This is a genomic window from Brevibacillus panacihumi W25 (genome assembly GCF_000503775.1).
Lineage (GTDB): Bacteria > Bacillota > Bacilli > Brevibacillales > Brevibacillaceae > Brevibacillus > Brevibacillus panacihumi_A.
On sequence record NZ_KI629785.1, the window covers coordinates 1,328,872 to 1,760,181 of the forward strand.

419 protein-coding genes, 10 pseudogenes and 3 riboswitches are annotated in these 431,310 nt (G+C 51.8%); of the genes and pseudogenes, 106 read left to right on the top strand and 323 right to left on the bottom strand.

Annotated elements, in window-relative coordinates; all coding sequences use genetic code 11:
- Positions 1-26 precede the first annotated feature (26 nt).
- The 5 genes from T458_RS47390 to T458_RS47410 form a co-directional block, all read right to left on the bottom strand.
- Entirely contained in the window at positions 27-1,139 is a 1,113-nt protein-coding gene (locus T458_RS47390) for a mandelate racemase/muconate lactonizing enzyme family protein (protein ID WP_023558128.1), read from the bottom strand.
- Positions 1,140-1,176: 37 nt separating this feature from the next.
- Complete coding sequence (locus tag T458_RS47395; RefSeq protein WP_023558129.1) at positions 1,177-2,556, bottom strand: YfcC family protein; 1,380 nt, start codon at positions 2,554-2,556, stop codon at positions 1,177-1,179.
- 102 nt (positions 2,557-2,658) lie between these two features.
- A complete protein-coding gene (locus T458_RS47400) occupies positions 2,659-3,969 on the bottom strand; it encodes a helix-turn-helix domain-containing protein (protein ID WP_031306063.1) in 1,311 nt (436 codons plus the stop codon).
- 91 nt (positions 3,970-4,060) lie between these two features.
- Entirely contained in the window at positions 4,061-5,242 is a 1,182-nt protein-coding gene (locus T458_RS47405) for an MFS transporter (RefSeq protein ID WP_023558131.1), read from the bottom strand.
- A gap of 27 nt (positions 5,243-5,269) precedes the next feature.
- Positions 5,270-6,256: a lipoate--protein ligase gene (locus T458_RS47410; protein ID WP_023558132.1), complete on the bottom strand. Its 987-nt coding sequence runs from the start codon at positions 6,254-6,256 to the stop codon at positions 5,270-5,272.
- Positions 6,257-6,490: 234 nt separating this feature from the next.
- Here T458_RS47410 and T458_RS0129145 point away from each other — a divergent pair, with 234 nt between their 5' ends.
- Positions 6,491-8,089, top strand: a complete 1,599-nt coding sequence (locus T458_RS0129145) for a methyl-accepting chemotaxis protein (RefSeq protein WP_051410096.1) — start codon at positions 6,491-6,493, stop codon at positions 8,087-8,089.
- A 93-nt stretch (positions 8,090-8,182) separates the two neighbouring features.
- On the opposite strand, the gene T458_RS47415 is transcribed toward T458_RS0129145, so the two are convergent.
- The 5 genes from T458_RS47415 to T458_RS47435 form a co-directional block, all read right to left on the bottom strand.
- The gene (locus T458_RS47415) at positions 8,183-9,766 is read right to left on the bottom strand and encodes an alpha/beta hydrolase (RefSeq protein ID WP_023558133.1); all 1,584 of its coding nucleotides are present in this window, start codon (positions 9,764-9,766) and stop codon (positions 8,183-8,185) included.
- A 33-nt stretch (positions 9,767-9,799) separates the two neighbouring features.
- Entirely contained in the window at positions 9,800-10,822 is a 1,023-nt protein-coding gene (locus T458_RS47420; protein WP_023558134.1) for a FecCD family ABC transporter permease, read from the bottom strand.
- Complete coding sequence (locus T458_RS47425; RefSeq protein WP_023558135.1) at positions 10,815-11,822, bottom strand: FecCD family ABC transporter permease; 1,008 nt, start codon at positions 11,820-11,822, stop codon at positions 10,815-10,817. Before T458_RS47425 ends, T458_RS47420 begins: the two co-directional genes overlap by 8 nt.
- Positions 11,823-11,871: 49 nt before the next feature.
- Positions 11,872-12,885 carry an ABC transporter substrate-binding protein gene (locus T458_RS47430; RefSeq protein ID WP_023558136.1) on the bottom strand — a complete coding sequence of 338 codons (1,014 nt, stop codon included), beginning with the start codon at positions 12,883-12,885 and terminating at the stop codon, positions 11,872-11,874.
- Between the two features lie 103 nt (positions 12,886-12,988).
- A complete protein-coding gene (locus T458_RS47435; RefSeq protein WP_023558137.1) occupies positions 12,989-14,668 on the bottom strand; it encodes an AraC family transcriptional regulator in 1,680 nt (559 codons plus the stop codon).
- A gap of 172 nt (positions 14,669-14,840) precedes the next feature.
- On the opposite strand from T458_RS47435, the gene T458_RS47440 reads away from it, so the two are divergent.
- Positions 14,841-15,527, top strand: coding sequence for an ArsR/SmtB family transcription factor (locus tag T458_RS47440; RefSeq protein WP_023558138.1), 687 nt, complete (start codon positions 14,841-14,843; stop codon positions 15,525-15,527).
- Here T458_RS47440 and T458_RS47445 read toward each other — a convergent pair.
- The 5 genes from T458_RS47445 to T458_RS47465 all read right to left on the bottom strand — a co-directional run bounded on the left by T458_RS47445 (position 15,490) and on the right by T458_RS47465 (position 21,226).
- The gene (locus T458_RS47445) at positions 15,490-16,422 is read right to left on the bottom strand and encodes a DMT family transporter (protein ID WP_023558139.1); all 933 of its coding nucleotides are present in this window, start codon (positions 16,420-16,422) and stop codon (positions 15,490-15,492) included. The two genes, T458_RS47440 and T458_RS47445, sit on opposite strands and share 38 nt — an antisense overlap.
- Positions 16,423-16,799: 377 nt before the next feature.
- Entirely contained in the window at positions 16,800-18,197 is a 1,398-nt protein-coding gene (locus tag T458_RS47450; RefSeq protein ID WP_023558140.1) for an MFS transporter, read from the bottom strand.
- A 156-nt stretch (positions 18,198-18,353) separates the two neighbouring features.
- Positions 18,354-19,247, bottom strand: a complete 894-nt coding sequence (locus T458_RS47455; RefSeq protein WP_023558141.1) for an alpha/beta fold hydrolase — start codon at positions 19,245-19,247, stop codon at positions 18,354-18,356.
- 3 nt (positions 19,248-19,250) lie between these two features.
- Entirely contained in the window at positions 19,251-20,225 is a 975-nt protein-coding gene (locus tag T458_RS47460) for an ABC transporter ATP-binding protein (protein ID WP_023558142.1), read from the bottom strand.
- Complete coding sequence (locus tag T458_RS47465; protein ID WP_023558143.1) at positions 20,222-21,226, bottom strand: ABC transporter ATP-binding protein; 1,005 nt, start codon at positions 21,224-21,226, stop codon at positions 20,222-20,224. Before T458_RS47465 ends, T458_RS47460 begins: the two co-directional genes overlap by 4 nt.
- A gap of 88 nt (positions 21,227-21,314) precedes the next feature.
- Between T458_RS47465 and T458_RS47470 the strand changes: the two genes are divergently transcribed.
- Positions 21,315-22,223 carry a LysR family transcriptional regulator gene (locus tag T458_RS47470; RefSeq protein ID WP_023558144.1) on the top strand — a complete coding sequence of 303 codons (909 nt, stop codon included), beginning with the start codon at positions 21,315-21,317 and terminating at the stop codon, positions 22,221-22,223.
- Here the strand turns inward: T458_RS47470 and T458_RS47475 are convergent.
- The 23 genes and pseudogenes from T458_RS47475 to T458_RS57310 all read right to left on the bottom strand — a co-directional run bounded on the left by T458_RS47475 (position 22,220) and on the right by T458_RS57310 (position 43,343).
- A complete protein-coding gene (locus tag T458_RS47475) occupies positions 22,220-23,035 on the bottom strand; it encodes an ABC transporter permease (RefSeq protein WP_252989861.1) in 816 nt (271 codons plus the stop codon). The two genes, T458_RS47470 and T458_RS47475, sit on opposite strands and share 4 nt — an antisense overlap.
- A 65-nt stretch (positions 23,036-23,100) precedes the next feature.
- Positions 23,101-24,042, bottom strand: a complete 942-nt coding sequence (nikB, locus tag T458_RS47480; RefSeq protein WP_023558146.1) for a nickel ABC transporter permease — start codon at positions 24,040-24,042, stop codon at positions 23,101-23,103.
- Positions 24,039-25,727, bottom strand: a complete 1,689-nt coding sequence (locus T458_RS47485) for an ABC transporter substrate-binding protein (protein ID WP_023558147.1) — start codon at positions 25,725-25,727, stop codon at positions 24,039-24,041. The genes nikB and T458_RS47485 overlap by 4 nt, the downstream gene beginning before the upstream one ends.
- Before the next feature lie 447 nt (positions 25,728-26,174).
- A complete protein-coding gene (locus tag T458_RS47495) occupies positions 26,175-26,834 on the bottom strand; it encodes an ABC transporter permease (RefSeq protein WP_023558149.1) in 660 nt (219 codons plus the stop codon).
- 31 nt (positions 26,835-26,865) lie between these two features.
- Complete coding sequence (locus tag T458_RS47500) at positions 26,866-27,768, bottom strand: osmoprotectant ABC transporter substrate-binding protein (protein WP_023558150.1); 903 nt, start codon at positions 27,766-27,768, stop codon at positions 26,866-26,868.
- A gap of 16 nt (positions 27,769-27,784) precedes the next feature.
- Entirely contained in the window at positions 27,785-28,435 is a 651-nt protein-coding gene (locus T458_RS47505; RefSeq protein ID WP_023558151.1) for an ABC transporter permease, read from the bottom strand.
- A gap of 63 nt (positions 28,436-28,498) precedes the next feature.
- Positions 28,499-29,245 (bottom strand): annotated as a pseudogene (locus T458_RS47510) (ABC transporter ATP-binding protein); the annotation flags it as partial.
- A 209-nt stretch (positions 29,246-29,454) separates the two neighbouring features.
- Positions 29,455-29,588, bottom strand: a riboswitch (cyclic di-AMP (ydaO/yuaA leader).
- 201 nt (positions 29,589-29,789) lie between these two features.
- Positions 29,790-30,683 (bottom strand): AEC family transporter, encoded by an 894-nt coding sequence (locus T458_RS47515; RefSeq protein WP_023558153.1) that lies wholly within the window; start codon positions 30,681-30,683, stop codon positions 29,790-29,792.
- A gap of 116 nt (positions 30,684-30,799) precedes the next feature.
- Positions 30,800-32,458 carry an ABC transporter substrate-binding protein gene (locus T458_RS47520; RefSeq protein ID WP_023558154.1) on the bottom strand — a complete coding sequence of 553 codons (1,659 nt, stop codon included), beginning with the start codon at positions 32,456-32,458 and terminating at the stop codon, positions 30,800-30,802.
- 118 nt (positions 32,459-32,576) lie between these two features.
- Entirely contained in the window at positions 32,577-32,912 is a 336-nt protein-coding gene (locus T458_RS47525) for a hypothetical protein (RefSeq protein WP_023558155.1), read from the bottom strand.
- A 373-nt stretch (positions 32,913-33,285) separates the two neighbouring features.
- A complete protein-coding gene (locus T458_RS47530; protein ID WP_023558156.1) occupies positions 33,286-34,290 on the bottom strand; it encodes a D-cysteate sulfo-lyase in 1,005 nt (334 codons plus the stop codon).
- Positions 34,291-34,415: 125 nt separating this feature from the next.
- A complete protein-coding gene (locus tag T458_RS47535) occupies positions 34,416-35,984 on the bottom strand; it encodes an alkaline phosphatase family protein (RefSeq protein ID WP_031306067.1) in 1,569 nt (522 codons plus the stop codon).
- Positions 35,985-36,001: 17 nt separating this feature from the next.
- The gene (gene spoVAE / locus T458_RS47540) at positions 36,002-36,352 is read right to left on the bottom strand and encodes a stage V sporulation protein AE (RefSeq protein ID WP_023558159.1); all 351 of its coding nucleotides are present in this window, start codon (positions 36,350-36,352) and stop codon (positions 36,002-36,004) included.
- 11 nt (positions 36,353-36,363) lie between these two features.
- A complete protein-coding gene (spoVAD, locus tag T458_RS47545; protein ID WP_023558160.1) occupies positions 36,364-37,374 on the bottom strand; it encodes a stage V sporulation protein AD in 1,011 nt (336 codons plus the stop codon).
- A gap of 3 nt (positions 37,375-37,377) precedes the next feature.
- Positions 37,378-37,851: a stage V sporulation protein AC gene (gene spoVAC / locus T458_RS47550; RefSeq protein ID WP_023558161.1), complete on the bottom strand. Its 474-nt coding sequence runs from the start codon at positions 37,849-37,851 to the stop codon at positions 37,378-37,380.
- A 15-nt stretch (positions 37,852-37,866) separates the two neighbouring features.
- A complete protein-coding gene (locus tag T458_RS47555; RefSeq protein ID WP_023558162.1) occupies positions 37,867-38,727 on the bottom strand; it encodes a DUF421 domain-containing protein in 861 nt (286 codons plus the stop codon).
- Between the two features lie 71 nt (positions 38,728-38,798).
- Positions 38,799-39,005 (bottom strand): DUF1657 domain-containing protein, encoded by a 207-nt coding sequence (locus T458_RS47560; protein WP_023558163.1) that lies wholly within the window; start codon positions 39,003-39,005, stop codon positions 38,799-38,801.
- Between the two features lie 169 nt (positions 39,006-39,174).
- Complete coding sequence (locus tag T458_RS47565; protein WP_023558164.1) at positions 39,175-39,846, bottom strand: VirK/YbjX family protein; 672 nt, start codon at positions 39,844-39,846, stop codon at positions 39,175-39,177.
- Complete coding sequence (locus T458_RS47570) at positions 39,846-40,769, bottom strand: hypothetical protein (protein WP_023558165.1); 924 nt, start codon at positions 40,767-40,769, stop codon at positions 39,846-39,848. Before T458_RS47570 ends, T458_RS47565 begins: the two co-directional genes overlap by 1 nt.
- Positions 40,770-40,771: 2 nt before the next feature.
- Positions 40,772-41,350: a sigma-70 family RNA polymerase sigma factor gene (locus T458_RS47575; RefSeq protein ID WP_023558166.1), complete on the bottom strand. Its 579-nt coding sequence runs from the start codon at positions 41,348-41,350 to the stop codon at positions 40,772-40,774.
- Positions 41,351-41,544: 194 nt separating this feature from the next.
- Positions 41,545-42,645: an NAD(P)-dependent alcohol dehydrogenase gene (locus T458_RS47580; RefSeq protein WP_023558167.1), complete on the bottom strand. Its 1,101-nt coding sequence runs from the start codon at positions 42,643-42,645 to the stop codon at positions 41,545-41,547.
- 71 nt (positions 42,646-42,716) lie between these two features.
- Positions 42,717-43,136: a TetR-like C-terminal domain-containing protein gene (locus T458_RS47585; protein WP_144083877.1), complete on the bottom strand. Its 420-nt coding sequence runs from the start codon at positions 43,134-43,136 to the stop codon at positions 42,717-42,719.
- A gap of 48 nt (positions 43,137-43,184) precedes the next feature.
- Complete coding sequence (locus T458_RS57310) at positions 43,185-43,343, bottom strand: hypothetical protein (RefSeq protein WP_171819397.1); 159 nt, start codon at positions 43,341-43,343, stop codon at positions 43,185-43,187.
- Positions 43,344-43,537: 194 nt separating this feature from the next.
- Between T458_RS57310 and T458_RS47590 the strand changes: the two genes are divergently transcribed.
- The 5 genes from T458_RS47590 to T458_RS47610 all read left to right on the top strand — a co-directional run bounded on the left by T458_RS47590 (position 43,538) and on the right by T458_RS47610 (position 48,586).
- Positions 43,538-45,184 (top strand): FAD-binding protein, encoded by a 1,647-nt coding sequence (locus T458_RS47590; RefSeq protein WP_023558168.1) that lies wholly within the window; start codon positions 43,538-43,540, stop codon positions 45,182-45,184.
- Positions 45,185-45,244: 60 nt separating this feature from the next.
- A complete protein-coding gene (locus T458_RS47595) occupies positions 45,245-45,700 on the top strand; it encodes an SRPBCC family protein (RefSeq protein ID WP_023558169.1) in 456 nt (151 codons plus the stop codon).
- Positions 45,701-45,826: 126 nt separating this feature from the next.
- Positions 45,827-46,291 carry an SRPBCC family protein gene (locus T458_RS47600; RefSeq protein ID WP_023558170.1) on the top strand — a complete coding sequence of 155 codons (465 nt, stop codon included), beginning with the start codon at positions 45,827-45,829 and terminating at the stop codon, positions 46,289-46,291.
- A 129-nt stretch (positions 46,292-46,420) separates the two neighbouring features.
- Positions 46,421-47,662 carry a stalk domain-containing protein gene (locus tag T458_RS47605; RefSeq protein WP_023558171.1) on the top strand — a complete coding sequence of 414 codons (1,242 nt, stop codon included), beginning with the start codon at positions 46,421-46,423 and terminating at the stop codon, positions 47,660-47,662.
- A 141-nt stretch (positions 47,663-47,803) separates the two neighbouring features.
- Entirely contained in the window at positions 47,804-48,586 is a 783-nt protein-coding gene (locus T458_RS47610) for an exodeoxyribonuclease III (RefSeq protein WP_023558172.1), read from the top strand.
- A 9-nt stretch (positions 48,587-48,595) separates the two neighbouring features.
- On the opposite strand, the gene T458_RS47615 is transcribed toward T458_RS47610, so the two are convergent.
- Both T458_RS47615 and T458_RS47620 read right to left on the bottom strand, forming a co-directional pair.
- Positions 48,596-49,315 (bottom strand): anti-sigma factor, encoded by a 720-nt coding sequence (locus T458_RS47615; protein WP_023558173.1) that lies wholly within the window; start codon positions 49,313-49,315, stop codon positions 48,596-48,598.
- Complete coding sequence (locus tag T458_RS47620; protein ID WP_023558174.1) at positions 49,308-49,901, bottom strand: RNA polymerase sigma factor; 594 nt, start codon at positions 49,899-49,901, stop codon at positions 49,308-49,310. The genes T458_RS47615 and T458_RS47620 overlap by 8 nt, the downstream gene beginning before the upstream one ends.
- 167 nt (positions 49,902-50,068) lie before the next feature.
- On the opposite strand from T458_RS47620, the gene T458_RS47625 reads away from it, so the two are divergent.
- The 7 genes and pseudogenes from T458_RS47625 to T458_RS47655 form a co-directional block, all read left to right on the top strand.
- Positions 50,069-51,223, top strand: a complete 1,155-nt coding sequence (locus T458_RS47625) for a COG1470 family protein (RefSeq protein ID WP_023558175.1) — start codon at positions 50,069-50,071, stop codon at positions 51,221-51,223.
- Between the two features lie 6 nt (positions 51,224-51,229).
- Complete coding sequence (locus tag T458_RS47630; RefSeq protein ID WP_023558176.1) at positions 51,230-52,183, top strand: ABC transporter ATP-binding protein; 954 nt, start codon at positions 51,230-51,232, stop codon at positions 52,181-52,183.
- Entirely contained in the window at positions 52,170-53,135 is a 966-nt protein-coding gene (locus tag T458_RS47635) for an ABC transporter permease (RefSeq protein WP_023558177.1), read from the top strand. The genes T458_RS47630 and T458_RS47635 overlap by 14 nt, the downstream gene beginning before the upstream one ends.
- A gap of 159 nt (positions 53,136-53,294) precedes the next feature.
- Positions 53,295-54,816 (top strand): annotated as a pseudogene (locus T458_RS47640) (glycine betaine uptake BCCT transporter).
- A 176-nt stretch (positions 54,817-54,992) separates the two neighbouring features.
- Positions 54,993-55,364 (top strand): annotated as a pseudogene (locus tag T458_RS47645) (helix-turn-helix transcriptional regulator); the annotation flags it as partial.
- Between the two features lie 108 nt (positions 55,365-55,472).
- Entirely contained in the window at positions 55,473-56,768 is a 1,296-nt protein-coding gene (locus T458_RS47650; RefSeq protein ID WP_023555147.1) for an IS110 family RNA-guided transposase, read from the top strand.
- Positions 56,769-57,157: 389 nt separating this feature from the next.
- Positions 57,158-57,388 (top strand): annotated as a pseudogene (locus T458_RS47655) (GyrI-like domain-containing protein); the annotation flags it as partial.
- Between the two features lie 115 nt (positions 57,389-57,503).
- Here the strand turns inward: T458_RS47655 and T458_RS47660 are convergent.
- Positions 57,504-58,742, bottom strand: coding sequence for an IS110 family RNA-guided transposase (locus T458_RS47660; RefSeq protein WP_031305278.1), 1,239 nt, complete (start codon positions 58,740-58,742; stop codon positions 57,504-57,506).
- Positions 58,743-58,981: 239 nt separating this feature from the next.
- On the opposite strand from T458_RS47660, the pseudogene T458_RS47665 reads away from it, so the two are divergent.
- Positions 58,982-59,269: pseudogene (locus T458_RS47665) on the top strand (GyrI-like domain-containing protein); the annotation flags it as partial.
- 59 nt (positions 59,270-59,328) lie between these two features.
- Here T458_RS47665 and T458_RS47670 read toward each other — a convergent pair.
- From T458_RS47670 to T458_RS47735, 14 genes are all read right to left on the bottom strand, one after another.
- A complete protein-coding gene (locus tag T458_RS47670) occupies positions 59,329-60,525 on the bottom strand; it encodes a M20 family metallopeptidase (protein ID WP_023558181.1) in 1,197 nt (398 codons plus the stop codon).
- Positions 60,522-61,442: a carbohydrate kinase family protein gene (locus T458_RS47675; protein ID WP_023558182.1), complete on the bottom strand. Its 921-nt coding sequence runs from the start codon at positions 61,440-61,442 to the stop codon at positions 60,522-60,524. The genes T458_RS47670 and T458_RS47675 overlap by 4 nt, the downstream gene beginning before the upstream one ends.
- A gap of 14 nt (positions 61,443-61,456) precedes the next feature.
- On the bottom strand, positions 61,457-62,296 hold the full coding sequence (locus T458_RS47680) for a BtpA family protein (RefSeq protein WP_023558183.1): 840 nt from the start codon (positions 62,294-62,296) through the stop codon (positions 61,457-61,459).
- A 9-nt stretch (positions 62,297-62,305) separates the two neighbouring features.
- Positions 62,306-63,307 (bottom strand): ABC transporter permease, encoded by a 1,002-nt coding sequence (locus tag T458_RS47685; protein WP_023558184.1) that lies wholly within the window; start codon positions 63,305-63,307, stop codon positions 62,306-62,308.
- The gene (locus T458_RS47690) at positions 63,300-64,802 is read right to left on the bottom strand and encodes a sugar ABC transporter ATP-binding protein (RefSeq protein ID WP_023558185.1); all 1,503 of its coding nucleotides are present in this window, start codon (positions 64,800-64,802) and stop codon (positions 63,300-63,302) included. The genes T458_RS47685 and T458_RS47690 overlap by 8 nt, the downstream gene beginning before the upstream one ends.
- An 87-nt stretch (positions 64,803-64,889) precedes the next feature.
- On the bottom strand, positions 64,890-65,861 hold the full coding sequence (locus T458_RS47695) for a substrate-binding domain-containing protein (RefSeq protein ID WP_023558186.1): 972 nt from the start codon (positions 65,859-65,861) through the stop codon (positions 64,890-64,892).
- A gap of 21 nt (positions 65,862-65,882) precedes the next feature.
- Positions 65,883-67,169: a M20 family metallopeptidase gene (locus T458_RS47700; RefSeq protein WP_023558187.1), complete on the bottom strand. Its 1,287-nt coding sequence runs from the start codon at positions 67,167-67,169 to the stop codon at positions 65,883-65,885.
- Positions 67,170-67,205: 36 nt separating this feature from the next.
- Positions 67,206-67,940 carry a glutamine amidotransferase gene (locus T458_RS47705; protein ID WP_023558188.1) on the bottom strand — a complete coding sequence of 245 codons (735 nt, stop codon included), beginning with the start codon at positions 67,938-67,940 and terminating at the stop codon, positions 67,206-67,208.
- A gap of 37 nt (positions 67,941-67,977) precedes the next feature.
- Positions 67,978-68,889: a ribokinase gene (rbsK, locus tag T458_RS47710; RefSeq protein ID WP_023558189.1), complete on the bottom strand. Its 912-nt coding sequence runs from the start codon at positions 68,887-68,889 to the stop codon at positions 67,978-67,980.
- Positions 68,890-69,003: 114 nt separating this feature from the next.
- Complete coding sequence (locus T458_RS47715) at positions 69,004-70,002, bottom strand: LacI family DNA-binding transcriptional regulator (RefSeq protein WP_023558190.1); 999 nt, start codon at positions 70,000-70,002, stop codon at positions 69,004-69,006.
- 157 nt (positions 70,003-70,159) lie between these two features.
- Positions 70,160-70,399, bottom strand: coding sequence for a hypothetical protein (locus tag T458_RS47720; protein ID WP_023558191.1), 240 nt, complete (start codon positions 70,397-70,399; stop codon positions 70,160-70,162).
- Positions 70,400-70,418: 19 nt separating this feature from the next.
- Positions 70,419-71,771, bottom strand: coding sequence for a TRAP transporter large permease subunit (locus T458_RS47725; RefSeq protein WP_023558192.1), 1,353 nt, complete (start codon positions 71,769-71,771; stop codon positions 70,419-70,421).
- 133 nt (positions 71,772-71,904) lie between these two features.
- A complete protein-coding gene (locus tag T458_RS47730; protein WP_023558193.1) occupies positions 71,905-73,116 on the bottom strand; it encodes a CaiB/BaiF CoA transferase family protein in 1,212 nt (403 codons plus the stop codon).
- A gap of 2 nt (positions 73,117-73,118) precedes the next feature.
- Positions 73,119-74,063 carry an HpcH/HpaI aldolase/citrate lyase family protein gene (locus T458_RS47735; RefSeq protein WP_023558194.1) on the bottom strand — a complete coding sequence of 315 codons (945 nt, stop codon included), beginning with the start codon at positions 74,061-74,063 and terminating at the stop codon, positions 73,119-73,121.
- A 135-nt stretch (positions 74,064-74,198) separates the two neighbouring features.
- On the opposite strand from T458_RS47735, the gene T458_RS47740 reads away from it, so the two are divergent.
- Positions 74,199-75,074, top strand: a complete 876-nt coding sequence (locus T458_RS47740) for a LysR family transcriptional regulator (RefSeq protein ID WP_023558195.1) — start codon at positions 74,199-74,201, stop codon at positions 75,072-75,074.
- Between the two features lie 58 nt (positions 75,075-75,132).
- Positions 75,133-76,089: a copper amine oxidase N-terminal domain-containing protein gene (locus T458_RS47745; RefSeq protein ID WP_023558196.1), complete on the top strand. Its 957-nt coding sequence runs from the start codon at positions 75,133-75,135 to the stop codon at positions 76,087-76,089.
- A gap of 57 nt (positions 76,090-76,146) precedes the next feature.
- Here the strand turns inward: T458_RS47745 and T458_RS57815 are convergent, their stop codons facing one another.
- Together T458_RS57815 and T458_RS47755 are read right to left on the bottom strand one after the other, a co-directional pair.
- Positions 76,147-76,536: a DUF4183 domain-containing protein gene (locus T458_RS57815; RefSeq protein WP_023558197.1), complete on the bottom strand. Its 390-nt coding sequence runs from the start codon at positions 76,534-76,536 to the stop codon at positions 76,147-76,149.
- Between the two features lie 76 nt (positions 76,537-76,612).
- Positions 76,613-76,897, bottom strand: coding sequence for a DUF4183 domain-containing protein (locus tag T458_RS47755; RefSeq protein ID WP_023558198.1), 285 nt, complete (start codon positions 76,895-76,897; stop codon positions 76,613-76,615).
- 276 nt (positions 76,898-77,173) lie between these two features.
- On the opposite strand from T458_RS47755, the gene T458_RS47760 reads away from it, so the two are divergent.
- Positions 77,174-78,628: a S8 family peptidase gene (locus tag T458_RS47760; RefSeq protein ID WP_023558199.1), complete on the top strand. Its 1,455-nt coding sequence runs from the start codon at positions 77,174-77,176 to the stop codon at positions 78,626-78,628.
- A 246-nt stretch (positions 78,629-78,874) separates the two neighbouring features.
- Positions 78,875-79,003 (top strand): hypothetical protein, encoded by a 129-nt coding sequence (locus T458_RS57820; RefSeq protein WP_023558200.1) that lies wholly within the window; start codon positions 78,875-78,877, stop codon positions 79,001-79,003.
- A gap of 357 nt (positions 79,004-79,360) precedes the next feature.
- Here T458_RS57820 and T458_RS47765 read toward each other — a convergent pair.
- Together T458_RS47765 and T458_RS47775 are read right to left on the bottom strand one after the other, a co-directional pair.
- Positions 79,361-80,504, bottom strand: a protein-coding gene (locus T458_RS47765; protein ID WP_423236789.1) for an IS3 family transposase whose coding sequence is annotated in 2 segments (ribosomal slippage) — positions 79,361-80,234 and positions 80,233-80,504 — 1,146 coding nt in all. Because the reading frame shifts where the segments join, the coding sequence is not laid out codon by codon here.
- Positions 80,505-80,930: 426 nt separating this feature from the next.
- The gene (locus T458_RS47775; RefSeq protein WP_023558201.1) at positions 80,931-81,338 is read right to left on the bottom strand and encodes a DUF6223 family protein; all 408 of its coding nucleotides are present in this window, start codon (positions 81,336-81,338) and stop codon (positions 80,931-80,933) included.
- Positions 81,339-81,593: 255 nt separating this feature from the next.
- On the opposite strand from T458_RS47775, the gene T458_RS47780 reads away from it, so the two are divergent.
- Both T458_RS47780 and T458_RS47785 read left to right on the top strand, forming a co-directional pair.
- Positions 81,594-82,286 (top strand): response regulator transcription factor, encoded by a 693-nt coding sequence (locus T458_RS47780; RefSeq protein WP_023558203.1) that lies wholly within the window; start codon positions 81,594-81,596, stop codon positions 82,284-82,286.
- Positions 82,283-83,215: a sensor histidine kinase gene (locus tag T458_RS47785; RefSeq protein ID WP_023558204.1), complete on the top strand. Its 933-nt coding sequence runs from the start codon at positions 82,283-82,285 to the stop codon at positions 83,213-83,215. Before T458_RS47780 ends, T458_RS47785 begins: the two co-directional genes overlap by 4 nt.
- 57 nt (positions 83,216-83,272) lie before the next feature.
- On the opposite strand, the gene T458_RS47790 is transcribed toward T458_RS47785, so the two are convergent.
- Complete coding sequence (locus T458_RS47790; protein WP_023558205.1) at positions 83,273-83,758, bottom strand: hypothetical protein; 486 nt, start codon at positions 83,756-83,758, stop codon at positions 83,273-83,275.
- Positions 83,759-84,508: 750 nt separating this feature from the next.
- Between T458_RS47790 and T458_RS47795 the strand changes: the two genes are divergently transcribed.
- Both T458_RS47795 and T458_RS47800 read left to right on the top strand, forming a co-directional pair.
- Positions 84,509-85,726: a hypothetical protein gene (locus T458_RS47795; protein WP_023558206.1), complete on the top strand. Its 1,218-nt coding sequence runs from the start codon at positions 84,509-84,511 to the stop codon at positions 85,724-85,726.
- A gap of 42 nt (positions 85,727-85,768) precedes the next feature.
- Positions 85,769-85,990: a hypothetical protein gene (locus T458_RS47800; protein WP_023558207.1), complete on the top strand. Its 222-nt coding sequence runs from the start codon at positions 85,769-85,771 to the stop codon at positions 85,988-85,990.
- A gap of 67 nt (positions 85,991-86,057) precedes the next feature.
- Here T458_RS47800 and T458_RS0129160 read toward each other — a convergent pair whose 3' ends face one another.
- The 10 genes from T458_RS0129160 to T458_RS47840 all read right to left on the bottom strand — a co-directional run bounded on the left by T458_RS0129160 (position 86,058) and on the right by T458_RS47840 (position 95,362).
- The gene (locus T458_RS0129160) at positions 86,058-86,939 is read right to left on the bottom strand and encodes an IS3 family transposase (protein WP_084567900.1); all 882 of its coding nucleotides are present in this window, start codon (positions 86,937-86,939) and stop codon (positions 86,058-86,060) included.
- Positions 86,936-87,616, bottom strand: a complete 681-nt coding sequence (locus T458_RS0129165) for a helix-turn-helix domain-containing protein (protein WP_031305320.1) — start codon at positions 87,614-87,616, stop codon at positions 86,936-86,938. The genes T458_RS0129160 and T458_RS0129165 overlap by 4 nt, the downstream gene beginning before the upstream one ends.
- 293 nt (positions 87,617-87,909) lie before the next feature.
- Entirely contained in the window at positions 87,910-88,395 is a 486-nt protein-coding gene (locus T458_RS47805; protein ID WP_023558208.1) for a hypothetical protein, read from the bottom strand.
- Between the two features lie 404 nt (positions 88,396-88,799).
- On the bottom strand, positions 88,800-89,498 hold the full coding sequence (locus T458_RS47810; RefSeq protein WP_023558209.1) for an aspartate/glutamate racemase family protein: 699 nt from the start codon (positions 89,496-89,498) through the stop codon (positions 88,800-88,802).
- A gap of 528 nt (positions 89,499-90,026) precedes the next feature.
- Positions 90,027-90,305, bottom strand: a complete 279-nt coding sequence (locus T458_RS47815) for a hypothetical protein (protein WP_023558210.1) — start codon at positions 90,303-90,305, stop codon at positions 90,027-90,029.
- A gap of 76 nt (positions 90,306-90,381) precedes the next feature.
- The gene (locus tag T458_RS47820) at positions 90,382-91,839 is read right to left on the bottom strand and encodes a hypothetical protein (protein ID WP_144083879.1); all 1,458 of its coding nucleotides are present in this window, start codon (positions 91,837-91,839) and stop codon (positions 90,382-90,384) included.
- A 509-nt stretch (positions 91,840-92,348) separates the two neighbouring features.
- Entirely contained in the window at positions 92,349-92,942 is a 594-nt protein-coding gene (locus T458_RS47825) for a sulfite oxidase-like oxidoreductase (protein ID WP_023558212.1), read from the bottom strand.
- A gap of 12 nt (positions 92,943-92,954) precedes the next feature.
- A complete protein-coding gene (locus tag T458_RS47830; protein WP_023558213.1) occupies positions 92,955-93,386 on the bottom strand; it encodes a CoA-binding protein in 432 nt (143 codons plus the stop codon).
- A 46-nt stretch (positions 93,387-93,432) separates the two neighbouring features.
- Positions 93,433-94,932: a leucyl aminopeptidase gene (locus tag T458_RS47835; RefSeq protein WP_023558214.1), complete on the bottom strand. Its 1,500-nt coding sequence runs from the start codon at positions 94,930-94,932 to the stop codon at positions 93,433-93,435.
- A gap of 58 nt (positions 94,933-94,990) precedes the next feature.
- Positions 94,991-95,362: a DUF309 domain-containing protein gene (locus T458_RS47840; protein ID WP_031306076.1), complete on the bottom strand. Its 372-nt coding sequence runs from the start codon at positions 95,360-95,362 to the stop codon at positions 94,991-94,993.
- A 221-nt stretch (positions 95,363-95,583) separates the two neighbouring features.
- Between T458_RS47840 and T458_RS47845 the strand changes: the two genes are divergently transcribed.
- On the top strand, positions 95,584-96,063 hold the full coding sequence (locus tag T458_RS47845) for a divergent PAP2 family protein (protein WP_023558216.1): 480 nt from the start codon (positions 95,584-95,586) through the stop codon (positions 96,061-96,063).
- A gap of 24 nt (positions 96,064-96,087) precedes the next feature.
- Positions 96,088-96,867, top strand: a complete 780-nt coding sequence (locus tag T458_RS47850; RefSeq protein WP_023558217.1) for a cobalamin-binding protein — start codon at positions 96,088-96,090, stop codon at positions 96,865-96,867.
- A gap of 56 nt (positions 96,868-96,923) precedes the next feature.
- Here T458_RS47850 and T458_RS47855 read toward each other — a convergent pair whose 3' ends face one another.
- The gene (locus T458_RS47855) at positions 96,924-97,544 is read right to left on the bottom strand and encodes a 3D domain-containing protein (protein ID WP_023558218.1); all 621 of its coding nucleotides are present in this window, start codon (positions 97,542-97,544) and stop codon (positions 96,924-96,926) included.
- Between the two features lie 63 nt (positions 97,545-97,607).
- Between T458_RS47855 and T458_RS57315 the strand changes: the two genes are divergently transcribed.
- Positions 97,608-97,979, top strand: coding sequence for a hypothetical protein (locus T458_RS57315; RefSeq protein ID WP_023558219.1), 372 nt, complete (start codon positions 97,608-97,610; stop codon positions 97,977-97,979).
- 430 nt (positions 97,980-98,409) lie between these two features.
- Positions 98,410-98,874: a hypothetical protein gene (locus T458_RS47870; protein ID WP_023558221.1), complete on the top strand. Its 465-nt coding sequence runs from the start codon at positions 98,410-98,412 to the stop codon at positions 98,872-98,874.
- Between the two features lie 58 nt (positions 98,875-98,932).
- On the opposite strand, the gene T458_RS47875 is transcribed toward T458_RS47870, so the two are convergent.
- Entirely contained in the window at positions 98,933-99,193 is a 261-nt protein-coding gene (locus tag T458_RS47875; RefSeq protein ID WP_023558222.1) for a YuiB family protein, read from the bottom strand.
- A 626-nt stretch (positions 99,194-99,819) separates the two neighbouring features.
- Here T458_RS47875 and T458_RS57825 point away from each other — a divergent pair.
- On the top strand, positions 99,820-99,945 hold the full coding sequence (locus T458_RS57825) for a hypothetical protein (RefSeq protein WP_023558224.1): 126 nt from the start codon (positions 99,820-99,822) through the stop codon (positions 99,943-99,945).
- 60 nt (positions 99,946-100,005) lie between these two features.
- Here the strand turns inward: T458_RS57825 and T458_RS57320 are convergent, their stop codons facing one another.
- The 3 genes from T458_RS57320 to T458_RS47890 all read right to left on the bottom strand — a co-directional run bounded on the left by T458_RS57320 (position 100,006) and on the right by T458_RS47890 (position 102,074).
- On the bottom strand, positions 100,006-100,146 hold the full coding sequence (locus T458_RS57320; protein ID WP_023558225.1) for a YuiA family protein: 141 nt from the start codon (positions 100,144-100,146) through the stop codon (positions 100,006-100,008).
- Positions 100,147-100,326: 180 nt separating this feature from the next.
- Positions 100,327-100,803 (bottom strand): NUDIX domain-containing protein, encoded by a 477-nt coding sequence (locus T458_RS47885; RefSeq protein ID WP_023558226.1) that lies wholly within the window; start codon positions 100,801-100,803, stop codon positions 100,327-100,329.
- A gap of 80 nt (positions 100,804-100,883) precedes the next feature.
- A complete protein-coding gene (locus T458_RS47890; RefSeq protein ID WP_023558227.1) occupies positions 100,884-102,074 on the bottom strand; it encodes an NAD(P)/FAD-dependent oxidoreductase in 1,191 nt (396 codons plus the stop codon).
- Between the two features lie 337 nt (positions 102,075-102,411).
- On the opposite strand from T458_RS47890, the gene T458_RS47895 reads away from it, so the two are divergent.
- Positions 102,412-103,422, top strand: a complete 1,011-nt coding sequence (locus T458_RS47895) for an NAD(P)/FAD-dependent oxidoreductase (RefSeq protein ID WP_031306077.1) — start codon at positions 102,412-102,414, stop codon at positions 103,420-103,422.
- A 121-nt stretch (positions 103,423-103,543) separates the two neighbouring features.
- Entirely contained in the window at positions 103,544-103,825 is a 282-nt protein-coding gene (locus T458_RS56635) for a hypothetical protein (protein ID WP_084568018.1), read from the top strand.
- 6 nt (positions 103,826-103,831) lie between these two features.
- Here the strand turns inward: T458_RS56635 and T458_RS47905 are convergent, their stop codons facing one another.
- The 5 genes from T458_RS47905 to T458_RS47925 form a co-directional block, all read right to left on the bottom strand.
- Complete coding sequence (locus tag T458_RS47905) at positions 103,832-104,362, bottom strand: hypothetical protein (protein ID WP_023558230.1); 531 nt, start codon at positions 104,360-104,362, stop codon at positions 103,832-103,834.
- 58 nt (positions 104,363-104,420) lie between these two features.
- Positions 104,421-104,780, bottom strand: coding sequence for a hypothetical protein (locus T458_RS47910; RefSeq protein ID WP_023558231.1), 360 nt, complete (start codon positions 104,778-104,780; stop codon positions 104,421-104,423).
- 152 nt (positions 104,781-104,932) lie between these two features.
- Positions 104,933-105,322, bottom strand: a complete 390-nt coding sequence (locus T458_RS47915) for a cupredoxin domain-containing protein (protein WP_023558232.1) — start codon at positions 105,320-105,322, stop codon at positions 104,933-104,935.
- 122 nt (positions 105,323-105,444) lie between these two features.
- Positions 105,445-106,260, bottom strand: a complete 816-nt coding sequence (locus T458_RS47920; RefSeq protein WP_031306078.1) for a metallophosphoesterase — start codon at positions 106,258-106,260, stop codon at positions 105,445-105,447.
- Positions 106,261-106,443: 183 nt separating this feature from the next.
- Complete coding sequence (locus T458_RS47925) at positions 106,444-107,946, bottom strand: DUF4153 domain-containing protein (RefSeq protein WP_023558235.1); 1,503 nt, start codon at positions 107,944-107,946, stop codon at positions 106,444-106,446.
- 141 nt (positions 107,947-108,087) lie between these two features.
- Between T458_RS47925 and T458_RS47930 the strand changes: the two genes are divergently transcribed.
- A complete protein-coding gene (locus T458_RS47930; protein WP_023558236.1) occupies positions 108,088-108,546 on the top strand; it encodes a DinB family protein in 459 nt (152 codons plus the stop codon).
- 74 nt (positions 108,547-108,620) lie between these two features.
- On the opposite strand, the gene T458_RS47935 is transcribed toward T458_RS47930, so the two are convergent.
- A complete protein-coding gene (locus T458_RS47935; RefSeq protein ID WP_023558237.1) occupies positions 108,621-108,962 on the bottom strand; it encodes a YolD-like family protein in 342 nt (113 codons plus the stop codon).
- A gap of 238 nt (positions 108,963-109,200) precedes the next feature.
- On the opposite strand from T458_RS47935, the gene T458_RS47940 reads away from it, so the two are divergent.
- On the top strand, positions 109,201-110,391 hold the full coding sequence (locus tag T458_RS47940) for an oxalate decarboxylase family bicupin (RefSeq protein ID WP_023558238.1): 1,191 nt from the start codon (positions 109,201-109,203) through the stop codon (positions 110,389-110,391).
- A 195-nt stretch (positions 110,392-110,586) separates the two neighbouring features.
- On the opposite strand, the gene erpA is transcribed toward T458_RS47940, so the two are convergent.
- Positions 110,587-110,946 carry an iron-sulfur cluster insertion protein ErpA gene (gene erpA, locus T458_RS47945; protein ID WP_023558239.1) on the bottom strand — a complete coding sequence of 120 codons (360 nt, stop codon included), beginning with the start codon at positions 110,944-110,946 and terminating at the stop codon, positions 110,587-110,589.
- 138 nt (positions 110,947-111,084) lie between these two features.
- A complete protein-coding gene (locus T458_RS47950) occupies positions 111,085-111,312 on the bottom strand; it encodes an aspartyl-phosphate phosphatase Spo0E family protein (protein ID WP_023558240.1) in 228 nt (75 codons plus the stop codon).
- 252 nt (positions 111,313-111,564) lie between these two features.
- Here T458_RS47950 and mqnE point away from each other — a divergent pair, with 252 nt between their 5' ends.
- Entirely contained in the window at positions 111,565-112,668 is a 1,104-nt protein-coding gene (gene mqnE / locus T458_RS47955) for an aminofutalosine synthase MqnE (RefSeq protein WP_023558241.1), read from the top strand.
- A 95-nt stretch (positions 112,669-112,763) separates the two neighbouring features.
- Here mqnE and T458_RS47960 read toward each other — a convergent pair whose 3' ends face one another.
- The gene (locus T458_RS47960; protein WP_023558242.1) at positions 112,764-113,024 is read right to left on the bottom strand and encodes a YuzB family protein; all 261 of its coding nucleotides are present in this window, start codon (positions 113,022-113,024) and stop codon (positions 112,764-112,766) included.
- A 173-nt stretch (positions 113,025-113,197) separates the two neighbouring features.
- On the opposite strand from T458_RS47960, the gene T458_RS47965 reads away from it, so the two are divergent.
- A complete protein-coding gene (locus T458_RS47965) occupies positions 113,198-114,265 on the top strand; it encodes an NAD(P)/FAD-dependent oxidoreductase (RefSeq protein ID WP_023558243.1) in 1,068 nt (355 codons plus the stop codon).
- 83 nt (positions 114,266-114,348) lie between these two features.
- Positions 114,349-114,483, top strand: a complete 135-nt coding sequence (locus T458_RS57645; RefSeq protein WP_023558244.1) for an NUDIX hydrolase — start codon at positions 114,349-114,351, stop codon at positions 114,481-114,483.
- A 30-nt stretch (positions 114,484-114,513) separates the two neighbouring features.
- Here T458_RS57645 and T458_RS47970 read toward each other — a convergent pair whose 3' ends face one another.
- Complete coding sequence (locus T458_RS47970) at positions 114,514-115,602, bottom strand: threonine aldolase family protein (protein ID WP_023558245.1); 1,089 nt, start codon at positions 115,600-115,602, stop codon at positions 114,514-114,516.
- A gap of 114 nt (positions 115,603-115,716) precedes the next feature.
- Between T458_RS47970 and T458_RS47975 the strand changes: the two genes are divergently transcribed.
- Together T458_RS47975 and T458_RS47980 are read left to right on the top strand one after the other, a co-directional pair.
- Positions 115,717-115,974, top strand: a complete 258-nt coding sequence (locus T458_RS47975) for a hypothetical protein (protein WP_023558246.1) — start codon at positions 115,717-115,719, stop codon at positions 115,972-115,974.
- Positions 115,975-116,048: 74 nt separating this feature from the next.
- Complete coding sequence (locus T458_RS47980) at positions 116,049-116,909, top strand: AraC family transcriptional regulator (RefSeq protein WP_023558247.1); 861 nt, start codon at positions 116,049-116,051, stop codon at positions 116,907-116,909.
- 15 nt (positions 116,910-116,924) lie between these two features.
- On the opposite strand, the gene T458_RS47985 is transcribed toward T458_RS47980, so the two are convergent.
- On the bottom strand, positions 116,925-117,266 hold the full coding sequence (locus tag T458_RS47985; protein WP_023558248.1) for a hypothetical protein: 342 nt from the start codon (positions 117,264-117,266) through the stop codon (positions 116,925-116,927).
- 81 nt (positions 117,267-117,347) lie between these two features.
- On the opposite strand from T458_RS47985, the gene T458_RS57325 reads away from it, so the two are divergent.
- Positions 117,348-117,485: a hypothetical protein gene (locus T458_RS57325; RefSeq protein WP_023558249.1), complete on the top strand. Its 138-nt coding sequence runs from the start codon at positions 117,348-117,350 to the stop codon at positions 117,483-117,485.
- Between the two features lie 72 nt (positions 117,486-117,557).
- Here the strand turns inward: T458_RS57325 and T458_RS47990 are convergent, their stop codons facing one another.
- The 6 genes from T458_RS47990 to cysK all read right to left on the bottom strand — a co-directional run bounded on the left by T458_RS47990 (position 117,558) and on the right by cysK (position 122,966).
- Positions 117,558-118,451 (bottom strand): hypothetical protein, encoded by an 894-nt coding sequence (locus T458_RS47990; RefSeq protein ID WP_023558250.1) that lies wholly within the window; start codon positions 118,449-118,451, stop codon positions 117,558-117,560.
- 107 nt (positions 118,452-118,558) lie between these two features.
- Complete coding sequence (locus T458_RS47995) at positions 118,559-119,764, bottom strand: hypothetical protein (protein ID WP_023558251.1); 1,206 nt, start codon at positions 119,762-119,764, stop codon at positions 118,559-118,561.
- 105 nt (positions 119,765-119,869) lie between these two features.
- Positions 119,870-120,304, bottom strand: coding sequence for a helix-turn-helix domain-containing protein (locus tag T458_RS48000; RefSeq protein ID WP_023558252.1), 435 nt, complete (start codon positions 120,302-120,304; stop codon positions 119,870-119,872).
- Between the two features lie 230 nt (positions 120,305-120,534).
- Complete coding sequence (locus tag T458_RS48005) at positions 120,535-120,870, bottom strand: YuzD family protein (protein WP_023558253.1); 336 nt, start codon at positions 120,868-120,870, stop codon at positions 120,535-120,537.
- A gap of 37 nt (positions 120,871-120,907) precedes the next feature.
- Positions 120,908-122,041, bottom strand: a complete 1,134-nt coding sequence (locus T458_RS48010; protein ID WP_023558254.1) for a bifunctional cystathionine gamma-lyase/homocysteine desulfhydrase — start codon at positions 122,039-122,041, stop codon at positions 120,908-120,910.
- A 1-nt stretch (position 122,042) separates the two neighbouring features.
- Positions 122,043-122,966 carry a cysteine synthase A gene (cysK, locus tag T458_RS48015; RefSeq protein WP_023558255.1) on the bottom strand — a complete coding sequence of 308 codons (924 nt, stop codon included), beginning with the start codon at positions 122,964-122,966 and terminating at the stop codon, positions 122,043-122,045.
- 187 nt (positions 122,967-123,153) lie between these two features.
- Between cysK and T458_RS48020 the strand changes: the two genes are divergently transcribed.
- Positions 123,154-123,381 (top strand): NifU family protein, encoded by a 228-nt coding sequence (locus tag T458_RS48020; protein WP_023558256.1) that lies wholly within the window; start codon positions 123,154-123,156, stop codon positions 123,379-123,381.
- A 22-nt stretch (positions 123,382-123,403) separates the two neighbouring features.
- Here T458_RS48020 and T458_RS48025 read toward each other — a convergent pair whose 3' ends face one another.
- The 3 genes from T458_RS48025 to T458_RS48035 are packed head-to-tail and all read right to left on the bottom strand — an operon-like array spanning position 123,404 to position 126,337.
- A complete protein-coding gene (locus T458_RS48025) occupies positions 123,404-124,339 on the bottom strand; it encodes an alpha/beta hydrolase (RefSeq protein ID WP_023558257.1) in 936 nt (311 codons plus the stop codon).
- Positions 124,333-125,295, bottom strand: coding sequence for a 2-hydroxyacid dehydrogenase (locus tag T458_RS48030; RefSeq protein WP_023558258.1), 963 nt, complete (start codon positions 125,293-125,295; stop codon positions 124,333-124,335). Before T458_RS48030 ends, T458_RS48025 begins: the two co-directional genes overlap by 7 nt.
- Positions 125,252-126,337: a hypothetical protein gene (locus T458_RS48035; protein ID WP_023558259.1), complete on the bottom strand. Its 1,086-nt coding sequence runs from the start codon at positions 126,335-126,337 to the stop codon at positions 125,252-125,254. The genes T458_RS48030 and T458_RS48035 overlap by 44 nt, the downstream gene beginning before the upstream one ends.
- A 179-nt stretch (positions 126,338-126,516) precedes the next feature.
- On the opposite strand from T458_RS48035, the gene T458_RS48040 reads away from it, so the two are divergent.
- Positions 126,517-127,053 (top strand): phosphatidylglycerophosphatase A family protein, encoded by a 537-nt coding sequence (locus tag T458_RS48040; protein ID WP_023558260.1) that lies wholly within the window; start codon positions 126,517-126,519, stop codon positions 127,051-127,053.
- Here the strand turns inward: T458_RS48040 and T458_RS48045 are convergent.
- The 4 genes from T458_RS48045 to hepT all read right to left on the bottom strand — a co-directional run bounded on the left by T458_RS48045 (position 127,021) and on the right by hepT (position 130,407).
- Positions 127,021-127,803, bottom strand: coding sequence for a TIGR01457 family HAD-type hydrolase (locus T458_RS48045; protein ID WP_023558261.1), 783 nt, complete (start codon positions 127,801-127,803; stop codon positions 127,021-127,023). The two genes, T458_RS48040 and T458_RS48045, sit on opposite strands and share 33 nt — an antisense overlap.
- 49 nt (positions 127,804-127,852) lie before the next feature.
- The gene (locus tag T458_RS48050; protein ID WP_023558262.1) at positions 127,853-129,130 is read right to left on the bottom strand and encodes an Nramp family divalent metal transporter; all 1,278 of its coding nucleotides are present in this window, start codon (positions 129,128-129,130) and stop codon (positions 127,853-127,855) included.
- A 121-nt stretch (positions 129,131-129,251) separates the two neighbouring features.
- Positions 129,252-129,881, bottom strand: coding sequence for a helix-turn-helix transcriptional regulator (locus T458_RS48055; RefSeq protein ID WP_023558263.1), 630 nt, complete (start codon positions 129,879-129,881; stop codon positions 129,252-129,254).
- A 91-nt stretch (positions 129,882-129,972) separates the two neighbouring features.
- The gene (gene hepT / locus T458_RS48060) at positions 129,973-130,407 is read right to left on the bottom strand and encodes a type VII toxin-antitoxin system HepT family RNase toxin (protein WP_023558264.1); all 435 of its coding nucleotides are present in this window, start codon (positions 130,405-130,407) and stop codon (positions 129,973-129,975) included.
- A gap of 236 nt (positions 130,408-130,643) precedes the next feature.
- Here hepT and glpX point away from each other — a divergent pair, with 236 nt between their 5' ends.
- Entirely contained in the window at positions 130,644-131,618 is a 975-nt protein-coding gene (gene glpX / locus T458_RS48070; RefSeq protein WP_023558266.1) for a class II fructose-bisphosphatase, read from the top strand.
- 10 nt (positions 131,619-131,628) lie between these two features.
- A complete protein-coding gene (locus T458_RS48075) occupies positions 131,629-131,898 on the top strand; it encodes a DUF3055 domain-containing protein (RefSeq protein WP_023558267.1) in 270 nt (89 codons plus the stop codon).
- 470 nt (positions 131,899-132,368) lie between these two features.
- Here T458_RS48075 and T458_RS48085 read toward each other — a convergent pair whose 3' ends face one another.
- The 7 genes from T458_RS48085 to T458_RS48115 all read right to left on the bottom strand — a co-directional run bounded on the left by T458_RS48085 (position 132,369) and on the right by T458_RS48115 (position 140,931).
- Complete coding sequence (locus T458_RS48085) at positions 132,369-133,835, bottom strand: MDR family MFS transporter (RefSeq protein ID WP_023558269.1); 1,467 nt, start codon at positions 133,833-133,835, stop codon at positions 132,369-132,371.
- 70 nt (positions 133,836-133,905) lie between these two features.
- Positions 133,906-135,552, bottom strand: coding sequence for an ABC transporter substrate-binding protein (locus T458_RS48090; RefSeq protein WP_023558270.1), 1,647 nt, complete (start codon positions 135,550-135,552; stop codon positions 133,906-133,908).
- Positions 135,553-135,577: 25 nt separating this feature from the next.
- Positions 135,578-136,507 (bottom strand): oligopeptide ABC transporter permease, encoded by a 930-nt coding sequence (gene opp4C / locus T458_RS48095; protein ID WP_023558271.1) that lies wholly within the window; start codon positions 136,505-136,507, stop codon positions 135,578-135,580.
- A 14-nt stretch (positions 136,508-136,521) separates the two neighbouring features.
- Complete coding sequence (locus T458_RS48100; RefSeq protein WP_023558272.1) at positions 136,522-137,472, bottom strand: ABC transporter permease; 951 nt, start codon at positions 137,470-137,472, stop codon at positions 136,522-136,524.
- A 24-nt stretch (positions 137,473-137,496) separates the two neighbouring features.
- Complete coding sequence (locus T458_RS48105; RefSeq protein ID WP_051410100.1) at positions 137,497-138,510, bottom strand: ABC transporter ATP-binding protein; 1,014 nt, start codon at positions 138,508-138,510, stop codon at positions 137,497-137,499.
- Between the two features lie 12 nt (positions 138,511-138,522).
- Positions 138,523-139,488: an ABC transporter ATP-binding protein gene (locus T458_RS48110; protein WP_144083880.1), complete on the bottom strand. Its 966-nt coding sequence runs from the start codon at positions 139,486-139,488 to the stop codon at positions 138,523-138,525.
- A gap of 24 nt (positions 139,489-139,512) precedes the next feature.
- A complete protein-coding gene (locus T458_RS48115) occupies positions 139,513-140,931 on the bottom strand; it encodes a M20 family metallopeptidase (RefSeq protein ID WP_023558275.1) in 1,419 nt (472 codons plus the stop codon).
- 222 nt (positions 140,932-141,153) lie between these two features.
- On the opposite strand from T458_RS48115, the gene T458_RS48120 reads away from it, so the two are divergent.
- Positions 141,154-142,500 carry a hypothetical protein gene (locus T458_RS48120; protein ID WP_023558276.1) on the top strand — a complete coding sequence of 449 codons (1,347 nt, stop codon included), beginning with the start codon at positions 141,154-141,156 and terminating at the stop codon, positions 142,498-142,500.
- A gap of 79 nt (positions 142,501-142,579) precedes the next feature.
- Here the strand turns inward: T458_RS48120 and T458_RS0129175 are convergent, their stop codons facing one another.
- The gene (locus tag T458_RS0129175) at positions 142,580-143,242 is read right to left on the bottom strand and encodes a YutD family protein (RefSeq protein ID WP_031306084.1); all 663 of its coding nucleotides are present in this window, start codon (positions 143,240-143,242) and stop codon (positions 142,580-142,582) included.
- 87 nt (positions 143,243-143,329) lie between these two features.
- Here T458_RS0129175 and T458_RS48125 point away from each other — a divergent pair, with 87 nt between their 5' ends.
- Positions 143,330-144,415, top strand: coding sequence for a Sporulation lipoprotein YhcN/YlaJ (Spore-YhcN-YlaJ) (locus T458_RS48125; protein ID WP_023558277.1), 1,086 nt, complete (start codon positions 143,330-143,332; stop codon positions 144,413-144,415).
- Positions 144,416-144,474: 59 nt separating this feature from the next.
- Here the strand turns inward: T458_RS48125 and lipA are convergent, their stop codons facing one another.
- The 3 genes from lipA to T458_RS48140 all read right to left on the bottom strand — a co-directional run bounded on the left by lipA (position 144,475) and on the right by T458_RS48140 (position 148,757).
- Positions 144,475-145,362 (bottom strand): lipoyl synthase, encoded by an 888-nt coding sequence (gene lipA / locus T458_RS48130; RefSeq protein ID WP_023558278.1) that lies wholly within the window; start codon positions 145,360-145,362, stop codon positions 144,475-144,477.
- A gap of 90 nt (positions 145,363-145,452) precedes the next feature.
- Entirely contained in the window at positions 145,453-147,636 is a 2,184-nt protein-coding gene (locus T458_RS48135; protein WP_023558279.1) for an ATP-binding protein, read from the bottom strand.
- Positions 147,633-148,757, bottom strand: a complete 1,125-nt coding sequence (locus T458_RS48140) for a metallophosphoesterase family protein (RefSeq protein WP_031306086.1) — start codon at positions 148,755-148,757, stop codon at positions 147,633-147,635. Before T458_RS48140 ends, T458_RS48135 begins: the two co-directional genes overlap by 4 nt.
- A 159-nt stretch (positions 148,758-148,916) precedes the next feature.
- Here T458_RS48140 and T458_RS48145 point away from each other — a divergent pair, with 159 nt between their 5' ends.
- Both T458_RS48145 and T458_RS48150 read left to right on the top strand, forming a co-directional pair.
- On the top strand, positions 148,917-149,933 hold the full coding sequence (locus T458_RS48145; protein ID WP_023558281.1) for a M23 family metallopeptidase: 1,017 nt from the start codon (positions 148,917-148,919) through the stop codon (positions 149,931-149,933).
- 111 nt (positions 149,934-150,044) lie between these two features.
- Entirely contained in the window at positions 150,045-151,577 is a 1,533-nt protein-coding gene (locus tag T458_RS48150; protein WP_023558282.1) for an aldehyde dehydrogenase family protein, read from the top strand.
- Positions 151,578-151,584: 7 nt separating this feature from the next.
- Here T458_RS48150 and kynA read toward each other — a convergent pair whose 3' ends face one another.
- Positions 151,585-152,433, bottom strand: a complete 849-nt coding sequence (gene kynA, locus T458_RS48155) for a tryptophan 2,3-dioxygenase (protein WP_023558283.1) — start codon at positions 152,431-152,433, stop codon at positions 151,585-151,587.
- 131 nt (positions 152,434-152,564) lie between these two features.
- Between kynA and T458_RS48160 the strand changes: the two genes are divergently transcribed.
- A complete protein-coding gene (locus tag T458_RS48160; protein WP_023558285.1) occupies positions 152,565-153,248 on the top strand; it encodes a hypothetical protein in 684 nt (227 codons plus the stop codon).
- Between the two features lie 63 nt (positions 153,249-153,311).
- On the opposite strand, the gene yunB is transcribed toward T458_RS48160, so the two are convergent.
- From yunB to T458_RS48190, 6 genes are all read right to left on the bottom strand, one after another.
- Positions 153,312-154,037, bottom strand: coding sequence for a sporulation protein YunB (yunB, locus tag T458_RS48165; RefSeq protein ID WP_035316219.1), 726 nt, complete (start codon positions 154,035-154,037; stop codon positions 153,312-153,314).
- A 117-nt stretch (positions 154,038-154,154) separates the two neighbouring features.
- On the bottom strand, positions 154,155-155,339 hold the full coding sequence (locus tag T458_RS48170; RefSeq protein WP_023558288.1) for an MFS transporter: 1,185 nt from the start codon (positions 155,337-155,339) through the stop codon (positions 154,155-154,157).
- A gap of 228 nt (positions 155,340-155,567) precedes the next feature.
- Positions 155,568-156,251 (bottom strand): polymer-forming cytoskeletal protein, encoded by a 684-nt coding sequence (locus T458_RS56130; RefSeq protein WP_023558290.1) that lies wholly within the window; start codon positions 156,249-156,251, stop codon positions 155,568-155,570.
- On the bottom strand, positions 156,244-156,939 hold the full coding sequence (locus T458_RS48180) for a hypothetical protein (protein ID WP_023558292.1): 696 nt from the start codon (positions 156,937-156,939) through the stop codon (positions 156,244-156,246). Before T458_RS48180 ends, T458_RS56130 begins: the two co-directional genes overlap by 8 nt.
- 12 nt (positions 156,940-156,951) lie before the next feature.
- Entirely contained in the window at positions 156,952-157,587 is a 636-nt protein-coding gene (locus T458_RS48185; RefSeq protein WP_023558293.1) for a YhbD family protein, read from the bottom strand.
- Positions 157,588-157,986: 399 nt separating this feature from the next.
- Positions 157,987-159,303, bottom strand: a complete 1,317-nt coding sequence (locus tag T458_RS48190) for a globin-coupled sensor protein (RefSeq protein ID WP_023558295.1) — start codon at positions 159,301-159,303, stop codon at positions 157,987-157,989.
- Positions 159,304-159,517: 214 nt separating this feature from the next.
- Here T458_RS48190 and corA point away from each other — a divergent pair, with 214 nt between their 5' ends.
- On the top strand, positions 159,518-160,453 hold the full coding sequence (corA, locus tag T458_RS48195) for a magnesium/cobalt transporter CorA (RefSeq protein WP_023558296.1): 936 nt from the start codon (positions 159,518-159,520) through the stop codon (positions 160,451-160,453).
- A 5-nt stretch (positions 160,454-160,458) separates the two neighbouring features.
- On the opposite strand, the gene T458_RS48200 is transcribed toward corA, so the two are convergent.
- The 5 genes from T458_RS48200 to T458_RS48220 all read right to left on the bottom strand — a co-directional run bounded on the left by T458_RS48200 (position 160,459) and on the right by T458_RS48220 (position 165,231).
- Positions 160,459-161,553 carry an HD-GYP domain-containing protein gene (locus tag T458_RS48200; protein ID WP_031306088.1) on the bottom strand — a complete coding sequence of 365 codons (1,095 nt, stop codon included), beginning with the start codon at positions 161,551-161,553 and terminating at the stop codon, positions 160,459-160,461.
- 143 nt (positions 161,554-161,696) lie between these two features.
- Complete coding sequence (locus T458_RS48205) at positions 161,697-161,999, bottom strand: YunC family protein (RefSeq protein WP_023558300.1); 303 nt, start codon at positions 161,997-161,999, stop codon at positions 161,697-161,699.
- Positions 162,000-162,070: 71 nt separating this feature from the next.
- Entirely contained in the window at positions 162,071-163,510 is a 1,440-nt protein-coding gene (locus T458_RS48210; RefSeq protein ID WP_023558302.1) for a bifunctional metallophosphatase/5'-nucleotidase, read from the bottom strand.
- Between the two features lie 24 nt (positions 163,511-163,534).
- Positions 163,535-164,359 carry a sulfite exporter TauE/SafE family protein gene (locus T458_RS48215; protein ID WP_023558303.1) on the bottom strand — a complete coding sequence of 275 codons (825 nt, stop codon included), beginning with the start codon at positions 164,357-164,359 and terminating at the stop codon, positions 163,535-163,537.
- 2 nt (positions 164,360-164,361) lie between these two features.
- On the bottom strand, positions 164,362-165,231 hold the full coding sequence (locus T458_RS48220; protein ID WP_023558304.1) for a DUF72 domain-containing protein: 870 nt from the start codon (positions 165,229-165,231) through the stop codon (positions 164,362-164,364).
- 26 nt (positions 165,232-165,257) lie between these two features.
- Between T458_RS48220 and T458_RS48225 the strand changes: the two genes are divergently transcribed.
- On the top strand, positions 165,258-165,713 hold the full coding sequence (locus T458_RS48225; RefSeq protein ID WP_023558306.1) for a M67 family metallopeptidase: 456 nt from the start codon (positions 165,258-165,260) through the stop codon (positions 165,711-165,713).
- On the opposite strand, the gene T458_RS48230 is transcribed toward T458_RS48225, so the two are convergent.
- Positions 165,686-167,086: an aspartate kinase gene (locus T458_RS48230; RefSeq protein ID WP_023558308.1), complete on the bottom strand. Its 1,401-nt coding sequence runs from the start codon at positions 167,084-167,086 to the stop codon at positions 165,686-165,688. The two genes, T458_RS48225 and T458_RS48230, sit on opposite strands and share 28 nt — an antisense overlap.
- A 191-nt stretch (positions 167,087-167,277) precedes the next feature.
- Here T458_RS48230 and T458_RS48235 point away from each other — a divergent pair, with 191 nt between their 5' ends.
- Positions 167,278-168,030, top strand: a complete 753-nt coding sequence (locus tag T458_RS48235) for a polysaccharide deacetylase family protein (RefSeq protein ID WP_023558309.1) — start codon at positions 167,278-167,280, stop codon at positions 168,028-168,030.
- A 54-nt stretch (positions 168,031-168,084) separates the two neighbouring features.
- On the opposite strand, the gene T458_RS48240 is transcribed toward T458_RS48235, so the two are convergent.
- Both T458_RS48240 and T458_RS48245 read right to left on the bottom strand, forming a co-directional pair.
- On the bottom strand, positions 168,085-169,605 hold the full coding sequence (locus tag T458_RS48240; protein ID WP_051410120.1) for a flotillin family protein: 1,521 nt from the start codon (positions 169,603-169,605) through the stop codon (positions 168,085-168,087).
- A gap of 11 nt (positions 169,606-169,616) precedes the next feature.
- The gene (locus T458_RS48245; RefSeq protein WP_023558312.1) at positions 169,617-170,153 is read right to left on the bottom strand and encodes an NfeD family membrane protein; all 537 of its coding nucleotides are present in this window, start codon (positions 170,151-170,153) and stop codon (positions 169,617-169,619) included.
- 182 nt (positions 170,154-170,335) lie between these two features.
- Here T458_RS48245 and T458_RS48250 point away from each other — a divergent pair, with 182 nt between their 5' ends.
- From T458_RS48250 to T458_RS48260, 3 genes are read left to right on the top strand one after another with little or no spacing between them, the layout of a single operon-like run.
- Positions 170,336-171,739 carry a spore germination protein gene (locus T458_RS48250; protein ID WP_023558314.1) on the top strand — a complete coding sequence of 468 codons (1,404 nt, stop codon included), beginning with the start codon at positions 170,336-170,338 and terminating at the stop codon, positions 171,737-171,739.
- A 2-nt stretch (positions 171,740-171,741) separates the two neighbouring features.
- Positions 171,742-172,833 (top strand): GerAB/ArcD/ProY family transporter, encoded by a 1,092-nt coding sequence (locus T458_RS48255; RefSeq protein WP_023558316.1) that lies wholly within the window; start codon positions 171,742-171,744, stop codon positions 172,831-172,833.
- Positions 172,830-173,969 carry a Ger(x)C family spore germination protein gene (locus T458_RS48260; RefSeq protein ID WP_023558317.1) on the top strand — a complete coding sequence of 380 codons (1,140 nt, stop codon included), beginning with the start codon at positions 172,830-172,832 and terminating at the stop codon, positions 173,967-173,969. The genes T458_RS48255 and T458_RS48260 overlap by 4 nt, the downstream gene beginning before the upstream one ends.
- Here the strand turns inward: T458_RS48260 and T458_RS48265 are convergent.
- Complete coding sequence (locus T458_RS48265; protein ID WP_023558319.1) at positions 173,962-174,177, bottom strand: CLC_0170 family protein; 216 nt, start codon at positions 174,175-174,177, stop codon at positions 173,962-173,964. The two genes, T458_RS48260 and T458_RS48265, sit on opposite strands and share 8 nt — an antisense overlap.
- Before the next feature lie 67 nt (positions 174,178-174,244).
- Positions 174,245-175,684 (bottom strand): aminotransferase-like domain-containing protein, encoded by a 1,440-nt coding sequence (locus T458_RS48270; RefSeq protein ID WP_023558321.1) that lies wholly within the window; start codon positions 175,682-175,684, stop codon positions 174,245-174,247.
- Between the two features lie 155 nt (positions 175,685-175,839).
- Between T458_RS48270 and T458_RS48275 the strand changes: the two genes are divergently transcribed.
- Complete coding sequence (locus T458_RS48275) at positions 175,840-176,754, top strand: DMT family transporter (protein ID WP_023558322.1); 915 nt, start codon at positions 175,840-175,842, stop codon at positions 176,752-176,754.
- A 29-nt stretch (positions 176,755-176,783) separates the two neighbouring features.
- Here the strand turns inward: T458_RS48275 and T458_RS48280 are convergent, their stop codons facing one another.
- The 4 genes and pseudogenes from T458_RS48280 to T458_RS48295 form a co-directional block, all read right to left on the bottom strand.
- Positions 176,784-177,251 (bottom strand): NUDIX domain-containing protein, encoded by a 468-nt coding sequence (locus T458_RS48280; protein ID WP_023558324.1) that lies wholly within the window; start codon positions 177,249-177,251, stop codon positions 176,784-176,786.
- Positions 177,214-177,804 carry a suppressor of fused domain protein gene (locus T458_RS48285; RefSeq protein WP_023558326.1) on the bottom strand — a complete coding sequence of 197 codons (591 nt, stop codon included), beginning with the start codon at positions 177,802-177,804 and terminating at the stop codon, positions 177,214-177,216. Before T458_RS48285 ends, T458_RS48280 begins: the two co-directional genes overlap by 38 nt.
- A 142-nt stretch (positions 177,805-177,946) precedes the next feature.
- Positions 177,947-178,810, bottom strand: coding sequence for a hypothetical protein (locus T458_RS48290; protein ID WP_023558328.1), 864 nt, complete (start codon positions 178,808-178,810; stop codon positions 177,947-177,949).
- Positions 178,803-179,310, bottom strand: a pseudogene (locus T458_RS48295) (sigma-70 family RNA polymerase sigma factor). Before T458_RS48295 ends, T458_RS48290 begins: the two are co-directional and overlap by 8 nt.
- Before the next feature lie 201 nt (positions 179,311-179,511).
- On the opposite strand from T458_RS48295, the gene T458_RS48300 reads away from it, so the two are divergent.
- From T458_RS48300 to T458_RS48310, 3 genes are all read left to right on the top strand, one after another.
- Entirely contained in the window at positions 179,512-179,838 is a 327-nt protein-coding gene (locus T458_RS48300; RefSeq protein WP_023558329.1) for a MazG nucleotide pyrophosphohydrolase domain-containing protein, read from the top strand.
- 144 nt (positions 179,839-179,982) lie between these two features.
- Positions 179,983-180,486, top strand: coding sequence for a hypothetical protein (locus T458_RS48305; protein ID WP_023558331.1), 504 nt, complete (start codon positions 179,983-179,985; stop codon positions 180,484-180,486).
- 66 nt (positions 180,487-180,552) lie between these two features.
- Complete coding sequence (locus T458_RS48310; protein WP_023558333.1) at positions 180,553-181,614, top strand: DUF3231 family protein; 1,062 nt, start codon at positions 180,553-180,555, stop codon at positions 181,612-181,614.
- A 197-nt stretch (positions 181,615-181,811) separates the two neighbouring features.
- Here the strand turns inward: T458_RS48310 and sufB are convergent, their stop codons facing one another.
- The 17 genes from sufB to T458_RS48395 form a co-directional block, all read right to left on the bottom strand.
- Positions 181,812-183,209, bottom strand: coding sequence for a Fe-S cluster assembly protein SufB (sufB, locus tag T458_RS48315; RefSeq protein WP_023558335.1), 1,398 nt, complete (start codon positions 183,207-183,209; stop codon positions 181,812-181,814).
- Positions 183,210-183,250: 41 nt separating this feature from the next.
- Complete coding sequence (gene sufU, locus T458_RS48320) at positions 183,251-183,688, bottom strand: Fe-S cluster assembly sulfur transfer protein SufU (protein WP_023558337.1); 438 nt, start codon at positions 183,686-183,688, stop codon at positions 183,251-183,253.
- A complete protein-coding gene (locus tag T458_RS48325) occupies positions 183,675-184,901 on the bottom strand; it encodes a cysteine desulfurase (RefSeq protein WP_023558338.1) in 1,227 nt (408 codons plus the stop codon). Before T458_RS48325 ends, sufU begins: the two co-directional genes overlap by 14 nt.
- Positions 184,901-186,199 carry a Fe-S cluster assembly protein SufD gene (gene sufD / locus T458_RS48330; protein WP_023558340.1) on the bottom strand — a complete coding sequence of 433 codons (1,299 nt, stop codon included), beginning with the start codon at positions 186,197-186,199 and terminating at the stop codon, positions 184,901-184,903. Before sufD ends, T458_RS48325 begins: the two co-directional genes overlap by 1 nt.
- A gap of 21 nt (positions 186,200-186,220) precedes the next feature.
- The gene (gene sufC / locus T458_RS48335; RefSeq protein ID WP_023558341.1) at positions 186,221-187,009 is read right to left on the bottom strand and encodes a Fe-S cluster assembly ATPase SufC; all 789 of its coding nucleotides are present in this window, start codon (positions 187,007-187,009) and stop codon (positions 186,221-186,223) included.
- 233 nt (positions 187,010-187,242) lie between these two features.
- Entirely contained in the window at positions 187,243-188,718 is a 1,476-nt protein-coding gene (locus tag T458_RS48340; protein WP_023558342.1) for an alanine/glycine:cation symporter family protein, read from the bottom strand.
- 188 nt (positions 188,719-188,906) lie between these two features.
- Positions 188,907-190,484, bottom strand: a complete 1,578-nt coding sequence (pckA, locus tag T458_RS48345; RefSeq protein WP_023558343.1) for a phosphoenolpyruvate carboxykinase (ATP) — start codon at positions 190,482-190,484, stop codon at positions 188,907-188,909.
- A 494-nt stretch (positions 190,485-190,978) separates the two neighbouring features.
- Positions 190,979-192,136: a M20 peptidase aminoacylase family protein gene (locus T458_RS48350; RefSeq protein WP_023558344.1), complete on the bottom strand. Its 1,158-nt coding sequence runs from the start codon at positions 192,134-192,136 to the stop codon at positions 190,979-190,981.
- Positions 192,137-192,210: 74 nt separating this feature from the next.
- Positions 192,211-192,555, bottom strand: coding sequence for a hypothetical protein (locus tag T458_RS48355; RefSeq protein ID WP_023558345.1), 345 nt, complete (start codon positions 192,553-192,555; stop codon positions 192,211-192,213).
- Between the two features lie 175 nt (positions 192,556-192,730).
- The gene (locus tag T458_RS48360) at positions 192,731-193,132 is read right to left on the bottom strand and encodes a VOC family protein (RefSeq protein WP_023558346.1); all 402 of its coding nucleotides are present in this window, start codon (positions 193,130-193,132) and stop codon (positions 192,731-192,733) included.
- A gap of 25 nt (positions 193,133-193,157) precedes the next feature.
- Complete coding sequence (locus tag T458_RS48365; RefSeq protein ID WP_023558347.1) at positions 193,158-193,592, bottom strand: hypothetical protein; 435 nt, start codon at positions 193,590-193,592, stop codon at positions 193,158-193,160.
- Positions 193,593-193,844: 252 nt separating this feature from the next.
- The gene (gcvH, locus tag T458_RS48370) at positions 193,845-194,225 is read right to left on the bottom strand and encodes a glycine cleavage system protein GcvH (RefSeq protein WP_023558348.1); all 381 of its coding nucleotides are present in this window, start codon (positions 194,223-194,225) and stop codon (positions 193,845-193,847) included.
- Positions 194,226-194,287: 62 nt separating this feature from the next.
- Positions 194,288-194,740, bottom strand: a complete 453-nt coding sequence (locus T458_RS48375) for a redoxin domain-containing protein (protein ID WP_023558349.1) — start codon at positions 194,738-194,740, stop codon at positions 194,288-194,290.
- 485 nt (positions 194,741-195,225) lie between these two features.
- Positions 195,226-195,774 carry a peroxiredoxin gene (locus tag T458_RS48380; RefSeq protein WP_023558350.1) on the bottom strand — a complete coding sequence of 183 codons (549 nt, stop codon included), beginning with the start codon at positions 195,772-195,774 and terminating at the stop codon, positions 195,226-195,228.
- A gap of 163 nt (positions 195,775-195,937) precedes the next feature.
- Positions 195,938-197,125, bottom strand: coding sequence for an aminotransferase class I/II-fold pyridoxal phosphate-dependent enzyme (locus T458_RS48385; protein WP_023558351.1), 1,188 nt, complete (start codon positions 197,123-197,125; stop codon positions 195,938-195,940).
- A gap of 4 nt (positions 197,126-197,129) precedes the next feature.
- On the bottom strand, positions 197,130-197,492 hold the full coding sequence (locus tag T458_RS48390; RefSeq protein WP_023558352.1) for an arsenate reductase family protein: 363 nt from the start codon (positions 197,490-197,492) through the stop codon (positions 197,130-197,132).
- 91 nt (positions 197,493-197,583) lie between these two features.
- A complete protein-coding gene (locus T458_RS48395; RefSeq protein WP_023558353.1) occupies positions 197,584-198,396 on the bottom strand; it encodes a DUF2797 domain-containing protein in 813 nt (270 codons plus the stop codon).
- 191 nt (positions 198,397-198,587) lie between these two features.
- Between T458_RS48395 and T458_RS48400 the strand changes: the two genes are divergently transcribed.
- Complete coding sequence (locus tag T458_RS48400; RefSeq protein WP_252989863.1) at positions 198,588-199,247, top strand: polysaccharide deacetylase family protein; 660 nt, start codon at positions 198,588-198,590, stop codon at positions 199,245-199,247.
- A 60-nt stretch (positions 199,248-199,307) separates the two neighbouring features.
- Here the strand turns inward: T458_RS48400 and T458_RS48405 are convergent, their stop codons facing one another.
- Positions 199,308-200,039 (bottom strand): amino acid ABC transporter ATP-binding protein, encoded by a 732-nt coding sequence (locus T458_RS48405; protein ID WP_023558355.1) that lies wholly within the window; start codon positions 200,037-200,039, stop codon positions 199,308-199,310.
- An 85-nt stretch (positions 200,040-200,124) separates the two neighbouring features.
- Complete coding sequence (locus tag T458_RS48410) at positions 200,125-202,035, bottom strand: heavy metal translocating P-type ATPase (RefSeq protein WP_023558356.1); 1,911 nt, start codon at positions 202,033-202,035, stop codon at positions 200,125-200,127.
- A 268-nt stretch (positions 202,036-202,303) separates the two neighbouring features.
- On the opposite strand from T458_RS48410, the gene sppA reads away from it, so the two are divergent.
- Together sppA and T458_RS48420 are read left to right on the top strand one after the other, a co-directional pair.
- On the top strand, positions 202,304-203,278 hold the full coding sequence (gene sppA / locus T458_RS48415; protein WP_023558357.1) for a signal peptide peptidase SppA: 975 nt from the start codon (positions 202,304-202,306) through the stop codon (positions 203,276-203,278).
- A 12-nt stretch (positions 203,279-203,290) separates the two neighbouring features.
- Positions 203,291-203,758 carry an RDD family protein gene (locus T458_RS48420; protein ID WP_023558358.1) on the top strand — a complete coding sequence of 156 codons (468 nt, stop codon included), beginning with the start codon at positions 203,291-203,293 and terminating at the stop codon, positions 203,756-203,758.
- Between the two features lie 272 nt (positions 203,759-204,030).
- On the opposite strand, the gene T458_RS48425 is transcribed toward T458_RS48420, so the two are convergent.
- The 10 genes from T458_RS48425 to T458_RS48475 all read right to left on the bottom strand — a co-directional run bounded on the left by T458_RS48425 (position 204,031) and on the right by T458_RS48475 (position 214,802).
- Positions 204,031-205,221 carry an MFS transporter gene (locus T458_RS48425; protein WP_023558360.1) on the bottom strand — a complete coding sequence of 397 codons (1,191 nt, stop codon included), beginning with the start codon at positions 205,219-205,221 and terminating at the stop codon, positions 204,031-204,033.
- A gap of 18 nt (positions 205,222-205,239) precedes the next feature.
- Positions 205,240-207,318 carry an ABC transporter ATP-binding protein gene (locus T458_RS48430; protein WP_023558361.1) on the bottom strand — a complete coding sequence of 693 codons (2,079 nt, stop codon included), beginning with the start codon at positions 207,316-207,318 and terminating at the stop codon, positions 205,240-205,242.
- A 15-nt stretch (positions 207,319-207,333) separates the two neighbouring features.
- On the bottom strand, positions 207,334-209,085 hold the full coding sequence (locus tag T458_RS48435) for an ABC transporter ATP-binding protein (protein WP_023558362.1): 1,752 nt from the start codon (positions 209,083-209,085) through the stop codon (positions 207,334-207,336).
- A gap of 39 nt (positions 209,086-209,124) precedes the next feature.
- Positions 209,125-209,322, bottom strand: a complete 198-nt coding sequence (locus tag T458_RS48440) for a hypothetical protein (RefSeq protein WP_023558363.1) — start codon at positions 209,320-209,322, stop codon at positions 209,125-209,127.
- Between the two features lie 44 nt (positions 209,323-209,366).
- Complete coding sequence (locus tag T458_RS48445) at positions 209,367-209,933, bottom strand: GNAT family N-acetyltransferase (protein ID WP_023558364.1); 567 nt, start codon at positions 209,931-209,933, stop codon at positions 209,367-209,369.
- Positions 209,930-210,400, bottom strand: a complete 471-nt coding sequence (locus T458_RS48450) for an OsmC family protein (protein ID WP_023558365.1) — start codon at positions 210,398-210,400, stop codon at positions 209,930-209,932. Before T458_RS48450 ends, T458_RS48445 begins: the two co-directional genes overlap by 4 nt.
- Before the next feature lie 94 nt (positions 210,401-210,494).
- Positions 210,495-211,535, bottom strand: coding sequence for an S-methyl-5-thioribose-1-phosphate isomerase (gene mtnA / locus T458_RS48455; protein WP_023558366.1), 1,041 nt, complete (start codon positions 211,533-211,535; stop codon positions 210,495-210,497).
- On the bottom strand, positions 211,532-212,761 hold the full coding sequence (mtnK, locus tag T458_RS48460; RefSeq protein ID WP_023558367.1) for an S-methyl-5-thioribose kinase: 1,230 nt from the start codon (positions 212,759-212,761) through the stop codon (positions 211,532-211,534). Before mtnK ends, mtnA begins: the two co-directional genes overlap by 4 nt.
- A 119-nt stretch (positions 212,762-212,880) precedes the next feature.
- Positions 212,881-213,023, bottom strand: a riboswitch (SAM riboswitch).
- 80 nt (positions 213,024-213,103) lie between these two features.
- Positions 213,104-214,288: an anti-sigma factor gene (locus T458_RS48470; RefSeq protein ID WP_023558369.1), complete on the bottom strand. Its 1,185-nt coding sequence runs from the start codon at positions 214,286-214,288 to the stop codon at positions 213,104-213,106.
- Positions 214,269-214,802, bottom strand: a complete 534-nt coding sequence (locus tag T458_RS48475) for a sigma-70 family RNA polymerase sigma factor (RefSeq protein ID WP_023558370.1) — start codon at positions 214,800-214,802, stop codon at positions 214,269-214,271. Before T458_RS48475 ends, T458_RS48470 begins: the two co-directional genes overlap by 20 nt.
- 132 nt (positions 214,803-214,934) lie before the next feature.
- Positions 214,935-215,079, top strand: a riboswitch (SAM riboswitch).
- Between the two features lie 118 nt (positions 215,080-215,197).
- Here T458_RS48475 and T458_RS48480 point away from each other — a divergent pair.
- Genes T458_RS48480 through T458_RS48495 form a run of 4 tightly spaced genes read left to right on the top strand, consistent with a single transcriptional unit; the run spans position 215,198 to position 218,272 of the window.
- Positions 215,198-216,412 carry a 2,3-diketo-5-methylthiopentyl-1-phosphate enolase gene (locus tag T458_RS48480; protein WP_031306103.1) on the top strand — a complete coding sequence of 405 codons (1,215 nt, stop codon included), beginning with the start codon at positions 215,198-215,200 and terminating at the stop codon, positions 216,410-216,412.
- Positions 216,409-217,083, top strand: coding sequence for a 2-hydroxy-3-keto-5-methylthiopentenyl-1-phosphate phosphatase (locus tag T458_RS48485; RefSeq protein ID WP_023558372.1), 675 nt, complete (start codon positions 216,409-216,411; stop codon positions 217,081-217,083). The genes T458_RS48480 and T458_RS48485 overlap by 4 nt, the downstream gene beginning before the upstream one ends.
- Positions 217,084-217,085: 2 nt before the next feature.
- Positions 217,086-217,745, top strand: coding sequence for a methylthioribulose 1-phosphate dehydratase (locus tag T458_RS48490; RefSeq protein WP_023558373.1), 660 nt, complete (start codon positions 217,086-217,088; stop codon positions 217,743-217,745).
- Between the two features lie 14 nt (positions 217,746-217,759).
- Entirely contained in the window at positions 217,760-218,272 is a 513-nt protein-coding gene (locus T458_RS48495) for a 1,2-dihydroxy-3-keto-5-methylthiopentene dioxygenase (protein ID WP_023558374.1), read from the top strand.
- A 47-nt stretch (positions 218,273-218,319) separates the two neighbouring features.
- On the opposite strand, the gene T458_RS48500 is transcribed toward T458_RS48495, so the two are convergent.
- From T458_RS48500 to T458_RS48525, 6 genes are all read right to left on the bottom strand, one after another.
- Entirely contained in the window at positions 218,320-219,438 is a 1,119-nt protein-coding gene (locus T458_RS48500; RefSeq protein ID WP_023558375.1) for a Ger(x)C family spore germination protein, read from the bottom strand.
- Entirely contained in the window at positions 219,435-220,535 is a 1,101-nt protein-coding gene (locus T458_RS48505; RefSeq protein WP_023558376.1) for a GerAB/ArcD/ProY family transporter, read from the bottom strand. Before T458_RS48505 ends, T458_RS48500 begins: the two co-directional genes overlap by 4 nt.
- Positions 220,532-222,079, bottom strand: coding sequence for a spore germination protein (locus T458_RS48510; RefSeq protein ID WP_023558377.1), 1,548 nt, complete (start codon positions 222,077-222,079; stop codon positions 220,532-220,534). Before T458_RS48510 ends, T458_RS48505 begins: the two co-directional genes overlap by 4 nt.
- Before the next feature lie 163 nt (positions 222,080-222,242).
- Complete coding sequence (locus T458_RS48515) at positions 222,243-224,021, bottom strand: acyl-CoA dehydrogenase family protein (RefSeq protein WP_023558378.1); 1,779 nt, start codon at positions 224,019-224,021, stop codon at positions 222,243-222,245.
- Positions 224,022-224,059: 38 nt separating this feature from the next.
- Positions 224,060-225,238: an acetyl-CoA C-acetyltransferase gene (locus T458_RS48520; RefSeq protein ID WP_023558379.1), complete on the bottom strand. Its 1,179-nt coding sequence runs from the start codon at positions 225,236-225,238 to the stop codon at positions 224,060-224,062.
- Between the two features lie 13 nt (positions 225,239-225,251).
- On the bottom strand, positions 225,252-227,660 hold the full coding sequence (locus tag T458_RS48525) for a 3-hydroxyacyl-CoA dehydrogenase/enoyl-CoA hydratase family protein (protein ID WP_023558380.1): 2,409 nt from the start codon (positions 227,658-227,660) through the stop codon (positions 225,252-225,254).
- Between the two features lie 392 nt (positions 227,661-228,052).
- Here T458_RS48525 and T458_RS48530 point away from each other — a divergent pair, with 392 nt between their 5' ends.
- On the top strand, positions 228,053-228,913 hold the full coding sequence (locus T458_RS48530; RefSeq protein WP_023558382.1) for a hypothetical protein: 861 nt from the start codon (positions 228,053-228,055) through the stop codon (positions 228,911-228,913).
- Positions 228,914-228,987: 74 nt separating this feature from the next.
- Here the strand turns inward: T458_RS48530 and T458_RS48535 are convergent, their stop codons facing one another.
- The 4 genes from T458_RS48535 to T458_RS48550 all read right to left on the bottom strand — a co-directional run bounded on the left by T458_RS48535 (position 228,988) and on the right by T458_RS48550 (position 233,203).
- Positions 228,988-230,106 (bottom strand): S-layer homology domain-containing protein, encoded by a 1,119-nt coding sequence (locus T458_RS48535; RefSeq protein WP_023558383.1) that lies wholly within the window; start codon positions 230,104-230,106, stop codon positions 228,988-228,990.
- A gap of 170 nt (positions 230,107-230,276) precedes the next feature.
- A complete protein-coding gene (locus T458_RS48540; RefSeq protein WP_023558384.1) occupies positions 230,277-231,935 on the bottom strand; it encodes a putative ABC transporter permease subunit in 1,659 nt (552 codons plus the stop codon).
- Positions 231,928-232,653 carry an ABC transporter ATP-binding protein gene (locus T458_RS48545; protein WP_023558385.1) on the bottom strand — a complete coding sequence of 242 codons (726 nt, stop codon included), beginning with the start codon at positions 232,651-232,653 and terminating at the stop codon, positions 231,928-231,930. The genes T458_RS48540 and T458_RS48545 overlap by 8 nt, the downstream gene beginning before the upstream one ends.
- A gap of 136 nt (positions 232,654-232,789) precedes the next feature.
- A complete protein-coding gene (locus T458_RS48550; RefSeq protein ID WP_023558386.1) occupies positions 232,790-233,203 on the bottom strand; it encodes a hypothetical protein in 414 nt (137 codons plus the stop codon).
- Between the two features lie 181 nt (positions 233,204-233,384).
- On the opposite strand from T458_RS48550, the gene T458_RS48555 reads away from it, so the two are divergent.
- The 5 genes from T458_RS48555 (at position 233,385) to T458_RS48575 (ending at position 238,643) form a co-directional block, all read left to right on the top strand.
- Positions 233,385-234,101 (top strand): DL-endopeptidase inhibitor IseA family protein, encoded by a 717-nt coding sequence (locus tag T458_RS48555; protein WP_023558387.1) that lies wholly within the window; start codon positions 233,385-233,387, stop codon positions 234,099-234,101.
- Between the two features lie 354 nt (positions 234,102-234,455).
- Positions 234,456-235,556: a glutamate 5-kinase gene (proB, locus tag T458_RS48560; protein WP_023558388.1), complete on the top strand. Its 1,101-nt coding sequence runs from the start codon at positions 234,456-234,458 to the stop codon at positions 235,554-235,556.
- 70 nt (positions 235,557-235,626) lie between these two features.
- On the top strand, positions 235,627-236,895 hold the full coding sequence (locus tag T458_RS48565; RefSeq protein ID WP_023558389.1) for a glutamate-5-semialdehyde dehydrogenase: 1,269 nt from the start codon (positions 235,627-235,629) through the stop codon (positions 236,893-236,895).
- 21 nt (positions 236,896-236,916) lie between these two features.
- The gene (gene proC, locus T458_RS48570; protein ID WP_023558390.1) at positions 236,917-237,759 is read left to right on the top strand and encodes a pyrroline-5-carboxylate reductase; all 843 of its coding nucleotides are present in this window, start codon (positions 236,917-236,919) and stop codon (positions 237,757-237,759) included.
- Positions 237,760-237,821: 62 nt separating this feature from the next.
- Complete coding sequence (locus tag T458_RS48575; RefSeq protein ID WP_023558391.1) at positions 237,822-238,643, top strand: hypothetical protein; 822 nt, start codon at positions 237,822-237,824, stop codon at positions 238,641-238,643.
- Between the two features lie 42 nt (positions 238,644-238,685).
- On the opposite strand, the gene T458_RS48580 is transcribed toward T458_RS48575, so the two are convergent.
- From T458_RS48580 to T458_RS48600, 5 genes are all read right to left on the bottom strand, one after another.
- Positions 238,686-240,014 (bottom strand): LLM class flavin-dependent oxidoreductase, encoded by a 1,329-nt coding sequence (locus tag T458_RS48580; protein WP_023558392.1) that lies wholly within the window; start codon positions 240,012-240,014, stop codon positions 238,686-238,688.
- A gap of 96 nt (positions 240,015-240,110) precedes the next feature.
- Positions 240,111-240,830, bottom strand: coding sequence for an ABC transporter permease subunit (locus tag T458_RS48585; protein WP_051410123.1), 720 nt, complete (start codon positions 240,828-240,830; stop codon positions 240,111-240,113).
- Positions 240,831-240,889: 59 nt separating this feature from the next.
- Complete coding sequence (locus tag T458_RS48590) at positions 240,890-241,918, bottom strand: aliphatic sulfonate ABC transporter substrate-binding protein (protein ID WP_023558394.1); 1,029 nt, start codon at positions 241,916-241,918, stop codon at positions 240,890-240,892.
- Between the two features lie 11 nt (positions 241,919-241,929).
- On the bottom strand, positions 241,930-243,144 hold the full coding sequence (locus T458_RS48595) for a M24 family metallopeptidase (protein WP_023558395.1): 1,215 nt from the start codon (positions 243,142-243,144) through the stop codon (positions 241,930-241,932).
- 17 nt (positions 243,145-243,161) lie between these two features.
- Complete coding sequence (locus T458_RS48600) at positions 243,162-243,920, bottom strand: ATP-binding cassette domain-containing protein (RefSeq protein ID WP_023558396.1); 759 nt, start codon at positions 243,918-243,920, stop codon at positions 243,162-243,164.
- 199 nt (positions 243,921-244,119) lie between these two features.
- Here T458_RS48600 and T458_RS48605 point away from each other — a divergent pair, with 199 nt between their 5' ends.
- On the top strand, positions 244,120-244,425 hold the full coding sequence (locus T458_RS48605; RefSeq protein ID WP_023558397.1) for a ferritin-like domain-containing protein: 306 nt from the start codon (positions 244,120-244,122) through the stop codon (positions 244,423-244,425).
- A gap of 12 nt (positions 244,426-244,437) precedes the next feature.
- On the top strand, positions 244,438-244,770 hold the full coding sequence (locus T458_RS48610) for a spore coat protein (protein ID WP_023558398.1): 333 nt from the start codon (positions 244,438-244,440) through the stop codon (positions 244,768-244,770).
- Between the two features lie 57 nt (positions 244,771-244,827).
- On the opposite strand, the gene T458_RS48615 is transcribed toward T458_RS48610, so the two are convergent.
- A complete protein-coding gene (locus T458_RS48615; RefSeq protein WP_023558399.1) occupies positions 244,828-246,276 on the bottom strand; it encodes a MocR-like pyridoxine biosynthesis transcription factor PdxR in 1,449 nt (482 codons plus the stop codon).
- Positions 246,277-246,410: 134 nt separating this feature from the next.
- Here T458_RS48615 and T458_RS48620 point away from each other — a divergent pair, with 134 nt between their 5' ends.
- From T458_RS48620 to T458_RS48630, 3 genes are all read left to right on the top strand, one after another.
- Complete coding sequence (locus T458_RS48620; protein ID WP_023558400.1) at positions 246,411-247,028, top strand: LysE/ArgO family amino acid transporter; 618 nt, start codon at positions 246,411-246,413, stop codon at positions 247,026-247,028.
- An 81-nt stretch (positions 247,029-247,109) separates the two neighbouring features.
- The gene (locus T458_RS48625; protein WP_023558401.1) at positions 247,110-247,727 is read left to right on the top strand and encodes a DUF47 domain-containing protein; all 618 of its coding nucleotides are present in this window, start codon (positions 247,110-247,112) and stop codon (positions 247,725-247,727) included.
- 20 nt (positions 247,728-247,747) lie between these two features.
- Complete coding sequence (locus tag T458_RS48630) at positions 247,748-248,755, top strand: inorganic phosphate transporter (protein ID WP_023558402.1); 1,008 nt, start codon at positions 247,748-247,750, stop codon at positions 248,753-248,755.
- A gap of 40 nt (positions 248,756-248,795) precedes the next feature.
- Here the strand turns inward: T458_RS48630 and T458_RS48635 are convergent, their stop codons facing one another.
- From T458_RS48635 to T458_RS48645, 3 genes are read right to left on the bottom strand one after another with little or no spacing between them, the layout of a single operon-like run.
- Positions 248,796-249,353, bottom strand: a complete 558-nt coding sequence (locus T458_RS48635; RefSeq protein WP_023558403.1) for a DUF4825 domain-containing protein — start codon at positions 249,351-249,353, stop codon at positions 248,796-248,798.
- Complete coding sequence (locus T458_RS48640) at positions 249,340-250,032, bottom strand: permease prefix domain 1-containing protein (protein ID WP_023558404.1); 693 nt, start codon at positions 250,030-250,032, stop codon at positions 249,340-249,342. Before T458_RS48640 ends, T458_RS48635 begins: the two co-directional genes overlap by 14 nt.
- A gap of 5 nt (positions 250,033-250,037) precedes the next feature.
- The gene (locus tag T458_RS48645) at positions 250,038-250,379 is read right to left on the bottom strand and encodes a PadR family transcriptional regulator (RefSeq protein WP_023558405.1); all 342 of its coding nucleotides are present in this window, start codon (positions 250,377-250,379) and stop codon (positions 250,038-250,040) included.
- Between the two features lie 129 nt (positions 250,380-250,508).
- Here T458_RS48645 and T458_RS48650 point away from each other — a divergent pair, with 129 nt between their 5' ends.
- Entirely contained in the window at positions 250,509-250,898 is a 390-nt protein-coding gene (locus T458_RS48650; RefSeq protein ID WP_023558406.1) for a cupredoxin domain-containing protein, read from the top strand.
- On the opposite strand, the gene T458_RS48655 is transcribed toward T458_RS48650, so the two are convergent.
- The 3 genes from T458_RS48655 to T458_RS48665 are packed head-to-tail and all read right to left on the bottom strand — an operon-like array spanning position 250,888 to position 254,030.
- Positions 250,888-252,105 (bottom strand): MFS transporter, encoded by a 1,218-nt coding sequence (locus tag T458_RS48655; protein WP_023558407.1) that lies wholly within the window; start codon positions 252,103-252,105, stop codon positions 250,888-250,890. The two genes, T458_RS48650 and T458_RS48655, sit on opposite strands and share 11 nt — an antisense overlap.
- Positions 252,106-252,113: 8 nt before the next feature.
- Positions 252,114-253,052 (bottom strand): 4-hydroxy-3-methylbut-2-enyl diphosphate reductase, encoded by a 939-nt coding sequence (locus T458_RS48660; RefSeq protein WP_023558408.1) that lies wholly within the window; start codon positions 253,050-253,052, stop codon positions 252,114-252,116.
- Between the two features lie 48 nt (positions 253,053-253,100).
- Positions 253,101-254,030: a ketopantoate reductase family protein gene (locus T458_RS48665; protein ID WP_023558409.1), complete on the bottom strand. Its 930-nt coding sequence runs from the start codon at positions 254,028-254,030 to the stop codon at positions 253,101-253,103.
- Positions 254,031-254,257: 227 nt separating this feature from the next.
- On the opposite strand from T458_RS48665, the gene glnA reads away from it, so the two are divergent.
- Entirely contained in the window at positions 254,258-255,676 is a 1,419-nt protein-coding gene (gene glnA / locus T458_RS48670) for a type I glutamate--ammonia ligase (protein ID WP_023558410.1), read from the top strand.
- Positions 255,677-255,730: 54 nt separating this feature from the next.
- Here glnA and map read toward each other — a convergent pair whose 3' ends face one another.
- From map to T458_RS48685, 3 genes are all read right to left on the bottom strand, one after another.
- A complete protein-coding gene (gene map / locus T458_RS48675) occupies positions 255,731-256,480 on the bottom strand; it encodes a type I methionyl aminopeptidase (protein WP_023558411.1) in 750 nt (249 codons plus the stop codon).
- A gap of 107 nt (positions 256,481-256,587) precedes the next feature.
- The gene (locus T458_RS48680) at positions 256,588-256,824 is read right to left on the bottom strand and encodes a LexA family transcriptional regulator (protein ID WP_023558412.1); all 237 of its coding nucleotides are present in this window, start codon (positions 256,822-256,824) and stop codon (positions 256,588-256,590) included.
- Positions 256,814-257,029: a WYL domain-containing protein gene (locus T458_RS48685; RefSeq protein WP_023558413.1), complete on the bottom strand. Its 216-nt coding sequence runs from the start codon at positions 257,027-257,029 to the stop codon at positions 256,814-256,816. The genes T458_RS48680 and T458_RS48685 overlap by 11 nt, the downstream gene beginning before the upstream one ends.
- A gap of 193 nt (positions 257,030-257,222) precedes the next feature.
- Between T458_RS48685 and T458_RS48690 the strand changes: the two genes are divergently transcribed.
- Positions 257,223-257,708, top strand: a complete 486-nt coding sequence (locus tag T458_RS48690) for an immunoglobulin-like domain-containing protein (RefSeq protein ID WP_023558414.1) — start codon at positions 257,223-257,225, stop codon at positions 257,706-257,708.
- Positions 257,709-257,763: 55 nt separating this feature from the next.
- Here the strand turns inward: T458_RS48690 and T458_RS0129195 are convergent, their stop codons facing one another.
- On the bottom strand, positions 257,764-258,402 hold the full coding sequence (locus T458_RS0129195; RefSeq protein ID WP_023558415.1) for a hypothetical protein: 639 nt from the start codon (positions 258,400-258,402) through the stop codon (positions 257,764-257,766).
- A gap of 137 nt (positions 258,403-258,539) precedes the next feature.
- Here T458_RS0129195 and T458_RS57330 point away from each other — a divergent pair, with 137 nt between their 5' ends.
- The gene (locus T458_RS57330; protein ID WP_023558416.1) at positions 258,540-258,689 is read left to right on the top strand and encodes a hypothetical protein; all 150 of its coding nucleotides are present in this window, start codon (positions 258,540-258,542) and stop codon (positions 258,687-258,689) included.
- 69 nt (positions 258,690-258,758) lie between these two features.
- Here T458_RS57330 and T458_RS48695 read toward each other — a convergent pair whose 3' ends face one another.
- Positions 258,759-259,850: a quinone-dependent dihydroorotate dehydrogenase gene (locus T458_RS48695; RefSeq protein ID WP_023558417.1), complete on the bottom strand. Its 1,092-nt coding sequence runs from the start codon at positions 259,848-259,850 to the stop codon at positions 258,759-258,761.
- A gap of 143 nt (positions 259,851-259,993) precedes the next feature.
- On the opposite strand from T458_RS48695, the gene T458_RS48700 reads away from it, so the two are divergent.
- From T458_RS48700 to T458_RS48710, 3 genes are read left to right on the top strand one after another with little or no spacing between them, the layout of a single operon-like run.
- Positions 259,994-261,094 (top strand): GerAB/ArcD/ProY family transporter, encoded by a 1,101-nt coding sequence (locus T458_RS48700; RefSeq protein WP_023558418.1) that lies wholly within the window; start codon positions 259,994-259,996, stop codon positions 261,092-261,094.
- Positions 261,084-262,463: a spore germination protein gene (locus T458_RS48705; RefSeq protein WP_023558419.1), complete on the top strand. Its 1,380-nt coding sequence runs from the start codon at positions 261,084-261,086 to the stop codon at positions 262,461-262,463. Before T458_RS48700 ends, T458_RS48705 begins: the two co-directional genes overlap by 11 nt.
- The gene (locus T458_RS48710; RefSeq protein WP_023558420.1) at positions 262,460-263,635 is read left to right on the top strand and encodes a Ger(x)C family spore germination protein; all 1,176 of its coding nucleotides are present in this window, start codon (positions 262,460-262,462) and stop codon (positions 263,633-263,635) included. The genes T458_RS48705 and T458_RS48710 overlap by 4 nt, the downstream gene beginning before the upstream one ends.
- Before the next feature lie 56 nt (positions 263,636-263,691).
- Here the strand turns inward: T458_RS48710 and ald are convergent, their stop codons facing one another.
- From ald to T458_RS57335, 4 genes are all read right to left on the bottom strand, one after another.
- On the bottom strand, positions 263,692-264,816 hold the full coding sequence (ald, locus tag T458_RS48715) for an alanine dehydrogenase (protein ID WP_023558421.1): 1,125 nt from the start codon (positions 264,814-264,816) through the stop codon (positions 263,692-263,694).
- Between the two features lie 128 nt (positions 264,817-264,944).
- Positions 264,945-266,183, bottom strand: coding sequence for a PucR family transcriptional regulator (locus tag T458_RS48720; RefSeq protein ID WP_023558422.1), 1,239 nt, complete (start codon positions 266,181-266,183; stop codon positions 264,945-264,947).
- A 90-nt stretch (positions 266,184-266,273) separates the two neighbouring features.
- Positions 266,274-266,627 carry a response regulator gene (locus T458_RS48725; protein ID WP_023558423.1) on the bottom strand — a complete coding sequence of 118 codons (354 nt, stop codon included), beginning with the start codon at positions 266,625-266,627 and terminating at the stop codon, positions 266,274-266,276.
- A gap of 96 nt (positions 266,628-266,723) precedes the next feature.
- Positions 266,724-266,891 carry a hypothetical protein gene (locus tag T458_RS57335; protein ID WP_023558424.1) on the bottom strand — a complete coding sequence of 56 codons (168 nt, stop codon included), beginning with the start codon at positions 266,889-266,891 and terminating at the stop codon, positions 266,724-266,726.
- Positions 266,892-267,079: 188 nt separating this feature from the next.
- Here T458_RS57335 and T458_RS48730 point away from each other — a divergent pair, with 188 nt between their 5' ends.
- Both T458_RS48730 and T458_RS48735 read left to right on the top strand, forming a co-directional pair.
- Positions 267,080-268,087 carry a BMP family ABC transporter substrate-binding protein gene (locus tag T458_RS48730; protein ID WP_023558425.1) on the top strand — a complete coding sequence of 336 codons (1,008 nt, stop codon included), beginning with the start codon at positions 267,080-267,082 and terminating at the stop codon, positions 268,085-268,087.
- Positions 268,088-268,093: 6 nt separating this feature from the next.
- Positions 268,094-269,920, top strand: a complete 1,827-nt coding sequence (locus tag T458_RS48735; protein WP_023558426.1) for a sensor histidine kinase — start codon at positions 268,094-268,096, stop codon at positions 269,918-269,920.
- Here the strand turns inward: T458_RS48735 and T458_RS48740 are convergent.
- The 5 genes from T458_RS48740 to T458_RS48760 all read right to left on the bottom strand — a co-directional run bounded on the left by T458_RS48740 (position 269,917) and on the right by T458_RS48760 (position 276,489).
- On the bottom strand, positions 269,917-270,735 hold the full coding sequence (locus T458_RS48740; RefSeq protein WP_031306110.1) for an alpha/beta hydrolase family protein: 819 nt from the start codon (positions 270,733-270,735) through the stop codon (positions 269,917-269,919). The two genes, T458_RS48735 and T458_RS48740, sit on opposite strands and share 4 nt — an antisense overlap.
- Positions 270,736-270,879: 144 nt before the next feature.
- The gene (locus T458_RS48745) at positions 270,880-271,293 is read right to left on the bottom strand and encodes a S1 RNA-binding domain-containing protein (protein WP_023558428.1); all 414 of its coding nucleotides are present in this window, start codon (positions 271,291-271,293) and stop codon (positions 270,880-270,882) included.
- A 146-nt stretch (positions 271,294-271,439) separates the two neighbouring features.
- Entirely contained in the window at positions 271,440-271,937 is a 498-nt protein-coding gene (locus tag T458_RS48750; RefSeq protein WP_023558429.1) for a VanZ family protein, read from the bottom strand.
- Positions 271,938-271,985: 48 nt separating this feature from the next.
- Positions 271,986-275,258: an efflux RND transporter permease subunit gene (locus T458_RS48755; RefSeq protein ID WP_023558430.1), complete on the bottom strand. Its 3,273-nt coding sequence runs from the start codon at positions 275,256-275,258 to the stop codon at positions 271,986-271,988.
- Positions 275,251-276,489, bottom strand: coding sequence for an efflux RND transporter periplasmic adaptor subunit (locus T458_RS48760; protein WP_023558431.1), 1,239 nt, complete (start codon positions 276,487-276,489; stop codon positions 275,251-275,253). Before T458_RS48760 ends, T458_RS48755 begins: the two co-directional genes overlap by 8 nt.
- Before the next feature lie 288 nt (positions 276,490-276,777).
- On the opposite strand from T458_RS48760, the gene T458_RS48765 reads away from it, so the two are divergent.
- The 3 genes from T458_RS48765 to T458_RS48775 all read left to right on the top strand — a co-directional run bounded on the left by T458_RS48765 (position 276,778) and on the right by T458_RS48775 (position 278,993).
- Positions 276,778-277,470: a CoA transferase subunit A gene (locus T458_RS48765; RefSeq protein WP_023558432.1), complete on the top strand. Its 693-nt coding sequence runs from the start codon at positions 276,778-276,780 to the stop codon at positions 277,468-277,470.
- Positions 277,471-277,509: 39 nt separating this feature from the next.
- Positions 277,510-278,166, top strand: coding sequence for a CoA transferase subunit B (locus T458_RS48770; RefSeq protein ID WP_023558433.1), 657 nt, complete (start codon positions 277,510-277,512; stop codon positions 278,164-278,166).
- A gap of 149 nt (positions 278,167-278,315) precedes the next feature.
- On the top strand, positions 278,316-278,993 hold the full coding sequence (locus tag T458_RS48775) for an alpha/beta hydrolase (RefSeq protein WP_023558434.1): 678 nt from the start codon (positions 278,316-278,318) through the stop codon (positions 278,991-278,993).
- On the opposite strand, the gene T458_RS48780 is transcribed toward T458_RS48775, so the two are convergent.
- Entirely contained in the window at positions 278,971-280,197 is a 1,227-nt protein-coding gene (locus T458_RS48780; RefSeq protein WP_023558435.1) for an MFS transporter, read from the bottom strand. The genes T458_RS48775 and T458_RS48780 overlap by 23 nt on opposite strands.
- A gap of 121 nt (positions 280,198-280,318) precedes the next feature.
- On the opposite strand from T458_RS48780, the gene T458_RS48785 reads away from it, so the two are divergent.
- Entirely contained in the window at positions 280,319-281,209 is an 891-nt protein-coding gene (locus tag T458_RS48785) for a LysR family transcriptional regulator (RefSeq protein WP_023558436.1), read from the top strand.
- A gap of 70 nt (positions 281,210-281,279) precedes the next feature.
- Here T458_RS48785 and purU read toward each other — a convergent pair whose 3' ends face one another.
- The 9 genes from purU to T458_RS48825 all read right to left on the bottom strand — a co-directional run bounded on the left by purU (position 281,280) and on the right by T458_RS48825 (position 298,562).
- Positions 281,280-282,176: a formyltetrahydrofolate deformylase gene (gene purU, locus T458_RS0129200; protein ID WP_031306111.1), complete on the bottom strand. Its 897-nt coding sequence runs from the start codon at positions 282,174-282,176 to the stop codon at positions 281,280-281,282.
- A gap of 119 nt (positions 282,177-282,295) precedes the next feature.
- Positions 282,296-282,970: a TetR/AcrR family transcriptional regulator gene (locus tag T458_RS48790; RefSeq protein WP_023558437.1), complete on the bottom strand. Its 675-nt coding sequence runs from the start codon at positions 282,968-282,970 to the stop codon at positions 282,296-282,298.
- 15 nt (positions 282,971-282,985) lie between these two features.
- Positions 282,986-284,125, bottom strand: a complete 1,140-nt coding sequence (locus T458_RS48795) for an ABC transporter permease (protein ID WP_023558438.1) — start codon at positions 284,123-284,125, stop codon at positions 282,986-282,988.
- On the bottom strand, positions 284,122-284,892 hold the full coding sequence (locus tag T458_RS48800; protein ID WP_023558439.1) for an ABC transporter ATP-binding protein: 771 nt from the start codon (positions 284,890-284,892) through the stop codon (positions 284,122-284,124). The genes T458_RS48795 and T458_RS48800 overlap by 4 nt, the downstream gene beginning before the upstream one ends.
- On the bottom strand, positions 284,889-286,079 hold the full coding sequence (locus T458_RS48805; protein ID WP_023558440.1) for an HlyD family secretion protein: 1,191 nt from the start codon (positions 286,077-286,079) through the stop codon (positions 284,889-284,891). The genes T458_RS48800 and T458_RS48805 overlap by 4 nt, the downstream gene beginning before the upstream one ends.
- Positions 286,080-286,326: 247 nt before the next feature.
- Positions 286,327-290,166, bottom strand: coding sequence for a helicase-exonuclease AddAB subunit AddA (addA, locus tag T458_RS48810; protein ID WP_023558441.1), 3,840 nt, complete (start codon positions 290,164-290,166; stop codon positions 286,327-286,329).
- Entirely contained in the window at positions 290,135-293,638 is a 3,504-nt protein-coding gene (gene addB / locus T458_RS48815) for a helicase-exonuclease AddAB subunit AddB (RefSeq protein ID WP_023558442.1), read from the bottom strand. Before addB ends, addA begins: the two co-directional genes overlap by 32 nt.
- 16 nt (positions 293,639-293,654) lie before the next feature.
- Positions 293,655-297,305, bottom strand: coding sequence for an AAA family ATPase (locus T458_RS48820; RefSeq protein ID WP_023558443.1), 3,651 nt, complete (start codon positions 297,303-297,305; stop codon positions 293,655-293,657).
- On the bottom strand, positions 297,306-298,562 hold the full coding sequence (locus T458_RS48825; protein WP_023558444.1) for an exonuclease SbcCD subunit D: 1,257 nt from the start codon (positions 298,560-298,562) through the stop codon (positions 297,306-297,308). It abuts the gene before it with no gap.
- A 151-nt stretch (positions 298,563-298,713) separates the two neighbouring features.
- On the opposite strand from T458_RS48825, the gene T458_RS48830 reads away from it, so the two are divergent.
- Entirely contained in the window at positions 298,714-299,484 is a 771-nt protein-coding gene (locus T458_RS48830) for a hypothetical protein (RefSeq protein ID WP_023558445.1), read from the top strand.
- 46 nt (positions 299,485-299,530) lie between these two features.
- On the opposite strand, the gene T458_RS48835 is transcribed toward T458_RS48830, so the two are convergent.
- The 31 genes from T458_RS48835 to coxB all read right to left on the bottom strand — a co-directional run bounded on the left by T458_RS48835 (position 299,531) and on the right by coxB (position 327,218).
- Positions 299,531-300,445 carry a COX15/CtaA family protein gene (locus tag T458_RS48835; protein ID WP_023558446.1) on the bottom strand — a complete coding sequence of 305 codons (915 nt, stop codon included), beginning with the start codon at positions 300,443-300,445 and terminating at the stop codon, positions 299,531-299,533.
- A gap of 135 nt (positions 300,446-300,580) precedes the next feature.
- Positions 300,581-301,516, bottom strand: a complete 936-nt coding sequence (gene cyoE, locus T458_RS48840) for a heme o synthase (protein ID WP_023558447.1) — start codon at positions 301,514-301,516, stop codon at positions 300,581-300,583.
- Positions 301,517-301,634: 118 nt separating this feature from the next.
- Positions 301,635-302,093, bottom strand: coding sequence for a DUF420 domain-containing protein (locus T458_RS48845; RefSeq protein WP_023558448.1), 459 nt, complete (start codon positions 302,091-302,093; stop codon positions 301,635-301,637).
- A 228-nt stretch (positions 302,094-302,321) separates the two neighbouring features.
- Positions 302,322-303,764: an NAD-dependent succinate-semialdehyde dehydrogenase gene (locus T458_RS48850; RefSeq protein ID WP_023558449.1), complete on the bottom strand. Its 1,443-nt coding sequence runs from the start codon at positions 303,762-303,764 to the stop codon at positions 302,322-302,324.
- 23 nt (positions 303,765-303,787) lie between these two features.
- The gene (gene paaD / locus T458_RS48855; protein WP_023558450.1) at positions 303,788-304,291 is read right to left on the bottom strand and encodes a 1,2-phenylacetyl-CoA epoxidase subunit PaaD; all 504 of its coding nucleotides are present in this window, start codon (positions 304,289-304,291) and stop codon (positions 303,788-303,790) included.
- A 14-nt stretch (positions 304,292-304,305) separates the two neighbouring features.
- Entirely contained in the window at positions 304,306-305,139 is an 834-nt protein-coding gene (gene paaC / locus T458_RS48860; RefSeq protein WP_023558451.1) for a 1,2-phenylacetyl-CoA epoxidase subunit PaaC, read from the bottom strand.
- A gap of 17 nt (positions 305,140-305,156) precedes the next feature.
- On the bottom strand, positions 305,157-305,498 hold the full coding sequence (gene paaB, locus T458_RS48865; protein ID WP_023558452.1) for a 1,2-phenylacetyl-CoA epoxidase subunit PaaB: 342 nt from the start codon (positions 305,496-305,498) through the stop codon (positions 305,157-305,159).
- A gap of 9 nt (positions 305,499-305,507) precedes the next feature.
- Positions 305,508-306,476, bottom strand: a complete 969-nt coding sequence (gene paaA, locus T458_RS48870; protein WP_023558453.1) for a 1,2-phenylacetyl-CoA epoxidase subunit PaaA — start codon at positions 306,474-306,476, stop codon at positions 305,508-305,510.
- Between the two features lie 109 nt (positions 306,477-306,585).
- Positions 306,586-307,416, bottom strand: a complete 831-nt coding sequence (locus T458_RS48875) for a methyl-accepting chemotaxis protein (protein ID WP_023558454.1) — start codon at positions 307,414-307,416, stop codon at positions 306,586-306,588.
- Positions 307,417-307,516: 100 nt separating this feature from the next.
- A complete protein-coding gene (locus T458_RS48880; RefSeq protein ID WP_023558455.1) occupies positions 307,517-308,749 on the bottom strand; it encodes an ABC transporter substrate-binding protein in 1,233 nt (410 codons plus the stop codon).
- A 35-nt stretch (positions 308,750-308,784) separates the two neighbouring features.
- Positions 308,785-309,528, bottom strand: coding sequence for an ABC transporter ATP-binding protein (locus T458_RS48885; protein WP_023558456.1), 744 nt, complete (start codon positions 309,526-309,528; stop codon positions 308,785-308,787).
- Positions 309,529-309,532: 4 nt separating this feature from the next.
- The gene (locus T458_RS48890) at positions 309,533-310,312 is read right to left on the bottom strand and encodes an ABC transporter ATP-binding protein (RefSeq protein WP_023558457.1); all 780 of its coding nucleotides are present in this window, start codon (positions 310,310-310,312) and stop codon (positions 309,533-309,535) included.
- On the bottom strand, positions 310,309-311,325 hold the full coding sequence (locus T458_RS48895) for a branched-chain amino acid ABC transporter permease (RefSeq protein ID WP_023558458.1): 1,017 nt from the start codon (positions 311,323-311,325) through the stop codon (positions 310,309-310,311). The genes T458_RS48890 and T458_RS48895 overlap by 4 nt, the downstream gene beginning before the upstream one ends.
- On the bottom strand, positions 311,325-312,203 hold the full coding sequence (locus T458_RS48900; RefSeq protein WP_023558459.1) for a branched-chain amino acid ABC transporter permease: 879 nt from the start codon (positions 312,201-312,203) through the stop codon (positions 311,325-311,327). The genes T458_RS48895 and T458_RS48900 overlap by 1 nt, the downstream gene beginning before the upstream one ends.
- Positions 312,204-312,335: 132 nt before the next feature.
- Positions 312,336-313,163, bottom strand: a complete 828-nt coding sequence (gene paaX / locus T458_RS48905; protein ID WP_031306115.1) for a phenylacetic acid degradation operon negative regulatory protein PaaX — start codon at positions 313,161-313,163, stop codon at positions 312,336-312,338.
- A gap of 167 nt (positions 313,164-313,330) precedes the next feature.
- Positions 313,331-313,741 carry a thioesterase family protein gene (locus T458_RS48910; protein WP_023558461.1) on the bottom strand — a complete coding sequence of 137 codons (411 nt, stop codon included), beginning with the start codon at positions 313,739-313,741 and terminating at the stop codon, positions 313,331-313,333.
- A gap of 22 nt (positions 313,742-313,763) precedes the next feature.
- Positions 313,764-314,963 carry a thiolase family protein gene (locus T458_RS48915; protein WP_023558462.1) on the bottom strand — a complete coding sequence of 400 codons (1,200 nt, stop codon included), beginning with the start codon at positions 314,961-314,963 and terminating at the stop codon, positions 313,764-313,766.
- 49 nt (positions 314,964-315,012) lie between these two features.
- Positions 315,013-316,215, bottom strand: coding sequence for a thiolase family protein (locus T458_RS48920; protein WP_023558463.1), 1,203 nt, complete (start codon positions 316,213-316,215; stop codon positions 315,013-315,015).
- Between the two features lie 6 nt (positions 316,216-316,221).
- The gene (locus T458_RS0129205; protein WP_031306116.1) at positions 316,222-316,971 is read right to left on the bottom strand and encodes a 3-hydroxyacyl-CoA dehydrogenase family protein; all 750 of its coding nucleotides are present in this window, start codon (positions 316,969-316,971) and stop codon (positions 316,222-316,224) included.
- Positions 316,955-317,812 carry a 3-hydroxyacyl-CoA dehydrogenase NAD-binding domain-containing protein gene (locus T458_RS0129210; RefSeq protein WP_031306117.1) on the bottom strand — a complete coding sequence of 286 codons (858 nt, stop codon included), beginning with the start codon at positions 317,810-317,812 and terminating at the stop codon, positions 316,955-316,957. Before T458_RS0129210 ends, T458_RS0129205 begins: the two co-directional genes overlap by 17 nt.
- Before the next feature lie 23 nt (positions 317,813-317,835).
- A complete protein-coding gene (locus T458_RS48925; protein WP_023558464.1) occupies positions 317,836-318,612 on the bottom strand; it encodes an enoyl-CoA hydratase-related protein in 777 nt (258 codons plus the stop codon).
- Between the two features lie 9 nt (positions 318,613-318,621).
- Positions 318,622-319,395 carry an enoyl-CoA hydratase-related protein gene (locus tag T458_RS48930; protein WP_023558465.1) on the bottom strand — a complete coding sequence of 258 codons (774 nt, stop codon included), beginning with the start codon at positions 319,393-319,395 and terminating at the stop codon, positions 318,622-318,624.
- A 30-nt stretch (positions 319,396-319,425) separates the two neighbouring features.
- Entirely contained in the window at positions 319,426-320,754 is a 1,329-nt protein-coding gene (paaK, locus tag T458_RS48935) for a phenylacetate--CoA ligase PaaK (protein ID WP_023558466.1), read from the bottom strand.
- A 45-nt stretch (positions 320,755-320,799) separates the two neighbouring features.
- Positions 320,800-321,585, bottom strand: coding sequence for an enoyl-CoA hydratase-related protein (locus T458_RS48940; RefSeq protein WP_023558467.1), 786 nt, complete (start codon positions 321,583-321,585; stop codon positions 320,800-320,802).
- 13 nt (positions 321,586-321,598) lie between these two features.
- The gene (locus tag T458_RS48945; protein ID WP_031306118.1) at positions 321,599-321,991 is read right to left on the bottom strand and encodes a PaaI family thioesterase; all 393 of its coding nucleotides are present in this window, start codon (positions 321,989-321,991) and stop codon (positions 321,599-321,601) included.
- Between the two features lie 108 nt (positions 321,992-322,099).
- Positions 322,100-322,561: a PaaI family thioesterase gene (locus T458_RS48950; RefSeq protein WP_023558469.1), complete on the bottom strand. Its 462-nt coding sequence runs from the start codon at positions 322,559-322,561 to the stop codon at positions 322,100-322,102.
- A 3-nt stretch (positions 322,562-322,564) separates the two neighbouring features.
- Positions 322,565-322,864, bottom strand: a complete 300-nt coding sequence (locus T458_RS48955; RefSeq protein ID WP_031306119.1) for an EthD family reductase — start codon at positions 322,862-322,864, stop codon at positions 322,565-322,567.
- Between the two features lie 489 nt (positions 322,865-323,353).
- Entirely contained in the window at positions 323,354-323,677 is a 324-nt protein-coding gene (locus tag T458_RS48960; RefSeq protein ID WP_023558471.1) for a cytochrome C oxidase subunit IV family protein, read from the bottom strand.
- Positions 323,678-323,681: 4 nt separating this feature from the next.
- The gene (locus T458_RS48965) at positions 323,682-324,308 is read right to left on the bottom strand and encodes a cytochrome (ubi)quinol oxidase subunit III (RefSeq protein ID WP_023558472.1); all 627 of its coding nucleotides are present in this window, start codon (positions 324,306-324,308) and stop codon (positions 323,682-323,684) included.
- Positions 324,309-326,150: a cytochrome c oxidase subunit I gene (gene ctaD / locus T458_RS48970; protein ID WP_023558473.1), complete on the bottom strand. Its 1,842-nt coding sequence runs from the start codon at positions 326,148-326,150 to the stop codon at positions 324,309-324,311.
- Between the two features lie 39 nt (positions 326,151-326,189).
- Positions 326,190-327,218 (bottom strand): cytochrome c oxidase subunit II, encoded by a 1,029-nt coding sequence (coxB, locus tag T458_RS48975; protein WP_023558474.1) that lies wholly within the window; start codon positions 327,216-327,218, stop codon positions 326,190-326,192.
- A 358-nt stretch (positions 327,219-327,576) separates the two neighbouring features.
- Here coxB and T458_RS48980 point away from each other — a divergent pair, with 358 nt between their 5' ends.
- Complete coding sequence (locus tag T458_RS48980; protein WP_023558475.1) at positions 327,577-328,416, top strand: oxidoreductase; 840 nt, start codon at positions 327,577-327,579, stop codon at positions 328,414-328,416.
- A gap of 206 nt (positions 328,417-328,622) precedes the next feature.
- On the opposite strand, the gene T458_RS48985 is transcribed toward T458_RS48980, so the two are convergent.
- From T458_RS48985 to T458_RS49030, 10 genes are all read right to left on the bottom strand, one after another.
- On the bottom strand, positions 328,623-329,252 hold the full coding sequence (locus T458_RS48985; protein WP_023558476.1) for a SurA N-terminal domain-containing protein: 630 nt from the start codon (positions 329,250-329,252) through the stop codon (positions 328,623-328,625).
- Positions 329,253-329,408: 156 nt separating this feature from the next.
- Entirely contained in the window at positions 329,409-332,264 is a 2,856-nt protein-coding gene (locus tag T458_RS48990; protein ID WP_023558477.1) for a VWA domain-containing protein, read from the bottom strand.
- Positions 332,254-334,113, bottom strand: a complete 1,860-nt coding sequence (locus T458_RS48995) for a vWA domain-containing protein (protein WP_023558478.1) — start codon at positions 334,111-334,113, stop codon at positions 332,254-332,256. Before T458_RS48995 ends, T458_RS48990 begins: the two co-directional genes overlap by 11 nt.
- 15 nt (positions 334,114-334,128) lie before the next feature.
- Positions 334,129-335,010: a DUF58 domain-containing protein gene (locus tag T458_RS49000; RefSeq protein WP_023558479.1), complete on the bottom strand. Its 882-nt coding sequence runs from the start codon at positions 335,008-335,010 to the stop codon at positions 334,129-334,131.
- Positions 335,007-335,990 (bottom strand): AAA family ATPase, encoded by a 984-nt coding sequence (locus tag T458_RS49005; protein WP_023558480.1) that lies wholly within the window; start codon positions 335,988-335,990, stop codon positions 335,007-335,009. Before T458_RS49005 ends, T458_RS49000 begins: the two co-directional genes overlap by 4 nt.
- 18 nt (positions 335,991-336,008) lie before the next feature.
- On the bottom strand, positions 336,009-337,772 hold the full coding sequence (locus tag T458_RS49010) for a coiled-coil domain-containing protein (RefSeq protein WP_023558481.1): 1,764 nt from the start codon (positions 337,770-337,772) through the stop codon (positions 336,009-336,011).
- 3 nt (positions 337,773-337,775) lie between these two features.
- On the bottom strand, positions 337,776-338,663 hold the full coding sequence (locus tag T458_RS49015) for an ABC transporter permease (protein WP_023558482.1): 888 nt from the start codon (positions 338,661-338,663) through the stop codon (positions 337,776-337,778).
- Positions 338,660-339,586: an ABC transporter ATP-binding protein gene (locus T458_RS49020; RefSeq protein WP_023558483.1), complete on the bottom strand. Its 927-nt coding sequence runs from the start codon at positions 339,584-339,586 to the stop codon at positions 338,660-338,662. The genes T458_RS49015 and T458_RS49020 overlap by 4 nt, the downstream gene beginning before the upstream one ends.
- A complete protein-coding gene (locus T458_RS49025) occupies positions 339,583-341,973 on the bottom strand; it encodes a DUF7408 domain-containing protein (RefSeq protein ID WP_023558484.1) in 2,391 nt (796 codons plus the stop codon). Before T458_RS49025 ends, T458_RS49020 begins: the two co-directional genes overlap by 4 nt.
- A 146-nt stretch (positions 341,974-342,119) precedes the next feature.
- Positions 342,120-343,076: a proline dehydrogenase family protein gene (locus T458_RS49030; RefSeq protein WP_023558485.1), complete on the bottom strand. Its 957-nt coding sequence runs from the start codon at positions 343,074-343,076 to the stop codon at positions 342,120-342,122.
- A 119-nt stretch (positions 343,077-343,195) separates the two neighbouring features.
- Here T458_RS49030 and T458_RS49035 point away from each other — a divergent pair, with 119 nt between their 5' ends.
- Positions 343,196-344,605 carry a MocR-like pyridoxine biosynthesis transcription factor PdxR gene (locus tag T458_RS49035; protein WP_023558486.1) on the top strand — a complete coding sequence of 470 codons (1,410 nt, stop codon included), beginning with the start codon at positions 343,196-343,198 and terminating at the stop codon, positions 344,603-344,605.
- Here the strand turns inward: T458_RS49035 and T458_RS49040 are convergent.
- On the bottom strand, positions 344,602-346,023 hold the full coding sequence (locus T458_RS49040) for a MocR-like pyridoxine biosynthesis transcription factor PdxR (protein ID WP_031306120.1): 1,422 nt from the start codon (positions 346,021-346,023) through the stop codon (positions 344,602-344,604). The two genes, T458_RS49035 and T458_RS49040, sit on opposite strands and share 4 nt — an antisense overlap.
- A gap of 110 nt (positions 346,024-346,133) precedes the next feature.
- Here T458_RS49040 and T458_RS49045 point away from each other — a divergent pair, with 110 nt between their 5' ends.
- Entirely contained in the window at positions 346,134-346,706 is a 573-nt protein-coding gene (locus T458_RS49045) for a GNAT family N-acetyltransferase (protein ID WP_023558488.1), read from the top strand.
- Between the two features lie 63 nt (positions 346,707-346,769).
- Here the strand turns inward: T458_RS49045 and T458_RS49050 are convergent, their stop codons facing one another.
- The 5 genes from T458_RS49050 to T458_RS49070 form a co-directional block, all read right to left on the bottom strand.
- Positions 346,770-347,249 carry a hypothetical protein gene (locus tag T458_RS49050; protein WP_023558489.1) on the bottom strand — a complete coding sequence of 160 codons (480 nt, stop codon included), beginning with the start codon at positions 347,247-347,249 and terminating at the stop codon, positions 346,770-346,772.
- A gap of 50 nt (positions 347,250-347,299) precedes the next feature.
- The gene (locus T458_RS49055) at positions 347,300-348,613 is read right to left on the bottom strand and encodes a ribonuclease H-like domain-containing protein (protein WP_023558490.1); all 1,314 of its coding nucleotides are present in this window, start codon (positions 348,611-348,613) and stop codon (positions 347,300-347,302) included.
- Complete coding sequence (locus tag T458_RS49060) at positions 348,603-350,885, bottom strand: DEAD/DEAH box helicase (protein ID WP_031306121.1); 2,283 nt, start codon at positions 350,883-350,885, stop codon at positions 348,603-348,605. Before T458_RS49060 ends, T458_RS49055 begins: the two co-directional genes overlap by 11 nt.
- Positions 350,886-351,032: 147 nt before the next feature.
- Complete coding sequence (locus T458_RS49065; RefSeq protein ID WP_144083881.1) at positions 351,033-352,325, bottom strand: hypothetical protein; 1,293 nt, start codon at positions 352,323-352,325, stop codon at positions 351,033-351,035.
- 15 nt (positions 352,326-352,340) lie between these two features.
- Positions 352,341-353,330 (bottom strand): zinc-dependent alcohol dehydrogenase family protein, encoded by a 990-nt coding sequence (locus T458_RS49070; protein WP_144083901.1) that lies wholly within the window; start codon positions 353,328-353,330, stop codon positions 352,341-352,343.
- A gap of 154 nt (positions 353,331-353,484) precedes the next feature.
- On the opposite strand from T458_RS49070, the gene T458_RS49075 reads away from it, so the two are divergent.
- The gene (locus tag T458_RS49075) at positions 353,485-354,939 is read left to right on the top strand and encodes a SulP family inorganic anion transporter (RefSeq protein ID WP_023558494.1); all 1,455 of its coding nucleotides are present in this window, start codon (positions 353,485-353,487) and stop codon (positions 354,937-354,939) included.
- A 57-nt stretch (positions 354,940-354,996) separates the two neighbouring features.
- Here the strand turns inward: T458_RS49075 and T458_RS49080 are convergent, their stop codons facing one another.
- The 6 genes from T458_RS49080 to T458_RS49105 form a co-directional block, all read right to left on the bottom strand.
- Positions 354,997-355,596 carry a TetR/AcrR family transcriptional regulator gene (locus T458_RS49080; protein ID WP_023558495.1) on the bottom strand — a complete coding sequence of 200 codons (600 nt, stop codon included), beginning with the start codon at positions 355,594-355,596 and terminating at the stop codon, positions 354,997-354,999.
- 18 nt (positions 355,597-355,614) lie between these two features.
- A complete protein-coding gene (locus T458_RS49085) occupies positions 355,615-356,391 on the bottom strand; it encodes a DNA alkylation repair protein (protein WP_023558496.1) in 777 nt (258 codons plus the stop codon).
- 12 nt (positions 356,392-356,403) lie between these two features.
- Positions 356,404-356,841 (bottom strand): VOC family protein, encoded by a 438-nt coding sequence (locus T458_RS49090; protein WP_023558497.1) that lies wholly within the window; start codon positions 356,839-356,841, stop codon positions 356,404-356,406.
- A 120-nt stretch (positions 356,842-356,961) separates the two neighbouring features.
- Positions 356,962-358,122 carry an iron-containing alcohol dehydrogenase gene (locus tag T458_RS49095; protein WP_023558498.1) on the bottom strand — a complete coding sequence of 387 codons (1,161 nt, stop codon included), beginning with the start codon at positions 358,120-358,122 and terminating at the stop codon, positions 356,962-356,964.
- Positions 358,123-358,178: 56 nt separating this feature from the next.
- Positions 358,179-358,817: a phosphatase PAP2 family protein gene (locus T458_RS49100; protein ID WP_171819399.1), complete on the bottom strand. Its 639-nt coding sequence runs from the start codon at positions 358,815-358,817 to the stop codon at positions 358,179-358,181.
- Between the two features lie 112 nt (positions 358,818-358,929).
- Positions 358,930-359,826, bottom strand: a complete 897-nt coding sequence (locus tag T458_RS49105) for a LysR family transcriptional regulator (protein WP_023558500.1) — start codon at positions 359,824-359,826, stop codon at positions 358,930-358,932.
- 133 nt (positions 359,827-359,959) lie between these two features.
- Here T458_RS49105 and T458_RS49110 point away from each other — a divergent pair, with 133 nt between their 5' ends.
- From T458_RS49110 to T458_RS49120, 3 genes are read left to right on the top strand one after another with little or no spacing between them, the layout of a single operon-like run.
- On the top strand, positions 359,960-360,211 hold the full coding sequence (locus tag T458_RS49110; RefSeq protein ID WP_023558501.1) for a hypothetical protein: 252 nt from the start codon (positions 359,960-359,962) through the stop codon (positions 360,209-360,211).
- A complete protein-coding gene (locus T458_RS49115; protein ID WP_023558502.1) occupies positions 360,208-361,716 on the top strand; it encodes a sodium:solute symporter family protein in 1,509 nt (502 codons plus the stop codon). The genes T458_RS49110 and T458_RS49115 overlap by 4 nt, the downstream gene beginning before the upstream one ends.
- Positions 361,713-362,660 (top strand): carbon-nitrogen hydrolase family protein, encoded by a 948-nt coding sequence (locus T458_RS49120; protein WP_023558503.1) that lies wholly within the window; start codon positions 361,713-361,715, stop codon positions 362,658-362,660. The genes T458_RS49115 and T458_RS49120 overlap by 4 nt, the downstream gene beginning before the upstream one ends.
- 32 nt (positions 362,661-362,692) lie before the next feature.
- Here the strand turns inward: T458_RS49120 and T458_RS49125 are convergent, their stop codons facing one another.
- The 5 genes from T458_RS49125 to T458_RS49145 form a co-directional block, all read right to left on the bottom strand.
- On the bottom strand, positions 362,693-363,289 hold the full coding sequence (locus tag T458_RS49125) for a DedA family protein (protein ID WP_023558504.1): 597 nt from the start codon (positions 363,287-363,289) through the stop codon (positions 362,693-362,695).
- A 148-nt stretch (positions 363,290-363,437) separates the two neighbouring features.
- Complete coding sequence (locus T458_RS49130) at positions 363,438-364,361, bottom strand: DUF2167 domain-containing protein (RefSeq protein ID WP_023558505.1); 924 nt, start codon at positions 364,359-364,361, stop codon at positions 363,438-363,440.
- 282 nt (positions 364,362-364,643) lie between these two features.
- Positions 364,644-365,573 (bottom strand): glycine betaine ABC transporter substrate-binding protein, encoded by a 930-nt coding sequence (locus T458_RS49135; protein WP_023558506.1) that lies wholly within the window; start codon positions 365,571-365,573, stop codon positions 364,644-364,646.
- Positions 365,574-365,584: 11 nt separating this feature from the next.
- On the bottom strand, positions 365,585-366,424 hold the full coding sequence (locus T458_RS49140; protein WP_023558507.1) for an ABC transporter permease: 840 nt from the start codon (positions 366,422-366,424) through the stop codon (positions 365,585-365,587).
- Positions 366,421-367,647, bottom strand: a complete 1,227-nt coding sequence (locus T458_RS49145) for a quaternary amine ABC transporter ATP-binding protein (protein ID WP_023558508.1) — start codon at positions 367,645-367,647, stop codon at positions 366,421-366,423. The genes T458_RS49140 and T458_RS49145 overlap by 4 nt, the downstream gene beginning before the upstream one ends.
- A 255-nt stretch (positions 367,648-367,902) precedes the next feature.
- Between T458_RS49145 and T458_RS49150 the strand changes: the two genes are divergently transcribed.
- Both T458_RS49150 and T458_RS49155 read left to right on the top strand, forming a co-directional pair.
- Positions 367,903-368,448 (top strand): GbsR/MarR family transcriptional regulator, encoded by a 546-nt coding sequence (locus T458_RS49150; RefSeq protein WP_023558509.1) that lies wholly within the window; start codon positions 367,903-367,905, stop codon positions 368,446-368,448.
- Between the two features lie 105 nt (positions 368,449-368,553).
- The gene (locus T458_RS49155; RefSeq protein WP_023558510.1) at positions 368,554-369,114 is read left to right on the top strand and encodes a cysteine hydrolase family protein; all 561 of its coding nucleotides are present in this window, start codon (positions 368,554-368,556) and stop codon (positions 369,112-369,114) included.
- Between the two features lie 235 nt (positions 369,115-369,349).
- Here T458_RS49155 and T458_RS49165 read toward each other — a convergent pair whose 3' ends face one another.
- The gene (locus T458_RS49165) at positions 369,350-369,550 is read right to left on the bottom strand and encodes a YwbE family protein (RefSeq protein WP_023558512.1); all 201 of its coding nucleotides are present in this window, start codon (positions 369,548-369,550) and stop codon (positions 369,350-369,352) included.
- Between the two features lie 80 nt (positions 369,551-369,630).
- Here T458_RS49165 and T458_RS49170 point away from each other — a divergent pair, with 80 nt between their 5' ends.
- From T458_RS49170 to T458_RS49195, 6 genes are all read left to right on the top strand, one after another.
- Positions 369,631-370,110: a hypothetical protein gene (locus T458_RS49170; protein ID WP_023558513.1), complete on the top strand. Its 480-nt coding sequence runs from the start codon at positions 369,631-369,633 to the stop codon at positions 370,108-370,110.
- A 138-nt stretch (positions 370,111-370,248) separates the two neighbouring features.
- The gene (locus T458_RS49175) at positions 370,249-371,871 is read left to right on the top strand and encodes a GGDEF domain-containing response regulator (RefSeq protein WP_023558514.1); all 1,623 of its coding nucleotides are present in this window, start codon (positions 370,249-370,251) and stop codon (positions 371,869-371,871) included.
- Between the two features lie 32 nt (positions 371,872-371,903).
- Positions 371,904-372,266 carry a response regulator transcription factor gene (locus tag T458_RS49180; protein ID WP_031306125.1) on the top strand — a complete coding sequence of 121 codons (363 nt, stop codon included), beginning with the start codon at positions 371,904-371,906 and terminating at the stop codon, positions 372,264-372,266.
- Positions 372,263-375,163, top strand: a complete 2,901-nt coding sequence (locus tag T458_RS49185) for an ATP-binding protein (protein WP_023558516.1) — start codon at positions 372,263-372,265, stop codon at positions 375,161-375,163. The genes T458_RS49180 and T458_RS49185 overlap by 4 nt, the downstream gene beginning before the upstream one ends.
- 132 nt (positions 375,164-375,295) lie before the next feature.
- Positions 375,296-375,499 carry a cold-shock protein gene (locus T458_RS49190; protein ID WP_023558517.1) on the top strand — a complete coding sequence of 68 codons (204 nt, stop codon included), beginning with the start codon at positions 375,296-375,298 and terminating at the stop codon, positions 375,497-375,499.
- 74 nt (positions 375,500-375,573) lie between these two features.
- On the top strand, positions 375,574-375,882 hold the full coding sequence (locus T458_RS49195) for a hypothetical protein (protein ID WP_023558518.1): 309 nt from the start codon (positions 375,574-375,576) through the stop codon (positions 375,880-375,882).
- Between the two features lie 72 nt (positions 375,883-375,954).
- Here the strand turns inward: T458_RS49195 and T458_RS49200 are convergent, their stop codons facing one another.
- The 50 genes and pseudogenes from T458_RS49200 to T458_RS49435 all read right to left on the bottom strand — a co-directional run bounded on the left by T458_RS49200 (position 375,955) and on the right by T458_RS49435 (position 421,514).
- The gene (locus T458_RS49200) at positions 375,955-377,055 is read right to left on the bottom strand and encodes a histidine kinase N-terminal domain-containing protein (protein ID WP_031306126.1); all 1,101 of its coding nucleotides are present in this window, start codon (positions 377,053-377,055) and stop codon (positions 375,955-375,957) included.
- 125 nt (positions 377,056-377,180) lie between these two features.
- The gene (locus tag T458_RS56135) at positions 377,181-378,008 is read right to left on the bottom strand and encodes a BclA C-terminal domain-containing protein (RefSeq protein WP_023558520.1); all 828 of its coding nucleotides are present in this window, start codon (positions 378,006-378,008) and stop codon (positions 377,181-377,183) included.
- A 42-nt stretch (positions 378,009-378,050) separates the two neighbouring features.
- Complete coding sequence (locus tag T458_RS49205; protein WP_023558521.1) at positions 378,051-378,902, bottom strand: hypothetical protein; 852 nt, start codon at positions 378,900-378,902, stop codon at positions 378,051-378,053.
- Positions 378,883-379,197 carry an alpha-helical endospore appendage domain-containing protein gene (locus tag T458_RS49210; RefSeq protein WP_023558522.1) on the bottom strand — a complete coding sequence of 105 codons (315 nt, stop codon included), beginning with the start codon at positions 379,195-379,197 and terminating at the stop codon, positions 378,883-378,885. Before T458_RS49210 ends, T458_RS49205 begins: the two co-directional genes overlap by 20 nt.
- Positions 379,198-379,337: 140 nt before the next feature.
- The gene (locus T458_RS49215; RefSeq protein WP_023558523.1) at positions 379,338-379,742 is read right to left on the bottom strand and encodes a hypothetical protein; all 405 of its coding nucleotides are present in this window, start codon (positions 379,740-379,742) and stop codon (positions 379,338-379,340) included.
- A 42-nt stretch (positions 379,743-379,784) separates the two neighbouring features.
- Positions 379,785-380,639 (bottom strand): N-acetylmuramoyl-L-alanine amidase, encoded by an 855-nt coding sequence (locus T458_RS49220; RefSeq protein WP_252989849.1) that lies wholly within the window; start codon positions 380,637-380,639, stop codon positions 379,785-379,787.
- On the bottom strand, positions 380,636-381,094 hold the full coding sequence (locus T458_RS49225) for a phage holin family protein (protein ID WP_023558525.1): 459 nt from the start codon (positions 381,092-381,094) through the stop codon (positions 380,636-380,638). The genes T458_RS49220 and T458_RS49225 overlap by 4 nt, the downstream gene beginning before the upstream one ends.
- Positions 381,095-381,469: 375 nt before the next feature.
- The gene (locus T458_RS49230; protein WP_023558527.1) at positions 381,470-381,670 is read right to left on the bottom strand and encodes a cold-shock protein; all 201 of its coding nucleotides are present in this window, start codon (positions 381,668-381,670) and stop codon (positions 381,470-381,472) included.
- A gap of 78 nt (positions 381,671-381,748) precedes the next feature.
- Positions 381,749-381,898, bottom strand: a complete 150-nt coding sequence (locus T458_RS49235; RefSeq protein WP_023558528.1) for an XkdX family protein — start codon at positions 381,896-381,898, stop codon at positions 381,749-381,751.
- The gene (locus tag T458_RS57650; protein WP_252989850.1) at positions 381,895-383,784 is read right to left on the bottom strand and encodes a fibronectin type III domain-containing protein; all 1,890 of its coding nucleotides are present in this window, start codon (positions 383,782-383,784) and stop codon (positions 381,895-381,897) included. The genes T458_RS49235 and T458_RS57650 overlap by 4 nt, the downstream gene beginning before the upstream one ends.
- A gap of 474 nt (positions 383,785-384,258) precedes the next feature.
- A pseudogene (locus T458_RS57945) lies at positions 384,259-385,359 on the bottom strand (S8 family peptidase); the annotation flags it as partial.
- Positions 385,360-386,198: 839 nt separating this feature from the next.
- Entirely contained in the window at positions 386,199-386,828 is a 630-nt protein-coding gene (locus T458_RS49245; protein ID WP_023558531.1) for a C39 family peptidase, read from the bottom strand.
- 62 nt (positions 386,829-386,890) lie between these two features.
- A complete protein-coding gene (locus tag T458_RS49250) occupies positions 386,891-387,790 on the bottom strand; it encodes an SDR family oxidoreductase (protein ID WP_023558532.1) in 900 nt (299 codons plus the stop codon).
- A gap of 69 nt (positions 387,791-387,859) precedes the next feature.
- Entirely contained in the window at positions 387,860-388,453 is a 594-nt protein-coding gene (locus T458_RS49255; RefSeq protein WP_051410127.1) for a flavin reductase family protein, read from the bottom strand.
- A gap of 160 nt (positions 388,454-388,613) precedes the next feature.
- Positions 388,614-389,114, bottom strand: a complete 501-nt coding sequence (locus T458_RS49260) for a GNAT family N-acetyltransferase (RefSeq protein ID WP_023558534.1) — start codon at positions 389,112-389,114, stop codon at positions 388,614-388,616.
- 24 nt (positions 389,115-389,138) lie between these two features.
- Positions 389,139-389,792: a hypothetical protein gene (locus tag T458_RS49265; protein WP_023558535.1), complete on the bottom strand. Its 654-nt coding sequence runs from the start codon at positions 389,790-389,792 to the stop codon at positions 389,139-389,141.
- Between the two features lie 226 nt (positions 389,793-390,018).
- Positions 390,019-391,281, bottom strand: a complete 1,263-nt coding sequence (gene rhaA / locus T458_RS49270; RefSeq protein ID WP_023558536.1) for an L-rhamnose isomerase — start codon at positions 391,279-391,281, stop codon at positions 390,019-390,021.
- Complete coding sequence (gene rhaB / locus T458_RS49275; RefSeq protein WP_084568054.1) at positions 391,217-392,755, bottom strand: rhamnulokinase; 1,539 nt, start codon at positions 392,753-392,755, stop codon at positions 391,217-391,219. The genes rhaA and rhaB overlap by 65 nt, the downstream gene beginning before the upstream one ends.
- 10 nt (positions 392,756-392,765) lie before the next feature.
- Positions 392,766-393,086 (bottom strand): L-rhamnose mutarotase, encoded by a 321-nt coding sequence (rhaM, locus tag T458_RS49280; RefSeq protein ID WP_023558538.1) that lies wholly within the window; start codon positions 393,084-393,086, stop codon positions 392,766-392,768.
- Positions 393,087-393,121: 35 nt separating this feature from the next.
- Positions 393,122-393,814, bottom strand: a complete 693-nt coding sequence (locus T458_RS49285) for a LutC/YkgG family protein (RefSeq protein WP_023558539.1) — start codon at positions 393,812-393,814, stop codon at positions 393,122-393,124.
- Positions 393,807-395,315, bottom strand: a complete 1,509-nt coding sequence (locus T458_RS49290; RefSeq protein WP_023558540.1) for a LutB/LldF family L-lactate oxidation iron-sulfur protein — start codon at positions 395,313-395,315, stop codon at positions 393,807-393,809. The genes T458_RS49285 and T458_RS49290 overlap by 8 nt, the downstream gene beginning before the upstream one ends.
- Complete coding sequence (locus T458_RS49295) at positions 395,296-396,042, bottom strand: (Fe-S)-binding protein (RefSeq protein ID WP_031306132.1); 747 nt, start codon at positions 396,040-396,042, stop codon at positions 395,296-395,298. Before T458_RS49295 ends, T458_RS49290 begins: the two co-directional genes overlap by 20 nt.
- A 64-nt stretch (positions 396,043-396,106) precedes the next feature.
- Positions 396,107-398,176, bottom strand: coding sequence for a bifunctional rhamnulose-1-phosphate aldolase/short-chain dehydrogenase (locus tag T458_RS49300; RefSeq protein WP_023558542.1), 2,070 nt, complete (start codon positions 398,174-398,176; stop codon positions 396,107-396,109).
- 72 nt (positions 398,177-398,248) lie between these two features.
- Positions 398,249-399,286 (bottom strand): rhamnose ABC transporter substrate-binding protein, encoded by a 1,038-nt coding sequence (rhaS, locus tag T458_RS49305; RefSeq protein WP_023558543.1) that lies wholly within the window; start codon positions 399,284-399,286, stop codon positions 398,249-398,251.
- Positions 399,287-399,348: 62 nt separating this feature from the next.
- On the bottom strand, positions 399,349-400,341 hold the full coding sequence (locus T458_RS49310; protein WP_023558544.1) for an ABC transporter permease: 993 nt from the start codon (positions 400,339-400,341) through the stop codon (positions 399,349-399,351).
- A gap of 2 nt (positions 400,342-400,343) precedes the next feature.
- Entirely contained in the window at positions 400,344-401,372 is a 1,029-nt protein-coding gene (locus tag T458_RS49315) for an ABC transporter permease (RefSeq protein WP_023558545.1), read from the bottom strand.
- Positions 401,373-401,398: 26 nt separating this feature from the next.
- Positions 401,399-402,901, bottom strand: a complete 1,503-nt coding sequence (locus T458_RS49320) for a sugar ABC transporter ATP-binding protein (protein WP_023558546.1) — start codon at positions 402,899-402,901, stop codon at positions 401,399-401,401.
- A 529-nt stretch (positions 402,902-403,430) separates the two neighbouring features.
- A complete protein-coding gene (locus T458_RS49330; RefSeq protein ID WP_023558548.1) occupies positions 403,431-403,985 on the bottom strand; it encodes a DNA-3-methyladenine glycosylase I in 555 nt (184 codons plus the stop codon).
- Positions 403,986-404,059: 74 nt separating this feature from the next.
- Positions 404,060-404,727: pseudogene (locus T458_RS49335) on the bottom strand (potassium channel family protein).
- 34 nt (positions 404,728-404,761) lie between these two features.
- Positions 404,762-406,111, bottom strand: coding sequence for a TrkH family potassium uptake protein (locus T458_RS49340; protein WP_023558549.1), 1,350 nt, complete (start codon positions 406,109-406,111; stop codon positions 404,762-404,764).
- A gap of 156 nt (positions 406,112-406,267) precedes the next feature.
- Positions 406,268-407,542 carry a TRAP transporter large permease gene (locus T458_RS49345; RefSeq protein WP_023558550.1) on the bottom strand — a complete coding sequence of 425 codons (1,275 nt, stop codon included), beginning with the start codon at positions 407,540-407,542 and terminating at the stop codon, positions 406,268-406,270.
- Entirely contained in the window at positions 407,539-408,063 is a 525-nt protein-coding gene (locus T458_RS49350; RefSeq protein WP_023558551.1) for a TRAP transporter small permease, read from the bottom strand. The genes T458_RS49345 and T458_RS49350 overlap by 4 nt, the downstream gene beginning before the upstream one ends.
- Before the next feature lie 13 nt (positions 408,064-408,076).
- Positions 408,077-409,129 (bottom strand): TRAP transporter substrate-binding protein, encoded by a 1,053-nt coding sequence (locus T458_RS49355; protein ID WP_023558552.1) that lies wholly within the window; start codon positions 409,127-409,129, stop codon positions 408,077-408,079.
- A gap of 30 nt (positions 409,130-409,159) precedes the next feature.
- On the bottom strand, positions 409,160-409,504 hold the full coding sequence (locus T458_RS49360) for a cupin domain-containing protein (protein WP_023558553.1): 345 nt from the start codon (positions 409,502-409,504) through the stop codon (positions 409,160-409,162).
- A gap of 3 nt (positions 409,505-409,507) precedes the next feature.
- Positions 409,508-410,182, bottom strand: coding sequence for a DUF2848 family protein (locus T458_RS49365; protein ID WP_023558554.1), 675 nt, complete (start codon positions 410,180-410,182; stop codon positions 409,508-409,510).
- A gap of 26 nt (positions 410,183-410,208) precedes the next feature.
- Positions 410,209-410,985: a carbon-nitrogen family hydrolase gene (locus tag T458_RS49370; RefSeq protein ID WP_023558555.1), complete on the bottom strand. Its 777-nt coding sequence runs from the start codon at positions 410,983-410,985 to the stop codon at positions 410,209-410,211.
- A 19-nt stretch (positions 410,986-411,004) separates the two neighbouring features.
- Positions 411,005-412,054 (bottom strand): 4-hydroxyphenylacetate 3-hydroxylase family protein, encoded by a 1,050-nt coding sequence (locus tag T458_RS49375; RefSeq protein WP_023558556.1) that lies wholly within the window; start codon positions 412,052-412,054, stop codon positions 411,005-411,007.
- An 85-nt stretch (positions 412,055-412,139) separates the two neighbouring features.
- Positions 412,140-413,498 (bottom strand): transposase, encoded by a 1,359-nt coding sequence (locus T458_RS49380; RefSeq protein ID WP_023558557.1) that lies wholly within the window; start codon positions 413,496-413,498, stop codon positions 412,140-412,142.
- A gap of 124 nt (positions 413,499-413,622) precedes the next feature.
- Entirely contained in the window at positions 413,623-414,015 is a 393-nt protein-coding gene (locus T458_RS49385; RefSeq protein ID WP_023558558.1) for a 4-hydroxyphenylacetate 3-hydroxylase N-terminal domain-containing protein, read from the bottom strand.
- A 93-nt stretch (positions 414,016-414,108) separates the two neighbouring features.
- Positions 414,109-414,555, bottom strand: a complete 447-nt coding sequence (locus T458_RS49390) for a pyridoxamine 5'-phosphate oxidase family protein (RefSeq protein WP_023558559.1) — start codon at positions 414,553-414,555, stop codon at positions 414,109-414,111.
- 16 nt (positions 414,556-414,571) lie between these two features.
- Positions 414,572-415,237 carry a GntR family transcriptional regulator gene (locus tag T458_RS49395; protein ID WP_023558560.1) on the bottom strand — a complete coding sequence of 222 codons (666 nt, stop codon included), beginning with the start codon at positions 415,235-415,237 and terminating at the stop codon, positions 414,572-414,574.
- 125 nt (positions 415,238-415,362) lie between these two features.
- Positions 415,363-415,812 (bottom strand): hypothetical protein, encoded by a 450-nt coding sequence (locus tag T458_RS49400; protein WP_023558561.1) that lies wholly within the window; start codon positions 415,810-415,812, stop codon positions 415,363-415,365.
- Positions 415,813-415,814: 2 nt separating this feature from the next.
- Entirely contained in the window at positions 415,815-415,994 is a 180-nt protein-coding gene (locus T458_RS49405) for a hypothetical protein (protein ID WP_023558562.1), read from the bottom strand.
- Positions 415,995-416,018: 24 nt separating this feature from the next.
- The gene (locus T458_RS56140) at positions 416,019-416,780 is read right to left on the bottom strand and encodes a S16 family serine protease (protein WP_023558563.1); all 762 of its coding nucleotides are present in this window, start codon (positions 416,778-416,780) and stop codon (positions 416,019-416,021) included.
- A 211-nt stretch (positions 416,781-416,991) separates the two neighbouring features.
- Entirely contained in the window at positions 416,992-418,122 is a 1,131-nt protein-coding gene (gene solA / locus T458_RS49415) for an N-methyl-L-tryptophan oxidase (RefSeq protein WP_023558564.1), read from the bottom strand.
- 111 nt (positions 418,123-418,233) lie between these two features.
- Positions 418,234-419,091 carry a MetQ/NlpA family ABC transporter substrate-binding protein gene (locus T458_RS49420; RefSeq protein WP_023558565.1) on the bottom strand — a complete coding sequence of 286 codons (858 nt, stop codon included), beginning with the start codon at positions 419,089-419,091 and terminating at the stop codon, positions 418,234-418,236.
- Positions 419,092-419,179: 88 nt separating this feature from the next.
- Positions 419,180-419,224, bottom strand: a pseudogene (locus T458_RS57950) (hypothetical protein); the annotation flags it as partial.
- Positions 419,225-419,274: 50 nt separating this feature from the next.
- Positions 419,275-419,619 (bottom strand): annotated as a pseudogene (locus T458_RS49425) (Rieske (2Fe-2S) protein); the annotation flags it as partial.
- A 15-nt stretch (positions 419,620-419,634) separates the two neighbouring features.
- Entirely contained in the window at positions 419,635-420,744 is a 1,110-nt protein-coding gene (locus tag T458_RS49430; RefSeq protein WP_023558567.1) for an amidohydrolase family protein, read from the bottom strand.
- A gap of 122 nt (positions 420,745-420,866) precedes the next feature.
- Entirely contained in the window at positions 420,867-421,514 is a 648-nt protein-coding gene (locus T458_RS49435; RefSeq protein ID WP_023558568.1) for a TetR family transcriptional regulator, read from the bottom strand.
- A gap of 127 nt (positions 421,515-421,641) precedes the next feature.
- On the opposite strand from T458_RS49435, the gene T458_RS49440 reads away from it, so the two are divergent.
- Entirely contained in the window at positions 421,642-422,391 is a 750-nt protein-coding gene (locus tag T458_RS49440; RefSeq protein ID WP_023558569.1) for a hypothetical protein, read from the top strand.
- 106 nt (positions 422,392-422,497) lie between these two features.
- Here T458_RS49440 and T458_RS49445 read toward each other — a convergent pair whose 3' ends face one another.
- From T458_RS49445 to T458_RS49475, 8 genes are all read right to left on the bottom strand, one after another.
- A complete protein-coding gene (locus T458_RS49445) occupies positions 422,498-423,220 on the bottom strand; it encodes an amino acid ABC transporter ATP-binding protein (RefSeq protein WP_031306137.1) in 723 nt (240 codons plus the stop codon).
- 8 nt (positions 423,221-423,228) lie between these two features.
- A complete protein-coding gene (locus T458_RS49450) occupies positions 423,229-423,897 on the bottom strand; it encodes an amino acid ABC transporter permease (protein WP_023558571.1) in 669 nt (222 codons plus the stop codon).
- Positions 423,898-423,955: 58 nt separating this feature from the next.
- A complete protein-coding gene (locus tag T458_RS49455) occupies positions 423,956-424,798 on the bottom strand; it encodes a transporter substrate-binding domain-containing protein (RefSeq protein ID WP_023558572.1) in 843 nt (280 codons plus the stop codon).
- A gap of 12 nt (positions 424,799-424,810) precedes the next feature.
- Positions 424,811-426,397, bottom strand: coding sequence for an N-acyl-D-amino-acid deacylase family protein (locus T458_RS49460; protein ID WP_031306139.1), 1,587 nt, complete (start codon positions 426,395-426,397; stop codon positions 424,811-424,813).
- A gap of 25 nt (positions 426,398-426,422) precedes the next feature.
- Entirely contained in the window at positions 426,423-427,766 is a 1,344-nt protein-coding gene (locus tag T458_RS49465) for a helix-turn-helix domain-containing protein (protein ID WP_023558574.1), read from the bottom strand.
- Positions 427,767-428,023: 257 nt separating this feature from the next.
- Positions 428,024-429,469: a hypothetical protein gene (locus tag T458_RS49470; protein ID WP_023558575.1), complete on the bottom strand. Its 1,446-nt coding sequence runs from the start codon at positions 429,467-429,469 to the stop codon at positions 428,024-428,026.
- A gap of 12 nt (positions 429,470-429,481) precedes the next feature.
- Positions 429,482-430,588, bottom strand: a complete 1,107-nt coding sequence (locus T458_RS0129225; protein ID WP_023558576.1) for a hypothetical protein — start codon at positions 430,586-430,588, stop codon at positions 429,482-429,484.
- A gap of 2 nt (positions 430,589-430,590) precedes the next feature.
- The gene (locus tag T458_RS49475; RefSeq protein ID WP_023558577.1) at positions 430,591-430,881 is read right to left on the bottom strand and encodes a YkgJ family cysteine cluster protein; all 291 of its coding nucleotides are present in this window, start codon (positions 430,879-430,881) and stop codon (positions 430,591-430,593) included.
- Between the last annotated feature and the right edge of the window lie 429 nt (positions 430,882-431,310).

Below are 431,310 nucleotides of genomic sequence, written 5' to 3' on the forward strand. Positions count from 1 at the left end.
TCACCCTGCTCATTGAGAAAATGCTCTTATTTGCCGATCACCGCAGTCATCTGCGCCAACTCCGCGATCGTCTCCTCGTCCACCGACAGCCCCAGGCCCGGGAGAGTCGGCAGGACAATCCGCTTTCCTTCATACGGAAAGGCGGCGACGTCTCGTGAAAACATCAGCGGACCTACCAGCTCGTTGGAGATAATGGTTTTTTTGGCTGCGCTCAGATGCGCGCCTGCTGCCGATGCGACGGCGGACTCGACCATCGAGCCCACCTGGCACTCCATCCCTGCCATCTCGGCTTGCGCCACCAGCTTCAGGGCCGGATAGATGCCGCCGCATTTCATCAGCTTGATATTGAGCTTGTCGGCTGCCTGCTTGATGATCGTCTCGCGCATCTCCCGGTCGCCGTGCACACCTTCGTCGATCATCACCGACAGATAGGTTTGTCGGCGAATTTCCGCCAATGCCGAGATGTCGTCAGCGATGACGGGCTGCTCGATCCAATCGATATTGCACGTTTTTACCTGCTCCAGGGCCCACATGGTCGTGGCTTTGTTTCTCCAGCCCTGGTTGGCGTCGACACGCAATTGCACGTGGTCGCCGATCGCCCGACGGACCGCCTGAATTCGTTTGACATCGACGACTGGGTTGGTGCCCACTTTGATCTTGATCGATTCGTACCCTTGTCGGATGGCTTCCTTCGCTTCCTCTGCCATGACGTCAGGGTCGAGAATGCTGACTACGTAGGGAACGGGCAATTGATCGTGAAAGCGGCCCCCGAGCAGATTGTAGACAGGCTGATTGGTCGCCTTGCCCATGATATCGTAGCAGGCAATATCAATCGCTGCCTTCGCTGACGGGCAGCCGTACACGGCACCCGCCATTTTTTCATGAATCCGCTCGATCTGGAAAGGATCTTCTCCGATGACGAGCGGGCCAAGCTGGTGAACCAGCAAGCTGTAGGTACTCTCCCAGGTCTCCCCCGTCACGTGCTGGTCTGGTGTCGCCTCGCCGTATCCGGTAATCCCGGTGTCGGTCTCCACCTTTACCAGCAGCGTCGGCATATCGGCGTAAGTCTCATATGCCACGATAAACGGGCGAATCAGCGGAAGCCTGATCCCCGTGACTGTGATCGAAGTAATCTGCATGCTGCTCCTCCTCGGGGGCTTCTACACACGTCCCCTATTATTGATAGCCGATCAGATGGGCAATCGTGACGAAGACTGCTCCCAGCACATAGTGAATGAGAATCAGCGGCCAGATCCATTTGACCCACTTGATCCAGGAGATTCCCGCCAGAGCGAGACCTGCCATGAAATAACCGGATGTAGGCGTAAAGATGTTGGAGATTCCGTCGCCGAGTTGGAATGCGAGAACGGCTGTCTGACGAGTCACGCCGACCAGGTCGCCAAGCGGAGCCATAATCGGCATCGTCACAGCCGCTTGCCCGCTGCCTGACGGGATGATGTAGTTGACCATACATTGGACGACGTACATCCCGATGGCTGTCAAAGCCGCCGGCAAGGAACCTACCGCATTGGCCAAGCCGTAGAGGATGGTGTCGAGAATCTTGCCGTCCTGCAAAATGACCAGAATCCCGCGGGCAACCCCGACCACCAGTGCACCCATGACCAGTGTGCGACAGCCCTCGATAAACGCTTCGGCGATCTGATTGAACGAAAGGCGGGACACGATCCCGGTCAGAATACCCATCAACAGGAACAATCCCGCGATTTCCTTCAAATACCAGCCCAGCTGCGTAACGCCGATCGCCAGCATGACAATGGCTGCTGCCAGGATGAGCAGCACCAGCTTTTGTTTTCCAGTCAAGCCCGCCACTTGTTCGACGGGATCTTGTTTTTCGCGGAGAACCGCATCTGTGTCATACGTAGCACTCTGTTTGGGGTCCTTTTTGATCTTGCCCGCATACCTCATCACGTACCAGATACTGATGATGAGAAAGATCACCCACATGACAATCCGGAAGGTCATCCCGGAAAACAGCGGGATCTGGGCAATTCCCTGCGCCACCCCGACAGTAAACGGGTTCATGAACGCAGTGGTAAATCCCACAGAGGTACCGACCAGCACCACTGCTGCGCCTGTCATCGAGTCAAAGCCCAGGCGGAGCATCAAGGGAATCAGGATGGTGATATAGGCGATCGTCTCTTCCGCCAGCCCCAGCATCGCCCCTGCCAAAGCAAAGAAGATCATCAGCACGGGAATAATCAGTTTTTCTCGACCTTCCATCTGCCTGGAAATACTGCCTACAGCACCTTGAACGACATTGGTCGACAAGAGAATACCGAACGAACCACCTACGATAAAAATGTAAAAAATAATGTCCGCTGCTGCATTCATCCCTGTGTACAGCGATTCAAATACAGCCATGAAACCGATGCTGTCAGCTTCCACCGTATGATAGGTGCCATCTACCGCAATCATGCGTCCGGTGGCATCCTCGGCACGGTCGTACTCACCGGGTGTTACAACATAAGTGGCGATCGCTGCAAGCAAAATGACGGAAAACAAGATCACAAACACGTGAGGCACTCTCGAAGCCATCTTCCAACCCCCTTATCCAGTTTTTGGCGACAATTGTCGTTATATCGTCGCTAATTTACGGATTAATATACGGAAAATTGCATCAATCGTCAAGGCAATTTTCTAAAAATTGATACGATATAGCGCACGCGGCCGCCCTTGCTGATACGGCTGCTCCTCTCCTACTGCCCGAACAAATTCCTTGTCTGCCAATTTTTTCAGGATTCGCTCCGCACTTCGTCTGCTGACTTGCAAATAAGCGGCCAGATCTGTTGCGGTAAAACGATTGTCCCGGCGCAGACGGATAAACGCGACCAGCTTGTTGAGCGTCGCGACACTGATCCCGGTCTCTTCTGCCACATGCAGGACGGTGCGATCCTCGCTTTTCAGATGAAACGCTTTCAAATCTTCATTCAGCGGACCAATTACTTCCTTGTCCTTCGTAACCAAAAATGCGCTGCTCACTCCCACCTGCTTGCGGGCATGGAACAAGCCGATCCTGGCATTCGATTCCGCCTCTTTTGCCGTCATGCCAAAACCAAATCCCATACTGATCGTGACGCCAAACAGCTTTTCCAGATTCCCGAAGACAGGCATATGCAAAAAATTGCCGGTCATCTTCTCGACACTGCCTCGCGTCCCGTACAGGATAAACTGATCCAGTCCAAGCTGTTGGATCGAAGCATCCGTCTCCTTGCCCAGCTCCAGCAGCATCTGCTGCAGCATGATTCCCGCATCGGTCCCGTTCTCCTGGAACGTCCCCTCTCTGGGATCGATCGCCGCTAAGCCGACAGCGATCTGCGCGTTCTCGCTGATCATCATCTGACCGATGGAAGTCGCCCGTGCCACCGTCTCCCGAATGCTTTTTTCGGGCACGAGCATGCTGATGCAGGGTATGCCTGCACGGGTCAACTGGTCGTAGACGTAATCCACGCTGGTCAGGGCGAGTTTGCTCTTCCCGCTCTCCACATTTTCCCGATGAAAGCGAATCAAGGCCTCAGGGTCGAAAGGTGTCCCCTCCTCATCGATAATCTGGCTAAAGTCTTGTACCCGCCAGCGGGAGGCATCAAGGGAGAGTTCGTCTACAGCCTGTTCGATGTATTCTTTTTTGGGAATATCGATGGACAATTCGCGCAGCCCTTCCTTGCGATTCAGCAAAATATGAGCCAAGGTAAGCGTCAGCGTATACTCATCGGATGGGATGTAGACGGACGGTATTCTTTTGCTGCGCGCCTGCTTGCGGGCAAAATACGAAGGCAATGGTCCTGCAAACAGCCACACGTCGCATTCGTCCAGTTCAGCAGGGAGCGAATCGCATTCCATCGGGTTTTGGTAAGGAAAAACGCTGAATTGAATGCCGGGATACGTATCAGCATATGCCGTAATCCGGAGAGAAAACGGTTCAGGAGTGATAACGGCTATTCGGATGAACACCTTGCTTACCTCCATTCTTCTTTCCTGCATCTCTAGTTTGGTTATCCCCACCCAGCCTCTGCAAACAGGCGGGCGGGGATGGCTTCGTCACTTACGCGAGTGCTGTTCGCTTCGGTTCCCTGGTCTCTTTTCCCAGGAAAAGCAGGGTACCTGTGCCCAGCAGCAGAACGACGGTAAACATCCCGAAGATAAAGGGATAACCGTAGTGCAAGCCAGAGAAGTAACCAACGAGATACGGCGCGATAATGCTTCCGACACGGCCAACACCAGCAGCAAAGCCTGACCCGGTCCCGCGCAAGGGAGTCGGATAGTTTTCCGGCGTGTAGGCATAGAGCGCACCCCAGGCTCCCAGGTTGAAGAAGGAGAGCAACGCGCCTGTGATGAGCAGACTGGCCGTTCCGCTGCTTTCCCCAAACGCGTAAGCCAGGACCGCTGTCATGAACAAAAATGTGGCGAGCGTCTGCTTGCGTCCCCAGTTCTCTACCAGATAGGCCGCTGCAAAATAGCCCGGCAATTGCGCCAAGGTCATGATCAGGACGTACTGGAAGCTTTGAATCATCGTGAAGCCTTTGTCTACCAGCACAGACGGCATCCAAAGGAACATCCCGTAGTAGGAAAAGGCGATGGCAAACCAGACGACCCAAAGCGTGATGGTCTCGCGCTTATGCTCCGTCAGCAGTTTTTGCACCGGTATGCGCTCGGTTTGCGGCTTGAATTGCGGCGATTCCGGGATGTTTTTGCGGACAAAAAAGGCGTAAAGAATCGGAAGCGCTCCGAGAATGACCGCCATCCGCCATCCGTAATCCGGGATGATAAAATACGCGATGACGGCTGCAAGCAGCCAGCCGACTGCCCAAAAGCTCTCCAGCAGCACAACCGTTCTTCCCCGTTTTTCCGGAGGTGCGAATTCATTCACCAGCGTAGACGCGACCGGCAGTTCGGCTCCCAGCCCGAGTCCCATGCAGAAACGCAGCAGCAGCATGGCGAGGAAGCCCGTAGCGAACGCACTGGCCAGACTGGCAGCCCCGAACAAAATGAGCGTATACAAAAAGACAGGCTTGCGGCCGATCCGGTCCGCCAGATAGCCGCCCAGCATAGCCCCGATTGCCATTCCGACGAGGTTGCCGGTCCCGAGCAAACCCGCCTCCTCTCCGGTCAGTCCCCATTCCTGCCGAAGGGCTACCATGATAAAGGAGAGGAGAGCCACGTCCATGGCATCAAACATCCAGCCAAATCCCGCTGCCCAAAACACTTTTTTATACGTCGTCGTCATGATGTGTCCCTTCCTTCTTTTCAGTTCTTAAAACAGCAATGAGAGGAAGGATTCCTGGTCCAGATCGCCAAAAAACGGCTTTAGGTCCACCTCAACGAGCAATTCCGCCAACGCAGCGCGGTCATAAGGCTGGTCGCGCAGCAGCGCTTCCAGCTCCGCCACATCCCGGACGCCAAAAAAGTCGCCGTATATATGTACTTCCTTCATTCTGCCCTTTTCAATCTCGAGCCGCACCTCAATCGTTCCGACGGGAAAACGCTTGGATTGGCGAAAATTGCTCTTGGGCGACTTCCCGTAATTCCACTCCCAGGTCTGGTAACGCTCCCGGGACAATTCGTGGATGTTCTTCCAGTCCTCTTCGGTCAGCTTGTATTCCTCTACTTCTTTCCCGCCAAAAATGGACCGCAGGATCGCCTGGCGGAACTCTTCGATGGTCATTTTCTGCTCCAAAAACTCGGAGATATTGGCTACCCGGCTGCGAATCGATTTGATCCCTTTCGACTGGATCTTCTCCGCATTCACCTTCAAGGCAGACACGATGTGCTCCATCTCGGAATCAAACAACAGCGTGCCGTGGCTGTACATGCGCCCTTTGGTCGAATACTGGGCATTGCCGGAGATTTTGCGCTCGCCTACCTGAATGTCGTTGCGGCCTGTCAGCTCTGCTTCTACTCCCAACTGTTTCAGGGCCTGCACGACCGGCTTGGTAAACTTGCTGAAATTATGAAAGGATTGCCCGTCGTCATTGGTAATAAAGCTGAAATTCAGGTTGCCCAAATCGTGGTACACCGCACCGCCGCCCGACAGTCGGCGCACGACGTGAATGCCCTTTTCCTGCACGTACTCTGCATTGATCTCCTCGATCGTGTTCTGATTCTTGCCGATGATGATGGACGGCTCATTGATGTAGAACAATAAATAGTCATCTGTAGCCGGCAGATGCTTGAGCGCGTACTCCTCAATCGCCAAATTGATCCTTGGGTCTGTGATGCCTTGATTGTCTATAAACAGCATAGGAGTTCCTCCAATTGTTTACATATTCTCTCCTATCATACCATGTTCAACCAACGAGGAAAGAAGGAGTTGCTCGCCATGTAGTGAACACCCGAAATTCGGTAAAGAGGAATTTTTTTCAAATTGTTTTTTACTCATTATTCCTAATTGTTTTGTCGATATAACCGTTAGGTATCAGAAGTTAAAGGGATTTTCGGCATTTTGGCTGATACACTACTTACCTGACATCGAGGTGTGTTCAAGAGTGAAAGCGACAACCATTTTTTCCCGGTTCCAATCCTTGCGACCAAAGCTCATGACGATCATCCTCTTGCTGTTGATCGTGCCCAGTACCTTGATTGGAAATCACAGGCAGACGGCACTCGCCCTATCAACAAAAACATCGATGTCGGCGAAGCCGGTTATATATTTGTACTCGATCAAAAAGGGGTCATGCTCGCTTCTCCCAAGATCGAAGGGCAAAATACATGGGATACAGCCGGACCGGATGGCAGTCTGTTCACGCAGGAAATGATAGCCAAGGCAGGGAATGGCGGAGGCTTTACCTATTATCTCTGGCCGATTGAGCCGGGATCCGACATCCTGGCGCCTAAAGTTACCTACACCGAACAAGACCCTCATTGGGGCTGGGTCATCTGTGCGGGGACTTATACATCCGACTTTAACAAACCGGCCCAGGCCTTGCTGACCGAGGCTATCATCTGGACAACCATTCTTCTCGTATTCGGTGCGGCCTTCTCCTGGTATATGACCGGCCGGATCACCAAACCGGTAACAGCCATTGCCGCACGCGTCAGACTGGTGGCAGATGGAGATTTGTCAGGCGAGCCGATCAAGGTGGCAAGCAAGGATGAGATCGGACAGCTCACCGATGACTTCAACACGATGACCCGCAATCTGCGCGAGTTGATTCAGCAGGTAGGCGCCAGCTCTGACCATGTCGCGGCTACTGCCGAGCAATTGACAGCAAGCGCCCAGCAGACCAGCCAAGCAACGGAACAAATCGCTGTCACCATGCAAGAGGTCGCGGTGGGCACGGAAGGCCAGGTGCGTGCCATCGACGAAGCCTCCCGCACGATCACAAGCATGTCCGCAAGCCTGCAAGAAATCGCAGCCAACACAGAACATGTGACAGTTACCGTGAATCAGGCTTCCAACGTCGTCCAATCCGGCAACGAGTCGGTCCATAAAGCCATCTCACAGATGGAGTCGATCAGCCGTACTGTAAATGGATTGGCTGATTCCATCAAATCGTTGGGCCATCGCTCGCAGGAGATTGGAAAAATCGTAGAGGTCATTACGGCCATCGCCGAACAAACCAACCTATTGTCTTTAAACGCAGCGATCGAGGCTGCACGCGCCGGGGAGCATGGCAGAGGTTTTGCGGTGGTTGCAGATGAAGTGAGAAAGCTTGCCGAGCAGTCCTCGCAATCGACGAAGCAAATCATCAGCCTGATCGCTGCCATCCAAGAAGAGACGAATTCCGCTATCGACTCGATGGAAACAACCACGGCTGAAGTAGCTGCCGGGATTGAAGTCGTGCATCAGGCAGGACAATCCTTCCGCGAGATTCACGAGGGAATCGAACAAGTCGCCGTTCAGACCAGGGAAGTCTCGCACAATACCTCCCAGCTGAGCGCGGGTACCCAGCAAATCGTCCAATCGATCGATGTCATCGGCGAAAAAGCCGACACGACAGCTTCGGGCACCCAAAACATCTCAGCGGCCGCCGAAGAGCAATTGGCTTCGATGGAAGAGATCTCCTCCTCCGCTGAATCGCTCTCCCATATGGCGGAAGAGCTGCAAGCCCTGATCCAGAGATTTAAAGTGTAGACCGAGCTGTCCAACCTTTGTCCAACGCAGCAAGGCTGTCACGCTGATCGATACAGATCGGGCGTTGGCAGCCTTTTTTGAGCAGCTTGCATGTTATCCTCTGAGAAAACGCATGGCTTCGCTGATCAGCGGATGAAGCACCGAGACATGTCCTTCCCGTTCAAATTTGCGGAAAGAAGCCTGGAAATCCGCTGTTTGGCAGGGAACCATCCAGCGATAAAGCTCTTCGGCATCTGCAACCATGTTGGGCTTTTCCTCCGCTCCGATCGCGATCAATAGTTTGGCGTCGATTTCGCCCTTTTGCAAGCGCTGCTCGAAGGCCGCCCATCTCTTGTGAAGGCTGTGTTCTTTCCACCAGATAGAAGGGCTTGCGGCAATATAGCTATGGAAGGCTTCGGGTCGGGTAAACAGCATATACAGCGCAAAGTATCCTCCTAACGAGTGTCCGAACAGACCTTGACGTCTCCGATCGATCGGGCACACCGCTTCCACAGCGGGCTTCAAATCCTCCTCGATGAAGGCGATAAAATCCTCTATGCCTCCCGTCTTCGGCCATGCGGAACCATCTGGCCGTTCCGGCAGCTCGGAAGTCTTCGCAGCCTCTGTATAATCATAGAAACGCTCGTCAGTTACGATCGGCACCTCGGCGTCATAGCCAATGCCGACGATCACCTGCGGCTCGATCCCATGCGGCTTCCTTCCTTGCAAGCACATGGCCTCAGCCATGGATCCAAACACGGCATTGCCATCCAGCACGTACAACACAGGGTACCCGTTCTTGGGAGACGGCTCTTGCGGAATCGATAAAAAGATGCGGTATTCCCGACCGGAGCGTTTGGCACGCAAGCTGAAGTGATGGGTATTGGGGATCTCGAAGCCGCTCGTCATGCGCCTGAACGGCACCAGCTCGTCTGCTTGATTCCGCGAATAGTCCGACTCCTTCTTTTCTTCGAACAGCCATCGGAGAGCGCACGGGAATTGCTGCGCCATAAAAAGCAAATCATGCGTACCGCCTGCGATTTTCTCAAACTGCAGCTGCTGCACAGGAAAGCCTTTTTCCAGCCAAATCGCATGGGCTTCCAGCGTATTTTCCACCATGTGTCTCTGGCGATTGGATTTATAGATTCCTTCGCAGTCCCCGACAGACATGTAAATCCGTTGATTCGGTGAAAGGACTGGCTGATCGCGAAGGAATTCCAGCACTCCCTCGTACCAGAACGATGTCGACAAGAGCCCCAGCCTGCCAAAAGTCTCGGGACGCCAATAGCCGGCGAACATGGCGATGAGCGCGCCAAGAGAGCCTCCGATGATTCCCGTATGCGCAGGTTCGGGCATCGTCCGGTACTTCCTGTCTATCGCTGGCTTGATCACGTCTGCCAGCTCATCGATGTACTGCCGTCCTCTCCCTTCAAACGGCGGCTTGCCTGCAGCCAATGACGCTGCTGGCCAGGGCGTGTACTCGCTATTGCGCTCATGGGAAGGGATCCCGACCAGAATCACCTCGGTCAATTGGCCCGTCGTGCACAGATGATCGAGGTAATTGATGCAGCTCGTAAATGCTTCCCCCTCATCCTGGACATAGGCGACTGGATACCGCCTGTCAGAGGTTGGATAGGATGGAGGAAGATAGATTTGAAGCGCGCGATCAGATATGTTCAGGCTGTGATATCGATTCATGTTTCTCCCTTTCTGCATCCCGGACCGGAGTGGCTACCGTTTCATTTTCATCAGCAAATAGATAAAGTAGGGGACCCCGATGATCGAGATGACGATCCCTGCTGCAAGCTCGGCAGGAGCAAAAATCGTCTTGCCGATAAAATCCGCCCATACGACCAAGGCAGCCCCGATCAGCCCGCTAACCGGCAGGATGGCGCCGTGGTTCACTCCAGTCAGCCTTCTTGCTATTTGCGGAGCGATCAGGCCTACGAAGCTGACACTTCCCGATACCGCGACACTGGCGGCTACCAGGCCGATGCTGCAGCCGAGCAAAACCTTCTTTTCCCTCTCGACATGCACCCCCAGGCTGAGGGCGCTGTCTTCCCCCAACTGAAAGAGATCCAGGACTCGTCCCTTCCACCAGAGAATCGGGGGCATCAGGATCAGCCAAGGCAGCAGGGTCACCACGAATTTCCAGTTGGCGTTGTATATGCTCCCTGCCAGCCACACCACAGCCATTTCAAAATCATTCGGATTCATTTTCAAGGAGACATACAGCGTCACCGCCCCAAAACCGGAAGCAGCAGCGATCCCCACCAGGATCATTCTCTGCGGATCCAGCCTGCCGTGCTGCTGGGAAAACAAATAAATCAAGACGACCGCCAGAAAGCCGCCAACCAGCCCAAACATCGGCATCATCATGACAGCGAGCCAGCCTTGGATCTGCACACTTCCTTGAAAAAAGAACATGAACAAAACGACTGCCATGCCAGCCCCCGCATTGATGCCCAGGATGCCGGGATCTGCCAGGCCGTTGCGCGTCACTCCCTGAAAGACCGTCCCCGCCATCCCAAGCGCCGCTCCCACCAGGACACTCAACACGATTCGCGGCAACCGAAAATCAAAGATGACCAGATCATGCTCCCGGACAGGATCGATCCGCAGCAAGGTCTGCACAATCTCTCGAAGGGACAAATCGAACATTCCGCTCGTCAGGCTCAGATAGGCTCCTCCCGCAATCACCACAATCAGAACCGCGCAGATCGACCAGACTCTGGGTGGAGAAACATCAGGCATGCTTGCCCCCTCCTCTCGTCTTGATGAGATAGAGGAAAAACGGGACGCCAAACAAAGCTGTGATCACACCGATCGGGGTCTCGAAGGGGTAATTGACAAATCGAGCCAGAATATCGCAAAACGCCAGAAACAAGCCCCCGAGAACCCCCGAAACGGGGATGAGGCGCTGATAATCCTCTCCGCAGAGGAATCGGGCGATATGGGGGATGATCAGACCGATAAAGGCGATCTTCCCTGCCAACGCGACCGACACACCAGTCAGGATCACGACGACCAGAAGGATCAACACTTTGATCAGATCTGTCCGCTGTCCAAGGCCCGCCGCTACATCATCGCCCAGCGACATCACCGTGACGGATTTCGCAAGCAATAGAGCAAGCGTCAAGCCCACGATGGCAAAAGGCAGCGCCAGCTTGAGCATCGCCGGGTCCATGGCATGCAGCTTGGCGTTGTACCAGAAGCTGACGCCCTGCGAGATTTGAAAATAGCTAGCTGCCGCCGCAGAGATACCGCTCAAGAACGTGCCGACAATCGTTCCGAGAATCGCCAATCGCACTGGCGTCAAACCGCCGGGGATCAACCTGCCAAGACCAAAGACAAGCGCTGCCCCCAAGGCAGATCCGAGCATCGATAGGGCGATCAAGCTTGCCGAATTCGTGCCGGGCAAAAGGATCATCGCAAACGTGACGAGAAACGCCGAGCCGTCTACGACGCCCATAATGGACGGTGAAGCCAGGTAATTGCGCGTCATCCCCTGCATCAAAGCTCCGGAAATCGCCAGAAATGCCCCGATGAGCAAAGCGCCGATCGCTCGGGGAAGCCGGGATGCCATGACAATCTGATGGTCCACATTTTCCGCGTCAAAATGGAAGAGCGCATTCCAGATCTCTTCCGTCGGGATGCTTTTGGAACCGTACAGGACAGACAAATACAGGAGAAAAAGTGCGGCTACCGGCGCCATCAGCAGGATAGCAGCCGGTACAATACGTTGGGATCGCATACTAGCAACACGCCTTATCGAAATTGATTCATTCGCAGAAAGGATTCAACTACTTGGACAATTGCTCCACGGCTGCCTTCAAGAAGGCAATCTTACTGTACGCCGTTCCGCCTTGTGCCAGCGGATCTACGATATTGATGTAGACATTGCCGTTTTTCACCGCATTGCTGCTCTTGATAATGGGATTGTTCTTCCATTCTTCCAAAGCATTGGGTGCGTCATGGTTTTCTTCCGCCGCAAATTGGAGAAACACATAATCCGGGTTCATTTCAGCGAATTTCTCGATCGGGAGTGCTTCCTGGGCCTTGGCTGCCTGGATCTCGGCCGGGGTGTGCAAGCCAAGCTCGTGATACAAGATCGGGTTGAAATAGACGCCCGCGGGATACACATACATCAGCCCCTCGCGAACGCGGATCACGACTACTTTTTTATCCTTCAGCTTGTCGGCCAGCTTGACCTTTGCATCTTCCAAATCCGCTTTGTACTGTCCGATTACTTCTTCTGCCTGCTTTTCCTTGCCGGCGAGCTCCCCTAGCAGCAAGAGATTGGATTCCCAATTGGTCGATACATGAGAGTACAGAATCGTCGGAGCGATCGATTCCAGCTTTTCGGAGACTTCAGGCTTGAACTTCGTGCTTCCCAAAATCACATCCGGCTTCAGCCCCAGGATCGCTTCGAAGTTCGGCTCTGTCTTTTCGCCAATCGAGACGGCATTTTTCGTGATCGACTCGAACATTGGCGGGAAAACGCCCGCGAACGAGATCGCTCCGACCGGATTCACGCCGAGCACGATGGCATCCTCCATCGCCTCTACGGCACCTGCCATGACGATGCGTTCTGTCGTGGCAGGCAATGTATACTCTTTGTCCAGATAGGTGATGGTCTTCGTCGCTGCAGCCTCCCCTGACTTTTGCCCGTCGGTACTCGCCTGTACCGGCTGTCCGGCGACACCGTTGCCATTGGCTGTCTGGTTGCTTGCCTGTTCGTTGCTTCCGTTCCCGCAAGCTGTCACTAATAGAGAAATTGCGAGAATTACGCTGACACCCGCTCTGGTCCTCTTCATCCTTCTTCCGTGCCCCTTTCATAATCGCTGTAAATGATAATGAGTCTCATTAGCAATTATAGTAGTGGGACCCGCTTTCCTCCATGTACAATATCCAGAATAATCATGGACATTTTCCGGTAAAAATCCGCATCGCTTCATCGACGATCCGATCCAGCGCGATAGGCGAATACTCCCTCCAAGGCTCGGAAGCGATCTGACACACCTTATTTTCGCGAACCATGCGAAGCGACATCCAGGACGGTGATTGCTGCAGTTTTTTCCACTCTGCCAGCGTCTCCGAATCCCGGCAAATCAACAGCAGGACGACATCCGCTTCGATACCGTCGAGCTCCTCCAGACTGATCGGGATATTGCGATCCACTCCCATGTCTTCGCAGGCAGACCTGACTCCCAATCCGTCATAGAGTACATCCTGCATACCTTGGTTGCGGTATAGATAAAAATGATGACGTACTCGTTTCAGCGTCAACACACGTGGACGAACTCCGCTTTCCAAGAGCCTTTTCTTTTCCCTCTCTATTTTCGATTCAAAGGAGGCTATCCAGCTTCGGGCTTCAGATGGTTCACCCAGAGCTTCCCCCAAAGCTAGCAATCCTTGCTTCCAGCCTGCCTTCTCATCAGGAAGCTCCACGATTGGGGCGATCCCCGCCAATCTCTCCCTCTCCCACGGCTCCAAATCCCGGTGAGTGATAATCAGCTCAGGCTTTGACTGTGCGACGAGGTCCAAGTTGTGGCTATTCTGGTATTTCTGCCTGGCAATGTGGAGGTGGTAGGGGATATCGCTGCCGTATTTTGTGAAGTACAGGTTGGACCACATCGGATGCAGAGGGGCTGCATGAGGAATGACCTTCAGCGTCAGCAGATAACCGAGTATTGATGTTCGTCCGTATACAGCCACCCTTCGGCTTCGTTGCTTCATGTACTGGGATGGGGACAAGCCATAGGTTTGCTTGAATTTGCGGCTGAAGTAAAAAGGGTCCGTGTAGCCTACCTCGTGGGCAATGTCTTTTAGCAGCCTCTCCGATTGGTTCATGAGATGCTTGGCTTTTTCCATTCTCACCTTTGTCAGATGATCAAGGGCGCTGACACCATAGGTTTTTTTGAATAGATCCACATAGTATTTGGGACTCAGCTCCGCAATGGCCGCCAGCTGAGTGATCGTAATTTCCTCGACATATCGCTCCTCCATGTACGCCTTGGAACGTTCAAGCGCTTGTCGCGTATCGACTGCCCGCTCGGAGTGTACCGCTGCCGCCGCATAGAGCAATTCGGCGCAATCGATTTGAGCCCGCCAAACCTTCATTCTGTCCTTGCTGTTGAAATGGGCGTGGATGGCGCGACACAGCTTTTCCAAGCGTCCCGCTGGCGTGACCGGGATTCCCTTGCGCAGGGCGATTGCTGAATCCAGTCGTTCTGCACTTGCGGCTGCAAAGAGGCCAGCTCTTTCCTCTAAAATATCCAACCGCAGCACCATTGCAGACAGCTCTCCGCTTCCGTCGCCGCTCCAACCGAATGTGCTCTCAGGAGGAATCAGATAGACATGATCCTTTTTCATTGCCACCTGCCTATCTCCCAACTCCAGCACCCCGCTGCCTCCGAGATGAACAATGAGCGCGTACGTTTCGGTGAGCTGTTGCTCCAGCTTCAATTTGCTTGCTCCCTCCGCAATGAATACGTCCCGCAGCCGTATGTAGCAGCGTCCAGGATCAAATGAATCCTCTTGCTCTTGCCCTGGCGCAGGGCTTTCGCTCCAATCTTGTTCGAGTCGATCTATTTTCATTCTCCACCCTCATCTGATAACGATTATCATTCTCCTTTGAGTATAGCAGGGAAAGCAAGCGGAATACATTGTTTTTCCCTAAAGGATAAAAAAAGCATGCAGGAATGTTCCTGCATGCTTCGTTTTTCATCGAAATATGGATGTGAGATAATGAAGATGGAGGTGCATGCATATGAACAACAGTCCGGATATGATCGAAGTCGCCAGCTTGATCGGCGAACCGTCCCGCATTGCCATTCTGCTCAGTCTGCTGGGAGGAAAATCCCTGCCGGCAAGCGAGCTTGCCAGAGCCGCACGAATCACTCCGCAGACCGCCAGCGCCCATCTGTCCAAGCTGGTAGAAGGCGGTTTGCTCGTCCATGAATCCTATGGCCGCCATCGGTACTATCGCTTGGCGCGTGCGGAAGTGGCCCAGGCGCTGGAAGCCCTGAGCGTCATCGCCAGGCCCAAGCCCATTCGCTCCCTGCGCGAATCAGATCAAGTAAAAGCGATGCGCTATGCCCGTACCTGCTACGATCATCTGGCAGGAGAGATCGGCGTCGCGTTGACAGACCGCATGCTCGAACTGAGGATGCTCGAGGAAAAAGGAAAGGACTTTTTGCTAACAGATGTAGGGAAAAACAAGCTTCTGGAGCTTGGCGTCGACATCGAGCCCGTGGCCAAAAGCCGCCGCAGCTTTGCCCGCCAATGCCTGGATTGGAGCGAGCGTCGGCATCATCTGGCAGGCAGTCTGGGAGCGGCCGTGACCAAGCGGCTTTTTGAACTGGGCTGGATCGAACGATTTCAGGACAATCGCGCGGTACGCGTCACCAAAACCGGGATCAAAGGCTTCGCTGACGAATTCGGCCTTCAGCTCTAACCTCTTCTTGCTCCATCGAAATGGGCAGCTTTTCGTCGTCGCGCCTTTTGGAAAATGTCCAATTCACCAGGAAAATGCCTGCAAAGATGAATACACCACCCAGGTACACATGCCATTGAATCTCTTCCCCCAGCAGGAGCCACCCGGAGAGGACGCCAAAAAACGGCGCGAGAAAAAGAAAGGCGCTGGTTCTGCCGGGGTCTCCTTTTTGCAAAAGGGTAAACCAAGTGGCGAATTGCACGATGGAGGCCATCACGGCAAGCCATAGCACGATCAGGATAGACGCCGGGGTAATGGTCATCTGCGGTGTCTCCAGGGTTACCCCCATGAGCAGGAGCAGCAATCCCCCAAACAGCATTTGATACGCCGTCATCACCCATAGATGGAAGGCGGCACCCCATTTTTTCACCAATATCGTGGCTGCTGACCAGGCGACAGCCGAACCGATGCCAAACCATGTTCCCGCTTCTACCTGCACCTGCGAGCCGAGTGTAATGACAACTCCGATGATTCCGATCAAGACGCCCAGCCACTGTGCAAAGCGATATTTCATGCCGAGAAACACGGTCCCCCAGATCACGACCAGGAGCGGATTCATAAAGGTCAGGATGGAGGATTCGCCCGCTGTAATGGTCCGCAAGCTGAGAAAAATGCAGCCCATCACGCTGGCGGTCTGAAGAAAACCGATCAACAGCAGCTTGCCCCAATCCCGGACGGAGGACGGAAGCGGCTTTCTCCATACCCACAGCGCCATGAGAATGCCTGCGAGCGTAAAGCGAAATCCGACTAAAAGCAGCGGAGAAAAATACGTTAAACCCATTTTTCCCACAGCAAATGACGAGCCCATCAAGGACGTGGTGATGACGACAAGACTAGCGAACATGAGAGGATGCATGATTCCACTCCCCGTTTCCTGGTTTTTCCACCATTACTCATGAGGTAAGTGTAATCGATGATGGTTACGATGGAGAACGAATCGTCGTTGTTCGAGCTGTAGAGGAGGAGAGGAAAAAGGGGAGAACGCTCAGGCGGGTTGGGATCTTCGCTGGGGGTCATCCCTGTACGCCTCCATTCCAAAGGCGGAACCGCGGCCAAAAGCAGCCCCTTCGAAGAAGTGATTCAGGGTTGGCCGCTGAGTGCGTGTTCCGCCTTTTCCATTGCGTCTTGGTCAAGATCCCAAATGCCTTCGCTTTTCTCCCCTTTTTCCTCGACCAGCTTTTCAGGTTACCCTGCTTATTTATGTAGGCTTCTCAAGGTGTCTTCACAGTTCTCTTACGCCGACCCTCTCTCGACCAAGAGTTGCTTCTCCTTCCTTGCGAGACGCCCACCGTATAGAAAGATCCATACGCTGATCAGGCATACGACAGCACTCAAAGCAAAGCCACCGCTGTAATCGGTAAATTGTCCGCCATCATCCGCTCCACCTAGCATACCGAGCCCCATCGCCGCACCGAATACCATGCCGACATTGCGGATCATCCCGACCATCCCGCTGATGCTGGCTGATTCATGGGCTGGCACATGCTTCATGATCAGGCTCAGGTTCGGTGAAGCCGTAAGTCCCATGCCTGCCCCAACCATTCCGATCATGATGGCAATCAGCACGAGGGAGCTTTGCTCATAGAACAGCGCGAACAGCAGCGTGCCCAATCCCATCAATCCCAAGCCGGCCAAGGTCAAACGTTTCGGACCATAGCGATCTGACAATCTTCCTGCCATCGGTCCGGACAAGGCCAGCACGAGCGGATAGGCAATCATGATATAGCCTGCCAGTGCAGTCGGCATTTTTTGAAAACCAGTCAAGTAAAAGGGCGTTACTGCCAATGTCGTATTAGCTGCTGCATAGGAGGCAAAGGTGACGGCCATCCCGCTCGCCACCATCGGACTTTTACAGGTTTGCAACGGGAGAAACGGCTTTTGCTGCCGTCTCTCCCACAAGGTCAGCACCAGCAGACTGGCGACGCTTCCCGCCAGAACCAACGTGGTCGGTGCGGACAGCCAGCCGTATTTGTTGCCGTTGGACATGCCGTAAATCAGGGAACCGATCAAAAGCATGAACAGCATAATGCTGACAAGCGGAAACGGTTCTTTTGTTTTTACCCCAGCATCTTTTGGGATATACCGAAATGCCAGAACCGTACCCGCAATGGAGACGGGCACATGAATCAAAAACAGCCAGCGCCATCCCAGCCACTCCGCCACCATCCCCCCAATGACCGGTCCCGACATGGCACCCAATGCCACTGCCGTACTGACCAGCCCCAGCGCTCTTCCCATTTTGTTTTTGGGAAAATGGACGGCGATCAACGCGACATTGGTGGCTTGATACATCGCTGCACCGATGGCCTGTACCACGCGCAGCACGAGCAAAACAGCAAAGCTTGGGGATAGAGCCAAAAGGATCGAGCTGATCAAAAAGAGCAGATACCCCAGGTTATGGATCAGGCGAAGTCCGACCCGATCCCCCAGCTTGCCCATCAGCGGCAGGAATGAAGCAATCACCAGGAGATACCCCACCGTAATCCATTGAATGCTTCCCAGACTTACATGAAAAACGTTCATCAGCTCGGGCAAGGCTACATTCATGACCCCTGCCGTAAAATGAGAGACGAAGATTCCCAGCAGCACCGCGATCAGCACCATGCGCTGTTGGCGCAAGTCGATCGACATGTTCCCACCTCCTCTGCTTGACCGAACACGAGATTATGCGTTTAGTTTGCTAGACTTTGACAGGGGTGTCAAGAAAAGTAGGGGCAGGATGCGGACATACAGAAGAGGGTATCTGACGACGCGGATACCCTCCTTGATTCGCGATTATCGAGATGATCAGAATGCAGGCAAAACTCTTCGCTTCAGAAAACTGACGACAGCGGCCAGATATTTTTCATACTCGTCCTTGATCACACTGTGGCTGCTGTTCTCAAAGATTACCAACTCACTGTTGGGAATGCGCTGTGCGATTTCTACCGACTCCTCCACGGGTGTGATCCAATCGTGGCGCGCCCCCATAATGAGAGTAGGGGCGGTGATGTTCGGCAGTTCATCCCGCAGGTCGAAGGTTTTCAAAAAGCCGCCGAAGCCTTGGTTTAAAGCATGGTACGAACGATTGGAGCGCGCCCTGGCATCGAGCGTTCGCTGCTTTTCTTCTTCGCTCGGCTGTGCGTTATGCGTGACCGAGTACATCGGCGCCATGATTTCATAGAAGCGATTCAACTGCTCCTGGGACTCGAATTGACCCTCCCATAGTACGGCCGTGATTTCTTTCATCTCCGGTGTTCCCTTTTCCTCGACGATCTTTTTGGCCTTGTGGAGAAACTCGTAACTCGGCGAAGTCGTCAACAACAGCAGCCCTGCTACGTGATCGGGATAGCGCAAGGCGTACTCCTGCGCCACCATACCGCCGTAGGAATGCCCGTGCAGCACGACCTTTTCCAGCCCCAAATGCCTGCGCAGCGCATCAATGTCCGCTACATTGTTTTCCAGGGTATAGCTCTCCTGCGGTCCATGGTCCGAATGTCCGCTGCCGCGATTGTCGATGTAGACGAGCTGCATGTGCTCGGATAGCGGTGTCAGGCCCGGCTTGTAACCCGTGTGATCGCCGCCCGGACCTCCGTGCAGGATAAAGCAGACCGGCTTTTCCCGCAGGATCGGCCCGTCCGGCACCCACCCCATCCCCTCTACATCGAAAAAAATGCGTGTTCCATTAATGTGTGCGTACATATTCTATCTCTCCTTTTTCTCGTCGTAGAGATGGCAGCGAACCATCTGTCCTGCGATGAACGTCTCCTTGGGCACCTCTGTCTTGCAGATGTCCATGCAAGCGTGACAGCGCGGATGAAAGCGGCAGCCCGACGGCGGATTGGCCGGCGACGGCAAATCTCCCTGCAAGATGATCCGCTCCTTTTTCTCATCCGGGTCCGTTACGGGGATCGCGGAGATCAAGGCTCGGGTATACGGATGAAGCGGCGATTGAAACAGCTCTTCCTTGCGCCCCAGCTCGACGATCTCGCCCAGATACATGACCGCCACCCGGTCTGAGATGTGCTCCACGACACCCAAATCGTGGGAAATGAAGATATAGGTCATGCCGAACTGCTCTTGCAGATCCTGCAGCAGATTCAGGATTTGCGACTGAATCGACACGTCCAGTGCGGACACAGGCTCGTCAGCCACAATGAGCTGTGGCCGAAGCATGATGGCCCGGGCAATGCCGATGCGCTGGCGCTGCCCGCCGGAGAACTGATGCGGATACCGATCCAGATGAGCCAAAGTCAGTCCGACAATCTGGATGGTCTCCTCGATAATCTGCGTGCGCTTCTCCTTCGGGACCTTTTGGGCGATCAACGGCTCCTCCAGGATGCGGCGGATCGTCAGCTTGGGATTGAGCGTGGCAAAAGGGTCCTGAAAGACGATTTGCAGCTCACTGCGCATCGCCCGCATTTCCTTGCCCGACAATTTGGTCAGATCCTGACCGCGATACCGCACCTCTCCTGCCGTCGGTTCCAGCAGGCGCAACAGGCAGCGCCCGGTCGTAGATTTGCCGCAGCCGGACTCTCCGACAATGCTGAGCGTCTCTCCCTCATAGACGGTCAGATCAATTCCATTTACCGCCTGAACGTAAGAAGGCGGCTGAAACCAGCCTTTTTTGCTGGCAAAATGCTTCTTCAGCCCTTTGACCTCCAGAATGGGTTGGCTCATGTCCGCTCACTTCCTTCCGTACCGGCATCCGGAGCATGCAGCCAGCATCTGCACTCCGATCCGTCAGCCATCTTCAACAGGCTCGGGCTTTGCTGCTGACAGATCGGCATGGCCTCGCTGCATCGGGGAGCAAATCGGCAGCCCTGTGGCCATTCACCAGGGGACGGGACATTGCCCGGAATGGCGTACAGCCTCTTCACGCCTGTTGCCCGATGCGGGACCGAGCGTATCAGTCCCATCGTGTAGGGATGCTTGGGTGCTCGCAACAAGGTGCGCACATCGGCGGATTCAATGACTTGACCGGCATACATCACAAGCACCCGGTCGCACATCTCGGCGACGACCCCCAGATCGTGGGTGATGAGCATGACGGACATCCCGGTGTTGTCACGCATCTCGCGGATCAGTCCCAGCATCTGCGCCTGGATCGTCACATCCAAGGCCGTCGTCGGCTCATCCGCGATCAGAAGCTGGGGCTGGCAGGCCATCGCCATCGCGATCATGACGCGCTGTCTCATTCCTCCTGACAGGCGGTGCGGATACTCCGCATAGATGTCTTTTGCCCGAGGGATTCCGACAAGGGTCAAAAGCTCTATCACCCGCTGCTTTCGCGCTTCCGGTCCGAGCGAGGTGTGCAGATGCAGGACCTCTCCGATCTGCCTGCCGATTGTGAGCACCGGATTGAGCGAGGTCATCGGCTCCTGAAAAATCATCGCCATCCGGTTTCCCCGCAGCTTGCGCATATCGGCTTCAGACAAATGCAACGTCTCCTGTCCTTCAAAGCGAACGCTTCCGCTGACTTTGCCGTTCTTGCCGAGCAGCCGCATAATCGACAGCGAGGTCACGCTTTTTCCACAGCCCGACTCTCCGACGATCCCCAAGGTCTCCCCCTTTTTCACTGTAAAATCGACGCCATCCACGACGGTTACCGCCCTGTTTTGACGATTGGAAAATTGTGTGGTCAGTCCATTTACTTCCAGAACAGACGGTCGGCCATTCATAGGGCACCTCCTAGACAAGCTAGCCTGCATGTTGTGATATACTGCTCATAATCCAAACATTCAAAACCTTCAGAAGGGGGCTTGCGACATGAATATGGATCATATTGAGGCGTTTCTGTACGCGTTTCAACTCGGGAGTTTCAACAAGGCGGCTGAGGCGCTGTATCTTACCCAACCTTCCGTGACTGCCAGAATCCAATCCTTGGAACGGGAACTGGGAGGCCCCCTTTTTCATCGCGACAACAAACACATCTCTTTGACGGAGCGCGGCAAACAATTCCTGCCGTACGCCCAGAAGATTCTCCATGCGTACCAGGAGATTTCCACTACATTGCGGGAACAGCCCCAATCCAGCAATAATTTGACGATCGGCTGCACCCTCTTGATGTCCACCCATATACTTCCGGAAATCCTGCCGCTCTATCGCGAAAAATACCCCGGTGTCAACATTCGCATCCTCGTGGGCTCCTCGGCTTTCGTGCTGGAAAAGGTGTTGAACAAAGATGTCGATTTCGGACTGGCCAGGACGGTTTCCCACCCCTTGATCGACTCCTATCATCTGCACACCGACACCATGCGCCTCGTGGTGCCTGCCTCGCACCCGTTCTGTTCCATGCCGCCGCACAAGCTCACATGGGATCTGGTCGGACGTGAACCGCATATCGTGCTTGCACACGGGACACTGGAATGGCTCATGATCCAGCGCCACTATCATCGCAACGAAATCCTCCCGAACATCATCATGGAGGTCCCGAACTTCGAAGCTGCCAAAAAGATGGTGATGCGCGGTGTCGGAATCAGCTTTTTGCCGGAGCTTTGCGTTCTGGAGGAGCTTGCCAGCGGGCAGCTTGTTGAAATCTCCCCCAAGCCTATGGCGCAGCTTGCCCGCAAGAGCGATATTATCTGCTTGCGCGAGTCCAAGCGGGATCTCGTCGAGTTTTTCATCCATGCGGTCAAAGGAATCGAACGGAAATGGGCAGCCGTCAAATCTCATTAATTGGATTTTGGATCCAGAATGTCACGCAGGGCATCCCCGAGAATATTGACTGAAAAGACGACGATGCTGATCGACAGCCCCGGAAACGTAGCAAGCCACCAGGCATCCGTAATATACTCCTTGCCCTCGCTGAGCATCGTTCCCCATTCGGGTGTCGGTGGCTGCGCTCCAAGTCCGATGAAGCTGAGCGCTGCCGTATCCAGAATGGCGATGCCAATCTGCAAGGTGGTGTAGACCAGCAAGGTGCTCATGATGTTTGGCATGATCTGAAACAGCAGGATACGCGCTTGAGAGGTTCCCATCGCACGGCTCGCCTCTACATATCCGGATGACTTGACGCCAAGCGTCGAGCCTCGCGTCAGCCGGGCGTACTTGGGAATCCCGGCGATCCCGACCGCAATCATGGCATTGGTCAGGCTGGGGCCAAGGATCGCCACGATCGCCATCGCCATGATGATATTGGGAATCGCCAGCAAAATATCCATGATCCGCATCAGGACCGAATCGACGACACCGCCGACGAAGGCGCTTGTCACACCGATAAAGGTCCCCGTAATAAAGGTGATCGAGACGGCCATCACCGCTACCATCAACGTGACGCGCGTGCCGTGCAGCAGCCTGGAAAATACGTCGCGGCCAATCGAATCTGTCCCCAGCAGATGCTCTGCCGACGGTTCAGCCAGCAATGCCTCGTAGTACGGCTTGGTCGGATCATGCGGCGCAAACCAGGGGCCCGCGATCCCGACTGCGATCACCAGCAGGAGGATCAACATGCTGTATCTCGATTTTGGATTGTTCCACAGCTTGCGCAAGAGTCCGTCTTCTCGGGCGTGGGGCTTTTGCTGCGGCGCAGAAAGTACTGCTGGATTCACTTGGCTCACGATGTCCCCTCCTTCGTCTGCCCGACTTCAATGCGCGGATCAATGAGGCTGTAGACGATATCGACCAGCATGTTGACCAAGACAAAGATGACGCCAATGAACAGGATGATCCCTTGTACGAGTGGAAAGTCGCGGGATGCAATCGAGCTGATCGCCAAGGACCCCAGCCCCGGCCAGTCGAAAACCCGCTCGATGATCACGGTGCCTCCCAATAGCGAGGCAATCTGCAATCCGATGATCGTGACGACCGGAATCATCGCATTGCGGAAAGCATGGACGAACAGCACGGCGCGCTCTCCCAAGCCTTTGGCCCGCGCAGTCCGGATATAGTCAAAGGACAGGACCTCTACCATTCCCGCTCTGGTCAATCGGCTGATTACCGTCGAGGCCAGAACACCGAGTGTGACAGCAGGCAGGATCAGGTCGCGAAAGCCGGTCCCGCCTGCGATCGGAAGCCAGCCCAGCTTCACGGTAAACAGCATGATCAGCAGAATGCCCAGCCAAAAGCTCGGGACGGAAACACCCAAGGTCGCAATGCTCATGGCGGAGAAATCAATAAACGTATCCTTGAAGCGTGCGGCGAGCACCCCCATCGTTATCCCGATGCAGATCGCCAGAAACATGCCGCTCGCCGCCAGCTTTACGGTAGCGGGAAAACGCTCCAGGATCTCGGAGAGGACAGGACGTCCCGTCTTGAAGGACGTCCCCAAATCTCCTTGCAGCACACCAGCTATATACTGAAAATATTGCGTGACCAAGGGCTGGTTCAGCCCAAGCTGCTCTCGCAATGCATGGACCTGCTCGGCTGTTGCATTTTCGCCCAGCATGATCCGGATGGGATCGCCGGGAATCAGATGGATCAGCGCAAAGGAAAAGATCGAGATCCCGAGCAGGACGATCAGTCCAGACGCAAGTCGTTGGAGAATGTACTGTTTCATTGGTTTACCCAGCTATCGTGGTACATCAAGCCGCGCAGCGGATGGATGCCGACGCCTTCAACGGGCTTGCGGACCACGTTGAATTGTTTCTCGGTGTAGATCGGCACCCACCAGGCCTGGTCTACCACGTATTTTTGGATCTCTTTATACACGTCCTTGCGTGCTGCGCTGTCCACCGTCGTTCTGCCTTTCACCAGCAGTTCGTCCATTTTTGCGTCTTTGACATAGCTGAAGTTCAAGCCGTTGTCCGCTTGGCTGGAGTGCAGGAAGAGATAGAGCACATCCGGATCATTCAGCGTGTAGCCCATCAGCGTCATATCGAAACTTCCCTTGGTGGCGGTATCCACCAGCGCGCCCCATTCCAGCGTCACGATATTCACCTCGACGCCGATGTCCTTGAGCATGGCCTGAATCAACTGGGAAGCCTGCGCCCATGTTCCCGTCTGCGTCAGAAGATCCAGCTTGAGCGGCTTGCCTCCTTTTTCATACAGTCCTTGCGCGTTTTTCGTATAGCCCGCTTTTTCCAACAACGCCTTGGCTTCTTCGACCTGGTATTTCAGACCGTAATCCATGACCCCTTCATCATAGCCGAACAAGGATGGCGGCAATGGCCCATAGGACACGACGCCCTCGCCCTGGATGACCGCCTTCATAATCGCTTCCTTGTTGATTGCTTTGTTCAAGGCCTGTCTCACTTCGATTTCCTGGAACGCCGGCCTGCGCGTGTTCAGCATGACGAACAGCCCCAAGCCGTTGCGCAGCATTTCTTTGACTTCGAACTGCGGATTGTCCCGGTACTTGGCGACATCCTTGGCTACGACGCCTCGGGCGATGTCGATCGAACCGCTGTCCAGAGCCGCGAGCAAGGTTTGGTTCTCGCTGATAAAGCGATAGACGAGCCTGTCCGCGTATGGCGCCCCCTGATTTTGGAAAATCGGATCTGCCCAGGCGAACTCTTCGTTGCGCGTAAAGGAGATGGACTGTCCGTTCTCCCACTTTTCAAATTTCCACGGTCCCACTCCGACTGGCTGGCGTCCGTATTTGTCGCCCGCCTGTGCAATGGCCTGCAACGACAATGGCTGAAGCCATCCCGGATCGCTGAGGAATTGCAGCAGCGGCGCAAACGGCTGCTTCAGATGCAGGACGAGGGTCGTATCATCCGGCGCTTCTACGGACTCTACCTCGGACAGATTGCTGCCTGCCACTTTTGCTGCTGTCGCCGGATCGAGCGCGCGCTGGTACGTCTCTGCGATCGACTTGGCGGTCATGTCTGTCCCATCGTGAAACTTCACGCCTGTGCGAATCTTGAACGTCCAGGTTTTGCCGTCCTCCGAAACTTCCCAGCTTTCCGCCAGATAGGGCTTGAATTCCAAGGTATCCGGGTCCTGCGTGACAAGACTCGCGCCCAGATTTCCAGCGATCTGGTTCGCCACGGCCATCCCTGTCTTGTGGATGTCCAGCTGGTCAGGTTCATTGGCGATGCCGATCGTGATCGTTCCGCCTTTTTTCGGTTGGAGGTTGGCTGTCGCTGCCGGCGCTTCCGTGGACGTAGATGTGGTCGGCGTTCCCGATTCTGATGCTGGCGTACTTGCTGGCGGTGTACTGCACCCGGCGATCAGCGAGAGCGACAGGGACACCATCGTTGCCGTGGAGAAAAGCTTTTTCAGGTGAGCTTTGGGTACCATGTGTCATCCTCCTACTAAAGAAAGTATCGTTATCATTTACAGTACCACTTTTCTAAAAATTTAGATTATTGAACATTTCTATAGGGTATAGACATCGGCTTAGTTCCAGCTGTAGTGGTGAGGAGGAAAAAGGGGAGAACGCTCCAGCGGGTTGGGATCTTTGCTGGGGGTCATTCCTGGCCGGCTCCATTCCAAAGGCGGAACCGCGGCCAAAAGCAGCCGCTTCGAAGAAGTGATTCAGGGTTGGCCGCTGAATGCGTGTTCCGCCTTTTCCATTGCGCCTGGGTGAAGATCCCAAATGCCTCCGCTTTTCTCCCCTTTTTCCTCGACCAGCTTTGCTGCGTCATTCCGACATTCTTTGCAAGACTCTCCAGATGTGTTGTAAAAAAGATTTGCCACATAAACATTAAAAAGCTGCCCCATTTGGGACAGCACTTTGTAATTCCCCTATTTCTGCGCCTTCGCCGTCTGCAAGCGGAAGTTGGCGCGCTTTTCGATTTTGCCGAGGATCAGATCGACCAGAATCACGAGCAGCGCGGCTGGGATCGCCCCGGCCAGCACCTTCTGATCGTCTGTCGTGACGATTCCGCGCATGATCATTTCTCCGAGTCCGCCGGCGCCGACGAAGGTAGCCATTGTCGCAGCCCCGATGGAGACCACCGTAGCGACACGAATTCCCGTCAGAATGATCGGCATAGCCAACGGTATTTTCACCTTGGTCAAAAGCTGCAGCTTGGTCATGCCCATCCCGGTGCCTGCTTCTATCAAATTCTTGTTGACGTTTTCCAGCCCGGCGTACGTGTTCTGGACGATAGGCAAAAGCGAATAGAGAGCCAATGCCGTGATCGCTGTCCCGTAGCCGAGACCTAAAAAAATCATGACGATCAGCAAAAGTGAGATCGTAGGGATGGTTTGGATTGCGTTAATCGTAGTCTGGATCATGAATGCGACACGCTGATTGCGGGTCATCCAGATGGCCAGCGGGACACCCACTGCGATCGCAATCAAGATCGCGCTTGCGCTCATAAAGAGATGTTCTCCCGTAAAAGCCAGCAGCTGTTTCCAGGAGCTCGCAAATACTCCCAAGGTCCCGATCAAGAGATCCATCGCATCTGCCTCCTTTCCATCAAGCCTTCTCTTACTTCTGGATCAATCCGTGTTCAAGCAAAAATTCGCGGGCGATTGCCGCCGGGTCTTTCTTTTCGATATCCGCCTGATAGTTCAAGGCAGTCATGGTCTGGGTATCAATCTTGCCTGCCAGCTTGTTGATGACCTCTTCCAACTGCGGATACTTCTTCAACGTGTCATTGCGGACGACAGGAGAAGCGCCGTATGGCGGGGAGAAAAGCTTGTCATCCTCCAGGGTAACGAGATTGTACTCCTTCAGCCGCGAATCAGTCGAATACGCAAGAACAATATCTACTTCTTTCGTGTCTACTGCCTTGTATACCAATCCGATATCCATCGGCGTTGTTTTGCCAAACTGGAAGCCGTATTCCTGGATAAACGCCTGGTAACCGTCATTGGGCCGCTCGAGCCAGCTTGAATCCGTACCCAGGCTCAGCTCCTTGGCATGCGCTGCCAGATCCGAGATTTTTTGCAGATTGTACTTGTCAGCCAATTCCTTGCGCACCGTGAAGACGTAGGTGTTTTCAAAGCCATACGAAGGGAACCACAGCTGGTCGAATTTCTCGGCCACGCCGTTCTTCACCAGATCAAATGCCTCCTGCGGGTCCTTGCTGAACTCCTCCAACCCGAGACTGCTCGTGATGTCCGTCCCGACATAGCGGACTGCGGAGATCTGGATGTCGTTATTTTGCATGGCCTTCAACACAACCGGTGTAGCGCCCAGGCCGCCTACCAGCTCTGTTTTCAGGTCGGAATTGCCCTCGATCACCTGCTGCAGCATATGCGCCAGAATCGTTTGCTCCGAGGTGGGCTGATGCCCGATTTTGACGACGTCGCCGGAGCTGCATCCCGTCGCCAGCAGTAGAGATAATCCTGTTATGATCAGTGCTTTTATCCAATTGCTATTCTTCATCTTGAACGTTTCCCCCTCAATTGGCACGCTTTATCTTTAATCCTTTCGGCGTGCACATCTTCTGAATATTTCGTGTAAGCAAGTCAGCAATCGTCGCCAGCATTGCGGTTGCAAGCGCACCTGTAATCATCATATTGTCGTTTGCAAGCCCAAGTCCGGTAAATACCAGGTAGCCGAGTCCGCCGCCGCCGATGACAGCCGCCAGCGTGGCCCAACTGATGGTATAGATCGTTGCTGTTCGAAACCCTCCCATAATAATCGAGATCGCCATCGGCAACTCGATCTTCCACAAAATTTGAAAACTGGTCATGCCCATGCCGCGTGCCGCTTCGATCAAGGCCGGGTCCACTTCGCGAATCCCCGTATACGTGTTGCGCAGCATCGGCAAAAGCGAATAGAGAAACAATGCGACAATCGCCGGTACTGCCCCGATTCCGAGCAACGGAATCATCAGCCCCAGCAGGGCAAGGCTCGGAATGGTCTGTAAAATATTCACAAACCCGATGACATAGGTATTGATCTTTTCCGTTCGTGTCAGCAGAATGCCGAGCGGTACAGCGATCAAAAAGCCTCCAGCTACCGCGATCAAGGAGATGTAGCTGTGTTCCCAAAGCAGTTTGAGCACCAGATCATATCTATCTGTAAAAAATTGGATAAGTCCACTCATCCCCTCACCCCATTTCTATGAAATACTCCATTTGGGGAGCGTCGCCGCTTTTTTGGACACGTTTGGATGAAGCTCCTTCACCTTGCGCAGGCGCTTGGCCCCGATAAAGTTCACCACGAACTCGTTGGCTGGATGCTGCAGCAATTGTTCGGGAGTATCCAGCTGGACGACCTCCCCGTCGTTCATCAGGCAGATGCGATCCGCAATTTTGATCGCCTCGTCCATATCATGGGTGACGAACACAATGGTTTTGTTGATCGTCTTTTGCAAACGCACGAACTCGTCCTGCAATTGTTCTCTGCTGATCGGGTCCAACGCGCTGAATGGCTCATCCATCAGGATAATCGGAGGATCGGCTGCCATCGCGCGTATTACCCCTACACGCTGCTGCTGGCCGCCGCTCAGCTCAGCCGGATAGCGGTTTTTGAACACCTTGGGATCGAGCCCCACCATGTCCAGCAGCTCATCTACCTTTTGCTCGATTTTGGCTCGATCCTGCTTTTTCAGCTTGGGGACCAGGGCCACATTTTCTCCGATGGTCATATGCGGGAATAGCGCGATCTGCTGGATCACATACCCGATGCTGCGGCGCAGCTCCACGGGATCAGCCAAAGAGATGTCCTCTCCGTTGATCTCGATTTTGCCTGCTGTCGGCTCGATCAGGCGATTGATCATTTTCATGGTCGTCGTCTTCCCGCAGCCGCTGGGGCCGATCAGGACAAACAGCTCGCCTGCTTTGATCTGAAGATCCAGACTTTTGATAATGGAGGTATTGCCAATGCTTTTTTCCACTTGGTGAAAGGAAATCATAAGCACCACTCCTTCGATAAAATTTATGGAAAGAAAAAGAGTCGAACCACTGCGCGCGCCAGGAAAGGCCATCCCGGCGAAAGCAGTATTTCGACTCTTTTCTCACATACAAATATGAGGAAATAAGCTTGCATATTCACTGAATGAAAGCCCAAATAGAGCTGCCAATCATGCGATGAAAAAGCAAGCAAACAAACGTAGATTGTATGCAAATTTCTGCTTTAGCCGACGAGGTTAGCTGACGGGTAGGATGGCAGTTAGCATCCCTTCTGCTTGCACAGAATTAACCCCAAAGATGGTTCCCCCGTTTTCGTCTGGAGACGAAACTAGGCCCGATATGAAATTAGTGAAGGTTTTCGTATTGCTAATGTCTTTCAGTTTACCATAATGCGATCGTCGCCTCAATTTTCAAAAAACGCCGTATAACTCCCTCTGACTCTCTCAAAGGGAGTTAACCGTAATCAGTTGACTCTTTCTTCCGAATACTCGGGAATCCTTCCAAATCCTTCCCGGACTCGTCGAACTTTTGCCGACATGTTAAGCCTCATTGTAAAAGATGCAGCAAAAATGTCAGGGTCCCGACGCTCATCACTGTCGTGATCAGCACGCTGCTGGAGACAAACTGCGGTCTGGCGTTGAACTGGATGGCGTACATCGCCGTGGTGGCCGCTGACGGCATGGCTGCCAGAATGACCAGAACCTTCTGCAAAAGAGGATCAATCGGAAACAGCAGACAGATCAAATAAGCGAGCACAGGCGAGGCGATCAAGCGAATGACGCTGGCGATACTCAGGCCCTTCCACTCCAGCCCCTTCGCTGATACATTGGCAAGCTGCATGCCAAGGATGAGCATGACGACGGGGATGGCTGCCTGTGCGACCAGGTCTATCGCCTGATAATAGCTCTCCGGGATCACGATTTGGAATTGTTGAAACAAAATCGCGACGATGACAGCGTGGTTGGAGGGCTGCTTGAGGACCATCTTGATCGCGTCCTTGGCGCCGCCCTTGCCGCGAGAGGCGAAATAGACGCCAAACACGCCCATGATAATCGCGTGAAAGACCATGATCTGCACCGCGTAGTTGAATCCTGCCTCGCCATAGGCGAACAGGATGATCGGCGTACCGTAGTTTCCGCTGTTCATGAATGCGGTGGACAGCATCATCGCGCTCTCCTGCTGCTTGTCGTACTTGAAGCATTTTGCCGTGATTTGCGTGATCACGATCAGCCCGATGGTCAACAGCATGGAGATGATCACGATGTAGAACAACTGCAGGTCAAGCGGTGTTTTGTAAAAGGTGCGAAATACAAGAGCCGTAGACAGCACGTATATGGCAAGTGTCGAGATGGGCTTGAGATCCAGCTTGTAGACCCGCTGTAGGATGTAGCCACTGAGGAAAATCAGCAATACCGGTAAAATGACTTGAAAAAAAATCATATGAGTTCCCTACTTCCGCTTCGATTCACATCCATGCTTTAGTATACCAGAGCGAAAGCAAAAAAGGCCGATCACGCCCCATTTTTTGTGGAGCGAAATCAGCCTGAACAGGTCTTTTATTCCTTCCATTCCACCGCTGCAATGCTTTCCGAACCCGTCGGATGCAACACGTACCCAGACAGTCCTGCCCTTGCCGCCATCATCGGCTTGGCATGGGCGAGCGGAATCATCGGCGCGTCTTCAAACAGCAATTCCTGTGCTTTTTTGTACATGTCGATCCGTTTTTGATGATCGACCGTCGACGCCGCCTCTACCAGAATGTCTTGAACCTCCTTGTTTTTGTAGCGCATCCGATTCTCATTGGGATTGAACAAGACGTTCAGGAAGTTGTCCGGATCGCCATTGTCCCCTGTCCAGCCCAAGAGGTACATATCCTGCTCCCCTTGCCTGATCTTCGCCAGATAGGTCGCCCACTCCATCGTGACAATCTGGGCGTCGATGCCGATCTTGGCGAAATCCTGCTGCAGCGCCTCAGCGATCTTCTGCCCTTCCGTCATGTATTGACGCGGAACAGGCATCGCCCACAAGGTTGTTTTAAATCCATTGGGGTAGCCTGCCTCTGCAAGGAGCTGCTTCGCTTTTTCCAAATCATAAGGGCGATCCTGAATAGCATCATTATAGCCCCATACAGATGGCGGCGTCGCGTTGACGGCTGGCTCTGCGCTGCCGCCGTAAAAAGCATCCACTATCCCCTGCTTGTCGACGGCATAGGCAACGGCCTGACGCACCTTTTGGTTGTCAAACGGCTTTTTCTCCACGTTAAACGCGAGATACGCCACGTTCATAGGCGGACGATCCAGAAGTTGCAGCTCGGCGTTTCCTTTTACAGACTCGGCGTCATCAGGGTTTAGTCCGTCCATCAGGTCGATCTCGCCGGAGACGAGCGCAGTCAGACGGGCTGTATTGTCGGGAATCACCTTGAATACCGCTTCTTCCAGCTTCGGCACTCCCGGCTGCCAGTACTGCTCATTCTTTTTCAATGTAATGGTCTCATTGCGCTTCCACTCTACAAAGACAAACGGTCCGGTCCCGACCGGATTTTCCTTGAAGCCCAAGCCGTGCTTTTGCAGGGCGGCAGGAGAAGCGATGGCGAACGCAGGCATGGCCAGGTTGTTGAGGAACGGAGAGAGCGGTTTTTTCAGTTTGAACTCGACGGTGTGCGGGTCGATAGCTTTGACGCTTTCAATGATGTGTCCTTCCTCTCCCTTAAACCCGCCAAACATGTCGTTGTAATAGGAAAAGCTGACTTCGCCGTGCAACGGATGATTTTTGTCCATCCAGCGCTCGAAGTTGAATACGACAGCGTCGGCGTTGAAATCCGTACCGTCGTGGAATTTGATTCCCTGGCGAAGCTGGAAGGTATACGTAAGCCCGTCCGGAGCGATCTCCCACTTCTCTGCCAGTCCCGGACGGATATTGGTATTGTCCGGTTCAAAATTGAGCAGCGTCTCCAGCACATTGACAGTCACCTTGAACGATTCGCTGTCCGTGGCAGCGATCGCATCCAGCGTCACGGAATCCCCGCCCCGTCCGATAATCAGTTTTTGCTCTTTGACAGGCTGGTTCGCAGCAGGCTGTGCCTGTTCAGACGTCTGTGCTGCCTCTCCTGTTGGAGGGCTGGCGCTGTTTGGCGGTGCCGAAGGAGAACATCCCGCAGCAAACAGTCCAACTGCCAGCGTTAGCGAGTACCAAACATTTCGATTCCATTCCATCATGGGCCGTTGTCTCCTTTCCTGGTTCATGAAGTAAATGGTAGCCGAAGTATTTGTAAAATACAATATATTCAGTAAATTTTACCCAAATTCCTGAAGCATGTCTTCAGGAATAATCGCGTTACTCAGGGAAGTAGCCTTTTGAGGCATCAAGCAGCCCTTCCAGTTGCGTGACGGCGGAAAAAAACTCAGGATGTGCATCCTGGTTCTGCTCTGCCAGATCCTTCAGGTCGCTATATGCTTCCGACAGACGGAAAAAAGGGGCGTCTAGGTTGGGCTTTCTCTCGTGGGGAAGCTCCGTCATCACCATATTGGTTTCCAGGTAAAAGGTATCCGCCGAAACATGCTCAATGTCGTTTTTGACTTCCTGCAGTACATTTTGAAGTTCGCTGGGGAGGATCTCCTGATGCTTCAGCAAATTGTCAACAACAGTGAGGACGTACTCTTTTTTGGTCAAGGCAGCTCGTCATCCTTTCGTCTTTCCTGTCTCCTTACTTTGCCCAGAGCTGCTTCCATTTACTCCTAGTGAGACTTGAGTACCGTTGGTCAGACTGTAGTGGAGGCGAGGAAAAAGGGGAGAACGCTCTGGCGGGTTGGGATCTTTGCTGGGGGGCATCCCTGGCCGCCTTATTGCAAAGGCGGAACCGCGGCCAAAAGCAGCCCACTTCGAAGTAGTGATTCAGGGTTGGCCGCTGAATGCATGTTCCGCCTTTTCCATTACGGCTTGGTCAAGATCCCAAATGCCTTCGCTTTTCTCCCCTTTTTCCTCAACCAGCTTTCATTGATCCCCCGTAAACCCTTTGGGGGCTACTCAGGATGTTTTTGATGTACTACTGATGTGAAAGAAACAGTTGTGGAGCCGTGTACAACGCTGGCGTCCCGCCCGTATGCAAAAACAACACGCGGTCCTCGCGGGTCAACTCCCCTTTGCGAATCTTTCCGATGAGTCCTGCCATCGCTTTGCCCGTGTACACAGGGTCCAGCAAAATTCCCTCGGTGCGAGCGACGAGCTTCACTGCCTCGACCATCTCCTCTGTGGGAATGGCATAACCCGCCCCGACATATTGGTCGTCGCAGCGTACGGCATCGTCCGGGATTTTTCCTTGCAGTCCTGTGAGTGCAGCTGTCCGATACAGCAAATCCCGCACCTGTGTCTCTTTGCCTTCCCGCGTACCGCTGACATTGATGCCGATGACCTTGGTGTTCGACTGCCGCGCAAGAAAACCTGCGACCAATCCTGCTTGTGTGCCTCCGCTCCCCGTACCTGTCACGACAAAGTCAAACGGTGTCCCGTCTGCCATCGCCTGCTGCTCGATTTCATCCGCGCAGGCCATATAACCGAGCGAGCCAATCTGATTGGAGCCGCCAAGCGGGATGATATACGGCTTTCGCCCTTCCTTTTCAGCGGCTTGAGACAGATTTTCCATGGCTACTTGCAGATCGGCGTCTGCCGGAACCAGCTCGATTTTTTCTACGCCCATGAGATGGAACAAAAGATGATTGCCGCTCGCCAGCGGATCGTGTTCCCCGAGCTCAGGTTTGGAGAGCACCAATTGGCAGCGCAAGCCTTCCCGAACTGCCGCCGCCAGGGTGAGGCGGCAGTGATTGGACTGCACTGCTCCGCAGGTGATCAGCGTATCTGCTCCCTGCCGAATGGCATCGGATACGAGATATTCCAATTTGCGCGTCTTGTTTCCCCCTGCCGTCAAACCCAACAAATCGTCGCGTTTGATCCAGATGGACGGTCCCCCCAAGGCTTCTGAAAGCCGTTCCAGCTTTTGAATCGGCGTCGGTCCCATCGTGTAGGTCCTGCGATGATAGCGAATCTCGTTCATGTGCGGCTCGCCTCTTTTCTTGGTATGGTCTTTACTCCATACCACAAATCCGCAGCAAAATCCTTTTCCATGATGCGGAAAAAAGCGAAACGAGGCTGCACAGTCGCAACCTCGTTGTTTCGTTTTCACCTCGTCAATTGCAGAAGCCAGTCCCTTAGATCTACAATACGCAGCGTTTTCGGACGCGTATCCGTCCCTGAAACAAGCAGTGGAACCAGCGAATCTTTTTCATGCAACGAGCCATGAGCAGCTCCGCCGATGTGGGTAGGCGAACTTTCCCCGACAAGCTCATAGCCGGGCTTTACGGTGATAACCACGTATCTTCCTTCGTGAGAATGCATGGCACCGTACAATCTCGCCAATACATCCGGATACTTTCCGTATTGGATCCGCTTGCTCTTAAGATCAAGGTCTAGTAGTTCGGGATTGCCTGTGAGGTGCCACGTCTGCCCATATTCATCTATGTATTTGCCTCCGGGACGATAGGAGAAGGTTTGCGTGGTATTCCCCGCCGTAACCAGAATATCTTGACCGGCTTTTCTTGCGATGATATCGAGCTTGTCTTCTTGTTGCAATTGCTTGACAAGCGCAGGCAACGCAACGTTCGAATCGATGGCGTAGATGTATGCCATGCGCTCATTCGGCATAATCACTACCTGATCTTCCTTGGAAACAGGCTCGCTCAATTTCGCAATTCGGTAAGGCTGCAAAAGAGGCCGAAGATCAATCTTGGCTTCTTGGCGGTCATCCAGAACGGTGGTTTGCCCACTGTCCCCCATGACGATCCATACAGCCTGCTTGACAGCCTGATCCCACGATCCATAGGTATTCAGCACCTCTTGCAGCGCTTGATCCGCTTTGATAATTCCAGCTTCCTCAGCAGGTCCCTTTTTATGCACAGTCATATCGTTCTCCGGAAAATAGGCGATGGTGAGCGCAGGAAGCTTTTTATCGCGAATCAGAAAAGCCAGGTCTTGAGCAGTAAATGTATTGTTCAATCCATATTTTTTCCACACTTGGGCGTTGCGGTTATTCTTCGGGTCCAATTGGGCAAACGCCGCGTAGGAAAGCAGGGATGGCCCGGTCACTTTGATATGTTCCGGCAGGCTCGTCCCTTTTGCGACAGGTGGTACTCGCAGGATGTGATTTGTTTTGCCGCGAAATACAATCGCATTGATCGAAGCCGATTGTTTGCCTTGCTCCGCCAGCTCTTCATGAATGGTTTTCGTGCGCTTGTTCAGTTGAACCTGATTCAAATGATATACGGCATCCATCACAACTTGCGGTTGATTGATTTTCAAAGCTTCCTTGGGACCGTTCCCGTAGAAAATCATACGTTTTTCCTTGTCGCTGTACCAGACTAAACCAGGTACATGGTGCTGGTCCGTATAGGTGCCTGTCAAAAACGTACTATCAATGGTTACGGACATCGTAGGAAAAGAACTCACCATTTGCGGGAAGTAGCGCCCGTTGTCGTACAGATGCTTCAAGGCAGGCGCACGCCCTTGCTGCATGGCTTTACGCAAAGGCTCATCCATTAAGGAGTCAATGAGGATGACGATAACAGGTTTGGCAGGTCGGGGGGTGACGGATTGGATGCTTTGCTGGTTTGCCTGATCACGTGGAGGGGTGCTGCAACTCAAAACGATAGCCGCGAGCAGCACGATCCAAAGCAAGGGGGTTCCCTTTCTCATCAGCGTTCTCACTTCTATCACCCCTTCGGCCGAAATACAACTGCTACGAGAAAGCCAAAGACAATCGCCGCTGAGATCCCGGCACTCGTCACCTCAAAAATGCCGGTGATAACGCCGACCAGACCACTCTTCTCCGCTTCAGCCATCGCCCCATGCACCAGCGCGTTGCCAAAACTGGTGATCGGCACGGTCGCGCCCGCTCCCGCAAATTTGATCAATGGATCGTACAAGCCGACACCATCGAGGACAGCACCTGCTACGACCAGGGAGGACATGGTGTGCGCCGGCGTCAATTTCACTACATCCAGGAGAAACTGCCCGATCAGGCAAATCACTCCGCCAACCAGAAATGCCCACAAAAACGTCATGATCCCCCTCCTTACAGCGTATCCGCTTCAATAGCTACAGCATGAGCGATACAAGGGATGCTCTCCCCTTGCTGATATGAAATCGGCGACAACAGCGCCCCAGTGGCGACGACCAAGATCCGCTTCCACTCTCCCTCCTGCATGCGGCGCAGCAAATGTCCATAGGTGACGGTGGCGCAACAGCCGCAGCCACTGCCTCCTGACCAAACCGTCGGATTGTCTCCGTAGATCAGCATGCCGCAATCCACGTAGCGCTCCAAAGGAACGTTGACATTGTGCTTGGGCAAAAGCTCGGAGAGAATGGAATGCCCCACCTTGCCCAGATCCCCGGTCACGATTAAGTCGTAGTGGTCATGCGGAAGCTTCAGATCGCGAAAATGGGTTTCGATGGTCGCCAGCGCAGCAGGTGCCATCGCTCCCCCCATATTGAACGGGTCAGACATGCCCATATCGACGATTTTGCCGATTGTGGCGGCTGCCACGCGCAATCCATTCCCTTGATTCGCCACGACGGCTGCCCCTGCTCCGGTCACGGTCCACTGTGCAGTCGGAGGCTTTTGCGAGCCGTATTCCGTGGGATAGCGATACTGCTTTTCTGCAGCTGCATTGTGACTGCTTGTGGCGGCCAATACGTAGTCTGCGGCTTGGCTGTCTACCATCAGGGCCGCCAGCGCCAACCCTTCCATGGATGTGGAACACGCGCCGAAAATCCCCAGAAAAGGGATGGAGAGCGTACGAGCCGAAAAATTGGCAGAGATGCACTGATTCATCAAATCGCCCGCCAGCATGAATTGCACCTGCTCTTTTCTCAGTCCCGCCTTTTCAATCGCCTTGTCGCATGCTTCCTCGAGCAAGACCTTTTCCGCCTTCTCCCAGCTGTCCTGACCGATCATCAGATGACCGTGCAGGATATCAAAATCATTCGCCAACGGTCCCTGTGCCTCAAAGGGTCCGCCAATCGCAGCCCTTCCGGCAATCACCGGCCTCGATGGAAACACCCATGACTGGTAGCCTTGGCGCATCTTTCATCCCCCCATTTTGATCAGTGTTTTGATGAGTCCGATGACAAACGCCGAAGCTACCCCGAAGACGATGACCGAGCCCGCCAGCTTGAACATGTTTCCACCTACTCCCAGCACAAAGCCTTCGCTTCGGTGTTCGAGGGCAGCAGACGTAATCGAATTGGCAAAGCCAGTGACAGGCACGCTGGTTCCCGCTCCCGCCCACTGCGCGATGCGATCGTACCACCCCAATCCGGTCAACAAAGCAGAGCAGAAGATCAGAACCGCTACCGTCGGGTTGCCAGCCGTTTTTTCGGTGAAATCAAAAAAGTGGATAAACATCTCTTGAATCCCCTGCCCGATCAGACAGATCACTCCCCCTACCAGAAAAGCGCGAAGGAAATTGCGGGCAAGCGGACGGGCAGGCTCGTGGCGCTTCGCAAGCTCCTGGTATTCCTGCTGAGTCAAGGTCAACTTTTTCTTTTTCTGATCAGCCATCGATTTCGCTCCCTTTTAACGCATTAACAGCGGTTTGACTGTATCAATCACCTTTTGCAGTTCCTGCGAGTCGCCTTGGTAGGTCCGCTTCACTCGCTGATCCTGCGTTCCCAAAGCATAGAGCTCAAGATCTGCCTGGCATTTTTTCAAGGTGGCGAACGTCAGCTTCATCTCGATCGGCTGGGCAACCTTCAGCTTGTCATCATACAAGTCGAGATAGAGCTGCCCGCCTTTGTCCACTTGTCCCAGGAACACATTTTCCAGAGCGACGCCTGCCTTTTCCAACTCAGCCCGGACCCAATTGCGGTTCAATCCGTTGTTCGCCAGGGGCTCATCCAAAATCACACCATCCATAATGACGGTCTGCGGTTCTTCGGCAGGAGAGACTTTCAGCCCGAGATGCTGCGGTGTCACCGGCTGATGCTGCGACTTGAGCAGCACACTCAAGTCTCCGCTCGCTTCCATCAGGGCAAATTCAACGTCAGCCACGCGAAAAACATCTTTCATGCGCAGATGCTCCAACAAGTCTTCGGTTGTCATCCGCTCACTTTTGAGATTGTCCTCCAGAATTTTTCCATCCTTGATCAGGATCGTGGCATTTCCTTGCACGATGTTGCGAACTTTTTTGCTTTTCAGCGACAGCCATTCCAGCAAGACGGGGAACAACGCGAAAATGGTGAGTGCAATCAAGCTATGATAGATAGGTCCATCTATTTCTGTTGCCATAAATGCTGCGATAGAACCGATGGATATTCCGACGATGTATTCAATATAAGAAATTTGCCGAATCTGCCTCTTTCCAATGATTTTGGTGAGTATAAACAGATAGGCAAAAGCAACGAACGACCGTATGACGATATCTAGCCAATCCGGCATATCCTACCTCCACTTTCCTCCAGGAAAGGAAGAGAGGCTCGAATCCCCTCCCCGTCTCCTGTTTGGAAGCCTTAGAATCCTTTGTATTGCGGTTCTTCGTTTTCCAGCTCAGTCACACGCTGTTCCAGGTTCGTAATGATGGACTGTGTTTGTTCAGCAGCCTGGGTGTACAATTGCTTGGCTTGTTGGTTCTGTGTGCCCAGTGCGAATGTTTCCAGATTCGCCTGTGCACCTTTCAAGCTGGCCAGCGTTTGTTTTACTTGCGCTCCAACTGTCATTTCCTCTCACCTCCTGCAACTATAGAATCAACCAAAAGGAAAGAAATTATCCCCAGTCGATCATCGAGCTTCACCCTCACCTTTCTGGAATTAAAAACAATTAATGAAAAACAAAAAAAGTACCATCTACATGTAGACGGTACGATTCGAAACATTATTTTTTTCTTCGTTACGAAGACAGCGGCTTATATGCGGCTGCTAGTCTGATCAGGTCTTGATCTGAAAGATTTCCGATGATTTGTAGCCGGATGACCTTCCCCTGCGGATCGAGAATGTGAACGGTAAGACGCTGTATTTCGCTGTTTTGAAAAGGGGTAAGGGTAGCTACATTGTCGCTGCCGGGAATCTGCATCACTTTCATATAGCCGGGATATTCGTCGCGGACTCGTGTTTTGTTGTCCAGGATGGCCTGTGTGTACGTATCCCGATCCTGAATGACGACTGCCCACTCCCCCTCCTTCTGGTAGATGTCCCAATGATTCAATTTCAGGACTGGGGCTCCCATCTTCCCATCCTTGAGGGTGAAATACTGCGTGTACAGACCATTTGACGAGAGGAGCGGCAGCCTGAATGGTGCCGGGCGATAAAGAGGCGCTTCAAACACTTTTTGCGTCTCCTCGGTCGTGATGACCTTTCCCCCTTTGCTCATCCGCTGGTAGTCCTCCAACGTAGACGTAAGCGCATCCGGCTTCTCCGTCTCCGATGGTTTTTTGATCGTGATCTCTAGGTTGTGCCAAATCACATTTTGAGAGGCTTCCTCCGCATATATGGTTACGGGACCGCTTAGGGCCGCAGTTAGAAAAAAAGTGGCATAGACAGATCGAAGGTTCATTCCCATCATCAGGATCTCCTCTCCAGAATGTCATTGGCAATTTCCAGTAATTTTTCTTTGGTCATGCTGCTGTCCGTCGAATTGATGGATAGCGACCAGTCCTGATCCATCCATCTTACTTCCCTGCGCATTTTTCCATACGGATCTTCTCTTTCGATATACAGGCCTTCCGAGCCGCCAATCGATACTTCCTCTACAATCTGATTGGCGCCTGGGACCGTCATCATGCTATTTCCTACCCAAAATTGCTTCAGCATATTGACCCGAAGCTGGTTCCCGGCAGCATCCTCATAAGCGGCAGAAGCATGATAGACCGTCGGCAATACTGTGACGGGTTCGACCATCAGCGCCTGATTGGTTTCGTCAGCCTTGCGTTTCAGATTCTCTTCCAAAGCCTCGTCTTTTTGGTAATCATAGCTGACCATTCCTTCTTTAAACTTGTATGCTGTAGCGATTTCCGCAGGATAGTCGAGGATATTCTTGAGATGAGTGTTCAGCTCCACCAGTTCGTTCAACATATACGGCTTGGCGATATAGCTGACCTCGCCCTGGCCCGCTTCGTTCTTCTGATAGACGGCAGCAGCCGTGCCGGGAGCAAGCTTGCTTCTTACTTCATCCAGTTTGGCCTGCGCCGCCTGCAATTCGGCCAGCCTTTCCTTGGACAGAGGAGGAGCCGCCTGATATTCCATGACCGTTTCCCCCTGCTGATTCTGGATCTTGTACCAGGTAATCGAGGCAAAACCTGACGCAAAGATAAAAACAAGCGTAGCCACTAATAGCCATTTTGTCCTGCCTGCCTGCCGCATGGGCGATCTGCTTTGGCTCTCTTGTTTGACAGAAAGAAGAATTCTTTCCCGCAAGTCTGGCGACAGTTGAACTGTCTCCTCGACTGCACGCAATGCTTCCATGGCATATCTCATTTTGTGATCCATGCTTACTGCTCCCTCCCCAAGGTTAAAGACTGCTGGCTGACAATCTCCCGTGCTTTCATCAATGCGTGGTGCAAGCGCGACTTTACTGTCCCTATAGGCAATTGCAGGATTTCGGCGATCTCTTCCTGGGTGCAACCATGCCAGTATTTCAATACCAGGACACTGCGAAATTTGAACGGAAGCTGCTGAATTTGCTCCATCAGTTGCTGTTGTTCCAACTGTTCAACAACTTCTTTGGAGATGTCCGGTACAGTCTGTACAGGCGAAAGCAGTTGTACCTTGTTGAAAAGCCGGACGATTTTCCAACCGCGCCGACGGTAATTCTGGATTTGTCGTACGGCTACGCCTGTCAACCAGGAGGAAAAGGTTCGAGCATGATCATAATTGTGCAACGACCTGTATACCTCCAGATAAATGTCGTGAATCACATCCTCTGCATCCTGCTTGTTGTCCAGTAGAAACAGCACGGTCTTCTTGACCTCATGAATGGTCAAATCATACAGTTCACCGAAAGCGTCCCGATTTCCGGCAAGCGTCTGCCTGATGGATGCATGAAGTCTTTCCTCGGCTGACCGATCCACATTCCCACCCTCTTTCCGTTGATTTACACCTCATATTGGTCACTCGCGATTATTTCGTTCAAAAAAACAAGCTCTCCCCTGATCCTACCAAATTTTGTGTTCAACGGGCTTTACTCGGCTACGCAAAAAAGCCAGTGAGCCTCGCCTTTTCCGTCGAGTGCCACTGGCTTTCACCATGCTGTGGACAAATTGGTTTACGTTGCTGTCTCGCTGATCTTGAGCACCGGTTTTATCGTGATCCCAGTTTTGGAATCTTCGAAAGCCTGATTGATCTCCTGGAATTGATAGAACTTCACGAGCCTGTCGAAGGGGAACAGCCCTTTCTTGTAATACTCCACGAGCTGCGGAATGAACAACTGTGGAACGGCGTCTCCTTCGATGACCCCGACCATGGTTTTTCCTTCTGCCATGATGTCATTGTGAACATCAAAGTTCATTTCCGGCGTAACCCCGACGATCGCGGAAATGCCGAGCGGGCGCAGCGCATGCAGTGATTGGCGAACGACTGGCGGAACTCCTGTCGTTTCTACCGCATAATGCGTACCGCCACCCGTAGCTTCTTTAATCTCTTGCACGACATCGACCTTCTTCCCGTTCAGCGCCAATGTCGCCCCAAGCTCCTTCGCCAGCTCCAACCGATTGTCATGCACGTCGATCGCAATAATCTCTTTGCAGCCGGCAATTTTGGCAGCCATGATGGCACTTAATCCTACAGCCCCGCAGCCATAGACGGCGATGGAGGTGCCAAAAGCAGGACGCAATTTATTCAGGACAGTACCGCTGCCTGTTTGAATACCGCAGCCCAATGGCCCAAGAAGAGCCAGATCCACGTCCTTGTCTACTTTTACGACGTTGCGCTCATGGGCAATCGCATAGGTCGCAAAGGAAGATTGGCCGAAGAACGTGGACAGCTCTTTATCATGCTGATGCAGGCGATGAGACCCGTCTTCCATTTCTCCGCCAAAATTCAACAGATTGAAATCCACACATGCTGACGGATGGCCGGTAAGACAATTTTCGCAGTGGCCGCACGAAGCATAGGAGATGACCACATGATCGCCTGGTTCCACATGCTTCACCCCAGCTCCTACCTTCTCTACAATTCCGGCTCCTTCATGCCCCAGCACCACTGGATACGGCGTTAGCCCCGTGTCTCTGGCTACCGCATCGGTATGGCACACGCCTATCGCGACGATTCGAATCAGGACTTCGTTTGCTTGAGGCTCGGCCAGCTCTACCTGCTCGATCTGGAAGTCTTCTCCTTGCTGATGAGTGACAGCTGCAGAAATTTTCAAAGGGGTGCCTCCTTGGTTCCTTTTTCCAAGCTTATATTTCCCGCTAGGTAAGGGTTTATTCCAGAGGATCGTCATGGACGAGGGGACGATTGCTTCTCCAGATACGGGTCCCGATCCAGCGGTCCTCTGCTCGACATGCGGGTCAATTGCATGGCCATGTGTCTGGGCGTATACGGCATATGATTTTCCAGCCACCAGCCGATGACCCCCATATACGCCATGGTAAAATAGCGGATGGCTATGTCCGTGGAGACGACGAAGCCAATCCCGTCTGCCTGGATTTGAGAGACGCCGGACGTAATGAATTGCTCCATGATCTTCGTCATTCTTCTCGTCAGATGCTGCAGCTTGTCCTCCATCATGATCGTCCGGTAAAAGGATGCATGTATCGCGATCTGTTCGAAGAGGCGAACCAAAATGGGATGAGGTTCGTCAATCTCGTAATTAAACTCCTCAGGCGTCATCGCAATGGAATGGATCAGCTCACTCATAATCTCCTCGAAGCATTGATTCAATAGATCCTCTTTGCTGTTGAAATGCTAATAAAAGGTCGTGCGGTTCAACGTTGCCCGCTCGGCGATTTCATTAACCCGGATCTTGTTGTAGTCCTTTTCATACAGCAAAGCGATCAGGGCGTTCCACAGCATCTCCCGTGTGCGCCGAACCCGGGGGTCCATCCTTGCCTTTTCCCTCGACATTTCCTTTCCTCCTGTCTATCTTTTTCTCAAAAATCTACACCCAAAGAAAAAGTGTCGAGTAGTCGACATCCTCAAAAACACTGTTCATTGCCTATTTTCCGATCTCCGATAAGATTATCTTACATCAACATGTCGATTAAGCAATGATTCCAAAAATATCGCTTTCTTATCATGCATGGCAAGGAGGAAAAAGCATGACAACAAAACGACCACAAAAATGGGATCGCGAAGTAGATGTTCTCGTTCTCGGTACGGGAGGAGCGGCACTGACAGCGGCCATCCTCGCTCATGACCAGGGCGCACAGGTCCTCGTATTGGAAAAGGCCTCACAGATTGGTGGAACCACTGCCTTCTCTGGAGGAATACCGTGGATTCCCCTCAACCGCTACATGAAAGAGCTGGGAATCGAAGACACTCGCGAAGAGGCTCTCCAGTACATAAAGCGTCTCACAGGCGGCAAAGAACCGGATGCCGAGCTGCTCGAGGTCTACGTCGACAACGGCTGGAAAATGATTGACTATTTGCACGAGAATACGCCGCTTCGCTTCAAAGTCCCACGCGGATACGGCGATTATTATGGAGATTTGCCGGGCGGAAAAAGAGAAGGACGTTCGATTGACCCGAAACCGTTTGAATTGAATCAACTGGGCGAATGGGCAGCGTACGTTCGGGCCAACCCCATTTTTCCGCCGCTTACGCTTGAAGAAGGCGGAGCCACGGATCCGACGCAGATCGACTTCAACATCGTTGCTGAGCGCATGGAGAACAATATCGTGACCATGGGCCGCTCCCTGATCGGGTCTTTGTTCAAAGGTCTCCTGGACCGCGGAATTGAGGTACTGCGGGAAACGCCAGGCAAGGAGCTCGTCATGAACGACGAGGGCGAAGTGATCGGCGTTCGCGCAGAACAAGAAGGAAAAGACCTGTTTGTCGGGGCACGCAAGGGTGTCATCCTCGCTTCCGGCGGTTTCGAATGGAATCAGGAGCTGGTCCGTGCCTTCCTGAAAGGACATGTGACTCACCCGCTCTCTCCTCCTTCCAACGAGGGCGATGCGCTCATCATGTCGATGGAAGCAGGTGCAGCGCTCGGGAACATGAGCGAAGCCTGGTGGTACCCAGCGATGCAGGACCCGACGATCGAGTATGAAGGCCATGTCCTTAATCAGATCGGCAGCGGCCGCAATCTGGCGCACAGCATCATCGTGAACCGTTCCGGCAAGCGTTTTGTCAATGAGGGAACGACCTACATGGATATGCCGAAAGCCTTTTATACCTATGACCAGGTGACCCAGACCTGGCCGAATGAACCGCCTGTCTGGATGGTTTTTGACAGCAATCTGAAGGATTCTGCCCTCATTCTCACCATGATGCCTGGAGAGCCTGCCCCTGATTGGATCGCGCAAGCCGATACGATCCGAGAGCTGGCGGAGAAGATTGAAGTCGATGCAGACGGTCTGGAAGAAACCGTCAAGCGCTTTAACGGCTACGCGGAATCAGGCGAAGATCCCGACTTCCACCGCGGTACGGTCTATTTTGAAAACTTCGCGGCTGGCGGCGGTTCGCCGGAATTCAACCTGGGTCCCATCGAGAAAGCTCCCTTCTATGCCCTGCCGATCTATTACGGAACACTCGGGACCAACGGCGGGCCGCGCATCAACGCAGACGGTCAGGTGATCAGCCTGCGCGGCAAACCAATCAGCGGTCTGTATGCGGCGGGCAACGCAGCAATGGGTATTCTCGGTCAAACCTATCCGGGCGCTGGCGGAACCATCGGTCCTGCCATGACATTCGGCTATCTCGCCGGCCAAGCAGCAGGAAAAGCGGCTTCCCGGAACATCTAACGACTCCGCCATATCCATCAATAAATACAAGAAGGACGAGAGGGAAAGGAATGAGCGACTATGCCTCATGGAATACACGAGATTGAACTGGATCTTCCCATTTCGACGATCTGGGAATTTGTCAGCGACATGGATAAATGGGCCCCACTGGTCCCAGGCTACATCAGCCACGAGATTATCAATGAACGCCAGTCCACCTGGACCTTCCTGGGCGATATCGGCATCATGAAGAAAAAAGTCAGCCTGAAAATTGACATAACCGAGTGGACCGAACCAAGCACCGTGAAGTTCAATCTGACCGGCATCAATGAAAACTTTGCGGGCGAAGGCTACTTCATTGCTGAAACGCTCGGCGAGCAGCGCACCAAAATGACGGGCTGCCTCGACATCACGGCAAAAGGCGTCATGGGTCCGATGATCAATACCATCCTCAAGACTTTCGTTCCGCAGACGACGACCGATTTGGCGGAAGCCATCGCCAATCGAATCAAGGAAACAGCAGCCATCAAGTCCTGACGAAAAAAGGCCCCGAGTATGGGGCCTTTTTTTCGTGCAACAAAAAATAAATTCCGAAATATCCTGCTGCCCGATGCCATACACATATCAAGATAACGAAACGCATCTGGGAAAGGAATGAAGACCATGCCTCAAGGAATACACGATGTTGATCTGGACCTCCCCGTCCAAGCGATCTGGGAGTTTGTCAGTGTCATGGATTTCTGGATTCCGCTGGTACCGGGCTACATCAGCCACGAAATTATCCATGATCGCCAATCTACGTGGAATTTTAACGGAGATATCGGGATCATGAAGAAAAAGATCAATCTTCAGGTAGACATCACAGAGTGGACACCGCCGACCGAGGTGAGGTTTACCTTGACGGGGATCAACGAAAATTTCACAGGGGAAGGGTACTTCCGGGCCCAGGCACTGGGAGAGCATCGCACGAAAATGACAGGGTCTCTCGATATCACAGCAAAAGGCGTCAAGGCCCCCATGATCAATTCGGTATTGAAAACCTTGATCCCCAAGACAACCGCTGAAATGGTAGAAGCCATCGCCAATCGAATGATTGAAACTGCCCCCGTACCGCGAATGCGAGAGTGAACATGCCCCGCAGCAGGTCCCATAGGATCTGGCTGCGGGTTTTTATTTGAAATATTCATTGCTTTTCCAACCTCAAAACTGGTATACCTATTCTTGAAATCGAATCAACAACGAGGAAAGGAATTGTCTATGAAAATGCGATTTAGGAAGCTGCTGCTCTCTCTTGCTATCGGATGCGTTTCCCTGATCGGCATCCAACAACCCGCTGTCGCCGCAACACCTGGTACAACCATTCTGCTCGACGGCTATCCACTCCCCTTTCCGACTCCGCCAACGATCATGAACGGTACGACGATGGTTCCCTTCCGAGCTATTTCGGAGGCAATGGGAATTCAAGTGAATTGGGATGCGCAAACCCAATCCATTACCGCTGTTCAGTCGACGGCCCAAGGTGACAAAACCGTCCAGATGCAGGTAAACAACCCGCTCGTCACCGTAAATGGACAAACGATCCCCCTACCGATCGCACCTTATGTAAACAACGGAAGCACCCTGATCCCGCTCCGGTTTTTCAGTGAGCAATTTGGTGCGCAAGTAGGCTGGGACCCTGACACCAGAACGGTTTCGATCGTCTCACCGCTGCGCGACATGTACGGGCTGGCCTTCTATGCGATCTCTTCCTTTTCGCAGCGGGATCTGATGCCCTTCTTTGACTCCGTAGCCTTTGGCTGGAGCAGAATTGACAATGACGGCAATCTGACTCTGACTGGCAATGATTTTTACTGGCCAAAGCCTGCTGGCGAGACCACTCCGGAATCAATCATTGCGGATGTCAAGGCGGCTGGCTCCTCTCCCTATTTGATGGTATTTGCCGGGGACGGGAATGGAGAGCTGACCAAGCTGCTCGAAGACGCAAGCTTGCGAGAAAAGGCAATCGAGCAAATGCTCACGCTTGCTCAAGAAAAAGGGATGTCAGGAATCGCGCTGGATTTTGAAGGGTTGGGCATGAACGGTGATGTCACAGGGGTCAAAGAAAAATACAATGAGTTCGTTCGCCTGCTCTCCACTGAGACCAGACAGCGGGGAATCCAGCTGACCTTGATCCTACATCCCCTGAACGGCGCTTACAAAGGATACGACTATGCCGCGTTAGGTCAACTGGCGGACGATCTTGTCATCATGGCCTACGCATACGAAGGGGAAAAAGGTCCGGAGCCGATGAACCGAGTGGACGAAGCCATTCGCATGGCCTTGGTCCACGTGCCCAAGGAAAAATTGATTCTGGGCATATCGATGGGAAGCGAAAATGAATCGTCTGTGAATCAAAAAATCGGGCTTGCAAAGCGATATAATCTCAAAGGCTACGCCCTCTGGCGGCTGGGACTGATCAATCAAGCGTCGTTGGAGCAGATCAAACAAAGCGTTCACTAACTATCAAAAATAGAGGCAGGATTCCCCTGCCTCTTTTTTCTTCGATCAACCTGCAGAATTACTAGGTACACAGCGATCATGTGTTAAGATTGACTGAAAAAGGATGAAGTCAAATCGCAAACAAGGGGACGAGCCTGTCAAATGAAGCTGATATCTTGGAATGTAAATGGACTGCGCGCATGCGTTAACAAAGGCTTTAGCGACTATTTTACGAGAATGAATGCCGATATTTTTTGCATCCAGGAAACGAAATTGCAGGAAGGGCAAATTACGGCTGATTTCGCTGAGAATTACCTGCAATATTGGAATTATGCCGAGAAAAAAGGCTATTCCGGCACCGCTGTCTTTACCAAGCGGGAGCCATTGTCTGTGCGCTACGGCCTGGAAGAGAACCAGGAGCCGGAGGGACGCACGCTCACACTGGAATTCGATTCATTCTACCTCGTCAATGTCTACACGCCAAATGCCAAACGTGATTTGTCCCGTCTGGATTACAGACTGGAATGGGAAGATCGGTTCCGCCGTTATCTTCTGGAGCTGGATGCCCAAAAGCCGGTTATCATCTGTGGCGACCTCAATGTGGCGCATCAGGAAATTGACATCCGCAACGCCAAATCCAACCGCGGAAACTCCGGTTTTACCGATGAGGAGCGGGAAAAAATGACCCGGTTGCTCCAATCAGGGTTTCTGGACACATTTCGGCATTTTTATCCTGACCGCACCGATGCCTATACCTGGTGGTCCTATATGCCCAAGGTAAGGGAGCGAAACATCGGATGGAGAATCGACTACTTCCTCGCTTCCGCCAGACTGGCTCCATCCCTGATCGACGCTCGGATTGACGCCGATGTGATGGGCAGCGATCATTGTCCCATCATCCTGGAGGTGGCCGATCAGCTTCTTGGCAATGAGGACATCAGCTGATCTCACATTTCACCGCGTTCTCAGATTGACAAAAATGGCATCCGGGCTGGTCGGCGTGAAGCTGCCTCCTTTTGGCTCGACGCTTACGGCAATATTCTCTACCAGACCCAGCTCGCCTCCCTGAAAGTACAGCTGGGCGATTCCGTTTTCCCAGCGCAGCAGGCCGACTCGTGAGCGTCTGTCCTGGGTGATAAACCATACCTGATAGTCCGTTTCTGGTAGAGGAGCCAAACCTTTTGTGAGGATCAGCATTTCATTGGACGTGTTGTTCACCCAAACGTAGCTTTTGGCATGACTCGGTACGACAGATGCGACATGCAAGACCGTGTGCGGGTCCATCACGATATCCATGTTGGGCAAGTGGGCGGCCAGCGCTCCTTCATCAGAGAGTCCGCTGTCCCTTTGGAAGAAAAACAAGCTCATCAAGCCTAGGAAAAGAACCGCTGCTCTTCTCACAGGAATGGCAGCTTTGACTTCCTTTTTCCTCCGCGAGAACCAGCGCTCATAGACAATGCGGCGCATGAGGCGGCGTTTGAGCGTTGGTGATGGGGTCGGCATAGGATTAGCTTCTGACGGTTCGAGAATATCCGACCACTCACGGTGCAACTCCGCGCATCGCGTACAGGATAGGAGGTGAAGCTGCAAATCTCTGCGCTTCTCTTCCGCCATCCTGCCCAAGAGATAATCAGCGATCTCCTCCTCCCGCCATATGCAGCTTGCATTACTCATGCTTCCTCTCACCTCCCAGCGATTCCAGCCACCCCGATTGACTCAACTGCTTGCGAATATTGTCCAGCCCATAACGAATCAGGGACTTGACGGTCCCAAGCGGCCGATTCATGTTTGCGGCCAGCTCGCGTTGTGTCTTGGCCTCATAGTACATCCCCTGCAAAGCACGCGCCTGAGCTGGCGGGATCTTGCCTAATGCCTGCCTCAGCACTTCCCGGTCGAGCCTCGACAGGACATTCTCTTCCGCCGCCGCAGCAGTGGACGCCTGCTCCAGAGTGGCGTTCTCCTCTGAAGCGATTGACAGCCGCTGCTTTTTCCGCATCCGATCCAGCGAGCGGCTGCGCGCCTTTACGGCCAGCCAAGCCTCTATACTTCCGCGCTTTGGATCGTATTGACCCGCTTTTTTCCATACTTCTAAAAAAAGATCGTGACAGATATCCTCTGCTTCCATGCGGTCTTTTACAATGCGCAAAGCAATATGCAAGACCAGCGAAGCGTATTTCTCGTAAAACTGTTCAAAGGCTGTAATCGATCCATTTGCCATGTCACGAAGCAGCCGCTCTTCGTCAACATCTGGATGGGCCAACGTCTTCCACCTCCGCTGAAATATCCCCTTTTCCATACTACTAACAAAATTTCTGGCAATTTTAAAGTCTTTCAAAAAATTTTTATTGACTTCTGTAAATCCAAATTTCCCACTTGTTCGTACCCTTGGTGAGTGACCAAAAATGAGAAACAGGGGGAAAGAAAAAGATGATCAGAAGTTGGGGAAAATCATTGTCACTCTTCGTTGCATTCATCGTCGGAGTGATGACACTGGGGCTTGTCCCCTCTTTGGCTGCAGGGGAAGTTACCCTATACACGCCCTACACCAGTATTTCGGTGACACCGGGCGAATCGATCCATTACAACGTTGAGATCATCAACAACAGTAGTCAGGTTCAAGACGCGGAGCTCACGGTGCAAGGGCTGCCGGAGAACTGGGAGTATCAGCTCACCTCTGGAGGCTGGAGTTTGCAGCAGATCTCCGTTCGTCCCGATCAATCGCAACAAGTGTCGCTGCAAGTAGATGTGCCACTGGAAATTGACAAAGGAAGCTACCGTTTTCAGCTCGTGGCTGCAGGAAAAGCAACCCTGCCGTTGCTGGTAACTGTAACAGAGCAAGGAACCTTTAAAACGGAACTGACGTCAGAGCAGCCAAACATGGAGGGGCATGCCAGTTCTTCCTTCCACTATAAAATGACCTTGCGCAACCGTACTGCGGAGAAGCAGCTTTATTCCTTGACCGCGGATGTACCGTCCGGATGGGATGTTCAGTTCAAGGTGGACGGCAAATCGGTTACCTCCGTCAACGTCGATGCCAATACAACAAAGGACATCGACGTGGAAGCAGATCCTCCGGAGGGCATCAAGCAAGGAGCTTACAAGATCCCGGTAAAAGCAGCCACCAGCGCTACTGCTGCAAGCACCGAGCTGGAGGCTGTGATCACAGGTTCCTATGCCGTCAAACTGAGCACGCCGACAGGATTGTTAAGTACCGATGTGACAGCAGGCGGCCAGCGCAATTTGACACTGACCGTAGCCAACACGGGTTCGGCAGATTTGCGAGACATCGAGCTTCGGGCAGATACCCCGCTGAATTGGGAAGTAACCTTTGAACCAAAGCAAATCGCAAAGCTGGAAGCAGGAAAGACGACAGAAGTGACGGCAACCATCAAAGCGGATGAGAAGGCGATCGCCGGGGATTACGTGGTGAGCATGACGTCCAGAGCAGCCGAAGCTTCCTCGGAAGCCCAGTTTCGCGTGGCAGTGAAAACCTCGATGCTGTGGGGATGGCTCGGTGTTCTGATCATTCTCGGCGTCATGGGAGGCGTGTACTACCTCTTCCGTACCTACGGAAGGAGGTAAGTCAAGTTGGAGCCCATTATCGAACTGAATGAACTGACCAAGCAATACGGGGAACAGACTGCCGTCGACCGTTTGACGCTGAACGTCAACCGCGGTGAAATATTCGGGCTGCTCGGCCCTAATGGCGCCGGCAAGTCGACGACGATTTTGATGATGCTGGGTCTGGCCGAACCGACATCCGGCACCGTTACCGTTTGCGGAATTGATTCGACACGACAGCCAATCCTCGTTAAGCGCAAAGTGGGCTATTTGCCAGACGATGTAGGGTTTTACGAGGATTTGACGGGAACAGAGAATCTGCTCTATACCGCACGGCTAAACGGCTTTTCCCGTCAAGAAGCCATCTCGAGAGTCGAGTACCTGCTGGATCGGGTCGGGCTTGGCGAAGCCGCTCATAAAAAGGCTGGCGCCTACTCCCGCGGCATGCGCCAACGTCTGGGACTTGCAGAAGTATTGATCAAGCAGCCGGAAGTGGTCATTCTGGACGAACCGACCTTGGGGCTTGATCCCGAGGGCGTGCGCGAGCTCCTCCAATTGATCCGGCAACTCAGCCGCGACGAAGGAATGACGGTGCTGCTCTCCTCCCACCACCTGCATCAGGTGCAGCAGATCTGTGACAGGGTTGGACTGTTTGTCGCCGGTCGCCTGCTGGCACAAGGAGACGTCCACAGCTTGTCGCAGCAGCTGTTTCAGGAGGAAGCGATTGCGATAGAAGTACAGGTGAACCACTTCCCTGATGGTCTGCTGGATGACCTGCAGCAGGTGGACGGAGTAAGCCGGATTGAAACCCATGACGATGGCAAGCTGGTCATTCACTGCAGCCAGCATGTCACGCCTGAAATCTCCCGCATGATCGTGGAAAGCGGTACTTCGCTCCTCCATCTAACCCAGCGTCAATACGGTCTGGATGAAATCTACCACCGTTATTTTGAAGGGAGGGAAGCAGATGAGAAGCGATGACAGACGACTCCATCCGTTCTGGGTGATCGTCCAAAAGGAAGTGGCAGATCATCTGAATAGCTGGCGTTTTTATATTCTGCTGCTCTTGCTCGTGCTGACTTGCTTCGGCTCCCTGTATACGGCGATGATGTCGATCCGGGATGCAGCTCCTTCCGAGGATGCGCTTGCTTCACATCTCTTTCTGAAGCTGTTTACCGTCTCTGACGGAACATTGCCCGCGTTTATGACCTTCATCGCCTTTCTGGGACCGCTCCTTGGCATCGGGATGGGGTTTGACGCGATCAATTCGGAGCGAACCAAGGGGACGCTAAACCGTTTGCTTGCCCAACCCATTCATCGCGATTACGTCCTGCATGCCAAATTCGTCGCAGCGCTGCTTGTCATCAGCGTCATGTTTTTTGCGCTTGGCTTCCTGGTGATGGGCCTTGGCCTGGTGATGCTCGGCATTCCTCCTGCCGCGGAAGAATTTTGGCGAATGGTCATCTTTTTGCTGCTCAGCATCTGCTATGTCGCCTTCTGGCTGAACCTGGCCATTCTTTTCTCGGTCCGCTTCAGGCAGGCGGCCACCTCAGCCCTTGCAAGCATCGCAGTCTGGATTTTTTTCAGCGTCTTTTTTACGATGATTGTCAGGCTGATCACCACGGCGACCTTGCCGTCTCAAGCAGCTGACATGAACGGGTGGCTCAGTCACCAGCAATTCGTCCAGGTTCTGATGAGATTCTCACCGAGCCAGCTGTTCAGTGAAGCGACGACGATTATGCTGACACCTTCGATCCGAAGTCTAGGGCCCCTGACGATGGAGCAAATCTACGGTGCCATCCCCAGTCCGTTGCCATTGGGACAAAGCGTGCTGCTGATCTGGCCGCATATCATCGGGTTGCTCGCGGCCACGACCGTCTGCTTCGGATTATCCTATCTGTTGTTTATGCGTCAGGAAATACGCTCTCGTTAATCTTTTTTCGCCTGTGAACGGCTTGTTGAAGAAATTCGAGCCATTCACGGGCATTTTTCATGCTTTGTCGGTCTGATCCATTCCTTTTTCAGGAATATTTTCAGATGACCCGTGAAATTCTAAACTATTATGTCGGACCATTCGCTTTGGAGGAATCCCATGACCTTCCTGATCTCGCTCGTCATTGTCATTGGCTTTGTGTTATTCGGTGCTATTTCTCCGGAACTATTCGCCAAATCGGCTTCAAAGGTGCTCGGGTTGACCACCACCAATTTTGGTTGGTTCTATCTGATCGTCGCCTTCGCTTTTTTGATTTTTTGCATCTATCTCGCTTTCAGCAAATACGGTCAGATCACTTTGGGGCAGGATGATGACGAACCCGAGTATTCTCTCCCGACCTGGTTCAGCATGCTTTTCAGCGCAGGAATGGGAATTGGACTAGTATTTTGGGGCGTTGCCGAGCCGGTATCCCTACTTTGCCCCACCTGCGGGAGTGACCGGACAAACGACAGAAGCAGCCTCGGCTGCGATGCGGTACGTCTTTTTTCACTGGGGTCTGCATCCCTGGGGGATTTATGCGATCATTGCCCTTTCACTTGCGTATTTTCAATTTCGGAAGGGGGCAAAGGGATTGATCTCCTCCACATTCGCCCCTTTGCTTGGCGAAAAAGTAAACGGCCCCATCGGACGGACGATTGACGTACTCTCTATCATCGCCACCGCTTTTGGCGTCGCTACCTCGCTTGGTTTGGGGACATTGCAGATCAATGGCGGTTTGTCCCACCTGTTCGGTCTGGCATCCAGCACCACTGTCCAGATCGGGATTATCGCGGTCATCACTGTCATCTTTCTGCTCTCCGCCACCACGGGGCTGGATAAAGGAATCAAGTTCCTCAGCAATACCAATCTCGTAGTAGCGCTGCTCCTGCTGCTGCTGACCCTGATTCTCGGGCCGACTGCGTTTTTGTTCGATACCTTTACCAGCACGCTCGGCAGCTATCTGAACAACCTCGTCTCCATGAGCTTGCGGCTTACTCCCTTTACCCAAGGGAACTGGGTTGCCAATTGGACGCTGTTTTATTGGGCCTGGTGGATTGCCTGGGCTCCTTTTGTCGGCACCTTTATCGCCCGTGTATCCAAGGGGCGGACGATTAAAGAGTTCGTGATCTGTGTGATCCTCATCCCGAGCATACTTAGCTTCATCTGGTTCTCTGTCTTTGGCGGGACCGCCTTGCATCTGGAGATTTTTGACCAAGCCCCGATTGGCGAAGCCGTGCAAAAGGACATTTCCACCGCCTTGTTTCTCGCGCTGGAACAGCTCCCCTGGGGAACGATACTCGCTGTCGTGGCTCTGGTTCTGATCATCACCTTTTTCATCACATCGGCTGATTCCGCTACGTTTGTCCTCGGGATGCTGAGCTCCGACGGTTCCCTCGATCCGTCCAATCGCGTCAAAATCATCTGGGGCATCCTCCAGTCTACTATCGCTGTCGTTCTCCTTCTCAGCGGCGGGCTGGAGGGATTGCAGACGGCTTCGATTGTGGCTGCCCTCCCGTTTGCAATTATCATGGTATTCATGTGCTTCTCCTTGTTGCGCGCCTTGCGTGAAGAGGAGCGCTTGGCGAAAAAGCGGCGGAGGGAACAAGCCAAAAAGCTCGAACGGCTATTAAAAGATGTATGATTAGGAAGGAAAGAAACCCTTAGTCCGATTTCGTTTTGGACTAAGGGTTTCTTATGGTTGAAAATATGCCTGCCTCATGGAACTCCCTCCTTTCGAATCGGCAATACGGTGCACAAAAAGTCGGATGGTTCGTCTGCTTTCCTGCTATTCTGTTGGTAACAAAGGAGGTGGTGGAAATGAATTTCCTCGCAAATATGAATGCAGCCTTGCAGTATATCGAAACAAACCTCACAGACGAGGTCGACTTTCACGAAGTGGCAAGACTGGCCTGTTCATCCGAGTATCACTTCACCAGGATGTTTTCGTTTCTTGCTGGGATTACGCTGTCCGAGTACATCCGCCGCAGACGCCTTACGCTGGCGGCCTTTGAACTTCAACATTCTCAAGCGAAGGTCATCGATGTGGCAGTCAAATACGGCTACAGCTCTGCAGATGCTTTCTCTCGCGCTTTTCAGGAGCTGCACGGGGTCACGCCGTCAAAAGCGAGAAACCGGGAGCAGGCACTCAAAGCATTTCCACGCATGACCTTTCAATTAACCATCCAAGGAGCCATTCCTGTAATGAATGAATTTGGGGTTTGAATAAAAAAAGCACCTTCTGTAAACTGGGAAACGTTCCGTCCAAAGAACAATTACCCGTACAGGAGGTACTCCACAATGAAGTATAAGCAATCGAAAAAGCAGAATCAACGTATTCAACAAATTACCGAATTAACCCTTGTTGTCGGTGCAGATATTGCCAAGAAAACGCATGTTGCCAGAGCTGTCGATTTCCGCGGAATCGAGATTGGTAAGGACTGTGTGTTCGGCAATGACCATTCTGGCCTGACGAAACTCGTTTCGTGGATGAAGGAGCTTCAGCGGCAATACGCCAAGACGGATATCATCTTGGGCATTGAGCCAACCGGACACTACTGGTTTCCACTGGCCGAATTTCTGCATCGAGAAAACATCAAAGTCGTTATCGTGAATCCTCATCACGTCAATAAAAGCAAAGAACTTGAAGACAATTCACCGACGAAGAATGATTACAAGGATGCTAGGTTAATCGCTGATTTAGTTCGCAATGGCAAGTACAGCGAGCCCAAATTGCCTACGAGCGTTTATGCCGATCTTCGTATTCTCATGAACCTTCGAGAGAAGGTGATGGTGAACTTCGGTCAAGTCCAACGGCGTATCCAGAACTGGCTTGATCGCTTCTTTCCGGAGTACAGCCTTGTGTTTAAAGATTGGGAAGGAAAGGCCTCGCTCATCACGCTTCGTGAATTTCCGACGCCACAGGAGATTGTATCGCTTGGCGCGAGTACAATCGTGAACCGATGGAAGGAAGACGTGAAGCGAGCGGTTGGCTCCAAACGTGCAGCGCAACTCCTACAAGCTGCCACAAACTCAATTGGACTTACCGAAGGGCTGACGGCGGCGAAAATCGAGCTCAAGGCCTTACTGGAACAATATGAACTATTCTCAAGGCAACTTGAAGAAATCATGGCGCAAGTGGAAGCATTGCTTGCACAAATTCCAGGTACAAATGAAATGCTGACAGTACCAGGAATCGGCGTTGTTACGCTGGCGGGCTTCTTGGCTGAAGTTGGTGATCTTAGCGGTTATGACCATGGGCAGCAGATCATCCGTCTTGCTGGATTTAACCTCAAAGAGAACAGTTCCGGCAAGAAGAAGGGCAAGTCCACGATTACCAAGCGTGGACGATCCCGACTAAGAGCCTTGCTATTTCGGGCGATGATGCCGATGGTCGCCAAAAACGCCGAATTCAAGGCGTTGCACCATTACTTTACGAAGCGAAGTCATAATCCGCTCAAGAAGAAGCAGTCTATAGTGGCACTCTGCGGGAAGCTCATTCGCGTACTGTACACACTAGGCACGAAGTGCATTCCGTACAATGCGTCCGACGTATTAGGACCTGTACGCCAGTCCCAAATACAGATGGTAGCTTAAATTCAAACGATATTCTCGTTTCTCACAAGAGCTTGGAAGTAAACCAATGACAACAGAAGCACGGAGCAGCCGCAGGATCTATTCCGTAAGGGCAACGACCCAGTAAAGGAGCAAGAAGCGGCGTCCACACCTTGAGAGGCAGAACGAAGGAATGTAAGGGCGAAGACCCAGCGTGACATGGGAGGGTAAGCCGTCAGGGGAATGGAGTGGATATCCAAATGTGCGGTCATACGATTTACCAATAGATTGGAAAAAAGATTCGAATCTTTATTCCCGCCACCGGCTCATCCAGAAAAATATTCCATAATTACATGCTTCGCCCACTTCTCTGGAATGTTGATGGTTGAAAATCTAAGAATGAGTGAGCAAACGCGAGAAAACATTAATTTATAGTGGGAGGAGAAGAAATGAACTATCGTATCGAAGAAAAAGAAGCTTTTCGCATCATCGGAATTACGAAAAGAGTCCCCATTGTTTTCAACGGCGTGAATCCGGAGATTGCCGCTATGTGGGGACAGCTTAACGCGGAGACCCTCCAGATGCTCAAGCAGCAATCCAATGTCGAGCCAAAAGGAATCATCAGTGCATCGACGAATTTTTCCGAAGGCCGAATGGAGGAAACCAGCTAATATTTTGTCAAGAGTATCCTTATTATTTTCTTTGAAGTTGTGCTATATTGTTGAAAAGCATGCAAAATAACCTCTCTAAAGGGAGAGGTTATGGAAATTCATTCCATTACGCTGACTGAAAGTCAGCCTTATAAGGTTCGCTTCTCGTTAAAATGCAGTATATCCAGCGGATTAGCTTATTCACACAAGCAATCACAACCTGTTTGTGGGGCTTTCCTTCCCCCTTTTTCACGTCATAATACTCACGTAATCGCTGATTTACTGAGCTTTGTAAGAGACACCCCTTTCGTCTTCTTACTCCGCATTGTACAGCTTGGTACAGCGCTCTTCGCAAGCGTTTGGAACCCCGTTTGGTAATTCGGTTTGTGCTTGCTGTGAACTTTCCGGAGGATGTGACACTTGGGTCAACCCCAGCGAATGCGACCAATTTCTTTGCGTGGTCAAACCGTTCGATTTCCCCAATTTCGGCCAGGATTGTGGCAGCAATCTTGTTTCCCACGCCGGGAATCGAACGGAGTAGATCATATTCTTTTTTTTCTTCAGCCAGGGCATCTATTTGTTTTTCAAGCTTGGATAGATGCTCCTGGTATTGAAGTAGCAACGTGATGAACATACGTAAACTAAGCACATAACTCTCATGGACCCCTTCTTGAAAGGGGCTTTTTTCTGCCGCTGCCATCATATCTATTGCCTTTTCCTTTGCCCACTTCGGTGACCGTCCACGAACAAGCTTTGTGTTCATACACTCCGCTAGCTTGTCCACTCCTGCCGTTTTTACCGCCCCTGGTGTTGAATACATTTCCAACACTCCCAATGATACCGTTGAATACAAATCCCCAAACACACCTTCATACGTGGGAAAGACCTGGTCTAGGACAGCCCGAAATTGCAATTTTGTCTGAACATACATATCCGTCATTGCCTCATGTTGTCTCGTGAGATGACGTAAATGAAGCCAGTGCGTTTCCTGCTTTTGGTACGGTTCAAACTCCTCTTTGTAATAAAGTTCTCCTAAATGAACCGCGTCCAATTTATCGGTCTTCACTTTTCTTAGGTGCGTTTTCTTAGCCCGCTGGGCTAATAAGGGATTAAGGATATACAGGTCATAATTTTTCTCCTCTGCCCACTCTACAATGGGAAGGTGGTAGTGACCTGTAGCCTCAAGAATAATTGCTGGACGACAACCGCTGTCCTTTTCTACTTCCTTTAGCCTTCCATGAAGCCATTCCAAATCTGTTATGGTATGCGAAAAACGAAATCCTTTTCCGTATAATTTGTTCCGATCCAGAAAGATCTGTGCTTGGCTTTCTCCTTTTGCCACATCGATTCCTACAACTGGATTCACGTTCTTCCTTCCCCTCACTTCTTTTACCGGCAGCCCCTTTAGCACTTGTATGCCATAGCTTCGCATGTGATACGGGATCTTGTCCCAACCAGCCCAAACATAGTTGTACAAGTAGGGGGTGAACAGTTTCCTCCACGGGTTTTTCCCAAAAAGGGGATCGTTCTACCCGGCTACCAATAGAGTAAAGCCATTTCCATGAAAAATGGCCAGCCAGTTTTTTCTGGCTGACCTCATAATACGAAAAAGGGGAATTGGACTATTACATCGGCGTAGCGACGACAAACGAATGCCCGCCTGGTCTCGCTGCGCTTGAAGTAGCAGCGTCCACCTGGGCAGTATTTGAGGCAATCGGACCTTTCCCCCAGACGCTCCAAAATACCTGGGGACGCATCTATTCCGAGTGGTTTCCTACTTCCAGCTACGAGCTGGCGAAAGGGCCGGAAATGTTATGGAATGCGCATAAAGATACAACTTCCCCTACTTTTAAAAGCGAGATCTGGATTCCGGTCGTCAAACGCATGTCCTAATCAACGGGAATCAACAATGAACCCCCTGCTTTTCTAAAAAGCAGGGGGTTCGGTTATGACTAGGACGACTTTTCTTCACTCAAATAAGCCAACGCCAAGGCGATATAGTAGCGAATGGAATCCAGGTACTTCTCAACCTCTACCCATTCATCCGGCTGATGCGCCATGCTGGGCTCCCCCGGGCCGTAGATCAGAACGGGAATGCCGTTCAGATTCGGCTGATAGATAGAAGCATCTGTGTAGTAATTGACCCCGCGAGGCGCAGCATCCTCTGCCATTCCCGCTACCTTCATGGCAGTGCGAATAAAAGGATCGTCAGACGGCGTATCAACATAAGACATGTCATTCAAGATTTTTAGCTGATAAGACGCCGCTAGGGACGCTTTTTGGGCGAGCCGCCCGATATCTTCGAGAATCCGCTCATGGCTTTGCCCCGGAACGGTCCGAATATCGAGGGTCACGCTGCACTGATCGGGCACGACGTTGGGGCTGACGCCGCCGCGAATCATTCCGATGTTCAGTGTAGAGCCGCCGAGGATGGCATGAGGCTCATGCTCCAGCCGATAAGCATTCAGCTCCGCTATGAAACGATGGATCGCCTGGATCGCGTTGATGCCGTGATCGGGCATGGAGCCGTGCGCCGTCTTGCCGTACATGGTCACCTCAAGCCAGAGCGCGCCTTTATGGGCGACGATGACCTGATTGGCGGTAGGTTCGCTGACCACGATCGCAGAAGCATGATCGATCTGGCCTTTCTTCACCACTTCCTTGGCTCCCAGACAGTCTACTTCTTCTCCTACTGTCCCTGCAAAAAGCAGATTTCCAGGCAGCGAGATCCCCGACTTGGCGAGGCATTCCATGGCGATGATCATCGCTGCGACACCGCTTTTCATGTCCGTCGTGCCGCGGCCGTAGATGCGGTCGCCTACTCGTTGACCCGCAAACGGGGGATACGTCCATTCCACCCCTCCGACTGGAACGGTATCAAAATGCCCGCTGAACACCAGGGTTTTCCCCTGATCCCTGACTGCTTTCTCTGAAGGCTTGCCATACAGGGAAATGAGCAGATTGGCCCGATCCTCTGTCACCAAGTCCATCTCCATGTGCAGCCCGCTGTCCTGCAGCCGCTTCTGAATCGCTTCTGCTACGGCCCGCTCCGCTCCAGGCGGATTCACACTGTTGATCTGGACGAGCGACTGCAAAAAAGCGACCGCATCTGCTTGATCCACTTGTGCAAACAGATCATTGGCATTCATTTTTCCAAGTCCTCCCCTTCCCAGGCATGCGGCAATCCCGTCCTCGCTCCGACCTGCTGTACCACGCGCGCGCCCAGGGTAATGCCTGCCCGCAAGATTTTTTCCTTCTCCCAACCTCGTAGAAAACCATACAGCACGCCGACGGCAAAAGCATCTCCCGAACCGGTAGAATCTACTGCTTTGACAGGCAGAGAGGGAAGGAAGATGCTTGTCCTTGCTGAGTCCGCACCGGATACAGCCGAGCTGTACAGCGCTCCCTCTCCGCCCATTTTCACAAAGATCTCCTTCGCGCCACGTTGATGCAAATCCTGCAAAGCATCCTCCAACTCCTGATCGCCGACCAAATCCTGCAGCTCCGAACGGTTTACAAACAGGATGTCTGTCCGGGAAAGCAATGGTTCGAGCGGCTTCAGCCCTTTTTTGGTCAACAGGGAGCTGGGGTCAAAGGATATGCGCAAACGCGGATTTTGTTCTTTCCAGGCGAAAAGCTGATTCGCGATGGACAAATGCGGGCTGCTCAGATGCAGGAAGTCAAGCTCTTGGCAAAAGTCCTCGGGGATCCGGTTCACCTCGTACTGCACATTGGCTCCCGGATACGTATACATCGTGCGCAGCCCCTCTTGGTCCACCAGCACCATCACCATTCCGGAAGAAACGTCGTCGACGATCTGGATGTGGTCCAGGCGCACCTTTTCCATGCTGTCCAACAAAAAGGAGGTGTAGGCATGCTGACCGACCGCTCCGAGAAAATAGACTTCTTCTCCCAAACGCGAAAGACCAACAGCGACATTCGCTGCTGATCCTCCAGGCAAAAATTGCAGGTTGCTCACTTCAGTCTCCTGATCAACTTCTGCGAAGGCGTCAACCTGACAGATGATATCTGTATTGACGAAACCATGTACGGCGATTTTACCCATGATCGGCCCCCACCCTAGCGCAAGGATTGAACCTGATCCATGAAGCGTTTCACCTTTTCGGTGTCCACGCGCTCCCACCAGTTGCCGTTCTCTTTCAAATAGCTGCCGACAATCGCGCCATCTGCTACAGACAGGATCTTCTTCGCGTTCTCTGCTGTCATTCCGCTGCCGATGATCACTGGCAGCGAAGCGTTTTCCTTGATGCCCAAAATCTCATCCAGCGAAGTTTCATCCCCTGTGCGATTTCCGGTCGCGATCAAAATATCTGCATCGAAGAATTCATTGTCCCGCGTCTGCTCCGACAAGCTGCGATCCGCTACAATCGCGTGACTGCCATGCTTTACGTGGACGTCCGCGAGAATTTTGATGTCGTCTCCGAAAAGGCGCGCCTTGTAGCGCATCGCTTTTGCTGAAGCGCCTTCGACAAAGCCCTCATTGGCGATATAGGCGTTCACCCATTGGTTGGAGCGAACCCATTTGGCCTGGATCGCCTTTGCGATCGCGATGGCAGGCACGACAGCATTCGCCAGACAGTTTACGCCGATCGGCACTGTGGACATCTTTCTCAGCTCGACGCCGACTGCCGTCATCGCAGCGACGGTCTCGTGACCGAAGTCTTCCGGCTTGGGAAAAGGAAGATCCCAGGCGTTCTCGATTTGCAGGCCGTCAATCCCTCCTTCAATCAATCGGCGGGCGTCCTCAAGCGCAAAGTCGATCATTTCCTGAACCGACTCCCCTTTGTAGTGGGGAGAGCCCGGCAATGGCTTGAGATGGATCATTCCGATAATCGGTTTTTTCACAGGCAAGATTTCAAGTAATGCATTCTTTTTTGGGGGGAATATTCCTCCGCTCATTCCAATCACCTACACGCTCATTTTTTTTCTTGCTTTGATCGAATTCAGCCATACAGCCAGCAGGATCACGACACCCTTGATCATGAGCTGATTGTAGGAAGATACGTCCAACAGGTTTAAACCGTTGTTGAGAATCGAGATGATGGCGACACCCATCAAGGTGCCGACGATCTTTCCTTCGCCGCCGAACAGGTTGGCGCCGCCCAGTACAACGGCCGCGATAGCATCCAGCTCAGATCCGGTACCGGAGTTGGGCGAGCCTGTAGACAGACGGGAAGCGAGGATAATCCCGGCAATTGCCATGATCGCTCCACCGAGAACGTACACACCCGTTTTGACCAGATTGACATTGATCCCACACAGTCTCGCTGCCTCTTCGTTGTCCCCGATCATGTAGACATAGCGCCCAAATCGGGTGTGCGACAAGAGGATATGGCCGATGACGACGACGATTACCATGATGATGACCGGAATCGGAATCGGTCCGATGTAGCCGCGTCCCAGCGCGCGGAAAGTAGCGTCGCTTACCGCAATCGGATTCCCTTGCGTATACACGAAGGCTAGACCGGAGAGAATGGTCGTCATCCCCAAGGTCACGATGAACGGCGGGATTTTTTGCGTCGAGACAACTCCCCCGATGAACAATCCGATAAGTCCGCCGATCATGATCGCGAAAAGCACCGCGAGCGGAATCGGCACTCCCGCCACAATCAGTCCGCTGACAGCCACGCCGCTCACGGCGATTTGCGAGCCGGCACTCAGGTCGATCCCCCCGGTAATGATGATGAACGTCATCGCTACCGCCATGATGCACAGCACAGTAGCCTGACGGGTCACATTGATCAGGTTGTCAACCGTTAAAAAATCAGTCGTCACAATGGACAGGATGACGAAAAGCAACACAAGGCCAATCATGGTGCTGCCTTTGTCGAAGATGAGGTACAGCGTTTGCTTCCAGTTGTTTGGCTTACTTTGGGTGATTTCCAGCTCAGTTGACGTTCCTTTAGGCACTTACTCCACCCCCAAATGCGAGTTTCAGTATGTTGTCTGGTGTAATGGATGACTTCTCCAAAAATCCGGCGATGGAGCCTTCGCGCATGACCAGAACCCGATCGCTCATCCCGACGATTTCCGGAATTTCCGATGAGATCATGATAATGGCGACGCCCTGCTGGGCAAGCTGGCTGATCTGGGCGAAAATCTCTGCCTTCGCCCCGACGTCCACCCCGCGGCACGGCTCGTCCAGGATGAGAATGCGCGGCTCCTGGATAATCCAGCGGGAGAGAATGGCTTTTTGCTGATTGCCTCCGCTCAGGCTGGAGATCGGCTGCTCCAGCGTAGCCGTCTTGATGTTCAGCTTCTGCCGGTATTCCTCCGCGATTTTTTTCTCAGCAGTCTTTTGGACCAGCAGGTATTTCACATATTTTTTCAGGTTGGACATCGTGATGTTGGCACGGACACTCTGCTTCAGCGCCAAACCTGTTTCCTTGCGATTTTCTGTTACAAAACCAAGTCCCAGCCTGATTGCGTCGGATGGGTTGCGAATCTCTACCTTCTGATCCTCGATGAATACGTCTCCGGTATCCTTCGCCAGCATGCCAAACAAGGCTTTGGCGATCTCGGAGCGGCCTGCACCGACCAGTCCGGCGATTCCCAGAATTTCCCCTTTGCGCACTTCAAAGCTGATGTCCTTCAATACACCTTGTTTGGAAAGGTTCTCGACACGAAGGATGGGCTTGCCCAATTCTACTTCCACTTTGTTGAAGTAGTCCGTCACTTTGCGATTGACCATCAACTCTACCAAGGAGTCGACATTTTTTACCTCGCTCAATGGAATCGTTTTGATATGAGTCCCATCGCGCAGGACTGTTACCGTATCACAGATTCGGAATATTTCGTCCATGCGGTGCGAAATGTACAGAATGCTGACGCCCTTTTTCTTCAATTCCTCAACCAGGGATAGCAGCACTTCTGTCTCCCTCTCGGAGAGTGAAGACGTCGGTTCGTCCATAATCAAGATTTTGGCTTGCTGAGAAATCGCGCGTGCGATCTCCACCATTTGTTTTTGTGCAATGCTCAGTTCTTTGACAAGCTGTTTCGGATTGATCTCAAGCTGCAAGGAAGCAAAAATTTCCGCGGCTGCTTTATTCATCTGTTTCCAATCGATCAATCCGAGCTTGGTGACTGGCTGAGCTCCGATAAACACATTTTCCGCTACTGTCATGTTCTTCATGACATTCAGCTCTTGATAGATACAGTGGATTCCCAGTTTTTTGGAGAGCTTCGGGTCCATCTGATCGATTTCCTGTCCCTCGAAGAAAATGCGGCCGCTGGTTTTGCTGTAAGCCCCGGTCAAGATTTTCATCAAGGTGGATTTCCCGGCTCCGTTTTCGCCGACGAGGGCATGCACGCTTCCGGGATAGACGGTTAAGGAAACATCGGAAAGCGCTTTAACCCCGGAAAATTCCTTGCTGATGTTTTGCAGCTCCAGTATGGGTGATTGCAAACAGATCCCTCCCTCCGCATGATGTGGAGTATTTCGTATGGAGTGGGGGCTCGCCTTGCCTCACGCCGGTCGAGCCCCGATTCTTGCTTACTTTTTGAAGTATTCGTCTACGTTGGACTTGTCCATCAGAATAACTGGGATGCTGATGTTTTTCTCAAGCTGTTTGCCGTTGATCGCTTCGATCGCAGCTTTGACTGCTTCTTCCCCGATTTTTTCCGGCTGTTGCTGAATCATCGCCAGGATCTTGTCGTTGCGGATGCCTTCTGCCGCTTCCGGAGTCACGTCGAAGCCGACGATTTTGGTTTTGGTGTTGTTCGCGGATTCGAGAGCTGCCAATGCACCGAGGACGCTGTTTTCAGCAGTTGCATAGATATAGTCGACATCAGGGTTCGCTTGCAAGATATTCTCTACGGTAGCCATGGATTTTTCACGGTCGTAGCCAGGCTGGTCGTTCAGGATTTCCACGCCTTTGGCATCAGCGAGAACTTCCTTGAAGCCGTTCAGACGCTCTTTTTGCACGAAGGATTGCACGTGCGTCACAACTGCGATTTTTACATCTTTTCCGTTTGCTTCAATCTGTTTTTTCAGATGCTCGCCGAGTTGCTTGCCCGCTTCGTAGTTTTCTGTCCCGATGAAGGTATCTACCTTGTCGCTTGGCACCACAGAGTCAGCCGTGATGACAGGAATTCCTTTGTCCTTGGCTTCTTCCACGACCGGAACCACACCTGCGTTGTCTACCGCAAGCAGAATCAGACCATCGACGCCTTTTTGCATGTAATCCTCGACGGCGGATACTTGTTTGGCGAGATCCAGGTTCGGATCGTTGACCAGAAGCTTCACGCCTGCTTCTTCTGCTGCTTTTTTCATGCCGTTGTCGATGTCGATGAAGAACTGGTGACGCAGAGTTGCCGTCGATACGCCAATCGTGATCTCTTTTTTGTCAGCAGGTGCCCCAGCGGAAGGAGTTTGCGCAGCAGGCTGTTCTCCTCCTGTGCTTCCACATCCAGCCATGATGGAGACCAATGCAGCCATTGCCAAAAGCGATACTTTTTTTACCATTTCTTTTTACCCCCTATTTTTCTATGTTTTTTGGATTGAATCTACTCCACACCAGGAAACGATGAAACGGGCGTATACCTCAATCAGCTTCAAGAATTGGTCGACTGGCACCGATTCGTCGATGCAGTGGCATTGACGCGGATCGCCGCAGCCCAGAATGATGGTCGGGATATTGGCAAATCCGGCCAACAGGCGGGCATCACAGCCAGCAGGCATGCCTTCGATGATCACCTCATCCTCCAGCACCTCACCGAGCACCTGCTTCGCTTCCTGGATCAACGGATGCGTCACAGGGGTTTCAAAAGGAAAGCCCTCCTGGTACACGGTCACCTGCGGCGGATGCTCCCGAAGCCATTCGTCTCCGCGAACGACCCGATCGATGGCATCCAGCACCTGCTGGTGTACGCGGTCGCGTGTCACCTGATACGGCTCTCCCTGCCGCGGCTGGTAATGAAGGCAGGTCTTCAACGTGCAGGAACCCGGAACCACAGAGCCCGCGATGCCGCCATTGATCTCCCCCAGGTTGATCGTAGGTCCCGGCAGCAGCGGATGTCTTTGCGTCATCAGCCAGTGATGCTCAAGCTCCTTGATTGACTGATAGATTTTGATCGCCTTGTCGATGGCATTGACGCCTTCCCATAGCTGGCTGGAGTGCAGGCTTTTCCCATCCACCTTGATCTCGTGGAACAAAAAGCCCATATGCGCCGGCTGGATGTGCAATTGCGTTGGCTCTCCGACAATCGCCGCATCGGCTGTGTAGCCGCGCTCGACGCAAGCCAAGGTCCCGTTGCCGCCGCCCTCCTCGTCCACCACCGACTGGATGATCAGATCTCCCTTGAGCTTTACGCCCATGGTGTGGAGCACTTCTGCCGCCATGATCATCGCGGCCAGAGAAGCTTTCATGTCCGTCGATCCCAGACCGTACAAGACATCACCCTTTACCTCACCGGAGAAAGGATCGTCCTGCCACTTGTCCCGGTCGCCATACGGCATCGTATCAATGTGGCCGTTCAGAATCAGCGATCTCCCATTTCCTGTGCCTTTCAGCGTGCCGACGATGTTGGGGCGGCCTTCGTTGTTGTGTCCCAGATTGGCCCCAGGGTACTTCTTGATCTTTTCATCCTCTACGCAAAACTCGTCAATCGCAAAGCCTAGCTGCTCCAACCGTTTCTTGATGATGGCTTGTCCGGCCTGCTCGTTTCCACCTAGAACTCCGTGGCCGATCACCTGCGTATCTGTCTGGACCAGCTCGGAGAGGAAACGAATGTAGGCATCCTTGTTTTGCCGCACGATCTCGTTCACTTGCACGTGAACACCTTCTCCCTCTTGTGTACTTGCCTTCTCTTAGCGTTTGATTTGCTCCAGAATCCGTGCCCAGAGCTTTTGGTAATGCTCCCATTCCATGAATTCTTTCGGGCCCCAGTGCGGAGCGCAGTCGCTGGCGAAGCAAGCTGTCTTGCCTTTGCCGTAGCTGCCCAGCACGACGAATGGATCTTCACCGATTTTGACCAGTACGTCCGCATCCGACTTGGCTGCGAAGCGGTTGTAGCCGAGGAAGCGCGGCCATTCGCCCAAGCCAGCTGTGATGGCATGCTCTTTTACCGTTTGCGGCTGCACGCCCTGCGGCGCTTCCACGCGGTCATCTCCATCCATCATGACGATTGGCATGACGTCAGCGAGAACCGTGTTTTTAAAGTTGGCTTTCCCTTCGATTCCCATAAAGGACAGGTAGCCGCCAATCATCATGAAGCCGCCGCCGTCCGCGACATAATCACGGATGAGCTCCAGGCTGTTGGGGATGATCTCCATGTTGTAAAAGGTTGCGTTTTGCAGCAGGAAGGTGTTGGCCCCTACGTCGCTTAGCACGATGGCATCGTACTTATCCAGCTCTTCCCGCTTTTTCGGGAAACGCACCTGAACCTCGTGGGCAGGCATGTAGTCGATTTCGATGCCGGCATCCCGCAGGCATTGCAGCAGGTAGGTCGCCCCTTCCTCGTACTTGGTGGAAGTGAAGCTGTCATACCCTTTTGTATGGATCATATGAACGACCCAGGACTCTCCAATAAACAATACTTTCATTTCTAAGCACCTCTTTATATTGTAAATAGTATCAACATTAGTATGATGATTCTGAAAACTGAGTAACTTCGTCTAGCGACGGCATCCCTTCCTGGGCACCGAAGCGTCCCACCGATATGGCGGCCACCTTGTTGGCAAAAGCAATCGCTTCTCCAAGGGATTGACCGCAGCCCAGCGCGTAGGCAAACCCGGCGTTGAAAGCATCACCCGCACCTGTGGTGTCGACCACCGGGACGCGATAGCCCGCGATGCGCTGCAACGGTTTGCCCTCCTCTTTGTACGCCACTCCTTGGGAGCCGAGCGTCGCGATGACCTTGCGAACCCCTTGGGCCAGCAAAGCGTCCATCTGTTCCTCCAGACTGCCTTGTCCCTCTGCCAGCAGGGAAAGCTCCGTCTCGTTCGGGGTAATCGCGTCCACGCAGGCGAGCAGTTCAGGAGGCAGCTTTTGAGCGGGAGCCGGATTGAGGATGACCGTCTTCTGCAGCTGCTTGGCGACTTTTGCAGCATAGGTCACCGTCTCCAATGGAGTCTCCATTTGCATCAGAACGATGTCCGCTTTCTCGATCAACGCCATCTGCGCATCGATGTCAGCCGGGGTGCAGTGCGCATTCGCCCCAGGCACGACGATAATGCTGTTGTCTCCCTGCGCCAAAACGATGAAAGCAGCTCCCGTATCGCTGGACGCTGTTTTTTTCACGCCTGTGCTGTCTACTCCCCCTGCCTGCAGAGAGCTGAGCAATTCCCCTCCGAAAAGGTCTTCTCCTACGCGTCCGATCATGGCTACCTGCGCTCCGAGACGAGCCAGACCGATCGCCTGGTTCGCTCCCTTCCCTCCCGGAACGAATTGTACGCTTTGTCCCAGAATCGTCTCTCCCTTGGCGGGCAGACGCGGTGCCTGGACAACCATGTCCATGTTCAAACTTCCTATCACGACGATGTTTGGTTTCACTCTTCCATTACTCCTTACTATACGAACGTTCCGACTCGTTCTTCTCTACGATCATTGAAGTTTCTCTCATCCCCGTCTTTATCTTGCCGGTCGGAATGTTGTCTGAAACGGCGCTCAGGATTTCTGCGTCGAATCCCTGACAATCAGGGAAACCCCCAACTCCACCGTTTCATAATGGCTGCTGGACTGATCGATCCTTTCAATCAGCTTTTTCGCTGCAAGCTCGCCGATCTGGTAAATCGGCTGCGCGATCGTGGTCAGCTCCGGCTGCGTGATTTCCGTCAGATTGACGCCGTCAAACCCGCATACCGCCACTTCTCCCGGCACCGAAATACCTCTGCGATTCAATGCTTTCAGCGCGCCAACCGCCATCAAGTCGTTACCCGCAAAAATCCCGTCTACATCTGGATGATTGCGGAGCAAAGCTTCCACTGCCTTTACTCCTCCGTCGATGGTGAAATCACCCGGGACCAGCAAGGTTGGCGTGTACCACGGTTGTTTTCTCGCGACTTCTTCATAGCCTTCCAGACGTTCTCTCGCTGTGACCAGCTCCTTGGGGCCGTAGATATGAGCGATCTTTTTGCAGCCCGCATCCAGCAAATGCTCTACAGCGGCCTTCGCGCCCCCGAAGTTATTTACCGTGATGACGCATCCAGATTTCATATCCGGGGCACGGTCCAGCATCACAAAGGGAATTTGCGCTTCCTCCAGCCGCTCCAGATCTTCTTGCACCAGATTGTTGGTCGCAAAAATGATCCCGTCGACGTACTTCTTTTTCAGTACCTCGATATAGGATCTCTCTTTCACTCCAAGGTCATCGGAATTGCATAAAATGACTGTATATCCGTTGTTTTGCGCAATATCCTCCACTCCCCTCGCCAAACCGGGGAAGAACGGATTGGAAATATCAGGCAAAATCAACGCGATCGTCTTCGTGCGTTTTCCTGCCAATCCCCTTGCCATCTGGTTGGGTACATATTGCAACTGCTTCATGGCTCTATTTACCTTTTGTTCGGTCTCGCTGTTGACATAACCATTTTGATTCATCACCCGGGATACCGTAGCCACGGAAACACCTGCCAACTTGGCGACGTCTCTGATTGTTGCTTTCATCTTTACCTTCACCACCGACTATGTGTAACCGGTTTACACAACCCTTTTCCTGTTACATGATGTATTTTCCAATCGACATGTAACCGGTTACTATAAAAATAATCTGAATTTGCCCGCTAGTCAATACGAAAAAAAGAGGCTTCTTCAGCCTCTTCCTCTACGCCTCGCTCGATTCCGCACTTATTTTCTGTTTTTTTGTTTGCTTCAACAAATAGGAAATGACACCGGCGACTGCACTCAACAGAAATGCTGGCTTGGAGAAAATCTCATGACTCTTTGTGATCAATTCGCCATTTTGCATCAGGATTCCCGCGATTTGACCGATGACCAGCAAAGATCCTGCCAGCAAAAATAGAACCAAACTGATGATGAAGGATGTCTCTAGCCACTTTTTCATCTTCTCACTCCTCTTCCTTTTATACCGGGATGGGCAATACGCCAAGGGCGATAAAATATCCGATCAGGAAAATGGGGACGACATAATACACAATCAACGGTACAAACGTCTTCTCCGGATTGGCTCCGGCAATTCCAGAGGCGATGAAGATCGGCGCGGAGGACGGCGGAGAAGCTCCTTCCGTGGATGCAAACACCAAGATTGCGACAACCGCGACCACCGGGTCCACACCCGCTGAGACCAAAGCGCTAAAGGCAACCATCCCGACCGCCGTCAAGGTTGCGGTACCGGAGAGCGGACCTGCGACCAGCACCAGCAGAACGCCGACGATCAAGATCATCAGCCAGGGCGCGAATTGAAGTCCTTCCATCAGGCTGCTCAAATCCTTTGCCAACCCCAGCCCTCCAAGCACTTTGCTGGCAGCAAATGCGAATAGCAGCAACACCCCGACGACAGAAAAACCGGATATCGACTCTCGCAGAAACTGTGTCCAAGCCGCTGTCGTTTTCGGCAGATTGGCCCGGCCGATTATCAAACTGATGAAAATGATGATGACAGGAATCCAGATGATCAACGAAATCTCACCCATTGCCGCTTTTCCGATGCCGGGGTTTGCCTCCAGCATTTCTGCCAATGGACCGATCGTAACGAGAACAGGGATCAGAATACCGAGAAAGATAAACGTGGACTTCCAGCCCTCCCGAAGAGACTTTCCAATCGGCTGGACAAACTCGGCTGATAGCCGTTGGATTTTATATTTGCGCACAAACCACATCGTCAAAATGATCCGGTAGAGAACTTGATAGGCACCTCCGATCAGCAGCGCCACGTACAGATCTCCTTCTGACACCACGGCTGCAATAGGAGCAAAACCCAGCAAGATAAACATGGAACTGCTCGGGGGAAACGCAATACCCAGACCTGCGTTGCCAGCCGCCACGGTTGCCGCCATTTCCTTGCTCCAATTCGAGCGGATCATCCAGGGGATGGTGACAGCTCCTGTCGTGGCCGTATTCCCAGATCCCGAGCCTGATATCATTCCCATCAAGGCAGAGCCGAAGGTAGCCACATGAGATGCCCCTCCCGGCAGACGGCCCAGCAGCGAGTTCAGAATCTCGATCAGGCGCAAGATGATGCCCGTTTTATCAATAATGTAGGACATGAACACGAATGCCATCGCTGCAAACAATACCTCATTGGTCGCTCCAAAAACGAAGCCATCCCAGAGTAAGGCGGGCGCTTCTGCTCCACCGAACAAGGCGGTGACGAGAAAGCCTACAATCATCGCCTCTCCGATCCCCCGCTTGAGGAAGGTAGACCAAAAAATAATCAGTGCAATAAATACGATCAATGCCAGTAGTCCAATCCCCATCGTCAACACTCCTTCATGAAAAAGTAAACATCAGCATGAGAAACCTTCTGTGAGCGCTTTCAATTGTCACTGGCATGGCACCCCCACAAGCGGTTTGGCCATGCCTTCTATATCGAACGGCTGGTGAGGATGGTCAAATGATCCTGTCCTTTTTCAACGCTTCCAATTCCTGGTCCGACAAAGACAGCCAGTCACGATAGACCTCCAGATTATGTTCGCCGTGCTTCGGTCCCCTGCTGATGACTCTTCCAGGTGTTCGTGAAAATTTGGCTACCACATTGGGCACCCGCATCTCTCCCAGTTCTTCATCCTGCAAGGTTACAAAGGACTCGCGGTAGTGAAAATGCGGATCCTGATCCAATTGACTGACATCGTACATGGGTCCGACGACAGCACCGCTGCCATGAAGAATCTCCAGCACCTCGTCCAACTCTCGCTCCCGAATCCAGCCGCCGATAATAGCATCCAGCTCCTCCACGTGCTTCAGTCTCAATTCGTTCGTTGCAAAACGCGGATCTGTCAGGAGATCTTCTCTGCCAATCGCCTTGAACAGGTTCTCCGTTATCGATTGTGCCGCACCAGACAAGGCTACCCATCTGCCCTCCTTCGTCTGGTACGCATTCCTGGGAGCGACAGAGAGACTCCCGTTGCCCACGCGGCTGGCGATGATCCCCAGCTGGTCGTAGGCCACGATATGAGGCTCCAGGAACCGCATCAGAGGCTCGTAGAGGGAGATATCGATGCACTGTCCCTTTTTTTCCGGATTGTTTGCCCGCTCATGAAGGGCGATCATCAGTGACAAGGCACCAAATGCACCGCTGACACCGTCTGCCAGAGCCATTCCCGGCAAAGTAGGCGGTCCATCCGCAGAACCATTAACAGAAGTGAAGCCGCTCATTCCCTCTGCGACGGTGCCAAATCCAGCCCTGGACGCGTACGGTCCGGATTGGCCAAAGCCTGTGGTTCGCAGCATAATCAGGGAAGGATTGATTGCGGATAAGACATCCCAGCCCAGATTCCATTTTTCAAATGTCCCCGGTCTGTAATTTTCCACGACCACATCCACTTGGGCGACCAGTTTCTTGAAAAGCTCCTGTCCCTGCGGCTTGCTGAGATTCAAGGTGATTCCCTTTTTGTTGCGATTCAGCGTCTTCCACAGGAGCGGAATTCCCTCTTTTTGCTTCCCGTATCTTCTCGCGTGATCCCCGAACTCAGGATGCTCGATCTTGATTACCTGCGCTCCGTAGTCTGCTAGAAACGTGCTGGCCCAGGGAGCTGCGAGCATGGTCGAGGCATCCAGAATCCTGATGTCCTGCAAAGGTAGTCTGCCTGAATTTTCGTTCATTTTTACAGCCCTCCGATCGCCGCTTCCCGCGATCTTTTCTTTTTCTCTTCCAGTTGTGCTATTTTGTTGGCCCGATCCAAAATGAGCTTGGCTTTTTCATAATGCGGAATGTCGATCATCTTGCCTTCCAGCTTGGTGGAAGCTCTCCCCCTGGCGATGCTTTCCTCAAACACCTCGATTACTTGATGGGCGTAGGCCAAGTCCTCTTCTGTAGGCGAGAAAGCCTGATTCAGCATTTCCACATTGTCCGGATGAATGCAACTAGCTCCGAGGAATCCATGTCGATAGGCAAGGGCCGCATTTTTCACCAATTGATCCGCATCGGAATACGTTGCAATGCTCCCCATCAGCCCCATCGGTATCTTTCCGCATGCTCTGGCCGCGATCAACACATTCATTCTGGGAATGAGCATTCCTTGGTACGTCTCTGGCCCAAGCTCGATTCCGCAATCGGCCGAAAAATCCTCGGCTCCCAGTGTAAGCGAATCCACGCGTGCGCTCGCACAGGCAATCTCCTCCAAGCGCAGCATGCCCTTCGCCGTTTCGATAATGATGCCGATCTTGACGTGACCGCTGCGGATTCCCCTCTTTTGCTCGAGTGTCGAGATATGCTCCTCGACACGCAAAACCTCCCCTGCCGACTCCACCTTGGGCAGCATCACCCCGTCGATGCCCGGCCAGATCGCTGCCTCCAGATCACCCAAGAGCAAATCAGCCGTATGATTGACCCGTACCAGGACATCGCTCCCTCCTTTGCCGGCGACCGGAAGCAGCTCTCGAATTCGCTCGCGAGTCGCTATTTTTTCGGAATCCGGCACACTATCCTCCAGATCGAGGACGATGGCATCCGCATTTCGCAAAAACGCTTTCTCCACAAAACGCGGCACGTTTGCTGGCATGATTAATCGGGATCTGCGGATTACATTCCTTGCGTAATCGATCGTCATTGTGCCCCTCCTCCATTGGTTTACGGATACTTTACCACCATTCAGAAAGCAAGAAAAATAATGAATTTTGCTTAAATTCAAGCAAGATTTTTGATATCTTGAAGGGAGTAAGAGTTTTGGGGGAGGCATGTGCGCATGGAAGAGAAGGACTGGGTCATTTTACAGACCGTATTCGAGGAAAAAAACATCACAAAGGCGGCGCATCGTCTCTTCATGGCACAGACTACGCTGACCTATCGGCTTCAACAAATCGAAAAAGAGTTTGACACCCTTTTGTTTTATCGCGGCAGAAGAGGAGTGGAATTCACCGCACAAGGGGAGCTGTTGGCCAAATACGCGCAGGAGATGCTGGTGAAGCTGCGCGAGACCAAGGATACCTTGCTCAACTTGGAGGGCAAAGTATCCGGCACGTTAAAGCTGGCGGTGACCAAATCCTTCGCCTTTTACAGATTGCCGGCTTTGCTGCGGGCATTCCGGAATCAGTATCCGAATGTGGATTTTACCGTAACGACAGGCTCCAACCTGGATCTCACCCACTCCCTGCATCGGAATGAAGCACATGTGGCTATCGTTCGGGGCATCCAGCACTGGCCGGATGAAAAGGAAGTCATTGCTGAAGAAACCATCTGTGTGATCGCCAAAGAAAAAATGAATCTGCAGGATCTACCATCCCTCCCCCGCATCGACTATGAACCGAAACCCTCGCTCAACATCGTGATCGATAATTGGTGGAGAGAGAATTTTTCTGAGCCTCCATTCATCTCGATGACGGTGGACAACGTGGAGGTTGCCAAGCGGATGGTCATGAACGATTTGGGCTATACCATTGCCCCGAGCAGTGTGTTTGATGAGAACGACGGCTTGTACAAATGGAATATAACGACTCCCGACATGGAGCCGATCTTGTGGAAAACCTGGATTCTGTACCGGAGGGAGCTGATGAAGCTGCCCGCTGTGCGGGGATTTGTCACCTTTATGCAGGAAAATCCTTGTCGAATTTCTCTTGAGTAAGTAGTTCGAAAGTTGTGTTATTCTGAAGCATATCTGGTTATAGGAGGAGAATAGATCCATGAAAAGGAAATGGGCTTCATTCTGTGTCATTTTCTTTCTTCTCATCGGGTTTGTGCCACAAGTTTACGCGGCCGATGTTTGGTCCGACGGGGATTTCGAATTAGGGCCGCCCAGCACGCAGCAGCAGCCCCTGCCGACGAACAACAATGGATTATGGTCCGAAAATCTCTGGCAGGAGACGCCCCCGTCCACCGTTCCCCCACCCGCTCCCAGTCCCGGAAACACAACCACTCCACCGCCTACAGCACCGCCGCCGAAAACGCCCACCATGCTCACTCTCCCGGCATCTCCTGTTACGGAAAACGGAAAAACGCTGATTCCCGCTCGTGAAGTGTTAGAGGCCTTGGGAGCAGAACTGCAATGGGACTCCGTCAAACAAGTCATCACAGTCCGCAAAGGAACCGCCACAGTCCATCTCATCCTCAACAACAACATGGCCATGACCAACGGCAGCATGGTGAAATTGGAAGCGCCCGCGAGAATGATCCAGGACCGCCTCTACATCCCCATCGATTTTATCTCGCAAGCCTTGGGCTCCAAGGTACAGGTCGAAGCTGCGACCACTAAGGTAACCGTCGATGATTGGTTGATTTTCTATCTCGACCCGACCAAAGCCTCTGCTGCAGCAAACTCGTTTATCGGAAGCTGGTCGATCTGGATTCCTGGCGGTTATGCAACCACGGGCACTACCACGAACGGAGACGGCTCCAAAACAATTACCCGGCAGTATATCCCGGGTGCAGAGGGATACACGCTGAGTATTCAGGCAAACGGCACCTACTCCTGGCAAACGACGGAAGGCACCATCACCGGAGCCTGGCAAGCGCTACCAGACGGACGGATCGTTCTGTTAAAAGGAAAATATGAGTTTGATTGGTATGTGTCGAAGATCAATGAAAACGAGATCAAGTTCTACTCCTATGGCATGGAAGAGTATGGCAAGCGGGTGAAATAACAGGCTGCAACACGAAAACACCGCCTGAAACGGGCGGCGGATCGGCGCAGCTCACTGTCATGACATGATCTTGATGAACTGCAGAATCAGAGGAACACCCTTTGCAGGTACGTCACTGAGCAACAGAACGCCAGTTTGAACGACGTAGAGATTGGGAGATTGCAATATCCCGTTGATAAAAAGATTTGTGACAGATACATCATTTGGACCAAGAATGCCGGAAGTACTGAACGCTCCTGCAGCATCACTGTCGGTATACACGTTTTTTATTCCATCTGAAAAGGCTGTAAACTGATAAGTCTCTGCTTTTAAGAGACCGGGAGTGCATGGACAAGGAGGACAGGGAGGACAGGGCTGTACAGGAAAGATTGTAGGGCATCCGTACGGGGGCATCAGTTGGTACCTTACCACGCTACTTATGCTAACACGCTCTGCTTTTGGCTTCATTCCATCCCCTCTTCTTTTTTTACAGGTATACCCCAGGGCCCTTATTGCTCCTGGGGTATACCTTTTCTCTTTTTCCTCAGTTCACCACGAATTCAACACAGATTGGTGTTAAACCATTTTCAGCATCGCCATCGGGAATCGTAATAGTTGTGGTTGTAATCGTCGAGGTATTCCCTGGCTGAATGACTCCGTTCACATACAGATTGTAGTAAGCAAATGTGCTGGGAAATGCGGTAGCAGCAGCACCCGCGTCATCATTAAAGGCTGTAGCTGCAATAGCAAAGGTAGCGCCTGTTCCAGTCCCAGCTCCCATTGTTGAGTTATATCTCACTGAGGTTACAAATGGTTTAATAATCGCCATTTTCACACCTCCCCACACAGTAATATAAGGGGAGTTCCCCCTTATTCTGTATTAATAAATGACGGAAGGAGTTCCCTTGAAACGGACAAACATCATCGACACTTCGCATATTTTCCAAAACTATCCAGGCGTCTTTCGCCAGAGTTGGACAATATCAAGGGTAGACAGGCGAAGCTTGTCTATAATTGCGAAAAATATTATTGATGTATACAAAGGATTTGATCGAAGAAAAAGTGAATTCATTTGTTTATCAAATAGTAGAAAGGGGTCTTCGATTTGAAACGCAAACTTGCCTTTGCTGTTTTGAGTGGGTTGCTCACAGCCAGCCTTTTTGTCGCTCCAGGAAGCTTCGTTTCTGCCAAGAGTTCCTCGAATCCGTATCTGGTCGTATTCAAAAATGATCTGCCATCGGATTATGAGGACCTGATCGAGGAGGCTGGCGGAGAAGTAGTACGAGCTTTGCCAGAGATTGGCGCCGTTGAAATCAAATCGAACGAACGCGGTTTTCTGAAAAATCTGAAAGGGGTTCGTGGGATACAGGCAGCCAATATCGCATTCACCCATAAGTTAGATTACAAAAAAATCGACCGTTCCGCAGCGGATGGCCAGCCTGTCACAGACATCCCCCAGCCAGAGGATATTGACAGCTACTGGGAATATCAGTGGGATATGCAGCGTATCACAAACGATGGTAAATCCTATGACCTCGAAACAGGCGGCACCAGTCGAAAACATAAAGCCGTCGTAGGCGTCATAGATTCTGGAATCGATCCGGACCATCCGGATTTAAGAGACAATCTGCTCGGCGGCATGAATTTCGTGCCGGCTGGCATCGACTCGAGCGAAACGGGAGATCCGGACGATATCCGAGACCGTGACGGACATGGCACCCACGTCGCCGGTTCCATCGCAGGTAACGGCAAGATCAAAGGAGTCGGGCCGAATCTGGGACTGAGGGTGTATCGCGTGTTCCCGGAAAATGAAGGCGCTTCTACCTCCTGGATCGCCGCCGCCATCATACAAGCCACAGACGATGAGGTGGATGTCATCAATATGTCGATTGGCGGCTTCGATGCCATCTCCCGGTACACGTTCCAAGGAGAGGGCTCCTACAGTGATGTAGCCGACATCCTGATCTGGAAACGGGCGATTGATTATGCTGTGAAAAAAGGAGTAACGGTCGTAGTAGCAGCCGGCAATGAATCGCTGAACTTGAACAATCCAACCGAGATCACCCGCTATATGAACGAGACATACGGCGATCTCGGCTTCGAATTCAAAGGCGCTTCCAAGGAGGTCCCCGGGCAAGTTCCGGGAGTCATCACCGTCTCCTCGTCGATCGAATGGTCAGAAGATGAGATTGCGTTCTACTCCAATTACGGAACCCGCTCCATCGATGTGGCTGCCCCCGGAGGGGACAACGGTCCCATCTATGCGGAGACAGGCGATCTGGACCAGAGAGATTTCCACTACCGAGCACTGAGCACGTGGCCGACCTATCTGGACCCGTATTTTACTTCCAATCTGCATGACTACGCTCTGCTTCATGGAACCTCGATGGCGGCTCCCAAAGTGGCGGGAATTGCAGGGGTAATCAAGGCAGCCAATCCAGATATGAAACCATCTCAGGTGGCCAATCTGATTAAGAAAACAGCAATTGATATGGGCAAAAGAGGGACAGACCAATACTTCGGAGCTGGCGAGGCCAATGCTTACAAGGCTCTGAAATAATACGGAAAAACGGACACCTCCTTACACGAAGGTGTCCGTTTTTATGATTCTGCGTGGGGCTATTTCATGTTGTAAATGTAAATTCTCTCTATACTCTTTCATCAAATATAGAACCTTGTAACCCAAACTTGTCTCTCTTATCGCACGGGCGGACAACTTTTTACATAGCAATGTTTTAGCGATAGAACAAGTTCTGGTTTGTACACACTTGTGAATCGCTAGTCATTTGCAAAGGAGGGAGAGCGTATGGGACGACATGAGAATAATGAAGCTAGACAAATTCAACAAGTGGAACGAATTATCGAAGAAGCAATTCGAGAGCTGCGTGAAGCACTGCGCAGACTCAGAGAAATTCGGGAAGATATGGAAGACTAAGACAAAGTAGGAAGATATAGCGGGTCCATCTGAGCAAGTTGAGATGGACCCCTACATAACAATGGTTGATACATGCAACATTTATTTCTCTTTTACGTTTTATTTGTATAAAATATCAAATTAATTGTCAATGGCCAGGAGATTCAAACCAAGGCAGTGTAATGCCCCCCTTTGTCAAGACACTTTGAGAACGAAAATAAGTTATGTCCTCCCATCTTTTTGAATGGTGGTACAGTTCCGAAGGCCGCTTGACATGGAGCCTCTGCGGGCATGACTGCTCGCGATCGGGCGATGGCTAGTAAGCTAGCATCGCGAGGCTAACTAGCCTATCATGCCCGCCCCTCCATGTAAAGCTGCCTATGCTACCGATGTTACATGCTCGTAGTAAATCCTGTCTGGTGTTGCATAGTCCAAAGATTGATGAGGACGGTCCGTATTGTAGAACGTGACGTACCGTTTGATGCCTTTCCGTAATTCTCGTGGATTTTCAAATTCATTCAGATAGATACATTCATACTTTAAAGCTCGAAAGAATCGTTCTGTACGACTATTGTCCGTCGCACGTCCCTTGCCATCCATCGATACCTGGATTTCATGTTCTGCCAACAGATTGAGATAATCTGCATTCGTAAAATGGCTGCCTTGATCACTGTTGATGATTTCTGGCTTACAGCGACGAAATGCTCGTTTCAGACAGGTCATGACAAACCCTTTCTCTAGCGTGCTCGACAACTCGTAATCAACCACCTTGCGACTGAACCAGTCTATGATGGTGAACAGGTACATAAATCCTTTCCCCATGCGAAGGTATGTGATATCTACTCCCCAAACGTGATTGGGGCGATGGATGTCCAGTCCCCGTAACAAGTAAGGGCGAACGTACTTTGCATGCAGTCGCTTGCTCAAATTGGGCTGTGGATGGATTCCGTGAATCCCCATGAGTCTCATCAGACGCCGTACACGTTTGCGATTGACGTTGAAACCCATTTCCCGCAGTTTGACGGTGATCCGCCTGTACCCGAAGAAGGGCTTGTCGGTGTAGATGGCATCAATCACGTGCATGATTTGAATGTTTTCAGCGCTCTCCTCCGTTCCTGCGGGCTTGCGGTACACACTTGTACGATTAACACCTAACAAAGAAGCTTGGCGCTTAATGTTAATTGTGGGATGATCGCGCTCAATCATGGCTTGGCGCTCTTTGACGGATTTATTTAAGGCCAGATTTTTTTTTGAGCCAGTCGATCTCCACGGTTAGTTGACCGACCAGCTTTTCCAGATGTTCTTGTTTGCTCTCGTACTCCTTTCTCAGTTTGTCCGCTTCACTGGTTCCCTTCTCGAACACCATCGAGGCTCGCTCAAGAAACTCGGCTTTCCACCGGCTGATCATCACCGGATTCAGCTCATATTTGGCGGCAATTTGATTCACGGTCTGCTCTTCCTGAAGAACCTCAAGCACGACCTTCGTTTTAAATTCTGGGGTATATCGGTTCCGTTTTTCCATGGCTTCATTATAACTTATTTATCACGCTCCCGTGTCTCAGCCTATGGGAGCATTGTACAGAGCCATTTAGCTACAATGTAGCTACAATGGCAATGTGTATGTTCCTGCCGCTACCATTGCCAATATGTTTAGCATCGGTCAAACATGGGATAACAGTTCACCGAGAAGATTTACACGCAAGCTGGCGACAAATATAAACTAGCAGCGGTAAAAGTGTATGTGATTGATTGGGAACATGTGATCACCAAGAGAGAGGAATTACTAGATACTTGGAGACAACACACGCGGCATACTGGAGATGCTTATCCTTCCAGCATGCCGCGTTTTTTAAGTCCTATAGCCCAGGAACGCTGGAGGTTATTTGACATTACCCATGAACAGACCCCCGAAGCCTTCATATTCCTCTCGGGCCCAATGATGTTCAGGTCAGCCTATGCGGCGGGAGCGAACCAGAGTTAGCCCAGCGAGGACCATGCTGGTCAGCCCCATCACGATGGCAATGATGGCCCCTGCACGCCCGTCGCCTGTGCCGAAATCACCAGTGTATATGGTCAGATGCAGCATAGCATAGGCTATGACGATAATCCCCACTACCACGGCCACAATGGCCCCACGTCGCCCGCTGCCAGTGCCGAAACGACCGGCGGAGCGAGCCAGAGACAGCCCAGCGAGGCACGCGCTGATCAGCCCCACAAACGCGTCTACCGTAGCCCAGATTCGCCCGGAGGTTGTTAGTCCATATCCGACATTAGAGGTGGTCGCTTCAGCAAAGGCAATCGTTGGTACCAGCAGAAGTGTACAAAGAATTACGAATGAAATGAGCTTGATCTTCATTTGTTCATTTCCCCTTTTTTTTAAAACGTTCCCCTGACCCGGCAGTGTTGAGTTGCCGATGCTGGATTTCCCCTCCCCCTTCAGCTATTTGCTCAACCTTCACAGCCACTTTACACAATAAATGTCGAGAACTTATGCAGATCCTCCTCTCATTGCGTGGATTTCTTCAAGTACCGGAGAAATCACGGTATAATCTCGGTAAGCGGTATCATTTCGTCAAAGAAGCACACTACCTATAGAAACGATGTGATTGAAATGGATGCAAAACTGTTGGTTGTGGAGGACGAACCGGGCATGCTTGATGAGATGCAGACCTATCTGCAACGCGAAGGGTTCCGCGTATTGACCGCTCGTACCGGCAAGGAAGCGCTCACGATAGCCCGGTCTGAACGTCCAGATCTTGTCGTGCTTGATTGGATGCTCCCTGAGAAAAGCGGCATCGACGTATGCCGTGAAATCAGGCACACGTCACAATGCGGCATTATTATGGTCACTGCACGATCGGATGAATCGGATAAAATCGTCGGACTGGAAATCGGCGCGGACGATTATTTGACGAAGCCGTTCAGCTTGCGCGAACTGGCTTCACGTATCCGTGCGTTGCTTCGCCGCTTGCGTGGATCTGAGGACAAGTCCATGTTCTTGGAAATGGAAAGGGATAATTTGAGCATTTCCGAGGCCAAATGCCAGGTTTTAAAGGACGGCCAAGAGATCCAACTCACACCGACCGAATTCAAAATTTTGTACACGCTGGCCGCTCGTCCCGGCATTGTCTTCAGCCGGTTGCAATTGTTAAAAGTGGCTTTGCAGGATGAATACATGGGATACGAAAGAACGATGGATTCCCATATCCGGAATCTTCGCCGCAAGCTGGAAGACGATCCAGCCAATCCTCGCTATATTCAAACGGTATACGGTTTCGGCTACCGATTCGGTGAACCATCATGACGTTGACCGTACGCCAAAAAATATTTATCTGCATGGGACTGCTCGTTCTTATCCTTGGGGGCTCTCATGCCGTAACCAATCTGGTTTACATGGAGTCCTTGTTCGATCAATTTCGAAATGAAGAAATCGGCGCAGCTTTTTTGAATGCTCCGCCCGAGGAACAAATCGAAATCTTGAAAACTTATGTTGTTGGAAAGATGGAGCTTTTTTGGCTTGGAAAATGGGGATTTTTCATAGCGACAGGCCTATTCTTCAGTTTATGGATTTCAGGGGTGCTGACGCTCCCGCTTCGCAAGCTCGTTGCCGCTATCGAACGCGTGGCAAAGGGGGATCTGGAGGTAAGTGTTCCTGTACAATCAAAAGACGAGTATGGGAAAGTAATCCAGACATTCAACGATATGACGCTTCGCCTGCGTGAAGCTGAGGATGCCCGCAGGAGATTGGTGGCTGATGTCACTCACGAGCTTCGTACTCCGCTGTCCATTATGCAGTTGAAGCTGGAAAATTATCAGCAGGCCGGTCATCCTGTTCCGCCGGAAATGCTTCGGATCCATGATGAAGTGATCCGATTGAGTCTGCTTGTAGAAGATCTTCATGTTTTGTCGTTGGCAGAGGCAGGCCGTTTGACGCTCGATTGCAAACCGCTCGATCTGACGGCACACCTGGAACGGATCGTGGAACAGAATGCGTTATTTGCACGCGTCTCGGTGATTGACACCGGCATCGGTATACCGGAAGAAGACCTGCTTCACCTATTCGATCGATTTTACCGCGTAGAAGAAGCGCGCTCGCGTCATTCAGGCGGTACAGGCCTTGGATTATCCATCGCCCACCATTTTGTAAGAGCCCACGGCGGTTTCATCCACGTTTCAAGTCAGCCTGATGAAGGGACTATTTTTACTGTTTATCTGCCTCTAAGCAATCCCTGAACAAATCAAAAACCTCATCAACAAAGGATGAGGTTTCAGCATGTTTTACAGACGACGCTATTCTTTATAAATCAAGGATTTCAACGATTCTGCCTGATCTTTGTCCTGTTGGCTGATAATTCCCTCAAATTGATACACGTACGTGCCATTGTTCGTTATCTTGAGGTAGGCTACGTTCTGCTTCGTAAAACTCTCCAACACTTCATTCGCCTGCGTAATCGACAGCTTGGAATTCATCGCAAGCTCGGTAGCGGTTAATTTTCCGCCGTAACGTGCAGCAATCTGAAGCACCAAATTTTCCATTGCGTCTAGCCTTCGAAGCCTGGTATTTTTTCTTGCCGCGAACAATAGCCAGCCACCGAACAAAGCTGGAAGAACCCCGAGCAGAAGAAAGAGTACCAAATCGCTCGTTTCGGTCAACTTGGTCTTCTCGGAAGCCATTGCCCCAGCGATCATAATCACTCCAAACACCAAAATAATGACTCCCGCGACGTACTGAATTACTTCCGCAACAAGTCCCCTGCTTGTCGTTTTTGGGTTCATGCACAATCAGCCTTTCGTCTATCGTTAGTTTCCAGTTTATCATATCCTTTCCATTGACTCATTTTTTGTGGAATTGCGAAGCTCAACATGTGAAAAAAGCCGAGATCTCTGGGAAGAATTCATTGGAACTGGGAGGTGGATAAATTTCAGGGCGGGGTAGCCAGTGTCCAGGACGTCGAGTATCAGGTGAAATCATTTCTTTTTAAAACCAAGCGAAAAAGTTGCTCTTTCTGGGGATCACTGTACACTATCCTAGTATTTTTTCCTCTGCACTACATCGACCAGAAGTAATCATGTTTAGCGTCTGGAACGATTTCTATTTACTTAGAATTTTCTTCATTGATCCTTACCTAGGAAGTATTTTCATCTGAACTAACTCTCGTCACTGTGTCCTCATTTAGGCCTCTACAGCCAAACATCTCTGTGATTTTCTCCAAGAATCCAACCGCTCCCCTAATTTTGTACGCGGTCTCCCCAAGCAAACATGTCAATCTCTCCATCTACTAATAACACGACACCAAAGAGTACTTTAATACAAGTCGATAGAGACCAGCTTACCCTTTGAAATTTTTGGCTTTGAAACTGTGGCATCGAACTGTACATAGCACCTCTCAGTTCACAAAGTTGTGACATTCGTCATATTAAAATAAATTTCTCCACATGTAATATATTGATATTTATTTAATTAAATGGTATTTATTACAATTAAATGGTAATAACATTTCAAAAAAATTTGAAAGGAATGACATTATGAACTTTAAATTTGATTTACTAGGAAAAATACTACTAACTTTCTGCCTCCTGTTCACTTTCACTTTTACAAATCCTGTTATTGCCTCACCACAAAATAACAAGTCCAAAGTGAGCATCGAAGTCACTCAGAATAATGATGTTTTTTTTGAACTTGTTGCCGAAAATAGAAAAGAAGATTCAATATACTCTGTTCGCATTACCGAGAGCGAAGATAATCAGTATCTATGGAGATCTGAGATTTTAATAGAAGAAGAGATTGTATCCGAAACTGAGTTTATTATTACTGAAATTAAGGATAATTTTGACGATAGTGAACTTGAAAAGGTTTTATCTAAAGTTTTAACAGGAGAAGCCGAAAGCTCAGACCTTGAGGAATACTTAAACAAAGTATTTAAGATCTCATCCGAAGAAACAACTATTGGAACTAGATCAAATCAAGGGGACGAAATAAGCACTTTTGCTGCTCCCTTACTTATTCCACTTGCGGCGGGCGCAATTAGTAGTTCAACATTAGCTGCACTTGAAGCTGCTTTGTTTGCAACACTAGCTACTGCTACTGCTACCGTTGCGACCGCTATTTTAGAGGAAAGACATCGCTCATCTAAAGATACCGCTGAAGTAAAGACTAGGAACACTTACCCGGAAAATTGGAGTAGTTTCACCGGTTACCCTAGTATTACATCTACAGCCGCTACTCGACATATTGAATTGGACGGTGTTAACGAAATTGCAAATAGGATTAAAGGTGATCGGAATAATGATGGGGATTTAGAAATTTTCATTAGTACTACCGATCCCAGGGATTCTGTCCTTGTTGTTTTTGATATTAACTCAAGATTAACAACTAAAGTTAGCAGACACCTCGGAAATTATCTAACTGGTGAACAAACCATGGATCCATCTTTTGGTCCAGAAAGACTGAATTTAAACGGTTATACTGTTTTTCTTATTTTCAACCACAGAGGTGGTAACGTTTTCCATGCGCATTTTGTACCACAAACGGACAGAAGTAAAGAACTACGGTATATGCGATATCGCGGTAATTTTGACCTTAAGATTTTTGATAGAGTCTCCCACAACCCGTCCTATAATAAGAAACTACAAAAAACTGATTCTGACCTTCAAAGATGGCATCAGAATTTTGATAGAGCTATAAATAATAGAAATTTATCAAGGGATAGCAATGGTAAACGATCTATAGTACCTTATAAATAAGGTAAACCTTGAGGTACAATACATTAAGTCGAGGAAAACGCCATGAATGAAGATCAATACATTAAATGTGAACATTGTTTAAACCCAAATGATTCCTGGCAACTGGAAATACTCCCTAAAACTAGGTGTTCAATTTTAAATGAGAACGAGATATATCTTATTTGCGATTACTGTATCGAAGTTATTGAAGGGGAGGGTGAAGGCCAAGAGGAAGTACAGTACTGGAATGAATGGGTTATGAATAAGAGATTATTAAAAGAGTAAAACCTGAAGCCCTCTTAGTATTATGAACTGCACCCCGTCAAGTAGACAGTACAAATAAGTAAAAGTTTTAAGCGGCCTTAGTTCTGAATTCCGTGGGACTGAGGCCGTTTAACTTTGCCTGTAATCGCTCGTTATTGTAAAAGTGGATATAGGTATCGATGTCCTTCTTCAACTCTTCAAACGAGTTGTATGTAGTCAGGTAATACATCTCGCATTTCAAGGTTCCCCAGAAAGATTCCATTGGTCCGTTGTCAATGCAACGGCCAACACGTGACATGCTTTGGGTAATGTTTGCTTTGTCCAGTTTCCTCTTAAAAGCCGTCGAGGTGTATTGAAACCCCCGGTCACTGTGAAGCATAGGAGTAGCGCCCGGCGTAGCCTCAAGCGCCTGGTCCAGCGTTTTAAATACGAGTTTGTTGTTGTTCGAATGCCCGAGCACATAGGAAATAATGTTGTTGCTATGGAGGTCCAGGATGGCGCTGAGGTAAGCTTTCTGACTATGTCCATATTTGAACTCCGTTACATCGGTCAGCCACTTCTCATTGGGCGCTTCAGCATGGAACTTGCGGCCTAGCAAGTTCTCGGCAATATGCTGTGGAGCGGAACGCGGGTATTGCTTTTTCTTCCTACGGATTACCGACTGGATCCCTGCGAGGGTCATGAGCCGCCGAATTCGTTTGTGATTAATGGGTTTGCCTGTTTGACGACGGAGCTGGACAGTGTGCCGCCGGTAGCCGTAGATGCCGCGCACCTGCTCATGAAGGGTCAGCATGTCCTTCGTCAGTTGCTCGTTTTCTTGTTCCTGCGGGCTGGGTTTGTGGTTTACCCACTTGTAATAACTGGAGCGCTGAATCTGTGCAACCTCACACAACAACTGCACGCTAAACCCTTGTTCTTCATGTACCGCTTGTATGGCCACATACACATGCCTCCGTCGATGTCTGCTCAAACTCGCCTCCTTTGAATTTCCTTCAACTTTTTTAGAAACGCATTCTCCGCTCTAAGCCGTTCATTTTCATATTCGAGCTTCTTCATCTCCAGCTTGTGACGCTCGGCCTCGGTTAACTCCTCAGACGCTTTCTTCCGTCCTCGCCCGTCCTGAAGCGCATCTTGTCCGCCGTTCTCGTACTTCTTGACCCACTGGTACACTTGGTTGTAGGAAACATTAAACTGCGCTGCTGTTTTCCCATAGTTGCGCTTATGTGCCATACAGTAAAGCACGATATCAATTCGTTCCTGCCACGTAGTAGAACGTCCTTTGGTCATAGCCGATGCTCCCTCGTTAACCGATTTAAAGCTGCTATGACTATTATACTTGGCAATCCAGCTTCTGAGCTGAGTTCGGCTTGCAATTTTGTATGTATCGATGAGTTCATATTGTGAATACTTCCCCGACAAATAATCTTGAACCGCTTGAAGCTTTAATTCAGGGGAATACCGGTTATTCTTGATTCGGATTTCTAACCCTTCCATTCCGTACAATTCATACTGATGCCGCCAAGCTCGCAAGGTCTTCTTATGGAGATTGTACTTGTGGGCGACTTCCACCAGAGTGCCCCCACCTGTTTTCAACTCCTCCAAAATCGCCAATTTCTCCGCGCCACTATACTCATTCTTCTTAGCCAAAAGAAATACTCCCCTCCAAGTAGTAGGTTTGTTTTTTAAACCTGTCTACTTAAAGGGGAGCATATCATTATCCAAGGAGGGCTACCATTTATTCTGAAACTCCTTTTGCCGTTCATGGTATACCGTAGCCTACTCATCAGCTTCTGCATCTTTTAGCATATAATAGGTGCCGCTGTCTTGGCACTGTAAATTTTGTTTGTAAGAGCGAGAATCGGTGTTGGGGTATTACGGCAATACAATATCCACCGATTTAAGCTTCTAAGATGAGGTTTAAGCGAGTTTTACAGACGAAGCTATTCTTTATAAATCAAGGATTTCAACGATTCTGCCTGATCTTTGTCCTGCTGGCTGATCATTCCCTCAAATTGATACACGTACGTGCCATTGTTCGTAATCGAGAGGTAGGCTGCGTTCTGCTTCGTAAAACCCTCCAACACTTCATTCGCCTGCGTGATCGACAGCTTGGAATTCATCGCAAGCTCGGTAGCGGTTAATTTGCCGCCATAACGTGCAGCAATCTGAAGCACCAAATTTTCCATTGCGTCTAGCCTTCGAAGCCTGGTATTTTTTCTTGCCGCGAACAATAGCCAGCCACCGAACAAAGCTGGAAGAACCCCGAGCAGAAGAAAGAGTACCAAATCGCTCGTTTCGGTCAACTTGGTCTTCTCGGAAGCCATTGCCCCAGCGATCATAATCACTCCAAACACCAAAATAATGACTCCCGCGACGTACTGAATTACTTCCGCAACAAGTCCCCTGCTTGTCGTTTTTGGGTTCATGCACAATCAGCCTTTCGTCTATCGTTAGTTTCTAGTTTATCATATCCTTTCCATTGACTCATCTGTGGAATTGCGAAGTTCAACGTAAAACGGATCGCGCATTGTCGAAACTGTGTGGTACGAAAAGTAATAGCTTGTGGTTATACCCAACCGTTGCATTTCCGCCCCCTTAAACTACCAACTGCAATATAGTTTCCGTCAGAGGTTGGAGAAATATTTTTGAATACTTGTGGGTTATTGAAGTCCGGGTATGATTTATTCTAAAAAAGTTACTCCTCCTTTCTCCAATGACCGTTATCTAAAATTTATTAAAGACCATTTAGTTGCCCTCCTTGACCAAAACAAAAACCTCACCAATTAACGATGAGGTAACTATTGGTCGAATGAGATGTAAAAATCGTCAACTACTTGACTTTTTTATCATTTGAAAACAATAAATACTTATTTACCACAGAACGTGCAAGGCTAGTAGATGAATCAACAAAGAATATATCTTTCTCCATACTGTTATCTGAAACGACATTCAAATCTGTACAAGCTATGATAACCGCATCTACGTTCTCAGCAACCTCAGAACAGAGCCGATTCCATTGTTCAGCTCCTTTATTTATTTCTCCTTTCTTTATTTTTGAAATGATCTGATTTACTTCAGTTTGCCAACTTTCTTTCTGGACGAACTCTTTATTATTTTTTAAAAGAGATTCTTGATACATGCCCGATTGTGCAGTTGCGTCAGTAGCAAAAATAGCTACCCTCTTTGAGGATACAGGTATTTCTTTAATAGTTTCATCAACCATATTTATTATGGGTACTGAAATTGCGTTCTGTATATTTTGAAAGTAGAGGTGTGCTGTATTACATGGCATTGCAATAAACTGAACTCCAGTACTTAACAGCTGTTGTGCTCCAGTGATAATTGACCGTTCCATGTCCGCATGATCAATCGGCCTATCAATGTAAAAAGGTGTTGGGCAAGAGTATATCATCATATGAGGAAAATCGATGTCATATTTGGCACCATAAATCTTTTGACATTGTTCAACTACTTTATCGATAAATGGCCCAGTAGACTTCGGCCCCATTCCCGCCAATATTCCAATCATAATTACCCCTCCTTGGATCCTTGATATAATTCATTTTTTTAGCACAGGAAATTTCCCTCCTCCATTGTAACGAATTGAGAATAAATTTGTTACAGTTCCTCCCGTTTTCCAAGGTACCAATGGCCGTTATGCCCATTGGCGCAACGTAGCATGGCTACTTTTCTGCCAACATCCTCGTTTCGCAGGCTGGCAGATCGCAATATAGCCAATTCGTTGGTTTCCAAAGGAGCCGGGTCTCCATCTAGCTTTACCGAAGACGGTGCAACTGAGAGAAGGACCCCGAACTCTGCTTGGGTATCAAGGTTAACATTTAAAATAAATTAAGAGGCGGTTGCCCGCCTCCTTTGTTTTCCTATTTAATCCCAAGCAAAACGTTGCTCTTTCCAAGGATCACCGTACATTACATTGTGTAACTATTAAGCGAAATTCATGAAGCCCCCCCTAATCGAGGATTACATTGGAGGAAGTAATTTTTCGTATGTTCTTTAGGTTCGATTTCTTGCGCTGCCCTCATTACTATATTCAATCCTATTTTTTTCCCTTTGCTGAGCTGAACAAATAGATTAACAAACCAACAATTACCCCATGTATGCTTATAAGAAAATATAGCGTTAAATCTTGTACATCGATCCATCCTACATGTGTAGCTCCACCCTTATTGACATCAATTTGTACGATGCTAATGGCTGCAATATTGGATAGAACCATAAGCGTTAAGGCACCCTTCTTTAAGAGTTCCTCCCTCTTATTTTTAAATACTCCTATTACAAAGAATATAAGTAGAATAACTATCCATATCAATGTCAATACTTCTCCCCCCAAAAAATTTAATTAGAGGAAAAACACAAGCACATTCGCTCGTGTTTCTCCTCTTCATTATGATCTATCTAACCCTATATGTTAAAGAGATTTCGCGATCATATTCTTTAACTGTATCTCTTTCATCCATAGGATTATCGATTGTGTAACTGAATTGAACATTGAAGTCTTTATACCCTGATGTGTCATAAGTGCCCACCCTAAAAACATGATCAAAAGTGTGGCCCGGTTCGTTTAAAACTTGAGAATCTTCCTTCCAGACTACAGCAGCATTTTTGGTATATTTTCCACTTGTGTTATCGAATGCTTTCATGGTCATGGCTTCATAAAATTCAGATTTATTCCACGAAGTCGACGGACCAATGGATACACCAAGTAAGCCTACAGACCAACCAATCGAAATTTCTGGATCAGAGAAAAAACCCGGTTTCTTGTAACTGCCATCCCATTCTACCGTCTGTATTACCTCATCGGATTCTACCCATCCTTGAACAATTGTGTCCCCAAATCTTCCAATTGCAGTACTCGTTTCGTCATCCACAATATAAACGTCACCGTACCTATCCTCATAAGACGTTTCTTCTTCGGTGACGTAGAACTTAACAACAAATTCTCCACTACTGCTAATTCTGTCCGGGCCTTCAATTGTGCGTCTTGTATTAAATTTCTCAGTCCATGTATCACCAGCTACTTCGTATCTAAACTTATGTACAGTCGTAATTCCATGACTTTGAAGTGCCATTGTCGAAAATTCACCATCGGCAGAAATATTTTTAGGAGTATCTTCTTCCTCAATTATTTCAATCTCTGGTTCTAATATTTTGGAATACCAATATTGATCGCGATGCTCAGCGCTCTCTAATTTATCCGTAACTTTAAATAATTTACTATCGATAAATTTTGGATTCTCTACCTCAATAACTGTAAAGTCTCTAGTTCCTTTTTTCATTAGATATAGTTTTAATAAGACTTCATTATTTTTTTTGACCTTTTCTCCTTTCTTCTTGTCTAAAGTAATTGTACGGTCGTTCTCACTATCAATAGAGAAGTGAATAACGTCAAAGTTATCATTTTTATCTTCTAAGTTACCAACCAATATTCCGTTAGATTTGTTACCACTCTTTAATTCTCCAGACAGAGAAAAGGTACTTTCTTCATCATCATAAGAGAGTGCACCCTCAATGGTAATCTTTGAACGTTTCACTTCCATTTTTTCGATGCTAACAGTTGTTTCTTCGTAGTTGTCTTCATTTAAATCCTTTCCCTTAGGGTCGAGATCAAGATATGTTTTACCTTCCACCTCGGTCGAACTTGATATCAATACTTGATTAGAAGCAGAAGCTTGTACATTTGGCATTATTGCGCCAATTGTAACCAATAAGGCAAAACTACATGTAAGAATCTTCTTCTTAACCACTTTGTAACCATTCCTTCCTTTTTTTATGATATAATCCATAATTTCATACTTTTGGAAATTTGTAAACATTTTTGTATAATACAAAATATTTTGTTTAATGTTCATCCTAAGTTAGTCGCTAAAAGATATTAAAGTACAAACCCGCCTCTGCTTAACCTAGAGGCGGGTCGGTTATTTCCTGTATGCATTCTGATGAATCATTCCGTGGACTGCCCACAATCACGGGAACAGGGTATGTTTTCTTTGGGCAGGATTGTAGGGAGCTAGGAGATATCGCAGTAGAGTTTCATCATAATGTTCACTCTTACACCGGTGAGGGAATCCATTTCGATCCATTGGAATTTCTCGTCATTTACCAACTTAATCCGACGCTAAAAAAGGCAAACCCTCCTGCGGAGAAGTCCGAGGAGGGTTTGCTTACTTTATATGCTACTTTCTTCCCAAGTACGAATACCCTGCCTTTACCAGCCAAGCTCACGCCTGCTTGCCCAATCACCGCAAAGCCCACTCTGATTAGTACGGGTAGTCTGGTCGATTACATTCTGGAATATGTTGTAAAATTAAATTCAATTAGGCAAAATAAGAGGCGGTTGCCCGCCTCTTTTTCATTCTATTTAATCCCAAGCAAAACGTTGCTCTTTCCAAGGATCACCATACATATTATACCCATTCTTCTCCCAGAACCCTTGCCGATCCTTCTCCATAAACTCGATGCCGCGCACCCACTTGGCGCTTTTCCAGAAATACAGATGCGGCACCACGAAGCGAAGCGGCCAGCCGTGTTCAGGAGTTAGTTCCTCCCCGTTGTGCTTGTAGGCAAAGAGATTGCCTGGGGCAAGGAAGTCTGCAAGCGGCAGGTTGGCTGTCCAGCCCTGCTCTGCGTGCAGCATGACGTATTTGGCTTCCGGCTTGATGCGGACGAGCTTGGTGATTTCCTCGACCGGAATCCCTTCCCATACGTTGTCCAGCTTGCTCCATCCTGTCACACAGTGAATGTCGTTGGTGGAGTTCCCTTTGGGCAGCGCCATTAGCTGTTCATAGGATAATGTGGCTTCTTCCTCGACCAGACCGAAAATGCGCAGATCCCACTGCGTTGCCAGATCGGTATATTCTGGCACATCTCCATAGTGCAGGACAGGAAAGCCGGTGGTTTGCCTTTGGTTAGGAGGAATTCGGTCCCGCTTTGTTTCTTCAGTGTTGATTGGCATGTTAACCAACTCCTATTTCCCGATGCGCAGCAGCGCGTGATCTACTTTGATGCAAAGGTCGCTGACGACCTCGATCCCGGCTTCGCTGACCTTCTTCGCCGCTTCATCGTTGGAAATCCCCTGCTGCATCCAGAACACTTTCGGCTTCTGCTTCATAGCTAGCGTGTCCTCGGCTACTGGCGGAATGTCTTCGCTCCTGCGAAATACGTTGACGATATCGACTGGCGTATCGATCTCGGCAAGCGTTGCCAACACCTTTTCACCCAGGACTGTTTCACCTGCGATGATTGGATTGACAGGAATAATCGTATAGCCGGCGTTTTGCATGGCTGCCGCAACCATGTAGCTCGTGCGGTCAGGCTTGTTGGACAAGCCGACGACGGCAATCGTTTTGGCATCTTCCAGCAGTTGGCGACGGGTTTCATTGCTTGGATTTTGTACCATGAACTCCACTCTCCTATTGATCATGTCTGAAATGATGATGGTTGATTTATGCTTGTGCGCGCCCCATCACAAACTGCGTGATCGTGCGCGTCATAACACCTGTAGCGCCTGCGGGCTGCATGTCGCCCTGGTTGACATTGTACGCGGTACCCGCAATGTCCAGATGCACCCATGGCGTATCTTCCGCAAACTCCTGCAAAAAGACGCCGCCGATGATCGCATGACCGTTGCGGCCACCTGAATTTTTCAAGTCGGCAAAATGGCTTTTGTTCAGTTCCCGATATTCGTCAAAGGTAGGCAGCTGCCACAGGCGCTCGCCTGCCGCTGCTGCTGCTGCCAGCACTTCTTCCACCATCTCCTGGTTGTTCGTCATTGCACCGGAGCAAACATTCCCCAATGCCACGACAATTCCGCCAGTCAAGGTAGCCGCGTCCACCAGGCAGGAGACTCCCTGCTGCTTCGCGTAGGTGATGCAATCTGCCAGCACCAGGCGTCCCTCCGCGTCCGTAGTAATGATCTCTACGGTTTTGCCGCTCATCGTGGTGATGACATCGCCAGGACGAAACGCGCTGCCAGAAGGCATGTTTTCCACGGTGCCGATGACAGCCAGCACATTTACTTTCGGCTTGAGCTGGCCCAGCGCCTCCAGTGCGCCGATCATAGCTCCCGCGCCGCCCATGTCCGACTTCATGTTTTCCATCCCCGCCACCGGTTTGATGGAGATGCCTCCCGTGTCAAACGTTACGCCTTTTCCGATCAGTCCAATCACATCGTCCCAGGTCTCGCGCCCCTGATAGCGAACGACGATTACGTATGGCTCCTCTACGCTTCCCTGCGCGACGCTGAGGACCCCGCCCATGCCGAGTTCTTCCAGCTTGGCCTTCTCTAGCACCTCGACCTGCATCCCATGACGGCGCGCTACATCCACTGCGGCGTCCTTGAGAGCGCGGGGCGGCAGGTAGTTGCCAGGCTCATTCACCAGTGTTCGCGCCAGATTGGTTCCTTTCGCCAGAGCCATTCCTCGCTTTACTCCTTCACGGACTGCATCCTGTGCATCCTCCGCTGCCAATATCCGCACTGTCGCTACCGGATCGGCTTCCCGCTTCGGCTTGAGCCGATAGCCTTCGTAATGATAGTCAGCCAGACCAAAGGCTTCGGTCACAGCTTGTGCCAATCGATCCGTTTCCAGCCTGTCTGTCGTCGGCAGGTCGATGGCTACGTTTTTTTGGCTTCCCTTTCCAAGCACCGTTTTCGCTGCTCGGCCCCATGCATTGCGAGCGGAGACGAAATCGAACTTATCCGGGTCGCCCATCCCGATGACAATCAGCTTTTTGGCTGCGATTTTGCCCATACTGTGAACGACGCCTGTCGCTTTGGCCTCTCCGCTTATTTCCTTATTTGCCTGAAGCACATCCAGACCGCCATCAAAAGCCTGGTCCAGCTCCGGATAGATCTGGGCAAGAGCCTCTCCCTTCCAGAGGGGGACGATCAGTTCATCACAATCAACCTCAGGAAGCTGCGGACGTTTTTCTACGTTAACTTGCATTTACTCTTCCCTCTTTTCGTGACTTAGGATACAATTATGAACACATTTGTGTTTGGTTTTATCTGTGGATGATTTGCAAACGATAAAGAGGAAACGCTTCGTTTTTTGCCTCTGCATACGAGATGGTATCTGACTCGGGCAGGGCAGCCTCGCATGTTGCTATGTAAGCGATCACTTCCGAAACGTCGATGCCCCAATGTACGGGCTGGTAGCGGCTCAAGTACTTGCGCGCATTTCCGAACATCCAGCGGGCCCCTTTGATGTTGCCGTATTCCCGATGATACAGACCGACGGAAAGCTGCAGAAGCCCCTGGAGAAATTTGTCGCTTTTGTCTTCCATCCAGATTTCCTCCAGCAAATCGTGGCACTCGTAGTATTCTCCGGCATTGAATTTTTCGATGAACTGAAGATATTGATCGGGCAAAGGCACCGAATGCACCCCTTCCTTTTCTCCCGTCCACTTTCATCGTATCACAGTTTGCCATTCACTGACATCCAACAATCTGGTCTGCAAACACTTTTGGTCTTTTCCTGGATTTGCCCAGGTCTGTCGGGAAAATGGAGCGACATTTTTCGCAATCTTAACGGATGAGCCCTCTCTCCATCTGTTACAATAAACTCAGATGTGTACATAGAAAGGAATGGATTTCTGTGGCAAATGACATTTTCGATAACTTTCCCTTGTGGGCTGCGCTTCTTGCCATAGGAATTGCGCAATTCATTAAAATTCCTCTGCATTTTTTCACGACAAAGACGTGGATGTGGTCTCTGATGTTCAGCACAGGCGGCATGCCCAGTTCCCACTCCTCCGCCGTCACTGCGCTCTCTACCGCTGTAGGCTTGCGGGAGGGCTTCGGCAGCAATATGTTTGCGATCTCCGCGATTCTAGGCGTGATCGTCATGTTCGATGCCGCTGGCGTACGACGTCACGCAGGGATGCAGGCCGTCGTGCTCAACAAGCTCGTGGATGAATTCAATCATCTTTTGGCGAGTATGAAAACCTTCAAAACCCGCCCAACTCAGGAAAAGGCGAAAAAGCTGAAGGAGCTTCTCGGCCATCAACCCATTGAAGTATTGATCGGCGGTACACTGGGAGTTGCCATCGCTTTGCTGGTTCATCCGTTTTTCTAGGTTATGCCTACGGGAGGGAGTCTCATGCGCATCGTATCGATCTGTCCCAGCAATACCGAGATCCTGTACTATCTGGGTCTGGGCGAGCAGGTAGTCGGACTGGACGACCATTCCGATTGGCCTGAAGCGTGGCAGCATTTGCCCCGGGTCGGTCCCGATCTGACGATTGATATGGACCGTGTCGAAGCTTTGCGGCCCGATCTCGTCGTGGCTTCGCTCAGCGTCCCCGGCATGGAGGCCAATATTGCTGCTCTTCGTGAGCGAAACCTCCCTCATATCGTCCTGAATCCTTCGCGCATCGCCGAAATTCCAGCCGACATTCGGCTCGTAGGAGAAGCGACCGGGACTGTTCAGCGCGCGGAGCTGTTGGCGCGTGAATTTGACGAAAAAGTGGCAAGCATTCGGCAACGCTGTGCCGCTTATGAAGAAAAGCCCAAGCTGTACTGGGAATGGTGGCCCAACCCGATCTACACGCCCGGCAGCGAGAACTGGCTGACGGATGTTAGTGAAATCGTCGGTGCGACCAACATCTTCGCCGATTATCCCGTTGCCAATGTCAAGGCGACACGTGAGATGGTAAGGGATCGCGATCCGGATCACATCTGTATCGTTTGGTGCGGCATTGAGCTTCATCGCATCAAGCCAAGTCTGATTACCGACCGGCCCGAATGGCAGGAGATGACTGCGATCCGCAATAGCCGGGTCCATATTTTGGAGGAAGGTCTCTACTGCCGTCCCTCTCCCCGGATTCTGGATGGACTGGAGAAGCTGGAAGCCCTGATCCGCCAGCCAGATGACCAATGAAAAAACGTTCAAGGACCGCTTACCGGGTTCCTGAACGTATTTTTGTTGGGCCTTCCTTATTCGACTGGCTCTGCCATGGCGGCCACGCCCTTTTCATTGAGGGAGTTGAGGAAGGCTTCCGTTACCTTGCCTTCCCCTCGTTTTACGACATAGACGTCCACCGACTTCTTGCCCCACTGCTTGAAGACATCCTGCTTGGTCTCAAAATAGAGGTCAATCTTGTTGCCGCGAATGGCTCCTCCTTTGTCCGCAACTACGCCGTAACCGTAGCCCGGGATGTACAGGATCGTCCCCAGCGGGAAGACTCGCAGGTCCGCCGCGATGGTGGAATAATCATCCCTTCTGACTTTGACACCTGAATAGGTAATCCCGTAGGACGGGTGCGACGGGGTTTTGCCTGTAGATTCAAAACCGGCGTAATACCCTGTCGCCACTACGCGCACTTTCGGATACTGTTCAAGCATCGTTTCTGTTTTATCTATCACCTGTGTAAGTGAAATGGCGGATACTGTGCGCTTCTTGACGACCCGCTGACCTTCCTTGATTTCCTTGATTCCAAATGCAGAGTTGGCCCTCAATCCATCTCCGACTGCGTTATAGCCGTATCCGTCGCTGGCAAATCCGGTCAAAACCATGATTACGAGCATCAGGATACTGCTTATTCGCTTTCCATTCATTTTTTGATAAACCTCCTCTCGGTTCTAGTCATGTCCCGAGGAAGAGGAAAATATACACAAATTTTGATCCGTTATAGAAATATTCCGTTTTTTGTGGTCGATTGTGGGCTTCGTATAGGCTTTGGTGGTGGGGAGGAAAAAGGAGAAAACGCTCCGGGCGGGGTGGGATCTTTGCTGGGGGCGTCACTGGCCGCCTCCCACTCCAAAGGCGGAACCGCGGACAAAAGCAGCCGTCTCGAAGAAGTCATTCAAGGTTGTCCGCTAAATACGTGTTCCGCCTTTTCCGTTCCCGGCTTGGTCAAGATCCCAAATGCCTTCGCTTATCTCTCCTTTTTCCTCGACCAGCTCAGTTCTTCTACACGTTCCAAGGTGAATCTTGTGATGACTTACACTTCAGAATTGCAGAAATCAGGAAAAAAAGAGAGGGAATCATAAACAATTTGTACATGTTTCCGTTTAAAAATAAGTAGACGCTAAACGGAAATGAAATGACAAACGAGATGATGATAAGCGGTGGTCGAACAAATGAAGCAATGAGTCCAATTAAAGCGGGAAGTAACAAAAGGATCGAGGTTAAAACGGAGATCGAAGAGTCAAGGAATAAAAGAACCCAGAGGTACATTGTCGCTACAGAGGCAACCAAACCAAATAACAGCGAGATCGGATGATGGTACGATTTAATCAAATTTTTCATTGAAGTCCCCCACTTAGTGCGATATGTAACACAAACATGGTATATTTACATAATATTACCAAAATATTCGATCGAATCGTTACATCTATTTGTTGTCAAGAAGATGGAAAAACCAACCACTAAAAGAGCCCCCAGTCGCTGTCCGAAAAAAATTAACTAAGGGGTGTAGGGATGAAAGTCAAAAGAATTTTGTCATTCGGTGCATTGCTCATTATTTTCATCGGTATTTTTCTTCTATTCAATCATTCCCAAACATGGTCCTATCACTTTCAAGGAGCCAGCGAACATTGGGAAGGGGAGTGTATTTTGACACCTAACAGAGATAAGAGTATGGTGCTCTTCGTGGGTAAGCTGATGCCAAAAACTTCTGCGAATATCACCCAATTTACAGTTCAGACAGACTTGGTTATAGGCCGACCTAAGGTCACATGGGAATCACCAGATTTCGAGGAAGGGAAACCACTTCAAATATTTGGAGCAAGTGCGGGGAATGGCTCCATTCCATTTCGTGCAGGAATGAGTACCGAAGAGATAAACAGTATTTTTTATCGGGACCTTGTTTTTGAAATCACCTGGAATGACGATTCGGGGATGCATGCCGAAACAATTTTCTTGAAGTTTGTACCGCGTTCGTGAACCACTCGATGGATTACCCTGCACAAAAAAACAGGCCTGTCCTTGGCCTGCCATCTTGTTAAAACATCCGATATCCTTTTTTACGCAAAGTTTGAATCGTCCAACCGCTTGCGACGGTGCCGACCATTCCGCAGCCGAGAATAACCGCATCCCAAATCCCTGGGACGATCTGTTGGTAGATGAGTGTTCCGATTACCACGCCGATCGCGATGATGATCGGGAGCCAGGTCGTACGCAAGATCATGTTAAAAATAAATCCGATCCCAAAGCCAAGAACGGAGAATAGGACGATGGATACGACAAATTGCAGTATACTCATGGATCGTTAGCCCTCCTGCCTATCTTTTCCGAAAACGATATCCTGACGGAAAAAGATGGCTTGTTTTCGTATCCAAGTGTATCGAAATCAGCAAAACAGGTCAATACAAGAAGCCGATCCAATTGAATCACGCTCTAGTTGCTGCGCCCATCTGATGACAATCTGGCACAGTTGGGGTAGGATTAGAGCAGAGAAATTTTTTAAGGATGCTCGGAAAGGAAATCAAATGGCGCTGCTCAATTTTCGTTCCGCTCAAAAATATATCATAACCGTTTTGGTGGCTTGCCTTTGTCTATTTGCGGTTGCACCTGTCTCGGAAAACGAGCCGATTGCACAGCAGCAGGAGATGGCCTATTGGTCGAGCTTTACCGGTGTTTACCACTTTGTCAGCGTTCGCTCTCATGTCCTGATCAAATTTTTGGACCACAAGCTGCAAGTCACCAGCCTGCCGGACATCTACCGGGATATTCCCGCTGCCTCTACCCCCCTGCCCGTTATGTTTCTGTGCATCATCCAGGTTCTGTTGATCCTTCTTTTGCTCGTGCCATTGAAGTATGGGTCCACCAGATTCGTGGCTGATGCCCTCGACGGAATCAGAAACATTCCAGAGAGGGGCAATAGACGAGATGAAAAACAACGAACCCGTGAGCAAACTGATCGAGCGAACGGTAAAAGATTTGAAGAGTTTCCTCGTGTTTTTCGGGCTGGCAATCGTCGGACTGCTGGCAGCCAAATTTTACCTCGGATTTTAACAGCAAATCCTCCCCCAATTTTTGCGGGGAGGATTTTTAGATTGATTTTGTCATGGTTCTCTATTTTCTGCTTGCGAGGACGGCCTCTTGCGCATGTGCTCCTGTCCCCTCACAGCCGGGGCAACTCTCCGTCCCTCCCAGCAAGAGATGGAAATAACCTTCTCCTTTGCAGTATGGGCATTTTTCTTGTGCTTCTCTCATGATGCTCTCCCCTTTCCCTTGCCATGCACTGGAAACAATTGCATGTATTTTCAGATAATTTAGATGAGTTTTATAATATCATGTTTTTGCTGCGCAACACAATCCAATGATCTCGGAAAAATGGCAAAAAATCGGCGGTGTAAGCGATAACATTGCCGATTTTTTGCTTCATGCTTTGAATTACTTAAAAATCTTATAGGACGTGTACGAAAAGACCGGATCGATGGGATAGTTCCTGCCGCTCATTCCCTGCTCTCGCCTTCGGTATTCAGGAAGAATGATCTTCAGGTATGTCGAGGACAAAGGGTCCGTGATCAGCTGCTCAATCGGAATAAACCGCGTCTCCTCAATCTCGCCTTCCTGCGGGCGCGGCTCTCCCTCGATGTAATCCATCCAGAAAACCACCATGTTGTCGCTGATCGTTCCACGGATCACCCCGGAGCGGATCGCTGCCACCTGACGAATCACGGCTGTCACCCCTGTCTCCTCCATCACTTCCCGTATGGCAGCCTCATCGACTGTCTCACCCTCCTGCACAAACCCGGCAGGAAACGACCACTGTCCCTTCAAGCCGCTATACGCCTTTTTCACGACCAATGCCTCGTCACCGCGAATTACGATGCCGCATGCGCCCAACCACACCTTGCCATCCCGCATCCACCAGCACTCCTTCTGACTGCAAAACCCCCGGCGCTTGAGTAGCCGGGGGCATTCGATGTCCTTTTTCGTGGTCTAGCTTACAGCTTTACTTTTTTCAATGCAAGCCCGGCTCCGCCGATCTTCCACAGATAGCGCAGGTCGCTTGCCTTTTTCATCATGGCTGCAGTGCTGCCGAACAGCTTTTTCGAGCCTACTTGACCGATGCCTTCCCCTTTGCCCAAGGAAGCCAGCGTGCCTTGCAGATGAGGAACGAACTTTTGCGGAAGCTCCCCGCGCAGCATGGCCACCAGGTTGTCGCCGAGCGTTTCGCCTTCTTGTACCGCGATTTGTGCCGTTGGCGGATACGGACGCCCTTCTTCATTGAAGATCAGGGCGCAATCGCCGACGACGAAGACATTCTCATGACCCGGAGCACGCAGGAACTCGTCTACCTTGACCCGTCCGCGCATGACCTCGAAGCCTGCTTTTTCCACGATGCTGTTGCCGCGAACCCCCGCAGCCCAGATCACGGTCTTGGATTTGATTTCTTCACCCGTCGCGAGCAGTACGCCGTCCGGAGTGCATTTTTGGATCGGAGTGCCGATCTTGAACTCGATTCCTTTGCGCTCCAGTACTTCCATCGCATACTTGATCAGCTCGGGATCGAAGCCAGGCAATGCGGTCGGAGCAGCCTCGATGCAATACACTTTCACCAGCGATGGATCTACGTCGAACTCCTCGCACAACTCTGGAATCCTGTCTCCCAGCTCGCCGCAGAATTCGATCCCGGTAAATCCGGCTCCTCCAACGACAAAGGTGAGGTAATCCGTACGATCCGGCTCGCCTTTATACTTCGCGAACATGTACTCGATATGCTCGCGAATGTGGCGCACGGCATTGATGCTGCGAATACTGAAGGCATGCTCTTTCAAGCCCTCGATGCCGAATGTTTCCGGCTCGCTGCCAAGTCCGATGACCAGGTAATCATAGGAGAGAACGGTTCCATCCTCGAGTGTGACGGTTTGTTCCTCGGACTGGATGGATTGGACTGTCCCTTTGACGAAATTGACCTTGTCATGATTAAGGATGCCGTCTAGATTGACGCGGGCGTGGTCTGCCGTAGAAGTCCCGGCAGCCGGTTCGTGCAGCCAAGTCGTGATGTAATGGTAATTGTGCTTGTTGACCAACGTGATTTCCGCTTCATTGTAATTCAGTTTTTTTTGCAGCTGCAGAGTCGTCAGCAATCCTCCGTACCCTGCACCAAGGATGAGGATTTTGGGTGTGCTCATGGTATCCCTTCCATTCATCAACAGTGATATTTGGGCGAAGTTTGTGCGAATTTTCACGTAGAATGTTAGAAAAAAATCAGTGCGAAGTCATTGTGAAGAATTTATCTGTGAAAAAATGCACAAACTCACGTAATACAAAATGTGACAATTTTTTAACAGTCACCCTCATCATATCCACAGTGCATTCTTTTTGCAAGCCTTTTTTCTATATTCGCAATATTGTTGTCTGCTAAACGAAAAAAGGTTAAAAAAGCTGTTTTTTCCCTGCTTTTTTTAAATTGGAAGTATAGGTATAATGAGGAAGGAGTTTGTTCAGAATATTTCGGAGGTGCTGAGATTGAATTTTCTGCAAAAGGACGAGCAAGTATATGACATCACGATTATTGGCGGCGGACCTGCCGGCTTGTTTACAGCATTTTACGGCGGAATGCGACAAGCAAGTGTAAAAATAATCGAAAGCATGCCGCAGCTTGGCGGACAGCTTTCTGCTCTTTATCCGGAGAAGTACATATACGATGTTGCCGGATTCCCCAAGGTTTTGGCTCAGGATCTGATCAATAATCTGAAAGAACAGATTTCCCAATTCCAGCAAAGCGTCTGCCTGGAAGAAAAAGTGGAAAATGTCGTGAAGAATGATCAGGATGTGTTTGAGATCACGACTGATAAGGGCATCCACTACTCCAAAGCAGTGATTATTACCGCGGGAGTAGGCGCATTTGAACCGCGCAGACTGGAACATCCCGATGCCGTCAACTACGAGAAATCCAATCTGCACTACTTCGTCACCGATCTGAACTCCTTCAAAGGGCAACGTGTAGCCGTCATCGGCGGCGGCGATTCTGCTCTGGACTGGTCTTTGATGCTTGAGCCGATCGCCAAGGAGGTCACGCTCATTCACCGCCGCGACAAGTTCCGTGCCCACGAACACAGTGTAGAGATGCTGATGGCCTCCAAAGTTAAGGTAACGACTCCATACGAAGTAGCAGCCCTGCATGGCGACGGCAAAATTGAGCGCATCACGCTTGCTAACTGCAACACAAAAGAGGAAATCGCGCTGGACGTCGATGCGGTAATCGTCAACTTCGGCTTCATCTCTTCCCTGGGCCCGATCAAAAATTGGGGCCTGGAGCTGGAAAAAGGCTCAATCGTCGTCAATTCCCGCATGGAGACAAATATCCCCGGCATCTATGCAGCTGGAGATATTGCCACCTATCCAGGAAAAGTAAAGCTGATCGCCGTCGGTTTTGGCGAGGCCCCTACAGCCGTAAACAACGCCATCGCCTACATCAATCCCAACGCAAAATTGCAGCCAGGCCACTCCTCCAGCATGGACAATTTCAAATCGTAATGACTGCCAAAAGTCCTGCCGCTCCTCACTGAGCTGTGCAGGACTTTTTTGCCTTCTGCATACCTTCCTCCCTGTTCGCACACAGTAAAAAGGAAAATCATGCTCGGGAGGCGTCATCGCGATGAGTTATCTATGTCCAGTCTGCAACGGATTCGACACGCTTCAGGAGGACTGCCCTCGCTGTCAAACCACAATGATAGACGGCGGGCGTCTTTACGATTATTACGGCGACTACAGCCCTTACCGGGAGATCGATGACGCAAAGCTCGACAACGGTTTTTCGGATCTGCTTCACCATCATTGCCTGCATCAATGCTTTTGCCCTACCTGTGCGGCAGAGCGCACTGTCATCATCGAAGAATGGAATACCAAAAAGGGCGCATTTCCCATACGCCCCTCCTAGGTCTTCTTATTTCTTCGCCTCTGCTACTTTTTTCGCCAAGCGTTCGTTCTTCGCTTTCATCTGCTCCAGCAGCTTCGGCAGCACTTCCTTGATTTTCGCTTCTTCTCCCGATTCGATCGCCGCATGGAATTCTTGGTACACATGTCTGGCCTTCTCCATGTGGGCGCGACGCTCGGCATCCTCGCTCTCGCTTTTCGCCTGCTTGTCCATTTTCCCCTCTGGGCTGGAGGTTTTGCGAGCTGCCTTCAGCTCCCCGATCAGTCGTTCCCTTTCCTTAAACACCGATTGCCACTCAGCCGCTTGCTTGGGCGTGTATTTTTCGGCCAGCAGCGTCATGTACATTTTTTGATGTACACTCATGCGCATCTTGAACTTGTGGTGTCCGTGATGATCCTGGCTTTCCTGTTCAGGTATGCTAGTGACAGCTTCTGGCTTGGATAGAGGCTGCGCCTGTACGTTTTGTGCCTGTGCCCCTATCGGCATGACCAATCCCATGACAAGTGCTGTCGTGACGATTCCTTTTTTCCATTGCTTCATCCCGCTCACTCCTTCTTGAATCCAATTGGTTGAATAGGCTCACAGCAAACAACACTACCTAGAACGGGCGCAAATCCTCCTGATCCAGCCGCAAAGCCTCTACAAGTCCCATCTGCTCCAGATCGCTTCTGGTTTTGGGGGTGCCAAGACGGTAGATGATTTGGTAAATGGACCGCAGATTGTCATCGTACTCATCATTATCCCGATCAGGCATATCGGACCAAAGCGTGTGACTGTGCATCCACATCATGAAGTCGCCATGGACGCAGTTGTTCAACAAATCCCGCATCATCCCTACCTCTACTTCTGTCGCCTCGATTTCGTAATCATAAGCAGAGGTTCCTTTTACGTCGCGGATCTCAGCAACTGTCGTGCCCGCTTGCAGCGTGACGTAATACTTCTTCTTCTCCAGAACCATCCATCTCCTTTTCCTGCCACATGCGTCCTGTTCGTTGCCTGTAAACCTTCCTTCTATACCATGCACCAACTCAAGGTAAAATATGTATGAAAAAAGCACCCTGCCCGCTAATCGGACAAAGTGCTTGGTTTGATGTCGTTTGGTTATGCCACTTATTTTACAACCAGTGTAGCGACCATTTTTCCATGGTCTGGTCCGCAAATAATGTTGCAGAAGATTTTATACTCGCCTGGTTCGTCGACTTTCAATGTTTTGCTGCCGTCTTTTTGCAGGTCTACATCGAGACCTTCAATTCCGATTCCGTGGAAGCCCTCGGTGGATTTGAAGTTGATCGTGAATTCCTCGCCTGCTTTTACCTCGAATGTATCCTGGTTAAATTTCCAGTTGCTAGCTTCGATATTTACCTGTGTTCCAGAAGAAGCCGCAGCGGGAGCAGCCTCGTTGCCACTGGCAGCCTGGTTATTTGTTTCCCCACCACATGCTGTCATTAACATCGCGGATACGGCAACTGCCGACACCAGCAAACCCCACTTCTTTTTCATAGGAGACCCTTCTTTCTCAAAATCTTATAATGATCTTTACATCTTCATTGTACTGAATTCATGTCGTCCAATATATGGCAATCTGTGAACGAACCATGACAAACTAGCAAAGGATTGGTGAACTAAGGGGAAATCCGATCGGAATTGAAGCGATAGACTGTGATTTCTGGAAAGCAACCGAGTCGCACAGGCAATTTGGTTGTTCCGAGCCCGCGACTGATCGCAAAAAGACCGACGCTTTTGTCTGGCTTGGCTCCTACGTGAAAATGCTTGTACGCCCCCCATGCTTTGCCGAACAATCTGACCTGCCCGCCGTGGGTATGACCAGTCAGCAGCAAATCTGCCCGCAATCCCCTTTCTTCTATATAAGAAATGATCTTCGGCGAATGGGCTAGGAAAACCGTGTAGGCCGGTCCTGCTTCCCGATCCTGCGGGACGTAAGCTTCATTTCCATACACGGAATTGTCGAAGCCGTATAGATAGAGCATCTTATTTTCAAAAGGAAGCGCGATGCCCTGGTTTTCCAAGACTCGGATGGCCCCTTCCCACACCTGCTTCATTTCTTCGTACTCCTGATCGGTATATCGCTTTTTGCCGATGACGCGTTTCTCTTCCCGCTCGTAATTGCCAGGAACAAAAAAGATGCCCTCTCTAGCCTCGATTCTGCCGATCTCCCCCATCACCCGGTCCAATTGTCCACGATGCTGGGCCAGATCCCCGGTCACACAGACGAGATCCGGCTGCCACTTGTTGATGAGACGATGCAGCGGGCCGTTCAGAAAACGTGTACGTCCGTGAAGATCCGTGATGTGAATCAGCGTGAGCTTTGGCAAAAGGGGCGTGCGGCATTCTGCAATGGTTGTGCGTACCCAAAAGGTGTGAAACAGCAGCAGCAATGCCATACCTATTAAGATGATTAGGAAAAGGAGGTAGCTCACGGTTTCACACCCACTAACGATCTCTTCGGTTTTTCAAGCTGACATAGAGCGCTGCCAGGGCCGTAAGCAGCCCGGCAACCGCAATGATGGCAATAAGAATTTTCATGTCTATGACCTCCCTTTACAACAAGATATGGGGATCATACCCTCTAAATCTATCACACTCGATCTATCCGTTGTCTATCAATTCCCTATCGCTTCCTCCACCTTTTTCATTGCCAGATACGTAGACAGATTGAACGATTGCCAGTTCCACTCCGCCTCCCGCTCCTCTTCCAAGCGGTTCTGAAGCTTTTCCTTGACCCGCTCACCCATCTGCGGATCATTCGTCAAAGCCAATAAATAAGGATACGCGTCATCTGAGAGCCTCATATGATAATCGAGGTCGATGTTCCCGGTCTCGGCATAGCGTGCCAGGTTGTTTTTCACGATGATCGCATCGATGTTGATATAATTGATCACGACGTAAGCGACCAGGCCGACAATCGCATAGTATTTGATCAGGGAAAAGCCGTTTCTCCAGATTTTGAGCAGCCCGATCAGAAACACCACCAACAGATAAAGCATGAAGGCGTGGCCCAACAGCCGTGAATAGGTATAGCCGTATGCCGCTTCGTACAACGAAAGCCGAAAGTACGCGGAAAAGAGCATAAAGCCTGTACATACAGTCAGTAAGCTAAGCAAGACCTGAATAACCCGATAGACCCCGTGCTTTGCGCGCGAAGCAAAATGCATCGTGGTAATCAGGATAAAGAAATTGATCAGCGTGACCATAACCAATTCGTTGAATCCGTTCTTGGCGTACTCCGCATAGGTCATGCCCTCGGGCAAAAGCATCTTCTCCCCCGTAAACAAGTACGAGATCTGAACCGCCGTAAACGCGATGTACACCACATTCATGATCGTCAACATCGTTACTAGGACAACCCCGTCCCAGACAATCGGCTTCTCCTCCTGTTGCGGTACAGGAACTTCCGCAAAAGGCTCCCACTTGCCCACAAGCGTGAAAAAATAAGCAAACATGCCGAGCGCCAACGCCCCGATCAAGAAGAGGCGAAACACCGTCTCCACCGATACCGTTTCCCAAAACAGACGGGGAATCTCACCCAGGAAAAACCCGAACACGCCATCTGCCTGTGACAAGAGAGACAATACAACAAACAAGATAGGGAGCGAGACCCCGATTCCCGTTGCGATTTTTTTGACGACGCCATACTTTTTCTGGTCGACCCTGCTTTTGATCCATTCTTTGATACCGCCAAAAGGCACGCGGATATGGCGCAGCGTGTAGAGCAAAGCGATTTCAATCAAATCCCCGAGAAAGCCTAATGTATACCACTTTTTGCGGTTCCGCTCGGTCAACAGGATCGTTTGTACGATGAACAAAAAGGGAACCAGCAAGAAATTCACGATGTGAAACAAAGAGTTGGAGAAAAAGAGAAATGTAAAAGCAAGCAGCAGGATCGGCACCGTCATTCCCAAGGAAAAAGCGTGGCGTCGATGAAAGCTCATTCTCCCGTTCTCTCTCGCTTGCCACCAGAACAACCCGTAAAGACTGAGTAAAAATAAAGGATACGAGATTCCCGGCGCTTTGCCGTAGAACAGAAGATCCGCCCAGATGGCGAGAACCAGCGAGCCTGCGCCTAACCCCAAAATCCTTGTATGTCCCGTACCTTCTTCCGTCATCGTACGTCGCTCCTCTTTGCATATTCAATTGTAGTTACGTGGAGGAAGCGAAGACCGATACAGACGCGTGTAAAAAAACACCAGACAAGCAGGAAAGAATCGGATACACTGGGTGGAAAAGGAGGTTGGGAGGACTCGAACATGAAAAAGCTGTTTTTATATAACTGGCAAATACGCACGGAGTGGTTCGAACGCTGTCAGCTCGTCCCCCATGAAGAACTGCTGGTCAACCGTGTCGGGGGTGCGGGCAGCATTCTCTACACGCTGTATCACATCGTGGACGTGGAATACAGCTGGATTCGCGGGATTGCTGGAAAACCAGACGTACAGGTTCCTTATGAACAGGTCCAGACGCTTCCACTCGTCAGGGAGCTTTCTGATTCCTGGCATCACGAAGTCCGCTCCTTCATCGACAACTGGTCCAGCGAACTCGAGCATGAGTTAGTCGACATTTCCTGGAATGACCGTCCATACTCACAAGGGGACATTCTTCGCCACCTCATCGCGCATGAAATCCACCACGTCGGACAGCTTTCCATCTGGATGCGCGAGCTGGGGATCGAGCCGGTATCCGCCAGTCTGGTGGACAGGAACCTATAGATAGGACTTGCGAGGCGATGCCTCAATAATAAAAACGGCCCATTCGCGATTTCTCGCCGGTGGGCCTTCGCCGATCACTTCTTTACGCTCACGAGATCCCGCACGTTTATCCAATGAGACTCCCAATCGCTGACGAGTTTGAACTGTTCGTACTTCTTATCTATCTCGCGCACGACGCCCCATGCGGACTCGAACGTGCCGAGGTCGCCTTTTTGTGGAATGAACCACTTCACATTGATCGGGTAGTTATACTGGGTTGAATCATAGATCCGGAAGCACATTTCGCCGAAATCCTCTTCGTCAATTTTCGGACGCGGCTCAACCCCAAGCATTTCAATGTTCTCAAGATTAGCTGCTCGCTGTTCCGGCAATACCACCCTCATGCTATCGAATAGATCATCCATTTTCTTCGCCATACATATCACCTCATATATCGAACGCATGTTCCTATTATGAGCTCTCATTCAAAATTTATCAAGACTCAATCCATCGATAGGAAAGGTACTTTTGCCCATTTTCAAAATACCTTAGTAACAGTAATTGCTCCGTTTCTTGCAGAGGACATATTTCCCAATTCCAATTTTATTCATAACTTAATTTAGGCATTTGCACCAATGTCGAATACAAGTTGTTTAGAACGAGGAGTAGATAATTTTGCAGGAGCAAACAAGGAACGGATATATACCACAACCGATAAGGGATGGTGCCGGATGGTGGGATTTAGGTCCAAGGGACGTTATGCGAGACCTTGAGAACCCCGACATGTTGGTTCCTCCTACCACCGACGCAGGAACGCTTCCCAACTTGAAGTTCTCTTTCTCCGACACATACATGCAGTTAAATTACGGTGGCTGGTCACGGGAAGTGACCGTTAGACAACTTCCGATTGCGACCACAATTGCTGGGGTGAATATGGCTCTGACTCCGGGTGGTGTACGTGAGTTGCACTGGCATCAGCAAGCGGAATGGGCCATCATGCTTGTGGGGCGAGCGCGAATTACATCCGTTGACCAGAACGGAAGGAACTTCATTGCTGACGTAGGCGTGGGAGACCTATGGTACTTCCCGCCCGGAATTCCTCACTCAATTCAAGGGTTGGAAGAAGGTTGCGAGTTTTTACTCGTTTTCCCTGACGGTAACTTCTCTGACCTTAATACTTTATCTATCTCTGATTGGTTCGCACATACACCAAAGGACGTACTATCAGCGAATTTTGGTGTTCCAACAAGCACTTTTGCCAATATCCCGAATCATCAGCTATACATTTTTCAAGCAAATGTTCCCGGTCCAATTGAAAGTGAGCAGGTGACTGACCCATACGGTTTCGTACCGAAAACCTTTACACACCGACTACTTTCACAAGAGCCGATTGTAACTCCGGGCGGAAGTACCGTGCGGATTGTGGATTCTACCAACTTTCCTATTTCTACTCAAATCGCAGCATCGCTGTTGGAAATCAAACCGGGTTCAATGAGAGAAATGCATTGGCATCCAAACCAAGATGAATGGCAATATTATATCTCAGGCACGGCTCGCATGACGGTTATGGCCCCCAATGGTACGGCTCGCACCTTCGATTTTCGTTCTGGAGATGTAGGTTATGTACCTCGCGCCTTCGGACACTACATCCAAAACACCGGTGACCAAAGCGTGTGGGCTTTGGAGTTGTTTGCGAGTGATCGTTTTGAAGATATATCACTTAATCAGTGGATGGCGCTCACACCTCATCAATTAGTACAACAAAACCTACATGTAGGCCCAGAATTCATGAACGTATTGCGTAAGGAAAAACAATTTATAGTAAAACATCCCGGATATTCTTATTATCCAAGGCAGCATAAGTAAGAAAATCAGCCTTCTGTGGCTTTCCATATTTTATTCCAAGGTACGTCCCCTTTCCGCTTCTGGCACTACTTTAACGCCATGAAAAAGACCTCCTTAACGAGGTGTCGCACTTCACCGTTAAGAAGGTCGTTATCCGCAACCCTACAGCATACATGTGGGGTTGATCTTGTTCAGTTTCGGGATTGCTGACGCCAATTAATCGTCACACTTCTCTTCCTTGCCCTTCGCCAAGGCCGTCTTGAACGACGAACCGCAGCCGCAGGAAGCGATCGCATTCGGGTTATGAATGGAGAAGCCTCCGCCCATCATGGAATCCTTGTAGTCGATTTCGGTGCCTTTAATGTATAGATAGCTGTCCTGGTCGACAACAATTTTGATTCCATCCTGTGTGAAGGTCTCGTCGCCTTCCTTCATTTCCTTGTCCCAGCCGATTCCGTAGGTGAAGCCGCTGCAACCGCCTGGGCGAACGCCGACACGCAAAAACACGTTGGGATCATTTTCTGCGGCCAACATTTCCTTTACCTTCAAGCTGGCTTGCTCGGTCAATGTAATCATTTTGTTCCCTCCTTTGCCAGGCCCGTGAAGCACCTGCTTCCTCTATATAGTATACAAAAGAAGCGTCCTCTCCCACAAGGTTCCCCTACACTTGCGCAGCCCATTCTATAGCCAAATAAAAAAGAGAGGTGCCCCTCTCTATGCAAAGTGCGCTTTATTTTCCAGCAAATAAAAGCGATACGATTTTTTACTGCTAGTATCTACTACCTTAGACAGACTATGATCGATCTGGTTCAGTTCGTTATGCAGTTGATCAATTTGGATACTGTATTCCAGGACTTTTGGATGATCCAACCCAAACTCTAACCCCATGTTAACCATTCGCTGTCGAAGGAGTTCGATTTTTTCGAGTAAAATGTCCCGCATTTTGAAGCTCCTCCTATACATAGATCAGGCTTTCATACCTACATTTTACAAGAATTGCCTTGGTTTAGCAAACAAAATTTACCACCATTCTTGTTACTTCGGACATAAAATGCCGATATTTGTTAGTTTTTTACAGTCGACACTTGCAAGACATCTGATATTGTTCGGTCATGACAAGAAGTTTATAATATAGATGCCCTTGTGTCCGATAAACCGTATGATTTTTACGACTTTAGAAAGGAAGTGATTGGAATGGCACTAGAGACTATTGCCATCCAAGACAAATCGCTCGCTGGTATTGCTGAAAAAGTACTGCACGGCGAACGTCTGACACTGGAGGATGGCGTAACGCTATTCAACTCCAACGACCTGCTCACCATTGGCCAGCTCGCCAATTTCGTCAACCAGCAAAAAAATGGTGACAATGTTTATTTTTTGCAAAATCTTTACATCAATCCGACCAATGTTTGTGAAGCGCATTGCAAATTTTGCGGATTCCGTCGAGATCAAGGTGAGGATGGCGCCTACACGATGAGCATGGAAGAGTTGCTCCATTATGTAGAGACGCGTTATCATCCAGGCATCCGCGAATTCCACATCGTCGGCGGTCACAACCAGCACATGCCGTTCGACTACTATCTGGATACCCTGCGTACGCTGCGAAAAGCGTATCCCGATGTAACGCTCAAATCGTATACTGGCGCGGAGATCGAATTCTTCTCCCGCATCTCTGGCCTCTCCATCCGCGAGGTGCTGCAGGAATTGATGAAGGCCGGTCTGCAAAGCCTGACAGGCGGCGGTGCCGAAATCCTGACCGAACGCTACCGGATGAAGATGAGCCCGGAAAAAGCGAGCACCGATATGTACCTGCAAGTACACCGGACTGCTCACGAGTTGGGACTGAAGACACATACGACCATGCTTTACGGCTCGATTGAGACCTTGGAAGAGCGTGTGATTCACATGCTTCGCCTGCGTGAGCTGCAAGACGACACCAATGGCTTCATGGTCTTTATTCCGCTTGCCGTACAGCCAATCAAGGCGACTGCAGGCATCAAGCGCCGCAATTCCGCGATTGACGACCTGAAAACCATGGCGATCAGCCGTCTGATGCTGGACAACTTCCAACATATCAAAGCCTACTTCATTAATATTGGTACCCAACTGACGCAAATCTCCCTGACCATGGGGATCTCTGATGCACACGGCACCTTGATCGAGGAACGCATCAGCCACTCGGCAGGAGCCTTGACGCAGCAAGCCCTTACAGTAGATGAGCTGGTCTGGCTGATCAAAGGCGCAGGCAAACGCGCCCTCGAACGCGACACCTTCTACAACGTAATCAAAGAACACTAGCAAGCAAAAAAGCTGATCCATGTCTTGGAAGAGATACATGGAATCAGCTTTTTCTTTTTCTGCCATAGTAAGAGGAAATACGGCGAGCCCTCATGCTACAACGGGAGATCCTTGAAGGGGTCGTCCTCTTCCTTCAATACCTGCTTGATCTTATCCAGCAGCGCCTCTGCCGTTGGCGCTTGAACCAATTTTCCATTGACGAGTGCGAACGGCTCCAGATAACATTCGCCGCAATACCCCAAACACCCGTATTCGAGCACGTCCACATCCAATTCCGGATCTTGCTCCAATGCATCCATGACGGCCTGGGTGTAGGACGCGACGTTGCTCGCGCAAAATTCTACCAATGCTTTCATACCTTGTCACCTGCCAATTGCCTTGACTTCATATGCCCTTTATTGTACCGCGTCTTTTGCAAAAATACAGTGGGGATTGCGGGAAAAAGATTCTGCTTGCAATTTTGGCGAAAGAGAACTAAAAATAGAATGGGTGCTGTAAAAAACGGACATAAGAAAGGAATAGACCTTCTATGAAACGACTTGTAATCCTTGGCGGAGGATACGGGGGTCTTCGTATTATCGAGCGTGTCCTGTCTTCGGACTTACCGGACGATGTGATGATCACTCTGGTAGACCGGATGCCGTTTCACGGTTTGAAGACAGAGTACTATGCTCTGGCTGCTGGGACACAGCCAGAATCCCATCTGCGTGTCGCCTTTCCCAACGATCCACGCCTGTCAGTAAAATACGGCGAGGTATCGGCAGTTCATCTGGATGAGCAATCAGTCAGTTTTGCCAATGGAGACAGTCTTGCGTACGATTGGCTGGTCATCGGTCTGGGCTGTGAGGATCGCTACCACGATATTCCTGGCGCTGATCAATACACTTGCTCGATCCAATCCATGCGTTCCACTCGCAACACATACACAGCCATCAACGATCTGAACCCCTATGCTACGGTCAGCGTCGTTGGAGGCGGACTGAGCGGCGTAGAGCTTGCCGCCGAGCTGCGCGAGAGCCGTCCTGACCTGAACATACGGATCATAGACCGCGGACAAAGCATATTGAGCCCGTTCCCGAAAAAATTGCAGGAGTATGCGTCTCAATGGTTCATTGAGCATGAGGTGCAGCTTGTCTCGATGGCGAGCGTAACAAAAGTCGAGCCAGGAGTTGTGTACAATCACAACGAACCAGTCGAAAGCGACGTCATCGTCTGGACGGCAGGCATCCAGGCCAGCTCCATTGTTCGCAATCTGCCGATCGAAACCGACAACATCGGCCGCGCCAAATTGAACCAATACCATCAGATTCCATCCCATCCCAACGTCTACGTCGTCGGAGATTGCGCCAGCACGGCGATTGCTCCGAGCGCGCAAACAGCCGAGTTGATGGGAGATCAGATCGCTATGATCCTGAAGCTCGATATCAAGGGCGAAGCGTTCCCATCTTCCCTTCCCCCTCTCAAGCACAAGGGCTTTCTGGGGTCGCTTGGCAAAAAAGAAGGCTTTGCCAGCATGGGCAAAGTCTCGTTGGTCGGTCAAATGGCACGCGTCATCAAGAGCGGACAGTTGTGGATGTACAAAAAACATATGGGCTAACCCGATAACCCTATCTGGCACTCTAGTCAGATAGGGTTTCTTTTTTGTATGATGAGGAATGAAGAAATTGGGGGGAAATGGTAATGAACGACTACATACAAAGCATGCGCCGCCTCATCGGACAAGAAACCTTGATTACCGTGGGCTGTGGAGCGATTATCGAAGATGAGCATGGCCGTATCCTGCTTCAGCGTCGGAAGGATCAGAATTTATCCTAGACTGGGCGCAAGGAAAAGAGACCCCCATCGTCAGATAAGCTCATTCATCAATATGTGAAAGGCTTGCTTCAACGATTCCTTGGGTACCTGCGCATATCGATCGCCGATGCTGACCTCAAAATAACAGCCTGCCCCGTTGTGATCATCCCGGAGATAATGGGTCAGGGCAACACCTGTCGCTTCATAGACGGAAAGCAAAAGCGGCTCCAGCTTCTCTTTTGGCATCTGCACATGGACGTGGAACATATTGGAGACGGGCTCCACCGGTCTGGTCGCAAAGAAACGGCATTCATTATAATAACGCGCAAGTTCTTTGGCGTCTTCACAGTACTTTGGAAACTGGTCTTTTCTCTGTTCAAAATAGTAATCTGCGCTTACGATATATGGATACAAACTGATCAAATCGCCTCCATGGCGTCTTTTCCATACCTTCGATTCCTTGGTAAAAGCTTCGTCGCCGGCGAGAATAGCTCCGGCGATCCCTCCGATCCCTTTGTAAAAGGACAGGTAGACACTATCAAACAAGGCGCAAACCTCGGCTGCTGTTTTTTGATAATACGGGAGAACCTCCAAGAGACGGGCTCCATCCAGATGGATCTTGATTCCCTTGTCGCGACAGTACCGGGAGATCGCTACCAGCTCCTCATAATCAGGCAACTGCCCGCCAATCTCGCGCTGGGGGAGTTCAATCAACAGGCAGGCAATCTCTTCCTTCATGCTCCTTACATCTTCTAGAGTAATCACTCTCTCTTTATCTGCCAAAAGAACGGCTTCGATCCCGTGCAGCTTTTTCAAGCCATCTTCCTCATGAATCTCCAGATGGCACAAGGGATGGTAGGCGACCCTCTTCACTCCGAGCTGGTCAGACCAAATTCTCATGGCAATTTGCTGGGCCATCGTGCCGCTCGGAAAAAACACCGCCGTTTCTTTTCCGAGAAACGTTGCCATTTTCGCTTGAAAATCTTCAATCAGTGGACCAGAACCGTAGATGTCGCTGTCTTGATGGTCCTCCCACTCGCTCAAGGCATCTTTCAAGACTTGCAGATTTCTCGCCCGGTGTCCGGTTAAAGGGTATGCAGCGCGATCATAGGCTTGTTGCAGACTTGTAGCTGGACTCATAGGGTACATCTCCTTTTCCGATTCAAAGGATGGGGTTATTCTCTCTCCTGAATATACACCCTCTTTCCTTTTGTAACAGCAATATTTCAAAATATAAGAAAAGAGTGAGGAAGCATGGGTCCGATTGACAAGCGAAATCGTCTTGATGAAGAGCCTTTTGGCTCCCGCATCGCCAAAAACAATTCGGTTTTTATCGACTATCAAGGCAAGCCGATAAAATCGCTGAAAGGTACCGAAGCCGAAAAATTTCTCCAAAAAATCAACGCCGCGCAGGATAGCAAGGAGGTACAGCTCCTCCTGGCAAAGATTACAGGAAACTTCAAAAGAGGCAATGAGCGCTTGGCTTCCACTAAGAATAAAAGATTTCCCTAGCATAATCCGGCAAAAAATGCACGGCTACACGCAGAGCTAACCGTTATTGTTAATGAGAAAGGAAGACAGGGACAATGAATTGGGGCACGAGAATGAACCAAGTGATCGATTATATCGAGGAAAATCTTGCAGAGGAGATCGTCTATTCGCAAATAGCTAAAATTGCCTGTTGCTCGATTTACCACTTCCAGCGCATGTTCTCTTCGATTACGGAGATTTCGCTGGCGGAGTACATCAGACGACGACGCCTCACTCTCGCCGCCTACGAGCTTCAGAGCAGCCCGATCAAAGTGGTAGATCTCGCGCTCAAGTACGGTTATGAGTCCCCCGAAGCATTCACCCGCGCCTTCCACAGCTTGCATGGCGTCACGCCGTCAGCCGCGAGACAGGCCGGAGTGAATCTCAAAGACTATCCTCGCCTGACCTTTCAATTCAGTATCAAAGGAGCTGTCGAAATGAATTACCGATTGGAAAAATTGGATGCCTTCCAGGTCGTCGGGGTCAAAGAAAGGGTCAACATGAAAGAAGCTTTTCACATCGTGCCGCAGCTTTGGGGACGCGCTCGGGAGCAGGGAACCTTTGAAACGCTGTGGAACGTTCGCCGTGAGGGACATCCCGTCCGCGGGATTCTGGGCGTATGCGCAGACGGTGACTTCGGCAAGAATGAAGCGTTTGACTACGTGCTATCAATCGTGTCCGATCAGAATCCGCCTGAAGGCATGACGAAGCTTGCCTTTCCCGAATCGACCTGGGTAGTCTTTGACGTGGGTGGGAACCCGATGGAAATGCAAAAGGCCTGGCAGCAATTCTACGCGGATTGGCTGCCAGCCTCTGCCTATGATCCAGCTTATTTGCCTGCGATCGAATGCTATTTGCCGCCCGAAGAAAATAAAAACGAGCTGTGGGTGCCTGTCGTCAGCAAGAGCGCTGAATAAGGAAGGAATCTGCCATCACCGCTTTTGCACCCTCACGACCGGAACCTTTCGCACTTCGTAGGTCCCCGTCAGCCATTGTTCCTGCAAGACATTCAGCTTCAGCAAACTGGCGATTTTCCCTGTGTCCGCCCTGGACATGAGACGCCAGAGCGAGGCGTCGGGCAAGGCGTTGTATACCTTGTCATCGTTGTACTCCCGCCGTTCCTGGTAGCTGATCGTCAAGGCGTACTCCTCTGTCTCGGCTTTGCCAGCCTCGGCGTATTGTTCCAACAGCTCGCTGCGCAGCAGATTTAACTCTTCCTCGACCTGCTTTTGTGTCTCTTTTAATTGATAGTATCGGGCCAAATGATTGTCCATTCGCTCGTCCCTCCATTTGGTTGCGTCTTCCTCATGGATGATATGACCAGCGGCAGGAGCGTAGAACAAAGGAGGAGTCAGATGTTTGTAAAAGTGTACAGGTATCGGATCAAACCTGAAGAAATACAGCAGCCATATCAGAGATTCCTGGACGTACCGGATTCAGAAGAAGACATACTAGAGGAAGATTACCTGCAAATGATGGATATACAATCTTGATATGAACAAAAAGACAGCCTCCCTTCCATGTTCATGTAGGAAAAGAGGCTGTCTTATGTTATGCCATCAGGCTTACTTTTGGATCATCGTGTTGATCGCTTCACCTGGATGCTTCACCAGGAAGGTGGAATACTCGACTTCCCAAGGATTCCATTTCCCTTCGCCTTGGTAGCCCCAGACACTGTTGATGTGTGAAACCGTATCGGTGTTGTTGATTCCGACGATTCGTTGTTCCCCTACCAATTCAAAGGTTCCGTTGCCGTCCATGTCGATGGGGGCCAAGGCACCGAAAGGATACGAGTAGACGGTTGTCTCTTCGTTGCCTTTCTGGATTTTGCCGGCTTGATCGTACAGCTTGGCCGCGACGTAGACATCCTTGTTGGCGCTCACATCAATCGTCAGCGGCTTTTCCAGCTTGGAGCCTTTGCCCTCTACCTTGAAGCCGTCCACGAACTTGCCCTCATAACGAATTCCTTCGTTCTCCTCTTCACCGAAGATGACTGCCGGCTTGTTGTTCTCGAAAGTGGCAATGACGTGGTTGTAAATGCCGCCGCTTCCGCCTGTCGCAGTTTTCACGAACGCATCGGCGACTTTATCGCCGGTAAAGTCTACAAGTGTAAGCTCACCTTCATAACCGCCCAGATCCTTGATGTTCGTTTTGACGTAGGCTTTGGATTTGCCATCCTGTACAACGAGATTCATATGGGAGGCGTAAATGTCTTCTGCCTTTTCCTTTTCTCCGACCAGATATACGATGTCCTCTACTTGATCACCGTTTACATCCGCAGATTTTTTGTCGATGACGTACGTGTTTTTCTCCAATCCGACTTGAGCTGCAGCCGCGAACAGCTTCCCTTTCTCCGAGTCGGCGTGCGCCACTTTTGTATTCCCTACAGTCAATCCCGCCGCTCCTACAACACCTGCCAGCAGCAAGAATGTAACAGGCTTCATCCATTTGTTCTTCATCGTTATTTCCTCCCAGTTGTCTTCGTTACATAGACAACTATAAGACGAAACCCCTTTGCTTTCGTTACAAACGGTTTACGAACTGAAAACAAAATGGTAACAAACGTCTATTTCACGTTATCCAGCACGCTTTTGATATTCGCCGCCGAGTCTTGTCGCAGACTCAGATTATAATGCGCTCTGACCGCCTGGTAAACAGCATTCAGGTTCTTGCTGCTTTTGTTTTTGCGATAGGCAGCTACTTCCTTCGCAAACTTGGGATGATGAATCAGATCGCGGCTCCAGTCCCATGCACGAGGTTTTTTCGCATCCTTTCGTGCTTGATCCAGCATTTGAGCAAACCGGGAAATGAAATACGCATCTACCTTTTTCCGTGCTTGTTGATAGGCGGGCGTATAGCGCACAGCATTGGAATAGGGATCGACAGGCTCGCCATTCGCCTGGATCACGTCCGGGATGCGCACCGGAACCATGCCTGGCTTCAGCTTGATCTGATAATATTCCCATCCGGTCGAGGTCTTTTTCCCGGGCATAATCAGCATGAGAAAGGGTAATAGGCGATCGTACGCATACTCTTCCACGTACTCTGTCGGTCCAGGGTCTTTTCTCAGTGGAGACTGCGGATACAGATACCCCTCTCTGTCTACCACAAATCCCGGCAGCCCTACCTCCACGGCCCAGCGTACAGCCGTATCCTCCGAGTCTTTCAAGTCGATTCCTCCATGATAAGGACGAACCTGATTGAACATCCGGTAAAGGACTGTCGCCACAAATTCCTTCGTCGCGATTCCGTCATCGATTTCCTCCCACTTGACGTATCCCGCATCGACGAGTGGCTGCAGACGCGCATTCATCTGGATCTCTGCTCTTTTTTGCTCCAGCTCGCGTCTTTCCTCCCAAGAGATGTTCGGATCGGCTATGCGCTTGTTGAGTTCGTCCAAATCGGAATTCGCCGGGAAATGCGGTGGAAGAACAGCGATGAAATGATACATGTTCCAGAGGAATCCTTTTTTGTAGGATTGGAATTTAAGATTGAGGTCATACGACAGTTTGTGATACGTGTCGCCCTCGCGATCCATCAGATAATCTTTCTGAGCGTAATCCAGTTTTTGCGCAGGCGTTTGCGGATTGAGGATGTCGACCATTTCCACATTCAAAAACAGGTATTTTTCCGGATTTGGCGGAAGCTGGTACGTGATCCGATAACTCGAAGCTTCCGCTTTGGCAATGTCCGTAACGGGAACCATGCTGATAAAGGTCGACATGCAAATGGTACTTGCAAGCGCTGCCTTGAGTAACTTTTTCCCAAGCATAATAAAACCTTCCTTTTTTTCGCATTTAATCGATTAGACGAAAAAAGTTCAGTGAAGTTTCGCTGTGGAATGCCATACTTTCCGGATAACCAAGCACCAGATCAATTAACGACTTTCTTCTATCGCCTTTTTACTTTGTATAAAAGGAGATAGCAGAATGGAAAAGAAAAAAAGGAAGAAAACCCCAGGTGCAGCCCAGTAATGAATAAAAAACTCTATGCCTGTTACCATTGAAATAATCCCCATCACAAAGAACAACAATATTGTTGCGGTACCTCCAATCCCAAAGCTTATAAAGAAATGCTTTACTTTTAAACCAGCGCTTAATTTTTCCTGCAATTTTTGATCCCCCTTGATTAAATAGTCTAAACTGACACCATACAAATCACTGATTGCCACCAAGGTCATCAGATCAGGGACGCTTTTATTGTTTTCCCATTTGGAGACTGCTTGCGGAGTTACATGTAGCAATTCTGCCAATTCACTTTGTGATTGCTTTTCTTTTGCTCTCAAGCTTTTTATTTTCTCATGAAAGTTCATATTGTTCTCCTTTCCTTTTACCCACAACTTTATCTGATTCTGAGCAAAATGATCAATCAACCATTGGTTGTAGGCCGCATAAACGCTTCGTTTATATAACCGTCACCCCTAGAATTGCTTGGTTTATCGCATGAACTTCCGGAATTTATTGCGTTACTGTAGTTAAGTAATCGGAAAGTAAAAAAACGACCAGACGGCTTGCATCTGGTCGCTTTTTGCATGCTCTATACTTATTCACTTTCCGCAGTTGCAGCAACTGGGTCCAGACCCATATCCTCCAGCTTCGCGTAAATATCCTTCAGCTTGGGATTGCCCTCGCCGACAATTTCCCCGGAAATTACGACAAGCGGATACCATAAATCTTCCTCTATGATGCGCTTGGCCCAGTTTTTGTCTTCCTCTGTCTGCGGTTGTTGAAAATCACTGTAGGCGATCGTAATGCTGTCTGCTCCGTACTTGCGGGAAAGCGCCGCCTCAAGCCACTCCGCCGTCTCCTTGGCGGAAGGGAGATTGACGCAGCTCGCGCATAACTGCTCCGTCCCGTATACTTTGACTTCGACACTCATCGCTTTTGCCACCTGCCTATTCGTGCGCTGCCTTTTCTTAGGAGAGCGCTTGTTCCAGGTCCTCGATTAGATCCTGTACGTCCTCGATTCCGACAGAGATGCGAATCAAGCCGTCGGTAATTCCCAGCTCAGCGCGACGTTCTGCCGGAATAGAAGCGTGAGTCATCCGGGCAGGCACGCTGATCAAACTTTCGACTGCCCCGAGTGATTCAGCCAGTGTAAAGTACTTCACTTTTGCCAATACCTCGTCAGCGCGTTGCGCACTTCCTACGTCGAAGGAGATCATGCCGCCAAAGCCGCGTGCTTGTTTTTGAATCAGCTCATGACCGGAATGACCAGCCAGACCCGGATAAATCACACGCTTGATGTCGCTGCGCTCCGACAGCCATTTTGCCAGGGTGCGAGCATTTTGTTCATGCTCTTCCATGCGAATTCCCAGTGTTTTCATCCCGCGCAGCAAAATCCAGGAGTCCTGAGGACCGAGGATGCCGCCGATTGCGTTTTGCACGTAGTGAAGCTCTTCACCCAGTTGTGCGTCTTTTACCACGACCAGACCTGCTACGACGTCGCTGTGTCCTCCCAGGTATTTGGTCGCGCTATGGAATACGATATCGGCTCCCAGATCCAGCGGGTTTTGCCAATACGGAGTCATAAAGGTATTGTCGACAACCAGCAGCACGCCTTTTGCCTTGGCGATCTCAGCCAGTGCGCCAATATCGCTTACTTTCAGCAATGGGTTGGTCGGCGTTTCCATGACGATCGCTTTCGTTTCCGGGCGAATCGCAGCCTCGACCGCCTTCAAATCGCTTGTATCGACATAGGTCGCATCCAGGCCCAGTCTGGAGAAAACGCGTGTCACGACCCGGTAGGTACCGCCGTATACGTCATCGCCGACTACCAGATGATCGCCTTTATTGAACAGCGAAAGAATTGTCGAGAGGGCAGCCATGCCGGAGCCAAAGGCAAAACCGCGTGCGCCGCCTTCCAGTTCCGCAATATAGGTTTCCAGAGCATGGCGCGTCGGGTTCCCCGTGCGGGAGTATTCAAAGCCTTTGTGTACACCAATCGCCTCTTGCTTGTAAGTACTTACTTGATAGATCGGAACGGATACGGCTCCTGTATGTGGATCTCCCTCGATACCGCCGTGAATAAGACGCGTCTTGATTCTCATTTTATATGCCCCCTTGGTAGATTTTTTTGCTGAGATAGCGCTCGCTGCTGTCGGCGAACAAGACGACAATGTTGGTTCCCGGTGCTGCTTCCTTGGCTTCTCGCAAAGCAGCTGCCATTGCGGCACCTGCAGAGCTGCCCACCAGCATGCCTTCTTTGGCAGCCAGCTGTTTCACCCAATCAAACGCCTCGACATCCAGGATCGTGTGAATCGCGTCGAAATAGCTCGTGTCCATGAATGGCGGCAAAAACTCCATCCCGATCCCCTCTGTCTTGTGCGGCCCGGATTCGCCGCCGTTCAGAATGGAACCCTCTGGCTCGACAATCACCGTTTTGACGTTCGGGTTCTGCTCCTTGAGATAGCGAGCCGCCCCCATGAAGGTTCCGCCTGATCCTGCTCCGGCTACAAAGACTTGCACATCACCTTCCATTTGTTTCCAAATTTCAGGTCCTGTTGTTTTGTAATGCGCATCCGGGTTGGCAGGATTTGCGAATTGCTGGGGAACAAACGAGCCCGGAATCGATTCCGCCAGCTCTTTCGCCTTTGCAATGGCCCCTTTGATACCCAGCTCAGTCGGCGTATTGACGACTTCTGCCCCGAGCGCGCGCATCAACTCCTGCTTTTCCTCGGAAAACTTTTCAGGAACGCAGAAAATCACCTTGTAGCCCGTGCCAACAGCTGCAAGCGCCACCCCGATCCCAGTATTTCCTGCTGTCGGCTCGATAATGGTTCCGCCCGGCTTGAGCTCGCCGCTCTCCTCAGCCGCTCGGATCAGCTCCATCCCGAGTCTGTCCTTGACACTTCCCCCTGGATTGAAATACTCCAGTTTGGCAAACAACCGGACGCCCTGCGGCAGTTCAAACTGCGTGATTTCCACGATCGGCGTATTTCCGATCAGCTCTTTTACGTTGCGATATACATTCACGTCAATCTGACTCCTTATCACGTAGTAATTTCACGTCTATTATAACATGTCATTTCTAGAAAAAGGGGATACACTGCACATGCGAAGCCCATCCTTGTGCAAAGTGCAGACCAGGCACGGAAGCCATGGATTTCTGCTCGCGTAATGATTATAATAAAGGAGAAGCTGGGAAAGGAGTGAATGAAGCATGGAAGTTATGGATCAAGTACAAGAAGTTCTCGATAAACTGCGTCCGTACCTGCAACGCGACGGCGGCGACGTGCAACTCGTCGATGTCGAGGAAGGCGTCGTGAAACTGCGCCTGATGGGTGCATGCGGAAGCTGCCCTTCGTCCACCATCACCCTGAAAGCCGGGATTGAACGCGCACTGATCGAAGAAATTCCTGGCATCAAGGAAGTACAACAAGTATTCTAAGCCGATACAGGCGTAGAAGCAGCTACGAATCCGTAGCTGCTTTTTTCATATCCAAAACCTCATTCAAAAACTCTATCACCTTAAGCCCGTATTCTTCAGGGTGCATCGCATAGCTGCGCACATGTCCTGCGCCCGGCACCAGCCACAGCCGCGAGCCCGGATCGCCCGCCAGAGCGTACAGGCGCTCACTGTTCACTGCTGGTACTGTAGCATCTGCTGTCCCGTGGATGAAAAATATCGGTTTGCCGGCCTGCCTCACCGCGTCATACGGCTTCACATCACCCGGATTGGCCCGCATCAGCACAGGTGTCAACGTGAGGATAAACCAATTGAAGGGAAAACGCGGCAGGCCCGTCCATTGCGGCAAATTCTCTTGCAAATACTCTTGCAGGGAGTAAAAAGGCGAATCGGCTACAATCGCCACAATGCGCGGATCGACTCCCCCCACGAGCAAAGAAGTGGCCGACCCCATCGAAAAACCGATCAGCCCCAAAGCATGTCCCGGTCTGGTAGACGCAACAAAGTCAATCGCCCCTAGCAAATCCTGCTGTTCGCGAAGCCCGATCGTCGTCAAGGCATCACTGGATTCACCCGCGTTGCGAAAATCGAACATCAGGACATCATAACCGTCACGCACCAGCCTGGCTGCCAGCGACAAGGCGGGCAAGTGCGGCTCCTGCCTGTTTTGACTGTAGCCATGGGAAAAAATAATGGTTTTCCCGCGAGAACGGCCCGTCTCCTTTTCCGCTGAAAAATACCAGCCCGCCAGCGAAATGCCCGCTTCCCGACTGGGAAAGCGCACATCCTCCACCTGATCCAAGCCGAAGTCCTTCGGCTCCATATCGATGGGCTTTCTTCGGGGATGTGTCAGCTTCCACGTCACCTGAAACGAAATCAGGCCGATCACAACGGCAACCACCAGCAATCCCGCTGCAATGCTGCAAAGAACCGTTACCATAGAGGTGTCAACGGCTCCCTTCCGCCTAGCACCTCGACGATATTGGCTGCTGCCAATCGTGCCATCTCTGCACGGGCTTGCAGGGTCGCACTGCCGATATGCGGAAGTGCTGTGAGATTGGGCAAACGAAGCAGCGGATGGTCCGGGCTGACAGGCTCCTGTGAAAAGACATCCAGTCCGGCAGCCCAGATCTGCTTGGTCACCAAAGCTTGATACAGCGCATTTTCATCCACCGTGCCTCCCCTGGACGCATTGACAAACACGGCTGTCGGCTTCATCAAAGAAAACTCTCGCTCGCCGATGAGCATCCGCGTTTCATCCGTCAAAGGGGTCAGCACTACGACATGGTCCGACTCCCGCAACAATGTATCCAGATCGACATGTACCGCCCCTGTTTTCGCTTCCGCCTCTGGTCTCGGACGGCGGTTATGGTACAGAATCTTCATTCCGAAGCCATTCGCCCTGCGCGCAACCGCCTCGCCGATCCTGCCCATTCCAATGATGCCCAAAGTCGTTCCGTATACGCTTTGCCCTGCCAGCAAGGACGGACTCCAGGAGGTCCACTCCCCGGCCAGTATAAAGCGGTTCGCTTCCGTCAAGCGGCGAGCCGTCGCCATCAACAGGGCAAAAGTCAGATCCGCCGTTGCTTCCGTCAACACGTCAGGCGTATTCGTGGCGATTACTCCGTGCTTTTTGCAGGCTTCCACGTCCAGATTGTCGTACCCGACTGCCATATTGGCGACGATCCGCAGATGGGAGGCATGCGCCAACAGCTCTTCATCCACCTTCTCCGTCAGCATGGTCAGAATCGCATCTGCACGCTGCGCTTTTTCCAGAAAAACCGCGCGCGGCATCGGAGCATCCTCCTGCCAGACATCTACCTCCCCCGCCGATTCCAGCAATTCGATGGCTTCATTCGCTACTTTTCTCGTCACGACGATCCAAGGCTTTTTCATTTTCCCGCCTCCACAACCAGTCAATTTGTGGAATGGACGTCCCGTACTGTTGTTCAATCACCTGCGGATACCGACGGAGTGCCTCTTCCATATGAACAAGCTCGTCTTCCAAGTGTGTATGCCAGATCTTCGCATCTACAGCCTCTCGCTCCTCATCCGGCAGCTCCTGGTACGTCTCCACCAGCTTGAGAAATCTTCCCGGATACAGCATCAGGCCATAAATGATCGGATACTCGCTCTCCAGCAGGGGTGAGACGCTGTTGTATCCCTCTATAAAACGGATGGCCGACTCATCCTTCCATCCATTGCGTCTGCTCTCTGCCTTGAGCCACTGGCCAATGTCGCGAGCGCGCATATCCAACACCCAGTTCCACTCGCCGCCCATCAGCCTGACTTCCTGTTCATTCCATAGCATATACCCTTGCTCAAAGTTTTGGTAGGCTACTTTTCCAAAAGATGCAGTCTCCTTGACCACCCGATCATAGCCTGCCGCGCTCAAATATTGGACGGCAGTCTCGCCTAATTGATGGACGTACGTATAGCTGGTAAGCAAAAATTCGTCCATCGGGGTCAGCTCTCCGCTCACTTCGTCCAGTTCATCGCGGTATTCGTTGTAGCTGCGAAGCTTGCGGCGCCACATGCTCGGCCAGCTTCCCAACGAGCTGTACGGAAGAAATAGTTTGTCCCCGGTAAAAGATGCTGTGGCCTTGTGAAAGCGAGCCAGCGACTGACCGCAGGCGTACACCGGGTCATCCAGCTGTCCTTCTCTCACTCCGCGATAGAGATAGCACATCGCATCTTCATAAAATGTATGGGGATGCCCTTCTTTTGTCTTGACCAGCTTCAGCATCCCGATCTCCTGCTGCTGGGTCAGATGCTTGCGAACCCGCTCGACAAGCTTGCTTTTATATTTGTAACCTGCCGGTGCTGTATACAGATAGAACAGTCCCTGGTCCGTCTCCAGTACCTTCTGGGCTCCGGATTCCCGCCATCCATTGATGGTGAATCCGTACTCCTCTTGCAAGAACTCCTTCTCGTCCATGAAATGTCGACCTCCTCACACACCATCTCACCGCGCTCAGCGAAGCTTTGTTTCGCATCGCGCATTCTTTCCCTGTGAAAGTGTATGTGCAGGCGACCGGATAGGTGCCTATCTCGATGCAGATACTATCCGCATGTGAAAAGAATTGGCTTTTTTTTGAGAGGAGGAAAATCTCATCTATGGGAGACCACGCCTTAAACAGCTCATCCTGCCTGCAGATTGTCATCGACCTCATGCAGCAGCGCGGCGTAACGCTGGATGATATTGCCGACATCGTGATGTTTCTGCAAAAAGACTACATTCCGGACCTCTCTCTGGACTATTGCAAGGAGAGCGTCTATTCCGTCCTGAATAAACGGGAAGTGCAGAACGCGCTGCTCACCGGCATCCAACTGGATATACTGGGAGAAGAAAAAAAGCTGCTTCCACCGTTGCAGGCCATCATCGAGACGGATGAGCCTCTGTATGGCGTAGACGAGGTACTGGCACTCGCGATCGTCAACCTGTACGGAAGCATCGGCTTCACAAATTTTGGCTATGTAGACAAGCTGAAGTACGGAAAGCTGGCGCAGCTCAATGACAAGCGAGCAGGAGTCCATACCTTCCTTGACGATCTGGTCGGCGCAGTCGCCGCAGCCGCATCGAGCCGTATCGCTCATCGTCAAAAGCAGGAAGAAGAATGCTTAAGCCTTGATTCGCAGCAGCCACTCGGCTAAATCCTCTGCCACATGCGTAGGCCGGACAGCATGGCGCTGGGCATCCTCTCGCGTGGAATAACCGGTCAAGACGAGCAGGCTGTCCAGCCCGCTGTTGGCGCCTGCTTCGATATCCGTATGCAGATTATCCCCGACGATCAGCGTGTCTCCTGTATGAGTGCCCAGCTTGCCCAAGGCGTAGCGGACGATGATCGGCTCCGGCTTGCCGATGAATGTCGCTTTGGCACCGGAGGCTACCTCTACCGCCGCTACCAATGATCCGTTGCCTGGGATCAGCCCATGATTCGACGGCAAGGCGGCATCTCCATTCGTGGCGATCAGGGCGGCACCGTTTCGCACCGCGCGTGCCGCAATCGCCAGCTTCTCATAGGAAAATTCCTTGTCGATCCCGACCACCACGAATTTCGGCTCCTCTTCAGTCAGGATAAATCCGCGACTGAGCAGCTCCGTACGCAGCCCCTCTTCCCCGATGACGTACACTTCGGCTTGATCTGCTTGCTCGGACAAATACTGGGCAGTCGCCATGCTGGACGTGTATACCTCATCCGCTGTCGCCTCAATGCCCATTTGCTGAAGACGCTTCGCCACTTGCTGCGGTGTCGCCGACGAATTATTGGTCAAAAACAAATACGGGATCTGCTCTTCTCGCAAATGTGCAAGAAAGGCTTCTGCCCCTGGCACCGCTTCCGTACCGCGGTAGATGGTGCCATCCAGATCGAGCAAATAGCCCTTGTAGTTTTTACTATTCATTTGGGTACTCCTTTTTAAGTGGGAATCTGTAATACCGATAGGCTTGTCCTCACACGTCGGGAAACAAGGTCTCCCACAGCAAAAAAACGTTCAAGAAGACCACCAGAGAGGCAACAATCCAAGCAAAGAACGTCGTTACACGGTGGTTCACCAAGGCGCCCATAATCTTTTGACTGCTGGTGAAAAGGATCAACGGCACCAGTGCAAACGCAATGCCGAAGGACAGAATCACCTGACTCATTACGAGGGCATTCGTCGGATTGACGCCCCAAATCATGATGAGCAATGGCGGGATCATGGTAATGGCCCGGCGAATGTACAAATTGATCTTTTTCTTGATAAACCCTTGCATGACAATGTCGCCGGACAATGTACCGACTGCAGAGCTTGACAATCCGGCTATCAGCAGTCCCAGCCCGAATGAGATGGAAGCGACCGGACCGACATAATGTTGCAGTTCGTAAAAGGCTTGCTGCAAATCCTCAACGAACAAGCCATGCTTGTAAAACAATGCTGCTGATACGACCAGCATGCTCATGTTGATAGCTCCAGCGATAATCATTGCTATTATAATATCGATAAATTCGAATTTGAATATTTGTTTGCTTTCTTCATCATTCTTTCCCACCACGCGATTTTGCGTCAAGGAAGAGTGCAGATAAATGGCGTGCGGCATAACAGTAGCACCCAGGATCCCGGCAGCCAAGAGGATGCTGTCCGTACCCTGAAAGCGCGGAACGAAGATGCTTTTCGCCATGGCTGCCAGATCAGGCTTTACCAGAAAGGTTTGGACTGCAAACGCCAGCACGACGGCAAAGACCATGACCACAATCACTGCCTCGAAGGAGCGGAATCCTCGTCGTTGAACCTCCAGAATGGCAAAAGAAGCAATCGCAGTAACGATGGCAGCCAGCACGAGGTCAAGGTGAAACAATAGGTGCAATCCGAGTGCTGCTCCGATGAACTCTGCCAAATCCGTCGCAATGATGACCAGTTCGGCCTGAGCCCACAAGAAGATGGCTACGGATCTAGGCAGCCTTTCCCTTGCCACCTCAGGCAAGTTTTTTCTCGTGGCGATGCCCAGCTTTGCGGACAAGCTTTGAATCAGAACGGCCATGACATTGGAGACGACGATCACCCATAGCAAGAGATATCCGTACTTGGACCCCGCCGTAATGTTTGTTGCGAAATTGCCGGGATCGATATAGGCTACCGCTGCTATAAATGCGGGACCCAAAAAAGGAAGGAGCCTTCTGATGCCCCAACTCTCCCCTCGCAGCGTCGCCTGAGCGTTGCGGGCCGTCTTGTTCCCATTTTTGTCCGTCACTTTTATCCATCCTTATACTTTGCATTTTCCCTGCACGTATTGTGTAGAATTCCCCAAAAGGACAAAAAAAGCCAAAATCCACTCAACCATCAAGTGGATTTTGGCTTTCCCGGTTCCAGCTTTACTTTGCTTCTTTGATCTCGAACACGCATTTTTCGCCGCCTTTGGCCATGCACGAGGTCTGCTCGACATTGGCTTTGAGCACGCGGCGGAACAGCGAAAGCTCGCAGCTGCATGCCTGATTGTACTCACGGGCAACTTGCGAAATGGGACAGTTAAATTCCTGGATGCGGTAGCCGTCTCCGGATTCGACCTTTTCCCATTCCACCATATAGCCTTTGTCATTTTGCAGCTCGGCCAACTTGGCTACACGTTCTTCCAAATCTCCCTGAATCTGCGGCCGGTAGGTTTCCTCCAGACGATTCTCACGGCGGCGAAAAAGCATTTCCACTTTTCCCATGCCGTCCATGTCTTGCAAATCCCGAAGAAAATCTAGCGTCAAATGAGAATAATTGCGCGGAAACAATTCATCTGCTTCCTGCGACAAGGAATAAACGTTTGTTGGGCGTCCCATCGCTTGCCGAACCAAGGTAGACTTGATCAAGCTATCCCGTTCCAATGTATTTAGATGACGTCTCACCGCCATCTCCGTGATGCCAAGATCGACGGCCATGTCGCTGACTGAGAGCGACCCTCTGACCTTTAGCATGTGCAAGATCTGATCGCGGGTGGACGTTCCTTCATTTGTCATACGTATCACCGCCCTTTCTGTTTATTGTAGCGGATTTCGACACGTTAGTAAACTAATGAAAGGGTTTTGTATAAAAAATCCGCTTACCTGCTTAGAATAGCTCTTTTTCAAGATAAGTACGGACTGCTGGTTCGAATTCACGCAGAGTGGAAAGCGAATCCTGTACAACCTCATACATCTCGCCGGCAGGCACAGTCGTGTAATCGTTGACCAGATGCTTGCGGAAGTCAGTGACACGGGTTAGAATTCGGGCTTGCTGCTCGGTAATGACCTGCTCATCGCGCAGAATTTCGACAATATCGCTGTAGCTTCCAGGGTCGCGCATGATAAATCCGTCGATCAACGCATTGCCGACATCGATGACCGCTTCAATTGACAGATGCAGACCGCGCTCCATCGCAGCCGTCGCCACCTCGTCTGCCAGTACCGCATCCTTGCCGCGGCCACTCAGCTTTTCCAACAAATTTATCATCTTATTCATATGGGTAAAAACTTGATCGATACGTTTTGTATTTACATCATACATGTGATTTCACCTATTTCCGCTTTTTTGCTTTTCGCTTTGCGTAAAAAATGGTAATTGCGAATGTGAGAACAAGGACGAGAAGAACCAATTCCCCTTCCTGCAGGTAGGAATTGCTCACCGGCTGTCACCTCTTTTCAACCATCAGTATACCAAATTTGTACACGCTGTCACGATTCCCCTTGTACTTTATGTTACAATGATGGAGGTATTTTGCTGGGATCAAGGGAGGAAGACTTTTGGAACGCGAACTGGCACTGGAAATCGTGCGTGTAACAGAAATGGCAGCACTCGCCTCGTCCCACTGGTTGGGACGGGGGAATAAAAACGAGGCAGATGGAGCGGCGACCGAGGCCATGCGGGCCATGTTTGATACCATCAACATGCGGGGAACGGTTGTCATTGGTGAAGGAGAACTGGATGAAGCCCCCATGCTCTATATTGGAGAAAAACTGGGACATGCGGATGCAACAGGTCCAGAAGTGGACGTGGCGGTAGATCCGCTCGAAGGCACGACCATCGTAGCCAAGGGGCATAACAATGCCATGTCTGTCATCGCCATCGGGGACCGCGGCACGTTGCTCCACGCACCCGACATGTATATGATGAAAATGGCAGTCGGAAAACGCGCAGCGGGAAAAATCAAGCTCCACGATCCTGTCGACCAAATGATCGAAATCGTCGCGGAAGCCAACAACAAACGGATTCAGGATGTAACCGTCATTATCCAGGAGCGGGAACGCCACCAGGCCATCATCGATGCAATCCGGGAAAAAGGAGCCCGCGTCAAACTGTTCGGAGACGGAGATGTAGGGGCTGCAATCGCTGCCTGCCTCCCTCATACCGGAATCGATCTCTTCTTAGGGATTGGCGGCGCTCCAGAAGGTGTCATCAGCGCAGCTGCGATTAAATGTCTTGGAGGAGACATGCAAGCCCAGCTCAAGCCGCAAAACGACAGCGAGCGTGAACGCTGCATTCGGATGGGACTTGCCAACCCCGAGCAGCTTCTCCAATTAGAAGATCTTGTCCGAGGCGATGACGCTATATTTGCGGCGACTGGCGTGTCTGACGGCGAATTGCTGCAAGGTGTCCGCTTCCTGGGCGACGACATGGTGGAGACCCACTCCATCGTCATGCGGGCCAAGACCAAGACGATCCGCTTTGTGCGTGCCCTGCACAACACAGAGCATAAACCACATTTACCATTGAGATAGGGGGATACACATGGCCCACGATTTGTTTTACCTGTACGACGACACAGAGGAAACCAAAACCCGCTTCGTCAGTTTCATGGCTGAGTCGACGCGCTTCGACCTGGCGATCACGACGACAAATCGCTTTTACGGAAAAAAACTGGTGATCAATATTCAAAATGGCCGTTCTGCCATCATCGGACATGATGACTTGAAGGAGGAAGGCTATCTCGAGTACGCCTTCAACATCAGCGAAGCAGAAGCGCAGGAACTGCACTCCTTTTTGGAAACCGTTATTTAATATTCCAGCCGACTCCGTTTGAGGGAAGAGCCCATGATGCTCTTCCCTCTTTGCTTTTGCCCAAGAGCCCAATTCTGTCCGGACAACGCTCAAGCAGGGCATCTATCCCGTATACTGCTACTGCACATACAGACATGGAGAGGAGTGCAGATCGCACTATGCAGCCTTATCAATATGGGCAGGCGCCATATGGCAATGAGCAGGGATACCAAGCGATTCCAGAAGACCAAGCATATCCTGTATTTTGGCGCCGTCGCAGAAGAGACATTGATTGTAACTTTCCGATCGTAATTCCCTTTGGTCAAAATTTTTATCCGTACCCATATCCCTTACCGTATCCTTATCCCTATCCTTATCCACTTCCTACACCTTTCCCCTATGGTGGCTACGGCGGATTTTAATTCGAAAGAAAGATGACTTCTGTTCGGCAACAGATGGTATGATCCCCTCTTGGAGACAGTAAAAAGAGTTCATGCTTTCATGGATTCTATTCTGTTGAACGGAGGGGTTTTTCCTTTCTTCACTGATGCCTTTTTTCGCAATACCAGCGTCAACGGCAAACTGACTACAATCAACATTCCCGACAACAGAAAAACATCATTCACTCCAGCTGTCATAGCATTTTTGACCAAATTCTCACTCGCCCCGACCCCATGCTCCGGCAAAGCGTCCACATGAATAGCTTGACGCCATGCTAAAAGTGTCGTAAACAATCCAATCGCAAGCGCACTTACGCCCGATCGAGTCCAATTGCTGACAGCTGAAGCATGTCCGTACAATTTCTCTGGTATCTCTTCCATACCCGCATTGGTCAAAGGTGCAGAAGTAAAGGCAATCCCAATGTTTCGCACCATCATCCACAGCATGATATATCCTGATGAAACCTCTACGGACAACAAATTCATTTGCCATTGACTATAAGCCATGATCAGCATTCCGATAACCGTAAGCCAAAATGCACCTACTCGATTATACATTTTCCCGATAATCGGCATGACAACGGCCATGACAGCTGAAGCAGGCAATAACGTAAGGCCGGTTTGAAGCGGAGAAACCTGCTGGATTGTCTGCATAAATAACGGAACAAGATAGACTCCGGCATACAAACTGGCATTAATGATACAACTGAGTACAACGCTGATCATAAAGCGATTGTTATGAAAAACTGATAGATGTAAAAGTGGTTCCGGAGTACGCGATTCTCTCCGAACAAAAAGGTAGAGTATCATAAATCCACTACCCATAAATACTAGCGTCTGCCAGGCTCCCCATCCCCAGTTGCCCCCCTCGCTAAATGCAATCAACAAGGCAAAGCTGCAATACAGGACCATGATCAAACCAGAGATATCCAGAGACGCCTGTGATGAAGGTTGCTGGTGCGGAATGAGACGCACTGCCAGTATAATAGAAAGAATCGCAAGCGGAACATTGATCAGAAAGAGCCACTGCCAGCTTAAGTATTGAAGAATTAATCCTGCTATCGTCGGTCCAAATGCAGGCCCCATCCATGCTGCAATCGACCAGAGACTGACAGCAAACGCCTGTTTTTCCCGATGAACAGTCTGATAGATAATCGTCATGGTCGTGGGCATGATGATACCACAAAAAAATCCTTGCATCATTCGAAAGAAAATAAGCGCTATTGGACTCCATGCTACCGCACACAAAAGAGAGGTAAGAGCAAGACCGATCAAAACATACAGATATAGTCGCTTGTTGCTAAATCGATCTCCCAAAAAGCCGGAAAGTGGAGCGCTTAATCCGGTAGCAAGCATAAAGCCAGTCAACGTCCATTGCATGGTACTTAAATCAGAGTCAAAGCTATTCATCAAAGACGGTATTGCAACGTTGATTGTACTGGTGTTCAAAACTGATAAAAACGCACCGAAGAATACCGCTATCATAATCGGCCAAAATGAGGTACGGCTTGTATCCATGATTTTCTCCTAACCAACAGAACAGGAGAGGACACCCGCTTCAGGGTGTCCCTTCTTGTCAGTTGTCCCTTTATTCTGTTTCCCACTCGTTCATGTTGATGAACATGCCCACTTCTCTTGGTTCACCCACTAAGATACGCTTATTGACAGCAAGCAGGCGGTAGTCCGCATACAAGGATATTTGAGGGAGATCGCGCAAGATCAGTTCCTGAATCTTGTTATACGTTTCCTTACGCTTTTGTGCATCGGTTTCCTCGCGTCCTTGTTGGAGTAACGCATCCATTTCAGGATTTGTATAACCGGACAGATTCCAAGTCGATTGAGAGTTAAAGTAAGAATTGATACTGTTCGGATCAAGCTCAAAGGTCAGCCCAAGGAAGAATAGATCGAACTCTCCTTTTTTCCCTCTTTGGATATGTGTAGGCATATCGTACTTCTGAACTTGAGCGTTTAATCCAACCGCTTTGAAATTTTCTGCCATGATGTCTGCTGTCTGTTCCCGTGTTTTGTTTCCGGAGGGCACTTGTATATTGATTTGTTTACTAAAATCCCAATTGGCTTCTTGCAAAAGTTGTTTGGCTTTCTCAGGATCGTAGCCATAGCCTTTCAAATCCTTGTTGTAGTATGGGTGCATAGACGTAAACGGCAAATCCGTAACCTGGCCCTGACCTCTAAGCAGGCTTTTGACCATCATTTCTCTGTTCATTGCATAAGCTAATGCTTGACGAACTCTCACATCAGGGAATGTATTTGTGTTAAAAAATACCATTTGGTAGTTGGTCGGTTGGCCCGCTTTCGAGATAATATGTTTCATTTCCTGAACCTTTTGAAAATCCTGTACGGCAATGTTCCCGATTCCCGGTACATTCATGTCGATCTCGCCGGATTGGAGCTGTGCCACAATGTTTGCGGAAGGCATGATTTTAAAGAAAATCCGCTCTAATTTCGGTGCACCACGGTAGTAATCTTTGTTCGCTTCAAGTTCCACAAATTGGTCTTTTTGATAGCTGACGAATTTAAATGCTCCCGTGGAAACGTTCAGTTTTTGCATGAACTCGTTTTGATGCAAGGTAGACATGTCCACATCTTTGAGGATGTGTTTCGGCAAATAGCGAATGTTTCGGCCGATTTGCTCCAGGAACAGATTCGGATCGACCGGAGTCTTGGTGCGGAATTCTACCGTATTTGGGTCAATGATCTTTACCCCTTCTATATCGGTTTGTCCTTGTGCAAGCTGCCCTTTTTCATCAAAGCCCGCAAGTAAAGGTGTCCAAGAAGTAAGCGAGGTCATCACATTAGGATTGCCGATCGTTTGAAACGTGAAGAGCACATCTTCTGCCGTAAAAGCTTGTCCATCAGTCCACTTTGCTTGCTGGTTCAGCTTGGCAATATAGGTCTGATTGTCATTCGTTTCGATACTGTCAGCCAAACGCGGCACAAACTTCAAGGTTGGATCAAGCTCCATCAGCGGCTCAAACATGATCCACGTCAAATAGTTGGATGTGACATCTGTCGCATTGATTGGATTCAGTGATCCAGGCGCATTGGTAATCCCAATGAAGACCTGGTTTGCTTTTCCAGGGTCAGCTTTAGGCTGGCTGGTATTGGTTGCATCGCTATTCGCTGATGGTGTTTGTCCCCCACCACCCGAGCAAGCTGATAAAACGATCAGAGCAGTGATACAAAGCATGTTTGCAATTCTTTTTCCTATCCTCATCAGAATGTCCCCCATTTATTAAGCATTATTTTAAAGCTTTCGGGTCCAATGCATCCCGCAAGCCGTCCCCAATAAAATTAATGGCCAATACCGAAACAAGGATCATTACTCCGGGAGGTACCCAGAGCCATGGTTGGTCTGTCAAAACAGACAAGGACTGCGCATCTGTCAGCATATTTCCCCAGCTTGCCATCGGAGCTTTTACTCCCATTCCAAGAAAGCTTAGTGCTGCTTCTGTCATGACTGCTCCAGCCATCCCAAACGTTGCATTTACAAGAATCGGGGCAATTGCATTCGGCAGAATGTGCCCGAACAAGATCCGTGGCGTACTGATTCCAAGCGCAATGCCTGCCTTCACGAAATCAAGCTGCTTCAGTGATAATACGCTCCCTCGCACCAGACGAGCCACGGAAGGCCAGCCCAGCAACCCCAGCACAAGTATCACATTCGTTAAACTCGACCCCACGACACTCACGATGACCAAGATGATCATGAAAAACGGAAACGACATGAAAATATCTGTAATGCGCATGATCACCATGTCGATCCAACCCCCAAAGTATCCGGCAACCGCACCGACGATCGTGCCAATAGCGATATAAATAGCAACGGCTACCACACCTACCACCAGGGAGACTCGGGAAGCATAGATTAAACGACTCAGTACATCGCGTCCAATCTGGTCGGTTCCCAGCCAATGCTCGGCCGATGGCTCTCCCTCGAATACTTCTGTCACCTCATATGGATCATGAGGCGCCAAAAAGGGAGCGAAGATCGCCATCAAGGTAATGATTGCAAGAATCCCCAGGCCGACTACTGCGAGACGGTGTTTCAAGAATCTTCTGGCAATCATTCTACTGTATGTTTCCTTTCGTTGCCCCTCCATCTCAACCTCAGTGATCGGGGTATTTCCCTGAACGGAAGGCGGCTGTGTTTCAGTTCGTATACCAGTCATGGAAGTCCCCTCCTTTAGTTGTATTTAATTCGTGGATCGGCAACAGAATACAAGATGTCCATTACGAGATTGGAAAACAAAACCATAACCGCAGCCAATAAATTCAAGGCCATCATGGTTGGGTAATCCCTTGACATGATGGATTGCATGGTTAGTTGTCCGATTCCTGGCCATTGAAAAATCTGCTCCGTAATGACTGCTCCTCCCAAAAGAAGCGGAATTTCCATCCCAACTACCGTAATAATCGGGATTAAGGCATTTCGCAAAGCGTGCCTGTTGGTCACCACGAATTCTCGCAATCCTTTGGCACGTGCAGTCCGTAAATAATCCTGGCCCAAAATCTCCAGCATGCTCGCACGAACATAACGTATCTTTTTCCCTGCTATCCCGATCGCGAGGACAAACACCGGAAGAACCATATGGTAGAGCGTATCTACGATACCTCCTTCTGTTCCCAATGTTGTCATGCCACCGCTCGGCAACCACGGATTTTTCAGAGCAAAAATGTAGATGAGTCCTAAACCAAGAAAAAAGTTGGGAATCGAAATGCCGAGAAACGAGCCCGTTGTCATCAGGTAATCCCACTTGCTGTATTGACGGGTGGCACTAATGATCCCAAATGGAACAGCAATCAGCACGCCGACGACAATACTTGCTCCCATCAGCGCAACGGTCGGTCCGATTCGTTCACCAATCAACGTTGAGACCGGTTCAAAGCTGCTCAACGAATATCCCAAATTGCCTTGCAGCAGGTTGCCCATCCAGGTCAAATACTGCATCCAAAGCGGATCGTTCAATCCCAGTTGTTCTTTCCGGAGCTCCAGTTGTTCGGCAGAAATATTGGGATCGACCATCATATCGACTGGACTTCCCGGAGCCATATTGATGATCAAAAAATTCACAATCGTGATCCCGAGGAGAACAGGGATCGAGATGAGGATCCTTCTGACGATATAAACAAACATAGTGAACACCTTCTTTCAGGTAGATTACGCGAGTGGGAAATGGCATGCGACCGCATGCTCGTCCGAGCTTAATACGGGTTCCTTTTCACGGCATACCGCCTGTACATATGGGCAGCGAGTGTGAAAGCGACATCCATTTGGCGGATTGACCGGACTCGGTAGATCTCCCTGAACAATTATTCGTTCCTTGGAACGCAATCTGGGATTGGGCACTGGATAGGCATTTAATAAAACTTGGGTATAGGGATGCTTTGGATGCTCAAAAATTTCTTTCGTCTTTGCAATTTCAACGATTTTGCCCAAGTACATGACTGCGATCCGATCGCTGATATACTTTACTGCACCCAATCCATGCGCAATAAACAAATAGGTAAGCCCCATCTCATGCTGCAGGTCTTTCAGCAAGTTCAAAATTTGCGCCTGGATCGAAACATCCAGAGCGGATACGGGCTCATCACAGATGATCAGCTTTGGATTTAGTGAAAGTGCCCTTGCGATTCCGATACGCTGGCGTTGTCCCCCTGAAAACTCATGCGGATAGCGATCTTTATACGACTTGGGCAGCCCAACCTTTTCCAACAATTTTTCCACTTGGCGTGGAATCTCATGTTTGGGAAGAAGCTGATGCACCTGAAGCGGCTCAGCCAATATGTCTTCTACTCGTTTTCGAGGATTGAGAGACGAATATGGATCCTGAAAAATAATCTGCAGATCTGTACGAATGCCTTGCATTTCTTTCAATGAAAAGGCTGAAATGCTCTGTCCGTCAAACAGGATTTCCCCCTCTGTTGGCTGTTCCAATCGAATGATCGTCTTCCCGATTGTTGATTTGCCACATCCTGATTCCCCTACAAGTCCAAGTGTTTCTCCCGGATAGATCGAAAAGGTAACATCATCGACTGCCTTGACGTGCCCGACAGTTCGCGAGAAAATTCCTTTTCGAATTGGATAATAGGTCTTGAGCTGTTCTACCTGCAAAATAGGAACTTGCTCGGATATGCTGTTCTTTTTCACCGTTCTCCCCCTTAACCCGTCCATCTTGGTGTAAATCTACTCCGCGAGCCAACAGCGGACGGAATGTCCTTCTCCTACCGTGACCAGCAATGGCTGCTCCTGCCGACAACGTTCCTCCGCATACTGACAGCGATTGTTGAAACGACATCCTTTTGGCATGGCAAGCAGAGACGGCACCGTCCCCTGAATCGACGTCAGACGTTCATCAGGATCTGAATCTACATGAGGAATCGATTTCATCAATCCCTGTGTATACGGATGTCTCGGATTGTCGAATAAGGTAAACACATCTGCTTCTTCCACAACCTGTCCGGCATACATGACAATGACCTTGTCAGCCATTTCCGCGATAACACCCAGGTCGTGCGTAATGAGCATAATTGCCGTACCAGACTCATCGCGTAATGATTTCATTAACTCCAGTATCTGTGCTTGAATGGTTACATCCAACGCCGTCGTAGGTTCATCGGCAATCAGCAATTTGGGCTTGCAGGATAACGCCATGGCAATCATGACGCGTTGACGCATCCCTCCTGATAAGGCATGTGGATACTCATTCATAATGGATTCGGCTCGCGGGATTCCAACCTTTTTCAGCATTTCCACGGCATAATCTCGCGCTTTTTTCCCTTTTAATCCGAGATGAAGCGTAATGCCCTCCTGCATTTGATAGCCGATCGTAAAGACCGGATTCAGGGAAGTCATCGGCTCTTGGAAAATCATGGAGATTTCATTGCCGCGAATTCTCCGGTATTCGTCCTCGGTGAACTTGGTTAAATCTTGTCCATTAAACCAGATCTCGCCTTCCTTTACATATCCGCTCTTTCCCAACAGCCGCATTACGGATAGAGAAGTAACGCTTTTGCCGCACCCGGATTCACCAACGATTCCGATCGTTTCTCCAGTCTTTAACCGAAATCCGACATCGTCCACCGATACGACTTCTCCTCCGTCCGTTTTAAATGCTGTTTTCAAATGTTCGATATGTAATAAATCAGTCAACATTTCCACTCCTTTCCTCAGGGGTTACTTACTTTTTTTACTCAGTGGAGACGGCAGTACGTCTGGTGGAATGGGACAAACATATGCAACACCCTCATGCCGTTCTTTCCATTCCAGCTTCGCTTCTTCAATCAACTCAGGTTTTGTCAGCAGTTCCAGTGTTGTCAATGCAATGACCTTTCCGGCATGGAGCATTCCTTTATGGCTGAATGAAGTTCTGCCCTGCGCAACCATTTGCCAGGAGTGATAAGGAGTGCCTAATGCATAACAAACCACTTCGCACTGTGCGGTTGGCACAACCCAGCTCACATCGCCAACATCTGTTGAGCCAGACATGGATATCTCATTTTCCTGAAAAGGCTCCAAATGAGAAGCCAGGTCTTTACCGATCAACGAGACATCCGCACGGGTATCATTTTGCTTATCCGCTTCTGATAATGTCCTTCTGATCTCCTTGGCCAACTCTTGTTCCTCCTTGGAATGCTGTGGAACTCCCAGCTGTTCGAACTTGCCATGCATCACTCGATTCAATGTCACATTAGGGAGAAGATTCGAACAAGCCTTGTCAAAAATGATTGCTACTTCTGTCCCTGTCATCATAGCCGCGCCCTTTGCAATGTCGTTAATGCGATGATAAATCTCTTCCACTTGTTGCACTTTCGGCGCTCGTATCAGATACAGGACCTCTGCTTCGGACTGAACGACATTCGGTGAATTTCCCCCCGTATTTGTCACCGCGTAATGGACTCTTGCCTGGGTCGTAATGTGCTCCCGCAAGTAGTTAACCCCAACGTTCATCAGTTCTACCGCATCCAATGCGCTTCTGCCCAGGTGAGGACTAATCGCAGCATGGGCGCTTTTTCCAGTAAAGCGATAGTGTACTTGATAATTGGCAAGTGAACTGCCGGTTGAGACCGAATTATGCGATCCGGGATGCCAAGTAAGGGCAACGTCCACATTTTCAAATAGTCCTTCTCGAACCATGAACGTCTTGCCTGAGCCACCCTCTTCACCTGGGCATCCGTAGTAACGAACGGTACCCGCGAGTTTGGATTCTTTTAAAATCTCCTTGACCGCAACTGCTGCTGCCAACGCTCCCACTCCGAGCAAGTTATGTCCGCAACCATGCCCATTTCCGCCATGCTCTAATGCCTCCGGGTGGCACACACCGGCCCTTTGACTCATTCCTGAGAGCGCATCAAATTCTCCCAGGATCGCAATGACCGGTGCCCCTGAACCGAAAGACGCAAGAAATGCTGTTTCAATTCCGCCCACGCCTCGTTCGACCTGGAAGCCTTCCTGTTGCAATACCTCACACAAAACCTCAGCGGACTGATACTCCTCAAACCTGGTTTCTGCCAACTCCCAAATTCGGTCGCTTACCTGAATGAACACTTCCTCTTTTTCCTTGATGATGCTCGATACTTGCTCGATGATGTTCATGATTCACCTCTGGAAATCTATTTCGGTCATGTTTTGGACCTTTCTTAAATGATTATATTCTTCGACAAATAGTTCGTCAATTCAAATTTCTGTGATTTTTTTATTTTCTGTCTTATTAAAATTTAAAACTTGCTTTCCTTGATCAATGTTTGGTACTTTGTGTAAGAATATATATAGAATTAGGTTGTAAAGTCATTTCATTGCATAGGAGAAGACATTGGTATGGTAAACATCGGTTTTATCTCTGCTGAACAATCGGTGTTCAGGATAAAAGAAATTGAATCCCTTCTCCATAAGCTGTGTAACTTGCAAATTTTTACTTATAAGCATTTGGAGGAAGTTAAGGACATTTATTTATCTCAAAGCCTATTTTTAGATGGAATGATTTGTGGGGGGGAGCTTGCTTATCTTGTTTTGAAGAAGGATATACCTGAACTGATGATTCCAACTGATTACGTGGATATTACAGAGAGGGATTTTTACAAACTGATGTATTCGATTCAAGCCAAAAACAGAGATCTATGCCCTTCGCGCCTCGCCATAGATTGTTTGGGGAAGTACAATCACTATCTCGGGCTAAAAGAGGTGTTGCCTCCGGAGTTATTTCCCTATACACCCCAAAAAGCAGATGAGCGCCTGCTTCTCACGTACGACGAGATCCTGGATTTCCATCTGTCCCTTTGGCTTCAAGGAAAAGTAGACCTGTCGATTACTCGTTACAGTAATGTTGTCAATAAACTGAAGGAGAATGATATTCAGTTCATTCATCTATATCCTTCCCATGAATCCATTATCGATAAGTTCAACAAAATGATTAGTGATATTCAGATCAGTCAGCTGGTAGATAAACAGGTAGCCATCGGAAACATCTCGATCCGTAATGTTAACCTGCAAGATGCAAATACAGGACAATTAGATCTGCAATTGATGCTCTTGCACAAATCCCTGTTGGAGTACGCTTCCTTGCATCATCTGCCATTCATGATTCAAAAGCGCCAACTCCATTTTGAGATCATTACCTCTTTACGCGATCTGAAAGAAACGCTTACCCATCACTACACGAGTTGTTCACTTTTTGAGTACTTAAGTGAACAGTTGCCCTTTAAAGTGAATATTGGCTGGGGAAGCGGTGACTCTCTGCACAAAGCGCGAACAAATGCCCAGAGTGCAAATAAAGCCGCCGAAGCCCACCCGAATAACTGCTCATTTGTCATTACAGAGGATGATCAGGTGATTGGCCCGCTCGGTGATAAAGCTTGTATCCAGTTCTCTAACTCGATGAATGAACAGATCGAAAAATGGAGCGTACAGCTTGGAATCTCACCTTTGCAAATTCAAAAAATCGTCGCCGTGATTGATAAAACAAATAGTAATGAATTATCGTCCGAGGACGTCTCGTTTTACCTTGGGATCACGATTCGAAGCGCCAATCGATTTTTGAACATCCTTCAAGATCGCGGTGTTGCTTCCGTCTCTTATAAAAAACAGGAAAAACTTAGAGGACGTCCCAAAAAAATGTACCGCATTGATTTTTCAAACATCCAGTCCCAAAACCAAGGAAATTATTGACTCAATAGCATTCCTCCACGTTGAAAAACCGCCTGGAAATATCCTGGCGGTTTCGTCTTTCTACATTCATCATTACCGATCAACGTTTTGGCTGATTGGGAACCGGCGCGCTCGAGACCCTGTCGTGCTCACGATTAGCGCGAGCTTGATTCGGACGGCGTTCCTTTCCGTTATTGTCTCGGCCTTTTTCGTTTTTTTCCTTGTTCAATTTGGGCTTGTCTGATCTCTCGCTGCGACCAGCTCCGGAACGCTGCACTTGCGCCCCCGAGTTGCCGCGCTCCGATCTTTCCTGCTTGTTCTGGCGCGGATGGAACCGACGACGTTCTTTGCGTTCTGTATAAATCATTTCATCACGAACGAAATCTTGCCGATCTTCCCCGTCCGCATCGTATGCAGCTTGTTCCAGATTCAGGTGTTCATCTGAACCAATTGCCCCTTTTACCTTTTGTAAAACAAAATACGGGCATCCAAAGTTGCAGAACTCCTGCAGGTATTCATCCAGGGCGGAAATTCGCTGCTCGAACGGCACTTTGCGATTCGCATCGGAATAAAATCCCCGCAGACGGAGTTGACCATAGCCCCAATCGCCTACGATGTAGTCGTATTTGTCGAGAATGTCGCTATAGCGCTCTTTGAATGCTTCTGGATTCCAGCCATCGCGATTTTCTTCCATTACTTCATAAGTACCGGCTTGCGTGCGAATCAAGTCCGCTCCCTCCTCACTCGTGCATACTACGACCATCTTATCATATTTCAAGCAGTATGAGCTAAAATTCCCACGAAAACGGCGGTCGCAGTGTGGACATTCTATCGTGTAGGAGGTGTTCCAATGAATAAGAAATGGCTCATTCCAGCAATCGCAGGTATCGCTTTGATGGCTTCCGCATGTGGTAACAACGCTGCACCGAACTACACGACGCCGAACAAAACCACTACCCAGTCCACCCGACACTACACCGGGACGGATGGTCTCCACGTCCGCAACTACGATGGAGTAGGCCGAGGCACCACGTTTGGCACAGGTGCCGGCACCATGAATGGTACGAATTACGGGACCAATGCTACAGGGTATGGCACAAGGGCTACTGGGTTCGGAAATTACACTGGCACAGGAACCAGCAACTATGGGACCAATGGGTATACTGGCACCGGCACCTATGGCACGAACGGGTATACGGGCACTGGCACTGGTACCTATACCGGATTGGGAGATGGCTTCCGCGGCTTCGGGATGGATGGGCGTAACGATGGCTTCCGTAGCTTCGGAACAGATGGACGTTTCGATGGCTTCCGCAACAATAACTACAACGCCTACACTAATGGAACCCGTCCTTACACCGCCTTCCCCGATGGTACGAGAAACCAATCCATTTACCAAAACGCGGGAACCCGGACAGGCATGGGAACAATGGGAGCGACGGGGAATGGAATGCCGCATATGGGCTATGCCACGACCGATCGCAACGTACTCCGCGCTACAAACAATGCGAATCAGGTTTATGTAGACCGTGATGCATTGGCTCGTGCGGTCGGCAATGTAACTGCGAGCTGCCCAGGGGTCCAACGCTCTACTGTCTTGGTGACCGATGAAGAGATCTTTGTCGGGCTGAACACAAATGGCCAAAACGCAAAGGAAGCGAAAAAACAGGCGAGAATGAATGCCATGTCTGTCTCTCCTCGCTACTACAAGGTATATGTAACCGACAACGCTCGTGACATTCAGGAAATCACTCGTGTTGCCAGCCGCACCAACAATACCATGGGCGTACGTTCAGTCGATGGGAATCAATTGAATTCATTGATCAAGCGCATGGGCGGCAAAACGGATGCAGAGACCACAAGAGGCGGCAAGGCTGGGACAACCAGCAAAATGAACAAAGGCAAAAATTCACCTGTAGGCATCTCCAACCGTTAACCGATCAATAACAAAACAAACCACCTGTTCTTGGGACAGGTGGTTTGTGCATGTGCAAATTATTGTGCTTGTGCGATGCCTTCCTTGGCTGCATCCGCTTGTTCGTGCGCGTGGTAGGAGCTGCGTACCAATGGTCCTGCTTCTACGTGGCTAAACCCTCGTTTCATTCCTTCTTCTTTCAGCCTGGAAAATTCATCGGGATGGTAATAATGCTCCACCTTCAGATGTTTTTTCGTCGGTTGCAGATACTGGCCGATCGTCATGATGTTGACGTCGACAGAACGCAAGTCATCCATCGTTTCGATGATTTCCTCCACCGTCTCCCCTACGCCGATCATCAGACTGGATTTGGTTGGGATGTCTGGCTGAAGCTCCTTGGCCTTTTTCAGCAGGGCAAGCGTACGATCGTACTTGGCCCTAGCCCGGACGCGGTCAGACATGCGGCGCACCGTCTCGATATTATGGTTCAGCACATCAGGACGTGCATCCATAACCGTTTTGAGCGAATCCCAATTCCCCAAAAAGTCAGGAATCAACACTTCTACGGAAGCAAGCGGCAATCTGCGCCGAATCGCCTTGATGGTTTCGGCAAAAATCTGGGCTCCCCCGTCTGCCAGATCATCACGGGCTACAGAGGTTACCACGACATACTTCAGGCCCATCTGTTCGGCAGCCTCCGCTACGCGCTCCGGCTCTGCCAAATCAAGCTCGGTTGGCAAGCCTGTCTTGACAGCGCAAAACCGGCAGGCACGAGTGCAGATATCTCCCAGGATCATGAAGGTGGCCGTACGATTTGCCCAGCATTCATGAATGTTGGGGCATTTTGCTTCTTCGCATACCGTATGCAGCGTCTGGCTGCGCATGGTTTGTTTCAATTCCTTAAATGTGGCAAGCTCCGGGCCGGATACCAGGTTAATTTTGAGCCACTCGGGTTTACGTTGCGTCATGGGGCCCACTCCTCACGTGACTTGGTCAATACGTCCATTATAGAGCTTGACCCAAGGCGGGGCAACCTCTTTGGCACTTATGCCAATATGCTATGCCAGTATTTCGGCAAGTGGATGTGCCTGATGCCTTTGGGATGCCGACAGCATTCGCTCCCATACGAGCAGCTCCCGATCCGTACAGCTAAACAAGAAGATCTGATGCTCCTCGCTTACTTCCTCCAGATAAGCCAATGCCCGCTCCAGACGCCGCTGATCGTAGTGAACGAAATGATCGTCCAGAAAGAGCGGCAATGGTTCCGTCTGTTGGCTGACATGATGAAACAAAGCCATTCTCTGGGCAAAATACAGTTGATCCTGTGTTCCTGTCGAGCAATGCTCCTGTTCGAGTACGCGCTGGTTCCACGGTTCCAGTACTTTTACCGAAAAGCTGTCTCGCGGATCGAGCCGGACCTCCCGATAACGCCCTTCCGAGATCTTCTCCATCACGAGGGAAGCCTGTCGGTTGACGCCGGGAGATACATCCCGGTTCCACTCCGCCATTGCCTCCACCAGGGCATCACGAGCGAGCTGGAGTGCCTCCCGCTTTTCCAGCAGCCGCGCGAGTCCCGCCTGAGCTTCCTCGTACTCTGCTCGCGACTGTGCGACAGATATTCCCTCATGCGCCTCCATCTGACCGGTCGCCTTGGCAATCCGCTCTCTTACCTCCTGCAACTGTTCTTCTGCCCTTGCGCATTCCCTTTGCCAATCCTGTAAGCCCCATGCCTGCTTTTCGCGTGTCAAGCACTCCCGGACAGCTGTTCCCCACTCACGAATCAGTTTGTTTGCCTCTTCCTGTCTGGAGATCCGCTCAGCGGTGTGTCGGCCTTCACGCTCCTGAAACTGCTTCTGCCGCTGTTCCCGATACTCGACAAAAGCTTCCCAATCCGGCATCTGCCATTGGCTCAACAAGGCTCCCAGTCTATCATCCAGAAAAGCCAGCTCCTCTTGAATACGCATCATTTCAGCTGACGGAAGGCTGTCCACAAGGTTTCTTCCTTTCCGCTTCCTGCCAAAAAACCAAGCAACTGCTGCGAGAACAGCAGTCAAAGCAAACGCTGCGGCACTGCTGCTGCTCTGCTCAAACAACCAAGAAATTACCCCGATTCCCGCAGACGCAACGGCACCCGTCCACAACCAGGCCACCCATCCAAGACCCTGATGAGGCTCCCTGCTTTCTGACCGTCGTGTGGTGGCAGCGAGCTGCGCCAGTCTGACGTGCGCGTCTTCCCATTGCCTCCTCAACGCTACCCCTTGCTCATAATCGGTTTGGAGGCGGCGGAGCATCTCCTGATCTTGGCTCGGGGCCATTGGCTCATGTTCGCTTTCTTCCGCAATCTGTAGACGATGCAGCGCAGCGTGTGTCTGCTGATGAAGCACCCGTTCCTCTTGGGAAAAACTGGTTTCCTCCCACCAGCGCCACTGCTCTTCATCCGGAACGCTGTGGCTTAGCTGCCAACGCTTCTGCCACTCCTCTTCACGCTTCGCCCAATAGGCTTTCTTTTGCAGCAATCGATGGCGCAGCTGCTCCAGAGAGACTCGCTCACTCTCCCAATCGGCAAGCTGGCGGCTCAATTGACTCATTTCTTGGCTGACCACTTCGGCTTGCCGCAGCTCCGCTTCTTTTTGCGACAAAAGAGCTGTCGCTTTGCCAAGCAGCGTATTTTCCGCCTTCTCCTTTTTCCCGATCGCACTCAAATCCCGCTCCAGATCCGCGAGAATTTTGTTTGCGATGGGGCTCGTTTCCTGCGTATCCGTCATCAAAGCTGGCATCAAATGCTCCCCGGCGGCAAGCGGCTCACGGCGAATCCAGGTCACATCCGTAAACAAACTGCGGCTAAGTCCCAGATGCTTTTCGATAAAATTGCGCTCCTTGCGCCTGTCCTCCTGGTAAACATCCGTCAGCTCTGTCCATTCCGGGTCCAAAAACAGGCGAGCCTCTTCCCGTTCTTTCAGCAAACTCCGGTGGAGCCGATACGTCCTCCCTGCCAGTTGATAGGTAATGATCGTTTCATACGGTCCCGGCTGCCACGGACGATACTTTTCGTACTCTGGCAGGTAACGGGTCGTTTTTACGTAATCTCGCTTCATGCCGTACAGTGCGGCGATCATGCCATGCAGCAATGTCGACTTGCCAGCTTCATTGGGGGCAAAGAAGAGATTGATACCCGGTGCGAAGCGGAACACAGCGTCCTGGTACTTCCCAAAACCCTTTAGCTGCACCTCTTCGATTCTCATACTGAACTCCCCCCAATCCGCTCCACTGCTTCCCGACGCGCCAACCGGATCATCTGGCGCTGTGCCTCATCGGTGGCTATCGCTTCCGCATCGGCCAGCTTGGCGAGCCATCTGCCCAATACGCCGCCTTCCGCGATCAGCTTCTCCTCGTCCACGTCAGGCCAAGTCTGGTCGGTAAAACGAATCAGAAAAAAGTGACGAAAACGCTGCTGCAACACGGGAAGCGATGGGGTGAAATGCGCGGCTCGCTCCCCGCTGAAGGTGACGTAGACCATATTTTCGGCAGACTCGCCTGCCAATTCCTGTTCCACCAACTCCACCAGAGCCTCCGTCGTCTCTACTCCGCCAAGCTTGATCTCAATCTTGCTGACGCGCCTTTGTTCGACGGAGACGGGCGTAAGCGTCAGTCTGCCGGCATGATCCAATTCACCATACAAGACGCAGCGCTCTCCCTCCTCCTTGACAGTCAAGGCTTCTGGAGTCCCCGGGTAGGCGGCAATCGGCTGTTTTTTCAGCGGATGGACGAATTGCATCGGCTTGTGAATATGCCCCAGTGCCACATAATCCATCCCGGTATCCACCAATTCCTTTACCGTCACAGGGGCGTAAGGATGATGGTCGTCTCCCCCGCTGCTCCGCACATGTGCGTGGAGAACCATCACGTGATGCTTGTATCCCGACAGCTTGCCTGGAAAATGGCGCAAAGGCGATTCGTAAACATGCGGCTCAGGAAATCCCCAGCCATAGACCACGCAGGATTTCTCCGGAAATTCAAAGGCCCCCCACTCCGGCGTAAACCAGAATACGTTGCCGGACCAGCCCAGGCTCTGATAATAGGAATCCTCTCTCCACGGATCATGATTGCCGGGTGCAATGCAGACGGGTACAGGCGCGACACTGGCAAACAAATCACGCAAAAATAAAGCCGTAGCACGGCTGCCGCCGCGATATTCGAGCAGGTCTCCCGCGATCAGCCAGAAGTCTGCCTGCTTGTCCACGACCAGATCGCGGATCCGGCGCATCGTCCGGCGAAAATCATCCTGCCGGAGCGCATACTGCTCCGACAAAGCTTGCATCGGCGCATCCAAATGGACATCCGCCGTATGAATAAAGGTCAACAATGCTTTCAACTCCCTGCCTGCCCAAAACTACGAACATATTTTCTCCTTATGATACAGGAAATATGGAAGCATTGAAAAGCCCTTCCAAAAAGTATCTGGATAATTCATTGCACCTGTCAGAAACTACATAAAGAAAATACTCGGGTGGAGGGAGACAGCATGAAGGTTTTCCGGCTCATCATTCAAATCGGCTTGTGCATCTGCATCGTATCTGCTGTCCTGCCGCTGGTACCGGCGAGCGCTGCCCCATCCGCCCCATCTGTCGATCCTGTTTTAGAGGAGCGTCTCCAGCTTTTTCAACAGATGGAGGCAATGTACGGGGTCCCCTGGACGTATCTGGCTGCCATTGATCAATATGAGCGGTCAATGAAGATACGCAAAAAGAAAAAGGGTGAACCCGAATCTGCAGCGAATCGATTGACGGCCATAGACATTCCCGTCGAGCGATGGTGCGGGGAGTTAAATCCAGATGAGAAGGATTCAAACCCCGCTTCCATATCCTTTTTTGGCGGGATCGGGATAGATGGAGATGGCGATGGAATGGCGGATCGCCACAATGACCGTGATGTGCTGGCGACTTTCATCCATTTTCTGTCCGACTACGGATTTGAGCGCGACGATTGGCGCATCGGACTTTGGGAGTACTACAAGCGCAGCCGCTCCGTCAGAACGATTCACCAGTTTGCCATCATCTACGACAAGTATCAGCATCTCGATCTGGGCGGCCGTCATTTCCCCATCCCTTCCCGCTACAGCTACAGCTACCGCAGCACCTGGGGGGATGCCCGAGGCTGGGGAGGACGGCGCATTCACGAGGGAACAGACATCTTCGCTGGCTACGGGACTCCTGTACTCAGCACAGGATACGGCATGATCGAGGTAGTCGGCTGGAACCGCTACGGCGGCTGGAGGATCGGCATGCGTGACATGGCGAATGTTTACCATTACTTTGCACATTTGTCTTCTTTTAAAAAGGGCTTGAAGCCCGGAGACATCGTAGAACCAGGAGAAGTGATCGGCTATGTAGGCAGCTCCGGATACGGAAAGCCCGGCACCTCCGGGAAATTCCCCCCCCATTTGCACTATGGCATGTATCGGGAAACGGGCGGCGATGAATGGGCTTTTGACCCATACCCCTATCTGTGGCGCTGGGAACGCTTGAAAAAGAAAAGATGATCGGGAAGCGGCACGTCATGGGGGAAAGGAAAATTGCCTCACTCCCGCGAACCAATATGGAGCCAGCCTTTTCCTGTACTGGCCCATTTTACGAAAAAGAGGTGTTCGTCCATGACTGTCCTCTCCCTGCACAATCCCGCTACGGGCGAACAGATCGGCACGCTCAAGGAAGCGGCCCCTGATGAAGTCCAACAGGCTGTCGAGCATGCTCGCCGTGCATTTGCCGGGTGGTCGAAAACATCACTTGCGGACAGGCTGGACTTGTTGGCTCAGCTTCGTCTGTACCTCGTCCGGCATGGCGAGGAACTGGCGCAGCACATTAGTCAAGCCACCGGAAAAGTTCCATTCGAAGCATACATGACCGAGATCTTCGTTACGATCGATACCATACGCTTCTATGAAAAGCACGCCAGACGGATGCTGGCACCGCAAAAAGCAGCGACACCCTTGCTGCTTCAGCCCAAAAAGTCCTACATCCATTACAGGCCGATGGGGGTCGTAGCAGTGATCGCGCCGTGGAACTACCCCTTCCAGCTCGCTGTCATTCCCGTCCTCTCTGCCTTGGTCGCCGGAAATACAGTGGTCCTGAAGCCATCAGAGGTTACTGCTTCCGTGGGGCTTTTGATCGAGGAGTTATTCCGGGCTGTTCCTTTCCCAGAGGGAGTCATTCATGTGGTGCACGGAGGCAAAGAAGCCGGGCAAGCGCTCGTCGCGTCACGGCCTGATAAAATATTTTTTACAGGATCGGTTCGCACAGGCAAATCGATTATGCGTGCTGCGTCAGAGCATCTGATCCCCGTTGAGCTGGAGCTTGGCGGCAAGGACCCGATGATCGTCTGCGCCGATGCGCATGTAGAACGGGCGGCCAACGCCGCTGTATGGGGGGCTTTCACCAATTCGGGACAAGTCTGCATGTCGGTGGAGCGTGTGTTTGTCCACGAATCCGTCCACGACCATTTTGTCGCCCTGGTGACGGAGAAGACAAGAGCCTTGCGCCAGGGCTTCCCCCAATCAGCCGAGGTTGGCTCGATGACATTTCCCGACCAGATTCCCATCGTACGTGAACACATTGAAGAGGCTGTCGCCATGGGAGCGACAGCCGTCCTGGGCGGGGATATTCCGGTAGACGGTTCGATGTTTCTTCCGCCGACCGTACTGACCAATGTCACCCCGAATATGAAAATCATGCAAGAAGAAACGTTTGGTCCTGTGCTGCCGATCATGCGATTCTCTTCGGAGGAAGAGGCTGTCGAGCTTGCCAACAGCTCACCGTATGGACTGAACGCTTCGGTCTGGTCGCAGGACAGCAAGCGAGCCCGCCGCATCGCCGAACAATTGGAGAGCGGCAATGTCTGTATCAATGACGTCATCATCAGCTTTGCCAATCCGCATCTTCCTTTTGGCGGAGTGAAGGAAAGCGGCATCGGGCGGTATCGCGGTCCTCTCGGGCTGCAAGCCTTCACTCACAGCACTTCTGTCATTCATGACCCGGGCAAGCGCAGACGCGAGCTGAACTGGTATCCCTACACGGAGGACCAGCAAACCATGATGAGCAGCGTGACAAAATGGCTGTACGGGGAAAAACGGACCCTATCCGTAGACGCCCTGCGTGCCATCTGGCGGGAATTTCGCAGACTGCGCTGACGCATGATTACAGCTTGGTGCGCAAACTCCACAACTCGGGGAAGAAACGGTGATCGAGCACCCGCTTCAAATACTGGACACCTGATGATCCACCCGTCCCCATCTTGTTGCCGATGATGCGTTCGACTGTAAACATGTGATTGAGCCGCCACTGTTGTTGGCGGTTTTCGATGTCCACCAGCTTTTCTGCCAGTTCGTACAAATCCCAATACTTGTTGACATCCCGGTATACCGCGAGCCAGGCATCCTCTACACTCTGGTTTGGCTGATAATCCTGTGTCCAGTCGCGTTGTAACGCGCCTGGATCGATCGGCAACCCGCGTTCTGCCAGCATGAAGATCGAAGCGTCATACAACCCCGGCGTCTCCAGCGCTTTTTTTAATTGCGCATAGATCTTTGGCTCATGCTCAAATACCTTGAGAGCATGGGGACTCTTGTAACCCATGGCAAATTCGATCAGGCGATTTTGATACGACTGAAAACCGGACGACTTGCCCAGTGTATCCCGAAACTCCAGATATTCAGATGGTGTGAGCGTGGACAAGACATCCCAGGATTGGATCAACTGCTGCTGAATGCGCGATACCCGGGACAGCATCTTGAAGACCGGATCCAGATTTTTTTCCCAGATACACGAGATGGCTGCTTGCAATTCATGCAGAATCAATTTCATCCATAACTCGCTCGTCTGATGGATAATGATGAACAGCATCTCATCGTGATGATCGGACAGCCGTCGTTGCGCAGAGAGAATGGACTCCAACTGCAGATAGTCGCCATAGGACATCTCCTTGGAAAAATCCATATGAATACTCGCTTCGTTGCCCGCCTGTACGTTCCGCTCGTGGTTTGACATGGCGTTCTCCTTTAATCTTTGTTAGAATGTTGTGAATTTAGTTTATGATAGTTATTGACATGATGTCAATATCTTTGGACGACTTGCCGCGATTAGGCAGGCGCCACTTTAACCCGGAAAGGAAAATCGGCATGAAGCCCTCACCATTTCTTGTTCTATTGCTGCTGATGACAACTGGCATCGTATACGGCTGCCAATCCTCCGGCTTCGGCCACGCTGGGAGCAGTGTCGAGCTGTCCCTCGAATCTGGGACAATTTCTGTTCCCACAAAAGAATTGCCAGAGCTGGAAGACTACATGGCATCCTTCGATTCTTCCGAGCGCCAAATCGAATGGGAACGCGTGAACACTTCCGCATTCTCCTCCCCGACAGGCGTAGTTTACGGGGACATCCGCTTCAGCTGCGGCGCCAAGCTGTGCGACCATCTCTGGCTGCAGATCAAAGAAGAACAGCACCGCACCTTGTCCCTGCCTGCCTACGATGGGAGCATCTTCGTCAGCCATGCTTTTTCCCCGAACGAAAGCTATCTCGCCCTCCTGCTTGGAAGAAATGAGGGAACAGAGCTGGTGCGCCATCAGGTCCTTGTTTTGCGTACCGATGAATTCAGTGTTGCAGCTGTACAAGGAGAACCTGCCACGTTAGCCGAACAAGCTGTTACCGGCGATTTTGCCTTCCCGATCCTGGATCTGCAGTGGAAGGATGATCAGACTCTTGAGGCCACGGTTCCCGATACAGCAGATCTGTCCTATGAAGGATTGCAGCAATGGCGGGAGCAAGGAAGCAAAACCAGGACACTCCTGCTGCAAGTGTCCTGAGAGCTTTCCCTTCTTTACACGCGGACGCAACAAAACCCCTGGCGATAGCTGCCAGAGGCCTTGTCAATCCGCAGGCATTTCAAATTCTGATTTGGCCCGCGGCACATCCGGCTTGCCGTCGGGGTTGTTGTACAGGTACTGCGGCACATCCCCGATGATCAGCGAATGCGTAATGGGAATTCTCGTAGTCACGGTCTTCTCTTCTGTGGCGAAGGGGATGACGATCCTCAGATCCACCTCCACAAAAATGTAGACGGTCACTAGCACCATATTGATGCCTGCCTCTTTGAGACTTGTCTCCAGCTTGGTTTTGACGGAGCCAATAGGGACGAAGGTGATCGGGAGCTCGGGTCCCATGTTGGCAAGGAAGCTGTTGCCCGTAGCCAGCCCAAGCGGTATTGAGTGGTCTACTTTATTTTGCTCGAATTCCTGCAGCTTGTTCTGGACTCGAAAGGTCGTCTCCCCCACGATCCGGGAATACTCGCGAAAATTGAACTGATAGGACTGAATGCGCCCTTCATTGTCTTTTTCAATCATGACGATTTCATTGAAGTCGACACCTTGCTGGGAAATCCGCTTGGTAACGGCATCTGTTATCGCGTCTTTAGCAAGCTGTTCAGCCTTTTGGGAAGCGAGAATCAAAAGTGTGGGTTCCAGCCGCTTTTCGAGCATGACCAGCATCTGGATGGTCAGAATGAGAAAGATGATTAGCGCAATCAAGAAGGCTTTTGTGCGGGAAAGCGGGTTTCTCCAACGCCGACGGGGTCGAAACATCGCCAATCCCGTCACCTCCCAGTTGGTACATCCTATGGCAAAAGCATCGAAAAAAGACTAAGCCCTGTGTAAAAACGCGAAAGCCGCAGGCTATATAGCATGCGGCTTGGTGGACTCTTTGGTGGACTCCATTCAGACGTTCTTTCGGTTCATGTACAAGTACGAGAGCAAAAGCAACATGCCCCCTGCGAAAATCGCTTGCGACAGAATGACCATTCCCGACAAATCCAAGAAGCCGACGGCCGATGGGCCAGCCAGAAATCCGACAAAAAAGCCGCCTCGGCTCAACGTGTTCTGGACTCCCATCACCCTGCCGCGAATTCGGCTCTCCGCCCCCTGGAGAATCGTATTTCTGCATACCTGGGCAATTCCCGTAAACATTCCCGCCAGGCCCAAGAACAGCAACACAATCCATAGCTGGCTACCTGCAAAGGACAGCGAAATCGCAATCGCCAGCAAAAATGAGGCCGCAAAAAGGCTCGCTACCTGATGGGACCGCAGGTGGGAGGCCAAATACGTCCCCGCCCATGCGCCCGCGCTCATCAACGACCACATGCCTCCGTGGAGAACAGCATCCTTTGGGACGAACAGCTCCGCCAAGAACGGCAATCCGTAGTTATGCGAGGCCGTGCTCAAGGCTTCGAAAAATGCAAGCAGACTGACCGCGAGAAGAAGCGGGTGTTTTGCCAGATAGGCGTATGTGGCGCCAAACCAGAACCGACTCGCTGTCCCCCGCTCCTGCCGTACATCCCCATGGTCCGTTCCCTGCTGTTCGTCATTCTCCCATCTCAGCCGCATCAGGACGATCGCCGATACAAAGAAGGTAGCAGCATCAAAGGCGATGACTACGCCGTACCCGAAGGATTCTGTCAAAACTCCCCCGAATGCGAAGCCAGCGATCCCCACGATAGACTCCAGCCGCACAGTCAGCCCATTTATATTCACCAATGCGTCTTTGCCGAACATCTGCGGCAAGGAAGCCTGAAAGCTGATGTGAAACAAGCTGTACAGCATCCCTTTTACAAACGCCGCCCCGACGATGACGTACGGATGCGGGTACAGCAGCACCAGCAAGATCGCCAAGCCTGCCCCGATGTCACTGATCAGCATGGCACGTCTGCGATCCATGCGATCCGCGAGAATGCCCGCAGCCATGCTGAACATCATCCCGCCGATTTGGCGAGCCACAAAAAAGGCGCTCAACCAATAAACGCTATCTGCAAATGTAAAGATCAACGCACTCGATGCGATCAAATCCATCCTCGATCCCAGCGAAGACAGTGCATTGACATACAAGTATCCTTTATATCCCTTCATGTTCCAAACCCCCTGGCGAATGCAGGCGGTTCAGTTCGCACGCCCCTGATTACAGGGTGCGTACACTGATTGTGGCCGTTGACATGCGCAAGCCTCCTTTTAGCATACAAAATAGCAAAAATGAGTGTTTGATTTCAGGGGCGTATTCCCTGAAAGCTCCTGCTTGGCACATCACTGCGCCTTACCTTTATGGTAGCGCAAAAAAAGGGTATCGTCATGCCTGAAAATTCATGCTCGTTCCTTCAGGTATATCTGTTCTTTGACGGACGCTTCCGGATGAACCTCCACTTTCCCCCAGTATTCCAACCGCTCAATCTCGCATCCCGGTCCGATCACAACGTCTTTGCCCCGAACAACGCCAGCTTTTGTGTAATCAAGACTGACAACATCGCCTTCGATCAGCTCTGCATGAAGAACGACAGACGAATCCTGCCCGAATAATTGCTTCCAGATGGTGCCTTTGCTTCGTTTCACATCCAGATCCCCCCCGCCGATCTCCCTCGCCTGGCAGGGGCCGAGCATTCTCAGCTGCAATCGCTCCGCACTCAACAACCCTTGGATTTGGATGCCACCATAGACCTCCAGGAAGCCAGACTCGCAGTCGCCCTGAACCTCGAGATTGCCTGAAAAGGAGACGTCCTCTCCGCAAATCCGGCTATCAATTGCCAAATCGCCTTTGCCGCGGATTTTCTTCGCTTCTACATCACCTGTAATCTGCATATCTCCGGTCATCGACAGCTCCTCTGTCTGCAAGTTGCCGTGAACGGTCGCATCTCCTGTGCATGAGAATTTCTCGCATTCCACATTCCCTGCTATGGTGCACTCCCCGGTAATCTTCACCCGTCGATACTGTCCGCCAGCACAAGAGGAGTTCCCTACTACCTTTAAATCCTGCTTTGTTCCTTCAGCCACCAAGCTTCATCTCCTCCCCCACTTTTGCCTTTGGATGCTTGATCAATTCAGCCCGATACTCGACTCTGCCGATGTTGCATCCTGGCCCGATCGTGACCCGATTGCCCCGAACGACCTCTGCTGTCGTATATTCCAGATCAAGCTCATCCCCCTCAATTACCTTCGCCTGCAGCTCCGGATTGAACTTCGGGATCAACCGCAGCAGATTCCACTTGCTTTTCGAGAGCCTGCGAACGCGGAGAGCCTCCACGCCGATTTCGCCAGCCTTGCTCAATCCATGCAGATGTATCTGGACTTGACCTGCGTTTAAAAGACCATCGATGAAGAATGCTCCCTCTGTCTTTATGCTTTCGATTTCACAATCTTTTTTCACCTTCCATACGCCGTATACCTCCAGATGCTCTCCGCCGAGCTTCCCTTCAATGGTCAGCATCCCGTCGATTTTTCCCTCTGCAACGTGAGCGTCGCCGCGCACAGTAAGAATTCCTTCGCAAATCATTTCCGTGGTATCCAGATTACCCAGCACTTTGAACTGGCCGTTTGCCCGGAACGTTCGGGACTTGACCGCCCCAGTGACTTTCCCGACACCGTCGAGATTGACGCTGTCATAGACGCCGCCGCCAGCATTGCATACTCCGTCGACTGTCAGATTCGGCAGCACCTCGGTTTTATTCTCCGATCCAGTCATCTGATTCCCTCCTCATATCAGCTTCCCCTTTACTTGTTCCGTTAGATCCAAAAGTGATAGCCTCGCAACCACTTTTACCCCTTTATCAAAATGCAGCTCTGCCGGAACAGACACGATCACACACGTAGAAAGCCCCATTTTCCTGAAAAAAAGCAGATCGCACGGCTTGCCCTCCAGCTTCTGCCACTGTTCGTTCAGCGTCTCCACCAGCAGTCCGCCCTCTTCCAGGCTGATTTCCCCGGCAGCAAGCAACTGATCGATCACAAACAGCGGGAAAAACTCTGGAAAGGAATACACCGCTCCTCGCTCGCTTCCATGGGTGATCCCGTAACGATCCAACACAACCTTGGAAACAATGTTACGCTCTAACAATTCACCTGCTGTTGCATGCATGTCAGGGACCAACGGGGATTGAGACAGCTTCTCCGCCAGCTCATCCAATGACAAATCATCTTTCTTGTTGATGATTTGATCGATGCGCCCGAGGATCAGCTCCTTGGGAAAAAACGTTTCCTGCCCCGTAAAGGTGGACTTGCGAATAAACCACTCCTCTGGAATCAGCCGCTTTCGCTTCCATCTATACAGTTGGCCGTAGGAAATACCCGTTAACTCCAGCAGCTCTTTTTTGGAAATCAGTTCACGTTCCACTCTTCATCTCCTCCGATTATGAATGTAACATAACACTGTTACGTTGTAAAGCTATGTTTCGTGGTCCTCCATCTATAGTGGAGCGGAGGAAAAAGGGAAAAACGCTTCAGGCGGGTTGGGATCTTCACTGGGGGTAGGCCACGGCCGGCTTCACTCCAAAGGCGGAACCGCGGCCAAAAGCAGCCATTTCGAAGGAGTGGTTCAGAGTTGGCCGCTAAAATCGTGTTCCGCCTTTTCCGCTGCGCCTGGGTTAAGATCCCAAATGCCTTTTGCTTTTTTTCCCTTTTTCCTCGACCAGCTTTTCCTGGTCCTCCTCCAATTCTTTGTGGGTATCTCATGAGGACTTTCAAAGATATAAAAAACAGATAAACTCTCGTTTCTCTGTTCGATCCATCCAATCTATAGGTTTTCCGTAATATCAGAAAGCTCATCGGCGGAGTATGCTACCTGCGCCACCGCTTCATTCATGTCCTCCATCACGCGGAAGAAGCTCTCCAGTTCGCGTTGAATGCGGGTACTCTGTTCCTTGCTGTCCGATACAGCGCTGATAATCCCTTCAAAGAAAGCATTGGTCTCTTTTGTCATCGCTGTGCTGGAGTGGACAAGATTCCGGATCTCTCCGACGACTTTGGACAGTACAATGGTCTGTTGATTGGTTTTTTCGATCAGTTCTCGGACGCCGGACACGGATTGTTTGGTCTGCTCCGCCAGCTTGCGCACTTCATCGGCGACGACAGCAAAGCCACGCCCCTGCTCTCCCGCCCGTGCTGCTTCGATTGCAGCGTTCAAGGCAAGAAGATTGGTCTGCTCAGCAATTGCCGTCACTACGTCGACAATGCCGCGGATCTTCTCCGCGGTGTCTTCGAGCATGTTCATTTCCTCCGCGATTTGATGCACGCTGCCCTGGATCAGATTCATCTGCTCCTGTTGATTCTCCAGCTTCTCCTTCCCTTCCTGGGAAAGCTGCTGAGCTTTGGCAGAGAAGCCTGTCCCATTTTCGGCAAAGCGCATCACCTCGCGTGACTGTTCCGTCAACTGCTGCACAGACGCGCTGTTCTCCTCCGCCACCGCCGCGAGCTCATGGGCGGAGTTGGCGAGGGAGACACGCAGTTCATCTTTTTTCTTCTGTTCCATTTGGCGGGCACGTTCATGTTCGTTCTCGTACTCTTCCAGAACGATCTGCTGTTCGATGTTGAGCAGTTTCGTCACCACTTCCAGTGCCATGACGAATTCACGCTTGTCCGGAATGGCTTCGTCCAAAAGCCCGATGATCGATACCAGCAAATTCTGGAAGGCACACATATACCACTTCGGCTCCAGGCCGATCCGCATGTGAATGACGGCGATGCGGCTTCGTTGGGCAATATATTCACTGTCGATCTTGCCGCTGAACATTTCGGTGATGTGCCGATTCAGTGTTTGCTTCAACCGATCAATGGTGCTGTTATTGTCAATAATCGCCATAAGCAGCTCTTCACGTGCAATATTCTCGTAAAAACAGTCTACAATTCTGTCAATATGTTGAATGACAATAGGTTGAATCGCTTTTGCAATCGTCAGATCTTCTTCCGTCAAATGGATTTGGGCCAATTGTCTGGATAAAAGCGAACCAGGAGCGATGTTCACTTCCCCCCGTTCCCTCATTTCTCCAAAAAAGGACTCATTCTTCGATTTTCCTTTTAATCTGAACATGCTGGAAAACGGACTTGTGCTCATGGGTTGTACTCCTTTTATTGCAAGAATGTAAAGATAATTACCAATCCTATGAATTATATACTGGATCAAAGGACCTGTAAACATATTGGGAAACAGTTATGTGAAGAACTTATGATCAAGTCTGACCGAGCAGAAGAGACGTATGATATGGTAAAATGCGGAGAAAGTATGACTGATTTGGGATACCCAACCACTACTAGCAGGAGAATGACTCATGAAGATACTGTTGATTCAAAACGGACTTATCACACCGCTCGATGATCTCGAACAAACAATTGCCCCTCCAGATAACGGGTTCTACTGGATTGACGCTACCCCCTTCGATCTATCCGTTCTGCAACCTTTGTTCGGATTGCACCATCTGGCCGTCGAGGATTGCATCGACGAGGAGGAACAGCGTCCCAAGCTGCAAATCTATGATGATCATTACTTTTTGGTCGTAAACGGAATTACGTTCCATAATCATGATATTTTCTTACGTGAAATCAATCTGTTTTTGGGCAGCCACACGATTATAACCGTGACCAAGCAGGAAGCGCCGGAGTTCGCTCAGCTCCTTGCCTTGATTCGGGAAAAGGAATTGAATCGCCCCGCAGAATTGCTCTACCAGCTGATTGATCAGGTCGTGGATCGCTATTTTGATGTGATTGAAGATATTGAAGATATGATTGAAAAATTGGAAGAAGAAATATTGGTGAATACGCGCAAATCCCATCTCGAGCAAATCATCGGTTTGCGCAGTGAAATTTTATATGCACGGAAAATGCTGCTGCCGCAGCGAGATTTGATTGACGCATTGCATAAAAAAGAACTTCCGCTCATCGAGCCTTACCTACGGAAGTACTTCGGCGACATTGTGGAGGATGCTGTAAAGGTCGCGGAGAGCTTCGATACATTTCGCGACCTGATCGGCAACTTGCGTGAAGCCTACCAAGCATCTCTGGCTGGACGCGCCAATGACATCATGCGCGTATTTACTGCCTTGACCACGATCTTCATGCCCTTGACGATCGTGACCGGCATCTACGGCATGAATTTTCATAACATGCCTGAACTGAATAACCCTTACGGCTACTACATCGTTCTCGGCTCTATGTTGGCGATCGGCGTCACGATGTACCTCATTTTCAAGAAAAAGGAGTGGCTGTAATCCGTTTAAACCAGCTCATCACAAGCAGTAATCATCAGATGAAGCTTCTTGGACAGATCAATTTCGTAAGGTACATCTACCCGCTCTCCAGCTTCATTCATCAGGATGCGAATGATTGGGCGACTCGGCAACCCGATGTTGGCATCGACTACCACGCCGGACTCCCCTGTGTTCAATGTCACGCTCAACCCCAGCGGATAGAGGGCGATCGTATCCCGCAATGCCACTACATAGTGATGATCAAACAAGCGGTCGGCTCCAGAGTACAAGACCTCCATCGCTGCGTGAGGCAGCATCGGCTCGCGATAGATGCGATGGGGCGTGAGTGCGTCAAAAACATCTGCCACTGCCATCAATCTTCCGTAGGGGTGAATCTCCTCTCCCTTTAATCGGCGAGGGTAGCCTGATCCATCCCAGCGTTCGTGATGCTGGAACGCACAATGCGCTGCCAGCAAGGGTATATCCTCTTGCTTGCGGAGCAATTCAAACCCGATTTCGGTATGCTTTTTCATCATAGCAAATTCTTCTGTCGTCAATCGCCCAGGCTTTTTCAAAATCGCATCGGGGATATGCATTTTTCCAATATCGTGGAGTAGTCCGCCGATTCCAATCTCCAGCACTTCTTTTTCCGTGAAGTCTGTTTTCATCGCCAGTGCTGTGCTGTACAAAGCGACATTGAATGAATGGGTAAAGATGTAATTGTCATACGCACAAGCATCCGCCATCAGATTCAAGGCTGAACGGCAGCCCTTCATCTCATCCGCGACTGTCGTCATGATTTGGCGAAGCTGCCGTCCAAATGAACGATCGGTAAAGATTTGTTGCCACTTTTGCGGCGATTCCCCTACGGTAAACAAGGTTTCATGGATAATCGCCATCGCTTCCCTGCGCGTCTGCTCCGTAAGTACGCTTTCGACGAGAATGTCATCTGTCCGTTTGTCTTGTATGTATAGGCTCGTGATATTCTTGTTTTTCAATCTCATCAGCATGCGTTCCGTCAGTTCCACACCCGCCCCGACGAGTACCATGCCGGTCTCGGTGTATATAGAACGTGCCAGCGTATCACCTGGACGGCATTTTCGTATGGATATCAGTCTCATCTTTCCAATAATCGCCTCTCTTTTTCGTCCACCTCATTATAGCGTGATTCGACTCGTTTCAACACGAAAAAATGCACAATATAATGGAAAAAAGCCTTTGTCAGCGTTCATTGACAAAGGCTTTTGGCAAAAATATGGACGGCTTACAGCATTTTGACAAGGGCATCTCGGCCGATCATCCCTGCCGTAATCCCCATTTGTTCTGCTGTACGTGTGACGGATTCCAATGGTGCGTCGAGCAATTCCTGAATCGTCTTCACTCCAACAGCACGCCCTGCTACGATCTCCCGCTTGGCAAGCCGCTCGTTCAGCAAGCCTACATCGAGTGCCCCGCACATGATATACCCGTTGTCGGTCGTTACTGCAAGCAGCGTCGTCTTGGGCAGATGCACTGTAATTGCGATCGCCGTTCCTTCTGACAAATGAATAGGTTGGACTTCAACCATCGCGCACTCTCCTCCTGTCGCCCGTTTCGGCGTTATATCCTATGTAAAAAGGGAGGCGTCTGTGCACTTGCTCAGCCTGCCCTCACCGGAATCCATCTGCGTGAAAACGAACGCGCAATCATCTCCTCATTCTGCAAAGTCTCTGCCAGGAGCTCACGCAACAGTACGGGAAGAAAGAATTGGACATCGCTTCCTTGCAGCAGAACGGGAAAGAGACGATTGTACATGAACATATCTACGGTCCCCACTCGATACCTCCGGCTTCCCTCCAATTTCTGCCCGTTCACTTCGATGGAGACGATGCGGGGATGTTCGTCCTTCACATACTCAATTCTCAGGCCGTCTACACCCATCCAGCCCTCCACTTTCCCCCGAAATCCGCAGCCACGCAGTTCCCGCTTCACAATCTGCGGCTGAATCGCTTGTTCCAGAACTTGTGTGAGCTGTTCTCCCGTCAAGGTGATCGCACACAGATTCAATGGATGGGGCACACAGCGCAACAGATCTGCCCGGGACAAGCCGCCTTGCTTCAGATCGGTCAGCAGCAGTCCCCCGTTCGCCAGTCCCACCTCAGCGCCTGTTTTTTCCCGGATGCTTGCAGCCAAAAAGGAGCCGAATGCCGTCTCCTCCTCCCAGTCGATCCGCAAGTCGTGGGCAAGCGTGGCAATCGGTCGATTCAGCCTCGTCTCCGCAGCTTCCATCTCCTCCTGCAGGTATTGGCTGATCTGCGTATCCTCCGGGTACTGCTCTGTCGGAAATACCTCCGCAGTCGCTTCCATCACGGTTTTCTTTTCCCGATCCAGGACCAGGCGGACGTGACCGACGTATTGTCCAAAACGGCCGGTCTGGGCAATCAAGGTATTCCTGATTCGAACTCCCTGTTCCAGAAGATGGTGTGTATGGGCTCCCAAAATGACATCGATCCCCTCCACCTCCTCCGCCAGCCGACAATCCTCCTGGTAACCCAGATGGGACAAGAGGACGATCACATCCACCTGTGCCCGCAGCGCCGCTACCTGATCGGAGAGTATGGGCTTGGGTTCCAAACTTGACCAGCCCATCATCTGATAGGAATGCGGATAAGGGATCGTCGCCCCCAGCAAAGCAACTCGCAAATCCCCCCATTCATGGATGGCATACGGCACCGACCAATCAGGCTGCCGACCGTCTGGCGGGTCCAGCAAGTTGCTTGCCACGACCGTAAAAGCAGCATGTTCGTACAGGTGATTGAGCTGCTTTTTAGGCAAGGTGATGCCTTCATTATTGCCGATGGTAGCGTACTGGTAGCCGCTTCGGTTCATCAGCTCGACATTTACCTTGCCAAAGCTGGCCTCCGTAATGATATTCATCCGGTCCAGATGATCGCCGATATCGACGGTCAGGACATGCTCATTGTTCTGCTCCCAGGTCTGGCGATGTGTACGAAGACAGGTGACGATTCGAGGCAAGCTCGCGAAATGGCTGTGCAGATCATTCGTATGCAGCAAATGCAAGGTACAGATGTCCGCCACGATCTCCCCTCCCCTCTATTCCCATTAGCGAAAAATCGTTTCCCCGATCATTTGGACCGCAACGCCCAAAATGAGGACCCGCAGCAGCAAGACGATGGTTTTCCCCTTCATCTTGTTGGCTACAAAGGCGCCCAATTGACCGCCTGCCCAAGCTCCAGGCCCCAGCATAGCGGCGTTCATCCAGTTGATATACCCATGCGAAATGTTTGTGATGGAGCCGACCACTGCCGAGAAAAGGATTACCAGCATAGAGGTTGCTGCGGCAATATGCGGCGGAAATCGAAACAAAATCATCATCGCAGGCACCATCAGAACACCTCCGCCTACACCAAAAAGCGAAGAAGTAATCCCGACGAAAAAAGCGACCAAAATCGCCATCCATCTGGAGTATCCGTACTCGTATTCATTCCCTTCGCTATCGATGAAATGGCGCTTTACGTCCCAGTGCAGCTGGCGAGGCTTGATCTTGTCCTTCACCATCAGCACCACGAACATGCAAAGCTGAAACAAACCGAAGAGCAGCGTAAACTGATTCGTTTCTAGTAATGTATTAAGGTATACGCCTACGATAGCACCGGGAGCGCTACCGATAAAAAAAAGCAGCGCGCTTTGCAAGTCCACCTTTTTTTGCTTCAGGTAGGAAATGGAGGAGGACAAAGCAGTCACCGCAATGACGATCAGCGATGTTGCTGCCGCTGTATGCGGCTGCATCGATCCCGGCATGTAGAGATTGGCAAAAAACAACAGGGCAGGAACAAAGAAGATCCCGCCACCCAAACCGGCGATACTGCCAACCACTCCCGCAGCTAGTCCAATAAATAGGAACAATAACGCGATCGCTACAAACATGGCTACCCTTCTTTCTCTAATGTAAACAACTCCATCTGTCGAGGGTTTAACCCGCTTGGCTGCAGTCCCAGCATGTTCGAAAACTGCTTGGCATTGGCTACTGCATCTCCCCCAGAATTATTGTTGAATAAAATGCATACTTCTTCTGCCTCGCTGGCGATCTGCTCAATGCGTGGGACCCACTCCGCAAGCTCCGCCTCACTATAACGGTAGAGGTAGCGGACATCCCGCCACTTTTGCCCTTCTCCCGGATCACGCCAGCCCGCTATGTTTCGTCCATGAAAGCGGACCAGGGACAGAGCTTCGTGCGTGACACCTACCACGATCGGCACGGAACCACGACCTGCCTGCGGCTCGTCGCAAATCACGTGAGTGGCTTGCAACTGGCGTAGAAAATCCAGCGTGCGCTCACGGTACTTTTCCTCAAACCAGCTTTGATGGCGAAACTCCACTGCGAACGGATACTTCGCCATTTCCCTGCGACAGGCTCGTACGTACTGCACATGCTCGCGGGTGCAATCGAACCATGGCGGAAATTGAAACAGAAGTGTCTTTAGTTTGCCCGCATTCACGAGCGGTTGGATACTTACCTCAAACTGGCGAAAAAGCTGGCTGCGGTCCGTCGGGACATCCGTGCGCTGATGGCCTGTCAGAGCCTGATACGCTTTGACAACAAAGCCAAAGCGATCCGGTGTTTCCCGTACCCATGCTTCATAATTGCGTTGTGGTAAGATAGCGTAAAAGGAGCTGTCCAGCTCCACGATTGGAAAGTGGCCCGCATACACAGACAGCTTGTCCCGGCTGCGTACGCCTTGGGTATACAAATCATGTTGATCTCCCCAGCCACATACACCGATCTGAACGTTGCGCATACAAATGATCACTCCCGGAGGATACCATGTACATCGACCTTTTGGGCGAACCCTTTGCGTCTAAGGATACCAGACTATCCCTTACCCGAAAAGTGCAGAAACAGCTCTTGGATGAAGCGAATGCAAGATGGCCGCATGAATACTCTGCCCTGCTCTACGGTCGCGGGACTGCCATCTGCGGTCATATTGCCATGCCTGCTTCCAACCATGACAGGCACAGCTTTTCCTGGAATGGCCCGGATTTTCTCCAGGCACTTAAGCAAATCCGCCAGACCCGGATGCAATGGCTCGGTGTCCTGCACTCACATCCGCATACACCGCCTATCCCATCCTCCCGTGATGCGGCAGGATGGCATTATCCCTCTCTGAGCTACTGGATTCTCGGAATGCAAACACCCGCCACTCCTCTGTGGCGGGGCTATCAATGGGTAGACGGGGAATTCGATGTCCGTTCCTACACCGTCAGCGACGACAGCGAGTGAGCCTTCTCCCTTTCCTCTTCTTTTCCAAAAAATGCATGGTACAAAGCGATGACAGCGCGGTCTGCATCTTCTGCTTTCACGCCAAACATCATGCTTACCTCAGACGAGCCCTGGTTGATCATATCCAGGTTGATCTGGGCGGCTGCCAGGGCAACTGTCGCCTTCGCCGTAGTTCCGACAGATTGACGCATCCCTTCCCCGACGATCATAACCAAAGCCAAGTCATGCTGCACGGCAATATCGTCTACCTGAAGCTCGGATTGGATGCGCTCTACAATCCGCGCTTCCTTGGCCGGAGTGAGATCGCGTTCACGCAGAATGACGGAAATATTGTCGATCCCAGATGGCGTATGCTCGTAGGAAATGCCTTCCTCCTCGAGGATTTGCAGCAGCTTGCGGCCGAAACCGATTTCTTTGTGCATCAGGTACTTGCTCACGTATATGCTGCAAAAGCCGGTATCGCACGCGACGCCTGAAACGCGGTTCACCGAGGCTGGACGCTCCGCTACGATCATGGTTCCCGGTGCAGACGGATTGTTTGTATTTTTGATGCATACCGGAATTTCTGCCTGATAAGCTGGCAGAAGCGCCTCTTCATGGAATACACTGAATCCCGAGTAGGACAGCTCACGCATCTCCCGGTAAGTAATCTCCTTGATCTCCACCGGATTTTCCACCAGATTCGGGTTGACCACGTATACGGAATCCACATCGGTGAAGTTCTCGTATACCTCCGCCTTCACCGCAGCGGCGAGGATCGAACCGGTGATGTCCGAGCCTCCACGAGAAAATGTAACCAATTCTCCTGCTTCTGTATAACCAAAAAATCCTGGGAAAACCAAAATTCCTTGTCTGTCGCGAAGCTTTTTCAGTCTCTCATAAGCGGCAGGCAATACATGCGCGTTTCCTGCTTCATCGGTGACAAGCATCCCGGCTTCACGTGGATTCACATAGTGGGCATCTTCCCCCAGGCTTCGCAGATAATGCGCCACGACCTTGGCACTGTTATCCTCTCCAGCCGCTTTTACCGCATCGACAAAGCGGTCGGGTGAAAGTCCCGCATGATTGGCAAGCACAGCCTCCAGCTCAGCTTCAATTTTCTGACCGACCTCTGCCGGCAAGCCAAGCTCCCGGACGATCTCGCGATAGCGATTGAATACGGCTTCCTTTTCTGCCCGTGCCTCTCCCTTTTGCAAAAATACTTCCGCATAGCGGATCAGCAAATCCGTTACTTTGTCATCTTCCTTGTATCGTTTTCCCGGAGCAGAGACCACTACCAGACGCCTGTTTTGATCTGCTCGAATAATATTGCATACCTTCTTTATCTGCTCCGCATTGGCTAAAGAGGTTCCTCCAAATTTGGCAACTTTCATCTCCGACTCCTCCACCTATCTGTCTCTAGCATGTTATTAGATTACGGTATCCTCCCAAAAAGCACAAGTGTCTTTTTAGTGCGGACACATCACTTCAGGGCGGATCCCACATATTCGCCTGTCAATTGTGCATAGTAACAAGGCATAGCTTCGAGCTGCAACAAAGACAAGTGGCATAAGGAGAGAAAAGCATGAACAAGCAACTTCTTTCATGGATTCTGCTGATCGGCCTTTTCCTGTTGCCAAGCCAGACAGAGATCGTCATGGCGAAAAAAGAGAAGGATCGGGATTACTACGAGACGCGGGGGGAAATTGTCTGGGAAGTACCCACCAACAAAAAGGTAATTGCCCTGACCTTTGACGATGGACCTGATCCGGTCTATACACGCCAGATCGCGGAATTGCTGAAGCAATATGAGGCCAAAGCGACCTTTTTTGTCGTAGGCTCCCGGGTCAAAGCATACCCAGGGGTCATTCAGCAATTGGCAAAGGAAAAGCATGAATTGGCGAATCACACGTACACACACCCTGATCTTCGCCGGATTTCCCCCGACAAGCTGCAGGAAGAAGTCGTGGCGACCCAGCAGGAGATCTTCCGCAGCACAAACATCATGACTCACCTGTTCCGTCCTCCTGGCGGCTATTACAGCGAATCTCTGGTCGATGTGGCAAAAAAATCCGGCTATTTGGTTGTATTGTGGTCGTGGCATCAGGATACACGGGACTGGAGCGATCCGGGTGTGAAAAAAATCGTCAACAAGGTCTTGAACAATGCGCGAAACGGCGATATTGTCCTGTTCCACGATTACGGCGGAAATCGCAAGCAAACCGTCGATGCCTTGCGAGAGATTCTGCCGGAGCTGCAGAAGCGCGGTTATCAATTCATCACCGTCAGTGAAATGATGAAGCTTTATGACAACACCAAGAAGGCAGGAAAGGATTAAATGCAAATAGGCTGTCCCTTGCGATTGGGGACAGCCTGTTTGCCGTGAGACGCTTTATTTTTCCGTTTCCTTCGGTTGCTCTTCGGAAGTGTTCTCTGGCTGTTGCGGAGCCGGAGCATCTTTCTTTTGCATGAAGTCCGTGATCATTTTATTCATATCCAAGCCAGAGACGTCCTTCAGCATCTCAGGCAACTGCGCCATCAGCTTGGTGACGTTGCCGCTTAGGCGGTTGATGCCGTCTCCCTGACCGCCTCCCGCATCGACGATCGTAACCTTGTCGATCGCTTTGATTGGCTCGGCGATTTTTCCTGCCAATTCCGGAAGCATTTTGGAGACGATATCCAAGACAGCAGCGTGACCGAACTTTTCGAAAGCTTCTGCCAGTTTTTCTTTCCCTTGCGCTTCTGCTTCCAGCTTCAGTCTGGTTACCTCTGCCTCAGCCGTACCCTTGGCTTTTTCCGCTTCCGCGACAGCCAAGCCCTCCAGGCGTTTCTGTTCAGCGAGCGCCTTGGCCTCTGCCTCGATACGATAACTGAGAGCATCTGCTTCACGCAGCTTCTTGGCTTTTTCCGCTTCTGCTGCCTGCTCGACCGAGTAGCGTTCCGCATCGGCCTTTTTCTTGACTTCTGCATCATATTGCCGCTCGCGGCGCAGAATTTCCTTTTCCTCCAGCTCGATTTCCTTCTGTTTACGGACGAGCTCAATCTTCATTTCCTCTTCGGTAACCTGCTGCTTCGCTACGGCTTCCTGCAGCTTGTAGGCTTGGTCCGCGCTTGCTTTCGCCTTATCCTGTTCTTGTTTGAAGGACGCGACCTTCAATTCTTTTTCCTTTTCGGCTTCGGCGATGTTCGTCTCTTTCAGCACCTCTGCTTTGCGCGCTTCTTCCTCTGCCTGTGCTTGCCGGATCCGCGCTTCCTTGTCCGCATCGGCCTGAGAGATCGTCGCGTCGCGCTTGACCGCAGCGATTTGTGGAATACCCAGCGCAGCCAGGTACCCGTTTTTGTCGCGAACATCCTTGATTGTGAAGCTCACGACGGACAGACCCATTTTTTTCAGGTCCTTGGCCGCCACACTCTGTACTTCCTGCGCAAAGCGCTCGCGGTTTTTGTAGATTTCCTCGACAGTCATACTTCCCAGGATGGCGCGCAGATACCCTTCCAGGACCTCTTGCGCCTCTGTTTTGAGAGCCTCGTCTGTCTTGCCCATAAATTGCTCGGCAGCCGTCGCAATATCTTCAATCGAACCGCCGACCTTGATGATAGCTACCCCGTCTGCCATGACAGGAACGCCCTGTTCTGTGTATACCTCCGGAGTGGAGACGTCAAGCTTATGTGACAGAAGACTGAGAAAATTCGCCTGTTGGAAAATAGGCAGAATAAAAGCGCCGCCGCCACGGACAATTTTCATCTTGCGCCCTGATTCGTCAGACAGCACGTTTTTGCTGCCGAGATAGCTTCCTGTAACAATCATGGCTTCGTCGGCGCCTACTGTTTTGTACCGGGCCCAAAACGCGATTCCCAGTACTACAAAAACCAGTACGATGATGGCCGCCACCATGAGGACAGGTGAACCCATGAGATCCATGCTTAATCCTCTCCTTTTTCATGATCTTCCGGGAAAGGGGTGACGTACAGGACATGGTCTCGTACCTCTACTACGACGACACGCGTGCCAGCCGGAATGCTCTCTTTCTCCATGCTGGATGCCATGTGGTAAGTCGTTCCGCTCACCATCTTGACCAGCACTTCGCCCAACCCTTCGGAAGGAATCGTCGTCCCTACTTCCCCGATTTTCCCAGACAATTGACTCATGGAATAGCCTGTTGACGTTTCCGCCTTGTCCATGGGTTTGATCCAGAGAAAATACGCAGCCACTGCAAGTGATGCGCCCACAACAGCGGAAAGCAGAAATACAGCGAGACCGGACCATTCTGTCAGCCGGGTCAGCAAGAACCCGACCCCGCCCAATGCGGTCAAGCCGCTCACGAGCAAAATCGGCTGCAGAACCGGCAGATGAAGCTCACCCAGCATGTCGGAAATGGCATCGCCTAAAAGCAACGTCACAAGTGCGTAAATAAGTCCGCCAACCAAACAAATGAGGTAGATCATCTCCATTGCGCCCATCGTATTGTCACCCCTTCCCAATTTTGTCTCTATTTTTCATACGAATCACGACAAAAAAGGTTGCGAAATCGCCACATTTCGGCGAAATTCTTCCTGATTTTTCCATTTTACAGAAATTTACAATGAATAATTTCGATTTCACGAAACAAAATAGCAATATTCCTTCTCCAGGAGGTTTTGCTATGAAATGGGATAAGGAATTGGCCAATCGGCTAGGCAGCAGCTCTGACTTTCAACGTTACGAGCTTGGCACGGAGGAAAAACAGCTCCTCTTTTTTTATCTCGACAGTCTGGTAAACCTGACCTATATCCAAAACCAGCTGGTAGACAAGCTGTTCCAGGATCAGCATCCCTATCCCCTGACTGCCGTCCATACTGTAGATGAAGCCGTCCAAGCCATATTAGAAGGGTTCATTGTCATCTGGTCTATGTCCGAGCAGACTGCCTATAAAGCCATCAGCAACGGGTTGGAATCTAGAAGCATAGAGGAATCAGAGAACGAGAGCAACCTGCGCGGCCCGCGCGACGGTTTTGTCGAATCGCTCAACACCAACTTGTCTTTGATTCGCAGACGGCTTCCAAACGCTGATCTACACATTCATATTCGGGAAATCGGGAGACAGACAAAAACAAAGGTAGCCCTGCTATACGTCCAGGGGATTGTCCATCCGGATGTCTTACACGAGGTTCGCACCCGACTGGACACGATCGACATCGACCAGGTTCTCGACAGCGGGATCGTGGAACAATGGATAGAGGATAGCTGGGTCTCTCCGTTCCCGCAAATACAAAATACAGAGCTGCCGAACAAGGTTTTGCACGCCATATTGGAAGGCCGCGTCGCCATTATGGTAGATGGCTCTCCATTCGTCCTGATCGTCCCTGTTACCTTTTCCATGCTGTTTCAGGCTCCTGATGACTACTATGACCGCTGGCTGATTGGAAGCGCGATTCGCATCATTCGTGCTGTCGGCGCTCTGGTAGCCCTTTTTTTGCCAGCCCTCTATATTGCGCTTATTTCCTACCATCCCGGCATGATTCCAACGCAGCTGGCCCTGAGCATTTCCGCAACCCGTGCAGAAGTACCGTTCCCTTCTTTGGTAGAGGCGATTGCCATGGAGGCCACACTGGAGATGCTGCGTGAAGCTGGCTTGCGCTTGCCCAAGATGCTGAGTCAGACAGTAGGAATCGTAGGCGGACTGGTGATTGGTCAAGCCGCTGTGGAAGCAGGAATTGTCAGTCCCGTCCTGGTGATTGTCGTCGCCATCACCGCTATCTCGACCTTTCTGGTCCCCGCCTACAATGCGTCGATTGCCCTGCGGATGCTCCGCTTTCCCTTGATGTTGTTGGCCGGAAGCCTGGGGCTGTTCGGCTTGATTCTGGGAGCGCTGTTGATCCTGGCTCATCTCGTATCTCTCAAGTCCTTTGGCATCAACTACTTTTCTCCCATCGTCCCTTATCGCACCAAAGACTGGAAGGATTTGCTCGTACGTGCCCCGCTTCCTTACCTGAAGGAGAGACCGGAAATCCTGCATTCGTTCAACTCTAAACGAATGAATCTCCAAAAGCGCAAGAAAGGGTGGTAGCGATGATTAAAGACAAATTAACCAACACGCAAATGGCCTTGCAAATGTTTGCCGCGATGGTAGGAGTAGGTGTCCTCTCCTTGCCGTCCGTATTAGTAGGCAGTGCAGGGGTGGACGCATGGCTCGTAATACTCCTGGCCGGGGGATATGCTGTCATCGCGGTTTCGATCATGGCCTATCTGGGCAATCGCTTCCCGGGAAAAAGCATCATCCAATACGCGCCGCTGCTTCTTGGGCATGTTCTTGGCACATGCGTTTTGCTTGCTTTTCTTCTCTATTTTTTGATGTTCGTAGGTACGATTGTGAGAATGTCCGCCGATGTCACGAAGCTGTTTCTGTTAGATTTGACTCAGGTAGAGGTAATCGTGCTCGGCATGCTGGTTACCAGCACGTATCTGATTCTGCAAGGAGTGAACGCCATCGCTCGTTTCAATGAATTTATCCAGCCTCTCGCATTGTTCGCCTTGTTGCTTGTTCTGACGCAAACCTTGCGCGAGACCGACTTCGGCAGGCTTCTCCCCGTCCTGGGAGATGGGATTCAATCTGTCCTGCAATCATTTCCGAGCGTCTTTTTTTCATTGCTAGGTTTTGAGATTTTGCTGTTTCTCCATCCCTTTATGGAAAATCCGTCTCGTGGGCTGCAATCTGCATTCCTTGCCATCGGGATGACCGTTGTTCTCTACGCACTCTTGACGATTCTGAGCATTGCCTTGATGGGAGCCGCCGAAGTGGAGCTGATCGAATATCCTGCGCTTGCCATCATCAAAAGCATTGAAGTTCCCGGCTCGTTTATTGAACGACTGGATTCGATCATGATGATGGTCTGGGTGCCTTTTGCTGTCACCTCGATTGTCATGTTCCATTACTGCGCCAGTCTGATCACATCTCAATTGCTAGGTTTGCAGGACCATCGTGTCGTCTCTCTGCTTTATGTACCGATTGTGTTTTTGATCGCGGTTCTTCCTCGCAACGTACTGGAAGTGGAGAAATGGAGCCAATGGACAAGCTGGCTCGGCGTCGGACTGGTCAGCCTGGTTCCCCTATCCATGATCGTGGCGTACAAATGGAGGGCAAGGAGGGTATCGTCGACGTGAAAACACGCCTGCTCCTCTCGTTATGCTTTTTGTTGACGTTCCTGCTGGCTGGCTGTTGGGACAGGGTCGAGATTCAGGATCGGCTCATCGTAATGGCGGTCGCGATCGACAAGGTGCGTACGGAGGATGAGAAGCGAAATTTCTATGAATTTACCGCACAGCTGACAGAAGCACAGGCGTTGTCAGGCCGAATCAGTACCCCGAATATTTCTCCTGTATGGAATGCGAGTGCAACCGGGCCATCCATTTTTGAATGCATTCGGATCTTGACCACCAGGGTGGCGCGCCAGCCCTACTACGATCACTTGCAAATCATCATCATCGGGGAAGAATTGGCGAAGGAAGGGATCGATCGCGCACTCGACCTGTTTTATCGCGATCATGAATCCCGTCCCAAGATCAAACTCGTGATAGCCAAAGGCAGGGCCAGGGAAGTCCTGGATCTCGACCCCAAGCTGATGCCCATCTCGGGAAGATACATCAGCACCTTGATGGAGGAAGGCGAGGCCAAGACCGCCCGATTTCCCAAAACCTCTACGATCGGGCAGTTTTCCAGCTACTTTCATGGCGGTGCAAACTGTGTCCTACCCGCTCTGCGCATCGAAAAGCAAGAAGCCAAGATGGCTGGCGGAGCCATCATGCGCGGAGATCGACTCGTCGGCTGGCTATCCGATCAGGAGGTCAAGACGCTGCGTTGGCTCAACGGCACTTTTACCGCAGGAGATGAAGTCATTGTAAAAAATGGGTCCGAACAGGAGAGGAACGTCACCACATTCGAGGTGCGAGGCGCGCGCTCCAGCGTCAAATCGGAAATCCGCAATGGAATTCCTGTCTTCACGCTGTCCATTCGTGGGGAAGGATCCCTGGCTGAGGACGGATTCGATCATAAGCCCTCTTTGAGGAAGTTGAAAGAGCGCGAAAAGGAAATCAGCCAAAATATCAAGGAAAACGCCGAAAAGCTAATCGTCAAAATGCAAAAAAAGAAAGTCGATATCTTCGGTTTGTATGAAGAAATGCGCCGTCACCAGCATCCGTACTGGAAGCAGCATCGGAATAACTGGGACGAAGTATTTCAACATGCTGACATTCACATCGATGTCGTCACCTATATTCGCAGGTTCGGACAGTTCAAGTAACGACGAAGTGCATAACCAACACGAAAGCAGAGAGAATGAGACAGGTGTATCCTCCCCCCTTCGCCAAAGCTCTGTCCATGCTCATCTCGCGGTTTTGGTAAGCGGGATAATAGCCGAAACGCAAAAGCAAGCCCGTAACCAACAGAACCAGCGTCAGATAATAAGAAGTGAGGGATTCAATAAATCCGATAACCAGTGAAAACCCCATGCTCCCCCTCCTTTTTCTCGTCATGGGTAGTATGTTCCGGGATGCATCCTGTTATAGCACGCTGCGCTTAAAATGCACGCAAAACGCGGGTCAATCGACGTATCCCTTCCTGGATGCCAGCTTTGCTCTCCCAAGAATACGTGAGACGAAGCCAACCGGCCTCCGCCCCGTATACGCTGCCGGGAGTGCAAACTACTCCTTCGCGGATCATGGCCTCCAGCAGCTCTTCTTCGTCGAGAGGCCTATGCAGTCTGCACCAGAAGTGAAAGCTGCCCTCCGGGTCATTCCATGACAAGAAGTCACCCGCCTCTTTCTCCAATGCATCCAGCATGGTCTGACGCTGCTCCAGCAAATAGGAGGACAGACGTTCCATTTGGGTCGACCAGCTATCGCCATCCAGGAAAGAGGCAGCAAGCTGCTGCGAGATGCTGCTCGTTCCAAAATCCATCTGCTGTTTGGCGTCAGCGAGTCGTTCGATGACGGATCTGGGGCCTGCCAGCCATCCGATTCGCAAGCCGGGAGCGACCGTTTTGGACATGCTGTTCACATAGAGCACCACTCCGCTTTTATCAATCGCTTTGATGGGCAGGGGAGGTTTGGCTCTCCCAGGCAGCGTGAGTGCTCCGTAAGCATCGTCTTCTACCAGTGGGAGGCGCAGTTCCTGGCAGATCTCCAATACTTGCCGCCGACGGGACTCGCTCCAGACGATCCCCGTCGGATTATGGTAGGTCGGATTGACGAAGACCATGCGAATCTTATGTTTTTGATGAAGAAACCGAATCTGCTCTGGCAGTACTCCCGCATCATCCATCGGCAGCCGATACAATCGCAACCCTGCGGAGATAAATAGCGGCAAGGAGTAAAAGTAGGATGGTCCTTCCATTGCGACCGCGTCGCCGGGACTAAGCAGGCACAAGGAAAGCAAATGCAGTGCTTGCTGCGCTCCCGAGGTCACTAGAATTTCTTCCGGTGAAGCGGTTATGCCGTATTGGGTGCGCAGATGGACAGCCAGTACCTCCCGCAGCTTCGGGCTCCCCTTGGGATGCGCGTAGCCCAACTCCAGCCCAGCTTCATGGATCCTGGACAATCGCTCCAACGGGAGGGCAGAAATCATGGGCGTAGACAGTTCCGCCTTTGCCAGGTTGATGATGCCGGGAGCAAAGCACGCCTCTCCTATGCGCTTGCTCAGGGGATAAGCAGGCAAAAAAGCCCCTCCATTCGTATATTTGTGCCAATTCGGAATCTGCTGCACGCCCCAGAGATGACGGCTCACCCAAGTGCCGCTTCCCTGCAAGGATTGGAGCAGACCAGAAGCCCGAAGCTCCTCATAAGCTGCAGACACCGTCCCCCGATTCACTCCGTAACGTCTTGCCAGGGCTCTCTCAGCAGGCAATACCGTTCCCGGGGGCAGCTCACCATCGATGATTTGCCGCTCCAACTGCTTAATAATCTGTTGATAGACAGGCTCACCGCTTTGCTTGTCCGGCTTCCACTCCACTTCCAACACCGCCCTTTTTGTTCTCCTACGCCTTACATCTTGAAGCTTTTCGACAAATTGGCCTACCCATCCTGCAACCAATTGGCTCTTTGCTTTCTATCAAGCCGGTTCTAAGATGAGAGAACAGTACACCTGTACGTCTCAAATATAAGGATGGGATCCAAATGTTGCATGCCGAAGCAAAGGCAAAAGAAAAAAGCAGCCTGGCAGTCGAACACGCAGGTATGCTTTACGGCTTGTTGGGTGTTTGCAGTTTTAGTCTGACCCTTCCCTCTACCAGACTCATTGTAGATGTTCTCTCCCCTGCTTCTGCAGGATTGGGACGCTCTTTGGTGGCAGCTTTGCTGGCAGCGGTGTTATTGGCAATCAGACGCGTGCCCTTTCCCCGTTGGACAGAAATCAAACAGCTATTTCTTGTCGCCGCTGGAGTTGTGTTCGGCTTTCCGTTTTTCTCTGCCTGGGCGATGGAACGCGTGCCCGCCTCGCATGGCGCCATTATCATCGCACTTTTGCCCTTGGCAACTGCAGGAGCCGCTGCCTTTTTTTCCGGAGAACGTCCTTCCCGCCTGTACTGGCTCTCCAGCATCACCGCTTGTCTTACGATTCTTGGTTATGCCATAAGCTCCGGAATGGGAGCACTGCAATGGGCGGATCTAGCCTTGCTTGCCGCTGTCCTCTCTGCAGCGATAGGCTACGCAGTTGGTGGAAAGCTCTCGCGGACCCTGGGAAGCTGGCAGGTCATTAGCTGGGCATTGGTGCTTGCCTTTCCCTTTTTGGTTGTTCCCATCGCAGGCCCTCTGCTGGAAGAATTGCAGCAGGCGACCTGGTCTACCTGGCTTGGCTTTGGCTATGTGAGCGTCATCAGCCAATTCCTCGCTTTTTTCGCCTGGTATCATGGGCTTGCCATCGGAGGTGTTGCCAAAGTGGGGCAAATCCAGTACGTCCAGCCCTTTCTGACGATGCTAGCCTCATGGCTGCTGCTGGCAGAATCCATAACAGCAGGGGGCATCATCGCCGCCTTGATCGTGGTTCTTGCAGTAGCAAAAGGACGAAGTGCAGTAGTAAAAACCTCGAGATAGGGAGCAGCGAGCGGCACATGCCGTGCCGCTCAGCTTTCCTGCGCCTCCCACACGTTTCCATGATAATCAGGAGAATAGTCCGCTTCTGTCAAGGCTCCCCATACCAGATTCTTCACCTTGCCCTTCAGGGAAGGCAAAGTCCTCCACTCCTCCAGCGGGACCCAGCCCGCCCATTCAATTTGCTCATCCTCCAGCCCTCCAGGGATCGGGTCGGTCTGCTCCCCCACCAGTCTGGCCAACACCCCAATGCCAACCGTGTGCTTCCCTTCCCCTGCATGTTCGATCCGATCATCTACCCAAAGCAGGCGCTCCATCTCTACCAAGAGACCTGTTTCCTCCCACACCTCCCTGCGTGCCGCCTCTGCAATCGTCTCCAGAAACTCAATCTGACCGCCAGGCAGGCTATAGCCTTCCCTGCTGCTCCTTTTTTCCTTGATCAGCAGGATGCTTCCCTGGTTCTCAACTACTACCGTTACTCTCAAGCCGGTCGTCTTCACTCTGCTCCATCCCTCCTCCAACGACAGGGTGACGCATCAAATCAAGAGAATCTACGCCTTTACGGACAAACAGCTCCTCCAGAGCAGCAAAGCCATGCCTCGCCAAAAAGTCAGCCTCATCGTGTGCGATCGCATGCAGCATCAGCAAGCGAACAACCACACGACCATCAGTAAAGTAATCAAAGCCCTCTTCTTCAAAATCAAGCGGTGCAGCCATCACGTGTTGCAGAATCGATTTCTCCGCGACAGGCTGCTCCAAACGATAGACAGAGCCGGTCTGCACACGCTCCCGGCCTTCCTCCCATTGTCTGATGATCCGCGCCGAGACATCAGCCAGATGCGCCACAATTTGCGGCTCGAAGCGGTAGGAATACATCACACACTCGGATTCTCCCGTACGATGCAGCTCCAATGTCACGTAGCTCCACCAGCCCCGCCTTTTGGTCGGTGGGTAGACCGCGATCAGTACATCTGCTGCTTCATATTGGTATAACGCTGCCCTTGCTCCAAACAGTGTATTGCAATGTTGCAGCAATTGCCCTGTCATTATCATATGCATGTCCCCGTCCCAATCAGAAAAAAACTTTCCTTTTCCGCTAGTATATCTCAGCAGTCAGCGGATGCAAAAAGAAGGTGTCCCGCAGCCCTTGGCTTTGGAACACCGCTTCTCCTTGATCACAGTATTCTAGTGTATTCTATTCATTTCCAGTTGCAGGAGCTGGAGCGGGAGCAGGACCAGCTTTTTCTGATTGCAACGAGCTTTCTAATAGACCTTTCGCTTTCTCGATTTCCTCTTGTGTCAATGGTTCTCCCATTTCAAAGCTGTTGATGATTTTTCCAAGAGTGACGGGGTCAAAATCCTCCCGAGCGTACAACTCCACCGTGTATCCCTCAGTCTCCCAAATCACAATTCCGTTCGCGAAATAGACCTTCTTGCCGGCGATCACCTCTGTTTTGACTGCATCTGTGGTTCCGATACCGTTTTCACCACCATGGGAGATCAAGAAATTGACCGTTTTCTCATTTTGCTCGTATTGGACTTCCACCATCGATTTGCCGTGAAGAACCGTGTTGACGTATTCATAATCAGCTACCCACGAGGGCGCCGGGAAATTCATGCCTGTTGCCAAACGGGCTTCACGTAGCGAAAGTTTGGGCTGAGCTGGTAATTCAACCGCACTGGATTCGGTTCCTCGCCCCTGCTCGACCGATCCGATCGTTTCAGAAACCGGCAGTTCCTTGTCGTATTGGACAATTTCCAAATTCCCCACCTGGAAACGCGCCAGAATCGATTGAATCAATCCTTGTGCGTATGAGTTCGTTGAAAGCGCACCGCCAATGAAGATGATAGCTGCTGTAGCTGCAGCGACCGTTTTCCATTTTCTTTTCATCATCGATATCCCGTCCTTTTTCGTGTGTTGGGGTTGAATCGTTCCCGTCTCCATTTTGTTTACCAGACGCTTGAATATGCGCTCTTTGGCCAACTGGTTATCAAGCTCCACATTCTCAAGCAGATGAACTACCCTCTCAAATGACTTCGGATCACGTTTTTCACTCATCTCGATCCCTTCCTACCTCCAAATATTTACGCAGCTTGTTTATGATCCTGTAGACGACCACACCAATATTTGACTCGCTTACACCCATTAGCTCTGCAATTTCTGAATTTTTCAGACCCGCAGCGAATTTCATTGCGATGATGTTCCGTTCTTTATCACGCAGCTTGGCCATTGCTTGAAACATCGCCTGATGTTCGTCATCTCGAATTGCCAACTCTTCGGGGGATGGTTTCCGAGCGAAAGTAATCCGTGACCGTGTTTCTGGCAATCGCAAACAGCCATACATCAAACCTGGCTTTTTCTTCTGAGAAGGTGTGGTATTTGGTAATGACTGTTTCAAAAACCTGGCTGCAAAGATCTTCTGCCTCGTAATGATTGTTAATCCGATAGCAGATATACTTGTATACACGGTTGAAATACATTTCGTAAATCTGAGAAAATTCGTCTGTGCTCAAAACTTCTCCGCCAAGCTTTTCTTTTCTATCCTGGTAAATTTCCATATATACTCGAGCGCTCTCCAATGCCTTCCCTCCTTTCACTAAGTAGGCCTATCCGGGGAAATTTACATATGTTAATACGTCGTCACAAGAAAAGCATTAACAAATAAAAGACCTGTATTTGCTGCGGATCTGTGTTCTTTCAAATCATGCCTACAGTGATACAGATTTTTGGTAAAATTGAACGAAGGAGAAGGGGGTTACATGTTGGACACTTCTACATTTCAATCTTGGGTCAAAGAATATTACGAATCAAGAGGTTGGACCGAACTTGATATTTTTGTCCGTATCGGTTTTTTAGCCGAAGAAACAGGGGAAGTAGCAAGGGCAATCCGAGCATTAGAAGTCGGTCGTGATCGACCTGATGAGGATACCAGAACACAGGAAGAGTTAAAGCAGGAGCTAGTCGAAGAGTTAGGGGATGTTTTGGGGAACGTGATTGTGATTGCCAATAAATATGACATCCCCCTAGAAGATATTTTTAAATCTCATCGAAACAAATTGCAAAAACGTTATCAGGGTAATGAATAGATCCAGCTTCAAAAACAAGGACATCGATGTCCTTGTTTTTTTATGGCCTCAGGTCGGTCTATTTTTCTAAAATAAAACACAGCGAATATGGCATCCTATACCCAAGGAGGTGAGGCAAAATCTAGTCACATGAGGGTATCTCATATGGTCAAGGGCAGGGAAGAAAAATTGATGAAAAGTACAGCAATTGAAAAAATACTGTGGAGTATTGCTCTACCGGGATTTGGTCAATTATTAAACGGTAAGTTTTTAAAGGGATTAACGTTGCTTGGTCTTGAATTCATCATCAATCAGAAATCCCATCTAAACCAGACCATCATAGCGAGTTTTCAGGGAGAAATCCCGATGGCCATTCGAGTAACGGATTATCAGTGGCTTATGTTTTATCCGTGTGTGTACATGTTTGCCATATATGATGCGTACCGGGATACCCTTTCAGGCGATACTCCCCCCTACTCGTTTTTTCCATTTGCCTTCGCAGCTTTTTTCGCGACAATTGGCGTTATTTATTCCCCTAATTTCCGTATTTTTGGAGTGTTATTGGGTCCTGTATGGCTGCCGATCATATTCTGCTTTATCGGTATTCTCATAGGGAATGCTATAAAGTTCGTTTGTCGAAACAAGCTTCCTCCAAGCATCCATAAATAGGAAACATATTTCGACCCATTACTGGTGAGAATGTTAATCAGAAATTGTTCGACGGAGGGATTATTAGTGGAAACCATAGTGGATGAGCAAACGAGTGGATCGGAGCAATCCGATCTCTTGGCTCAAGAAAATATTAATAAATTGTCTTCTGCCGAGCAAGGCAAGCTTTGGGCAACGTATGTTGGAAATACCATGTCGGTTTGCGTGTTGAATTATATGCTGAAGCATGTTGAGGATCAGGAAATAAAAAGCATTCTGGAAAATGCATTGCATTTGTCTGAAGAGTTTGTACAAACGATCCACAAGATCTTTGTTCAGGAAAAGTTTCCGGTCCCCGTAGGATTCACAAATGAGGACGTCGATTTAACAGCGCCAAGATTATTTGAAGATGAATTTTACCTGCACTACTTAAAATATGTTGCCAAGGCCGGAATCAGTCTATACGGAATCGCAGTTCCATTGGTAACAAGAGCTGATATTCGACAGTTCTTTACGTATAGCATGGACCAGACAGTGAATCTCATTAATCAGGTCACCACTGCCTTGCTGAAAAAAGGATTTTTAACGAAACCACCATATATACCCTATCCAGAAACTGTGGATTTTGTAGACAAGAATAGCTATCACAATGGTTTTTTTGGTCGAGTCAGACCGCTGCAAGCCTTGGAGATTACACATCTTTACGATAACGTTGAAAACAATGCGACAAGCAAAGCGGTTTTGATTGGCTTTAGTCAGGTGGCAAAATCCAATCAGTCAAAGGCGTATTTTCGCAGAGGGCTGGAGATTGCCACCAGCCACTACGAAGCTTTCAGCGGTATCATGCAGGAGGCTGGCTTGACTGCTCCCTCCATCATCGACCAGCTGGTGACCACCTCCACTACTGCCCCCTTTTCTGATCGCTTAATGCTGTTTCATAAGCTGGATATGTATGCGGTTCGAATAAGAGCTTATGGAAATGCCCTCTCTATGTGCACCAGACATGATGTAGCAGCCAAATACATCACCTTTTTTGCAGAAGTTGGAAATTACACTGAGGATGGATCGAATCTCTTGATTAAAAATGGTTGGCTGGAGCAGCCGCCTCAAGCTGTCGATCGAAAAGCCCTTGCCTCCAACAGGCATTAAGTGCCCCCCTATTCATACGATGGCCCCCTGACCTGATACGGTTAGGGGGCCATTGTTCATCATTCAATAAAATAAAAATACGTGTCCGAGCGGCTTGTACGCAAGCGTGAAAGCCGCAACAGACACGTATCTACATTTTATGGGCAAATTATGGGCAAGCCCGCTGTCGGAAGACGGAAACCTTTGTGGCGCAAGGGTTAACCGATGCTTCCCTCCATCTCGAACTTGATGAGACGGTTCATCTCTACCGCATATTCCATCGGCAATTCTTTGGTAAACGGCTCGATGAAGCCCATGACGATCATCTCAGTCGCTTCCGCCTCGGACAAACCGCGGCTCATCAGGTAGAAGAGCTGGTCTTCCGATACCTTGGATACAGTCGCTTCATGCTCCAGCGTGATGTGGTCGTTCATGATCTCGTTGTACGGAATCGTATCCGACGTAGAGAGCTTGTCGAGAATCAGCGTGTCGCATTTGATGTTGGACTTGGAGCCTTCCGACTTGCGTCCAAACTGCGAGAGGCCGCGATATGTTACTTTTCCGCCATCACGGGAGATGGACTTGGAAATGATGGTGGACGTGCAATCAGGCGCCAGGTGGATCATTTTCGCACCCGCGTCTTGGTGCTGTCCTTTTCCTGCTACCGCGATGGAAAGAACGGTACCTTTGGCACGAGGTCCTTTCATGATGACCGCAGGATATTTCATGGTCAGCTTGGAACCGATGTTGCCGTCGATCCATTCCATGTTGGCGTCCGCGTACGCAACTGCACGTTTGGTAACGAGGTTGTATACGTTGTTGGACCAGTTTTGGATCGTGGTATAACGGCAGCGCGCGCGTTCCTTGACGATGATCTCTACGACTGCGGAGTGGAGGGAATCCGTGCTGTAGATCGGAGCCGTACAGCCCTCTACATAGTGGACGAATGCGTCTTCGTCAACGATGATCAGCGTACGCTCGAATTGTCCCATGTTCTCCGAGTTGATGCGGAAGTATGCTTGCAGCGGAGTTTCCACTTTTACGCCTTTTGGCACGTAAATGAAGGAACCGCCGGACCATACCGCAGAGTTGAGCGCAGCGAACTTGTTGTCTGCTGCCGGAATAACTGTGGAGAAATACTCCTTCACGATGTCTGGATACAGCTTCACAGCGGAATCCATGTCGCAGAAGAGGACACCCAGCTTCTCCAGGTCTTCCTGCATGTTGTGGTAGACGACCTCAGACTCGTACTGAGCGGATACACCGGCGAGGAACTTCTGCTCGGCTTCCGGAATCCCCAGCTTGTCAAAGGTAGCCTTGATCTCTTCCGGCACCTCATCCCAGCTGCGTCCTTGCTTCTCAGACGGCTTGACGTAATAGGTGATGTTGTCGAAATCAAGATCGTCCAGATCGCCGCCCCATTTTGGCATCGGGAGGCTGTTGAAAATGTCCAATGATTTCAAGCGGAATTCCAGCATCCATTCGGGCTCTTCCTTGATCTTCGAGATTTCCTCGACGATCTCGCGAGTCAGACCCTTTTTGGTACGGAATACGGATACGTCCTTATCGTGAAAGCCGTACTGGTAATCCTGTATTTCAGGGGCTTTTTTTGCCATCGTGATTCACTCCTTTATCTTCACATGCTTATGCCTCATGACTATTCCTGACCTGATTGTTTAATCCCCTGCTCCAGCGCTTTCCACGCCAGTGTCGCACACTTGATGCGGGCTGGGAACTTGGCGACGCCGGACAATGCCTCGATGTCGCCCAAGTCAATCGAATCATCGATCTCCTTGCCCTGCATCAGCTCGGAAAAACGATGCGCCAGCTCGAGAGCTTCCTCTACGGACTTTCCTTTCACTGCATCCGTCATCATCGATGCGGAAGACATGCTGATCGAGCAGCCTTCCCCAAGAAATTTGGCATCGGTGACTTTGCCGTCCTCTACCTTCAAGGACAGGGAGATGCTGTCGCCGCAGGTAGGATTGTTCAAATTGACGATGAGACCTTCTGCTTCTTCCAGCTTGCCTCGATTGCGCGGCTTCTGGTAGTGGTCCATAATGACACGGCGGTACAGATCATCAAGAGAAGACATTGCCAAAATACTCCTTCGTCTTCTTCAACCCCGCCACGAATGCATCCACTTCTTCCTCTGTATTGTACATATAGAAGCTTGCCCGTGCGGTCGCGGTAACGTTCAGCCAACGCATCAGCGGTTGCGCGCAATGATGTCCGGCACGAACGGCAATCCCGTAACTGTCCAGCACGGTCGACAAATCGTGCGGATGTACCCCGGCCAGGTTGAATGTGATTAAACTGCTGCGGTCCTGCTGCGGGCCGTAAATGGTCATACCTTCGATCTCACGCATTTGCTCCATCGCATACGCCACCAGCTTCTTCTCATGGCGCTCGATGTTGTCCATTCCAATCTCCTCCAGGAAGTCGATCGCGGCTCCCAATCCGATCGCACCTGCGATGATCGGCGTACCGCCCTCGAACTTCCAGGGAAGCTCTTTCCATGTGGAATCATACAGCTCGACGAAATCGATCATCTCGCCGCCGAATTCCATCGGCTCGGTGCGCTCCAGCACTTCCCGCTTACCATACAGGACGCCAACTCCTGTCGGGCCGCCCATTTTATGGCTGGAAAACGCATAAAAATCGCAATCCAGATCCTGAACGTCGATTTTCTTATGCGGAGCGCCCTGGGCGCCGTCTACAAACAGGATGGCGCCATGCTGATGGGCGATCTGAGCGATTTCCTTGATCGGGGTAGTATCCCCCAATACGTTGGAAATATGGTGGATCGCTACGATTTTCGTGTTATCCGTAATGGTATCTCTGACAGCATCGAGTGTTACCGTGCCGTCCTCTGCCAGAGGAATGAACTTGAAAGTAGCTCCGGTCACCTTGGCCGCCTGCTGCCAGGGAATAAAATTGCTGTGATGCTCCGCAACGGTCGTCACAATTTCATCACCCGGCTTGAGGAAGGCGCGAGCAAAGCCGTAAGCTACTGTGTTTACCGCAGATGTCGTACCGCGTGTAAACACAACCTCCGCTGCTTCACGAGCATTGATGAAGGCGCGTACTTTCTCGCGTGCGCCTTCATAGCCGTCCGTCGCCAAGCTGCCCAAGGTGTGCACCCCACGGTGTACGTTGGAGTTGTACTCCTTGTAGTATTTATCCATCGCTTCGATCACCTGGATCGGCTTTTGCGAAGTTGCGCCGTTATCCAGATAGACCAGCTGATGTCCGTTTACTTCCTGATGCAGGATGGGGAAATATTTCCGAAGCTCCTTGGCGTTCATTAGCCTAACTTCCTTTCCAGAGCTTGACGAAGTCTGTTCTGTACTTCTTCAATCGGAATCTCAGCTACCACCGGATCTAGGAATCCGAGAATAATCAGCCGTTCTGCCGCCTGGCGGGAAATCCCGCGAGACATCAGATAGTAGATGGACTCTTCACTGAAGCGACCTACGGATGCAGCATGGCCTGCCTTGACGTCATCCTCGTCGATCAACAGGATCGGGTTGGCATCGCCACGCGCTTTATCGCTAAGCATCAGAACATTTTCCGCCTGCTCACCATTTGCTTTTTCGGCGCCTTTTTCGATTTTGGTAATCCCGTTCAAAATGGAAACAGCTTCACCTGTCATAACGGCCTTGCTCACCATATTCGACTCGGAGTGGGTTCCGATATGCTGAACCTGCGATGTTAGATTCTGACGCTGGGAACCTGTCCCGACCGAGATCGTTTTGGTCTCGGCGGTAGAAGCTTGCCCCTTGAGGATCGTGGTGTTGTTGGCGACGGTATTTCCATCGTTCATCTCGCCGAGAATCCATTCCATCGAACCGTCGCGATCGACAGTGGCGCGACGGAAGCTGTAGTCGTGCACATCTGCAGACAAGGAACGGACGGATGCCACCTGTACCGAAGCCCCTGCGCCGACGAATACCTCGACGATGCTGTTGGCTACCATGTTGCTGCCTTCGCCGGAAACGAAGGAGTCCACATAGACGACCTTGCTGTGTGCTTCAGCCACGATCAGCACATGCGGGCTGACGAGCGCGTCATCCCCGGCTACTTCGAACACCGCTTGCACAGGTACCGTCATTTCTACGTTTTTCGGCACGTAGAGGAAGACACCGCCGTTGACAGCTGCTGCATGCAGCGCCGTCAACTTGTGCTCGTCGTATCCGACAACCTGACCGAAGTATTTTTGCACCAGCTCTCCGTGTTCCCGCAAAGCGGTGTGCAGCGGAGCGAAAATAACGCCTTGCTGCTTCAGCTCATCGCTCGTTGCGAAGAACAGAGTGGATGCGTTTTTTTGCACGAGCAGATTGTTTGCGTTGTCCAGGTTGATCTGGCCCTGAACCACTTCATCCAACTCCTGAACCGATGCCACTTGGGGGCTAGTTTGGAATGGGACGAACTGCTGCGTATTCCATTTATCAATTTTCGTTTTCTCCAACACAGGCAGTTGCAACTCACCCGCTGCCTTCAAGCCGGCAAGACGCTTTTCCAGGAACCAGGCAGGCTCCTGATTGGCCCGGGAGAACTCGGTGATCGCTTCTGCGTCAAAGCGGAGTTGTATATCCACACTCATTTCACTGCTGCCTCCTTCTTCCTACACGTTGGCGTTTACGGTTTCATCCTCGATGCCGAGCTCTTCCTTGATCCAGTCGTACCCTTCCGCCTCGAGGCGCTCAGCCAGCTCTGGTCCGCCGGATTTGACAATACGGCCCTGCATCATCACGTGTACGAAGTCAGGCTTGATGTAGTTCAGCAAGCGCTGATAGTGGGTGATGATCAAAAAGCCACGGTCAGCCGTGCGCATTTCATTTACGCCGTTCGCTACTACTTTCAAAGCGTCGATGTCGAGACCGGAGTCGATCTCGTCGAGAATACAGATGCTTGGTTCGAGCATCATCATTTGCAGGATCTCGTTGCGCTTTTTCTCCCCGCCGGAGAAGCCTTCGTTCAGGTAGCGGTGGGAGAAGGACTCATCCATTTCCAATGTGCCCATTTTTTTGTCCATCTCACGGATGAACTTCATCAGAGAAATCTCATTGCCCTCGCCGCGGCGCGCATTGATCGCGGAACGCAGGAAGTCAGAGTTGGTTACACCGCTGACTTCAGACGGATACTGCATGGCCAAAAAGAGTCCAGCGCGAGCCCGTTCATCTACTGCCATATCCAGCAGGTCATCACCGTTGATCAAAACTTCGCCTTCTGTTACCTCATACTTCGGATGTCCCATCAAAGTAGAAGCCAGGGTGGATTTCCCTGTTCCGTTTGGACCCATGATCGCGTGTACTTCGCCGCCCTTGATTTCCAAGTTCAAGCCTTTGAGGATTTCTTTGTCCTCAATCTTGGCGCGAAGGTTTTTTATCTGCAAATGCGGTATTGCTGTCATCTGTTTTTCCCTCCATAACGTCAAAAGTGAGTTGGTTTATTCTCAATCCATTCTCAATACCCATCTTATAATAAGAATAATTATAAATCAAGGAATGAAACATATCTGTAATTTTTAAATCATTATATTTAGAAAGTCCTTCGTTTGTTATAGACTCCTGTACCTCCTTCCTACGAAAAAGAATGCCTCCCCTAGCAGCTGTTTAGCCGCTTGAAGAGACATTTTTATCTTCATCAGGTTCCGGACTTTTTCAGTTCAACCCCATTTTTTGATCGATTGTTATATTCATGCTCCCAAAAATCGGCGTTTTCTACTCCTGCAGCCTTCGGGTCAAAGACGGGATCCAATCCTTCGCTCTTCTGTCGCTCATAATCTTTCAATACCCGCAGTGCTGGCTTGGTAAGCAGCAGAATGGCGATGATGTTGAGCCACGCCATGCTGCCGACTCCGATGTCCCCAAGCGTCCATGCCAGTTTGGCAGACTTCACGCTGCCGTAGATGACCATGCCCATCATGACCAGCTTCAACGCATATTCGGTCCACACCCGTCTGACTCGGTTGTTCAGATAGGCCAGGTTGGTTTCAGCCATGTAATAGTAGGCCATAATCGTCGTAAATGCGAAGAACAACAGCGCGATGGCGACAAATGGCGCACCGAACCCTGGAAGTACCGCTTCTACGGCATTTTGCGTGTAGATGGGACCTGGCTCTACCGCTCCCAGCTTGTTCACGATCGGGTTCATTCCTTCCGGCTCGACATTGTACATCCCGGTGATCAGGATCATGAAAGCTGTAGCCGAACATACAAACAATGTATCCACATAGACGGAAAAAGCTTGTACGATCCCTTGCTTGGCCGGATGGGATACCTCTGCAGCAGCGGCAGCATGCGGAGCCGTCCCTTGTCCCGCTTCATTGGAGTAGATGCCGCGTTTGACGCCCCACATGATCGCAGCGCCGAGAATACCGCCAAAGGCGGCATCGGTACCGAACGCACTTTGGAAAATCAGAGCGATCATCCCGGGAAGCTCCGAAATATTGAGAAAAACAATCAGCAAAGCCACGAGAATATAGCCAAACGCCATGAAAGGCACGACAACCTGTGCAACATTCGCAATTCGCTTGACTCCGCCAAAAATGATCAATCCCAATATAATCGCCAGGAAAATACCCGTAATCCACGGATTGGTGCCAAATGCGGTGTTCATCCCGGAAGCGATGCTGTTGGCTTGAACTCCCGGAAGAAGTACCCCCGTAGCGATCACAGTAACAACGGCAAACAAAACAGCGTACCACTTTGCCTTCAAGCCCTTTTCGATGAAATAGGCTGGTCCCCCGCGAAATTGTCCGTTCCGCGTGGTTTTATACACTTGTCCTAGCGTGGCTTCAATAAAACCGGTGGCGGAACCGAGAAACGCCATGACCCACATCCAGAAAATTGCTCCAGGGCCCCCGTAGGCAATTGCCGTTGCCACACCGGCAATATTTCCAGTCCCTACCCTGCCCGACAAGGCGATGGACAATGCCTGAAAGGATGAAACGCCTGCATCCGAGCTTTTTCCGTCAAACATGAGCCTGATCATGTCCTTTAGATGGCGCACCTGGAGAAAACGAGTAGCAATCGAATAAAACAAGCCTGCTCCTAAACAAAGATAAATAAGTGCCTGACTCCAGATCATATCATTGAGCCAATTGACGAACTCCTCCAAAAGCGATCCCTCCTATTTCTTATCGTTTTTGCCTATATTCTTTTCACTATTATAGAGAGTATTTTCACTATTATAAATATTATCTAAAAATAAACTGTTAAAATATGACTAATATACTATTTTTACCCGAAACAGCAAAAACGGTTAGACCATGGTGTCTAACCGTTTCGGATTCTCGTTGAATCAGTCTATGCCTTTGGACCTGCCTTGGCAATCTCTGTTGCCTCAGGGAACTTTTTCTGGAAGTTTTCGATAAAGCGATTCGCCAGGTCTTTGGCTTGCGCATCGTAAGCTTCTTTGTTTTCCCAAGTGTTGCGCGGCTGCAGAACATCAGCCGGTACATTCGGGCAAGAAGTAGGGACCTGTACGCCAAAGACAGGGTCTGTTACGTACTCTGCCTGCTCCAATTCTCCGCTAAGGGCCGCGGTTACCATCGCGCGGGTATAGCTCAGCTTCATGCGGGATCCCACCCCTACAGGGCCACCTGTCCAGCCGGTGTTGACGAGGTATACCTGCACGTCGCGCTCATCGATCTTTTTCCCGAGCATTTCCGCGTATACGACAGGGTGAAGCGGCAAGAATGGAGAGCCGAAGCAAGTCGAAAACTCTGTTTGCGGTGCAGTGACGCCGCGTTCTGTGCCTGCCATTTTGCTGGTGTAGCCGGAAAGGAAGTGGTACATCGCTTGCTCGCGGCTCAGCTTGGAGATAGGAGGCAGTACGCCGAACGAATCAGCTGTCAAGAAAATGATGACATTCGGCTGTCCGCCTACTCCAGGAATCACAGCTCCTGGGATCGCTTCTACAGGGTAAGCGGCACGGGTGTTCTCGGTGTATTTGTCACTGTCGTAGTTGGCTGTACGTGTTTGTTCATCCACGTCTACGTTCTCCAGGACCGTACCGAATTGGATCGCCTTCCAGATCTGCGGTTCGCCTTCCTCGGACAGCTTGATGCATTTTGCGTAGCAGCCGCCCTCGATATTGAATACGCCATTATCAGACCAGCCATGCTCATCGTCACCAATCAGGAAGCGGTTCGGGTCAGCGGACAAAGTCGTTTTGCCAGTACCGGACAGCCCGAAGAACAGCGCTACATCTCCGTCTTTGCCAATATTGGCCGAGCAGTGCATGGAAAGCACGTTGCGCTCCGGCAACAGGAAGTTCATCACGCTGAAGATCGATTTCTTCATTTCTCCCGCATACTCGGTTCCGCCGATCAGAACCATCTTTTGCTCAAAGCTGAGCACGATGAACGTCTCCGAATTGGTTCCATGAACCGCCGGGTTCGCTTTGAAGCTCGGTGCATATACTACAGTGAATTCTGCTGTGTGAGCAGCCAATTCTTCTGCCGAAGGGCGAATAAACAGTTGACGGGCAAACAGATTATGCCATGCAAATTCGTTCACAACACGGATTGGCAAACGGTATGTCTCATCTGCACCTGCAAAGCCGTCAAAGACAAACAGCTCTTTGTCCTGCAGATAAGCCATGACATCCTGATGCAAAAGTTGGAATTTTTCTTCAGAGATCGGTTGGTTGACCGGACCCCAGTTGATTTTATCGTGTACAGAAGCTTCGTCCACAACGAATTTATCCTTTGGCGAGCGGCCTGTAAACTTGCCTGTCAGCGCGTTGAGCGCCCCTTTGTCGGTCAAAATCCCTTCGCCACGCTTTACTGCCATTTCTACGAGCTGGGTTACAGGGAGGTTGAAATGAACCTCTGTAGCTGCCAGAATGTCAGAAAGCTTGTGTGCCGTTTTGGTTTCCATGTGTGAACGGTCTCCTTCCCAAATGTGTACCTGTATAGTAGCATTTCATTATCCTCTTGATTTGTAATTAGTATATCACATTTAGCCAATTAAGCTACATAATTTTATAATTTCTTATGGAGAATGTGTGACTGCCTGTCTTAGTTTGTCCTGATGCGTAAAAACATATAGAAGGACGCCGTGGTTCGTGGCTTTAGTGGCGGAGAGGAAAAAGGGGGAAACGCTCCAGCCGGTTGGGATCTTAGCTGGGGGGCATCCCTGGCCGCCTCCCACTCCAAAGGCGGAACCGCGGCCAAAAGCAGCCGATTCGAAGAAGCGGTATCCAGGTTGTCCGCTAAAGGCGTGTTCCGCCTTTTCCGTTCCGGCTTGGTTGAGATCCCAAATGCCTTCGCTTTTTCCCCTTTTTCCTCTGCCAGCTATCTCTGCTCCTCCAGCTTATATAAAATCCAAAAAGGAAATCACCCAACGCGACTTGTGGGTGACTTCCTTTTTTACTATTCCCGCTCTCCTTGCAGCTTCTCAAACGTCTTCACGACCACTCGGGCCATAATCTCTACGCCTTTGACCAGGTCTTCTCGGTTGAAATGCATTTTGGGGTGGTGCAGTCCCGGCTGCAGGTCACAGCCAAGCGCCAGCATAGTCGCTTTGATGTGCGGACGCTCGACGGTGTAGAAATGAAAATCTTCCGCTCCTGGTGTAACGGGAGCTGGTTGCAGCTTCTCTTGTCCGAGCACGTCTACGATGGCTTGCTCCATCAATTGCTTCGCCTCGTCCGCCACCTCGGCGGCGACCATCCTGGCTCCCTGCTCCAGGGAGATTTCGGCCTGGTACGAGACCGCTACGCCTTCTATGATCTGCTTGACGCGTTTGACGAGATCATCCATCGCCTCATTGGTCTGCGCCCGCAGGTCAAGCGCAAAACGCGCCTTGTCAGGAATGATGTTGTAGCTTTCCCCGCCCGCCTGCAGCGTGGTCATTTTTACCGTAGCCGGAACCATGGGATTGGTATGTACCTGCCCGATCCCCGAGAGGATTGCCCCTGCTACCTCGATCGCATTGATGCCGAGATGAGGTCTGGCACCGTGCGCGGACACGCCTGTAATCTCCCCGTATAGAAACATCGCCCCGCCATTGTAGATCGCCCCGCCGCAATGACCGCTTCTCATCTCCTGGATCGGGCGCAAATGGACACCGTACAGGTAGTCGATGTCATCCACAACGCCTTTTTCGACCAGCTTCAAGGCTCCGGTCCCTTTTTCTTCAGCAGGCTGAAAGAGAATCTTTAGCGTCCCCGGCGGCTGATACCCGGATGCTATCAGAGATTCTACCGCTTCCAGCACCACGGTCATATGCGCATCATGTCCGCAAGAATGGTTGGCTTTCCACTCGCCGTCTACTTCCTGCCAGAGCGCGTCGATGTCTGTCCGCAGTGCGACCACCGGCTTGCCCTCGCCCCATTCCGCCACAAGTCCCGTACAGTCCTCGAACGTCGTTACGCGCAATCCCAAAGCGCGCATGCGTTCCGCCAAGTATCGAGTTGTCTCCATTTCCTTCCAGCTTATCTCCGGATTGGCGTGCAAGTGTTGGAATGTTTGGTCAATGAATTGCTCACGAGAGGCAACAGCTTGGCGAAGCGGCAACGCAGTGGTCATCGTGATTCCTCCTCATTCAGCTTTTTCCCCATTATAGCACAGGTCTTTTCCAACAATCGGAGGTTCCGAAGCTGTCATTTGCAGGTAAGCCGAAAAAGCGCATCCAGCTTCAACTGATCCCTGCAAGTCCCCGTCATCTTCACTTTTTGTTTGGCGATCACATAACGCATTTCATCCCCTTCCAGAAGCATCCCGATCTCCTGCTCCCTGCCGCGCACCACCAGGTCCGGCTGTTCCGTCCCGTTCCATTCCTGACACATAGACCCCTCTCTTGAAAATACAAGCTGCCAGCGGATCTGCGTATCCTCCGTGACAATCCCGATCCGCCTTTCCCACCCCATCATGACGGGCCAAAGATGTTTTTTCCGCTGCAAACGCACAAGCATTTCATCTAGCAGGTTTTCGATTCGAGTCGTCATGGCCGATCGCCTCCCTCTTTTCCAAGGGGTTCGCCTGTGCTTGCGTCGAATCCTTTGACGAGGAATGAGAAGCTCTGTCGCCTCTTGTCAGGCAAGAAATGTACTTCTCGACAATGGGCAAAAAAAGACACCTGCTTCTTGCAGATGCCTGTTGTTTCCTATCCCTATTCAACTGTTACTCTTCAATTTCATCGAATTCATCCTTGTCCAGACGGACCTCGAGATGATGCCCATCCGGTGTTTCAAAATACAAGTTGAAGCTTGTAGGTCTGGTGATAGGGCCGCGATAGCAGATATTTTCCGCCTCCAGCTTGTCTACCAGGTAATCCAGTTCGGCGCGGCTAGTAACAGAAAAAGCGATGTGGTCTACCTGTCCCACTCCGCCTTTTCCCTCTTCCCCGCTGTGCGGGTGCAGGCCGATCCGTGTGTATGTGCCAATTTGAAAGTAGACAGGCTCTCCTTCTACAATACTTTCTTCCGGGATAGGAACTTCCAGGATGTCATGAAAAAACCGAGCTGTTTTCCTCACATCACTGCAATTTAACGCGATGTGATGAACTCCTTTCAAATGAAACATTCACACTGCCTCCCAGGTCTTTCGATCAAGCGCTTTTCTGCGAAATTTGCTTTCTCTTGTTGTAGTGCTTCAATCGCTCGCTTAACCGTTTCAAACGGATCATCAACGCTTCTCGCCACTCGTCATCCTTCAGATCTTTGGCTACGCCAAGCAGATCCAACGAGATGTCGATCTGTTGTTTCAACACGTCAGAGAAGCTGATTGCTTCGTCCGTCATGGTACAATTCTCAAACAACTCCGATGTATTGTCAACACTCACGAAGTCGGTGAAGTCCACTTCAGGAGCTTTATCTCCCTGTGCATATTCTACTAAAATTTCGTATTCCCCTTCAATAGCAGGATGAACGTCAATTCTGTCACATACAGGACAAAACATGATGGGGACATTGTGCACCAGCGTTTTATGATGACGGACAGACCCAATTGACCCTACCATTCCAGCGCCGCAACAAAAACTCATTTCGTCTCCCTCCTTCTTCGCCCAAACAAATAAGTCTCGTGTTTGAACGATAGTCTGTCTGTACTAGTCATTGTAGCCTAAATGACCTAGAAGTCTCTACCCGCAAAAGATGCCAAAAGTTGATCGTAAAAGTAAATGTACAATTATTGTACTCGATGAAAGAGGAAACGACCACTATTTTCTGACTAGTTAGATTTTTCCATGCTGGTCGTAAAAAAAGCTGAGGACTTGGCCCCAGCTTTCTTCTGATCACTATTCTTTTACCATCGCTTCGTATTTGTCGGCATCCATCAGCTTATCCAATTCTGCTTCGTCCGACAGTTCCACGACGATCATCCACGCTTTCTCGTACGGCGAGGAATTCACCAGTTCAGGCGCATCTTCCAGCTCTCCGTTTACCTCGATGACTTTGCCGCTCAAAGGCGCGTACAGCTCCGATACGGTTTTGACAGACTCGACACTTCCGAATGGCTCGTCCTGTTGAATCGTGGAACCAACCTCTGGCAACTCGACGAACACGATGTCACCCAGTTCAGATTGTGCAAATTCTGTAATGCCGATATAAGCCTTATTGCCTTCAATACGCACCCACTCATGCTCTTCGCTGTAACGCAGATTTTTTGGGAATTCCATCGTTTACGTATCCTCCTATTCGGGTACAATCCATTCTTTCATAAAGATATTTGACGCCTTTTCTAGGATTCCTCTTCAATGCCTAAAATTCGGAACAGGCGTTTTTTAACCAGGTTCAAGCCCTTCTCTCCTGCCTGGAAATGGCGAAGCTGCAGATTCTCGTCAAAGAGATAAAAAGCTGGGACGTACTCATTTTGAAAAGCATCCACGGTCTTCATCTCGTTGTCGATGGCGACCGGATGGGTCAGCTCGTACTCCGCAATGGTAGCCTTGATCGCTTCGATATCCGTATCCTTCTCGGAGCGAGGCATGTGTACGCCAATCACCTTCAGCCCATTGGCTGCGTATTTGTCCCGCCACTCATTGATATTGGGCAAGGATTCCTTGCACATGTAGCAGCTGACTGACCAGAAGTGGACCAGCACAGGACTGCCTTGCAAATCCGCTTTTGTGACCTGCCCGTTCACCCATTCTGTGATTCCCGGAAAATCTGGCAATTCTTCACGCAGACGCATCCTTCACACATCTCCTTTTCAAAAGGCTGGACAAACTTTCCTTATACCTGACTATACCTGTTCTCTACGCAGATTTCCAGCTACTTGTCTCGATGTTTTGGAAGGGGTGGTCCACCAGCTGTAGTGGCGGGGATGAAAAAGGGGAAAACGCTTCAGGCCGGCTGGGATCTTTGCTGGGGGATAGCACTGGTCGTCTGCACTCCAAAGGCGGAACCGCGGCCAAAAGCAGCCGTTACCAGGAGGTGATTCAGGGTTAGCCGCTGAAATCGTGTTCCGCCTTTTCCGTTCCGACTGGGTCAAGATCCCAAATGCCTTCCGCTCTTTTCCCCTTTTTCATCGACCAGCTTTTCCAGGTCTCCCTTCCACCTTTTGTGGGCTTCTCAAAGGGGGGTTAAGCCCATCGGTATTATCAACAAAAAACGTGCAGCCCCTCCCTAGAAGAAGGACTGCACGTTATAGATGGTTCATTCAATAGTAATGCGCGATTACTTCGCAGTCAGTTGAGCTTGTCCTGGACGCCAGTTGGCTGGGCACAGACCGCCGGATTGCAGAGCTTGCAGTACGCGCAGAGTCTCGTCAGTGGAACGGCCGATGTTCAGGTCATTTACTACTTGGTATTTCAGGATGCCTTCTGGATCGATGATGAACAGACCGCGGAACGCTACGCCTGCTTCTTCATCCAGCACGCCGTAGTCGCGAGCTGTTGTTTTCAGGAAGTCTGCAGCCAGTGGGTAGTTCAAGCCACCCAGACCGTTTTGGTCGCGAGGAGTGTTGATCCAAGCGCGGTGGGAGTGGATGGAGTCTACAGAGATACCGAGAACTTCTGCATCCAGGTCTTTGAATTCTTCGATTGCATCGCTCAGTGCGATGATCTCAGTTGGGCATACAAAGGTAAAGTCCAGTGGATAGAAGAACATGACCAGCCATTTGCCACGGTAGTCGGACAGGGATACTTTGCCGAACTCTTTACCGTTTCCGAGTGCTGTTTCCAGAGTGAAATCTGGTGCTGGGAGACCGACCAAACGTTGTGCCATATGTAAAAAACCTCCTTGGAATGTGGTGTACTAGCTTACCTATCACATAATATCATTGCTATCACTTTATAGTCAATACAATGTAGGAATTATTTCAACCTGTTATTCATTTTCATTCCATTCGGAACAAGCACAAAAGTAATGTTTCCTGCAGTCCCGTCCCCTATGCATCCTTTTTTCTCTGGAGTATCCCGGAGCTGGCGATGGATGCGGCTGCCTCTCTCAATACTTCTCGATCCTGGACAAGCGCAATGCGCACATAGCCTTCCCCTTCGGCGCCAAAAGCGCTCCCCGGAATCACGACGACACCCGCCTCCTCCAGCAAGGCCAACGCAAATTCATGTGACGTCCACCCCGTCGGCACCGGGGCCCAGACAAACATCGTAGCTTTTGGCGGTTCAATCACCCAGCCCGCTTTCGCCAGCTCCGCCAGCAATACATCACGCCGCTCCTGATACAGCCCACTCACGCTGTTTCGGCCGCCGGACAGCCGGTCTTCCCTCATCGCCGCAACCGCCATCTCCTGTACAGGCAAGAAAACCCCATAGTCGACATTGGACTTGACGATGGCGAGCGGCTTGATGATCTCCGCATTTCCCACGACATAGGCGATCCGGCAGCCAGCCATATTGAAGCTTTTGGAAAACGAGTTGAACTCGATCCCCACTTCTTTGGCACCGGGAGCTTGCAGAAAGCTGGGCGGCTTGTAACCATCGAAGGCCATTTCCGAATAGGCGAGATCATGCACCACGATAATGTCATGCCGCCGGGCAAATTCTACCACCTCTTCAAAGAAGGCCACGGTGGCTACAGCGGAGACAGGATTGTTGGGATAGTTGAGAATCATGAACTTTGCCTGCTTGGCTGCCTCTTGCGGGATCGCAGCGAGATCCGGCAGAAATCCGCGCTCCGCTTTCAAGGGCATAAAATAAGGAGTGGCCCCGGCCAGATGGACACTGCCGGCGTAGATCGGGTATCCAGGGTCAGGAACCAGCACCAGATCGCCCGGGTCTGTCCAGGCAAGAGCGAAGTGGGCCAACCCGTCCTGGGATCCCATCAGGGAATGGATCTCCCCATCCGGATTCAACTCTACGCCAAAACGATATTGATACCACTGCGCAACCTCTGCCCGAAACGCTGCCGTCCCTTCACTGAGTGCATAGCCAAAAGCCCCCGGCTTCTCCACCGCTGCCGCAAGGGCTTCCAGCAGCGTGCGCTCTGGCTGCTGATCCGGACTGCCGATGCTCAGATCATAGACTCTCCTGGTCTGGGCTACCTCCCGTTTACGATTTGCCATCTCCGAAAAAATCGCGGCTGACAACTGTTCCAGTCGCTTCGACGGTCTGGGCATGATTTCACTTTCCTCCCCAGGTTTTTTCCAGTTCTTCTGGTTTAAAGCCCAAAGTTACCTTTTTCTCATCGGTGATCAAAGGACGCTTGATCAGCTTTCCATTGGAGGCGAGCAAATCAAGCATCTCTTCCTCAGACATGGTTGGCAGCTTGTCCTTGAGGCCCAGCTCTTTGTACTGAACTCCGCTCACGTTAAAAAACTTGCGAAGCTCAAGCCCGCTTGCTTGCCAGATGCGGCGCAGCTCCTCCTTGGTCGGTGGGGCTTCTACAATCGGAATCTCCTCAAAGCTGATGCCTTCCTCGCTCATCCACTTCTTCGCTTTGCGGCATGTGTCGCATTTATTATACAGATATGCTTTAATCGCCATGCTTGCATCACCTCTGTCATTTTATAAGGAACGACAGCCCAAAATCTCCAGGCTGCCGTCTTCTCGCTGTTCTCTCGCTGCTGTTTTGGTTTTACGAACCGGATTGGACCGTAATCTGGACCTGGTACCCCGCATGCTTTCTCGCTTGAAAGACGCCATTTTCAAAGATCAGGTACTGAGCCTTCACCCCGATGAGACGTCCACCGATCCTCTCTTCTTTATCAAGCGTCTTGGAGTTGATCTTGTCCAAAGACTCCAGGATTGGATAGGTAATATCGACCCATTCATCTTCACGGTATTGGAATGGCTTGAAAGCGTCCGGGAAATGGCTGTACACTTCGTCGCGCAAAGTGATCAAGTCGACCTCCCGCACTTCTCCTTTCAACATTTTACGCCAGTTGGTTTTATCAGGCAAAAATTGGCTGAGGTGAAACTCCAGCTCCCCGGCCATCCGTCTCGTCGGCACCTCGGCGATCGGAATCGCACGGATCGCTCCCTGATCCACCCAGCGCTTCAATTCATTGTTTTTGCGTGTCAAACCCACTTTAATATCGCTGGAAACAGCCAAATAGACGTAATGCGGAATCATGCAATACGATTGGCCGAAGCTCTCATCCCGGCATGTCCCCAGCTCAAAATGACATTCATGCGGTTTGACGATGCAAAGGTCATTTTCCGGCAGTTTGGTAAAGCAAGGATAGCAATAGCCGCTGTTGAAGGTCTTGTTCGTCTTGCGGCCACAGGCAATGCAATTCTTCTGTCCCAGATAGGAAATGGTGACTTCGTGATTCAGCCACTCGTTTAATGGCAAACGGTCTTCGCCGATTTGCAGATAGTAGTCAACAGGCTTGTCCTTGCCATGGTATTGGTGTGTCAAGCCATGCAGCAAACCGCTCAGTTCCAACCTACTCTCCCCTTCCCGATTTACATCTTCTCATTCTATCACATCATCGATCCGCGTTGACGGTTGCTTTGTTTTGGCTGCATGTTTTCACAGCCTGGGGGCGAAGCTATGACCATACTCGATGGAAGGAGGCGTTTTCCCTGAGATACCGCGTCCTTGGCGCCTTGTTAACCATCGCTTGCCTTCTTGGCATTATTGCCCTTCCTTCCCTGGCTGCTGCTCCTCTCCCCACATACGAGCCGATTCACCGGATCGATACGAAGAAAAAGGTGGTAGCCCTTACGTTCGACGATGGACCTGATGCTACCTATACTCCGAAAATCCTGGAGGTCCTGCACCAGCATCAAGTCCAGGCCACTTTTTTTGTGCTCGGCTCGCAGGTGGACAAGTACCCCAAAGTGATGCAATGGATCACCAAAGCGGGGCATGAGATCGGCAATCACGGCTACGATCATCACGACTTGAACAAGTTGACCGAGCAGGAGGTCTACGATGACATCAAGCGCGGTGAACTTTCTATTCTGAGAACGACAGGGATTCTCGCGCAAAATTACCGACCACCCGGTGGAGTCATGACTCACGATGTGATGAATGCAGTCCAGGCATGCGGCTATGATCTGATCCACTGGTCGATTGATCCAAAGGATTGGTCCATGGCTCGAACAGCCTCCCTTATCGCGAAAAGCGTCAAGAGCAACGTCAAGGCAGGAGACATCATCCTTTTTCACGACGGCGGCTTGAATCAAAAACAAACGGTGGCGGCTCTGAGAGATTTGATCAAGGACCTGCGGGCGCAAGGGTATCGCTTTGTCACCGTCAGCCAGTTATTAGATGAAGCAAAAGCAAAATAGGAAAAGGCACCAGTCCTTCCGGTTGCCGGAACGACTGGCGCCCATGTTATCATCTACTGCTCATCCTACCATTACCTTGCCCAAAAACGAACGCAGCCGCTCATTCTTCGGATGTTCAAACAATTCCTCCGGCTTTCCTTCTTCCATAATAATTCCCTGATCCATAAAAATGACGCGATCCCCCACTTCCCGGGCGAAGCCCATCTCATGCGTCACTACGATCATGGTCATTCCTTCTGCAGCCAGGTTTTTCATGACCGCCAATACCTCGCCGACCAATTCCGGGTCGAGTGCAGAGGTTGGCTCGTCAAACAGCATCACTTTCGGATTCATGGCCAAGGCCCGGGCTATCGCCACACGCTGCATCTGTCCTCCCGACAAACGATCTGGATAGACGTCAGCCTTATCTGCCAATCCCACTTTCTTTAGCAAAGCCATGCCTGTTTTCCGCGCTTCGTCCAAAGGCGTCTTGCGCACCTTGATCGGGGCAAGCATCACATTTTCCAGAACGGTCTTATGCGGAAAGAGATTGAACCGCTGAAAAACCATCCCCACGTCTTCCCGAACCTTGTTGATATCCACCTTGGGATCGGACAGATCGTATCCGTTCATGATGATGGTTCCGCTCGTCATCTCCTCCAGTTGGTTCAGACAGCGCAAAAACGTGCTTTTTCCCGATCCGGAAGGGCCGATGACACATACGACTTCCCTTTCCGCGATCTGTGTCGTGATTCCTTTTAACACCTGCAATTTGCCGTAGTTCTTTTTCAAGTCCTTTACCTGAATGATCATGGCATCACCTCCTGGAGCTTCCTGCGTGTGCTTGGTCATCATATGCTTCTATCATACACGAAAATTGTCGCAATTGCATGAAAGATTAGCCTTTTGCCGTTAACTGACAATCGCCCTGACAAGAACAGGATGAGCAAGAAGGCGCTGGCGGAGTCATGCGCTTATGCTCGTTTTTGCTGGACAGGTAGTGAATCAAACGCGCTGAATTCAGTACCACCAGCACGGAGGTAGCATTGTGGACAAAAGCTCCGCCGACGGGTCCGAGGGTGCCTACCATCGCCAAAATGACCGCTGCCGCATTGATCAGACTGGAAATCATCAGATTTTCGCGGATGACTCGCAACGTTTTCTGGCCGAGCTGGACTACATCCGCCACTTTGGAGACATCATCATGCATGATGACGATATCGGCTGCTTCCGAAGCGATTTGGGTTCCCCCTTCTCCCATAGCGATTCCTACGTGGGCTGCCGTCAATGCGGGAGCGTCGTTGATGCCGTCGCCTACCATCCCGACGACAAGCCCTTTTTGCCGATATTCTTCGACGCGTTGGTACTTCGCTTCCGGAAATTGCTCGGCATAGACTGTCGTGACCCCTGCTTGACGAGCAATCTGGCTGGCTGCACCCCGGTTGTCTCCGGTCAGCATGGCAATCTCTCCTACTCCGTGCAGCCGCAGACGTCCGATTGTATCCCGCGATTCCACACGGACGCGGTCGGCCAACGATACCAGCCCGACAAGCCGGCGATCCCTTGCGACCAATACCGCCGTATGTCCGGCCTGCTCCTGCTCTTCTCGAAGTTGCGTCAATTCAGTCGTCTCGACCCCCATCTCAGCAAAAAAGCGGGCATTCCCAACCAGAACTTCACGACCGTCTATTTTTCCGGAGACTCCATTGCCCGGGTGGACGAGAAAAGCATCTACCTGCGGCACCTCGATGCGCCGTTCTTCGCTTGCCTTGAGAATAGCCTGGGCGACGGGATGCTCCGAATGCTTTTCCAAAGCCGCTGCCAGGCGCAGGACGTCATCCGCCTCTTCGTTATACAGCCGAGCTACACCTGTCACCTGCAGCTTTCCTTCCGTCAACGTCCCTGTCTTGTCAAACAAGAGCGCATTGATCAGTCCAATCTGCTCCAGTGCGACTCCGCTTTTGATGAGTATGCCATGCTTGGCGGCACTTCCAATCCCCGCCATGATCGCAGTCGGTGTAGCCAGTACCAGTGCGCAGGGACAAAAAACGATCAGGATCGTAACCGCTCGGACCAGATCCCCCGTAAACAGATACATCAGGACAGCCAGCGCCAGACTGCTCGGCACGATCCAGGCAGCCCAGCGATCCAGCAGGCGTTGGACGGGGGCTTTTCGTTCCATCGCCTCAGCGACAAGGCGGGTTACTTTGGCAAATGTCGTCTCGTCCCCGATCCGCTCCGCCTCGATCTCCATCACTCCGTTGGTATTCAAGGTTCCCATGAATACCTCATCACCGGGGCGTTTTTCCACAGGCAATGACTCTCCTGTCAGTGCCGCCTGATTGACGGCTGCCTGTCCCTGTCTGACGATCCCGTCGACCGGAATTTTTTCACCTGGCTTGACCTGGACTACGTCTCCTTTCACGACCTCATCCAAAGCGACTTCCAGCCACGCATCCCCTCTTTTGACATGGGCCGTCTGCGGAGCCATCTGCACCATTTCTTCCAGCGCTGACGCAGCTTTGGCCACGGTGCGATTCTCCAGCCACATGCCGATCATCATAATCAGCGCCACTTCTCCTGCTGCGAAGATTTCTCCAATCGAGACTGCAGCGATGATCGCAATCGTCACCAGCACGTCACTGTTGATCGAGCGTTCCTCCAACAATTCCTTTCCGGCTGCCCAGGCAATCGGAAGTCCGCACAGCACGACTGCCAGCCACGCCAAATCCAGTCCCCAAACAACTCCATACAGCCAACTGACCAATAAACCTGCACCCGACAGCAGCATCCCCATTTTCTGTATCATCCCAACCATCTCCCCTTTTCTTTCCCAGTTGAGAAAGAGAATCAGACTTATTTCTCCCGTAAAAACAGTGGAAGCTGCTGCCCGAAGGCAACAGCATCCTAATTGATAATGATTATCCTTATTTTTACCTAGGCGAATCCTTTTGCGTCAGGTAAATATTTTTATATTCATTCTAATGTGGAAACTGCCTTACCGTCAAACCCAATTTTCCATCATTTGATGTGTAACAGCGACGAGGTCTGTTCATGATAAGAGTGAGGTGAATAACATGCAGCGTAAAAAATGGATTGCTCTCATCATCGTTATGGCTGTGTTGTTTGCGGGCCTGATTGTAGAGGGATTTACAGGAACTCCCGAAGATCTGGCAAATCATCCAGGGTACGCGTGGGAAGAAAACGTGGTCTCCGGAACTGGCAACGCCAAAATCATTCAGCTTTTTGTCAATGGCGTCATCTCTGGCGAACGAAACGCGGCTGGCATCCCTACCAATACAGAGATTCTTCGCGAGCAGCTTCGTTATGCCGAGGAGGATGAAAATGTAAAAGCGCTGGTGCTTCGGATCGACAGTCCCGGAGGCGAGGTCGTAGCCACCGATGAGATTTACAATCGGCTATTGCGATTCAAACAGGTTCGGAACATTCCCATCGTTGTCAGCATGGGCTCTACAGCAGCATCAGGCGGTTACTACCTGGCAACCGCCGCGGATACGATATTTGCCAATCCAAATACGCTGACAGGCAGCCTGGGCGTTATTTTTAATCTCGTCAACTACAGCGAAGCAGCCAATAAGCTGGGAATCCACCAGTACGCCATCAAAAGCGGACGCTTCAAAGACATCGGAAGCCCCACTCGCCCCGTCACTGCTCAAGAGCAGCAAATTTTTCAAACACTGGTGAATGAAAGCTACCATAAATTCGTCGATGTCATTGTCAAAGGCCGCAACTTAAGTCGCGAACGGGTACTGGAGATTGCCGATGGACGAGTCTATTCCGGAGAACAAGCAAAGCAGCTTGGATTGATCGACAAGTTTGGCGATCTGGAGGAAGCGACGCAGCATGCCCTCTCCTTGTCTGGTGAACAAACGGCGACAGTCGTACGGTATTCTGATCAAATCTCGTTCAGCAAACTGCTGTTCAGCATGAAGCAGCATTGGTCCAATCCGGATCCTTTGGGCCTGTCCCGTATTTTGGATCGCCATTCCACACATCGTTTGCTGTATCAATTCATTCCTGGAGAATCGTAGGGAGGATAAGCAATGACACAGAAAATGCTGGATGATTCACCGCCGGTCAAGGATGTGTCCACCCACGTTTTTGCCGGCTTTTGGATTCGGGTGGCAGCTACTATCTTTGATTCCCTCTTTTTGATGGGCGTCTCCTTGTTGATCTTCAATCCCCTGCGCCGTCTGTTCGGAGTGTACGGGGCTGCCTTTTCCCAGATCGATCTGCTGGAAATCCTGTTCTCCCTGCTATACTTCATTCTGCTAACCTGGTGGACCGGACAAACGCTCGGCAAAATCATTACCGGGATTCGCGTCATTCCCACTGGCGAGGGGCGAGGCAGCCTCTCCGCCGGTCAAGTCATTTTACGCGAGGTAATCGGCAAATTCGTCTCGTCCCTGGTATTTGGGCTCGGCTACATGTGGGTTGGCTGGAACAAGAAAAAACAAGGCTGGCATGATCTCATCGCCAATACCTTCGTCGTTTGGGAAAAGCGGGTCTAGGACGCAGCCAAACAAAAAACTCGCTTCCGCGTCGGTCACGCGAAAAAGCGAGTTTTTTACCTTGCTTGCATTTGTTGTTGTGGTGCAGCGGGAGCAGGCGGTTTGTCCTCTTCTTCATAAAAGAACGGGAGGAGGACCAAGCTCACGACGAAAAACAGTATCCAGATGATCCCACGCTTGAAAATGCACGGAGTAAGCACTTGGACCAACCCCTTTTCACGTCATTCTCTATATATCTACGCTTCCCCACCTGCCGCCCGTTTATCCCAATTTTATGCACCTGTAAAAATTTTTTGTCCATGCTGTTCCGTTGCCGCTCGTTTCGGCCTGCTGCGATGAACCAGACAGGCGGCGGCAAACGCCAACAGCTGCGCACCCATCAGCCAAAACATCGTCCACGGTTCCCACGCCTGCATCAGATACCCGTTGATCCCCGGAGCGAGAATACTGGCTACTCCGAAGTTAATCCCTGCTACGATGCCTACCGTCGGAATCAGGGAGCCTGGCAAGAGATCTGCCGCATAAGCCAGGCCAAGGGAATAAAAAGAGCCGACAGCCGCCCCGGCCACTGCCAACAGCAGCATCATCACCCAGACGTTCTCCCCCGCCAGCGGAAACAGGAAAAAGGCAGCCGCGCCAACCAGGGCGCAGACGAACATCACTTTTTTGCGTCCTACCCTGTCACTCAATGCCCCGAGCGGCATTTGCAGAATGATGCTCCCGACGATAAACGACGGCAGGATCAGGGACATCCACTCCAGCGACAAGCCCGTACGCAAGGCATACACAGGAAAGCTTCCATTGAGTGAAGTTTCCATGAAACCGTAGAGAAAAGCCGGAATCAGCGCCAGCCAGCCGATGCGCAGAACCGTTACATATTTGTTCTGCTTTTTCTCCGTCGGTCTGAACTCTTCGGGGTAGTCATTTTTGATTCGCGCCAGCAGCAAATAGGCGATGACGTACAGCACGATCAACGCAGCAAACGGCACCCACAAGCCAAACGTCAGCAAGTTCAGGCCCAATGGACCAATCCCGAAGCCAATTCCAAAAGCCAGTCCGTAGATCGACAAGTCGCGTCCCCTGTTTTTCTCCGAGGTAATTTTCGTTACCCACATCTGGCTGGCGTAATGCAGACTGGAATCCCCCACCCCCATCAGCAAACGCAGGATAAACCAGATCGTCAAGGAAGAGAAGACAGGGACCAGCAAGGTCGATCCCGTCAACAGCACCAGTCCCCAGAAGATCGTGTTTTTATAGCCCAGACGACGCAAGGGGATCTCTAGCCAAGGAGAGACGAGCACGATTCCCAGATACAAAGCCGTTGCATTCAAGCCATTGACCACAGAGGATACGCCTTGCTGCTCCAGCAAGACGGCCAGCAATGGAATGGTCAAGCCTTGATTGGCTCCCGCGACCGCCACGACGACGATCAACACCCAAAAGGTGTAGCGCGATGATTGCATGGTGTTGAACCCTCACTTTCATGATCCCGATGCGGTAGCAGAAAGACTTCCTTGTTGGAGCTGGTACATTTTTCGATACAGGCCGTCACGACCCATCAGCTCCTCATGTGTCCCTCGCTCCACCACTTCCCCGCGCGACAATACCAGAATTTGATCAGCATGCTGAATCGTCGACAGCCGATGCGCGATGATGAATGTGGTCCTTCCTTGAGACAGCACGTGCAGTGCCTCCTGGATGGCAGACTCCGTCTCGCTGTCGATGCTGGCTGTCGCCTCGTCCAGGATCAGAATCGCGGGATCGCTGACCAGTGCACGGGCAAAGGAAATGAGCTGTCGCTGTCCTGCCGACAAGGTCGATCCCCGCTCCACCACCGGTTCGTCATAGCCGCCCGGCAACTGCCGGATAAAATCATCCGCACGAACAGCTTTGGCTGCTTCGCGGATCTGTTCATCCGTCACGTGATCATTGTACATGCGTATGTTGTAGCCCACGCTTCCCGCAAAGAGAAACGGATCCTGCAAAACCAGACCGAAATGGCGGCGCAAGGATTGGATGTCCAACTCGCTCATTGGCGTGCCATCGATCAAAATCTGCCCTTTTGTCACGGGGTAATAGCCAAGCAACAGGTTCATTAATGAGCTTTTTCCCGAACCCGTGTGGCCAACCAAGGCGATCGTCTCGCCCGGTTTTGCCGTGAATGAGACATCTTTGAGCACGTATTCATCCCCGTTATAGGCGAAGGACACGTGATCGAACACTACTTCTCCCTTTGGTCGGGGAGCGGCCGTTTTCTTCTCATCCTCCTGCGCCGGAGTATCCAAAATCTCGAAGACCCGTTTGGCCGAAATATTCGCCTGCTGAAGCTGTGAGAGGCGATCCATGATCATGTTGATCGGCTCGAAAAAACGCCCCATGTAATCGACAAAGGCAAACAGCGCCCCGAAGGAGATCGCGCTGTGAAAGGAGGCAGAGCCGAAGTACCAGACGATCAAGGTCAATGCCACCTTCCAGATCAGGTCGACAGCCGGACGAAGCAGGAACGATTCGACGTTGATTTCCTTCAGTCTGACTTTGAAATACTCCTCGTTCATCTGGGCGAATTCCTGCTGTACGCCCTTTTCGCGGCGAAACGCTTGCACGATCGTCATGTTTTGAATCATCTCGTTGATCGTCGCGTTCATGTCGCTGAGCCGAGTGCGTATAAGCGTGTAGTAGCGCGAGCTGTACTTGCGGTACACGATGACGAGCAAGACGAGCAGCGGCACCGTCACGCAGCAAAACAGAGCAAGCTCTGGCTGCAGCAGGAACAAGGCGATCAATATTCCGACCAGGTAGAAACCGTTCTGCACAAAGGTAGCCAAAACGCTGACGTACAGCTCCCGAATCGCCTCTGTATCGTTGGTGACACGCGAGACAAGTGAGCCTACAGGCGTCTTGTCAAAAAAGGAGACCGGGAGCTTTTGCAGATGGGAAAACAGCTTCATCCGCATCTGCTGGATAATCCGTTGCGCGATCTTTTGCAGCCACAAGATCTGAATGTAATTGAAGCCCGCCGACAAGAGGATCAGGACCCCATAGCCCGCAGATAGCCAGATAATCGGCTGGACATCTGCCGCATACATCCCTTTTACCTCTGCTGCCGTCAGACGAATGCCTGAGGCAGGCTCGGATTGGTTCACGCTCACTTCTACCCGCTCCCGGCCACTTTCCGCAGCGACCGGTGTGATCTGCTTTTCCCCGTTTTGCTCTACGATTCCCTCGACCAGGTAATACGTCATTCCTTCTGTCAGCACTGTCATCTGCTGATCCTGCAAGCGATCCGGCGTTTCCCCGATCGCCGGCAACTTATCTTCCCGCACGTAATAATAGCCGTCCACTTCGACTGCGATCTTTGCAGCTGCCTGCGGCTTCTGCTCAAACTGGTACCAGGTCTGCTGAATGGCGAGGATGTGATTGTCGATCATCACCTTCGCCAAGAAGGGACCCGCCAGCTCTGCTCCCGTGCCAAGCACCAGAAGAAAAAGCGCTCCCGCGATTTGTTTTTGAAAGGGTCTGGCGAATGCCACTAACCGTTCCCATACGTTCTGCCCACTCATGAAACGCTCTCCCTTCTAGCCTTGACCGGCTGCTACGTCCTGCTCCATCTGTTGACGGCGATACTGCTCGGCGTACCAGCCCCCCTGCTTCATCAATTCCTCATGGGTTCCACGCTCCACGATTCTTCCCTCATCGAGGACAAGGATCAGCTGGGCATGCTGTACGGCCGACAAGCGATGGGCCGTGATGATCGTCGTTTTTCCTTGCCGTTCCTGGCGGAGATGGTGGACGATTCGCTCCTCTGTCCGCGCGTCGACGGCTGAGAGCGAGTCGTCGAGAATCAGAATATCCGCATCCATCAGCAAAGCCCGTGCAATCGAGATGCGCTGCTTTTGTCCCCCGGACAAGGTGACGCCCTTCTCCCCGACCATCGTTTCGAGTCCTTCACCAAATTGCGCGAGATCACGTCCCATCTCCGCCAGTTCGAGTGCGCGCATGACCTCTTGCTCAGTCGCTTCCGGCTTGCCAAAGGCCACATTTTCTGCAATCGTCCGTGAGAACAATAGATGCTCCTGCGGCACGTAGCCGATTTTGGCGCGCAAGGAATCGAAGGAAATCTGCTCGATCGGCACACCACCGAAGAACAAGGCATCCTTTTCCATCCGATACTGGTGCAGCAAGGTCCGGCACAGGGTGGATTTGCCGCTCCCTGTTCGTCCCACGATCCCCAATGTCTCACCTTCCCCCAGCGAAAAGGTGATGTCATGCAGGACAGGTTTGTCCGTCCCCGGATAGGTGAAGGTAAAATGGCGGGCTTCGATATGATTGGCCCCTACCTCTGTTACGGGGTGGGAGGTCTCATGAACGTCCGGCTCCTCCGCCAGCATCTCTGTCAGTCGTTTGAGTGAAGCGCTCCCCCGCTGTACGACGTTGATCAGCCAGCCAAACGCGAACATCGGCCAGATCAGAAGGCCCAGATACAGGTTGAAGGCGACCAGATCGCCCAAGGAAATCGAACTGGTAAAGACCAGATACGTGCCGTAGCCCAATCCGATCAGGAAGCTGAATCCAATAATGATGCCAATGGTTGGTTCAAACAGCGCGTCGATGCGCGATACATTCACATTTCGCTCCAGTGTTTTCTCGCTCACTCGGCGAAACGCCTCCACATCCTGGTCTTCCTGAACGAAGGCCCGCATGACTCGCACGCCGGAAACGGACTGCTGAACGTGGTCGTTCATTTCTCCAAATGCCTCCTGCGCCAGGTAAAAACGCTCGTGAAGCAACCGTCCGTAGTAAGCGGTCGACCAGGCGAGAAACGGCATGGGAACCAACGCTGCCAAGGTCAGCTTCCAATCGATGGACACGATCATCACGCCAAGCGTCAGTAGCGTCATAAACAGCGAATCCACCAGGGTCAAAACGCCCATGCTCGCTGTCCGCTCCACAGCTGGAATATCGTTGGTGGCAATCGCCATCAAATCTCCGCTGCGCCTGCGTTGGTAAAAAGAGGGGGTCATGCGGGTCAGATGGCCAAACAGCCGCTCCCGCAGCACCCGCTCCAGGATCAGCGCCCCGCCATTGAGCAGGTACCGCCAGACGAAACGCATCACGTACAGCGCCACGCCTAACGAGAGCAGGATGAAGAGCGTTTTCGTCAGGCCAGACTCGGTCAGCGAACCGTTGCGAATCGCATCCACGGTCTCTCCGATCAAGCGTGGCGGCCAAAGCATCAGGACATCAATCGCAAACAAGAAAGCAATACCCACGGTATACCGTTTCCAGTGCTTCCGAAAAAACCAGGACAATTCTCGCAAGATGTACACGTTTTTTCACCTTCTTTACTAAGAGAAAAACGCGAGGAATTACCCGCGTTGTTTTTGGTGGTGATTTTCCAGCTTTCCTGCCGGGGGAGGAAAAAGGGAAAACTCCAGCTTGGTCAAGATCCCAAATGCCTTCGCTTTTTTCCCTTTTTCCTCGACCAGCTTTGTCTGGTCCCCCTCAACCTTTTGACGGTTTCTCAAGGAGTGCAAGATGTATGAAAAAGGGTTGCACAGACGCAACCCTCATTTTGCTCCTATCATCGTAATTGACAGAATTTTACCTGTCAATTGCTTTTGCGCGACCGTAAATCCAGCCATTCGGAGCGCAGCATGCTGTATACGGCATGGTCCACATAGTGATCATACAGGAATTCATTTTGGCGCAGGACACCTTCCAGCGTGAACCCGAGCCGCTCCGGAATCGCCCGGCTTTTGGCATTGCCCGTCGCCGCCTGGATCGTCACCTTTTCCATGCCCCAAGAACCAAAAATCAAGCGATCCATATACGTCTCGACAGCCATGGACATCAAGCCTCGTCCCTGATACCCGGCCCCCAGCCAGTAGCCCAGGGAGGTTTTCTTGTTGATCCAGTCCAGGTTGTGAACACCCAAAGTCCCGGCCATTCTCCCCCTGTACCAGATTCCGTAATGCGTTCCCTGGTTGTTGTTGTGCTGATTGATCGTCATCGCAATAAAATGGGCAGTATCCTCCACCTGCCTGGTGTAATCGAGCCAAGGAAGCCACTCGCGCAAATACGCTCGATTCGTATCGATCAGCCAAAACATCTCCGCTGCATCGGAAGGCTCCAATTGCTTGAGAAATGCATCTTCTGTCATCGGCAATACTCTCATCTCAATCCCTCCTTGGACTCCTCCGCTGGCATGGGGAGCTCTTGGCCGTTCAATATGACCTGCAAGATGATCTCGGCATGCAAAGATTTCGCCACTGGACAATACTGCTCGGCCTCCAGCTTCACAGCCTGCCAGATGCGCGATGGCGCAACTTCACCGGTCGCACGAAATGTAAGGTGGATCTGTGTGATCGCATGGGGGAGCTTGGCCTCGCGAATCCCGTCGGCCTCGATTTCAAGAGATTCCAGTGATTGCCGCATCTTCTCCAGCAATTGCGTCACCCCGATGCCGATGCAACCGGTCAAACCGACGAGCAGCAGCTCCAGCGGACTGTTTCCTGCTCCTTCGCCGCCGTATTCTTCCTTGGCATCCATCCGGACAGGATAACCACTCGGTCCGACGGCTTCAAATTGCCGTCTTCCCAACCATTGTGTTCTGACACCGATCCTTTTTTGCCCTTCCGCCATCTGGATCCCACTTCCTTTTCTACTATCATAACAGGAGTTGACCAAAAAATGGAGAAAAGCGTCCAGCCGCAGAATGCAGTGGACGCTTTATGTGCTAGGCCTTGCTTTTCGCAATCTCTTCCGGTTTGAAAATCCCTGTCTCCGTCACGATCGCCGTGATATAGGCTGCAGGGGTGACATCGAATGCGGGATTGTACACCTTGATGTCATCCGGCGCTACCTGCTTGCCCAGACCGTGCGTAATTTCTTCGCCAGGGCGCTCTTCGATCGGAATCTGTGCCCCTGTCGCCGTCTCCAGATCAATAGAAGAAAGAGGTGCGGCGACGTAGAACGGAATGCCATGGGCTTTCGCCAAAACGGCTACGCCGTATGTGCCGATTTTGTTGGCTACATCCCCGTTGGCCGCCACGCGGTCGGTACCGACGATGACCGCCTGGACCTTGCCCTGGGACATGACCATTGCCGCCATGTTGTCGCAGATCAGCGTGACATCGATGCCAGCCTGCTGCAGTTCATACGCGGTCAGACGCGCTCCCTGCAGAACCGGACGTGTCTCATCGGCGAATACCTTCAGGTCCCAGCCCCGCTCCTTCGCCAGATAAAACGGCGCTGTCGCTGTACCGTAAGCTGCTGTCGCAAGTGCGCCGGGATTACAGTGCGTCAGAACACCCATTCCGTCTTCCAGCAAGGTAAGCAGATTCTCCCCGATCGTGCGGCAAACCTCCGCATCCTCTTTTTGAATCGCCAGCGCTTCATCCAATACCGCTGCCTTGAGCTGGACTACATCTTTTCCGGCATCGCGCTGCACACGCGCCTTGATCCGATCCAATGCCCAGAACAGGTTTACGGCTGTAGGACGGGAACTGCCCAAATACTCCGCCTTTTGGTTTACTTCAGCGATCAATGCTTCCGTTGTCGCTGCCTCGCTGTTGCGAACGCCCAAATACAAGCCATAAGCTGCCGCCATGCCAATCGCCGGGGCTCCCCTTACCTGCAGGTGGCGGATCGCCGCCCATACCTCTTCTGCAGTGGTCAATGTCAAATAGATCGTTTCTACTGGCAATTTCGTCTGGTCAAGCAAGACCAGCGCGTTATTCTCCCACTTTACCGGGGTAAGTTGTGAACTTGTTGTCATACGGTTGCTGCCTCCTGGTAAAATTTCGCGGTAACGGAACGGACCAGATCGGTAATATCGGTCGACTCGCCTATCTTGGTGCGCTGCAAAATCAACGCTTCCCCGATTGCGAGAGCCAGACGTTCCGCTTCTGCGCGCGTCTGCTCATCAGCGATCTCGTTCAGATCCGCCACTCCCGCAAGCCCAATGACGCGGCGCAGAATTTTGCAGCCTGCATATCCTGCCGTGTCCTGGATCAGTCGGTTCACATAGCTCTCCCACAAGCCTTCTACATGAGCGCTGCGCTCCTTGGCTTGCTTGTGCCAAAGCTGGACAAACTGCGAAACGAATTCGTTCCACACATCCTCTACCGTCTCCAACAGGTATTCGCGATACGATTCCCGTTCTCCTGGGTCAGCTTGCAATCCGTGCTGTCCTGCGTAGTTGAGCAGCAGATTGGCGATCACCGCACCGATGTCAAAGCCAAGCGGTCCATAGTAGGCGAATTCGGGATCGATCACTTTCAGGCTGGTCTTCGTCACGAAGATGCTTCCTGTATGCAGATCTCCATGAAGCAAGGCTTCTGCGCGCGTCAGAAAATCGTATTTCAGCTTGGCGATTTCCAGCTTCAGCGGCTTGTTCTGCCAGATCGCTTCCACTTCCCGCTGAATCAGCGGATTGAAGTTGTTGGTCGGCGCATTTTCATAAGGGTCTGTGAAAACGAGATCTTCAGTAATTTTGCATAATTCTGGATTGATGAATCTTCCGACAAGTGCTTTTTTCTCATACGGATGAGATCCGAGATCAGAGGTATAGAAAAGGGTGTGCGCGAGAAACTTGCCGATCTGCTTTGCGAACAGCGGATAGCGGTTGCCCTCGATCAAGCCTTTGCGCATGATGATGTGGTCTCCGACGTTCTCCATCACGGTCAAAGCAAGCTCTTGATCAAAATGGTACACCTGCGGCACCAGCTCCGGCACTCGTTTGTACTGGATTTGCAGGGCCTCGCTTTCGATGCGGGCACGATCCAGCGTCAAGGGCCAAGACTCGCCCACCACGCGAGCATACGGCAGCGCCTGCTTCACGATGACGCTTTTTCCCGTTGCCTCCTCGCGAATATCAAACACCAGATTCAGGTTTCCGTCGCCGATTTCCCGGCTGGACAGGTCGGCTCCTTCTGAAAACAGCCCGGGCAATTCCTTTACATACTGTACTGCTTCTTGTTCTGTCAGCGCGCGATAGGCCATAGTCTGCCATTCTCCCCTCTAGCTCTTTTTTGATCTATTCCTAAAAGAAATAAAAAACCTCTTTTCTCGAAGAAAAGAGGTTGTCATCGTACACGCATCAGGTAAACGTGCCCGTCTCCCCCTTATCTTCCAGACCACTTTTGTTTCTGCAGGAATTAGCACCGTGCATGTCGCATATTGCAGTCGCGTTATGCGGCTGAATCGCGTCATGTCGGTTGCCGGGTATCATCGGGCCAGTCCCTCCACCTTCTCTGGATAAGGTATCCAACGTATGCAGTTTTGATTAGTTTGAATCATACAACCCGTGGTGGAAGCTGTCAACTCCCTTTTTGCTCCTGTACGTCACCAACTGTTCTGAGAGCCGGACGCGGAGGGACGTTCCCAGTTCCACCAGTCCACCTTGCCCAAAAAGGCAGCGGTGATCGAAGGCTCTTCCCGAAGCTTGAGCAATTCCTTGGTCGGTCCCGTGACGATTGCGCCGTAGATGCGGACGCCGTTTTTCTGCAGGTATTGATAGCGATCTTGGATTTTCGGATCGTTGGTCCACATCAGGCCTCTGCCGACCGCCCTGCTCAGCCGCTCCTGATCGGCTAAATATTTCATCTCGGATACGTAGGCTGCTGCCCGTCGATCTCCCTCGCCGTTGACCTGAATGGACGCCCCTCCATAATCCAAGCTGCGCTCGGAAAAGCCCCAGACCTTCCCTGCTGACAGCAATAGATCGCCTCTCTCCTCGTCCGCCTGTTTGATCTCTTCCCCCGTGTCTACCGCGAACCAGACCGTCTCATGCTCGTAATCAGGCAGATGGCTCAAGATCAGTTGCTGATACTCCTCATAGGTCAGACGCCGATCGAAGGAGATGGCCAACTGCGAGACCGTTCCCTCCGGCAGCTTTTCCATTGCTTTCCACGCTGGGTCCCGCCGGAATTTCGTCTCTTCTGATGTCGCTGCTTCATTCGGATAGCGAAAGAACAATTTGACATCGCGGATTCCGTTGGGCCACTTGGGCTGTGCATGGATCAGCCACAAAAGATTGGTGCTCTCCATCCTGCCTGCGTTCTGATTCTCTTTTCCCACCTGTTCGCGCAGCTCCATCTGGATGTTTCCGTACAAAAGGCCGATCTGCGAGCCGCTGCTTCCGGCCGTGATCCCCGGTTGGGTGAAATTCACCATGCTCCTCGTCACGCGGTACAGATCGTCGTACATGGCTCTGCCGAACCAGCCATTGATGAAAAAAATCAAAACTCCCGCTGCAAACGCAATCCCGAGCGTAAAAGCGGAGTTGCCAAAACGCATCCGCCACTTTCCGCGACGCAGGATTTTGCGCTGTTTTTCTTCGGGCAGTCCAATCGGTTCGGACGATTTCTCCTCGTTTTCCTCGCCGAGCAAAAGTCGCTCAAGCTTTTGTGCATACTCCTCATCGTCAGCCAGTTCTTCTTGCAGCCGCTTCTTTTCCTCTTCCGTCAGCTCGCCGCGCAGATAGGCGAGCAGCCGTCCTTCTTTGTTGTTATCTTCCCTGTTCGTCATCCGCCTGATCCCTCCACAACTTGCGCATCTTTTGTCGTCCGCGAAAAAGCGAACGCTTGACATCTGCCAGACTGATTCCCAATACCTCGGCGATCTCTGCGTATCGAAACTGCATGGCAAACAGCAGAATCACCTGTCGCTGCTGCTCGGGCAAAAGCTCCAGATAGGCGTGCGCCGTCTCCCACAATTCCTGCGACACGAAGACTTCTGCCGGATCCATCGCCTGCAGGTCCGCCCTCTCCGGCAGTCGCTCCATAATCTGCAAAGGGTGTCTTGCCTGCTTGCGATGCCAATCGACAAACGCGTTGTATGCTACCTTGAACAGCCAGGGACGCACCTTTTCCCCGCGGTAGTCATCCAGGGCCTGAAAAGCGCGGAAAAAGGTTTCCTGCGTCAGATCCTCTGCCTGCCTCGCATCCCTTGTCAGTCGGAAAAGATAGCGGTAAATGTCATTTACGTGTAACCGGTACACGTCTTCCAGGCCTACTTTCCCAACCTTCTCACACCCTTTCATCCCTTACCACGTCCTTACAGCCAAAAAGGTTTCACTCCGGGTGCCTGCCCTGAAAAACAAACATTGACTCCTGTTTGAGAACGTCATATCATGGGTGTATCTCATACGCGTCTACGCGTATCAACAACATAACTCTTATCGCGAGCTGGCTGAGGGACTGGCCCTATGATGCCCGGCAACCGGCGCTCATCTACCACGTTGTAGTGAGCGAAACGGTGCTAATTCCAACGGATAAGAGTCAAGCGCCTGTCTTGACTTCTTACCCGAGAGATGAGAGGCGACGAAAAAACGTTCTTCAGACGACAAGCGCCTCCCACTCCGGGAGGTTTTTTTTCGTTTCCGAAGCTTCTGCAAGCCAAATGATCACGAATGAAAAAGGAGGCTTATTCCTGACGATGAGTGAACAGCGCATCCTTGTTACGTATTTGACACAAGCCAAAGATCTGAATAAAAAAGCAGAGGCGATCGCCGTCGGCATGACGGTAGGCTCCTGGACAGATTTGCCTGCCGCCAAACAAGAGGAATTGAAACCCTACCTCGGGGAAGCCGTCCAGGCAAAAGTGCTGGAAACGCTGGCAAACGGCGAGCAGCGTGGCTTGATTACCGTCAGTTATCCAGTACGCAATTTTACCCCGGATATCCCTTCTCTGTTAACCGGGATTTTCGGCAAACTCTCAATGGACGGAAAAATCAAACTCATGGACATCAGCTTGCCTGAGTCGCTTCTGGGACACTTCCCAGGTCCCAAGTTTGGGATCGACGGCCTCCGCAACCGACTCGGTGCCCATGATCGTCCGCTGCTCATGAGCATTTTCAAATCATGCCTGGGGCTTCCTTTTGACGATCTGAAAACCCAGTTCCGCGCTCAGGCGTTGGGAGGCGTCGACCTAGTCAAGGATGACGAGATCTTCTTCGCCGATGATCGTGCGCCATTCCTCGAACGGATCAAGGCGTTCAAACAGATCGCGTTGGAGGCTGAGGCTGAGACAGGAAAACCGGTCCTTTACGCAGCCAATCTGACTGGACCTGTCCATGAGCTGAACGAAAAGGCGAAACGCGCCGTAGAAGCAGGTGCCGATTGCCTGCTGTTCAACGTGCTGGCTTTCGGATTCGACGCCCTGCATCGCTTGGCGGCTGACCCGGATATCAACATCCCGATCATGGCTCACCCGGCATTGGCGGGGGCTTACTACCCGTCGCCTGATTACGGCATCGCCACGCCGCTTCTGCTCGGTACACTGATGCGGATCGCCGGAGCCGACCTGGTTCTGTTCCCATCGCCGTACGGGAACGTCGCCTTGGACAAAAACGAAGCACTGAAACTGGCAGATCATCTGACCAAGCCGCTCGAAGGCGTACGCCGCTCCTTCCCGGTGCCGTCCGCTGGCATTCACCCTGGACTCGTCCCGCAATTGTACGCGGACTTCGGTCTGGATCAGATCGTCAATGCAGGCGGCGGCATTCACGGCCATCCTGGCGGAGCGACTGCTGGAGCGAAGGCATTCGTCGCTGCGATCGAAGCGGTGACAGCAGGCCGAAGCTTGCAGGATGCAGCGGCCGATTCCGCTGAATTGGCGATAGCCCTCGAAAAATGGGGTGGCGGACGATGAGCAAGAAATTAGTCCTTTTTTGCGACTTCGACGGAACCATCACCGAAAAAGACAACATCGTCTCCATCGTGCGCAAATTCGCGCCACCCGAGTGCGAAACGCTGATCGAGCAGATCCTGACGCAAAAAATCACGATTCAATCTGGCGTCGGCCAGTTGTTTCAGATGGTCCCCTCCTCGAAAAAACAGGAGATCATTGATTTTATTCTCGAAGAAGCGAAGATTCGCCCCGGCTTTGCTGAATTTGTCCGCTTCTGCCGCGAGGAGGGCGTGGAGCTTCTGATCACCAGCGGCGGCATCGACTTTTTCGTAGAGCCGATCCTCGCTCCATTCGATTTGACTGGCGTGCCGATCTACTGCAACGGAAGCGATTTTTCAGGAGATCACATTACGATCACCTGGCCGCATCACTGCGACGAGCATTGCTCGACCGGCTGCGGCATGTGCAAGACAACGATCATTCGCCGCTACGACCCGAATCAGTATTTTCGCGTCGTAATTGGCGATTCCATCACTGACCTGGCAGGAGCCAAAATTGCCGACTACGTGATTGCCCGCTCCCTTCTGGCGCAGAAAGCGCAGGAGCTGCAATTGCCGCATCGCACCTTTGCCACCTTCCACGAGGTGATTGCCATTTTACAGGATTTGAAACACCAACAGGAGGTCTCTTAGCCATGACAGCAACATTGGAGCAACGCCTGGATGCCTTCCGCCGTCTCGATGACGTGAAAATGACCTTTGCCCGTCGGGACTGGTTCCCTGGCACCAGCGGCAATTTGTCCATCAAGATCGCGGATGATCCCCTGCAATTTGCCGTTACTGCAAGCGGCAAAGACAAAACCAAGCTTTCACCCGAGGATTATCTCATCGTCGATAAAGACTCTCGTCCGGTCGATGCCACTACCCTGAAGCCTTCCGCCGAGACCTTGATCCACGCTGTCGTCTATAAAAAATTCGCGCAAGCCGGTGCCTGCTTCCACGTGCACACCGTCTGGAATAATCTGATCTCAGAGCTGTACTTCGGTCAGCGCGCCTTCTCCATTCAGGGCCAGGAACTGATCAAGGGCCTGGGAATCTGGGAAGAAAATGCACGCATTACGATCCCGATCGTCGAGAACTTTGCAGATATTCCTACTTTGGCAGTCGCCATCGAAAAAGTCATCACGCCGGAAGTACCCGGTGTTCTGATCCGCAACCACGGCATCTACGCGTGGGGCGGCAATGACTTCGAGGCGAAGCGTCACCTCGAAGCATTCGAATTCCTGTTTGAGTACCACGCTCGCTGGCTGCAGCTGCGTCACGCGACCGTGTCCACTTCTACCACCACAATCTAAGGAGGGCTTCAAGCATGGCACAAGTTCGTTTTCACGATACCAACGAGTACATCAAAGGCGCTGCGGAAGTAAACGACTTCCTCAGCACCCAGGGCATTATTTATGAGCATTGGGGAGTTGATCGCCTGGCCCCCAACCTGCGCGACAACTACAGCCCGACAGAGGAAGAGAAGCAGCAGATTCTGGACGCGTTCAAACCGGAGATCGAGGACATCAGCAAGCGTCGCGGCTATCTGACAGCTGACATCATCGTCCTCTCCGACAACAACCCCAATCTGGATGAGCTTCTCGTCAAATTCAAAGCAGAGCATCACCATACAGATGATGAGTGCCGCTTCTGCGTAGACGGCCATGGCATTTTTGCGATCAAAGGCGATGACGGCCGCTACTTTGACGTAGAATTGGAGCCGGGCGACCTGATCTCCGTACCGCCCAACTTCCGCCACTACTTTACTCTGATGGATGACCGCAAAATCAAGGCGATTCGCCTGTTCGTCACCCCTGCAGGCTGGGAAGCCATCTATTAATCAACAGCACCCTGGTTGCCAACACTGCCGACCGGGGTGTTTTTTTGTTATTTGACCACGCCATTACCCTTGATCGATACTTCCGGGATGATCTGGACGGAGGCTTTGGTAAATTCTTTTGTCCAGTTATCCTTCACCTTCTTCCACTCCTCGTATTCGTAAGCCCTGGCATGCATGCCAAAACCAAATGGATCTGTGGCGGATTTCTGGCATTTTTCGATTAATTTGGCGTATGACTTGCGCAGTTCTTCCTCAATCTCCCGCTCCATTTGCTTGTATCCCTTCTCCATATCGAAAGGAAACAGTCTTTCTGTAATCGATATTTTCAGCTTCTGGCGCACCGTAAAATGAAAACGGCCATCCTGATACGAAGTCTCTATTTTATTGGATACATCTTTTATGACGATACTAACCTTGCTTTTTATAATTTTGCCACGCTCTTGATGTTCCGGTAGAAGAAAGCTCATCGCAACATCCCCTTGCTTTCCATCAAGCAACAGCAGCAGAAGAGTAGATTCTGGCGGCTCAATCAGTTTTACATAGGTTCCTTTTCCGCTCAATAGTGCAATTCCCATCACCTTCACTACCTGATTATCTTTCTTGATCTCTGTGAGTATGGGTGTAATCCCTTTTTCCAGGATTTGGCGATGCAGATCCTGCGCTTTTGTTTTGACAGTCACGTTTCTGCGGGCGGCTGTATCAATGAGCTTCGTCAGATGAAGAGCTAGGCGCGGCTTGTCCTTCGGGTTAAAATGAAATAATTCATGGACATCTCCATCGTATACAACCATTCGTGAGTTAACCGTAAGGCGCGCATCCCGATAGATCACATCCAAGTATCTGAACCACTCCGGATGTTTCAAAAACCGTTTTCCAAGAATATACACCTGAATTTTTCCTGGCAGCGTAATTCCCGTGACCACCTCGTCCAGACGGACTCTAGCCTCTCGAAAGGTATCCGCCTTCACACCGAACTCCTCCGACTTTTTCTTTGCCTCTTTACTGAAGACAGGGCTTGATAAATAAAACAGAATTTCGTTTTTTTCATTCAAGTCAATTCCAGCCATAAGCGTGATCGTCGTATCCTCCAGATCGATTCTGTCCATACAGCCGGATAAGCACGTGGTCACCATCACCAACAACAAGATTCGTATGCATGCTTTCATATTTTTCTCCCCTTGGCTGATCGATGGTATAGCCAGATAGGTCCGGATATGAGTAGAGGCACGGCATACCCAAAGACTAGGCCGGCTTGGCTCCAGAGCTCCGTCAATCTCCTCAGATCCATAAAAGTTGGCGTGTACAGCCAAAAAGCCGCCACGAGCAGAATTAAAAAGACTTTCAATTGCTTTCTAGGGTCCCATTTTTTCAGTAAGTGACTGGATGAAAAGATTGTAAAGTAGACGTAAGGAAAGATGGTCGTAGACAGCACCAGCAAGTAGAAGGACAAGAAAGTAATGTCCACTCGCTCCAGAAAACGATATTCTATGCCTTTCAGCAAAACAAGGGTAGGCCAGGTATACTTCGTGATCTCATCGGGACTGAAATACGTGAAGCAAAGTATGGTAACGTGCAGAAATACAAGCAAGGACCAGGTATTGGCCGCTACGATCCCTAGCGCTGCATACTTCTTATTATGCAGGAATGGGTATGCAAAGAAAGCCAGCTCAAATCCAAGAAAGGAGTATACCGTTAATCTAGCTCCCGAGATGATGGGACCCCACCCCTCTTTTACGACAGGAAGCAAATTCAGCCAATGGGCGTCGCTCAGCGTGATCGTCAGCACAACTGGCATCCAGAGTGTAAGATAGAAAATCAGTTCCGAATATCTTCCAAGTACATGTATGCCTTTCTGGAGGATTACATAAGTCGGAATTACAAACAGGAAAACGATCAAATAACCAGGTGTCTGCGTGAGAATCCATATATTCAAGATCCCCACCGTATTTCCAATCACCGTAATACACGCTAATAAACAGTACAAAATGATCAGGACAATCGCTGCTCTCCCTACCCATTTTCCCAAGAATAGCGGCAGCAGCTCAACAATCGTATGATTTGGATACCGTTTCATGACACTGATAATCAGCAGACTGGCGATTACGGCTGCACCCCCACCGATCAAAAGAGAGATCCACCCGTCCGTTCCTGCCGCTTCCGCCAACTCCCGAGGCATGGACAATACACCGATTCCCACCTGTGTTCCATGTATTAAAAAAATGTACTGGAGGACCGTCAACTTGGGTGGTACAGATTTGTTCATTGCTGATCCTCCTTCCTCCAGTTTTTCCCCTGTCTGCGCGATTGAGTCGACAAGACACTCGTTGGCCGGTTCTTCATGAGCCAAAGGGGAAGCCGCAGAAATGTATCCTTCAAATCCTGAAACCTTACTGGTGCAAACGGACTCGCGTAAGGTGCCCCCAGCGATTCCAAGGAGATCAGATGCCCAATCAGGATCATAAAGCCGATGACAATGCCGATGATCCCGAACATCGAAGCTAGCCCCATCATGGCGAAACGAACCAGCCTGATAGCAGCAGCCATGTCATAGTTGGGAAAAATGAACGAGGAGATCGCTGTAAACGCCACCACAATCACCATGACATTGCTAACAATCCCTGCTTGTACGACAGCCTGACCAATGACAATACCTCCGACAATCCCAACCGTTTGCCCAATCGGGGAAGGCAACCGAATCCCTGCTTCCCTCAGCATTTCCAGCGTCAGCTCCATCATTACCGCTTCGATTAAGGGCGGAAAAGGCACCCTTTCCCTTGACTCGCCCACCGTTAAAATCAAATCTAGCGGGATCAACTCGTAATTGAACGAGATCAAGGCAATGTAGAGGGCAGGTAGAAAAGTTGCAACCACCATGGCTAAAAAGCGCAACAAACGGATAAAAGAGGATACCAGCCAGCGCGTACTGTAATCGTCGACGGATTGAAAGAACGAGACAAACGTGCTTGGCGCTATCAAGACACTGGGAGACCGGTCTACTATGATGCCAATTCGGCCCTGCAACAAATGAGAAGCTGCTGTATCAGGCCTTTCCGTCGTATAAAATTGGGGAAAAGGTGAGTATGGATTGTCTTCAATCATTTCCTCCAGCTCACCGGTGTTGAGTACGGCGTCAACTGTGATAGCGGTGATCCGATCCTCCAAGATTCGAAGCAAATCCGGGTCGACAATATCTTCGACAAACATGACAGAGACTTTGCAGACTCCTCTTTGCCCGACCCAGATTTCCTTGATCTTCAGCTCTCGATTGGGAATGTATCGCCGAATCAAAGCAATGTTTTGCAAAGCCGTTTCCACAAAACCTTGATGAGCGCCCTTCAAGGAAGTCTCTAACTGCGGATCTTCAATAGCGCGTTGCGGCCATCCGTTCGTATCCAATGCATACGCTTCTCGCTGCCCTTCAATAAACAGCAAGCTGCTTCCTTGCAAAATTTTATCTTCGACAGTTCGAAAGTCGTAGACGGGTGAAATTTGACTAACAGACAACAGACCAAATATACTGATGCCTCCTTGTTCGGGTGGAGCCATAAGGGGGCGCAGCACATTGTTGTTGATGGAATTTTTGTCCACCAACCCATCCAGGTAAACCAACGTTACCTGCCCCTCCATATAGTTGCTGGTAAAGCTGCGTATAACCAGGTCAGGGGTTAGGGTAAAGATATTGGTTATCTCCTCGATATTTTCGCTTGTTCGATTACTGATCATGCGGTTTTGAGCAAGGGGAGCAGACGGGCTGATTCTCTCAGTCACAAACGCCTTTTTTCTTTTCATCCATCCTCTGATTCTCATCTTGCGGCTTTCCTGCCTCCCAGTAGTTTGTTCTGTTAGCGTTGGTGACTACTGGGAAAACTATTCACAACCGATTTGAATGGACGCTGCTTTTTAGAGATTTCAAATAAAAAAGGAGCCAAGGGAAATTTCCCTTAGCTCCTTGCTGATTCTTCCTTAGGTTCTATACCACGTATCCATCTGCTTCAATGACGCGATCGGCAATGGCTCGTTTCAGTTGAACGGTATTGATCGGTGTACGGCGAGTCAGCTTTTTCAGGATGGAGAGGCGCAGACGCAGATCGTCTCCTTCTTCCATCGCGGCCAGAGCTTCCTTCGCCCAAGCCTCTACGCGATCAAACGCTTCCTGCACATAGACGACCGTCAGATCCAGCTTTTGCTGCTCTTGCTCCAGCCCGTTGGCAGCGATCGCTTTTTCCGTCCGTTTTACGACGCTATCCATCGCATACAGCTCGATCAGCATATCGGCCGCGAAGACCAACAGCTCCTGCTCCTTGGAGATGGCTTGCTGGTACTTCATCAGCGCTGAGCCCGCGACCATCAGGATGATTTTGCGCGTCATCTCGATCAGATGCTTCTCTGCCACCAGCGGCGCGTCTTCGATCTCCTCGGGATAGTAGCTCATCAGCTCTTCCTGCAGACCTGCGGCGGCTTGCAGCAACGGCAGCTCGCCTTTCATCGCTTTCTTCACAAGCGTATCTGGGATCAGCAAGCGATTGATTTCATTGGTTCCCTCAAAAATGCGGTTGATGCGGGAGTCGCGGTACATATTCTCGATCTCATATTCGGACATGAAGCCGTACCCCCCATGGATTTGCACGCCTTCATCCACACAGTAATCGAGCACTTCGGTCGCAAATACTTTATTGATCGAGCATTCAATGGCATAATCTGCAATGGCCTTGGCGATTTCCTTCCCATCGTCTGCCTTCTCGCCCAGGCTGTTGAGCGCCACATCGAACAGGCCCACAGTACGGTAGACGGAGCTTTCCGCAGCATACGTCTTGGTCGCCATATTCGCCAGCTTGTTTTTGATCAGCGTGAAGTTGGCAATTGGCGTTTTGAACTGCTTGCGTTCCTTCGCGTAGGTCGTGGCAAGCTCCAAGGCACGCTTCGCAGAACCTACAGCACCTACTGCCAGCTTGTAGCGCCCGACGTTGAGAATGTTGAAGGCAATCACATGGCCGCGGCCAGGTTCACCCAGCAGATTTTCTACCGGTACCGGCACATCCTGCAAAATCACGGTGCGTGTCGAGGAGCCCTTGATTCCCATTTTCTTTTCTTCCGGTCCAAAAGAAACACCCGGGAATGTGCGCTCAACGATAAATGCGGTAAATTTCTCCCCGTCGATCTTGGCGTACACCACGAATACATCCGCAAAGCCCGCATTCGTAATCCACTGCTTTTCCCCGTTGAGGATGTAGTGTTTGCCATCCTCCGAGAGCGTCGCGGTCGTCTTGGCACCGAGGGCGTCCGAGCCTGAACCCGGTTCGGTCAAGCAGTACGCAGCCAGGCGTTTCCCGGACGCCAGATCAGGCAGGTAGCGGTTCTTCTGGTCTTCGTTTCCGAAATAGACGATTGGGAGAGAACCGATCCCCACATGGGCGCCGAAGCTAAGCGCAAAGCCGCGAGAGAGCGCGAATTTTTCCGTGACGAGAGCGGTGCTTACCTTGTCGAGTCCCAGACCTTCGTACGTCTCTGGCACATCACCTGCCAACAGCCCCAGTTCCCCTGCTTCTTTCAACAGACGCACGGAGATATCGAATTGATGGTTCTCGATTTCCTCCAGGTGCGGACGAACCTCATTGACGACGAATTCTTCCGTCGTTTTGGCGATCATTTTTTGTTCTTCGGTATACTCCTCCGGCACGAACACATCATCAGCCGAGCCTGCATCAATCAAAAAACTGCCACCGCGGATCAATTCTTTTGTCTCTCCCATGTCTATCTCTCCTCACATTTTGAAATTGTTGGATTGATTTACATCATTTCAAAAACGCCCGCTGCACCCATGCCGCCGCCGATGCACATGGTAACGACACCGTATTTACCGCCGCGACGCTTCATTTCATTCAGCAGCGAGACGGTCAAGCGAGCGCCTGTGCAGCCCAACGGATGCCCCAAAGCAATGGCACCGCCGTTGACGTTTACCTTTTCCTGATCGAGTCCTAATTCGCGAATGACTGCCAAAGCCTGGGAAGCGAACGCTTCGTTCAACTCGAACAGATCTACATCCTCGATCGTCAGGCCAGCCATTTTCAATGCCTTCGGAATCGCAACGACCGGACCGATCCCCATCACATCCGGGTCTACCCCGCCGACGGTAAAGGAATGGAACTTGGCGATCGGCTCCACGCCCAACTCTGCCGCTTTCTCCGCTGACATGATCAACACGGCTGCCGCACCATCGCTCGTTTGCGAGGAATTGCCTGCCGTGACGCTCCCCTTGACGTTGAAGACTGGCTTCAGCTTGGCGAGCGCTTCCGGCGTACTGTCCGGTCGCGGCCCCTCGTCCGTAGTGAAGACGCGCTCCTTGACCACCAGTTTTCCGTTTTGATCAAAGGCATGCTGCTTCACTGTGACCGGTACGATCTCATCCTGGAACTTGCCAGCCGCTATGGCTGCTGCTGCCCGCTTGTGGCTGGTCAAGGCAAACGCATCCTGGTCTTCACGGGATATGTTGTAGCGATTCGCTACCTCCTCCGCTGTGTGTCCCATGCCCATATAGGCTTCCGGCAAGGTTTCCACCAGCGTCGGGTTGAGCGCGACCTTGTGCCCTGTCATCGGCAAAAGGCTCATGCTTTCCACGCCGCCTGCCACGATGACATCTGCGCCGCCGACCATGATCTGCTGGGCGCCATATGCAATCGTCTGCAAGCCGGAGGAGCAGAAACGGTTGATCGTAATGCCCGACACATTCGTCGGCAATCCGGCGCGAAGTCCGATCAATCGCGCCATATTCATACCCTGCTCCGCTTCCGGCACGGCATTCCCGATAATCACGTCTTCAATGTCGGCCGGGTCCAACTGCGGAACCCGGCGCAACAGGTCGCGAATCACCTCTGCCCCCATATCGACGGGATGCATATCCTTCAAGCTTCCTTTTTTTGCTCGGCCGATCGCGGTGCGGGCACCTGCGACAATCACTGCTTCTCTCATCCTTTTTACCCCCCTAGTTGCGCAATGGCTTGTTTTTCGTCAGCATGTGCTGCATCCGCTGCTGCGATTTTGGAGTCTTGATCAGTTCCAGGAAGGCTTGCTTCTCCAACTCCAAAATGTATTCTTCCGTCACTTCGGTCCCTGCTGGCAGGTTGCCGCCGGACAAAACATAGGCGATTTTGCTGGCAATCAGTTCATCGTGATCGCTGATATAGCCGCTTTTCTTCATTGCGTAAATGTTCTGGCGCAATGTCGCGTAGCCGGTATCCCCGATGACGCGGACCTTGCGCGGCACTGGCGGGGTGTAGCCTGCGCGATCCATCTCCAGCACCAGCTGCTTGGCATCGTACAAGAGATGGTCCGGGTTGACGCTGATCCGGTCTGTCGGGCGCAGATAGCCCAGGTTAATGGCTTCCTGACCGCTTGTCGACACCTTAGCCATCGCAATCGTCTCAAAAGCGCGAGCGACGAACGGGAAAGGATCGACCGGGACGGTACCGCCCTGCGGCACATTTTCCATGGCACGGAAGAGCATCTCCTTGGTACCGCCGCCACCTGGCAACAAGCCCACGCCTACCTCCACCAATCCGAGATAGGTCTCAGCTGATGCCTGCACCCGGTCCGCCAGATAGCTGACCTCTACTCCGCCGCCCAAGGTCATGCCAAAAGGTGCGGCAACGACTGGGCGATGCATGTAGCGGATGGCACGCGCCGCCTTGTGGAAATTGGTCACCAGCATGTCGAGCTCGAACCAGTTCTCGTCCTGCGCCTCCATCAGCGCCATCGCCAGATTCAAGCCCACGCAGAAGTTCTTGCCCTGGTTGCCGATGACGAGACCCAGGTAGTTTTTCTTCACTTCCTCTGCGGCGAAATTCGCCATTTGCAGGACATCCATGCCTAATGCATTGTTCGGAGAGGTGAACTCCAGGCAAGCCACGCCATCTCCCAGGTCGATCAAGGCAGCGCCGGCGTTTTTCTTGATCAGCTTGCCCTGCTCCTTGAGCGCCGCCAAATTGATTTTTTCCTTTTTGCTCTCGACTTCCTTATACTTGCCGCCGATCGAAAAGACCGAGAGACGTCCCTCCTGCTTCTGGTAGAACGAGGTTTTTCCGCTTGCCAGAAGCTCTTCCACGAGGGCAGGGATTCTCTCCCCTTCTTCTCTCATACGCGCGACCGACTTCTCGACACCGATGGCGTCCCACGTCTCGAACGGCCCCAGCTCCCAGCCGAAGCCCCATTTCATCGCCTGGTCGACCGCCACGATATCGTCTGCGATCTCATACGTCTTGTCCGCGGCATACAAGAGAACCTTTTTGAAGACGTTCCAGACGAATTCGCTTCCCTTGTCTTTGCCGTAGACGAGCGCCTTCAGCTTCTCAGGCAAGGCTTTTGCCGTCTTGGCGGCATCGAGGGAGGGGAATTTCGCTTTCACGCTTGGACGGTACTCCAGCGTCGCTGTGTCGATCGCATGGATTTCTTTTCCTTGGGCGGTTTTGATTTGTTTAAAGAAGCCTTGGCCCGCCTTCTGGCCGATCCAGCGCCGCTCGACCATCTGCAAGACAAAATCCGGTATTTCAAAGACAGCCTTTTCTTCCTCATCGGAGCTTTTGTTTTTTACGTTGTTGGCGACGTGCACATAGGTGTCCAGTCCCACCACATCCAGCGTGCGAAAAGTGGCGCTCTTTGGACGACCGATCACAGGTCCGGTCAACGCGTCTACCTCGTCGACACCCAGTCCCGCCTTGACCATCTCCTGGATCGAGACCTGCAAGCCGTATGTACCGATCCGGTTGGCGATGAAGTTGGGCGTATCTTTGCAAAGGACCGTTCCTTTGCCCAGCACCCGCTCGCCAAACTGCATCATGAAGTCCACGATGGCAGGGTCTGTATCCGTGCCTGGAATGATTTCGAGCAGCTTCAGATAGCGAGGCGGATTGAAGAAATGCGTCCCGAGAAAATGCTTGCGGAACTCCTCGGAGCGGCCTTCGCTCATCTCGTTGATGGAAACTCCCGATGTGTTGGAAGAGACGATTGTGCCTGGTTGACGCACTTCCTCGATCATGGCGAACACCTTCTGCTTGATTGCCAGATTCTCCACCACGACCTCGATAATCCAGTCCACTTCCGCGAGCAAGGAGAGATGATCCTCGAAATTCCCAACTGTGATCCGCTCACTATATTGCTTATCATAGAGAGGAGCGGGTTTTTCCTTGAGCAGACGATCCTTGCCAGCCTGCGCGATCCGGTTGCGGACGGCAGCGTCAGCCAAGGTAAGCCCTTTTTTGCTTTCCTCCTCCGTCAGTTCACGCGGCACGATGTCGAGCAGATAGACGGGAATTCCTACGTTTGCCAGATGTGCGGCGATCCCGGCTCCCATCACTCCAGACCCGAGAACGGCAGCTTTGCGAATTTTGCGTTCCATCACCAAATCCTCCTCCGTTATGATCGATTATGCGGCAATCATAAAAATTTTCTGAATAGCGTGCTTTTCCTATTCATTATACGTTTTTGGCTGTCGTTCTGTCATGTAAATCATCTGATGTTTTGAATGAATACTCATTCATTTTGTGGGGAAAAAATGACATCTCACTTGCGGCCGGATGAGCCATGAGATGTTTGGTTCCACAAACTGAATCAGCGTTCAGTTGTCATTGTAATCGAAAATTCTGTCTCTTGCAAGATGAATGTAAGTCTTTAGACGTACAGGATAATCAAACCTGCGTTCCAAAAAGTTCCTCCTCGCGGTCATTACTCCCTCCTGGCTCTATACCATACACTCGACCTATCACATTTTTTACGATTGGGTGAGGTATTGTGCGAAATCAGACAGAAGGGAATACAATTCCCCACATTTCTTATTTTCAGGGAGAAAGAGGGTTGGTCCTCACTGGATTGCTTGCTTTTCTGCTTGCTGGAATATGCGCCGTTTGGGTCTTGCTGTACGGGGCATCTGTCGGCTCTGAAGGCGATGTCTCAAAAGCGTTTTCCTTCAACGCTGCACTCGGCATCTTTTTGCTGTCGACGGCTGCAATCAGTCCATTTTCGGGGATGAGCCGGATCAGCAGAACCGTTTTCCGGTGGAGCTACATCTTGCTTGCCCTTTATTCTTATTTTGCAGAAAACGTACAGAACTTTCGCGGCGTAGACCCCAGATTTCACAGCAACGGCAGTCCCTTTGATTACGTTGTATCCAACACATTTGCTTTTGTCGCGCTTCTTCTGGTCTTGTTCTATCTGTTTTTTGGTCTGTCATTCTTCCGTAAAAAAGCGTACAATCTTCATCCTGAACTTGTTTTGGGCATCCGCTACTCGATGATCGCCGTCCTCTTATCCATGGCGGGCGGGGTATGGATTTCCTTCCTACAGAGCCGTTATACCGGTCCGGACGGAAACATCATCTGGCTCCACGGTATAGGCTTTCACGCCTTGCAGGTCATTCCCGTCGCCGCCCTGTTGGCGAAGCATGCGCTGTCTGCACAGCTTCGCAGCAGGTGGATTCATCTGACTGGCCTCCTCTACTTGCTCGGCTTGATTGCGGTCGGGTGGCAAACGTATCTGGGCTTATCCGTACTCGAACTGTCACTTTTCCCCCTTCTGGCGTGGGCAAGCTTTGTGACGATCATCGCAATGGGTGGATTCCTGCTGTACAAGACCGTCAAAAATGGGCAAAGGTAGGGAATGATCTGATCCGTTCCGGTTACAAAAAGGGCACCCGCGTGGAGAGTGGGCGCCCTTCATTTCCTGCCTTATTACTGCTTGTAAATGACGTTGGCAAGCTTGCGGCCAAACGGACTGTATTTATCCTCTTCAAACACGTATTCGATCTGGTAGGTACCGTTCGCATTGTCTTTGTACTGGCCCACTACGATCAGTTTTTTTTTGTTGCCCTCATCGATTCTGGCTGTTAGATTGATATGCTCCGTATGCTTGGGCTTAAACGGGAAATCGGACCATTTTTTTAAAATGGACGAATCGAAAAACTTCGACAATCTTGCTTGATCGTTTTTTTCGTAAGCCAGGCTGGCTGCAGCCAAATAAGCTTGTGCCGCCTTGACATGACGGGCGTTGGAAGGCCCTGTAAACTGGTTGACGACATCACGCTCGTAAAAGCTGTGAAGACGGGTCAAGACCACAGCATACTGCGCTCGAGTCATGTACTCATAAGGGTTGAACTCGTCAGACGCGCCAAACAGACCGTATTCACTGATCGCGGTCGCATATGGAGAGTAGGTGTCTCGATAGTAGCTGTCCTGTTTCCATTCGTAAAAGCTGGTGAAATACGACTTGGCATCCTCTGGCTTGATATTGATTCCGCGAAATTTTTGCGGGGTCATCATATGGAACAGCACCATACTCGCCTCTTCTCGAGTGAGCGGACGCTGCAGGGCCGTCGAAGAAAGCCACCACTCCGGGTTATCCTTTTCCGGTTTGCGCATCAGCTTCCCGCTCTCAGCCAGGTACAAATAGTAAAGCATGCGATCGCCCGGGTCATAATCGGTGACAATGCCGGTCTCGATGCGGTACAGGGCTCGCAGATTGGCCAGAAGCTGCTCGATCTCCCAACGCGAGTTGTACCGGTAGTCCAGGTTGCCTTTGCGTTCAGGCTTTGCGAGGGGACCGTACACCGACTCAAACACCCGGTTCAGCAACGCGATCGCTTCCCCGCGCGAGATGTGTTTGTCTGGGTAAAATGACTGCCTGCCATCCCCCTTCAAAATCCCTAAATTGGCCAAATATTCAATATCGTCTTGTGCCCAATGTCCCCTTATATCCATATAGGGACTTTGTGCCGAGGCGCTTCCTGTCAAAGCATTTTGCGCAACCAGCAATAGCATCAGAAAACAGAACAGAATACGCTTGAAAATCATCGTTTCGTTCTCCTTTCCACCTTTTTCTAGATCTGTAATCCTCATATCGATAGGGATAAATGTAATAAGCTCACTGTCAAACAAAATACCAATTTATTGCCAGTATGTAAAGCTGATTTCGCCTAAAAACAAAGAAACTGCCCTATAGACCTAGGACAGTTGGATCAGTGTTACTTTTCTATTTTATCCATCCACTCAGGTCCCTTTTTTACCAAAACCTGATAGAGCATGAGGTTGAGGATACCAAACACCAGGAATAGGACCAAAGCCACAGGAATCAGCGAACCTCCCCAGCTGACCACCCCAAGTATCGTAATCGCAGCGAGCACTCCCCCGAACAGCAGTGAAAAAAGCGGATTGATATTTTGCTTGACCGCTTCTTGTTCTGAGGTCCAGCTCAGCTTGGGTCTTTGTAAATCAATCAAAAACCCGAACTGATTCATCAACATCACGCCAGGTATGGAGACAAATACCGCCAAGCCAGCAAGCAACGGCGTAATCGGCAAAAACCAGACAGCTATAGCCAGCAACACAAAAATGCTGAGAATGCTCAGGATTGTACCGGGGAAAAGCTTTGCCAGTAAAAACTGGCGGAAAGGCAGCGGGAAGCTTTTACTCAGGAAAAAGGCTTGCCCTTCCCTCGTGATTGCTGTCACAGAAGCAGAGTTCATTCCTGCTAAAACGATGCTGCCAGCAAGAAAAATGGCAACGCTAATTCCCCCTGTACCTGTTATCCAGCCGCGGAAAGCTTCAAGCAAATCCTTCCTGTCCTGAATTCCCACCAACGGAATCAAGATCAGAAAAGGCATCAACAGACTCGGCAACAAACAATTGAGCATATAGGCAGGAGTACGCCAAATCACTCGCCATTCCTTGATCGTGTAGGACCACCAGGCTGGGCGCATTTGAGCCAGTTTGGCAAAAGCATGCCCCTCCACCTTCCTGCGTGTGCCTGCAGAGTCACTAATGCCCATTACTCCTGCGAAGTAGAGGCGGTCTCCTGCAAAGGAAAAAAGCAGGATTCCCGCGAGTGTTGCCAGGAGAAACGCAAACAGATACCCCAGTCCGCTCCAGTATCCGCTTTCGACCAAGGCTAGTACAGCCAGCTTGGTGCTGGGAAAGATCTGTGTCGCGAGATTGAGCAGGACGTTTTCTCCGGACAAGAGTTGTTGCTGCATTTGCTCGATGTCCTCCATCGCGCTGTTTTGCCGCTGAATGAAGTACTGGAAGCCCAGCACCGCTCCAATCCCTACGATCCCGCCAATCAACCGCAAGCGATCCTTTCGCTTGCCGATATTGGTAAACCGCATGAACAGCATGACGAGGATGGACGATAGCGCCAGTGGTACAACGGGCACTACGAGAAAAAGGACGATCGCAAACAGATAATACAGCACACCAGCGTCGCTTTTGACCCCGTATACCACCAGCAAAGGCCCGATCAAGACCAACTCGGTCAGGTATTCGTAGAACAGGGCGACCAAAAACTTGGCCCCCAATATTTCCCTTGGAGCCAAGGGCAAGGGCAATAGATGCTCTACGTCCTGCGAATAGTAGAAAACCGTAATGACGTAGACGATTCCAAGCACGAAAATCGCGCAGGAGACCATCGCCAAGCCCATTCCCAAGATGGCGCTCTCTTGGCCAATCTGCGCCAGCCCATCGTACATTTCCGCGACAAACCAGACTCCACTGATGATCATTGGCAGAAACCCGATGAGCATCAGTGCAACAAGCATCAGACTTTTCCACTCGCTGCCCTTTTTTCTTGCCCCCATGCGGCTGGAGTTTTTCAGCATGATTTTGGTCAACAGCCAGATGTTATTCATGCTTGGTCAACTCCAGGAACAGACTCTCCAGCGACTCATGGGACTGGAAGTGCTCCTGCATCTGCGGGAAGGTGCCGCAGAAGAGGATCTTCCCCTTGTTGATGATCGCCACTCGGTCACAGAGCTTCTCCGCCACTTCCAGCACATGCGTCGAAAAGAACACGGTCCTGCCGCTGTCAGCGTGCTCGCGCATCATCTCCTTCAGGGTAAAGGAGGATTTGGGATCAAGCCCCGTCAAGGGCTCATCCAATATCCATACCTCGGGATGATGGACCAAGACGCCCATGATGACGATTTTTTGCCGCATGCCGTGAGAGTAGCTCTGGATGGTGTCGCCAAGCGCGTCCAGCATGTCAAAGCGCTTCGCCAGCGTTTCGATGCGGCTATTGCGCAGCTCCTGCTCCACGCCGTAGATATCCGCCATAAAGCTGACGTATTCCAGACCTTTCAGCCGTAAAAACAAGTCCGGGCTGTCCGGTACGTAGCCAAAGCGCTGCTTTGCCTTGATCGGGTCTGCAGCGATGTCGGTTCCATTGATGCGGATTTGCCCGGCATCCGGCTTGATGATCCCCGTTATCATTTTGATTGTTGTGGTTTTACCGGCTCCATTAGGACCCAGGAACCCAAATATTTCACCGTCGGGTATAGTCAAATCAAGGTTATCGACTGCCCGACGAATACCGTTATAACTTTTGCTTACACCATTCAGTTCAATCATGGCAACCTCTCCTCTTTCATAGAGAATTCCGTACTTCCCTGCTGTTTCATACGAATTAACTTATGAAAAAGTAACCGAAAAAAACGAAAGAGCCGGATCGTAAGTACCCAGCTCATTTGCCTACCTTCGTCGCTCTTTACATTGGTGGTACGTAGCTTCCATCGCGAAGCATGGTCAGCTCGCCCATGATGAACGCCAGGTCGGCATCATCCCCATCTCCGCTCTCGTCGATGGCTTCCAGCCTGCGCAGCAAAATACTGGCAAAGTCCTGGATCATGACAGGCTGTGCTTCCAAATCATTCTCGTCAAACACATCGTAGCTGGTCAGCGCCTCCAGGTGAGTCGCGAGGTGAAATCCTCCGATGTCGCCGAGAATTTCCCGCTTGTTCAATTTCGATTTTTCCAATTTTTTCAGCATGGAGACAATGTCATTGGCATACACGCTGGGGAATGCCACTTGATAAAAATTGCGGTTTTTTGCATCGTCCGTTTTGATAATCAAGATGTCGATTCCATCCGGCTTCTTTGCCTTCTTCCCAAATCCAAACATTTATTTTCCACCTCAATTGATCGATCTGCATAACTCTCTCCATGATAGACATATTCAGGTTGGGAGACAACCCCCATCCTGTTTCCTTTTTTCATTTTGACTTGGCAGGCAAATCTTAACACGTCTATTCCCTCCCGCTCCCACACACCCTAAGTAAAACTGCCAAAGAGGTGCGCAAAAAATGAAGCTAAGAAATATTTGGGTCTGTCTGCTGGTCGCAGCTTTTCTGGTAACGGGTTGCACTGGTTCCAAAGGCGGGGAGAAAAAAGAAGAAAAGACTACAAAGACACAAAGCAAGAAAGACGAAAAGACCACCAAAACAAAAACGAAGAGCAAAAAGGATAAAAAGAAGACAGTCAAAACAAAGAGCAAAAAAGCTGGTGAATCGATCAAGAAAAAGACGGTACATTCTTCGGCCGTACAAAAGCTGGGCAACAATAAAATGGACGTCGTCCTGTTTTTGAACCGTGCGGAGAACGTCGTGTCGGACGTCTACTTCGCTACCCTGGAGCACAAGGGAAAAACGGTAACGGAGGACGGCAAGCATTATCGGGAGCTGCCCAAACGCTTTGACACCAAGGAAAAGATCGTATCGCACTTCAACCGCTACTGGAGCCGACCATTGGCAGAAAGTCTGTATGACAATCTGTCCACCAAGCAAATCAATAAGAAAATGTATATCTCCATTCCAAATGTGGATTATCCGATGATGATTTCCGTACGAAATACGACGGTTCAAAAACAGGACGATCACGTGCGCGTCACTGTCAAGAATGTGACAGACCCTGCCTACTCCCCTGACCGTACTCTCCACTATCTTCTCGGACGCGACGGCAAAACCAAGCGCATTGAGATCGAATCCCGTACAGGGACCTATGGAAAAGAACATTTTCAATGATTCCCTTGACATTTCGGTAAAGAAAAGTGAATAATAGTTAATTAATAACGCGCATATGGTCGCTATGACGGGGAAAAGTAGAACTGCCCTTCAGGTCCAGAGAGCGAAATCCACTGGCTGAGAGATTTCGTCCTTGAATCAGTTTGAACCCACCCTTGAGCTTCCAGGGATGACCTGGACAGGTTTCTTTCACCTGTTATCCAAGAAAGAGAGCCGGACGCTACCAGCCTGAAGCATCGCTTCTCGCTGCAAACGTCAAGTAAGGTGGTACCGCGGAGGTCTTCAAGCCCTTTCGTCCTTATTCAAGTGACGAGAGGGCTTTTCTATTTTCAACGTAAATCAGGAGGAAGCACGATGAAGAAAGGAAAATTGCGGTTGGTTGTAAAGGTGGGCAGCAGCTCATTGGCAGCTGAAAGCGGCGGGGTCGATCCAGAGAAAATGTCACTGCTCGTCTCGGCAGTCCATCATCTGCGCGAGGCTGGTCATCAGGTCGTACTCGTCTCATCAGGAGCAGTAGCTAGCGGTTATCAAAAACTGGGGTACCAGCAACGACCGCGAACCCTCTCCGCCAAACAGGCAGCAGCAGCCATCGGGCAAAGTCTCCTGATGCAAACGTACACACAACTATTCGCTGCCCATCAGTGCAGTGTAGCGCAAATTCTTTTGACCCGCGGCGACTTTTCCGATCGCGAACGCTACCAGCACGCATTTCAAACCTTGTCCTTGCTGCTCGACAGACAGATCCTGCCGATCATCAATGAAAATGACACTGTATCCGTGGCGGAGCTGACGTTTGGCGACAACGACATGCTTGGTGCCCTGGTAGCCGGTCTGGTCCATGCCGACTTGTACATGATACTGACAGACACCAACGGTCTGTACGACAAGGACCCTCGTTCCAACGCCGACGCGTCGCGCATCCCTTGGCTGGCAGAAGTGACCGAAGAGGTGGAACAGCTAGCAGGAGGCGCTTCCCGGCTGGGAACAGGAGGCATGCGCTCCAAGCTGATCGCAGCGAAGACAGCACAAGGCTTGGGGATCCCCAGTTTTATCGGAAAATTGGAGCAACCGCAAGACCTGCTGGCAGTCGTGTCCGGAGACGGCAACGGCACCTATGTCAATTACCGGCCCGAAGAGCCCGCTCCAAGCGGTTTGCCTACTCGCAAGCAATGGATCAAGCTGCACTCCCCTACCCGCGGCTCGATCACCATTGACGAAGGCGCTGCAGAAGCGATTCTCGAGCAGAGACGCAGCCTGCTTCTGGCTGGCGTACGCGACGTAAACGGGACATTCTCCCCTGGTGAAGTCATCGAGGTGTACTGTGGCGGCGAACTGATCGGCCGCGGAGTCAGCCGTTTCGCAGCGGAAGAACTGGCAGAATCTCTTTCTACCGCCAAGACAGCGCGACGCAGCGGCACCGTGATCCATCGCGATCAGTGGACAGAGACGATCTAAACGAACGGTTTCAACCGATGTATGCCATCGGATTCTATAAAATGATGAGAGAGAAAAGGAGAGGGAGATTATGGGGAACTGGAAGCAGCAGCTTCAGGAGCAATTGCGATTGGCGAAGCAAGCATCGCGCAAATGGGCATTGTTGACCACCGAAGAGAAAAACAACGCGTTGACCGCGATCGGGGAACAGCTTCTGGCAGACGAGACTGCCATTCTGGAAGCAAATAAGCAGGATTTGGCCCGTGCAGAAGCAGATGGGCAAGCTAGCTCGTATCTGGACCGTCTCCGTCTGACACCGGAGCGTATCCGCGATTTGGTCGACGGTCTGCAGCAGCTCGTCGCTCTGGAGGATCCGGTCGGCCAATCGATGGACCGCTGGACTCGTCCCAACGGACTGGTCATGGAACAAATCCGCGTGCCGCTCGGCGTGATCGGCATGGTCTACGAGGCCCGCCCCAATGTGACGATCGATGCCGCAGCCATTGCCTTGAAGACCGGAAATGCCATCGTTCTGCGCGGCAGCCACAGCGCGGTGAACAGCAATCTCGCCCTCGCCCGGAGCATGCGCGACGCTCTGACGAAAAGCGGCCTGTCTCCTGAGGCCGTCCAATACCTGCCTTTTGCCGAGCATGAATCCGTCGACATGCTGTGTACCGCGAACGGTCTCATCGACGTGATCATTCCACGGGGCGGAGCCGGATTGATTTCCCGCGTGCTGAAAACCGCGAGCGTCCCTGTGCTGGAGACAGGAGTCGGCAATTGCCATATTTTTGTGGAGCGCACAGCCGATTACGCTATGGCGGAAACGATTGTCCTCAATGCCAAAACCAGCCGTCCTTCCGTCTGCAATGCGGCGGAGAGCCTTCTCCTCGACCACGAATGGCCGCTCGCTTCGCAGCGCGATCTCTTGCAGCGTCTGCATGATGCAGGGGTAGAAATTCGCGCGTGTGAACGGACACGAAAGCAGCATCCCGAGCTCTCCTCTTTCCTGAAGGAAGCAAACGAAGAGGATTGGGATACAGAATACATCGACCTGATTATAGCGGTGCGCACCGTGGAGAGCCTGGAGGACGCATTAGAGCATATTTCGCTGCACAGCACCGGCCACTCCGAAGCCATCGTGACTGAAAACGAAGCCGCTGCTCAGCGCTTCCTGGCAACAGTGGACGCCACGACTGTTTATCACAATGCGTCAACCCGCTTTACGGACGGCGGAGAATTCGGCTTCGGCGCAGAGATCGGCATCAGCACACAGAAGCTGCATGCACGCGGCCCAATGGGCTTGCCTGCACTCACTTCCTATAAATACGTCGTACGCGGCACAGGTCAGATCAGATAGTCCGGAAAGGAGGCAACATCTATGAACCCGCAACAGGGTAGTTCCATTGAAGGACAAATCGGTTTTCTGGGAGCAGGCTCCATCGTTGAAGCTATGCTTTCTGGCATTATCAAAAAGGGACTTGTCTCCCCGAGACAAATCCTGGTATCCAACCGAAACAATCAAGAGCGGCTTGATCAGCTGGCCCGTTCCTTTTCGGTACAGGTCACGCAGGACAAACACGCTCTTGTACAGTCATGCGACATCCTGATTCTGGCGATAAAGCCCAAGGATGCGGCAGAAGCGCTGATGGAGCTTCGCGGAGCAGTCCGTCCAGGGCAGTTGGTCATCTCTGTCATCGCCGGAGTCGCCACTTCCTTGATCGAGGAGTGGCTGGGCGTGGAGTGCTCGATCATCCGGACGATGCCCAATACCTCTTCCGCAATCGGTCTTTCTGCCACAGGTGTTGCCTGCAACCGATTTGTATCAGAGGCTCAGCTGCAGATTGCCACCCAGCTCTTTGAATCAATCGGCACTGTCTATACCGTAGCTGAAGAGGAGCTTGATATTGTTACAGGACTCTCCGGGAGCGGCCCAGCTTATATCTACTACCTCGTCGAAGCCATGGTGGGGGCCGGGACCAAGGCTGGCCTACCCCGCGAAACTGCTCGTCAGCTCACCCTGCAAACCCTTTTGGGTGCTGCGCACATGCTGCTGGATACCAGTGAGGAGCCTGCTCTCCTGCGTCAAAAGGTAACCAGTCCAGGCGGAACGACGCAAGCCGGGCTGGAGGTCCTGGAGGCGTATCAATTCCAGGAGGCCGTCTCTTCTGCCATTCTGCGTGCGACAGAGCGTTCACGGGAGCTGGGGGCGCAATACCGGTAGTTTTTGCTGGTCTACCCCCGCTGATGTATACTGAATGCAACTGTAACAATACGGAGGTTCTCATGAACATATACGCCTTGTATGGGACGAGCGGAACGGGCAAAAGCTCCATCGCACTGGAATTGGCCCATCGCATGCAAATCGACGCGATTATCGACGATGGGATTCTGATTTACCAGGGACGCAAAGTGGCGGGTACCTCCGCCAAGTACGAAAAGACCAAAATACAGGCCGTCAAACGCGCTATTTTTCACTACAAGGAGCATGCCAGTGAGGTAAGCAATACGTTAACGTCGCTTGCTCCAGAACGCCTGCTGATCCTGGGGACGTCGCAGCGGATGATCGAACGAATCGTGGAGGCGCTCGGATTGGCCGAACCAGACGAGTACATTCCCATCGAATCGATCAAACGCCCCCAAGACATCGAGGCGGCCCGCTACATCCGGGAGACGATGGGCAGACACGTGATCCCTATTCCCCGCGTAGAGGTAGAGCAGGATTTCCTTACGAGTCTGCTCTCTTCTGCCACACGGATCTTCTCCTCCAAAAAGGAAATTGGCGGTGAGTCCACTGTGGTTCATCCCCCCTTTTCCGGTGGCCGCATTATTATTCATCCGCAGGTGCTGCGAAAAATGGTGCAGGGAGTGTGCAATCAATACGAGGAAGTGGATGAAATTCTCAAATCGAGAGCATCGTTTGACGATTTGCCGCGAATCGAGTTGACTTTGTCCATGAAGGTTCCCTACGGCTCGTATATCCCTGAACGGATTCGCGCGCTGCAGTCAGAGCTGTATGAGGAGATCAGCTATTGCTTGAACATTGCTCCCGCTAGTATTGACATACAGGTGGTCGGTTTGCAGTTTTCGGAAAATGGAGTCCAATAGTTTTCATGGGACGTGGGTATTCACCCGCGTCTTTTTTGATTGTTATTGGCTAACCAGCGATTGAGGTACGAATTCTGGTCGGGGCAAACCCAAATGGTCGCGCAAATGGTTACCTTCGTATTCCTTTCGAAACAATCCTCGCTGCTGCAATACGGGAATCACTTGGTCAATAAATTCTTCAAACAGCGTTGGATAGTATGGAATCAATAGATTAAATCCATCTGCCGCTTCTTGGTTGAACCATTCTTGCAACTGATCAGCAATTTGTTCAGGAGAGCCAAAAATGAGTCGATGGCCTCGTGCACCCGCGACTTTTTTGTACAGTTGCCGTATCGTCAATTTCTCCCGTCGAGCCAAATCGATAATTAGTTGACGGCGACTTTGGTTTCCGTTGGTCGCTGGAATTTCATCGGGTAATTCACGGTCCAAATCATAGTGAGACAGATCCAAACCTCCCAAGTAATCCGATAAAAAGGCCAATCCAATATCTTCAGGAATCAAGTTTTGCAGCTCTTCGTATTTAGCGCGCGCTTCTTCCTCTGTTCTACCAACGATCGGTGATACACCAGGTAATATTTTGATATGGTCGGGATTCCTCCCCAAACGCTTCGCCGTTTCCTTGATATCCCGATAAAACGCTTGTGCTTCTTCCAGCGTTTGCTGTGCGGTAAAAATGACTTCTGCTGTCTTCGCAGCAAATCTCTTGCCGCGTGGCGAAGATCCTGCTTGAATTAATACCGGATGGCCTTGAATGGGACGGGAAGCATTCAGAGGACCTTTCACCTGGAAGTATTTCCCTATATGATTTGCCGTGTGCAGCTTGTCTTTTTGAAAATACACTCCGGCCTCTTTGTCGCGGATGAGCGCATCGTCTTCCCAGCTGTTCCACAGTTTCTTGACCACTTCTACAAATTCCTCTGCAATCGCGTAGCGCTCATCATGTTCCGGGTGAGAAGACTTGCTGAAGTTGTACGCATCATTTTCGTAATAGGAGGTTACAATGTTCCAGCCTGCTCGACCTTTGCTTACATGGTCAATCGATGCAAATTTTCTCGCTACGTTAAATGGTTCGTTATAGGTAGTGCTTACAGTCGCAACCAATCCGATCTTTTCCGTCACCGCTGATAATGCTGAGATCAACGTCAGCGGCTCGAATCGAACCATTTCAGATGGATGGCTTTTTTCTGTCAAAGAGAGTGCGTCACTGATGAAGAGCATGTCCAGTTTTCCTCTTTCAGCAATTTTCGCCAGCTCTTTGTAAAAGTCAATATTTTCATAACCGTTTTGCGGTGTATTCGGATGGCGCCAAGCTGCAATATGATGACCCGATCCCATCATGAATACCCCTAAACTCATTTGTCTTTTCGCCATTGCTGAGTCCCTCCATCTGCTCTGCTATCTTCACAAAAAATCCCCCTTTTGTTCTTCTGTTGCCAGCTAACAAGACAAGGGGGACAACGCTTTAACTTAAGCCCGCCAACGAAGCAAGCGCTTTTCAAAGGCTTTGGCAATCAAATCGGATAGTTTGCCAAGAGCCGCATAGATCATGATGCTCAGGATAATCACATCCATTTGCATAAAATCTCGCGCATTCATGGCCATGTAGCCAATCCCGGAATCAACGGCCACGGTCTCTGAGACGATCAATGTCAACCACATGATGCCTAAAGATTGTCTGACGCCAACAAGCGTTGCAGGCAGTGCGCCTGGCAAGACGACCTTCTTAAACAATGTCCAGCCCTTTAGCCCATAAACTTTCGCCATCTCGATCAGACCCTTGTCGATGGAGCGAATTCCATAAAAGGCGTTTACATAGACAGGAAAAAACACACCCACTACGACGAGAAAAATTTTGCCCTCTTCGCCTATCCCAAACCAAATGATAACAACTGGGATCAACGCCAAATGAGGAATATTACGGATCATTTGAAGAGTTGAATCCAATAACTTTTCTGCTATTGGATACAAACCGTTCAAAAGTCCGAAGAACATGCCGATTGCGACGCCAATCACCAGCCCTGTCAAAGCCCGCTGTGAACTTGCCCACGTATGTGCCAAAAGCTCCCCGCTTAACGTCAATTTGAAGAATGCCGTCAATACCGCTACCGGGCTAGGAAATAGCTTCGTATCCACCCAAGCCAATTCAGTTGCCGTGTACCAAATGATCAAGACTAGAAGAGGGATCATGAAAGGAATCCATTTGTCTTTATTCACAGCATCCTTACCTCCCTCTGAGTACTGTCCACTTACTTGAGAACCCAATTGAAGTTTTCGTCAGAAGCATTCAATTTCTCCGGAATGACTCCTTGTTCGTAGAAAAAGTCGGAAATGTTTTGCAGCGGTTCGATTGTAACTTCACTCATCGGCAGAATTTCACGTGTTCCCCCACGCTCCTCTACTACCTTTAAAATATCTACATTGGAGCTGTATAGATTGGCCAAGATTTTTGCGGCTTCATCTGTATTCTCGTTTGCCCACTTTCCTACGATTCCGAGTTCATCAAGAATGATTTTGATTGCATGGGGGTGTTCATTTGCAAATTTGCGTTCAGCGTAATAGAGATTCTCGCCCTCAAGAGGTGCTTTATCCCCAAATACAGATGTATTGTCCGCAATTACGCGAGCATCAAACGACGCCTCAGCCTCTGCAGTAAACGGGTCCCAGATTGCCCATGCATCAAAATTTTTGCTGCCAAATGCAGAGAAAGCCTCTGCAGGTTGGATAAACTGCAGCTGAATATCATTCACGCTGAGCCCCTCTTTTTCCAATGCACGAACAAGCATGTAATGCTGCGTCGTTCCCTTTGAAACCACTACTTTCTTCCCTTTCAAATCTTTCACAGATTGAATACCCGAGTCGCCTCGAACAATGATGGACGATCCACCCGATACACCAGTTTGAGCACCAATCCGGACAAAGGAGCGCCCCGCTTGTTGCGCGTAGATGCTGCCTGTCGCTCCGCCACCACCAAACACGATACCGCCGTCTACCATGGCTTCGAGCATGGCTGGGGGAGCGGCAAACTCGTTCCAGGAAATCTTGAATCCTTCAGCCTCCAGGCGCTCTGCCAAGTTGCTTTTTTCTTTCAATAGACTGAGCAATGGCATCCCTTTTTGATAGCCCAATTTAATCTCTACCAAATCTTTTTTCGTTGGATCTGGCGCTGTACTGCCTGTCGATGTGTTCGACGACGAGTTGTTTCCTGAGCAGGCCGTCAACAGCAATACAAGCACCATAGCTAAGCTGATAACTATTTTTCTGGATGTTGTTTTCATGGTTCTACCCCTCATCGTGAAACCCAATTTAAATTTTCATTTACGTTCGTAAACAAATCGATGCCATCTGCGGTGACGACAAACGTATCTTCTACGTTGTATCCGCCTGTCGTACTGTAATACGGGCATTCGAAACAAAGGACCATGCCTTCCTCAAACACCCAGTCGCTTTCCGGCGAAATCAACGGATACTCTTCGATGAAGGTATCCACACTGATGGAGTGCCCAACATGACCGCGAGCATATTGCGAGATCCCTGTCTCCTGAACTGTTTTCTGAGTAACCTCAAAAACCTCCGCAAACTTCACACCTGGTTTGATGAGTGACAGACCTTTTTTAAACCCGGCAAGGATGGCTTGATATTTTTCCTCCTGTTTTGGGGATGCTTGTCCGCCAATCACGAACGTACGTGCAATATCGGATTGGTAGCCAAAGTACGTAACGCCACCATCCAAACGCACAATGTCCCCTGCTTGCAACACGTAATCTCGCGGGATTGCCGCCGCAGAATAGTTCGGACCAACCGAACTGATCATCAGTGCTTCCGTTACATGTTTATCGAGGGCATAAGCATGCTTTTTGTAAATCGCATGCACGTCTACCTCTGTGTGCCCTGGTTGTAATTCCTTCGCTGTCAAGTAAAAGGCTTCTTCTGCAATCTGGGCCGCTCTGCGCAATACTTCTATTTCCCATTCCGTCTTGATCGCACGCGCTTTATTGAAAGGGCCCGTTCCATCCACAATGTGCTTTCGACCGAATATCGCGGAAAGCCGTTCCACGTCATCCCAAGTCAAACTGCTGCGCTCAACAGCAAGAATGGGGTCTTCCTTGAAGCTTTTTATCGCATCGACAGCGATATCAAATGACTGCCCCAGATTCATTTCTGCCGTTTTCTTGATGGTAGAGGCTTCCTGCGAATCATCCTCGATAAAAATCCAGGAATTGTACTTCACGATATCTACATCCGTTGTCTGATACTCGGCTGCCTGCTTTTCAAAATCATTTACGATGAGCTTTATGTTCCCCTCAGCTGGAACAACTGCATAAGCAACACCAGGCTTTTTCATCAAGCCCAGAAATCTGCTGGAAAACCCTGTTGCATAATAAATACTCTCTTGTTTTGTCAACAATAGGACATCAATGTTATTTTTTCTCAGCTCCCCTTGCAATTTAGCTTGTATCTCTTTCTGATTTCTCGTAATTTGTTTATTTCCGACCACTGTCATCAGAATTCTCCTCTCTTCTAGATCGCGAAGGTATCGACTTTTTCCGCTTTTCCCAAAACTCTGTCTAAAATACTTCCTTCCAGTTCAGCATACATCGCATTTCCACGCTCGCGCGGTCGATACAAGGCGATCTTTTTATCTAACGTAATTTCACCTGCTTCAATCAAAATCACGCGATCTGCCAATGCGACAGCTTCACTGACGTCGTGCGTAACCATGATGGCGGTAAAGCCTTGTTCCTTCCAGAGATTTTCGATCAGCCTCTGCATGTCGATCCGAGTAAGCGCATCTAACGCCCCCAGCGGCTCGTCTAATAAAAGCAGACGCGGACCACTTACTAAAGCACGGGCTAAGGCTACTCTTTGCTTTTGACCACCTGACAGAACGGACGGCCATTCATTCGCGCGATCTGCTAATCCTACCTGTTCTAACGCCCACTCCGCCTTCGCCTTCCAGTCACCGGTCAAACCCAGACCGACGTTGTCTCGAATTTTTAACCACGGGAGCAACCTGGAGTCCTGAAACATGATTTTGGAATCCGGATGGAGCCCCCGCAATTCATGATGCTCATGATAGATAACGCCCTCGCTCGGAGTATCAAGACCGGCGATTTGGCGAAGCAACGTGCTTTTTCCACATCCGCTCTTCCCTACAATCGCGATAAATTCCCCGGCCTGGATCTCTAGATGGATATTCTTTAATACTTCTGCGTCACCGAATCTTTTCTTCAGGCCATCTATTTTTAGATGTACACCCTGCCTTTGTGTCGTACCCATGCTTGCACCTCCTATCACGTAAACTGTGCTATTCTTTATCTATACTATTCCTAGTGATTTACTATGATTATTGTCGTGATTCGACGTTTTGTCAATTATAAAATCATGCGGCGCCTTCCACCTGCCATTTAACTACAAGGATACTTCCTTGTGTCTTGCTCATGCTATATATGTATTACTTCATGAAAGGAGCAGTCTGATGCCATCTATGCTGTCTTCGATGCAATCGACGCAAGTGCCGATTCCCGAACCTCCACAGGTCATCACGACGAAGGACTGCAGTTATTTGAAGGACGCCTTGTCTTGGAACCTGCTCGCCTTTAAAAAGCTGCATTTCTTTGCGCAGCAAGCCAAAGATCCGGAAGTGAAGCAGCAATTGGAAAAGGCCGGACGGATGCACCAAAAGCATTACCAGATCCTGCTTGGCCATCTGCAAAACAACAATGCTGCAATCATGGCCTCGCTTCCTCAAACCCAATCCCAGCAACAGCAGCAGATGCAGTAAGGGGGAGATCCTATGCCAAATCAAAACCAGATCGCAAACCCGCAATCCGGCAGCCTGCCGCAAGTGAAAACGCCTGAGATGAATGACCGCGACTTTCTCAATGACTGCCTGGCCACCTGCAAATATTTGACGGACAGCATGAACATTGCCGTGCGAGAAGCCAGCCATCAAAAGCTTCACCAGGACATGATGCAGATCTTGATGGAGACGCACCAGGGAGCCCGGGAAGCGTACGATCTCATGTTCCGCAAGGGCTGGTACAAGCTGGAGGCGGAGGAAGAACAAAAGCTGCAGCAAGCCTACCAGCAGTTCAGCGGCTACTCCAGTCAGTTCCCTTATCAGTAATCGCGCCATTAGCAAAGCAAACAAGGACACCCTGTGTGGTGTCCTTGTTTGTTATGTCTACAGCATGTCTTTGATACAGACAGCCAATCGATATACGGCTTCTTCCATCTCCTTCACGTCTACATAGGCGTAGGAAAGTCGGAGATGACGGCTGTCTGTCTGATCGTAGATATAGCCGGGATTGAGCAGGATGCCCTGCTTCAAAGCCCGATCAAACAACGTGCGCATTGACAGGGCATGGCGAAGCTGCAGCCATACATAGAAGCCGCCCTGCGGTTTTTCCCAAATCGCGATGTCGCTGAACCAGCGCTGGAGGTAATAGCACATCTGGTCGCGCCTATGTCGCAATGCCGCACGCACCTCCTGCAAATGCTGCTGGTAGCATGCTCCGCTCAACCATTCGGCCGCCACCCATTGAGAAAGCCCGCTGGCTCCGTAATCTATCTGCATTTTCACATCAGCCAACCGTTCGATCACGGGCTGCGGTCCGACGAGCCAGCCGATCCGCAAACCGGGAGAAAGAGTCTTGGACAGGCTTCCGAGGTATAGGACCTGGCCCTGGTGATCCCGGGTTTTCAGCGGGGCGGCCCCCGGCTCATCCAGCCACAGCTCTCCATACACGTCATCTTCGAGAACCGGCAAGCGCTCGCGTTCACATACAGCCATCAACTGTTCCCGGCGCTTCTCGGACATGCTGCGTCCCGTCGGATTGTGGAAAGCAGGAATCGTATAAAGCAATGCTGCCCGCTGCACCTGCTGCTGGTGTACCAACGCCTCGGCAATCATTCCGTCTTGATCCATCGGCACCCCGACAAGCCGCATGCCGGACGCCTGAAACAGCGGCAGGGAGTACAGGTAGGAGGGACGCTCTGCCATAATGGTCGAGCCGGGGTGCAAGAGCCCTTGAGAAATTAACTGCAAGGCCTGCAACGCGCCTGAAACAATCAGAATGGAAGCTGGAGAAGTCTCGATTCCCCTTCCCCGCAAATGCTGGCTGACAGCCTGCCTGAGGGACAGCAAGCCTTTTGGCTCCGCATAACCCAAAGGAGTCATGTTTTCTCCTGCGCGCCTCATCATCTCAGCCATTTTATCCATGGGAATCAATTCCGGGGAAAGCTCTCCTGTACCCAGCCGTATATAGCGGGGGTCTGGCTCCAGGCGATTAATCTCCTGAATCGTCGGCATATTGGGCGGATGCGTCCCCGCCTGGACATAGCTCATCCAATCCGGCGGAGGTGTCGCTGAAAGCAATGACCAGGTGTTGTTGCTCACCCTCGTCCCGCTTCCGACTGTCGATTGGATCAGCCCTTCCGCCCTTAACTCGTCCAAGGCAGTCACCACAGTGCTGCGGTTTACTCCAAATGAGAGGGCCAAGGCTCTTTGAGTAGGAAGCTGGCTATCGATCGGCCATTCTCCTGTCTCTATTTTTCCCTTGATATACGCGACGATCTGCCTGTAGACGGCAATATCTGATGATTTGTCTGGCTTCCAGTCAATCGACAGCATTCTCGATCCCTCCCCTATGCTTATTGTACGAATTGGTTGGGATGGAGGCAAACCAATTGGCTGGAGACAGACAGTGGAGCAGAAGCGATAATGAGCAATAAGAACGCTGTACGCCATCATCGGAGGGAAGAACATTGGTTGAAGCTATTTTACATGGATTCTTGCTCGCATTCGGACTGATCCTGCCGCTGGGGGCACAGAACGTATTTGTTTTTACACAAGGAGCGCTGCAGCCTACCTTATGGCGCGCTTTGCCTGTCGTCCTGACAGCTGCGCTCTGCGATACCATCCTGATTCTGTTGGCTGTACTGGGTGTATCGCTCGTCGTCCTCTCTGTAGCCTGGCTGAAAACGTTGTTGTATGCCATCGGGATCCTCTTTTTGCTGTATATGGGCTATCTCACCTGGCGAAGCCGCCCTTCTACGGAAACCGAGCAGAAGGCCATACAATTTTCTCCCAGAAGACAAGTGATCTTTGCCGCATCCGTTTCATTGTTCAATCCTCACGCGATTCTCGACACGATCGGGGTCATCGGCACCAGCTCGCTCAGCTACGCCGGAGCACCGAAATGGGGTTTTACGATCGCCTGCATCGCTGTCTCCTGCCTCTGGTTTTTCGGTTTGTGCCTGGCAGGTCGGCTGATGGGTGAACTGGATCGTTCCGGCCGATTCCTTCGCGGGCTGAACATCGCTTCTGCCTGTATCATGTGGGGTGTCGCCCTGTACATGGCCTGGGGGCTTTTCACGCGATAAATGGCATTTTGGTGCATAATCCACCTCCTCTCCACCGACAATACTCCTAGTCAGAGTCATTCTCGAAAGGTAGAGGTCCCTATGCTTTTTACCAAATCAGACCCACTCTTGGATGATCTTCTCCTGATCGCCCAAAACGTCCACGACTCAGCCGTTTTTTTCAATCAGTACAAGGTCCGGTCCCTGGAATCAGTGGAAAGCTTCGCCAACACGATGAAGGAGTTCGAGTCCAAAGGCGATCAGCTGATTCACGAGATCATCGTGCGGATCAACAAGACTTTCATTACCGCTATCGAACGGGAAGATGTGATGGAGCTGGCTATCAAGCTCGATGACGTTCTCGACGGTCTGGAGGGGTGCGCAGCCCGTCTGTATATGTTCGATATCACCTTGGGCGATGAAGTGATGATCCAATTTGCCGAGATCATCGAGCAGTCGACCAAGCAAATTGTACTGGCGCTCGAGCTGTTGCAAAAACAAAAGCTTTCTGCGATGAAAGAGTACATCATCGGCATCAACGAGCTGGAGAGCCAAGGCGATGAACTGCTGCGAAGCAGCGTGCGGGGATTGTTCAAGAATTCATCAGATGCCATACACATCATGCAATACAAGGAAATCTACGAGCTGCTGGAAGAGGTAACGGATAGCTGCGAGGATGTAGCGGATGTCCTGGAAACCGTGATCATGGGAAACACCTAAGAGAAGGAGAAACATGCCCTATGGAAACGGGTCTCACATTAGTGGTCCTGGTTGTGCTGCTCGCTGTTTCCTTTGATTTTATCAATGGGTTTCACGACACGGCGAATGCAATCGCAACAACAGTCTCGACAAAAGCCTTGCCCCCTAGAATCGCCATCATCCTGGCCGCTTCCATGAATTTCATCGGGGCCCTCACATTCACAGGGGTAGCCAAGACCATCGGAGGAAAAATCGCTGATCCGGCGCAGTTGGACTTTGGCGTACTGGTCGTCATTGCCGCTTTGCTGGCCGCGATCACCTGGAACCTGGTGACTTGGTGGTACGGGATTCCCAGCAGCTCGTCCCATGCCTTGATCGGTTCGCTCGCCGGAGCTGTCATTGCATCAGCGGGATGGGGACAAGTCAACTGGAGCGGGTTTATGGATATTTTCAAAGCCCTGATCCTGTCCCCCATCATCGCACTCGTAGTCGGCTATGTTCTGATGAATTTGCTCTACCTGCTGTTTAGCCGGGTATCGACTCCTCCCGTGAAGGTAAATCGAGGATTCCGCTATTTCCAAATTCTCACTGCCGCTCTGCAATCCTTTACGCATGGTACCAACGACGCCCAAAAAGCGATGGGCATCATCGTCTTCGCGCTGGTGGCGGCCAATGTACAACAGGATGCCTCACATATCCCGTTTTGGGTTCAGTTTGTCTGCGCATTGGCAATGGGTCTGGGAACTTCTGTAGGCGGGTGGAAAATCATCAAGACTGTCGGAGGCAAGATCACGAAAATCGAGCCAATCAACGGTGCGACTGCAGACCTCACCTCTTCGACAATCATTTTTAGCTTTACTCAGCTTGGCTTGCCCGTCAGCTCCACTCATGTGATCTCTTCGGCCATCATGGGTGTAGGTGCAGCCAAACGCTTCAAAAACGTCAATTGGGGAGTAGCCAAGCGAATTGTCATCACCTGGTTTATTACTCTCCCGATCTCCGCGATCATTGCAGCCTTGTTTTATTTAGTGCTGGCCCTTTTTCTGTAGTGTTGTAGATCAGCCCTTGCAGGCATTTTCTGCAGGGCTGCTACCCTCCAAATACCGTCTCCACGCTTTTCTCAAGGAACTCCTCGTCCGCCCATTTCTTCTGTACATCCTCCTGCCAGCGCTCCTCCTTCAGCAATTCGGCCAAAGGTCCCGGGAAGACCCGCTCCACATCTGCCCGCCTCGCCGTCAACGTCGTATCGGTGAAATGATAATGAACACCTTGGAGATTGTCGATCAAGGCGAAAGCTGCGAGGGAATTGTACAGCAGCTTTCGTTTCAATTCTTTCATGCCGATTTCCCCTGCGGCTTCCTTGTAGTGCAGATTCACAGTAAATCGATCCGATTCCAGCTCATAGGTACGCTCCAACTCATTCAGCGGCAGATGCGCAAACAAGTTGATCACATTTCCTGCATTCCCCATGTACGGATTTTTATAGGGCAGAACGCTTTTTAGATCATGCGTCCATGGCTCCTGCTGTTCGCGTTGGTACTGCTCTGCTTTTTGCTCGTTACCCGGGATGACAACCCCTTGAATCACCGCATAGAGAAAACCCCCGATCAGCAGGAGCAAAAGAATCGCTTTATTACGCCAATTCATCTTCATCCACCTCGTATTTCCTCATCAACTTGGGTGAGACGTGAAGCAGCAACGGGACGATCAGACTAAAAAAAGGCAAGATATACGGGATCGCCATTTCCGCCAATTGGTACGGACCTGAAATCTGCACCTCGCGCCAGAACCAGATGTTGCTGCCAAATCGAACCGCCGTTGTATAAAGGACGGAGACAAGGATGAAAACAGCCCAAAGCCACCAGCCCTTTTTGCGCAGGCTATAGGCGAACCGCATGTTCAAGAAAGCCCTCTTCTCCCGAAATGCCTGATCTCTCAAACGTACAAGCAACACCAGGTAGACTGCGCCAATGAGCAAGCTGATCACAAAAAACAAGGAATGGATCACTGCTCCTGTCCCGACGACCCGAAGCGGCATGGAGACGATCCAGGCAATCAGCGCGTACAGCAGCGCGATTTGGACGTACTCGACGCTATACTGGTTGACGTAGACGCTCCGGTTGTCATCGATCAGATGCTCTACCGACGGAATGCTTGCGGTAGCCTGTGCGATGGCTTCCTCGCGATCCATTCCACCTGCTGTCAGATCAGCTACCTTCGCCTCCAGATTGCTCAGTACCTCGTGCTTCAAATCCTCAATTTGTTTGCTGGCATCCCGGTTGTATTTCCGAAACAAAACCTGCACATGCTGTTGTAAGGGGTCCATTCCGATTACTCCTTTCTCTCCAAAAGCTTGTCGATAAGGTCTCTCGCTACCTTCCAAGCTTCCAATGATTGCACATAGGCTTCCCGTCCCTGCGGGGTCACCTGATAATACTTGCGCCTGCCGCCTTGGCTCTCGTCTCCCCAATAGGAAGAGATAAGCTTTTGTCCCTCGAGGCGTTTCAAACTGGTATACAGGGAGGGCTCCTTCAATTCATACTGGCCTTCGCTGATTCGCAGAATCGCCTTGATGATCTCATATCCATAATTGTCGCCTTCACTTAAAATTCGCAGGATAATCGTATCAATATGGCCGCGGATCAGGTCACTGCTGATACTGCTGTCGCGCATCTGAATCACCTCGCAGAGTATAGCGTATCACATATTACTATGTATGACAAAGTAGTTTGCGTAAAAAGAGTCCCTTTTTAACCTCAGGGACTTTTTCGCAACCATTATGCGCAAAAGGAGCCGATAGGAATGCACTTTCGACGGTTCAAGCTGTTGGGTTATCCGTTTCTCTCACTCGTGATGATCACAGGACTTTTGGTGATGCATCACTCTATACAGGTACATACCTATTTTCCTGCCGCTACACGGACCCAGACTGTGACGATTTCCAGCGCTGGATTTCTGCCCAACCGCATTACAGTTCGCGAAGGAGATCTCGTCTCCCTGATGATCGTCAATACAGATCTGAAACCGCATAATTTGGCCATACACGAGCTAAAGATTGCATCCAGTGAACTAAAGCCGAGCCAGTCTGCCCTTCTGCAATTCTCTGCCCGTAAAAAGGGCAGCTATGCTTTTGTCTCGGACACACCCGGCTACCCCGAGACCGGATTCCAGGGAATGCTGATTATCCAGTAGCTCCCACGTCCTCTTTTTCCTCGACTGCTTTCCACGGTCCAAAGCGGATAAGCAGCAAGGGGATCAGTCCCAAGATGGTCACACTGCCGAAAAAAGAATAGATGGATAGCGTAGAATATGTATCTTGGATCCAGCCGGCGGTGAGATTGCACAGCATCGTCCCTAGTCCGTGTCCAACAGAGAAAAAGAGCGCCAATGCGGTCACTTGCAGCGCTGCAGGCGTATTTTCCCGAACAAACTGAGCGGCAGTAGCCAGGTAAAAGCCGACGGATATTCCCTGAATGAAAAAGAGCGCAATGACAGCTGTCGTGCTAGGTGCTGAGCTGTACCAGAACCAACGAACGGCAGAGACACTGGCTGCCAGTAAAATGGTCAGCTCCAGTCCCCAACGGCGCGCGCAATAGCCAGCCAGCTTCATGCAAGGAGCTTCACTCCCTGCGAAAAGCAAAAAGGCAAGCCCGACGCCCGCTACCGTCCCGCCAATCTCCTGGTAGTACAAAGAGAACCAGATGTTGTTGGCATTAATCGAGCCAAATACGAAGAAGGACGCCGCCAGAAACAGCAGAAAACGCGGCAGCTTCAGCAGGTCTTTGATTCCCGCCAGCATGCTCGTCGTAAATTTCGGAGCCGCGGCCGTTTCCACCGGCACACGCTGAAGGAACAGGATCGCTGCAACCATGGCTGCAAAGTAAGAGATGAAAATGACCGACGGACCCCACCTTTCAATCAAAAGGCCCGTAACAAAAGCAGCCAGGGCAAAGCCCACCGCTCCCCACATGCGGATGTCGCCGAACTGCAGCTGATATTTTTTTACGTAGCCGAGAGCGATGCTGTCCGATACGGGAACAACAGCACTTTGGAACACAGATAGCAGCGTATACAAAATCAGGACTAGCGCAAAGGTGGAAACCGCTGGAAACAGCAGGCCGATCAATCCGGAGACAAGCAGTGTCAGGACAAGCACGCCTTTGCGGATCTGAAACTTGTCGCAAATCATTCCCCAGAGCGGCTGGGTCACAATAGAGACGATAGGCGTAGTCGCACTGATCAGCCCGATCTGCGTTCCGGTGAGGTTGATCGACTGGTAATACTGCATGATCAAGGGGGTAAACGCCCCAAGTCCATAGTAAATGAACAGATAAAGAGCGCTGAGATGTACCAGCTTGCTCCCAGCGCTGCTTTTTTGGCGGTCAAATTGTGTTTGCATAGCGTCTCCTATTTCACCGCAGGCAAAATTTTTGCCATGTTCACCGTACGTTTCTTCTCCCATGTAGTCGGGTTGAATTCATCGAACTGCTCCAAAAAGCTGATAACCTCCTTGGTCAGCGGCGTAGGCGTCGAAGCACCAGACGTCACCGCGATGTTCCTCTTCCCTTTCAGCCATTCGATGTCCAGCTCGGACAAATCAGCAATCCGGTAGGACGGTACGTTGGCAATCTCCTCCGAGACTTGTGCCAGGCGGTTGGAGTTGTTGCTTCGCGGATCGCCGACGACGATGCACAGGTCCGCCTCTCCCGCTTGGGCGGCCACAGCTTCCTGCCGAACCTGTGTAGCCAGGCAAATCTCATTGTGCACCTCTACCTGCGGAAAACGCGCGACGATGGCTTCCATCAGATGCTTGACATCCCATTGGCTCATGGTCGTCTGGTTGGTCACAATCAGCTTGTCTGCGGGCACCTCTCCGATCGCATCCAGGTCCTCCAGCTTTTGGACCAGATGCACATGATCCGGCGCAATGCCGATCGCCCCCTCCGGCTCGGGATGTCCCTTTTTGCCGATATAGATCACGTGGTAGCCTTCTTTGACCTTTTCCCGAATCAGATCATGGGTTTTGGTCACGTCCGGGCATGTGGCATCCACGACAGTCAGGCCCTTATCGCGCGCTTTTTTGCGCACCTCTGGCGAAACCCCGTGAGCCGTAAAAATAACGGTCCCCTCGTCGATTTGATCCAGCAGAGCCATTCTGTCCTCGCCGTCCAGCGTTTTGATTCCTTGCTTCTCAAACGCCTCCACGACGTGCGCATTGTGTACGATCATACCCAATATGTGAATCGGACGCGGCATATTGGCGTCTTGAGCAGTCTTGACTGCCAGAACCATCGCATCCACGACACCATAACAGTATCCGCGGGGGGAAATCTTGATGACTTCCATCTCAGCCCCTCCTCATTTATCAAATGACTTGTTCCCGATCATTATACCTTATTTTGCGTCTTCCCGCTTCTGTTCATATACCTTCAGATTGGTATATACCACCTTAAGCAGCGGAGTGGAGAGCTGCAGCTCTTGGGCGCGCTTCAACAGATAGCCTTGCAGATGATCCGCTTCGACGGGAAGCCCCTTTTCCATGTCCCTCAGCATGGAGGATTTCATGCCGGCATGTGTTTTTTTGAATTGCTCCATTTGTTTTTCCACGATACCATCATCGAGCGGCGCTTTCAGGGAGCGCATGACCAACGCCACTTCTTCCGCCAGCTTCCAGGTCAGCTCCAGCCCGGATGGCGTCGAATAGATCGGACCGACTGAAGAATTCATCAGCGTCGTGACTCCGGAAAGCGTCGTGATCAGCAGGTACTTGTGCCAAACCTCCCGCTGGATGTGGCTGCTTGCGCGAAACTTCCCTACAATCCCCGAAAAGGCTTCCTGGATCCGCAGGGCACGCTCGCTTTCTCCGCCTTCCCACTCACCGAAGACAGCGTCGTGGTTCTTGCTGGTTTGCACGATATCCCCCTGTGCGTTCATGGTCGATTCAATGTAGCAAAGCCCGCCCATGACCCGCTCCTTGCCGAACCTCTCCCACAGCGCCTCCATGTGCGCAAAACCGTTGAGCAACGGTATGATGACAGTCTGTGTCCCTACATACGGAGCTATCGAGTCAATGCTGTCTGCCAAATGATAGGCTTTATTGGACAAGAGGATGACGTCAAATTCCCCAGCCTCTTCCCCTGCTGCAATCAACTGCGGCTTTTCCAGAATCGCATCTCCATGCACGCTTTCGATTCGCAAACCGCGTTCTTGCAACTGCTGGCGCCGACGCTCCCGAACTAGGAAGGTTACATCGACACCACTCAGCGCCAAACGCCCCCCAAAGTAACCACCAATCGCACCTGCCCCGAGAACCAGTACCTTCATCCGTCTCTCCTCCATTTTCAATTCCGTTTTGGCTTGTCTCCATTCTACAGAAAAGGAACGGTTTGCAACACCATTTCATATGATGTCATATATTCTTACATTTGATGTTATAAAAACTCTTGACGAACAATCGATCTGGTCGGTATAATCCAAACATAGAAAAACAGGTAAGGGACGAACGATGATGGTAAGTTCCGGAAAATAATTCGTGAATAGAGGTGTTTTACATGGATATGAAAACAATCTTGTCCACTATTGAAACGGAAGACATTAAGTACGTCGATTTTCGCATCGTTGATTTGCTAGGTCGTCAGCATCATGTAACGGTTCCTGCCTATGCGGTAGAAGAAGATACCTTTCTCCACGGAGTAGCTTTCGATGGTTCCAGCCTGACAGGTTATAAATCCATCGAGGAAAGCGACATGGTCGCCATGCCAGATCCGGCTACAGCCTTCATCGACCCTTTCGTGGAAGAGAAAACGTTAAACATCGTCTGCAACATCGTCAATCCCGACAACACCCCCTATGTTCGTGATCCCCGCGGCATCGCCCTAAGAGCGGAGGCCTATCTCAAAGACCTGGGTATTGCTACTGCTGCCTATTTCGGTCCTGAATCCGAGTTCTTCCTGTTTGACCACGTCCGCTACGCATCCGGTCCGTCCGGTTCGTTCTATCATGTCGATTCCGAAGAAGCCTACTGGAACTCCGGAAAAGAAGGACAAAATCTTGGTTACAAAATCCGCAACAAAGGCGGTTACTTCCCTGTACAGCCAACTGACACCCAAGCCGATATTCGCAATGAAATGTGCACATTGCTGACACAAACCGGCCTCAAGGTCGAGCGGCATCACCACGAGGTAGCTACGGCAGGGCAAGGAGAGATCAACTTCCGCTTTGACACCCTGACCCGCACGGCAGACAATCTGCTTCTGTTCAAGTACATCGTGCGCAACGTCGCGGCCAAACACGGCAAAACCGCTACCTTCATGCCGAAACCCATCGTCGGGGACAACGGTTCGGGTATGCATGTCCACCAAAGCCTGTTCGACGGCGACACTCCGCTTTTCTTTGAAAAAGGCGGTTACGCCAATCTGAGCGAAACAGCGCTTTACTACATCGGAGGAATCTTGCATCACGCTCCTGCGCTGATCGCGCTGACCAATCCGAGCACGAACTCGTTCAAACGTCTGGTTCCCGGCTATGAAGCTCCGGTCAACCTGGTCTTTTCCAAAGGAAACCGATCTGCAGCCGTCCGAATTCCGGTAGCTGCGGTAACACCGAAAGCATCTCGCATCGAGTTCCGTACACCTGACTCCACCGCGAACCCCTACCTGGCCTTCGCTGCGATGCTGATGGCTGGACTGGATGGCATCGCGAAAAAGCTGGACCCGCGCGAAATGGGCTTCGGTCCCATGGATAAAAACATCTACGACTTGTCTGACGTAGAGAAAAATGAAATCAAGAGCTTGCCTGGTTCATTGGCTGAAGCCTTGGATGCGCTTGAGCAAGACCATGAATTCCTTTTGGCAGGCGACGTATTTTCCAAGGATCTGATCGATAGCTGGATTTCTCTCAAGCGTGACGAGATTCAACAAGTCGAACGGACTGTCACTCCGAAGGAATACGAACTGTATTACGATCTGTAAGCAACAAAAAGGAGCCCTTCTCATTTGAGATAGGCTCCTTTATCGTTTATCGAATTATATCGCTGTTAAAATGATTGGTTTATCCTTTGTGACTACTACCGTATGCTCATATTGGGCTACCAGGCTTTTGTCCGGAGTGATATAAGCCCATCCATCAGAACCTTCGTCGATGTATTCTGCACCCGTAGAGATGAAGGTTTCTACCGCCAACACCCATCCTTCCTTTAATAAGCGGGTGTCAGATTTATCGTAGTAGTTGCAGATGTGGTCCGGCTCCTCATGAAGCTTCCTTCCGATCCCGTGGCCAGTAAGATTTTTGATTACGGTAAAGCCTCTTTTTTTCGCCTCGTTCTGCACAGCACGGCCAATCTGGTTGAGTTTCCCTCCCGCTTTCACTTTTTCAAGCGCGAGATAAAGAGAGTCTTCTGCGCAACGACACAAGTCATCCTTCGTGTTCACTGCTTCACGTCCCACTACGACGGATGCACCTGTATCGCAATAGTACCCGTCCAATACTGCGGAAACATCCACATTTACATAATCCCCTTCTTGCAGGACCGTACGATCTGGAATGCCATGCGCAACCACATGATTTACACTTATGCAGGTGTATCCCGGAAAGTTGTATTCCACTTGAGGAGCAGACTTTGCGCCGTACTTGTTGAGTATGCTGCCGCCAATCTCATCTAATTCCGCTGTCGTAATTCCCGGGCGGACAGCTTTTAGGATGGCTTCCCGTGCTTCTGCAACGATTTTCCCTATTTTGCGCAGCCCTTCCAGGTCCTTTTCGTTTTCAATGGACATTCTGATTCCCCCCTTGTTTGGTTCGTTCCCCGACCATTAGCAAAAGTGAACTTTTACAACTTGATTTTACTGTACCACGCAAATATTTCAAGCAATCGGGGACTTTTTCATGGCCAGCGGACTCCATCCTTGCGCTCCCATGCCTCAAGCACGACGATTTGGTCTGGCTGCGAACGCTGCCACTCAATATATCCTTCCCGGACCAGCACCTCCAGCACTGTCATAATTCCTCCGCGATTGCGCCCCGTTTTTATGCACAGCTCGCTGATTGTGGGGGTACGTCTGCGGCCGGCTGAATAGTTGGCAATCACACGCAAAACCTTTCGTTCGATATCAGACAACACGCATGCTCACCACCGGCTGAATCGCCAGGATGTTGGAAATGGCAAAAACCCTCGGTGCTTTGCGTGTAAGGCAATATGCTTTCAGCCGATCCCCCGCGAGTTCCAGCGGTCGGATGATGCGCTGCGTCGCCTCGCCTGTACGGCCAAGGTAGATGATTTGGATCTGTTCCTTGCGTGCAATCGCTCGTTGCAATTGTTTGCTCAAGTTGTTCGCCTCCGAAACAAGAACGTTTGTTTGTATTATATGAGAACGTACATTCGTTTATCAAGTGAAATTTGTTCCAGCTCCTGAGGCGGTTTTCTCTCCTTTCCAGGATATACACGGCAACCCAAAAAGAAACCTGCGAAGAAACAGATACTCTCATCGACCGTCTAATTGATAAAGGAGGTCTTCCAACATGACCCAGAGACTAATGGCTCTATTGCTTGCTGCCCTAGTGGCCTTGTTCACAACTGCCTGTTCTCCGGAACCCTTAACCAAATTAACCAAACAATCAGGGTACGGCGAGCTTTCCAGCACCTATACCGCTCCGGAGATCAGCCTGGAATTGCATCTGGAGAAAACGGAGTACGAAGCTCCACTTGACACCATCCCATTCGAGGTGAAAAATTCGGGACCCGGCACGATCCATTTTGGAGTTGAATTCGAGGTCGACAAATTTGAGCAGGGTGCTTGGCACGTGGTTCCTTTTAGGGAGGATCATGGCATTCCCTCGATCGGGATCGAACTGGAGCCGGGAAAGGCATATGAGGGAATAGTTGAAGCAGCATCATTTGACTACAGCTTTCCGCCGGGCGAATACAGGATCATCAAAAAACTTTACTTAGACGGGAAAGAAATCGTACTGGCTACGATATTTCATGTCAAAGAACCGGCTAAATAGGAATAAGAAAAAGAAAGACCGATACTCTTCCGTAATGGAAAAGCATCGGTCTTTTTTAACATGAGCGGCAATCATTCAGCATTTTTTTATTGATGATCCTGATTTTATCTACGCTGGATTCCGGACTCTCTGCACTGATGAAGATCTCATTATCCCCTGCTTTGTAGAAAAGCGTGTAATCGCCATCTACCAGGCTCTCCCCCTGTTCCACTGGGGGGCCAAGCGCATCGATGATCTTCGTCAAATTGGTTTCGCTCAAATGAGATGCACTTAGATGGATGGCGTACACACGACTTTGGTTGTCAAAGTAAAAAATCCCCTCCGGGAGTTTCTCAAACGCGTAATAGATCCCCCCCTCGTACACCTCCACCTTTGTCACCATTCCGTACTTCGCGATAACATCATCCTTCGTCATGCCGATGGATACGTCAAATCCGTTGCTCTCATTGCGCGCCAGTAGGGGCAGAAAATCCTGGTCCAGGAGAAGCTGCTTCTTCTCAACTTGTTCAGGGACATCCTTAGGCTTCGGAGAGGGTTCTACTGTAGGCACGGGTTCCACTGTGGTCACGGGTTCGGATACAGGTTCTTCCTCTTGCGAAATGATCTCAATGGTTTGATCGCTGGCTGTTGTACACCCCATCACGAGCATACTGGTGAAGATCAACAGAAAGGCAATACGTTTCAATCCACTCACCAACTTTTTCCATAGTCACTGTTATGAACTATGACGTATCGGCAACCGGATTGTTACTGGGTTTTTCCTACATGTTCAGGTAAAACAAGGGGAAAATAAATAACGCATCGCTATTATCTGCTCCAAGGAGGATCAGCATGTCGTCCGTATATCGTTGTTACCACTGTGAACATGAATCTCCTTCTGCTCATTTGATCACGTTTTTCCAAGGAACAGAAGAGCGGGACGAGCTACTCTGCGACTCCTGTTATGCTGACTGGCTGGAAGGCTTGAAGATTGAACCATAAGAGTCACCGCGTATGAACATGCCAGATCCCACCCGGTATTGCTTTGGACTCGGGCGGGATCTGGCATTTCTATGATCGGGCGTCGACACCGACTGCTTGGCTTATGTGCGTAAAACCGTCCTTCGCCATGAGCGCCAGCAGCTTTTTGTTTATTTGCTTGGCAATGCCAGGTCCCTGGTAGATCATCCCCGTATAGACCTGAACCAAGCTGGAGCCAGCCCGTATTTTTTGGTAAGCATCTTCACCGGTAAAAATGCCGCCTACCCCGATCACTGGCACTTTATCTCCGACTTCCTGATAAATTTCCTTCACCCATTGCGTAGAACGCTCCGTCAACGGTCTTCCGCTCAAACCGCCCGTCTCATTCGCATTCGGGTGATTCTGGACGGCTTCGCGGGAGAGCGTGGTGTTGGTGGCAATAATGCCGGAAATGCCCTCCTCTACTGCGGCCTGAACGACATCGCGCATATGCTCGTCCGACATGTCTGGCGCTACCTTGAGGAGAATCGGTTTTTTTCTGGCTCCGCGCGCTTCCAGCTCGGCAGCCTTTTCCCGAATGGCACGCACCAGGTTGCGCATGCTTTGCGTCTCTTGCAGATCGCGCAGGTTGGGCGTATTGGGAGAGCTGATGTTGATCACGAAGTAGTGGCCGTAAGAATACAGCATGTCCAGGCATTTGCTGTAATCGCTCGCCGCTTCTTCATTCGGTGTCGTCTTGTTTTTCCCGATGTTGATGCCGACCGGGGCTTCCGAATAGGCGTAATCGATCAGGTTTTTCCCTGCAAGATAGGCTCCGTGATTGTTGAAGCCCATCCGGTTGATCACAGCCTGATGCTCGGCCAAGCGAAAAAGTCTTGGCTTGGGGTTGCCCGGCTGTCCCTGAGGCGTCAATGTTCCAATCTCTACAAAGCCAAAACCAATGGCTGCCAGCGCGTGATACACTTCGGCATTCTTGTCAAATCCGGCTGCGAGACCGACCGGGTTGGGAAATGTCAGGCCCCAGAGCTCTGTCTTCAACCTTTCGTCCGAGACGCCGTAGAGCATTTTCAACATCCGCTTGCCCACGCCCGATTCCTCTGCCAGTTTCAAAGCGTGAATCGTCTTTTCATGAATCTCTTCCGGATCGAGCCGGAAGAGGTATTTTCGTAGTAGTGGGTACATCGTAGGCTGCACTCCTTCCCGCGTTTTCCTTCACGTAGGATAACATAATTTCTCGGCGAGAGTAACCTTTATGCGCGATACATATTTCCAATTGATCAGGCAAACGCTATCATTACCAGCGACTGGAGGGTGACAGCACGCAGATGAAACTGGACGGAAAAATCGGCATCGGACAAACGATCATGTTGTTCATGCTTACAGTTGGAATCACCAATCACGTCACCGTCATTCCCTTATTGTTGAGTGCGGCAGGACGTGATGCCTGGCTTTCCGTCCTGATTGGCGCAATTCCTTTTGCAGGCTGGACATGCCTGCTCGCTTTTATCAACTCGCACCTCGGCCAGGAACCCCTGCATGAATGGATCAAACGAACGCAGAGCAAATGGGTCAGCAATCTATTGCTCGGACCAATCGTTTTTGCTTTATACATGATGGCGCTGGTTCACCTGATCGACACGCAGACGTGGACGACCGTCAATTACTTGCCGCGAACTCCCGAATGGTTTACCGCTCTCGTGCTCGTTGTGTTTTGTGTGATCGCCGCCAACGGGGGAATTTCCCCTTTGGGCATCACGTCGGGAGTCATTTTGCCATTTGTCTCCATTCTTGGTTTCTTTATTGCCTTTGGCAATATACCCAAAAAGGACTACACCCTGCTCCTGCCCTTTTTGCAAAACGGGATGGAACCTGTCCTCCACGGCTTGGTTTACGTCGGAGGCGGATTTACCGAGCTGATTATTGTGCTCTTGCTCCAGCATCACGTCAGAAAGCCATTGCATCTTAGCCATTACATCGCCATGCTGATCATCGCGATTATCCTGACCCTGAGCCCACTGACCGGAGCAATCGCCGAATTTGGACCTGTCGAATCAACGCGCCAACGGTTTCCAGCCTTTGAGCAGTGGCGTTTGCTGTCGATCGGCAAAAACTTCGAGAACATGGAGTTTTTTGCGATTTACCAATGGCTCTCCGGTTCTTTCATTCGCATCTCTTTATGCCTTTTTTTAATGGTGGAGCTCATGAAAATCATCAATCCCCGTAAAAAGACCTACACGCTGGTGTTTTTGGGATTCAGCATGATTGCTTTCACAAGTCTGCCCTTTAGCGACATGCATTTTATGACGTTTTTGAGCAAGGTGTACTACCCTCTTTTCATGACTCTCATCCTCGTGATTACGCTTTGTATAGCAGGACTGGTCTTGAGTAATCGAAACCGAAAGAGGGATACCAACCATGGATCGTGAAGCCACGTTGAGGGAAACTTATGCGCTTTGTGCAGACGTACACTTTCTGCGGCTGGTTACCAGCGAAAATCAACCCATCCTCCTTCTGTACTGTGAAGGAATGGTAGATACCGCGCATATGCAAAAAACCGTCTTGCCCAGACTCAACCATGCCCTGGCAAAAGGAGATTTGCGGACACTCCCGCTGCACCAGCTGGACGATGATCAGGAAACCTGGAATGAACGCCTGTTTGCAGGGGATCTGATTATTTTCCCCGGCGAATCTCCTCCGTTTACCTGGGATGTATCCAACCGGCCGCAACGCTCTACGGAGGAAGCCAATACCGAGGTCTCGATCAAGGGTCCGCGGGACGGATTTGTGGAGGACCTCTCTGTCAATGTAGCCTTGATTCGCAAACGTCTGCGCACGACCTCTCTCGCTTATGAAGCGTTCGTCCTGGGTACTCGATCTCATACCAAGGTCGCGCTGCTCTACATCATGGATGCTGCACCGCCTGACGCCGTGAATATGATGCGGGAAAGACTGCTCGACTGCCGCAATAAAAAAATCGTCAACAGTGCGGTTCTGGAACAAAAACTGAGTGACCACACCTATTCCTTGTTTCCTCTCGTCGACTATACGGGCCGGCCAGACTACGCCATCTACATGCTCATGGAAAGAAAAATCCTGGTGCTGGTCGACGGATCACCCATTGGGCTGATCGCCCCGGTAGCCCTGCTGGAGCAAATCAAGTCCCCGGAGGACGATCAGTATCCGATTATCTTCGTTTGGCTGGAGCGCATCCTTCGTTTGGGCGGCATCTTCATTGCGATTTTTCTCCCTGGGTTCTGGATCGCACTTGCCGCTTACAACATTGAGGAGTTTCCAATCCAATTATTGGCAACCGTTACACAGGGCCGGCAGGGGTTGCCATTCTCAGCCCCAATGGAGCTATTTGGCATTCTTTTTATCTTTGAATTCTTGCGTGAAGCCGGGGCCCGTCTGCCCAAAACAGTCGGCCATACTCTTGCCCTGGTAGGTGCACTGATTATTGGCGATGCCTCCATTCGGGCAGGAATCACCTCCCCGTCTATGCTGTTTGTAGGCTCGCTGACGATCGTCGCTTCCTTTACCCTGATCAACCAATCCTTGAGCGGAGCCGTCACCGTGGCGAGAGTGGGCGTTTTTCTTCTCTCCTCGATCGTCGGCATGTACGGGTTCATCATGAGCATTCTGATCATCGTCTACTATTTGTCGACCCTTTCTTCTTTGGGAAGACCCTATGTCTTGCACAACTCATCGAATTTTATCGTGACGCTCGGAAAACTGCTGTTTGCTCCCTTGATCCATATTTTTAAAAGCCCCCGTCAAAAAGGAGGAAAGCAATGATGAAGCGCCCGCTTACAGCTTGCCTGATGCTGCTCTTTTCATTGACCTTTATCAGCGGGTGCTGGGATGAAAAGGCAATCCAGAATCTTCGCTATTTGTCTACGCTGGGTCTCGATTATGTCGATGATAACTACGTGGTCTATGCCCAATCCGTCGATTTGGCTACGGTGGCGATGCAGGAAAAGGGAGGGAAAAGTACGCCTACTCCCGCCATCATCTCTATTGGGCGCGGAGATACCTTGCAAAATGCGATTGACAATATGCAAAAAAACTCACAGATCCCCCAGTTCTCCGGATTCGTCTCCGCTCTGATTTTTCACGAACGCCTTTTGAAGAAGGAAATTTTGCCTACCTTTGATATCTTGAACCGTTACGGGCTGCTCCGTTATACGAAATGGGTATTCGGCACGAGAGATTCCTTGACCGAGGTGCTAAGCGACCATTCGGCTTTCGGATTTTCTCCGCTTATCTCCGTCTTGCATGAACCCTACGACCTTTATCGGGAACACTCCTTTATCGAACCGATACAGTATTACCAATTTGCAGCTCGCTTCTGGGAGCCGGGCAATACCGTCCTGCTGCCCAATATCACGGTCTACAAGCATTCTTGGAAAGAGAACGAAAAAAACCTCTCACGGCTCACTCTGGACGGCGTTCACGCGATCCACCGCGGAAAATGGAATCAATTTCATCCTAGCAAGGATTTGCTGGGTCTTCGCTGGATGAACCCGCATACTGTCTTTTCGGGGTTGGTTATTCGCGAAAAGAGTACACCCAAGGCGACTCTTCGCATTCAACATGTCAAGCTGGATGTAAAAACCACTTCAGATGGCAGCAACCCTCGTTTTCATATCACGGTCCACCTTCGTGGCTTTGTTCGTGAAGTCTTGAGCGATGTGTCACTTTCCTTCATCAAACAAAATGCAGAGCATCAAGTCAGAAAGCAAATTGAAAGCACATATGCCAAAGCGCTCGCAAAAGGAGCAGATATATACGGGCTGGAATCGTACTTGCAGAAATACAGCAACAAGACCTGGAAGGAGTTTGCGAAAAACCGCAAGCGAAGGCTGTCCGAGGACGCGATCGCGGGGATAACCGTTAAGCTGTACTTGAGCGATTCAGGAAAAATGAAAATGAAATGGTACGACTATCCTGAGGATTTGCTGCCCTGAAAAAGACAAAAAAGCTGCCTGCCCCCACCGAGGGAGCAAGCAGCTTTGTCATGGCTTTAGTTTTTCACAAGCAAAACTTCTTCAATGGATGCATACGGCAGATTATGTGCATCTGCGACTGCTTTGTAGGTCACTTTGCCATCAATGACGTTGACGCCTTTTGCCAGCGGCCGATTGTCGCGAATAGCCTGCGCATAGCCTTTGTTCGCCAGTTGCACCGCATAAGGAACGGTTACATTGGTCAAAGCCAGCGTCGATGTGCGGGCGACCGCTCCCGGCATGTTGGCTACTGCGTAATGGATCACGCCATGTTTTTCATACGTTGGGTTGTCATGCGTGGTGATCCGGTCTATCGTCTCGATGGAACCGCCTTGGTCGATTGCCACGTCTACGATGACAGAGCCTGGCGTCATATTTTTCACCATTTCTTCCGTGACGAGACGAGGTGCGCGGGCGCCTGGGATCAACACGGCGCCTACCAGCAAGTCTGCCTTTTTCACGGCATTGGCGATGTTGAAAGAATTGGAGATCAACGTCTGCACACGGCCTTGGAACAAGTCATCAAGCTGGCGCAAACGATCTGCATTCACGTCGATAATGGTTACCTTGGCACCCAGTCCGACTGCCATTTTGGCCGCGTTGGTTCCTACGATCCCGCCACCGATCACGACGACTTCGCCTTTGGGTACGCCAGGTACGCCGCCGAGCAGTACGCCTTTGCCGCCGTATTGTTTTTCCAGGAATTGGGCGCCGATTTGTACGGACATGCGGCCCGCCACTTCGGACATCGGCATGAGCAAAGGAAGGGCACCATTGTCGAGTTGGATGGTTTCATAGGCGATGGCAACGACTTTCTTCTCCATCAGTGCGCGAGTCAGTTCAGGTTCTGGAGCCAGGTGAAGGTAGGTAAAGAGAATCATATCTTCTTTGAAGTAGGCATATTCGGATGGAAGGGGTTCTTTCACTTTCATGACCATGTCTGTTGCCCAAGCTTCTGCAGCGCTGTCTACGATCTGCGCGCCTTGAGCCGAGTAGTCTTCATTGGTGAAGCCACTGCCCAATCCCGCGTTGGTTTCAATGCGTACGGAATGTCCACTTTGTACGAAAGCTGCAACTCCTGCCGGTGTGATGGCAACGCGATTTTCATTGTTTTTAATTTCCTTCGGTACTCCGACGATCATGACAGGTAGTCCTCCTTCAAATTGCCGTTATAAAAGATTATTACCATTTTACAGTGTCTTTCACCTTTTTTTCCTTGGCGATTCCCTTAATCTTCCCATTCTGCATTTTGTGGATATTCACAAACGAACTACTGTTCGCGATTGATCTTGGCCATTTTCAATTCCAGATACAGGGCTGCCCGCTGATTCATATTCTCCAGATCGATCCCCATAATCTCCTCGATCCTGCGGAGCCGATAGCCCAACGTATTCGTATGGATGTGCAGCAGTTGAGCCGTAACGTTCATTTTGCCGGCAGCATCCAAAAAGGTTTCCAAGGTTTCCAGCATGGCGGTCTGGTTGTCCCGATCATACTGTTTCAATTTATCCAAACGCTCATTGCGGTATCCCTCATCTTCCTCCCATTTTTTCAACTGCAACAGATAGCGGTAGATACCCAATTGATGATACCCGTAAATGCCTTCCGTCTCTCGCGGGAACAGCTTTTTCACCTTGACTGCGTGCAGCGCTTCCTTGTAGCTTTTCACAATCTGGGCGTATCCGCCGCTGTATGCTCGTCCATAGCCTGCGATAACCTTGCCTTCGCTTGCCTGCATGACAAGCTTGCTGAGCGAGTCTGCGAGGAACTGCTCCACCTTTTTCAACAACCCGTTCCACTCATCCTTCTTCTCATCCGAGCGCCCGATCAGAAGAATGATTTGCGAGCCGTCTACGACCCAGTACAGCTTGTCACGCATTAATAAGGGATACAGATATTGGTCCAGCCTTGCTCCCGCCGCTTCGACGATACAGATCAAATACGTCGTAGGCATCTGCATCTGCAAGCTCTCCGCCTTCTGTCGGATAGCGGCTTCACTCGAGTGGTTGCCCAGCAGCAATTCCCATAAAAATTCGGTGCGCCGCTGTTCCTCCGCCTTGCGCTTCCCTTGCCTTTGAATCAATCTGGAGACGGCCGCTTTGGCTGCCTGCCGCAGGATTTCATCGTCCTCTGGCGTCAAGGCCCTGTTGACTTCCTGTGCCCAGATATACCCCAGCACGTCATTGCTCCGCTTGATCGCGATCGCGACCCGCTTGCCCAGCCCGATGTCCTCCTTGGCCGGAATATGCACCGGATCATCCTGCGTCAACAATTCCTGAAAGACGCCATCCTTCCACAAACGTGTCAATACCTTCTCCGGCACCCTGCGCCCCATAATCGTAGACCATCTGGCAGGGTCGGTGCTGTCGCCATGAGAGCTGTACGCAATCAATTTGTGATCCGAATCTTCTATCGTAATTGGATTTTGTACAAGTTCTGCGATCAAATCAGCCAGTTCATCCATATCCGCATGCGGGTACTGTTGAAAGTAACGGGGTTGAGAAGACACATTTTCACCTCTTTACCGTGCAGATTTACGTGTTCTTCCATTATACCAAAAAACCGCCTCTTCTCTACGAAGCGGCGGTCAAGATTCTCATTATACCAAGCGTGTAATGGCATCTAGAATCTGCTCTTTTTGGAACGGCTTGACGACAAAATCGCTGGCCCCTGTCTTCATTGCTTCCAGCACCTTCTGGCGGTGGCCGATGGCGGAGCAGATCAGCACCTTGGCATTGCCGTCATACTCCAGGATGTGGCGCATGGCATCAATCCCGTGCATATGGGGCATCGTAATATCCATCGTCACGATATCGGGCTTTAATTCCTTGTACTTCTCAATGGCGTCTAAGCCATCGCTGGCTTCTCCGCAGACCTCATGATGACCAGCAACCATTTCACACAGCATCTTTCGCATAAATACAGCATCGTCAACAATCAGCAAACGGGCCAAGCTGTCCCATCTCCTCGCTTCATACTCATCTCTTCTCTTAACTTTTACAAAAAATGAGCAGCTTGTCCACGAGAGAAAATGACTACTTTTGTCGAACTACTCGCGAAAATCCGCGTCTCCGTACCCGTAAATGGCATTTGGATGACTGGACGGGTCGGGATGAGAAGTTGTAATCCCGATTTCCGGGCCTGTTACCTGGGTTATTTCATCCGGAATGTGAACCTGCGGAAGCTCGATCATATCTTTCTCTTGTTCTTTTTCCATTGGTTTTCCACGCCTCCTTGGGTTATTTTGAAGAATGTAATCAACCATAGCCTGCCCCTGGGGGGTGTTCGTCATTCGATCGCACAATTTGGTCATATTCCTTCAAATTTCCAGCAGGATAATGTAGAAATAAGTCGAAGGTATTATTTTTGGGCCATTACCCACGCTCAAAATAGGAGGTATGATCGATGCCCAAACTGCGGTCATTTCCCGCACTCTTCACCGGCTTTATCATCGGGTTGCTCATCCTCGTTACCAGCCAGTTTCTTATCAGCATGCATCAATTGGATTCCATCCACAATCATAGCAAGAGCTCCAATCAAATCCGTGTTGCGCTTTTGCTGGAAGGCCCTACTTATGACCAGGGCTGGAACAGCAGTGCGCTGGAGAGCTTGCAGGAGCTCCAAAAGAAAATGGGATTTTCGCTCGACATTGCCAACAACGTGAAGCCTGCAGAGATCGAGGAGGTCGCCAAAAAATTTGCTGCCAACGGATACGATCTGGTTTTCGGTCACGGGGTGATCTTTTCAGAAGCTTTTACCAAAGTAGCGGCGAACTATCCGCAGACTCGATTTGTATCCTTTAATGGGGAAGCTCGTTATGAGAATCAGACTGCGATCCGTTATGACATGAAGCCTGCGGGATACCTCGTGGGTTATCTGGCTGCCAAAATGAGCAAATCACGCAATATCGGTTACATCCTCGTCAATAAACCGCCCGAGATGGCTCAATTGGAAGGGTTTCGTCAAGGTGCAAGAAAGGCAGACCCGAAAGTTGCCGTCTCTGTGGGGTACGTCCCTGATTTCAACGATATTGAAAAAGCGGTTGTGGTCACACGCGAGATGATTGCTGCTGGGGTCGATGTCGTATACACCACTGGGGACAGCATCAATCTGGAAGTGATTACGGAAGCGCAACGCTCCCGGGTCTATTCCATCGGCTACATTGCAGATCAACACTACATCGCGCCTGATTATGTCCTTACCTCCCTGATTCAGGACGTCGGGCAATGCTATCGTTTGATCATGGATCAATTTGTCCAGGGGAAGCTTCCGCATGGCACCGTCAAATTCGGCCTGTCCGAAGGCGTGAACCATCTCAGTCCGTTTGGCCCAATGGTTCCCCAAGAAATTCGCGATGAAATCAATCAGGTACTGAATGCCCTTATCACGTCACCTGATCCGCTTGGAGGATAATCAACCATGTTGTTCATCCGCAATCTGGGTTTTCAGAAAAAAATGATGCTTAGTTATCTCGTCATGATGCTGCTGATCGGCATTGTCACGTCCATGTTCAGTTATCAGATGACAAAAGTGACAGCCGATGAAATGTATTTGACACAGACGTTGCTGCCACAAACCAGCGCTCTGCTCGAAGTGAAAAATCAGGTTTACGAAAAGTCATACGCCTTGAAAATGTATACGGCTACTGGCGACCCATCCTATCTCGACATGTATTACACCAATTTGATCGATAGCTCCCGTTTTGAGTCGGTCACTCCAACCGAAATGAACAGCAGCTTGTTCACGACCATTGACTCGATTCGCAAGCTTGATTTTTTGTTCATGAACAAGGTTGATCCTTTATTGAAAGCGGACAATGTCACCGCCGTCAGCTACGTCCTCAAACATGAAGTGCAGCCGTTAATTGATCAGTTGGAACGAAACCTTTCCTTTTCGCTCAATCAATTGGATTACCAGACCAACAAAGAGTTCCAGCAGACGACAGAAAGCATCGAGGTCTCTCTCATCCTGACGTACTCCGTATCCATCGCTGCCATTCTGTTCGGATCGTTTTGCACGATTTACTTCAGAAGGGAGCTGCTTCGCCCGATCCATTCACTGGTACAGCAGGTGCGGGACGTATCGAAAGGCACGTTCGGCCAACAGATCGTCTACACGGGGCAGGATGAGTTTCGCGAATTGGCAAACGAGTTCAACAAGATGTCTCTCAACATCGCCACCCTTTTTGAACAGGACAAGGAGCAAAGACTTGTCCTAACCGAGGAGAAGAATCTGCGGGAGCAAATCCTCAATTCCTTGCCTGTCGGCATCATTACGCATCCCTCTCCTACTGCGGAAATCCACGTCAATGAGCTGGCAAAAAATTTGATTCAGTTGGATGAGCAGGGGTACCCGGTTACGGAAGGATCAGGGAAATCGTTGAGCGAGGAAGGAGAAGGCTCCTGGTTCGTCAATCAGAAAATGACGTTGTTCAAGCAGGATGGCACGCCTTTTACAGCACTGGTCTCACGCGTCCCCCTGCACAACCAGCATCAGCCCGAGGAAACAGGCTGCATGATCGCCTTCCTGGATATTACCGAACAGGAAAAGGTCCAGGAGTACCTCAATCAATCCGAAAAGCTGGCAATGGTCGGCCAGTTGGCTGCGGGAGCGGCGCATGAGATACGCAATCCGCTGACCGTCATTTACGGCTTTATTCAATTGCTCGAACAGGGGTTGTCGGATCAGGAGCGCGAACGCCATTATATCCCGTTGATTCTGCAGGAGATTGAGCGGGTCAATCGGATCGTTACGGAGCTGCTGATGCTGTCCAAGCCATCCCTGCCGAACTATCGGGAGGTCAAGCTGTCCGAGGTTCTGCATTCACTGCTTCCCCTGATGCAGGCAGAGGCCCTGCTGCACGGCATTCAAATCATCGACCGCTGCGATCCGGATACGCGTATTCATGTCGATGTGGAGCAGTTCAAGCAAATTCTGCTGAATCTGATGAGAAACAGCATCGAGGCCATGACAGGGGGCGGTCTGCTCACCATCGAAAGTCAAATGGATGAAACATGCGTCCATATCACCGTCAAGGATACGGGAGAAGGCATCTCCCCCGAGTTCCTCGTACGGATTTTTGACCCGTTCTTCTCACTTAAGGACGAGGGGACAGGTCTTGGACTCCCGATCTCTCGCCGGATGGTGGAAAATCACGGAGGAGAGCTGAACATCCAGAGCAAAAAAGGACAAGGGACGGAGATTACGATCTCTTTGCCGCTGCATCCAAACAATCTGGATTCCTAGCGTTTGCCCCTTTCGCCAACTGCGTCCAGCCAGGCAAACATACGACGTGTATAGCTTTCCAGCTCTTCTCCCTTGAACAAATGGCTGGCCTTGTCCGCCAGCCATATTTCATAGGGCTTGTCATGCTGCTGCAGGGCATGGGCCAAACGTCTGGCATGCTCCACACCGACGTTCTCGTCTGCGGTCCCGTGGATGATCAGGACCGGACAAGAAATCTCCGCGACTCGGTACAAGGGGGTTCTGTCCCGATAGGCTTCCTCCTGTTTGCGCGGATGACCCACGATCCTGCGCAGCATCCGCCGCAGGTCTACTCTTTCCTCATAGGTCAAAAAGAGATCGCTGACGCCTCCCCACACCACGACGGACAAGAGGTCGCTGCATTCCATCGCGGCAAACAGGGCCATCATCGCGCCCCGTGAAAAGCCGTAAGCACTGATCCGCTCCCGGTCCACACAAGGCAATTGCTGCAACACCTCATAGGCGGCATATACATCATGGCGATCCGCACCGCCAAATTCGTCTCTGCCCTCTCCCCCCTCATTTCCCCTGTAATGCGGAGCGAGGATGACGTAACCGAACGCGGCCATCTGGCTGATTCGTTCGGGTCTTACCTGGCCTACCCCGCGTATCCCGCCGCGGCAGTATAGCAGAGCAGGCAGCTGGCGGCCTTCTCTGTCTGCTTCTGCCAGCTGTTGCTCCGGTACAGCCAATGCTGCTTTGACCCGCAGCCCCTGACTGTAATAGCTGACCGTGTACAGCGCGATGCCGGAAACTACAGAATCGGCTCTCTCCATGCTCACTCCTTGCATCTGCATGTCCTGGATGTGCACAATCCCCTCCCCCTTCTCTGATCACATGCCTAGTATCCACTGCTGAACTTCGCCAATCACTCTGAAAAATACGGAAAAGAAAAAGGACGGGGAAGGTCCCCGCCCTTATCTTTTTCGTTATAACAAGGCTTAGTAGCCGCGTTTTGCGTTCTTTTTGTTGATGGTCGCGAGGTTTTCTTCGCTGTGCTTCATCCATTTTTTCAACTTATCCTCAAAGGATGCCGCATTATCCCGTCTAGGGTTCCCTCCGCGGTCGCCACCACGATATCCACCACCACGACGTTCTTCTCGTTCCGGACGCTCAGGCGCTGGGAGTGCGGCGCGAACCGAAAGCGAGATTTTACCTGCATCATCAATCGAGAGTACTTTTACTTTCACTTGTGCTCCCACGGAAAAGTGATCGTTAATGTCCTTTACAAAACCGTTTGCTACTTGGGAAATGTGGACCAGACCCTGCTCCGTTTCGCTGACTGCTACAAACATCCCAAACGGTTTAATTGCTGTCACTTTTCCCTCGATGATGCTTCCCACTTGTACTGCCATCCAGTTTGCACTCCTTTTATTATTTCCAAAAAATGGTGAGGGCTTTTTTCTAGTAGCCTCATTACCTTAGTATAACAGAGAAAATGAAATACTGAAAAGCCTATTTGTCAATCCGTACATTCTAGAATGAGGATTCCCGCTCCATTTTATGACTTTGCTCTCGCTTTTTCCCACAAATTGGCAAGACAAATACAGGCCAGCATCGTCAATGAGCCGGATAAATCCAGCAGCACATCCTGGACGACCCCTACGCGATCCGGGGTAAATGTCTGATGCCATTCATCCAGGACGGCAACCAGCAGGCTGAGGAAGGCGCTCCACGGCAGAGCTGTGGAGAAAGCAAGGCGATAACGCAAGACGCGGTACCAGCAATAGGCCAAAAAGGCGAATGTGGCAAAATGAACGCCTTTTCGCAGAAAAAATTCGAGAAAGCCTGCCGTTCCCTTCTCTTCGATGCTGATTTCACGCCCGCTGTACTGCAACGTAATATCTTGCAAACGCTCTTCCCAATTGCGTTCATCCACGACCTTGGAGATCGTCCCGCGCATGTCCTGATCGGCATAAGGCTGAGAGGAAGAGATGAACAAGCCAATCAGGACAGCCGCCAGCAGCAGACTGTGCAGAAGAAACCCGAAGCTGCGCATCTTGTACCCCCCATCTGTTTCCCAGTGTATCCACGGTGTCACAAAGCATTATGCCTGAAATTTTTCGGGATGGGAAGAGGAGGCAAGCGGCAGAAAGTCCTCTTCGGACAGTTCTCTATTCACCCGGGTGCGGGGATGCGTGTTTCCTTGCTTCTGCAATGCTTCTTTTCGCGCCTTTTTCAGTCGCTGGATCGCTTCCTTCTTGTCCTGGCGGCGAATGCGGCCGTTCTCCCAAGCGCCTTGCAGGAGGCGAATGATGTCAGGCAGCGTCCACTCTGACACGACGGCCTGCTTCCGCTCGGCTGCGAACTGCATGCCCGGCACCAGTACGAGAACACCGAACACCGCTACCGCCGCACCAAACAGCAGACTGCTGGTGAAGGAGGAAATGAAGCCTCCGTCTGCGACCCAGCCCCCGGCCAAAGGGAGAGAAACGAGAATGATCCCGGCAAACACAGCCGCTTGGCTCCCAGCGACACGGGATGTCCCCGTCTGCAGCTCCTCCCAGATCTCTGCAGATCTGGTGCGAAGGGCAATCAGTTGATCCAGGTGAACCAAAGCTTGATGAAGCATGATGGCCGCCGCGGCAGCCAATCCGTAGAAGCCCAGGACGTTCATCGGGCGATCCATGACCAGCAAGCCGAGGATGACACCGCCTGACAACAGCGGCAGCAAGGCCAAGGCAATCCATCCATCCCTAGTTCTGCCCCGCAGCAACAGACTCGCCAGCAAGACGCAGACAGCGAGAGAGCCGATGGCCAGGATTCGTCCCACGGTGTCCTTTTTGCCCGCCATTTCCTTGTCCAGCTTCTCCACCTCATCGGCATTGAGTATCGTATACCCCTCGGGGATCGTCATGTCCTTTTTCAAACGGTACGGCAAGGCATACGACATGGTGTCGATGCGCATGACATCGGAGACGGCGCTGCTGATCTTGAAGACGTACAAACCATCCTCCCGCGAGTAAACCGGCGGCGGTTGTCCGTACGACCAATCTGCCAGATCAGCCAATCGAACAGCTCCCTCCGGAGTCCGAATCAGCAAATGCTTCACTTGATCCGGATGATCCATCCACTGGTCAGGAAAACGCGCTTGGATCAGTACCTCTTTTCCATTCCACTGGGCGTTCCCGATTGTTTGCTCACCCAGGTAGCTCTCCACCTGCCGCCTGATTTCGGCTTCCGTTACACGGTAACGGGTCAGCATGTCGGCTTTCGGGTAGAGATCGAGGTAGATGCCGGTCGTTTTCTCCCCGATACGCTCATCCGTTATGACCTCTCGCCCTTTCTCATCTCGCGTCGTCACCCGCTTCATCTGTTCGAGAATAGCATTGGCGATGGTTTCTCCGATCTGGATAGAGGGTCCTTTTACCGTAAATTCCAAACGGGACCGCACTCGATCGTTTACGATAAAGGAAAACGGATCAGTCCCGGGAATACCCCGCAATTGCCGGTCCAGCTCCTTTTCCAGCTCAGTGAGGGAGCGGTTCCAATCAATATGGTCCTGCAGCTTGAGGGTGAAGTCGAGCCGATCCCGCGAAGCCAGCGTGAACACGTCACGCACCTCGGCAACCCCGCGCAGGCGTTCCTCCGCGATCTGGGCTGCACGAATCGCCTCATCGACGGTACTTCCCTGAACCATCTCCAGGGTCAGCTTCTTCTCATCTGTCGTCGTCTTCGTATAAGGATCGACCAGTACAAAGGTATGGAAAAGGAAGCTGACGAGCAAAGAGACGACCAGTGTGATGCCGTATGGCAAATACCCTCTTTTGACCAAGGTCTCCCAACCGCGGAGGACAGGATTGGGCCTTTTTTTCGCTGCGGGCTGTTCCTCCGGGAGAACTGTCTGCTCCCGGTGGCGCTCCGTCTTCCACGCTCCGCCCAGTACCGGTACGATAAACCCGTATACGATCAGCAAGGAGAGCGTCCCCAGGATCAAAATCGGCCAGGCATCCACCAGAACGGTCCGGTCCTTCGCCTCGATGAAATCCGTCAGCATGACGCCAAACCAGCACGCTGTCAGGATGACAATGGTTAACAGCATCGTTTTTTGCAGGTGCCAGGCAGCTTGCAGGCAGTGGAAAGTCGTCCATTGCCTCAATTGATGCAGCCTGGAAAAAAGGGCGGAGCCTGCTCCGATGGACAGGATGCCAAAAAGACAAACTGGCCCGATCGTCGATAAGCTGAGCGGCAAGCCGACCAGCCACATCCCCCCGAGCAACGTGCCTGTCGCGAGTACGACGGAAGCGAACAAGAGGATGGCTGCCGTTTTGCTTTTTTGCATCCAGCCTAGCACGACCGCCACGAATGCTGCAGCCAGGATTACCAGCCACGTCATTTGCCAGATCGCATCAACCAGCGGTTTGGCGTGGTCTTCCACCAGATCGATTTGGTAAAGACCTGCCCCCGCTTCATTCAACTCCGCTATCGCTGTCAGCATCTGAGTGCGTACACCCGGAGCCTGCGCGGAATCAGCGGCATACAGCGTGATCCCCAATGCCGGTTCGCCCCGATAGACAGCGACTTGATCTCCCTTGCTGCCGCGCAGATCCCGAATCTCCGCCAGCGTCTTCAAGGAGACGTATCCCTTCTGCGTAGCAATCATCTGTTTGCCCAAACCGAATGGCCCGCCTGTCTGGCTGTACCATTGGACAGTCGTCCGCTCCGCCCCTCTGCCGATGGAGCCGACCTGATCCGCAGCCACTTCGCCGGACAATTGGTTCAGCACATCCGCAGGAGTCAGGCCATATGCTTGCAGCATGGATGGACGAAACAAAATGTCCACCTGCTGACGGGCCACCTGATCATCCAGGTCGACGCGAGCGACTCCCGGCAGATTGATCAGCTTGGCGTAGACGGTATACTCTGCTACGTCAGCCAGCGTTTGCACGTCCGCGCCGCGCAGGAGGAGATGCCCGATGCGGTTGTCCGCCAGGTTTTCCTGACTGATGCTCCACTCCCGTACAGGCAGCGCCTTGGTTGCTTCACTCAGCTTCATTTCCAAGCGTTCCCGATAGTCCGTCCCAAGCCTTTCCGTTGCTTCTACGACCACCACAGCCATTCCTTGACGAGACTCTGAGCGGATCTTGTCGGCCTGCCCCAGAGAACGGACAGCAGCCTCGACAGGCAAGGCAACAGTCTGATCTACTTGCAGCGAATTCAGTCCGGGAGCATCCAGCCGAATCTCATACTCCGGCACAGCCAGATCGGCAAAACTCCGAATGTCGATGCGAAGAAGAGCGCCAATGGTCAGCAACAGGCAAATGACAGCCAGCAAACGGGCAATCGCCGGGTATGTCGAGGAAAATGTCCGATTATTCATCTTCCACCCTCACCACCTCGCCGTCCACTACATAGGAAAGCCCTGATGCCAAAATGGTATCTCCTTGTTCCAAGCCCTCCAAAATTTCATAGTGGGCGCCATGGATTGCTCCGACCTTGACAGGCGTCTTTTTGACCACCTGCTCGTTGATCTTCATCACGTAGTATCCTTCATCCGAAACGCCTACGCTATTGACGGGAACCAGCAAAGAATGATCGGCCTGCAGCGGATATGCGCAGGTCACGGTCATGCCGCCCCTCCAATTCACATCGCTGCCCGCAATCGTCACCTCGACCGGGTACGTTCCGGTTTTTTCATCGACAACAGGCGAGACGAATGTAACCGTTCCCTGCGCTTGCGTGCCGTCAGCGGATTTGACAGTCACTGCCGCCCCTTGTTGCCAGCTTGCGATCTGCTCGCTTTCCACCTGCAAATCGACCAGCCACTGGGAAGTATCCACCAGACGGATCACCTCGCTGCCGGGACCCGTCTGCTCGGATTCGGCCTGCGATATCGCAGCCACCACTCCGGAAAATGGCGCCTTCAAGACGGCCTCCGAAGCCTCTTGCCTGGCTCGATTCAACTGGACGTTGGCCTGTTGAAGACTCGCATTGGCCGCCTCCACATCGAGCTGGTCTGCTCCCTGCAGCAGTTCATTGTAAGCGACCTGTGCCTCCTGCAGACTCAAATTGGCCTGTTTTTCCGCCAGTGCGACACGATCCAGCTCATCCTTGGATATCGCGCCGTTGTCATAGAGCAGCTTGGCCTGGCGATGATCCTCTCCCGCTTTCACCGCTACCTGCTTCGCCTTTTCCACTTTCAGCATCTGGGTCTCTACCTCATGGCTTTTCGGCCCTTGCATCGCCTGATTGCGTCGAACATTGGCGCTGGCTACCTGCCCCATGGCTGCGCTCACTTCCTGCTGCCAGACTCCTCCATCCAGGGTAGCCAAGGTTTGCCCCTCCTTGACCAGATTCCCTTTTTGCACCTGAATGCTGGCTATTCTGCCCGAGGTGCCAAAGGATAAGGACAGCTCCTGCCGCGGCTTCAGTACGCCAGAGACCTCCAGCAGGACGCCGTTTGCGTTCGGCATGACCTGGTACGCATTCACGGTTTTTACTTTCAAGACATACTCTTCTTCCACTCGCTTGAGCTGCTCAATCTCTTTGTCTAGCTTCTGGCAGCCCATCAGGAACAGGGCCGCTAACGACAGACTGATCCATTTTTTCACCTTCTCAACCCCCGTGCCATCTTCATGGCTCCCTTCCCGTTACCCGGTAATGTTCCTATATGAAAAAAATAAATGACAAAATATATTTTACAGAATCTTTATAGAGTTGTATCATTTTTCTGTCATTTTTTATTTTTTTTTATAGCTTGAAATCTGTCACTCTTTTGTAACTCATGCAGGCTATAATCAAGGCAGTAGGGAAATAAGAGTGTAGTTGCTGTTAAGCAGGATGTCAGCGCTTACACGATTCGCATGGATTATCATCTTTTTTAGGTGGGAGTGATCGTCATGGCAAAATTGTATACTTCGTACGCGGACATCGTGGCCGATATTCATGATGGCGCCACGCTGCTCGTGGGCGGTTTTGGTCTGGTAGGGATTCCCGAGAATCTGATTATCGCTTTGCGCGACAAAGGCGTGAAAAATCTGACTGTCGTCTCCAACAACTGTGGCGTCGACGATTGGGGACTCGGACTCTTGCTGCGTGAAAAGCAAATCAAGAAAATGATTTCCTCCTACGTCGGTGAAAACAAGGAGTTTGAGCGCCAATTCCTCTCAGGTGAACTGGAAGTGGAACTGACCCCGCAAGGTACCCTCGCTGAGCGTATTCGTGCAGGTGGTGCTGGCATTCCCGCCTTCTATACCCCTGCAGGCGTAGGGACTCCGGTAGCGGAAGGCAGAGAAACGCGTACGTTCAACGGCAAGGAGTATCTGCTCGAACATGGCATTACCGGTGATTTTGCTTTGATCAAGGCGTGGAAAGCGGATAAGATGGGGAACCTCGTCTTCCGCAAAACAGCACGCAACTTCAACCCGATGATGGCTGCCGCTGGCAAAATCACCATCGTGGAAGTGGAAGAGATCGTCGAGACCGGGGAGCTGGACCCCGATCAGATCCACACGCCAAGCGTCTATGTGCAGCGCCTGATCCAGGCACCATCGTTTGAAAAACGGATCGAGCGCCGCACAGTCCGCTCCTAAGCTGGAATCCAGGCAAATCACTCAAGGGAGGAAATAAAGATGTCGCTGACTCGTGAACAAATCGCCATGCGTGCCGCCCAGGAGGTGGAGGATGGCTTCTATGTAAACTTAGGGATCGGAATGCCAACTCTGGTCGCCAACTATATCCCGGAAGGAAAGACCGTGGTTCTTCAATCCGAGAATGGATTGCTGGGAATCGGTCCTTATCCGACAGAGAATGAAATCGACCCGGATCTGATCAATGCCGGCAAGGAAACGGTGACGGCGATTCCAGGCGCTGCTTACTTCTCCAGCGCAGAGTCGTTCGCCATGATCCGCGGCGGACACATCGACTTGGCGATTCTGGGGGCGATGGAAGTATCGGAAAAAGGGGATCTCGCCAACTGGATGATTCCCGGGAAAATGATCAAGGGCATGGGAGGTGCCATGGATCTGGTCCACGGGGCGAAGAAAATCGTCGTCATCATGGACCACGTCAACAAACATGGCGAAACCAAAATTCTCAACGAATGCGCTCTTCCCCTTACTGGAAAAGGCGTGGTGCACCGGATCATTACGGATCGCGCCGTCATGGATGTCACCCCGGAAGGCCTCGTCCTGCTGGAAGTGGCGGAAGGGTATACGGCTGAGGATATCCAGGCCTGCACGCAACCCAAGCTGACCGTTTCTTCCGCTCTGAAAACCATTGGATTGTAATGCTGCCATACAGAACAAGCTGACTTCATCCCTGCGGATGGGTCAGCTTTTCTTTTTTTGTACTGCTGCATCGCATGGTCTTCTTCATTCGTACTATAATACAGGATGTACCTTCCCAGATCGCCCTAGATAAAGAAAGGAGAAGCAAGATGTCCGGAAAAGTCGGTTGTCTCATAATCCACGGATTTGCAGGAGATATCCACGACGTCCTCCCTCTCGCCCAACGTCTGCGTGAAGTCGGATACGAGGTGGAATGCCCGACACTCGAAGGGCATGGATCAAGCCGGCGTCATTTGGCCAAAAGCAACCGTCAGGACTGGATTCGCTCTGCCGATGAGGCCTACAAGCGCCTCTCCATGAGAGCTGACACCATCGTAGTGATCGGCTTTTCAATGGGGGGATTGCTTTCTTTTCACATCGCGACTACCTATCCCGTAAAATTGCTGATTACCTTGAACACCCCTTACAAATACTGGGATGTCAAACAAGCGATGCGCTATTTGCGCACCGATTTCCAAACCCATTGGCGCCGCTATCTGCACGGCATTGGAAGAATTCCGGTCCGCAGCATGCTCCAGTTCCGTCTCCTGCTCTCCGAGACCAAGTCCTTGCTGCCGCAGGTTTCTGTTCCGTACGTGGTTTTTCAGGCGAAGCAAGACGATACCGTGCACGCCGTCAGCGCAAGACTGCTCGCCGACCGGGTAGGGACGAAGACGCCCCAAATCAACTGGTTCGAGCGTTCCAATCACATGCTTTTGCACGGCCCTGAAAAGGAAGAAGCGATCGAGGAGGTCATCGCTACCATCAGGAAGCATTGTCCATCCTGACGGCAGGCGTCCGGCTCTCCCGGATGCGCAGCCACATCAGCGCAAGCAGCAGCATGACGAGAGCCACTCCCAGATAAAGCAGCCCCAAGCCGAAGCTTTCATCCAGCCAAAAGGCAAGCAGCGGTCCAATCGCCGCACCCACATCCGTGACGACCGAGTAGTGGGTCATCATCGCGGTGCTGTTTGCCTGCCTTGCAGCTACGTCGGCTGCCCACGTATCGGTCAGCGTCGTCAGCACGGTCGCCGTCCATTGGATGCCGAGCAACACAACCATCAACCAGCCAAAGGATACAGGCGCGTAGATCATGCCAAACAGGATCGCGGCGATCAGCATCGTCGCGACCAGCATCCGCTTTCTTCCATAGGTGTCAGAGAGACGTCCGAACCAGGGAGCTGCCCACGGCTCCCAGCCCCAGCGCGCTCCTTGTAGGATACTCGCCATCACCGCAGCACCGACCACGATGCCACCTATCGTCGTCAGAGGTTGGCGCAGCTCGATCAATCTGCTGAGCGTCGAGGCGAACACGCCTTGATACACCATCGCGATCAAAAGGCCTGTCAGCAGCGTGACCAGGACGCCTTCTTTGCTCCACAACGAGGTTTTCGCCTCCATACGTCCGAGGAGCTCCCTTCCCTCTGTACAGGACTGCGGCCGTATGCAGGCGAAGATCAGAATCAGCGCAGGCAGGACAAGTCCTGCAAATAACAAGGATGTGTATTGCAATCCGATCGATGCGACCAGCAATGCCCCCGCTACCATCCCCCCAAGGCTTCCCAGACGGTACAAACCGTTGTACAGGCCCATCAACTGGCCCCGATTCTGCTCCTGCGAGACCGCGATAATCAGCGAATAGGCACCCAGCCGCAAAAACGTCCAGGCTATTCCCCACAGGCAGCGCATGACCAGCCAAATCCAAAACCCATGCAGGGCGTAGCCTGCTGTCGTCACCAAAGCAAGTGCGACCGCGATCACCAGACCGGTGCGCACACCTGAACGCTCATACCATTTCCCGATCAGCGGCCCCAGCGGAATGCGCACAAGCCGATTTGCCGAAAGCAGAATTCCCACTTCAAACAAGGAGTTCAGCCCTGCTTCCTGCCAATAGAGCGGCAAGACGATATACAGCATGGAATCTCCCAACAGGCAAAGGGCTGTCACCAGCGCTACTGCTACAACCTGTTTCTTTTCGTCATATTTTGGCATGTCCAGGTTCTTCTCCTTTGCTTCGCCCGTATTCATGGTTTACAGTACAGAGAAGCAGGCATCAATTCCAATACATCTTCCTGTCTAACTCATAAATAATATTTATGAATGGAGAGAAATCATGAATCTTCACGCTCTGCGCATCTTCGTACAAGTCGCATCTGCCGGAAGCGTCACACAAGCCGCTCAAGCTTTGGCGATCAGTCAACCAGCCGTGACCGCCCAGATCCGAAAGCTGGAGCAGGAATTGGGCCTGACCTTGGTCTCTGCAGAGGGACGAGGCATTGCACTGACGCATGAAGGACGCTTCCTCTATGAAAAAGCCCGCCGCATTTTCGATTGGGAAAAGGAACTGGAAGCGCAAGTAGCGCAGGTCAAAGAAGGATCGATCGGAAAATTGCGGATCGCTTCCACCTTCCTGCCTGCCCACTATCTCTTGCCAGCCTGGCTCGCCGCTTACAAAACCCGTTATGAGCATGTGGAGGTCGAGATGCGCTCCGGCAACTCCCAGCAATCCATCGAACGGCTGTTGCGCTGTCAGGCAGACCTGGCCATCATCACCAATGAAACCTGGGATGATCGCCCGATTCGGCTCCAGCACATGACAGACGTCTTTTATTGGTTTATCGTCCCCCCTGCCCATCCCTTCGCCGGCCGTGAGGTAACGTTGGGAGAGCTGGTTCAGGAGCCTTTTTTGCTGAGAGAAAAGGGCAGTTCGACCAGAGAACGGCTTTTCGCCCTCTGCCGGGAGCACGGCGTTCAACCTCCCAAGGTAGGGCTTCAATACCACGGGCTGGTCGAATCGATCCAATCCGTACGAGCGGGCTACGGCACGATGCTCGCCCCCGAGCCGGCTGTCAAGGAGCTGGTAGCACGCGGGGAAGTGGGACGCGTCTATCTCCCGCAGATTGAGATCAAGCGGCCCGTCTACCTGTGCCAGCGTGACGATGGCGACACGCCGCTCCCTGCCGTTACCCGTTTTTTGGAGATGCTGGAAGAGAGGATGGATTGAAAAAAGGATGCCCCGTACCGCAACAGCGCGGACAGGCATCCTTTTTATCTTCTTGCCAGTTTACCTATGGTTATGGAAACACAATCGTTTTGTTCCCGTAGACGAGCACGCGGTCTTCCAGATGCCAGCCGACAGCGCGGGCCAGCACGGTGCGCTCTACCTGGCGTCCAAGCTGTTTGAGCGTCTCCACATCCTCCTGGTGAGAAACGCGCTGAACGTCCTGCTCGATGATCGGCCCTGCATCCAGCTCTTCCGTGACGTAGTGGGCTGTCGCACCGATCAGCTTCACACCGCGGCGGTACGCCTGTTCATACGGCTTCGCTCCCACGAACGCTGGCAGGAACGAGTGATGGATGTTGATGATGCGCATCGCATAGTCGTCCAAAAAGCGCGGCGACAAAATCTGCATGTAGCGCGCCAGGATGATCAGGTCCACATCCTGCGCGGCTGCCAACTGTTCTTCTTCGGCCTGCGCCTTGTTCTCTTTGGTCACCGGGATATGGCGGTACGGAATTCCGAACGACTCTACCGTCTCTTTCATATCTGGGTGATTGCTGACTACGACGGAGATGTCTGCGTGCAGTTCACCGGATTTCCAGCGCCACAGCAGCTCCAGGAGGCAGTGATCTTCCTTGGAGACGAAGATCGCGACTTTTTTGCGTTTTTTCGCTTCGACCAGGGACCATTCCATCCCGTAGTTCTCCGCTACTGGCCAGAACGCATCCTTCAGCGATTCCAGACGATCCGCCAGATTGACCAGATCAAACTCTATTCGCATGAAAAAGCGGCCTGTCTCCGGGTCTGTTGTATATTGGTCCGACTGGACGATGTTGGCGCCTTGGGCAAATAAAAAGTTGGATACCGCCGCCACGATCCCTGCTCTGTCTTCGCAGGAAATCAACATCCGCGCACGGTCCTTGTTTTTTTGTTTGTACGCTAACCATTCTCTCTCTGACAAACGATGCATGATTTCTTCTCCTCCATGATTCTTAGGCAAAAGTTGTCTGCAATTATATCATGTCCTATTGATCTTTCCATACCCAAACCTTTTGAAGAACGATAAATGATTATTGATTGATAAAATATTTACTCCCTGCTTCCGATCCCGTTCATCAAAATGTCCACCGTATAGGCGATCTGCTCCTCGTCGCTGTACTCGGCAAATTCATCCGGGTCCAGCACCTGCCTGAACATGACCAGGCCGATCATTGAGTGCAAAACTGCGCGAAAAACGGCTTGCGAAGGCAACCGCCGCAGCTCGCCCGCGTCCATTTTTGCTTCGATCAGCTTGTAGACCATCTCCTTGGCATCTTTGAAGACAGTCGCGATCAAGGCCTCCCGGATTTCATCGTGAAAAAAGGCTTCCTGCAGCAGGATACGGATCGTCTTTTCGTTTTGCAAGACCAGATTCAGGCGATTCCGGAAAAGCTCTGTCGTCACTTCCTTGAATGGCTTTTCAGCCTGCTCTTTGAAAATCTCGCGGATGTCCTTCAAAATAAACGGCGCAGCGAACTTCACCAAAACAGGAGCTACAACGGCAAGCAGAATGTCCTTTTTCGACTTGTAGTGGCGAAAGATCGTCCCTTCCGCTACCCCTGCTTCCTTGGCGATCTCAGCCGTTGAGCTCGCGTGAAACCCCTTCTCCGCAAACAGCTTGATGGATGCGCGCAGAATGCTTTTCTGCTTCTCGGTCATCTCGCTTTCGTCCTTGAGTTCCTCCACATATTGCAACAGGCCCTCTTCAAAGGATGGCTTGTTCATCTTCTTTTACGCTCCTTATTCGATCTTCTTGCGGAAACGCAGCATCGCGACGATCAGGATGAACAGACAAAAAATCCCCATCCCCAACGTATCCTTCCAAAGCGAAGCCAGATCGACCCCTTTTAAAAAGATTCCCCGCAAAATCGCTAAAAAGTAGGTTAACGGGACAAAGCCTCCCAACCATTGTATCACGTACGGCATCGAATCGCGCGGGAACATGAAGCCGGACAGCAGAACGCTGGGAAGAATAAAGGCAAATGCGATCTGCATGGCTTGAAGCTGCGTCTTCGCTACGGTGGAGATGAAAATGCCCAGAATCAACGTAGTCATCAGAAAGAGAATCGACAGGCTGACCAACAGCGGGACGCTTCCTTTGACAGGCACCCCAAACCAGTACGTGCCGACCAAGAGGACGAGACAGAAGGAAAAAAGTCCGACGCCTACATACGGCGTAATCTTGCCCAGCATCAGCTCGAGCGGACGAATCGGAGTGACGATCAACTGCTCCATGGTTCCCCTCTCCTTTTCCCGTACAAGCGAAAAGGCGGTCAGAATCATGGTTACATTTTGCATGATCAACCCGATCAAGCCGGGAATGTTGAATACAATGCTTTCCATGTTGGGGTTAAACAACACGCGGGTGTTCAGTTCCATCGGAGGCTTGATCTCCCCCATTCCCTGTTTTTGCAGGAGCTTTTCCTGCAGGGCGATGGAGCGGTTTTGCACAATCAGCTGTGCATTGGATAACGCAGTTCGCGCAATATTCGGATCCGAGCCGTCAATCAACAGCTGTATGGCGGCTGATTCGTTGCGGTCTCTTTTGCGTGTGTAGTCAGGCGGGATCACCAGCGCGACATTGGCGCTGCCGTCATCCAGCATTGCTTCGATCGCCTTGTAGCCGCTCTCCTGGGCAATGACCTCGAAGACACGGGTATTGACGAATTGGTCGATCAACTCCCGGCTTTCGGCGGAGGGACTTTGATTCCATACCACCATCTTGATGTCGTTGACGTCCGTATTGACGGCATAGCCGAATAAAAACAGCATCATCAGGGGCATGACCAGCGCAATCGCCAGGCTGGGACGGTCCCGCTTGATTTGAATCACTTCTTTTTTGACTACGGACCAGTAACGCTCCCAGACAAAACGCTTCATCGGACACCGCCCTCCCCGGCGCCAGCCTTGGCAAGCCGTTCTTCCTCCCGTTTTACCAGCTCGATGAACACATCCTCCAGGTTCCCGACTTCCATGCCGTCGATGAGCTCTTGCGGCGTACCCTGTGCCAGCAGATTGCCGAAAAAGATGAAGCCGATCCAATCGCAGGTCTGGGCCTCGTCCATGTAGTGCGTGGTGACGAGAACGGTAATCCCCTGCTTCGCCAGCTCATGAATGACGTCCCAGAAAATCCTTCTGGAGACCGGGTCTACTCCTGCTGTCGGCTCATCGAGAATCAGCAGCTCCGGATTGTGCAGCAGAGCGCAGGAGAGAGCCAGACGCTGCTTCCAGCCGCCGGACAAGGAGCCGGCAAGCTGCTTGTCCCTGCCCTTCAGGCCTGCCATCTCGATCAACTCGGCTTTGCGCTGTTTTCGCTGCGAGGAGGTAAGCTGATAGACTCCTGCGTAAAAATCCAGATTCTCTTCTACCGTCAGATCTTCGTACAGGCTGAACTTCTGCGACATATAGCCAATCCTTTGTTTGATCTCCTCGCTTTGCGTCATCACGTCAAATCCAAGCACGGTACCGGTACCCGAGGTCGGTGTCAACAGGCCGCACAGCATCCGGATCGTAGTCGACTTGCCCGAGCCATTTGGCCCCAAAAACCCGTAGATCGAGCCTTTTGGCACGGAGAGGGTCAAGCTGTTGACCGCGACCCGCTGCCCGAAGCGTTTGGTCAATTGCTCACATTGAATGGCGACTGTCATTCTTCTCCCCCCTCGTCAGGCAGAAGCACGTCGGCCGGCATACCCGCCTTGAGTTTATCCAGTCCTTCCGTGATGGTAATCGTAACGGCAAAGACCAGCTTCGTCCGTTCATCGGGAGTCTGCACGTTTTTTGGCGTAAATTCAGCCTTTTCCGCAATATGGGTGATGGTACCGACAAACGTCTCGCCCGGATAGGCGTCCACCTGGATTCCAACCTGCTGCCCCTTGCTGACGCGATTCAGCCCAGCCTCCGGGATATACACCTTCAATTTGAGCTTATCTGCTTTCATCATTGCGAACAGATTGGCTCCCACTTTCGCCACTTCCCCTTCAGTAACGGACGATCGCAGCAGGACGCCGTCGGCTGGCGCTGTGATTTTCGTCTTTTCCAGCTGCAATTCAGCTTGATCCAGCTTGGCCTGCGCCTGCTGCTGAGCAGCCAGCAGCGCGCGAATGGCATAGCCCGTGCTTCCCTCCTGCAACAGGTCCAAATCTGCGACTGCTCCTGTCTGTTGCGCTGACGCAGTCTCGGTCTGCGCTACGGCGGCAGCGGCTTCTCCTTTGGCCGATTCGTACTGGGCTTCGGCAGAGGCAGCCTGTGCGGCCAGCTGAGCCACCTGTGTACGCGCCTGGCTGACTGCTTCCTGTTGAGTCTCCAGATCCTTCTTGGAGATCGCCCCTTTTTCAAACAGAGCAGTTGCCTCCTGCAAACGGTTTTGCTGGAAGGCCAAGGTCTGCTCTGCCCCCCTCCACTGCGCCCTCACTTGTTCCAGTTGCTCCTGTGCCCGTGAAATCCCGGCATCGGCCTGTTTTTTCCTTGCCTTGGAGACCTGGAGATTGGCTTCGGCCTGTTGGACTGCCGCTATGCCCTTTTGGATCGAAGCGTCGCGAGAACCGGCCTTGGCTTCCTCCCATTTTGCCGTCGCTTGATCCAGCAAGGCCTTCGCTTCAGCCACCTGATGCTCGTATAGACGCGGATCAATCTGAGCCAGCAGCTGTCCTTTGGCCACATGCGTTCCTTCCTCTGCCGCAACTTTCGTTACCAACCCGCCGACTTCAGCTACAATCGGCCACTCATCTGCTTCGATCGTTCCTGACAAGGCCGTTTCCTTCGATTGCAGCCAGGTACAGCCTGATAAAGCCATAAGCAGAATGAAAATCAACAAGGAGAAAAGAAGACGTCTCATGACAGAACCACCTCATCACGCTAGTTTTTATAGTGAGTAATCACTCATTTACGGTGGTAAAAGAAAACCAGCTTGTGTAGACGCTGGTTCTGAAATCAATGATAAAGGGAATCTTGCACAAAATGTAGCGAGTGATTACTCACTTTTGATTATAGATCCTCTTTCTCAGCTTGTAAATCCTCTTGTCAGGAAGTTTCTGGCGAAGGTATTTTTTCTCCCTCCGCCAGAATTTCCATGAAAAATACTGTCAGGAAATCCTTATGGAAAACCCGCCAGCCAGCAAATACAGATGACTTTCGATCGATTGCTCGTCTTTGCCTGTGATTTGGTGAATCGCACGTACGTACAGTCGCAACTGCTCCTCATAGCGGCGTGTCATTTCCTTGATTGCCTGCTCCGTAGCTTCCGCTGCCAGCCAGTCGGTCTTGAAGTCGATGAGCAGCAGCCGTCCATCCGCTTCTTCGATCAGACAGTCGATTACGCCCTGCACGATGACTTGCTCCTGGCTGTCTTCGCCCAGCTCCGGCTCTACCTCCTGTGCCGGAATCGCCAGGGTAAACGGCAATTCCCGGTGGACAATCGGCGCCTGCTTCATCCTCTGACCAAGAGGCGTATGGAAAAACTGGGCGATTTGCGCCAAATCCACTGCCTTTGCCTGCTCCTCTGTTAGAAAGCGGTTGGCAGCCAGCGCCGCTATCTGTTCCTCGAGATCCGCCTGATCCAGCGGACGACGCAAATCCAAATGCTGCATAATCAGATGCGTCAGAGTCCCCTTCTCCGCTCCGCTGAGGCGATGCGATTTTTGCTCCAACAGGAACTGAGGCTTTTCTGTGATTGACGGGAGGGTGACACCTTGACTGCTTCCCAGTGAGCGAGAGCGGCGTTTCAGTTCACTGACACTCCACTTCGCTGCCACTTTCGGTGCGACCGGATGCGGCTCCTGCCAGCCAAGCCTTTGCTCTACCAGCTCCCTCGCCTTTGCATCAACCGGCCGATCCGCAATCGGCTTTCGCTCCGTCATCTGCTCCCAAATCGCCAAATCCTCCGCAGACGGCCCTGTCTGGGCTCGCAGCGTTTCTGCCTGGTAAAAATGAAAGGACCAGATCGAATCATCCGGGATTGTACGCACCTGTACGTTCTCGCCAACCCCCTGTGTCGTGGGATAGGCACGCAGCGGTCCAGCTTCGGGATGGCGCAGCAATGCCCGTCCAACCCAGTCCAGATAGCCTTTTGCACGGGCCAGGGCTTCATCGCTCAGACGCTCCCCGTCATCCTGATTGCCCCATTCGCTGATGCTCTTTGCCAGATTTTTGGCTGAGCCGAGCAAGACCAGCTTTTCTCGGGCACGCGTCAACGCCACGTACAACACACGCATCTCCTCTGCCAGCAGATCGCGGCGCAATTGCTGACGGATTCCCAGAGCTGCCATGCTCGGATACCGCACTTGCGAAGCAACATCCACTGCCATCGGCCCAAAGCCGAGATCTTTGTGCAGCAGAAATTGGGCTTTCAGATCCATCGTATTGAACTGCTTGCCCATCCCCGCCACAAAGACGACCGGAAACTCCAGCCCCTTGCTTTTATGAATCGTCATGATCCGCACTACGTCTTCGTTCTCGCCGACCGTTCGCGCTTCGCCAAGATCATTGCCGGCTTCCTGCATGCGGTCCACAAAGCGCAGAAAACGGAAGAGTCCCCGATAGGAGCCCGCTTCGTACTGTCTCGCCCGGTCGTACAAGGCACGCAGATTGGCTTGCCGCTGCTGTCCATTTTCCAGCGCAGCCACATAGTCGAGATAACCGGTATCCCGGTACAGGGCAGCGATCAGCTCAGACAGCGAGCCTCTGCGCGCCAATGTACGCCATCCGGCCAGCCGCGTGAAAAATTCCTGCAGGTCCCGCTCCCATTTCCTCACTGCTGGCTTTTCTTGTACGTATTGCAGGACTGCTCGATGGAAGGGTCCTGAAGGATACGAAATGCGAATCTGTGCCAATTGCTCCTCTGTCAAACCGACGATCGCAGAACGCAGCACCCCCGCCAGCGGAATATCCTGCATCGGGTTGTCGATCACCCGCAGCAAAGAGAGCATGGTCTCTACCTCTGTCGTCGCAAAGTACCCGGAAGTCTGCTCCGCATGGACAGGGATGCCGGCAGCAACCAGCTCCTGCTGCATCGTCTCTCCCCAACCTGAGGTAGCACGCAGCAGAATCACAATATCCCGGTATTCCAACGGTCGAAGCCCGCCAGCCTTTTTATCGAACACAAGCAGCGGCTCTTCCCCTTCTCCCGGCTCCATCCAGCGGCGAATCCTTCCGGCGATCAGCCGAGCCTCCAATTGGGCGACGCTCGCTTCCTCCAAGGCTTCCACGTGATCCGGCTCAGCTGTAGTTTCCGCATCCTCTGCTTGTGACACAATTTCTGATGCTGTCTCTCCGCCTGCATCTGCCCGATCAATCAGATGCATTTCTACGCGCAAACGCTCCGGGTCCACTTCAGGATACGCCGCACGGTTGATCAGCTCTGCGGATTGGTCGTAATCGATCTCGCCTACACCCGGCGACATGATCTGCCGGAACAAATAGTTGACGGCATCCACCACCTCGCGCCGGCTGCGAAAGTTGGCCGCCAGATCGATCCGCCACCCCTCTGCTTCCCCTGCATCGAGCGTGTCTCCTTCGCGAAGGGCTTCTTCCTTCCTGTAGGCGAGATACTTGTCCAGAAAAAGCTGCGGCTCCGCCAAGCGAAACCGGTAGATGCTCTGTTTCACATCCCCCACCATGAAGCGGTTGGCTGCCCCGTTCGTCACCCAATCGCGCGACACCATCTGGAGGATCGTCTCCTGCACCAGATTGATGTCCTGATACTCGTCTACCAGCACCTCGGCGAATTGCTCCCGAAGCTGCAAGGCGACTGGGGAAGGGTGCAGTTCCCCGTTTTCGTTGCTCTGTGTCAGGATGCGCAAGGCGAGATGCTCCAAATCGCCGAAATCGACCAGGGAGCGCTCCCTTTTGGCCTGCTGAAACGCTTCCCCGAACGAGATTACCAGACGGGCGAGCGTTTGCATATGCGGTGCCAACTGCCTTAAGTCCGCCAGATATTGCTCGGCCGACGTCGCAAAGTACTGTTCTTTCAAATCAGCCAATGCTTTTTTTGTATGGTTGCGCAGATTCTGCACCTGTTCCTTCAGGTCTGGATCGGTCCCTTTAACAGGCGGCAGTTTGGCAAAAACGACCGCTTGCACGGCCTGCTGTGCTGCCTCCCAGCCTTGACGGGTTGCCAGGCAGGCCCGCTGCAGGGCGTCCGCCTCCGCCTCGAGCAAGGGGAGGTAAGCGGCTGGACCATCCACTGATGAGGCCAAAGCGACAGCCTGGCGCATTTGCTGTGCCATCCCTTCCAATTCGAGCGACAGGGAGCGAAGCACACTGCGTGCCCATTTCAGACTATCCAGTCCCTTGCTCGCATCCACCTCAAACATCTGTGCCGCTTCCGACAGCCAAGCAGCAGGTGCCGGATGACTGCGCGAAAACTCGTACAAACGCAGCAGCAAGGTGACAAGAACCTGATCATCCTGACCATCCAGCATGACATCTGCCAAGGCATGAAAGGCGGGGTCTTGCTCATACCAAGTCTCTACTTGCTCTTCCAGAACATCCTGCCGCAGCAATTCGCCCTCCATCTGATCTGCAATGCGAAAATCAGGATCGAGGTCGATCAGGTAGTAATACTGCCGTAAAAGCCCCAGGCAAAACGAGTGCAGAGTCGTGATGGTAGCCCGTTGCAAGAGCGCAAGCTGACGGCGCAGATGGGGAGATTGCGGTTCTTCCGCCAAAGCCTTGCGCAGCGCTTCCCCGATCCGGTGGCGCATCTCGGCCGCAGCAGCGTTGGTGAATGTCACGACCAGCAATTGGTCGACGCAGATCGGATCATGAGTATCCATAATCCGCCGGATGATCCGCTCGACCAGCACAGAGGTTTTCCCGGATCCCGCTGCTGCTGCGATCAACAGGTGATTGCCGCGCCGAATGATGGCCTGCCACTGTTCATCTGTCCACTGCTCAGGCTTGGTCGGGGCTTGTTGCTTCGCCATCTCTATCCGCCTCCATTCCGCTGTTCTGCTGGGCGAGCATCTCCCAGATCTCCTTGTTGCTCCATTTCGACAGCAGGCGATGCTGATTGCCGCCTTTCTGCGCATCAAACTGGCAGACCGGCTTGTAGGCGCAGTAATCGCATGCCGTCATCGTTCCCTTGGTATAGGGCTCAATCTGAATATCGCCCTCTGTCATGCGGGTGCTGATCTCCTTCACCGTCTGACGGACGTACTCTGTCAACGCTCCGAACTGGTCGGCAGTCGCCACAGAGGAACGAGAGGAGAGCGTGCCGTCTTTTTTGATCTCAAACGGCAGAAGCTCTGACGCCCCTTGCTCAATCTGGGCGTCCATCATGCGCGCCAGCTCTGGATCTGCCAGCATCAACCCCTTCATGCGCAGGCGCTTGGCCCGTTCCTTCTCTGCCTCCTCGGCTGTCAGCATGCGTTTTGCCGTGACGAACGGATCCGCGACCTGATAATAAAAGACACCGCCCATCTCCGCCTTCCTGCCTAGCCACTTCTCCGAATTCGAGACCACCACATCGAGGTAGACGAGCAATTGCAGGTTCAGTCCGTTCCACACATCCGCGAGCTGCAAGGGCTTGGCGCTTGACTTGTAATCGATCACGCGCAGATAGGGAACCTCGCCGTCGAGCGACTGGTCCACCCTGTCGATGCGTCCAATCAACTGCAGCTCGACGCCGTTCTCCAGAGAGAGGGAGAGTCCCGGCAGATCACCTTTTGGTCCAAAGGAAACCTCCAGTCCCACCGGGGCAAAACGACTGCGCTTGGCGTGTTCGCCCAAAACGTAGATCGCTCTGCCGACAGCCCGCTTCAGCTTGCCCGACAAGTAGCGATAGCGGGCGGTCCGAGTCAGGATGCTGCTTCGCGTCGCAGGCACGAGCTCTTCGACGACATCGCTGGCAAGCTGCATGCTGCTTGTCTCTGTCATGCGTCCCCATTCCAGGTTTTCTTCGTTCATTTTTTCGACCGCCCGCTTCAATGAGGCGTGAAACAGCTCTCCCACATCAAAGCGTTCCAGCTTGTACTGCATCCGCTCTGCCAGCCGCAAGCCATGTGAGGAAAAATGAGAAAACGGACACGAGGAGAATCGCTCCAACCGCGACACGCTCATCCTTAATTGCTGTCCATACAAGCTCTTGCTCGTCTCTGCCTGGAGCTTTCTTGGCAGATTTAGATAGCGCAGGGCAGACAGCAGCCATTTTTCCCTTTCTGCATCGGGGGAGGAACGCAAGAACCAGTCGTAGACCTCCCACCAAAAAACGGGCAGCTCCCCGCTCTTTTTCATCGCGCGGATTAAAGTCAACAGATGACCGAATACGCGCTGCGGGTTTCCCAGCAAAAAGGCGTCCGCAGCCATTTCACCTGTCGGCTCGTTGTAGAAGATCTGGTGCTTGACCTGCGGCAGCACTTCCTGCACTCGATTGAACAAAGCCCCAGGCAGCAATGCTTTGCCCTCGTGATCCGCCAGAGCGCAGCTCAGCAGCAACCGCTCAGAGGGACGGGTCAATGCCTGGTACAGCAAATAGGACTCTGCCATCAGCCGCTGCTTGGCACCGGGGGCCAGCTCGACTCCGAGCTCAGCCAGGCGTTCCCGCTCCGCTTCATCCAGAATGCCGTCCTCGCGCGGGCGCATCGGTATCACGCCGTCATTGACGCCCAAAAGAAACAACGCCTTCACATCCGGCTGGCGAGAGCGCTCCATCGAACCGATCAGTACCTGATCCAGCGCAGGCGGCACCAGGCCCATCTCGATCGTCTCCAAACCGCTGTCCAAGACACGGGCATAGGTGGACAGCTCCATTTGCTCCTCGCCCATCACTTCGACGATCTGATCCATCAAGGCGATCAAACCATTCCACACCTGTCCATGCACTTGAGCGGACTGCAGGTCTCCTGCCTGCTCGGCCTGCTTCTGCCATTGCTCCAGCTTTTGCGGGATGTTCAAGGCCGCGAGAAATTGGTACAGAACCGTCGTCATGGCCCTGACATCTTCGCGCATCACCCGCTTCATCTCTTGCTCAAAGTGCAACAAAGGTGCAGCGTACTTCCGGCGCAATTGATCGATCCTGGCGTCCTCTTCCGCTCCTGCTTGGCCGCCAAAATGCCAGGGGGATTCCTCTGCCCACTGGTAGCCAAACACGCCGTGAGCCAGCACGTAATTTTCCAGCAGGTCGATTTCTTCACGCGCCGTCTCCTGCTCTTCGTCTGCCGCCAGCAGGTCTGTCTTTAGACAGCGGAATACAGCATCGTAGCGCCAGCGGTTCACGATTGCTTCCAATGCGGAGCGAACCAGCTCGATCAATGGATGATGCAGGAGCGTGCGCTTCTGATCAAGGAAGTGCGGAATGTTGTATTCACTGAAAACAGCGCTAATCTCATCGGCGTAAGTGCCAATCTCGCGCAGCAAAATCGCCATGTCCCGCCAGCGGTACCCCTCTTCGCGGGCAAGTGAAAGAATCTTCAACGCGACAGCTTCCACCTCTGCGCGGCGATTGACAGCAGACAAGAGAGCTACTTCATCCGCACGCTGCTGCTCGGGTGCTTCGCCGGGATCCCCCCACTGGAAATAGGCGCTTTCCAGCTTGTGCAACCATGGACTTCGCGCAAAACGGTGCGGCTTGGTGAGCAGAAGCGGCTCACGAACGGTCACGCCATTTTCCCGGGCAATGGTTTTCAACGCCTGATAGGTACGCCATGTCGGGTAAAAGAGACTCAGCTCGTCCAGCGGCTCATCCCGCTCTTGCGGGTCCAGCGTCAGGGCAATCGTCACCTGACGGGCATGGACCATCAATTGTTCGATCAGCCTCAGTTCCTGATTGGTAAAGCCGCTAAACCCGTCGATGAAAATTTCCGCCTGTCTGATATAAGCAGAATCTCGCACCTTGCTGGCGACGCGGTTGAGGATATCCTCTGCATCACAGTAGCCTTCCGCCAGATAACTGTCATAAAGATTCATCACCAGCCGCAGATCACTGATCTTCTGATTCAGGCTGGACGTCCCCCACTCCAGGTTTTCCGAGTGGGCAAAGCTCACGCCGTACGACTTGCACTCGCTGATCAGTCTGCCAAGCTGCGCGGCAAAGCCCGGCTGCAGAGCCGAACGGCCAAATACCTGCAATTCCTCCCGATGCCGCTCCAGCAGCATGCGCAAGACCATGTTTTTTCCCAGATCATCCACCGGGACAAGGGTCAGATCCCCCAGCTCCTGCATCAACCGATGGGCCAGCCGGCCAAAGCTGAGCACCTGCGAGCCCATCATGCCGCCGTTCTCCGATTTAACCGCCAGTTCATACTCTGCCTGAAAACTGGCCTGTTCCGGGACGAGCAGGATCATAGGAGCACCTAGAAGCTGTCCCTGTCGCGTCTCTTGTATTCGTGTAAACAACTGCTCCTGGATCGCCGCTGTCTTCCCCGTGCCAGCGCGTCCGAGTACGAATTGTACTGCCATGCTTCCCTCTCCTAAGCTATTCGATTTCCAGATGAATCCTGCTGCCCGCTCCCATCGGTTCGGCTGGCGTGATGACCAGTCGCCGCGGCATGCGTACGCGGATCTCCGGGACGTGGCTGATCACCCCGATCGTAAAGTCCTCCATCCGCAGCCGTTCCAGCGCATCCATGACGGTCTCCAGCAGCTCTGGATCAAGCGTGCCGAAGCCTTCGTCAAGGAAAAAGAATTCCAGTCTTCCTCCGCGCATCTGGATTTCCATCGACAGTGCGAGGGCGAGCGATAAGGAGGTCAAGAACGTCTCCCCGCCAGACAAGGTGCTGACCGGACGGCGCATTCCCCCTGCCGCTTCGTCCCGCAGGACAAACTCTCCCTCGTCGCCAATCTCCAAGGCATAGCGGTTGGCCGTCATTTTCATCAGATGATAGGAGGCATCGCGAGCAATCGAAACCAGCTTCTCTTCAGCAATGAACTGGACGAATGCTTTTGCCTCAAAGAGCTTTTTCAACTCTTCCAGACGGCTCTGCTCGTCCATGCACTCCGCAAGCAGCGCTTGCAGCTTCAGCCATCTGTTGTGGTTTCGCTCCAATCGGTCTACATGTTCCTTGGCGACTGCCACCTGCTTTTGCGCCTCTTGGAAGGTGTGCTCCCACTCTTCCCAGCTCTCTTTGACCGTTTCAAACTCCTCTCGGGAGACAAAACGTCCAGCAATCGACTCGCTAAGCCGCTTTTCATCGTAGTGCAGTTGTCCTACCGCTTGCTCATAGGCCTGCACCTGCGCCTGGGCGTGCTCCAAACCGTCTCTGCTGGCGTACAGCTCACGAACCAGATCCAGCTTTGCGATACCGCTGTGCTGCAGGGCTTGCTGCAGTGCTTCCTGCGCTTCCTGTCGCTGCTTGGTCAAAACCGCATACGCTTCCGAATGTTTCACCAGTTTATTCTGCACCTGCTCCCGCGTCAGCGCGGCCGTTTTGCGTCTTTCCTCCGCCTTCAAGGCTGCCTGACGCAACCCTTCAAGCTCCTCGGCTATTTGACGCAATCCTACCTGAGCCGGAATCCCGCCGGTACGCTCCTGCCATTGCGCATGCTTTTGTTCCCACATGCGCTTGCGATCCTCAACCCGCTCACGCAGGTTCCCTTCTCGTCCTTTTTGCTCCACCTGTTGCTGTCTCGCTGTTTCGAGAGCTGTGATCAGCCCCGCACGCTGTGTTTCTTTTTCTGAGCGAACCTGCTGCAGCTGGGCCATTTGACGATCCATTCTGCTGAGTTCCTCATAGCGCAGCTCGATTTCCTCCACTGCCAGATCACCGCGTTTTGCATCCAGCTCCTCCAGACTGCGCTGGACCATCGCGCTTGCGCTTTCCAGACGCTCTCTGCTATCCGCAAGCGACTTTTCCAACTGCTCCTGCAGGATTTGGCTTCGCTCCAAAAGACGAAGCTGCCCCGCCTCCTCCTCGCGCAATGCATCGATGTGCTGCGCAAGCCGCTCTAGCTCCTCCTTTGCCTGCTCACGGGCTGATTGCTTGGCCAGCAATTCCTTTTCCTCGCGCTGATAGACGGCTAACAGCTCGTCGAAGCCCTGTACCAGCCAAGGCTCCCCCTGACTATGGCACTCCTGCCGGATGGCGCGGATTCTGTCCTCGATCCCTTGCTGTTCCGACAAAAGCGTATCGAATCGTTCAGTCAGCGCTTTCTGTTCGGCCCCGGCTGTCAGATAGGCTTCCTTTGCCAATCGTGCCTTTTGCTCCGCCTCGCGCAATGCCTCCTCTGCAGCCTTGATCCACTTCCGCAGCCTCTCTCCCAGAGAAGCAGCTTCGGCCTGCTCAGGCAGTTCCTGCACTCTGTGGATGTGATGGGTAGAGCCGCATACCGGACACTCTTGTCCTTCCTCCAGCCGCTCCCGCAAAAAGCGAGCCATGTTTTCCTGCTGCCAATGCTCCCATTCTTGTCTTAAAGCATCCAATGTGGTCTGCTGCTGCGTGACCTGCTGCTCGTTCTCCCGGGCCACTGCTTCCAGCCGATCCAGCTTCTCCTGCATCCGCTCCCGCTCTTGTTCCAGCTTCTCTTTTCGTTCCTGCAAAAGCTCCTGCTGCTGAAGCTGTTCGCGCCATTGCCTTCCTGCCTGCCTCATCTCTCCCAGGACGAGCCGCGCCTGCTCCCACTCGCTGTCACTCAGGCTGGGTTTCGCTTCCAAAGTGCTCCACTGGTCTCGGGCCTGCTTCAATCGTCCGGCACATTCCTCCCAGCCTTGACGATGCTTTGCCGCCTCTTCGGCAGTGCGTTTCAGTTGCTCTTCCAGCGCAGCCAGTTCCGCTGCCAGCTCCTGCTGTTTCGCGGCCTCCCTGCTCCATTGCTGCTTGGCCTCACGAGCCGCACCGACCTGATCGCGCCACTCCGGGGTCACGCTGACTGCCCTGATCTGCTCGTCCAGTCGCCTGCACTCCTGCTCCCAGGACTGCAAAGCGGCCTCGTCCTGTGCCAGCCGAGACTCGGTCTCTTTTAACGCCGCCTGAACCTCTTGCCATTCCTGCTCCAGGCTCGTCCACTCCACTCGGATTCGGGACATCTCGGCTTCCCATTCCTCGGCTTGCGTCAGCCTGCTCTTTTGTTCGTGCAAATCCGGTTCCCGAGCAGCAAGATTCGTCTGGGCATTCCGGGCTTCCTCTTCTGCTTCCTGCCAAGCGAGATTGGCCATCTCCTGCTCCTGCCGGCTTTGTTGCAAGGCTATTTCGGTCGCATGCCACTCCTCGTCGAGCCGTTCCCATTGCTGCAGCATCGGCCACAGGCGGATGCTCGACTCCCAGTTCTGGATTTTTGCTCTCCATTCGGCCATCTCGTCCTGTTTGGCAGCCAGGGCTGCCATCTGAGCTTGGACACGCTCCCGTTCTTGCAGCCACGCGTAGAGCTGTTCCAGTTCCTTTAGCTTTTGGGCAAGCTCCTCTTTTTGCTCGCGATACACCTGCTCCTTTTGCGCAGCTTCAGTCCAAATCTGCTGCGCTTCCTCCAGCGCCTCAGGGCCCGCTTCCCCTAATGCCGCCATTTCCAATTGCAATTGATGCATTTGCTCCTTGCTCTTGTCCAACCCATGCCGGACGCGCTCGCTCAGTTTTTCTCCGTAAATATGTAGACGAAACATCCGCTGCAGCATCTCATTGCGCTCGCTGCCTTTCAGCGTCAAAAAACGGGAGAATTGCCCTTGAGGCAATACGACCGCACGGGTGAAATCCTGCAGGGTAAGTCCGATCAGCTCCTCCACTGCTGCTGTCGCGGAGGTCGCCTTGGATTCGAGGACGACATCCTCTTCGCCAGTCAAGTGGCCCAATTGGATCAGGCGCACCTCGGGCTGGCGTTTATTTCCTTTTTTATCCAGTCCAAACTCCCGCTCTACCGTATACTGGCGGCGATTGCTCCCTTTGCCTAGCTCGAAGGTGAAGGAGACGAAGATGCGCTGCTCCAGCTGGTTCAGCACTTCCTTGGGGTGGTTGCCCCCTCCGAGGCGCACGACTTGTCCGTAGAGCGCAAGCGTAATCGCATCCAGTATGGTGGACTTCCCGCTTCCTGTCGGGCCAAAGATCCCGAACAATCCAGCCTGACAAAGCACTCCAAAATCAATTTCCTGCATTTCGCGGTAGCTGTGCATCCCAGCCAGCTTCAATCGGATCGGTTTCACCTACGCTTCCTCCTCTCTCCCTGCCTCCGACTCCAGCAGCAAACGCTGAAACATCGCGACCAGCCGGTCATCAGGCTGCGCGCCTCTCTTGCGTTCATAGAAGCGGCGAAACAGTTGATCCGGAGTCAACTCCGTCAATTTCGCTTGAGCTTCCAACTCTTCTGACTCTTCGCTGTCCTCTCGCACGACGACCCGCTGAATCTTGATAAAATCGTCGCTCAGCTTGCGCAAACGCTGAAATTCTGCGGGATCAATCACATCCGAGACGTGAATCTCCAGGTCAATCCAAGCTCCTGCGTCCCTGCCTTCTGCGAGCCAGCGTTCCACCTGTTCGATCCCCTCTGTCGCCTTCCAGCGGGCCAGCGGTCTGCCGCTCGTCAAATACAGGATCTCTTCGCGCACCTCTTGACCCGGCTCTACCTCGACCAAGACGACCGCTTTGCTCTGTCCCGCCTCGGAAAAGCTGTAGCAGAGCGGCGATCCGCTATAACGGACAAGCGGCTTCTCCCGCAGCTTTTGCAGGCGATGCAGATGCCCGAGCGCGACATAATCGGCATTTTCCGGAAATGCCTGTGTCGAGACAGTCATCGCTCCCCCGATCTGGATCGGCCGCTCGGATTCCGTCTCTGCTCCGCCCATTACGAACAGATGGCTCATCACCAAATTGACGGTATCTTCGCGAAAGTGAACGGAAAGCTCGTTCAACAGCTTGCCGATTCGGTCCGAGAACGCAAGCTGCATCTCTTCCTGCGTAAAGCTCTCGCTCAGCAGTTCCTTCAGACGGGATTCCGACGGATAAGGCAAAGCAAGAATGACGGCATGATGCTCGCAGCCGGGCACAGCCAGCTCCAGCCAGGACGGCCCTCCTTGGACAATCTGCACGCGATCAGACGCGGATACAGGCTCCTCGGGCTGCAACGGCGCTTCCTTGGGCAGCCCCAACAGGACGATTCCGTGCTTTGCTGCCAGCGGTGCAGCTGCGCGGACTCGCTCCGGCTGATCGTGATTCCCCGCGATGACCACGACTCCTCGTCTGCCACCGCCCGACAACCGTTCGACAGCTTCGTAAAAGAGCTCTTCCGCCCAGGCAGGAGGATTGACCGAATCGTATACGTCGCCCGCGATCAATACCAGATCCACCTGACGCTCCTCCGCAATCCGGCAAATCTCTTCCACGAAAGCCGCCTGCTCAACTCTCCGGTCACGCCCTTCCAACTGACGTCCAAAATGCCAGTCGGCTGTATGTAAAATGCGCATTCGCTCCACCGTCCCATCACGATCATGTGTTTGCTTTTATTGTAACAAAAGAAAGAGGCAGACGCGGGTTGAAATTTCGCCCACATACGTAACTTTTCTCGCTGAATAGGCGTCTACTAAAGCATCAGCCTTTGGAAGGAGCCGTCTATTCGTGCCTAAGAAAAAAATAGCCCTCGCCGTTGCCGGTCTTGCTTTGCTTGGGATCTCCCAGATCATCCCGATCACTTCCCTGTCTGCCTCTGTCCCTGCCCCTGTCACGAATCCAGCTGCACTTGTGGACTCACCCAGACAGGAAGTCATGGCCTGGATCAATGAACAAGCAAAAGACCCGGTCACCACAGATTCCTTTCAATTCCAAACCGTCAATCTCGACGACGATGACAATATGGAAATCATCGCCAAGCATAATGGAGCCGTCCACATCGGCAGCTTCTACGTTCTGGATCGCCAAGCAGATGGCAGCTATAAACTGATCGCAGAAGAGTCCTGGAATGTACCTCGCTTTCAGCTGGACCGCTGGGACCCTACGCGATACGAAGACAATTCGGAATGGAACAGCCAGTCTGTCCAAGAGCTGGGACGCGTGGCTGGCAAACGCCTCTTTGAAACAATCAACCGAACAGGCGGCTCCGGCGTGGACATCCTCGAAGCTCATCTCTGGTACCTGCAGGACGGAAAACTCGTCGAGGCGTGGAGCGGCACACTCCAGGGAACGTCCTCCATTCCCGGCGGCCAGCTTATTCAAATAGCAGGAAGCTACCAGCTTGTCGGCGCAGATACGGAGCACCCTCAACTCTACACCTGGCAAACAACCCAGGAGCTGGACCCGGACACCGGACTTCCGCTTTCCAAAAAAGCTGAAACGACGACCGAAATTCTTTCCTGGAACAATGGCGCCTTCCAAAAAACATCGCAAAAATAGCAGCAAGCCGCTTCCTTCATCAGAAGCGGCTTGCAGCGTATCGGTCTTATTTCAGCGTTTTTTTGTTCTGCGGTGATTTCAAGGACTGCAGGCACATGTAGCACATGACGCCGAACAATATCGTAATCACCATAGAGTGGAACAGCGTCGTGTACAGATGGAGCCTGGACAAAACCAGCACACCGCCGCTTACGACCTGCACCAGGATCAAGACAAAGGACAAGATGCTTGCGCCATACAGATCACGCCTAGTCTGTTTGAAGTGGCGCATGGCGTAGATCATGATCCCCAGCAGCAAGACTGCCAGCAGCAGCGCTCCTAATCTGTGAACAAAAGCGATCCCGGTCTGACCGGAAAGCTCAGGAATCAGCTTGCCCTCGCACAAAGGCCAGTCGCTGCAGCCCAAGCTGGAGCCGGTGTGTCTCACGTATGCGCCGAGATATACTACACCGTAGGCGTAAATCGTCGCGCCCCAGATCCAATAGCGAAACTTCTGCGTCACCGGCCCCTGTACCATCCGCTCCATCTTGTCGCGTTGCAAAACAAACAGCGTCAGCAAAAAGACACCGCTGAAGGCAAGAAGCGAAAAGCCGAAGTGAAGGGCCAGCACGGGAGAGGATTGCGGCCAAATGACGGCAGAAGCGCCCAACAGCGATTCGACCACAATAAAAAACAACCCGAAGATGGCGAGACTGCGAACTTCACGATTGCCGCGGTAAGCGCGCCAGCACAGCACAGAGAAAACCACGACGATAATCCCGGCAATTCCGGTAATGAGTCGATGCGAGTATTCGATGATGGAAGCCAGTGTGTATTCCGGCACCCATTTGCCGTTGCACAAAGGCCAATCATTTCCGCATCCCAATGCAGAATCCGTTTTGGTTACCAGCGATCCGGCAACCATGACGATGAACATGACGATCGTAGAGAGAACCGCTAACGGCTTCAGCCATTTTTCCATAGTCGCTACACCCTGTTTCTGTAGAAGGTTCGAGGATCAGCATCCGCTGCCTCCAACATCTGTCCCTTCCTACGATAGTGAAACATCCCCTGCTAAGCAAGGGATGTTCAGTGAACATTTCGTGATGGTTCCGTGTCAATAATGGTAAACCATCGTACTGACAACAATGGCTACGCAGAAGATCGTCAAATACAGAATCGAGTAGCCGAACAGCTTTTTCGCCCAAGCCAAATCATCCTTGGCGTGGAAGCCCTGATAGAGCAGCACAACATAGAGCAGGCCCATGATACCCATGACGATTAGGTAGACGTATCCGACGCTGCCATGCAAAAACAGCAGCAAGGATGCCGGAAACAGCACCGAACCCCAGAGGAACATTTGCCGCTTGGTTTCGGCAAAGCCTTTGACGACAGGCAGCATTGGCAGGTTGCCTGCGCGGTATTCTTCCGTCTTCATCATCGCCAATGCGAGGAAGTGAGGCGGCTGCCACAAGAACAGGATGAGGAAGAGCAGCCAGCCGGTAAAGTCCATCGTCCCAGTCACTGCTACCCAGCCGATTACTGGCGGTACGGCACCGGAAACCCCTCCAATGACTGTATTTAAAGTCGTTACGCGCTTCAGCGGCGTATAGATCAATACGTAGAAAATATGACCAATCAGTCCCCAAACGGCTGCCAATGGATTGGCGTACACAGCCAGGATAGCCAACCCAAGAAGCAACAAGCCGATTCCGGTAATCAAAGCGTTCCGGGCGGAAATGCGCCCTGTGGCAACAGCACGATTTTTGGTCCGTTGCATTTTTTTGTCCAGATCGCGGTCATAAAAGTTGTTTAACGTACAGCCCGACATGATGACGAGCGCTGTCCCGATCATGGTCAAGATCGCAAGTTTCCAGTTTGGAAAACCAAAGGAAGCTAGCCAAAGGGCCGCAAATGTGGTCATCATGTTGGAGATGGTAATGCCCGGTTTTGTCATTTCCACATAGTCGCGCCAAGTGGCCTTTTCCACCGGTTGTGCCTGCATGGGTGTGTCGCTGTTCAGCGATTCCTGCATCGTCACTTGCTGATCCACGTTGTATACCTCCTATCAGAATCTATCTGTAAAGACGAATGTCCCCTCGTTCAAACGGCAAACTATGTTTCATTTTAGCCAATGCTCAAGAATGTAGTCAACTTGTATAGACTGCCCATTACCAGCCAAAAATCACATCGAGGACGCCGGTAGTCTCACCGCCGGGGTAAATCAAATACAGCAGCGTGTACACGGTCACTCCCGTAATCGCGGTCACCAGCCAGATGACGGATGTCCAAGGACCGATCTTTCTGTGCTTGTCATAACGTTTCTTGTACGCGTAGTTGAGTGTGACCAGCCCCATTACGCCGCCAACCGTAGCCAGGATAATGTGGAAGATCAGAAATACCTGGTAGATGACACGAATATTGTCCGGACCGCCGAAGAGCGTGTTCCCGACAAGAGCCGTGCGTGATACATATGTGATGAAGAAAATCGTAGCGCAAATCGCTGCCCATTTCATCAGCTTCATATGTCGTTCGATATTTTTTTTGGCGATCGCGTACCAGCCGAACGCTACCAGAATTCCACTGATCGCAATAAAGGATGTACTGATCGTGGGCAACAAGATGGCCATTATTCTACACCTCATCTGTTCTCTTTTTCTATCCGCTGACGCGAGCTGGCAAGCTCTCGCCGCAATGGTAGTCTATTAAAAAGGGTACCCTGTATTCATTCTCCATTATACCGTTGTTTTCGCCAATGTTCTCACATCAAATTGAACAAAGTGTTGACAAATGTGACGAAAAAAAAGGAAGAGCCGGACAATCTTGTCCTGAGCTCCTCCCATTCTAGCAGAACCTTTTTACAAACCAAAGGAAACGAATTTGGTTTCCAAATATTCATCCATCCCGAAGCGTCCGCCTTCGCGACCAATTCCGCTTTCCTTGAAGCCGCCAAACGGCGCTTGCGTCTGTGTCGGGGAGCCGTCATTGATCCCGACAATCCCGTATTCCAGCTCTTCCGCCATGCGGAAGCAGCGCTGGTTGTCGCGGGTGTAGACATAGGCTGCCAGACCGTAACGGGTGTCATTCGCCTGACGGACGACTTCTGCCTCATCCGTAAAGCGGACGATTGGCACGACTGGTCCGAACGTTTCTTCATAAGTAATTTTCATGTCAGTGGTCACATTGGAGATAACGGTTGGCTCACAGAAGAAGCCTTTGGCGTAATCGCCCTCTGTCATTCTGTTGCCGCCGAACACTACGTGAGCGCCTTTGTCTCTGGCGTCCTCAATATGCTCCAGAACCTTGTTCAAAGCGCGTTCATTGACGAGCGGTCCGATTTCGGTCTCCTTCTCGCGTCCGTCTCCCACCTTCGCCCGCTTCAGGCGCTCGACGAGCTTCTCCGTGAAGGCATCCGCCACTTCTTCGTGTACGTACAGGCGATTCGTGCAAATGCACATTTGGCCGGAGTTGCGGAACTTGCTCTCGAACAAGCCCTTTACAGCCGCATCCAGATCCGCATCTGCAAAGACGATAAACGGCGCGTGACCGCCCAGCTCCATGCTGACGCGCTTCACTTGCTTGGCTGCCCCTTCCATCAGCAGCTTGCCGACGCGGGTAGACCCGGTGAAAGCGATTTTGCTCAGCTTCGGATTGTCCAGGAACTCCCCACCGACGGATTCCGCGTTTCCGACAACCAGGTTGACGACGCCTTTGGGGAACCCGGCTTGCTCGATGAGTTCAAACAGACGCACAGCGGTTAAAGGTGTGCTCTCCGCCGGCTTGAGGACGACTGTGCAGCCCGCTGCCAGTGCCGGGGCGATTTTGCGCACCACCATGTTGATCGGGAAGTTCCAGGGAGTAATCGCCCCCACGACCCCAACAGGCTGGCGCAGGACCATGATCCGCTTGTTCGCCACGGAAGAAGGAATGGTTTCTCCGTACACGCGTTTGGCTTCCTCCGAATACCAGACAAAGTTGTCCGCAGCGCCCAGCACTTCTCCCTTTGCTTCTCCCAGAGGTTTGCCCATCTCAGCGGAAATCAGCCCTGCGAGCTCATCTCGGTTTTTTCGGACCAATTCAGCCAGCGTGCTCAAATATTTGGAACGTTCACGAGCTGTCAGGCGAGACCAGCTTTGGAAAGCTTCGTGCGCGGCATCAATCGCCTTTTTGGCTTCTCTTGCGTCACCGAACGAGACTGTGCCGACTTGCTCACATGTCGCCGGGTTGATGACCGCCAAGGTTTCCCCGCTCTCGGCAGAGACCCACTCTCCATTGATATACATTTGCTTGCTTTCTCCCATGACTTTTCGCTCCTCTCAATCTTTCAATAGATAGGTTTCAAGGCTTCAAACGGATTTTTGCAGTGTCGGCAGTACAAGATGCTGCGGCATGCTGCTGGACCGAAAAGATTTTCAATCTGTGTAAAAGGAGAATCACAATACGGGCATTTCACTTCCCACGAATCTCCCGGCTTGTAATCAAGCGGCGGCGGCGCGATGCCGAAGCTGCGCAACTTGTCCCTCGCCTCTAGCGCGATGCGATCTGAGGTCCAGGCCGGATCATAGATGAAGTCGACTTTGACTTCCTCGATTCCCTCTGCCTCCGCCAGCTTTTCTGTAATGTTCTTTTTCATGATTTCAAGGGCTGGACATCCGACAAAGGTAGGCAGCACTTCCACCTTGACGATTCCCCTATCTGCATGCACCCGATGGATCATGCCCATCTCCACCATGCTGATTACCGGAATTTCCGGGTCTTTGACTTCCTGCAGCAGCTCCCAGCATGTCGCTTCCAGTTTCTCGTCGATTTGATTCAGGTCTTGCGCCATGCCATTCACCCCTTTTACCAGCTCGCAGCCGGATCGATGCGATATACTTCGGACAAGGTAGCTACAGCCTGTTCCAGGTCGGCGGTATGCTCGCCAGCCCGCCCACGCTCTGACGCAGTTCCTGGTTCTCCCGGCCAGTTCAATCCGGCACTTTGGAAAATCTCCCTGGTTTTCGCCAGCCATTTTTGGCGCAGTATTTCTTCGCCTGCAATCAAACCGAAGCGAACGATTTGCTCCTTGCTTGGACCCAGATCGCTGAGTTCACCCGCGTCCTGCCACACCTTGGCAATCGCCGCTTCCAGTCTTTGCCGGGCATCCTTCGTGCTGTTCGCCAACTGATTCAGCCACACCTGCCAGTGCATCAGATGGTAGCGATGCTCGGTCATCATCTTGCGGCTTACCTGTGCGAGCGGCACATACGTGGATTGCTGCAACGCTTCCAGGCGGACTTGCTTGTACAGGCCGTATACATAACTGCGGACAATCGCATACGCCCAGTCATAATGAGGATTGTCGTTATACTCTCCCGTGCCATTTTTGCGCTCGACGAGAATGGCATTGCGGAAGTCCTTCGCCTCCCGAAGCTGTGCGATATCATCCGCTTTTCCAAGTCCAAGCGATTCCAGCATTTCATAAAACATGACGGCGTGACCCATCATATCCTGGGACATCGAGGAAAAGGCGACATCTTCTTCGATGTGAGGCGCCAACCCCAGCCATTCCGATCCCCGGTAAGCCAGAATGAAATCGTCATCGGCAAGCTGGAACAGGAGGTCAGCCAAGGCTTGCGCGTATTCCTGATTTTGCTTTGCTTGCTCTGCTGTTTCTATGAGTACTCTATCGGCCATGATTGCTTCCCTCCCGCTTAGCTGCCGCTCTTCGCTTTTTGCTGCTGTTCTTCATAACGCTCTTTGTGCTGACGCCATCTCGCCTGCAAATCTCCGTAGCCTTTGGTCTCCCGATAGCTCTTGTTATCGAGCCGCTCCAGAAACGGACGCTCCTCTGGAGACAGGCCATAGATATCGTCCCGTTTGACGACCCAGAGGTTAAAACAAGGCTCGCGCCGCAGAAAGTTCTCTCTCGCCATCGTCAGCGCCACTTCCTTGTTCGGCGCCAGCAGGCTGAACTGATGGACGAATGAGGATGTCACGTTTTTCTGGCTGAATACCTCATAGATGTCAAAATCCTTTTTTGCTTCTGTACCCATTTTCTTCACCTACCCTGCTTGGCGGCCAAACGACATGATCGCATCCCGCACCCATTTTGTATCTTCATAGGAAGTTTCCCGAAGGCTCAGACGGTGGGCAGAGCGCGGGCCTTGCCCTTTGACAATCAGCTTGAACGCTTCCCAATCCGGTTGTTGATAGATCCATTGGCCAGATGCCTCATCGAAGTGGATCGTTTCATCCGGCAACGTAAATCCGAGGTGGAAGATTCGCGGTACATACTTGGTCAAAAACGCCTGGCGCAGCTCTTCGTTGGTCTGCGAGCGAATCTTGTATCTCATGTTGGCGGACTGGTTGCTCGTAATCGTTCCGTTTTCTGGCGGACCGAAAAACATCAGCAAGGATGGCCACCAGCGGGTGATGGATTCCTGCAGCATTTGACGCTGAGCTTCCGTACCCTCCGCCAATTCCAGAACAATGCTCTCCCCGTGCTGTGCGTGGAATTTCTCCTCTGCACAAATGCGATGCAAAGCACGCGCATACGGTGCATAAGACGTATCGAGCGACATCGTTTGGGTAATGATTGCCGCACCGTCCACCAGCCAGCCAATCACTCCGGCGTCTGCCCATGTAGGCGCTTCCATGTGAAAGACGTTGTGGAACTTCAAACGGCCAGTAAACAAATCCTGCATCAAATCCTCGCGCGTTTTGCCCAAGGGAGCCATCAGATCCTCGGCCACGCGAAGCAAGAGCTGACCATGCCCCATCTCATCCTGCACTTTCGCCATAATCGCCAGCTTGCGGCGCAGTGTCGGCGCTTTTGGCACCCATTCCTTTTCCGGCAATGCCCCCATAATCTCGCTGATGCCGTGCATGGAGATCAGCTTGATCAGTTGGTTGCGGTAATCTGCAGGCATCCAGTCATCCGCTTCGATTTTTTCTCCTCGGTCGATGCGGGCTAAGAACGCTTCCATTTTTTCATTTTCCGTCAATTCCGAATGTTCCATTCGTGTTTGCATGGAGTAAGCCCTCCCTTTTATCTGGACTAGCTTATGTTATTTTTATAATACGTTTTTGTAACGTTATAATAACATAACGTCATACGTTTTCGCAATACTGCATTCGTGATTATTCCGATCGTCCGCCCAAAACGGCTGCTTCTCTCAGCTGATCAGCCATCCGGCGCAGCTCCTGCATGACGGCATACAACTCCTGGATGCGTGTCGACTGATGCAAGCTGTGGTTCCTCGTCTTCTCCATTTCACTGGAGACCACACCTACCAAATCATTCATTTCATCAAGGATGCGAAATATGTCTTTGGCTGATGTCGAAGTGGTGTTTGAAAGCTTGCGTATCTCCTCCGCCACGACGGAAAAGCCTCGACCTGCTGCCCCCGCCCGCGCCGCCTCCAGAACGGCATTGAGCCCGAGCACATTGGAGCGGGAGGAAATATCCCGAATCAATTGGCTGATCTGCGAGGTTTCAGCTATTTTTCTTTCCATTTGAATCGCGGCGTCACTCAAGGTGAGGCTGGCAGAAGACAGCTCGTCCGCTTCTTGCGCCAGACTTTCCGTATGCTGGGCAATGCCTTCCAAAGCATCCGTCAGGTTTTCCGCCAGCCCCCGCAAGCGGTCTTCCTGGTCCGTCGTCACACCAGTGGACAGGCAGCCCACCACTTGTCCGTTTTCGACGAGGGGATAGCCGACCGCGATATAGGGAATCCCGTAAACCTCCTTGCCAATTTTGCGTACGACCCGCTGATTCTCTGCTACCGCTGTGGCGTTAATGCTGCCGGGGCGCAGCGGATCTCCCACCCGAATCCCCAGATTCAAGCCTCTGGTCGGATAATAGGCCAGGAACTTCTCCCTGTCTGTCACCCCGATCATGCAATCAAACAGAAAAGCTTTTTGCAAAATCGGGGCTACCATAAGCACACTGTTAAGCAGCTTGGACACCATGCATACCTCCTGACGATTTGACGAAAACGGCTATTCCCCTCGCACGTCTTCCATGCGAAAGGAACAGCCATCTGACGTTCTTCCAAGAGTTGGTAAGGCCTTACTTCAAAAGCTGAAACTTGCCGTCTTTCACTTCCACCATAATCATGCTGTCTTCCGTCAAGCCGTTATGGTCTTCAGCCGAGAATTTGAACTCACCGGTTACTCCTACATAATTTACCTTTTCCAATACTTCTCCCAACTTGGAAGCATCGCCGCCCGCTTGCTTCAGGCCTTCAACCAGCAGATTCAGACCATCGTAGCCATAGCCGGCAAAACCGTCCGGCTCCGCATTGTACGCTGCTTTGTAGCCGTCAACGAATTTTTTGATAATGGCAGCCTGCGGATCGTTGGCATCTACCTGATCCGGCACCAGCAATTTGCCCGCTACCATCAGCACTCCTTCACCCGAGTCGCCAACCAGCTCCAGGAACTTGCTGTTCGCCGAACCATGGCTGCTGATGATCGGAATGCCCAGGTTGAGCTGCTTCGCTTCTTTTACAATGGTAGCTGGCGCTGGGTTGGTCCCTGCTACGATCAACACCTGTGCGTCCGTTCCTTTGATCTTCGTCAATTGCGAGCTCATCGAAGGATCTTTGGTGCCGTATTTTTCTTCTGCTACAATCGTAATGCCGTATTCAGGAGCGTATTTTTGGATCTGCTGCGTCCAACCGCTGCCGTACGGGTTGCTGTCATTCAATGTAGCTATCTTGGTGATGCCTTTTTCTTGCAGGTATTTGAAAATGCGTTTGGTTCCGTGCACATCGGTGTGCGGTGTTTTGAAAATGCCTGCCCGAACCGGATTGGTCACCTGATCAGCCGCTGCCATCGAGATCATCGGGAGCTTTTCGGCAGCCGCGAACTCAGCCATCCCAAGCGATGGACCGCTTCCGGAGGAGCCCAGAACCGCTACGATCTTGTCTTTGGATACCAGCTTCTTGATCGCTTTCACAGCTTCTGTATTGTCTGATTTGTCGTCTTCAAAGATGATTTCGACCGGACGGCCATCGACGCCGCCTGCTTCGTTGATTTCTTTGAGCAACAATTCCACCGCCTGCTTTTCTGGCACGCCGAGCGGACTGTTGGCACCTGTCAGGGAGAAAATTGCGCCCACCTTGATCGGCTCTTTGGAAGACTCCGCGGCTGGCTGAGCTTGTCCTGCCGGCTGTTCTCCACCTGTGCTGCCGCCTCCGTTTGTCCCCGTTGTTTGCGCTCCTCCACCACAGGCTGAAAGCATGACGAGGGAAGCGACTGCCAATGGGTACAACCACTTTTTGATCTGGCTTTTTTTCATTGTGAAACCCCCTAGAATGTTTGTGGCTTATTATGTCAAACCGCCTCGTGGGAATGTCCCAGATAAGCAGATTGCACACGTGGATCATTGCTGATTTCCTCAGCAGTTCCTTCGAGCATGACCATTCCGGTGCTAAGAACATAGGCACGGTCGGAGATGGCGAGAGCAGCCCGCGCATTTTGTTCGACCAACAGGACGGTCGTGCCCCATTGCGAACGAATTTCCTGCACAATCGCCAGAATTTCCTTGGCGATCAGAGGAGCGAGTCCTAGTGATGGCTCGTCCAGCAGCAGGAGCTTTGGTCTGGATAGCAAGGCCCTTCCGATCGCCAGCATCTGCTGCTGACCGCCGGAAAGGGTCCCGCCGAGCTGCCATTTGCGCTCTGCCAGAATCGGAAAGCGCTCGTAGACGGTTTCCATCTCTTTGGCGATTTCCTTTTTGCTCGTCTTGGGAAGCCGCACGGAGGCACCCAGCCAGAGATTGTCCTCTACGGTCAGCGTAGAGAAAATTTGTCTGCGCTCCGGTACATGCGCCATGCCGCGTCCGACGACCAGCTCGGCTGGGACCCGGGTGATCTGCTCTCCTTGAAACCAGATCTGTCCCTCCTTGGCGTCATGCAGGCCGCAGATGCAATTCAGCAAGGTCGTTTTCCCTGCACCGTTGGAGCCGAGCAGCGAGACGATCTCTCCTTCATTCACCTGTAGATTGATGCCGTGCAGGACCTCTACCGGGCCGTAGCGAGCCACGATATTATCGACCTTCAAGATCTCTTTTGCCATCTCTTCACCCCCTGCCTTCCTCTTCTTCCGTCCCCAGATAGGCGGCGATCACTTTCGGATTTTCCTGGATTTCGCGCGGTGTGCCCTCCGCGATCTTGGTGCCTTGATCCAGCACGACGATCCGATCGGCAATCGCCATGATCATGTCCATGTCGTGCTCTACCAGCAAAATGGCGGTTCCATTCGCCCGAATATCCTGAAACATCTTGCTCATCTCAGCGGTCTCCGTGTGATTCAGACCTGCAGCAGGCTCGTCCAGGAGCAATAAGGTTGGTTCCGCCACCATCGCCCGGGCGATCTCCATCAAACGCAGCTTGCCATATGGCAGACTGCCTGCCTGGGCAAAAGCCAGCGAAGCGAGTCCGACATGCTCTAGCCACATTTGCGCCTGCTCCCTTATCTTTTGCTCCTCTTTGCGGGCGCGGCCAAGATTCATTCCACAGGAAAAGAGGCTCGATTTGGTCTTGGTATGCATCCCGACCATGACATTTTCCAGTACGGTCATGTCATCGAAGGTCTGCAGATTTTGAAAGGTCCGCGTAATGCCAAGTCCTGCATACTCGTAACCTGGCACCTGCGCCAAGCCTTGATTGTTATAGCGGATTTCCCCCTCTGAAGGCGGGATGACCCCGGAGACCATGTTGAGCACTGTGCTCTTCCCTGCACCATTGGGACCGATCAAAGCCAGGATCTCTCCCTGCTTCACCTGAAAGTCGACCCGATTGACGGCTCGCACGCCGCCAAAGTCGCGTGAAAGGGCTTGTACCTCCAACAAAGCTGTCATGTTGTCGCCTTCCTTTCCATCCGCTGAAGTTCTTCCTTGGCTTTCGTCTTTTTGGCCCGCGATTTCTCATAGAGGGAGCGGATGCGCGGCACCAATCCTTCTGGCATGAACATGATGATCAGCACCAGAATGCCTCCGAATACGATAGTGTCGATGTCCCCTTGCAAGCCAGGGACGAATTCGCTCATCGCGATCAACCCTTCACTGATGAAATTGATCACCAAGGTACCGATCAAGGCCCCCCAGATACTCGTCATACCACCGACGACAACCATCGTGAGGAACTTGATCGACTCATGCAGCCCAAACGGCTGCGGGTCAAGAATCCCCATGTAGTGCGCGTACAATCCGCCGGAAATGCCCGCAAACATGCCGCTGACGACGAAGGCATTCAGCTTGAAGCGGCGTACATCGATCCCCATCGACGTTGCGGCGATCTCGCTCTTGTGAATGGCGCGAAAAGCGCGGCCGACCCTGGAGTTCAGCACATTGAGGGAGAACAGCAAGACGCAGCTGACGACGGCCCAGATCAGATAGTACATGGACAGTTCGCTGTCCCCGAAAATAGGAACCCGGGGAATGCTGATCATCCCGCTTGCGCCGCCTGTGACCGGCTCCCATTCCGTAATGCCGATCTGGACGATATAGCCGAAGGCCAGGGTAGCCATCGCGAGGTAATATCCCTGCAGCCCGGCAATAGCCCGCCCGAGAATGAAGGCGAAGAGTCCCGGTACGATTGCCGCAGCCACCAGTCCGACGAGCGGAGGCAATCCATATTTGGTGGTCAGTACAGCCGAGGTGTACGCCCCGATTCCCCAAAAAGCTGCCTGTCCAAGAGAGATTTGTCCTGCCAATCCCATCACCAGGCAAAGTCCGATCGTGACGATCGCATGAAGCCCGATGATGATGCCTACGGAGCGGTAGTACTCATCCGGCATCACGAATGGAAAGAGAATCATTAAGACGAGATAAATGCCAAAGCTTTTTCCCCATTTCTGGATAACCTGCTTCATCATAGCCCTCCTTTCCCTACGCTGCGCTCTCCAAAAATGCCGGATGGCTTAATCAGCAGCACACCGATCAACACCAGAAAGGCGATTGCGTCCTTCATGCCGGAGCTGATATAGCCTGCTCCCAGCGATTCGACGATCCCGAGCAAAAAGGCGGCAACCGCAGCTCCCAATGGATTTCCCAGTCCGCCGAGGATTGCGGCGGAGAAGCCTTTGATTCCGAGGAGCACGCCGATGTCGTAGGAGGTGACGCTGAGCGGTGCAATCACGATGCCAGCGATCGCTCCTGTCGCTCCGCTGATGCCAAAAGCCAGCATGCTCATCTTGGCAGGACTGATTCCCATCAGGCGCGCGGCCATCGGATTAATGGAACAGGCGTTGATTTTTTTGCCGAGAATGGTTTTCTCCATCAGGTACCACAGGAAAATCAGGATGACGAGAACGGAGGCGAGAATCCAGACACTTTGCTGTGCGATTGTCACCCCAGCCAGCGAGATTGGATCATTGCTTGTGATAGGCTCCAACGCAAAAGCGTCTTTGCCCCAGATCAAGCTGGCGACTCCGCGAATCAATGTAGAAATCCCTATTGTCAGAATTATCAAACTTATTGGATTAGCCTTTTTCACATAAGCAATCACATACTTCTGCATGATCACGCCAATCAGCGTAACCACCAGGATGGCCAGCAATACCGCTGCCGCATACGGAACGTTCATTCCGATCATCGCAACCGTCACCATCCCGCCCAGCATCAGAAATTCTCCCTGGGCCAGATTGATCACCTTGCTTACATTGTAGATGGTGATAAACCCGACGGCGACGATAGCGTAAATCCCGCCGCTAACCAGACCATTTGCCACGTACTGCAACAATTCTGTCATGTATGCGCCAAACCCCCTCTTGATCTCTTGCTTTTTTCCCATATGAAACGCTTACATTTAAAAAAATGGGAGTTGTACCGGCATGCAGACAAGCCCTAGACATGCTAGGGCTTGTCAGTGCGTGACCGCCTCCTATCTGGATGGCGCTGCCTCATACACATTCTCGAAAAATCGAATAGCCCCTGGATTTAAAAGTTCATAGTAGTTTTGGAACAACTGGTCCGCTTCTTTGCCCAGCCACAGCTCTGGCAGCAATTCTTGCGGCAAATCGGGATCAATGAACAAAAACTTGCGATACTGGTGGACAAGATTTGTTTTTTGTACAAAGCAGTGGCTGTCGGCGACCTCCTGGTTATGGCGGATCTTGTCGGCCAGCTCTTCGTACTCCTGGCGATAGGTATCGATGAATTCCTTGTACTTCTCATTGATCTCATCGATATTCCAGCATTTGCGCACTAGCAGCTTGGAATCGCTCCAGCCCTGGTGCTCGGCTGTGAAAATCTCCACATGGTCTTTGATCTCGTATGCCTCGGTAAGCTCCTTGACGCGATCTCCCAACGGATTGGGGCTGATCCAGGTACTGGTTGTCAGCATCCCGAATCCCATCCAGCCCAGCTCCTTGCGCAATTGGTCCCGCAAAGCGCGGCGTTCCTCTGGAATGTTGTAGCTGACAATGCACCATTTGCCGTCCCATACACCTGTATCGACCTTGTAGATCCGCTCAGCAGCCTCTTCCAAACGCTTCTTGCCGCGCCCTGATACGGAATAATAACTGCGATTTCCTACCTTTCGCGACTCTAGCCAGCCTTGGCGAAGCATCCGTGAGATGGCTGCGCGGACAGCAGGCTCAGACAATCCGAACTCGCCCATCAGCTTGGTCAAGCTGCCAATCCAGATCTCACTGCCATAATGGCGGACATATTCCCCGTAAATCGTGAACAACATCGATTGTGGCTTCACTCTATTCACCCCGTAGATCAATTCTACCTCGTCGCTGTGAAATTGTACCATAATCTCTACGAGTACGTGAATGGCTCGACTTCATATGACGTTAAATTGTATTACGTTTTGATAACGTTATTATATTAGACCATTTCATAATAGTCAATTTATTCTGTCGAAATTTCTTATTTGGTGTCTGCTTCCTCTTGAATGGCCTGAAATCTGCGACTCATGTCGTGCTTGTTGAAAATCGCCTGGGTAAAGGTTCCCACCCCTACCTTGTTGCGGGTGGTGTCCGCCGTCACCTCGCACACCACCCGTTTTTCCGTCACTTCCACACAGACGGCCCGAAACGTAACCTCCTGCCCCTCGACCGCAGGCCCGACATGCTTGATGTCAACAGCGAGTCCGCAGCCTTCCTCATGATCCTCCAGATAGGGCAAAATGACGTGTCGTCCAGCCATTTCCATGTAATAAATCATACTGACTGTCGACATGACAGGATGGACGACCTGACCATCGAAAGCAGGAAACATATCCGAAGTGACCTTCACGGTGATTTCCGCTGTCGTCCCTGGCTGCAGTCCGCTGTTCATGAGCTTCGCCTCCTCGTAACGGCTATACGCGCTCGATAATCGTCGCGATGCCCTGGCCTACGCCAATGCACATCGCCGCCAAGCCATAGCGTGCTTCCCGGCGCTCCATCTCGTAGAGCAGGGTGGTCATGATCCGCGCCCCGCTGCACCCAAGGGGATGGCCCAACGCAATGGCACCGCCGTTTACATTGACCCGGTTCTCGTCTACGCCAAGCTCGCGCACGCTGGCTACCGCCTGTGCCGCGAACGCCTCGTTGAACTCAAAGAGATCGATCTGCTCCACGGACAGACCAGCCTGCTTCAACGCCTTGCGTGTCGCCGGGACAGGTCCGATCCCCATGACGGAAGGATCGACCCCCGCTACGGCGGAAGCAATAATCCGGGCACGAGGTCGTAAGCCCAGCTCCAGTGCGGCTGTTTCCTCCATGATCAGCAGGGCGCTTGCGCCATCGTTCAGACCGCTGGAATTGCCCGCTGTCACTGTTCCGTCCTTTTGAAATGCCGGCTTCAGCTTTTGCAATTGCTCCAGAGTCGTCTGTGGACGGGCATGCTCGTCTTGCGAAAAGAGCGTTACTTCGCCTTTACGCCCACGCAGCTCCACCGGCACGATTTCCGCTTCCCATTTTCCTTCTGCAAAAGCCCGGGCGTAGTTCTGCTGACTGCGCAGCGCGAAGGCATCCTGGTCCTCGCGGCTGATCTGGTACTGCTCCGCTACCCTCTCCGCTGTCTCACCCAAGCTGATCGGCGGATACATCTCCACCATTTTTTCATTCACCAGCCGCCAGCCCAGGGTCGTGTCCACCAACTGCTGGTTGCCGCGCTGAAACGCTGTGCCGGGCTTCATCATCACCAGCGGCGCGCGCGTCATGCTCTCGGTCCCTCCTGCGATATAGACCTGGCCTGCCCCTGCTTTGATTGCATACGCGCTTTGATTGACAGCTTCCAGACCGGAGCCGCACAGCCGATTGACGGTAACGCCTGGCACCTCTACCGGGAGACCGGCAAGCAGCAGCGACATCCGCGCTACATTGCGATTATCCTCCCCCGCTTGATTGGCACAGCCCATAATCACGTCATCAATTCGCTTCGGATCGATTGGATTGCGTTCCAAAAGCTTTTGAATGACCAAGGCCCCCAAATCATCCGGGCGCACTTCTTTCAACGAGCCGCCGATCCGTCCAATCGGAGTCCGCACAGCATCGATAATGACAGGTGTGTTCATCTCCTATTCCTCCATCCCGCAGTCTGTACAGTCAGCCTGCCTCTTTTTCTTACAACGCTTCTACGAGCGTAGCCAGTCCCTGTCCTCCGCCGATGCACAAAGAGACGACGCCATAGCGCTGCTTGCGACGGCGCAATTCGTACAGAATCGTCCCCAAAAGTCTGGCACCGCTGCAGCCCAACGGATGTCCCAGCGCGATCGCTCCGCCATTGACATTGGTCTTCTCAGGCGAAAGTCCCAACTCCCGCATGCAGGCTAGCGACTGGGATGCAAAGGCCTCATTCAATTCAAACAAATCGATCTGCTCGACCGTCATGTCCACTTCCGCCAGCAGCTTGCGAATGGCTGCTACCGGACCGATCCCCATGATGCGCGGGTCCACGCCAGCAGTGGCGAAGTGAACGATTCGTCCCAGCGGTGACAGCCCGCTTTCCTCCAAACTCGCTTCATTCATCAGCAGGACAGCGGCAGCACCGTCGTTGATACCCGATGAGTTGCCCGCTGTAACACTCCCGTTTTTGCGAAATGCCGGGCGCAGCTTCGCCAATGACTCCAGACTGGAATCGCGGCGTGGGAATTCATCCGTATCAAACACGGTGACATTGCCTTTTTTATCGACCAGCTCAACGGGGATGATCTCTTCGCGAAAACGTCCCGCATCAATGGCAGCAATGGCGCGGCGTTGGCTTTCCACTGCAAACAGATCCTGGTCCTCGCGGCTGATTCCGAACTGCTCTGCTACATTCTCTGCCGTATCACCCATCGTCAGTTCCCCATACAAAGAGACAGGAGCCGAACGCGGTCCACCGAAGGATTCCATCAGCGTCTGCGTCCCGCGTTGATAGGGTTGCTCGAACTTTTCCATGATGTAGGGAGAGCGTGTCAGATTCTCCACTCCGCCCGCCAGCATGACGCTGCTGTGTCCAGCCTGGATGGACTGGGCGGCTAGATTAATCGCTTCCAGCCCCGATGCGCAGACGCGGTTGACCGTGAGGCCCGGCACTGTTTCCGGCAATCCGGCTTTCAAAAGGCCAACCCGGGCGATGTTGATGAATGGTCCTGCGGATATCACATTCCCCATGATCACACCGTCCACGGCCTTGCCAGACTGTCCTGCTTGCTTCAATGCTCCATTTAGAACGATCGCAGTCAAATCATCGATCGGTGTATGCTTCAAGCTGCCGCCCAATTTTCCGATCGGGGTGCGAACGGCTGCGGCCACATAAACTTCTGTACGCGTCAGTGTCTGCATCCCGCTTCACACCTCCTCTTTTTCATAGCGGTAAAAGCCTTGCCCGCTGCGAATGCCAAAACGCTTGGCGAGCACCAGCTTGCGCAACAGCGGTGCTGTGCGGTACCGCTCTTCGGCCAGATCGCGCGACAGGCCGCGGGAAATCGCATAGATCTCATCCAACCCGATCTGATCGGCCCATTCCAGCGGCCCATACGGATAATTGGTCCCCTTTTTCATCGCGATGTCGATATCCTGCGGTGTCGCAGCCTTTTCCATCAGGGTAAAAGCGGCTTCGTTGATGATCAGCGTGAGGATGCGAGGAAAAACCAGTCCCACCTCATCCTCGACCAGCTCCGTCTCCTTGCCCAGCGAGTGAAAAAAGGCTTCTGTGTTGCGAATCGTCTCCTCTTCTGTTTGCAGAGCCGGGGCGATCTCGATCAGCTTCCTTTCCGCAAGTGGAACGAGCGTGCCAAAACCGCAGATTCGCTCGGGATGCTCCGTCCAGGACGCCGCTTCTGTCGCCGTGATCGCCAGGGATGTGGTCACGACCGGGACATGGGCAGGGAGCAAGCGATCCAGTTCGGCAAGCTGCTCCCGCTTTTTCGTCAAATCGAAATTATTCACTTCCAAAGCGAGGGTAACGGCTTCAGGAGTCTGTACAGCTTCCTCCAAGGACATCACCTGATGGCCCTGCTCCATGAGTAAAGCAGAAAACGCTGCGTGAAGCGGACTGTCCCCCGTCAAGATGACGGTTTGCTTATTTGTTGTAGTCATAAAAGCCTTCCCCCGTCTTTCTGCCCAGACTGCCGGCCTGAACCATGCGTTGTTGAATCCGGCTGGGCTTGAATCTGCCTTCCTGGAAGAAGTCGTTGTACACCGACTGAGTGGTGGCAAAATTGATGTCGATGCCGATCATGTCCTGCAGCTCGAACGGGCCCATCTTGAATCCGCCAGCTTCTTTCATGATGCGGTCGATCTGCTCGGCATTCGCGACGTGGTCGCCCAAAATGCGCAATGCTTCATTATAGTAAGGACGCGCGATGCGATTGACGATAAAGCCCGGCGTGTCTGTCACCCGGACAGGCACTTTGCCCAGCTCCTCGGCAAAACGATACGCGGTCTGCATGTTTTCTTCGCTGGTTTTCTTCCCTTGGATAACTTCGACCAATGGCATGACCGGAGCCGGGTTGAAAAAGTGAAAACCGAGAATGCGCTCGGGATGCGGAAGTCCTCCGGCAATTTCCGTGATCGAAATCGAAGATGTATTGGTCAAGAGCAACGCGTCGCTTTTGCAAATCCGCGACAGCTCGGAAAAAATGCTTTTCTTCAAATCAAGCCGCTCAGGTACAGCTTCAATCACGATCTCGCATACAGCCAACTGTTCCATGTCGGAGACGAGGTGGACCCGCTCCAGTGTATCCGTCTTTTGTTCCGCGTTGATCTTGCCCTTCTCTACATCCCGGGACAAGGTCGACTGCAAGTAGCCAAGGGCCTTATCCAGGACAGCCTGATTGGCATCCAGAAGCTTGACCACGTGGCCTTTTCTGGCGCAGACGAGGGCAATTCCTGCCCCCATCGTTCCGGCACCGATGACGCCTACTGTTTTTGTGTTCACTCGTCCGAACCTCCTCTTCGCGCCTATCTCCCTGTAAAGCGGGGAGCGCGTTTTTCCATGAACGCACGAACCCCTTCCTGATAATCCTCTGTACTGCCCGCCACTTCCTGGGCATACGCTTCGTATTCCAGCGTCTGCTCCAGATCCATATCCATGCCTTTGTACATCGTGCGCTTGATCAGACCGATTCCGCGTGTCGGCAGGGAAGCCAGCTTGCGGGCATAGGCCATCGCTTCCTCCATAAACCGCTCGGCTGGGTACACCTGATTGACCAGTCCCAGGCGCAGCGCTTCCTCCGCTGGCACCTTTTCCCCGGTCATCGCCAACTCCAGCGCCTTCCCGATCCCGACGATCCGGGGCAAAAAGTAGCAGCCGCCCGAATCAGGCACCAGACCAATATTGACGAAGGCATTCACCAGGGAAGCCTTATCGGAAGCCAATCGGATGTCGCAAGCAAGCGCGATGCTCATCCCCGCCCCTGCTGCGACCCCATTGATTGCGGCGATAATCGGTTTTTCCGTTTTCCGGAATTGGAGAATCATCGGATTGTATCGATCGCGCAAAAAGCCGCCGAAATCCACATTCCCATCGGAGACCTCTCCCAAGTCCTGCCCTGCATTGAAGGCGCGTCCCGCCCCCGTCAGCAGAATGCAGCGAACCTCCGAATCCTTCTGGGCTTGCTTCAAGGCATCCGTAATCTCTTTGTTCATCTTTGCCGTAAAAGCATTGAACTTGTCGGGACGGTTCATCGTCAAGACAGCGATACCGTCCGTTACCTCATAGAGAATCGTATCGTACATGGCTGCCTCCTAGTTTCCCGTAAACCGGGGAGTGCGCTTCTCCAAAAATGCCTGCATGCCTTCCTTGCGATCATCACTCGCCAAGAGAAGGTAAAAGCCGTTCCGTTCGTAATCCAACGCGTCTGCCAACGGCAAATCCTGCGCTTTGTGCACGCTCTTTTTAATGACCTGGACGGCGAGCGGCGCTTGCTGCGCGATTTGCTTCGCGAGCTTGAGGGCTTCCTGGTAGTAGGCCTCGACTGGAACTACCCGGTTGACCAGTCCATATCGGGCAGCCTCCTTGGCCGTGATCGGCTCGCCAGTCAAGAGCATCTCCATCGCTTTTTGCAAGCCGACGGCACGGGTCAGACGTTGTGTACCGCCTGCTCCCGGCATGACACCCAGCTTGACCTCCGGCTGACCAATGACAGTCGTCTCTGAAGCGATCACAATATCGCAATTCATCATCAGCTCGCAGCCTCCGCCGAGAACGAAACCGCTGACAGCCCCGATGATCGGTTTGGAGATCAGGGAAATCCGATCCCAGACGGCGAATTGATCACGCTTCATGATTTCGATTGCCGATGCTTCCGCCATCTCGTTGATGTCCGCGCCTGCCGCAAAGGCCTTGTCATTGCCAGTCAAAAGGATTGCGCGAATGTCCGCATCCTGATCCATCCGCTCCAGCTCGCTGACCAGCTCATCCATCAGTTGAAGGTTTAGTGCATTGAGAATCTTCGGTCTATTGAGCGTGATCACACCGACACCGTCCTCAACAGCCACCTTGATATACGCGTACGACATGACGTCCCTCCCCCTTTCGTGAAGCAGCCATCAGATCGCAGGCTGCGGTTTGTTGCGGTTGTCCACGATGCGAATGGCTTTTCCTTCGCTGCGCATCAAGGAATTCGGCGGCAGGACTCGCAGGACCACCGTTACACCCAGCGTGCATTTGATCATGTGGCTGATCTCTTTTACCAATGGCGCAAGGGCTGCCGGATCATGGCTGCCAATCTTGCTGGCATACTCCTGGGTCAGCTCGCAATGGACTTCAAACCGATCGAGCGCACCGTCGCGTTCGATGACTACCTGGTACTGTGGAGCCAACTGATTGAAGGTGAGCAGCACGGATTCGATCTCCGTCGGGAACACGTTCACGCCGCGGATGATCAGCATGTCGTCGACGCGCCCTTTGATGCGGGACATGCGCATGGTGGTGCGTCCGCATTTGCATGGCTCTGGGTTGAGGGAAGCGATATCTCCCGTGCGATAGCGAATGACAGGGAAAGCCTCTTTGGTCAAAGACGTGAAAACAAGCTCTCCTTCCTGTCCATACGGAAGCACGTCACCTGTCACTGGATCGATGATTTCCGCGTAGAAATGGTCCTCCGCGATATGCAGTCCATCCTGTGCCTCATGACACTCGATGGATACGCCGGGACCCATCACTTCACTCAGCCCGTAAATATCGACCGCTTTGATGTCCAGGGCTTCTTCCAGCTGAACCCGCATTTCTTCGGACCACGGTTCTGCGCCAAAAATTCCGTACTTGATACTGGTTGCGCGAGGATCGATCCCTTGCTTTTTCATTTCCTCGACGATATTCAACACGTACGAAGGGGTAGCAGCGATCCCTCTTGGCTGGAAATCCTCGATCAATGTAATTTGCCGAGGTGTATTTCCGCCGGAGACAGGGACAGCGACAGCACCCATGCGCTCAATGCCGTTATGCAAGCCAAGACCGCCGGTAAACAGACCATAGCCATATGCATTATGGAAAATATCACCCGGTTGTCCCCCCGCACAGCAAATGGCACGCGCGACGATTTCCGCCCAGTTCTCCAGATCCTTTTTGGTATACCCGACGACAGTGGGCTTTCCTTTGGTCCCGGAAGATCCGTGGATCCGCGCTACCTCGCTCATTTCGACCGCGAACAGGTTGAAGGGATAATTTTCCCGCAAATCGGTCTTCTTCATGAACGGAAGCTTTCGAATATCTTCGATCGTTTGAATATCATCAGGTTTGACCCCGGCTGCATCCATTGCTTTTTTATGAAAAGGAACCCGTTCATACACACGCTTTACCGTTTCCTGCAAACGTTCCAGTTGGAGCCTTTCCATTTTGTCCTTTGACAGCGTTTCCATTTCCAGGTTGAAGATCATGTATATTCTCCCCCATTCCGCTTTTCTCTATGGTTGAACTCTCATTTATTCCCCTTTGAATACGGGTTTTCTCTTCTCTCGAAAGGCCTCCAACGCTTCTAATCGGTCCTGGGTCGGAATAATGACCTCGTAGCACATCGTCTCGATATCCAGTCCCGTCTGCAGATCAACACTTGCCCCGCGATCGATCGCCGCTTTTGCCTGGTAGACAGCGAGGGGAGCATTTTCGAGAATCTCGCGGGCAAGTCCATACGCTTGCTCTTCCAATCCCTCGCCATTCTCCGCGACGCCGTTCAAGATTCCTAGCTGGTATGCATCATGCGCAGTGATGCGGCGGGCGCTTAAAATCAATTCCTTCGCACGGGATGGTCCGATCAGACGGGAAAGACGCTGAGTGCCCCCAGCACCGGGAATGATCCCTAGGCTTACCTCTGTCAGGCCCATTTTGGCCTCGGCTTTCGCAAAGCGGAAATCACAGGCAAGTGCCAGCTCAAATCCGCCGCCGAATGCGAAGCCGTTGATCATGGCAATCGTCGGTTGCGGCAGTCTTTCCACGGCTGTAAACACGTCGCGGATCTTGCGTACATTGCGGCGTACTTGCTGCTCGTTCAAGGTACGTCGCTCCTTGAGATCTGCTCCTGCGCAAAAGGCGCGTCCCTGGGCCCGAACGATCACGACGCGAACCTCTTTCTGATTCAGGCGAATCTCTTCACAGATATCGCCTAGCCGCACCAGGGTATCGTAATTTAAAGCATTCAATTCATCTGGACGGTTCAGGGTAATGATGCCCATGTACCCGTCGCGTTCCCATTTTATGGTTTCCTGAGTCATCCTTTTCCTCCCTCTATCCCTTTTGGTTGTGAACCCTTGCATAGGTCCCCGTTGCACAGGCAACCAATTTGCCGTCGCAGGTGACTCGTGCTTCCATGATGATCAGGCTCTTGCCGCGCTTCAGCACGCGGGATTCCGCTTCCAAACGTTCGCCTCTTGCAGGGTACAAGTACTGAATCTTACTTTCGACGGTTACGCATTGCTGGACTCCGTCTACATGCGGAGCAGCACCGTGCCCCATCGCAACATCTGCCAAAGTCGCCGTCACTCCGCCGTGCACGACTCCTTCGATACTGTTGTACAAATCAGGGCGAATCGTTAGTGCGACCCTGCATCCCTCGTCATCGCGATGCAGGACTTCTATCCCCAGGTAGTGATTAAAGCGATTTTTGATTTCCTCGGTCACTTGCATCGTCCTCTCTTCCTATCCTTCCCTGAGGGCTTCTAAAACGGGGAAAGGAGCCCAAGCACGAAGCATGCGGCATCCTTTTCTCCTGTCCGTATCTTCTGTTCCCTATTTCTCTTCGCCCGTCTCCACGAAGTATTCATTTTTTCTGTAAGCCAGGGCATCCAAGGTAGCCACGAGACCGTGCTCGCTTTCGACGCGAATCCGATACCAGGCGGTGCGGTTGTTTTTCTTCTCTTCCGTGGCTGTCGCGACCAGCCTGTTTCCTTTCATCGCCGCAGCCAGGAAGCCGATATTCATCGATAAGGCTACAGATGTTTTTCCGTAGGAATTACAGGCGGCTGCAAAAGTGAAGTCTGCCAGTGAAAAAATGATGGCGCCATGTGCAGTGCCATGAGCATTCAGCATATGCTCCTGGACAATGACTTCCGCAGTAGCCGTCCCTTCCCCCAATTCGACCAGCCTGATTCCGAGAAATTGGGCAAATTGATCCTGTACCAATTTTCCGCAAATTTCTTCGTAATGCTTGCGGTGAAGCTCGCTTTCGTCTACAAATTTTTTACTGCTCATATCTTATACCAGTTCTGCGATGTGCATAGAAATAATGGGACCTGCGAAGCCGCGCAAGTCTTTTCCTGCCGCACGTCCTTCTGGAGATGACAACGCTTCCAGCAACGCGTCTTTGGATTCAAAGTACATTTCCGCAATCAGATGCAAGTCGCTTTCTCCGCCAGGAGCTCCGATAACCTTGCTTACCTCCATTTTGATCAGGCCCGGCATTTTTTCCGCCAACGGGGCGTGAACCTCGAAGTAGTGCTTGTCAAATGCCTCGACATCTTCTGGTTTCCGATAAATCGCTACCAATTTAACCATCATGATCCCTGCCTTTTCCTCAAGAGTTTTAAAGTGTGACAACAATTTATATAACGTTATTTTAACGCACGTTATTGTTTTTATTATATAAACACTTCGTTCATGGCGCAAGTATTTTTAAAAAGGGGACTAAAAGAATTATAGGGAATATTCAGTCATTTGGTGTCCTTTTTGTATGGTGGTCAACCTGCTTCAGTGGCGGAGGAGGAAAAAGGGAAAAATGCTTCAGGCCGGTCGGGATCTTCACTGTGGGTCATCCCTGGCCGCTTCCACTCCAAAGGCGGAATCGCGGCCAAAAGCAGCCGACATCGAAGAAGTGTTTCAGGGTTGTCCGCTGAAAGCATGTTCCGCCTTTTCCGTTCCAGCTTGGTCAAGATCCCAAATGCCTTCCGCTATTTTTCCCTTTTTCCTCGCACCAGCTTTTTCTGGTCCTCCCTAAATCCTTACAAAAAAAAGAGAGCAGACAAATCATTGTCTGCTCTCTCTTCATTATGCTCCAACCCAAACCCAGAAAATGAACACGAAGATCGCTGCTGCGATAAAGAACGAACCTGCAAAGATGCTGATTCGAGCGAACTCGTGACCTTTTTGGTCCATATGCATCCAGACGAAAAGTTGGAATAATGCTTGAACAATAGCCAGGATGACGATGAATGGTACGGTAAATCCTACCGGAACCACTTCATATGCGACCGCGATAAAAGCCAGCGCGGTCAAAACGAGTGAACCGATGAAGGCCACCAGATGCCTTTTAACGCCGCCATGACTTACCTTCGGCTTGCGAACATCTTCGTTATGCGTACCTGCTCCCATTCTTTTATCCCACCTTTCCACCGATCATACCCATGAGGTATACCACGGTAAAGATGAATACCCAAACGACGTCGATAAAGTGCCAGTACAAGCAAGCTACGTAGAACTTAGGTGCTGTAACTACTGTCAGGCCTTTCTTGACCGTTTGCAACTGAAGGGCAATAATCCAACAGATCCCGAAAGCCACGTGCGCTCCGTGGAAGCCGACCAATGTATAGAAGGCCGAACCAAAAGCACTCGCACTAATTGTGTGTCCCATACTGGTGTAGTGGACAAACTCATAAATCTCCAGGGCAAGGAACGCCAGACCCAGAACAACAGTAATCGTCATCCAGGTTTGCAGTTGTTTCAGGTTCTTTTTATGCAAGGCAAGAACAGCCATTACGCTTGCCATCGAGCTGGTCAACAGGATCAGTGTTGCTGCAGCCACGAGCGGCATGTCAAACAATTGCTGTGAAGTAGGACCACCATTGGCCTGATCACGAAGCGCAATAAAGGTAGCAAACAAGGAACCGAAAAGGACGGTCTCACCGCCAAGGAAGAGCCAGAAGCCAAGAATCTTATTCTTGCCCTCAAGGGTGGCTTTTTCCGGTTCGTCAGGCAATACCGCATGTGCGTGATGTGTAGCCATTTAAGCCTTAACCCCTTTCCCCTCAATTTCTTCCGGTTCAATGTGGTAACCAGGATCGTCTTTCAACGAACGAGCAATCATGCAAGCAAATGTGAAGCCAATACCCAGAATGACAACCGGGTACACGTGATACATGAAGCCATAACCTGCAACGAACAAACCGACAGACATCAGGAATGGCAAGAACGAAGGCGATGGCATGTGAATGGAACCGAGTGGCTCTGCTGGTGTCATGCCTTTGTTGCCAGCCATTTTTTCTACCCACAAAGCATCCAGACCACGAACCAGTGGCGTTTGTGCAAAGTTGTACTCTGGTGGCGGAGATGGAATCGCCCACTCCAGCGTACGTCCATCCCATGGGTCAGCCGCAGCTTTTGGTCCTCTAGCGGAAACAATTGCATTGACTACGAACAAAATGGTACCGAGCGTCATTCCGATAACACCTATCGAACTGATAAAGTTACCTGTTTCCAGCCCTTGTCCTGCCAGGTACGTATAGACGCGGCGCGGCATCCCCATCAAGCCCAGGAAGTGCTGCGGGAAGAAGGTCAGGTGGAAACCGATAAAGAACAGCCAGAAGTTCCATTTCCCGATGGTTTCGTTCATCATTTTACCGAACATTTTTGGCCACCAGTAATAGAGACCCGAGAACAGACCGAACACCATACCACCAACGATTACGTAGTGGAAGTGCGCTACTACGAAGTACGTATCATGGTATTGATAGTCAGCTGGAGGAATCGCCAGCATGATCCCGGTCATACCACCGATCGTAAAGGTTGGAATGAATCCAACTGCGAACAGGTTTGCTGTCGTGAAGCGAATTTGTCCGCCCCACATGGTCAACAGCCAGTTAAAGATCTTAATACCCGTAGGCACGGCAATCAGCATCGTCGCCAAACCGAACAGGGTGTTGGCTACGGCTCCGAGACCTGTTGTGAACATGTGGTGAGCCCACACCATGAAGCCCAGGAAACCGATCAGCGCTGTCGCAAATACCATGGAGCTGTAACCGAACAGACGTTTTTTCGAGAAGGTAGACACCACTTCGGAAATGATACCGAAAGTTGGCAAAATCAGGATGTATACTTCGGGGTGACCGAAGATCCAGAACAAATGCTCCCAGATAATGATGTTACCGCCCGCATCCGGGTTGAAGAAGTTACCGCCAAACAGACGGTCGAACATCAGCAATACCAGACCTACCGTGATCGCAGGGAAAGCGAACAGGATCAGACCGGAGGTAACGAAGGATGCCCATGTGAAAATCGGCATGCGCATAAATGTCATTCCTGGAGCACGCATGTTAATGATCGTTACCAGGAAGTTGATACCACCAATCAGGGTACCCAGACCAGCAATCTGCAAACCAAGAACGTAGAAATCCACACCCATGTGGCTGTACTGGTTCAGCGACAAGGTCGCATACGAGGTCCAACCAGCATCTGGGGCACCGCCCAAGAACCAGCTAGTGTTAAGCAAAACTCCTCCAAAGAAGAAGAGCCAAAAACCAAGAGCGTTCACAAATGGGAATGCTACGTCGCGAGCACCAATTTGCAGTGGTACGATCGCGTTCATCAGAGCGAAGATGATCGGCATCGCTGCCAGGAAGATCATCGTGGTTCCGTGCATGGTGATCAGTTCGTTAAAAGTCCTTGCACCGACAATGGAGAGCTCTGGATAAATAAGCTGCAAACGGATCAGGATAGCCTCTAGACCGCCGGCCAAGAAGAAAATTCCACCGGCGATCAAATACAGAATCCCGATCTTCTTGTGGTCAACTGTCGTGAGCCAATCCCACAGCCCGCTACGATTTGGTGCGTGAGAAGCATGTGCAGACACGGTTTTACCTCCTTTTAAGCGTTACTGCCTTCGGCTAGTCTATTTCTTACCTTCCACTGTCAGCGTGGACATGTACTCTACCAATGCATTTACTTGATTGTCATCCAGGTTGAGGTTAGGCATGTTGTTACCTGGTTTGATTTTTTGAGGGTCTTTCAGCCATTCTGCAACGTTCTCTGGAGTATGAGCCAGGATACCGGCCACACGCTCACGGTCAGCGAAGTTGGTCAGGTTAGGACCCAGTTTGCCGCCTTTGCCTGCAATCGCATGGCAGCCCAAGCAGCTTTGGTTGAAGATGTCTTCGCCTTGTTTCGCAACAGCAGATGTTGCTGCTACTGGCTCAGCGGCTTGAACACCTTTCATTTTTGCAGTCCAGTTGTCAAAATCAGCTTGTTCCATAACGGTTACTTTGAAGTCCATCAAAGCATGGGACGCTCCACAGAGCTCCGCACATTTACCGTAGAAGACACCCGTTTTGTCAGCTTGCAGCCAGATTGGGTTTTCCAAGCCAGGGTTTGTATCGATTTTACCGCCCAGAGCTGGAATCCAGAACGCGTGCTTCACGTCTGCAGACGTAACGACGAACTGTACCTTTTTGTCTACTGGGATGACCAGGTCTTGTGCTGTAGCGACGCCAAGATCAGGGTACTCGAATTCCCACCAGTATTGGTGAGCCGTTACCTTTACTTGCACAGCCTCTTCAGGAGAATACTTTTTGTGCAGCTCAAATCCTGTCGTAACAGTTGGAACCGCCATCACAATCAGAAGCAGGAACGGAATAACAGTCCAGAGAATCTCTAACGCATGGTTTCCTTCCACTTGTTTCGGAATCCCTTGCTGTCCCGGACGCTTACGATATCGAATAAGTACGTACGTAAAGATCAGCATAACGACTACAAATACGCCGATCATGATCAAAAAGGACAGCTTCATCAAATCGAATTGCATGGCTGCAACTGGACCTGAGGGTCTGAGAGCGGAAAGCTCTTCTTTACCGCAACCGGTTAATACCAGCGACAGCAGACCAAACAGGGACAGTTGACGCCAATACTGTTGCCAACCCTTCATACCTATGAACCCCTCTTTCTTCGTGTTGGTAACGTTCTAGCTACGCTATATGTAACTAGACGGCAAGTCTTTCCCAATTGTTTGCTTACGTTGGAAATCTTTACTTTCCACAACTTATGATACCCAATCGCGAAAAGGATTAGCAACCCTCGCAAAACAAACAAAAGGAATAGATGGGTTTGTAGACCCCTCTTCCCTAGCGTAGCACCCATTTAAGTATACATAAATTTACCTGTTAACAAAGTCTATTTGTTATCATTTTGTTAACAAATTTATGAACAAATTTATGAACTTTCATCCTTCCCTCTGTAAATCGGGATTCATTTCAGCTAACCCTGGTAGAAAAAGGAGAACTCTTATGCATAATCGGCCGATTGCACTGGTCACAGGTGCTTCCAGTGGATTTGGCATGCGGGCCTCTGTCTCGCTGGCCAAATCCGGCTTTCACGTAATTGCATCCATGCGGGATCCGAACAAACGCGAAGAACTGATCCAACTCGCTTCCGCCCAACTTGTCCTTGAGCACGTGGAGATTCTAGCTCTCGATGTAACCCGCCCTGACGAAATTGATCAGGCTGTCTCTGGCATCGTGGATCGCCACGGAAGAATTGATATCCTGCTCAACAACGCAGGATATGCCAGCGGCGGTTTCGTCGAGGAAGTAGCTTCTGAGGAATGGCGTCGGCAATTTGAGGTGAACGTGTTCGGCTTGATCGATGTCACACGCGCTGTTCTTCCTTATATGCGGCAGAAAAAACAAGGCAGAATCATCAACATTAGCAGCATCAGCGGTCGCTTCGGTTTTCCCGGACTAGCCCCCTACTGCGCATCCAAGCATGCTGTCGAAGGGTTCAGCGAATCGCTGCGGCTGGAAATGCTTTCTTTTGGCATCCATGTGGTTCTGATTGAACCTGGCTCCTATCGCACCTCCATCTGGGAGAAAAGCATCGCACAGGTGCGCCAGCATCGGCATTCGGCCTATCAAAGGCAAATGCACAGAATGATGGAGATGGTAGAGCAGATTCAGGCCGAAGCCCCGGCCCCGGATGAAGTCGTAGCTGCCATCGTGCATGCTGCATTGTCTGAAAAGCCACGTTTTCGCTACCCTGTCGGACGCGGCGTTCGTTTTACGATAGCTGCCAAGCAGTGGCTGCCCTGGAAGTGGATCGAACGGATCGTTGCGAGAAAAATGAGTTAGCATGAGCGCTTCACGGAATGTTCTGAATTTCGCTTCCGGACCATAAGTCTTGCATAACGCACCACCCGCCTATCTGTACTTTTGCTATTCCTGCTGTCTACCTGTAGGATAGCCTTTGCGAACCTGTTTGTCAAAAACGGCACGCAGAAAAGACCTGCACCGCGGCAAGTGGCGGCACAGGTCTTTTCACATTCAGAGGCAGGCGATCACCCTGCCGCTTTTTCTTGGTCCGTTTTCAGTGCTGGATCGAAATACTCTACGTGGTGCTTCTCCTGCAAGTCACTCCACCATTTGTCGTAATTCTCGGCGCGATTGCTGTCCACAAGAATCATCGTGATCTGTTCCTTCACTTGATCCAGCGGAGGCGCTGGCGATCCGAGCTGGCTTTTGTGCTCCTCGTAATAAGCCGCGACCTGCTCGTCCGTCACCGGATAAGCCTTGTCCAGCAGTTTGTCCCGGGTCATGAGGAGATTCATTTGGTCTTTCAGCTTGTTCAAATCCATTCCCATCGATCCCAGGTAGTCGAGAAATGCTTGTTCCGATCCGATCTGTTGCTTCATTGCGTCTATTTCCTTGTCAATCTCTTCTTGGCTCACTGTTATGTTCTGCTGTTTGGCTTCTTGACGAATCAGGGATTGCGCGACCAGCTCCGTCAACATTTGCTTGCCGTACAGGCCTTTCATCTCGTTGTACAACTGATGCTGCGTAATCTCGGATTGACCTGCTTTTGCCAGCACCGGATCGTTCTTTTTCACCGCCGACTCGTAGAAGCCGAGAACGACCAATCCCAGTATCAAAACCGCAATCGTCAGGATCGAAATGTCAAACTTCTTCACGTAGATGTCCTCTCTTTCACTGTATCTGCTTCATTTAAGTATACAGCTGGGTTACGGTAGAAAGATGGAATAGCCCTTCCACAGCTTTTACACATTTTAGTACCTTTGGTCTAGCAAAAAGGAACAAGGAAGGGACGGCACCCATCCTTGTTCTCTCTACTTGCCTCTTCGTTTTTTGGCTGCCAGGAGGCGGTTCAACGTCTCATCCGGCTTCTTCACCTGATCCTCTTCAACTTGCTTTGCCTGCGCAGTCGGAGGAACCGGTTGCCGGGAGCTTGTTTGTGCATGGGTGGATTGTGGCTTCGGGGTTTCTGACTGCACCTCAGAAGCAACTTCATGCTGCCATAGCTCTTCACCGGTTTGTTCACGGGTCTTCTTGCGAGTATTCATCCGTTTCTGCTCCATTCGGGTCCAGACCGTCTCTTTATCAGCGGCAGTGTTGCCAGTTTTTTGCCGCCTGCCCATGCGCGCCCACCACATCTCCGGCAATTGCAGGCGGCGCACAGCCACATCCAGCGGCAACAAGAGCGCTGCCAGCATCAAAAGCCATTCGCTCACCTTTTGGATTTCCCATTTTTCTGGGAGATCGTTGCCAAAAACCGCTTGCGTATCTGAAATCAAGGCTCCTCCCCCGGCCAGAAGCCAATTTCTCAGCTGCTGCTCTCCGTCATCCTGCAGCCCGTATTCCGGGGAGTAGGAAACAGTCAAGCCCGTGGTCTGGCTCGCAACGGCCTGCCCGCCAGCCTTTTCGGTAATCTGGATCAGATAGCTGCCTGGATCGGAGGCGGGAAACACTCCTTCCAGCACATTCGGCGCGGTCGGTCTCAGACGGATCACTTGCCTGTCCATCAGCTGGTTCAACACGACAGCCTCCAGTTCTTGCGGCATGGCTGCTTCGCCAGGCAGCGTGACCGTCACCTTTCCGTTGCCGCCTTCCAGTTGGGTCTGGGTCTTCCATACCCCATCCTCGATCTGCGGCAGTGTCCAGGCTACGATCTCGTTCCAAAGTCTGCTGTTGCCTGCCCATCCGACCCATTCCGCTGCCCACTTGCCTTCGAGATCACTCGTCCAGGCGACCGTTCTACCCAAGCCGTACTGCCAACGGGCCAGTATCGGATCTTCGTCTATGCTCAGCAGGGAAACCTCTGCAGTCTGCTTGGGTGTCGTCGCGATATAGGCACGCAGCGGCGGCAGCGGCTCGCGAAGACTCGTCCAGTTCCCCGCTCCTGTCACTTTTGGCACCTGCAATTTATCCACGATAAAGGTTCTGCTTGCCATCACGGTCTCATTGCTGAAAATCTGCGGGATGGAGGCGGCGTCACTGGCAAAATAGTACCTGCCTTTGCCCCATTCCGCCATCCTCTCCAGCAGCTCGCGATCGGCGTCTTCCCCGAGAGCGACGGTGGAAAGCGTGATCTGCTCGCCTGTTATCTGCTCGATCAGTGTTTCATATTGTCCTGAATCCCCGGATTGGCCGTCTGTCAGCAGAATGATATGCTTGCGTTTGGTCTGCAGCGTCTTCATTTTTTGAAACGCTAACTCCAGCGCCGGGAAGATATCCGTCCCGCCATCAGCCTGAATACTCCCGATCTGCCGATGGATTTCAGCAAGATTGTCGACCGGCTGCGGGCTGACTACCTCCCAGGGTGATCCGTCAAAAGCGATGACCCCGATCTGATCCTGCGCCTGAAGCATCGTCGTCGAGCGGATGGCCGCTTCCTTGGCCAGCTCCATCTTGTCGTAGCCATCGCCGTAATCACTCATGCTGCCGGACTTGTCGATGACCAGAATTAGACCGAGCGACGGCAGTTCCTCTTTGTTTTTCAAATCCATCTGGACAGGCAGCGCTTCTTCGATCGGTGTCTGAAACCATCCCCCCATCCCGAAGCTGTCGCTGCCGCCTGTCATGATCAAGCCCATGCCCAAATCACGTACCGCGGTCCGCATTCGTTCCATGTCTGCTTGGTTCAGCTGCGTAGCGGACACATCGGCGAGGATGAGCGAGGCGTATTGCTTGTAGGCATCCAACTCCTTGGGCAAGGTGGAGATGTCTTTGACCTCCACTTTCATCTGGCCTGCCTCAAGGGCTGAGACGAGGTTGCTCGCCGCTCCCTGATGCCCCTCAACGACCATGACAGTCGGCGTTCCGGCGACTTGTGTATAGGCCGTTGCCTGGTTGTTCGCCTGATTCGTATCTCGCTGCGCTTCGATCTCCACACGGAAGCGGTGAAAGCCCTCTTCCGTCGCTTTTTGGGTGAAAGCATAGCGGTTCTTTCCTTTTTCCACCTGCACAACCTGCTTGCCCGCTTCCCGATTCCCCTCGTAAAGCATCAGCGTCGCCTGCGTCGCCAAGGTGCTTTCCACCTCGACACTGATTGCGTATTCCTCGCCGCTGTACAATTGCTGCGGCACCTGCAGGGCAGTCAGGACGACCTCATCGCCTTGCTCCTGCTGGAAGGAGACGGCCTCTACCTCGATCCCGCGCTCCTTTACCAGCTTCGTTTCCTTTTCTGCGTCTCCTTGCGTCTGGATGCCGTCGGTCAAAAGCACCAGCTTCCCCCGCGCCTGGCTGGGGATCATGGCGGCAGCCAGTCTGATCCCTTCGGACAGATCTGTCGCATGCCGGTTGATCTCCACTCCCAATTGCTGCACCTGATTGCGCTGGGTCAAGGGCTGGTCTACGGCGGCGGTCCCCCCTACCACGACTACCGCGTACTCATCCTCGGCTGCCTTTTGCTGAACGGCTGCTTTCATGAACGCCGTCACACGCGGGTCATCCTTCATGGAAGCCGAACGATCCACGACAAAAACGATCGTTTTGCCCTGCACGGGAAAGTTCAGCTGCATGCCTGCCAAGACCAAGACCAGCAGAGAAAACAAGAGGCTGCGCATGATGGCGATTGTCCATTTTTTTCTTTTGGCCATCTGCTTCTGCTTGCGCCACCACTGCACGACGACAAGGATCGCCGGGATCAGCAGCAGAAACAGAGGCTGGAGAAAATTAATAACCACGCTGGTACACCCTCCATTCCACAAAAAGGACCAACAGAGCAAGAGCGACAAGCCACGGCGTAAGCTCTCTGCTTCCCGTCAATGGGGAGTCTGCCGTCGCTGCGGTTGCAGAGGGTTTTCCGAGTGTTTCCACACCGATGAAATCCGGCGTAATATCAGACTCGCGTTCATGGATTGACACGGAAAAATAGCGGCTGATCCTGCCTGTACCGGCCTCTTCGTCCAGGCGGTAGAGTCCGATCTGATCGGGTACGCGCAGCAGCCAGTTCGTACCTGTCGTCTCTATCGGCAGCTGCTGTCCATCCGGGTATGTAAGCATTCGGTTCGTTCCCCCTGCCGAGAGTGAGAGGTTGAGCACATCGCCTGGCGTTGCCTCGTCAATTGGCACGGTTTGCAGAGGGGAAAGCCAGTTGATCCCATTTTGCATAAAAATCGGGAAGGCAGGCCGCAGGGGGAAATCAGACTGATGCAGGTCAAAACCAATGATGACCACGCGTCTTCCATCGATGATGCCTGCTCTGATCAAATCTCGCTCACCTGCTCGAACCAGCGTTTTCATTCCCGGCATCGGGTCCAGAATCGCCGTCTTTGCTACGTGGACATCTCGCCAATCCACGTATCGAAGCAGCGGGTCTTCCTGCTGCACGGCTTGGGGCTGCTGTTCCAGCTCTGTCTCCCCCCGGTACGGCAGCCATGGCGCTTCCCGGTCTGGCGCGATCAACAGGATATTGCCCTCTGGCAGCTGTTCGGGAACAACTCCATCAAACACCCAGAGATCTCGTGCTTCGGCTACATCCTCGGGCACCTGCTGCCGCGTCTCGACCTCAAGCCTTCCGATTGTTTGCAGGGCCTGGTGGAGAAAGCGATTGCCCTGCGGTGAGACGAGTGTCGCCTGGCCGATCCCCGAGGCGAAGGGGATGCTCCAGCGCTCATTGTCCAGGGCCAGTCCATCCTGTTGCGGTTCAATGACTGCTCGATAGACAGGCGATGCGAACAAAGACTCGAAGGTGATCGTCTGGGAGCTTCCCGCCTCCACTGAAAAGGTCTCGGTCTCCAGCAGCTGATTTTCCCCATCGTAGATGTATACTTGTCCGCTTGAAGTCTGTGTTCCCTGATTGTCCAAACGCAGCAATCCCTCCACTCCCCCTTTGACGGGCTGGGTGACAAAAGCGCCGATGGAGGTGTTTTCCCGGAACTGGCCCATCTGCATAAAGCGGAAAGCGACAGAAATGCCCTGTGGAGCTTTTGCCGCAAAAAGCCGCTCCGTCTTGCCGTCACCAAGCCAGACAACTCCACTGCCCGCCTCGTTGGCAGCGATGGCCGCAGCCAGGGTCATGGCTGCGCTAGTATCCGAAGAACCCAATTGGGGCTTGATCGACTGGAGCATCTGTACGAGCTCTTCGCGATCATTGCTTTGGGCCAGCAATACATGGGGCTGCCTCCCCGCTTCGATGAGCGTCATCACTTGCCCGCCGCTGCGCTTTTCCACCAGCTCTGACGCAGCATGAATGGCCTTCTCCAGCCGCGTCATCTCCCCTTCCTGCCCCTGCATGCTCGCGGCGTTCTCAATCACCACGATGGTATGCTGGTCGGTCAATCCTTCTGTCGGCACTGCAAGGCGAAGCAAGGCGAGCACGAGCAGCACTGCTGCAAGCAATTGCAAAAACAACAGCAGATTGCGCTTGAGCTTTTCCCACGGCTTGACCGCTTCCCAGTTTTTCAGGGTTTTCCGCCACATCAACGTGCTGGGAACGACCCGTTCCTCCGCCTTTTGCTTGAGCAGGTAGAGCAGTACGATCGCCGGGATGATCAGTGCGAACCAACTGTTTCCCAAGGCCAGCCATTCCATCGTGCTCTCTCCTCTCTAGCGAATGATGCCCGCTTGTCGAAATACTTGAAAGACAATGGCCTCCAGCGGCTGTTCTGCCTGCACGGGCACATAGGATATCCCCCTCTTGTAGGCAAAAGCCGCCATGTGTTCCTGAAATCCGTGAAAATTCTTGTAGTACTCCTCCATCAAAAGGCCTGTGATGGAAACTTCCCGGGCACCGCCCGTCTCCGAGTCGATCAGACGCAATTCCCCGTGATAGGCAGGACTTGTCTCCTCCAAAGACCAGATCGGCACCAGCGTCACATCCTGTCTGGCCGCTTGCAAATAGGCGACCCCCTTCTGGTAGCCCGTTTCAAAGAAAAAGTCGGACAGAATGATGGAGATACCCGGTTTGCCGCGTACAGCGCCCGGAGAGTGCATTGCTGCCTGCAGATCTCCCTCGCCCCCCGGCTGGATCTTGGACAAAAAGTCGAGCAATCGCGCAGCCTGGCCTTTTCCCTGCAGTCCGCGAAGCGAGGCCGTCACTTGCGAGTCAAAGACGGTGACGGAGACATGATCCAGGTTGCACAGCGACAGATAGCCGAGTGCCGCCGCCACTTGCACCGCCAGATCGAGCTTGGAGGGTTGGCCATAGCTCATGGAACGGCTGCAGTCGATATAGATCGTCACATGCAGCTCTGTCTCATCCAGGAATTTTTTCAAAAACAGCTTGCCTGAACGCGCATAGGCATTCCAATCCAGCTGACGCAGATCATCGCCTGGTGTGTAAGCACGGTAGTCAGCGAATTCCATCGAAGAACCCAACAGCTTGGAACGCCGCTTCCCCGCCTGGCTGCCGCCGGCCTCGCGTTTGCTCGCCATCTGCATCCGCTCCAAGCGCGCCAGCCATGATGGGTCCAACAAATAGCGACTCATGCTGTCTGCGTCCCCAGCGAGCTGATGATCTCGCGAATGATTTGATCCGGCTGGATGCCGTTTGCCTCTCCCTCAAAATTGAGGAAAATGCGATGGCGCAGCGCAGGCAACGCGACAGCAGCAATATCTTCAAAAGCCACGTTGTAGCGTCCGGCGAGCAAGGCGCGTACTTTGGCCAGCGAAACCATCGCCTGTACCCCGCGAGGTCCCGCGCCGTTGCGCACGTATTGCTTGACCGATGGAATCGCGTTCTCTCCCGGGTGCGTGGCGAGCAAGAGCCGGACTGCATAATTCAAGACGCTTTCCGCCATGAGAATCTCCTGTGCAGCACGCTGTATCTCGCTGATCTCTTGCCCTGTGGCTACTTTTTCCACTTGTTCGCTGGTCCCGGAGGTCGTTTTCAAGACAATCGCCTTCAACTCTTCTTCAGTTGGGAACGGCACCTCGATTTTCAGCAAAAAGCGGTCCATCTGCGCTTCCGGCAAGGGATAGGTCCCCTCTTGTTCGAGCGGATTTTGAGTGGCCAGGACAAAAAAGGGCTCAGGCAGAAAGCGAGTCACACCCCCGGCAGAAACAGTCCGCTCCTGCATCGCTTCCAGCAAGGCGCTTTGTGTCTTGGGTGTCGCGCGGTTGATCTCATCCGCCAGCACGACATGCGCAAAGATCGGTCCCTGCTGGAATTGAAAGGACTGCTGTCCATTCTCGTCGACCCGCAGGATGTTCGTGCCGGTTATATCTGTCGGCATCAAGTCGGGCGTAAATTGGATGCGCTGAAAGCTCAGCTCGAACGCTTGCGACAAGGTACGCACCAACAGGGTTTTGCCCAGACCGGGCACCCCTTCCAGCAGGGCGTGCCCACCTGCAAATACGGCCCAGAGCAGTTGTTCCACTACATCCTTTTGCCCCACCAATACTTTGGCGATTTCCTGTCTTACACGCTCCACCTGTTGCTGACAATCAGGCAAGGCTTGCTGCTTCATCGCTCTCTCCCCATTCCATTAAGGTTCAATATTGCTGAAATATTCCTTGACGATTGCTTGATAATCTCCCGGAATATTGCCCTTTTCCATGCTTTCGCGGGCAAATTGCGCATATTCGCCGTAGACCTCCGCATACGGGAGCGTTCCGCCTGACGAGACCTGCGCATTGCTGCTTTGCCGTGTCTGGGAAGCTCCTTCTCCCAAAGGGCCGCTGACCGTATCGGTAGGTCCGCCTGTCTCGGTGATCCTGCGGGAAGGCACTGTTACCAGCTCATGCCGGCCATCTCCAAGGCCTGCTCCGCTCCCTTGACCGACGCCATTGCCGCCATTGCCAGAGCCAGCTCCATTTCCAGCGCCTGTACCGTTGCCTGCCCCATTTCCGTTCCCGGTGCCCGTGCCTTGACCGGCTCCCCCATCTCCTGGTGAGCCTGGTTGGCTGCCTGTGTTCGCTCCTGTACCTTGGCCGGGTGCACCGGAACCCTGGTTATTCCCCGCGGACGGTTGGTTTGTTCCGTTGCCTGGAGCCGGAGTCCCGGATGCAGGAGTCGCCTGTCCATTGCCCTGAGTCTGCTGTCCAGTTGGCATGGCCCCTGCCATATTTCCCTGTGACCCTGCCCCCGCGCTCGCCAGCGTCATCTGGGACTGCTGGAGGGATGCTGTGGCCTGGGCTGCCGCGAGATTGCCTTGTTGGGACTGTCCTGCTGCCTGCATGCCTTGGGTCAAGCCCTGCTCCAGCGCAGTCAGTGCCTGCGGAATCTGTCCCTGCGCCAATTGTTGGGCGGTGGCACTTAGTTGTTCCGCGATCTTTTTCGCGTCCTCCGATTTCGTCTCGGCCGCTTCCTGCGCAAGCTCCCCGGCAGACTGTTCCAATACGGCGGTAAGCTTGTTGATCTCTTCGACGGACATCCCGTCAATTGCCTTCGCCAGCTCTTGCAAGGCCTTGGTCAGAGCCTCGCGATCCCCTTGGCTCATCGCCTCAGCAAGGGATTGGGTCGCTTGCTGTCCAGCCAGGACTTGCTGCAGACGCTGCAAAGCTGCCTGCTTGCGCGCCTCGTTCTCCCGCCACTTCTCCAGTTGTTTTTCCGCTGCACGCAGGGCATTGAGACGGTCGATGGGATCCTGCGCTTTCGCCAAAGCCTGCTTCGCTTGCTCCAGCATAGCCTTCATTTCTTTTTTCTGCGCTTCAGTCAGCGCGTTGTTGGTTTGAGTCTCTTCCTGGAGTTCCTCCAGTGTTTCTTGCGCTTCTTCCAGTGCCTGTTGCTCCAGTGCCATCTGCGCCAAGCGTTCGTCCTGGGTATTCGGCAGCAGGAAAAGCAAGGTGCTTGCCAGCACCAGCCCTGCAATCGCATACATCTGTTTGCGCACTATCGGCCAGATTTGGATACTCTCGACAATCTGCGGAATCTGGCGGCGCAGATGGGAGAGGGCATCTTCACGCTGGCGCAGGGCGATCGCCGCCTCACTGTCCCGGTGTTCCCATGCTGTAACGGTCCGCTGCGCCAACCCCTGCCCATCTGCCGTCCTTGCACAATCCAGCCAGTTGGGCTGCTTGCTCCACGCAACGATGCTGCCTGCTATTAGTGCCAGCACAGGAATGGCGAGCGCAAGCCAGGGATAATGCGGGATCGGCCATAAACGGGCAACGAGGAGAAGCAATACGCTTCCCCCCATTCCTCCCAAACCGTACATCGTCCAATGACGCATCAGCTGCCTGCGTCCCAGACGTTTGCGAATCGGCATCAGCAACGACTGCAATTCATCGTTCGACTTTTGGGCAAACATGGCTTATTGCTCCTTTTTCGCCGCCCTGAACAAACGCGGACGGACAGGTTGGATCAAGTAGATCGCCACCAGCAGAAAAATGACGGTGATGAGCCCCAGCAAGGCGCAGTAATACCAGTACGGATCGATCTTGTACAGCCAGGAGGAGCCGTAGCGATTCCCGCGGGTCGCCGGACCTTCTTCAAAAATGTTCAGGATCGCAAACAGCGGGTTGAAGCTGTAGATCAGGTCGATCCAGTCCGTATTGCTGTTGTGTCCGATCACACCGGCGCGACGCTGGTAGCGGACAAACTGATTCAGAATTTCCACCAGAACCATAGTCCCGATCGAATAGCCGAAGACGACTGCATAGCTGACCACAGTGGCAATCCCCGTCCGTTTGATCAGGGTGGACAAAAGCACACCGACACTGCCGATGGCAAACATCGTGATGACGTAAAAGCCGAATACCTTGACCACTTGTATCGGAGACACCCCGCCGTACAAAAAGACGATGGCGTACAGCGGGATGGTGGCAAACACCAGAAACATCATGAAGCTGAGTGACGCCAGCCATTTTCCCAGAATCAGCCTGGTGGCGCTCACGTTGGTGGTCAAGAGGATGCTGAGTGTCTGCCGTTCGCGCTCTCCGGAAATCGAGCCTGAGGTAAGACCAGGTACGACGAACACGATCATCCCCAGCTGCAGGATCGACAGGATCATGAAAAGCTCCCGTGAATTGTCCGGATTGTAGTACGTCCCTCCGTCTGTCTGCACATAAATGTAGAAAAGGGTGATCGCGCCCAAAACCATCAGGTAGAAGAACAGCATCCACGGTGAACGGACACTTCTCATCCGCATCTTCCATTCGTTGAACAACACCGGGTTGTTCAAACGCTTCAGAACGTTCATGATCCCACCCCCTTCGTAATTTCCAAAAAGATTTCTTCGAGATCTCCCTGCTCTTCATTGAAAGCCGCAACCGGAAAGCCTGAGACCGCCAGATCGTGGAACAGCTCGACCTGCTGCTGGTCATCTCCGGTAAATCCGACGACCAGCCAATTGCCTTCGTGTGTCACCTGGGATACATTGACCTTTTGCTGCAGATGGGCCATGGCTTCCTCAAAGCGATCCAGCAGACGGATGCGCAGGACCTTCGTTTCCTGCATCCGGGTATAGATTTCGTCTACCCGTCCAAAGGCGACGAGATTGCCTTCTTCCACAATTCCGATCACATCGCACATCTCCGCCAGCTCGGGCAGGATGTGCGAGCTGATGATGATCGTTTTGCCCATGTTGCGCAGCTCTTTCAGGATTTCGCGCAGCTCGATCCGCGCTCTAGGATCCAGACCGGAAGCAGGTTCATCCAGGATCAGGACCTCCGGGTTGTGCACCAGGCAGCGGGCAAGCCCCAGTCGCTGCTTCATCCCACGCGACAGGGAGTCTACATAAGCGTCTCGCTTGTGGGAGAGATTGACGAGCTCCAGCAATTGCGGGATGATCTCTTTTCGCTCTGCTTGCGGAATATCGTAATTCGCTCCGTAAAAGTCCAGGTACTCTTCTGCTGTCAAATTATCGTAAACGCCGAAAAAGTCTGGCATGTAGCCAATCAGCTTGCGTACTTCCTTCGGCGACTTCGTGACTTCGTAACCACCGACGTACGCCTGCCCGCTTGTCGGCTCCAGCAAGGTCGCCAGAATGGACATCGTTGTAGACTTTCCCGCGCCATTGGGGCCGACAAAGCCAAAAACGGTCCCTTTCTCAATCTCCAGCGTCAACCCTTTCAACGCTTCCATCTTGCCGTATCGCTTGCGCAGGTTCTTGATCTGAATCATGGGTTGATCACCTTCCCTTCCACGCTGACAAGCGGTCTGCCTATGTGGCGGTTGTCTTGGGAGTCGTGGGATACTCTGACCCGCAGAACCCCCTCATCCGACACATAGCTTCCTGCTTTGTCCTGCCCCAGGACGCTGCCTGTGAAGACCTTATCATATGGATCGAAGCTGCCCGTCTTCCAGTTGTACACATCCTTGGAGAAGTAGGCGTTGTCCTCCGACCAGGTGAACAGATAGAGTTTGTTGATCGCAAGCTTCTCCCCATTCGGGCGCAGATAGACATCAAAGGTAAGATCGCCTTTTTCCATGTAATAACCGTTGGGCGCCTCTTCCAGTCTCGCCGTATTGTCTGATTTGACGATTTCAAACGAACCCGCCGGGAAAAAGACATCTCCGCCCGGGGAAGGCTTCATTTGCAAAGGCGCTGTGACTAATGTGATTCCTTCCGGCTTGGCAGAAGAACCCTCGACTGAGACTTCCGTGACTGCCTGGTCAGCCCAGCCAATGATCTTCAGCGACGATGACTGGCTAGGGTCGTAACGGTAATCATCGCGCTCCTCCAGAACCTGGATGATATTGCCTTCACGCGTTTCGTACAGAGAGTTGCTATTGGTGTTGCCGGGCACGAGCCTGCTCGAGAGGCGACGCATACCACCTCTCCCTTGCATCAACTGGGCAGAAGGCGAGAAATTCAAATCGACCTGGATTGTGCCGCCCGGCGCCAGCTGGTCAAAGTTCTGAACTTGGCTTCCTGCCATCACCCTGACGTCGCGCAGGGCAAATGCCGTCTCGTTGGTGACGGTCCCCTGAAGTTTTCCATTGTTCAACGTCAGATTGGAGGTAAAACTGCCCGTATTCGCTATGTATTGCTGGGACACAGCATTGCGCATCGACCAGAACTCCACGTTGCGAAAGCGCATCTCGGCGCGATCGGTATCCAGCCAGGCCCAGACATTGGCTTCATCCTCAAAGCGTCTGCCGTTTGCATAGGGCTGTACCAGACCTGCTCCGTGAATCGTCATGCGGTACTCTCCGTTGAGCGGCACGAACATCGATGTGACCGCGCTTACCTTCGCCTTGCCATCATTATTCAACTCGACCAGCCCAGCCTGATGGAGAAGAACCCCTGTCCCGCGCTGATAGGCTCCGAATGAAAAGATCCCCAAGCCCGTGATGATCGATAAGAGCGGGACGAACACCCACATATAGTTTTGCTTTCTTTTGTACCGCAGGATAAAAAACAGCATAGGACCCGCAATCAACGCGTACAGCCCAAAGAACAAGGCAAATCCACTTACATCCGGCAATTTCAAGGACGGAATTAATTCAGCCGCCCGTCTCAGAGACCACATGCCGTCCTGCAGCGTATCGTATTTTTCGGTGACAAGAGCAGAGCCAAATGCCCTTGGCAATACTTCCGCCCAAAACCGGCCGTTCCCTGCCCAGCTGGCAATCGGCTCCTGCGCCAGATCATAGGCGACATAGAGTACCTTTCCTTGTCCAAAGGAGCGGGAGACAAACAGCGGAATTCCTCCTTCTTCCGCGAGCACATTGCCTCCTCGAAGCGTTCCTGTGCTGACCGTGAACGGCGCTGTCAATTCCAGCACTCTGTCTTCCGCCTTCATGGCAGACAAGGATGTAAGCTGGGTCACCCCTGTCACTTCTACAGGCGACATGTCCTGCAGGGTTCCAACCGTCTTTTTGTACTGGGGACCGCCTGCCACTACCAGCATCCCGCCGAGGTCGGTCCAATCTCGTATCGCCTGAATTTGCTGACTGTTCAGTGTATCGAGAGCGTAGTTGTTCAGGATGAGCATGTCTACCATCTGCAGTTGAACCCCGGATGAGGGGATCAGCTCCTGCTTGAGCTGCACCACCTTGACATTTTTCGTCCAAATATCCCGCGGCATGACGCCGAGGAAATTGGCTGTATCCGGATTATCCGCCATCACACCAACCATCAAGGTGTTTCCTCCATACCCTCTGCCGTAGACGCGTGTCTGGGCAACCATTGTCTCCCCCTGCATCAGCGACACATAGGTATAGGATCTCATCATCTGGGCCGGAACCGTGATCGTCACTTGCTTGGTGCTTCCGCTCGCGACAGAAACAGGCTGAAAAAAGGCAACGCCTTCGCTTCGCTGGGAGGTATCTCCTGCGTCTACGACCAAGTCTCCTTCCAGGTCTGGCCCTGTGTTGGTAATCGTGACTTGTACCGGCACCAGTCCCGACTCTTTGTAATCTCCTTCAAAGCCTACCTTCGTCTCCAGCTTGACTGCGGGATTCGCCTGCTGCTCTGCCGACGAAATACCAGCAGGCAATAGGGCGATGATCAGCAAGCTGACGCTTAGTACAAAAAGCCAGTGCCTGGACTTTTTGATCTCCATTTTCGCATACCCCCATAGACGGTCCTCTTGCTAGCTTCATGTCCGTCTTTCTCATACAGATATAGACGTATATGAAAGGAAAAAGCTACAAAAAAAGCCCGCCCTTTTCCAAAAAAAAAGGCAGGCGATCAAAAACAGCTTGTTTTTCAATACCCGGGGGCTTGCAAGCGCTCGGGCTCCAGCATATCGGCTACGGCCTGATGGACCTGAGGAGGATATTCCGCCAGACGATGGCAAAGGTAGAGAAACCACTCCTTTCCGTAAGTGAGGTACAGCCGCACCGCTACCCCCTCTTCCCGCTTCTGCTTCGCCAGCTCGGGACGTACCCCGTAGAGGAGCTCCAACTCTGCATGCCGTTCTCGCAAATAGCCTCTTCGCTCCAGCTCATCGATCAAAAGCGAGTCGTGTGTCGCAAAAGAAACCTCGTGTCCTGCCGTAACACACTGCTCGGCCAGTATGAGGTATCGCTCATTCAGTTCCTTTGAACGTCCCAGGGCAACCTCCGGTGATTCCTGGAAAGCGCCTTTTACCAGACGAATCTTGCCCGGCAAACGCAACAGCCTGGTCACATCTTCTATCGTTCGATGTTGATGCACCTGCAAGGTAATCCCGACATTCCTACGCTCGTTTGCCAGCTGCTCGTACACCTCGAGGATCGCGCCCGTCTTGGCCGCCTCCTCCATGCTGATCATGAGGCCATGTCCTTGCCTCATCGCCTCGTCTGCCAATTCAAATGCATGGGAAAGAGCCAGCTTGCGGTTGAGCAGCAATCCCACATGCGACAGGTCGAATGAAATGCCGATGGGGCGTTTGATCGTTCCGCACGCCTGGGCCAGCTGAAGCAGTTCGTCTTTGGCTTCTCGGCAGGCTTCCGCATCCTGGGTATTTTCCCCGATGTATTCGGCGGACAGGCGATATCCCAGATCCGCCAACTCATGAGCCCGCACGAGCAGGTCTGTGCGCTTCTCTCCTGTCACGAAGCGCTTCGCTGCGGAGAACAGCAATTCGTAGATCGCCGGTGAATGCATCACCTCGTGTTTGATGGCTGGATTACGCGCGATGGTGCGCAGGAAAGCAGCTGTATTGTGTTCCAAATCTTGCATGGCATTTCCTCCCGTGATGGTGATGGACTTCTTCGCATCACCATAACATGGTAAGCTAATCTCGATTAGAACCAGTTAGGCACCGATTGCACAGTGCCACTTTTACAGGAGGAACCAACATGCTGTACCTCACGATTGACCGGGGGAAATCACTTCCGCTGATCCGTCAGCTATATACCCAATTGCGCTCCAAAATCCTGCAGGGGGAGCTGCTTGCCGGACAAAAGCTGCCTTCCACGCGCAAGCTGTCTGAAGAGTTGTGCATTTCCCGCAATGTCATCCTGGAAGCGTACGAGCAGCTTCTCGCGGAAGGCTATATCGAAGGTCGGCGAGGTTCGGGATACTACGTCGCGGCTGACATGTACCTGGAACAGCAGGCGAGGCAGGAAGACTTGTCGATTTTCCCCTCTGGTGAGGCCGAATCGCTTGGCAGCGACATCATTGATTTCCGCTCGGGTGTGCCTGCACTGGAGCATTTTCCGCGTACGGTGTGGGGGAAAATCGTTCAGCGCGTCTGTCAGGAAGCGCCCCTCTCTGCCTTGGGCTACAACCGTCCCGAGGGACGTCTGGAGCTTCGTCAGATTTTAAGCCGTTATTTGTACCGTACGCGTGGAGTCTGCTGCGAGCCGGAACAGATCGTGATGACCTCCGGCGCGACACAGGCGCTTACCTTGATCGCCAAGGTTCTGTTGAAGCCAGGCAGCCGGGTGCTGATCGAAGACCCGATCACGCATGACATCCAGACTATTTTCCGCGCTGCTGGCGCTTCCCTGCATCCCGTCCCTGTAGATGCATCCGGTTTGCAGGTAGATCAGCTCCCCGATCCCGCAGCGTGCCATCCAAGCTTTGTTTTTGTGACACCCTCTCATCAATTTCCGTTGGGAGGAACCTTGCCGATTCAGCGGCGCATTCAGCTGATCCAGTACGCCCGCGCGGCGGATTGCTACATTGTCGAGGACGATTACGACAGCGAGTTCCGTTACGACAGTCCGCCGATCAGCTCCTTGCAAGGTCTCGACGACCAACGCGTCATCTACGTCGGCTCGTTTAGCAAAATCCTCTCGCCGGGTTTGCGTTTGGGCTATCTCGTCCTGCCGCGGGAGCTGGTGCAGCGGTATCAGGAAGCGAAGTGGTTTTCCGACCTGCATACCCCTTCTCTCGACCAGCTCGCTCTGGGCCTTTTCATCGAGGAGGGGCATCTGGAGAAGTATGTGAATCGGGTCAAAAAGCTCTACAAAAAACGAAGAAAATGCCTGGTCGATGCGCTTCATGAGGCTTTTGCAGATCGGGTGAGCATCTGGGGAGCATCTGCCGGCCTGCACATCGTGGCTGCTTTTCCGGGGATTCGCTTCACGCCTGCCCTGCTCGCCCAGATCAAAGATTGCGGCGTTCGCCTCTACCCCGTTGAAGATCATGCGATTGCACCGGGCCAGCATGAAGATAAAGTAATTCTCGGTTACGGCAATCTCTCTGAAGCCGAGATTCTCGCAGGTGTCGCGAAATTGAAGGATGTTATTCAGCAAAACTAATGCAGCCAAGCAGAAGCCAAAGCCCGAACGCCCGGCTCGATCTTCTCCAGCGGAATACCGGCGAATCCGAGGAAGAATTCCTTGTGTGTCTCGGCAGGCGGCTGAATCCAGGTAAAGGAAGCCGGGGAAATGCGGACTTTCGCCTGGATCGCCAACTCTTTCATCTCCTGCTCGGAGTATGGACTGTCGACGCGAAGCAGCAGGTGAAAGCCCGCGTCTTTGCCGTAGAGGGTCGCCCTATCGCCAAAATGCTCGTGTACAGCTCGGATGCTTTCATCATGCTTCTTGCGGTACAAGCTGCGCATCTTGCGCAAATGCTTCTCCAAAAGCCCCTTTTCCATAAAAGCCTCTAATGTGCGCTGGTGCAAACGAGACGCGGACTGCTCCAACAGCGTTTCACTAACCAGCGCATAATAGCGATCCAACAAGCTCTCTGGCAGAACCATGTACCAGATGCACAAAGCAGGCGCGACGACCTGTGCAAAGCTCCCCATGTAGATGACGTTGGCCTTGGGAAGGAGCCCCTGCAAGGATGGGATCGGTCTGCCATGATAGCGGAATTCCCCGTCGTAATCGTCTTCGAGGATATAACCGTCCACTGCTTTCGCCCAGTCCAGCAACTGCAATCGCTTGCTGATCGGCATGATCATCCCGCGCGGATACTGATGGGATGGAGAGACGACAGCCAGGCGAACGCCGCTTCGGTGCAATTCCTCGATGTCGATGCCGTCTTCCTCAAGCGAGACGGGCCTGACTTCAAACCCATGTTGTGTGAAAGTGCGCGCAAACAGCAAATATCCCGGATTCTCCACGGCGATCTGCGGATACTGCGGCTTCAGGATCAGGCTGAGCAAGGACAACAGCCCAAACTGATCAGCCCCCACCACGACTTGCTCCGGTGAGCAGGACACCCCCCGATACTGATGCAGATACCTCGCGATTTGCTTGCGCAGGCCAGGCTCCCCCTGTGGATCGCCAAAGAACAGGTCATCCTGTTGCTCCTGCCGCAGAGTCTGATTGTACAATCTGCGCCACTCGACATAGGGAAACAGCGAGAAATCGTTGCGGGACATATGAAAATCGTATTGGTATTGTCGGGGGTCGCGAAGCAGCGGACGCTTCATGATCTCTTCTTTTGCCGAATGGTTCGCTACGGGCCCCTCCTCCGGTTCTGGCAAGTGCTCCACGTAATACCCGCTGCGGGGCCTGCTCGTGATAAAGCCCTCCGCCAGCAGTTGCTGGTATGCCATCTCAACAGGGGTGGTACTCAGTCCCAGCATATCCGCTAGCTTGCGGACAGATGGCAGTCGCGTCTTTTCCGGAAGCCTTCCCTCTGTGATCTCTTTTTTCAAATAAGCGTATAATTGCGCGTACTGAGGCTCGTTTCCGTTTCCTTCCCAGCCTGGAGTCAGGAGCATGACCATTTTCTCTCCAATCTGTCCTTTTCTTTTTCGTAAAACTGTCCATTTAAAAGTATACAAAAAACAGGTAGCCTAGTGAAAACAAAATGTAAAGGAAGGAAATACCCATGTCACATCAGGAACAAGCTTTGACGCCCGTGCGCTTTTTGGATGGGGAGAGAGTCTATCTGCGCCCCGTCGGAATGGAAGATGTGGAAGTCTACTATCAGATGCTGTTCGACTCGGAGGCTCGACGTTTGACCGGAACCCAGAAAGCTTTTACACGGGAGGAAATCTCGGCCTATATCGAAAGCAAAAGAAATGACTCCTCCGGCGTGCTGCTGCTGATCGCCCTGCGTGAAAACGACCAGGTGATCGGCGATGTGCAGATCGGCGGGATCGACCGCAACAACCGCAACGCCTATATCCGCATCGCCATTGATTCCGGCAGTTTCCAGGGCAAGGGCTATGGCAGCGAGGCGATGCTTCTCATGCTGGATTACGGCTTTGGCATCCTCAACCTGCATCGGATCGAGCTGAATGTGTTTGCCTACAATGCCAGGGCGATTCACACTTACGAAAAGCTGGGCTTCCAGCGCGAAGGCGTGCAGCGTCAGGCCTTGTATTACAATCATGAGTACCACGATTCGATTCTCATGTCGATGTTGGCGGATGAGTACCGCGAGCGCTATGTAAAGTAAGAAGCGAATCATGATAAAAAAAGCGACAAGGTTGGCTCGAAAGCCAGGCTTGTCGCTTTTGTCCTATTTTCTGATGCTTACGGATTCAAAATAGAGATGCTTCTTTTCATCCTCCTGAATATCGGGGTGCATCTCGAGAAACCATTCCTCCTGCAAAAACTCTTCCTTGAAGATATTCGGTCTCCAAAAAGAGAGGCCAAGGGCAGGAAACATGTACATGTATCCCACTTCCCAATCATCCCGGTCGTAGGGCGAGATCTCGTCGACTTTGGCCACCAGCTCTTCTGCCTTGGTGTTGAATACGTCCATTCCTCTGAAAGAACACGTAAAGAAGTCTTTCAAGCTGGACGGGATTTCGATGAAATGGACCCGCTCATCCTCGTCGTATTTCACCATGAATACATGTTCAAAATAGTTTTTTGAATAGCTGGGTTTCCTATACTTCGCCGTATATTCCTGGATGCACGCTTCTACCTCCTGCCTGCTCATGCCAAGCTCGATAGTTCCGATGCCTTTGCCTGGCTCAATGATCAGTGGGTCCATCGATCATTTCTCCTCTCCAATTGCTTCTGTTTTCCCTTTGTTCATCAGGACTAGTCAAAAAACAGGCTCCCCATCTCATCCTCTTCCTCGGCAATTCCGCTCAGCTTCCCCTCCAGGCGTGCAATCCGCTTTTCGTAAGCCTGCGCCTCTGCCCTCGTTTTTTGCCGCAACAGAGTGGCCCGCTGCTTCCATTGATCATACGCTTTTTTGGTGTAAAACAATGCCTTTTCCCAGTCCTTGAACTGATGCTCGCACAGCTTTGCCGCTTCGATGTAAACCTCTTCCGGGACGAAACGGGTTCCTTGCATGCAGGACTCCCAAACAAGCAGTGCCTGGGAAAAATCCTTTTGCTTTTTATAAAGCTGCCCCAATGCCAGCTTCGCCCGGACATTCCAGGAATGCTCGCTGTTGGCTACGATTGCATATGCCTTCATCGCCGCTTCCTGGTCGCCCAATGCGTCGTACCAGCGGGCAATGGCAAAGCGTTCCTCGTGGGATACCTGTTCCTGCTCGTGCCAAAGGATCAGCCGGGTAATATGGGTGTACAGCGTGATCAGCGACAGGACGTCCAGCTCGTTGTGGCGCAGAACACCTTCGATCACGGACGGGTCCTGGCTATGGAGAAAATCGAAGTAACGGATCGGGGCGAGAAAACCGGGCAGATCGTCTTCGCGGGTGACCTGCAGCTTTTCCTGCTCGATCAAGGCAAGGCGGCAGGATTCCAGCTCGTCCTTCCACAAGCGTCTTGCCCCGTGCAAAAGGTCCAGGTGGCCAAAGGACGGCAAGGCAGACACCTGGTCGCGGATCAAGGTATGCCGCGTCTTTACCTGCGGCCAGTCGAAGGATTTTCCGTTAAAGGTGACGAGGTGCGAGGATTTTTGTGCCTGCTCCAAAAACGAGTGGTACAAGGTCACTTCCGCGTGCGGTCCAGGCAGAAAATGCTGGCGCATGACCACCTCGTCTCCTTCCAGACGGCTGTATCCGAGCAGGAATACCGTATTGCCCGCACCGCCGGAAAGACCCGTCGTCTCCGTATCGAAAAAGAGCAGGTCCTCCGCTTTTCGGCCTGCTGAAGACAGCGGATGCTGCCTGCCCGATGCTTCCCAGGCGGCAATGGCCTCGTGCAGCTGTGAGAAGGTATAGGCGCCATGCTGATGGGAAACGGGATAGCGCACCTCGCGCAGCATGACGTGCTCCCCGTCCCAGACGTAAGGCGTCGCCTGCAATTCCTGCCACTGCCGGGCGAAGGGGATGTCGGCGGCAGCTGGCTCCTGTTCGCTTTCCCGCGGCACCTCATGCTTCTGCTGATCACTTTCCTTGACGAGATGCCCCTTCATCCGCTGCAGCTTGGATTTAAGAGACATAGGTACTTCCCCCTTGGGCGACGCGAAGCAGGGTCATGGCCAATTCCTTGCTGCCGTCATCCGCGGCCCCGACACAAGACGGACAGCCAGATTCACACGGACAAGACGTAATCAATTGCTCTGCCTGCAGCAGAATCGTCTCCATTTCCTTGTACACCTGCTCGCTCAGCCCAATGCCGCCGGGATAACGGTCGTAGAGAAAAATCGTCGGCTGCTGGGAGTGAACAGCTTTTCGCTGCGGGATGACATGCAAATCCATCGGGTCGCACATGACGAACAACGGCGCCACGTGCTGCAGGACATGCGCCAGTCCGACCAGACCGCGCTCCACATCCTCCGTCCCGACTGTCTCTAGCAGCGTGTTGGCAAAGCTGATCCAGGCTGCGTTGGTATGCAGCTCTTCCTCCGGCAGATGAATCGGACCGGAGCCTATATTTTCATGCGTTTCGAATTTGATCTTTTTAAAAATGGTCGCCATCGCATGAACGGAGACCTCTCCGTAGGCGAAGGCTGTCTCGGCATGACGGCGCGCCTGGTCCTCCTCGAGCACCTTGAGCTGGACGGCGAGATTGGCGTCTGTGTAGTAATCGACCTGTACCTCACGCACATACGCCTTCTTTTCCTCGTAGTCCAGTTTCTCCACCTGATACTGTGTCCCCTGGTGCAGATAGATGGCCTCGTCATGTAGGAGAGTCATGGAGCTGAAACGGTCCATTTCCCCGATAACCCGCTCGTTGCCGCGCTCGCTGATGTCGATGATGACGACATTTTCCTGGGAGGCGGAACGCAGGCTGATGTTGTGCGCAGGGAACGAATCGTTCATCCAGAACCATTTGCCGCGGGAAAAATGCAGGACCTGCTCCTCTGTGAGGAATTCGAGGATTTCCATGATCTCTGCTCTGCCGAAGCGATCTCCTTCCTTGAAGGGAAGCTCATAGGCAGCGCATTTGAGATGGTCGACAAGGATGATCAGGTTGTCCGGGTTGATCCGCGCTGTCTCCGGGCTGCGGTCGAAGAAGTACTCCGGATGGCCGATCACATATTGGTCGAGCGGTGTGGAGCTGCCGACCATGACGACGACCGATTCCCCCTGCCGTCTTCCCGCTCTCCCCGCTTGCTGCCAGGTGCTGGCGACAGAGCCGGGATAGCCCGTGATGACGCACACCTGCAGCTGCCCGATGTCGACGCCCAGCTCCAGTGCATTGGTGCTGACCACGCCCATGATCTCGCCGTTGCGCAAACCGCGCTCGATCTCCCGCCGCTGGCTCGGCAAATAGCCGCCGCGATAGCCCTGGATCTTCTTGGGGCCGAGCTTGCGCTTGATGAGTTCTTGCAGGTATGTAAGCAAAATCTCCACCCGGACGCGGCTTCGCGCAAACAGGATGGTCTGGATGCCGTTGGTGAGGAATTGCTCCGTGATGTCCCGCGCCTCCAATGTGGCACTGCGCCGGATGTTGAGCTGCCGGTTCACCACCGGGGGATTGTAGAACAGAAAGTGCTTGGTTCCGGCTGGCGCGCCGTTGTTGTCCACCAGCTCTACAGGCTCTTCCGTCAACTGCTCCGCCAGCTCGCGCGGATTGGCGATCGTCGCGGAGGTGCAGATAAACTGCGGATGACTGCCGTAAAAGGCGCAGATCCGCTTCAGCCTGCGGATGACATTGGCGACGTGGCTGCCAAAGACACCGCGATAGGTATGTAATTCGTCGATGACGACGTATTTCAAATGCTCAAAGAAAGACACCCACTTGGTATGATGCGGCAAAATCGCAGAATGGAGCATATCCGGGTTGGTGATGACGATATTGCCCGCCTTTCGCACCGTTTGCCGAATTTGCGCCGGAGTGTCTCCATCGTAAGTCTCGGATTTAATAGAGAGACCCATTTCGTTGATCAGCTCGTGCAGCTCGCTTTTCTGGTCCTGAGCCAATGCCTTGGTGGGAAAGAGATACAGGGCACGCGCCTGCGAATCCTCGGACAAGGTCTGCAGGACGGGCAGATGGTAGCACATGCTTTTTCCCGAAGCCGTCGGCGTGACTGCTACGATGCTTTTGCCCGCCATGACATGGCGAAACGAGGTCTCCTGATGCGTATACAACGCCGGGATTCCCCTTCTTATGAGTGCATCTTGTATGCGTTGGTCCAGTCCCGCCGGAAACGGCACGCTTTTGGCCTCCCGACTGGGAATGGTTCTCCAGTGAACAATATTTCGGGCGAAACGCTCCTCTGTTTTGAGATAATCCAGGATTTCGCCGATCTGTTTTTTTCTGATCATTTCCATCACCCGCTTTCTGTTATTGTACGAATGGATGTTCGGGATGTAAATGGAGAAAAATGCTTGAGCGCGAAAAGCTCCCACATTTGTCCCTGGTGAGGGCGTTCGGGAGCTGTGCATGACATTTATACGCTTGAAGACTGCTGCCTATTTGCTTGAAAATTTTTCGAAATATCGATCCAAGTAATAGGTAACTCCATCCAAAAATTCTAGAAAGGTATCGTGATCTGTATAAGTAAACCTCATACCATCACGATAAAACTGCGGATTATTCCGATTCCTGTGAACGAATTCATTCAATGTGAGTTCATCATCTCCTTCGTTCATGATAATTTTAACCCCGGTAGTCCCTGCGAAATGTTCAAATATAACGGAACCCCTCTCTCTTTTGTAGATCAGTTTTCCGCCAAACATTATCGGGTTATCTTCATGTTCCATTCGAAATCCTTTCTCTTCAAGATAAGGGGTTATGATTTTCTGATAGACCGCATTCACATCGAATCGTTCGATCTGGTTGTCATGCAGCCATTTGTGGCCCAGATCGACAAACACATCCCGGATTTCTTCCAGCACCAATCTCAATTGATCCTCGTCTTCATAAGGCATATCACTTCTGTACTGTCTACGTACCACCCAAAACATGTCGAGATATCTCACAGTAGGTGAGTACAAGCTGGCTGAAATTTTGCCATTATCGGAAGCATCCAAGTAAATTCCGTACGTATAGCCGTGTTCATCTTTTCTCGTAAACGCAAACCGTTTCCGGTCGGACATGCTTTCATCGAGAAAATAACCAATTTGATTAAATGAATCTTGTAGTATTTCAAAAATGATCTTCTTTACCGGGATGATCTTCTTGCTCCCAGGAAAAAATTGAGCCTCTAAATCATTCAATCTCTCATCACTGTCAGTCGACAGATATGCATAAGAAATCCACTCTATTTTCTCGATGGCAAAGGCTTTCTTAAAGAGCTCGACACCACCAAAGATTTCGTCCAAATGATCGTAAAAATGTTTGACCCACCGTCTGAAGATCATGTAAGCCTCTGGGTTTACACACGCTTTGTACAGAGCAGCTTCGCCATGGTTGTGTATATGGATCGATGATTCCTCGTAATTTACGAAGCATTCGCTTTCCAACCGGCCGCGATGAAAGAGCGAATACCCCCAGCCATGATCCACACAATCAAAAAAATAAAGTGCTGATGTATCGAGAGCAAGTGACATCTTCTGTGCGGTTTGTTCAGCGATCTCCATGTCGTTTTCCACAATGACAGCCTGCCAGTCCGGATTAGCTGGAAACAAGTAGCTGCTTGATTGGCTTTTTTCAAGAAAATGGGCGATTGGTTCCTGGTTTCCTTTTACTAACGTGGCGAATGTAAATTGGCTCATGCCGGAAAGCTCCTTTCGGCGCATCTTGAACGAAGCGCCTGTTCTCATGAGTGTTCTATACGCCTACCTTGACAAAAAAACCTTCCCTATGTTCCTTCCTGATGATTCCGCGACTTGAACAGCCTCGCACACCTGATCCAAGTCAAAATAGGCAGCCGGGGTCCGAAATGCCAGCCGTTGCTCCCGGACTAGCTCCATCAAAACCTGGAACGTATCCTGCCACTTTTGTACCGAAGCCTGCTCATTCCAATGCCGCAAATGAAACAGCTTCACATGCACCCCCGTATTTCGGGTCACTTCCGCCCAATTGACAGGCTGTCCGGACAGAAGGCCAATCGTGACCACGCTTCCGCCAGGCTGCACCATAGACGCGAGATCGGAGCCTTCCTGCCCCCCGATGGAATCAATGGCTGCTTTGGCTCCCTTGCCGTGGGTCATGTCCATGACGATGGAGTGGACAGGCATCTCGGCCGTGTTGATCACATGAGTTGCGCCAAGCTGGAGCAGTTCTTCCGTATAGCGATCATTGCGGGTCAGCGCAACGAGCTTGAAGCCAAGAATTCGCGCCAACTGGGCAAAGATGCGTCCAATGGCCGACCCGCCTGCATTGACGAGCAGTACATTATCCGGTTGCAAAGCCAGCACCTCCGTACTAAGGATCCAGGCTGTCAGCGGATTGATGTAGAGTTGGGCGGCGATATAGTCCTCAAGGAAATCGGGCACCGGTACAGCCAACTCCGCAGATGTCTTCACAAGCTCCTGCCAGGTTCCCTCCCCGCGCAAAGGCAGGACGCGTCGGCCGATCCATTGTGTCGAAACGGACGATCCGACTTCTACGACCACACCTACTCCCTCATAGCCAGGAATCGATGGCAGGGGAATTCGATGCGCATAAGCACCGCGGATCGGCAATAGATCAGAAGGGTTGATTGGCCGGTGAAGCATTTGAACAAGCAGCTCCCCGCTCGCTGGTGGCTCTATTCGTTTTCTTATGACTTGCAGAACCTTCTGCGGATCTCCGAACTCATGAAACTGTATGCAGGTAGAATCCAACATAACCGACTCCTTTGCTGAAGCTATCGCACATTTGGAAACTTTTATTCTAGCTAAACAATATTATCTTTTGTATAATCTATCTTTGTAAAAAACGGCCCCGACTTTTCTGAAAGGGGAAAGTCAAAAATCCATCAAGAAACGAGGTACAGTTTTGAACATTCAACAACTGAAAACGGACTGGTTCTCCAACGTGCGAGGTGACGTGTTGTCCGGGATGACAGTAGCGCTTGCTTTGATTCCCGAGGCGATCGCCTTTTCCATCATTGCCGGTGTCGATCCGATGGTCGGGCTGTACGCTTCTTTTTGCATTGCGGTGGTGATCGCTTTTGCAGGGGGACGTCCCGGCATGATCTCGGCTGCTACGGGAGCCATGGCTCTGGTCATGGTGACATTGGTCAAGGATCACGGGCTGGAGTATCTGCTGGCTGCGACCGTGCTGACGGGAATTCTGCAATTCCTGATGGGCGTATGCAAGATCGGCAAGCTGATTACCTTCGTGCCGCACCCCGTCATGCTCGGATTCGTCAACGCCTTGGCGATCCTCATCTTTATGGCGCAATTGCCCCATTTTGCAGGAGCATCTTGGATGATGTATGCCATGGTAATCGGCACCCTGGCGCTCATCTATATCCTGCCGCGTTTTACCAAGGCGCTTCCAGCCGCACTCGTCGCTATCATCGTCATGACGGTTATTTCGATTTTGGGCGGTCTTGATCTGCGAACGGTTGGCGACATGGGACAGATTACGCGCTCCCTGCCGCTGTTCCATCTGCCGCAGATTCCAATCAATCTGGAAACGCTCATGATCATTTTACCTTATTCCTTCACGCTTGCCCTCGTCGGTATTCTGGAATCTTTGCTCACCGCCTCCCTGATCGATGAAATGACGGATACGCGAAGCAATAAAAACCGGGAAGTAAAAGGTCAAGGCCTGGCCAATATCGTCACGGGATTTTTCGGAGGAATGGCGGGCTGCGCCATGATCGGCCAGTCCGTGATCAATGTAAAGTCTGGCGGACGCGGTCGTTTGTCCACCTTTGTGGCAGGAGGCTTTCTCTTGTTTCTGATCATGGTGCTGGGTGATGTCGTCCAGCAGATCCCGATGGCAGCACTAGTCGGCGTGATGGTCATGGTTTCGGTCGGAACGTTCAACTGGCAGTCTTTGAAAGATTTGCGCAGAGTTCCCTTCAGCGATTCCCTAGTCATGGTGACCACGGTCGCCATTGTCGTAGCCACACATGATTTGGCCAAAGGCGTCGTAGCTGGGGTCATTATGAGTGCGTTAATCTTCGGATGGAAAATGGCTCGTCTGAAAGCTGTGACCTCGATCACCTCTGACGGAGCAAAAGTATACACCATTTCAGGACAGCTGTTTTTTGGGACCATGACGCATTTTGTCAACGAATTCGAGTATCAGACAGACCCCGAGGAGATTGTCATCGACTTCAGCCGCTCTCATGTCTGGGACCACTCCGCCGTAACCGGCATCGCCAAAGTGGTGCACAAATATGAGCAGCTTGGCAAACAAGTGAGGGTCGAAGGCTTGAATGAAGAAAGCAAATGGCTCGTGGACCGGATTGGGATTAGCGCACCGTCCGGGCATTAAAATAGGAAGAAAAAAGCATTCAGATGGCACAGTTTTGTGCTCTGAATGCTTTTTTAATCACTCCATGCTGTCAGGTCCCCTCAACCCTTCGAGCAACAACGAAATGACGCTCATGCTTTCTTCGTAAGCCTGCTCATCTTCCGCTGCCTGGGCAATCCAGAGAGCGGCTTCATTCATGGCTCCCGAGAGCATATGTGTCAATGCATCGACAGCGACTTGTCTCAACTCACCCTGCTGCTGCATGAATTGAATTTGTGCCCGCAAGAGCCGCATGGAGTTTTGCTCGTCCATTCTGCGCCACTCTTCCCACCCGAGCACTGCCGGGCCATCCAAAAGCATGATTCGCTTGTTCCTGGGCTCGACCGCTGCGGTGATAAAGGCACGACACCCCAAGATGAGCTGCTCCCAGACATCCGCGCTCGTGGCCGCCTGTGTTTCCACCCGTTCCGCGACCTCTTTTTGGACGGTATCCAGCACAGCCTGGAAGAGGCCTTTTTTATTCCCAAAATGGTGGTAAAGGGCGCCACGCGTAAGCCCTGCCTCCTGGACAATCTCCTCCAATGCAGCATCGGCATACCCGCGTTCGGTAAAATGGGTTCTCGCTACCTCGATCAATGTTTGAATCGTTATCGCGGTTTCTTCCTTATTTCTTCTCATGCATCCCCTGTTCTCCTTTTATCCAAGCTTCCCTGCAAGCTCCCATGCCGCATCATCCCCGGATTTCATTAATGAGCGCAAAGCGTGGCGAATGATCCACGGCAGATGCTCGCCTCCGTGATCCACTCTTTGAAGCATCCAATCAAACGTAACCTCCTTGTAGTCTTTCGTCAAATCATTCAAATGATTGGCGACGGACTTTCTTACATAAAAGGAAGGATCGTCAAGCAGGGGTTCGAGCAAGGCCAGGTTCTGCTTGGGGTCCCCTTTGATCACCTCCATTCGCTTTGCCCAAGGAAGGCGGGGCCTGGTTCCCTCACTGACCAGGCGGCGAACGTGAGGATTCGCGTCGCGCACCCAGACGTGCAATTGTTTCAGGCAATCATCGACATGAAGGGCCAGATACGGGCGGATCGCGTATTCTGCCGTGTGACGCTTCGTAATCTCATACAGGGCATGCATGGAAAGTTCAAAATGCTCAAGCCCGTACTTTTCCACGTAATAAGCGACAGGCATCAGAAAATAGCCGTTCGTAAACATCCCTTCCTCTGTCTCATTCTCCGGGCCGAGAATCTGGAGCAGGATCCGGACTGCCTCCGTGTAATCCGGGGGCAATGCCTCACGCAAGGCTTCCGCGATCACCGCCACCCTTCCTTTCAGTTCGAGCGGCCCCACTTGGCTTGCTACCTCCTCTATGAAGACTTCCTCGGGAAAAGCCGGATCATGAGAGCGGATCAGGACGGATAGCCGCTGCGCCAATTCCGTTCCGAAATACTCCTTAAGAGCCACGGTCACGCCCTCCTCCTCCTATTCAGACCAGATTTTCTCCAGGTATTGCGCGCTCTGTGCTTCCGAAGGCGGGATGACCGTGATGATGTCAAGCAAGACCCCATTTGGATCACGGGTGATAAAATGCCGCTGACCGAATTCCTCATCTCGAATATCCAGCTCCAGCGGCAGTTTCCGTTCGATAATCAGGCGTTGATACTGAGCATCTACATCCTCTACCTCGAAGTTCAGAATCAAGCCCTGCACGGTTTTGTGATAAGCAGCGGGAATCGTCGGGTGGGAAGCGTCCAGGATCGCCAGTTCAAAGGGAATTTGGCCTGCATCGGCTGGAACGCGCAGACTGACGTACCAATCGGCTTCGTACACTTTCTCGAATCCAAAATGCTCGCAATAAAATTGAGCGCTGCGGGCAACCTCCCTGGTGAGTACGACAGGATAAAAGCTGTTTGTAATCATCGTGGGCCTCCTAGTGGATATGTTTGGGAATAATTTAACATACATACAGTATGTATGTAAATAGCGAGTAAAAATCTCTCCTGTTCCTACACGGGAGAGATTTTTGCACTCTGTTGTCTGTTATGCCCGATACGCCTCCTGCAAAATCCGCAGATAATCCTCTGCCGTCACCGCACGTACGTTGCTCGGCGTGGAGCCGTTTTTGACTGAAAGCTCGACGATCCGGGAGAAATCCTCCTCGCGCACTCCTGGCAGATCCCGCAGCTTCGGAATGTTGAGCTGCGCTGTCCACGTCTCGATCCCGGCAATCAGCTTCTCGCAGGCCAGTTCGTCCGGATCTGCGTCGCTGGCAAAGCTCATGTAACGGGCAAGCCGCGCATGCAACGCGATATTTTCCTGTGCATTAAAGCGCAGGACATGCGGCAAAAAAACAGCATTGGCTACGCCGTGCGGGGTATCGTACAGGCCCCCAAGCGCTTCCGCCAGACAGTGGACAGCCGCCACGTCGGCAGAGCCGAAGCACAAGCCTGCCAAGAGACTGCCCTCCAGCATCTCGTAACGCGCTTGTTCATCACGGCCATCCCGATAGGCCATGGGCAAAGCTGTCACAATCTTACGCATGGCCTGGGCTCCGAAGGCTTGCGAGATGGGATGGGTCAATCTGCAGGTGTAGCCCTCGATGGCGTGGACAAGCGCATCCACCCCGGTCGCCGCCGTAACTGCTGGCGGGACGCTGTAGGTAAGAGCCGGGTCCAGTACAGCCAGCGTAGGACGAAGCGCCGCATGCTTCAAGGTCATTTTTCGATGGGTCGCCGCTTCCGTGATCACGGCGGAGCGCGTTACCTCCGAGCCTGTCCCGGCCGTCGTCGGAACACAGACAATCGGCGCAATGTTGTGGTAAGGAAGATGTCCGTCCGCGTATTCGGCAGGGGTGCCGCCATTTTTCCCGATCAGGGCAATCGCCTTCCCCGTATCCATGGCGCTTCCTCCTCCGACCGCCACGACCAGTTCGGCTGAAGTCTCGCGGAAAAGCGCAGCTCCTGCCAAACATTCGGTGTCTCGGGGATTCTGGCTCAAGGCGTCAAACAGCGTGACCGAAAAGCCGCCTGCCTCCAAAGCAGATTGGATTGGCGCAACCAGCCCTGCACGAATAACACCGGGGTCACTCACCAAAAGAATGGACGAGCCCAGACCCAGTGATTGCAGAATGGCAGACAACTCCAAGGATTTTCCCGTTCCCATCTCGATGCGTGTCGGACAAAAATAGCTGTATGCTTGCATGCGATACCCCTCCCGCTCTTTTTCTCATCATACTAGGGATAGGGGGAATGTACCAGTCAGTTTGATCGGTGTTTCTTTGCTCTGCGCCGTTCCAATACCAGATGCATCCCCAACAGGCACAGCACCAGCCAAGCCCCGCCAGCAGCATAGCCTGCCAAGACATCGCTGGGATAATGGACACCAAGGTAAATGCGGCTTGCCCCCACGCAAGCAATCAAGATAACGGCCGCAAGCACAATTCCGAGCTTGGCCAGCCTCGAGACGACGAAGAGGTACAAAAACACGGCAACCATCCCGTAGAACAGAAAGGAGGCCATGGAGTGACCGCTGGGAAAACTGTAGCCCCCTTCTTCGATCAGGCGATGCAGATCGGGCCTCTCTCGCCGGAACAGCTCCTTGAGAAGAAGATTGAACAGCATGCCGCCGCCCAGTGCCACTGTCAAAAACAGTGCCTCCCAACGCTTTTTCTGCCAGAGCATCGTCAAAGCGGTACAGATTAGCAGCACGACAAGTGCTTGCACCGAGCCCAGAAAGGTGAAAACCAGCATGAGTGAAGTCAGCCATGACGGGGCAACGGCTTGCACCCTCTGGATGACAGCTGAATCAAAAGCACGGATCGTCTGCGTCTCGATGCTTGCGCCCAGGATGGCAAACGTCCCCGCAAAAAAGAGAAACAGCAGGACTCCAATCCACACTTTCCTTTTCCCCAGATTTCTCCCTTTCTCGCGTTCCATGGACTAGACGCCATTCCCTTCCTCTGGTCTTTTGTCTAGTCTGTCCGTTCTTCCAATCGACTACTTTGCAGCCTCATCGATAAATTTCATGAACCGTATCCAGAAAACGCTTCAGAGCCGCTGAATGATAATATTTTTTGCTCGTAATCACTCCTACCTGCCACTTGAATGACGGGTTGGTAATCGGGATGGAGGCGATTTCGATATTCTTCAGCTTGTTCGCAAACACGCGCGGCAAAATGGCGATCCCCATCTGAACGGAAACCAGCTCCAGAACCAAATCCCACTGCGTGCTTTCCAGCAAAACATGCGGCGTAAAGCCCGATCGCTCACAAGCATTCATCACGATTTTATGGAGCGCAAAGGTTTTGGCGAACACGATAAATTGCTCGTCCTTTACTTCATGCAGCTCGATCTGCTCCCGAGCCGCCAAAGGATGATTGGCCGACACGCAAAGCACGAAGGAGTCCTCATAGATTTGCTCCGTATATAGGAGGGGGTTGTCCACTGGAAAGACGACAAACCCGACATCCAGCTCCCCTTTTTCCACGAGCTTCTCGGTTACAATGCCGCCCCTTTCTTCGATCTTCAGCGCCACTTTGGGATAACGCTCCGTGTAGGCCTTCCCGATCGGAGGAAAAATGAACGTCCCGATGATTTGCGGCAACCCGATTTTCAATTGACCGGCTGCAGCATCCGACAGGTCTTCAATGCCGGTCTCCATGCGCTTCATCAAAGCCAGGACCTGTTTGCTGTGCTCGTACACGATCTCGCCTGCATCTGTCAGCGCAACGTCCCGCATCCTGCGATCAAACAAGATCACTTGCAGCTCTTCCTCCAGCCGCTGAATGGATTTGCTGATCGAAGGCTGGGCAATGAACAATTTTTCCCCCGCTCTTGTAAAATTCCGTTCCTCCACAACCGTGACGAAAATCTTCAAATCACGTATTTTGCAGTCCAGCAGCTTCAATGTGCGGCTCCTTTCTCTCCATCATTCCAATACGGAATAGTTTGTATCTCATATATATATTTCTCATTATAGAGAAAACGTTTTAGTATTTACACTATAGACAATTTTCCGATTATAAAAGGATGGTGACTCCATGAGAAAGCTTCACGCCGCTTATATTGGTGCCTTTTTCTTCTTCTATGCCTTAACCTTTTTGCCGAATTTCAATGTGTTCAACGAAGCTGCTTTTATCGGATTCTTTCCACAGCCCCTCGTCTGGGTACTCGTCTTGAATGCCATCAATACGGTCATCATCTTCCTCGTGTACAAGAAGTTCTTCAAGCCCTTCGCCGAGCGGACGGAGCAGGAATTTGCCGCCTGGGAGAAAGGAGAGGAAAACAAATGAGCCAAGCTGCTGTCACGATATTCGTACTCGTTCTCTTCCTATCGATCCTGCTGTGGATCAGCAATCGCGCCTCAAAAGAAAACGTCGCGACGCCGAATGACTTCTTCCTCGCAGGACGCGGATTGGGGACGATTGTCATGACGATGACAACCGGAGCCAGCTACTTCAGTACGTGGACCCTTCTGGGGGCGATCGGCTCCCACTACCGCGATGGCGTCTGGTTCGTCGCCTTTGCCGCCTGGGCGGTGGTGCATGCGATGTTCATTTGGCTGTTCGGTACGCGCATCTGGTACTTGGGCCGCAAGCATAACTTCATCACGCCTGGCGACATGGTCGAAAAGTATTTCAACAGTCCGTTTTTGCGCATTCTCTTTGCTGTCGTAGGCATTGTCGGACTCGTTCCCTATATGCTGATCCAGATCACCGGCGGCGCTTTTGCCTTGAACAGCTTGACGAACAATGAGATCCCCTATTGGGTCGGCGTCTTGATCATGGGGGCGTTCGTCGGGATCATCGTGACGCTTAGCGGCGGACGAGGAGCTGCCTGGGCGGACACCTTCATGGGCTTCTTCTTTGGCTCCGTCCTGCTGTTGATCACCTTGATCTTTATCAGCCGCGCTGGCGGTTTCGACGCCTTCAAAGGACTTCAGGAAACAGCTCCGCAGATTCTCGTGAACAAAGGGAATTTCTGGGGGATATTTGAAACGGCACTCGGTCTCGGATTTGGCTTCTGGATCATGCCTCACATGTGGCAGAAATTTTATTCAGCCAAATCTCCTCTCATCCTGGCGAAGACGTCCATCATTACGCCGTTCTGGAATTCATGGCTGATGGCCTTGGGTGCCTTGTTCATCGGCATGCTCGCTCACACGCCGGGTCTCGTCCCGGGCTTAAGCGCCGAAACCAGCGACCGCATCATTCCGCTGTTCTTCTCCACCTATGCACCGATCTTCGGGTCGATCGTAGTAGCGGCTGTCATCGCGGCCGGGATTTCGACGATCAACAGTGCCTTGTTGTCGTCCGCCAGCTTGCTGGTCAATGACTTGTTCGTCCGCTTCGTGAAAAAAGACGCGTCGCTGGAGAAGACAACCTCGATTGCCAAAGCAACGGTCCTGCTCATGACAGTGCTCGTCGTCATCATTTCGTTCATCCCTGCTGCCCAGGGTTTCCTGGTTCCAGTCGCTGCGCTAGGCTACGGCATCGTCCTGCAGCTCGTTCCGGCCGCACTCGGACCGCTCTTCTGGCGGGGCGGCACCAAGGCCGGAGCCATAGCCTCCATCTTCGTCGGACTGGCCGGACTTACGTTCGTCTACCTGGCAGGCTCTCCGCTGCCAATCGGTCCTGCAACGACAGGATTCTTGCTGGGACTGGCAGCTTTCTTTCTCGTCAGCCTTGCAACCCGGGATCAGGATACGAAAAACAAAGAGGAGTTCCATACCGATCTGAACCGCGTCTTCTACCCGGAAGAAGCAGCCTATAACAATACAAAGGAAGTGGCATCATGAAAAATAACAAATCATTTACAGTCGCTGTGATCCAGGCAGGCTCGATTCTTATGGACAAGGAAGCCACCATCGCCAAAGCTATTCAACTGATCAGAGAAGCTGCGAAAAAACAGGCAAAAATCATGCTGTTCCCGGAAGCATTCATTTCCGCATACCCGCGCGGCATGTCGTTTGGCGCCAAAGTAGGAAGCCGCTCGCTGGAAGGACGAAAAGATTTTGCCCGCTATTCGGACAGCGCGATCACAATCCCGGGCCCCGAGACTGATGCGATCGGAAAAGCGGTCAAGGAAGCCGGTGCCTATGTCGTAATTGGCGTTATTGAAAAGGATTCGGCCTACAGCGGAGGGACGCTCTACTGCACGGCTCTGTTCTTCGGTCCGGACGGCCAGATTCTCGGCAAGCACCGCAAGCTGAAGCCGACCGGGTCTGAACGGCTCATCTGGGGCGAAGGCGACGGCAGCACGCTCCCCGTATTTCATACACCATACGGCAGAATAGGCGCCTTGATTTGCTGGGAGAATTACATGCCTCTGGCCCGTGCCGCCATGTATGCAAAAGGCGTCCAGATCTATCTGGCACCTACAGCGGATGGGCGCGACACCTGGTTCGCTTCGATGCGCCATATCGCCCTGGAAGGACGCTGCTTCGTCCTCTCCAGCAACCAGTATTCGACAAAGGACATGTACCCGGAGGACCTTTTGGAGCGTGCCGAGCTTCAGGAGATGGACCATGAATTGACGCGTGGCGGAAGCTGCATCGTTGATCCGTTAGGCGAATTCGTCGTAGCGCCTGTTATGGGGAAAGAGGAAATCCTCTATGCAGAACTCAACCTGGACCGAATCACCGAAAGCCAATTCGATTTTGATGTCGTCGGCCACTATGCGCGACCAGACGTCTTTCAATTGCACGTAAACGAAGAAAAGCAAGAGCATACGAAATTCTGATCTTTACGAAAAGAAAGGGGTAATCCAGGTGCCTAAACCGGATTACCCCTCCCTCTTCTCCACACATACACGCCCAAACTGATCAAAACAGCCAACATCAGTAACCAGAAGCCATAATGCCGTGCATATACCGCTACCCGATACCAATCCTTGCCCAGCGCAAAACCCAATTGCAAAAACGTCATACTCCACAGAAAAGCTCCCGCATAAGCGAAGAGGATAAATCGACGCAGGTCCATTATCGCCATTCCCGCCAGATAGGCAGTCAAATGCCGAATACCAGGCAAAAAAAAGCCGACGAGCAGCAAAAACGGACCATAACGAGTGAACAGCTTTTGTGTGGAAGCGATCTTATCTTCCGTAATATGCAGATAGGGACCGAGCCGCATAAGCAATGGAAGTCCCCATTTTCGTCCAATCATGTAGCTGATCGTCACACCCGTAATAGCCCCCAGAAATGCACTTAGAAACGCCAAAGGCATGAGGAGTGTGCCGCGGGCAACTGCAAACCCGGCGTATGTCATGAGCACTTCATCGGGAATGGGCAGTCCTATAATGCCCAACGCAAGCGAGCCAAATATGCCCAGGTACCCGTACTTCATCACCATCACATCGAGAACCTGTTCCACGTTACTCCTCCTGTCACCGCTTCTCTCCTTTATCCTATTCGATGCACGTCCCTTTCCATGCAGGCATTTTCTTACCATTTTCTCCTCTTAAATCAAACAGCCTGTCCCCCGAGCGGTTGCCCAGGAAACAGACTGTTGTTGCATTGCCTTATGCAGTTGGCTTTTCGTTGTTGTTCGGATCTTGATTGTCACTGCTTGAGTCAGGCAGGGAATCCGCTTGCTGACTGTCTGCAGGCGCCTTCTTGCGGAACAGCTTGCCGCCAAATTTGATCAGTGCCCCGATGACAACGACGATCAGAATCCAGCCCTTTTTCAGGAAAGCGAGAAGGATCGCCAGAATGCCCAGCTTCTTCGCCGCAGCCAGTCCGAGTCCTCCCAGAATCAGACCGCTGAGCCCGTATTCCGCTACTTGATCGGTTTCAGGATTGAAGTCCGCATAACGATGGCCTTCCTTCACCGTAAAATTCTTGAGAATCACTTCGCGCAGAGTCTTTTTGTCTCTCTCCAGATTGGGCAGGTCTGTCACCAGGACAAAAGAGACATTCCCCGTACGGGTCAGCAGCTGCAGCTTATAGTTGAGGAATTTCTCTTTTTGCGCATTTTCGAGCAGCATCGAATATTCCAGCTCATGTGTAGCCGCATTGTAGTTGGGCGCTACATTCCAGCCGACCACGTGAAATTGCTCATGCGGCTCCCGCTGCTCGTTGGCTTCCTCCGTTCCCAATTTGTAGCTTTCCAGCAATTCGTCCGCATCGATTTCATTTTGATCTTCGTCCTTGATATGACCCGTTTCTTCGTATTCCATGTAGACAATCCAGTCTTCTTCGTACGGCACTACGCTGCCGATTTCCAGCATCGTAGGGATATTTTTCATTTCCTGTTCCAGCTTGATTGTATCTTCTTTGTTGAGGAAGGCCATATTTTCCGGAATGGTGAACGAGAACTTGCCCTCCATATCTACTGTTGTTCCGCCCTCGATAAAGTTGTAGTCCCCTTCTGCGCCTGCCGGAACGACCAAGCCAAGGCATAAAACCAGAATCAGGGACCATGACAGCCAAATACGTTTACTCATTTGAAAACTCCATTCTACATTTTTTCAAAAACCCCCTTGATTTTACATGGGTGTAATTCCCATTTCAAAAGAAAGATGCATATCCGAGCAAAAACAGTTCTTTGAAACTAAAAGTATTGGGATAAGCATCGTGAGAAAATATATCTTTTCTCCCAATAATAAGAGAGGTTTTCTGTAACTTATTTACTATATTTTACCATTATATAAATGACTATCGTAGCAAAAGAAAAGGACAATAAAAAAACCGCCGGACCTCGCATCCGGCGGTTTGCCTATCACTCTTTATTTTTTCAGGTCTTCGATGGAATTGATGTCCATGTAGGCCGGCACAGCCAGACCCAGCTTGGTTCCTTCCAGATTTGGACCGAGGTCTTCAATCTTGTCACCCAGCTTTTGGTAGTAGTCCTCGTGGGTTGTTGGCAACCATGCAGCTACCATGCCGTCCACGTCCCCATTGGAGACACCAATCCACATCGGCCCTGCTTCTACCTGGCTCAGTTCCACTTTGTACTTCAGCTTTTGCTCCAGTACTTCCTTCACAACGTTGGTGCTGGCGATTTCGGAATCCCAAGCGACGTAAGCGAGAGTCAGTTTTTGGCCTTCAGCAGGCTCAATACCTGCTACCCATTCGTTCACCAGGGCTTCATTTTCTTTCACCCAGGCAGCAGCGGCTTCCTCAGGCTTCTGACCGTCAGTGATAGCCAGCATGACTTTCTCCATGTCGGCTGGGCTCCAACGGAATTTGTCGAGAAATGCGTACGCGCTTGGCTGCTCCTCTTTCAAGCCTTTGCGAACGATGGTGTGGATCTGTTCGTCTTCTCCGTATACGCCTTTTGGATCTTCCAGATACTTCATGTCAAACTTGGAGAACATCCAGTGCGGTGTCCAGCCTGTCACGATGATCGGCTTCTGATCCTTGTAAGCCTGTGTCAAGGCAGCTGTCATGGCAGCACTAGACCCCTCTACCAGCTCCCAGTCTTTCAATTCGTATTCTTGGATGGCTTTCTCCGTGGCTTTCATCAAGCCGGCACCCGGGTCAATCCCGACGATTTTGTAATCTACTTGCTGTCCGACGCCGCCCTGCGCTGTTTCACCACTCTGAGGAGCCGTTTGACCGCCCTCTGGCGCAGGAGCACCGCTCGAGCATCCTACCATAAACAAGCTCATTCCCAGTGCCAGTGACAAGCCTTTCCACATCTGTTTCTTTTTCATGAAAACCCCTCCTAGACATTTTTTCTCTTTCCTACACGTTGGGTGATGCGATCCAACAGGATGGCGATAATCACGATGGCAAGGCCAGCCTCGAAGCCTTCCCCGATTTTGATCTGGGTTACTGCCCGATACACGTCGGCACCCAGTCCCTTCGCCCCGATCATCGAAGCGATCACGACCATCGACAGCGCCAGCATGATGCTTTGGTTGATCCCTGCCATCATCGTGGATTTCGCGATCGGCAGCTGCACCTTGAACAGCTTTTGAAAATAGGTGGAGCCGAAAGCATCTGCAGCCTCAATCAGATCGGCGGGAACCTGCCGAATCCCCAGGTTGGTCAGACGAATCGTAGGCGGCATCGCAAAGATTACCGACGCGATTACACCCGGCACTTGACCCAATCCGAAGAAGAAGATCGCCGGAATCAGGTAGACAAACGCCGGCATGGTCTGCATGAAGTCCAGCAGCGGCGTAATGACATTTTGCACCGCGTCTTTTCTGGCACACCAGATCCCGACCGGTATCCCGATCACGACGGAAATCAATCCTGCCGTCAGGACGAGCGCCAATGTCTGCATCGAATGTTCCCAGTACCCGAGATTTTCAATCAAGAGAAGCCCAATACATGTAAAAAGAGCAATTGACCATTTACCTGCTCGGAATGCCAGGAGTGTAAAGACAATCAGCAACAACCAGAACGGCAAGCCCGTCAATACCGCATGAAACAGATCGACAGTCCCGCCAATCGCGGCGGAAATCAGATCGAACAAAAAGCCCAAACGGTCATCCATTACATCTACAACAGTTTCTACCCACTCACTGAGCGGCAGTTTTGGGAATAGTTGGCTCATTCTGCCATCACCTGCCCTTCCTCTGCCGACTGGCCGGGATCTTGGGCGTTGACTTTCCCTGCCAAGCCCCCGAGAACGGATCCTTTGACGATCACGCCCAACAATCTTCCCTGTTCTTCCGTCACGGCTACAGGTACATTCGAGAACGCAACCAGGTCAAACAATTCGTTCAACAGCGTTTGCGGTCCTACAGTCGGCACGTCTTTTCGCAGGACCTCTTCCAGCGTCAAGTTGCCGTTCTTCGCCTCGTTGACAGCATCTGCCGTCAACACGCCAAGCAGCATTTTTCGTTTATCCACTACGTACAGGGTCGAAACCCCTCGCTCCCGCATCAACTGCAGGGCTACACGCGGACCTTTATCAAGGGTAATCGTCTCAGCCCGCTTCATGACATTCTCTGCGGACAAGATTTTGGAGCGGTCCACATCTTCGACGAAGCGTTCGACGTATTCATTGGCCGGATTGGTCAAGATTTCTTCCGGCGAACCAATCTGAACCACAGCTCCGTCCTTCATCAATGCGATCCGGTCTCCGATTTTCAGTGCCTCATCGAGGTCATGCGTAATAAAGATAATGGTCTTTTGCATCGTGCTTTGCAATTCCAGCAGTTCATCCTGCATGTCCTTGCGAATCAACGGATCGAGCGCACTGAACGCCTCATCCATCAACAGCACATCAGGATCATTCGCCAGAGCGCGAGCGAGACCAACACGTTGCTGCATCCCGCCGCTCAACTGATCGGGAAAGCTGTTTTCCCAACCGGCAAGCCCCACCAACGCAAGGGACTCCTTCGCTTTTTTCTCGCGCTCTGCTTTTGGGACCTTCTGTACCTCCAATCCATACGCGGCATTCTCCAGTACGGTTCGGTGCGGAAACAAGGCGAACTTCTGAAACACCATCCCGAGCTTCTTGCGGCGTACCTCCTGCAATTCCTCGGTGTTCATCTTCACGATATCCTGTCCATCGATCAGGATGTGTCCGTCCGTCGGCTCGATCAAACGATTCAAAAGCCGAACCAACGTGGATTTTCCACTCCCGGAAAGACCCATAATGACAAAAATTTCGCCAGCCTGCACCTCAAAGCTCGCCTGGTTGACCCCTACGGTCAGACCTGTTTCCTTGTGGATTTCCTGTTTCCCCTTCCCCTGCTGCAAGGCTTGCAGGGCGCGCTGGGGCTGGCGTCCAAAGATTTTCGTCAGCTTTTCTACTTGTATTTTGGGCATATGGTCACCTCCAACTTTCTGCCCGTATCCGGACCTGCTTTACCCTTTTTATTGTATAGTTGACGCAGTTTTCCCTCAAATTGGTTAAATCGCGATATTCCGCCGTTTCTAGCGTTCAGAAAAAACTTTACGTACTTTTCTTACCGTATTCGCAGAATAACTCGTATATACGGTATGATATCTCCATTTACTTTTTTCAGTCGGGAACGTACAATCTACTCAGGTAATCTGACCAGAGGAGTGCTATTTTTCACAATGGAACCCAATCAGGAAAAAATCCTCGACAAGGCACAGGAACGCGTGATCGAGACTCTTGCCCGCAATTTGGATCTGTACGGCATCACGATGTCGACTGGCCTCTTGTATGGCACCCTGCTTTTTCAGGACAAGTCCATGACGCTTGACGAGATGGGCCAGGCGCTGGGAATGAGCAAGACGAGTATGAGTACCAGCGTACGGACGCTGCTCGATATGAACATGGTCGAAAAGATATGGAAAAAGGGAACGCGCAAGGACCATTACGAGGTCAATCTGGATTGGTACCAGAACTTTATCGACCTTTTTTCCACCAAATGGCGGCACGCCTGCGAACAAAATGGCACTGTGCTGAAAAAATCACTTCATGAACTCCGCACTCTGCGGGAATCGGAAGGATTGTCTGCCGAAGACCTGGAACGTATCGATCTCAGCATCCAGCGCATCGAGAACGGTTTGGAATATTATCAATGGCTGCATCGTTTGATCGATTCCTTCGAATCTCATGAAATTTTTGAGTTTGTGCCAAAACAGAAGAACGAATAAAAAAATGCTCCAACCGTTGCCAACAGGCAGTCGGAAGGAGCATTTTTTTGTTATGATGAGACGGCAAGCAGTCATTCCTACTATATTATTAAGGAGGAAACACAGATGACTCGCAAGACCGCTCTTCTCATTATCGATGCACAAACAGGCATTATCGAAGGTCCTCCCGACGGTCCGGTACATAACGCCGCCGGTTTGCTCCAAACCATGCAAGGGATCCTTTTGAAAGCCCGCCAGCAATCCATCCCTGTCTGGTATGTGCAGGATCTGGATGTAGCTGCGGTTGAAGACGAGGCTTTTGCCACTCACCCTGCCATTGCGCCTCTTCCCGGCGAGCCGATCATCTTCAAACGAGCAACGGATTCGTTCCACGGAACGGACCTGCACGACCAACTGCAAGCAGCCGGTATCCAGCATCTCGTGATCATGGGCTGCCAGACCCCGTATTGTATTGACAGCGCTTGCCGCAAAGCCACGACCCTCGGGTATGATGTGACCTTGGTCAAAGACGGGCATTCCACTACGGATAACGATGTCTTGTCCGCAGAGCAGATCATCGCTCATCACAACAAAATCCTCCACGGGATGGGCAATCTGGAGCCGTTTATCCTGGTTCGCCACTCCGAAGAAAATCTTTTTGAGCCAACTCATGATTCGTATCGGTAACAGATAGCTGCATTCAGAAAAACGCGGGAAGTTGAACTGCGTTTTTTTGTTTTTTGGTCATCCGGCTGTAGTGGAGCGGCGGAAAAAGGGAAAAACGCTTTAGGCGGGTTGGGATCTTCACTGGTGGCAGTACTGGCCGGCTCCATTCCAAATGCCTTGCGCTTTTTTTCCCTTTTTCCGCGACCAGCTTCTACTGGTCCCCCTTCCACCTTTCGTGGGCTTCTCATGGAGATTCTTATTGATTACGAATAATCTCCTGCACTCGCCCTACTTGTCCATCCTCGAGGCGCACTTTGATTCCATGCGGATGCGTCGCGGAATTGGTGAGAATATCCTTGACGATCCCGCGGGTGCGTTTCCCTGTTCGCTGATCCTGCTTCAAGACAATATCCACTGCAAGACCGGGAAAGATATCTTTGCGATTTTTGCCATTCATGCTTTCTCCCTCTTACCATTCTTTCTCTCCACCTGTGTTATAATCGACGAACAAACTATGCCTTTTTACGGAGGAATTCCATGTTATCTTTTGAAGAAAAACTGGCGATTATCGAATCGTTCCCACAGCTTACCCGCAACAATGTCTCCCTCAAGCGAGTCAACTTCCACTACGAAGGCAGTCTGCACGAGAAAAAAACGGTCGTCTATCACCTTCATCCGAATGGCAACGGCTACGTATATGCCGCCTATCTGAAGGGTTATCAAAAGGACGAAAAAGGCTTCGTCAACATCCGCGATTTCTCGGCTGACGAGCTGCGCGCAATCATTGAAGCCTCCATCCAGATGCTGTCCACAAAACGGGAGCCTGTCGTCCATGCTGCTGCCGAGGATGCCCCAGTGGAAGAAACCTGGGTTGATGAGCAAAACCGCACGCTGGTGCTGCAGCAGGAGGATTCGCTCTGGAACGTCTACCATGGCCTGAACCTGGAGGCTTCTTTTGAATCCTATAAGGAAGCATCCCAATACCTGACTGAAGAAGGGTTTTCCTTACAGTCATAGGCATTCGCACTCCCTGGTAAACGTTCATTTTTCCCTCACGGATTTTAGATTGGATAAATATTTCTGATGTGGTACACTTCCACCTATCTAGATGTACATCTCCATTAGTGATCGCACCGAACGGGGGAAACAAACCGCATGATGAAATACCGCAATACCTTGATTCACAATATCAAGAAACAATTGGAGGCCTGGTTGGAGCAAACTGGGCCTGTTCCTCATGAGGATCTTTATCGTTTCCTCCATTCGTTGAAAGGCACAGCAGGTACCATCGGGCTGCAGGATTTCTCCGATGTTTCTCATGGGCTTCTGGCGCAATTGGATCAAATGACGCCAAAGAGTTGGCACACCAACGAATGGCGGCCTTTTCTCATGGAGTTGATCACACTCGCCTACGAGCAGCGTCCGGACCATGAGTTGTTTCTATCCGATTCGGTCGGAGAACGAGAGAACCGATACGACCAGCAGCCTCTCATCTTGATCCTGGACGATGATGTCACGTTATTAATGTATCTGAAAGAAGAATTGGAAAAATTGAACTGGTCTGTCATCGCGACTGTCCATCCCCATAAAGCATTGGACTATTTCCATGACATGCACCCGGATTGCCTGATCGTGGATCTCAACATCCCGGAGACGGGCGGTTTTCAGGTCATGAAGACGCTGGGCGAGAAAATAAAAAAACAGTATGTCCCCACTACCGTCATCAGCATCGACTGCGAGCGCGATACGCGTTTTCGCGCATACCACCTCGGGGCGGATGATTTCATGTGCAAGCCTCTCGACGTGGAGGAGTTGTCTATCCGCCTGGAACGCCAGCTTCGCCGCAAGCGCTGGATCGATCGGCTTTTGTTTCTTGACGAGCTGACAGGTGCTTATAATCGCAACTCTCTTCAGCAAACTTACGAGCGACTGCTTCTTGAGGGGTTACGTGCAGCTTCCCCTCTTTCGCTCGCCTTTTTGGATATTGATCACTTTAAACAGGTGAATGACCAATACGGGCACTTGATCGGCGACGACGTGCTGGCGCGCTTCGCCAACTTCGTCCAGTCATCTGCGCAAAAAAACGATATTCTGTTTCGCTACGGCGGCGAAGAATTTATCCTGTTGATGCCCCAGACGGCCCAGGAAGCGGCCAAGCACTGTCTGGAAACGATGCTTGCTTCCTTTTGCCAGGTCACGTTTCATTCCCCTAATGGTCCCTTTTCGCTTAGCTTTTCAGCGGGAGTCGTCGAAATTACCGCCCCGGAGAAGCCGTTGCCCTATTGGCTGGAACTGGCTGATGATGCCCTGTACACAGCAAAAAAATGCGGCCGGTGCCGCATTGAAACACCTGAATATACGCAATCGGCTGAAGGCAATACGATCAAGCTGAAGGTAGCGATCATCGATGACGATGCCATGATCCGCACCATGCTGGCGGAATCGGTGAAGGACTGCTTCAAAGGCTGGATTTCGGCAGACACCCGTGTGTTCCGGGATGGGGAAGCCTTTTTGCAAAGTGACTGGCACAGCGGACCTGAGCCTTACCTGATCATTCTGGACGGAATGATGCCGAACATGGATGGCATGGACGTGCTTCAAGTGATCCGAAGCTTGCCCGATACGAAGAAATACACAGTCCTCATGCTGACCGGCCGCACGGAAGAACAGGATATTGTAAAAGCATTGCAGCTTGGCGCCGATGATTACATGACCAAGCCTTTCAACCTGCGTGAGTTGGAAGCGCGTATCAAGCGTCTCATCCGGCGCGTCGTATGATGATGCTATACGGGATTGGAGAGAAAAAGAAAATGGCAACCATACTTTTGGCAGAGGACGAAGCAGTCCTGCGTATGCTCATCTGCGATACGCTGGAAGACGAGGGATACAAACTAGACGTGGCTTGTGATGGAGAGGAAGCGCTGCATAAAATCGAACAGCGGAATTTTGACCTGGTCATCCTGGATTATATGATGCCCAAGCTGACCGGACTGGACGTACTGAAGATGATCAAACAAATGCCGGACAAAACGCATACGAAAGTGTTGATTCTCTCCGCGAAGAGCCAATGTACCGATCAGGAAATCATGCGTGCGGCAGGGGCAGATGATTTCATTCCCAAGCCATTCAGCCCCCTGGAACTGGCTCGAAAAGTGGAGGAAATCCTGGCATGATCCACTATCAACAACTGTGGAGAAAAAGCATCACGCGTCGTTTCATGTTCATGATGCTGATCTTTCTCTTCCTGCTGATCGCCGGGGCATCGATTGTGCTCTATATGAATTACAACGCCTTTTCCCAGTATCAAACGGCAATAAAAAGTTCTATGCAAAAACAAAAGATGATCGATCAGCTCGTCAATCATACCTCGCTGATCTTTTTTCGTGCGCGAGGCTATTACGCGTTCCTGAGTGAAAGCGAATATCATGAACTTTTTAACGAGAAGCGGCAAGTGGAAGCGTTGATTGAATCGTTCAAGCAACTCCCCCTGACCACGCAAGAAGCCGCGATGGTGCAGCAGATTGAAGCGTTTGTAGACCATTTTTTCACCCATGTCTTCCCTGTTGCATCCGGCTATGCGAAGGCTGGAGACTATGAATCGCTCCATACATTCTCTTCGAGCGGGATCAATGAGGACGTCAACGACCTGATTCGTTATGCCTCTGCTTATCAGAGCCAAAGCCAGCAGCTTCTCTCCGATCAAAATCGTACCCTCTTTGCAAACCTGTCCCGGCAAAGCTCTTGGTTCCTGCTTTACATCGTGCTGGTGCTGATGATTGCCATCTACGTCGCTCACCGGACCACTCGCGATATTGGCGTTCCCCTGGGCAGAATCTCCGCCCAAGCCGAGCGTTTTGCCCAAGGAGAGACCGTCCATTTGCAAGACTTGGACCGTACGGATGAGATCGGTACCCTGGCTCGATCGCTGGATTACTCGATGCGGCAGATACAGGCAAAGGAAGAGGTCCTGGTCGCTCAAAACGAAGAACTGCATGCGCAGCAGGACGAATTGATGATGCAGCAGGAGGATTTGCAGGATGCGCTAGCCAAGATGGAGGCGAAAGAGCACTATTTGCAAAAGCGGAACCAAATCGTCCAATCCCTGAGCAATACCCTGAACAAACAGGAACTGCTGCACAGCATCGTGATCAATACGACACAGGTGATGAACGCCGATAAAGGGATCGTCGTCCTCTTGAATGACGAATATGACAGTGCCACCCTGGGCTTATCCGCGGAAAGCTTCGCCACTTTTAGGGAAGGCTTCGAACACGGCCCGCTCGTCCGCCTACGGGAGACAGGCATGCCTTACCTCCTCACACGAGAGAGCACCCTATCGGAACGCAGTTTTTACGAAGGACATTCCATGACTGCCGAGCTTTATGTACCGATCCTCAATGCAGCGGATCAAGTCGTGGCCTGTATCGTCTTTTCCCGGATCGACCGGACCTTCTCCCCTCAGGACATCGAAACCGCGACTGGACTTGCCAAGCAGATCTCGCTTTCGCTGGACAAGCTGTCGATGTACGAAGAGGCGGAAAAGCAGCGTCAAATCACACAGGATATGCTGGATACGATTCAGGAAGGTGTGCAACTCATCGATTTGCAGGGAAACACGCTGCAAGTAAACCGTACGTTCTGTGAATTCCTGGGCTACGACCTGTCCTCCACTACGCCTCATGCGCAGCTGGAGGACTTCCTCAGCCAATTGGAGATGCTTACGGAAGATCACGAACGAGTGTCCCAATTTGTAAAAGGTGCAGTGGGCAAAGAGAAAAAGCTGTCCGGGAGCAGCCTTGTCTTTGCGATTACCTATCCGCAAAGACGGCATATTCAGCTTTATGCGGAGCCTTTGTACCGCAACCAGGAAAAATGGAGCACTCTTCTGGTCTACCGTGACATTACGAGGGAATACGAAATTGACCGAATGAAGTCTGAATTCGTCAGCACCGTGAGCCATGAACTGAGAACCCCGCTCGCCAGTGTCCTTGGTTTTGCGGAGCTGATGCTTAACAAAGAGTTAAAGCCCGAAAGACAGCAGCGCTACGTGACAGCCATTTATCAGGAAGCCAAGCGCCTGACCGCTCTGATCAACGACTTTCTGGACCTGCAACGCATGGAATCGGGTCTGCAAAACTATGTGAAAGAGCCAGTTGCGATCGATGCGCTCGTCCAGGAAGTGTTTGCTCTGTACCAGGTGCAGTCGTCGCGCCATACGTTTACCCTCGATCGGCAAACGCCGCAGGCTCTTGTAGAAGGGGACCGAAACAAGCTTCGCCAGGTGATGACCAACCTGATCAGCAATGCAGTCAAGTACTCTCCACTTGGCGGCGAAGTGCGCGTCACCTTCCGCGAAGACAAAGGTCGTCTCTTCATCGACGTTGCGGATAACGGCCTCGGTATTCCGACAGATGCCCTGCCGCATCTCTTCTCCAAGTTTTATCGCGTGGACAATTCCGACCGGAGGGAAATCGGCGGAACGGGACTCGGCCTTGCGATCGTCTCGGAAATCGTGGCCATGCACCAAGGAGAAATTACCGTCACATCTGAATCGGGACGGGGCAGCACCTTTACGGTCAGTCTCCCCCTTTTCAAGCAGACGGCTGCCCAGCAATCCGACAACCTTGAGAGTGAAGTCTCTCTTGCGGGAATCCAGGAAAAAGGGAAAGTGGTCATCATCGAGGACGATCCGAACCTGTCCGAGCTGTTGCGGGAAGAACTCACTGGCTCGGGCTTCACTGTCCATTCCTACTCCCAGGTCAACCAGGCTTTTGGCGCCATCGAGGAGCTGATGCCGGATGCTGTCGTACTGGACCTGGTCCTCCAGGACGGTGAAAATGGTTGGGAAGTCATCGAGCGCATGCAGAAGCATCCCGGATTGCGGACGATCCCGATCATCATCTCCAGTGCTTTCGAGGAGCAGAAAAAGGCATTCGATCTGGGGGCTGCCCGCTATCTGATCAAGCCGTATCATCCCGACTCCTTGTCAAAAGCCATTCTGTTGGCGATCGCAGAGGCAGGGGGCCAAATCCTGGTTCCCGATCATGAACAAAACTCGCGAGGGGAGTAACTCCCCTCTTCTTTTTTACCCTTTTGCTGGGAGTTGAGAATAATCTTGGTATAAAGTCTTGGGTTTGCTCACACATTAATAGAGGTACATGGTTTATTTTTACGAACATGCCCCGCGAAGGAGGAGTTCACTGTGTATTTCTCAAAGAAAGCGGCAGTTCCGATCGAAGAAGAAGAAACAGACATATGGGCTTGCACGACAGATGGTTGTTCCTGCTGGATGAGAGAGAATTTTTCTTTTGAAAAAAGCCCCACTTGTCCCTTTTGTCAGGGTGAAATGACAAAGGATACCCGCATGCTCCCCGTACTGGCCAACCACACCAAACGCACCACCTGATCTTCGGATTTACTCTTGTCGGAACTCCTCGGCTTCCCTACAATAGACGTACGATGGACACGAGGAGTATGCCGATGAACAGGAAAGAAATGGAAAATCAGGTCATTCAAGCGTATCAACGGGACGAGGGGATGATGATACTCGTTTTTGCCCAGTGGTGTGTCAACCATGGCCTGGATGCGCGTGACTTGTATCACCGCGCCTATCCCAACCAGGGTGACAATCCCCTGCTGGCTCAAATGCTGGAGAATACGGTTCCCAAGGAGGAAGCCGAGGAGATTCCCGATGCCACTTTATTGGGAGTCCTCTCCCTGTTTGGCAATGACGATCTGGCATTTGTCGTGAGCGAAGAAATCGAGCGACTGCAAAAACAGCAGAAGTGAATCTGGCAGGTGAGATCGCATGGCCTACAATCCATGCCGATTTCACCTGCTAGTTTTTTGGTACGCCTATTCCTATCTTAGATCAAAGGTCATGCGAAATTCGGTGCTTCGCTCCGAAGATTCGCAGCTAATCGTACCGTCATGCCGTTCAATGATTTCCTTGCACACATACAGCCCAATCCCCGTCCCCAGTTCCTTTGTTGTAAAAAAAGGCTCAAAAATGACGGGTAAAATATCAGGCGGGATCGGGGAGCCATTGTTTGCGATGGAGATGCTGGCTTTTTGCTCGTTTTGAAAACCTTCGATATGGATCAGCCGCTCTCCTGAAACTCGCTGCAAGGCATCCAAGGCATTGGAAAGGATGTTGATCAAAACCTGTTTGATCTCATCTCTGTTGCCCGTCAAGGAAAACGAAGGATCGATGGTACACGCAGTCTGCGCGTTGACATCGACAATCGTCGGATATAAAAAGGCCAATATATCTTCAATCAGCTGTGCCACATTAAACGTCTCTATCCGCCTGGATACTGCAGCAGAGCCTTTTTTGGAGACGAGCAAAAATTGGGAAACCCGATAATTGAGCTGGTATAATTCATTTTCAATAATGTCGAGATAAGGCAGGTCAGGATGATCTTCTTTGAGCAGTTTTGAAAAGCCGATGACAGATGTCAGGGGATTGCGGAATTCGTGTACAAAGCTGGATGCCATTTGTCCTAGAATGGTCATTCGATCTTTGTGGGACCGTTCGATGAACATCTGCTTTTTATCCAGGTCTCTGTCCTTCAATTCCGTGTATTTGGAAACAGCGTGGACCAAAAAAATGTCGAAACATTCGTTTATTTTCATGACAACGGGTAACATGGTGGCAGCCGGTACGCCACCCTCCTGCAAAGAGTCGAGGATCAGCCTGCGGCCCATGCAGACGTTATGTACAAAGTCTCCAATGTTGATTTGCGCCTGATTGCGTTCACAAGCTACTCGATAGGCGAGCGCTTGAATGTCCTCTTCTGTTACGGTCCCGCGAAAATACCCAATTACCATACGATACATAGCTTGTCCATTTAAGTGAATCCGGTCTCTAAATTGGTCGTGTTCAGATTTGACGATCTGGTTTTTGAACTGTTCCACGATCTTTGCTTCCTGTTCCTCAAGAAACGCTGTCAATGGATCCATGAACAACCGCTTTCACCCCGTATGTAATAAGGTTATATTTTCTCCATTATTATACATGATCTGCTGAACCACAACAGGACAACACGACAAAAAAAGAAGGCATCCATGTTGCCTTCTCTTCTGTGCTACAGTTTTACGATCGTCAGGGTCGCTCCTGCTCCGGTCTGCAGGACAGCTTCACCGTCGAATCCATACAGCTGCAAGGCAATCGCGTCCCCAGCTGCCAAGGGTGCCAGAACTGTATTGGTGAAGGAGGTCTGCTCCCCGTTGGAAGCGATAACCGTTGGGAGATAGGGCTCTTCATTGATCGTGATTCGGGCATGGATGGGCAAGGCTTCTGTAAATTGAATGACATACGTGATCAGGTAGTTTCCATCATCCGGAACTGTAAAGGCGGTCTGCTCCTCATCGGTAAAGATTCCTTGCAGCACCTGATTGTCGGACAGCGGGATCGGAATCCCCTCTTTTACTACGCGCAAAATGGCACCTCTAGTATTGGCGCCAAATCCATTTATGACCATGGATGTTGATCCTCGTTCGCTTGCACCGAAGTCCGTATTGGCTGTCTCCATCTCCTCTACCTCGTCTTCTTCGCAAGGCCTAGACACCACCAATTCCGGATATGACGGGACCGGACCTCGCTCCTCAGATCGTCCAGGCAACTGCAGCAACGTCTCCAGCCTGGATTGCAGCAGCATTTCCAGACGAATCGCCGTATCCAGCGTCTCCTTCACGCTCGTGTCGATCGTCATCAATTCATCCATGGTCACGTCAGACTCATATCCTGCGCCCGGCAGCGTCCCCAAGGCATATTTGATCTTATCCCCTTCCACTGCCAGGATCTGTGTCAGACTGAGCTGCTCCATCGCCATCGCGGACAGAAGCAAATTGACGGCATCGTCCCGGGTAATCGTTATTTTGGGATCGATATTCGGAATACCAGGAATAGACACATCTCTCCCCTCCTCTCTATGCACATGCCTTCTCCACGATACTCAACGGCGATGATCGGACTCCTTCTTTTTGCTCCCCGGCACGACTTCGTTATGAAGCCAAGGCCTTTTTGCAGGGGGAGCTGTCTGGATGGGGGGATTAGTCATTCTCGAGTCCTGGCCGTATTCCGCCAACCTCCGAAGCACGATGTTCATCCGCCTGGATCCTTCCACTGAAAAAAGAGGTTGCGATCTCCAAACGGCACCCCATTCTCCCAGTGCCTTGCGAAATGCGCGCTGTTTTTGCTGCAAATCGTCAGAGGCAAGAACCTCGCCACTCCACTCCTCCCTTTTTCGAGACAACAGGCGCAGCAGTTCTTCCCCCTGCTGCAGGCATGTCAGGAGCAGTTGTTCCAATCGTTCGATGTCTGCCGCCAACGCTTTCTCTGTATTCAGGCGAACCAACCAGAAGCTGAAAAAGGAATAGGTAGACGCAAGAAGCGCAAAGGCGGAAGCTGCGGCATTCGTCTGCTCCCTTGCCAGGCATTCCGGTGAAAGATATGTGGTTCTGGCATTCCGGCGAAGCGCTTCATGCGTCACGATGCATTGCCAGCGTCGATGCGTCGAAGATTGGTAGGCGAGTGCTGCTTCCAGCCACGCTCGATAAGAATCCAGCCAGCGAATAAAACGGGGGAGAGAGAAGGTTTCTGGCGGTTGGGGAGCTTGCAGCCATGAGGCGAGATGGAGTGTTTGCGTCGTCATGAGGGTTGCAGCAGACTTTTCCAAAGCAACCGAGGATTCCAAGAGATCGATGCTTGCCCCTGATGTACCTTCTTTTCTCCCGAAGTCTGCCGCCCGCCGCAGAGCTTCCGATAGACCCCGTGCAAGGAAAGGGCTACTCCTCTTGCGTGTCATCTTGCCCGCCGAGCTTCCCGTCCAGCTCCATGATCTGGTCGAGCTTGAATTGCAGCAAAATTTGTTTGCCGACCATGGTCCGCAGCATTCGCTCGACACTCCGATTCATCTGGATCATATCCTCCAACGACACATGATCCTGCTCCAAGAGGCGCTGCATGTTTTCCCCCTCGGCATTCAGGATTTGCGAAAGGCTGATTTCATCCATTGCGACCGAAGTTAACAAAAGGTGAATGACTTCCTCCCGCTTCAGGTCGATGCGAGGCGTAATGTCGGGAATGTTGGGTAATGACATGCGGGGTTGCCCTCCATTTCACATAGGTCATAGCTTCGTTGCTTGTCCGAAGATCAGCATATCTGCAGATTTTCCGCCGGCTATTACTACCAACGTATTTCTTGCCCCACGATTTTATGATGAGGAAATGAGCAGTTCGCTCACGACTCCTGGGCAAATACGCCGTAGGCTTTCTCTATTTTGGGGATTTTTGTAATGTACAGCACGCTTGGAATTTCTTTGCCTCCGCCGTAAGTGCCTCCTACCGGCGTAGACGGCGAATAAGTGGTCACTACCCGAATGTGGTCCGGATACTCCTGGACGGTACTGATCATCCGATTGGGCTCGGCCAACAGCAAATAGGTATGCTCGCCTTGGTGGAAGACATGCAGTCCGCCATTCTCTTCACCCAATTTTTGCTCAAAGTATTCCCTGGCTTCAGGGGGAATCCCATCCTGCAGGTGAACCAATGTCTGCGGAACGCTTTGGGGATATTCTTGTGTCGAACAGCCAAAAAGCAATATACATGCCAGACTAAAGATGCAGAGAAGAATTTTTCCGTTCAAACGTTTTCCCTCCTTCAAGGGGTTAGACGAGTGGAGAAGGTGTTAGTTTCGTTTTCCATTTCCATGCAGGATGACGGTCTTCCTCTCTGCATCCCATGTTGCTTGCAGCTTTAACGCTTCGGCCAATTCACGCGCGGAAGTGTAGGATATGCCGTTTACGTTGTGTGCGGTTACTTCTCGACCATTTACTTTCACGCCTTTGGTCAACGGGTCCCACTCAACCTTTCCCCCTGCTCCTTCAGCCACAGCCCGCAGCGGCAGATACGCAACCCCTTCATGGAGTGCGCCGGTTTCGGGCAGTTCGATCTGAATGGCGCACCTGGGCAGTGCGTCTTCCCTTACAAGTGAATCGTCGGTCAATAATCGCTGGACGTCTTTTTTAAAGTTCTCCCACGCCATGACGGCTGTCACGCCGAAATAAGCGAGGGCTTCCTGATTGGTGACAAAAAAAGCTGGGCAGTTTTTCCCGGTTACGTCGAAATGCCGCCACAGCTTGTCCACGCCCCAGCCGTATTGTTTCAGGATATGGCTGACCAGCTCTACGGTCTTTCGATACATCTCGGAAAAACGTCCATCCGCGTTGACGCACATTTCGATGCCAATCGTGCAGTTGTTTGGATAGCTGCTCAGCCTGTTCAGCGCATCCTGCTTGTAGGATTTTGCGCCGACGTGGTACGCCATCTCATTTTCAGGCAGACAGCGAATAATTTGCCTGTCATCAACAATATAATGAGCGCTTGCGATCGTAGTCGGCTTGTTAAAGTAGTTCCGGTTCGCCATCGCGTTCGCACCGCTCGTTTTGTTCGCCGTCCAATGGATGACCACGCCTTTGGGGCGAATCGTTTTCCCGGGACGAGCGTTTGGGTTGGTCAAAAAACAGTCCGTGATCCGCATCATTGCTTCTCCTTCCTCGTCGATCGCTCTGCCTTGGCCTGGATCTCCGAGGACACGAGCTTGACTACAGCCTTGGGCAGAGGCCATCCTGCACGGAAGGCATTGGCTGTCAGGCTGGTCCACGTATGGTAGATCAGTCCAAACGTGACGCCGAAGAACAAAAAGCCCGGCGTTCCCACCACCCGATCCAACAGATTGGCGACAGCCGGCAGAGCAAACAAAAACAAGGTCCGCGGAATCCGGCTCAACCCGTACTCCGAGGAGTAGGTCAGGTCTTTTTTCGCGGCGAATACTCCTGTCATCCAATCCAGTGCGATCATGACAAGCAGGACGATCAGAATATCGCGCCGTTCACTGCCGTACAGATAATAAAAAACGGGAGCCATCGTGGCTCCCGCTGACATCGCCCACCCATTCGCAGGCGAGAGCAGAGTGTCAAAAGACTGGAAAAACCTCATGTGTAGCTCCCTCCTTTTATTTGCAAAGACTAGGAAATCTGCGTTTCTTTGTTTGGTGGTCTGCCAGCCCTTGTGGAGGGGAGGAAAAAGGGAAAACGCTCCAGGTGGGTTGGGATCTTCGCTGTGGATCGGCCTGGCCGCTTCCACTCCAAAGGCGGAACCGCGGCCAAAAGCAGCCGTCTCATGGAAGTGAATCAGGGTTGGCCGCTGAATGCGTGTTCCCCCTTTTCCGCTCCAGCTTGGTCAAGATCCCAAAAACCTTCCGCTGGTTTTCCCTTTTTCCTCAACCAGCTTTCCTGCTCCCCTTCACTTCCTACACGTTGAAAAAGCCCTGCCATAGCGGCAAGGGCTTTTTTGTGCTTTCCTATAAATTTCTTATGCCTTGCGGACGTTGGTTGCTTGCGGCCCGCGTTGGCCATTTTCAACGTCAAAGGTAACCTCTTGCCCTTCCTCCAGTGATTTGTACCCTTCTCCTTGGATGGCGGAGAAGTGTACGAATACATCCTCTGCTCCTTCACGCTCGATGAACCCAAAACCTTTTTCTGCGTTAAACCACTTAACTTTTCCGTGTTCCATTGATTGCCTCCTAGCATGTAGCAAATACATGAAATGATGTTTGACTTACCCCGTTAGTATCTCCCGTCTAAGGGAAATCTAACCTTCCGAATGAAAATCTTGTCCGGTGATGGCTGTAAATTCTTCGGGTGTAATTTCTCCGTGCGGACGAGCAGCTGTTTGGACGACCTGGCGCAGCTGGTCCAACGTCACCCATTTATGAGCGTAGGCGATTTTCCAGAATGTCATGCATCTGTGCCACCTCGATACAGAATTTTCATAAGTGTATTTGGTGGATTTCCACTTGGTTTCTTGGTACCACCGTACTTCGACGGGCTTTGTACCGTTCCATACGCGTTTTTCGCCACTACATGGTACTTGTATAGGGTGCTTGAATTCAGCCCCGTGTCCGTGTAGGTCGTGGATGTCCGTTCGGACACGATCAAGGTGTTATCTCGATAAATGTCATAGCTTGTGGCACCTGTCGCCGAGTAGGTGAGAGTCAAGCTATTGCTTGTCGCACTATCTACGGTCAACGTTGGTGTGTCAGGTGGATTTCCACTTGGTTTCGTTGTACCACCGTACTTCGACGGGCTTTGTGTCGTTCCATACGCGTTTTTCGCCACTACATGGTACTTGTATAGGGTGCTTGAATTCAGCCCCGTGTCTGTGTAGGTCGTGGATGTCCGTTCGGACGCGATCAAGGCATTATCTCGATAGATGTCATAGCTTGTGGCACCTGTCCCCGAGTAGGTAAGAGTCAAGCTATTGCTTGTTGCGCTTCCTACGGTTAGCGTTGGTGTATCAGGGGGAGAACCTTCCAGATCTGTAGTTGCCGCTACATAAGTGGACATGTTACCCGTTCCGTAGATGTTTTTTCCTTCGGTCTTGTAGTAGTAGGTCGTCCCACTAGACAAGCCGGTGTTGGTGTACGGTGTGGACACGCTAGATGCAATCAGCGAGTACGTACCTGTCGCGGATGTGCTACGGTACAAGTTGAAACTTGTCGCACCAGTAGCCGATAAGTTCAGCGTTGCGCTGGACGTTGTGGTGCTTGCTACGGAAATCGAAGCCGCACCTGGAGGACTACCTGCGGACTCTGTAATCACCAGATTGTAGGCAGACAACGGGCCAACTCCATAGCTGTTCACACCTTCGGCTTTGTAGTAGTAGGCTGTACTACTGGACAAGCCAGAGTTTGTGTAAGGTGTTTGTACACCGGATGCTACGAGCGAGTACGAGCCGGAAGAGGTTGTGCTACGATACACGTTAAAACTCGTCGCGCCAGTCGATGTCAGATTCAACGTTGCGCTGGACGACGTTTTAGACTGTGTGGAAACGTAAACCATACCCGGAAGATTCCCTGCCGCTGGTGGTGTTACCAGAAGTGTAAACGACGCTGCAACAGAATTTGAGTATGCGTATACTTTCACGTAATAGACAGTGCCACTGATCAAGTTGTACGTGATTTTCGGCTGTCTGTTACCGCCACTATCGTCGTCCGTATCCAGCACCTTCGTTCCATCTATGTTGAGCAAGTCCATCTTCAAGTCGGTAGTAGAATCCGTTGTAAAGGTGAAGGAGCCTGTAGATGGTGCTGTGAACTTGTAAAAGACTGCGCCGCCAGCTTGGAACGATCCACTTGCAGACGTACCTGTTAGAATGATCGGGTTGTTAATCGACTCCCCTGGTGTACCACTACCGCCTCCTGAGCCTGCGGATACGGAAATGTTCATACCTGAGACGGTTACTTGGTCGATGTAGACGGCATCTGTACCGTTACTGTTGCTACCGTCTTTAACGTAGCTGAATTCGATTTCAGTTGTACCGATTGGCAAAGTATGAGTTACTTTTGTCCACGTTCCACCTGTACCCGACTCGCCGTTGACGATGGTTGTAGAATCTGCTTTTACCGTCAGCTTATCGTAGTTTTTTTCGGAGTCTGTTCGATACCAGAACTCCAATGTACCGCCGGATGGAGCCGTAACCTTGAAGGATGTTTTAGATGTTTGGTTATGTGTAATGACACCGCTACGGTAGCAATAAGAGCCTGCTTGTGGCGATGTCGTCGTGCGTACCCAGTCACCTGTGAACGGGATGGTTTGGTTCGAACTTTCAAACGTCTCTGTGATCAACTGAACTTCTTGCAAATTAAGTGAAAGGTTGCTGATCCGAACTTCAGCTGAAGTAGTAGTTGAACCGGAATCGCACTCCAAGTCAAAACGGTACGATTTACCACCCTGAATTGGGATAGAAACCTTTCCATAATTGGAACTTGTACTTCTGTAAAGTGTCGTAAGTTCGCCGTTCACGTACACACCTAGACCGTATAGTGACGAAGCACTTACGACTCGTACATCAAACTCAAGAGTTCCAACCATGTTGGAAGGGGTGCGGAATTTTAGCGTCTGTACTGCGTTACCTGGATACAAGACAGCTCCTGACGAAAGAATGTTGCGTGAACCGTCCATTCCAATTTCCCAATCACCTTTCAGATCGAATTTGAAGTTGGGCGTTTGGAAAGTCTCAACCGTCGTACTAGAAATCAATGGATACGTTGGTGGTGTCGGTAGGATACTGATTGGTAGATTGATAAGTCCTAGCCCATACTCATTGTCCATCCCATAATTAATAGGAATCGTACTTGAAAGAAGTTTATTATACAGTTGTGTCACTGTTAGCGAAGGGTATGCTTGCTTGAGTAGTGCCATTACACCTGTAGCAAACGGTGTCGCACAAGACGTACCCGAATAGTGAGAATAGCCACCTCCCTTAGAAGTGGCGGTCTGTGCCGTATATGAGGTAATATCCAAATGTGGTCCATATTGGGAATAGGATGCTCTGCGTATATATGGACTGGTTGTGTAGGTTTGAGACGCGCCGATAGACAGAACATTGTCGTAGTATCCTGGATACCTAACGTCAGCCTCCGTCGCAGCAAAGTTTCCTGCCGCCGCAAGGATTGGAATACCCGCGTTTATTAAGTTATTGACTGCATTTTTCAGAGCTGTTGAACCACTGGGTAACTGGACGTTACACAAAACTACATTTGGTCGTGGATTCATGTCCAAGGCGTATTGTAAAGCCGCTGTTGTTAGTGAGACTGTTGTATACGATTGTTGGTCACCGCCTGTTCCTGGGTAGTAACAACAGATCGAATACAAGTCTGCTTCGTACGCAACGCCCATAATTCCTTTTCCATTTTTTCTTGCACCGATGACGCCAGCACTCATAGTACCATGACCATCAACACTTGGAGAAACGTCTGTGTAGTCCGATGTACCTGCTTCAACATTATATCCACCCAATATATTTGGTAAGTCAACATGTGGACTTACGCCTGTGTCAATAATGGCAACACGAACACCTTTTCCTGTGTACCCTGCATCCCAAAAGTTACCTACGGAAGCCGTAAGGCATCCCCAGTTAACTCCCTCACTTACAGCTGGTGCCTCTGCGATAACGTCTTGGTCAATGTCCTCAACTGCTTCATGCTCCAACAATTTTTCTACGTTTGCATCGTCTATTTGGACTGGTACGAAAAGATCCAGGCCTTTTCCAAATCTTCGAGAGACTTTTCCACCGAACTGTTTGATTACCTTCTCTTGTTCCTCTTTGGTTATGCCAGGTTTGAAGTTGATAATATACTGATGAGGGATGCGATGTTTCGCCCCTCTACCATTGATACGCTTTTTACGCAATGACTTCATCTCCTTTAAAATGATGTGTTTTTCATTTGACGATACCCTTTGTCAGTACGTCCGCTCCTGAATTAGAGCACCTGCTACCTCGAAACTATCTGCTCCCAGAGAGAAGGTGCTCTTTCCTGCTTGCTTTTCTCAAGCTGTACAGCCGCTTTCTTGCTTAGTTCCACACGCCGCTGCCGGACATCCACTGATCCAGGTTGACCAGTGTCTCCAGCTGCGGATACGCTTCTCTCACCAACTCGACCAGCACGGCTCGTTCACGTTCCATCCCGCCACCCCCTTTGCCGCCTCAGCCAATCGCTCCCCTGATTCGGGGACCCTCTCCCTTGCCGGACAAGGATCGTTCCTTCGTGATGCATCTTGACCTCCTCCCCTCAACACGATGATTCTCTCTATGACGAGCAGCGCCCGTCGAGCAAGGAGCGAGTGGACCCAAGCCTTGAACTCGCTTTTGTGTATGTCTGGCGCTGTTCGCCTGTTTTCACTGCTCGACGGGTGCCGCTATTTCACCTGCCTCTTCCTGACACAAGGCATTCTCACGCACAGCACGCGCTGTTCGAGAACTTGCGCCCAGACGCATCCATAGCACTCGTGTGTTTTGGGAAGCTTGGCGAAAAAGGTTTTTCTGGTCACGCTTCTGTGTTTGTCACTTTCTTCACCTCCGTTTTGCAATCGAAGCGTCCCTCACCATTTCAGGGAATTGAAAAAGCCACCCGGATGCTCGGATGGCTTTTCGCAATAACGCTGTGCAGTTCTTATTTCTTTCGCTTGGCTCAAGTATAACCCGCCCAGCAGAAAAAACGGGAAAATGAACGGTTATGTAAAGTTCTGTAAAGGGTTGTCTACCTGCCTTTGATCAATATCCCGCGCCCTGCATAAAAGCGGGAAAAGTTCCCCAGGCTCATGCGAACATTCTCCTGCGTCTGCGGGGTATCCCCGGACGGATTGTGAAACAGAAGCTCCCGGGTCTGCTCGTCCTTCCCGAACACATAGACCAGATGCCCGCCTTGCTTGGGCGGTACCGCGTCAGGCTTGCGGATGCTCGGATGGACAGATGCGATATACACGTATCCTCGGTCGAGCAGATCGTAAATCTCCTCGATCGGGGTGTGCTCCTTCAGCTCCGCCTGAAGGGAAAACTGCTCCGAAACGAACGAAATAAATGGGCGGTAGATCAGGCCTTTGATCGTTCCATCTTCATGGACTACATATCCCCCGTACTCCCGACATTGCTTCATCAGGTCCATCGTGGGAATGATGCGATCCTGCAAATGGGCCAAGGCCATTTTCAGACAAGCCATCCCGCAAATATGATCGCACCACCGCGCGTATTCCGCCTGATCGGTTGCACCCGACAGCTCCCACAGAGGGTCGTCGGCCGGATTCCTTTTTCCCGTGATAAAGTCGCCAATCAACGCTCGCGATTCAAACTGACCAAAATAGGGTACTTCCTGCATGCTCTCTACCTCCATCCGGCTCATTCCTCCTTCTAAAGGTAACACATTTCGAAGCACCCTATCTTCCCATTCCTGTTTTACGTCTCCGTGATCGTTCCGCCATTTACATGCAATACCTGCCCGGACACGTATCCGGAATCGTCAGACGCCAAATACACATAAGTAGGAGCAAGTTCAAACGGCTGTCCTGCTCTGCGCATCGGCGTGTCCGTTCCAAAGGTCGTCACATACTCCGCTGAAAAGCTGGATACGATCAGCGGGGTCCAAATCGGCCCCGGCGCTACCGCATTCACTCGGATTCCACGGTCCTGGAGTTGAAGGGACAAGGAACGCGTGAAGGACACAATGGCTCCTTTCGTCGAGGAATAATCCAGGAGCAGCGGCTCTCCCTGATAGGCGGTGACGGAGGCAGTGCTGATGATCGAGCTGCCGGGTTGCAGATAAGGCAGGGCTGCCTTCGTCAAGAAAAAGTGGGGATACATATTGGTTCGGAAGGTATCCTCCAGCTGCTCCCTGCTGATGTCAAGGATACTGTGCTGAGGGAATTGGACAGCCTGATTGAGGACCAGTACATCCAGTTTGCCAAAAAAGGAAATCGTCTGGGTCACCACCTCCTGACACCATGCCTCCTCCCGCAAATCCCCCGGGAGCAAGAGACAGCGACGTCCATATCCCTCGATGATGCTTTTGGTTTCCTCCGCATCCACATGCTCGTCAAAATAGGGTATTGCGACATCGGCTCCTTCCTTGGCAAAGGCTACCGCCGCTGCCCTTCCAATCCCGCTGTCGCCTCCTGTGATGATCGCAATCTTTCCTTGCAATTTCCCGCTCCCCAAGTAGGCAGGATTGTCGTAGATCGGACGAGGAACCATCAGGTATTCCATTCCTGGCTGACGATCCTGATGCTGCGGCGGGAATGTGATCGGCGTCTCCTCACACGTCGTTTTCGAACTGTAATACGGGTACATCGGGTACATAGCGAATCCCCCTCTCGAAATCGATACCATTAGGATATGCGCCTATGCGAAAGGGGTTCTTCTAGCGATCTACCTCTCTGCGCGAAAGTTCGTGCCGAGAGCTTGCCCGAGCCCAAAATAGTGGCGGAAGTTGTAGAGAAGCGGGCTCCACTTCGCCGGATCGATATGATGCTCGCCCAAAACAATGCCCTCATGTGCATGGACTTGGAGTACTTCCGTCTCGATGACAGCAAATTCCGGAGCATGTTCCGGCATGCGAATATGCTTGACGACAGCTTCCAATTGCAACGGGCACTCGAGGATGCGCGAAGGCTTGACGTTAACGGACGCTGCGGGTGTAAATCCACTGATCTCGAATTTGTCTTTTTGATAGGAATACCCCATGCTTTGCTTGAACGGTGGCACCGGGTCCTTTCCGGTATAAGGAGCCAGCCGCTCTACCTGTTCCCAGAGACTCGGGTCCGGGAGATTCAGCACGCATTCCCCATGCCGCATGAGATTTTCCAAGGCTTTCCCGCCCGCACCCAGACCGAGGACAACGGTATACCCCAAGGCCCATGACGATGATATAGGCGTGATATTTGTGGTCCCATCCTCATTGCTGGTATTCAGCAGGATGACAGGGGTTCCATAATACAAAATCTTTGGTTTTACGGTTTTCATAGCTGGCAGCTTTAAGTCTTGCTTCACGTCTGCAATCTCCTCCTGTGCTGTTCTTGAAGAGATTGTAGAATGAAAACATTTCACCCTCCATCGAAGTATGAAAAAGCAAACAGGGCTGTCGCTAGATCCGACAGCCCTGCTTTGTTTTACTTCTCTTTTCCTACAAAGATAATTTCATTCCCTCATGACTCCTCACAAATCCGAGCCGATCATAGAATCGATGGGCGTCCGGACGCGATTTGTCAGTCGTCAGCTGAACAAGTCCGCAGCCCTGCTCTTTCGCCAGCTCAATCGCGTGGCGGAACAGCGCTTCTCCAATGCCCTGGCTGCGATACTCCCGATCTACGCGCACCCCTTCGATTTGCGCCCGTTTCATCCCCAGGCGCGCCAGTCCAGGAATGATGGTCAACTGGAGGCAGCCAATCACTTTGTCGTGATCGACTGCGACAAGCACGGAATTGCCGACCTGCCTTTGAATATCAGAGAAAGCATCGAGATAGGCTTGCGGCAGCGGGTCTTCATATCGTTCCCGGGTTGCTCCCAATTCATCGTCGGCCAACAGACGCACAATCTCTGCCAAATCACTTTGCACAGCTGCTCGTATTTCCATGATTCCGTCCCCTTTCCCCAACTGCTTCACAATCGCTTTCAAACTATCCATTCTCTTTATCCACCCCAAATCCTTTCAGGGCAGCTTTTTCTCCTGTTCGTGCTGCATCGCTATCGCCATTTTCATGACGGCACTCCGCTTAATCTCGTAATATCGTTGACGTGAGACCCCCAGGACCTTGGCAATCACATTGTTCTTATCTCCATCGAGCAGCGCTTCGACAATCAGCCGCTCTTGCTCATCCGTAATCGTCTCCACTGCCCGGTCGATGCGCGCGATCTTCTTTTGCAGATTTTGCAGCCGGTTCCACTTGCGCTCCCTGCGAACGACCTCGGCATGCGTCTTGTCCGCGTTTCTGCCTTGTGCTTTGGGCATTGCCGAATCCACACCGTACTGGGCAATCATCCCCTCGCCCGCTTCTCGCAAATAGCTTTGAATCCGGACCACTTCAATCTGCATGTACGGGTAGTCGCGAATATCGTCCTCTGTCCGCGAAATGAGATCGAGTGCGGGTTGCAGTCCGGCAGAAACGTTATATTCGGCTGCGTTCTCCATGATTTTTCCCTCGTGGTCTGATTTGAACTTGTCCCATTCCGGGCAACTGTCAATCATCCCGACATGCTTGTCGTGAACCTGGCAGCGCGCTTTCTTGCCCCATCCGGTCGCCGGACAATGCTCGCAAACCATTTCCCTCAAGTAGTCACTGCTCATCAATGTGTTCGGTACCATTCTGCTTCCCTCCCTATTCAAAATAGGAACACATGTTCTCTTTTTCTTGTACAATATCTCACACTCAAATGTATAGTTCAAGATGTTTTTACTAAAATTCCCCAAGTCGACAGAGAGACTCAAGCCAAAAAAACGGCTCTGACAGCGGTTTGGCAGCGCTATTTTACCCGAAAAAAAAGCACCATTTTCCCGAATCGAGAAAATGATGCTAAATATTTCACTATACCTAAACCTCTCGAACAGACAGGACCTCCTGTTCGTATGCCTTTACCTCGTCCAGCCAGGCTTCGCGTACCGGTACACCCTGTCTGGCACAGTAGTAGTCCCAAACCGCTCCGTAGGGATAGGATTTGAATTCTTCCAGCAATGCGAGGCGGGTCGTATAATCCTTCGCCAGCTCAGCCTGCCTCAGCAGCTCGGTCGGCTCCAGCATCGCCCGCAGCAGCGCCTTCAGGGTATTGCGCATCCCGATCACCCAAGCTGCGATCCGATTGATGCTGGCATCGAAAAAGTCGAGCCCGATATGCGTCTTCGCCAGCAAATCGTGGCGGACCAGTTCGCAGGCGATGTCCAGCAGCTCGTCGTCCATAATCACTACATGGTCGCTGTCCCAGCGAACAGGACGGCTGATGTGCAGCAGGATCCCTTCCGCGAACAAGGCCAGCGAGCTGAGCTTGCCGGATATTGTCTCCGTCGGATGGAAGTGGCCTGCATCGAGGCAGATCAGCTTGTTGTTTTGCAGCCCGTATCCCATGTAAAACTCATGCGAGCCGACTACATAGCTCTCCGAACCGATCCCGAACACTTTGCTCTCCACCGCATCCAGATGCGAAGCCGGGTCCAGCCGCTCGGCAAAAATCTCGTCGAGCGACTCCTTCAAGCGTCTCCTCGGCCCCAACCGGTCGACCGGGATATCCTTGAAGCCGTCCGGCACCCAGACGTTCGTCACGCAGGTTTGCCCGAGCTCCTGTCCAAAATAAGCGCCAATTTTTCGCGATGCTTTGCAGTGATCGATCCAGAACTGGCGAATCTGCGGATCGGGATGACTCAGGGTAAAGCCGTCCGCTGACTTCTCATGGGAAAAGCAGGTCGGGTTAAAATCCAATCCCAGGCCATGCTCCTTCGCCCATTTGACCCAATTGGCAAAATGCTTCGGCTCCAGCTGATCCAATTCCACCCGCTCGTCCGTGTCGGCGTAGATGGCATGCAGATTTACCTTGTGCTTGCCGGGGATCAGGGAGAAGGCTTTCTCCAAATCCTGACGCAATTCATCCGCAGTACGTGCTGCTCCCGGATAATTCCCCGTTACGGCAATGCCCCCCGTCAGTTCCTGGTCGCGGTTGAGAAAACCGCGCACATCATCCCCCTGCCAGCAATGCATGGACACCTTCACCTGCGCCAGTCTGTCCAGGACCTTGTCTGTATCAATGCCGTGTATCGCGTACAGTTCCTTCGCCGCCTGATAGCTGGCGGTCAGCTTTGCTTCCATGTCCCATACCCCCTCCTGTTCCACCTCTGGCGATCCGGGCGAACGCCTCCAGCCTGGATTCCTGCCCTGTCCGTTCTTGCGGCCAATAGGTCTTCCCTAAAAAGGACTGGCGGATCAGCCTTCTGCCCTCCTGGACGTCCTTCAGCTTTTGGCTGGCGATCATCTGCACCAACAGATTGCCCATCGCCGTCGACTCAGTCGGTCCCGCGATCACCTTTTTCCCCGAGACATCGGCTGTCAACTGACAGAGCAGCTCGTTGTTCGACCCGCCTCCCACGATGTGGATGACCGTGATCATATTCCCTGTAATCGCTTCCAATTCTTTGACTGCAAGCGCATAGAGGATAGCCAGATTATCATAGATGCACCGCGCCACCTCACCCGGCGTCCCGGGTACTTCCTGTCCGCTCTCCTCGCAATAAGCCTGGATCTCCTTGACCATATCGGGTGGGTGCAGAAAGCGGTCATCGGTAAAATCGACATAATACCGAAACGCCTGCTCCCGACCCGCCAGCTCCACGAACTCCGCAAACGAGATCTGCTCCTGATAGCTTCGCTGCACCTCTTGGATCAGCCACAGGCCCATGATGTTTTTGAGAAAACGGTAGGTGTGGTACGCGCCCCATTCATTGGCAAAATTGCTGCTCTGCGCCCGCTCGTCATGGATCGGTCGAGGCATTTCCACACCGATCAACGACCAGGTCCCGCTGCTCAAATAGGCAAAAGGCTCCTCCTGATCCGCCGGAACACCGAGGACCGCTGATGCGGTGTCATGAGTTGCAACCACAATTACTTTACAATCAGGCAGGTCGTACTTCTCTCTTAACGACTGGCTGATCTCCCCCAGAACCGTTCCGGGCTGAACGAGTTCGGCAAACTGGCTTCGTGACAACGAAAGCAGGCGAAGCAAGTCCTCGTCAAAGTCCTTCGTATGCAGATTCAGCAGCTGGGTCGTCGAGGCATTCGTCACCTCGTTCACCAGCTTACCTGTCAGCAGGAAGGTCAAATAGTCGGGCACCAGCAGGATTTTGTCTGCCTGCTTAAGCTCGGCGGGATCGTGAACCGCCAGTTGGAACAGCGTATTGAACTTCTGGAACTGGATCCCGGTCTTCTCATAGATCTCTCGAGCCGAAAGCTGCCTCTTTACAATCTCGACCGCATCGCGTGTCCGCTCGTCCCGGTAGGCGTACACCTCATGCACCCTTTTGCCCTCCCGATCCAGCAGCACGTAGTCTACAGCCCATGTGTCAATTCCCAGGGTACACGCAGATATGCCCATGCTTTTTGCCTTTTGCAGACCGATCAGCACTTGTTCGAACAAATAGTCGATATTCCAATAGCAATGTCCGTTGCGCTCGGCAAATCCATTGGCAAAACGGTGGATTTCCGTCAGGGAGAGGCGTCCGTCAACGACCCTCCCCCACACCAGCCTGCCGCTGGACGCTCCGATGTCTACGGCTATATGATTTTCCACGGCCTGCACCTCACTTATTCCCGAGATGAAACACTTCCTGCAGCTCGACCGTAACCGGGCTATGATCCGCATGGGTCTCCATGACATCCTTCATGTACGCCCACCATTTTTGGCAGATTTCCGTCTCTGCGGTCTTGCCCCAGCGCTCTTCGTCATCGATTTCCAGATAGGCGAACAAGGTATTTGTCTTCGCGTCCAGAAAAATCGAATAGCTCTGTGCGCCATGCTCGCGCAGCATCTCCACCATCTCGGGCCAAATCTCGTCGTGCCGCTTCTGGTACTCCGCATGGCAGTCGGCAAATACCTTCATGGCAAAAGCCTTGCGAATCATCTTGAAATCCCCTCCTCTTTTCACTCCCAATACATTCAGCCCACGATCAGGGCAAACACAACCCCTGGGCCGTGAACGCCAATCGTCAGATCATTTTCAATGTCGGCAGAGCGGCTTGGTCCCGAGATAAAATGGATGCCTGCGGGAAATTGCGCTCGCGGACGGCCATCAAAATGAGCCAGCACCTCCCCCATGCGCGTCGCAATCCGCTCCGCCGGAAGGATCGCCATCACGACAGCAGGCAAAAGACTGACTGACCTGCCCTGATTGCCAGATGAGGTGCAAACCAGAGAACCCGTGTAGGCGATGCCGTACTCTGCCATTGTAATTCCGATATCTGCCTCTGCTGCATAGCGAAGCACATCCTTCTGCTCTTCCGCATGCCAGACGACGATTTCTGCTTCCGGCAGGGCTTGTTGCCAATCCAGCGCATTCAGCTCCGGCTGATTTTGGCGGATGATCTCATAGGCTCCCAGTTCCTTTGCCTTTTCCGCGATATAGGTTTTCGCTGCCTCCAGATCAGGTACCCGAACCACATGTCCGCCAGCCTTTTGCCAGTTCTCGCTGAACAGAGCGATTCGCTCCTCCTGATCAAGCGAAAAACGCCGCCAATCCGGCGGAGCGCCCTTGTGAGGATGAGCAGGCTTTTCCGTCAATCGCGGACGACCAAGGCGGTCTGCGATTCTTTGCATGAACCGATCCTGCTTGTTGCGCGACTCTTCATTCATCGCCCACGCCACCTTTCTCGCGTTCGTTGAGATGGCGGTGCAGCCGTTCCCGTATCTGCTCATCCATCTCTGTCCGCTCCCTCTGGATGTCGCGCTCCAATGCCTGCCAGCCCTCGCGAAAGGACTTCTTGGGCAATGGAGACGTATGCCTGTGCTGGTTCCAGCCCTTAAGCGGCCCAATCCTGGCCTTGATGACACCATCTCGCAGCAAAAGCTTCTGCATGACGCGTCCCCAGCGCAGGGCGCGACCGTACCGCTTGTGCGACGACATCACAAAGCGAAAGCCTTTCATCCCCGCTTTCTCTTCCCCGGACTGTACCCCTTGCTCCACTTTTCGCTGTCGCAGATAGACCAGCATGTCATGCAGCGGGATTTTGACCGGACATGCTTCATAGCAGGCGCCGCACAGACTGGAGGCATTGGCGATGTCGTCCCATTCGGCTACGTTTTTGTTCAGCGCAGGCTTCAGCACCGCCCCGATCGGACCGCTGTAGGTGCTGCCGTACGCGTGGCCGCCGATGTGCCGGTATACCGGGCAGGCGTTGAGACAAGCACCGCAGCGGATGCAATTGAGCAGCTCCTGAAAATGCGGGTCGCCCAATTGCAGCGACCGCCCATTGTCGACGATGATCAGGTGCATTTGCTCGGGACCGTCCCGATCCTCTGCGCGTCTCGGCCCGGAAATTCCCGACATGTAGACGGTCAGCTTCTGCCCTGTCGCCGAGCGGGGCAAGAGCGTCGCCATCACCTCGAGATCGTCCCAGGTGGGAATGATGCGCTCCATGCCCATCAGCGTAATTTGCGTCTTGGGAACAGTCGTCACCATGCGGGCGTTGCCTTCGTTTTCAAACAGAACGATGGAGCCGCTCTCCGCAATCGCAAAATTGCAGCCCGTCATTCCGATGTCGGCTTCGAGGAATTTTTCCCGCAGCTTTCTGCGCACAAAGCCTGCCAAAGCCGTCGTATCCGGGGGAAGCTCCTCCCCTGCCTCCTTGGACAGCAGTTCGGCAATCTGGTAGCGGTTTTTGTGAATGGCCGGAATGATGATATGGGACGGCGGTTCGTTCGCCAGCTGGATGATGTACTCCCCGAGGTCGGTCTCCACCGCCTCCACTCCTGCCGCTTGCAGAGCCTGGTTGATATGCAGCTCCTCGGAGACCATCGACTTGGATTTGACCACCGAACGCGCTCCGCACTGCTTGGCGATGTCCAGCGTCAGCGCCGCCGCTTCTTCGGCAGTATCGGCAAAATGGACGTGAACACCGTTGGCCCGTGCATTCTCCACGAACTCCTGCAGGTAGTAATCCAGGTGGGCGATCGTGTGCAGCCTGATCTGACGCGCTCGCTCCCGCCACTCCTCCCAGTTTCCGTGCTCCTGCGACGCCACCTGTTTGCCTGCGCGCAGCCGTTCTGTGGTGAACTTTACTGCGTTGCGCAAAAACTCGTCGGAAAGCGCCTGTCGCGCCCGCTCCTGGACTGTCCTAGGCTCGGCTGACCGCATGCTCGCTCACCCCCTCGTACAGCAATTCAGCCAGATGAAGAACGCGAATCGGCTGGCCGCGATAGCTCAGATGTCCGGCTATGTTCATCAGACACCCCATGTCCGTACCGACCAGCACCTGTGCTTCGGTCTCCAGGATGTGGTCTGCCTTTTCGCTCACCATCGCCCCGGAGATGTCGCTCATCTTCACGGCAAAAGTACCGCCGAACCCGCAGCAATCCTCGGCAAAAGGCAAAGGGATCAACTCCAGACCTTTGACGTTTTCCAGCAACAGCAGCGGCTCTTCCTTGACTCCGAGCAGCCGCGACCCGTGACAAGAGGGATGGTAGGTCACTTTGTACGGAAAACTCGCCCCGATGTTCTGTATCTCTAAGACGCGGACCAGAAATTGCGAAAATTCAAACGTTTTCTTTTGCAATCGGAGCGCTTTTTCCAACATGACGGGATCGTCGCGAAACAGCTCCGGGTAGTAATGATGAATCATCCCGGTGCAGGAGCCGGAGGGAGAGAGGACGTAATCGCTCCCCTCAAACGCCTCCAAAATCGTTCTCGCAGACGCCTTGGCTTCCTCCCGGTATCCGCTGTTGAATGCCGGCTGACCGCAGCAGGTCTGCACCTCGGGAAAATGAAGCGCAATTCCGTATCGGGCGAGCAAGCGGACCATCGATTCTGCTGCGCGCGGGTAGAGGCCGTCACATAAGCAGGTTACAAACAAGGAAATTTTCACCTTTACCACCTTCATTTCACTGTCATCCCTTTTTCTTCGCGGGTGCGTGCGGCGATCCCTGCCGCTAGCGGGTAAACGCCGCCTGCACACCGCCGTCGATCGTCAGCATGCAGCCCGTCGTTTTCTCTGAGCGGGACGAAGCGAAGAACAGGATGCCTTCCGCAATATCTTTCGGGTAGATATTGACCAAGAGAGTGGTGCGCTTGCGATAGTACTCCTCCAGCTCGTCTGGCTTGATTCCGTAGGCCGCGGCGCGCTCATTGCGCCAGCTGGAGTTCCAGATCGCCGAGCCTTGCAAGATGGCGTCAGGCAAAATCGAGTTGACGCGAATGCCGTACTCGCCTCCCTCTGCCGCGATGCAACGGGCCAAATGGACTTCCAGCGCTTTGGCCGAGCTGTAGGCGGAGACGTTTTTGCCCGCGTAGACCGAATTTTTCGAGCCGACAAACACCATATTGCCGCCGATGCCCTGCGCCTTCATCTGCTTGAAGGCTTCCCGGGCGACGAGAAAATAGCCCGTGCCCAGCACCGAGATATTCAGCTCCCATTCCTGGAGAGTGGTTTCGTCAAACGGGCTGGAGGTAGCCAGACCCGCGTTGTTGACGACGACATCGATCCCACCGTAGGCGAGCGCCGCTTCCTTCAATGCCGCAACGACCTCCTCCTCTCGCGTCACGTCCATTTTGACCGCGATCGCTCTCCCGTCTCCATAGCGGGCATTGATTTCATCTGCCACCTGTCTCGCCCCGTCGATGTTCAGATCCGCCACCACAACATGGGCTCCTTGTGCGACGAAGCTGCGGCACGTCTCGCTTCCGATCCCACCAGCCCCCCCTGTCACAAATACGACTTGGCGCGAAAACTCCGCTTCTGGCGGCGCCAGCGTCAATTTATACAATTCCAGCGGCCAGTACTCCACCAGATACGATTCCTGTTCGGAAAGCGAGACGAAATCACCCAATGCTGTGGCGCCGCGCATGACGGCAATTGCCCGGTGATAGAGAGCGCCGCTCACCTTGGAGGCGGCCCAGCTTTTTCCGGTATTGATCATGCCGATTCCCGGAATCAGGATCACGCGGGGAGCTGTCTCGGACATTTGATCTCCTTCGCTGTGATTCCGTTCAAAATACGCCTGGTACTCCCGCTGATACCGGTCAATACCATCGCGAAGCTGCTGCTTGAGCACGCCTACATCCCGCGTCGCCGGGTCCCACTCGACAAACAGAGGCACCATCTTGGTATGCACCAGATGATCCGGGCAAGCCGCGCCGATCTGGGAAAGGGTTTTGCCTTCCTTGCTGTTGACGAATGCAAGGACGTCCTGTGCGTCATCAAAAGTCAGGATCATGCGCTTTTGTCCACTGACGGCACCGCGGATGAGCGGCATAAGCTGCGCCAGGACTTCTTTGCGCTCCGGTTCGGGAAGACTTTCACAAACTTGCCCGCCAAAGACCTGATCCTTCTGCACCCTCGCCGCAATGAATCGTTCCGCCTCTTGAATGACGGCAATTGTCTTGGCATAGCATTGTTCCGCTGTCTCTCCCCACGTCACCAGGCCGTGCTTTTCCATCAAGACCAGCTCAGCTTGCGGATTTTGCGCCACACCCTCGGCGATCATTTTGGACAGCGTAAAGCCAGGCCGCACATACGGCACCCAGACAAAGCGGTCGCCGAAAATCTCGCGCGCCACTTCTCTGCCGTTGTCAGCGCAGCAAATGCTGATGATCGCATCCGGATGCGTATGATCCACATGGGGAAAAGGCAGGAACGCATGGAGCAGCGTCTCGATGGAGGGACGGGGATGCTTGCTGTCGATCATGCAGTGGGCGAGATACGCGACCATCTCCTCATCCGACATCTCCTCCCTCGCCAGGAGCGGCAGCACATCGTCGAGACGCAGTCCGGTAAACTGATGAGCCTTCATCGTCGCCAGATCCGAACCGCTTCCCTTCACCCACATGATGTCGATCTCTCTGCCGCGAAAATCCGTTCCTTTTGTTTTCGTAGAGGTATTGCCCCCGCCCCAGTTGCAAACCCGCCGATCCGCTCCGATCAGGTTCGATCGATAAACCAGCTCTTCCAATCCGCTTTGCAGGTGATCTGCTTGGTCACGATCCCATAAGCTTCGTATCATTTCCTACCTCCAACGAATGTAAGGATTTCAGTGGTGCCCCGAGGAACAGCCTGCCCTGGGGCACCTTCCTGACTAATAGACCTGCTTCCACTCCCCGATGTTCGACGGGTCGAATTTGAAAGGATCACCCAGCATGATCTGGGTGCCGTCCCCATCCGTGATGATCTCCTTTTCGCCCAGCTTCCCGGCTGTAAACTTCTCTCCTGCCTTCCCGGTGATCGTCCCTTTGACCAGCGCATCTGCCGCATAGCCGGAGAGATAGCCCACGTCGACCGGATTCCACAGATACATCCACGGGCTGACGCCGCTTTCGATGTACTCTGCCATTTCACTCGGGAGTCCCAGCCCGGTCAGCTTCACTTTGTCCTTCAAGCCCTTGTCGGTCAGCACTTTTCCAGCCGCTGCGATCCCGACGGTCGTCGGCGCGATGATCGCTTTCAGGTCAGGATAGGATTTGAGCAGGGCTTCGGTCTCGGACACGCTCTTGTCGCGCAGATCGTCCCCGTACGCCACCTTGACCAGCTTCATGTCCTTGTATTTCGGGTCTTCCAGTTCTTTTTTCATCCATTCGATCCAGAGATTCTGGTTCGTCGCCTGCGAAGTGGCGCTCAGCACCGCGATCTCTCCTTTGCCGCCGATCATCTCCGCCGCGGCTTGGATCTGGACGCGGCCGATCCGCTCGGGGTCTGCCTGGTTGATGTGGACCATGCGGCTTTGCGCGTTCACCGCCGAATCGAGCGAAAGCACCTTGATCCCGGCGTCCATCGCTTTTTTCAGGGCGGGCTGCAACGCCTCCGGGTCATTGGCGACCACGGCAATCGCATCTACCTTCTGGGATATCAACTCTTCAATCATCTGAATCTGCGCTTCTGCTGTCGGCTGGTCTGGCGCTTTCAGGATGGCTTCGCCGCCTGTCTCTTCGATCGCGATCTTGAAGCCTTCCATCTGCTTTTCGCCGTAAGGGTTTCCGGTATTCTTAAAGATGATGGCGAAGCGCTTTTTCCCGCCTGCGTCACCGGAGCCGCCCGGCTGGCTCGCCGTCTGGCTGCACGCTGCAAGCATGGAAGCCGCGAGCAGGACGGTCAAGAATGATGTCACAACCTTTTTCATGCCAATTCCCCCCATTTTGAATTCCTATACAAAACAGGTTTCACCCCGTGATGTATCCTGTCTCAGCCTGCCCTCTTCCCCTTGCCCAGCCTTCCCTTCAGGTTGGGAATCGTGACGGCGGCGATCAAGAGCAGTCCGATGATGATCAGGAGCATTTGTGCAGGCACATTGACCAGCCCCAGCCCATAGCGCAAATAGCCAATGAGAAACACCGCCAATATCGCGCCGATCATCCGGCCCTTTCCGCCTGCCGTGCTGATCCCCCCCAGCACCACCATCGCAATCACGTCCAGCTCATAGCCCGTCGCGATGTTGGGACGCGTGCTGCCCATGCGCGAGGTGAGAAAAAGGGCGGTCACAGCGGCCATCAAGCCTGCAAGGGTAAAAACGATGATCTTGATGCGGTCCACCTTGATCCCAGAAAATTGACTGGCTGTCAGATTGTTTCCCATCGCATAGACACGTCTGCCAAATGTCGTCTTGTGGAGCAACAGGATAAACGCGATGGCAAAGATGACAAAGACAAGAAAGATAAACGGCACGGGCCCCACATACCCCCAGCCCAAATAGCTGAACCATTCCGGAAACTTGCCCCTGGCCTGGTCCTCCAGGATGATGTAGGCGATGCCCCGGTAGAGGATCATCGTCCCCAGCGTTACGATCACCGCTGACAGCTCCTTGAATTGGGTGATCAAAAGCCCGTTTATGTAACCGCATAAGGCACCGACGCCCAAACAGATGAAGACCGCCAGCTCCATCGGCACGCCGCGGGTATACAAATCCGCCATCACCACGGAAGACAGGGCGACGATGGAAGCCACCGAAATGTCAATATCCCCCAGGATGATGATCAGCACCATCGGCAGGACGATAAAAGCCTTGTCCAGGAAAGTCATCGTCGCGTCCCGCAAGCTGTCGGCGTTCAGATAGTACGGCGACAGATACGCATTCAAGGCATGTACGAGGAGGAAGATCAAGACCAGCATCCACTCCCATTGCAGAAAAAAGGCTTTCCAAGAAAATGCCCGGCTTCCGAGCAACACACGCTTTTCCATGCTCAAATCTGCCTCCTCATCAGGTTGTTGCGATCGACGCCCCGTTTCACCAGCGCATTGATCACGACGGCAATCAAGATGATCGCACCTTGGATTCCCATCTGCCAGAACGGAGAGACATTGATCAGCGGCAGGGCATTGTTCAGCATTCCGAGAAGTATGGAGCCGAGAATAATGCCGGAAATTTTCCCGGAGCCTCCGGCAATGCTGACGCCCCCGAGCACACAGGCCGCGATGACGCTCAGCTCATAGCCAACCGCTGTATCGCCTTGTGCAGAGGCGAATTTCGCTACCCACAGCACGCCAGCCAGCCCGGACAGCCCTCCCATGATCGTATAGACCAGCCACAGAATCTTGTCATTCTGGATGCCGCTGATTCGCGCCGATTCGGGGTTGCTGCCGACTGCGTAGATTTGCCTGCCAGTGCGCGTGTAGGTAATGAAATAATAAAAGAGGATATAAATGAAGACTGCGATCAGGATGAGCGTATTGATGCCCAGAACGGAGCCTGTAGCAATCGCCTTGAACGAAGCAGGCATCTGATGGGCGCTTACCCACTTGCCGCCGCTTGCAAAAAAGGTCGTGCCGCGAAATACGTTCATCATCCCCAGCGTCGCAATGATCGGCAAAATGCCGGCCTTGGCCACCAGAAGTCCGATGATTGCCCCGCAGATGAGCCCCACCAGTATCCCCAACAGAATCGCCAGCAGCGGATGCACATCGGGATAGGCGCTCACTGTCAATGCCGCGATCATTCCCGACAAGGCCAGAGTAGCGCCAATCGACAGATCGATCCCGCGCGTCACGATCACCAGCATCATGCCGACGACCAGGATGCTTAATATCGCTGTATTGGTCACCATGTCGCTGAGATTTTCCATGGTTAAAAAGCTCGGATTGCGAAGCTGGACCCCGATGGCAAGCATCAAGATAAACAGCAACAGCCCCAACTCGCGAAACCGGGCGAAACTAGCTCCGAACGATGTCTTCTCCAGCGTCTTGCCTGTCAACTCAACCACCACCTTCTTCATCCACTGTCACCCGAAGCAACAGGTGTCTATGAAATTGCCTGGTTCGCCATCGCTGCCGCAAGGATTTCCTCCTGCCTAATGTTGGCTGCTTCGAGAGTCGCTGTCACCCTTCCCTCGCGCATGACGATTATCCGGTCACTCATGCCGATCACTTCCGGCATCTCGGAGGACACCATGATGATGCCATAGCCTTGAGCGGCCAGCTCGCTGATCATGTTATAGATCGCCGATTTGGCCCCGACGTCGACGCCTTTGGTCGGTTCGTCGAGGATCAGGACGTCCAGGTGGGCGGTCAACAGTTTGGCCACCACCACTTTTTGCTGATTCCCGCCAGAGAGGGAACTGGCGAGATCAAAAATGCTCTGCGCCTTGACCTGCACCTTTTCCCCCAGGGTCTTTGCCAGCTCCGCCTCTTTTTTCTCATCCACCCAGCCCCTTCGGGAAAGCTGGTCCAAGGCAGACAATGTGATGTTGCGTCCGATGCCCCAATCCAGCACCAGCCCTTGTTTCTGCCGATCCTCCGGCAGGTAGCCGATGCCCGCCTTCATCGCATCCCAAGGATGACGTATGACGATCTCTTCGCCTCGCAGAAACACCCTGCCCCGATCCGGATTCGCGATGCCAAACAACGCCTGGCACACCTCCGTCCTCCCGGCACCGACCAGTCCGGTCAAACCGAGGATTTCGCCGCGTCTCAGCGAAAAAGAGACATCTGCAAAATAGCCCGTCTTGCCCAGCCCCTCGACCCGCAGCACTTCTTCGCCCGGTTCCGTACGTCTTTGCGGGAACATTTGCGTGATCTGCCGCCCCACCATCGCGACAATCAACGCCTCGTTGGATATCTCCTTGACGCCCCAGCTCCCGATATAGCGCGAATCGCGAAAGACTGTCACTTTGCTCGCCAGGCGGTACATGTCCTCGAAGCGATGCGAGATGAAGATGATGGATGCCCCATCGTCCCGCAGCTTTTCGGCAATCCTGTACAGCTCCTCGCTCTCCCTCGCCGTCAACGCTGCTGTCGGCTCATCCATGATGATGATCCGGGCCCGCATCGACAAGGCCTTTGCAATCTCGACGATTTGCTGCTGCGCGACACTCAGTGCCCCCATCCTCGTACGCGGGTCCAGATTGCTGCCCAGTTCTTGCAAGAGCAGCTTGGCCTCTTCATGCATCTCGCTCCAGCGGATCCGCTTGGTTCGCTTGCTTACCTTCTCATGACCCATGAATATATTTTCCGTGACGCTCAGATCGGGAAAGCAGGTCACATGCTGATAGATCGCCGCGATTCCCAGCCTTTGGGCATCCTTCGGGCTGTTGATTTGCGTGCGCACCCCGTTCAGGATGATTTCCCCCTCATCCGGAAGATGGACACCTGTGATGATTTTGATAAATGTGGATTTTCCTGCGCCATTCTCCCCCATCAAGGCGTGGATTTCGCCTTTTTTAAGTTGAAAATGCACGCGGTCCAACGCCTTTACTCCTGGAAACGCTTTCGTAATTCCCTTCAGTTCCAACACATAGTCCGACATCGCTCTCCTCTTTTCTGTCCGAATATATGTTTCTATCGTTGTATTGAGTTATTATTTTGTTTGTTTTCTTCTGTTTATCTGTATGTTGATGATTATATATCTTTTGCTTTTGTTTGTATATGCAATTTTTGTATTTTTCCTTGTTTTCAGAAAAATGTTGTTAAAGAATTTCGTGATCCTCTGACTGAAGTGGAGCAGAGGAAAAAGGGAAAAAAGCTCCAGGCGGGTTGGGATCTTCGCTGTGGGCCTCACTGGCCGCCTCCACTCCAAAGGCGGAACCGCGGCCAAAAGCAGCCACTTCCAAGACGTGTTTCAGAGTTGGCCGCTGAAATCTTGTTCCGGCTTGGTCAAGATCCCAAATGCCTTCGTTTTTTCCCTTTTTCCTCGACCAACTGTTTCTGGTCTCCCTGATAATAAAAAATGTCCCTCGACAGAAACATTTTCTGCTCCGGGACATTTTTGAATCCTCCTAGTATTTAACTAGTTAATCAACCTAACTGCCGAGCATTCCAGTAGCAGGCTCACGCTCCTACTTTGCATAGCAATCACAGGTCATAATGTGATCGTTGACCATCCCTACTGCCTGCATGTAGGCATAGCAAATCGTCGAGCCTACGAACTTGAATCCTCGCTTCTTCAGGTCCTTGCTCATTTGGTCGCTGATCGGGGTCTGAGCCGGCACATCACTTAATTGGCGAAAATGGTTCTGGATCGGTTTGCCACCCACGAAGGACCAGATGTATTCGCGGAAGCTTCCGAATTCCTCCACGACCCGAAAATAAGCGTGGGCATTGGCGATTACCGCCTGGATCTTCAATCTATTGCGCACGATTCCTTCGTCCTGGAGCAGCTCTTCTATCTTCTTCTCATCGTATTGGACAATCTTCGCCGGGTCAAACTGGTCGAAAGCGCGGCGATAGCCCTCTCTCTTTTTCAGGATGGTATACCAGCTCAAGCCGGCCTGCGCTCCTTCGAGATTAAGAAATTCAAACAGCAGGCGATCATCGTAGACAGGAACCCCCCACTCCTGATCGTGATACGCCTGGTACAACGGATCTTGCGTCACCCAACCGCAACGGTTCATCCCCAACACTCCTTCACTAGCGAACATATATTCTGATTTCAGAATAATGCAAGTTAGGCTGAAGTGCAAGTTTCCTAGACTTTTGCCGGCTCCTTCCCATCGGCGAATTGCTTCAGGCAGGCATTTTCTCCAATCATGAGCAGGACGTCGTTTTCCTTGATGATTTGGTCGGGAGAAGGATTGACGCTGATTTCTTCACGGGTTCTGATGGCGATTACGCTCAGATGGTATCTTGCCCGAATGTCCAATTCACGCAAGCTTTTTCCGGCCAAGCGGGAAGGCACCTTGATCTCCTCTATGCTGTAGTCCTTCGACACTTAATAAAATTCAACACGTTCGGCGACATCAGACTGTGGGCAACCCGTTCACCCATATCCCGCTCCGGGTACACCACTTTATCCGCTCCTATTTTGCTGAGCACTTTGCCATGGTATTTATTCAGTGCCTTCGCTACGATATGCTTCACACCGAGCTCTTTTAAAAGCAATGTGGTTAAAATGCTTGCCTGAATGTCATTGCCGATCGAGACGACTACGACATCGAAGTTGCGGATTCCGATCTCCCGCAACGCATTTTCCTCTGTGGTGTCGGCGATGACCGCATGAGTAACAAAGTCCCGGCTCTCTTCAATGCGAACTTCGTCTCTATCGATCCCCAGAACCTCATTCCCTGCCTCGTACAGTCGATTGGCAATGCTTGAACCAAATCTGCCCATTCCGATGATGGCGTATTGTTTTCCCATGATGTCCATGACCTCCTTTCGTGAATGCCCCGTGCTACCCAATCATGAGCTTCCCTTTTGGATACTGGTAATGGTCCTTGCGTCTCTTCCTGGCCAGGGCGAAAGCGATCGTCAGTGTACCTACCCTTCCGGCGAACATCGTAAAAATAATCAAGATTCTTCCCAAGGGAGAAAGCTCTGGCGTCAGTCCCATGGAAAGGCCCACCGTACCGAAGGCGGAAGTCGCTTCAAACAAGATCATGAAAAAATCTGCCCCTTGCTCTGTAATCGTGAGACACATCGTGATACATGTCACAAGCAAAAGGCCGGCCACTGTTACCGTCAATGCCTTGTAGACCAGATCGTGCACAATCCGGTGCCGGAAAAAGGAAACATCCTCTTTGCCTTTGATCTGTGACCATACCGCTCCCAATAAAGTAGCGGTCGTGGTCGTTTTGATCCCGCCCCCTGTAGACCCCGGAGACGCTCCTATGAACATGAGATAGATCGTCAAAAGAAGCGTAGGATGTGTCAAATCAGGAATATTGAGTGTGTTCGATCCTGCTGTCCGGGGAGTGACCGCTTGATAGAAAGAAGCGAGGAATTTTCCTGTTGCGCCAAGCGGTTGGATGGTTTTGGGGTTCTTCCATTCAAAGAACAAAATGAGCAATGTTCCCGCGACAAGCAAGATGGCGCTCATCGTCAAAACGACTTTGGTATGCAGGGAAAGGCGACGGGTCATCCGGTATTCGAACAGCTCATTCATCACGATAAACCCGATTCCGCCAAGCGTGATCAGGCCGGCTACGACCAAAGTGACCAAGGGATCTTCCGCATAGTCAGTCAGACTTTTAAACTCCCCCATGAGATCAAAGCCTGCGTTGTTGAAATTGGAGATGGCATGGAAAAACCCAAAGTATATCGCCCTGCCCAGCGGCATGTCGTAGGCAAAGCGAAGGCTGAGCAGCACTCCTCCGACGCCTTCTATGATCACGGTAAAAATCAGGATTTTCCTGGCCAGACGAACGATCCCTTGGATGGAGAGGTGATTGAGCGATTCCTGGAGAAGCATTCTCTTTTTTAAGGAAACCCTTTTGCCCAGAATGAGAGCAAAAAAGGTGGCAAAGGTCATGAATCCGAGTCCCCCGACTTGAATCAACGATAGAATGACCAGCTGTCCAAACCAGGTAAAGGTGGAGCCGGTATCCACTACCACCAGCCCCGTCACACAGGTAGCGGAAGTCGATGTAAAAAGGGCATCCAGCCAAGGCAGCCCCTCTCCGTCTTGCGTCGCTATGGGGAAGGATAACAGAATGGAGCCAATCAGAATGATAACGATAAAACCAATGACCAACACTTTCGGCGGATCCGGCGAAAACCGCTTTAATGATTGCTTGACGGCCAAACGTATCCCATCCTTAGTTATCCAAAGTGAATCTTAAGTTCCTGTCCGATAGATTACCCAGCAAATGCTGCCAAAATACAACAGCCCCAGCCAATTGAAAAAACCGTGCTCCGACACAGGTACTGTGTGCAGGCACGGCTATACGAGACAGATAGGCTATATCTTGATCCATTGAAAAATGGCAGTTGTCAGTTGCGGCACATAAGTGATCAGGAACATCACGACGAACGCCATGACCAGGAATGGCAGCAACGCCCTCACCAGACGCTCGATTTTGACCTCCGCCAAAGCGGACGTCACAAACAAGACGGTCCCCACTGGCGGCGTCATCAGCCCGATTGTCAGGTTGATGGTGATCAAGACACCAAAGTGAATCGGGTCCACACCGTAATTCATTGCAATCGGGTAGAGAATCGGCACCAACAGAATCAACGCTGCTACCCCGTCCAGGAACATCCCGACAAGAAAGAGAATCAGGTTGACCAGAAGCAGGAAGGCCCACTGTGTATCAGCAAAGGCCAAGATGCTTTTGGCAATCAACTGCGGAATTTTTTCATACGTCAGCACCCAGCCAAACAGGTTGGATACGGTGATCAAAAAGGCAACAGTCGCGGACGTAATGACGGTATTGCTTAAAATTTTCGGCAAATCCTTGAATTTCAGCTCGCGGTAAAAGAAGGCTCCCACCAGGAAGGCGAGCAGCGCTGCGATGGCAGCCGACTCCGTCGCGGTGAAGATCCCCAGCAAAATCCCCACCATGATGATGGTTGGAATCGCCAATGCCGGCAGCACGTTGAACGTATCCTTCCAGACCTTGCTCCAGGTCGGCCGTTCGGAGCGGGGAAAGTTCTGTTTGATCGAGATCACGTAGATCATCAGGGCAAAACAAACGCCGAACAGAATCCCTGGCACAATCCCGGCAACAAACAACTTGCTGATGGACACGCCTGCCAACACGCCGTAAATGATGAACGGCATGCTGGGCGGAATCAGCGGTCCAACGATGGAGGAAGCGGCTGTCAGCGCGGATGCAAAATCGCGTGAATAGCCTTGCTTCTCCATCTCTGGCACAATGGTGCGGCTCATGACGGCTGTCTGTGCTGTAGCCGAACCCATAATGGAAGCGAGGAACATGTTTGCCGCCACATTTACATAGGCCAGCCCCCCTCTGACGCTTCCGAAGACGACAGACGAAAAACGAATCAATCGGGTCGTAATCCCGCCCGTATTCATCAATTCGCCGACAAGAACAAACATCGGAATAGCCAGCAAGCTGAAGTTCTGGATGCCGTTGAACAATCGCTGCGGAAGCGAGTCAAACATGCCAAAGTTTCCGGTGGTCAGCACGTAGATAACGGTGGTCAATCCGAGAACGATCGCGATCGGCACGCCAAACAAGAGCAAGAGAAAAAAGAGAATCAGCGTGATCATGGGGCAGTCTCCTCCTTGACGGGCGGCGTCCCCCCGGTTTGCAAGAGTTTCAAAAGGTTATCGATGCCAAACAGCACGATCAGCACCATACTGACTGGCAATGCAGCAAAGGTTACCCACAGCGGGACTGGCAATGTCGTCGCCATCTGGTTCAGCACTCCCTCGGAGGTGAGCCATTTCCAGCTGTAAACCCCGACGACTGCCCCAAAAAGCACAATCGAAATCTGGCTCACCAGTCTGAGGATAAAGAGAGGGGTCCCCTTTAACCGATCTTCCAGCAGCGTTACCGAAGCCATCATGGAGCGCTTCAGGCCGATGCTTCCCCCCAAAAATGTAATCCAGGCAAACAGGATCAAGGACAGCTCGTCCGCCCAGTAAATGGGACTGTTCAAGAAGTAACGAAACACGACGGCAGCTACCAGATTTACCGCAAGGACCGCGATGATCGCCACATTGATCCATACAGTTATCGTCTCTATGACATCACTAACCCGGGTCAGCATGTTTGCTCGTTTTTCCATTCAGGTGTACTCCTTACTGGTTGGAAATCTCTTTCGCTTTCTTGAGGAAGGCGGCAATCTCAGGACTCTTCGCGCTCCAAGCCGACTCTACCCCTTCTACGTATGGTGCGAAATCTTCTTTTTTCAGCTCGCTGATTGTAAAATCAGGCTGCTGTTTTAAAAATTCCAAACCTTCAGTCTCATTTTTCGAGACATCTTGAGCGTTGAACTCCATCGCTGCCGTGATGCTTTCCTCCAACAGCTTCTTGTCTTCGTCAGACAGCCCGCTCCAGCGATCCTTGTTGATCAGAATCCCGCCGATCCAGTACATATGCTTGGAAGGCGTCATTTCTTTGGCAATCTCATACAGTTTTTCCGGTTGCACAGATTCCGAGTCGATGTCGATTCCATCAATGACACCGGTTTGCAGCGCAGTGTACACCTCGGTCAACGGCATCGGAGTCGGGCTCACCTGCAGAGATTTGTAGAAGTCGAGAATCGTCGGGCTCGGAGTCACACGAAGCTTCTTGCTCGCCAGGTCAGCCGGTTGTGTGATTGGAGCCGATTTCATCAGATAGTAACGGAATCCTGAGGAGAGATAACCCAGACCATGTACATTGTTTTTGCCAAGCGTCTCAAACAGGGCCATCGATTCCTGGCTGCTCCACAGCTTGTATGCTTGATCATGGTTCTCCACTACGAATGGCATCAACCAGGCGCCGAATGCGTCGGAATGGCTGCTCAGCTCGGCTGCGGTGATAATTGCCATATCGATATTGCCTGTGTCCAGCTGCTGCATCATATCTTTTTCATTGCCCAGCTCACCGCCGGGGTACAGCTCCAGACTGATGCGTCCATCCGACTTGCTTTGCAAATCCTGATTCAACTTTTCTAAAGCACGATTCCAGGAGTGATTCGGCTTCGTGATGTCGCCGATTTTGAGAACGAGTTTTTCTCCCCCGTTTCCAGAGGGAGCGGAACCACCTTCAGTGGCCCCGCCTGCAGAATTGGATGCACCGCCGCAGCCGGCGAGCGATAGCGAGAATGTCAACAATGCGGCGATGGAAAGCAACAGTCCCTTTTTCATCGGATACCCCCTGTCATGTATGACCCTGGCTTACTTGGAATAGTAGCGAACTTCAAAAATTTTGCAGCCGTTTGGCGACTTCCATGGACCGTGCTTCATTCCGGGAGGACGCGTGGCCACCATCCCCGCAGTAAACTCCTCATTCAGCACCAGGTCGATGATCGAGCCTTCAATAATGTACAGCTCTTCCCAGAAATCATGAATTTGCACGCCGTTCGGGCTGGTGTCTGTACCTGGTTCAAATTGCAGGATGCGTGTCGCTACATTAGTCTCGGGATCACGTGCGATAATGCGCTCGGACAGGCCTTTGACATTTTCAAACGGGATCGCTTCGAATTTGGTAAAATCAGTAAACTCCAACTCTCTTTTTGGCATTTCTTATTCCTCCTCGGCATCTTTCAAAATTTTGACCATGTATTGAAGGGAAATGGTCTTATTCGTTACGGGGTCAAACAATTCAGCCCGGAATGCGCTTCCAAATTGAAAGTGACCTTCCAACAACGGCAAGGTACCACAGAACAGGGCGATTCCTCTGCTCGCATAGCCTCGCTCTTCCACAATACGGTACAATTCCTCTGGTGTCATGAACGAATCCAGCTTGCCCGACTGATAGAGCTGTTCTTCTCCATCCACGAGAACCCAGCTGCGCATCTCGATCTGATCCCAGTGGTCCACAATCTCATCCAACGCCCACAATTCCTTGGAAACCGGCTTGGCGCAAACCTGCTTGGATTTCTGGATCGAGACGGCCTCCAGCACGCGGTCGGTATGATCACTTCCCAATCCGATATACCAGCGGCCGTCGATGTCCAGTGCGACAACTTCCGCCTCCCCGCTTCCGTCATTGCTCACCTGGGTCAATTCTGGAGACGGCTGCAACAATTCCGGCGAGAGATCGTACATCATCGGGACTCGCGGCGGAGCGGGAATGCCCAATTCCTTTAACTCCTCGATATGTGCGATCAATGCCTCCTGGTCCTTCGAGGTGTAGCCGGCGATGACCAGTCGGCGTGGTTTGAAGCTTACTACATGGTCAGCTACGATAAATTCCATAACCTGTGACTCTCCCTCCTTGAATATCAGGTTGGCAATACGCGATGTTTCAATTGCGGGAATACCTCGCGAATATGTGAGATTTGCTGCAAATCAATTTCTGCCTTCAAAATGGTCTCTTGCTCTCCGGCCGAAGCGATGGTCACGCCCCATGGATCGACGATCTGGCTGTGGCCGCCCATCACTACGTTCTTGGTCGTGCCCACGCAGTTGGAAGAAATCAGATAGCATTGATTCTCCAAGGCGCGGGCCTGATTGAACAGATTCCAGTGGGCAAGACGCTGATGCGGCCAGCCCGAGGTGATCAACAGGATTTCCGCCCCCATGTCCACCTGCTTGCGGAACAGCTCCGGAAAACGCAAATCGTAGCAGGTGGCCAATCCGACGTTGCCAAACGCGGTTTTGACCACGCTGATCTCTTTGCCCGGCGTCAGCAATTGCCCTTCGGCTGAACCGTAGCGGAACAGGTGAATCTTGCGGTAGGTCCCGATCAAGTCCCCCTCCGGATTGAAAAACAGGCTGGTATTGTAATAGCTGTCGCCGTCTTTTTCTACAAAGCTGCCGGCGAACAGATGGGTCTGCAAAGCCTTTGCCTTTTTCGCAAACCGCTCCACATACGGCCCATCGAGCGGCTCGGCCTCGGCATGATAACGATCAAAGGAGAAGTAGCCGGTAGCCCAGATCTCCGGTAGCAGAATCAGATCCGTACCCGCCAATCCGTCCAGCATCGCCTCTACGCGTTCGATGCGCTGCTCCTTGCTCTCCGTATCCTTGATCTCCACTTGAATCGACGCAACCTTCATGATCGCCATCCCCTTTCCCTTATTCCGGCAAGCCGTAGCTGTCGAGGAATCGATTGACCAGCTTCAGCGGCTCTTCATAACCGTAATTGCGGAATGCGTACCCGCGCACAACGAACGGAGCGCCATTGTAGAACAATTCGTATTGCTGATGGCGTCCGCCAAATTCGGAGCCAACGATATCCCAGGCAAGTTTGAAGAGTTTGACTTTTTCCTCGGTGCTTGCATTCGATGAGCGAATGTACTTGCGAATATCGTCCTTGGTTTCCGGGTTGATCATTTCCTTGTACGAGGACGGCACCTGTAGAACGCCCCCGCCGGCCAATTCGCGAATGATGGAGATGATTCGCGGATAGATAGCGTCCTGCATCCCGACTACACCGTACAAGAAGCGCGGATGAGGCTTGGCGATGCCTTTGTGATCGATGAGGCAGTTGTACTCGGAGGCATAAAGGCTGCCCTCTACCTGGGCTGCGATAGACGCCAGCTCCCCCAATTTTTCCTGAACCTGCGGGAACTTGTCGGTTCCGTTCATTTCCGTCATTTTGCGGGCAACGCCCAACAGGAATTTCAGCTTGGTGACAAAACGGATCTGCGCTTGCGTATTGCCCAGGATATGAGCAGGCGTCTCATGGAATTGCGCCCGGGTCAGCTCGATGTTTTTATAGACAAAAATCTGTTCCCACGGAATAAAGACATCCTCGAAAACAACCAGCGCGTCACTCTCGTCATAGCGGGTCGACAATGGATAGTCGAAGGTGCTCGGCTTATCCTGCGCGAAGCTGGGACGGGCGTAGAACTTGAGGCCCGGCGCATCGATCGGCACCACGAAGGACAGTGCATAATCCTCGTCTCCAGGACGCAGCGGCGTGATGCAGCTTACAAACAGATGATTGGAGACTGCGGAGCTGGTGCCCAGCATTTGCGAGCCGCGCACGACGATACCGTCAGGCCGCTCTTCATAGACGCCGACTGGCAGGTATTTTTCCTCTTGCTCATGAGCCGCTTTGCTGCGGTCGATTTGCGGCGGGATGATGACATAGGTTACGAACAAGTCCTGATCGCGGGCCATTTTGTAATAATTGAATCAATTTCATAATTACCCATCTTAAAAATATACAGACTGTCCCAATCTCTTCTTTATCCTTTTTTAAAAACTAAGCTGCGACTGGCTTCTTGTTTTCCAGTGCGTTACGAATCCGATCTGTAGATAATTTGGCGGCATTATAAACAAGAATGACCAAATCAAAATGGACTTTAGCCCTCTTTCCTGTACGATAGCGTACGTTGTTCAGTTGGAAAAATTCTTTCAAATAGGCATTCACTCGCTCGACAGCTGTTCGTTGGTCATAAAGTTCTTCCCACGTTTTTGTCCCTCTGGCAGGAGCCGTATACTTCCGAAGATCCGTTTCGGCCTTGATTTTATAAACTTTTTGGCAGAGGGAATCTTGAGCCAGAGGACAGTCTTTGCATTCCTTTGGACGCACAAATTTCAGTGTTTTGTACTTCTTGTCATAACTGTCGTAACGATAGGAGTGCTCTCGGACACATGTGGGAGCAAAGTGCTGGTCGAACCCAACCATTTCTCCTTCATTCCGCTTGTTGTAAGCAATGATAGCATTAGCATCCATTCGACTGATTTGCTGGTAAATTGGTCTGTAGTCATACCCTGCATCCATGATTCCATAATTTATACGATCCGGCAGGATCGTCTGAACTCCTTTGAGCAAAGGAATCGCCGCTTTTCCATCATTCATACTTCCAGAGGACATAAGGGAACGAAGAATGTATTGACTTTTCGTGCCGACAGCGAGATGTGCTTTGTACCCGTACCAAAACACGTTTTTTCCTTCACTATTTTTCTTGATTCCCCAGTCAGGCTGTAAAGGGACATGGGTCAGGAGCTCTTCCAATGGGGCATCCAGTTGAGTTGCAATAGTTTTCTCGTATAAGGACTTTTGGGCTTCTTCTTCTTGCCTTTTCTTGTCGTATATTTCTTTTTCTGCTTTCGTTTTACGTCCGCGTTTCTTCGGTTCTGCCTTTGGCTTTTTTTCCTTTGCTACTCCACGATCACGAGATTCAAAATGGGTCGCATCCAAAGCAACCGCTTCATCATCAACGAATCCTTCTTGAATCGCTTGGAGCAATAACGTGTCTTGAACCTTCTCGAGAAGTGTTGTTTCAGAAAGCTTCTGAACAAGACGCGAGTACGATGCCTCAGAAGGAAGGCTGTCGGAAACCAGAAAACCGCATTCCAATCGAAAGATAAAGTCATGTTTAAGCCGTTTCCGTAAATCTTTCACGGTTGGAATCCGTTCTACGATTCGAGCGACCAAAGAATACAGCATAGCAGCATAATTCAACTCAGTAGGAGCTCCATAGATCGACTTTTTGGAGATAACACAAAGAATCGGATCGATGTCAAGGGTGGAAAAAATCGCTCCAAATCGTTTGGGAGGTTCTAAATCGAATAATTCTTGTATATCAAACAGGCTTCCTTGTCTTATAATGGACATTGGGAGTCACCTCCAGTTCTCATAAGTTTTGGTTGCACTTAACTTATTAGAGATTTGGGGAGGTACTCCTTTTTCTATGCTCAAAAAACCTTGAGCCCGTAGGGCTCTAATTTATGAAATTGATTCAATTGAGAACATTTTGCTTAAATTGCTCACCACCGCGTTCAAACACCTCGGGATGCCCAGCGAAGGATGCCAGGAAGCTCGCTACGTGGTCGGGGCTTCTTCCGGCAAATCCGTTAGTCGCTTCGGCCCACTTGGTCAGAGCAATGCGGCGCTCTGCCAGATCTTCGCGGCTGCGTGGGATCTTGTAGGCGATGTTTGCTTTGGTGCCATCTTCGGTTAGATACGTCATTCCGTTGGCTTCATCGGCTGCCATGTCATACAGACTTGCAAACGTTTTCACAATTCCGCTGAATGCAGGATGGGTTGTGATGTCGGAAACTCGCTCCCCATTGATGTAGATGCAACGATTGTCTTTCAATGAAGCGATGTATTCTGCACCCGTTCTTACCACGGCTCTCTCCCTCTCTTTGCAAATCATTTTAATTTTCTGTACAGGAATACTGCGTTATGTGTTGTGTATACATTAAATGGCCTAAAAAAAAATTTAGTGCAAGGCTCCTCGAATCTCATCATCCAGTTGTTTGACCAGTTCTGGCTTGTATGTTTTCACAAAAGCCGGTTCCTGCACGATCTTCCCGCCGTAAAACATGATGTCTCGCAGTTCTTTTACCTTGACCTCGATGAGCGCCATCTTGAGCGTAAGTTCTTCCGTTTTGCGAACCTTCACCGCTGCTTCCCCGCTGATCGAATACGAGGTTTCCAGGCCGATGAAGTTCAGGACGACTCGCGGATCCTGGTCGATAATCTTGACGAAGTCTGACTTGCTGTCGATTGCAAAGCGAATCGTACGCTCATCGATGGCATACACCCAGGAGAGCGCCGTCGAATAGATCTGCTTGCTTTCCGGCTCCACGGCGCTCAAAAATACCACGGTCTGTCCCTGCAATACCCCGGCCAACTCCTTCGAAAGCTGGGTTTCTACCTTTGCCATATGTCTGCTTTCCCTCCTACTCCTCCCATCCGCGCAACGAGCTTTTGGTTTTGGCGAGATGGTCGATGATGCTAGCCGCTGCCTGAAGTGCGTCCTTGTCGCTCAACGCTTGAATGATTGTCCGGTGCTCCTGCAGCACCTCGTTCATCCGATTTTTCTTTTTCACCGCTTGCAAACCAATCAGGGTGCTGAGATTGTGCAGGTTCACCAAAATCTGCTCGACCAATTCATAGTTTGCCAGCCTGGTAAGCGTGAGGTGAAATTCCTGATCGAGACTGATAAAGGAGACTTCATCCCCATTGTTCATCGCTTCTTCCTGCTCAGCACAAATTTCCTTAAGCATTTCAATCTGCTGCTGCGTAATCGTGGAAGCTAGCTTTTGGATCACTTCGCTTTCAATGGATTTACGCAAAAGAAAGATTTGCTCCATTTCGTTCTTGGTCACCTTGCGAACCTTGAGTCCTTTTCGCGGAATGGAGATGATCAAGCCTTCCTTCAACAGATCCTGAAGGGATTCTCGAACAGGGGTTCTGGAGGTATTCAGAGTCTCTGCCAGCTTGACCTCGGTGAAAATCTCGTCAGCCAAAATGCGTCCGGTCAGGATGGCGCTTTTAATCTCCTTGTACACTCGCTCTTTGGTTGTCTCTTCTTTAATAATGGGATTTAAATTGAATCGATTCATTCTTTCCACCTTGCTACAAGAGCCGCCTTTCTGTTGGGGCTTTGTTTTATGTATACATAATACTTTATACCGTGTTCGTTCGTCAATAAAGAGTTTGAAAATTCCCGTAAAGGGGAGGCCATCCGTCAATTTATCTCCGGAATTGCCTCTCCCTCTTCTGCCAGCGCACGCTGCTGCTGATGCTCTCTCACGGCTTTCAACCCGCTCGTCACAGCCACGAACATCACCAGGTAAAACAGTGAGACTAAGACCTCGAACCCGGTCGTCCATAGAAGCAGACTGATCGAATACTCTTCGTCCATTAACAGCCTCCGGTTCAGGAAGCTGTAGATCATATGGGAGAAGTAGTAAAACGGAATGAATGTACGTATTCTCACCGCATGTCTTACGGTACTGGCATCGAGATGCATCAGAAAACGGGACATGTTCGAATATACGGTCCACAGTCCAACTATGTTATAGAACGGGATCAAGATCCGACACAGGGCCCCGCCAGGAGTGATGGGATAATTCGGAGCGATCTCGTTGTATTCCTTATGCACAAGAAAAATCCAGCCCAAAAACAGGATGGTCATAATTATCGCCGAAATATGGTAAATACGCCAACCAGGATGTCGATCGTCAAAATGAAATCCAAATAAAACTCCTCGTCCCACGCTTCCACCAGGCTGAGAAGAAAACTGACCGTAGAGCTCGCCAAGCCCACAATCAAAAAGACGAATAAATACTTCCCCCATGAATCCACTCTATCTTGCATCGATTTGCTCCTCTTCTCTATTCTTTACGGCAAATTGGATAAATACTCCAACGCCTCATCCAGTGTTTCTACCGGGACGATCTTCATGTTCGGATTCACCGTATGCTTGTATTGCTCCGCTTCTTTTTGATTGCTCTCCCCTTCATAATACAAGGAGTAGACTTCCTCGTCTTTAGGCAGCAAAAAATGGGTTACTCCGTGCTCTTCGGCGGTCAACAGCTTTTCTTTGATTCCATCAATGGAGCCGACTGTACCATCGAACTCCATCGTGCCTGTTCCGGCGATCTTGTATTTGCCTCCTTGCGAAAAATCAATTCCGCTCTCTTCCTCCACAAGCCCGATGGCGACCATCAGACCGAAAGAATCCCCGTGATATTCGGCTGCTTGGTCCAGGATGTGGGAATACTTCTCGTCTTGCGAACTGTCGATTTCCTCCGAATAGCCCGAAGCCTCGAGCGCATTGGAGATCACGACCTCCTTGTAGACATCCCCCATCTCTTCCTCTTCCCATTCCCTCTCCGCCGGGGTCATAGGCTGAAATCGGACTGGCCGGTCATTGCCGAAATACTCCATTTGCACCAGGAATTTTTCCAGGTTGTTGTTCGTGACGCCGCCTTCGATATACGTAAAATAAACATTTCCATCAATGCCCAAGTCCTGTATCGGAACGATATCGCCTGTCGCATAAAAGCTTTCATAGCGCGGATACCCAAGCAAAAGGGTCACCAACGTCGGGATCGCCAACAGCCCCGCCACGACCCATTTTTCTTTTTTGGTAAACTTCAAATTCATCACCTGTCAGGAGGATTCTTTTTACAGATTATATTAGAAACACTAGGCTTATCGCCAGATCAAATAGCGAAAGCCTTCGTTTTTCTTATACTTTCATCCTTTATCGCGTCAGCGAAGTTTATTTTCTGAAAGTACAATTAAATGACCCGAGACTGAAAGCCCCGGGCCTCTTCCTACCGATATGAATCTCCTGCGACATTCATTCCTACTGAAAACGGCTCAGGGAGAACGCTGAGATGTCCATCCTTGCCTTCCCTTGCAGGCTTACCTGCATCGCGATCTCCCCGATGGCGCTGGCAAACTTGAAGCCATGAGCGGAACAGGCTGAGACGAGCAGCACATGATCATGCTCGGGATGACGATCAATAATAAAATCATGGTCCGGCGTCCAGGTCACAAGGCACACCTGCCCACGCTTGCTCTGTCGGGAAACGGCCGGGAAAAAACGCTCTACCATCTGCGCCAATTCTCCCTCATCGTCCGGTTCCGCGCCAAACTCCCTGTTGGCCTCGTCAGGGTCTACTTCCCTCCCCGCATCGTGACTGCCGATCTTCAGGCCCGAGCCTTGAATGCTGGGAAACCCGTAGAAGCGTTCACCCGGCAAATCCATGAAATACGATGGGAAATGACCTAGCCCGTACAGGGACTCGTCCGCTTCGTACCAAACGGCGGTTTTGCGGAAGGGCTGCAGAGGAATAGACAGCTCGCGCAGCAAGGAGCCTGTCCACGGACCGGCCGTTACAATCAGCCGAGCTGCATGGACATCTCCTTTATCCGTATGCACCGTCACGCTGTTTGGCTGATAGGTGATCCGATGCGCTCGCGTGTTTGTCCAAAGCGTTGCCCCGTGCTGCTGCGCCACTTTTCGATAAGCGCGGATGCACGCTTCGCTGTACAGCAGCCCGGAATTCGGTTCGAAGGCGCCAATCAGTTCATCATCGATCCGAATGCCCGGCCAGCGTCTCCGTACTTCTTCCGCTTGCAAAACCTCCAGCGGCAGGGAAAATTCCCGCGAGCTTGCGATTTCCTCTGTGATAAAAGCAGAATCCATGTTGCCCAATCCCAGCACGCCCGTCTTTTCGAACAGGCGCGTCCCGGTTTCTTGCTCCAGTTCATGCCACAGCTTCTGGGCGTGCAGCACCAATGGCACATATTTCTTCCCTTCGCCGTATGCATGCCGGATCATCCGCGTATCCCCGTGATGGCTCCCCTGCTGGTGCGGAGGGTCAAAGGCATCGATCAGCAGGACGCTTGCTCCCTGTTTGGCGATACATGCTCCTGCAGCCATCCCCATCGAACCAGCACCCAGGACAATAACATCGTAGCTTGGATTCATATCGATCCCATCCTTTCACTCTGTTTGAAAGATTCTCAAAATGATGCTGAAAAAAAGGTCCCCTCCTGATAGGAAGAGACCTGTATGAAAGGCTGTATCATTCACGTCCGATTACCAGGCAGCTACCATGGAATCGCCGTATTTTTCTTCCACAAACTTTTTCACTTCGTCAGATTGATAAGCTTTCACCAGTTTTTGGAAGACAGGCTTATCCTTATCCGCTTCGCGAACTGCGATGATGTTCACCCATGGAGAATCTTTTGGCTCCATGTAGATGGCATCTTTCGTAGGAACCAGTCCCGCTTCGATCGCAAAGTTGGTATTGATGACCGCAGCAGCCAGATTGCCCAGTGTTTTCGGGATGAAAGCAGCATCCAGCTCTTTGAATTGCAGGTTTTTCGGATTTTCTGCGATGTCGAGGACAGTTGCTTTGACGCCTTTGCCCTCTTTCAGCTTGATCAAGCCAGCACTCTCAAACAGAATCAAAGCACGTGCGCCATTGGTCGGGTCGTTAGGCAGACCTACGATGTCTCCTTCTTTCAGTTCGGAGATGTCTTTGATTTTTTCAGAGTAGATCCCGATTGGGAAGTTGAGAGTATTCGCCAGCTTCACGATGTGCGTGCCGTGGTTGGCATTGAATTCTTCCAGGTAAGGCACGTGTTGGAACGCGTTGGCGTCCAGATCGCCTTTTTCCAGTGCTTTGTTCGGCAGAATATAGTCGTTGAAAGGTACCAGGTCCAGGGTCAGGCCGTCTTTTGCCGCGACTTCCTTGGCCACTTTCCAGATCTCTTCCTCCGAGCCGGACATGACGCCGATTTTCAATGTTTCATTCTGTTGTTCAGCTGCCGGGGCGTTGCCTTCCGAAGCTCCTGTGTTGGTTTGCGGAGCCGCTTGCTGTCCGCCGCCGCAACCTGTTACCACCAGAGCCATGACCAGACCCATGAACAGAGACAGATACGATTTCTTCATGAATTTCCCCCACTTTTTTATTTTTCCGATTGGATAACTACGAATTAAATTATCCACATCTTTTCTCATTTCGTCAATCTTTTTCTATTTATGAAAAAACTACTTTCAGGAAGATAGAATACAAGAAAATGCTTTGCGTGTCACCTGTTTTGGCTCTTTATCCAGATAAAGGACAATCTCTCCATTTTCTTCTTTGATTTCATAGGTTTTGATCGAGACATCGGGGGAGAACATCGCCTTGCCGGTCTTCAGGTTGAACTCCCAGCCGTGCAGCGGGCAGCGAATGATTTCATTGTGATGCGCGTAGACGTATTCATGCGGCTTGGACGGCAGCATCGTTCCTACCACTGAGCCGTACAACATCGGGACCCCCTGGTGCGGACAACTGTTGCGAAACGCGTAGATGATCCCCTCTGCGCGAATCAGTCCGATCTCCACGCCGTTCACTTCGATCAATTGACGATTGCCCTCCTGCAATTCCTCTGCGCTGCATACCACCAGTCGATGCTTTTCTTTTGTGTTCACCATCTGCCCCTCCTTCCCTTAGAACCGGAATGACTCCAGCGGATTATGATAAAAGATTTTGTCTTTCAAGTCTTGCGGGAAGTGCAGGAATGCCCGGTCGATCTCATCCCCGTCCCAATGCGGGTAATCGCTGCAGAACAAGAGCATATGCTCCGCGCCGATCATCTGGATGATCTCAATCAGATCCTTGGGGCGGGCTGGCTCCTCGATCGGTTGTGTGCCGAATCGGATATTGCGGCGGATGTATTCGCTAGGCAGCATTTTCAGCCAGGGAACCTCATGGCGCAGCGCTTTCCAGTTCTTGTCCATCCGCCACATCGTCGGAGCGACCCAGGAGAAGCCGTATTCGATGAAGTTGACCTTCAGATTCGGAAATTGCTCGAAAACGCCATCGCAGACGAGGCTGATCACATTGCGTTGCCCGATCAATCCCAGCGAGGTGTGCCATTCCATATAGGTCGAAGCGGGGCCGACACCCGCAGTCGCCGCGTATTCTCCCGTCCCCTCGGAGTCCGGGTGCAGCACGATCGGCAGGTTGTACGCTTCCGCAATCTCGTAGATGGGCCAATAATGGCGTTTGCCCAGCGGGATGTTCACGCAATGCAGGTTGATCCCGACGATCTCGGGTCTTTTGCCGATGCGCTCGATCTCTTTGACCGCCATTGCCGGATCAAGCGGCGTAACCTCCATCGTCATCCGGTAGCGCGGGTCGCTTTTGACCCACTTGTCATACAGCCAGTCATTGGCGGCAGACGTATACTTCGCTGCCACCTCCACATTATGAAAAGCCGCCATCGTACCGTGGCCAATATTCAGGATGCCATAGGTCGTGTTGCAGCGGTCAAGCAAATCCTGCGCCAAAAAAGCCGGATCGCTGCCGGGAATGTCGCCGTTTGGCGGAAAAGCGTCGGCACGCAGTGGGACGGGCAATGGATTGGCATACGGAGAGGAAGGAAATTTGAAGGAGCCGCTGTTTTGCTTCGCCAATGCGCCTTTGGCAAATTTCCCGATGTTCATGTATTGCTGAATCGACTCGTCGAGATACGGGACCAGCTCGTTGAAGTCGCTTAATACCGGATGGATGTCGCAATCGATCAAGCCGCTTGTACGTGTGGATGGAGTTACCATGCCCTTTTCACCTCATGATTCCGAGAGATTTAAGACCGCGATCATTTTGTGAACGCGTTCATAATTTTAGATGAACCTATTATCCCTCCGGTGAAAATCAGGGTCAAGAAGAAAAAAACGGACTATAGTGTCCGCATGATGGTTCTGATATATTTCATGGTTTTCTCCGCTGCTTCCTGCGGATCGGCATCACGTCGCTTGTTCAGCACCGTAGTCATCATCCCTTCCCAGATCAGCACTGACATCTCATTCACTTCGGTAATCCGCTCATCGGAAAGCTCCCGCTCCTGCTTGGCCAATTCCAGCAAGGCCCGGCTGCGCGAGGTCAGATCCGGGTCGTACAGCATCGGCCTGATCTCCTCCGTGAAGCCGATCAAGTCACTGGAGTAGATGGAGAAATAATGCTCCAGCATGTCCTTCGGCTTTTGCCCCAGATCCGCGATGAACAGGGCGTGGTAAATCTGCGGTTTGGCAAAAGAATGTTTGCAAAAGCACTCCCAGCTCAGGACGTATTTTTCCTCGTATGTCTTGCCCCGCTCCAGGTATAACGGCAGCTCTTGCAAGTATTCCTTCACAAATCGCATGGAGGCAAAGTAGATCAGGTGGGACAGCTCCTCGAAGTAGTTGTAGATCGTCGAGCTGGTATACCCGGCGCGCTCCCCGATCTTGCGTGCGCTTACCTGCTCCAGGCCCTCCTCCTCGATGATCGCTACTGTCGCATCGACGAAGTATTGGAGCATCCGCTTGATTTGGATTTCTCTTCTCGCCATGTGCGGTCTCCTTTCTGGTTTCTTTGTTAGGTTGATTATAGCGTATGGGACGAAATAGTTGGGGAAGGAAAAGCAGTGGCTTTCTGTTATGATGAGTGAAATGGGAAAATCAGGAGGTTTAATTCCTATGAAAATCTCGATCATTCCATTTCTTATTCTCCTTTTCATGGATAACACATCATTTTCTCCCCCTATTTCCGACGAACTAGGGACCCGACACGCTCATAATGTGGAATTTACCGGTGACTGTGGGTTTAAAGTGGATGAATACGATTCCGCCGTGATGTGGAATAACCTTAGGTACAGGCTAAATGATGATTCGAAAAACGGTATGTTGGAACGAGGTGAAAAAATAGGAGAAGTCGTATTCAAGGTAAATGGCAACGTCTGCCTGGGCTATCGAATGCAAAATGGTGATGCTACTTGGGCTGAGGTCGGAACCCCTATATACAAAGTGAAAGGTTACTCTGAAAGATTCCGGATTTTTTTGGGAGATGAGCTCTTCGAAGTGTCAAATATTCCAACTGCCCAAAAAATAGGGGATTTTTATGATTTTACAGATAAAGTCAAGAAAATATCAATCGAATATCCCATCGGAAATTCTCCGTCTATTGACTTTTCAAAAGAAGAGACAGAGCAATTTCTACATGCATTTTTGGAACAAGAGTATGTTCCGTTTCAAGACATATACAAAAACCTTTCAGAGAATAGTACCCATTACTATTTAAGAGTACATTTTCACGACCAATCGGTTACTGTTATCTCTTATTGGATAGAGGATAACGCTTTTACAACAGGATATGGAAATGACCTTATTAAGAAAATCATCACAAGCAAGGCAGAGAACCTAGCTGCACTTTCATCGTTAAAACCGTAAATTAGGAAGTTCGTATTCAAACGAAACGAAGCAACCAGTTACCGATTTAATATCGATAGATGGTTGCTTCATGTGCTATGGAGTTTTGATTCCAGTCCTAATATCCCTATAAAATCTGGCTCAAGAAACGCTGCGTCCGCTCATGCTGCGGGTTTGCAAACAGTTGCTTCGGTGCCCCTTCTTCAATAATCTTGCCGTCGTGCATCACAATGACGCGATCTGCCACTTCCCGGGCGAAACCCATTTCGTGAGTGACAACGATCATCGTCATCCCCTCCTTGGCCAGCTCTTTCATCACACCCAGCACTTCGCCGACAAGCTCGGGATCCAGCGCCGAGGTTGGCTCATCAAACAGCATGAGGCTTGGCCGCATTGCCAGTGCCCGGGCAATCGCTACACGCTGTTTTTGTCCACCGGAGAGCTGATCGGGATAGACGTTCGCCTTGTCGCGAAGCCCGACCTTATCGAGCAGCTTGTTCGCATCGGCAATGGCTTCGTCGCGCTTGATTTTCTTCACGTGAACAGGTGCTTCGATGATGTTTTCGATCACAGACATATGCGGAAACAGGTTGAAGTGCTGAAACACCATCCCGACATGTTCACGAATATGGTTTAGATTGTCCTTCTTCGGATCGATTTGCTTGCCATCAATATAGATCGCGCCGCTGTTGATCATCTCCAGAAAATTCAAGCAGCGCAGCAGCGTGCTTTTCCCTGAGCCGCTCGCTCCAATCAGAACGACGACTTCGCTTCTCTCGACAGTGAGATTGCAGTCTTTTAGTACGTGCAGATTGCCGAACGATTTGTTCAATTGTTTGCATTCAACCATCGTCTCTTTCATGATCTCCCGCCTGCCTTTTCGACATCCATCCGTTTTTCCAGCCTGTTTAACAAAAAGGTAAAGAACAGCACGAGAATGAGATAGTATAACCCGGCGATGGTGTACGATTCAAATTGAAGGAACGTACGGGCGGCAGTCGATTGTGAAGTCAGATACAGCTCCTGAAAGCCGAGCAAGCCAACCAGTGAAGAATCTTTCAACCCGATAATAAACTGGTTGCCGAGCGGTGGAATCGCACGCTTAAACGCTTGCGGCAAAATAATCCGCCGCATTGCCAATGGATACGGCATTCCCAATGAACGAGCTGCTTCCATCTGACCTCGGTCAATCGATTGAATCGTCCCTCTGAAAATCTCGGCGATATACGCCCCGTTATGAATGGCAAGAGCCAATGCGCCGGCCCAAAAATCTGTTAACAAAATGAGCTTGGCAATACCGAAGTAGAGCACCATGATCTGCAGAATAAGCGGCGTACCACGGATGACGGTAATGTAGGTTTTTGCGAATCCTCTCAATAGCTTCGAGTCAGAAATCCGTAAGAATGCAAAAACCAAACCGATACAGATCGCCATCACGAGGGAAACAGCAGTAAGTTGAACAGTGAGTCCGGCTGCCTTTAAGAAACCAAACCACGTTTCACCCAGTAGTTGAAGGAAATCTTCCATTCGGCACGCTCCTTAAAAAAAGATGCGCAACACGGATGCTGCGCCAGTCAAATCATTCTTACGATTTCGACAGCATGTCTTTGTTAAACCACTTCTTACTGATTTCCAGGTAAGTCCCATCTTCTTTCATTTCATCCAAAGCCTTATTGATCGCATCCAGCAGCTCTTGATTTCCTTTTTGAACGGGAATGCCGCATTCGTCGACAAAGAGTGGATCTCCGATTGCGATCGCCGGCAGCTTCCCATTTTTCACCGCATCCATTCCTACGCCAAGGTCCGTGATGACGACATCGATCCGCCCTTCATTTTTTAACTCCTGCAGGGCAAACAAGTCGGTCTCATACTCTTTCACCTTGCCATCCTGGCCAACTAATTCCAGTGCGAAGTCCTTGTATGTGGAGGCTGTGACGACGCCTACCGTCTTTCCTTTCAAATCATCCTTGCTTTTGATTCCAGAGGAGTTCTTCTCGTTCACAAACATAACGGCTTGCTGCAATAGATACGGCTTGGAAAAATCAACCTGTTTCTGCCGTTCTTCTGTAATCGACATGCCGCCAATGATCGCATCGTACTTGCCCGCATTCAGCCCCTGCAAAATCGAGCCCCACGGTGTCTGGACGGCCACCCCTTCCAAGCCCAACCGCTTGCTGATTTCCATGGCCACATCGACATCAAAGCCGATCAGTTTGTTATCCCCATCCGTATAGTTGTAGGGCTTTGCCATGCCGCTCAGGGCAAACATAAATTTTCCTTCCTGTACGGTTTTCAGCTTGGAAGCGTCTGCCCCTTTGCCATCAACCGCATTGGTTCCTGGTGTTTCACCCTGATTGCCGCCACACCCCGCTAACAGTAACGAAAATGTAAGCATCATGCTAATCATTCCAACCAAGCCTTTACGCATTCTTCATACCCCCTATTCGCTTCCTCTACGAATGACCTTGCCCGCGACTGCGCCTGTATACACGCCATGCTCGACAGCTATCTGCCCATTGACCAGCACATACTCGATTCCGAGCGGTTCTTGCAGTGGATCTTCGTAAGTCGCCTGATCGATTACTTTGTTGGGATCAAAGACGACGATATCCGCCCAGTTGCCTTCGCGCAGGAAACCTCGATCCTTTAGCCGCAGCAATTGCGCCGGTGCCCCAGTCATCTTGCGTATTGCTTCCCAGACCGGAAAAGCTTTTTGCTCGCGCGAATAGTGACCAAGTACACGTGGAAACGACCCGTACAAGCGGGGATGCGGTTTGCCGCCGAATACCCCATCAGAACCGACCATGTGCAAAGGGTGCTTCATCACCTGAAGAATATCCTCTTCCACTCCCCAGTGAATAATCATCGTGACAGCCGAATTCTCCTCGATCAGGAGGTCAAGCGCAGCGTCGGATGGGTCGACACCTCTCAGCTCACCAATTTCCTTGACGCTCATCCCTTCCAGTCCACGATTCTTCTCGGAGGCGACAGAAGCGATGACAATATTGCCCCAGCCGTTATTGCGAACCGTATTGTCGTACTCACCGTTTGTCAGCATCTCCTGTTTGACCCGTTCACGAATGGCCGGATCCTTCAACCGCTCCAGCACTTCTGCTGTCCCGCCATCATGCATCCATGGCGGCAAGATCGCCTGAAACACGGTAGACGCGGCCGTATACGGATACTGGTCAAAGGTAATCTCGATTCCCTCGGCTCGACCTGCCTCAAGCTTGGCCAGTGCCGGCGCGAGCTTGTCGCGGTTGATGCTACCGCACACTTTGAAATGCGAGACGTGCAGCCGTACACCCGATAGACGGGCGACATCAATCACTTCGTCCAGTGCTTCTAGCGAGAGATTGCTCTCGTTCCGAATGTGGACGACAAAACAGCCGTCATACTTGGCAGCAGCTTTGCAAATCTCCACCAATTCTGTCTTATTGGCAAACACGCAGGGAGGATATTGGATACCGGATGATACCCCGAAAGCACCCTGTCGCATCCCCTCCTCGACCAACTCGGCCATTTTCTGAATTTCCGCTGGTGTAGCTTCACGCGCTTCAAAACCCATCGCCAGTGTTCTGACTCCTCCATGCGGAACTAGATAAGTGGCATTGCCGGCAAGGTTCGCCCCTTCCAAAAATGCGAGGTACTCATCGACTGTATTCCACGGCCAATCGGGAAAATCTCCGTTCAAGCCCTTAAGCTGCTGCTGCCAAAGCGGCTTGGTTGCGTCAGAAACCGGGGCGACTGAGATTCCGTCTTGGCCGAACAGCTCTGTCGTTACTCCCTGCAGCACCTTGATTTTGTGTACATCCGGTCTCGTGCACCACAGATCGGAGTGAACATGTGGGTCGATAAAACCAGGTGACACGACAAGACCGTTCGCATCGATTTCCACTTTTCCTTTTTCATCCCCCAATTTGGAAATTTTCGCTATTTTACCCTCGAGAATCCCGATGTCCAGTTGCGTCCACGGGTTCCCTGTCCCGTCATAAACCATCCCATTGCGAATCAAAATGTCAAACATGTTGGCCTCCTTTTCATTGGCTCCTTCAAGAAAAGTCATTTTCGTTCCCTGACTTCGTAAAGAGGCTTGGCTTTAGCTGATACAACTGACGGGGTCTGCCTCTTGAGACAGGCTGTTCTTCTCCAATCACAACCGCCATATCGGATTGTTCGAGCCTGCTGAGAATCCTTCTGGCACTGCGGATCGTAATGCCAAAGCCAGTAGCCAGTTCGGAGGCGGTCACTTTTGAATTGCCATGACTTTGGAAGTAAGAGATCAGCCTGTTAATCGTCCCCACGCTCAAGCCTGCTTGTCGGGCTAGCTGCAGCCGCTGTGGGTCATCACTTCGGACGCAGTACCCGATCACTTTCTCGTTGCCAAGCAACCCTAGCACGTTGCCGTCTTGCATGACGATGTAGCAGCTTCTGCCCCCGCCTAATCTTGCCTTTTGCAAGGCTTCTCTCGCTTTGAGTTCCGCTTCGTTTGCCGTCTTTCCCAACCCAATCCCGATGCTGGCTGTCAGGTTCAGTTGATTGACAATCTGATCGAGCAGCGGATAGTAGCTGAAGTTATGGGTCGTCCGTTCAATGACGCCGAAAGTGGTGACAAAGGTGATTTCGTCTCGGTCCGACCAATTCATCAGAGCTTGGGTTTCCTCGCTGTAGTCAATCAAGATCTGTTGTACGGCTAATTTCTTCCGCTGCAGCTCATATTCAGAGCTTCCTGATTTTTGAGCGAAGCTGTCCACGCTGATAATCACAATTGCCAACTGCGTATCGCTGAGCTGTACGCTTTTGCCTTCCAGCTCGGCCAGCTGCAAACACTCTTGTATGGATGTTTTGGTGGGGATAATGCGGTAGCAGGGGACGCCCAAATGCACGAGCTGTTTATGGACGGAATTCATGCAGGTAAGGACAGCATTTACTTTCCGATTCATCCATAGCTCGTAGTGAAACTTCATCATATCGTCGGTTGTTTGACCCAGCTGAAACTCCTTCACGTACATTTTTTCGATTCTGATATCCAGTTCTTCCAGTCTTTCTTCAATCTCTTCTTGGCGCAAAATGTCGATGCTGAACCTCAGGTGGCCTTCTTTGTAGCGGTTTTCCCTCAAAAGTTGAAAAAACACACGGTACAAGCTTGTTCCGTTATGGGGAAGGAAAATCATCGGTTTCCCTTCCTCAACCTGTTCACGCGCAAGCTGATAAGGAATCGGGCCTGCGAATAACAAGACATCCACTTCATTCTTGCACTGATAAACCAGGCCTGCTGTTTCCTCGACGTCTTTGTAGCCATACGGCAGCAAGGTTATGGTTGGAAATGATTTCGCAACCGTAATAACCTCATCTACCAAATCGTAAGGACCAATGAACGCAACATTAATTTCCATCTCTACCTATCACTTCAATCCTGATGATTTTGATCGCGCGGCCGTATGATTTCAAAATTCAGAATCTTTTTTATTATCTTACCTAGGTCTTAAATATCGGTCAACGTCCGTAAGTGGACCCTTATTTGAACAAAAATATCCTGTCCTGAAATCGTGAAACGCCGGACTCCTTTTCAGGAATCCGGCGTTTAGAAGAGAAATTTGTCGCCCCAACTGACCGCGTATAGACAGGACAGGTCCACCCTCACTCCATTCTCCTACAGCACCAATGGCTTGCCTTTCTTCATCGCCTGATCAAAATCGCTGAACTTGCTCAGCTTCAGCTCTTTGCCCAAGGTCGCGGAAAAACGCTCCAGCGCGACGACCGTATCGACAAAGCGGTCGGCAGCCATGCTCGCATCGATCTGGCGGAAGCATTCCTTCATCTCCCTGGATTGATGGGCGATTGTTTGAGCGATGAGGCGTTCAAATTCTTCCCGTCTTTGCGCCAGCTCAGCCGCAGCCGCATCACAGAGGGCGATGACTCGTTGCGCCTCGGCTTCCGCCAGATTGGCTTCTTTTACAATCGCCAATGCCGATTGATAGACACCTGTGGCGACCATATATCCAGCCACGCTCCCTACCACAGCTCCGACAGGCCCAAAGGCGGCACCTGCGGCCGCTCCGGCGTACATGCTCGAAGTGGTGCTGACACCAGTTTGTCCGATTTTCTCGACCGCTTGCGTGCCTGTGATATCTCCTTTGGCGTATTGGAGCACGGTGACGCCCATGTCCACGATTCCTGCAGCGATGGCTGTAGCAGCATTGGACTTTGCCAGCGCTTCAATCCCGGCCTTTTCCGCTGCCGTGCGGATCGTGACACTGATCGCTCCGGTTCCAGCGCCTCTCACCCCCGCTACTCCTGTGTCGCGGGCGACCTGCTTGGCAGCTTGCCCCAGCTCCAGCTCTCCTTTGGAGACGGCAATCCCATTCTTCACTGCGGAGATCGCACCTCCGATCACTGCGGAGGCTGCTGCCGCCTGTGCGGTCGTTACGCCCATCTCTTTCTTGATCTGCTCCCATTCGATTTTCGAACTGAAAGCACGGTGGTTTTCTGCAGCCTGGATCGCTTCATCATAGGTCGTCCCCTGCGAGCTGATCTCCCCGTGCTTCAGCTTGCCTGTCACATTTTTCACAGTGTCCTGATAATTATCGCTGTAGATCGAACCGCTCTCCGCCCTGCGTTCGGCCAACTCCCGTACCCGATCCGCCTTGTCCAGATTGACCAGCTTTTGCATCCCCTGGTACTTTTCATCGCTGACCATATGCGTCAAGCGGGAAGCATCTGCACTGGACTTGGCCTGGACCTCCTGCAGGACCTTCTCCCCTTTGCGGATGAGAATATCTGCCTTGGCATGGGGGTCTCCTTCCAGCGCTGTCACGATAGCACGGAGATCCGAACCTTTGGTGGCGGCGTCCATGTTAAATCGGGTGGCTTCGATAATCTCGTACAAATTCCCCTGCTTTTGCCCGACGCCGACATTTTTCAGGTTTTCACCCATTTCCCGCAAGGCACTCATCCCCGCTATACCCGCATTGGTAGCCTCAGCCTCGAATCTGGCGGCATGGGCTCCCAACTGGCTTCCTGCGAATGTCTCCAGAGTCCCCGTCCCTTTTTTCTTTGGGTCATCCTTCTTTTTTCTGCCAAACAAAAAAGAAAACATGCGCGAACCCCCTCACTCTCTTCCTTCTGTCAGGAGATAGCTGTCAGCCCGATCGTCTTCGTCAGGAAAGTAAGGCTGAATCACGGCTACGCACTCTTCGTTCAACCCACCCTTTTTATCGAGCAATGGCGTCTCCAGCAGCAGCTTCATCGCTTGCGCCATCTGATAGGCAGCATGCAGCGTCTCTTTTTGCGTCATATCCAAATCATCGTATTGCAAAGGAAGCTTTCTGCCTGCCAGTCGGGAGAAGAATTGCTTTATCTTGAACAAGAAACGTTGGCTCCGCTTCTTCTCCGCATCGGCGATGGACTGCTCCAGGTGCTCCATCATGTGATCCATGCGGCTGGACATCTCATCGATCGCTACTGTGAAATGATCTGCAATGTTACAAATCGCCTGCAGCATGCTGGTGCCTGTCCGGAACTCTTCAGCCGCTTTTTTGGCCTTCGCCAGATTGCTTTTTGCTTCCGCAAGGTTTTTCTTGGACTTGGCCTCCAGCAAAAAACCACCTAATGCAATTGCTGGACCCGCGATGATTCCGCCCAAAACGGCGGCACCTCCCGCTATCCCCAGTCCGCCTGCTGCGAGCGAGCCTCCGCCGAACCAGGCCAAAGTCGCATTGGTAGCGGCTACGCCGGACAAAGCGGAGATGGCGGTGCCCGTCGAAGCCGAGGCAAACATCACTGCTCCCCCATAGGACGCCACGCCTGCCAAAGCTCCTGCACCCAGCGACTTGATCCCGCCTGAGACGACCTCGCTTGCCTGCATGGAGACATGGCGCATCTGTGCCAGCTCCTGGTCTCCGACGATTGCCATCCTATTGCCGTCTACGGCAGCCGCCCCCTGCAGCTCTACCTTCGTTACCTTTTCCGCCACTCGCACGAATCGGCCCATCTGCTCGTCCCAGACCCGCAATTTCAACTCGCCCAGCTCGGCCAAAGCTTCTGTCGCCTCTTCTTTGGCGTTCTCCAGCTCAGCACGTGCCTCCTCGTAGATTTCCTCTGCCTGTTCGTTCAGGTCGCGAGCTTCTGAATTGTTGGAAACAGATTTTGCGCCTTTATAGAGGCCGAAAGCCCCTGCAGCTACTGCAATGCCTCCCAGAATCAATGGTAGTGGCATGCTTATTCCTCCTTGCTTTTCTCGTGTTGTCTTTGAAGCTCTTCACATATCCTGCTATTTTCGAGGTAAAACTCTTCTTTGGAAAAATACTGATGGTAGACCTTGTGATACATCACATCCACGCGGCAAATGTCTGGACGGTTTTCGTAGATGGAGCAGCGGTGGTCCTTCAAGTGGATGCAAATCCCGTCACCACGGTCAAATGACGCCAGCTGCTCGATGCGTCCGATCTGCCGGCAGCATAGTCCACAGCTTGTGCAGGGAAACCCCTCGCTTTCTTCTGTTTCTCGCACGATTGCGTACCTCTCTTATTGATAAATGAATTCCAAAGTATTCAACAAATTTCGACCAAATCAGGCAATACCCTTCTAAAGTTTTAGGTATTTTTTCCTGTTTTCGAATTCCGTAGGATCATTGGGAAATCATTATCTTTCTTTTGGGTTGGTGGTCCAACGGACCCTAGTGGCGGGGAGGAAAAAGGGGAAACGCTTCAGGTCGTTGGGATCTTCGCTGGGGGTGTCTCAAGTTCGGCTCCATTTCAAAGGCGGAACCGCGTCCAAAAGCAGCCGTCTCAGGGATGCGGGTCAGGGTGTAGAGTAGAGAACTGACGCTTTCTGGCGACCGTTTGGTCGCCTTACTCCTATCAGTTCCCCCTCATCAAACCGTACGTGAGGTTCTCCCTCATACGGCTTTCCGATGTTCTTCTTTCCTTGGCATTCGGT

Coding starts and splice junctions, on each gene's coding strand:
- T458_RS47390 (WP_023558128.1), bottom strand. CDS start 1,139: ATGCAGATTACTTCGATCACAGTCACGGGGATCAGGCTTCCGCTGATT.
- T458_RS47395 (WP_023558129.1), bottom strand. CDS start 2,556: ATGGCTTCGAGAGTGCCTCACGTGTTTGTGATCTTGTTTTCCGTCATT.
- T458_RS47405 (WP_023558131.1), bottom strand. CDS start 5,242: ATGACGACGACGTATAAAAAAGTGTTTTGGGCAGCGGGATTTGGCTGG.
- T458_RS47410 (WP_023558132.1), bottom strand. CDS start 6,256: ATGCTGTTTATAGACAATCAAGGCATCACAGACCCAAGGATCAATTTG.
- T458_RS47415 (WP_023558133.1), bottom strand. CDS start 9,766: ATGAATCGATATCACAGCCTGAACATATCTGATCGCGCGCTTCAAATC.
- T458_RS47420 (WP_023558134.1), bottom strand. CDS start 10,822: ATGCCTGATGTTTCTCCACCCAGAGTCTGGTCGATCTGCGCGGTTCTG.
- T458_RS47425 (WP_023558135.1), bottom strand. CDS start 11,822: ATGCGATCCCAACGTATTGTACCGGCTGCTATCCTGCTGATGGCGCCG.
- T458_RS47430 (WP_023558136.1), bottom strand. CDS start 12,885: ATGAAGAGGACCAGAGCGGGTGTCAGCGTAATTCTCGCAATTTCTCTA.
- T458_RS47435 (WP_023558137.1), bottom strand. CDS start 14,668: ATGAAAATAGATCGACTCGAACAAGATTGGAGCGAAAGCCCTGCGCCA.
- T458_RS47440 (WP_023558138.1), top strand. CDS start 14,841: ATGAACAACAGTCCGGATATGATCGAAGTCGCCAGCTTGATCGGCGAA.
- T458_RS47445 (WP_023558139.1), bottom strand. CDS start 16,422: ATGCATCCTCTCATGTTCGCTAGTCTTGTCGTCATCACCACGTCCTTG.
- T458_RS47450 (WP_023558140.1), bottom strand. CDS start 18,197: ATGTCGATCGACTTGCGCCAACAGCGCATGGTGCTGATCGCGGTGCTG.
- T458_RS47455 (WP_023558141.1), bottom strand. CDS start 19,247: ATGTACGCACACATTAATGGAACACGCATTTTTTTCGATGTAGAGGGG.
- T458_RS47460 (WP_023558142.1), bottom strand. CDS start 20,225: ATGAGCCAACCCATTCTGGAGGTCAAAGGGCTGAAGAAGCATTTTGCC.
- T458_RS47465 (WP_023558143.1), bottom strand. CDS start 21,226: ATGAATGGCCGACCGTCTGTTCTGGAAGTAAATGGACTGACCACACAA.
- T458_RS47470 (WP_023558144.1), top strand. CDS start 21,315: ATGAATATGGATCATATTGAGGCGTTTCTGTACGCGTTTCAACTCGGG.
- nikB (WP_023558146.1), bottom strand. CDS start 24,042: ATGAAACAGTACATTCTCCAACGACTTGCGTCTGGACTGATCGTCCTG.
- T458_RS47485 (WP_023558147.1), bottom strand. CDS start 25,727: ATGGTACCCAAAGCTCACCTGAAAAAGCTTTTCTCCACGGCAACGATG.
- T458_RS47495 (WP_023558149.1), bottom strand. CDS start 26,834: ATGGATCTCTTGATCGGGACCTTGGGAGTATTTGCGAGCTCCTGGAAA.
- T458_RS47500 (WP_023558150.1), bottom strand. CDS start 27,768: ATGAAGAATAGCAATTGGATAAAAGCACTGATCATAACAGGATTATCT.
- T458_RS47505 (WP_023558151.1), bottom strand. CDS start 28,435: ATGAGTGGACTTATCCAATTTTTTACAGATAGATATGATCTGGTGCTC.
- T458_RS47515 (WP_023558153.1), bottom strand. CDS start 30,683: ATGATTTTTTTTCAAGTCATTTTACCGGTATTGCTGATTTTCCTCAGT.
- T458_RS47520 (WP_023558154.1), bottom strand. CDS start 32,458: ATGATGGAATGGAATCGAAATGTTTGGTACTCGCTAACGCTGGCAGTT.
- T458_RS47530 (WP_023558156.1), bottom strand. CDS start 34,290: ATGAACGAGATTCGCTATCATCGCAGGACCTACACGATGGGACCGACG.
- T458_RS47535 (WP_031306067.1), bottom strand. CDS start 35,984: ATGAGAAAGGGAACCCCCTTGCTTTGGATCGTGCTGCTCGCGGCTATC.
- spoVAE (WP_023558159.1), bottom strand. CDS start 36,352: ATGACGTTTTTGTGGGCATTTCTGGTTGGCGGAGTGATTTGCCTGATC.
- spoVAD (WP_023558160.1), bottom strand. CDS start 37,374: ATGCGCCAAGGCTACCAGTCATGGGTGTTTCCATCGAGGCCGGTGATT.
- spoVAC (WP_023558161.1), bottom strand. CDS start 37,851: ATGGCTGATCAGAAAAAGAAAAAGTTGACCTTGACTCAGCAGGAATAC.
- T458_RS47555 (WP_023558162.1), bottom strand. CDS start 38,727: ATGCCGGATTGGCTAGATATCGTCATACGGTCGTTCGTTGCTTTTGCC.
- T458_RS47560 (WP_023558163.1), bottom strand. CDS start 39,005: ATGACAGTTGGAGCGCAAGTAAAACAAACGCTGGCCAGCTTGAAAGGT.
- T458_RS47565 (WP_023558164.1), bottom strand. CDS start 39,846: ATGATGGGAATGAACCTTCGATCTGTCTATGCCACTTTTTTTCTAACT.
- T458_RS47570 (WP_023558165.1), bottom strand. CDS start 40,769: ATGGATCACAAAATGAGATATGCCATGGAAGCATTGCGTGCAGTCGAG.
- T458_RS47585 (WP_144083877.1), bottom strand. CDS start 43,136: ATGAGTGAGCTGATCCATTCCATTGCGATGACGCCTGAGGAGTTTAAT.
- T458_RS57310 (WP_171819397.1), bottom strand. CDS start 43,343: ATGTCGAGGGAAAAGGCAAGGATGGACCCCCGGGTTCGGCGCACACGG.
- T458_RS47590 (WP_023558168.1), top strand. CDS start 43,538: ATGACAACAAAACGACCACAAAAATGGGATCGCGAAGTAGATGTTCTC.
- T458_RS47595 (WP_023558169.1), top strand. CDS start 45,245: ATGCCTCATGGAATACACGAGATTGAACTGGATCTTCCCATTTCGACG.
- T458_RS47600 (WP_023558170.1), top strand. CDS start 45,827: ATGCCTCAAGGAATACACGATGTTGATCTGGACCTCCCCGTCCAAGCG.
- T458_RS47605 (WP_023558171.1), top strand. CDS start 46,421: ATGAAAATGCGATTTAGGAAGCTGCTGCTCTCTCTTGCTATCGGATGC.
- T458_RS47610 (WP_023558172.1), top strand. CDS start 47,804: ATGAAGCTGATATCTTGGAATGTAAATGGACTGCGCGCATGCGTTAAC.
- T458_RS47615 (WP_023558173.1), bottom strand. CDS start 49,315: ATGAGTAATGCAAGCTGCATATGGCGGGAGGAGGAGATCGCTGATTAT.
- T458_RS47625 (WP_023558175.1), top strand. CDS start 50,069: ATGATCAGAAGTTGGGGAAAATCATTGTCACTCTTCGTTGCATTCATC.
- T458_RS47635 (WP_023558177.1), top strand. CDS start 52,170: ATGAGAAGCGATGACAGACGACTCCATCCGTTCTGGGTGATCGTCCAA.
- T458_RS47650 (WP_023555147.1), top strand. CDS start 55,473: ATGAAGTATAAGCAATCGAAAAAGCAGAATCAACGTATTCAACAAATT.
- T458_RS47670 (WP_023558181.1), bottom strand. CDS start 60,525: ATGAATGCCAATGATCTGTTTGCACAAGTGGATCAAGCAGATGCGGTC.
- T458_RS47675 (WP_023558182.1), bottom strand. CDS start 61,442: ATGGGTAAAATCGCCGTACATGGTTTCGTCAATACAGATATCATCTGT.
- T458_RS47680 (WP_023558183.1), bottom strand. CDS start 62,296: ATGAGCGGAGGAATATTCCCCCCAAAAAAGAATGCATTACTTGAAATC.
- T458_RS47695 (WP_023558186.1), bottom strand. CDS start 65,861: ATGGTAAAAAAAGTATCGCTTTTGGCAATGGCTGCATTGGTCTCCATC.
- T458_RS47705 (WP_023558188.1), bottom strand. CDS start 67,940: ATGAAAGTATTGTTTATTGGAGAGTCCTGGGTCGTTCATATGATCCAT.
- T458_RS47715 (WP_023558190.1), bottom strand. CDS start 70,002: ATGAAAGCAACAATCAGAGACGTCGCCAAGTTGGCAGGTGTTTCCGTG.
- T458_RS47720 (WP_023558191.1), bottom strand. CDS start 70,399: ATGAAAAAGTGGCTAGAGACATCCTTCATCATCAGTTTGGTTCTATTT.
- T458_RS47725 (WP_023558192.1), bottom strand. CDS start 71,771: ATGGGGATTGGACTACTGGCATTGATCGTATTTATTGCACTGATTATT.
- T458_RS47730 (WP_023558193.1), bottom strand. CDS start 73,116: ATGAACGAAAATTCAGGCAGACTACCTTTGCAGGACATCAGGATTCTG.
- T458_RS47735 (WP_023558194.1), bottom strand. CDS start 74,063: ATGACGATCGATTACGCAAGGAATGTAATCCGCAGATCCCGATTAATC.
- T458_RS47740 (WP_023558195.1), top strand. CDS start 74,199: ATGGAAGAGAAGGACTGGGTCATTTTACAGACCGTATTCGAGGAAAAA.
- T458_RS47745 (WP_023558196.1), top strand. CDS start 75,133: ATGAAAAGGAAATGGGCTTCATTCTGTGTCATTTTCTTTCTTCTCATC.
- T458_RS57815 (WP_023558197.1), bottom strand. CDS start 76,536: ATGAAGCCAAAAGCAGAGCGTGTTAGCATAAGTAGCGTGGTAAGGTAC.
- T458_RS47755 (WP_023558198.1), bottom strand. CDS start 76,897: ATGGCGATTATTAAACCATTTGTAACCTCAGTGAGATATAACTCAACA.
- T458_RS57820 (WP_023558200.1), top strand. CDS start 78,875: ATGGGACGACATGAGAATAATGAAGCTAGACAAATTCAACAAGTGGAA.
- T458_RS47775 (WP_023558201.1), bottom strand. CDS start 81,338: ATGAAGATCAAGCTCATTTCATTCGTAATTCTTTGTACACTTCTGCTG.
- T458_RS47780 (WP_023558203.1), top strand. CDS start 81,594: ATGGATGCAAAACTGTTGGTTGTGGAGGACGAACCGGGCATGCTTGAT.
- T458_RS47785 (WP_023558204.1), top strand. CDS start 82,283: ATGACGTTGACCGTACGCCAAAAAATATTTATCTGCATGGGACTGCTC.
- T458_RS47790 (WP_023558205.1), bottom strand. CDS start 83,758: ATGAACCCAAAAACGACAAGCAGGGGACTTGTTGCGGAAGTAATTCAG.
- T458_RS47795 (WP_023558206.1), top strand. CDS start 84,509: ATGAACTTTAAATTTGATTTACTAGGAAAAATACTACTAACTTTCTGC.
- T458_RS47800 (WP_023558207.1), top strand. CDS start 85,769: ATGAATGAAGATCAATACATTAAATGTGAACATTGTTTAAACCCAAAT.
- T458_RS47805 (WP_023558208.1), bottom strand. CDS start 88,395: ATGAACCCAAAAACGACAAGCAGGGGACTTGTTGCGGAAGTAATTCAG.
- T458_RS47810 (WP_023558209.1), bottom strand. CDS start 89,498: ATGATTGGAATATTGGCGGGAATGGGGCCGAAGTCTACTGGGCCATTT.
- T458_RS47820 (WP_144083879.1), bottom strand. CDS start 91,839: ATGAACATTAAACAAAATATTTTGTATTATACAAAAATGTTTACAAAT.
- T458_RS47825 (WP_023558212.1), bottom strand. CDS start 92,942: ATGCCAATCAACACTGAAGAAACAAAGCGGGACCGAATTCCTCCTAAC.
- T458_RS47830 (WP_023558213.1), bottom strand. CDS start 93,386: ATGGTACAAAATCCAAGCAATGAAACCCGTCGCCAACTGCTGGAAGAT.
- T458_RS47835 (WP_023558214.1), bottom strand. CDS start 94,932: ATGCAAGTTAACGTAGAAAAACGTCCGCAGCTTCCTGAGGTTGATTGT.
- T458_RS47850 (WP_023558217.1), top strand. CDS start 96,088: ATGCGCATCGTATCGATCTGTCCCAGCAATACCGAGATCCTGTACTAT.
- T458_RS47855 (WP_023558218.1), bottom strand. CDS start 97,544: ATGAATGGAAAGCGAATAAGCAGTATCCTGATGCTCGTAATCATGGTT.
- T458_RS47870 (WP_023558221.1), top strand. CDS start 98,410: ATGAAAGTCAAAAGAATTTTGTCATTCGGTGCATTGCTCATTATTTTC.
- T458_RS47875 (WP_023558222.1), bottom strand. CDS start 99,193: ATGAGTATACTGCAATTTGTCGTATCCATCGTCCTATTCTCCGTTCTT.
- T458_RS57825 (WP_023558224.1), top strand. CDS start 99,820: ATGAAAAACAACGAACCCGTGAGCAAACTGATCGAGCGAACGGTAAAA.
- T458_RS57320 (WP_023558225.1), bottom strand. CDS start 100,146: ATGAGAGAAGCACAAGAAAAATGCCCATACTGCAAAGGAGAAGGTTAT.
- T458_RS47885 (WP_023558226.1), bottom strand. CDS start 100,803: ATGCGGGATGGCAAGGTGTGGTTGGGCGCATGCGGCATCGTAATTCGC.
- T458_RS47890 (WP_023558227.1), bottom strand. CDS start 102,074: ATGAGCACACCCAAAATCCTCATCCTTGGTGCAGGGTACGGAGGATTG.
- T458_RS56635 (WP_084568018.1), top strand. CDS start 103,544: ATGAGTTATCTATGTCCAGTCTGCAACGGATTCGACACGCTTCAGGAG.
- T458_RS47905 (WP_023558230.1), bottom strand. CDS start 104,362: ATGAAGCAATGGAAAAAAGGAATCGTCACGACAGCACTTGTCATGGGA.
- T458_RS47910 (WP_023558231.1), bottom strand. CDS start 104,780: ATGGTTCTGGAGAAGAAGAAGTATTACGTCACGCTGCAAGCGGGCACG.
- T458_RS47915 (WP_023558232.1), bottom strand. CDS start 105,322: ATGAAAAAGAAGTGGGGTTTGCTGGTGTCGGCAGTTGCCGTATCCGCG.
- T458_RS47925 (WP_023558235.1), bottom strand. CDS start 107,946: ATGACGGAAGAAGGTACGGGACATACAAGGATTTTGGGGTTAGGCGCA.
- T458_RS47930 (WP_023558236.1), top strand. CDS start 108,088: ATGAAAAAGCTGTTTTTATATAACTGGCAAATACGCACGGAGTGGTTC.
- T458_RS47935 (WP_023558237.1), bottom strand. CDS start 108,962: ATGGCGAAGAAAATGGATGATCTATTCGATAGCATGAGGGTGGTATTG.
- erpA (WP_023558239.1), bottom strand. CDS start 110,946: ATGATTACATTGACCGAGCAAGCCAGCTTGAAGGTAAAGGAAATGTTG.
- T458_RS47950 (WP_023558240.1), bottom strand. CDS start 111,312: ATGCGGGACATTTTACTCGAAAAAATCGAACTCCTTCGACAGCGAATG.
- mqnE (WP_023558241.1), top strand. CDS start 111,565: ATGGCACTAGAGACTATTGCCATCCAAGACAAATCGCTCGCTGGTATT.
- T458_RS47960 (WP_023558242.1), bottom strand. CDS start 113,024: ATGAAAGCATTGGTAGAATTTTGCGCGAGCAACGTCGCGTCCTACACC.
- T458_RS47965 (WP_023558243.1), top strand. CDS start 113,198: ATGAAACGACTTGTAATCCTTGGCGGAGGATACGGGGGTCTTCGTATT.
- T458_RS57645 (WP_023558244.1), top strand. CDS start 114,349: ATGAACGACTACATACAAAGCATGCGCCGCCTCATCGGACAAGAAACC.
- T458_RS47970 (WP_023558245.1), bottom strand. CDS start 115,602: ATGAGTCCAGCTACAAGTCTGCAACAAGCCTATGATCGCGCTGCATAC.
- T458_RS47975 (WP_023558246.1), top strand. CDS start 115,717: ATGGGTCCGATTGACAAGCGAAATCGTCTTGATGAAGAGCCTTTTGGC.
- T458_RS47980 (WP_023558247.1), top strand. CDS start 116,049: ATGAATTGGGGCACGAGAATGAACCAAGTGATCGATTATATCGAGGAA.
- T458_RS47985 (WP_023558248.1), bottom strand. CDS start 117,266: ATGGACAATCATTTGGCCCGATACTATCAATTAAAAGAGACACAAAAG.
- T458_RS57325 (WP_023558249.1), top strand. CDS start 117,348: ATGTTTGTAAAAGTGTACAGGTATCGGATCAAACCTGAAGAAATACAG.
- T458_RS47990 (WP_023558250.1), bottom strand. CDS start 118,451: ATGAAGAACAAATGGATGAAGCCTGTTACATTCTTGCTGCTGGCAGGT.
- T458_RS47995 (WP_023558251.1), bottom strand. CDS start 119,764: ATGCTTGGGAAAAAGTTACTCAAGGCAGCGCTTGCAAGTACCATTTGC.
- T458_RS48000 (WP_023558252.1), bottom strand. CDS start 120,304: ATGAACTTTCATGAGAAAATAAAAAGCTTGAGAGCAAAAGAAAAGCAA.
- T458_RS48005 (WP_023558253.1), bottom strand. CDS start 120,870: ATGAGTGTCGAAGTCAAAGTATACGGGACGGAGCAGTTATGCGCGAGC.
- T458_RS48010 (WP_023558254.1), bottom strand. CDS start 122,041: ATGAGAATCAAGACGCGTCTTATTCACGGCGGTATCGAGGGAGATCCA.
- T458_RS48020 (WP_023558256.1), top strand. CDS start 123,154: ATGGAAGTTATGGATCAAGTACAAGAAGTTCTCGATAAACTGCGTCCG.
- T458_RS48025 (WP_023558257.1), bottom strand. CDS start 124,339: ATGGTAACGGTTCTTTGCAGCATTGCAGCGGGATTGCTGGTGGTTGCC.
- T458_RS48030 (WP_023558258.1), bottom strand. CDS start 125,295: ATGAAAAAGCCTTGGATCGTCGTGACGAGAAAAGTAGCGAATGAAGCC.
- T458_RS48035 (WP_023558259.1), bottom strand. CDS start 126,337: ATGGACGAGAAGGAGTTCTTGCAAGAGGAGTACGGATTCACCATCAAT.
- T458_RS48040 (WP_023558260.1), top strand. CDS start 126,517: ATGGGAGACCACGCCTTAAACAGCTCATCCTGCCTGCAGATTGTCATC.
- T458_RS48045 (WP_023558261.1), bottom strand. CDS start 127,803: ATGAATAGTAAAAACTACAAGGGCTATTTGCTCGATCTGGATGGCACC.
- T458_RS48055 (WP_023558263.1), bottom strand. CDS start 129,881: ATGACAAATGAAGGAACGTCCACCCGCGATCAGATCTTGCACATGCTA.
- hepT (WP_023558264.1), bottom strand. CDS start 130,407: ATGTATGATGTAAATACAAAACGTATCGATCAAGTTTTTACCCATATG.
- T458_RS48075 (WP_023558267.1), top strand. CDS start 131,629: ATGGCCCACGATTTGTTTTACCTGTACGACGACACAGAGGAAACCAAA.
- T458_RS48085 (WP_023558269.1), bottom strand. CDS start 133,835: ATGGATACAAGCCGTACCTCATTTTGGCCGATTATGATAGCGGTATTC.
- T458_RS48090 (WP_023558270.1), bottom strand. CDS start 135,552: ATGAGGATAGGAAAAAGAATTGCAAACATGCTTTGTATCACTGCTCTG.
- opp4C (WP_023558271.1), bottom strand. CDS start 136,507: ATGACTGGTATACGAACTGAAACACAGCCGCCTTCCGTTCAGGGAAAT.
- T458_RS48100 (WP_023558272.1), bottom strand. CDS start 137,472: ATGTTTGTTTATATCGTCAGAAGGATCCTCATCTCGATCCCTGTTCTC.
- T458_RS48105 (WP_051410100.1), bottom strand. CDS start 138,510: ATGGACGGGTTAAGGGGGAGAACGGTGAAAAAGAACAGCATATCCGAG.
- T458_RS48115 (WP_023558275.1), bottom strand. CDS start 140,931: ATGAACATCATCGAGCAAGTATCGAGCATCATCAAGGAAAAAGAGGAA.
- T458_RS48120 (WP_023558276.1), top strand. CDS start 141,154: ATGGTAAACATCGGTTTTATCTCTGCTGAACAATCGGTGTTCAGGATA.
- T458_RS0129175 (WP_031306084.1), bottom strand. CDS start 143,242: ATGGTCGTAGTATGCACGAGTGAGGAGGGAGCGGACTTGATTCGCACG.
- T458_RS48125 (WP_023558277.1), top strand. CDS start 143,330: ATGAATAAGAAATGGCTCATTCCAGCAATCGCAGGTATCGCTTTGATG.
- lipA (WP_023558278.1), bottom strand. CDS start 145,362: ATGACGCAACGTAAACCCGAGTGGCTCAAAATTAACCTGGTATCCGGC.
- T458_RS48135 (WP_023558279.1), bottom strand. CDS start 147,636: ATGAGAATCGAAGAGGTGCAGCTAAAGGGTTTTGGGAAGTACCAGGAC.
- T458_RS48145 (WP_023558281.1), top strand. CDS start 148,917: ATGAAGGTTTTCCGGCTCATCATTCAAATCGGCTTGTGCATCTGCATC.
- T458_RS48150 (WP_023558282.1), top strand. CDS start 150,045: ATGACTGTCCTCTCCCTGCACAATCCCGCTACGGGCGAACAGATCGGC.
- kynA (WP_023558283.1), bottom strand. CDS start 152,433: ATGTCAAACCACGAGCGGAACGTACAGGCGGGCAACGAAGCGAGTATT.
- T458_RS48160 (WP_023558285.1), top strand. CDS start 152,565: ATGAAGCCCTCACCATTTCTTGTTCTATTGCTGCTGATGACAACTGGC.
- T458_RS48170 (WP_023558288.1), bottom strand. CDS start 155,339: ATGAAGGGATATAAAGGATACTTGTATGTCAATGCACTGTCTTCGCTG.
- T458_RS48180 (WP_023558292.1), bottom strand. CDS start 156,939: ATGACTGGATCGGAGAATAAAACCGAGGTGCTGCCGAATCTGACAGTC.
- T458_RS48190 (WP_023558295.1), bottom strand. CDS start 159,303: ATGAGCACAAGTCCGTTTTCCAGCATGTTCAGATTAAAAGGAAAATCG.
- corA (WP_023558296.1), top strand. CDS start 159,518: ATGAAGATACTGTTGATTCAAAACGGACTTATCACACCGCTCGATGAT.
- T458_RS48200 (WP_031306088.1), bottom strand. CDS start 161,553: ATGAGACTGATATCCATACGAAAATGCCGTCCAGGTGATACGCTGGCA.
- T458_RS48205 (WP_023558300.1), bottom strand. CDS start 161,999: ATGGTTGAAGTCCAACCTATTCATTTGTCAGAAGGAACGGCGATCGCA.
- T458_RS48215 (WP_023558303.1), bottom strand. CDS start 164,359: ATGTTTGTAGCGATCGCGTTATTGTTCCTATTTATTGGACTAGCTGCG.
- T458_RS48220 (WP_023558304.1), bottom strand. CDS start 165,231: ATGCGCAACGTTCAGATCGGTGTATGTGGCTGGGGAGATCAACATGAT.
- T458_RS48225 (WP_023558306.1), top strand. CDS start 165,258: ATGTACATCGACCTTTTGGGCGAACCCTTTGCGTCTAAGGATACCAGA.
- T458_RS48230 (WP_023558308.1), bottom strand. CDS start 167,086: ATGAAAGTTGCCAAATTTGGAGGAACCTCTTTAGCCAATGCGGAGCAG.
- T458_RS48235 (WP_023558309.1), top strand. CDS start 167,278: ATGAACAAGCAACTTCTTTCATGGATTCTGCTGATCGGCCTTTTCCTG.
- T458_RS48240 (WP_051410120.1), bottom strand. CDS start 169,605: ATGGGTTCACCTGTCCTCATGGTGGCGGCCATCATCGTACTGGTTTTT.
- T458_RS48245 (WP_023558312.1), bottom strand. CDS start 170,153: ATGGGCGCAATGGAGATGATCTACCTCATTTGTTTGGTTGGCGGACTT.
- T458_RS48250 (WP_023558314.1), top strand. CDS start 170,336: ATGAAATGGGATAAGGAATTGGCCAATCGGCTAGGCAGCAGCTCTGAC.
- T458_RS48255 (WP_023558316.1), top strand. CDS start 171,742: ATGATTAAAGACAAATTAACCAACACGCAAATGGCCTTGCAAATGTTT.
- T458_RS48265 (WP_023558319.1), bottom strand. CDS start 174,177: ATGGGGTTTTCACTGGTTATCGGATTTATTGAATCCCTCACTTCTTAT.
- T458_RS48275 (WP_023558322.1), top strand. CDS start 175,840: ATGTTGCATGCCGAAGCAAAGGCAAAAGAAAAAAGCAGCCTGGCAGTC.
- T458_RS48285 (WP_023558326.1), bottom strand. CDS start 177,804: ATGATAATGACAGGGCAATTGCTGCAACATTGCAATACACTGTTTGGA.
- T458_RS48290 (WP_023558328.1), bottom strand. CDS start 178,810: ATGAGTGAAAAACGTGATCCGAAGTCATTTGAGAGGGTAGTTCATCTG.
- T458_RS48300 (WP_023558329.1), top strand. CDS start 179,512: ATGTTGGACACTTCTACATTTCAATCTTGGGTCAAAGAATATTACGAA.
- T458_RS48305 (WP_023558331.1), top strand. CDS start 179,983: ATGGTCAAGGGCAGGGAAGAAAAATTGATGAAAAGTACAGCAATTGAA.
- sufB (WP_023558335.1), bottom strand. CDS start 183,209: ATGGCAAAAAAAGCCCCTGAAATACAGGATTACCAGTACGGCTTTCAC.
- sufU (WP_023558337.1), bottom strand. CDS start 183,688: ATGTCTTCTCTTGATGATCTGTACCGCCGTGTCATTATGGACCACTAC.
- T458_RS48325 (WP_023558338.1), bottom strand. CDS start 184,901: ATGAACGCCAAGGAGCTTCGGAAATATTTCCCCATCCTGCATCAGGAA.
- sufD (WP_023558340.1), bottom strand. CDS start 186,199: ATGAGTGTGGATATACAACTCCGCTTTGACGCAGAAGCGATCACCGAG.
- sufC (WP_023558341.1), bottom strand. CDS start 187,009: ATGACAGCAATACCGCATTTGCAGATAAAAAACCTTCGCGCCAAGATT.
- pckA (WP_023558343.1), bottom strand. CDS start 190,484: ATGGAAACCAAAACGGCACACAAGCTTTCTGACATTCTGGCAGCTACA.
- T458_RS48350 (WP_023558344.1), bottom strand. CDS start 192,136: ATGACCACTGCGTTGCCGCTTCGCCAAGCTGTTGCCTCTCGTGAGCAA.
- T458_RS48355 (WP_023558345.1), bottom strand. CDS start 192,555: ATGACGACTCGAATCGAAAACCTGCTAGATGAAATGCTTGTGCGTTTG.
- T458_RS48360 (WP_023558346.1), bottom strand. CDS start 193,132: ATGTTTCATTTGAAAGGAGTTCATCACATCGCGTTAAATTGCAGTGAT.
- T458_RS48365 (WP_023558347.1), bottom strand. CDS start 193,592: ATGAGTTTTTGTTGCGGCGCTGGAATGGTAGGGTCAATTGGGTCTGTC.
- gcvH (WP_023558348.1), bottom strand. CDS start 194,225: ATGGAATTCCCAAAAAATCTGCGTTACAGCGAAGAGCATGAGTGGGTG.
- T458_RS48375 (WP_023558349.1), bottom strand. CDS start 194,740: ATGCGTCTGCGTGAAGAATTGCCAGATTTTCCGGGAATCACAGAATGG.
- T458_RS48380 (WP_023558350.1), bottom strand. CDS start 195,774: ATGGCACAACGTTTGGTCGGTCTCCCAGCACCAGATTTCACTCTGGAA.
- T458_RS48385 (WP_023558351.1), bottom strand. CDS start 197,125: ATGCCCAGACCGTCGAAGCGACTGGAACAGTTGTCAGCCGCGATTTTT.
- T458_RS48390 (WP_023558352.1), bottom strand. CDS start 197,492: ATGGCGATTAAAGCATATCTGTATAATAAATGCGACACATGCCGCAAA.
- T458_RS48405 (WP_023558355.1), bottom strand. CDS start 200,039: ATGATCATTCAGGTAAAGGACTTGAAAAAGAACTACGGCAAATTGCAG.
- T458_RS48410 (WP_023558356.1), bottom strand. CDS start 202,035: ATGATACAGAAAATGGGGATGCTGCTGTCGGGTGCAGGTTTATTGGTC.
- sppA (WP_023558357.1), top strand. CDS start 202,304: ATGCAGCGTAAAAAATGGATTGCTCTCATCATCGTTATGGCTGTGTTG.
- T458_RS48420 (WP_023558358.1), top strand. CDS start 203,291: ATGACACAGAAAATGCTGGATGATTCACCGCCGGTCAAGGATGTGTCC.
- T458_RS48425 (WP_023558360.1), bottom strand. CDS start 205,221: ATGCAATCATCGCGCTACACCTTTTGGGTGTTGATCGTCGTCGTGGCG.
- T458_RS48430 (WP_023558361.1), bottom strand. CDS start 207,318: ATGAGTGGGCAGAACGTATGGGAACGGTTAGTGGCATTCGCCAGACCC.
- T458_RS48445 (WP_023558364.1), bottom strand. CDS start 209,933: ATGAGAGTATTGCCGATGACAGAAGATGCATTTCTCAAGCAATTGGAG.
- T458_RS48450 (WP_023558365.1), bottom strand. CDS start 210,400: ATGGCGGAAGGGCAAAAAAGGATCGGTGTCAGAACACAATGGTTGGGA.
- mtnA (WP_023558366.1), bottom strand. CDS start 211,535: ATGACAACAAGTTCACAACTTACCCCGGTAAAGTGGGAGAATAACGCG.
- mtnK (WP_023558367.1), bottom strand. CDS start 212,761: ATGGCCTATCGCGCGCTGACAGAACAAGAAGCAGTACAGTATGTAAAG.
- T458_RS48470 (WP_023558369.1), bottom strand. CDS start 214,288: ATGACGAACAGGGAAGATAACAACAAAGAAGGACGGCTGCTCGCCTAT.
- T458_RS48475 (WP_023558370.1), bottom strand. CDS start 214,802: ATGAAAGGGTGTGAGAAGGTTGGGAAAGTAGGCCTGGAAGACGTGTAC.
- T458_RS48480 (WP_031306103.1), top strand. CDS start 215,198: ATGAGTGAACAGCGCATCCTTGTTACGTATTTGACACAAGCCAAAGAT.
- T458_RS48485 (WP_023558372.1), top strand. CDS start 216,409: ATGAGCAAGAAATTAGTCCTTTTTTGCGACTTCGACGGAACCATCACC.
- T458_RS48490 (WP_023558373.1), top strand. CDS start 217,086: ATGACAGCAACATTGGAGCAACGCCTGGATGCCTTCCGCCGTCTCGAT.
- T458_RS48495 (WP_023558374.1), top strand. CDS start 217,760: ATGGCACAAGTTCGTTTTCACGATACCAACGAGTACATCAAAGGCGCT.
- T458_RS48500 (WP_023558375.1), bottom strand. CDS start 219,438: ATGAAAGCATGCATACGAATCTTGTTGTTGGTGATGGTGACCACGTGC.
- T458_RS48505 (WP_023558376.1), bottom strand. CDS start 220,535: ATGAACAAATCTGTACCACCCAAGTTGACGGTCCTCCAGTACATTTTT.
- T458_RS48510 (WP_023558377.1), bottom strand. CDS start 222,079: ATGAGAATCAGAGGATGGATGAAAAGAAAAAAGGCGTTTGTGACTGAG.
- T458_RS48515 (WP_023558378.1), bottom strand. CDS start 224,021: ATGGGAGAGACAAAAGAATTGATCCGCGGTGGCAGTTTTTTGATTGAT.
- T458_RS48520 (WP_023558379.1), bottom strand. CDS start 225,238: ATGAGAGAAGCAGTGATTGTCGCAGGTGCCCGCACCGCGATCGGCCGA.
- T458_RS48525 (WP_023558380.1), bottom strand. CDS start 227,660: ATGGAACGCAAAATTCGCAAAGCTGCCGTTCTCGGGTCTGGAGTGATG.
- T458_RS48535 (WP_023558383.1), bottom strand. CDS start 230,106: ATGATTTTCAAGCGTATTCTGTTCTGTTTTCTGATGCTATTGCTGGTT.
- T458_RS48540 (WP_023558384.1), bottom strand. CDS start 231,935: ATGAATAACATCTGGCTGTTGACCAAAATCATGCTGAAAAACTCCAGC.
- T458_RS48545 (WP_023558385.1), bottom strand. CDS start 232,653: ATGATTGAACTGAATGGTGTAAGCAAAAGTTATAACGGTATTCGTCGG.
- T458_RS48550 (WP_023558386.1), bottom strand. CDS start 233,203: ATGTTTGGATTTGGGAAGAAGGCAAAGAAGCCGGATGGAATCGACATC.
- T458_RS48555 (WP_023558387.1), top strand. CDS start 233,385: ATGAAGCTAAGAAATATTTGGGTCTGTCTGCTGGTCGCAGCTTTTCTG.
- proB (WP_023558388.1), top strand. CDS start 234,456: ATGAAGAAAGGAAAATTGCGGTTGGTTGTAAAGGTGGGCAGCAGCTCA.
- T458_RS48565 (WP_023558389.1), top strand. CDS start 235,627: ATGGGGAACTGGAAGCAGCAGCTTCAGGAGCAATTGCGATTGGCGAAG.
- proC (WP_023558390.1), top strand. CDS start 236,917: ATGAACCCGCAACAGGGTAGTTCCATTGAAGGACAAATCGGTTTTCTG.
- T458_RS48575 (WP_023558391.1), top strand. CDS start 237,822: ATGAACATATACGCCTTGTATGGGACGAGCGGAACGGGCAAAAGCTCC.
- T458_RS48580 (WP_023558392.1), bottom strand. CDS start 240,014: ATGGCGAAAAGACAAATGAGTTTAGGGGTATTCATGATGGGATCGGGT.
- T458_RS48585 (WP_051410123.1), bottom strand. CDS start 240,830: ATGATCCCTCTTCTAGTCTTGATCATTTGGTACACGGCAACTGAATTG.
- T458_RS48590 (WP_023558394.1), bottom strand. CDS start 241,918: ATGAAAACAACATCCAGAAAAATAGTTATCAGCTTAGCTATGGTGCTT.
- T458_RS48595 (WP_023558395.1), bottom strand. CDS start 243,144: ATGACAGTGGTCGGAAATAAACAAATTACGAGAAATCAGAAAGAGATA.
- T458_RS48600 (WP_023558396.1), bottom strand. CDS start 243,920: ATGGGTACGACACAAAGGCAGGGTGTACATCTAAAAATAGATGGCCTG.
- T458_RS48605 (WP_023558397.1), top strand. CDS start 244,120: ATGCCATCTATGCTGTCTTCGATGCAATCGACGCAAGTGCCGATTCCC.
- T458_RS48610 (WP_023558398.1), top strand. CDS start 244,438: ATGCCAAATCAAAACCAGATCGCAAACCCGCAATCCGGCAGCCTGCCG.
- T458_RS48615 (WP_023558399.1), bottom strand. CDS start 246,276: ATGCTGTCGATTGACTGGAAGCCAGACAAATCATCAGATATTGCCGTC.
- T458_RS48625 (WP_023558401.1), top strand. CDS start 247,110: ATGCTTTTTACCAAATCAGACCCACTCTTGGATGATCTTCTCCTGATC.
- T458_RS48630 (WP_023558402.1), top strand. CDS start 247,748: ATGGAAACGGGTCTCACATTAGTGGTCCTGGTTGTGCTGCTCGCTGTT.
- T458_RS48635 (WP_023558403.1), bottom strand. CDS start 249,353: ATGAATTGGCGTAATAAAGCGATTCTTTTGCTCCTGCTGATCGGGGGT.
- T458_RS48640 (WP_023558404.1), bottom strand. CDS start 250,032: ATGGACCCCTTACAACAGCATGTGCAGGTTTTGTTTCGGAAATACAAC.
- T458_RS48645 (WP_023558405.1), bottom strand. CDS start 250,379: ATGCGCGACAGCAGTATCAGCAGTGACCTGATCCGCGGCCATATTGAT.
- T458_RS48650 (WP_023558406.1), top strand. CDS start 250,509: ATGCACTTTCGACGGTTCAAGCTGTTGGGTTATCCGTTTCTCTCACTC.
- T458_RS48655 (WP_023558407.1), bottom strand. CDS start 252,105: ATGCAAACACAATTTGACCGCCAAAAAAGCAGCGCTGGGAGCAAGCTG.
- T458_RS48660 (WP_023558408.1), bottom strand. CDS start 253,052: ATGGAAGTCATCAAGATTTCCCCCCGCGGATACTGTTATGGTGTCGTG.
- T458_RS48665 (WP_023558409.1), bottom strand. CDS start 254,030: ATGAAGGTACTGGTTCTCGGGGCAGGTGCGATTGGTGGTTACTTTGGG.
- glnA (WP_023558410.1), top strand. CDS start 254,258: ATGGATATGAAAACAATCTTGTCCACTATTGAAACGGAAGACATTAAG.
- map (WP_023558411.1), bottom strand. CDS start 256,480: ATGTCCATTGAAAACGAAAAGGACCTGGAAGGGCTGCGCAAAATAGGG.
- T458_RS48690 (WP_023558414.1), top strand. CDS start 257,223: ATGACCCAGAGACTAATGGCTCTATTGCTTGCTGCCCTAGTGGCCTTG.
- T458_RS57330 (WP_023558416.1), top strand. CDS start 258,540: ATGTCGTCCGTATATCGTTGTTACCACTGTGAACATGAATCTCCTTCT.
- T458_RS48695 (WP_023558417.1), bottom strand. CDS start 259,850: ATGTACCCACTACTACGAAAATACCTCTTCCGGCTCGATCCGGAAGAG.
- T458_RS48700 (WP_023558418.1), top strand. CDS start 259,994: ATGAAACTGGACGGAAAAATCGGCATCGGACAAACGATCATGTTGTTC.
- T458_RS48705 (WP_023558419.1), top strand. CDS start 261,084: ATGGATCGTGAAGCCACGTTGAGGGAAACTTATGCGCTTTGTGCAGAC.
- T458_RS48710 (WP_023558420.1), top strand. CDS start 262,460: ATGATGAAGCGCCCGCTTACAGCTTGCCTGATGCTGCTCTTTTCATTG.
- ald (WP_023558421.1), bottom strand. CDS start 264,816: ATGATCGTCGGAGTACCGAAGGAAATTAAAAACAATGAAAATCGCGTT.
- T458_RS57335 (WP_023558424.1), bottom strand. CDS start 266,891: ATGGAAAAAGAACAAGAGAAAGATATGATCGAGCTTCCGCAGGTTCAC.
- T458_RS48730 (WP_023558425.1), top strand. CDS start 267,080: ATGCCCAAACTGCGGTCATTTCCCGCACTCTTCACCGGCTTTATCATC.
- T458_RS48735 (WP_023558426.1), top strand. CDS start 268,094: ATGTTGTTCATCCGCAATCTGGGTTTTCAGAAAAAAATGATGCTTAGT.
- T458_RS48740 (WP_031306110.1), bottom strand. CDS start 270,735: ATGCAGATGCAAGGAGTGAGCATGGAGAGAGCCGATTCTGTAGTTTCC.
- T458_RS48745 (WP_023558428.1), bottom strand. CDS start 271,293: ATGGCAGTACAAGTGGGAAGCATCATCGAGGGAAAAGTGACAGCAATT.
- T458_RS48750 (WP_023558429.1), bottom strand. CDS start 271,937: ATGCGCAGCTTCGGGTTTCTTCTGCACAGTCTGCTGCTGGCGGCTGTC.
- T458_RS48755 (WP_023558430.1), bottom strand. CDS start 275,258: ATGAATAATCGGACATTTTCCTCGACATACCCGGCGATTGCCCGTTTG.
- T458_RS48765 (WP_023558432.1), top strand. CDS start 276,778: ATGGCAAAATTGTATACTTCGTACGCGGACATCGTGGCCGATATTCAT.
- T458_RS48770 (WP_023558433.1), top strand. CDS start 277,510: ATGTCGCTGACTCGTGAACAAATCGCCATGCGTGCCGCCCAGGAGGTG.
- T458_RS48775 (WP_023558434.1), top strand. CDS start 278,316: ATGTCCGGAAAAGTCGGTTGTCTCATAATCCACGGATTTGCAGGAGAT.
- T458_RS48780 (WP_023558435.1), bottom strand. CDS start 280,197: ATGCCAAAATATGACGAAAAGAAACAGGTTGTAGCAGTAGCGCTGGTG.
- T458_RS48785 (WP_023558436.1), top strand. CDS start 280,319: ATGAATCTTCACGCTCTGCGCATCTTCGTACAAGTCGCATCTGCCGGA.
- purU (WP_031306111.1), bottom strand. CDS start 282,176: ATGCATCGTTTGTCAGAGAGAGAATGGTTAGCGTACAAACAAAAAAAC.
- T458_RS48790 (WP_023558437.1), bottom strand. CDS start 282,970: ATGAACAAGCCATCCTTTGAAGAGGGCCTGTTGCAATATGTGGAGGAA.
- T458_RS48795 (WP_023558438.1), bottom strand. CDS start 284,125: ATGAAGCGTTTTGTCTGGGAGCGTTACTGGTCCGTAGTCAAAAAAGAA.
- T458_RS48800 (WP_023558439.1), bottom strand. CDS start 284,892: ATGACAGTCGCCATTCAATGTGAGCAATTGACCAAACGCTTCGGGCAG.
- T458_RS48805 (WP_023558440.1), bottom strand. CDS start 286,079: ATGAGACGTCTTCTTTTCTCCTTGTTGATTTTCATTCTGCTTATGGCT.
- addA (WP_023558441.1), bottom strand. CDS start 290,166: ATGGCGAAGCAACAAGCCCCGACCAAGCCTGAGCAGTGGACAGATGAA.
- addB (WP_023558442.1), bottom strand. CDS start 293,638: ATGGCAGTACAATTCGTACTCGGACGCGCTGGCACGGGGAAGACAGCG.
- T458_RS48825 (WP_023558444.1), bottom strand. CDS start 298,562: ATGCGCATTTTACATACAGCCGACTGGCATTTTGGACGTCAGTTGGAA.
- T458_RS48835 (WP_023558446.1), bottom strand. CDS start 300,445: ATGGAAAAATGGCTGAAGCCGTTAGCGGTTCTCTCTACGATCGTCATG.
- T458_RS48845 (WP_023558448.1), bottom strand. CDS start 302,093: ATGGCCATCTTGTTGCCCACGATCAGTACATCCTTTATTGCGATCAGT.
- T458_RS48850 (WP_023558449.1), bottom strand. CDS start 303,764: ATGGGAGAAAGCAAGCAAATGTATATCAATGGAGAGTGGGTCTCTGCC.
- paaD (WP_023558450.1), bottom strand. CDS start 304,291: ATGGCGCAAGACCTGAATCAAATCGACGAGAAACTGGAAGCGACATGC.
- paaC (WP_023558451.1), bottom strand. CDS start 305,139: ATGGCCGATAGAGTACTCATAGAAACAGCAGAGCAAGCAAAGCAAAAT.
- paaB (WP_023558452.1), bottom strand. CDS start 305,498: ATGGGTACAGAAGCAAAAAAGGATTTTGACATCTATGAGGTATTCAGC.
- paaA (WP_023558453.1), bottom strand. CDS start 306,476: ATGCAAACACGAATGGAACATTCGGAATTGACGGAAAATGAAAAAATG.
- T458_RS48875 (WP_023558454.1), bottom strand. CDS start 307,416: ATGGTGTCCAAGCTGCTTAACAGTGTGCTTATGGTAGCCCCGATTTTG.
- T458_RS48880 (WP_023558455.1), bottom strand. CDS start 308,749: ATGAAAAAAAGCCAGATCAAAAAGTGGTTGTACCCATTGGCAGTCGCT.
- T458_RS48885 (WP_023558456.1), bottom strand. CDS start 309,528: ATGGCAAAAGAGATCTTGAAGGTCGATAATATCGTGGCTCGCTACGGC.
- T458_RS48890 (WP_023558457.1), bottom strand. CDS start 310,312: ATGACAGCTTTGTTGGAGGTACAAGCCCTTTCACGCGACTTTGGCGGC.
- T458_RS48895 (WP_023558458.1), bottom strand. CDS start 311,325: ATGAAGCAGGTTATCCAGAAATGGGGAAAAAGCTTTGGCATTTATCTC.
- T458_RS48900 (WP_023558459.1), bottom strand. CDS start 312,203: ATGACAGAATTGTTGCAGTACGTGGCAAATGGTCTGGTTAGCGGCGGG.
- T458_RS48910 (WP_023558461.1), bottom strand. CDS start 313,741: ATGAACAGCGGACTGCAGCCAGGGACGACAGCGGAAATCACCGTGAAG.
- T458_RS48915 (WP_023558462.1), bottom strand. CDS start 314,963: ATGAACACACCTGTCATTATCGATGCTGTGCGGACTCCGATTGGACGG.
- T458_RS48920 (WP_023558463.1), bottom strand. CDS start 316,215: ATGCAGACACTGACGCGTACAGAAGTTTATGTGGCCGCAGCCGTTCGC.
- T458_RS0129205 (WP_031306116.1), bottom strand. CDS start 316,971: ATGACTACAACAAATAAGCAAACCGTCATCTTGACGGGGGACAGTCCG.
- T458_RS48925 (WP_023558464.1), bottom strand. CDS start 318,612: ATGTACGATACGATTCTCTATGAGGTAACGGACGGTATCGCTGTCTTG.
- T458_RS48930 (WP_023558465.1), bottom strand. CDS start 319,395: ATGTCGTACGCGTATATCAAGGTGGCTGTTGAGGACGGTGTCGGTGTG.
- paaK (WP_023558466.1), bottom strand. CDS start 320,754: ATGATCTTCAACCTGGAAATGGAAACGCTGTCAAAGGACAAAATGGAA.
- T458_RS48940 (WP_023558467.1), bottom strand. CDS start 321,585: ATGACTCAGGAAACCATAAAATGGGAACGCGACGGGTACATGGGCATC.
- T458_RS48950 (WP_023558469.1), bottom strand. CDS start 322,561: ATGAGCAGTAAAAAATTTGTAGACGAAAGCGAGCTTCACCGCAAGCAT.
- T458_RS48955 (WP_031306119.1), bottom strand. CDS start 322,864: ATGGTTAAATTGGTAGCGATTTATCGGAAACCAGAAGATGTCGAGGCA.
- T458_RS48960 (WP_023558471.1), bottom strand. CDS start 323,677: ATGGGAGCAGGTACGCATAACGAAGATGTTCGCAAGCCGAAGGTAAGT.
- T458_RS48965 (WP_023558472.1), bottom strand. CDS start 324,308: ATGGCTACACATCACGCACATGCGGTATTGCCTGACGAACCGGAAAAA.
- coxB (WP_023558474.1), bottom strand. CDS start 327,218: ATGAAGGGTTGGCAACAGTATTGGCGTCAACTGTCCCTGTTTGGTCTG.
- T458_RS48980 (WP_023558475.1), top strand. CDS start 327,577: ATGCATAATCGGCCGATTGCACTGGTCACAGGTGCTTCCAGTGGATTT.
- T458_RS48995 (WP_023558478.1), bottom strand. CDS start 334,113: ATGGAATGGCTGGCCTTGGGAAACAGTTGGTTCGCACTGATCATCCCG.
- T458_RS49000 (WP_023558479.1), bottom strand. CDS start 335,010: ATGAGTCGCTATTTGTTGGACCCATCATGGCTGGCGCGCTTGGAGCGG.
- T458_RS49005 (WP_023558480.1), bottom strand. CDS start 335,990: ATGAAGCAGCAAGCCTTGCCTGATTGTCAGCAACAGGTGGAGCGTGTA.
- T458_RS49010 (WP_023558481.1), bottom strand. CDS start 337,772: ATGTTTGCCCAAAAGTCGAACGATGAATTGCAGTCGTTGCTGATGCCG.
- T458_RS49015 (WP_023558482.1), bottom strand. CDS start 338,663: ATGAACGTTCTGAAGCGTTTGAACAACCCGGTGTTGTTCAACGAATGG.
- T458_RS49020 (WP_023558483.1), bottom strand. CDS start 339,586: ATGATTCAGATCAAGAACCTGCGCAAGCGATACGGCAAGATGGAAGCG.
- T458_RS49025 (WP_023558484.1), bottom strand. CDS start 341,973: ATGGAGATCAAAAAGTCCAGGCACTGGCTTTTTGTACTAAGCGTCAGC.
- T458_RS49030 (WP_023558485.1), bottom strand. CDS start 343,076: ATGCAAGATTTGGAACACAATACAGCTGCTTTCCTGCGCACCATCGCG.
- T458_RS49035 (WP_023558486.1), top strand. CDS start 343,196: ATGCTGTACCTCACGATTGACCGGGGGAAATCACTTCCGCTGATCCGT.
- T458_RS49040 (WP_031306120.1), bottom strand. CDS start 346,023: ATGCTCCTGACTCCAGGCTGGGAAGGAAACGGAAACGAGCCTCAGTAC.
- T458_RS49045 (WP_023558488.1), top strand. CDS start 346,134: ATGTCACATCAGGAACAAGCTTTGACGCCCGTGCGCTTTTTGGATGGG.
- T458_RS49050 (WP_023558489.1), bottom strand. CDS start 347,249: ATGGACCCACTGATCATTGAGCCAGGCAAAGGCATCGGAACTATCGAG.
- T458_RS49055 (WP_023558490.1), bottom strand. CDS start 348,613: ATGTCTCTTAAATCCAAGCTGCAGCGGATGAAGGGGCATCTCGTCAAG.
- T458_RS49060 (WP_031306121.1), bottom strand. CDS start 350,885: ATGATCAGAAAAAAACAGATCGGCGAAATCCTGGATTATCTCAAAACA.
- T458_RS49065 (WP_144083881.1), bottom strand. CDS start 352,325: ATGAGAACAGGCGCTTCGTTCAAGATGCGCCGAAAGGAGCTTTCCGGC.
- T458_RS49080 (WP_023558495.1), bottom strand. CDS start 355,596: ATGAGAAGAAATAAGGAAGAAACCGCGATAACGATTCAAACATTGATC.
- T458_RS49090 (WP_023558497.1), bottom strand. CDS start 356,841: ATGATTACAAACAGCTTTTATCCTGTCGTACTCACCAGGGAGGTTGCC.
- T458_RS49095 (WP_023558498.1), bottom strand. CDS start 358,122: ATGCAAGCATACAGCTATTTTTGTCCGACACGCATCGAGATGGGAACG.
- T458_RS49110 (WP_023558501.1), top strand. CDS start 359,960: ATGAGAAAGCTTCACGCCGCTTATATTGGTGCCTTTTTCTTCTTCTAT.
- T458_RS49115 (WP_023558502.1), top strand. CDS start 360,208: ATGAGCCAAGCTGCTGTCACGATATTCGTACTCGTTCTCTTCCTATCG.
- T458_RS49120 (WP_023558503.1), top strand. CDS start 361,713: ATGAAAAATAACAAATCATTTACAGTCGCTGTGATCCAGGCAGGCTCG.
- T458_RS49130 (WP_023558505.1), bottom strand. CDS start 364,361: ATGAGTAAACGTATTTGGCTGTCATGGTCCCTGATTCTGGTTTTATGC.
- T458_RS49135 (WP_023558506.1), bottom strand. CDS start 365,573: ATGAAAAAGAAACAGATGTGGAAAGGCTTGTCACTGGCACTGGGAATG.
- T458_RS49140 (WP_023558507.1), bottom strand. CDS start 366,424: ATGAGCCAACTATTCCCAAAACTGCCGCTCAGTGAGTGGGTAGAAACT.
- T458_RS49145 (WP_023558508.1), bottom strand. CDS start 367,647: ATGCCCAAAATACAAGTAGAAAAGCTGACGAAAATCTTTGGACGCCAG.
- T458_RS49150 (WP_023558509.1), top strand. CDS start 367,903: ATGGAACCCAATCAGGAAAAAATCCTCGACAAGGCACAGGAACGCGTG.
- T458_RS49155 (WP_023558510.1), top strand. CDS start 368,554: ATGACTCGCAAGACCGCTCTTCTCATTATCGATGCACAAACAGGCATT.
- T458_RS49165 (WP_023558512.1), bottom strand. CDS start 369,550: ATGAATGGCAAAAATCGCAAAGATATCTTTCCCGGTCTTGCAGTGGAT.
- T458_RS49170 (WP_023558513.1), top strand. CDS start 369,631: ATGTTATCTTTTGAAGAAAAACTGGCGATTATCGAATCGTTCCCACAG.
- T458_RS49175 (WP_023558514.1), top strand. CDS start 370,249: ATGATGAAATACCGCAATACCTTGATTCACAATATCAAGAAACAATTG.
- T458_RS49180 (WP_031306125.1), top strand. CDS start 371,904: ATGGCAACCATACTTTTGGCAGAGGACGAAGCAGTCCTGCGTATGCTC.
- T458_RS49185 (WP_023558516.1), top strand. CDS start 372,263: ATGATCCACTATCAACAACTGTGGAGAAAAAGCATCACGCGTCGTTTC.
- T458_RS49195 (WP_023558518.1), top strand. CDS start 375,574: ATGAACAGGAAAGAAATGGAAAATCAGGTCATTCAAGCGTATCAACGG.
- T458_RS49200 (WP_031306126.1), bottom strand. CDS start 377,055: ATGGATCCATTGACAGCGTTTCTTGAGGAACAGGAAGCAAAGATCGTG.
- T458_RS49205 (WP_023558521.1), bottom strand. CDS start 378,902: ATGACACGCAAGAGGAGTAGCCCTTTCCTTGCACGGGGTCTATCGGAA.
- T458_RS49210 (WP_023558522.1), bottom strand. CDS start 379,197: ATGTCATTACCCAACATTCCCGACATTACGCCTCGCATCGACCTGAAG.
- T458_RS49220 (WP_252989849.1), bottom strand. CDS start 380,639: ATGATGCGGATCACGGACTGTTTTTTGACCAACCCAAACGCTCGTCCC.
- T458_RS49225 (WP_023558525.1), bottom strand. CDS start 381,094: ATGAGGTTTTTCCAGTCTTTTGACACTCTGCTCTCGCCTGCGAATGGG.
- T458_RS49230 (WP_023558527.1), bottom strand. CDS start 381,670: ATGGAACACGGAAAAGTTAAGTGGTTTAACGCAGAAAAAGGTTTTGGG.
- T458_RS49235 (WP_023558528.1), bottom strand. CDS start 381,898: ATGACATTCTGGAAAATCGCCTACGCTCATAAATGGGTGACGTTGGAC.
- T458_RS49245 (WP_023558531.1), bottom strand. CDS start 386,828: ATGGAGGTAGAGAGCATGCAGGAAGTACCCTATTTTGGTCAGTTTGAA.
- T458_RS49250 (WP_023558532.1), bottom strand. CDS start 387,790: ATGTACCCGATGTACCCGTATTACAGTTCGAAAACGACGTGTGAGGAG.
- T458_RS49255 (WP_051410127.1), bottom strand. CDS start 388,453: ATGAAAACCGTAAAACCAAAGATTTTGTATTATGGAACCCCTGTCATC.
- T458_RS49260 (WP_023558534.1), bottom strand. CDS start 389,114: ATGGATAGTTTGAAAGCGATTGTGAAGCAGTTGGGGAAAGGGGACGGA.
- T458_RS49265 (WP_023558535.1), bottom strand. CDS start 389,792: ATGGTACCGAACACATTGATGAGCAGTGACTACTTGAGGGAAATGGTT.
- rhaA (WP_023558536.1), bottom strand. CDS start 391,281: ATGGAAGCAAAGCTGACCGCCAGCTATCAGGCGGCGAAGGAACTGTAC.
- rhaM (WP_023558538.1), bottom strand. CDS start 393,086: ATGATTCGCAAGGCTTTTGCCATGAAGGTATTTGCCGACTGCCATGCG.
- T458_RS49285 (WP_023558539.1), bottom strand. CDS start 393,814: ATGAATGAAGAGTCGCGCAACAAGCAGGATCGGTTCATGCAAAGAATC.
- T458_RS49290 (WP_023558540.1), bottom strand. CDS start 395,315: ATGCGGTCAGCCGAGCCTAGGACAGTCCAGGAGCGGGCGCGACAGGCG.
- T458_RS49300 (WP_023558542.1), bottom strand. CDS start 398,176: ATGATACGAAGCTTATGGGATCGTGACCAAGCAGATCACCTGCAAAGC.
- rhaS (WP_023558543.1), bottom strand. CDS start 399,286: ATGAAAAAGGTTGTGACATCATTCTTGACCGTCCTGCTCGCGGCTTCC.
- T458_RS49310 (WP_023558544.1), bottom strand. CDS start 400,341: ATGGAAAAGCGTGTGTTGCTCGGAAGCCGGGCATTTTCTTGGAAAGCC.
- T458_RS49315 (WP_023558545.1), bottom strand. CDS start 401,372: ATGAAGAAGGTGGTGGTTGAGTTGACAGGCAAGACGCTGGAGAAGACA.
- T458_RS49320 (WP_023558546.1), bottom strand. CDS start 402,901: ATGTCGGACTATGTGTTGGAACTGAAGGGAATTACGAAAGCGTTTCCA.
- T458_RS49330 (WP_023558548.1), bottom strand. CDS start 403,985: ATGAACCGTTGCGGTTGGGTGACGCAAGATCCGTTGTACCAGGCGTAT.
- T458_RS49345 (WP_023558550.1), bottom strand. CDS start 407,542: ATGATCACGCTGATTCTCTTTTTTCTCTTGCTCTTGTTTGGCGTGCCG.
- T458_RS49350 (WP_023558551.1), bottom strand. CDS start 408,063: ATGGAAAAACGAGCAAACATGCTGACCCGGGTTAGTGATGTCATAGAG.
- T458_RS49355 (WP_023558552.1), bottom strand. CDS start 409,129: ATGAAAAAGGGACTGTTGCTTTCCATCGCCGCATTGTTGACATTCTCG.
- T458_RS49360 (WP_023558553.1), bottom strand. CDS start 409,504: ATGCCAAAAAGAGAGTTGGAGTTTACTGATTTTACCAAATTCGAAGCG.
- T458_RS49365 (WP_023558554.1), bottom strand. CDS start 410,182: ATGGAATTTATCGTAGCTGACCATGTAGTAAGCTTCAAACCACGCCGA.
- T458_RS49370 (WP_023558555.1), bottom strand. CDS start 410,985: ATGAAGGTTGCGTCGATTCAAGTGGAGATCAAGGATACGGAGAGCAAG.
- T458_RS49375 (WP_023558556.1), bottom strand. CDS start 412,054: ATGGCCCGCGATCAGGACTTGTTCGTAACCTATGTCATCATCCCGCCG.
- T458_RS49380 (WP_023558557.1), bottom strand. CDS start 413,498: ATGTCCATTATAAGACAAGGAAGCCTGTTTGATATACAAGAATTATTC.
- T458_RS49390 (WP_023558559.1), bottom strand. CDS start 414,555: ATGGCAAAGGTAGAAACCCAGCTTTCGAAGGAGTTGGCCGGGGTATTG.
- T458_RS49395 (WP_023558560.1), bottom strand. CDS start 415,237: ATGAATCGATTCAATTTAAATCCCATTATTAAAGAAGAGACAACCAAA.
- T458_RS49400 (WP_023558561.1), bottom strand. CDS start 415,812: ATGACCATCCTGTTTTTGGGCTGGATTTTTCTTGTGCATAAGGAATAC.
- T458_RS49405 (WP_023558562.1), bottom strand. CDS start 415,994: ATGCAAGATAGAGTGGATTCATGGGGGAAGTATTTATTCGTCTTTTTG.
- solA (WP_023558564.1), bottom strand. CDS start 418,122: ATGAATCCAAGCTACGATGTTATTGTCCTGGGTGCTGGTTCGATGGGG.
- T458_RS49420 (WP_023558565.1), bottom strand. CDS start 419,091: ATGAAGAAATCGTATCTGTCTCTGTTCATGGGTCTGGTCATGGCTCTG.
- T458_RS49430 (WP_023558567.1), bottom strand. CDS start 420,744: ATGGTAACTCCATCCACACGTACAAGCGGCTTGATCGATTGCGACATC.
- T458_RS49435 (WP_023558568.1), bottom strand. CDS start 421,514: ATGGCGAGAAGAGAAATCCAAATCAAGCGGATGCTCCAATACTTCGTC.
- T458_RS49440 (WP_023558569.1), top strand. CDS start 421,642: ATGAAAATCTCGATCATTCCATTTCTTATTCTCCTTTTCATGGATAAC.
- T458_RS49445 (WP_031306137.1), bottom strand. CDS start 423,220: ATGGTTGAATGCAAACAATTGAACAAATCGTTCGGCAATCTGCACGTA.
- T458_RS49450 (WP_023558571.1), bottom strand. CDS start 423,897: ATGGAAGATTTCCTTCAACTACTGGGTGAAACGTGGTTTGGTTTCTTA.
- T458_RS49455 (WP_023558572.1), bottom strand. CDS start 424,798: ATGCGTAAAGGCTTGGTTGGAATGATTAGCATGATGCTTACATTTTCG.
- T458_RS49460 (WP_031306139.1), bottom strand. CDS start 426,397: ATGTTTGACATTTTGATTCGCAATGGGATGGTTTATGACGGGACAGGG.
- T458_RS49465 (WP_023558574.1), bottom strand. CDS start 427,766: ATGGAAATTAATGTTGCGTTCATTGGTCCTTACGATTTGGTAGATGAG.
- T458_RS49470 (WP_023558575.1), bottom strand. CDS start 429,469: ATGTTTTCTTTTTTGTTTGGCAGAAAAAAGAAGGATGACCCAAAGAAA.
- T458_RS0129225 (WP_023558576.1), bottom strand. CDS start 430,588: ATGCCACTACCATTGATTCTGGGAGGCATTGCAGTAGCTGCAGGGGCT.